Source organism: Bacillus sp. S/N-304-OC-R1 (assembly GCF_019749375.1).
Taxonomy (GTDB): Bacteria; Bacillota; Bacilli; order Bacillales; family Cytobacillaceae; genus Cytobacillus.
This window is the reverse complement of record NZ_JACWFE010000024.1, coordinates 1-341,389: the sequence shown is the minus strand read 5'-3', so window position 1 is coordinate 341,389 and position 341,389 is coordinate 1. Positions and strand designations below refer to the sequence as shown.

324 protein-coding genes, 1 tRNA gene, 1 other RNA gene, 2 pseudogenes, 4 riboswitches and 9 other annotated features are annotated in these 341,389 nt (G+C 37.5%); of the genes and pseudogenes, 267 read left to right on the top strand and 61 right to left on the bottom strand.

Features of this window, described 5'->3' with window-relative positions:
• Positions 1-50 precede the first annotated feature (50 nt).
• On the bottom strand, positions 51-1,637 hold the full coding sequence (pckA, locus tag H0173_RS20090) for a phosphoenolpyruvate carboxykinase (ATP) (protein ID WP_221848546.1): 1,587 nt from the start codon (positions 1,635-1,637) through the stop codon (positions 51-53).
• 230 nt (positions 1,638-1,867) lie between these two features.
• On the opposite strand from pckA, the gene H0173_RS20085 reads away from it, so the two are divergent.
• From H0173_RS20085 to asnB, 3 genes are all read left to right on the top strand, one after another.
• Entirely contained in the window at positions 1,868-2,242 is a 375-nt protein-coding gene (locus tag H0173_RS20085) for a thiol-disulfide oxidoreductase DCC family protein (RefSeq protein WP_221848545.1), read from the top strand.
• Positions 2,243-2,335: 93 nt separating this feature from the next.
• A riboswitch (SAM riboswitch) is annotated at positions 2,336-2,451 on the top strand.
• A 261-nt stretch (positions 2,452-2,712) separates the two neighbouring features.
• Positions 2,713-3,909 carry a methionine adenosyltransferase gene (gene metK / locus H0173_RS20080; protein ID WP_221848544.1) on the top strand — a complete coding sequence of 399 codons (1,197 nt, stop codon included), beginning with the start codon at positions 2,713-2,715 and terminating at the stop codon, positions 3,907-3,909.
• A 202-nt stretch (positions 3,910-4,111) separates the two neighbouring features.
• Positions 4,112-5,929, top strand: coding sequence for an asparagine synthase (glutamine-hydrolyzing) (asnB, locus tag H0173_RS20075; protein WP_221848543.1), 1,818 nt, complete (start codon positions 4,112-4,114; stop codon positions 5,927-5,929).
• A 35-nt stretch (positions 5,930-5,964) separates the two neighbouring features.
• Here asnB and H0173_RS20070 read toward each other — a convergent pair whose 3' ends face one another.
• Positions 5,965-6,477, bottom strand: a complete 513-nt coding sequence (locus H0173_RS20070) for a gamma carbonic anhydrase (protein ID WP_221848542.1) — start codon at positions 6,475-6,477, stop codon at positions 5,965-5,967.
• A 227-nt stretch (positions 6,478-6,704) separates the two neighbouring features.
• On the opposite strand from H0173_RS20070, the gene H0173_RS20065 reads away from it, so the two are divergent.
• Both H0173_RS20065 and H0173_RS20060 read left to right on the top strand, forming a co-directional pair.
• Positions 6,705-7,508: an alpha/beta hydrolase gene (locus H0173_RS20065; RefSeq protein ID WP_221848541.1), complete on the top strand. Its 804-nt coding sequence runs from the start codon at positions 6,705-6,707 to the stop codon at positions 7,506-7,508.
• Between the two features lie 141 nt (positions 7,509-7,649).
• Complete coding sequence (locus H0173_RS20060; RefSeq protein WP_221848540.1) at positions 7,650-8,744, top strand: tetraprenyl-beta-curcumene synthase family protein; 1,095 nt, start codon at positions 7,650-7,652, stop codon at positions 8,742-8,744.
• 204 nt (positions 8,745-8,948) lie between these two features.
• Here the strand turns inward: H0173_RS20060 and mnmM are convergent, their stop codons facing one another.
• Positions 8,949-9,521 (bottom strand): tRNA 5-(aminomethyl)-2-thiouridylate-methyltransferase MnmM, encoded by a 573-nt coding sequence (gene mnmM, locus H0173_RS20055; protein ID WP_221848539.1) that lies wholly within the window; start codon positions 9,519-9,521, stop codon positions 8,949-8,951.
• Positions 9,518-10,486: a tRNA modification radical SAM protein MnmL/YtqA gene (gene mnmL / locus H0173_RS20050; RefSeq protein WP_221848538.1), complete on the bottom strand. Its 969-nt coding sequence runs from the start codon at positions 10,484-10,486 to the stop codon at positions 9,518-9,520. Before mnmL ends, mnmM begins: the two co-directional genes overlap by 4 nt.
• A 203-nt stretch (positions 10,487-10,689) precedes the next feature.
• Between mnmL and H0173_RS20045 the strand changes: the two genes are divergently transcribed.
• The 3 genes from H0173_RS20045 (at position 10,690) to H0173_RS20035 (ending at position 12,512) form a co-directional block, all read left to right on the top strand.
• Entirely contained in the window at positions 10,690-10,953 is a 264-nt protein-coding gene (locus H0173_RS20045; RefSeq protein ID WP_221848537.1) for a YtzC family protein, read from the top strand.
• A 15-nt stretch (positions 10,954-10,968) separates the two neighbouring features.
• Positions 10,969-11,130, top strand: coding sequence for a glycogen biosynthesis protein GlgD (locus H0173_RS20040; RefSeq protein ID WP_221848536.1), 162 nt, complete (start codon positions 10,969-10,971; stop codon positions 11,128-11,130).
• Between the two features lie 203 nt (positions 11,131-11,333).
• Positions 11,334-12,512: an MDR family MFS transporter gene (locus H0173_RS20035; protein WP_221848535.1), complete on the top strand. Its 1,179-nt coding sequence runs from the start codon at positions 11,334-11,336 to the stop codon at positions 12,510-12,512.
• Positions 12,513-12,538: 26 nt separating this feature from the next.
• Here the strand turns inward: H0173_RS20035 and H0173_RS20030 are convergent, their stop codons facing one another.
• Complete coding sequence (locus H0173_RS20030; RefSeq protein WP_221848534.1) at positions 12,539-12,856, bottom strand: hypothetical protein; 318 nt, start codon at positions 12,854-12,856, stop codon at positions 12,539-12,541.
• A 124-nt stretch (positions 12,857-12,980) separates the two neighbouring features.
• Between H0173_RS20030 and H0173_RS20025 the strand changes: the two genes are divergently transcribed.
• The 6 genes from H0173_RS20025 (at position 12,981) to H0173_RS20000 (ending at position 20,993) form a co-directional block, all read left to right on the top strand.
• Positions 12,981-14,348, top strand: coding sequence for a sigma-54 interaction domain-containing protein (locus tag H0173_RS20025; protein ID WP_221848533.1), 1,368 nt, complete (start codon positions 12,981-12,983; stop codon positions 14,346-14,348).
• A 357-nt stretch (positions 14,349-14,705) separates the two neighbouring features.
• Positions 14,706-16,025, top strand: coding sequence for a GntP family permease (locus H0173_RS20020; protein ID WP_221848532.1), 1,320 nt, complete (start codon positions 14,706-14,708; stop codon positions 16,023-16,025).
• A 79-nt stretch (positions 16,026-16,104) separates the two neighbouring features.
• Entirely contained in the window at positions 16,105-16,881 is a 777-nt protein-coding gene (locus H0173_RS20015) for a 3-hydroxybutyrate dehydrogenase (protein WP_221848531.1), read from the top strand.
• Positions 16,882-17,068: 187 nt separating this feature from the next.
• Positions 17,069-17,289: a binding site (T-box leader), on the top strand.
• A 62-nt stretch (positions 17,290-17,351) separates the two neighbouring features.
• Positions 17,352-19,772 carry a leucine--tRNA ligase gene (leuS, locus tag H0173_RS20010; protein WP_221848530.1) on the top strand — a complete coding sequence of 807 codons (2,421 nt, stop codon included), beginning with the start codon at positions 17,352-17,354 and terminating at the stop codon, positions 19,770-19,772.
• A 118-nt stretch (positions 19,773-19,890) separates the two neighbouring features.
• A complete protein-coding gene (locus H0173_RS20005; RefSeq protein ID WP_221848529.1) occupies positions 19,891-20,199 on the top strand; it encodes a rhodanese-like domain-containing protein in 309 nt (102 codons plus the stop codon).
• Between the two features lie 110 nt (positions 20,200-20,309).
• Positions 20,310-20,993: a phosphoribosylaminoimidazolesuccinocarboxamide synthase gene (locus H0173_RS20000; protein WP_221848528.1), complete on the top strand. Its 684-nt coding sequence runs from the start codon at positions 20,310-20,312 to the stop codon at positions 20,991-20,993.
• A gap of 48 nt (positions 20,994-21,041) precedes the next feature.
• Here the strand turns inward: H0173_RS20000 and yedF are convergent, their stop codons facing one another.
• Together yedF and yedE are read right to left on the bottom strand one after the other, a co-directional pair.
• Entirely contained in the window at positions 21,042-21,269 is a 228-nt protein-coding gene (gene yedF / locus H0173_RS19995; protein WP_221848527.1) for a sulfurtransferase-like selenium metabolism protein YedF, read from the bottom strand.
• Entirely contained in the window at positions 21,259-22,473 is a 1,215-nt protein-coding gene (yedE, locus tag H0173_RS19990; RefSeq protein WP_221848526.1) for a selenium metabolism membrane protein YedE/FdhT, read from the bottom strand. The genes yedF and yedE overlap by 11 nt, the downstream gene beginning before the upstream one ends.
• Before the next feature lie 214 nt (positions 22,474-22,687).
• Between yedE and H0173_RS19985 the strand changes: the two genes are divergently transcribed.
• A complete protein-coding gene (locus H0173_RS19985) occupies positions 22,688-22,870 on the top strand; it encodes a sporulation protein Cse60 (protein ID WP_221848525.1) in 183 nt (60 codons plus the stop codon).
• A 20-nt stretch (positions 22,871-22,890) separates the two neighbouring features.
• On the opposite strand, the gene H0173_RS19980 is transcribed toward H0173_RS19985, so the two are convergent.
• Complete coding sequence (locus H0173_RS19980; RefSeq protein ID WP_221848524.1) at positions 22,891-24,159, bottom strand: BaiN/RdsA family NAD(P)/FAD-dependent oxidoreductase; 1,269 nt, start codon at positions 24,157-24,159, stop codon at positions 22,891-22,893.
• 318 nt (positions 24,160-24,477) lie between these two features.
• Here H0173_RS19980 and H0173_RS19975 point away from each other — a divergent pair, with 318 nt between their 5' ends.
• Positions 24,478-26,094: a putative polysaccharide biosynthesis protein gene (locus H0173_RS19975; protein ID WP_221848523.1), complete on the top strand. Its 1,617-nt coding sequence runs from the start codon at positions 24,478-24,480 to the stop codon at positions 26,092-26,094.
• A 19-nt stretch (positions 26,095-26,113) separates the two neighbouring features.
• Positions 26,114-26,830, top strand: a complete 717-nt coding sequence (locus tag H0173_RS19970; RefSeq protein ID WP_221848522.1) for a pseudouridine synthase — start codon at positions 26,114-26,116, stop codon at positions 26,828-26,830.
• A 138-nt stretch (positions 26,831-26,968) separates the two neighbouring features.
• Here H0173_RS19970 and H0173_RS19965 read toward each other — a convergent pair whose 3' ends face one another.
• Positions 26,969-27,190, bottom strand: coding sequence for a DeoR family transcriptional regulator (locus tag H0173_RS19965; protein WP_221848521.1), 222 nt, complete (start codon positions 27,188-27,190; stop codon positions 26,969-26,971).
• A 378-nt stretch (positions 27,191-27,568) separates the two neighbouring features.
• On the opposite strand from H0173_RS19965, the gene H0173_RS19960 reads away from it, so the two are divergent.
• From H0173_RS19960 to H0173_RS19915, 10 genes are all read left to right on the top strand, one after another.
• Entirely contained in the window at positions 27,569-28,840 is a 1,272-nt protein-coding gene (locus tag H0173_RS19960; RefSeq protein WP_221848520.1) for a M48 family metallopeptidase, read from the top strand.
• Between the two features lie 115 nt (positions 28,841-28,955).
• Positions 28,956-29,669: an ABC transporter ATP-binding protein gene (locus H0173_RS19955; RefSeq protein ID WP_221848519.1), complete on the top strand. Its 714-nt coding sequence runs from the start codon at positions 28,956-28,958 to the stop codon at positions 29,667-29,669.
• The gene (locus tag H0173_RS19950; protein WP_221848518.1) at positions 29,662-30,849 is read left to right on the top strand and encodes an ABC transporter permease; all 1,188 of its coding nucleotides are present in this window, start codon (positions 29,662-29,664) and stop codon (positions 30,847-30,849) included. Before H0173_RS19955 ends, H0173_RS19950 begins: the two co-directional genes overlap by 8 nt.
• A 110-nt stretch (positions 30,850-30,959) precedes the next feature.
• Positions 30,960-32,375, top strand: a complete 1,416-nt coding sequence (gene pepV, locus H0173_RS19945) for a dipeptidase PepV (RefSeq protein WP_221848517.1) — start codon at positions 30,960-30,962, stop codon at positions 32,373-32,375.
• A gap of 66 nt (positions 32,376-32,441) precedes the next feature.
• Entirely contained in the window at positions 32,442-33,296 is an 855-nt protein-coding gene (dat, locus tag H0173_RS19940) for a D-amino-acid transaminase (RefSeq protein WP_221848516.1), read from the top strand.
• A 77-nt stretch (positions 33,297-33,373) separates the two neighbouring features.
• Positions 33,374-34,405 carry a SepM family pheromone-processing serine protease gene (locus H0173_RS19935; protein ID WP_221848515.1) on the top strand — a complete coding sequence of 344 codons (1,032 nt, stop codon included), beginning with the start codon at positions 33,374-33,376 and terminating at the stop codon, positions 34,403-34,405.
• Positions 34,406-34,559: 154 nt separating this feature from the next.
• Positions 34,560-35,132, top strand: coding sequence for an RNA 2',3'-cyclic phosphodiesterase (thpR, locus tag H0173_RS19930; protein ID WP_221848514.1), 573 nt, complete (start codon positions 34,560-34,562; stop codon positions 35,130-35,132).
• An 84-nt stretch (positions 35,133-35,216) separates the two neighbouring features.
• Entirely contained in the window at positions 35,217-36,212 is a 996-nt protein-coding gene (locus tag H0173_RS19925) for a nuclease-related domain-containing protein (RefSeq protein ID WP_221848513.1), read from the top strand.
• A gap of 29 nt (positions 36,213-36,241) precedes the next feature.
• Entirely contained in the window at positions 36,242-37,219 is a 978-nt protein-coding gene (locus H0173_RS19920; RefSeq protein WP_221848512.1) for a diacylglycerol/lipid kinase family protein, read from the top strand.
• Positions 37,220-37,661: 442 nt separating this feature from the next.
• The gene (locus H0173_RS19915) at positions 37,662-38,441 is read left to right on the top strand and encodes a phosphotransferase family protein (protein ID WP_221848565.1); all 780 of its coding nucleotides are present in this window, start codon (positions 37,662-37,664) and stop codon (positions 38,439-38,441) included.
• Here the strand turns inward: H0173_RS19915 and H0173_RS19910 are convergent.
• On the bottom strand, positions 38,429-38,707 hold the full coding sequence (locus H0173_RS19910) for a YtzH-like family protein (protein ID WP_221848511.1): 279 nt from the start codon (positions 38,705-38,707) through the stop codon (positions 38,429-38,431). The genes H0173_RS19915 and H0173_RS19910 overlap by 13 nt on opposite strands.
• Before the next feature lie 201 nt (positions 38,708-38,908).
• Here H0173_RS19910 and trmB point away from each other — a divergent pair, with 201 nt between their 5' ends.
• Together trmB and H0173_RS19900 are read left to right on the top strand one after the other, a co-directional pair.
• Positions 38,909-39,547, top strand: coding sequence for a tRNA (guanosine(46)-N7)-methyltransferase TrmB (trmB, locus tag H0173_RS19905; protein WP_221848510.1), 639 nt, complete (start codon positions 38,909-38,911; stop codon positions 39,545-39,547).
• 112 nt (positions 39,548-39,659) lie between these two features.
• Positions 39,660-40,499: a YtnP family quorum-quenching lactonase gene (locus tag H0173_RS19900; RefSeq protein ID WP_221848509.1), complete on the top strand. Its 840-nt coding sequence runs from the start codon at positions 39,660-39,662 to the stop codon at positions 40,497-40,499.
• A gap of 52 nt (positions 40,500-40,551) precedes the next feature.
• Here H0173_RS19900 and H0173_RS19895 read toward each other — a convergent pair whose 3' ends face one another.
• On the bottom strand, positions 40,552-40,866 hold the full coding sequence (locus tag H0173_RS19895; RefSeq protein WP_221848508.1) for a PepSY domain-containing protein: 315 nt from the start codon (positions 40,864-40,866) through the stop codon (positions 40,552-40,554).
• Between the two features lie 172 nt (positions 40,867-41,038).
• On the opposite strand from H0173_RS19895, the gene H0173_RS19890 reads away from it, so the two are divergent.
• The 3 genes from H0173_RS19890 (at position 41,039) to H0173_RS19880 (ending at position 43,453) form a co-directional block, all read left to right on the top strand.
• Positions 41,039-42,112 (top strand): M42 family metallopeptidase, encoded by a 1,074-nt coding sequence (locus tag H0173_RS19890; RefSeq protein ID WP_221848507.1) that lies wholly within the window; start codon positions 41,039-41,041, stop codon positions 42,110-42,112.
• A 77-nt stretch (positions 42,113-42,189) separates the two neighbouring features.
• The gene (locus H0173_RS19885; protein WP_221848506.1) at positions 42,190-42,708 is read left to right on the top strand and encodes a DUF84 family protein; all 519 of its coding nucleotides are present in this window, start codon (positions 42,190-42,192) and stop codon (positions 42,706-42,708) included.
• Between the two features lie 235 nt (positions 42,709-42,943).
• Positions 42,944-43,453 carry a hypothetical protein gene (locus H0173_RS19880; protein ID WP_221848505.1) on the top strand — a complete coding sequence of 170 codons (510 nt, stop codon included), beginning with the start codon at positions 42,944-42,946 and terminating at the stop codon, positions 43,451-43,453.
• Positions 43,454-43,545: 92 nt separating this feature from the next.
• On the opposite strand, the gene H0173_RS22920 is transcribed toward H0173_RS19880, so the two are convergent.
• Together H0173_RS22920 and H0173_RS22915 are read right to left on the bottom strand one after the other, a co-directional pair.
• On the bottom strand, positions 43,546-44,586 hold the full coding sequence (locus tag H0173_RS22920) for a methyl-accepting chemotaxis protein (protein ID WP_483862202.1): 1,041 nt from the start codon (positions 44,584-44,586) through the stop codon (positions 43,546-43,548).
• Positions 44,581-45,105, bottom strand: a pseudogene (locus tag H0173_RS22915) (HAMP domain-containing protein); the annotation flags it as partial. The gene H0173_RS22920 and the pseudogene H0173_RS22915, both read right to left, overlap by 6 nt.
• Positions 45,106-45,861: 756 nt before the next feature.
• Between H0173_RS22915 and H0173_RS19870 the strand changes: the two are divergent.
• From H0173_RS19870 to murC, 5 genes are all read left to right on the top strand, one after another.
• Complete coding sequence (locus H0173_RS19870) at positions 45,862-46,173, top strand: thioredoxin family protein (RefSeq protein WP_221848503.1); 312 nt, start codon at positions 45,862-45,864, stop codon at positions 46,171-46,173.
• 100 nt (positions 46,174-46,273) lie between these two features.
• Positions 46,274-47,071 (top strand): DUF1444 domain-containing protein, encoded by a 798-nt coding sequence (locus H0173_RS19865; RefSeq protein WP_221848564.1) that lies wholly within the window; start codon positions 46,274-46,276, stop codon positions 47,069-47,071.
• A 150-nt stretch (positions 47,072-47,221) separates the two neighbouring features.
• Entirely contained in the window at positions 47,222-49,819 is a 2,598-nt protein-coding gene (locus H0173_RS19860; protein ID WP_221848502.1) for a DNA translocase FtsK, read from the top strand.
• An 83-nt stretch (positions 49,820-49,902) separates the two neighbouring features.
• Positions 49,903-51,000 (top strand): nicotinate phosphoribosyltransferase, encoded by a 1,098-nt coding sequence (locus H0173_RS19855; protein WP_221848501.1) that lies wholly within the window; start codon positions 49,903-49,905, stop codon positions 50,998-51,000.
• A 273-nt stretch (positions 51,001-51,273) separates the two neighbouring features.
• The gene (gene murC, locus H0173_RS19850; protein WP_221848500.1) at positions 51,274-52,569 is read left to right on the top strand and encodes a UDP-N-acetylmuramate--L-alanine ligase; all 1,296 of its coding nucleotides are present in this window, start codon (positions 51,274-51,276) and stop codon (positions 52,567-52,569) included.
• Between the two features lie 42 nt (positions 52,570-52,611).
• Here murC and H0173_RS19845 read toward each other — a convergent pair whose 3' ends face one another.
• Positions 52,612-53,727 carry an aminopeptidase gene (locus H0173_RS19845; protein WP_221848499.1) on the bottom strand — a complete coding sequence of 372 codons (1,116 nt, stop codon included), beginning with the start codon at positions 53,725-53,727 and terminating at the stop codon, positions 52,612-52,614.
• Between the two features lie 245 nt (positions 53,728-53,972).
• On the opposite strand from H0173_RS19845, the gene H0173_RS19840 reads away from it, so the two are divergent.
• The 3 genes from H0173_RS19840 to ytxJ all read left to right on the top strand — a co-directional run bounded on the left by H0173_RS19840 (position 53,973) and on the right by ytxJ (position 55,325).
• On the top strand, positions 53,973-54,452 hold the full coding sequence (locus H0173_RS19840) for a DUF948 domain-containing protein (RefSeq protein ID WP_221848498.1): 480 nt from the start codon (positions 53,973-53,975) through the stop codon (positions 54,450-54,452).
• Positions 54,453-54,470: 18 nt separating this feature from the next.
• Positions 54,471-54,929, top strand: a complete 459-nt coding sequence (locus tag H0173_RS19835; RefSeq protein ID WP_221848497.1) for a YtxH domain-containing protein — start codon at positions 54,471-54,473, stop codon at positions 54,927-54,929.
• A 66-nt stretch (positions 54,930-54,995) separates the two neighbouring features.
• Positions 54,996-55,325 (top strand): bacillithiol system redox-active protein YtxJ, encoded by a 330-nt coding sequence (ytxJ, locus tag H0173_RS19830; protein ID WP_221848496.1) that lies wholly within the window; start codon positions 54,996-54,998, stop codon positions 55,323-55,325.
• Positions 55,326-55,343: 18 nt separating this feature from the next.
• Here the strand turns inward: ytxJ and H0173_RS19825 are convergent, their stop codons facing one another.
• Positions 55,344-57,509: a cell division FtsA domain-containing protein gene (locus H0173_RS19825; RefSeq protein WP_221848495.1), complete on the bottom strand. Its 2,166-nt coding sequence runs from the start codon at positions 57,507-57,509 to the stop codon at positions 55,344-55,346.
• A gap of 312 nt (positions 57,510-57,821) precedes the next feature.
• Between H0173_RS19825 and H0173_RS19820 the strand changes: the two genes are divergently transcribed.
• The 4 genes from H0173_RS19820 (at position 57,822) to motS (ending at position 61,740) form a co-directional block, all read left to right on the top strand.
• On the top strand, positions 57,822-58,895 hold the full coding sequence (locus H0173_RS19820) for a bifunctional 3-deoxy-7-phosphoheptulonate synthase/chorismate mutase (RefSeq protein ID WP_221848494.1): 1,074 nt from the start codon (positions 57,822-57,824) through the stop codon (positions 58,893-58,895).
• A gap of 212 nt (positions 58,896-59,107) precedes the next feature.
• Entirely contained in the window at positions 59,108-60,106 is a 999-nt protein-coding gene (ccpA, locus tag H0173_RS19815) for a catabolite control protein A (RefSeq protein ID WP_221848493.1), read from the top strand.
• A 70-nt stretch (positions 60,107-60,176) separates the two neighbouring features.
• Positions 60,177-60,995 (top strand): flagellar motor protein MotP, encoded by an 819-nt coding sequence (gene motP / locus H0173_RS19810; protein WP_221848492.1) that lies wholly within the window; start codon positions 60,177-60,179, stop codon positions 60,993-60,995.
• Entirely contained in the window at positions 60,985-61,740 is a 756-nt protein-coding gene (gene motS / locus H0173_RS19805) for a flagellar motor protein MotS (protein ID WP_221848491.1), read from the top strand. Before motP ends, motS begins: the two co-directional genes overlap by 11 nt.
• A gap of 62 nt (positions 61,741-61,802) precedes the next feature.
• On the opposite strand, the gene H0173_RS19800 is transcribed toward motS, so the two are convergent.
• From H0173_RS19800 to H0173_RS19790, 3 genes are all read right to left on the bottom strand, one after another.
• Entirely contained in the window at positions 61,803-62,975 is a 1,173-nt protein-coding gene (locus H0173_RS19800; protein WP_221848490.1) for an acetoin utilization protein AcuC, read from the bottom strand.
• The gene (locus H0173_RS19795; RefSeq protein ID WP_221848563.1) at positions 62,972-63,622 is read right to left on the bottom strand and encodes an acetoin utilization AcuB family protein; all 651 of its coding nucleotides are present in this window, start codon (positions 63,620-63,622) and stop codon (positions 62,972-62,974) included. Before H0173_RS19795 ends, H0173_RS19800 begins: the two co-directional genes overlap by 4 nt.
• Positions 63,623-63,747: 125 nt before the next feature.
• Positions 63,748-64,380 (bottom strand): GNAT family N-acetyltransferase, encoded by a 633-nt coding sequence (locus tag H0173_RS19790; RefSeq protein ID WP_221848489.1) that lies wholly within the window; start codon positions 64,378-64,380, stop codon positions 63,748-63,750.
• 373 nt (positions 64,381-64,753) lie between these two features.
• Between H0173_RS19790 and acsA the strand changes: the two genes are divergently transcribed.
• Positions 64,754-66,472: an acetate--CoA ligase gene (gene acsA / locus H0173_RS19785; protein WP_221848488.1), complete on the top strand. Its 1,719-nt coding sequence runs from the start codon at positions 64,754-64,756 to the stop codon at positions 66,470-66,472.
• 57 nt (positions 66,473-66,529) lie between these two features.
• Here the strand turns inward: acsA and H0173_RS19780 are convergent, their stop codons facing one another.
• The gene (locus H0173_RS19780) at positions 66,530-69,451 is read right to left on the bottom strand and encodes a transglycosylase domain-containing protein (RefSeq protein WP_221848487.1); all 2,922 of its coding nucleotides are present in this window, start codon (positions 69,449-69,451) and stop codon (positions 66,530-66,532) included.
• A gap of 204 nt (positions 69,452-69,655) precedes the next feature.
• Positions 69,656-69,882, top strand: a binding site (T-box leader).
• Positions 69,883-70,094: 212 nt separating this feature from the next.
• Between H0173_RS19780 and tyrS the strand changes: the two genes are divergently transcribed.
• Positions 70,095-71,351: a tyrosine--tRNA ligase gene (gene tyrS / locus H0173_RS19775; RefSeq protein ID WP_221848486.1), complete on the top strand. Its 1,257-nt coding sequence runs from the start codon at positions 70,095-70,097 to the stop codon at positions 71,349-71,351.
• A gap of 80 nt (positions 71,352-71,431) precedes the next feature.
• Here tyrS and H0173_RS19770 read toward each other — a convergent pair whose 3' ends face one another.
• The 6 genes from H0173_RS19770 to rpsD all read right to left on the bottom strand — a co-directional run bounded on the left by H0173_RS19770 (position 71,432) and on the right by rpsD (position 76,572).
• A complete protein-coding gene (locus tag H0173_RS19770) occupies positions 71,432-73,123 on the bottom strand; it encodes a methyl-accepting chemotaxis protein (protein WP_260631274.1) in 1,692 nt (563 codons plus the stop codon).
• A gap of 57 nt (positions 73,124-73,180) precedes the next feature.
• Positions 73,181-73,969 (bottom strand): EAL domain-containing protein, encoded by a 789-nt coding sequence (locus tag H0173_RS19765; RefSeq protein ID WP_221848485.1) that lies wholly within the window; start codon positions 73,967-73,969, stop codon positions 73,181-73,183.
• Positions 73,932-74,309 (bottom strand): hypothetical protein, encoded by a 378-nt coding sequence (locus H0173_RS19760; RefSeq protein WP_221848484.1) that lies wholly within the window; start codon positions 74,307-74,309, stop codon positions 73,932-73,934. Before H0173_RS19760 ends, H0173_RS19765 begins: the two co-directional genes overlap by 38 nt.
• Positions 74,310-74,462: 153 nt before the next feature.
• Positions 74,463-74,565, bottom strand: a riboswitch (cyclic di-GMP riboswitch).
• A gap of 162 nt (positions 74,566-74,727) precedes the next feature.
• The gene (locus tag H0173_RS19755) at positions 74,728-74,919 is read right to left on the bottom strand and encodes a hypothetical protein (RefSeq protein WP_221848483.1); all 192 of its coding nucleotides are present in this window, start codon (positions 74,917-74,919) and stop codon (positions 74,728-74,730) included.
• A 24-nt stretch (positions 74,920-74,943) separates the two neighbouring features.
• Complete coding sequence (locus H0173_RS19750; RefSeq protein WP_221848482.1) at positions 74,944-75,834, bottom strand: helix-turn-helix domain-containing protein; 891 nt, start codon at positions 75,832-75,834, stop codon at positions 74,944-74,946.
• 135 nt (positions 75,835-75,969) lie between these two features.
• A complete protein-coding gene (rpsD, locus tag H0173_RS19745; protein WP_221848481.1) occupies positions 75,970-76,572 on the bottom strand; it encodes a 30S ribosomal protein S4 in 603 nt (200 codons plus the stop codon).
• A gap of 337 nt (positions 76,573-76,909) precedes the next feature.
• Here rpsD and H0173_RS19740 point away from each other — a divergent pair, with 337 nt between their 5' ends.
• From H0173_RS19740 to megL, 3 genes are all read left to right on the top strand, one after another.
• The gene (locus H0173_RS19740) at positions 76,910-77,506 is read left to right on the top strand and encodes a hypothetical protein (protein WP_221848480.1); all 597 of its coding nucleotides are present in this window, start codon (positions 76,910-76,912) and stop codon (positions 77,504-77,506) included.
• Between the two features lie 86 nt (positions 77,507-77,592).
• Positions 77,593-79,479: a sensor domain-containing diguanylate cyclase gene (locus H0173_RS19735; RefSeq protein WP_221848479.1), complete on the top strand. Its 1,887-nt coding sequence runs from the start codon at positions 77,593-77,595 to the stop codon at positions 79,477-79,479.
• Positions 79,480-79,603: 124 nt separating this feature from the next.
• Positions 79,604-80,794: a methionine gamma-lyase gene (gene megL, locus H0173_RS19730; RefSeq protein ID WP_221848478.1), complete on the top strand. Its 1,191-nt coding sequence runs from the start codon at positions 79,604-79,606 to the stop codon at positions 80,792-80,794.
• Positions 80,795-80,836: 42 nt separating this feature from the next.
• Here megL and H0173_RS19725 read toward each other — a convergent pair whose 3' ends face one another.
• The gene (locus H0173_RS19725; protein ID WP_221848477.1) at positions 80,837-81,316 is read right to left on the bottom strand and encodes a GAF domain-containing protein; all 480 of its coding nucleotides are present in this window, start codon (positions 81,314-81,316) and stop codon (positions 80,837-80,839) included.
• A gap of 216 nt (positions 81,317-81,532) precedes the next feature.
• Here H0173_RS19725 and refZ point away from each other — a divergent pair, with 216 nt between their 5' ends.
• Entirely contained in the window at positions 81,533-82,168 is a 636-nt protein-coding gene (gene refZ, locus H0173_RS19720) for a forespore capture DNA-binding protein RefZ (RefSeq protein WP_221848476.1), read from the top strand.
• A 33-nt stretch (positions 82,169-82,201) separates the two neighbouring features.
• On the opposite strand, the gene hisJ is transcribed toward refZ, so the two are convergent.
• Positions 82,202-82,993, bottom strand: coding sequence for a histidinol-phosphatase HisJ (hisJ, locus tag H0173_RS19715; protein ID WP_221848475.1), 792 nt, complete (start codon positions 82,991-82,993; stop codon positions 82,202-82,204).
• Positions 82,994-83,234: 241 nt separating this feature from the next.
• Between hisJ and ezrA the strand changes: the two genes are divergently transcribed.
• Positions 83,235-84,923, top strand: coding sequence for a septation ring formation regulator EzrA (gene ezrA / locus H0173_RS19710; RefSeq protein ID WP_221848474.1), 1,689 nt, complete (start codon positions 83,235-83,237; stop codon positions 84,921-84,923).
• Between the two features lie 40 nt (positions 84,924-84,963).
• Here the strand turns inward: ezrA and brnQ are convergent, their stop codons facing one another.
• The gene (gene brnQ / locus H0173_RS19705; protein WP_221848473.1) at positions 84,964-86,295 is read right to left on the bottom strand and encodes a branched-chain amino acid transport system II carrier protein; all 1,332 of its coding nucleotides are present in this window, start codon (positions 86,293-86,295) and stop codon (positions 84,964-84,966) included.
• Between the two features lie 629 nt (positions 86,296-86,924).
• On the opposite strand from brnQ, the gene H0173_RS19700 reads away from it, so the two are divergent.
• The 6 genes from H0173_RS19700 (at position 86,925) to rarD (ending at position 94,084) form a co-directional block, all read left to right on the top strand.
• Entirely contained in the window at positions 86,925-88,067 is a 1,143-nt protein-coding gene (locus tag H0173_RS19700; RefSeq protein ID WP_221848472.1) for a cysteine desulfurase family protein, read from the top strand.
• A 1-nt stretch (position 88,068) separates the two neighbouring features.
• Positions 88,069-89,274 carry a tRNA uracil 4-sulfurtransferase ThiI gene (gene thiI, locus H0173_RS19695; protein ID WP_221848471.1) on the top strand — a complete coding sequence of 402 codons (1,206 nt, stop codon included), beginning with the start codon at positions 88,069-88,071 and terminating at the stop codon, positions 89,272-89,274.
• A gap of 135 nt (positions 89,275-89,409) precedes the next feature.
• Positions 89,410-89,619: an alpha/beta-type small acid-soluble spore protein gene (locus H0173_RS19690; protein ID WP_221848470.1), complete on the top strand. Its 210-nt coding sequence runs from the start codon at positions 89,410-89,412 to the stop codon at positions 89,617-89,619.
• A gap of 184 nt (positions 89,620-89,803) precedes the next feature.
• Entirely contained in the window at positions 89,804-91,390 is a 1,587-nt protein-coding gene (gene mbcS / locus H0173_RS19685) for an acyl-CoA synthetase MbcS (protein ID WP_221848469.1), read from the top strand.
• Positions 91,391-91,462: 72 nt separating this feature from the next.
• Positions 91,463-93,070 carry an amidohydrolase gene (locus H0173_RS19680; protein WP_221848468.1) on the top strand — a complete coding sequence of 536 codons (1,608 nt, stop codon included), beginning with the start codon at positions 91,463-91,465 and terminating at the stop codon, positions 93,068-93,070.
• A 90-nt stretch (positions 93,071-93,160) separates the two neighbouring features.
• Positions 93,161-94,084, top strand: coding sequence for an EamA family transporter RarD (rarD, locus tag H0173_RS19675; protein ID WP_221848467.1), 924 nt, complete (start codon positions 93,161-93,163; stop codon positions 94,082-94,084).
• A 61-nt stretch (positions 94,085-94,145) separates the two neighbouring features.
• On the opposite strand, the gene H0173_RS19670 is transcribed toward rarD, so the two are convergent.
• Complete coding sequence (locus H0173_RS19670) at positions 94,146-94,946, bottom strand: NAD kinase (RefSeq protein ID WP_221848466.1); 801 nt, start codon at positions 94,944-94,946, stop codon at positions 94,146-94,148.
• Between the two features lie 228 nt (positions 94,947-95,174).
• Here H0173_RS19670 and sppA point away from each other — a divergent pair, with 228 nt between their 5' ends.
• The 9 genes from sppA to H0173_RS19625 all read left to right on the top strand — a co-directional run bounded on the left by sppA (position 95,175) and on the right by H0173_RS19625 (position 102,835).
• Complete coding sequence (gene sppA / locus H0173_RS19665; protein ID WP_221848465.1) at positions 95,175-96,185, top strand: signal peptide peptidase SppA; 1,011 nt, start codon at positions 95,175-95,177, stop codon at positions 96,183-96,185.
• Between the two features lie 101 nt (positions 96,186-96,286).
• On the top strand, positions 96,287-96,733 hold the full coding sequence (locus H0173_RS19660) for an RDD family protein (RefSeq protein WP_260631282.1): 447 nt from the start codon (positions 96,287-96,289) through the stop codon (positions 96,731-96,733).
• A gap of 98 nt (positions 96,734-96,831) precedes the next feature.
• Positions 96,832-97,521, top strand: a complete 690-nt coding sequence (locus tag H0173_RS19655; RefSeq protein ID WP_221848464.1) for a DUF2953 domain-containing protein — start codon at positions 96,832-96,834, stop codon at positions 97,519-97,521.
• A gap of 17 nt (positions 97,522-97,538) precedes the next feature.
• A complete protein-coding gene (gene ytfJ, locus H0173_RS19650) occupies positions 97,539-98,006 on the top strand; it encodes a GerW family sporulation protein (protein WP_221848463.1) in 468 nt (155 codons plus the stop codon).
• A gap of 397 nt (positions 98,007-98,403) precedes the next feature.
• The gene (gene tpx / locus H0173_RS19645; protein ID WP_221848462.1) at positions 98,404-98,904 is read left to right on the top strand and encodes a thiol peroxidase; all 501 of its coding nucleotides are present in this window, start codon (positions 98,404-98,406) and stop codon (positions 98,902-98,904) included.
• A 117-nt stretch (positions 98,905-99,021) separates the two neighbouring features.
• Positions 99,022-100,008: a class I SAM-dependent methyltransferase gene (locus H0173_RS19640; protein ID WP_221848461.1), complete on the top strand. Its 987-nt coding sequence runs from the start codon at positions 99,022-99,024 to the stop codon at positions 100,006-100,008.
• A 214-nt stretch (positions 100,009-100,222) separates the two neighbouring features.
• On the top strand, positions 100,223-101,413 hold the full coding sequence (locus H0173_RS19635) for an acetate kinase (RefSeq protein ID WP_221848460.1): 1,191 nt from the start codon (positions 100,223-100,225) through the stop codon (positions 101,411-101,413).
• A 71-nt stretch (positions 101,414-101,484) separates the two neighbouring features.
• Positions 101,485-102,336 (top strand): EcsC family protein, encoded by an 852-nt coding sequence (locus tag H0173_RS19630; RefSeq protein WP_221848459.1) that lies wholly within the window; start codon positions 101,485-101,487, stop codon positions 102,334-102,336.
• Positions 102,323-102,835, top strand: a complete 513-nt coding sequence (locus H0173_RS19625; RefSeq protein ID WP_221848458.1) for a MogA/MoaB family molybdenum cofactor biosynthesis protein — start codon at positions 102,323-102,325, stop codon at positions 102,833-102,835. Before H0173_RS19630 ends, H0173_RS19625 begins: the two co-directional genes overlap by 14 nt.
• A gap of 80 nt (positions 102,836-102,915) precedes the next feature.
• Here H0173_RS19625 and H0173_RS19620 read toward each other — a convergent pair whose 3' ends face one another.
• Positions 102,916-103,230: a hypothetical protein gene (locus H0173_RS19620; protein ID WP_221848560.1), complete on the bottom strand. Its 315-nt coding sequence runs from the start codon at positions 103,228-103,230 to the stop codon at positions 102,916-102,918.
• Positions 103,231-103,447: 217 nt separating this feature from the next.
• Here H0173_RS19620 and H0173_RS19615 point away from each other — a divergent pair, with 217 nt between their 5' ends.
• Positions 103,448-104,656, top strand: a complete 1,209-nt coding sequence (locus H0173_RS19615; RefSeq protein ID WP_221848457.1) for an argininosuccinate synthase — start codon at positions 103,448-103,450, stop codon at positions 104,654-104,656.
• Positions 104,653-106,032, top strand: a complete 1,380-nt coding sequence (gene argH / locus H0173_RS19610; RefSeq protein ID WP_221848456.1) for an argininosuccinate lyase — start codon at positions 104,653-104,655, stop codon at positions 106,030-106,032. Before H0173_RS19615 ends, argH begins: the two co-directional genes overlap by 4 nt.
• A 42-nt stretch (positions 106,033-106,074) precedes the next feature.
• On the opposite strand, the gene H0173_RS19605 is transcribed toward argH, so the two are convergent.
• On the bottom strand, positions 106,075-106,341 hold the full coding sequence (locus H0173_RS19605; RefSeq protein ID WP_221848455.1) for a YciI family protein: 267 nt from the start codon (positions 106,339-106,341) through the stop codon (positions 106,075-106,077).
• Positions 106,342-106,535: 194 nt separating this feature from the next.
• Positions 106,536-106,614, top strand: a riboswitch (glycine riboswitch).
• Positions 106,615-106,931: 317 nt separating this feature from the next.
• On the opposite strand from H0173_RS19605, the gene H0173_RS19600 reads away from it, so the two are divergent.
• The 3 genes and pseudogenes from H0173_RS19600 to H0173_RS22850 all read left to right on the top strand — a co-directional run.
• Complete coding sequence (locus H0173_RS19600) at positions 106,932-107,207, top strand: ACT domain-containing protein (protein ID WP_221848454.1); 276 nt, start codon at positions 106,932-106,934, stop codon at positions 107,205-107,207.
• A gap of 18 nt (positions 107,208-107,225) precedes the next feature.
• On the top strand, positions 107,226-108,587 hold the full coding sequence (locus tag H0173_RS19595; RefSeq protein WP_221848453.1) for a PFL family protein: 1,362 nt from the start codon (positions 107,226-107,228) through the stop codon (positions 108,585-108,587).
• Positions 108,588-108,633: 46 nt separating this feature from the next.
• Positions 108,634-108,870 (top strand): annotated as a pseudogene (locus H0173_RS22850) (DUF2087 domain-containing protein); the annotation flags it as partial.
• Here H0173_RS22850 and H0173_RS19585 read toward each other — a convergent pair.
• From H0173_RS19585 to H0173_RS19575, 3 genes are all read right to left on the bottom strand, one after another.
• Positions 108,759-109,430 (bottom strand): phosphatase PAP2 family protein, encoded by a 672-nt coding sequence (locus H0173_RS19585; protein WP_221848452.1) that lies wholly within the window; start codon positions 109,428-109,430, stop codon positions 108,759-108,761. The pseudogene H0173_RS22850 and the gene H0173_RS19585 sit on opposite strands and share 112 nt — an antisense overlap.
• Positions 109,427-110,041 (bottom strand): DedA family protein, encoded by a 615-nt coding sequence (locus H0173_RS19580; protein WP_221848451.1) that lies wholly within the window; start codon positions 110,039-110,041, stop codon positions 109,427-109,429. The genes H0173_RS19585 and H0173_RS19580 overlap by 4 nt, the downstream gene beginning before the upstream one ends.
• Positions 110,042-110,269: 228 nt before the next feature.
• Positions 110,270-110,722: a universal stress protein gene (locus H0173_RS19575; protein WP_221848450.1), complete on the bottom strand. Its 453-nt coding sequence runs from the start codon at positions 110,720-110,722 to the stop codon at positions 110,270-110,272.
• Between the two features lie 110 nt (positions 110,723-110,832).
• On the opposite strand from H0173_RS19575, the gene H0173_RS19570 reads away from it, so the two are divergent.
• Complete coding sequence (locus H0173_RS19570; protein ID WP_221848449.1) at positions 110,833-110,994, top strand: hypothetical protein; 162 nt, start codon at positions 110,833-110,835, stop codon at positions 110,992-110,994.
• Between the two features lie 51 nt (positions 110,995-111,045).
• On the opposite strand, the gene H0173_RS19565 is transcribed toward H0173_RS19570, so the two are convergent.
• Complete coding sequence (locus tag H0173_RS19565; protein WP_221848448.1) at positions 111,046-112,143, bottom strand: M24 family metallopeptidase; 1,098 nt, start codon at positions 112,141-112,143, stop codon at positions 111,046-111,048.
• Positions 112,144-112,350: 207 nt separating this feature from the next.
• On the opposite strand from H0173_RS19565, the gene H0173_RS19560 reads away from it, so the two are divergent.
• From H0173_RS19560 to H0173_RS19550, 3 genes are all read left to right on the top strand, one after another.
• Complete coding sequence (locus H0173_RS19560) at positions 112,351-113,031, top strand: metal-dependent hydrolase (RefSeq protein WP_221848447.1); 681 nt, start codon at positions 112,351-112,353, stop codon at positions 113,029-113,031.
• 115 nt (positions 113,032-113,146) lie between these two features.
• Positions 113,147-113,392, top strand: coding sequence for a hypothetical protein (locus H0173_RS19555; RefSeq protein ID WP_221848446.1), 246 nt, complete (start codon positions 113,147-113,149; stop codon positions 113,390-113,392).
• Positions 113,393-113,490: 98 nt separating this feature from the next.
• Entirely contained in the window at positions 113,491-114,807 is a 1,317-nt protein-coding gene (locus tag H0173_RS19550) for a CBS domain-containing protein (RefSeq protein WP_221848445.1), read from the top strand.
• Positions 114,808-114,853: 46 nt separating this feature from the next.
• Here H0173_RS19550 and H0173_RS19545 read toward each other — a convergent pair whose 3' ends face one another.
• Positions 114,854-115,147, bottom strand: a complete 294-nt coding sequence (locus H0173_RS19545) for a YtpI family protein (protein WP_221848444.1) — start codon at positions 115,145-115,147, stop codon at positions 114,854-114,856.
• Between the two features lie 125 nt (positions 115,148-115,272).
• Here H0173_RS19545 and H0173_RS19540 point away from each other — a divergent pair, with 125 nt between their 5' ends.
• Positions 115,273-116,211, top strand: a complete 939-nt coding sequence (locus H0173_RS19540; protein ID WP_221848443.1) for a DHH family phosphoesterase — start codon at positions 115,273-115,275, stop codon at positions 116,209-116,211.
• A gap of 62 nt (positions 116,212-116,273) precedes the next feature.
• On the opposite strand, the gene ytrI is transcribed toward H0173_RS19540, so the two are convergent.
• A complete protein-coding gene (gene ytrI / locus H0173_RS19535) occupies positions 116,274-116,774 on the bottom strand; it encodes a sporulation membrane protein YtrI (protein WP_221848442.1) in 501 nt (166 codons plus the stop codon).
• Positions 116,771-117,106, bottom strand: coding sequence for a sporulation membrane protein YtrH (gene ytrH / locus H0173_RS19530; RefSeq protein ID WP_221848441.1), 336 nt, complete (start codon positions 117,104-117,106; stop codon positions 116,771-116,773). Before ytrH ends, ytrI begins: the two co-directional genes overlap by 4 nt.
• A gap of 213 nt (positions 117,107-117,319) precedes the next feature.
• Here ytrH and dnaE point away from each other — a divergent pair, with 213 nt between their 5' ends.
• The 8 genes from dnaE (at position 117,320) to H0173_RS19490 (ending at position 128,212) form a co-directional block, all read left to right on the top strand.
• Positions 117,320-120,679: a DNA polymerase III subunit alpha gene (gene dnaE, locus H0173_RS19525; protein WP_221848440.1), complete on the top strand. Its 3,360-nt coding sequence runs from the start codon at positions 117,320-117,322 to the stop codon at positions 120,677-120,679.
• 263 nt (positions 120,680-120,942) lie between these two features.
• Complete coding sequence (gene ystJ, locus H0173_RS19520; protein ID WP_221848439.1) at positions 120,943-122,181, top strand: NADP-dependent malic enzyme; 1,239 nt, start codon at positions 120,943-120,945, stop codon at positions 122,179-122,181.
• Positions 122,182-122,249: 68 nt separating this feature from the next.
• A complete protein-coding gene (locus H0173_RS19515; protein WP_396021279.1) occupies positions 122,250-122,813 on the top strand; it encodes a FadR/GntR family transcriptional regulator in 564 nt (187 codons plus the stop codon).
• A 153-nt stretch (positions 122,814-122,966) separates the two neighbouring features.
• Entirely contained in the window at positions 122,967-123,836 is an 870-nt protein-coding gene (accD, locus tag H0173_RS19510) for an acetyl-CoA carboxylase, carboxyltransferase subunit beta (RefSeq protein ID WP_221848438.1), read from the top strand.
• Positions 123,830-124,807 carry an acetyl-CoA carboxylase carboxyl transferase subunit alpha gene (gene accA, locus H0173_RS19505; protein ID WP_221848437.1) on the top strand — a complete coding sequence of 326 codons (978 nt, stop codon included), beginning with the start codon at positions 123,830-123,832 and terminating at the stop codon, positions 124,805-124,807. The genes accD and accA overlap by 7 nt, the downstream gene beginning before the upstream one ends.
• 257 nt (positions 124,808-125,064) lie before the next feature.
• Positions 125,065-126,024, top strand: a complete 960-nt coding sequence (gene pfkA / locus H0173_RS19500) for a 6-phosphofructokinase (protein ID WP_221848436.1) — start codon at positions 125,065-125,067, stop codon at positions 126,022-126,024.
• Positions 126,025-126,053: 29 nt separating this feature from the next.
• A complete protein-coding gene (pyk, locus tag H0173_RS19495) occupies positions 126,054-127,814 on the top strand; it encodes a pyruvate kinase (protein WP_221848435.1) in 1,761 nt (586 codons plus the stop codon).
• 11 nt (positions 127,815-127,825) lie between these two features.
• Positions 127,826-128,212, top strand: a complete 387-nt coding sequence (locus H0173_RS19490; protein WP_221848434.1) for an FxsA family protein — start codon at positions 127,826-127,828, stop codon at positions 128,210-128,212.
• 59 nt (positions 128,213-128,271) lie between these two features.
• On the opposite strand, the gene ytvI is transcribed toward H0173_RS19490, so the two are convergent.
• On the bottom strand, positions 128,272-129,387 hold the full coding sequence (ytvI, locus tag H0173_RS19485) for a sporulation integral membrane protein YtvI (protein ID WP_221848433.1): 1,116 nt from the start codon (positions 129,385-129,387) through the stop codon (positions 128,272-128,274).
• Positions 129,388-129,695: 308 nt separating this feature from the next.
• On the opposite strand from ytvI, the gene H0173_RS19480 reads away from it, so the two are divergent.
• The 14 genes from H0173_RS19480 (at position 129,696) to H0173_RS19415 (ending at position 145,978) form a co-directional block, all read left to right on the top strand.
• On the top strand, positions 129,696-130,157 hold the full coding sequence (locus H0173_RS19480; protein WP_221848432.1) for a DUF441 domain-containing protein: 462 nt from the start codon (positions 129,696-129,698) through the stop codon (positions 130,155-130,157).
• A gap of 422 nt (positions 130,158-130,579) precedes the next feature.
• The gene (gene citZ / locus H0173_RS19475) at positions 130,580-131,698 is read left to right on the top strand and encodes a citrate synthase (RefSeq protein WP_221848431.1); all 1,119 of its coding nucleotides are present in this window, start codon (positions 130,580-130,582) and stop codon (positions 131,696-131,698) included.
• 300 nt (positions 131,699-131,998) lie between these two features.
• On the top strand, positions 131,999-133,270 hold the full coding sequence (gene icd, locus H0173_RS19470) for an NADP-dependent isocitrate dehydrogenase (protein WP_221848557.1): 1,272 nt from the start codon (positions 131,999-132,001) through the stop codon (positions 133,268-133,270).
• 124 nt (positions 133,271-133,394) lie between these two features.
• Positions 133,395-134,333 (top strand): malate dehydrogenase, encoded by a 939-nt coding sequence (gene mdh / locus H0173_RS19465; protein WP_221848430.1) that lies wholly within the window; start codon positions 133,395-133,397, stop codon positions 134,331-134,333.
• A gap of 177 nt (positions 134,334-134,510) precedes the next feature.
• Entirely contained in the window at positions 134,511-134,987 is a 477-nt protein-coding gene (locus H0173_RS19460) for a MaoC/PaaZ C-terminal domain-containing protein (protein ID WP_221848429.1), read from the top strand.
• 207 nt (positions 134,988-135,194) lie between these two features.
• Entirely contained in the window at positions 135,195-135,911 is a 717-nt protein-coding gene (locus tag H0173_RS19455; protein ID WP_221848428.1) for a response regulator transcription factor, read from the top strand.
• A complete protein-coding gene (gene pnpS / locus H0173_RS19450; RefSeq protein WP_221848427.1) occupies positions 135,908-137,674 on the top strand; it encodes a two-component system histidine kinase PnpS in 1,767 nt (588 codons plus the stop codon). Before H0173_RS19455 ends, pnpS begins: the two co-directional genes overlap by 4 nt.
• A 231-nt stretch (positions 137,675-137,905) precedes the next feature.
• On the top strand, positions 137,906-138,871 hold the full coding sequence (hflK, locus tag H0173_RS19445) for an FtsH protease activity modulator HflK (RefSeq protein WP_221848426.1): 966 nt from the start codon (positions 137,906-137,908) through the stop codon (positions 138,869-138,871).
• Positions 138,868-139,800, top strand: coding sequence for a protease modulator HflC (hflC, locus tag H0173_RS19440; RefSeq protein WP_221848425.1), 933 nt, complete (start codon positions 138,868-138,870; stop codon positions 139,798-139,800). The genes hflK and hflC overlap by 4 nt, the downstream gene beginning before the upstream one ends.
• Positions 139,801-139,887: 87 nt before the next feature.
• Positions 139,888-142,518, top strand: coding sequence for a DNA polymerase I (gene polA, locus H0173_RS19435; RefSeq protein WP_221848424.1), 2,631 nt, complete (start codon positions 139,888-139,890; stop codon positions 142,516-142,518).
• 26 nt (positions 142,519-142,544) lie between these two features.
• Positions 142,545-143,372: a DNA-formamidopyrimidine glycosylase gene (gene mutM / locus H0173_RS19430; RefSeq protein WP_221848423.1), complete on the top strand. Its 828-nt coding sequence runs from the start codon at positions 142,545-142,547 to the stop codon at positions 143,370-143,372.
• Between the two features lie 180 nt (positions 143,373-143,552).
• Positions 143,553-144,188, top strand: a complete 636-nt coding sequence (gene ytaF, locus H0173_RS19425; RefSeq protein WP_221848422.1) for a sporulation membrane protein YtaF — start codon at positions 143,553-143,555, stop codon at positions 144,186-144,188.
• Between the two features lie 18 nt (positions 144,189-144,206).
• Positions 144,207-144,806 carry a dephospho-CoA kinase gene (gene coaE, locus H0173_RS19420; protein ID WP_221848421.1) on the top strand — a complete coding sequence of 200 codons (600 nt, stop codon included), beginning with the start codon at positions 144,207-144,209 and terminating at the stop codon, positions 144,804-144,806.
• Positions 144,807-144,946: 140 nt separating this feature from the next.
• Complete coding sequence (locus H0173_RS19415; RefSeq protein WP_221848420.1) at positions 144,947-145,978, top strand: glyceraldehyde-3-phosphate dehydrogenase; 1,032 nt, start codon at positions 144,947-144,949, stop codon at positions 145,976-145,978.
• Between the two features lie 47 nt (positions 145,979-146,025).
• Here the strand turns inward: H0173_RS19415 and H0173_RS19410 are convergent, their stop codons facing one another.
• Positions 146,026-146,232 (bottom strand): hypothetical protein, encoded by a 207-nt coding sequence (locus H0173_RS19410; RefSeq protein ID WP_221848419.1) that lies wholly within the window; start codon positions 146,230-146,232, stop codon positions 146,026-146,028.
• Positions 146,233-146,576: 344 nt separating this feature from the next.
• Between H0173_RS19410 and speD the strand changes: the two genes are divergently transcribed.
• The 11 genes from speD (at position 146,577) to H0173_RS19355 (ending at position 156,169) form a co-directional block, all read left to right on the top strand.
• Positions 146,577-146,957 (top strand): adenosylmethionine decarboxylase, encoded by a 381-nt coding sequence (gene speD / locus H0173_RS19405; RefSeq protein ID WP_066292566.1) that lies wholly within the window; start codon positions 146,577-146,579, stop codon positions 146,955-146,957.
• A gap of 149 nt (positions 146,958-147,106) precedes the next feature.
• Positions 147,107-147,568 carry a transcriptional regulator NrdR gene (gene nrdR / locus H0173_RS19400; RefSeq protein WP_221848418.1) on the top strand — a complete coding sequence of 154 codons (462 nt, stop codon included), beginning with the start codon at positions 147,107-147,109 and terminating at the stop codon, positions 147,566-147,568.
• A 76-nt stretch (positions 147,569-147,644) separates the two neighbouring features.
• Positions 147,645-149,066 (top strand): replication initiation and membrane attachment family protein, encoded by a 1,422-nt coding sequence (locus H0173_RS19395; protein ID WP_221848417.1) that lies wholly within the window; start codon positions 147,645-147,647, stop codon positions 149,064-149,066.
• Positions 149,066-149,995, top strand: coding sequence for a primosomal protein DnaI (gene dnaI / locus H0173_RS19390; protein ID WP_221848416.1), 930 nt, complete (start codon positions 149,066-149,068; stop codon positions 149,993-149,995). The genes H0173_RS19395 and dnaI overlap by 1 nt, the downstream gene beginning before the upstream one ends.
• A 181-nt stretch (positions 149,996-150,176) precedes the next feature.
• Complete coding sequence (ytxC, locus tag H0173_RS19385) at positions 150,177-151,049, top strand: putative sporulation protein YtxC (RefSeq protein WP_221848415.1); 873 nt, start codon at positions 150,177-150,179, stop codon at positions 151,047-151,049.
• A 71-nt stretch (positions 151,050-151,120) separates the two neighbouring features.
• Positions 151,121-151,346: a binding site (T-box leader), on the top strand.
• A gap of 44 nt (positions 151,347-151,390) precedes the next feature.
• Positions 151,391-153,322 (top strand): threonine--tRNA ligase, encoded by a 1,932-nt coding sequence (thrS, locus tag H0173_RS19380; protein ID WP_221848414.1) that lies wholly within the window; start codon positions 151,391-151,393, stop codon positions 153,320-153,322.
• A gap of 480 nt (positions 153,323-153,802) precedes the next feature.
• Positions 153,803-153,931 (top strand) — a sequence feature (ribosomal protein L20 leader region).
• Between the two features lie 126 nt (positions 153,932-154,057).
• Entirely contained in the window at positions 154,058-154,561 is a 504-nt protein-coding gene (infC, locus tag H0173_RS19375; RefSeq protein WP_221848413.1) for a translation initiation factor IF-3, read from the top strand.
• A gap of 15 nt (positions 154,562-154,576) precedes the next feature.
• Positions 154,577-154,780: a 50S ribosomal protein L35 gene (gene rpmI / locus H0173_RS19370; protein ID WP_221848412.1), complete on the top strand. Its 204-nt coding sequence runs from the start codon at positions 154,577-154,579 to the stop codon at positions 154,778-154,780.
• A gap of 24 nt (positions 154,781-154,804) precedes the next feature.
• On the top strand, positions 154,805-155,164 hold the full coding sequence (gene rplT, locus H0173_RS19365; protein WP_221848411.1) for a 50S ribosomal protein L20: 360 nt from the start codon (positions 154,805-154,807) through the stop codon (positions 155,162-155,164).
• A gap of 90 nt (positions 155,165-155,254) precedes the next feature.
• Positions 155,255-155,527, top strand: a complete 273-nt coding sequence (locus H0173_RS19360) for a DUF1294 domain-containing protein (protein WP_221848410.1) — start codon at positions 155,255-155,257, stop codon at positions 155,525-155,527.
• Between the two features lie 72 nt (positions 155,528-155,599).
• A complete protein-coding gene (locus H0173_RS19355; protein WP_221848409.1) occupies positions 155,600-156,169 on the top strand; it encodes a TVP38/TMEM64 family protein in 570 nt (189 codons plus the stop codon).
• A 34-nt stretch (positions 156,170-156,203) separates the two neighbouring features.
• Here H0173_RS19355 and H0173_RS19350 read toward each other — a convergent pair whose 3' ends face one another.
• Positions 156,204-156,620 (bottom strand): sigma-w pathway protein ysdB, encoded by a 417-nt coding sequence (locus H0173_RS19350; RefSeq protein ID WP_221848408.1) that lies wholly within the window; start codon positions 156,618-156,620, stop codon positions 156,204-156,206.
• A 141-nt stretch (positions 156,621-156,761) separates the two neighbouring features.
• On the opposite strand from H0173_RS19350, the gene H0173_RS19345 reads away from it, so the two are divergent.
• Complete coding sequence (locus H0173_RS19345; RefSeq protein WP_221848407.1) at positions 156,762-157,253, top strand: dUTP diphosphatase; 492 nt, start codon at positions 156,762-156,764, stop codon at positions 157,251-157,253.
• A gap of 214 nt (positions 157,254-157,467) precedes the next feature.
• Complete coding sequence (locus H0173_RS19340; protein ID WP_221848406.1) at positions 157,468-158,553, top strand: M42 family metallopeptidase; 1,086 nt, start codon at positions 157,468-157,470, stop codon at positions 158,551-158,553.
• Between the two features lie 73 nt (positions 158,554-158,626).
• On the opposite strand, the gene sspI is transcribed toward H0173_RS19340, so the two are convergent.
• The gene (sspI, locus tag H0173_RS19335) at positions 158,627-158,833 is read right to left on the bottom strand and encodes a small acid-soluble spore protein SspI (RefSeq protein WP_221848405.1); all 207 of its coding nucleotides are present in this window, start codon (positions 158,831-158,833) and stop codon (positions 158,627-158,629) included.
• Between the two features lie 158 nt (positions 158,834-158,991).
• Between sspI and H0173_RS19330 the strand changes: the two genes are divergently transcribed.
• The 3 genes from H0173_RS19330 to pheT all read left to right on the top strand — a co-directional run bounded on the left by H0173_RS19330 (position 158,992) and on the right by pheT (position 163,785).
• A complete protein-coding gene (locus H0173_RS19330; protein WP_221848404.1) occupies positions 158,992-159,744 on the top strand; it encodes a TrmH family RNA methyltransferase in 753 nt (250 codons plus the stop codon).
• Positions 159,745-159,821: 77 nt separating this feature from the next.
• Positions 159,822-160,083 (top strand) — a binding site (T-box leader).
• A gap of 210 nt (positions 160,084-160,293) precedes the next feature.
• Positions 160,294-161,331: a phenylalanine--tRNA ligase subunit alpha gene (gene pheS, locus H0173_RS19325; protein ID WP_221848403.1), complete on the top strand. Its 1,038-nt coding sequence runs from the start codon at positions 160,294-160,296 to the stop codon at positions 161,329-161,331.
• Between the two features lie 39 nt (positions 161,332-161,370).
• The gene (gene pheT, locus H0173_RS19320) at positions 161,371-163,785 is read left to right on the top strand and encodes a phenylalanine--tRNA ligase subunit beta (RefSeq protein ID WP_221848401.1); all 2,415 of its coding nucleotides are present in this window, start codon (positions 161,371-161,373) and stop codon (positions 163,783-163,785) included.
• Positions 163,786-163,811: 26 nt separating this feature from the next.
• On the opposite strand, the gene rnhC is transcribed toward pheT, so the two are convergent.
• Positions 163,812-164,759 carry a ribonuclease HIII gene (rnhC, locus tag H0173_RS19315; RefSeq protein WP_221848400.1) on the bottom strand — a complete coding sequence of 316 codons (948 nt, stop codon included), beginning with the start codon at positions 164,757-164,759 and terminating at the stop codon, positions 163,812-163,814.
• A gap of 128 nt (positions 164,760-164,887) precedes the next feature.
• Between rnhC and zapA the strand changes: the two genes are divergently transcribed.
• The 13 genes from zapA (at position 164,888) to H0173_RS19250 (ending at position 180,358) form a co-directional block, all read left to right on the top strand.
• Positions 164,888-165,151: a cell division protein ZapA gene (gene zapA, locus H0173_RS19310; protein ID WP_221848399.1), complete on the top strand. Its 264-nt coding sequence runs from the start codon at positions 164,888-164,890 to the stop codon at positions 165,149-165,151.
• A 3-nt stretch (positions 165,152-165,154) separates the two neighbouring features.
• Positions 165,155-165,697: a CvpA family protein gene (locus H0173_RS19305; protein WP_221848398.1), complete on the top strand. Its 543-nt coding sequence runs from the start codon at positions 165,155-165,157 to the stop codon at positions 165,695-165,697.
• A gap of 153 nt (positions 165,698-165,850) precedes the next feature.
• On the top strand, positions 165,851-167,569 hold the full coding sequence (gene polX, locus H0173_RS19300; RefSeq protein WP_221848396.1) for a DNA polymerase/3'-5' exonuclease PolX: 1,719 nt from the start codon (positions 165,851-165,853) through the stop codon (positions 167,567-167,569).
• A 67-nt stretch (positions 167,570-167,636) separates the two neighbouring features.
• Positions 167,637-169,991: an endonuclease MutS2 gene (locus tag H0173_RS19295; RefSeq protein ID WP_221848395.1), complete on the top strand. Its 2,355-nt coding sequence runs from the start codon at positions 167,637-167,639 to the stop codon at positions 169,989-169,991.
• Positions 169,992-170,009: 18 nt separating this feature from the next.
• Positions 170,010-170,417, top strand: a complete 408-nt coding sequence (locus H0173_RS19290) for a DUF350 domain-containing protein (RefSeq protein ID WP_221848394.1) — start codon at positions 170,010-170,012, stop codon at positions 170,415-170,417.
• 372 nt (positions 170,418-170,789) lie between these two features.
• Entirely contained in the window at positions 170,790-172,493 is a 1,704-nt protein-coding gene (locus H0173_RS19285) for a long-chain-fatty-acid--CoA ligase (RefSeq protein ID WP_221848393.1), read from the top strand.
• Positions 172,494-172,916: 423 nt separating this feature from the next.
• Positions 172,917-173,510 carry a fatty acid metabolism transcriptional regulator FadR gene (locus tag H0173_RS19280; RefSeq protein ID WP_221848392.1) on the top strand — a complete coding sequence of 198 codons (594 nt, stop codon included), beginning with the start codon at positions 172,917-172,919 and terminating at the stop codon, positions 173,508-173,510.
• Positions 173,511-173,539: 29 nt separating this feature from the next.
• On the top strand, positions 173,540-174,313 hold the full coding sequence (locus H0173_RS19275; RefSeq protein WP_221848391.1) for an enoyl-CoA hydratase: 774 nt from the start codon (positions 173,540-173,542) through the stop codon (positions 174,311-174,313).
• A 207-nt stretch (positions 174,314-174,520) separates the two neighbouring features.
• Positions 174,521-175,294, top strand: a complete 774-nt coding sequence (locus H0173_RS19270; protein WP_221848390.1) for an electron transfer flavoprotein subunit beta/FixA family protein — start codon at positions 174,521-174,523, stop codon at positions 175,292-175,294.
• Positions 175,295-175,334: 40 nt separating this feature from the next.
• Positions 175,335-176,312, top strand: coding sequence for an electron transfer flavoprotein subunit alpha/FixB family protein (locus tag H0173_RS19265; RefSeq protein ID WP_221848389.1), 978 nt, complete (start codon positions 175,335-175,337; stop codon positions 176,310-176,312).
• A gap of 193 nt (positions 176,313-176,505) precedes the next feature.
• Positions 176,506-176,820, top strand: coding sequence for a thioredoxin (gene trxA, locus H0173_RS19260; RefSeq protein ID WP_221848388.1), 315 nt, complete (start codon positions 176,506-176,508; stop codon positions 176,818-176,820).
• A gap of 95 nt (positions 176,821-176,915) precedes the next feature.
• Positions 176,916-178,688, top strand: coding sequence for an excinuclease ABC subunit UvrC (gene uvrC / locus H0173_RS19255; RefSeq protein WP_221848387.1), 1,773 nt, complete (start codon positions 176,916-176,918; stop codon positions 178,686-178,688).
• Positions 178,689-178,779: 91 nt separating this feature from the next.
• A riboswitch (Lysine riboswitch) is annotated at positions 178,780-178,959 on the top strand.
• A gap of 169 nt (positions 178,960-179,128) precedes the next feature.
• Entirely contained in the window at positions 179,129-180,358 is a 1,230-nt protein-coding gene (locus tag H0173_RS19250) for an aspartate kinase (protein WP_221848386.1), read from the top strand.
• Positions 180,359-180,401: 43 nt separating this feature from the next.
• Here the strand turns inward: H0173_RS19250 and H0173_RS19245 are convergent, their stop codons facing one another.
• A complete protein-coding gene (locus H0173_RS19245) occupies positions 180,402-180,863 on the bottom strand; it encodes a YslB family protein (RefSeq protein WP_221848385.1) in 462 nt (153 codons plus the stop codon).
• Between the two features lie 388 nt (positions 180,864-181,251).
• Here H0173_RS19245 and H0173_RS19240 point away from each other — a divergent pair, with 388 nt between their 5' ends.
• The 29 genes from H0173_RS19240 (at position 181,252) to H0173_RS19100 (ending at position 214,244) form a co-directional block, all read left to right on the top strand.
• Positions 181,252-181,860, top strand: coding sequence for a succinate dehydrogenase cytochrome b558 subunit (locus tag H0173_RS19240; RefSeq protein ID WP_221848384.1), 609 nt, complete (start codon positions 181,252-181,254; stop codon positions 181,858-181,860).
• 73 nt (positions 181,861-181,933) lie between these two features.
• Positions 181,934-183,685 carry a succinate dehydrogenase flavoprotein subunit gene (gene sdhA / locus H0173_RS19235; protein WP_221848383.1) on the top strand — a complete coding sequence of 584 codons (1,752 nt, stop codon included), beginning with the start codon at positions 181,934-181,936 and terminating at the stop codon, positions 183,683-183,685.
• A 19-nt stretch (positions 183,686-183,704) separates the two neighbouring features.
• Positions 183,705-184,466, top strand: a complete 762-nt coding sequence (gene sdhB / locus H0173_RS19230) for a succinate dehydrogenase iron-sulfur subunit (RefSeq protein ID WP_221848382.1) — start codon at positions 183,705-183,707, stop codon at positions 184,464-184,466.
• A gap of 150 nt (positions 184,467-184,616) precedes the next feature.
• A complete protein-coding gene (locus H0173_RS19225; protein ID WP_221848381.1) occupies positions 184,617-185,078 on the top strand; it encodes an acyl-CoA thioesterase in 462 nt (153 codons plus the stop codon).
• A gap of 147 nt (positions 185,079-185,225) precedes the next feature.
• Positions 185,226-185,450, top strand: coding sequence for a helix-turn-helix domain-containing protein (locus tag H0173_RS19220; protein ID WP_057771856.1), 225 nt, complete (start codon positions 185,226-185,228; stop codon positions 185,448-185,450).
• A gap of 220 nt (positions 185,451-185,670) precedes the next feature.
• Positions 185,671-186,105: a MarR family winged helix-turn-helix transcriptional regulator gene (locus H0173_RS19215; RefSeq protein ID WP_396021278.1), complete on the top strand. Its 435-nt coding sequence runs from the start codon at positions 185,671-185,673 to the stop codon at positions 186,103-186,105.
• Between the two features lie 10 nt (positions 186,106-186,115).
• Entirely contained in the window at positions 186,116-186,910 is a 795-nt protein-coding gene (racE, locus tag H0173_RS19210) for a glutamate racemase (RefSeq protein ID WP_221848379.1), read from the top strand.
• A 147-nt stretch (positions 186,911-187,057) separates the two neighbouring features.
• Positions 187,058-189,181, top strand: a complete 2,124-nt coding sequence (gene recQ / locus H0173_RS19205) for a DNA helicase RecQ (RefSeq protein WP_221848378.1) — start codon at positions 187,058-187,060, stop codon at positions 189,179-189,181.
• 149 nt (positions 189,182-189,330) lie between these two features.
• The gene (locus H0173_RS19200) at positions 189,331-190,401 is read left to right on the top strand and encodes a GerMN domain-containing protein (protein WP_221848377.1); all 1,071 of its coding nucleotides are present in this window, start codon (positions 189,331-189,333) and stop codon (positions 190,399-190,401) included.
• A gap of 95 nt (positions 190,402-190,496) precedes the next feature.
• Complete coding sequence (rph, locus tag H0173_RS19195; protein ID WP_221848556.1) at positions 190,497-191,267, top strand: ribonuclease PH; 771 nt, start codon at positions 190,497-190,499, stop codon at positions 191,265-191,267.
• A 1-nt stretch (position 191,268) separates the two neighbouring features.
• The gene (locus tag H0173_RS19190; protein WP_221848376.1) at positions 191,269-191,880 is read left to right on the top strand and encodes an XTP/dITP diphosphatase; all 612 of its coding nucleotides are present in this window, start codon (positions 191,269-191,271) and stop codon (positions 191,878-191,880) included.
• On the top strand, positions 191,877-192,386 hold the full coding sequence (locus H0173_RS19185; RefSeq protein WP_221848375.1) for a metallophosphoesterase family protein: 510 nt from the start codon (positions 191,877-191,879) through the stop codon (positions 192,384-192,386). Before H0173_RS19190 ends, H0173_RS19185 begins: the two co-directional genes overlap by 4 nt.
• Positions 192,387-192,582: 196 nt before the next feature.
• Positions 192,583-192,659 (top strand) — tRNA-Arg (locus H0173_RS19180).
• Between the two features lie 491 nt (positions 192,660-193,150).
• Positions 193,151-193,406, top strand: a binding site (T-box leader).
• 89 nt (positions 193,407-193,495) lie between these two features.
• Positions 193,496-195,217 carry an acetolactate synthase large subunit gene (gene ilvB, locus H0173_RS19175; RefSeq protein WP_221848373.1) on the top strand — a complete coding sequence of 574 codons (1,722 nt, stop codon included), beginning with the start codon at positions 193,496-193,498 and terminating at the stop codon, positions 195,215-195,217.
• Positions 195,214-195,732: an acetolactate synthase small subunit gene (ilvN, locus tag H0173_RS19170; RefSeq protein ID WP_221848371.1), complete on the top strand. Its 519-nt coding sequence runs from the start codon at positions 195,214-195,216 to the stop codon at positions 195,730-195,732. The genes ilvB and ilvN overlap by 4 nt, the downstream gene beginning before the upstream one ends.
• A gap of 89 nt (positions 195,733-195,821) precedes the next feature.
• Positions 195,822-196,844 carry a ketol-acid reductoisomerase gene (gene ilvC / locus H0173_RS19165; RefSeq protein ID WP_221848369.1) on the top strand — a complete coding sequence of 341 codons (1,023 nt, stop codon included), beginning with the start codon at positions 195,822-195,824 and terminating at the stop codon, positions 196,842-196,844.
• On the top strand, positions 196,831-198,369 hold the full coding sequence (locus H0173_RS19160; protein ID WP_221848367.1) for a 2-isopropylmalate synthase: 1,539 nt from the start codon (positions 196,831-196,833) through the stop codon (positions 198,367-198,369). Before ilvC ends, H0173_RS19160 begins: the two co-directional genes overlap by 14 nt.
• Before the next feature lie 86 nt (positions 198,370-198,455).
• Positions 198,456-199,568, top strand: a complete 1,113-nt coding sequence (leuB, locus tag H0173_RS19155; RefSeq protein ID WP_221848366.1) for a 3-isopropylmalate dehydrogenase — start codon at positions 198,456-198,458, stop codon at positions 199,566-199,568.
• Positions 199,569-199,942: 374 nt separating this feature from the next.
• Positions 199,943-201,358 (top strand): 3-isopropylmalate dehydratase large subunit, encoded by a 1,416-nt coding sequence (gene leuC / locus H0173_RS19150; RefSeq protein WP_221848363.1) that lies wholly within the window; start codon positions 199,943-199,945, stop codon positions 201,356-201,358.
• 14 nt (positions 201,359-201,372) lie between these two features.
• Positions 201,373-201,966 (top strand): 3-isopropylmalate dehydratase small subunit, encoded by a 594-nt coding sequence (gene leuD / locus H0173_RS19145; RefSeq protein ID WP_221848361.1) that lies wholly within the window; start codon positions 201,373-201,375, stop codon positions 201,964-201,966.
• 106 nt (positions 201,967-202,072) lie between these two features.
• Positions 202,073-203,101 (top strand): tetratricopeptide repeat protein, encoded by a 1,029-nt coding sequence (locus H0173_RS19140; protein WP_221848359.1) that lies wholly within the window; start codon positions 202,073-202,075, stop codon positions 203,099-203,101.
• 162 nt (positions 203,102-203,263) lie between these two features.
• On the top strand, positions 203,264-204,547 hold the full coding sequence (gene tig / locus H0173_RS19135) for a trigger factor (protein WP_221848357.1): 1,284 nt from the start codon (positions 203,264-203,266) through the stop codon (positions 204,545-204,547).
• Between the two features lie 448 nt (positions 204,548-204,995).
• Positions 204,996-206,261: an ATP-dependent protease ATP-binding subunit ClpX gene (clpX, locus tag H0173_RS19130; RefSeq protein ID WP_221848355.1), complete on the top strand. Its 1,266-nt coding sequence runs from the start codon at positions 204,996-204,998 to the stop codon at positions 206,259-206,261.
• Positions 206,262-206,422: 161 nt separating this feature from the next.
• The gene (gene lonB / locus H0173_RS19125) at positions 206,423-208,090 is read left to right on the top strand and encodes an ATP-dependent protease LonB (protein ID WP_221848353.1); all 1,668 of its coding nucleotides are present in this window, start codon (positions 206,423-206,425) and stop codon (positions 208,088-208,090) included.
• Between the two features lie 609 nt (positions 208,091-208,699).
• Positions 208,700-211,027, top strand: coding sequence for an endopeptidase La (gene lon, locus H0173_RS19120; RefSeq protein ID WP_221848352.1), 2,328 nt, complete (start codon positions 208,700-208,702; stop codon positions 211,025-211,027).
• Positions 211,024-211,605, top strand: coding sequence for a ribosome biogenesis GTP-binding protein YihA/YsxC (yihA, locus tag H0173_RS19115; RefSeq protein ID WP_221848350.1), 582 nt, complete (start codon positions 211,024-211,026; stop codon positions 211,603-211,605). Before lon ends, yihA begins: the two co-directional genes overlap by 4 nt.
• Positions 211,606-211,910: 305 nt before the next feature.
• Positions 211,911-212,693 carry a transporter substrate-binding domain-containing protein gene (locus H0173_RS19110; RefSeq protein ID WP_221848348.1) on the top strand — a complete coding sequence of 261 codons (783 nt, stop codon included), beginning with the start codon at positions 211,911-211,913 and terminating at the stop codon, positions 212,691-212,693.
• 147 nt (positions 212,694-212,840) lie between these two features.
• Positions 212,841-213,488 (top strand): amino acid ABC transporter permease, encoded by a 648-nt coding sequence (locus tag H0173_RS19105; protein ID WP_221848346.1) that lies wholly within the window; start codon positions 212,841-212,843, stop codon positions 213,486-213,488.
• Positions 213,489-213,521: 33 nt separating this feature from the next.
• Complete coding sequence (locus tag H0173_RS19100) at positions 213,522-214,244, top strand: amino acid ABC transporter ATP-binding protein (protein ID WP_221848555.1); 723 nt, start codon at positions 213,522-213,524, stop codon at positions 214,242-214,244.
• A 33-nt stretch (positions 214,245-214,277) separates the two neighbouring features.
• Here the strand turns inward: H0173_RS19100 and H0173_RS19095 are convergent, their stop codons facing one another.
• Positions 214,278-214,763, bottom strand: coding sequence for a LiaI-LiaF-like domain-containing protein (locus H0173_RS19095; RefSeq protein WP_221848344.1), 486 nt, complete (start codon positions 214,761-214,763; stop codon positions 214,278-214,280).
• Between the two features lie 219 nt (positions 214,764-214,982).
• Here H0173_RS19095 and hemA point away from each other — a divergent pair, with 219 nt between their 5' ends.
• From hemA to H0173_RS19040, 11 genes are all read left to right on the top strand, one after another.
• Positions 214,983-216,329, top strand: a complete 1,347-nt coding sequence (gene hemA, locus H0173_RS19090; RefSeq protein WP_221848342.1) for a glutamyl-tRNA reductase — start codon at positions 214,983-214,985, stop codon at positions 216,327-216,329.
• Between the two features lie 14 nt (positions 216,330-216,343).
• Positions 216,344-217,177: a cytochrome C assembly family protein gene (locus H0173_RS19085; protein ID WP_221848340.1), complete on the top strand. Its 834-nt coding sequence runs from the start codon at positions 216,344-216,346 to the stop codon at positions 217,175-217,177.
• 14 nt (positions 217,178-217,191) lie between these two features.
• Positions 217,192-218,127: a hydroxymethylbilane synthase gene (gene hemC / locus H0173_RS19080; RefSeq protein ID WP_221848338.1), complete on the top strand. Its 936-nt coding sequence runs from the start codon at positions 217,192-217,194 to the stop codon at positions 218,125-218,127.
• Complete coding sequence (locus tag H0173_RS19075; protein ID WP_221848336.1) at positions 218,124-218,903, top strand: uroporphyrinogen-III synthase; 780 nt, start codon at positions 218,124-218,126, stop codon at positions 218,901-218,903. The genes hemC and H0173_RS19075 overlap by 4 nt, the downstream gene beginning before the upstream one ends.
• A gap of 32 nt (positions 218,904-218,935) precedes the next feature.
• A complete protein-coding gene (gene hemB / locus H0173_RS19070) occupies positions 218,936-219,910 on the top strand; it encodes a porphobilinogen synthase (RefSeq protein ID WP_221848334.1) in 975 nt (324 codons plus the stop codon).
• A 46-nt stretch (positions 219,911-219,956) separates the two neighbouring features.
• A complete protein-coding gene (hemL, locus tag H0173_RS19065; RefSeq protein WP_221848332.1) occupies positions 219,957-221,246 on the top strand; it encodes a glutamate-1-semialdehyde 2,1-aminomutase in 1,290 nt (429 codons plus the stop codon).
• A 148-nt stretch (positions 221,247-221,394) separates the two neighbouring features.
• Complete coding sequence (spoVID, locus tag H0173_RS19060) at positions 221,395-222,543, top strand: stage VI sporulation protein D (protein WP_221848330.1); 1,149 nt, start codon at positions 221,395-221,397, stop codon at positions 222,541-222,543.
• A 73-nt stretch (positions 222,544-222,616) separates the two neighbouring features.
• Positions 222,617-223,681 (top strand): spore coat protein YsxE, encoded by a 1,065-nt coding sequence (gene ysxE / locus H0173_RS19055; protein ID WP_221848328.1) that lies wholly within the window; start codon positions 222,617-222,619, stop codon positions 223,679-223,681.
• Between the two features lie 400 nt (positions 223,682-224,081).
• Positions 224,082-224,354 (top strand) — a binding site (T-box leader).
• A gap of 54 nt (positions 224,355-224,408) precedes the next feature.
• The gene (locus H0173_RS19050; RefSeq protein ID WP_221848326.1) at positions 224,409-227,054 is read left to right on the top strand and encodes a valine--tRNA ligase; all 2,646 of its coding nucleotides are present in this window, start codon (positions 224,409-224,411) and stop codon (positions 227,052-227,054) included.
• 86 nt (positions 227,055-227,140) lie between these two features.
• The gene (locus H0173_RS19045) at positions 227,141-228,448 is read left to right on the top strand and encodes a bifunctional folylpolyglutamate synthase/dihydrofolate synthase (protein ID WP_221848324.1); all 1,308 of its coding nucleotides are present in this window, start codon (positions 227,141-227,143) and stop codon (positions 228,446-228,448) included.
• Between the two features lie 80 nt (positions 228,449-228,528).
• Positions 228,529-230,244, top strand: a complete 1,716-nt coding sequence (locus H0173_RS19040) for a sensor domain-containing diguanylate cyclase (RefSeq protein ID WP_221848321.1) — start codon at positions 228,529-228,531, stop codon at positions 230,242-230,244.
• A 420-nt stretch (positions 230,245-230,664) separates the two neighbouring features.
• On the opposite strand, the gene H0173_RS19035 is transcribed toward H0173_RS19040, so the two are convergent.
• Complete coding sequence (locus tag H0173_RS19035; RefSeq protein ID WP_221848320.1) at positions 230,665-231,984, bottom strand: hypothetical protein; 1,320 nt, start codon at positions 231,982-231,984, stop codon at positions 230,665-230,667.
• Between the two features lie 46 nt (positions 231,985-232,030).
• On the opposite strand from H0173_RS19035, the gene H0173_RS19030 reads away from it, so the two are divergent.
• From H0173_RS19030 to pheA, 30 genes are all read left to right on the top strand, one after another.
• The gene (locus H0173_RS19030; RefSeq protein ID WP_221848318.1) at positions 232,031-232,438 is read left to right on the top strand and encodes a PilW family protein; all 408 of its coding nucleotides are present in this window, start codon (positions 232,031-232,033) and stop codon (positions 232,436-232,438) included.
• A 6-nt stretch (positions 232,439-232,444) separates the two neighbouring features.
• On the top strand, positions 232,445-232,966 hold the full coding sequence (locus H0173_RS19025; protein WP_221848315.1) for a hypothetical protein: 522 nt from the start codon (positions 232,445-232,447) through the stop codon (positions 232,964-232,966).
• 156 nt (positions 232,967-233,122) lie between these two features.
• On the top strand, positions 233,123-233,962 hold the full coding sequence (locus tag H0173_RS19020) for a hypothetical protein (protein ID WP_221848313.1): 840 nt from the start codon (positions 233,123-233,125) through the stop codon (positions 233,960-233,962).
• Positions 233,963-233,991: 29 nt separating this feature from the next.
• Positions 233,992-235,308: a VanW family protein gene (locus H0173_RS22575; RefSeq protein ID WP_221848311.1), complete on the top strand. Its 1,317-nt coding sequence runs from the start codon at positions 233,992-233,994 to the stop codon at positions 235,306-235,308.
• A 25-nt stretch (positions 235,309-235,333) separates the two neighbouring features.
• Positions 235,334-236,995, top strand: a complete 1,662-nt coding sequence (locus H0173_RS19010; protein ID WP_221848310.1) for a GspE/PulE family protein — start codon at positions 235,334-235,336, stop codon at positions 236,993-236,995.
• Positions 236,996-237,006: 11 nt separating this feature from the next.
• A complete protein-coding gene (locus H0173_RS19005; protein WP_221848308.1) occupies positions 237,007-238,047 on the top strand; it encodes a type IV pilus twitching motility protein PilT in 1,041 nt (346 codons plus the stop codon).
• Between the two features lies 1 nt (position 238,048).
• Positions 238,049-239,254: a type II secretion system F family protein gene (locus H0173_RS19000; RefSeq protein WP_221848306.1), complete on the top strand. Its 1,206-nt coding sequence runs from the start codon at positions 238,049-238,051 to the stop codon at positions 239,252-239,254.
• Positions 239,255-239,360: 106 nt separating this feature from the next.
• Positions 239,361-239,780 carry a type IV pilin protein gene (locus H0173_RS18995; protein ID WP_221848304.1) on the top strand — a complete coding sequence of 140 codons (420 nt, stop codon included), beginning with the start codon at positions 239,361-239,363 and terminating at the stop codon, positions 239,778-239,780.
• A gap of 44 nt (positions 239,781-239,824) precedes the next feature.
• A complete protein-coding gene (locus H0173_RS18990) occupies positions 239,825-240,580 on the top strand; it encodes a prepilin peptidase (protein WP_221848302.1) in 756 nt (251 codons plus the stop codon).
• A 21-nt stretch (positions 240,581-240,601) separates the two neighbouring features.
• Positions 240,602-241,579: a type IV pilus biogenesis protein PilM gene (gene pilM, locus H0173_RS18985; RefSeq protein WP_221848300.1), complete on the top strand. Its 978-nt coding sequence runs from the start codon at positions 240,602-240,604 to the stop codon at positions 241,577-241,579.
• Between the two features lie 2 nt (positions 241,580-241,581).
• The gene (locus tag H0173_RS18980; protein ID WP_221848297.1) at positions 241,582-242,202 is read left to right on the top strand and encodes a fimbrial protein; all 621 of its coding nucleotides are present in this window, start codon (positions 241,582-241,584) and stop codon (positions 242,200-242,202) included.
• Positions 242,199-243,197, top strand: coding sequence for a LysM peptidoglycan-binding domain-containing protein (locus H0173_RS18975; protein ID WP_221848296.1), 999 nt, complete (start codon positions 242,199-242,201; stop codon positions 243,195-243,197). The genes H0173_RS18980 and H0173_RS18975 overlap by 4 nt, the downstream gene beginning before the upstream one ends.
• Positions 243,198-243,314: 117 nt before the next feature.
• A complete protein-coding gene (locus H0173_RS18970) occupies positions 243,315-244,409 on the top strand; it encodes an SPOR domain-containing protein (protein WP_221848294.1) in 1,095 nt (364 codons plus the stop codon).
• Between the two features lie 282 nt (positions 244,410-244,691).
• Positions 244,692-245,267: a Maf family protein gene (locus H0173_RS18965; RefSeq protein WP_221848292.1), complete on the top strand. Its 576-nt coding sequence runs from the start codon at positions 244,692-244,694 to the stop codon at positions 245,265-245,267.
• A 61-nt stretch (positions 245,268-245,328) separates the two neighbouring features.
• A complete protein-coding gene (gene radC / locus H0173_RS18960) occupies positions 245,329-246,018 on the top strand; it encodes a RadC family protein (RefSeq protein WP_313770673.1) in 690 nt (229 codons plus the stop codon).
• Between the two features lie 169 nt (positions 246,019-246,187).
• Positions 246,188-247,204 (top strand): rod shape-determining protein, encoded by a 1,017-nt coding sequence (locus H0173_RS18955; protein WP_221848290.1) that lies wholly within the window; start codon positions 246,188-246,190, stop codon positions 247,202-247,204.
• Between the two features lie 163 nt (positions 247,205-247,367).
• A complete protein-coding gene (mreC, locus tag H0173_RS18950; RefSeq protein ID WP_221848289.1) occupies positions 247,368-248,252 on the top strand; it encodes a rod shape-determining protein MreC in 885 nt (294 codons plus the stop codon).
• A complete protein-coding gene (gene mreD / locus H0173_RS18945) occupies positions 248,249-248,764 on the top strand; it encodes a rod shape-determining protein MreD (RefSeq protein WP_221848287.1) in 516 nt (171 codons plus the stop codon). Before mreC ends, mreD begins: the two co-directional genes overlap by 4 nt.
• Positions 248,765-249,096: 332 nt before the next feature.
• Positions 249,097-249,774: a septum site-determining protein MinC gene (minC, locus tag H0173_RS18940; protein WP_221848285.1), complete on the top strand. Its 678-nt coding sequence runs from the start codon at positions 249,097-249,099 to the stop codon at positions 249,772-249,774.
• Between the two features lies 1 nt (position 249,775).
• A complete protein-coding gene (gene minD, locus H0173_RS18935; RefSeq protein ID WP_221848283.1) occupies positions 249,776-250,579 on the top strand; it encodes a septum site-determining protein MinD in 804 nt (267 codons plus the stop codon).
• A gap of 167 nt (positions 250,580-250,746) precedes the next feature.
• Positions 250,747-251,523: a M23 family metallopeptidase gene (locus tag H0173_RS18930; RefSeq protein ID WP_221848281.1), complete on the top strand. Its 777-nt coding sequence runs from the start codon at positions 250,747-250,749 to the stop codon at positions 251,521-251,523.
• The gene (locus H0173_RS18925) at positions 251,516-252,385 is read left to right on the top strand and encodes a M50 family metallopeptidase (RefSeq protein WP_221848279.1); all 870 of its coding nucleotides are present in this window, start codon (positions 251,516-251,518) and stop codon (positions 252,383-252,385) included. Before H0173_RS18930 ends, H0173_RS18925 begins: the two co-directional genes overlap by 8 nt.
• Positions 252,386-252,407: 22 nt before the next feature.
• Positions 252,408-253,877 carry an Rne/Rng family ribonuclease gene (locus tag H0173_RS18920; RefSeq protein WP_221848277.1) on the top strand — a complete coding sequence of 490 codons (1,470 nt, stop codon included), beginning with the start codon at positions 252,408-252,410 and terminating at the stop codon, positions 253,875-253,877.
• A gap of 53 nt (positions 253,878-253,930) precedes the next feature.
• Positions 253,931-254,021 (top strand) — a sequence feature (ribosomal protein L21 leader region).
• Positions 254,022-254,034: 13 nt separating this feature from the next.
• Positions 254,035-254,343: a 50S ribosomal protein L21 gene (rplU, locus tag H0173_RS18915; RefSeq protein WP_221848275.1), complete on the top strand. Its 309-nt coding sequence runs from the start codon at positions 254,035-254,037 to the stop codon at positions 254,341-254,343.
• Positions 254,344-254,353: 10 nt separating this feature from the next.
• The gene (locus tag H0173_RS18910) at positions 254,354-254,698 is read left to right on the top strand and encodes a ribosomal-processing cysteine protease Prp (RefSeq protein WP_221848272.1); all 345 of its coding nucleotides are present in this window, start codon (positions 254,354-254,356) and stop codon (positions 254,696-254,698) included.
• Entirely contained in the window at positions 254,699-254,992 is a 294-nt protein-coding gene (rpmA, locus tag H0173_RS18905) for a 50S ribosomal protein L27 (RefSeq protein ID WP_221848270.1), read from the top strand.
• A 150-nt stretch (positions 254,993-255,142) separates the two neighbouring features.
• Positions 255,143-255,682 (top strand): sporulation initiation phosphotransferase B, encoded by a 540-nt coding sequence (locus H0173_RS18900; RefSeq protein WP_221848269.1) that lies wholly within the window; start codon positions 255,143-255,145, stop codon positions 255,680-255,682.
• Positions 255,683-255,776: 94 nt separating this feature from the next.
• Positions 255,777-257,063: a GTPase ObgE gene (gene obgE / locus H0173_RS18895; protein ID WP_221848267.1), complete on the top strand. Its 1,287-nt coding sequence runs from the start codon at positions 255,777-255,779 to the stop codon at positions 257,061-257,063.
• A 27-nt stretch (positions 257,064-257,090) separates the two neighbouring features.
• Positions 257,091-257,546: an ACT domain-containing protein gene (locus tag H0173_RS18890; RefSeq protein ID WP_221848266.1), complete on the top strand. Its 456-nt coding sequence runs from the start codon at positions 257,091-257,093 to the stop codon at positions 257,544-257,546.
• Between the two features lie 168 nt (positions 257,547-257,714).
• Positions 257,715-258,593, top strand: a complete 879-nt coding sequence (pheA, locus tag H0173_RS18885; RefSeq protein WP_221848264.1) for a prephenate dehydratase — start codon at positions 257,715-257,717, stop codon at positions 258,591-258,593.
• A gap of 41 nt (positions 258,594-258,634) precedes the next feature.
• Here pheA and H0173_RS18880 read toward each other — a convergent pair whose 3' ends face one another.
• On the bottom strand, positions 258,635-259,171 hold the full coding sequence (locus H0173_RS18880) for a transcription repressor NadR (RefSeq protein WP_221848261.1): 537 nt from the start codon (positions 259,169-259,171) through the stop codon (positions 258,635-258,637).
• Positions 259,172-259,223: 52 nt separating this feature from the next.
• Positions 259,224-260,372 carry an IscS subfamily cysteine desulfurase gene (locus H0173_RS18875; RefSeq protein WP_221848260.1) on the bottom strand — a complete coding sequence of 383 codons (1,149 nt, stop codon included), beginning with the start codon at positions 260,370-260,372 and terminating at the stop codon, positions 259,224-259,226.
• A 156-nt stretch (positions 260,373-260,528) separates the two neighbouring features.
• On the opposite strand from H0173_RS18875, the gene nadB reads away from it, so the two are divergent.
• From nadB to H0173_RS18845, 6 genes are all read left to right on the top strand, one after another.
• Positions 260,529-262,121, top strand: a complete 1,593-nt coding sequence (gene nadB, locus H0173_RS18870; RefSeq protein ID WP_221848258.1) for an L-aspartate oxidase — start codon at positions 260,529-260,531, stop codon at positions 262,119-262,121.
• Positions 262,090-262,926 (top strand): carboxylating nicotinate-nucleotide diphosphorylase, encoded by an 837-nt coding sequence (gene nadC, locus H0173_RS18865; protein ID WP_221848256.1) that lies wholly within the window; start codon positions 262,090-262,092, stop codon positions 262,924-262,926. Before nadB ends, nadC begins: the two co-directional genes overlap by 32 nt.
• 42 nt (positions 262,927-262,968) lie before the next feature.
• On the top strand, positions 262,969-264,075 hold the full coding sequence (nadA, locus tag H0173_RS18860) for a quinolinate synthase NadA (protein WP_221848254.1): 1,107 nt from the start codon (positions 262,969-262,971) through the stop codon (positions 264,073-264,075).
• Between the two features lie 161 nt (positions 264,076-264,236).
• Positions 264,237-265,910 carry a SafA/ExsA family spore coat assembly protein gene (gene safA / locus H0173_RS22845; RefSeq protein WP_221848253.1) on the top strand — a complete coding sequence of 558 codons (1,674 nt, stop codon included), beginning with the start codon at positions 264,237-264,239 and terminating at the stop codon, positions 265,908-265,910.
• Positions 265,900-266,889, top strand: a complete 990-nt coding sequence (locus H0173_RS18850) for an aminoglycoside phosphotransferase family protein (protein WP_260631268.1) — start codon at positions 265,900-265,902, stop codon at positions 266,887-266,889. The genes safA and H0173_RS18850 overlap by 11 nt, the downstream gene beginning before the upstream one ends.
• Before the next feature lie 85 nt (positions 266,890-266,974).
• Positions 266,975-267,640 (top strand): YhcN/YlaJ family sporulation lipoprotein, encoded by a 666-nt coding sequence (locus H0173_RS18845; RefSeq protein WP_221848249.1) that lies wholly within the window; start codon positions 266,975-266,977, stop codon positions 267,638-267,640.
• Positions 267,641-267,669: 29 nt separating this feature from the next.
• On the opposite strand, the gene aroD is transcribed toward H0173_RS18845, so the two are convergent.
• Complete coding sequence (gene aroD, locus H0173_RS18840; protein ID WP_221848247.1) at positions 267,670-268,434, bottom strand: type I 3-dehydroquinate dehydratase; 765 nt, start codon at positions 268,432-268,434, stop codon at positions 267,670-267,672.
• A 47-nt stretch (positions 268,435-268,481) separates the two neighbouring features.
• Positions 268,482-269,075: a shikimate kinase gene (locus tag H0173_RS18835; RefSeq protein WP_260631267.1), complete on the bottom strand. Its 594-nt coding sequence runs from the start codon at positions 269,073-269,075 to the stop codon at positions 268,482-268,484.
• Between the two features lie 177 nt (positions 269,076-269,252).
• Here H0173_RS18835 and H0173_RS18830 point away from each other — a divergent pair, with 177 nt between their 5' ends.
• The 7 genes from H0173_RS18830 to yajC all read left to right on the top strand — a co-directional run bounded on the left by H0173_RS18830 (position 269,253) and on the right by yajC (position 274,417).
• Positions 269,253-269,801, top strand: coding sequence for a BofC C-terminal domain-containing protein (locus H0173_RS18830; RefSeq protein WP_313770672.1), 549 nt, complete (start codon positions 269,253-269,255; stop codon positions 269,799-269,801).
• Positions 269,802-269,941: 140 nt separating this feature from the next.
• A complete protein-coding gene (gene ruvA, locus H0173_RS18825; RefSeq protein WP_221848244.1) occupies positions 269,942-270,553 on the top strand; it encodes a Holliday junction branch migration protein RuvA in 612 nt (203 codons plus the stop codon).
• A gap of 41 nt (positions 270,554-270,594) precedes the next feature.
• On the top strand, positions 270,595-271,596 hold the full coding sequence (ruvB, locus tag H0173_RS18820) for a Holliday junction branch migration DNA helicase RuvB (RefSeq protein ID WP_221848242.1): 1,002 nt from the start codon (positions 270,595-270,597) through the stop codon (positions 271,594-271,596).
• The gene (locus H0173_RS18815; RefSeq protein WP_221848240.1) at positions 271,593-271,799 is read left to right on the top strand and encodes a DUF2905 domain-containing protein; all 207 of its coding nucleotides are present in this window, start codon (positions 271,593-271,595) and stop codon (positions 271,797-271,799) included. Before ruvB ends, H0173_RS18815 begins: the two co-directional genes overlap by 4 nt.
• Before the next feature lie 57 nt (positions 271,800-271,856).
• Positions 271,857-272,885: a tRNA preQ1(34) S-adenosylmethionine ribosyltransferase-isomerase QueA gene (gene queA, locus H0173_RS18810; protein WP_221848238.1), complete on the top strand. Its 1,029-nt coding sequence runs from the start codon at positions 271,857-271,859 to the stop codon at positions 272,883-272,885.
• Between the two features lie 31 nt (positions 272,886-272,916).
• On the top strand, positions 272,917-274,056 hold the full coding sequence (gene tgt, locus H0173_RS18805; RefSeq protein ID WP_221848236.1) for a tRNA guanosine(34) transglycosylase Tgt: 1,140 nt from the start codon (positions 272,917-272,919) through the stop codon (positions 274,054-274,056).
• 73 nt (positions 274,057-274,129) lie between these two features.
• Positions 274,130-274,417: a preprotein translocase subunit YajC gene (gene yajC / locus H0173_RS18800; RefSeq protein ID WP_221848234.1), complete on the top strand. Its 288-nt coding sequence runs from the start codon at positions 274,130-274,132 to the stop codon at positions 274,415-274,417.
• Positions 274,418-274,621: 204 nt separating this feature from the next.
• Here yajC and H0173_RS18795 read toward each other — a convergent pair whose 3' ends face one another.
• Positions 274,622-274,981 carry a TIGR04086 family membrane protein gene (locus H0173_RS18795; protein ID WP_396021277.1) on the bottom strand — a complete coding sequence of 120 codons (360 nt, stop codon included), beginning with the start codon at positions 274,979-274,981 and terminating at the stop codon, positions 274,622-274,624.
• Between the two features lie 236 nt (positions 274,982-275,217).
• On the opposite strand from H0173_RS18795, the gene H0173_RS18790 reads away from it, so the two are divergent.
• A complete protein-coding gene (locus H0173_RS18790) occupies positions 275,218-275,868 on the top strand; it encodes a DUF421 domain-containing protein (RefSeq protein WP_221848550.1) in 651 nt (216 codons plus the stop codon).
• A gap of 31 nt (positions 275,869-275,899) precedes the next feature.
• On the opposite strand, the gene spoVB is transcribed toward H0173_RS18790, so the two are convergent.
• The gene (spoVB, locus tag H0173_RS18785; RefSeq protein ID WP_221848233.1) at positions 275,900-277,459 is read right to left on the bottom strand and encodes a stage V sporulation protein B; all 1,560 of its coding nucleotides are present in this window, start codon (positions 277,457-277,459) and stop codon (positions 275,900-275,902) included.
• A 124-nt stretch (positions 277,460-277,583) separates the two neighbouring features.
• On the opposite strand from spoVB, the gene H0173_RS18780 reads away from it, so the two are divergent.
• The 7 genes from H0173_RS18780 (at position 277,584) to dtd (ending at position 287,261) form a co-directional block, all read left to right on the top strand.
• A complete protein-coding gene (locus tag H0173_RS18780) occupies positions 277,584-277,880 on the top strand; it encodes a post-transcriptional regulator (protein WP_221848231.1) in 297 nt (98 codons plus the stop codon).
• Between the two features lie 176 nt (positions 277,881-278,056).
• Complete coding sequence (gene secDF / locus H0173_RS18775) at positions 278,057-280,324, top strand: protein translocase subunit SecDF (RefSeq protein ID WP_221848229.1); 2,268 nt, start codon at positions 278,057-278,059, stop codon at positions 280,322-280,324.
• A gap of 163 nt (positions 280,325-280,487) precedes the next feature.
• Positions 280,488-281,342 (top strand): cation diffusion facilitator family transporter, encoded by an 855-nt coding sequence (locus H0173_RS18770; protein WP_396021276.1) that lies wholly within the window; start codon positions 280,488-280,490, stop codon positions 281,340-281,342.
• Positions 281,343-281,435: 93 nt separating this feature from the next.
• Positions 281,436-283,802, top strand: coding sequence for a single-stranded-DNA-specific exonuclease RecJ (gene recJ, locus H0173_RS18765; RefSeq protein WP_221848226.1), 2,367 nt, complete (start codon positions 281,436-281,438; stop codon positions 283,800-283,802).
• Entirely contained in the window at positions 283,793-284,305 is a 513-nt protein-coding gene (locus tag H0173_RS18760; RefSeq protein WP_221848224.1) for an adenine phosphoribosyltransferase, read from the top strand. The genes recJ and H0173_RS18760 overlap by 10 nt, the downstream gene beginning before the upstream one ends.
• Before the next feature lie 307 nt (positions 284,306-284,612).
• Complete coding sequence (locus tag H0173_RS18755) at positions 284,613-286,808, top strand: RelA/SpoT family protein (RefSeq protein ID WP_221848222.1); 2,196 nt, start codon at positions 284,613-284,615, stop codon at positions 286,806-286,808.
• A 12-nt stretch (positions 286,809-286,820) separates the two neighbouring features.
• Complete coding sequence (gene dtd, locus H0173_RS18750; RefSeq protein ID WP_221848220.1) at positions 286,821-287,261, top strand: D-aminoacyl-tRNA deacylase; 441 nt, start codon at positions 286,821-286,823, stop codon at positions 287,259-287,261.
• Positions 287,262-287,316: 55 nt separating this feature from the next.
• Here the strand turns inward: dtd and H0173_RS18745 are convergent, their stop codons facing one another.
• Positions 287,317-289,089 (bottom strand): N-acetylmuramoyl-L-alanine amidase family protein, encoded by a 1,773-nt coding sequence (locus H0173_RS18745; RefSeq protein WP_221848218.1) that lies wholly within the window; start codon positions 289,087-289,089, stop codon positions 287,317-287,319.
• Positions 289,090-289,390: 301 nt separating this feature from the next.
• Between H0173_RS18745 and H0173_RS18740 the strand changes: the two genes are divergently transcribed.
• From H0173_RS18740 to H0173_RS18720, 5 genes are all read left to right on the top strand, one after another.
• The gene (locus H0173_RS18740) at positions 289,391-289,546 is read left to right on the top strand and encodes a hypothetical protein (protein WP_221848566.1); all 156 of its coding nucleotides are present in this window, start codon (positions 289,391-289,393) and stop codon (positions 289,544-289,546) included.
• 77 nt (positions 289,547-289,623) lie between these two features.
• Positions 289,624-289,869 (top strand) — a binding site (T-box leader).
• A 312-nt stretch (positions 289,870-290,181) separates the two neighbouring features.
• A complete protein-coding gene (gene hisS / locus H0173_RS18735) occupies positions 290,182-291,465 on the top strand; it encodes a histidine--tRNA ligase (RefSeq protein WP_221848217.1) in 1,284 nt (427 codons plus the stop codon).
• A gap of 13 nt (positions 291,466-291,478) precedes the next feature.
• Positions 291,479-293,260, top strand: a complete 1,782-nt coding sequence (aspS, locus tag H0173_RS18730) for an aspartate--tRNA ligase (RefSeq protein WP_221848215.1) — start codon at positions 291,479-291,481, stop codon at positions 293,258-293,260.
• Between the two features lie 125 nt (positions 293,261-293,385).
• Positions 293,386-293,576, top strand: a non-coding RNA gene (ssrS, locus tag H0173_RS18725) — 6S RNA.
• A 199-nt stretch (positions 293,577-293,775) separates the two neighbouring features.
• Positions 293,776-294,543 (top strand): tRNA threonylcarbamoyladenosine dehydratase, encoded by a 768-nt coding sequence (locus H0173_RS18720; RefSeq protein ID WP_221848213.1) that lies wholly within the window; start codon positions 293,776-293,778, stop codon positions 294,541-294,543.
• Between the two features lie 513 nt (positions 294,544-295,056).
• Here the strand turns inward: H0173_RS18720 and H0173_RS18715 are convergent.
• Positions 295,057-295,578 carry a Myb-like DNA-binding domain-containing protein gene (locus H0173_RS18715; RefSeq protein ID WP_221848211.1) on the bottom strand — a complete coding sequence of 174 codons (522 nt, stop codon included), beginning with the start codon at positions 295,576-295,578 and terminating at the stop codon, positions 295,057-295,059.
• Positions 295,579-295,750: 172 nt separating this feature from the next.
• Here H0173_RS18715 and H0173_RS18710 point away from each other — a divergent pair, with 172 nt between their 5' ends.
• The 5 genes from H0173_RS18710 to H0173_RS18690 are packed head-to-tail and all read left to right on the top strand — an operon-like array spanning position 295,751 to position 299,495.
• The gene (locus tag H0173_RS18710) at positions 295,751-296,539 is read left to right on the top strand and encodes a hypothetical protein (RefSeq protein ID WP_221848209.1); all 789 of its coding nucleotides are present in this window, start codon (positions 295,751-295,753) and stop codon (positions 296,537-296,539) included.
• A gap of 38 nt (positions 296,540-296,577) precedes the next feature.
• Positions 296,578-296,925 carry a GntR family transcriptional regulator gene (locus tag H0173_RS18705; RefSeq protein ID WP_260631278.1) on the top strand — a complete coding sequence of 116 codons (348 nt, stop codon included), beginning with the start codon at positions 296,578-296,580 and terminating at the stop codon, positions 296,923-296,925.
• Positions 296,918-297,610: an ABC transporter ATP-binding protein gene (locus H0173_RS18700; RefSeq protein ID WP_221848207.1), complete on the top strand. Its 693-nt coding sequence runs from the start codon at positions 296,918-296,920 to the stop codon at positions 297,608-297,610. Before H0173_RS18705 ends, H0173_RS18700 begins: the two co-directional genes overlap by 8 nt.
• A 9-nt stretch (positions 297,611-297,619) precedes the next feature.
• Positions 297,620-298,534 (top strand): ABC transporter ATP-binding protein, encoded by a 915-nt coding sequence (locus H0173_RS18695; RefSeq protein ID WP_221848205.1) that lies wholly within the window; start codon positions 297,620-297,622, stop codon positions 298,532-298,534.
• Position 298,535: 1 nt separating this feature from the next.
• Positions 298,536-299,495, top strand: a complete 960-nt coding sequence (locus tag H0173_RS18690; protein WP_221848203.1) for an ABC transporter permease — start codon at positions 298,536-298,538, stop codon at positions 299,493-299,495.
• Between the two features lie 57 nt (positions 299,496-299,552).
• On the opposite strand, the gene H0173_RS18685 is transcribed toward H0173_RS18690, so the two are convergent.
• Positions 299,553-300,812, bottom strand: coding sequence for a replication-associated recombination protein A (locus tag H0173_RS18685; RefSeq protein ID WP_221848549.1), 1,260 nt, complete (start codon positions 300,810-300,812; stop codon positions 299,553-299,555).
• Between the two features lie 169 nt (positions 300,813-300,981).
• Between H0173_RS18685 and H0173_RS18680 the strand changes: the two genes are divergently transcribed.
• The 23 genes from H0173_RS18680 to H0173_RS18570 all read left to right on the top strand — a co-directional run bounded on the left by H0173_RS18680 (position 300,982) and on the right by H0173_RS18570 (position 322,957).
• The gene (locus H0173_RS18680) at positions 300,982-301,662 is read left to right on the top strand and encodes a YczE/YyaS/YitT family protein (RefSeq protein ID WP_221848201.1); all 681 of its coding nucleotides are present in this window, start codon (positions 300,982-300,984) and stop codon (positions 301,660-301,662) included.
• On the top strand, positions 301,662-302,081 hold the full coding sequence (gene cymR, locus H0173_RS18675) for a cysteine metabolism transcriptional regulator CymR (RefSeq protein WP_221848199.1): 420 nt from the start codon (positions 301,662-301,664) through the stop codon (positions 302,079-302,081). Before H0173_RS18680 ends, cymR begins: the two co-directional genes overlap by 1 nt.
• 75 nt (positions 302,082-302,156) lie before the next feature.
• A complete protein-coding gene (locus tag H0173_RS18670; RefSeq protein ID WP_221848198.1) occupies positions 302,157-303,299 on the top strand; it encodes a cysteine desulfurase family protein in 1,143 nt (380 codons plus the stop codon).
• 30 nt (positions 303,300-303,329) lie between these two features.
• Positions 303,330-304,445 (top strand): tRNA 2-thiouridine(34) synthase MnmA, encoded by a 1,116-nt coding sequence (gene mnmA, locus H0173_RS18665; protein ID WP_221848195.1) that lies wholly within the window; start codon positions 303,330-303,332, stop codon positions 304,443-304,445.
• Positions 304,446-304,576: 131 nt separating this feature from the next.
• Complete coding sequence (locus tag H0173_RS18660) at positions 304,577-305,236, top strand: tetratricopeptide repeat protein (protein WP_221848193.1); 660 nt, start codon at positions 304,577-304,579, stop codon at positions 305,234-305,236.
• Positions 305,237-305,272: 36 nt separating this feature from the next.
• On the top strand, positions 305,273-307,702 hold the full coding sequence (gene recD2, locus H0173_RS18655; RefSeq protein WP_221848192.1) for an SF1B family DNA helicase RecD2: 2,430 nt from the start codon (positions 305,273-305,275) through the stop codon (positions 307,700-307,702).
• A gap of 63 nt (positions 307,703-307,765) precedes the next feature.
• Positions 307,766-307,933: a hypothetical protein gene (locus H0173_RS18650; RefSeq protein WP_221848190.1), complete on the top strand. Its 168-nt coding sequence runs from the start codon at positions 307,766-307,768 to the stop codon at positions 307,931-307,933.
• Between the two features lie 102 nt (positions 307,934-308,035).
• Complete coding sequence (locus tag H0173_RS18645; RefSeq protein WP_221848189.1) at positions 308,036-308,509, top strand: PRC-barrel domain-containing protein; 474 nt, start codon at positions 308,036-308,038, stop codon at positions 308,507-308,509.
• A 12-nt stretch (positions 308,510-308,521) separates the two neighbouring features.
• Positions 308,522-308,713 (top strand): hypothetical protein, encoded by a 192-nt coding sequence (locus H0173_RS18640; protein ID WP_221848187.1) that lies wholly within the window; start codon positions 308,522-308,524, stop codon positions 308,711-308,713.
• 78 nt (positions 308,714-308,791) lie between these two features.
• A complete protein-coding gene (locus H0173_RS18635; protein ID WP_221848186.1) occupies positions 308,792-308,923 on the top strand; it encodes a YrzQ family protein in 132 nt (43 codons plus the stop codon).
• Between the two features lie 93 nt (positions 308,924-309,016).
• On the top strand, positions 309,017-310,099 hold the full coding sequence (locus H0173_RS18630) for an AI-2E family transporter (protein ID WP_221848184.1): 1,083 nt from the start codon (positions 309,017-309,019) through the stop codon (positions 310,097-310,099).
• Positions 310,100-310,552: 453 nt separating this feature from the next.
• Positions 310,553-313,186: an alanine--tRNA ligase gene (alaS, locus tag H0173_RS18625; RefSeq protein WP_221848182.1), complete on the top strand. Its 2,634-nt coding sequence runs from the start codon at positions 310,553-310,555 to the stop codon at positions 313,184-313,186.
• 189 nt (positions 313,187-313,375) lie between these two features.
• Positions 313,376-313,642 carry an IreB family regulatory phosphoprotein gene (locus H0173_RS18620; RefSeq protein ID WP_221848180.1) on the top strand — a complete coding sequence of 89 codons (267 nt, stop codon included), beginning with the start codon at positions 313,376-313,378 and terminating at the stop codon, positions 313,640-313,642.
• Between the two features lie 3 nt (positions 313,643-313,645).
• Entirely contained in the window at positions 313,646-314,071 is a 426-nt protein-coding gene (ruvX, locus tag H0173_RS18615) for a Holliday junction resolvase RuvX (RefSeq protein ID WP_221848178.1), read from the top strand.
• Positions 314,072-314,076: 5 nt separating this feature from the next.
• Positions 314,077-314,361 (top strand): DUF1292 domain-containing protein, encoded by a 285-nt coding sequence (locus H0173_RS18610; RefSeq protein WP_221848176.1) that lies wholly within the window; start codon positions 314,077-314,079, stop codon positions 314,359-314,361.
• A gap of 196 nt (positions 314,362-314,557) precedes the next feature.
• Positions 314,558-315,694, top strand: coding sequence for an endolytic transglycosylase MltG (mltG, locus tag H0173_RS18605; RefSeq protein WP_221848174.1), 1,137 nt, complete (start codon positions 314,558-314,560; stop codon positions 315,692-315,694).
• 248 nt (positions 315,695-315,942) lie between these two features.
• On the top strand, positions 315,943-316,581 hold the full coding sequence (locus H0173_RS18600; protein ID WP_221848172.1) for an O-methyltransferase: 639 nt from the start codon (positions 315,943-315,945) through the stop codon (positions 316,579-316,581).
• A gap of 6 nt (positions 316,582-316,587) precedes the next feature.
• The gene (locus tag H0173_RS18595) at positions 316,588-317,517 is read left to right on the top strand and encodes a peptidase U32 family protein (protein ID WP_221848170.1); all 930 of its coding nucleotides are present in this window, start codon (positions 316,588-316,590) and stop codon (positions 317,515-317,517) included.
• A 33-nt stretch (positions 317,518-317,550) separates the two neighbouring features.
• Entirely contained in the window at positions 317,551-318,819 is a 1,269-nt protein-coding gene (locus H0173_RS18590) for a peptidase U32 family protein (protein WP_221848169.1), read from the top strand.
• A gap of 5 nt (positions 318,820-318,824) precedes the next feature.
• On the top strand, positions 318,825-319,460 hold the full coding sequence (gene udk, locus H0173_RS18585) for a uridine kinase (RefSeq protein WP_221848167.1): 636 nt from the start codon (positions 318,825-318,827) through the stop codon (positions 319,458-319,460).
• Between the two features lie 256 nt (positions 319,461-319,716).
• Positions 319,717-320,193 carry a transcription elongation factor GreA gene (gene greA, locus H0173_RS18580; protein WP_221848165.1) on the top strand — a complete coding sequence of 159 codons (477 nt, stop codon included), beginning with the start codon at positions 319,717-319,719 and terminating at the stop codon, positions 320,191-320,193.
• 57 nt (positions 320,194-320,250) lie between these two features.
• A complete protein-coding gene (locus H0173_RS18575; RefSeq protein WP_221848163.1) occupies positions 320,251-322,026 on the top strand; it encodes a peptidoglycan D,D-transpeptidase FtsI family protein in 1,776 nt (591 codons plus the stop codon).
• A gap of 217 nt (positions 322,027-322,243) precedes the next feature.
• Entirely contained in the window at positions 322,244-322,957 is a 714-nt protein-coding gene (locus tag H0173_RS18570; protein WP_260631263.1) for a YrrS family protein, read from the top strand.
• Between the two features lie 33 nt (positions 322,958-322,990).
• Here H0173_RS18570 and H0173_RS18565 read toward each other — a convergent pair whose 3' ends face one another.
• Positions 322,991-323,197 (bottom strand): YrzA family protein, encoded by a 207-nt coding sequence (locus H0173_RS18565; RefSeq protein ID WP_221848162.1) that lies wholly within the window; start codon positions 323,195-323,197, stop codon positions 322,991-322,993.
• A gap of 181 nt (positions 323,198-323,378) precedes the next feature.
• On the opposite strand from H0173_RS18565, the gene mtnN reads away from it, so the two are divergent.
• Together mtnN and H0173_RS18555 are read left to right on the top strand one after the other, a co-directional pair.
• Entirely contained in the window at positions 323,379-324,074 is a 696-nt protein-coding gene (gene mtnN, locus H0173_RS18560; protein ID WP_221848160.1) for a 5'-methylthioadenosine/S-adenosylhomocysteine nucleosidase, read from the top strand.
• A gap of 361 nt (positions 324,075-324,435) precedes the next feature.
• Complete coding sequence (locus H0173_RS18555) at positions 324,436-324,576, top strand: YrzI family small protein (RefSeq protein ID WP_221848158.1); 141 nt, start codon at positions 324,436-324,438, stop codon at positions 324,574-324,576.
• A 443-nt stretch (positions 324,577-325,019) separates the two neighbouring features.
• Here the strand turns inward: H0173_RS18555 and H0173_RS18550 are convergent, their stop codons facing one another.
• Entirely contained in the window at positions 325,020-325,181 is a 162-nt protein-coding gene (locus tag H0173_RS18550) for a hypothetical protein (protein ID WP_221848157.1), read from the bottom strand.
• Positions 325,182-325,401: 220 nt separating this feature from the next.
• Here H0173_RS18550 and sigK point away from each other — a divergent pair, with 220 nt between their 5' ends.
• Positions 325,402-326,124 carry an RNA polymerase sporulation sigma factor SigK gene (gene sigK / locus H0173_RS18545; RefSeq protein ID WP_221848155.1) on the top strand — a complete coding sequence of 241 codons (723 nt, stop codon included), beginning with the start codon at positions 325,402-325,404 and terminating at the stop codon, positions 326,122-326,124.
• Positions 326,125-326,176: 52 nt separating this feature from the next.
• Here sigK and H0173_RS18540 read toward each other — a convergent pair whose 3' ends face one another.
• Complete coding sequence (locus tag H0173_RS18540) at positions 326,177-327,151, bottom strand: F510_1955 family glycosylhydrolase (RefSeq protein WP_260631262.1); 975 nt, start codon at positions 327,149-327,151, stop codon at positions 326,177-326,179.
• 499 nt (positions 327,152-327,650) lie between these two features.
• Here H0173_RS18540 and H0173_RS18535 point away from each other — a divergent pair, with 499 nt between their 5' ends.
• Positions 327,651-329,444: a M3 family oligoendopeptidase gene (locus H0173_RS18535; protein ID WP_221848153.1), complete on the top strand. Its 1,794-nt coding sequence runs from the start codon at positions 327,651-327,653 to the stop codon at positions 329,442-329,444.
• Positions 329,445-329,500: 56 nt separating this feature from the next.
• Here the strand turns inward: H0173_RS18535 and pssA are convergent, their stop codons facing one another.
• Positions 329,501-330,040 carry a CDP-diacylglycerol--serine O-phosphatidyltransferase gene (pssA, locus tag H0173_RS18530; RefSeq protein ID WP_221848151.1) on the bottom strand — a complete coding sequence of 180 codons (540 nt, stop codon included), beginning with the start codon at positions 330,038-330,040 and terminating at the stop codon, positions 329,501-329,503.
• A gap of 162 nt (positions 330,041-330,202) precedes the next feature.
• On the opposite strand from pssA, the gene H0173_RS18525 reads away from it, so the two are divergent.
• Positions 330,203-330,991, top strand: a complete 789-nt coding sequence (locus H0173_RS18525) for a phosphatidylserine decarboxylase (protein WP_221848150.1) — start codon at positions 330,203-330,205, stop codon at positions 330,989-330,991.
• Positions 330,992-331,103: 112 nt separating this feature from the next.
• On the opposite strand, the gene H0173_RS18520 is transcribed toward H0173_RS18525, so the two are convergent.
• Positions 331,104-331,244, bottom strand: a complete 141-nt coding sequence (locus H0173_RS18520) for a sporulation histidine kinase inhibitor Sda (protein WP_313770671.1) — start codon at positions 331,242-331,244, stop codon at positions 331,104-331,106.
• 395 nt (positions 331,245-331,639) lie between these two features.
• On the opposite strand from H0173_RS18520, the gene H0173_RS18515 reads away from it, so the two are divergent.
• Genes H0173_RS18515 through H0173_RS18480 form a run of 8 tightly spaced genes read left to right on the top strand, consistent with a single transcriptional unit; the run spans position 331,640 to position 336,675 of the window.
• Positions 331,640-332,155, top strand: coding sequence for a YqeG family HAD IIIA-type phosphatase (locus tag H0173_RS18515; protein ID WP_221848146.1), 516 nt, complete (start codon positions 331,640-331,642; stop codon positions 332,153-332,155).
• A 3-nt stretch (positions 332,156-332,158) separates the two neighbouring features.
• Positions 332,159-333,262: a ribosome biogenesis GTPase YqeH gene (gene yqeH / locus H0173_RS18510; protein ID WP_221848145.1), complete on the top strand. Its 1,104-nt coding sequence runs from the start codon at positions 332,159-332,161 to the stop codon at positions 333,260-333,262.
• A gap of 26 nt (positions 333,263-333,288) precedes the next feature.
• Positions 333,289-334,119 (top strand): shikimate dehydrogenase, encoded by an 831-nt coding sequence (aroE, locus tag H0173_RS18505; RefSeq protein ID WP_221848143.1) that lies wholly within the window; start codon positions 333,289-333,291, stop codon positions 334,117-334,119.
• A gap of 3 nt (positions 334,120-334,122) precedes the next feature.
• Positions 334,123-334,413 (top strand): ribosome assembly RNA-binding protein YhbY, encoded by a 291-nt coding sequence (gene yhbY / locus H0173_RS18500; protein ID WP_221848141.1) that lies wholly within the window; start codon positions 334,123-334,125, stop codon positions 334,411-334,413.
• 22 nt (positions 334,414-334,435) lie between these two features.
• On the top strand, positions 334,436-335,005 hold the full coding sequence (locus H0173_RS18495) for a nicotinate-nucleotide adenylyltransferase (protein ID WP_221848139.1): 570 nt from the start codon (positions 334,436-334,438) through the stop codon (positions 335,003-335,005).
• Complete coding sequence (yqeK, locus tag H0173_RS18490) at positions 334,995-335,570, top strand: bis(5'-nucleosyl)-tetraphosphatase (symmetrical) YqeK (protein WP_221848138.1); 576 nt, start codon at positions 334,995-334,997, stop codon at positions 335,568-335,570. Before H0173_RS18495 ends, yqeK begins: the two co-directional genes overlap by 11 nt.
• The gene (rsfS, locus tag H0173_RS18485; protein ID WP_221848136.1) at positions 335,567-335,923 is read left to right on the top strand and encodes a ribosome silencing factor; all 357 of its coding nucleotides are present in this window, start codon (positions 335,567-335,569) and stop codon (positions 335,921-335,923) included. The genes yqeK and rsfS overlap by 4 nt, the downstream gene beginning before the upstream one ends.
• The gene (locus H0173_RS18480; RefSeq protein ID WP_221848134.1) at positions 335,920-336,675 is read left to right on the top strand and encodes a class I SAM-dependent DNA methyltransferase; all 756 of its coding nucleotides are present in this window, start codon (positions 335,920-335,922) and stop codon (positions 336,673-336,675) included. Before rsfS ends, H0173_RS18480 begins: the two co-directional genes overlap by 4 nt.
• Before the next feature lie 88 nt (positions 336,676-336,763).
• On the opposite strand, the gene comER is transcribed toward H0173_RS18480, so the two are convergent.
• Complete coding sequence (comER, locus tag H0173_RS18475) at positions 336,764-337,591, bottom strand: late competence protein ComER (RefSeq protein ID WP_221848132.1); 828 nt, start codon at positions 337,589-337,591, stop codon at positions 336,764-336,766.
• Between the two features lie 87 nt (positions 337,592-337,678).
• Between comER and H0173_RS18470 the strand changes: the two genes are divergently transcribed.
• From H0173_RS18470 to H0173_RS18460, 3 genes are all read left to right on the top strand, one after another.
• Positions 337,679-338,314, top strand: coding sequence for a helix-hairpin-helix domain-containing protein (locus H0173_RS18470; RefSeq protein WP_221848130.1), 636 nt, complete (start codon positions 337,679-337,681; stop codon positions 338,312-338,314).
• Between the two features lie 92 nt (positions 338,315-338,406).
• Positions 338,407-338,841 carry a deoxycytidylate deaminase gene (locus H0173_RS18465; RefSeq protein WP_221848127.1) on the top strand — a complete coding sequence of 145 codons (435 nt, stop codon included), beginning with the start codon at positions 338,407-338,409 and terminating at the stop codon, positions 338,839-338,841.
• 52 nt (positions 338,842-338,893) lie between these two features.
• Positions 338,894-341,218 carry a DNA internalization-related competence protein ComEC/Rec2 gene (locus H0173_RS18460; protein WP_221848125.1) on the top strand — a complete coding sequence of 775 codons (2,325 nt, stop codon included), beginning with the start codon at positions 338,894-338,896 and terminating at the stop codon, positions 341,216-341,218.
• Positions 341,219-341,389: the final 171 nt, after the last annotated feature.

The following is a 341,389-nucleotide window of genomic DNA, read 5'->3' as shown; positions in this document are numbered from 1 at the left end:
TTTTAACTCTAACTTTTGGGGTGCAGCACCAATGGACACCCCTTTTTATATTAAGCAACCGGTCCGCCTTTTTCTTCGATTTCAGCAGAAACGTTTGAGAATTTCTTAAAGTTTTCACGGAATTTAGATGCTAATTCCTTTGCTTTTGCTTCGTAGGCTGCTTGATCAACCCATGTTTTGTTAGGTTGAAGCACTTCATCAGGAACACCTGGTACATGAAGAGGAATTTCTAGACCGAAGATTTCGTCCTTGATTGTCTCTACGTTATTTAATTCGCCTTCTAGAGCGGATTGTACCATTGAACGAGTGTAAGCAAGCTTCATACGGCTTCCAACGCCATATTCGCCGCCAGTCCAGCCTGTATTCACAAGGAATACTTTTGCGTTGTGCTCATCGATTTTCTTTCCTAGCATTTCTGCATACTCAGTTGCAGGAAGCGGAAGGAATGGTGAACCGAAGCAAGTTGAGAATGTTGCTTGCGGTGATGTAATGCCGCGCTCAGTACCAGCAAGCTTAGATGTATATCCGCTTAAGAAATGGTACATCGCTTGCTCTTTAGAAAGCTTCGCGATTGGAGGCAATACGCCAAATGCATCGGCAGTTAAGAATACAATTGTATTTGGATGACCTGCAATGCTTGGATCCACAATATTATCTATTGCTTGCAGCGGGTAAGCTGCACGAGTATTTTCAGTAAGTGTGTTATCGTCATAATCTGCTACACGAGATTCAGCGTTAATAACAACATTTTCAAGAACAGAACCGAAGCGAATCGCATCAAAAATTTGTGGTTCTTTTTCACGAGTTAAGCCAATCGTTTTTGCATAGCAACCGCCTTCAATATTGAATACGCCATTTGGTGACCAGCCGTGCTCATCGTCACCGATTAGACGGCGATTTGGATCAGCTGATAAAGTCGTTTTACCAGTTCCGGAAAGTCCGAAGAATAATGCTACATCTCCTTCAAGTCCAACGTTTGCAGAGCAGTGCATTGGTAAAATTCCGTTTTCAGGCAATAAATAGTTCATAACAGAGAAAATAGATTTTTTAATTTCTCCAGCATATTCAGTTCCGCCAATTAATACTGTACGGCGCTCAAATGATACAATAATAAATGTTTCAGAAGCAGTACCATCAACAGTTGGATCTGCCTTAAAGTTTGGAGCTGAAATTACAGTGAATTCTGCTTGATGATCTAGTAGCTCCTCATCTGATGGACGGATGAAAAGCTGATGAGCAAATAAATTATGCCAAGCATATTCATTTATCACTTGAATTGGAAGGCGATGTTTTGTGTCAGCACCAGCAAATCCTTTAAAAACAAAAACTTCATCTTTTTCTTTTAAGTAGTTTAATACTTTTTCGTAAAGGCTTGTAAAAACCTCTTCTGAAATAGGCTGGTTAACACTTCCCCAATCTACTTTATCTTTTGAAGTTGCCTCTTCTACAATGTATTTATCCTTTGGAGAACGTCCTGTATATTTACCTGTTGTTGCGACAACAGCTCCAGTTGACGTAAGCGAACCTTCTTTACGATTAAGAACCTTTTCCACAAGCTGTGGAACGGATAGCTGCACTTGAATATTATTTCCTTTTAATAAATCCGATAATTGATTCGGAATGCTAACAGAATTCATCTGATGAATACCTTCCTTTTACATTAAATTTATGAAAGACATTTCAATTACAAATAGTATAACACATTTAGATCATTAGTCTATACTAATGGCTGATTTTTTTGTTAAATATTTTTGACATTCGTTTCAGATACAATACGGCAATACTATGCTAGAAAAAATGGAACAAAGGTGAAAAAGGCTAAATATGATAAAATAATTCTAACAAAAAGTATGGGGCTGATATATATATGAAAACGACTGCATTATACGACGAAACTTGTAGTTTATGCAAGGAATCTAAACAAATATTTAAAAAAATTGATTGGCTTCGCAAAATTGAATGGGTTTCGCTGCAGGATTATGAGAGAAAAAATCAATTGATTTCCTTTGATCGAACAAGTTTACGGAGAGAGCTCCATATTATTACTTCTAACGGAAAAGTTTTAAAAGGTTATAATGCTGTTAGGCATTTACTTCTTCTATCCCCGCCTGCAAGTCTTTTTGGATTTTTCTTATATATTCCTGGAATGTCTTTTTTAGGCGATCCTTTATATAAATGGATAGCAAAAAATCGCCATAAATTTCTACGTAAAAAATGTGATAATGGCAGTTGTTCATTATGATGTACATGAGTATTAAAAAAACACCAAAATAATTAAGAATTTTATTGACTTCTTTTTATTAATTAAGTTATGATTTATCCTTGAACGGATACTCTCTTATCCCGAGCTGGCGGAGGGACAGGCCCAATGAAGCCCAGCAACCTGCTTAACTTATTTTATTAGCAAAGGTGCTAACCTGACGCAAGGACTAGATCCTTGAACGATAAGAGTGAAAGGCGCGAATCGATTTGCTTCAACCTTTTCACATGGATGGAAAGGTTTTTTATTTTGCATTTTGAGGGTTGGCTGAAGTTTAGCCAGACGCTTTTATAATAAAAACTCCAAATTTATTTCATACTACTTAGGGAATGAGTTCCGTATCAAATTTTTGAGGATGCTTTCATATAAACGGCCGTTCAAAGGGATCATTTTTTGAACCTCTACTAAAGAAAGCAAACTCGCTTATTTTATATATAAGGAGGAATCCCAGAATGTCAACAAAACGTCGTTTGTTTACATCTGAATCTGTAACTGAAGGTCATCCGGATAAAATTTGTGACCAAATCTCTGATGCTATTTTAGATGCTATTTTAGCACAGGATGCCAATGCTCGTGTGGCTGCGGAAACATCTGTTACGACTGGTTTAGTATTAGTCGCAGGTGAAATTACTACATCTACTTATGTAGATATTCCAAAAATCGTACGTGAAACTGTAAAAGAGATCGGCTATACTCGTGCCAAATATGGCTTCGATTCTGAAACATGTGCTGTTTTAACTTCTATTGATGAACAATCAGCTGATATCGCAATGGGTGTTGACCAAGCACTAGAAGCACGTGAAGGTAAGATGAGTGATGAAGAAATTGAAGCAATCGGTGCTGGAGACCAAGGTTTAATGTTCGGATTTGCTTGTAATGAAACAAAAGAGCTTATGCCTCTTCCAATTTCATTAGCTCATAAATTATCACGCCGTTTGACTGAAGTACGTAAAGAAGATATCCTTCCGTATCTTCGCCCAGACGGAAAAACTCAGGTAACAGTAGAGTATGATGAAAACAACAAACCGGTTCGTATTGATACGATCGTTATTTCTACTCAGCATCACCCTGAAATTAGCTTAGAGCAAATTCAGCGCAATATTAAAGAGCATGTTATTAATCCGGTTGTACCAAAAGAACTAATTGATGAGGATACTAAATACTTCATCAACCCTACTGGCCGTTTCGTAATTGGGGGACCTCAAGGTGATGCAGGCTTAACTGGCCGTAAAATCATCGTAGATACTTATGGCGGATATGCTCGTCACGGCGGCGGTGCATTCTCTGGTAAGGATCCTACAAAGGTTGACCGTTCTGCTGCCTATGCTGCTCGTTATGTAGCGAAAAATATCGTTGCTGCTGGTCTTGCAGATAAAGTTGAAGTTCAGCTTGCTTATGCAATCGGTGTAGCTCAGCCGGTATCAATTTCTGTTGATACTTTCGGAACTGGAAAGGTAGAAGAAGAGGTTCTTGTAGATTTAATCCGCAAAAACTTTGACCTTCGCCCAGCGGGCATTATTAATATGTTAAATCTTCGCCGTCCTATCTATAAGCAAACAGCTGCTTATGGACATTTCGGTCGTACTGATATTGACTTACCATGGGAGCGTACAGATAAAGCTGAAGCATTACGCTCGGCTGCTCTATAATAATGAAAAAGCGGGAGTTGCATTTTTAATGTAACTTCCGTTTTTTTTATTCGTCTTATCTTAGAATGCTTGATAGATGATTGGAAAAAAATCCTCAGCCCATACCTCGAAATAGCTTCCCTTATATTCACTATTTATTTGATCAACTGAAACAGACCTTTCATCTTATTTTTTTATTGAATAAGAGTGGAGGAAATAGATCATGCATAGTTTTTTTGTAGGATATTCAGATAAGCAGAAAATCCAAGACCATAGGGGTTCATTCGATTATGCTGATAAGCATATAGAACTCACATATAGCAGACTTGGAGACGCTAACCAGCAGCTAATATTCTCTTTAACTGAGAGATACGTAATCGTTTTTGATGGAGAAATTTATTACGATGATGGGCTGCAGCAAGATCTTATCAATGAAGAAATCATACTTAAGACTAACACTGAAGTTTTACTGATATTATATAGCCGTTATAAAGAACAAATGATTGAAAAGCTTCGTGGTATGTTTTCATTTGTTATTTGGGATAGTGAAGAAAAGGTTTTATTTGGAGCGAGAGATCGTTTTGGAATTAAACCCCTCTACTATTATGAAAGTGCGGAAGAGAACTATTTTGCTACTGAAATGAAAAGCATTAGGGAGAGGATTAAATGTACAGAAATAAATAATGAGGCGGTACAGCATTATTTATCGTATCAGTTTGTCCCTGAGCAAAATTCATTGACATGCGGGATAAAAAAGCTGGAACCGGGTCATTATTTTATAAAGAAAATGGGCCAGCCAATGAAGGTTACACGTTACTGGAAGGCGGTTTTTCATCCAGTTGCTAAGCAGGAAGCAGATTTTACTAAGGAGATTCGAGATGCATTAGCAGAAACGATACAACTGCATTTACAAGCTGATTTACCAATTGGGTCCTTTCTGTCCGGAGGCGTTGATTCAACGATTATCGCTTCGATTGCAAAAGAATATTATCCGGGTTTGAAAACCTTCACAGTTGGATTTGAACAACAAGGATTTAGTGAACTAGACGTTGCTCAGGAAACTGCAGTAAGGCTTGGAATCGATAATATAAGCAGAGTGATTACACCAGAGGAATTTATGAATGAATTGCCCAAGATTATTTATTCCCTGGAAGATCCTCTTGCAGATCCAGCGTGCATCCCGCTTTATTTTGCTGCAAAAGAAGCTAAAAAATATGTGAAGGTAGTCATGTCGGGTGAGGGAGCGGATGAATTGTTTGGGGGCTATCGGATTTATCATGAACCTCATTCTTTAAAGCTATTTCAGTATTTCCCGCATTTTTTAAAAAGAGTTCTCCGTTCTTTAGTAAAGCTAATTCCTGATGGTATGAAGGGAAGAAGCTTCATCGAACGGGGAGTAACACCTTTAGAAGAAAGATATATTGGCAATGCGAAAATTTTTTCCGAAGAAGAAAAAGAATTTCTTTTCCAATATTATAATGAAGGATTAAGCTTTACTAAAATTACTGCTCCGCTCTACAAGGAATGCGCGCATTATGACCAGATTAGCCGAATGCAATATATCGATCTTCACACATGGCTAAGAGGAGATATTCTTCTAAAAGCTGATAAAGTGGCAAGGGCTCATTCGCTCATATTTCGGCTGCCTTTTCTTGATAGGAAGATATTTGAGATTGCCTCCCAAATACCAAGCAGTTTAAAAGTTTCAAACAGAACAACTAAATATATTTTACGGAAAGCGGCAGAAGGAATAATTCCTGATCATGTCCTGCATCGAAAGAAGCTAGGATTCCCAGTGCCGATTAGATTGTGGCTCAAGAATGAAATGCATGATTGGGCAAAAAAAATAATCCGTGAAAGCAACACGGATCATTTATTTAATAAGGATTATGTGTACAAATTGCTAGATGATCACTGTTCAAATAAACAAGATAATAGCCGAAAACTTTGGACAGTAATAATTTTCATGCTTTGGTACTCAGTATATTTTGAAAGAAAGTTTGACAGTGAACTGCCTGCCGCTCTCATAATGAGTAATTAAGCAACAGATGGGAAGAATAAGTACTTCATAAAAGGTTATTTTTGTAGCGATTTATAGAACTGAGCTTTTTCAGCATATTCTCTGCTTATTCTTTCCATATCTTCAATATCATCTGGTGTTAACTCGCGAATGACCTTAGCAGGACGGCCAAAGGCGAGCGTATTTGGCGGAATTTTTTTTCCTTGAGGAACAAGGCTGCCGGCACCGATAAATGCACCTTCGCCGATTTCCGCCCCATCAAGAATAATGGAACCCATCCCGATTAACGCTTTTCGGCGAATAATGCAGCTATGTAAAACAACCTGATGCCCAACAGTTACTTCATCTTCTAGGATAAGAGGATTGTTTGGGCTTTGGTGTAAAACAGAGTTATCTTGGATATTTACTTTTTTTCCGATGATGGTAGGAGCGACGTCTCCTCTAATCACGGTATTGAACCATACACTGGATTCATCTCCAATTTCAACATCACCTGTAACAGTAGCATAATCTGCGATGAAGACAGAGTCTGCTATTTTTGGGTGTTTATCTTTATATGGATAGATCATGTTTGATTCTCCTTTAAATGATTTTGTATATTAAGTTTACCATAGAAGATAATGTACTTGTTTAGTCGAGAAGATTTATGATACCTTCTCAGTTAAAAAAGTCGAAATTTCTTAATAATGGATCGAAAATTGACGAATCAGCAAGGTGTAACTAATGATGAAAAAATGTTTCTGCGTTATAATTTACAATAACGATTTCGTTCAACATAGGTTTAGGAGGATAAATGATGTGGAAATGGGAAGCTGAAGGAGAGGCAAAAGGAGTCATTGTCATGGTCCATGGTGCAATGGAGCATCATCGCCGCTACGGTTGGCTTATCGAAATGTGGCGCTTGTCAGGCTTTCATGTCATTATGGGAGATCTTCCGGGCCAAGGGATGACTACTAGATCGCGGCGAGGTCATATTGATTCTTTTGATGAATATTTGCACGAGGTTAAGGATTGGATTCAGGCAGCCTATCAATTTGAGCTGCCGGTGTTTTTGCTTGGACACAGTATGGGTGGCCTCATTGCAATTCGTCTATTGCAAGAAGAGCGATTGAAATTAGCAGGTGTCATATTGTCTTCTCCTTGCCTAGGATTAGTGAAGAAGCCTAATAAGGTACTAAACATGATTTCTTTTGCATTAAATAGTATAGTCCCGGGCTTCCGTATAAATTCAGGACTTACAGTTGACATGGCAACGAGAAATATTGATGTACGCGATGCGGATTCAAATGATACTTTGTATGTAACAAAGGTATCTGTCAGATGGTATCGTGAGCTTGTTCATGCTATTAAGCTTGCCTTCGAAAATTTAGGTAAAACCCATGATATTCCATTGCTTGTAATGCAAGGCGGAGAAGATTTAATAGTCAATAAGAAATTGGTTAGTGACTGGTTCAACCTTGCCCCCTTCTCTGAAAAGCGATTTAAAGAATGGTCCAAATGTTACCATGAAATTTTTAATGAGCCTGAAAGAGAAGAGGTTTTTGAATATGCGAAGGACTTTGTCAATAGCCAGTTAAAAGCAATTGGGTACATTGTTTGATGTCTAGCCAGCGCCTGCCCTGACGGATAAGCCCTTGTCTAGGAATATTACAAAGGATAGCTTCAGCGAGAATACACCACAGTAACAATCGTCCTTTAATTGTTTCGAAGGCGCTTGCGCTTTTTTAAGGAGTGAGTTTTTATGGGTGTCCCATCCATGCCTATCAGTCTAATGTCAAAAGTTTATCGAAAGGTTCTGCCTATTGTTCATAAGGAATTGAATTATTGGCGAGATAGAGCAGGAAATATTCCAGATCCGGAATTAAGAAAACAGGCATTAGCGAGCATTAAGCATAAGACCTTTCATTGTGAAGGCGGCGCTATTATGGCATTAATGGCAAAAGATCATTATGAAAAAGCCATTAAGTTTATCGTTGCCTACCAAACAATCAGTGACTATTTGGATAATTTATGTGATCGCAGTACTTCCCTTGATCCAGAAGACTTTTCTGCTCTCCATGAATCAATGATCCATTCACTTTTGATAGATGCCGAAGAGAATAATTATTACCGTTTTAGAAATGAGCAGAATGACGGAAATTATTTAGCTGATTTGGCTGCTGCGTGCAGGGAAGTTTTATCGGATATTGCACATTATGATGAAATAAAGGACTATCTATTAGAACTTTGCCGGTATTATTGTGATTTGCAAATTCATAAACATGTGCGAGTGGATGAACGTGTTCCACGTCTTCAAAGTTGGTTCGATGAGTACAAGGCACATATTCCCGAGATGGAATGGTATGAATTCTCAGCCTGTTCTGGCTCAACTTTAGGTATTTTTTGCCTCGTTTCATATGCGATGAGCGAGGATTTTAAAGTGGAAGATGCTAAAAATATACGAAATGGCTATTTCCCTTACATACAAGGTTTGCATATATTACTAGATTATTTCATCGATCAGGAAGAGGACCGTGCTGGGGGAGACTTAAATTTCTGTTTTTACTACGAAAGTGAAGATCAGCTATTTGACCGGTTAAAGCATTTTGTTCAAGAAGCAGACAGACACACAGAGCAGCTCCCGCACAAACGGTTTCATCAGCTGATTAATCGCGGACTCCTAGGCATTTATTTATCAGATGAAAAAGTCCGCAAGCAAAGAAATGTCAAGAAGCTAGCTCGCGGAATGATTAGAACCGGAGGCATGATCAGTTTTTTCTTTTACTTAAATGGGAGAGCCTACCGAACTATGCAAAAATGGATTCCAGCGGGACTAATAAGGGCATTTCTTAAATGAAAAAGGCAAAAAACCTGCGGTTATGCAGGTTTTTTGCGTTCTCAAGGGAATATTGTATCAATTAATTGATTGGAAATTAGGATATATCGGCGAGTTTCGGAATATATCCGCCAGATTCGGAATATATCCGCCAGTTCCGGAATATATCCGCCAGTTTCGGAATATATCCGCTAGTTTCGGAATATATCCGCCACTCCCATACAATCATCTTTTCTCAATGGCCACAATAAATGGCGGATTATTCTTTTGATTAATAAATTGATATTGAAGGACATGTGCTTCTTTTTGATCTAATTCTTTTACATACTGAAGCAGAGCATCTCGCTCAAGCTTTCCTTCATCATGGCCATGGTATACAACTAGGACAATTATGCCTTCTTGTGCCATAATGTCAAGAAGCTGCTGGATTGCTGAAATAGTTGTCTCTGGAACAGTTACAATCGTTTTATCTCCGCCAGGCAAATAGCCTAGATTAAAAATCGCTCCTTTAATTTTTCCGTGATGATCTACTGGGATGCTGGATAAAATATGTTCATGCCCTTTATGAAATAAAGTGACACAGTCAGTAAACGACTGCTCAGCTATTCTTTTTTTTGTAGATAAAATAGCTTCTTCCTGTATATCAAAGCCGTAAACGAATCCAGTATCTCCAACCAACTTAGCAAGAAATAATGTATCATGTCCATTGCCTAAAGTGGCGTCTACTGCAATGTCGCCTGGGTTAACTGCTTTTTCAAGCAGCATCCTTGCAAATGGCAAAACTCCATCTAGCTTCATGCTTGTACCTCCAGGTTGCTTGCTTTATAATACTTTCCTTGCCAGCTATTTCGTCTCTTAAGCTCGGCATCAATGGAATTGAGAACCTCCCATTTATTCACGCTCCACATCGGTCCAATCATTAGCTCAATTGGTCCGTCTCCAGTAATGCGGTGAACAATCATTTCCGGCGGTAAAATTTCTAGTTGATCACATACTAAATTTATATATTGATCAAATGATAAAAATTCTAACATTCCTTTTTCATATTGCTTCACCATAGGAGTCCCTTTTAACAAATGAAGGAGATGGATTTTTATTCCTTGCACATCTAGCTTAGCAACTTCACGAGCGGTTTCCATCATCATTTCTGGCGTTTCGAGCGGAAGTCCATTAATAATGTGCGAACAAACGCGAATTCCATGCTTCCGAAGCTTGTTCACACCGTCAACATAGCATTGATAATCATGAGCACGATTAATGAGCAATCCCGTTCTTTCATGAACAGTCTGCAAACCAAGCTCCACCCATAAATATGTTCTCTGATTTAACTCTGCTAAGTATTCCACAACATCATCTGGCAAACAGTCAGGTCTTGTTGCAATAGAAAGACCGACAACATCCTCCAGATTTAATACTTTTTCATACATATTTCTAAGTACTTCTACAGGAGCGTGTGTATTCGTAAATGCTTGGAAATAAGCCATGTATTTGCCATCTTTCCATTTTTGATGCATTTTGTTCTTTATCTCATGAAATTGTGTTTCAATATCGTCCGTCCGATTTCCGGCAAAATCTCCAGAGCCTGCTGCACTGCAGAATGTACAGCCTCCATAAGCAACTGTACCGTCACGATTCGGGCAGTCAAACCCGCCATCAAGGGCCACCTTAAAAACCTTACGGCCAAATTCATTTCTTAAATGGTAATTCCATGTATGGTAACGTTTATTATCAGATGCAAAAAGAAAAGGGTTTTGCTGATTCAATTGGAAAACCTCCTATTTATATAGGGATTATTATTTTAAAAATTATTACATAGAAAATATCTTAACAGAAATCCTATTCCAAATGTAATAGCTGTAAGCGAATATTGCCAACGAAATTGTGAAATAGGAAATAGAAATATGAACAAACTAAGAGATGAAGCAATAGCTTCTGAAAAGACCCATTCATTCAGGAGGGGATACAATTGGCTACTCGTGACTCTGTAGATAACTTGATTCAGCAATGTGAGGATGCAATTCGATTTGCCAATGATCAAATGCAAGAGGTCAGAACACAAGAGCATCATAATGAAATTGGGTATACAGATGCTCTGCAGTCACTGGAGAATGCCTATAACGACTTAGCGAAGCTAGCGTTAAGTGCAAATGCTCAGCAAAGGGAACAGCTTCACCGGATGAGGCTTCAACTGCAGCAGCTTCAGAATCAAATGATTACGCATCCTTATTAAGGAGTGATGGTCACAGTGAAAAAACGATCAAAACAAAGTAACCCAGAGCAAAAAAATAGAAATGGTATAAATAATCAAGATATCGAAGCCGGACAGGATTATGACATTATCAAACAGGCGAAAAAGAAATATGAAAAACAAGGTCAGCCAGTAAAATCAAAATTCAGACCTGAATAATCTTAACCCTCCAAAAATGGAGGGTTTTAATTTTGCCTCAAGGCGCTTCCGCTTTTCAATGAATATTGTGTATTTTCCGTGATTTAAACGTTAGGTGAATATATATTGCAAGGACAGTAAAAAAGAAATAAAATTGCTTTGATACTCAAAAGAATAAAGAAATCTATATAGATAACCGTTATTAAAAAAGGGAGGGGTTTATCATGCCACGTGCCTTATGGCTTTTAATAATTGGGATGGTGGTGAATGTGACAGGCTCTTCTTTTTTATGGCCTTTAAACACGATCTATATTCACGACCATCTGGGGAAATCATTATCAATTGCAGGAATCGTATTAATGTTAAACTCAGGAGCCAGTGTAATTGGGAACTTATTCGGGGGAATCCTTTTTGATAAAATTGGCGGATATAAGTCAATTTTGCTTGGAGCGGGAATATCATTATTGTCCTTAATTGGTTTAACCTTTTGGAATGGGTGGCCCACGTACGTAGTCTTTTTAACAGTTGTAGGATTTGGAGCGGGAATTATTTTTCCTTCTATGTATGCAATGGCAGGATCTGTATGGAAGGAAGGCGGAAGAAAATCCTTTAATGCCCTGTATGTATCACAAAACCTTGGAGTTGCCATTGGAGCCGCTCTTGGAGGATTTGTCGCATCATTCTCTTTCCAGCTAATATTTATCGCAAATATGATTATGTATATTGTCTTTCTTTTCATTGCGTTTTTTGGATATAAAGGTATACAAGTAGAATCAGGTACGCAGGCAGCTCCTAAGAAAGGCCTAGTTGTAAAAGATCATTCTAAATTGTACGCGCTGCTAATTTTATGTTTAGGCTATAGTTTATGCTGGGTGGGCTATGTTCAATGGCAAACGACTATTGCTTCCTTTACACAGGAATTAAATATTTCATTAAGACAATATAGTTTGCTTTGGACGATTAATGGAGCATTGATCGTACTTGGCCAGCCAGTAGTGAATCTGCTAGTCCGACGTATTAAATCCTTGAAAATGCAAATTAACTTAGGAATCATAATTTTTATTATATCCTTCGGCGTTGTTTCGGTTGCGCATCAGTTTGCTGCTTTTCTTGCGGGGATGATTATTTTAACGATTGGTGAGATGTTAGTATGGCCAGCAGTGCCAACGATAGCAAATACTCTTGCACCAAAAGGAAAAGAAGGATTTTATCAGGGGATTGTCAATAGCATGGCTACAGGCGGGCGTATGGTTGGTCCGCTATTAGGCGGAATCCTTGTTGATATATATGGAATGCCGATGCTATTTTCATTAATTATCGGCCTGCTCGTTATTTCAATTTTTACAACCCTTTTCTATGATAAGAAAATGAAAAAGACAGAAAATATAGCACAAGCTTCTTAAAGGCCTGCATTTTAGCAGGTCTTTTTTTAATGAACCATTTCCTCTACAAAAATGACTTTTGAAAAATAACTTTTTAATATCAACCACTTTGCAGGATACATATAAATAAATTCCTGCATATCATTATTGGAATACATTACTAAATAATCAAAATTGGCTTTAGCCTGCTGTAGATCAAATAGCAGAGCGTGAGGAATCGTGTAATGAAAATGAAGCTGATATGGATTGAGCTTAATAGTCTGAAATTGGTTCGCATCAATAAAAGATTGAACCGCTTTTTGACAGTGCCCCATTATACCAACCTTTCGATAAATGCCCTCATTAATAAAAGTAATAGCTTTCAATTTAATCACTCCATTTTATCTTTACTCCCTTTTTTGACCGAAACCGGCTGAAAAATACATACTCAAATTAAATATTCTAATAATTATGATAAAATAAAACTAAATAACCAATAAGGGGAGTAACATGAAAAACGCACTTTTAGATATACCAATTGAGATTGTCGAAACCATTCTTGAAAATGCCTTCGGATGGCTAGTGGTCGTGGATAAAGTAGGTGTGATTACATATATAAACAAAAACTATTGTGATTTTTTAGAGGTTGAACGTGAGAAGGTTATTGGACTGCATGTTTCAAAGGTAATCGAAAACTCCCGTATGCATATTGTTGCGGCCACGGGTAAGGAAGAAGTAGCCGATCTGCAATATATAAAAGGGAACTATATGATCGCGAACCGCATTCCTATTATTATAGATGGACAAGTTGTTGGCGCATTTGGAACGGTGTTCTTTCGTGATACGAGAGAATGGATGAAGATGAATAGCCATGTGAAGAGCATGCTGGCAAAGATCCAAAGCTATATTCAAGATATCGATCGCAGTGTGAAATATAGCCTTGAAGATTTATTGGGGGCATCTAAGGAAATCGAAAGTCTAAAGGAAAAAGTAAAAATGATTGCTTCCAGTGACATTTCAGTCCTAATTCGTGGAGAAAGCGGGACTGGAAAGGAGCTTTTTGCTCACAGCATTCATCAATTAAGCAATAGAAGCCATCAGCCTTTCGTAAAAATAAACTGTGGGGCTATCCCTGAAAATCTGCTGGAATCGGAATTATTTGGCTATGAGGAAGGGGCATTTACAGGAGCCAAAAAAGGAGGGAAGAAAGGGAAGTTCCAGCTTGCCGACGGAGGAACATTATTTTTAGATGAAATTGGCGACATGCCGATGAATATGCAGGTAAAGCTATTGAGAGTGCTTCAGGAGGGAGAAGTGGAAAGTGTTGGTTCGACTGAGCCTATTTCCGTAGATGTGAGAATTATTGCCGCCACTAACCGTCCGCTCGAAAAAATGATGGATGAAAAAAGATTCCGCCAGGACTTATTTTATCGAATTAATGTGATCCCATTTTTGATTCCGCCGCTTCGAGAAAGAATGGAGGACATTCCGGTACTTCTTGATTATTTCATCAAGAAAATAACGAAAAAATCGGGGAAACGAATAAGCCATGTTGATGAAGAAGTGATTGAGCTTTTTAACCAGTACAGCTGGCCAGGAAATATAAGAGAGCTTGAAAATGTTATTGAAGCCTCAATCCACTTAACGAATGATGAGGTTATTTCATTAGACTCCTTACCTGACTACTTAAAGGAATCATCTGTTTATCCTGTTGGCACCAAGAAATTAAAGGAAATATTAGAGGAAACAGAAAAGAAAGTGCTGCTCCAAAGCTTAAATAAATATCACAATGACAAGCTCGAAGCTGCAAAGGCGCTAGGAATAAGTAAATCATCTATGTATGAAAAATTAAAAAAGTATGGCATGCCTGATATTTAGTCCAGAAATCTGGAATCCAGTCCAGTTTTCTGGACTTTCCTTTTTCTATTAAATGCAGCACCAATAAATGAAGTGGTGTTCACAATTGTCTGAAAACTACTCTATTAAAATAATAAAACTACTAATAATCAATTCCGGAATTCTGGAAAAAACGATAACAAAATGTTCACAAATTAGCTAATCTATAACATTCTAAATCTTGGCATGGATTTTGCATTAATTATAGGCAAGTACATCATTTTATTTTAGGTGACTATAGCCCTATATGAAAACGCTATCATTTGAAGGGAGTGAAGCTGAGCTTCAAACAATGCTGTTTGCAATTAAAAATAAACTTTTTAAAGGGGGAAAAAGAATATGCTAAGCATGATTGGATTAGTAGGAGGATTAGCCTTGCTAATCATTTTAACGATGAGGGGGATGAACCTTCTTGTTGCTGGGCCATTATCAGCAATCTTCGTAGCAGTATTCAGCGGAATGCCGTTTTTTCCACAGCTCGCTGCTGAAGGCCAAGCAAATCTTGTAGGTAACTATATGTCTGGGTTTTCCGGCTTCGTTACATCCTGGTATTTAATGTTCTTGCTGGGAGCTATCTTTGGAAAGGTAATGGAGGATAGCGGTGCGGCGGATAGTGTTTCAAAATTCGTTGTTGATAAGTTAGGCATGAAATATGCAGTTCTGGCGATTGTTGCAGCCTGTGCCATTTTAACATATGGCGGAGTAAGCTTATTCGTTGTTGCGTTCTCTGTATATCCAATGGCTTTAAGTTTATTTAAGCAAGCAAATCTTCCGAGAAGATTTATTCCGGCAGCCCTTGCCTTTGGGTCTGTTACATTTACAATGACTTCTGCGGGTTCACCTGAAATTCAAAACTGGATTCCAATAGAATTTTTGAATACGTCTCCATGGGCAGGGTGGGAAGTCAGTGCAATTGTAGCCATTTTTATGATGGTTTTCGGCTACTGGTGGCTGAAGAGAATGATTACAAAAGCTGTTCAAAAAGGAGAAACCTTTGTTTCCAGAGAATCTGATCCTGTTATGGAAGCAAAAAATTTACCAAATCCAATTATGGGTATCGTACCACTGCTGGTTGTATTAGTTATTTCATTCATTTTCCATGATTCACTGAAGCAATCTGCACTTATTATTGCATTATTAGGCGGCGTTATTGCAACGTATTTATTAAACAGAAATTATTTCAAGAATTTCTGGGATGCAGTATCAGAAGGAACACTTGGTGCGTTAATTGCCATTGGAAATACAGCAGCTGTTGTTGGCTTTGGAGGAGTAGCAAAAGCTGTGCCAGCATTTACAACTGCGGTTGATTTTATGACGAGTATTCCAGGCAGTCCATTAATTGGCGGAGCTATCGCAGTTAGTGTGATTGCGGGTATGACAGGTTCTGCCTCTGGCGGTCAGGCCATTGCACTTCCATTACTGGCCCCGCACTACATGGATATGGGCGTGAATCCGGAAGCACTTCACAGGGTAGTAGCCATTTCATCTGGAGCGCTGGATTCACTCCCTCACAATGGATATGTCGTGACTACAGTTCGTGCGATATGCGGTGAATCTCATCAAGATGCATACTGGGGAGTTGGAGCATTAACAGTCATTGTTCCAGCCATTGGAGTTGCGTTAGCAATCGTATTATTCTCCCTTGGCTTAGGAATTTAATTGGGACGGATTCACTGTCCCCGATCGACATAGGGACAATGAACCCGTCCCTATGTCCTTGCAGAAAGGAGTTTCTATAATGGTTCTAGGAAAAGTAGTTTTTATTACCGGGGCTGCACAAGGAATCGGGTTTGAGCTCGGTAAGAAGTTTGCGGCAGCGGGGGCAAAAATTGTTTTAACAGATATTCAGGAAAAACAAGTTCAAGAAGCAGCAACCGCTTTAAAAAATGAAGGTTATGATGCGCTTGGATTAAAATGTGATGTTACGAAAGAAAGTGATATTCAATCTTGCATAGAGGAAGCAGTCCAATATTTTGGGAGTTTAGATATACTCATCAATAACGCAGGCTTACAGCATGTATCCTATATTGAAGACTTTCCAACAGAAAAGTTTGAATTTCTAATAAAAGTGATGCTGACGGCACCATTTATGGCGATTAAACATGTGTTGCCAATTATGAAAAAACAGCAATTCGGACGAATCATTAATATGGCTTCTATTAATGGGCTTGTGGGATTTGCCGGGAAGGCAGCCTATAATAGTGCGAAACATGGAGTGATTGGTTTAACTAAAGTGGCTGCATTAGAATCAGCAGGTGAAGGAATTACCGTAAATGCAATTTGTCCAGGATATGTAGACACAGCACTTGTGCGAAATCAATTAACAGATCTAGCTAAGACGAGAAATGTTCCGCTTGAAAAAGTGCTCGAAGAGGTTATTTTTCCATTAGTTCCGCAAAAACGGCTTCTGTCCGTTGAAGAGATAGCGGACTATGCCATTTTCCTTTCAAGCGATGGTGCAAAAGGTGTTACAGGGCAGGCAATCGTTATTGATGGCGGTTATACGGTGCAATAGAGTGACGAGGAGGACAGTATTTTTACTGTCCTTTTTTAATATTCTTTGCACATTTTATTAACTACTGCATAAGTTAGATATTAAAATTTTTTATATACTTATTTTGATGTCAGTTGCTTATCTTTTCCGCCATTTATACCTACTTGCATCTTTGCGGGAAATTTAATACAATAGCACTAATATATATTTATATGCTAAGAAAAGGAGTAGTAATGTGTTTTAGCCTGAAGTTAGAGAGTTGACGGGTGGTGCAAGTCAACCAGGTAGACCATGAACTCGCCTTTGAGCAGCAAGTGTGAAACAAAGTAATACTTGCCGTACTCCGCGTTAAGGATAATGAAGCGAGTGACTTTGTCACTAATGTGGGTGGTACCGCGGGAGAATATACATATTCCTCTCGTCCCTTTATAGGGATGAGAGGTTTTTTTGATTGTTTGAAAATTCAAATTATTGTTTAGGAGGAAAAGGCAATGAGTTTCAATCACCAAGAGATTGAAAAGAAATGGCAAACCGTCTGGGAAGACAATAAAACGTTTAAAACGAGTGAAGATAAAGGAAAACGTAAATTTTATGCACTTGATATGTTTCCGTACCCATCTGGAGCTGGGCTTCATGTAGGGCATCCAGAAGGATATACGGCTACTGATATTCTTTCACGGATGAAGCGGATGCAAGGCTATAATGTTCTACATCCGATGGGATGGGACGCTTTCGGTCTTCCCGCAGAGCAATATGCATTAGATACTGGAAATGACCCGGCAGAATTTACAGCACAGAATATTAATACATTCCGCCGTCAAATCAAAGCACTTGGTTTCTCATATGATTGGGATCGTGAAGTGAACACGACTGATCCAGAATATTATAAATGGACGCAATGGATTTTTCTAAAGCTTTATGAAAAGGGGCTTGCCTACATTGATGAGGTAGCTGTGAACTGGTGTCCGGCACTTGGAACTGTTCTTGCAAACGAAGAAGTTATTGACGGGAAAAGTGAGCGTGGCGGCCATCCGGTTGAACGCAGACCGATGAGACAATGGGTGTTAAAAATCACGGAATATGCAGACCGTCTTCTAGAAGACCTTGATTTACTTGATTGGCCAGAAAGCCTTAAAGATATGCAGCGCAACTGGATTGGACGTTCCGAAGGTGCAGAGGTTACATTCCAAATCGATGGCAATGAAGGTACATTCAAAGTATTTACAACACGTCCTGACACTTTATTTGGTGCAACTTATGCAGTACTTGCTCCAGAGCATGAATTAGTTGACAACATCACAACTGCACAGCAAAAAGAAGCTGTTCAGGCATATTTAGATAAAGTGAAATTGAAAAGTGACTTGGAAAGAACAGATTTAGCAAAAGAAAAGACAGGGGTATTCACTGGTGCTTATGCCCTTAACCCAGCAAATGGCGAAAAAATGCCAATCTGGATCGCTGATTATGTATTAGCAAGCTATGGAACAGGCGCCATTATGGCAGTACCTGCTCATGACGAGCGTGACCATGAATTCGCTAAGCAATTTGATCTGACAATCATCGAAGTAGTAGCAGGTGGAAATGTTCAGGAAGAAGCATACACTGGTGACGGCGAACATGTGAATTCAGAATTCTTAAATGGATTAAATAAAGAAGAAGCTATTTCAAAAATGATCACATGGTTAGAGGAAAAAGGAATTGGTACGAAAAAGGTTACTTATCGCCTTCGTGACTGGTTATTTAGCCGCCAGCGTTATTGGGGAGAGCCAATTCCTATTATTCATTGGGAAGATGGTACAATGTCAGCTGTCCCAGAAGAACAGCTGCCATTAATTCTTCCAAAAACAACTGAAATAAAGCCATCCGGAACAGGTGAGTCTCCGCTCGCCAACATTGAAGAGTGGGTGAATGTTACAGATCCTGTAACGGGCAAAAAAGGACGCAGAGAAACAAACACAATGCCGCAATGGGCAGGAAGCTGCTGGTATTATTTACGCTATATTGATCCGCATAACAGTGAAGCACTGGCTGATGCAGACAAGCTAAAGCAATGGCTGCCGGTAGATATTTATATTGGCGGTGCAGAGCATGCCGTTCTACATCTTCTATATGCCCGCTTCTGGCATAAAGTTTTATATGATATTGGGGTAGTTCATACGAAGGAGCCGTTCCAAAAGCTATTTAACCAAGGGATGATTCTTGGTGAAGGCAATGAAAAGATGAGTAAATCAAAAGGGAATGTAGTTAACCCAGACGACATTATTGAAAGTCATGGAGCAGATACTCTTCGTTTATATGAAATGTTCATGGGACCGCTTGACGCTTCCATCGCTTGGTCTACTAATGGATTAGACGGATCGAGAAGATTCCTTGATCGTGTATGGCGCTTGTTTGTAGAGGAAAATGGTGACATTAATCCGCTGATTCAAGAGAGCGACGAACAAAGCAATCTTGAAAAGGTATACCACCAAACAGTGAAAAAGGTGACAGAGGACTACGAGGGCCTTCGTTTCAATACAGCGATTTCTCAAATGATGGTATTCATTAATGAAGCGTACAAAACAAAAACAGTTCTTCCGAAACATTTTATGGAGGGCTTTGTGAAATTACTTTCACCAATTACTCCTCACATGGCTGAAGAGCTTTGGGAAAAGCTTGGGCATAGCGAAACAATCTCATATGAAGCTTGGCCAGCATTTGATGAAGCGAAACTAGTCGATGATGAAGTGGAAATTGTTATCCAAATTAACGGCAAGGTAAAAGCAAAGCTGCTTGTACCATCTGACGCTCAAAAGGATACCCTTGAAAAAATCGCCATGGACGACCAAACTGTAAAAGAACAAATTGACGGTAAAACTATACGCAAAGTTATTGCCGTACCAGGAAAACTTGTAAATATTGTAGCAAACTAAGGGCATAGGGCAGGGTCCCGAATTCCCACATTAAAACATCCTCCAATTGCCTTTTTGGAGGATGTTTTTTATTATAAACATAAGGAAATTACACCTTGATAAAGAGAGGAAGTATTACATGACAATTGAATTTATTACTACTGAGGAATTAGAAAAAAAGCTTGAAGCTGGCGAAAAACTTGAGCTTGTTGATGTTAGGGAAGATGAGGAAGTGGCTCAAGGGATAATTCCAGGAGCTAAGCATATTCGGATGGGAACGATTCCGGAAAACCTTGATTATTTTGATAAAGAAAAGGAATATATCTTCATCTGCCGCTCAGGGGCACGCAGCGAAAATGTATGCCACTACTTACAGGATCAAGGATTTAAAGTTCGAAACATGGTTGGCGGCATGCTAAATTGGGCTGGAGAGGTTATCGTAAAATAATTTGAAAGATTCACTCCTGAATTGGGGGTGAATCTTTTTTTTATATTGATTCTTTGAAAAAGAATGAATTATAGTTAAAGAGGCACATAGCATTAGGGGGAGGACTGGCAATGAATCCTATTTATAAGGGCAAAACAAAGGATGTATACGCATTAGAGGACGGAAATTACTTATTAAAGTTTAAAGATGATGTCACAGGGGAAAATGGTGTTTTTGATCCAGGTGCAAATACTGTAGGATTAACTTTAGAAGGAGCAGGACGTGCTGGATTAAGTCTTACAAAATACTTTTTCGAAATTTTAAAGGAAAAAGGCATTCCAACTCATTACGTTGACGCTAATATTGAAGAAGCAACGATGACCGTTTTGCCAGCCACTGTTTTTGGCAATGGCCTTGAAGTGATTTGCCGCTATCGGGCAGTTGGAAGCTTCCTTCGCCGGTATGGGATGTATGCAGAAGAAGGACAAGTTTTGGATGCTTTCGTAGAGGTAACAATTAAGGACGATGAGCGTCAAGACCCGCCGATAAGCGAGGATGCACTTGATATGCTTGGAATCCTCTCAAAGGCTGAATATGCGGTGTTAGAAGATTTAACGAAGCAAATCGGGCAAGTTGTAAAAGAGGAGCTTGCAAACAAAGGAATTGATTTATACGATATTAAATTTGAATTCGGACGAGTCGGAGACAATAAGCAAATCGTTCTTATCGATGAAATATCTGGCGGCAATATGAGGGCGTATAAAGATGGCGTATATATTGAACCGCTCCAATTAGAAAAATTAATGCTAGCTTAATAGATAAAAAAATGGCTGATCCCAAATAAAGGAATCAGCCATTTCTATTTAAGCACGAATGAGGAAGTACAAATCCTGCCCTTGTTTATATGGTTCAGATGCTAAAGTATAGCCATGTTTTAATACTTCTTCGGGTACATTTTTAAAAGAAGCCGGACAGTCAGCAATGACCTGTAATATCTCCCCTTTTTTCATATCCTTCAGTGCTTCTAATGAATAGATAACAGGAAAAGGACAAGGTTCTCCCCTTAAATCAAGTGTATAATCAATAACCATGCTGCTTATTCGCTCCTTTCTTAAATCCAGTTCCAAACCGGTAATGTTTCTCCCAATATACAGCAACAGCAAACCAAAGTCCGAGCATGGCTAAAGTCGCCACCAATGCAGGAATTGGACCGATTGCTGCTAGTAGATTTACTTTTGAACCACTCTTTACAAGCGCGTTAAAAATGCCTAAATGATCCCAACCATAGGCTAGGAAGGTTGCGCCAATAATGTTGCCAGCAAAAACGAACAGATATAAAACCTGTCCCTCCATAACACGGTACATCATTCCTGTTTCACAGCCTCCTGCCAGAACAATGCCTAAACCAAATAATAGTCCACCAATAAAAGTGCTTGGAGCAGCTATCTTTGTAATCGGTTCAAAGCCGTAAACCATTATGACAATAAAAGTAAATACAGTGCTTATTGCAATACCGGCTGCTATTGCTTTTGTCATCGTAGCTCTTCCGCTAACCCATAGGTCTCTGAAAGCCGATGTAAAGCAGATTTGACCTCTCTCTATTAATATACCAAAGGCTGCCCCAAAAATAGCCGAGATGCCTAGCAAACTTTTTCCGGACATGAAAAATGATATGATCAGAATCACATAAAATATCGCGATTATCATCCCAATCTTAGGCTGAATGATTTTTCTATCCTTAACAATGGCGGCAGCAGAATTTCCTTTTTTTAGAACAGGCTTGCCTTTCCACCATTTCATGCTGACAATTTTAAAGCCAATATATGTTCCGATAGCAGTAGCAATCATAAAAATCCAGGAATGGAAGGAAAATTGAGGAACACCTGTAAAAAACGCCGCTAAGTTACAGCCTAGAGCTAACCGGGCACCAAACCCGGCGATAACTCCTCCAATTAATCCTTGAAACAGCCTTCTCTTTTGCTTAGGTATTCTGATTTTAAAATTATTGCTTAATAGAATGGTAATAAATGCACCAATAAACATACCCCAGACAATCCAGCCATCCGTTCTTTCAAATGAAGATCCATTCATAGTGACAAGTTTAAAATATTCCCAGTTGGAGATATCAACTCCGAACAACATCAGGATATGTCCGCCCAATCGGGTAAACTCTCCGGTCACAGCCCAGACCGTATTTGTCAGGCCAAAGTAGAGAGCGCTTAACACACCTGCAATCCCTATTGCATAATAAGGATTCCAGTATTGACTAAATAGTTTAGAGAAAACATTTTTCAAAATAAGGACCCCTTTTAATCGATCTATAACATTAGAATTCTATCGGAAACTTTAAAAATAGACAATGTAAAAAGCCAACAATTGAGGAGGAATCCTCCGCTCGCAGACAATATATGTTTCCTTTTCTATTATTTATGAAAATGGACTGCTCATTATTATAAAAACTGATAATTCTGTCTATAATAAGTAAAAAAATAATGAGGGGATGAATTTCATGATAAAAGTGAAGTTATTTGATCACGAGCATGAGAAGGACCTTGAATTGTCGATGAATCGGTTCCTAGAAAAAATCGAAGAGAAGAAACTTGTAGATATAAAGTATAATATTGCCGCTGTTCAAGAGGATGAAGATGAGCAGATTTATTGTTTTTCAGCTATGATCATATATAGAGCCTGATTGAGTTCAGGCTCTATATGTTAAGATTTTTTCGCACTCAAGGCTGCGTTCATGCCGGCAAGTCTTCCTGTTACAAGTGCAGAAGTTATATTGTATCCACCGGTATAGCCATGAATATCGAGAATCTCGCCGCAAAAGAACAAACCGTTCATTAGCTTTGAAGCCATGCTTTTTGGATCGATCTCTTTTACAGAAATACCTCCGCCAGTAACAAAAGCTTTTTCAAGCGGCAATGTTCCATTCACTTTAATTTGAAAGTCTTTACAGCTGTGAACAAAACTTCTTACTTTTTCATTCGAAATATTGGCAGCTTGTGAGGCTGGATCAATTCCGCTTTTTTCTAAAAGGAAGAGAAGATATCTTTCTGGAAGAATACCTTTTAGTAAATTCTTTATGCTTTTTTTAGGCTCAGCTTTAAGATCCTTTATTATATCTTGGTATAAAGACTCTTCCTTCTGATCTGGAAGGGCGTCTATACTCATTGTTACTTCTTTTAAATCCCATTTTTTCATGGCCTTAATCACAAATTGGCTGCATCTAAGAACAGCAGGTCCGCTTACACCAAAATGAGTAAAAATCATATCCATTTTATGCGTGATCAATGCTTTTCCTTTAGGATTTAATACACTTAATGCTACACTTCGAAGGGACAAGCCTTGAAGTGTTTTTTCCTTGATAAAAGGCTCTGTTGAGGTGACAGGAACTTCAGTAGGAAATAATTCTGTCACGGTATGACCGGCTTTTTCAGCCCAGGCATAACCGTCACCTGTAGAACCGGTATGAGGTACAGATTTTCCGCCAACTGCCAAAACAACTGCATCAGCCTCATACTTTTCTCCGCTCTTTAATTCAACTGATTTCACCGTGCCATTCCTATAATAGACATCTTTAACAGGACTATTTGTTTTAATATCAACCTTTAAAGCCTTTAGTTTAGATATGAGGGCATCAACAACAGATTGCGCTTTATCTGTTACAGGAAACATTCTTCCATGATCCTCTTCCTTCAACTTTATGCCTAAGCCTTCAAAAAACTCAATAATATCCTCATTGCTAAAAAGTGAAAATGCACTGTATAAAAACCGTCCATTTCCTGGAATATGCTTAATAATTTCATCGATAGGGAGTCTATTCGTTACATTACATCTGCCTCCGCCTGAAATGGCAAGCTTTCTGCCAAGCTTGTCCCCCTTATCGATCAGCATCACTTTTGCTTTCTGCTCAGCTGCGCCGATTGCTGCCATAAGGCCAGCAGGACCGCCGCCGATTACAATTACATCGTACTTCATATGTTCACCAACTTACTATTTAAGTCTTTGCATCCTATCAATTATATACGAAACGAGCGCAGTTTCATAACCTAGCTATCTTGTTTAGCTTTTCTATTAAATTTTTATCATTTGATTTGCGTACTCTAGGTAGCAATCCTGAGTAAAGAAGAGTAAACTACAAATAGTGTGCCATTTTAGGAAAGAAGATTAATGAGTGAGTAAGTGAAAAATATAATAATGAATTTGTTGCTTTTTTAATATACATTTTAAGTAATGATTATTGCGATTATAAAGGTTAACAAGTGTGGTTTTATCTAAAAGGAAGGGATTTAATTTATGTCATCTAAGCTTTTAAGGGGAACGTTTATTTTAACCCTTGGTACAATAATTTCTAAAGTATTAGGGCTTCTTTATGTAATTCCTTTTTATCATATCGTTGGAGATAAGGGGAACGCCCTTTACTCTTTTGCCTATATTCCTTATACCATTTTCATTAGTATTGCAACTGCAGGTGTACCGCTGGCTGTTTCGAAATTTATTTCAAAATATAACGCTCTTGAAGAGTATGCAGTAGGGAGAAAGCTATTTAAATCAGGGCTAATCATAATGATGTGTACAGGCTTTCTGTCCTTTCTGGCATTATACTTTTTTGCCCCTTTTATCGCCCAAATGAGTACGTCTTCAAATGTAGAAGCCAATGTAAAAGATGTAACAACTGTTATCAGAGCAGTTAGTTTTGCTCTCATTCTTGTTCCCATTATGAGCTTGATTCGCGGCTTTTTTCAGGGGCATCAATCAATGGGGCCTTCAGCTGTTTCACAAGTAATCGAACAAATTGTCAGAATTACCTTTGTGCTTGCGGGTGCATTTGTCGTTCTGCATTTTATGAAGGGGTCCATCACTCAAGCAGTTAGTGTAGCGACCTTTGCTGCTTTTATCGGTGCTATAGGCGGACTATTTAGTTTGATCTGGTATTGGTATAAGCGAAGATCTAACTTGGATGAATTACTTTTACAAGATAAAGGGACAGTCGATATCTCACTGAAAGAGATGTATAAAGAAATTATTATCTATGCAGCTCCGTTTGTATTTGTTGGGATTGCAAATCCTCTCTTCCAATTTGTTGATCAGTTCACGTTTATTAAAACGATGCAATCTATTGGAATTGATTATGATGATGCAGAATCAGCCTTTGCGGTAATAACAATGCAAACGCATAAGCTTGTTATTATCCCAGTTTCATTAGCAACTGCCTTTTCGCTAACTTTAGTACCATCTATTACAAGAGCTTTTGTTGATGAAGACCGCGCTAGTTTAAACCATCAATTAAATCAGGCGTTTCAAGTTGTATTATTTCTGACTCTTCCAGCAGTAGTTGGTCTTTCAATGTTAGCGGAGCCGATATTTACATTGTTTTATGATCACAATGATCTAGGAACTGAAGTGTTAAGAACGTATGCGCCTGTCGCTGTTTTATTTGCTTATTTCTTAGTGACAGCCGCAATTTTGCAAGGAATCAATGAACAGCGTTTCACAGTGTTAAGCTTACTAGTAGGGTTATTAATAAAATTGAGTTTAAATATTCCGCTTATAAAACTAATGGAAACAGAAGGTGCAATCGTTGCAACGGCAATTGGTTATGCTGCAGCAATCATAATTAATTTAGTAGTAATAAAAATATTTGCCCAATATCCATTTAAACTTGTGTTTCGCAGAAGTTTATTAATAGTTTTAATTACAACGATCATGTTTATAGGAACAGGAATCGTTTATAAGCTGCTTACTTTATTTTTATCACCGACATCAAATTTTTCAGCGGCCATTATTGTAATCATCAGTGCAGCAGTCGGTGCCGGCATCTACTTCTACTTAAGCTTGAAAACAAAATTAATTTATTTCCTATTAGGTGACAAAGTGGACCGGATATTGAAAAAGCTGAGGCTTAAAGCATAAAAATGGTAGGAGAGATAGCATGCGCATAGACAAAATGCTGGCCAATTTAGGCTTTGGAAGCAGAAAAGATGTGAAGAAGCTCTTAAAGGATGGCGTTGTTGAGGTCAATGATCTAAAGGTAAAGGACCCTAAACAGCATGTTGACCCTGAACAAGATCGGGTAACAGTTAACGGAGAACTCGTAGAATATAAGGAATTTATTTATTTAATGCTGAATAAGCCCCAAGGTGTTATATCAGCTACAGAAGATACAGAGCATGAAACGGTTTTGGATTTATTAGAGGTAGGGGATTTAGTTTTCTCCCCGTTTCCGGTTGGAAGGCTTGATAAGGATACGGAGGGTCTGCTGCTGTTAACAAATGATGGTCAGCTGGCCCACCGCCTGCTTTCACCAAAAAAACATGTGCCTAAAACCTATTTTGCTGTGATTAATAGTGAAGTAACGGATGAGGATATTGCAGCCTTTAAAAAAGGTGTAGTTTTAGATGATGGATATCATACTAAACCTGGGGAATTAAAAATCCTAAAATCTGGTTTAACTTCTGATATTGAGCTGACAATTACAGAAGGAAAATTTCATCAGGTGAAAAGAATGTTTGAAGCCGTAGGGAAACGGGTCATATATCTGAAAAGGATGTCCATGGGGCCGCTTAAACTTGATGAAACATTGGAACTCGGAGAATATCGGGAATTAACAGAAGAGGAAATAACCGAACTAATGGAATATGAGGTTTAGAAATAAAGGCGTTCGTTGCTACTCCAAGCGAATGCCTATTTTTATACTTTATAAGTAGCAGAAAATAAAGAAGGTAAACTGGCTTTAATCAGCCAAACAAAAATCGCCGACAGCAGGCGATTTTTATGTGATGCTATATTAGGATGAGATTTTTACTTTTCTTTTAGTCGTTGTCCATTTTCCGCGTGTGGGACTTTTCACTAGATCGTTATACACTAGAACATTTAGATCTCTTTGAATGGTGCGAGGAGTAATACCAAATTCCTCTACAAGCTCCCCTGTTGTTACAGTTCCGTGTTTATTGATAAACATGTAGATGGATTTGATACGGTTTAACATCCGGTTAGTTGAAGGTTTCAAAGAACCACTCCCTATCCTTTTTTCAAACCAATGGCAAATACCTGCAAACGACAGCTCCGCCTGAAGAAGTATATGTCTTCAAGCAAATGTAGTTTTCTTTTCCACAGCCATCTCCTTTACAAATTACAGTGTTTTTTCCAAAATATCACCCTTCGTATACATTGTACCCCTATTTTTTGATAATTTCTACTTTATAGTATTATTTACAAATGTTTAATAAACCGCTCCTTTCTTTATTTTCTTAGTTTATACTATGGTGTTAATGGGTTGTCCTATGTTTAGAATATTCAAAATGGGATAAACTTCCCGTATCTTGTCGGAAAATATTCCTATATAATCAAACCTTGAGTGGAGAATAACTGGAAGGATTGAAGGAATTTGCAAGAACACTCTTTACGGGATCAGCTCGTATTTCCGAAAGAAAATATATATTTTGGGTTTATTGCTTTATTTAGTATTTTAGCGTACATTTTTTTAGCATTTTCGATTATTGGTATTATCTTCATATTGATACTTATTCTCTTGTCAGTTGTATTACATGGAATTATGATAGGCGGGATTAGACGGAACGGGGTAAAGATTAGCGAATCTCAATTTCCTGAGCTTTACGAAAAAGCTATAATGACAGCACAAGATATGGGTCTTACAACAATGCCTGATCTATATGTAATCGAATCAGAAGGAGTCTTAAATGCATTTGCCACACGGTTTTTCCGCAAAAACATGGTAGTTTTATATTCAGGTATTTTTGAATTGATTGAGCGGAATGCGGAAAAGGAAGTATTATTTGTCCTCGCTCATGAATTTGCCCATTTAAAGAGGAAGCATGTGCTAATTAGCTTTTTATTGCTGCCGGCCATGTGGGTTCCTTTTTTAGGAAATGCTTATTTAAGAGCGTGTGAATATACTTGTGATCGCTATGCAGCTTTTTACATCCAGTCATTCGAATCAGCAAAGGATGCTTTAACGATGCTCGCCATTGGAAAAGAATTATATCCAAAAGTAAATAAGCAGGCATACATGGAACAGCTTCAAACCGAGCATGGATTTTTTGTCTGGTTAAATGAAAAGCTGTCCACCCATCCTCATTTGCCAAAAAGAATCTATGCATTATCCCGATTCTTCGCTGAGGATTCAACTCCTGAATTGAAGGAACCAAAAGGAAAGATTTGGATTGGAATGATTGGAGCGTCCGCTGCTGTGGCTGTATTGTCCGTTGGAATATTTGTTGGGATAAAAGCAGTTGAAAAACTAGACCTTTGGAATGAAATGGCTTCTGGAATCGAGGGGGCTACTCCTTTAATGAATGCTGCAAGTGAAAACGATGTGGACACAATCCAAACGTTAATAACAGATGGCGTGGAGATCGATGAGCAAGATTCAGAGGGATCTACTGCACTTCATTGGGCTGTTTATAACGGCAGCATGGAAGCAGCACAACTGCTTCTCGCAAATGGGGCGGACCCTAATGCCATTGATATCTATGAATCGAGTCCGCTCATTAATGCGATTTATAATGATGATGTTGAGATGGCAAAGCTTTTATTGAAAAATGGGGCGGATCCTAGCTATACAGATTCAGATGGAAAAACAGCCTACGATTATGCTGTTGATTATGGCAATAAAGATATTATAAATTTATTCAAATAATAAACATCAAGCTGCTCTTTATATAGAGTGGCTTTTTTTTCTCCTAGGGATGTAATTAGCTAAAACGAGAAACTATATTATTATTTATTCGTACAAAGTAATAGGAGGAGAAACAATGAACCTATTAACAGTAGATATTAAGCAGGCAGGCTATGAAAAAGATCAAGCAATTATACATAATATCGGATTTCAGGTTGGGAAAGGAGAACTAATTGGCTTAATTGGGCCAAATGGAGCAGGAAAAAGCACAACGATCAAGACAGTCCTAGGATTACTTGAGCATGTGAAAGGGGAGGTATTCTTTAAGCCGGATACTAAATATTCTTATATTCCAGAACGGCCGATTTTTTACGACGAACTGACGTTATGGGAGCATTTGGATTTTATTGCTTCAGTAGAGGGTTTAGATGATAAAGTATATCAAAAACAAGCAAACAGCATTCTCCAGCAATATAAATTAGCAGAGCATGCTCATGAATTTCCTGGCAAGTATTCGAAAGGGATGCAGCAGAAAGCAATGCTAATACTATCAATGATTACAAATCCTGATGTGTATATTATTGATGAACCATTTATTGGCTTGGATCCAAATGCTATGAAGCTATTTCTTGAATCGATCGAACAGGAACGAAAGCGGGGAGCGGGCATTCTTATGTCCACCCATGTATTGGATACTGCAGAAAAGGTTTGTGATCGGTTTTTAATTATTCATAATGGAGAGATTCGGGCTGCTGGAACGTTGGATGAAATAAGAAATCAATGTCATCTTGAAAATGGGTCTTTATACGATTGTTTTCATTTGATTGCGGAAGGTCAAGCCAATGAGTAGCTGGCACATTTTTTTGGGTCGATTAGTAAGAGGATGGAAGTACCAATACAGAGTTATTCGATCAATCGCAGATTGGACGATTATTCTATATCTTTTTATTCCGGCAACTGTATTCTTTCTTATGATTTACCGGTCTTGGTGGCTGAAGATTCCAGAGTGGATTAACAATATACCGCTAATTTTGTTATTCTATTTTCTTTATGCCCTTGCTTGGAGTGGGAATATACGTACTTTTGTTCAGGAGGGGGACAAAGTCTTTCTCATCAAATACAAGCGAATTTTTATCGGAATGAAGAATTGGGGCTATGCTTACTCGGTTGCTTTTCAAACATTGCAAATGGCAGTAGCGATTCTAATCTTTCTTCCATTTTTGCGAAATTATTATCTGCTGGATTGGCAGGAAATCCTGACAGTGTTCATCTGTTTTCTTTCCATGAATCCAGCGATTATGCTAATAAAGTATTTCTTGAGGAAAATTGAATCTAAACTTAAGAAGATAACGGCAGGATTATTAGGATTTGTATTATTAGGATGGGGAATCCGGCTAATATTCTATCTTTGGGAAAATGGCTCATTTGCAGCAATCTACGTTTACAGCGGTTTTATTTTGACTTCAACAATATTTCGAAGCTTAAGCATGTTTAAGAAAATTTCAACCATTGATGAGGATATATCAATTGGCAATGAAGATAAAATGAAGAATATTAACTTAATCTTTTCCTTTTCCTATGAAATTGAAATGCCAGTTGTTTCAAAGAGAAGAAAATCACTATTTTTTAGAGAATCTAAGCGGATTTTTAATAAGCGGTCAAAGGTTAACGGAATTATTGAGCTATTTATAAAGATTTTTATTCGGAATTTCACTTATGTTAAAGGGTATGTTCAGATCATTTCTGTTACAACTGCCGCCATTATTATTATTCCTCCAATTTGGATGAAAGCCCTCATTTTTTCAGGATTTCTTATTATGACGTATTCATGGCTGTCACTTGTTTGGGAGCGGATTATTACATCGACCCCACTTGGTAAAAAATACAGTGAAAGTCCATTTTACTTCACAGCTAGAAAAATGGCGATTGGAGTGTTATTTATTCTAGCTATTCTTATCCTTAGTATATTTATTTCGATTTGGCTGCTGGCCATGGGTTATTTTGGAATTCAGCCAGGAATGTTCAAATAAGTTTGTGTTAAAGTCATGTTTGTGTTTTCTAAAAGAAAGAGAGTTATAATAAGACAGAAAATATTGGTGATACCAGATACAGATTAGTGGATGTTAAAGGAGGAGTTACAATGAATACAATTAATTGGAAGCAAGAAGTGGAAAATAGAAAAGAAGCATTACTTGAAGATACGAAAAAGCTTTTGCAAATTAAGAGTGTATTGGATGAGGATAATGCGATAGAAGAAGCGCCACTAGGAGCTGGGGTTAAGGAAGCGCTAGACTTTATGCTAAAGCTTGGTGAAAAAGATGGCTTTACATCAAAAAACGTAGGAAATTTAGCGGGACATTTGGAATTTGGACAAGGGGAAGAGATTGTTGGAGTTCTTTGCCATGTTGATGTAGTACCGGAAGGAGATGGCTGGTCAAGCGATCCATTCGGGGCGGAAATTCGTAATGGAAAATTATATGCTAGAGGCGCTATTGATGATAAGGGCCCAACGATGGCTGCTTATTATGCTATGAAAATTGTGAAGGAGCTAGGGCTGCCCCTTAATAAGAGAGTTCGAATGATCATTGGAACAGACGAAGAAAGTGATTGGCGCTGTGTTGAGCATTATTTTAAACATGAGGAAATGCCAGCAATGGGGTTTGCCCCGGATGCTGATTTTCCAATTATTTATGCAGAAAAGGGAATTTCCGGATTTGATATTGTTCAAAATACAAGAGAGAGTGAAGAGGAGGATGTTCAAGTAAAAGTAGTAAACTTCCAATCAGGCAGAAGATATAATATGGTGCCTGACTTTGCAAAGGCTGCACTAATCGTACAGTATGAATCAACAGAAATTATCCAAAAGTATACAAACTTTCTTAATCAGTATGAGTTAAAAGGGAAATATTACATAGACAATGGTGAATTAATTTTAGAGGCCGAAGGAGTTTCCGCACACGGAATGGAGCCTAACCACGGTAAAAATGCCGGTCTTTTCTTGGCTGAATTTTTAATTCAATTAAACATTGACCATAAAGCAAAAAAGTTCTTCAAGTTTGTTTCTAAATACTTCTGGGAAGATTCGCGAGGCAAAAGTCTTGGGATTGCCTATTCAGATGCTATTACAGGAGATCTGACTATTAATGTAGGAAAGCTTCATTTTTCTCACCTAGATGGCGGAAGTCTTGGATTGAATTTACGTTACCCAGTTACGAACAAAATGGAAGAAACTAAAGAGAAGCTGGAAAGCTTGTTAGAACAAGAAGGTTTTTCATTAGAGAATTTTACTGATTCCAAGCCGCATCATGTGGATGAAAATGATTTCTTAATTCAAACATTGAAGAAAGTATATGAAGACCAAACAGGCACAAATGCAGAATTGCTATCTATTGGCGGTGGAACATATGCACGCTCCTTAAAATCAGGTGTAGCCTTTGGGCCATTATTCCCTGGAAAAGAGGATGTCGCTCATCAAAAGGATGAATACATTGAGATTGATGATATGCTAAAGGCAACAGCAATCTATGCCCAAGCCATTTTTGAACTTGCCAAATAAGTGAAAATTCTGGTAAGATTGCTCCGAAAGTGATTAGATTCGAAAATATGGGGAGAGGCGACACATATGGAGTATGTCATCGTAAATGGAGAATTTATTAGTCGTTCGGATGCGAAAGTTGACATTGAGGATCGCGGTTATCAGTTTGGAGACGGGGTATACGAAGTTATTCGCGTTTACAATGGGAAGATGTTTACTGGCCAAGAACATTTGGAACGTCTCATGGAAAGCGGCAAGAAAATTGGCTTGGAAATTAAGTATACTGTACAAGAATTAAAAGCGATGCTTACTGAGTTAATAGAGAAAAATAATCTTACACTTGGTACTATTTATTTGCAAATTTCAAGGGGAGTTGCACCTAGAAATCATGCATTCCCAAGTTCAGATGTAGCACATTCGTTTGTAGCGAATACAAAAGCTGTTGACAGACCAGCAGAGAATATGGAATCCGGTGTGAAGACGATATTGCTGGAGGATATTCGCTGGCTGCTTTGCGATATAAAAAGTCTTAATCTATTAGGGAATTTAATGGCGAAGCAAAGGGCAGCAGAAGCTGGCTGTTTTGAAGCTATTCAACATAGAGGGGAAATCGTAACAGAAGGAAGTTCTTCAAACGTTTCTATTATTAAAGATGGAAAAGTGATTACCCATCCAGCCAATAACCTAATTCTGAATGGAATTACCAGACAAAAAGTCCTGCAGCTTTGCCGTAAAAACGATATTCCTGTTGAAGAAAGAGCCTTTACTTTAGAAGAATTAAAACAAGCAGATGAAGTGTTTCTGTCAGGAACGACTGTAGAGGTTATGCCAATTATCGAAATAGAAAATCAAAAAGTCGGGAATGGAAAACCAGGCTCGTTAACAAGAAAGCTACAAGAACTATTTGAAAAAGCAATTGAAAACGAATGCGGCAGTTTATAATATGAGAAGAACCAGCTTATGCTGGTTCTTCTTCTTGAAGACAATAGATCAAGTTAAGTGAAAGCAGTGGGGAAACTATGAAAGTAACTCTTAAGCATAAAAGAACAAGAATTTTATTAGGGTTATTGCTAATCATTATCCTAACATTGATTATTCCAACCCCTTATTACCTTTATCAGCCAGGTTCAGCAGAGGAACTAGCCACAAGAGTGAACGTTGAAAATGGTGATAAAGAGGAGGATGGCGGTCTTTATCTGACGACAATTCTTTCAGTAGATGCTAGTAATATCTATTACTTAATTTACGGACTTTTTGCTCCGTATACAGAAATTCGTAAGGCTGAGCAAGTTAAAGGTGATTTATCAGATGAGGAGTATGATCGTCTGTTAAAACATATGATGGATTCCTCTCAGCAGAATGCCATAAGTTCTAGTATGAAAGCGGCAGGGGAAAGGGCAGATAGAATAGATGAAGGAATCATTATTACTAGTATCCTTGGGGAGTCGAAAGCTAAAGGGGTTCTTCATGTAGGAGATGTGATTACATCAATTAATGGACATCCTTTGAAGGTAAGGTCTGACCTATTAAAATATTTATCTGATAAACAGCCAAAAGACAAAGTAAGTATCGGTTACAAGCGCGGAAAAAAAGAGAGTTTAATCGATGTTGAATTGATAGAATTAGAGCAAAGTACAAATAAAGCTGGGCTTGGCATCATGCTGGAAGATCAAGTTTCCATCGCGACTGACCGAAAAGTGGATATAAAGGCATCTGATATTGGAGGTCCATCAGCAGGTCTTATGTTTTCATTAGAAATTTATAACCAGCTTACTCCAGGTGATTTAACAAAAGGGTATAAAATTGCAGGTACTGGAACGATAGATTTGGATGGGAATGTAGGACAAATCGGTGGAATTCGTGACAAAATTATTGCTGCACATAAAGAGGGGATAGAAATATTTTTCTGTCCTCAAGATATACAAGCTACAGACACAAACCAAAAAGATGCTATAGATGAAGTGAAGAAGAGGGGCTACAAAATGAAAATTGTCCCTGTTAAAACAATGGAAGAAGCCATTCGTTATTTGGATAAACTTCCAGGAAGATAAATTAAAGATGTTGACAGCTAATCAATGTGAATTAGCTGTTTTTTTTTTATGAATGAGTGATTATGCTATAGTTTGTTCAAAAGCTTCTGTTTTGAGTAAACTAGTACATAGCAGGTTGAAAGTTTTTTCAAAATAACTTTATTTGGAGGATCTTATGGAAAAGCAGACACATTTTTTCTTTGCGATCAGTTTACCAATTGAAACAAAGCTAAAATTAAAGGAAGAATGTTCGATAATAAAAGAGAATCTTTCATTTCAACGGTGGGTCCATCATGAAGATTACCATATTACTTTAGCTTTTCTCGGATCAGCACCAAATGATAAGCTGCAAAAGGCACAAAAATTGGTGGGTGAAGGGATTAAGGATCAAAAATCTTTCCCGCTCCAGATTACTGGGCTTGGTGTATTTGGAAGGCCGGATTCCCCAAGGATATTTTGGGCTGATACATACAAAGAGAAGCGGCTTTCAGTAATTCGGGATATTGTTTTTTCTTCATGTACTGAAGCAGGGTTTCAATTGGAAACAAGGCCATTCAAGCCTCACATCACATTAGCTAGAAAATGGGCAGGAAGTGCTCCTTTGCATGCAAGTAGGTTAGAAGAAAACAACCCATTCATGGATTGCCCATTAAAATTTACAGCATCTGAGGTCGTTTTATATCAAACACATTTAGATAAAACCCCTAAATATGAAAAGATAGCCATTTTTCCATTAGAGGGCGAATAATTTAAATATAAATTCACTTTAATGGTCTTATTTTTCTTGATTGAAAATAAGGCCACAGGAGTAAGACAAGGCAGGGCATATTTAATGGGACAGTTAATAAAATTACAGGATTATGTTTCACGTTATGAACAAAATATTTATTTATATCCTTCACGTTATGTCAGACTTAAAAAGCAGCAATGGAGTAAGTTAAAAACAGCTTGGGAGAACGATGATTCCACCGTTTTTCAAGATCCGTTTCAAGCGCAGCAGGATCCGAACGATTGGCTTGAAGATACTAAGCAGCCTTTTATCGATAAATTAAAAGGGTTCCTGAAGTTTGGCAAAACAGAATCGAATGATGATGAATTGTTTGAAATTGATGAGGATGGCATGGATGATGAAAAAGATGCTGAAGAGGAAAATTTTGATTTTCAAACAAGCTTTTCCTACCGTCCGGATACGTTAGAGGAATTAAAATATCAGTTTCTTGATCAGATTTTTCGCTTTCAAATGAAATGGGCGAGCTCAACTTTGACTGAAAAATCCTTCATAGAGAAAAGATTTTATTACGATGAGAAACTAAAGTTCTTTCTTCAGAGATTCCCTGATACATTTTTAGTTCTATATCATCCGCTATTTTTATTAAAAAAAGCACCGGTGGAACTCGAAACAATCATTGTCAGCCCAACAGGGGTTTGGTGTATTAGCTTTTTGGAGGAAGAGGACCTTGCTGTGTTTATTGGATCAAAAGAGCGGTTCTGGATTAAACGCGGTAAAGGACCGGAGAAAAAAATATTAAATCCGATTCTTGCATTAAATCGAACAGGGAAAATTGTTCAGCAAATTTTTCAGTTAAATGAAGTTGATTTGCCCATCTACAAGGCTGTACTATGTCGTAATGGATATATTGATTTTCCAGCAGTTCCTTTTGATGTCCAGCTCATTGAAAAAAGAAATTACGAAGAATGGTTTAATAATATGAGAGGTCTTCGTTCCCCATTAAAACATAACCAGCTCAAAGGAGCTCAGGCGTTGCTTCAATATTGCCAAACAACATCGATTAGAAGGCTCGAATGGGAGCTATCAGATGAGGATTAATATTTCAATGTCATGAAAAGGCTGATGATATGAATATTTACTTTATTATTAATCCCCAAGCGAAAAACGGTTATTGCAAAAAGGTATGGAGAAAGCTTGAAAGCATTCTGCTAGAAAAAGAGATTTCATACATGGCTTTTTTTACAGAGTATCGGGGTCATGCTAAGGAAATTGTTCAATCCCTTGCAGTTAAAACTGAAGGAAAGAAAATCATGATGATAGCAGTGGGCGGTGATGGCACCATTCATGAGGTAATTAATGGTGCTGCCCCTTTTCCGAATGTTATCGTTTCTTTTATTCCCGGAGGATCGGGTAATGACTTCTCGAGAGGGTTTCGTATTTCTAAAAAGCCAACGCAAGCACTAACTGCTCTATTACAACAATTAGATCAGGAACAAATTACTTTCGTTGATACTGGTATAATAATGAATAAACAGGAGGAAAACCTCTTTTTTATCAATAATATGGGTGCAGGCTTTGATGCTTTAATTTCGAAACAGGTGAACCAGTCGAAAATTAAGCGTATTTTAAACCGACTAGCACTTGGCAAATTTGTTTATGTTTATTTTCTATTGATAAATTTGTTCACGTATAAAAAATCACTAATAAATGTAAGGATTGACGGCGCTGATTATGATTTCCGTTCTGCCTGGTTTGTAACAGTATCAAACCAGCCCTTTTATGGCGGTGGAATGAAAATATCACCTGAAGCTTCTCCAGTTGACGGAAAACTAAATATAACTGTTGTTCACAACTTATCTAGAGTGAAGTTATTGCTTGTTTTTATGACTGTATTTTGGGGTGGACATACCCGTTTTAAGGAGGTTTCCTTATTAACAGGGAGGAGTATACAAATTAACTCGAATAGTCCTCTACATGTCCATGCAGACGGAGAAGATATTGGAAAGACTCCCGTGCAAATTAACATAAGTCATAGGAATTTGCCGGTTATCATCAATGGTCATGTAAACGAAGGAGAAGAAACAAATTCAAATGAGGCAAAGTGACGTCTTCTGTTGCTAGTTTAGGAGATTAATTGATTGCACTAAAACTGTTTTATGAACGAAATAAATAGACTTGACGAAAAAACCTAGTAAGAGATAAAATTTAAAAAGATAGCTATTGGGGGACATGTGATTCAATAGCTTTTTTTTCTTATAATAATTAGTAAAATGAGTATTTCCTTTATTTTTGTATATTCGTAATGGCGGGCTTGCTGTTTAGTCCGCCTTCTATTTCTTATATCAGCAGTAGGGATTATTTTCATTAAAAGCAGTTGGTAGCCTTTATGTATGATCATCATGATGGGCTTATGCTTTTTTATGTTTAGCTTAAAGCAGCTAGCTTCAGGTGTTTTAGCAAATGTCATCATTCCTTGGATGTGGCGCTTTTAGCTTTTCTATATTAGCTATTTGCATAAATGGCTTACTAAATTGCAGGTGAACAATGTTGGAACACTTATTTGGACAAGACTGGGAGATCGTCCCTGCTGGAGGTGCAACAGGGAAGGCTTTTTTTGCGAAGCATGAAGAGCAGAGTTTATTCCTCAAAAGGAACTCGTCGCCCTTTCTAGCGGTATTATCAGCAGAGGGAATTGTTCCTAAGCTTATATGGACGAAAAGGCTTGAAAATGGTGATGTCATCACTGCCCAGCAATGGATGAATGGCAGAGAGCTTAAACAGGCTGAAATGAACAATGAACGCGTAGCAAAATTGCTAAAGAAAATTCATAGTTCAAAGCCCTTGCTTGGCATGTTAAAAAGACTAGGCAAATCTCCGCTTTATCCAAATATGTTTCTGCGTCTGATTGAAGAGAGAATCGATGCGGAGCTTAGGAAGAATAAAACGGTCATAGCATCTATGGAATATCTCAGAAAAGAGTTAATGAATATTCAATGCGATGAAAAGACTGTGTGTCATTGTGACGTTAATCATAACAACTGGCTGCTTACAGAAAACAACCAGTTGTATTTAATTGATTGGGACGGTGCCATGATTGCAGATCCTGCTATTGATTTAGGCATGCTTTTATACTGGTATATTCCTAAAAATGAATGGTCAAATTGGGTCAGCCGATATGGACGGGTTTTAAATGACAACTTACTTCTAAGAATGAAATGGTACGCAATTGCACAAACACTTACATCCATTCAATGGCATAAAAATAAACACCGTTTTAAGGAAATGGAGAAATGGCTTCAATTTTTAACAGACATTTACGAGAATTGATCAATTTCATTTACCCATTGTGAAAGCTCAGATTGATGATTTTCTATGTGATTATCTAATTGAGCGGACTGGCTTCCTAGCTGACTGTAATGATAAATTTCTTCTAATACCGTTTGAGCATGCTGATCTAAATCGGGCTGCATCATTAATGATTTGACAAGCCTTTTTAATTGTTCACATTCAGAAACTGATCCACAGCAATCCAACTGATGATTGTTTAATATATCTTTTAATAAATTCATTTTATCCTGCTGACTTATTGGCAACTTGATCCCTCCCTGCTTATATGAACGGCTGGATGAATACAAAGGAATTCACTGTTAGATTGTGAATTCCCTTTTTTATTTATACATGGACTGATATATTCTAAATAGAATACAGCATCACCTAAGATGTTTATTTTCATGTTGCACCATTAATAAATCAATGTTATGGTTTGAACGATATTATTTAATAGGAGTGTCTATATGAGACAAAGAAATAAACCGTGGGCAAAAGAGAAACTGAACCAATACCCTCAATATGTCATAGCTGCCCCAGAACAAAATAAAGGAAGATGGCATGAGGCATTTGAAAAGAAACAGCCACTTCATATAGAAATTGGCACAGGAAAAGGCCGTTTCATTACAGGGATGGCAAAGGCTAACCCAGATATCAACTATATAGGAATTGAATTACAAGACAGTGTCATTGTAACAGCTCTTGATAAAATTATTGAGGATGAATTAACAAATATAAAACTAATGAATGTAAATGCGGCAGATCTTGCTGAATTTTTCGAGAAGGGTGAAGTCGATCGAGTGTATTTGAATTTCTCTGATCCTTGGCCAAAGACTCGTCATGCTAAAAGAAGATTAACATATAAAACCTTCTTAAAAAATTATGAAAATATTCTAGTGAAAAATGGTGAAATCCATTTTAAAACTGATAACCAAGGTCTTTTCGAATTCTCGCTCATGAGCTTCTCTGAATACGGACTGCTCTTAAAGGATGTTAGTTTAGACCTTCATAATAGTGGGTTTGAAGGAAATATCATGACTGAATACGAAGAGAAATTCTCGAGTAGAGGAAATCGTATTTATCGCTGTGAAGTACAATACCGTTAAAATTAGAAAGCTTACCGTTTTTGGTAAGCTTTTTTTAAATGAGAGATGATTCGAAAAATTTTTACAAGTAAAATACAAATGGTAAAATAATATCAAAGTAGGAGGGGAATATATGGAGACAATGCAATTGCAAAATACGAAGCTGACTTGGCTGCGCGGTGGAGTAAATTATCTTGATGGAGGGGCCATGTTTGGAGTGGTCCCAAAGCCATTATGGTCAAAAAAGTATCCTTGTAATGAAAATAACCAAATAGAGCTTCGTACAGATCCAATATTAATTCAAACAAATGGGAAAAAAATTTTGGTAGACTCAGGGCTAGGAACTGGAAAGCTTACTGACAAGCAAAAGAGAAACTTCGGTGCGCTTGAAGAATCATCTGTAGTAGGGGATTTAGAAACATTAAACTTGAAACCAGGTGATATCGATTATATTTTGATGACACATCTGCATTTTGATCATGCTTGCGGATTAACTATGCCTGATGGGGAATCGTATACCTCTGTATTTCCAAATGCCAAAATTATTGTGTCACAAACTGAATGGAATGAAATGCGAGATCCGAATATTCGCTCTCGAAATACATATTGGAAGCAAAATTGGGAGAGCATTCAGGAGCAAGTCGTCACGTTTGAAAAGGAATGGACGCTACACTCCGTTAGAATGGTGCATACAGGCGGACATAGTGATGGACATTCCATTATTATCATTGAAGACGGAGAAGATATACTTATCCATATGGGAGACATTATGCCGACTCATGCGCATCAAAATGTTCTTTGGGTACTTGCGTATGATGACTATCCAATGGACTCCATTTGGGCAAAAGAAAAATGGATTCATTATGGTATCGAAAAAAATGCTTGGTTTTCTTTTTATCATGATGCTTATTATCGTGCTGTTAAATGGAATCAAGAGGGTCAGTTAGTTGAAAAGTTAAATAGGGTTCGATAAACAAACTGCACTTCCATTTCATTTGGAAGTGCAGCATTTTCAGCATTTTCATCTAAGCCAGCTGATAAGCCTCAAGTATTGCTCCTGTTTTTGCATCTGCTATAAATTCATATTGCTCTGTATCTTCACCAGTAAATCTTGATATTCCGCCGCGATAGACATTGTACGTCAGCTGATTTTTTTGGAAGGCCTCTGTTTGCATTTGTATCCAAGACCCGCTAATCGGTCCTTCTTTCTTAAAGGCTTCCTTGGCATTGGCTAATGCTTTTTCAGGTGAAACCGTTACTTTATGTGCAATCAATTCTCTCGCTGCATACCCCCCTGCTATGCCAACACCAACACCTAATAAAAATGATTTCCAGTTCATAAGCAGCACTCCCCCAAATGGAAAAATAAATATGCCCAGATTGTATCTCTGTATTATCTTATCAAATAATGGTCTTGGACAAAAACTTAATTAGTGGTAACCAAGCGAAAAGTTCTGTAAAATAATAGAAGTATACATAAAATATTATGAAGAAAAATAAAGGAGAAAACCCATGAACGAAAAAACGCTACAGCTTTTTAAAACCTTAACTGAGCTGCCAGGGGCACCTGGTAATGAACACTTAGTCCGTAAATTTATGAGAGAACAGCTTGGTCAATATGCAGATGAAGTCGTTCAGGACAAGCTAGGGAGTATTTTTGGCGTAAAAAGAGGAGACGAAAATGGCCCAACTGTCATGGTAGCTGGACATATGGATGAGGTAGGCTTTATGGTAACCTCCGTTACCAATAATGGCATGATTCGCTTTCAAACATTAGGCGGCTGGTGGAGCCAAGTCTTATTAGCGCAAAGAGTGCAGATCATTACTGATAATGGTCCTGTTATTGGTGTTATTGGTTCGATTCCTCCACATCTATTAGACGAAGCTAAACGCAGCAAGCCGATGGAAATCACAAACATGCTTATTGATATTGGTGCGGATAACCGTGAGGATGCCGAGAAGATTGGCATTAAGCCAGGGCAGCAAATTGTTCCAATTTGTCCGTTTACACCGATGGCAAATGAGAAGAAAATTCTTGCTAAAGCTTGGGATAATCGCTATGGCTGCGGATTAGCCGTTGAGCTTTTAGAAGAAGTGAAAGACGAAAAGCTTCCTAATATCCTTTATTCAGGTGCAACTGTTCAGGAAGAAGTAGGGCTTCGCGGAGCAAGAACAGCAGCTAATATGATTAAACCGGACATTTTCTTCGCATTAGATGCAAGTCCTGCTAATGATATGTCTGGAGATAAAAATGAGTTTGGACAGTTAGGAAAAGGAACACTATTAAGAATTTATGATCGATCAATGGTTACTCATCGTGGAATGAGAGAATTTGTTCTTGATACAGCTGAAACAAATAACATTCCATATCAATATTTTATTTCTCAAGGAGGTACGGATGCAGGAAGTGTTCACCTCTCCAACGAGGGTGTGCCTAGTGCTGTAATTGGTATTTGCTCACGCTATATTCATACACATGCATCTATTGTACATGTAGATGATTACGCAGCAGCAAAGGAATTACTCGTTAAACTTGTTAAATCCTGTGACCGCACAACCGTTGAAGCTATTCGTCAAAACAGCTGACAGCTGTAGCAGACATCAAAAAAAGAGGCAGCCTAGTTGGTGCCTCTTTTTCACTCAATACAAAAGGAGTAAGACAAATGAAAATAGTAATTGGATCGAAAAATCCAGCAAAGGTTTCAGCAGTCCAAGCTGTTTTTAAATCAGAGGACTTAGAATTTATTACGGCAGATGTACCTTCTGGAGTTCGCGATCAGCCATTTTCGGATGAGGAGACAATTAAAGGTGCTATCAATAGGGCCATCAGTGCACTAGAAGCTGGTGGCGGAGAAATTGGGATAGGACTGGAAGGCGGTGTTCAGAAAACAGAAAATGGATTGTTTTTATGCAACTGGGGAGCACTAGCAGAAAAAGGAGAGCCCCCCATTGTAGCTGGTGGAGCGAGAATACCACTGCCAAAAGAAGTGGCTGACAGATTGCTTGCTGGAGAAGAGCTTGGTCCAGTGATGGAACGCTTTACAGAAATGGAAGATGTCCGCAAAAAGGAAGGAGCCATCGGAATATTTACGAATGGCCAAATAAGCAGGGCTGAGATGTTTACACATGTTGTAAAGCTTTTAGCCGGACAATATGAATACAGAAAAAAGGGAAGGAGATAGCGGCTATCTCCTTTCTCAATTATTTTCTATCAAAAATATAAGAGAGTACATTCAGTCCTAGATGTCGTGATTTTCCATTGGCTAGAAAAAATGTAAGGTAAATAAGTTACTTGAAGAAAGTGCTGGAGCGGTTTAGAAGTTTCTATTATTTTCAAACTATTAGGGTTGCAAGATGAATAGATAGAAATGTATGATAGAAAAGGATGAAGTTTTTCCTAGCAAGGAGGAAGAAAGTATGAAAATTCATTCAAAAGCTACCTTGCTCTTGTTTATTGTTGTTTTACTGCTAAGTGCTTGTTCTGCCTCGTTAAAAGAAGAGCAATCTGCTGCAAAGGATGCTGTTGGTGAAGCATTTAAAATGGAGCCAAAAGCTACAAATAATGAAAATGGAGATATACAATTCTATTTGCCTTTCGGATTTGAAGTAGACAAAGAGACGCCCAATAATATTATCTTAAAGAATGGATCGAAGACTTACATTCTTTTTTATAATCCGAATGAAGGCCCTGATAGTAAAGTGGTTTATAAGGCAACTCTGAAGCAAAACGATTATGACTATCAAGAAACGTTTTCTACTAAAAATAAGCATTTTGGTTATCTATTAGTAAACAATAATGAAGATACATTAAATGAACTCATTGTAGGCATAGGCGGGGTAAAAATTACAACTCAGGCAAAAACTAAAAGTTTATCGGCCGAAGCAGCAAAAATGGCAGAAATTATTCAATCAGTTAAAATGAGATAAGAAAAAAGCTAAGCATTATCGCTGAGGGATTCCTTAGTAAATACTTAGCTTTTTTTATTTTTTTATTTAAAGATTAGAAAGTATAACTTTTCTTATTTAAGCTTTGTTCTTAGGTTGTTCATAATTAATTTTATTCGATGAGGTTTGTTATTTGCTTTTGAATCTGACCGTTTCTCATCTAATGCGTCCAGTTTGAACTGATTCACCTCTAACTTAAGAGCCCCGGCAATCGCACTAAGGTCGGTTGCTGCCAAATTGACTCTTGAAATAGCTTCAAGCTGAGTTTCACTTGATGCGGCAACCTCTTCTGATGCAGCAGTTGAAGCTTCAGATACAATGAAGACTTCCTGAATCCGATCATTTAATACATGGTTATTGGCTTGTACATCTTTAACAGCGGTGCCAATTGAATTGATTTTTTGATGAATTTCCTTTACATGATGGACAATTGTTTCAAAAGCGTGCCGTGTCTTTTGAACTGATTCCCCTTGACGAAGCTTATAATCGTTAAAATGATCTGTTTCATTTAGCAGCTTCTCCATAATTTCATTCATCGATGATACAAGTAAATGAATTTCTTGTGCTTCTTGTTTAGAGCGTTCTGCTAATTTTCTTACTTCTGAAGCGACAACAGCAAATCCTTTTCCTGCGTCACCTGCTCTCGCCGCTTCGATGGCTGCATTTAATGCTAATAAATTTGTATTATCAGCGATGTCCTGAATCGTATCTACAATGGAGGTAATATGGCTGGATTGATTGGCAGCCTCACTAACTTTTTCGTTTACATGATTGGCTAAATCAATAAACTGATCGGAAATGACCTGGAGATTCTGGACTGTAGAAATGCCATTTTGTCCTAATTCCTCAGTTATCTCTGTATCTTTTAATATTTCAAGGCTTATATTTTCTGCATGATGAATGGCATGTGTTACTTTCTGTATTTCTATCCTGCTCTCTTCTAGATAAGCAGATTGCCTTTCTGCTCCTATGGCAATTTGTTTAATCGCCGCATCTACTTCATTCGCCTGAGCTGTCGTTTCTTCTGAAATCGCAGCCAAACTTTCAGAAGAGGATTGAAGCGTAGTGGAGGAATCGAGTATTTTCAGGAAAGAATGCTGAACCTTTTCGGCCATCTGATTAAAGGTATAAGCAAGCTCGCTCATTTCGTCTTTTGCAGAAACTGAAACCCGATAGGCTAAATTTCCGCTGCCAATTTTTTCAGCTCCCGCTTTTAATAGAGTAATTGAATTGGTGATTCCCCTTGAGATTAATAGACCTCCGGAGATTAATGCGACAATTATTAATAAACTAATGGCATAAGCTAAATATGTATAAAAAGTATTTTGACTGCTAACTTCTTTTTGAAGTTTCTCTTGGTTTGCAATAATGCTTTTTTGAACTTCACTGGCAGCTTGTTCAATGGATCTTGCTTCATTATCGAATAAAATGATAAATTCCTCTGTTTGCTGATAAGATGTATGAATTGAATTCAAAGCCTCTTGGTATTCAGATAATCTTCTAATTAGATAGTCTTTTGAGCTGGTGTCTAGGCTTTCATTTGCTTCAAATTCCTTTTTAAAAGTTTCACCTGAATGAAGGAATTGCTGATAGGATTCTTCATTTTTTGTTGCCAGGTATTGTTGCTCATACATTCTCATAAGCAAAAGTTGTTCATCAATGATTGGGCTCTTAAGAAATTTAGTTAAATTGGTTATTTGATTTGCCGTACTTGAAATTTTTCCTTTAAGGCCTTGGTCATCACTAAAACCAATTTGCTTATACATTCCTGATAAAATCGTAAATCTTTCTAAGTATGATTCCGAATTTTGAATAACCATTTTAAATTGGGCTTTGATATCCTCGTTATCTTGTTTCTCGCTTAATCTAGCAGACTCAGCTTTAACTCGTAAAATACTTTGAGTAACTAAATCAGCACCAAGCTGCTCAGGTGTTCTTAAAAATTGCTGCTCATATTTTCTTGTCATGGCAAGGTTATACATAATGTCCTGGCTTCCATTAACAACTGATAATAAAGCTGCTTCTTTTTCTCGGCTTTTGTCCTGCACGGTTTGAAGGATAAAATTAAAAGATAGGAGTAAAATAAGACCACCGATAGTCATAAACATGATAAGCCCTAGTTTGCCTCGGATGGTTTTCAAACTGTTCACCTCTTTATGAAAATTTTCTAAAAATTAAAATATTACCTAATTATAGAACTTTTTACCTTATATGACAATATGTGATAAAAACCCATAAAAATAAAAGGTTAATATTAGAAGGCTGTTTTCTAAAAGATTGTTGCATATTATTGGCTCAGCTATCTTTAGTTTGATATTATCTGAATATATGATGAAAAAAGGCTGGATTCGATTTGGTGATATGAAGATCCATACTGGAGGAGAAGGAAAATGAAAAAGCTTGAATCTATGGAACAATTTGAACAACTAAGAGATAATGGAAAGCATATCTTTATGTTTTCTGCCGATTGGTGCCCTGATTGCCGTGTAATTGAACCGATTTTGCCAGAAATCGAAGCTAAATATCAAGACTATACATTTATTTATGTTGACCGTGATGAATTTATTGATCTTTGCGGGCAGCTTGATATCTTTGGTATTCCTAGCTTTGTCGGCTTTAAAGATGGCAAGGAATTAGGCCGTTTTGTGAGCAAAGACCGTAAAACTCAGGACGAGATCGAAAACTTTATTGATTCACTTTAATAATAAAATTTTATAGTAACTAATATCAGGGGTCTGACCCCCAATTCGGGGTTCGGCCCTTTCTTTATGTAATGTTCCTAAGGAGGGACTAGTTTTGAAAATGGATAGTATAAAAATGAAAAAGGAATTAGAACAGCGGTTAGCCAAAGATAATCGCACTTTTTCATTTGATAGAAAAAAAGACGAATTGCGTATTGAAAATAAAGAAACTGGGAAGGGAATCACGATTTCCTTACCGGGAATTATTGCGAAATGGGAAAATCGGAAGGAAAAGGCCATTGATGAGGTTGTGTATTATGTTGAGGAAGGCTTGCAAGCAATGGAAGACGCCCCGATACAGCTTACTGGCTTTGAGAAGAACATATTTCCAGTTATTCGTTCAACCTCTTTTCCTATCCAATCGGAAGAGGATGTTCCATTTTTTACCGATGAACATACGGCTGAAACAAGAATTTACTATGCACTCGATCAAGGAACAACATACCGCTTAATTGATACGAAGCTTATGGATAAAGAAGGCTGGTCACCTGAACGAATAAGGGAAATTGCTTTATTTAATGTACGTTCACTTTCAACAGAAATGAAAGGTGACACAGTCGCGGGAAATACGTTTTATTTTCTAAATAAAAACGATGGTTATGATGCGAGCAGGATTTTAAATGATTCCTTTCTTAAGGAAAGTGAAAAGCGGATAACAGGAACAATGGCTGTTGCTGTTCCACATCAGGACGTGTTAATTATTGCGGATATTATCAATGAGACAGGGTATGACATCTTAGCAGAATTAACGATGAGCTTTTTTGCCAGTGGAAGAGTCCCAATTACTGCCTTATCTTTCCTCTATGAAAACGGAGAGCTTGAACCAATTTTTATACTTGGGCAGACGAAAAAGAAATAGGATGTTTTATTGTTGAAAGGATCACTTTTAAAGTGGTCCTTTTTTACTTGTAATCTTCCCCCAATAGACTCAATCTCTTATTTTTTCTCCAATTTTCGCGAAATACTGTTAGAATAGAAAGGATAGAATTAAAGAAAGAGTTGGTATACATTGAGTTGGATTAAAAAGCTATTCCAAAAAATTAAGAATGACGACAATAATGAATATGATGAAGAATATTTGATAGAAGAACGAAGAAACCCTACTGAGATTCAAAATCACTCAGAACCATCAAAAGATATAAATGCGCGGGTATTATATCAATATCCGAAAGGAAACTTCCGATTTCCACTAATTCCTGACGAAGAATCTAATCATAAAACGAGAGAGCCTAGAGTTGATAGGGAATCGAAAAAGCAGGTCCCAAGATATCAGGAAACGAGAGCGAAAAGAAGCGCCCCTGTTGAAAAGGAGCCTAAAGCTGCTCAAATTAAAGTAAAAGCTGAAAAGGAAAGAACGCAAAGAAAGGGTCCCTTTCGGCCAACAGAAATTCCTTCTCCAATCTATGGGTTTGGACGTCCGAAGAAAGAGGAACCATTAAAAAAATTCGAATCTGAACCTATTGAGTTTGAACTGAACAACATAATACAAGAGGATCAAATATCTGAAGCAAAACAAATACAAAATCTAACACCATTTAATGAATATATAGCTGAACAGGTTCAAGAAGAAGATCATCCAGTTTTTCTAGATCATCCAGAACCTTCATATATGATTGAAGAAGAAACAGATCTCGAGGAAGAGTATACTGAGGCAAATACAGAGCAATATGAGGTAATCGACGATGCTCAATTACAGACTGTTCCGTATTCTGATCCTGTTGATCTGCTTTTAAAAGATGAAGTGTTCAATGGGGAAGAACAATTCTTCGATGTGGAAGTTTCAAGTGAAGAAGAAACACTTATTTCAGTGGATCAAACTGAAATTGAAGAAGAAACAGAGGATAAAGCTACCACCATTTCAGCAGACCCAGAAGAAGAGGAAACGGTGGCGGAAGCAGCACCAGCAAGGAAGCATATCCCATTTAATGTGATTATGCTTAAAAATGATAAGCAAAGGCTATCTGAAAAAACAAAAATCCCTTTCATGCCTTCATTTGCTGAAAAGGCTGAAGTTCGTATGGAGACAGATAAAGCATCTGAGTTTCATGAAATAGCTCCAATAATCGAAGAGGTCAAACCTAGTGTTGATCGAATAGCATCAGCCATAGAAGAAACTATAGGAGCTGCAGAGAAAAAAGCACCTGTTATAGAAGATTTTCTGACAGAAGAAGATGATATTTCATATTATCAATTTCCTTCGAAAAGCTTACTATTGCCTCCAGTTAATCGGGAGGAGCCATCTGATTGGTTTATTGAACAAGAGCAACTTCTAAACTCAACATTAATAAACTTTAATGTAAGGGCACATGTTGTTAATGTTACGCAAGGTCCGTCTGTTACTAGATTTGAAGTGCAGCCAGAGCCAGGCGTAAAGGTTAATAAGATTACAAATTTATCGGATGACATAAAATTAAGCCTTGCTGCTAGAGATATCCGGATTGAAGCGCCTATCCCAGGCAAGCATACAATAGGAATTGAAGTACCTAACAAAACAAGCAGACCTGTATTAATTAGTGAAATTATTAACAGCTCGGAGTTTAATAATAGCCAGTCTCCTTTAACGGCTGTTCTCGGATTGGATATTGCAGGCAAACCGATCGTGACAGATTTGCGAAAAATGCCGCATGGCTTAATTGCTGGTGCTACAGGTTCAGGAAAAAGTGTCTGCATTAATACGATTCTCGTAAGTCTTTTATATAAGGCAACGCCTGAGGAACTAAAGCTTATATTGATCGATCCCAAAATGGTGGAGCTTGCTCCGTATAACCGAATTCCACACTTAGTTAGCCCAGTCATTACAGATGTAAAAGCAGCAACGGCGGCTTTGAAATGGGCAGTGGAGGAAATGGAACGTCGTTATGAGCTATTTGCGCATACAGGGGTAAGAGATATTGGCCGCTTTAATGAACTAGCTGAAGAGCATAAACGTTATTCAGATAAACTTCCATACATGGTGATTATTATCGATGAGCTAGCAGACCTGATGATGATGTCACCTGCAGATGTAGAGGAAGCAATTTGTCGTATTGCCCAGAAGGCAAGGGCTTGTGGTATTCACTTAATTATTGCTACACAGAGACCATCTGTTGATGTCATTACTGGTTTAATCAAGGCGAATGTCCCAACAAGGATAGCTTTTTCGGTTTCTTCACAAATTGATTCGCGTACCATTATTGATATTAGCGGAGCAGAGAAACTGCTAGGACGCGGTGACATGCTTTTCTTAGAAAATGGATCATCTAAACCTGTTCGCCTTCAAGGCACATATGTTTCTGATCAGGAAATTGATGACGTTGTTGCCCATGTTAGGAGAGAACGTGAACCTGAGTATTTATTTGAACAGGAAGAATTGCTTAAAAAAGCACAGGTTATTGAAGAAGAAGATGAATTGTTCTATGAAGCATGCGAATTTGTTATTGACCAAGGGGCAGCATCAACCTCTAGTCTGCAAAGAAGGTTTAAAATCGGTTATAATCGTGCAGCACGTTTAATTGATATGATGGAAAAGCAAGGATTTATTTCGGAAACGAGAGGAAGCAAGCCGAGAGAGGTTTTAATTACAGCTGCTGAGCTTGAATCACTTCTAGACACTAGTACAATAAATTAATACATGGTATTCTTTACTTGCATGATAAAAATACTAAAAATATTTACAGCCTTGGATTTGAACGGTATGTGAGGAGCTTAAGGATGAAGGAAATTGAACTTAAATTAAAAGGGGAAATAAATCGGTTAACTAACCAGACTTTTAAATTTGATGAGCGGATAAGAGATGGCTGGTTCTCTGCAGTGTATTTTTTAAAAACAAGAGAAATTGTGAACAAGTACCATAAAGATGTTGTGGTAACCATGCAATTTTTCCAAAAAAATCATGCAGTTTTGTGTGGTACAGATGAAGTAATTGCACTTCTAAAAACTTTTGCTGATAATCCTGATGAACTTGAAATATATTCTTTAAAGGATGGCGATAAAATTGCGCCATTTGAAACAGTCCTGACCATTACAGGAAAATATCAAAGCTTTGGCTACCTAGAAGGAGTGATCGATGGGATCCTCTCTAGACGTACAGCTGTCGCTACAAATGTTTACAATGTTGTCAAAGCAGCGAGTGTATCAGGCAAGCAGAAGCCGGTAATTTTTATGGGAGATCGAGATGATCATTATACAACCCAAGCCGGGGATGGCTACGCTGCTTATATTGGGGGAGCAACAGCTCAAGCGACTCATGCTATGAATGAGTGGTGGGGCATACAAGGAATGGGTACAATGCCTCATGCCCTTATTCAGATGTTTAATGGGGATCTTGTTGCAGCAACAAAAGCATACAAGGAAACCTTCCCAGAAGATGATCTCGTTGCACTTGTTGATTATAACAATGATGCCATTACTGATTCTCTTAAGGTCGCTAGAGAGTTTGGAAAGGAATTAAAGGGCGTTAGAATTGATACATCCCGTACAATGATTGATCAATATTTCTTAAGAAATCAGCATCTGTTAGGGACTTTTGATCCACGAGGTGTCAATGCAGAGTTAATTTTTGCTCTCAGAAAAGCATTGGATGATGAAGGCTACGAACATGTGAAAATTGTTGTTAGCGGAGGGTTTAATGAATCCCGAATTCTTGAATTTGAACAACAAGGTGTTCCAGTTGATATGTATGGAGTCGGTAGCAGCTTACTAAAGATTAATATCGGATTTACAGGTGACAATGTCTTAATTGATGGCAAGCACGCCGCAAAAGCAGGCAGACGCTATCGTCCGAATCCACGGCTGGAAAAGGTTGAATAGAACAAGAAAAATAATAGCTCCATGACCGTTAATGGCACATGGAGCTTCGAATTGAAAAAAACATGGCAATGTTTTCTGGGATTTCATTACATAGTTTTTAAAAATAAATAGTGATATAATGATTAAATATGAAGAAAGATAAACTTAATGATTTATGCAAGGCTTTTAGAAAAATTAAATTTGAAATGCGCGTGTTCTAAGTTAGGATATGCGCAAAACTAGATGAATGTCATATACTGTTTTACAGATATACGATGGTTGGAGGTTCTTTATATGACTATTTACCATTTCGTAGGTATTAAAGGGGCTGGAATGAGTGCCTTGGCGCAAGTACTGCACGATATGAATTATAAAGTACAAGGCTCAGACTATGAAAAACGCTTTTTTACACAACTGGCCCTTGAGCAATCTGGAATAAAGATCCTTCCCTTTCAAAAGGAAAATATAAAACCTGGAATGACCATTATTGCTGGAAATGCTTATCCGGATACTCATGAAGAAATTGAAGAAGCAATGAGACTTGGACTGCCTGTTATCCGTTACCACCGGTTTTTAGGTGACTTTATGAAGAATTTCACGAGTGTTGCCATTACAGGCGCTCATGGAAAAACTTCAACTACAGGCTTACTTGCACATGTAATGAAAGGTGCAAAACCAACTTCATTCCTTATAGGTGATGGTACGGGAAGTGGAGATGAAAATGCAGAGTATTTTGTTTTCGAAGCATGTGAATATCGAAGACATTTTTTATCTTATTTCCCTGATTATGCGATCATGACGAATATTGATTTTGATCACCCTGATTACTTTGCTAATATTGAGGATGTATTTTCGGCATTCCAAGAAATGGCATGGCAAGTGAATAAGGGGATTTTTGCATGCGGTGATGACGAGCAATTGCAGCGAATTCAGGCAAAGGTACCAGTGCTTTTCTATGGTTTTGCTGAAGAAAATGATTTTCAGGCACGAAACGTTGTAAAAACAACGGAAGGCACAACATTTGATGTATTTGTAAGAAATACATTCTACGAAACCTTTCACATTCCTACTTTTGGCGATCATAACATCTTAAATTCGCTTGCTGTTATTGCACTTTGCCACTATGAGGGAGTCAATTCTGAAATTGTTCAAACTTGCCTAAAAACCTTTAGTGGGGTAAAAAGAAGATTTTCAGAGAAAAAGATTGGTTCTCAAATTATTATAGATGATTATGCTCATCACCCAACTGAAATTAAGGCAACAATTGATGCTGCACGGCAAAAGTATCCAGAACGGGATATTATATGTGTTTTCCAGCCTCACACATTTACGAGAACCCAGGCATTCCTTGATGATTTTGCTGAGAGCTTAAACTTAGCAGATAAAGTCTATTTATGTGAAATTTTCGGTTCTGCAAGAGAAAATCATGGTAAATTAACAATTGAGGATTTGAAAGAAAAGATTCCTGATGCCAATATCCTATTAGAGGAAGAAACGGCTGTATTAAAAAATCATGATAATAGCGTCCTTATTTTCATGGGAGCTGGAGATATTCAAAAATTTCAAGAGGCTTATGAAAATCAATTATAAATAGTAAAAAAAGATGCGATCAATTGACCGCATCTTTTTTTACTATTTTAGGTTCTCAGGGTTTAATGCTTCTAATTCTGGAATGACAAAGCGTCCATCTTTCCGAATTAAGCGATCATCGAAATAAATTTCTCCGCCGCCGTAATCTGGACGCTGGATATTTACCATATCCCAATGGATATTGGATTTGTTTCCATTGTAAGCTTCGTCATAGCATTGACCAGGAGTGAAATGGAAGCTTCCATCAATTTTTTCATCAAATAAAATGTCTTGCATTGGATGTAGAATATATGGATTTACTCCAATTGCAAATTCTCCGATGTAACGAGCTCCTTCATCTGTATCAAAGATTTTATTAATTCTATCAGTGTCATTTGCTGTTGCCTCTACGATTTTTCCATCCTTGAACGTCAGTTTCACATTTTCAAAGGTGAATCCATTATATGGAGATGGCGTATTATATGTAATGACACCGTTTACAGAATCACGGACAGGCGCTGTATAAACTTCTCCATCTGGAATATTCATCTGACCAGAGCATTTAATCGCTGGGATGTCTTTAATAGAGAATGTTAAATCCGTTCCAGGGCCAGTAATTTTTACTTTATCTGTTGCATTCATTAATTCAACGAGGTTGTCCATCGCTTTATCCATTTTACCGTAATCGAGATTACATACATTAAAGTAGAAATCCTCAAAGCCCTCTGTGCTCATTTTCGCAAGCTGTGCCATTGAAGATGTCGGATATCTTAATACAACCCACTTCGTTTTAGGAACGCGAATTTCTCGATGCACTTTTTTCCCGATTGTAGCTCCATGGATTTTCATTTTTTCATCAGGAACATCTGAGTGCTCATTAATGTTATCTCCAGAACGAAGGCCAATATATGCATCCATTTGACTCATCACATTCGCTTCAAAGTCAGCCATCAGATTGAAATTTTCTTCTTGTGCTCCAATAAGCAGAGAACGGTCAACCTGATGATCTTTTAATAGAACAAAAGGATAGCCTCCAGCAGCATAGGCTTCCTTAACAAGAGCAGTCACAAGCTCTCTTTGCAGGCCAAAGTTTTCAATTAGTACCTTCTCTCCCTTTTGCAGGCGGACAGAGTAATTGATTAAATTCTTTGCCAGTGTTTCAATACGAGGATCTTTCATTCATTTTTCCCTCCGAAAAACAATTTTCATAATATAACAATATATATTGTATCCTAAATTGCATTTTTTTGTTTAATTTATATTTTAACATTGGACATTTATGTTAAAATGTCCAATGTATAAAGATTTGATGAAAATACTAGCAGGAGATCTGTTCTATTAAATGGAATTCTTTTGATTAGGGGGTTTATGTTGACTGCAACTGGGAATAAGATAAATAGCTAGGACAAATGGAGGTTATCATCGTGCAAATTATTTTGTATTTAAGTATAGCTGTGATCGCTATCGCGTTTTTTATTCTTGTCATTTACTTATCAAAAACTTTAAAATCTCTGCAGATTACATTAGATAGTGTTTCAAAAACATTAATAGGTTTAGAGGGCCAGCTAGAAGGGGTAACGAGGGAAACAACAGCCCTGCTTGAAAAAACAAATGCTCTGGCAGAGGATGTTCAGCATAAATCAGAAAGTCTTAATAGTGTTGTTATTGCTGTGAAAGAAGTTGGAGACTCTGTCCGCAGCTTCAATGGATCGATTCAAAAGATTACGAGTTCTGTTAATGAGGGGCTAGAGGAAAACAAAGAAAGAATTTCACAGGTTGTTCAATGGGGCCAAGTATTAATGGAACTTAAAGACAAATGGAAGATGAGAAAACAACCTGAAACTCAAGAAGTTCCGGTGGACAAGCCAACCCCTCAAAAGAGATGGATAAGAGAAAGAAGTTAATTAGGAGGAGATTCTAGTATGAGTAATCAAGAGAGAAGTCAGTACGAACAAACACAATCAAAATCAAATGATAGCATCAATACGAAGGATTTTATTATCGGTGCTCTGATTGGAGGAATGGTAGGGGCAGCTGCAGCACTATTCCTTGCTCCTAAATCCGGAAAAGAATTAAGAAGCAATCTTAATGAACAAGCCGTTGTACTGAAGGAGAAAACAGGTCAGCTTCGTGAAACTGCTAGATCTAGAGGCATACAGCTTGCTGAAACAGCAAAGGAAAAATCCAGCGGGCTTGCTCAATCTGTTTCTAGACAGTCCATTGAATTAGTTAATAAAGTAAAGAATATAAACCCAATTGATACAATAGCCAAAAAAACTGATTCCAATCAGCACTCAGCAGTAAGTAATGATGATATACAAAGGAAGCTAGAGGAAACAAAAAAGGCATTTGACGAGACAGAAAATAAATATAATCATTGAAATTGTTTTGCAAACAGTGGAGTGGTAAGATAGCTTCACTGTTATTTTTTAATAGGGGGTAAAAGGATGAAAAGATTTAATGGTAATGAGGATTTTGATCAGGCTTTACAAAATGAAGAGCAGTTAATTATTTTAAAGCATAGTTCAACATGTCCTATCAGTCAGGCTGCATATGAAGAGTATGAAAGCTTTGCTGAAGAACAAGAAAACCTACCGATGTACTATTTGATTGTTCAAGAAGAGCGTCCTTTATCAAACTACATTGCAGATAAGTTCAACATTAAACATGAATCACCACAAGCCCTGCTAATTAGAAATGGCAAAGTTGCTTGGCATGCCTCTCATTGGAAAATTACTTATAGCTCTTTAAAAGAAGCTGTTAAGGAAAATAAATAAAACATCCGTTTGGATGTTTTATTTATTTCGTGCTGTAGTAAGTGATGGCCAGACTATCTGAAGATCATCTCCTGGCTGGATGGAGCTGTGGAAAGTTGCTTGTTCTCCGTTGATCAATAATACAAACTTTCCATCAGAATGAGCAGGAATATCAATATTTACATGACCAAATAAATCTTGAAAAATAAATGGCTCGATCTTGCCTTGCTCAAGGTTGAGATGGTCTCCATCTTCGATCACGTCATCTTCTAATAAAGTCACGCCTTGTCTTTTAATGAGAGAGACGTTTTTTTTGAGATCAATTTTATTGTTGTTAAATGTAACAGGAATGCTTTGGGTAAGCATTATCTGTTTAAGGTCTGCCAGTTCTCTAACTGTAATTGTCCCTTTTTTTTCAATAATGATATCGTCCCCATGCTCATAGCCATGGTAGGATTTAATTTCTCGACCGTTTCGAAACATTTTTCCAGCTAGAGGCGGGATAAATGTTTCTTTTCCATTTATATTCACCCTGAACGGTCTTGTCTCAGCTATTAATTCTAGGAGGTTAAGAGCAACTAGCACTTCTTCAACTGTTTCTGGCATTTTACACTGGATTACATCTCGATCATAAACAAACTCTTTCGGATCAGCATTACTTCCATTACAGGTTAAAGAAGCGGATATCTTATAAGATTGTTCATTTATTTTGATATCCTTCACAGGGATTTCATTAAGCAGATCCTTTATTTGCACTTCAGCTTTTTGACCGTTTTCACCTTTTTCAACGATCAGCTGGTCTCCATTTTTTATTTCACTGTCTAGGGAACATGGAGCTCCGTTACACAAAATAAGAGGGGGTTCCCCGTGGCCGCCAGGAATTGTAATGTTTTGTCCGTTTACAGTCACAATCATGGCTAATCCTGGTTTCCCGTATAATTTGTTCATTTTTATCCCCGCAGCGAGAAGACAATCGCCAACTGTCAAACTTTTCACCTCGAATAATCGAACAGGCTGCTCATTTACATAGACCGTTTTGTATTGAACAGGGGATTTATGAGCAGCGATAGCAATTCCAATTGGCGTAACAAGCTCTGGACCTTTTGTAATATGCTCAGATAATGTAAGAGAAGTAATAGCATCTATTCCCCTTATCGCTACTCGGTTATCCGGCAAATTCAATTTTGCAGCCACTCGCTTTGGCAATTCCGGTGTTAGGCTGCCGCCTCCAACGAGCATCACAGCTTTTGGTGATTGCTGATTGTTTAAGCAAAGAATTTCATTACATATAGATGAAGCAAGTTTATCTAATGCTGGCGAAATACTTTTTAAGATTTCATCTTTCGCAATCTCTGTTTCAAATCCAAGAATATCAGTTACTTTAATTAAATCATGTTCAAGCAGCTCTCTTTTCGCCTTTTCAGCTAAAGGAAAATCTAACAGGAGCTGGTCACTTAGCGCCTCGGTTATTTCATCACCAGCTACCGGGACCATTCCGTAGGCAATGACAGTGCCTAAATCTGTGATCGCAATATCAGAAGTCCCTGCACCAATATCGACTAGAGCAACATTTAACCGGCGCATTGAAGGAGGAATTAATACATTTATAGCTGCAATAGGCTCAAGTGTTAATGCTTCCATTTCTAAATTAGCACGATGAAGTGCGGATAGAAGTGATTCAACGACAACCTTTGGCAAAAAGGTAGCAATAATTTCTACAGAAGCTTCGTCTCCTTGCTGATCAATCAAACTGCCGATTTCTTCTCGGTCTAATCGGTAATAAAGGACAGAATATCCGACACAATAATAATATGTCTTTTCTGATTGGTGTTTCTCCGCAACGATTGCCTGTGCCTGCTGAACTGCACTTAGCTCCAAATGGAGAATATCCTCTTTTTGTATTAAAGGCTTGCCATTAATATCAATGCTTACTTCAGCACGTTCTGTTTTTAAGGCACGGCCAGCAGCAGCGACACTCACCTTCTTTAAAAGCCCGTGTTTTATTTCAAGCTCTTCTTTTATTTCAGAGATAATTTTGGACACAGCTAAAACGTCATGAATTTGTCCATCAAGCATTGCACGTTCCGTATGCTCTTTTACAAGAATATCTATAACATGGTATTTGCCTTGAGATTCTTCTAAAATAATTCCATTTACAGAACGAGTGCCAATATCTAAAGCAAATAGCTTTTTTTGTTCAAGCAAGTATACACACCTTCTTTGCTTAATGAAAAAGTATAAAAAGTAACAATATTAACCCTTTAAATCTTTATTACATAAAAGCGTTTAATTATTAAAGAAAAAATTAGTGACATGTAGAGATAATTCATATATAATTACTCTAATTATTAAAAATGTACCATATATTTAAAGCTCGATAAAGGAGAATGAATGTATACATAGCCGGATAAAGAGAAAATCGTTTGAAAATATGATTTTTTCAGCATAATAATATCTAGGCTAAAGAGACATCCGTTTCCATATCGTAAAAAAATACTTTGAAGGGAAGGGACAGGAATGAGTAACGAACTTAATCAGTTAAGAAATCGTGTAGATGAGCTAAACTTACAGCTTCTTTCACTCATTAATGAAAGAGCTAAATTAGTTCAAGAAATCGGAAAGGCAAAGGAAACACAAGGTGTACACCGATATGATCCTGTCCGAGAGCGACATATGCTTAATTTAATTAAGGAGCATAATGACGGCCCTTTTGAAAATTCAACTATTGAACATGTGTTCAAGGAAATTTTTAAGGCTGGTTTAGAGCTGCAAGAGGATGATCATCGTAAAGCCCTTTTAGTTTCAAGAAAGAAAAAGCCTGAAAATACAATTGTAGACTTAAAGGGAGTAAAAGTTGGGGATGGTAATCAACATTTAGTTTTTGGACCTTGTGCAGTTGAATCGTATGAGCAAGTTGCAACAGTTGCGGATGCTATTAAATCTAAGGGTCTTAAGCTGCTTCGCGGTGGAGCTTATAAGCCTAGAACATCTCCATATGATTTCCAAGGTCTTGGTCTTGAGGGGCTAAAGATTCTTAAAAGAATAGCAGACGAATTTGATTTAGCGGTAATTAGTGAAATTGTAAGTCCTGCAGATATCGAAACAGCTGTTAATTATATTGATGTTATTCAAATTGGTGCAAGAAATATGCAGAATTTCGAGCTTTTAAAAGCTGCGGGTGCAGTTAATAAGCCTGTATTGCTAAAGCGTGGAATTGCTGCAACAATTGAAGAATTTATTAACGCTGCTGAATATATAATGGCACAGGGCAATGGGCAAATTATTCTTTGTGAACGCGGAATTCGTACGTATGAGCGTGCTACTCGTAATACTCTTGATATTTCTGCTGTTCCAATTCTAAAACAGGAAACACATTTACCAGTATTGGTTGATGTTACGCATTCAACAGGTAGACGTGATTTACTGCTTCCTGCAGCAAAAGCAGCATTAGCTATTGGGGCCGATGGTATTATGGCTGAGGTTCACCCGGATCCTGCAGTTGCTTTATCTGATAATGCCCAACAAATGGATTTAAAACAGTTTGATGAGTTTATGAAAGAACTGCAATCTTCTGCATTTGTTAGAGTGTAATAGCCGAAAGCCTTCTGTTAATGGTCAGAAGGCTTTTTTTATTTTAAAATATAGATGCTTGACATTGCGGCATTTCAAAGTCTGTCGTATGATAAGATACATAATTACGATTGTGTAACCACTCACAAACATCAGTGTGTTTAGGTTATGATTCATTGTTGTAAACTAATAATTAATATGTAACTTTGTTCTAATCTTAAGGAGTGATATAGATGAATGTAACCATTTATGATGTGGCGAGAGAGGCCAATGTTTCGATGGCTACCGTTTCTCGTGTAGTAAACGGAAATCCTAACGTTAAGCCTGCCACAAGAAAAAAGGTATCTGAAGTGATTGAAAGATTAGGCTATCGTCCGAATGCAGTTGCTCGAGGACTAGCTAGTAAAAAGACAACAACCGTAGGAGTTATCATACCAGATATTTCAAATATCTTTTTTGCAGAACTGGCAAGAGGGATTGAAGATATTGCTACGATGTATAAATATAATATTATTTTAAGTAACTCAGATCAAAATTTAGATAAAGAACTTCATTTAATTAATACGATGCTTGGAAAGCAAGTTGATGGCATTGTTTTTATGGGTGGAAATATTACAGAGGAGCTTGTGCAGGAATTTGAGAAATCTCCTGTACCGATAGTTTTAGCAGGGTCCATTGAGGAAACAGAAAGAATTCCGTCTGTAAATATTAACTATGAACAGGCTACTTATGATGCGATCACTAATTTTATTGATAAGGGGCATAAAGAAGTAGCGATTGTTCTAGGTCCAAAACATGATCCAATAAATGGAGTAAAAAAGCTCGAAGGCTACAAACGTGCACTTGCTGATAAAGGACTTCTATTTAAAGAAGACTTAGTAGCAGAAGGTGATTATACGTACGATTCCGGAATTGAAGCATTTGAAAAGCTCTTAGAAGCAGAACCGAAGCCGACTGCGATTTTTTCTTCATCTGATGAAATGGCACTTGGTATTGTTCATGGAGCTGAAGACAGAGGATATCATATTCCAGAGGATTTTGAAGTTATTAGTTCCGACAATACTAAATTATCATTAATGGTTCGTCCGCAACTAACTACAATTGTCCAGCCGCTTTATGATATTGGTGCTGTTGCGATGAGACTATTAACAAAATATATGAATAAAGAAGAAGTGTCAGATCATATTATTGTCCTTCCTCACCGGATTGAAGAACGCAGCTCAACAAAATAATGAAATAGCCGATATTATTATATAAAGGATGCTTTTTTCATTATTTTTTGAGGATCGGGAGAGGGACTAAATGAAAAAGTTTGACGTTTTAACGCCAATTGGATTAGTTGTTGGCGCAGTTATGCTGATTTTTGGAATCGTCACAAATGGGGGAATTAGTGGATTTTTTTCTTTTATTGATCCTGCCTCTATGTTGATTGTATTAGGTGGCGTTATAGCTGGGCTGCTAATTAACTTTCCGATTAAAGATATGAAACATATTTTTACTGTCATTAGACAGGGCTTTAGTCAAAACGAGCAAAATTTAGATGTATTAATTAAAACCTTTGTTACTCTGTCAGAGCGTGCTCGCCGGGAGGGACTGCTATCACTGGAGGCAGAGATTGAAGAGGTTAAGGACCCTTTTATCCGTAAGGGAATCCTGCTTGCGGTAGATGGAATTGAACCTGATATGATTAATGATATTATGAATGCTGAAATCACTGCAATGGAAGAAAGACATCGAAAAGGCAGAAGTATTCTTGAGAAGGCAGGAGAATATGCACCGGCCTGGGGGATGATCGGTACACTCATCGGGCTCGTTCTTATGCTTAAAAACTTAAACGACCCTTCTAGTTTAGGACCTAATATGGCTGTTGCATTACTAACAACCTTATATGGTACATTAATGGCAAACTTAGTATTTTTACCGCTCGCTGCTAAACTTGCCTTGAAAACAGAGCAAGAGGTTTTTTTGAAGCAAATCATTATTGAGGGAGTTATAGGTGTACAAGCTGGTCAGAATCCAAAGCTGCTTGAAGAAAAGCTTAGTGCCTTTCTATCTTCAAAAGAAAGGAAAAAAGCAGCACAGTTAATGACTTCTGGGGAGGCATTAAACGATGAGGCTTAGGAACAGGGCATCTGAACCTCGAAAAGGTGCCCCAGGCTGGATGGTTACGTTCTCTGACCTTGTAACTCTCATACTCGTATTTTTTATTTTACTATTTTCCATGTCTCAGATTGATATGATGAAATTTAAAGCAATAACGGAATCGTTCAGAGAGCAATTCTTTGATTTTTATCCATCAATAGTCCCGCTCGATCAGCCGGTAGGAATCGAGAATGAAATGCCAGCAAAAGACAAGGATAAAGATAAAGGTGCAGACTCGGCTAATACATCATTAGAAGATCTATTATCTGAAGTGCAAAGCTTTTTGGACAAAAATGGGCTGGATGATGTAATCCTTGCTAACCGTACAGACCGTGGAGTCGTTCTAGTACTTCAGGAAAAAATTCTCTTTGCCCCTGGACAGGCTGAGGTTATAGGTGATGCGTATGCATTCCTTGATAAGGTTGGAGAATTATTACAAAAGCTACCTAATTTAGTTAAAGTCGAAGGACATACAGATAACCGGCCGATGAATAGTTTCCGTTATCCGTCTAACTGGGAGCTTTCTGCAGCACGTGCCAGCAGCGTAATTAACTACTTGATTGAAAAACATCATTTGGATAGCAACCGATTTATTGCTGTTGGTTATTCAGATACAAGACCGATTGTATCGAATGACACAGCTGAAAATAGGCAGAAAAATCGACGAGTAGAAATCGTCATTTCAGATCCGAAATATAGTAAAGATGAACTTGTAACGAAATAAAAGGACCCAATTGGGTCCTTTTATCATAATAGACATATATATTCATAGAATTTCAGAACCATTTAGTTTGCTTCCTTTTTACTCTGATTTCTAATCGGATATAGTGCTTTATCAAGTGTTTGTTTGTTTTTTTCTGTGATTTCTAATTTTCTTGGAATCGGCTTGTACATATTTGGCGGGTCATCCCACTGGGCTGGAAGAGGAACTGGAGAATTCTTCTCCCAGGTGTTTACCCATTCTGAAGGTAAGGTTCCATATCGATTTGGATTGTTCTTCATTTCCAGCCAAATTAGCGACCAAGCACGGGGAACCACACGCCAAATATCATATCCGCCGCCGCCAACTGCAATCCATCTACCATCGCAATATTGATGGGCAATTTCATGAGCAAGCTTTGGAATTTCACGATAAATATTAATCGTTGAAGAAAGATGGGTAAGTGGATCCAAATAATGAGCATCAGCCCCATTTTGCGTCAGGATCACATCTGGTTTAAAATAATCAGCAATTTCCTTTAATGATGTACGATATATTTCTAGCCAAGAGTCATCCTCTGTGAAAGCATCAACCGGTATATTAAAAGAATACCCGTATCCTTTACCTTGACCCCGTTCATTTACATTCCCTGTTCCTGGGAATAAATAGCGGCCAGTTTCGTGTATGGAAAGTGTGCATACATCAGGGTCATCGTAAAAGGACCACTGGACACCGTCTCCATGATGGGCATCGGTATCTACATATAGCACCCGGGCTTTATATTTTTCCTGTATGTATTTTATGGCAACTGAACTGTCATTATATATACAAAAGCCTGATGCTTTCCCTCTAAATCCATGATGAAGTCCTCCCCCTAGATGCAAAGCATGCTTTGCATGGCCATTCATAACATAATCAACGGCTGTTAACGTTCCGCCAACTAATAATGAACTTGCCTCATGCATATTAGGGAAAATCGGGGTATCTTCTGTACCAAGACCATAATTCTCCCCTGTTTCAGGGGAAAGCTGCCCAATTCCAGCTAATTTTACTGCGTTCACGTATTTAGGATCGTGAATGAATTGCAATTCTTCATCTGTCGCTCTTCTAGGAGGAATGATATGATGTTTCTCAATGGCGTTTAAATGTGTGAGTAAATCAAGTGTTAGTTTAATCCGCAGCTGATTAAAAGGATGATTCTCGCTGAATTTATATTCCAGCAAGTCTTCTGAAAATACAAAAACAGAATCTTGGATCATGATGACTGCCCCGGTGTATTAGGCCATAATACTTGATGGCCGGCATCTTGAAGGTCTTGAATAATAGAAAGAGGGTTCATCATTTGTACCCTTAAAACAATAATTTTATATTTTTCATCACTTTTATCAGGATAAACTAATACACTCTGAATATTTGCTTTTCTATTTCGAATGACGGTTGTGATTTCGGAAAGCATACCAGCTTTATTAGGAACCTTTATTTCAATTTGAGAGCCTGGCTGATGAGCGCCAGTTAATTCGACTAATGTTCGAAGAAGATCTGTTTCCGTTACAATTCCAACAAGCTTATCATCTTTTAAAATGGGAAGACAGCCAATGCGGTGCTCATAAATAATAGCCGATACCTCTTCAACAAAATCAAGAGGGTGGCCAGTGATAATGTCAGTCCGCATAATCATTTCTAAAGGGTTTTGCAGAAGCTCTTTAAACTTTTCGGTCTCAAAAAGTATAGAAGGGGTAGCGTCACGAATATCTCTATCTGTTACTAAACCTATTAGATGCTGATTTTCATCAATGATGGGCAAATGACGAATTTTATTTTCGTTCATTAGCCTGATGGCATTTGCAATAATATCGTCTTTCGATAGAGCTACAACATTCTTCCTCATTATCTCTTCAACAATCACTTTTATATCCCCCTTCATTGTCTAGCTCCAGCGCCTACCCCCTACAAGCATAAAGGAAAGCTTCTGCGAATAATCTTCGCAGGAACAATTGTCCTATAATTGTTCCGAAGGCGCTTGCGCTTTTCTTAGTACATGAAACGATTCATAAACCGGAGACCGTCAAACTTCTGGATTGAATCTATATCGACTCTTTTGCCTATTCTCGCCATGAGGCAATTAGCAGGGTGAGAACTAATTTCTGGATCGTCTGTTGCGTACCATTCCAGTCCCCCGGCATTCATCATTTTCTCCATAACCTTTCGATATTCCCAAACATTTAATCCTGTCCCTTTTAAGTCCCAATGCCAATAATATTCTGTCGTTATAATAATATAATCTTCCATAGCCTCGTCCATCATGGATACCTTTAAGAGGCTCTTTCCTGTTCCTGACCCTCTAAAATCGGGAATGACTTCAATGGCGCCAAGTTCTATTAAGTTATCCATCTTCCCTTCGGACCATCTTTCAAGAGGATCGGGGTATACATATGTAACATATCCGACTATAGTATCCATATATCTGGCAATGATGATTCTTCCTTCTGGCAATCGAGCTATCTCAATAAGAGCTTTTTTCTGCTGCTCTGGTTGGCGAAAAGCCACTAAGTCTTTATGAAACTCCAAATCTGCTAATTTATCAGGGGAGATGGGCCCTTCAATAATTAAATTCCCCTTTGGGGTTTTTAATTGCATTGCATTATAGGTTTTTCGATGTTCCATTTATTCACCGCCTAATGACATTCATGATTAATTCCATTATACATAAAAATATTCATTTTTAATCGACTTGCCTATATTTTCTGTATTATTAAAAAACACTTTGTGTCATCTTTGAAAGAATATATTTTTGATTTACCATTATTAGATTATATTTTTGAGAATATATGATTTAATTTTAGTTATTTTTACTCATTTTCATTTTATTGATAAATTATTTCAAATAAGATAATCAATATTTTAAAAATTGAGAAAAGAAAAAACTTATACTATAATAATAAAACAACTAATTCTTTTACAGTTCCTGTTCTGCATTTTAAAGGGAATCTTTTAACATGCTAAGGCATCTGTCATAATCAAAGGGGGATATTGATATATGAAAGTGGAAGCTTTGCCAGCAACTCAGGGAGATTATAATTTAAAAAATTACGAGAACACATACAAACAATTTGATTGGGCAGAGGGGGAGAAGGTTTTCTCCTGGTATGAAACAGGGCGGGTAAATATGGCTTATGAAGCAATCGACCGTCACGCCGAGTCCTTTCGAAAAAATAAAATAGCTCTTTATTTTCGTGAAGGCTTAAGAAATGAGAAGTATACGTTCAAGGAAATGAAGGAGCTTTCAAATAAAGCGGGCAATGTTTTGAAGACATATGGTGATGTTGAAAAAGGGGATAGAGTATTTATCTTTTTGCCGCGATCTCCAGAGCTATATTTTGCAGCTTTAGGAACAATTAAGCTTGGTGCTATTGTTGGCCCTCTATTTGAAGCATTCATGGAAGGAGCTGTTCGCGATCGCTTAGAGGATAGCGAAGCGAAAGTTCTTATTACAACACCTGAATTATTAAGCCGGGTTCCTGTAGATGAATTACCTGCTCTAAAAACTATTTTCCTAGTTGGCGAAGAAGTTAAAGAGGAAGGTCCTTACATTGATTTTAATAAAAGATTAGCCCAAGCAAGCAATAAACTTTCGATTGAATGGGTCGAGCGAACTGACGGATTAATTTTGCATTATACATCCGGATCGACAGGAAAGCCAAAGGGAGTTTTACATGTTCATAACGCAATGATTCAGCAGTATCATACAGCAAAATGGGTTCTTGATATGCAGGAAGAGGATGTGTTCTGGTGTACGGCAGATCCTGGCTGGGTGACAGGTACCTCATATGGCATGTTCGGACCATGGCTAACAGGAACATCTAACTTAATTGTTGGGGGAAGATTTAATCCTGAATCCTGGTATAAGATGATTGAAGAATATGGTGTAACGATTTGGTACAGTGCACCTACTGCATTTAGAATGCTTATGGGGGCTGGAGATGAACTCGTAAAGAATTTTGATTTAAGCAGTCTTCGTCATATTGTAAGTGTAGGAGAGCCATTGAATCCTGAAGTAGTAAAGTGGGGAATGAAGGTATTCCATTTACGATTTCATGATACATGGTGGATGACTGAAACAGGTGCCTTATTAATTTGTAATTACCCTTGTATGGAAATCAAACCTGGTTCAATGGGCAAGCCGGTTCCTGGGGTTATTGCTGCAATTGTAGATGATCAAGGGAATGAACTGCCTCCATATCGTATGGGGAATTTGGCTATTAAAAAAGGCTGGCCATCGATGATGCATGCAATTTGGAATAATAAGGAGAAATATGAATCCTATTTCATGCCTGGTGATTGGTATGTTTCAGGCGATTCAGCCTATATGGATGAAGACGGATACCTCTGGTTCCAGGGACGTGTTGATGATGTAATCATGACATCTGGCGAGAGAGTTGGCCCGTTTGAAGTAGAAAGCAAGCTTCTAGAACATCCTGCAGTAGCAGAAGCAGGTGTAATCGGAAAGCCAGATCCAGTACGTGGAGAAATTATTAAAGCCTTTATTGCATTAATTGATGGCAATGAACCGTCAGAAGAATTAAAAGAGGATATCCGTCAATTTGTTAAGAGAGGTCTTGCCGCACATGCTGCTCCAAGGGAAATTGAATTCCGTGATAAGCTTCCAAAGACAAGAAGCGGTAAGATTATGCGCCGTGTCTTAAAGGCTTGGGAGTTAAACCTTCCAACAGGCGATCTATCTACAATGGAGGACTAAAAAGAAAATGAAAAGAACCGTGCGATGAATGAACTGCACGGTTCTTTTTCATATCTGCTAAACCTCATCTGTTGGTGGGGGATCAGGATTTTCTCCGTTTCCGCCATCACCTTCTCCATCACCTGGATGATCTCCACCTGGTTTAGAATTTCCATCTCCATGCGGATTCTTTGGTTTTTCTTCCTTAGGAGGTTTGGCTGGATCATTAGGATCAGCATGTGAATCATCAGGTTTTCCAATTCGAATTATATTCGATGGAGCTGATTCTTTTCCTGCAATATCAACTGCCGTAATATAGAACTCGCCATTTGGTGCGCTAAATGCAAGTGAATCCCCAGCTGAAATGATTCCAGCTTTTATAACACTGTCCCCGGACTTTTGATATATTCTATAGCCGATTACATCTTTTTCCGGATGTAAATTCCATACAATCGTTGAATTAGATTGGCTAATGACTGGAGGGCTTGGAACCTTCCCATTCTCTTCTAATTTTGAATCAGCAACTAACAAGCCAGCCCATCTTTCTTTGCTAGGAATTAACTGTGATACGTCTTTAATTGAGATTCCATATTTGTCCTCAAAGATTTTAGGACTTATCACTACGCCAGTGTGCACAAATTCAGAAGGCGTACTTTCTAATGCTAAATAACGTTTTTCCCCAACAAGGACGTACTTTCCATCAGCAAAGCTATCGTCAGTCTGATTAGGAGCAAATTTTGCATTGTACCAATCGGTTACGACAAGTCCTGCCTTTGAGCAAGCATCTGAGGGGAGAAGTCCGGATGCTGCACAATAGGATCTGCGGACAATTCCACCAGGCATTTGGAATGGCTGGTTTGTTGCGACGAGATCTGGTGCTGCATTATAGGCAGCATTCATCAGTTCTGACCATAAATAGACGTTACGCGCACCATGGTGAAGTCCCTTATATCGAAGCTCAAGTGATTTTGGGGTATCGTATCCATTCCAGACTCCAAAACTGACTTTCGGGTTAATTCCTACAAACCATGAATCTTTTAAATCCTGTCCTGTTCCTGTTTTACCCGCCCAATCAGAATTAAACTTTAAACGGCCTTTTAATGAGCTGGCTGTTCCTTGATTAATGACATCTCTCATCATATCAATCGTTAAATAAGCTGTTTGAGGGCTAAACACGTCAACAGGCTTTACTTCATGCTGATAAATAATATTACCTGATTTATCTACAATTTTTTCAATCATGTAGGCGTCAATAAATTTTCCACCGTTGGCAAAAGTACCAAAAGCATTTGTATTTTCTTCAACGGTAACCCCATTGGTAATTCCACCTAGTGCCAATGAATTTGTTGTATAATCATTTTCAATCACAGACGTAAAGCCCATTTTTTCTAAATATTGAGCTGGACGCTGATCCATAATGGTCCGATATGTCAGCATCGCCGGGACATTATACGACATGGCAAGGGCGTGACGAGCTGAAACTAATCCGCTATATCGTTTGTCATAGTTTCTCGGGTATGGTACATCAGGACGATGTGGGTCAAGAAATACCTCTACATCGGGGATCACTGTACCTGGTGAAACCGCTCCCAGTTCTAGCGCAGGTGCATAAACGACTAACGGCTTCATCGTAGATCCGTTAGATCTCAATGTATCAGTTGCATGGTTCACTTGTTTTAAATTATAATCCCTTCCTCCAACAAAGGAGAGGATCTTTCCGGTGCTGTTGTCTATAAGAATAGCACCTACCTGAACAGGCTCAACGACTTCTTTCATTTCTCCGGTTTCAGAGTCTTTTACCATTTCAATCTTATCGCTGCCGTAATAGGCGAAGTTATCCTTAGCTACCTGCATGGCATCATAAATACCTTTATGGATGGTTGTATGAATTTGGTAGCCGTTTTGGCGAAGATTTCTGTCGGCCAAAATTTTATATTCATTTTCTAGCTCTTTATCGTGCTTTAAATCTTCTTCATCATATCCATCTTCTTTGGCAAGAATGCCAGCTAAAATTTCTTTAGCTCTTTTTTCGATTTCAAAAGTTAAATAGGGATACTTTTCTACTGTACTTTCTACACGAGGGATAAAATCCTTTGTAATATCATAGGCTAAAGCCTCTTCATATTGCTTTTGTGTCAGTTTCCCATCATCATACATTCTTTTTAAAACCGTTTTTAATCTTGTAAGCCCTGGCTCTAAGCCTTCCTTTGTTTTTAATTCTCCAGCTTGGGTGTACGGTGTATAGCCGAAAGGACTTTGGGGAAGTCCGGCAATAAAGGCAGCTTGCGGAATATTTAAATCCTTTGCATCTACGCCAAAGATTCCTTTTGCGGCTGACTGTACGCCTGCAATATTCCTTCCAGAGGAATTTCTTCCTAAGGTAGAGACATTTAAGTAAGCTTCTAAAATTTCCTTCTTATCAAAAAACTTTTCTAAGCGAAGGGCTAGAAGAATTTCTTTCGCTTTTCGTTCGAAGGAAACCTCGTTTGTTAATAATTGATTTTTTATCAGCTGCTGAGTAAGAGTACTTCCGCCTGATTGGACAGAAGAATTAGTTACTTCTTGAAAGATGGCACGCATGATTGCTTTAGGAACAACCCCGTCATGCTCATAAAAATACTCATCTTCCGTAGCGACGATCGCATCAATTAAATGTTGGGATACATTTTCAAGCTTAACCTCTTCACGATCCAAATCTGTTCGAAGCTTTCCGAGATAAACATTGTCCGCAAAATAGAGGTCTGATGTTTCTTCGTAGTTATAAATATCTTTTTTCATTTTTTCATATGGACGGATTTTCTCGTTTTTCACTAGTGAAGCAAAGTAACCTGCACCAGCACCGCCTGCAAAAGAACCAGCAATAACAATAATAATGATAAATAATAAAATTAAATTCCAGATGACTTGAAAAGAGATGCTAGCACCTTTTGCCGCTTTTTTATTTGCTAAAAAACTAAATCGCGATTTCATTTTATCTTTCGAGTTTGGATTTTCTTTCATTCATATCATTCCCCCTAAAATCACATACATTATAGCATAAAGAGAGTATCCATTATGACAAGCTTCGCTATTTTTCTAAATTTTCCTTTTTTCTTGAAAATGAAATTTGACATTTTTAATTTCATATGTTAAAAATGCTATATTATGAAAAAAGCACAACGTCTCTTTCAGTCTAAAGTGCTTGCAAGATTACTTAATAATTCTATACGTGCCTTGACGGGAATAAGTAGTGCTTCTATCTCTGTTTCAGAAAGCCGGCGGTTGCTGTGAGCCGGTACAAGTAGAAGGATGAATTACCTCCCTGAGCATTCACTGTCAACCTGTTTTTTCAGTTATAGCAGTGAACGGATGATCCGTTATCAATATAAAGTGGAGGACTATTATTGTCCTCAATTTGGGTGGTACCGCGCAAATAAATATGCGTCCCTGCAGATCAGCAGGGGCGTTTTTTTTATTTGTCTGGCTCCAGCGACTACCCCCTCGAGGTCACAAGTCAATCCTCCCAAAAAGGTAAAAAACACCTTTCCGTGAGGCTAGACTTGTGCTTGTCGGGGGTGAGCAAGTCGCTTGCGCTTTTCTAATTTGATAATAGATGACATCTAATGTATTTAACAAATTTATTTTTAAAAGGGAGGAAAAAGGTATGAATTTACTTGAAGATTTACAGTGGAGAGGGATTGTTTACCAGCAAACAGATGAAGAGGGGTTAAAGGAAACGCTAGAAAAAGAAAAAATTTCTTTATACTGTGGAATGGATCCAACAGGAGATAGTATGCACATTGGACATTTGCTGCCATTCTTAACATTGAAGAGATTTCAGAACGCTGGGCATCGCCCAATCGTTCTTGTTGGCGGAGCTACTGGATTGATTGGCGATCCAAAAATGACAGAAGAGAGAACACTGCAAACAATTGAAACAGTTCAGCACAATGTTGATTGTTTATCGAAGCAGTTAAAAAATATATTTGATTTTGAAGGTGAAAATGGAGCAAAAATGGTGAATAACTATGACTGGACTGAGCCATTAAATATTATTACCTTCTTAAGAGATTACGGGAAACATATCGGTATTAATTATATGCTTGCTAAAGATACGATTGCTTCACGATTAGAAACAGGCATTTCTTTCACAGAGTTTACTTACACCATCTTACAAGGGATGGATTTCAAACACTTATATGAAAACTACCAATGTAAATTGCAAATCGGCGGAAGCGACCAATGGGGTAATATTACTACAGGTCTTGAGCTAATTCGAAAAATGACTGGAGAAGGCGCAAAAGCATATGGTCTTACGATTCCACTCGTAACAAAGGCAGATGGAACTAAATTTGGTAAAACAGAAAGCGGCGCAGTTTGGCTAGATCCAGAAAAAACTTCTCCATACGAGTTCTATCAATTCTGGATTAATGCTGCTGATGCAGATGTTGTAAAATACTTAAAGTACTTTACATTCCTATCTAAAGAGGAAATTGAGGCTTTAGAACAATCTGTTCAGGAAGAGCCGCACCTGCGCAAAGCTCAAAAAGCTTTAGCAGAAGAAATGACCCGTTTAATTCACGGGCAAGCTGCACTAGATCAAGCTATAAAAATTTCAGAGGCATTATTTAGCGGAGATGTAAGCAATCTTTCAGGTGCAGAAATTAGACAAGGCTTTAAAGATGTTCCATCATACGAGCATTCAACAGGTGAGGAAATTGGTCTTGTTGATTTACTTGTCGCTGCAAAAATTTCTCCATCAAAGCGTCAAGCAAGAGAAGATGTAGCAAATGGAGCTGTTTCGATTAATGGAGAAAGAGTAATCGAAACAGATTACGTTTTAACAGCTAAAGACCGTATTGAGAATGAATTTACCATCATTCGCCGCGGTAAAAAGAAATATCATTTAATCAAGTACTAAGATGGAGTCTACTTCTTAGAATAATCACGATATAACAAAACCCCTAGAAATTTTTTTCTAGGGGTTTCTGTTGATTTTACCTACAATTTAAATTGAAGAACAAGTTCATTTAGTTTTTCAGCTTGTTTTGCAAGTTCGTCTGAACTGTTGGCTACTTCATCCATTGAAGAGCTGATCTGCTGAGATGAAGCAGAAGTCTGTTCGACACCTGCAGCAGATTCTTCAGAAATCGCTGCAATTTCTGAAATAGATTCACTCATGATTTTGCTGTTAGAGGAAATATTGGATAGATTATTTGTAACAGTCTGAATACTGTTTGTCATTTCTTTAATCGCAGTATTAATTACTTCGAATGTGGTGCTAGTTGTTTGGATTTGATTAGTTCCTTGGATAACTTCAGAATATCCTGATTGTAGAGATTCGGTTACAATTGTTGATTCTTCTTGAATGCCGGAAACGATATTTGTAATATCTGAAACCGATGCAGAAACCTGTTCAGCCAATTTTTTTACTTCGTTTGCAACAACAGCAAACCCTTTGCCATGTTCACCTGCTCTTGCTGATTCAATTGCCGCATTTAAAGCTAATAAATTGGTTTGGTCAGCAATGTCTTTAATAACTGATACTAATTTTGAAATTTCTTGAGATTTTGTATCAAGATTATTCACCTTTTGAACTGCTTCCTGAATAATCTGATCAATTTTCGTCATTTGATTAAAGGAAGATTCCATAAGCTTACTGCCTTCATCAGTCATTGATAAGACTTCATTTGAAGCTTGAAGAATCTTGTCCCCATTTGAATTGGCCTCATGAACGGTGGTTGAGAAAGAGCCCATGATGGCGGCAAGGCTGCTTGCACTTGTAGCTTGCGTTTCTGAACCTGTTGCTAATTCTTGCATTGTCGTTGCTATTTGCTGGGAGCCAGCGTTTACTTCATTTGCAGATTGTGTTAATTCCTCGCTCTGTCCTGCAATTGAATCTGAAACGATATTAATTTCATATAATAATTGACGAACATTGCTATTCATTTCATTTGTTGCCATGACTAGCTGGCCAACCTCGTCTCGAGATTTATTAGCTAATGGCTCTTGACTTAAATCACCTGAAGCTATCTGCTTCATTCTAGCCATTACTCTAATAATCGGTCTTGATATTATAACAGCGCTAACAAGTGCTACAGATATACTGACGACAATTACTAAAAGGATTACAATGGTTATTGTTATCGAAGTTCTTTGTCCGTTAGCGATAATTTGTTTTCCTTTTCCTTGAATAGTTTCTTGGCTATCGCTAGCTAACTTTTCATACCCAGCCATTAGTTCCCTTACGGTCGAATCTGTTTTCCCTAAATTATCACGTGCTAAATCAGCGTTTCCTTTGTCATACTCCTCAAACACTTCTTTAGCTACATATTGTCTCCACTCTACAGTTTTTTTAATTAGGTTTTCAAATTCCGGAGTTGCGCCAATCTCTCTGATTATTGCTTCACTATATTTGCCCTGTTCAGTATAGCTGTTAAATCGGTCTTTATAATCCCCGCCATATAAAACATAAGCTCTTGCTGTTGCTATTCGATTGGCCATTGTGTTTGACATCTGCTGATTGGCAATTAATAATTGCAGCTCTTTGTTTACTATTTGTTCTGTTTCTTTGTTAGTTTTATTGATTTCATATAAGGTGAAACTACCTAATAATAGGACAAGGATAATAACAAGTGAAAAACCAAATAATATTTTGGTTTTTATACTTTTGAAATTTATTAATCTACCCAACGTTACTACCAGCTTTCTAATTTAATTTAAATTTTTTAGTCAAAAAAAAGGGCATCTCTATAGACGCTTTGGTTTGGAAATATAATACCCTTGAAGAAGTGGCACACCTAATTGTTTAGCTGTTACTAAATCCTCTTTTGTTTCAATGCCCTCTAACACTAATTTAATGTTCGTATTTGTATATTCTAAAAAGAGGGAAATTAAAGTCTGTTTTTCGATTGAAACAGATAACCCCTTTGAATTTGTATGATCAAGCTTTATGAAATCCGGTGAAATGAATTCAATCATTTTAAAAGAGTCTTTTATAACTGGCAAATCATCGAAAGCAATTTGAAATCCTTTTGATTTTAAAAAGGAAAGACGTTTTATAAAGGACGCTTGTTTCCAGTAGTTATTTTGAATGGCTTCCTCATTAACTTCAAAAACAATTCGCCCCTCTATGTATGAAAAATGACGAAGAAGCTTGTGAATAAAGTGATCAAAATCTTGATGAATGATCGTAGAAGGGAAAATATTAATAAATAATAAATGAGATTTAAAATATGAGTCAGGATACTCCTTGATTGCATTCATAATGCAATAAGTATCCAATTCATATAAAATCCCATTCATTCTAGCTTTTTCAATAACGGCAAGAGGATTCATTCGTGGTGTAGTTCTAAGTAAAGCTTCATGAGCAAATACAGTTTCGTTGCTGCTATCAATAAGCGGCTGATATTCACTGTACAATAATTGGTCGTTGATTACTTTTAGTTTTGTCGGACTAATTTTACACCCTTCTCCCTCAAAGATAGTAGAAAACCATTCATTAATTAGTTGGTAATTTCGCAATGACACCCATACCATCTAATATGACTCTTGCGTCTTTGTTTAAATATTGAATAACATCTGATCTTAAAAGTAATTTGGCTTTATCTTTAATGATTAATTTCAAGCCTCTTACATCAAAATTAGTTGCATATGTATTAATAGCAATCAGTGTAGCCATTTCCTGTCTTGTAATTGCTTCATGGCCGGATTCATGTCTGTCGGTAAGAAATTTAAGCAGTTCTCTTGCGTTGCTTTTTAAGGCAATCCTATGTTTATTTAATACTTCTAGATTCTCCTCAATTAGTTTTCGCGCCGTTACAAAATCTAATTGCTCCATATATTTGTTAATATCAACTATCACATCTTCAACCTTCATTTTAAACCGCCTTTTTTTAAAAAAAATTCTCTATTGTACGTTTATATTGTTTTCCATAGCATTTATATGCTTATGAAAATTTGATTAAAAAGTAAAAAAAGACCATTCTATGAAAATAGAATAGCCAAAGTTCCATTTAAAAATAATCAAAAGTTTGGTAACCAGGCTATCATAGTTATAGGTATTATTTCTTAACCTAAACTTTAGACCCTAGGCTTTGCGTCCTATTCTTTCGAATAGTTTGCCTTTGTCACATATCTAATTTTAGGACTAAATTACTTTATACAGGTTATGATAAAGCAATTTAACTTAAAATTCAACATAATTCAACAAAAATCCACAAATTATGTAAATTTCGACAAAAAACCCCTAAAGCTTTTTATAACAGCGCTTTAGGGGTTATTGTTCATTTCTTTGATTAGGATAAATCATCATGTAATTCAATACTGTGAATAGAAGGGAGGTCTGCTAATTCAAATGATGGCGTTTGAGGCATTTCTTCAATGCTGTGGATTGATGGCAAATCAGCTACTTCTTGTGAGTATGTACTTATACTGGCTAGTCCAAAAATTCCTAATAATAAAGTGATAAGAACGAAAAGCTTTTTCATTTCTAATTACCTCCATTATTAAAATTAATTACTATCAGCTAAGAGTTTTCTATATTCAGTTTTTACTAGCTGAGCAAACTTACTATTTCCTTGAATATTAAAAATAGTAATTGCCTTTTCCATATATTCGTTTCCTTTTTCTAATTCCCCCAATCTTATATAGTTTTCCCCAGCCTGATAGTGGAAATCAGCAAATTGATAATTTAAATCTTTTGAAATGCATATTTGAATTCCTTCTAAGCAATAGCGGAGGGATTCATGGTATCTGCCAACCTTTGTTAATAACTGTGCATATGAGTAGAACACTTTTATTTCGATTTTTGGATCATGTTTATAAGGTATTGCACTTAAATGATTAATAGCTTCTGAAAATAAAGAGAGAGCAGTGTCAAAGTTCTGTGCATCTTTTTCAATGATGGCAATGCTTGACAGTATATCAATCTCTCTTTCTGTTAAGTTGGTGAAGTTAGTATTCGTGAGTTTAATTGCTTTTTCCAATAGCTGGATAGCTAACTCCTTATTATTTTCTATGTAATAGACACAAATTCCTTCATGCCATAATAAATATTGCTGATTAGGTGTTTTGTGAAAAAGCGGATTGGCTTTTTCTTTTTGGATGATTTCATAAATTGCTCGATAATCCCGCTTTTTCTTGTAATCATTAATTAAATTAGAAACCGTTACTGAGTAATTGAAACGGCTGCTCGTTGTAAAGTCGAATAAATAGTTTACGTCTACATTTAGTTTATCTGCTAGCTTTGAAAACTGCTCTAAGGTTGGGTATTTATGATCTTTTTCGAAGAGTTCTATATCTTCTGCAGAACAAATACCATCTGCCAGCTCTTCAATCTTTAGTTTTTTATATGTTCTTAAAGAATGCAGAACTTCACCAAAATTTAAATTTTCGATTTTCATTTGGATGGCCCCTTTTTTCTCCTTTTGTTAATTATAGTTTATTTTTCCAATTTATTAAACAAATAATGCTTAATAGATTAAATTGAAAAAAATAAAAAGCCCCAGAGCGTAATAACACTCAAGGGCCTTTATTAATTAACGAGAGTAGAACTCAACGATTAGAGATTCGTTAATTTCAGCTGGAAGTTCAGAACGCTCTGGTAAGCGAGTGAAAGTTCCTTCTAATTTGTCAGCATCGAAAGTTACGAAATCAGGGATGAAATTGTTAACTTCGATTGCTTCTTTAATGATGTCAAGGTTGCGAGATTTTTCGCGAACGCTGATTGTTTGACCAGAAGAAACGCGGTATGATGGAATATCAACACGCTTGCCATCTACTAAGAAATGACCGTGGTTAACAAGTTGGCGTGCTTGACGGCGAGTACGAGCTAAGCCTAAACGATAAACAACGTTATCAAGACGTGATTCTAAAAGAATCATGAAGTTTTCACCGTGTTTACCAGCCATTTTACCAGCTTTATCGAATAGGTTACGGAATTGACGCTCATTCACTCCATACATATGACGAAGCTTTTGTTTTTCTTGTAATTGTAAACCGTATTCAGATAATTTCTTACGTTGGTTTGGACCATGTTGTCCAGGAGCGTAAGGACGCTTTTCTAATTCTTTACCTGTACCGCTTAGAGAAATTCCAAGACGACGAGATAATTTCCAGCTTGGACCAGTATAACGAGCCATTTAAGACTCCTCCTTTAATGTTTTTATTTTGGTAAAATAAAAACAGATGTGCTAGAATTATGGTCATTTTGTTTTCATGTACCTTCGCCCTAGCAGCTGAGGGTTACACAGTACCCCATCATCAGAAAGCTTAAAAGCTAATTGAGGAACAAAATGAATACATAAAATAGATCACATAGGCTGCAATATTTTACACAAAGAATATTATATTATTTATGAATAAGAAAAGTCAAGGATTAATTAAGGAAAGAGAAAAGATAAGCGCTCATTTTTTACTATTACCTTCATATAGATATGATATAATAGATATAGCAAATAAGACTTAAGAGTGATTTTTGTGAATGAAACAAAAAAAGAGAAGAGTATCAGACTTATTTTAATAGTTTTTTTTATTCTAGTAACTATGTTTGCCTTTATTATACGAAATCATAATCAGCCGGTAAAGTCATATAAATATCAGCCGATAGCCTTAGTTATAAAGCAAAGTGCAGATGGAACAGATGATCCGGTTGTAGCTTTATATGAATTTAAAAACAGTGAACATGTATTGGCGTTCTTTAAAGTAGAAAGAAATAACAACTATAAATTTAAAACCTTGCATGCTATAAAGCTAAAGGGTGCTCCTGATCAGCTCCTGCCAGACAGGGGTGAAAAGGGTGTATGGGTTCATTTGGGAAATAAGTGGCAATATTTCTCTGAAAGGTTAGAAATAAAAAGCAGAGATACGCAATTCAAGAAGTCTAAAAGCCCATATGAAGCCACTTTTAAAATTATCGAAGAAGCTTCAAAAGTATTGATTAATAATAATCATACTATATCACTGAAAAATAGTTCTAACCCGCCAACAGGAATATATTCTCTTTCAAAAGATGATTCATTGTGGTTAATTATTACTAAGAAGAATGTTGGTATTGGTCTAGTTGAAACGAAATAGACAAAAAAGATGTGATAAATTTCCTATATTTACATATATAATGGATATGTTAAAGGAATTGGAAATGGAAATAGGTGATAATGATTATGGAACAAAATGAGCATGAAAAGTTATTGAGATTGAAAAGTGATTTTTTAGATATCATTGATATAGAAAATGGCTTTTTAGTGTATGAAGTTCTACTAAAAAATATGCTCATTGCCATTAAAACGATCATGCATGCTAAAGAAGCAACACTTTTTACCTTTAGTAACGTAAATAATCAGCTGTTAATTGAAGCTTCAACGGATGAAAATATTATAAATGAAAAATATCTGAATATTCTTAAGGGAAAGTTTGAAAATAATGCAGAACAAAGCTTTTATTATGAAAAGTTACCTGGATTTGAGGAAGTTGATTTAATTCTGCCTCTAATAAAAAAAGGTTCTTTGCAAAGTATTATTGCATTAAAAGACATAGAGGATGAGCAACTGCCATTTTCAGTTTCCTTACTCGAAGCGGTTAGCTATTACACTGCTAGATTCCTAAATAATGTACGAGCCTTAGTGAAAACTGTATCAGAAGAAAAACGGTACAAGCAGTTATTTCGAGTAACAGAAAAATTTCATTCTACTATGAACATGGATGATGTTCTGGGGGAGATTATTTATTCACTTCAGGAAGTTTATCCAACATTCACCTATTACCTCCTTTTATCACATGACAATAACAGTTTAAAAGATTTGCCTATTAAGGATTTAGAATATAATAGTGATAATATTGCTGCTATGCAAGCATACGTGACAGGCAATATTCAATTTGAAGACTCAATTCATAATAAAAGGTCTGTCTTGTATGCACCTTTGAAGGGAAAACAAGGAGTATACGGAGTGCTCCAGGTTATTGCTTCTAATACAATTGTTTTTCCGGATAGTGAGGTTGAGTTTATTACACTATTAGCCAATACGGCTGGCAGTGCACTAGAGAATGCTCAGCTTTATCAGCAATCGAAACGATTAATTACAGATTTGAAATTAATTAATGAAACTTCTCATCGATTAAATTCAAATTTACGATTAACAGAAACGATGGCATATATGACAGATCAGATTACAAGCTCATTTAGAGCTGAAGAAGTAGGATTTATCTTATATGCTAATAAAAATAAGCCAGTAGAAGTATTAAATGGAAGTACAGAATTTTTTCATACTTTGGATGCGGAAATCTATATCCAATATATAAAAGATAGAATAGATTCTGAAATAGAGTCCCTTTTTATTGGAGATTTTCAATTACCTAGTAAATCAGATGTTAAACAATTTAAATCTATAATGGCAGTACCGATGACTCAATCCGGAGTTCTGAAGGGCTTTGTTCTTGTCATGAGCGAACCGACATACCACTTTTCATTTGAAACGTTTAAACTTTTACAATCGTTAATTCATCATTCTACTTTAGCCATTACAAATTCTATGCTTAGAGAAGAATTAGAAAAAATGGTTATTACAGATCATTTAACCAAGCTATATTCCAGAAATTATTTGGATGAAAAGATATATCAATCGATGAATGAGGACCATGAAGGAACTTTTATTATGATTGATATTGATAATTTTAAATCCATTAATGATACTTTTGGACACCAAATTGGGGATGAAATCATCATCCAAGTAGCCGGATTGATCAATTCCAATATTAGAGGCACTGATATAGGTGCAAGATGGGGCGGAGAAGAACTGGCTATTTATTTGCCGGGTGTTTCATTAATTGCTGGTGTTGTCATAGCTGAAAGGCTTGTAGCAAAAGTACAGGAATGTTCTGAGCCGCGGGTAACAATTTCCTGTGGAGTATCTCATTGGAATAGGGGCCAGCAGGATACTTATGCGGCATTATTTAAACGAGCAGATAAAGCGTTATATGTAGCGAAACAGACAGGAAAAAATAAAGTTATCGTTCAAGAAAGTGATATCGTTATAGAAAAGACCACGCCTTAATTTATTAGGCAGGGTCTTTTTCTTTATGAAATAAAGCTTTCAAAATATGGGTATTTAGCATATCCTGTAAGTAGATATTTTTTAAAAATTATTATTGAAAGCGTTTACAAAGAGGGGGAGAAACGTGGAAAAGGGGAAATTCGTGAATTTTGAAACTAAAGTAATCCATGAAGGATATGATGCAATGAAACATTACGGTAGTTTGGCACCGCCGATCTTTCAAACCTCTACTTTCACTTTTGAAACGGCCCAGCAAGGGGAAAGGCGATTCTCTGGAGAGGAAGAGGGCTATATTTATTCAAGACTTGGAAACCCGACAGTAAAAATGCTGGAAGACAGAATGGCTGCTTTAGAAAATGGAGAGGCAGCGCTTGCATTCGGTTCAGGGATGGCTGCTGTTTCTGCTGTATTGCTTGCATTAACTAAAGCAGGTGATCATATTCTGTGCTCACAGGGTGTATATGGCTGTACATTTGGTTTATTGCAGATGATGGATGAAAAATATAATATTTTACATGATTTTTCCCCAATGCAAACAAAAAAACAGCTTCTTGAGGCCATTTTGCCGGAAACTGCTTGTATTTATGTGGAAACACCAATCAATCCAACAATGAAGCTTGTTGACTTACAAATGGTTGCTGAGGTTGGAAAGGAAAAAGGAATCCCGGTTGTTGTTGACAATACCTTCTGCTCGCCTTATTTGCAAAATCCGCTCTCCCTTGGCTGTGATATCGTTATTCATAGTGCGACTAAATATATTTGTGGTCATGGAGATGTTATTGCTGGTCTAGTAATAGGAACTAAAGAATTCATTGGGGAAGTAGCTATGACAACTCAAAAGGATATTGGCGGCATCATCTCGCCATTTGACGCATGGCTGCTGTTGAGAGGTCTAAAGTCACTCCCGGTAAGAATGGATCGTCATTGTGAGAATACAAGAAAATTAGCCGACTATTTAATTACCCATCCAAAGGTAAACTATATTTATTATCCAGGTCATGAACAAGATTCTGAATATGAAATTGCCCAGAAGCAAATGAGAAAGCCTGGAGGGATGATCTCCTTTAGCTTAAAGGGGAATAAAGAAACAGCTCAAGCATTTATGAATGAATTAAAGCTAATAAAAATTGCTGTCAGCCTAGGTGATGCTGAAACATTAATTCAGCATCCAGCGACTATGACACATGCTGTCGTACCTAAGGATGCAAGAGAAAAAATGGGGATTGATGATACACTTTTAAGACTTTCTGTCGGACTTGAATCATGGGAAGATATCCGGGATGACATAGAGCAGGCATTAAATAAAGTAGACTAATAGTAAAAAACGCGATGTGAAAAAGACATCGCGTTTTGTTACTTACAAATATGAAACCAATATTTGTGTAAAGTCTTCAAGTTCCTTTTGATCAAGCTCATCAAAGCGATTCTTCTCTGGTGAATCGATATCTAAAACACCAATTAGTTCGTCATTTTTAATAAGTGGGATAACAATTTCTGATTGTGAAGCTGCATCACACGCAATATGTCCAGGGAATAAATGAACATCTTCTACACGAACTGTTTCCTTAAGCTTTGCTGAAGTTCCACAGACGCCCTTGCCAATTGGAATTCTGACACAAGCCGGGAGTCCTTGGAATGGTCCTAAAACAAGCTCATTGTCTTCTAGTAAATAAAACCCTACCCAATTAATTCTATCAAGAAATTGATTTAATAAAGCAGAAGCATTACTTAAATTGGCAATTTTATTGCTTTCCCCTTCGAGGAGTGCTGCAAGCTGCTTTTTAACTAAAGCATACTTTTCTTCACGTGTTCCACGGTAAGATTCGACGTTAAACAACTAAAACACCCTGCTTTCTTACAAATATTTATTTATAATCGCAAAATGAAAAGAAAAAGGCAATACTTTGTCGAGATTTTTATAAAGGATATGGTGATTTTAACAAGAATGTTTATATATAACAAGGAATCCACGTTATTTGACAATATTTCATCCGTCTATTGCATAAGTCAGTCTATTAAATAAGCCAGAAAATCAAGTAAAGCAGGTGAGTACATGAGAAGAAAAGGTAAAAGGGCAATTGTGGATGCTGCAATAACACTATTTAATGCCAATGGATTTGACGGTACATCAGTTCGTGATATTGCAAAGAAAGCAAAGGTTAATCCTGCAAATATTGCTTATTACTTTGATAACAAACATGGGTTACTAGAGTATTGTTTTACAGTTTTCTTTGAAGGGTATGTGGAGCAGATTGAGGCAGGTTTTTCGATCGTTGACCAAGGTGCAGCAGATTGTTTAAAGAAAATAACTGAAAATATCATGAACTATCAGTTTGAAAATATGTATTTAACAAGACTTATTTTGCGAGAAATATCCCTTGACTCCCAAGTTGTCCGTGAAATAATGTCTACCTACTTGATGAAGGAAAGGTTTTATTTAAGCAAAGTATTAGAAATAGGGATGAAATCGAGAGAATTTAGAACACTTTCTCCAGATTATATGATTTTGCAATGGAAGGGTCTATTAAGTATGCCTTTCCTCAACACTCAATATATGACGGAAGTATTGCATGTTATGCCGAATGAAAAATATTTTGCTGAGAAATACGTTCGTGAAATATATCGATGGATTGAAGGAGTCGTAAGCAAGCAGCCAAATGATGAAACACTCTATCTTGCTGTAAAATAAAGAGAGAAGGAAATCCAAAAGTCAGATTTCCTCTCAAAGTAGCATGATATCCATGCCTTGTCCAAGATCCTTTATTTGATGTGAATCAGATCCATAGACAAGCGGTATTCCTTTGTTTATCGCCTCTTTTACTACCCAATCAGGCGGATAAGGCTCTCTGCACAGAGGTTTAGCTAAGCCTGCACCATTATAATCAAGTTCATAGCCTTTTACTTTAATTGCTTGCAGTACTTCTTGAATCTGTTCTGAAAAATCCCTTCCAGCGGGGAATTTTTTTTGAAATTTATTTACTAATGTCATATGCCCAATTCTTTTTGGTTTGTACGGGCCAAGCTCAGAATGAATAGACTTTAACAATGTTTTGAAATATGCCTCATATAGAGCATGAATTGATCCGTATTTTTCCGCCATCTGCCCAAAAACGTGAGGACTATAATCTAAACAATCATAATCATTTTCATATTTTAAAAAATGAACAGATAAAATAGCATCATCTAAAAACTTCCCATATTCGTTTAAAAAGCTTCGTGTTTGCTCTTCAAATCCCTCAATATAATCCACTTCAAGTCCAGTATTAATCTTGATTCTTCCGATGTAAATGGATTTCATCCTAGCAATTTCATCAAAATAAAGTTCAAGCTCTTCTAACTTAATAGAACTGTCCTGATCCGGAGTTGGATCAATGAACCCTTTAGGCAGCGGAGCGTGTTCTGTAAATGATATTTCTTTAAAACCTAGAGTAAGAGCTTTTTCAACATAGCCTTCAAGTGAATCTTTTGTTCCATGAGGGCAAAAGGGGGTATGTATATGTCCGTCTTTGGTCATTGGATAATCTCAACCTTCTTTCTGTAAGCATCAAGAAAAGGCAAAATATTTGAAAAAATGACTAAATTATTGTTCAATAAGGGGTACAAATGAAGTTTTTATACGATTTTCAATAAAAAGTTGAAATAAATAGTCAAAAATTGTCGTTTACATGGTATCATAAAAACATTGAACTGAACAATATTTTCAAGTTTATATAGAAGGTTTTGGTCTCGGAACAGAACAGGGGGCTTTTGAGAAAATGGAATATATTATTGGCGGTATCGTCATCGTAATAGTGTTATTTCTAACAGGTTACATATTAAAGAAAAAATATTATAGAGAAGTAGATCGGCTGGAAACATGGAAGATGGATATTGTGAACCGCCCTGTTCTCGATGAAATGTCAAAGGTTAAGCAATTAAATATGACTGGACAAACGGAAGAAATGTTTGAACGCTGGAGAATTGAATGGGATGACATTGTAACTGCACAGCTTCCAAACGTAGAAGAATACTTATTCGATGCGGAAGAATATATCGATAAATACCGCTTTAGAAAAGCGAAAGAGGTTCAAAAGTCGATCGAAAAGTATTTAAATGAGATTGAAGAACAAATCCAAAAATTACTTAACGAACTAAACGAGCTTGTAGGAAGCGAAGAAAAAAATAGAACGGAAATTGAAGAATTAAAGGATCTATATCGTGAGAGCAAGAAATCCTTACTTGCCCATCATCATACATACGGAAAAGCAGCAGATATTCTTGAACAGCAATTAGATGAAACCTTCACAAAGTTTGAAGACTTTGATGAAAAGACCGGTAATGGAAACTACTTAGAAGCGCGAGAAATTGTCCTAACCATAAAAAGTCAGCTAGATGAAATCAAAATAAAAATGGATACAATTCCTCATTTTCTTGTTGAGTGTCAATCAAAAATCCCTACCCAGCTTAAAGAATTAAGAGACGGGTACAAGGAAATGATTGAACAGGGCTATATTCTAGAACATATTGAATTTGATAAAGAGGTAAATAGACTTGAAAATGAAACATCTGCTTATTTGAGTCTCATAGAGATGGCAGATATGACTGATGTTCAAAAAGGGATCGAAGAAATAAAAGGCAGTATTGATTTCTTGTATGAGCTGCTAGAAGAAGAGGTCCATTCGAAGCATTACATTGCTCAACAGGATGATGCAACTAGAAATCTGCTATTTATGAATAAAGAAATTAATAAGCAATTAAGAAATGAAATTGAGCATGTTCGTCAAAGCTATCATCTTTCAGAAAAAGATATTGTTATTCAATCAGAGCTTGAGAAAAAATTAAGTCAACTGAATAAAAGATATGAAGTTCTTGAACATAAAATTTCTTCAGAGAATATTGCTCATTCCATAATAAAATCGGAGCTAGAGGAAATTAAAATTCAGCTGGAAGAGATTGATGAAGAACATGTTAAATTTGCTGAAAAGCTTCAGGCATTAAGAAAAGACGAAATGTCTGCACATGAAAGCATTAATGATTTAAGAAAAAAACTGGCTGAAACTGCCAGACTTGTTTCGAAAAGCAATATCCCTGGTCTTCCTCAAGACTATAAATATTTAATGGAAGATGCTAAAGAGAGCATTGATAATGTCATTATTAAGCTTGAAGAAAAGCCATTAAATATCCAAACGATTCAACAATATTTAGAAGTTGCCGTATTAACGGTTGAAAAAGTTGTGAATACAACAAATGATATGATCGAAACTGTTATGCTTGTTGAGAAAGTGATTCAGTATGGAAATAGATATAGAAGCAAATATCCTTCAGTAGCAAAAGGCTTGCAAGATGCTGAGACTTCCTTTAGAGGCTTTGATTATAAATCCGCATTAGAGCAGGCAGCGACAGCTATTGAAGATATTGACCCAAATGCCATGAAGAAAATTGAAGTGCTGATAAGCGAAGAATAAAGAGAGGTGTACCACATACGGTACACCTTTTTAATTCGAATTAATGACTATTTATTGTTTTTGGAGATTCTTTAATAATTAATGCGATCACATAGCCGATTAAAGCACCTGCTATTGCAGGGACGAGCCAGCCGACACCCTGATCAAAGAATGGCAGAACATCTAATGCGTTTTTTAATCCGGAAACATTGACGCCAGCCGCGTTTAAACCGTCAACAAGGCCGATCAATCCAGTTGGAATGATTGCGCAAATATATACTGCTGAATAACCCTTAAATAGATTATGAGCAAATGACAAGAAAATTAGCACAATCGCTAGTGGATAGATAAATACTAACACGGGTACAGAAAAACTAATAAGCTGAGATAGTCCAACATTGGCGATAACTGCACTAAAAACTGAGAAAATAACAACAAATCTTTTATAGGAAACTTTCGGGATAAGCTTAGAAAAATATTGAGAACAAGATGTAATTAACCCAACAGCGGTTGTAAGACATGCAAAGAAAATAGCTAATGCTAAAATTACAGCTCCGAAGGATCCAAACAATTGGTTGGCTGTTGCCGATAAGATAGCAGCTCCATTTTCTTGCGTTCCAATGGCATCAGTGCTTGTCGCACCAATCCATGCAAGAGCCATGTACACAAGTGCAAGTGCTGCAGCTGCAATAATACCTGCGCGAATGCAAAGAGAGGTAATCGTTTTTTTATCAGCAATGCCAAAATCTTTTATCGAAGCTACTACGAAGCTTCCGAATACAAGGGATGCAATGGCATCCATAGTTAAATAACCTTCCAGAAAACCTTTAAAAAATGGACCGTTTGCATAAGCTTCGTTAGGTGATTTAAAATCTCCTAATGGAGTAATAAAGCTTTTTATAGCGAAAATAGCTAGAACGATCAGTAATGCTGGTGTTAAAATTTTTCCAATTCTATCAACCAATTTAGTTGGATTCAGTGATAGCCACAATGTAATGGCGAAATATATGACAGTAAAAATAACGAGAGCTAATCCGGAAGCTGATGCAGATTTAGGTAAAAATGGGACTACCCCTATTTCAAATGCAACCGTTCCAGTTCGCGGAATAGCGAATAAAGGACCAATAACTAAATATAGGGCAACAGTAAATACTACAGCATAAATGGGGTGTACACGACTTGACAGTCTTTCTAAGTTCTCTGCTTTAGAAATAGCGATAACCCCAAGTAATGGTAATCCTACCCCCGTTATAAGAAATCCCAAAATGGCCGGCCACACACTACTCCCTGCTTGTTGTGCAAGAAATGGCGGAAAAATCATATTACCTGCTCCGAAAAAGAGGGCAAACAGCATGAGGCCGACAGGAATAATTTGTTTTGTCGATAATTTCATCTTTCTTTTCCTCCTAAAAAGCAATAAAGTATTTTCTTTTTAGCTACTTCTAAACTCACCAACAAAATCTCATTAATGAAAAATTAAAAAAGAGGAAAAATAAATTTATTAGTACAATTATTCAGTTAATTAATGGTATTTTCCGGTTTTTTAATAAAAAGATATGAACAATAGAAATAGCTAATGGAAGAAATAAATAATCCAACTTCAAATGAATGTATCGAAATGTTTAGAAAATTCATCCCCCGTTTTTACCCATTAATAATCGTAAGCATGCCTTAAAAACATAATTAACATAGTAACATACGCGGGTAGAAAAATGTCGAAAATTATCAAAGTTTAAATTTTAAATATATTACCATAATACGTAATTGAGATCCTATTCCCAATTGAACGAATTTAGCCTAGGAGTCTATGATGTATAAATTAAAAATTTCCATTAATGGTGACAAAATAATTTTTTCTTATATCAAAAATTATGTGATTTTCACCTCCTTACTCATTTTTTGCGATAATATTAAAAAGATTCATTTTCATTCAATATTATGTATGGTAAGATTTACAGTTGGCATTAGTTTTTAACGAAAACCCCCGTTAATGATAAACCTGCTGATATGGAGGGGAACATGATGATTTATTTCGATAATAGTTCGACAACAAAACCTTTTAGAGAAGTAATAGAGTCGTTTTCAAAAGTCTCATCAGAATTCTTTGGCAATCCATCATCATTACATGGCTTAGGAGCTCAGTCAGAGAAGCTGCTTTCACAGGCGAGAGACCAAATGGCCAAGCTGCTGCATGTTCAAAAAAATGAAATTTATTTTACTTCAGGCGGTACTGAAAGTAATAACATAGCAATAAAAGGGACTGCTCTTAAGCATAAAGGCAGAGGAAAGCACTTAATAACAACTGAGATTGAGCATCCATCGGTTAGGGAATCAATGGAACAATTAAGTGAACTTGGGTTTCGTGTCACTTATGTACCAGTAGACGCAAATGGCGTTGTGAAGGTTGAAGATATTGAAAAGGCAATCTGCCATGATACAATCTTAGTTTCAGTTATGCACGTAAATAATGAAATTGGCTCTGTTCAGCCGATTAAAGAAATTGGACAGCTTTTAAATCAATATTCAAAAATTCTATTTCATGTCGATTACGTTCAAGGGGTTGGTAAAGTGCCTCTAAATATACATGAAAGTCAAATCGATCTTTGCACAATATCAGGCCATAAATTTCATGGTTTAAAAGGAACCGGGGTATTATATGTGCGGGAAGGCGTAAGAATCTCCTCTTTAATTACTGGAGGAGGGCAGGAATGGAAGCTAAGAAGCGGAACGGAAAATGTTGCAGGAATGGTAGCGATGGCAAAGGCTCTTAGATTAACTTTTCTTGAGCAGGAAAAGAACTTAAATCGTATGGTTAACATAAGGGATTTTTTAAGAAACAAATTGGAAATGATAGAGGGAGTTATGATTCATACCCCTATTACCCACTCAGCTCCACATATTTTAAACTTTTCCATTAAGGGATTTAAGGCAGAAGTATTTGTACATGCATTAGAGGAAATGCATGTGTTTGTTTCGACGACAAGTGCGTGCTCTTCGAAGAAACAGAAAGCGAGCAATACTTTACTTGCAATGGGCATTCCCGAGGAAGATGCATTGAGCGCTATTAGAATCAGTCTATCATATGAAAATACTCTAGATGAGGCAGAGCAATTTATTAAAGCTGTAAACGAAGCCGTGTCAAGGCTAAGAAAGGTAATGAACTAATATGAATTATGACCGTATACTTATTCGATATGGAGAGTTATCAACAAAAGGAAGAAATCGAAAGCTCTTTATTGATAAATTAAGAAGAAACATTAAAAGAGTTCTCCGCAATTATGAAAATGTAAAGATTGAAGCGAATAGAGAGAGAATGTTTGTCCTATTAAATGGTGAAAACGGTGAAGAGATTATTGACCGGTTAAAAAATGTTTTCGGGATACAATCTTTTAGTCCTGCTGTTAAAACGGAAAAAGATTTAGAAAAGATGAAAGAAGCGGCATTATCCCTATTTAGAAAAAATTATTATGCTGACCAAACGTTTAAAATAACAACTAAAAGAGCTGATAAAACCTTTAGCTTAAACACTGATGAAGTGAATCACGCCTTTGGCACCCACTTGCTTAAAAATATTGAAGGATTAAAAGTAAATGTTAAAAATCCTGATATTAATCTTCAAATTGAGATTAGGGAAGAAGGAGTATATTTTTCATGTGAAACCATCTATGGAGCAGGTGGACTTCCGGTTGGTTCAAGTGGAAAGGCAATGTTAATGCTCTCAGGTGGAATTGATAGTCCTGTTGCTGGATACCTTTCCATGAAAAGAGGTCTGGAATTAGAAGCTGTCCATTTCTATAGCCCTCCTTTTACTAGTGAGAGAGCTAAACAAAAGGTAATTGATTTAACGGAAAAACTAGCAAACATAAGTGGCGAGGTTGTTGTTCACATTGTACCATTTACGGAAATTCAGCAGCTTATTCAGCAGCAAATTCCTGAGAATTATTCCATGACATCAACAAGACGGTTAATGCTGAGAATTACAGATGAAATTAGAAAGAAAAATGAGGGCTTGGCCATTGTAACTGGAGAGAGTCTTGGACAAGTTGCCAGCCAAACTTTAGAAAGTATGTTCGCAATAAATGATGTCACAAACACACCAATTCTTAGACCGCTAATTACAATGGATAAATCTGAAATTATCGATATTGCCCATAAAATTGATACTTTTGAAATATCTAATCGCCCATATGAGGATTGCTGTACGGTGTTTGTTCCTTCATCACCGAAGACAAAGCCAAAACGGGATAAAGTAAGGCAATACGAAAGCTATATCGATTATGATCCATTCATCGCTAAAGCTGTCGAAAATACGGAAACCTTTCATATTAAGCCACAAACTTTAAAGCAAGAAATGTTTGAGGATTTATTTTAATAACGGAGGTTTGCTGGCTGGACTAGAATTTAAGTGGTTGTTTACAGTTACCATGCTATGTAACAATTACCAATAAAAAATTGAATATGGGCATGTGATTTTACACATTATAAACTCACAAGGAGGTGAAGTCACATGCCAAGCAGCAGAAGCAACAATTCAAACCAACTTCTAGTTCCTGGAGTACAGCAAGCTCTTGATCAAATGAAGTATGAAATTGCTAACGAGTTCGGTGTAAACCTTGGTGCAGATACTACATCCCGTGCTAACGGTTCTGTAGGAGGAGAAATCACTAAGCGTTTAGTACAAATGGCTGAACAGCAATTAGGCGGTTACCAATCTTAATTAAAAAATAAATATATATGGCTACATGGAGCAGGATCTCAATCCTGCTCCTCTTTGTGTTTCTAACATAAGTATAGGTAAATCTTTTGAAGAATAATAAATAATTCAAACTTTCAAAATAATCTAGTATAATAATGATTAAGAGTTTATCAATAGATTAAGACATACTAGGGGGAATAACAAAATGAAGCGCGAAGACTTATTAGCACCTGAACAATATAATTTGGTAACAGAAATAGAGCAGTTTGCAAGTGATTCTAATAGACTTGCTATTAAATGGGAAAGTGAAACAGGAGAGAAAAAAGAAGTTACATACAAAGAATTGCTAAAGAATGCTAATAAAATCGGGAATATTTTTAAGAAGCAGGGGCTTCAAAAAGGCGATGTTCTTTTAATTATTATTCCTCGGCTCATTGAAGCTTATCAAGTTTACGTAGCTGCACTAAAAGCAGGTATTGTCGTTATTCCCAGCTCTGAAATGCTTCGGACGAAAGACCTCCAATACCGTATTACACATGGAGATGTAAAGGGAATCGTCAGCTATTACCCATATGTCAGTCAATTTGATGGAATAAAGGAAATTGAAAACTTACCGAAATTTGTAATTGGAAATCAAAATGATGGATGGATTCATTTAGATGAAGAAATGAAGACGGCGTCTGATGAAATGCCTTTTGCAAATACAAGCAAGGATGATATGGCATTTTTATCATATACGTCAGGCACTACAGGCAATCCAAAAGGAGTTGTCCACACTCATGGCTGGGCATTTGCACATCTTCGTACAGCTGCGCCAAATTGGCTTTGCATAGAAGAAGGGGATACCGTTTGGGCAACAGCTGGCCCGGGATGGCAAAAGTGGATTTGGAGTCCCTTCCTTTCAGTATTAGGCTCAGGAGCAACTGGATTTGTGTACAATGGCAAATTTGAAGCGAAAAAATATTTAGAGCTTCTTCAAGAATATGATGTAAATGTTCTTTGCTGTACACCTACAGAATACCGAATTATGGCGAAAGTTGATAATATCCATGACTATAAGCTTCCGAATTTACGAAGTGCTGTTTCAGCAGGAGAGCCATTAAACAGTGAAGTCATCGAAACATTTAAAAAACATTTTAATGTGGATGTTCGTGATGGCTACGGCCAAACAGAAAATACTTTGCTAGTTGGCATCACGAAAGGAATGGAGCTAAAAGCTGGCTCTATGGGAAAACCAACCCCAGGCAACAGAGTGGAAATTATTAATGAAAATGGAGAGCTCTGTGGTGTAAACGAGGTTGGAGATATAGCTGTTCATATTGAATCTCCAGCTCTGTTTAAGAACTATTATAAGGACCCTGAAAGAACAGCTATGCAATTCAGAGGAGATTATTATATAACTGGAGATAAAGCAAAAAAGGATGAAGAGGGCTATTTCTGGTTTGAGGGCCGTGGTGATGATATCATCATTAGCTCCGGCTATACAATTGGACCATTTGAAGTGGAGGATGCCCTTGTTAAACACCCATTTGTAAAGGAATGCGCAGTTGTTGCCAGTCCTGACGAGGTTAGGGGAAATATCGTAAAGGCATTTGTTGTTTTAAAAGAAGGCGTAAATGAAAATGATCCTAATCTTGTAGTAACGCTTCAAGAGCATGTTAAAGAATTGACAGCGCCTTATAAATATCCGCGAAAAATTGAGTTTCTTGATGAATTGCCAAAAACAACTTCTGGTAAAATTCGCCGAGTTGAACTGAGAAAACAAGAAATGGAAGCAGCTTCAAAAAAGTAAGCTAAGAAATGAAAAAATCATGCAGGCGGGATTTCTGCCTGCTTTTACAATTTTATGAAAGTTGGGGTTAAAATGGGGACGCTTTGGTATGGCGGCAATATTTATTCATTAAGTAATGAAAATCATGCAGTAGAAGCTGTTTATACGAAAGGAAACAGAATTACTGCCATTGGTTCGCTAGCAGAACTTGAACAAAAATATTCAGGCGAAATAGACAACAGAATAAACCTGAAAGGAGATACGATGATTCCAGGGCTTGTTGATAGCCATATGCATTTAATTGGCCATGGTGAAAAGCTAAATAGGCTAGACCTCTCAAGTTACAACTCAAAAAAAGATGCTCTGCAGGCTGTTAAAGAATACGCTGAAAAATTGGATAATGCGGAATGGATTATTGGCGAGGGGTGGAATGAGAATCAATGGGGTCCAAAGGAAGGGCCAATTTTAGCTCAGGATTTAGATGAGGTTGTCCAAGATCGTCCTGTAATGTTAAAGAGAATTTGCCGGCATGCACTGGCAGTTAACACAAAAGCACTTCAAGCAGCGAACATCGATCAACATACACCCAATCCAGATGGAGGTGTTATTGAAAGGGATGAAATTGGATATCCGACAGGGCTATTGAAAGAACAAGCTCAAGATTTAATCTATGATATCCTTCCAGAGGTTACAGACTCCTATTTAAGAAATTCCATTCGATCTGCCATTAAAGATGCCTATCGTTTAGGATTAACAGGAGCACATACAGAAGATTTAAGTTATTACGGGGGATTTGAACAGACTTATAAAGCGTTTAAAGATGTAATTGAAGAGGAAGGTTATACTTTTCGTGCTCATTTATTAGTCCATCATCTTGCTATTGATGATATGAAAGCGGCTGGTGGGGGATTTTTGACAGGGGATGAATGGGTAGAATTTGGAGCAATGAAGATATTTTCTGACGGTTCCTTAGGAAGCAGGACAGCTTTGCTCAGCCGCCCATATGTAGATGATCCTTCCACATCCGGACTTGCTATCTTTACGCAGGAACAATTAGATCATCTTGTTAAAAAGGCTAGGGACTATTGTATGCCTGTTGCCGTTCATGCCATTGGAGATTTAGCATTTGAAATGGTCCTTCATTCAATTGAGAAATATCCATTGAAAGGGAATGGACGTGACAGGCTGATCCATGCCCAAATTGTGCGAGGAGAGCTGATTGAGAGAGCGAAAAAACTGCCGCTTATTTTGGATATTCAGCCTAGATTTCTTGCTTCTGATTTTCCATGGGTATTGGATCGCGTTGGAGTGAGACAAAACCAATATTTATATGCTTGGAAAACTTTATTAAGCGAAGGACTTCCATGTGCAGGGGGATCTGATGCACCGATTGAACCATTAAACCCGCTTTTAGGCATTCATGCCGCCGTTACCCGGACGAATGTGGATGATCCCGAACAAACGGTTTATTTGTCAGAAGAAGCCTTATCTGTTTTTGAGGCAGTCCGCCTTTTTACAGCAGGCAGTGCATTTGCAGCTTGTCATGAAAATGATAGGGGAAACATTAAAGAAGGTTACTTAGCGGACTTTACAATCATGAGTGAGGATATCTTTAAGATTGATCCACATCTAATTCCTTCGATATCCATTTCAAAAACAGTTATTGGCGGAAAAATTGTATATGATTTATTAAGTGAATAATATTAATGCCAGAATTAAAAGATTGCCAGCATCTTTCAGTACGAACTATAATATTAATATTTCGATACTAGAAAGAATTGAGGAGTAACAATGAATAATAATGAGATAAAAATAGGTGTCTTTTATGCTGGCTTTTCCTATTTTATATGGGGCTTATTGCCGATTTATTGGAAGTTTCTTCATCATGTGAATGCAGATGAAATATTAATGAACCGGATATTTTGGTCATTTATCTTTATGGTAGGCGTTCTTCTCATCACGAAAAAGTGGGGAGAGTTTATACTGATACTGAAGAATTTCCGTACGAATAAAAAACAATTATTTGCACTAATTATTGCTTCCTTGCTAGTAAGCTGTAACTGGTTTATTTATATATGGGCCGTTAATACAGACCAAATTATCGAAGCAAGTCTAGGATACTATATAAATCCGTTAGTTAGCGTGCTATTAGGAATGATCGTGTTTAGAGAGAAACTATCTTCTGCTCAATATGCATCCTTTGCTTTAGCTGCAGTAGGTGTACTCATTCTCACGCTTTCATATGGAAAATTTCCTTGGATTGCTATATTGCTTGCTCTAACTTTTGGAATATATGGATTATTGAAAAAAATGATAAAGGTGGAATCTTCGATAGGGTTAACCCTTGAGACATTAGTTGTGGCACCGATTGCTCTTATTTATATAGTGTTTCTATTTGCAAAGGGCACTCAATCATTTTTATCCGTATCTGTAGGAACAGATTTATTTTTAATTGGAGCAGGTGCAGCAACAGCTATTCCTCTCCTATATTTTGCTAAAGGTGCACAAAAAATACCGATGTCCACTTTAGGATTTTTACAATTTATTGCACCAACAATATCATTAATTCTTGGTGTTTTCGTTTACCATGAACAATTTACAAAAATTCATTTAATATCGTTTATCTTTATCTGGTCTGCCATTACCCTTTACTCTTTGTCGAAAACAAAACTTTTTGTTCATTTAGAGACAAGGAAGAAAAAGGAGATTGCTTAGTTTCTTTAAAATTGCAAAAACAAAAGGAGCTGTTTCTGTTATAGAACAGCTCCTTTTGTCTCTATAAAAAGGTTCTTTTTACTTTTTCCCAGAATGAATTGTCCTTTAATTTAACTGTTTTTATTATTTTTCCGCTTAGTTTAATATCAATCTTATCTACTTGCTGTATGCTTAATGCTTCATTATCCATCCCCATTGTAGGATGATCATTCCCGTCTTGCACAACGACTAAAGTTAATTTTCGTTCACTGCCTAATATAAAGGAGGAACCTAATGTGCGGTAGCGATTATTATTCAGGGAAGCCATTTCACTCACCTGCATACAAGGGAGAAGAGGGTCAACGATGGAACCTCTTAACGATTTATTATACGCAGTACTTCCAGTCGGAGTGGCTACAACAATTCCATCGCCGCGAAATGTTTCAAAATGAAAATCATCAATAAAAACATCCAGAACTAATGTCTTAATGATCGCAGAGCGTATGCTAAACTCGTTTAAACAATAAAATGAAGTTTGATCATCAATCGTTACTTCTATTGTTGGATAGCGGCGTACTTCCACTTGTTCATTTGTCATAGCCTCCGCCATTTGCTCTGTGTGATCAATATGAAAGTCACAATATAAACTAGGGCTATCAAGTGTTGAAATTCCTACATATAAACAGTCATCGCGGTAGCCTGTTTTTCGAACAGCCTGTAAAAACGCACCATCTCCACCGATACTGGCAATTACATTCGCTTTATGAAAATCAGTGACTATATTAAACCCGTGAATTTTTGCAAGATCATATAAAGAGGATACTTTATCCTTCATTTCAGGGCTTTTTTTATAGAAAAAATAGACATTTCGGCGAGTAGACATTTTCATTCCTCCAAAAAATAAGCATTAATAAAGAAGTTTTCTTTGACAAGGATATTCAATAATTTGGTATGATAGGTAATGTTTATTACGAAAAATATGCTGTATAGCAGAGCTGCTGATCTTATTCGAACTCAGTTTACACTTTTTTGAAACGTTTTAAAAGCATTTACGTATCTAGAACTAGGCAGTATTTATTGCTTGCGCTTTTCTAATAAGGGAGGATTACAAATGAATGGTAAACGCTGGGCCGCATTAGGGATTGCGGCTGCATTATTTATTTTCTCTATTGTCACAAATTTTCTTACAGGTCTTGCTTTTAAAGACTTTGAAACATCATTTACGGATTTATTTGCTTCAAGTAAAGCTGGATTTACAGAGGAAGTAATAGATGAAGGCAATCAAATGAAGAAAATTGTCGTTCTAGATGTCGATGGGGTTATTCAGGATACAGGTGAGGCTGCTTCCATTTTTTCATCTGGCGGCTATAACCATAAGGGATTTATGAAAAAGCTCCAGCAGGTAAAGGACGATCAGACTGTAAAAGCACTCATCATCCGCGTAAACTCTCCAGGAGGCGGAGTGGTTGAAAGCGCTGAAATCAATAATAAAATCAAAGAAATTCAGACCGAAACGAAGAAGCCTGTTTATATTTCCATGGGCTCCATGGCAGCATCAGGCGGATACTACATATCAGCTCCTGCGGATAAAATCTTTGCCAGCCCTGAGACAATGACAGGTTCTCTGGGAGTTATTATGCAAGGGATCAATTATTCAGGGCTTGCTGAAAAATATGGTGTAAACTTTGTTACTATAAAGAGCGGCCCTTATAAAGACATAATGAGTCCTTCAAGAGAAATGACAGAGGAAGAAAGAAAAATTCTTCAATCTATGATCAACAATTCTTATGAAGGATTTGTAAAGGTTATTTCTGAAGGGCGACATATCCCTGTCGATCAGGTGAAAAAAATTGCAGATGGAAGAATTTATGACGGCAGACAGGCTAAAGAATTAAATTTAATTGACGGTTTTGGTTACTTGGATGATGTGATCGATACTCTTAAAAAGGATCATAAATTAAAGGGTGCACAGGTTGTTAGATACACGGAGAATTTAGGATTTGGCTCGATGTTTAGCATGAGTGCACAAAAATTCATGGGCAATGATGTTGAAATGGCGGGGTTAATGAAGCTATTGTCACAGCCAAATTCACCGCGTCTAATGTACTTATATGCTGAATAGGAGGTGCAAAGATGAATTCACAACAGCCAGAAGCAGATATGAATGTTAATCATGAAATACCTGAGAAAGCTCAAGTAACAGTGACAGAATCAAATGAAGGTATGGATAGGATGGAGTCAAATAATCAGTGGGCTCCTTTACGTTTTGCTGGTTTTTGGATGAGGTTTTGGGCATACTTGCTTGACCTAGTCGTAATCGGCAGTATTGACCGAATGATTATCAATCCACTATTCCGTGTATTAGATATTCCGCTTACAGAGTTTAATATCTTTGCACCGATTTCAATTGCATCTGCCATTACGTTTTATGCCTATTTTGTATTAATGACGCGATACTTTAATCAGACGCTAGGCAAAATGGTGTTTGGCTTAAAAGTTGTTGATCTAAAGGGCCAGAAACTAACATGGGGCACTGTAATCTTTAGAGAATGGATTGGACGTTTTATTTCCGCAACCATTTTGATTGGTTATGTGGTCGTTGCTTTCCTGCCGAAAAAACAAGGATTACATGATATTTTTACAGATACGACTGTCATTCACGAAAATTAAGAATAGATAAGCTAATAAACCTGTATGGCAAATGAATGCCTGCAGGTTTATTTTTCCTTTTGGAGGCAATAATAGTAGGCTGAAAGGTGTGACTGTATTTGAAATGGATTTTCATTGCCTTAGCCATACTCGTCCTCATTTTTATTCTCATTCTATTTACTAAATTAAAGGTGTATTTATATTTTAATCATCTTAATGATGATGACCATTTAAAAATTGAATTTAAGGCATGGTTTGGTTTGATTAGGTACAAGATTGAGCTGCCTCTTATAAAATTTGATGATAATTCACCAACTGTTGTTGTAAAGCAGAAAACAGGCACCAAGGAGGAAGCGGTTAATAAAGATACGAAGCAATATGGAGCAGAAGATCTCCTCGATAGCCTGCACGACATGAGGGAGCTTTTGCAAAAAGTCATTTCACTGCATAAAATCGTTAAAAAATTTTTGAGCAAGATTACTATTCAAAAATTGGATTGGCACACAACATTCGGGATTGGAAATGCTGCTTATACTGGAATGCTGACAGGTGCATTTTGGGCTATTAAAGGAAGTATTATAGGTGTCGTCAGCCATTATATGAAACTGAAATCATATCCTAATTTAAGCATCACTCCCCAATTTCAATTTGCGCTGTCGCAAACCTCTATATCATGTATTTTTTATTTTCGAATCGGACATGCTATGTTAGCAGGAATTAAATTGATTAAATATTGGAAAGGCGGAAAACCTAATTTCAAATCAAAGCAGTTATCTGCTCTTTCTGATAATAAAACTAAATCGATATAGAAGAGGGGGCGCAGTAAATGTCTGAGCATCCAATTCAAGGGCTAATGACAACTGCCATGGAAAACTTAAAGGAAATGATTGATGTCAATACCATCATTGGTGACCCAGTTGAAACGCCGGATGGCAGTGTTATTTTGACTGTCTCAAAGGTTGGATTTGGTTTTGCTGCCGGTGGCAGTGAATTTAAATTAGAGGGGCTATCAAATGGAAACGGACAGGGACAATCTGGCAGTCATCCTTTTGGCGGCGGAAGCGGTGGTGGAGTATCCATAACTCCTATTGCTTTTCTTATCGTAAACTCTGGAGGAGTTAAAATGGTGCATCTTGATGAGAGTACTCATCTATACGAGAGAATTCTTGATCTTGCTCCTCAAGCTGTTGATAAGATTCAGCAGATGTTTAATAACAAAAATAGAGACAGCAGCAATCAATCTCATCATGATAACCAAAAAAATAATGGTCCAAAACAGGATTTAGATTTTTAGCTTACACGGTTAACTTTCCAATAGAGGAAGGTTAACTTTTTTCTTGGCTTTAATTAAATAATTGGCTGTTTTCATGAACTTTGTTGTTTAAACACTAAATAGTGAACCGTTCCTTTCCGCTACAGGCACTTGCTTTCCGCGGGGAGGAAGTCGAGCCTCCCTCGCCGTTCCGTCTGCGGGGTCTCGACCTTTCCTCTATTTCCTGCAGGAGTCAAGTGCCTTCCGCTCCAATCCACTCTGTGCTTTCAATATTATAATAAAAGCAACAATCTTTTAGAAAACAGCCAAATAATTAAATTGAAAATTCATTTAAAAAATAAAGCCAATAAAATTGCAAATCTAATGTTGAGAAGATATGATTTACAATGTACATATATTGTTTAAGGAGATGAATGGGATGGCGGAAATTACGTTTAAAGGCAATCCAGTCACATTATTAGGAAACGAAGTAAAGGTAGGAGAAAAAGCTCCAGATTTTAAAGTTCTTGCAAATGATCTATCTGAAGTAACTTTAGCTAATTCAAAAGGTCATGTTCGCTTAATCAGCGTAGTTCCTTCAATTGATACAGGCGTTTGTGATGCACAAACACGCCGCTTTAATGAAGAAGCTTCTAAATTAGATAATGTAAAAGTATTAACAGTGAGCGTTGACCTTCCATTTGCACAAAAACGCTGGTGTGCAGCTGCAGGAATTGAAAATGTACAAACAGTATCTGACCACCGCGATCTTTCTTTCGGTGAAGCATTTGGAGTAGCAATTAAAGAACTTCGTTTATTAGCTCGTGCTGTATTTGTTGTTGATTCAAATGATACAGTTACTTATGCAGAATACGTTAGCGAAGCAACTGACCATCCAAATTATGAAGCAGCAGTTGAGGCTGCTAAGCAAGCGAAGTAATAATAAGAAAAATGAGAGGCGCCTTGGAATTTTTCCAAGGCGTTTTCTACTTTCTTGTTTATCTGCAAAAAGGTTTGTACAATAGGAAAATAGGAAAGTTATCGGGAGGAATTAATCATGAATAAAACAACTCCGGTTGAGGAAATGTTTACAGTTTTTAATGAAACAGCTGAAATGATTCAAGAAGAGCTGTCTTGTACATATTTAGAAGCATTAGCTGAAACAGGCGAAAATATGTTTCATGGAAGTATTCTTCAGGATGAATTGAGTGAGTTAACAGTAAAAAGATTAAAAAAAGGCTATGAATCGATTAGATTAGACAGCTTTGACAAAGAGGAAATCCGTAAGGCTTTTCAGCTTGCTATTCTTAAAGGAATGAGGGAGATGGTTCAGCCTAATCATCAAATGACACCTGATGCTGTTGGCATGCTTATGGGCTATTTAGTTAATAAGTTCATTCAGAAGCAGGAGTTTCACTTATTAGATCCGGCAGTTGGAACAGGAAATCTATTAACAACGGTTATAAATCAGCAGCATAATAAAACAGTTCATGCTACAGGGATTGATATTGATGATGTTTTAATTAAGCTTAGCTATGTGAATGCAAACTTGCAGCAGCACCCCATTCGCTTTTTTAACCAAGATAGCTTAGAGCCGCTTTTTATCGAAGCTGCTGATGCGGTTATAAGCGATTTGCCTGTTGGCTATTACCCAAATGATCTGAGAGCAGCTGATTATGAAATGAAGGCAGAACAAGGTCATACATATGCTCATCACCTATTCATGGAACAAAGCATGCGTCATGTAAAGGAAGGCGGTTACCTATTCTTTATCGTACCGAATGGATTATTTGAAAGTGAACAGGCGCCTAGTCTTCATGAATATATAAAGAAGCATGCTAATATTCAAGGCTTGCTGCAGCTTCCTCTTACTTTGTTTAAAAATGAAAAGTCAGCGAAAAGCATTTTTATTCTCCAGAAAAAAGGCGAAGGTGTAAAGGCACCAAAGCAAGTACTTCTGGCGAATCTCCCTAGTTTGTCAAAAACTCTTGAAGTGGAAAAAATATTGCTGAAAATCGATGGATGGTATAAAGAAAATAAATAAGTTGGAAGCCGATTTATCCGGCTTCTTTCTTTATGTAAGGTATATTTATGGATAATTTATGACATAAAATCTAATTTTGCTTTAAAGTAATGGGAGAGTGGCTTGAAATGCCTACCCTCCAGTGATTAAATGGAAAAATAGAAGATATTAATAATATAGATTGCACAAAATAATGACGACCTAAAAGAGCCTATTTAAAGGAGCGGTTGAAAATATGGCAAAAATAATAGCAATTAACGCCGGCAGTTCATCATTGAAATTTCAATTGTTTGACATGCCGAGTGAAGAGGTAATAACAAAAGGTCTAGTAGAACGTATTGGACAGAATACTGGAGTATTTAATATATTTGCAAATGGTAAAAAGATAAAAGAAACAGCAGTCATTCCTAATCATGATGCAGCGGTCAGTCTTTTGCTTGAAAAATTAACTTCTCTTAAAATAATTCATTCTTTACAAGAAATTGAGGGGATTGGCCACAGGGTTACACATGGAGGAGAAGCGTTTAACGATTCCGTGATCATTACTGATGAAGTACAAGCAAAAATTGAAGAATACGCTGAACTGGCACCACTACATAATCCAGCTAACCTTGCAGGAATTAATGCTTTTAAGCATGTCCTGCCACAGGTTCCGGCAGTAGCAGTATTTGATACTGCATTTCATCAGACTATGCCTGAAAGCTCATTTCTGTATAGCCTTCCTTATGAATATTATAAAAAGTACGGAATTAGAAAATATGGTTTTCATGGAACTTCCCATAAATATGTTTCACAGCGTGCGGCTAGCATGCTTGGACGCCCGATTAGCCAACTAAGATTAATTTCCTGCCATCTCGGGAATGGGGCAAGTATTGCGGCCATTAAAGGCGGGAAGTCAATTGATACTTCAATGGGTTTTACTCCTTTAGCAGGGGTGACAATGGGAACTCGTTCTGGGAATATTGATCCAGCCTTAATACCATTCATTATGGAAAAAACAAATAAAACAGCGGACGAAGTTTTAGATGTGTTAAATAAAAAAAGCGGAATGCTTGCTTTGTCAGGATTTTCAAGTGACATTCGCGATATTGAAATGGAAGCTGCGGAAGGTAATGAAAGGGCGAAATTGGCTCTTGAAGTGTTTGCTAATAAAATTCATAAATATATTGGATCGTATGCTGCTAGAATGTCTGGTGTTGATGCTATTATCTTTACCGCTGGAATAGGTGAAAATAGTGATGTGATTCGTGAACGTATTCTTCAAGGCTTGGAATTTATGGGTGTATACTGGGATCCTGTTCTCAATAAAGTTCGGGGAGAGGAAGCGTTTATCAATTATCCTCATTCTCCGGTAAAAGTATTAGTAATACCTACAAATGAAGAAGTGATGATTGCACGGGATGTTGTCAGGCTAACAAATATATAAAGAGAAGAATTTCCCATTTTAAGTATGCTATACTGTTTTCAAATAAGCTGGATGGATTGGAGGAATACAAAATGGCATTGACCGTACGAGATCAAAAGGTGTGGTCCGAAATCCAAGAATGGGAAAATAAGCTTTATAGCTATGAACCAAATGATCTTCAATTAACATATGAAAAATATTTAGAGAGGTCCTTTGATTTACTTCCGGAAAATGTTCAGCGGCAAGCATTTGCCCTGTTGGATAATTGGCTATTTCATTTACATGCAATAATCCAAGGCTCTCAGCTCCAATTAGATGCCAAAGAACGGATTTTGACGGCGGGACGAATATTTAATGGACAAATTGAAAGTATTGAAGATTTACAAACATTAAGTATTGATCAGCTTCAATACATAGCAGAGCAGCAAATTGCTAGGCACAGGCTATATTCATTTGCTCAAGGAGGTCTGGCAGGGACAGGAAGCTCCCTTATGCTAAGTGCAGATATTCCGGCAATGGCAGTCATAAACCTAAGAGCAGTACAGTTAATTGCCATGACATATGGGATCGAAGTAAATACTCCATATGAGATGATGAGTTCTCTAAAAGTATTTCATGCTGCAACACTTCCTTCCAGAATGCAAAGCAGGGCTTGGGAAGAGTTAATTCACGATTTGCATAATGAACAGGATTATTATTTTTATGAAGGAAAAGAAGAAATTACTGATATTAAATGGATGGAGCAGCCGGTAAAGCAGCTTTTCAAAGGAGTGGCTATTTATGCATTTCGGAACAGAGCCATAAAGGGCCTTCCTATTATCAGTATGGCGATTGGGGCTGGAACCAATTATGGGCTTACTCGCAGAGTAACTGATTTTGCTCATAAATATTACCAGTACAGATACTTGACTAAGAAAGGGGAAGAATCACTTGAGCAGTATTGAGCATAAGCTGGAAGCGCCAAAGCAGGTTACTTGTAAAGTGATTACAGTTAGTGATACACGAGATAAGGAAACGGATAAAAGCGGTAAGCTTATGATAGAAGTACTGCAGGAAGAAGGACATATCGTAAAGGATTATGTAATTGTTCAAGATAACGCTGAACAGCTTCGTGCTGAAGTTGTCAAAGGCTGTAAGGATCCAGAAATTGATGTCGTTCTTACAAATGGCGGTACAGGCATCGCTCTTCGTGATATTACGATTGAAACAGTTAGAGGCTTATTCGATAAAGAAATTAACGGCTTTGGCGAGCTTTTTCGGATGCTTAGCTATCAAGAGGATATTGGCTCTGCGGCAATCCTTTCTCGAGCAGTTGCAGGAGTGGTGAACAATAAAGCAGTATTTTCAACACCTGGTTCATCAGGTGCAGTACGTTTAGCTATGAACAAGCTAATTCTGCCTGAACTCGGTCATGTCGTTAGAGAATTAAAGAAAGATTTGTAATAGCAAAAACACCTAAACACTATAGAAGCTGTTTAGGTGTTTTTAATTTCGGAGCACAGTCATATCTTAAATGAACCACCTTACATATGGGCCTTTTCGGAAAGATCCTGGTTCGTCCTGTACCATAGCCATAAGTCATTAATAATAGAGGCAAGCTCAGAAATTTCACTGTTTAACTCACATGATCTGATAAAGTTTCCTTCGTCAGAAAGCTGGGCTTGTTTTAAATTAATAAATTCCTCAAGCTCCGCAATCCGGTCAGGAATTCTTCCCCTAATACTTTCCCATTTAAATAAAATATGCTGCTGTATATTTTCAGGGTATTGCTCCCATTCTCGATCAAAGGCAGGAATAGGAATACCAAGCCGTTCATCAAGTGAAAAATATTCCACGATTGAAATCCTCCAACTCTTTAATGCTTTCATTCTACTATAATATCCATTTTTAAACCATGCTCGCTTACAAATAAAATGAGAACCACAGAATTAATTTTTATGCATTTTTAAGAATAAGTATTGATTTTCAGCAAAATTATGATAATATAATACATTATAAATGAATAAAGATTACTAAAGATGAATAAATATTCGTAAACATTAGGAGGAATTTTATATGTCAAATCCAAAAGTTGTTCTTGCCTACTCAGGCGGTTTAGATACTTCAGTTGCAATTAAATGGTTAGAAGAGCAAGGATATGCAGTTGTAGCCTGCTGTCTAGATGTTGGTGAAGGCAAGGATTTAAATTTCATTCAGCAAAAAGCTTTAACAGTTGGTGCTGTTGAATCTTACGTGATTGATGCTAAGGATGAGTTTGCTAATGAATATGCACTAACAGCACTTCAAGCACACACATTGTATGAAGGTGTATATCCGTTAGTTTCTGCTCTATCTCGTCCGCTAATCGCGAAAAAGCTAGTTGAAGTAGCTGAGAAAGAAGGCGCAGTTGCTGTAGCACACGGTTGTACAGGCAAAGGAAACGACCAAGTTCGTTTTGAGGTAGCAATTCATGCATTAAACCCAGAGCTTGAAGTATTAGCACCAGTTCGTGAATGGAAATGGTCTCGTGAAGAAGAAATCGAGTATGCGAAGCAAAAGGATATTCCGATTCCTATTAATTTAGATTCTCCATTCTCTATTGATCAAAACTTATGGGGAAGAAGCAATGAGTGCGGAATTTTGGAAGATCCTTGGGCTGCACCGCCAGAGGAAGCATATGAATTAACTTCAAGCCTTGAAAATGCTCCTGACACAGCAGATGTAGTAGAAATTGGCTTTGAAGAAGGCGTGCCAGTTAGCTTGAACGGAAAATCATATAAACTAGCTAACCTCATTCTTGAATTGAACGCACTTGCTGGCAAGCATGGTGTTGGCCGTATCGACCACGTTGAGAACCGCCTAGTAGGAATTAAATCTCGTGAAGTTTATGAGTGCCCAGGCGCGATGACATTAATGAAAGCACATAAAGAGCTAGAAGATTTAACACTTGTTAAAGAAGTAGCTCATTTTAAACCTAATATTGAAAAGAAAATGGCAGAGCTTATTTATGAAGGACTATGGTTCTCTCCTTTAAGAACGGCTTTAGCAGCTTTCTTGAAAGAGACTCAAACATTTGTAACTGGAACAGTACGCGTGAAGTTATTTAAAGGTCACGCAATTGTTGAAGGAAGAAAATCTCCTTATTCTTTATACGATGAAAAGCTTGCAACATATACTTCAGATGACGAATTCGATCATAATGCAGCTGTGGGCTTCATTAAGCTTTGGGGCTTACCTACAAAAGTTCAAAGCATTGTCCAGCAAAACAAGAAGGTGAACGTGTGAAAAAATTATGGGGCGGCCGTTTTACAAAATCAGCTGAAGAATGGGTAGATGAATTTGGCGCTTCCATCTCCTTTGACCAGGAATTAGTCATGGAGGACATTGAGGGAAGCATTGCTCATGTGACCATGCTAGCGAAGTGCGGAATCATCTCAGATGATGAAGCGGCTAAGATCAAAAATGGCCTTGAACAGTTAAAAGGAAAGGCAGCAAACGATGAACTCCAATACTCTGTTAAGCTAGAAGATATTCATTTAAATCTAGAAAGCTATTTAACAGAGCTAGTAGGCCCTGTCGGTGGAAAGCTTCATACGGCCCGCAGCCGTAATGATCAGGTTGCCACTGATATGCACCTTTACTTGCGAAATCAGGTTGGAGTAATTCTTGAGCTAATCGAAGAAATGCAACAGGCATTATTAGAGCAAGCCCAAGCAAATGTGGAAACGGTTATGCCAGGCTATACTCATCTCCAAAGAGCGCAGCCGATTTCATTTGCTCATCATTTAATGGCCTATTTCTGGATGCTTCAGCGTGATAAGGAGCGTTTTACTGAAAGTGTTAAAAGAATAAATGTGTCCCCGCTTGGTGCCGGAGCTCTAGCAGGAACTACATTCCCAATTGACCGTCACCTTAGTGCAGAACTGCTTGGCTTTAATGGAATTTATGAAAATAGCTTAGATGCTGTTAGTGACCGAGATTTTATTCTAGAATTCTTATCTGACAGTTCAATGTTAATGATGCACTTATCAAGATTAAGTGAAGAATTTATTCTTTGGTCAAGTCAGGAATTCAAATTTATCGAGCTTGATGATAGTTTCGCAACAGGAAGCAGCATCATGCCACAAAAGAAAAATCCGGACATGGCTGAGTTAATTCGCGGAAAAACTGGCCGTGTTTACGGAAACCTAATGGGGCTTCTAACAGTATTAAAAGGTCTGCCGCTTGCTTACAATAAAGATATGCAAGAGGATAAGGAAGGCATGTTTGATACAGCTAAAACGGTCACAGGCTCTCTTAAAATATTTGCAGGTATGATCCGTACGATGACTGTAAATAAGAATAGAATGGATATGGCAACAAAGACGGATTTTTCTAATGCAACAGAGCTAGCAGATTACTTATCTAGTAAGGGAATACCTTTCAGAGAAGCGCACGAAATTGTTGGAAAGCTTGTGCTAACATGTGTCAACAAAGGCTGTTACCTTGCTGATCTGTCATTAGAGGAATTTGTTGAAGCACATCCACTATTTGAAGATGACATTTATGAAGTATTGGATCCTGTTACAGCTGTGAAAAGAAGGAATAGTGCTGGTGGAACAGGCTTCGAGCAAATATTAACTGCGATTGAAATGGCAAAGAAATTAATGTCAAATAAGTAATTGAAAAATAGAGTGCTAACGGGGCACTCTATTTTTTTCGCTTTATTCGTTAAGAGTGCTTCTCCACTCTTTTAATGTAAATTCACGTGTCTTTTCAATGGATGCAGGATCACCATCTGCTAGTATGCGTGCTTCCTCTAGTGACTCTGCGCGGAAAATAATTAATCCGCCGCTATGGTCTGTAAAAGGTCCCTTCGCAACGATCTTACCTTTTTCAATTAAATCATTTAGATAATCAATGTGTTCTTTACGAATTTCCTCGTCCTTTACAGGATCGATTGTCCTCATGATGGCGATAAAATAGTTCATTAATGTGGTCCTCCTAACATTAAAAGACTGTTCTCTATCTATATTTTGACTGAATTATTTGAAAAGTCAATTATAAATTCTTCCTGAATTTTTACATTGACCGGTTATTTAAATAGTGATAATATTAACAATCATTTTACTAAAATGATTAATTTAAATAGCAAGCAATGAACGCTATGGATCAAACTATAGCGGGAGCAGCTTCTGGAGAGACCGTTATCATGACGGCGCCGAAGGATTCACAATCTCAGGCAAAAGGACAGAAGAGTAACATGATATTTTTGTTATTCTGACGCCTAAGAGATTGGAGAGACCAATCTCTTTTTTTATTGGCTGTTTTCTAAAAGATTGATGCATTTAACATTGGAGATGCAGAGTGGATTGGAGCGAAGGGCGCTTGACTCCTGTGGGTGATAGAGGAAAAGTCAAGACCCCACAGACGGAACGTCGAGGAGGCTTGACTTCCTCCCCAAGGAAAGCAAGTGCCCGTAGCGGAAAGGAACGGTTCAGTATTCATTACCAAAAACAACACACTTTTCGAAAACAGCTTTTTTATTTTATAGGAAAGAAAAATTATTGAGGTGAGAACATTGAGTCAAAGACGAGCGGTAGTAAGTGTAATTGGAAAAGATCAGGTTGGTATTATTGCAAAAGTAACAAGTGTACTTGCGGAAAAGGAAGTAAATATTCTTGATATAAGCCAAACGATCCTGGATGACTTCTTTACGATGATGATGTCCGTGGATGTAACGAAAATAAGTGATTTTGAATTATTGCAGACGGCCCTTAGGATATTAGGAGAAACGATGGGACTTACAATTAATATTCAGCGTGAAGAAATTTTTGAAGCAATGCACCGAGTGTAACAGGAAGGGGATACTACCATGAATTTTAATATGAATGAAATGATCGAAACAATCCGCATGGTCCAAATGGAAAACTTAGATATCCGCACAGTGACAATGGGGATCAGTCTTCGGGATTGTGTTGATTCTAATTTTGAAAAAATGAACGAACGAGTATTTGAAAAAATAACTCACTATGCAAAGGATCTTAAGAAAGTAGCAGAGCAGGCAGAAAAGGAATTCGGTATTCCGATTATAAATAAGAGAATTGCCATCACACCTGCCGCAGAGATTCTAGGAAATGCTACACCGAAGCAAGCGGTTATTCTTGCTCAAACGTTAGACCGTGCTGCCACTGTATTAGGAGTAGATTTTATTGGTGGATTTTCCGCACTTGTTCACAAAGGGATAACAAAAGGTGATCAAACGCTGCTTGAAGCAATTCCAGAAGCGCTAAGTACAACTGAACGTGTATGCTCTTCTGTATCTATTGGAAGTACAAGAGCTGGAATTAATATGGATGCAGTTAGACAAATGGGCATCATTATGAAGGAGGCAGCAGAGTACTCAAAGGATCAAAATGGTTTAGCCTGTGCGAAGCTTGTCGTCTTCTGCAATCCAGTAGAGGATAATCCGTTTATGGCTGGTGCATTTCATGGAGCGGGTGAAGGGGAAGTCGTCCTAAATGTCGGTGTGAGCGGTCCCGGTGTTGTTTTGAGTGCTCTAAAGCGATATCCTGATGCGGATCTTGGAGAAGTCGCAGATATTATTAAAAAGACTGCTTTTAAAATTACCCGCGCAGGTGAATTGATTGGCCGAGTGGTTGCAGAGCGCTTGGGCGTTCCTTTTGGGATTATGGATTTATCGTTAGCACCAACAAATGCGCAAAATGATAGTGTAGCAGAAATATTGGAGGAGATCGGATTAGAGAGTGTTGGGACTCACGGAACGATTGCTGCATTAGCCTTAATGAATGATGCTGTTAAAAAGGGAGGAGCGATGGCAAGCTCGTATGTTGGCGGATTAAGCGGTGCCTTTATTCCTGTCAGTGAAGATAACGGCATGATTAGGGGAATCCTTAATAACTCTCTTACTCTATCTAAGCTCGAAGCGATGACTTGTGTTTGCTCGGTCGGTCTAGATATGATCGCAGTAACAGGCGACGCAACAGCTGCGACATTATCCGCCATTATTGCGGATGAAGCTGCTATTGGAATGATTAATAAGAAAACGACAGCTGTCCGGATTATACCGGTACCAGGCAAAAAGGAAGGCGATATGGTAGAGTTCGGAGGGCTTCTTGGACGAGCGCCAGTTATGGGAGTGAATCCTTTTCACTCTGAAAAAATGATTCGCCGAGGAGGAAGAATTCCTGCACCTCTGCAATCGATGATTAATTAATCTGGATGTTAATCACCTTATTTTGAACTAATGCAAGGAAAAAGAAGTTAATATAATTATAAAAGATTTTTATTCCGATTTTGCACTTTTAAGAAGATATTTAGTAGAAGTAGTGTTTGCAAGATTTACTGCGTTAATAAATCTCTGGAATAAGGAACAGCGGCACACAGGTTATAATGTTTGCCGCTTGTCCCTTTTTTCTACAATTAATTTTAATAAAATTAAACACATCGTTAACCAAGCTCCTCCAGCTGAATACCCTGCCAATACATCACTTGGATAGTGCACACCAAGATAAATTCTGCTAATTCCAATAAAGAGTACAAGAATGAAAAACATAATGAAAGTCATTATTTTAGCTGTTTTCTTTTCATAGAAAAGGATGAGGAAATAGGTAAGCATTCCATAAAGGACAAAAGACATCATGGCATGGCCACTAGGGAAACTATATCCTTTTTCTTGAATTATGGGATGAATAACTGGTCTAGCCCGATGAAAAATCCATTTTAGAAGGAGATTAAAAAGAGCTGAACCAATGATTGCTAGGATAAAGAAAAACACTTCCCATCTTTTTTTATAGATGATCATAAGCATAATGGTGATGATTGAAATTAGAATAATGGATTTGGATGAACCTAAAAAAGTAAAAGCCTTCATTATTTCCGTATTTCTTTCTGAAATGAGGCCTTGAATAATATTAATAATATTCATATCGAATTGATATAGCTCTTTTTCAATAAGCTCATCAGCAAATTTCCAAAAAATAAGACAAAAGATGATAAGTACAGTAATAGCATAGAGAATGAATCTTTTAGTTGCTGAAACTTGCTGTTGAATAATCATTCGTATACCTCCGTATCTTTTGCATCTTTTTTTCTTTTCCAAACGATATAAAACGTTACTATAAGACCTAACAGAATTATTGGAATGAGTACCATACTAAATTTTGAGACATAATGTTCAACCATATGCCAATTCTTCCCTAGAATTCTTCCTAATGTGATAAAAAAGAAACCCCAAATAATAGCACCTGAATAGGCAAAAAGTGCAAACTTTTTAAAGGAGTAGCTATTAATACCTGCTAAATAGGCTGTTACATGGCGAATTCCAGGAATGAAATAGCCAATCAGCAGCAGAATGGGGCCGATTTTATTAAATAATTTTTTTGCTCGATTTATTTTTTGCTCGTTAATATGTATTTTAGGACCGTATTTTTGTAAAAACGGAAGGCCTAATTTTATGCCTAATAAATAACTGAATGAAATTCCCCCAATGGCACCAGTAAAGGCACTAAGTAAAGAAAGGAGATAAGATAATTTTCCTTGATATACATTAAAGCCAACATAAGTAAGCAGCACCTCATCAGGTACAGGCAGACCGATAATTCCTCCAATTAATGCCAATATAATTCCGAAGTAACCAAAATGTTCAAGAAGATTAATGATATGGTGCATATAATATTCATCCAGTCTCTTATGAAGTATAGTTATTAGTATTTGTACTTTTTGAAATAAATATATGAAATTAATAGCATTTGTTTAAATTATATGCTACTTATTTGCATTAAGTTGATTGACTCGCCTGGAACGGACATCAACGGACCATGTTAAGAAAGCATAAAAAAAGAGTGCCCCCTAAAAGTTATGCTTTTAGAACACCCTCATCATATTTTATATATTCTATTATTTTTCATCTTTACTTGTACGAACAACAAGGACATCACAAGAAGCATAGCGCACGATGTTTTCCGATACACTGCCAATTAGAAAGCGTTCCATTGCGTTCATTCCTGTCGCTCCGCAAATAATGAGATCCACTTTCTGCTTGTTAGCAATATCCTTTGGGATAACAACTTTTGGTGAACCGTAATCTACCACATATTCTACTTTTGAAACCCCTGCCTCTATGGCATCATTTTTATATTTCTCCATTAACTCTTTAGCAAACAAATCTGCTCGTTCGGCAATCGTGCGATCATAGGCTTCGACTGTTGAAAATGTGCGAGTATCAACGATATGCACTAAAGTAATTTGAGCATCATTTCGTTTTGCGATTTCAATCCCCTCTTTCAAAGCCCATTCTGCTTCTGTAGAACCATCGACAGCGATTAATATATTTTTATATTTCATCCCCATAATGAATCCCTCCTTTCCTTTATTATACAGGAGGCAAAAGTGAATATCTGTAACAAATAATCGAACAATAAGACAGGTAATGTAATATTTTTTCAAGGAGAGTGTGTCAAATGGAGAAGCGAAATCCAGAAGGGCAATCTAATTATTTTTTCAATGAGGAAGGTCAAAACGAAGTAAGCGATCAAATTATGGATGCTTATAATAGCGGGGTAATTGAACAGGCGAATAATCATTTTAATGTTGACACGGAAGAAGCAGAAGGAGAAATGTAATGATAGAAAAAAGCTGTCTAAACATGACAGCTTTTTTCTATAGATGTTAACTTATTTTAAGATCTGTAATTCTTTCGGGAATTTAGTCAAGATTTCAACACCAGTTGCAGTGACTGCGATATCATCTTCAATCCGGACCCCAGCAATTTCCGGAACATAAATTCCAGGCTCAATCGTATACACCATTCCTTCCTCAAGAAGAAGTGGGTTTGTTTCTGTTAATGAAGGATATTCATGCACACTAATGCCCAATCCATGACCTAAGCGATGAGGGAAGTATTCTCCATAGCCAGCATCAGCGATAATTCTTCTTGCTGTTAAATCTATCTCTGAACAGCTGACTCCTGGTTTACTAGCTTCGACAGCCGCAAGTTGTGCTTTTAAAACCGTTTCATAGATTTCTTTTTGCTTATCATTTATGTCTCCATACGCAACAGTTCTTGTAATATCTGAGCAATAGCCATCAACGATGACCCCAAGATCAAATAGAACAAAATCGCCTTTTTTAATTTTTGTTGCTCCTGGTGTTCCGTGTGGAGAGGCTGCATTTGCACCAGTTAGAACCATTGTAGAGAATGACATTTGACTAACGCCTTTTTTCTTTAATGCATATTCTACAGCAGCAATAATTTCTAGTTCAGATTTGCCTTCTGCAATTTCAGCACAGCCAACTTCAACAGCATAATCTGCTAAGGCACAAGCTTCACGAATGATATTAAGCTCTTTTTCATCTTTAATCATTCGAAGCTTTCTTAATTTCTCTTCAGCAGAAACGAATCTAGCACCATCAAACATTTGTGAAAGAATTTCAAAGCGTTCAACATTCATATGTTCTTTTTCAATTGCTATATTGTCAACCTTTTTAATGCGGCCAGAAACAGCTTTATGTATCATTTCCCATGGGTTTTCAATATCGCTGTAAGAAATGATCTCGTTTCCCCAGCCCGCATTTTTTGCATCTGTTTTATCTAATGCAGGACAAACAAGGAAAGGCTCTTCTTCTTGAAAAACAGCTAATCCAAGAAGGCGTTCATGAGGATCGCTTAAAAAACCGCTAAAATAAAAAACATTTTCTGGAGCTGTCACAAAGCAAACCTGTACGTTATTTTCTTTCATCCAATCGGATAGTTTCTGTATTCTCTTGTTCATGAATACCCTCCTAAAATTGAAGCGCTTTTTTAACAGCTGATAAAGCGCAAAAAATTTTAATTGTTATCATAAAAAGATTAGCAACTAAATAAGAAAAAGTAAACTTTTAGAACAGTTTGAAATAGGGTATAAGTGTATATGAGGCAGGAAAATGAAAACTTTCGTTGAAATTATTTACATAACGAAGTAGCAGAAAGGGGCAGGAAAATGAAAGTATCATTTCATGGACATTCTCTTGTGAAAATTGAATCACAAGGTAAGACGATCCTAATTGATCCATTTATTACAGGAAATAGTTTAACAGATTTAAAAGTAGAGGATGTAAAGCCAGATGTAATTATTGTCACCCATGGCCATGGTGATCATCTAGGAGATACAGTTGAACTAGCGAAAAAACATGATGCTCTTGTTATTGCAAACTTTGAGCTAGCAACTTATTTGAGCTGGAAAGGCTTAAATACACATGGAATGAGTATAGGCGGGGCTTATCAATTTGATTTTGGTAAGGTTAAGTTAACACCTGCTTTTCATGGAACAGGACTAGAGACAGAAAACAATGAAATTATTTATTTAGGCATGCCTGCAGGAGTACTTGTTACCATTGAGGATAAAACCATTTACCATGCCGGGGATACCGGACTATTTTCTGATATGAAATTGATCGGCGATCGCCACCCAATTGATCTTGCCTTTTTGCCGATTGGAGACAATTTCACTATGGGACCAGAAGATGCAGCATATGCGGCCGGTTTATTAAGTGCCAAAAAGGTTATTCCGATGCATTACAATACATTCCCGCCAATTAAGCAGGATCCTCAAAAATTTGCAGATATGCTCCAGCCCGGAGTTGTTCAAATCATGCAGGTAGGAGACTCAATAGAACTATAAAAGATTTGCAGCAGCTTGAATTTCAAGCTGCTATTTTTGATTAAAAAGAAAACGATACATTTTCCAAGCATGTCCGCATACATATTAATGTAGAAGATGAATAGGAGGGATTTTAATGAAAAAGAATCGATATTTGCTATGTCTGCTACTATGTGGCTTGCTGCTTTATTTTGCTGTGCCAAGATTAGATATTTTCAGTGATGGGTTGAAAGGGATATTTGCCCTGTCCTGGCTTGCCTTCGCCCTTATTGTAATAGCAGGAAACTTAACAGCGCTACTCTATTCCCCTAAAAAATCATCATCAAGTACTGGATTAACAAGAGTGCAAGAGAGAAAGCGTGCCAGAGCTTTTTATCGCTAGCAGAAGAAAGTTTAGGACCTTCATCACATCGAATTGAAATAGAGACGTTTTTAACCTTATAATGAAGATATAGGAAATATAGAAAAAGGGTGAACGTCTTGGCTACAAAGCATGAACAAATATTGCAATATATTGATGAATTGCCGGTCGGGGAGAAAATATCAGTAAGACAAATCGCCAAGGCACTGAACGTGAGTGAAGGGACAGCTTATCGAGCAATAAAGGATGCTGAGAATAAAGGATATGTCAGTACAATTGAACGGGTTGGAACGATTCGTATTGAGCGGAAGAAGAAAGAAAATATCGAAAAGCTAACTTTTGCTGAAGTCGTTAATATTGTGGACGGACAAGTATTAGGCGGAAGAGATGGATTGCATAAAACATTAAATAAATTTGTTATCGGTGCCATGAAGCTGGAAGCGATGATGCGGTATACGGATGCAGGAAGTCTGCTAATAGTCGGAAACCGGATACGTGCACATGAATTAGCACTCAAGGCAGGTGCAGCAGTACTTATCACAGGAGGATTCGATACAGAAGAAGATGTAAAAAAGCTTGCTGACAAACTTCAGCTTCCTATCATCTCTAGCAGCTATGATACATTTACAGTTGCTACCATGATTAATCGGGCCATTTATGATCAGCTAATTAAGAAGGAGATTATCCTTGTTGAGGATATATTAACCCCACTTGAAAAAACAGTTTATGTAAAAACAACTGATAAAGTTTCAGATTGGCTTCATTATAATCGAGAAACAGAGCATGGACGCTTCCCGGTAGTAGATAAAAACTTAAAGGTACACGGGATGGTTACGGCTAAAGATATTATGGGGCATGATCCTGATACACCTATTGATAAGCTAATGACGAAAAATCCAATGACCGTTGGGAAAAAGACGAGTGTCGCTTCCTCGTCCCATATGATGGTTTGGGAAGGCATTGAGGTTCTTCCGGTTGTAGATGATTCAAATAGATTGGAAGGAATCATTAGCAGACAAGATGTGTTAAAGGCACTCCAAATGATTCAGCGGCAGCCGCAGGTTGGTGAAACTATTGATGATATTGTCACTAACCAGCTCGTATTAATGAGAGGGAAAACAAAAGGTGAAGATGTATATCGATGTGAGGTCACACCTCAGATGACCAATCACCTTGGGACAATTTCTTATGGGGTATTTACTACAATTGTTTCTGAAGCAGCGAATCGTGTGCTTAGAAATTATAAAAAAGGTGATCTTGTCGTCGAAAATATGACGATATATTTTCTTAAGCCCGTGCAAATTGAAAGTATGATAGAAATTTACCCGCGTGTACTTGAAGTAGGACGTAAATTCGGGAAGGTCGATGTAGAGGTTTATAATGAAGGGGTTTTAGTTGGAAAAGCCATGATGATGTGCCAATTGATTGAAAGATAATAGGCATAGAAAGCCGTTCCAAATTTGGAACGGCTTTAGTAAAAGTTTATTCTTTTGCTTCATTTGCAGCGATTGGTAAATAATATTTATAAGCTTTAAAGCCGCTAAAAATATTTAATGCCCCTAACAGGACGAAAATTCCGCCAACAATATAAGTAACCTTATTGCCATCAAGGAAAAATTGGTTTAATCCAAATAACCCAATAAATAACCCAAGAGCAACAGTTGATTTAGATGAGATCCATTTTCTTTCGGCAGGTTTCTTGCTGCGGACATATTTTACTTTGTAATATACATAAAAGGAAAGTGCAATCGTAATAAAAATAACGAGCGCTGGCATTTTTTAAATAACCTCCAATTTTGTCACTATGAGGCTATTTTAACTTTATATCAAATAAAATGCCATAACTTGCTCTTTTTTCTTTTGCAGTAAAAATAATTTAGATGATCATAAAGGAGCAGACAATGAAAGAGAAAATATTAAACACCATTAAAGAATATGAAACGATTATCATTCATAGACATGTTCGTCCGGATCCGGATGCATACGGTTCTCAGGGCGGTCTAGCGGAGATATTAAAGACCTCGTTCCCAGAAAAAAATATATATACAGTTGGAAAAGAAGAAGAAACGCTTCACTATTTACGAAGACTTGATGAAATACCTAATAGTGCATATGAAGGGGCATTAGTGATTGTTTGTGATACAGCAAATGCTGAGAGAATATGCGATGATCGCTATCATTTAGGAGATAAACTAATTAAAATTGACCACCATCCTAATGTGGATCCGTACGGAGATATGATGTGGGTTGACACAGATGCCAGCTCTGTGAGTGAAATGATTTATGAATTTTATCTTTTTGGCAAGGATAAGGGCTTAAAAATGTCTGATGAAGGGGCCAGACTACTATTTGCTGGAATCGTAGGAGATACCGGCCGATTTCTCTTTCCAAGCACATCAGATAAAACCTTTGCTTATGCAGGTGAATTAATTCATTATAATTTCTCAAGACCTGAGCTGTTTGATAAGATGTATGAATTATCACCAAATGTCGTAAAGTTAAATGGATATGTTCTTCAAAACTTTGAAGTAAGAAATCATGGTGCTGTTTCTATGGTGTTAAAAAAAGAATTACTAGAAGAATTTCAAGTAAAGGCTTCTGAAGCGTCCCTTCTAGTTGGAGCACTAGGTCATATTAAAGGCATTAAAGCATGGGTATTCTTTATTGAAGAAGAGGACCAAATTAGAGTCCGGCTTCGTTCTAAAGGCCCGATTATTAATGAAGTTGCACGAAAATATAATGGTGGAGGCCATCCGTTAGCAGCAGGTGCTTCCATTTATTCATGGGATGACATGAACACTGTCATCAATAATCTGGAAGAAGTATGTAAGGAAAACTAAATGAAGAAAAGGGGCAGTTCCTTACTCGGTTCAACAGAAAGTGAGAACTGACCCTTCTAACTTCAATCAAGCATAATATTCACTTTAATAGATAAGGTTGTGTAAATGACCATTTGTTTGACTTCAACACGATAGCGTTTTTCATTAATTCTAAAAACCTTATTCTCAATCATTTTTTTTATTAAATCACTGCTTTTATATACCGTTTCAATATCCTTAGCTTTCATCAATTTAATATCCTCTTTTAATTCATCTTCGATTTCGAAAACACTAAAAGAATCAAGCTTATATTTATCACTATTCAGGATTTTTACTTTAATATCTTGAACGGTAAGCAATTGACGATTCTGTTTATTTAACTCTTTAAAATCTTCCTGCCAAATTTTAATATCATTTTTAAGATCAGCAATTTCTTCTTTCTGTGTCTTAATTTCCTTACTGTATTTTTCATGCCATTCCCCAAAAATATAAAGAAAAATAAACCAGCTAATCATTCCGCCAATTGCCATACCGGCGAAGAAACGCTGCCAGACAGGATTACGATAATATGGAGGAATCCTCATATTATATGCTCCCTTGTTAGCCAGTAAATAAGCATAGCGCCAGTTTGAGCTCCACCGAATGCAGAAAGAACTAATAGAAATTGTTTGAAGAGGTCTTTTGTTTGACCATCAAAAACACCTTTTTCAAAACTATATAATGTATCAAATGTTCCTCCGATGGCTGCTATGATTGCCCAAATTCGAATGATGTTCGAGATTCGGTAAGCCTCGGTTAAAGGTGGTTTTCCTGTAAGGAATGCAGCAAGACTCCCAATAATGGAACCGCCAATAATTACGCCAAGGGCAATAAAATAACTATCAAAGAGTGAAGCGAAATAGGGTTGGAATCTCATAAACATCCTTCCTTATTGCATATTAGATTAAGCTGCTACTTTTCATTTCCGCTAAGGATCAAACCATTTTCTATCATTCTATGGACAAACTTTTTAAAATATGTTTAATGAGACTATGCAATTTTTAATTCTGTCAAAAAGGAGAACATATTTTCTTTTTTGTATGAACCATCCTATAATAGGAGCAAGAGATGAATTAAGGGTGTGAACAAATTGTCATTTATTCACCTTCATGTATATAGCGCGTATAGTTTGTTGACTAGTACTGCTACTGTTGAGCAGCTTGCTGCAAACGCAAAACAAAAAGGATTCGGAGCACTAGCTTTAACGGACCGAAATGTCATGTACGGAGCGATTGCTTTTTACAAGGAATGTTTAAAACACGCAATTAAACCAATTATTGGGCTAACGGTTGATACAATTAGTGAGATTAACACTGATGCATATCCGATTATCCTTTTGGCAAAAAATCAAATCGGCTTTCAAAATCTATTAAAAATTACAAGTGTTGTTCAAACAAAATCTCCTGAGGGAATTTCAGCAAAATGGCTTAAGGGTTATTCTGAAGGCTTAATTGGAATTAGCCCTGGTCTGGATGGAGAAATAGAACATTATCTAGCAGCTGATGAATATGATAAAGCTCTTCAAGCAGCATATATATATAAGGAAATGTTTGGTACAAACAATTTCTATTTATCACTTCAGAACCATCAAATCCCAGAAGAAGCTAAAATGCAGCCAAGTTTAATACGCTTGTCAAAGGAAACAGGGATTGAGCTTACTGCAACAAATGGAGTCTATTATTTAGAAAAAGAGGATGCATTTGCTCAGGAGTGTCTGTTGGCGATAAAGAATGGTGAAAAACTTCAAGATGAATCACGAAATCACCTTCCTAGTACTGAATATTATTTAAAAACAGCAAATGAAATGTCAGAGTTATTAGGGGAATATCCAGATGCTCTGGAAAACACATTAAAAATAGCAGATCAGTGCAATGTCATGCTGGAACTTAATCAATCCAATCTTCCTAAATATCCGATTGAAAAACATCGAAGTGCTGATGAGATGCTCGATGATACTTGTTGGAAGGGATTTAATGAGAGATATAGCAATATTACTAGCGAGCATAAGCAAAGGTTAAAATACGAGCTGCAAATAATAAAAAAAATGAAGTTTAGCGATTATTTTTTAATTGTTTGGGATTTTATGAGGTTTTCGAGGGAAAAAGGGATTTTAACAGGGCCAGGTCGGGGTTCAGCTGCAGGATCAATGGTTGCGTACGTTTTATATATTACTGATGTTGATCCGATTGAGCATAAGCTTCTATTTGAACGGTTTCTAAACCCTGAGCGGATATCAATGCCGGATATTGATATAGATTTTCCCGACCATCGCAGAGATGAAGTCATAAAGTATGTTTCACAAAAATACGGGGAGCTTCATGTGGCACAAATTATTACATTTGGAACATTTGGGGCTAAAGCGGCATTACGGGACATTGGCCGCGTATTTGGCTTGAATCCTAAAGAATTAGATAGTTTATCGAAAAAAATACCATCCAAATTAGGAACTACTTTAAAGAGTGCGTTGAAGGAATCTGAATCGCTTAGAATGTTTGTTAATGAATCAAGCTTTAATCGAAGTCTATTCGAAAACGCTCTAAAGCTTGAAGGCTTGCCAAGGCATACATCTACTCATGCAGCAGGGGTCGTGATTAGCGAAAGGCAGTTAGTAAATGTCATTCCGATACAAAATGGCCATGATAATGTATATTTGACACAGTACTCAATGGAGCATCTAGAAGAAGTTGGATTATTGAAAATGGATTTCTTAGGGCTAAGGAATTTATCTTTAATCGAAAATATTTTACATTCAATTCAGAAAAAAACAGGAAAAAAAATAAATATTAAATCCATTCCCTTAAATGACAAAGCAACCTTTGAGTTACTTAGCAGAGGAGAAACGACAGGTATTTTTCAGCTTGAATCTGAAGGAATGAGAAGGGTATTAACAAAGCTGCGGCCTTCACGATTTGAGGACATTGTGGCTGTAAATGCTTTATACAGGCCAGGTCCAATGGAGAATATTCCGCATTTTATTGATCGAAAGCATGGAAAAGAAAAGGTTGAATATCCTCACGATGATCTAATCCCAATCCTTGAAAATACATATGGAGTTATTGTATATCAGGAACAAATTATGCAAATTGCAGCTAAGATGGCGGGATTTACACTAGGGGAGGCTGATCTCCTTAGAAGGGCTGTCAGTAAAAAGCAAAAAGAAGTGCTGGACAGGGAGAGGGAGCATTTTGTTAATGGCGCCTTAAAGAACGGTTATCACGAAAAAAGTGCACATAATATTTACGATTTAATTGTTCGTTTTGCCAATTACGGATTTAACAGAAGCCATGCAGTTGCCTATAGTTTTATTTCCTATCAGCTTGCCTATTTAAAAACACATTATCCCCTTTATTTTATGGCGGCATTGCTTACATCTGTTATTGGAAATGAAGAGAAAATTTCTCAGTATATAAGAGAAATGAAACAACGGAATTTGGAAATTCTTCCTCCTTCTATTAATAGCAGCGGTTTTTCTTTCTTAGTAGAAAAAGATGCGGTCAGATACAGCTTGGCTGCCATTAAGGGAATAGGAGCAACGGTGCTTAAAGAAGTCTTTCGTTCCAGGAAGAATAAGCGATTCCAGGATTTATTTGATTTTTGTAATCGTGTTAATGTAAAAGCGGTTAATCGAAAAATGCTGGAGGCATTCGTTTATTCAGGCAGCTTTGATGAATTTGGACAAGATCGTGCTGACCTTCTTGCCAGTCTAGATGCCGCAATCGAACATGCCAATTTATTAAACCCTGAGGAAGATCAATTTGATTTCTATTCAGATAGTGATTTTTTTCCTAAGCCAAAATATACAAAAGTAGAACCAATCCGTTCGGAAGACAAGCTAGCTTTAGAGAAAGAAGTGCTCGGAATATATTTATCTGACCACCCTGTTTCTTCGTATGAGACATTTTTGCCAATTCTTCATGCAGTACCGCTTTACAAATTGCAGGCTAATATGAATAGGATACGAACAGTTGTCTATTTATCGAATATCAAAAAAATCAGAACAAAAAAGGGAATGGCCATGGCATTCCTAACAATAAGTGATCAAACAGATGAAATAGAAGCAGTGGCATTTCCAGATATTTATAGTAAATTTTCGGCCTTATTGAATCAAGGGAATATTCTGCTATTAGAAGGAAAAATGGAAGAAAAACAAGGGAAACGCCAGTTCATCATTCAGGTATGTGAAGACATTCATAACGCTATTGAAAAAGAGGAAAAAAGAGACCCAGTACTATATTTAAAAGTCACTGCTGATAAAGAAAAGCCAGAAATACTGTATCAATTAAAGAAAATATTTAATCAAAATGAAGGAAAAGTGCAAATTGTTTTATTTTATGAGGCTACCAAGAAAAGGATTCGTTTAGGAGAAGAGGATTTAGTCAATCCAACTGAGGATTTCATAAGAAAGTTAAAGGAAATTCTTGGAGAATCAAACGTCATTTTGAAGAAATAGCAAAAAGCCATCACCATGTTATCACTTTACATCATCAACAAATATGGTATATTTGAAAAAAGAGAAAATGGTCTGACCACCTAAAAAATAGGTGATGGATAAAAGAGATAAAGTGGTGTATGAAGCAGATAATGAGAGGACCAGCTATGGTCTTCTAACTTTTCTCATATTGAAACTTACAGCTATTTCAAAATCTAAATGTGCGCTAATATTACATACGGATAGTTGCTATTTCCAAAAGCAATCCTAAGGAGTGAATGGACATGACCTTACGTGAAGAAGCTCTTCATATGCATAGAGTAAACCAAGGTAAACTTGAATCAAAATCTAAAGTACTAGTGAGAGACGCAAGAGACTTAAGTCTTGCATATTCTCCTGGTGTAGCGGAACCTTGTAAAGAAATTTACGATAAGCCAGAATCTGTATATGAATATACAATGAAGGGCAATATGGTAGCAGTCGTATCAGATGGTACAGCTGTACTAGGGCTTGGAAATATTGGGCCGGAAGCTGCGCTGCCAGTTATGGAAGGGAAAGCTGTCTTATTTAAGAGTTTTGCTGGAGTAGATGCTTTCCCAATCTGCTTAAATACAACTGATATCGATAAAATTGTAGAAACTGTTAAATTACTAGAGCCTACATTTGGCGGTGTTAATCTAGAAGATATTGCTGCTCCCAATTGTTTTACAATCGAAGAGCGTTTAAAGAAAGAAGCGAATATTCCTGTATTCCATGACGATCAACATGGGACTGCCATTGTAACGGTAGCAGGATTGGTAAATGCTTTAAAGATTACAGGCAAAAAAATGAACGAAATCCGCGTTGTTGCCAATGGTGCAGGTGCAGCAGGAATTGCGATTATTAAGCTTCTATACACTTATGGTGTTAGAGATATTATAATGTGTGATACAAAAGGCGCTATTTATGAAGGCCGTCCGCATGGAATGAATGACGTTAAAAACGATGTTGCTAAATATACGAATCGTGACAAGTTAAGCGGCAGTCTTGCTGATGTAATTAAAGGTGCTGATGTTTTCATCGGTGTATCGGCTGCAGGGGCATTAACTGCTGATATGGTTAGCTCGATGAATCAAGATCCAATTATTTTTGCAATGGCAAACCCAAATCCTGAAATCATGCCTGAAGAAGCAAAAGCGGCAGGCGCAGCAGTTATCGGGACAGGAAGATCTGATTTCCCTAACCAAGTAAATAATGTGCTTGCATTCCCAGGTATTTTCCGTGGAGCTTTAGATGTAAGAGCAACTCATATTAACGAAAAAATGAAAATTGCAGCAGTAGAAGCTATTGCAAGTTTGATTTCAGAAGATGAGTTAACTGCTGAATATGTTATTCCAGGACCTTTTGATCCTAGAGTGGCACCAGAAGTCGCAGCAGCAGTAGCAAAAGCGGCAATGGAAACAGGAGTAGCTAGAATAAAATTGGATCCAGAAGAGGTTAAAGAGAAAACAAGAAAGCTCGCAGTTATTGGGAAAAGTGAGTGACTTTTTACGTGAATCCAAATGGGCAAGATTCAAAGGTTTATGTTGAAATTGTTAAACAGCTCAGACTGATGATCGAGCAAGAGGGTCTGAAGCCTGGAGATAAATTACCTTCCGAAAGAGAATTGTGTGAGCGCCTGATTGTTGGGCGCTCTTCCGTTCGTGAGGCCCTTAGAGCACTAGAACTACTAGGACTAATCGAAACGAGAAGAGGGGAAGGCACATTTATCCGTGACTTTAAAGGTCACCAGCTAGTTCAACTGATCAGCACCTTTATTCTTCAGGATGATAAAGCTAAAAGGGATATTGCGGAAACAAAATTTTCTATTGAAATGAACTGTTTATCACTTATGCTAACAAAATCGAAGGATAGTCTTTTGCAAGACTTTAAATTATGGGCAGAAACTGTTCATTTTTCCGATGATGATTTTTTTCTAAAAGTAGCACAACTTGCAGATAATCATTTGTTGCTGCGTCTTTGGACAATCTTAAAAGATTATTATAATTCCTTGAGAATTCCCAAGGTGGACTCACCAAGGCAGAAATATATATATATTATTGATAAAATAATAATGAGGCAAGAATCAGAGGTTAGGGAAGCTTATAAAGAGTTTAGAAACTTGTCGAATAGTTAACGACAGATTTCTGCATAATTCACAACTCTTTTAATCTATATTGATAATGGAAAGACAAGCTGATCCTGCACTCTATTATTTATAACAAAAGTGGTCTGACCACTTTTTGTTGTTAAATGATGCACTGTTATATATAGAACGGGAGGTTTCACCTTGCTTAAAGAGATTTTTACTAAACCAAAAAAGAAGAAATATGCGACAATCCCTACGGAAGCAGCCAAGCAGGATGTTCCCGAAGGAATTATGACAAAGTGTCCAAACTGTAAAAAAATAATGTATACGAAAGAATTAATGAAAAATGTAAAGGTTTGTTTACATTGTCAATACCATCATGCTATGAATTCAAAAGAACGGCTTGATAGCTTTCTGGATGAGGGCAGCTTTGAAGAACTAAATGCAGGTATGATTTCAGAAAATCCGTTAAATTTTCCTGATTATCTAGAAAAACTTGAAAAAGATAGGAAAAAGTCAGGAATTAATGAGGCAGTTGTGACAGGTATTGGAGCTGTTGATGGTCATAAAATCGTTGTGGCTATTATGGATTCTACGTTCAGAATGGGCAGTATGGGATCTGTTGTTGGAGAGAAAATCACGCTTGCAATAGAAAAGGCGGATGAACTATCCGTTCCATTTATTATTTTTACAGCATCTGGCGGAGCACGAATGCAGGAAGGTGTACTAAGCCTAATGCAGATGGCGAAAACGAGTGTAGCTCTTAAGAGATTTAGTGATAATGGAGGGTTAATTATCTCCATCATGACTCACCCAACCACTGGAGGAGTTTCAGCAAGCTTTGCATCTTTAGGGGATTATAATTTAGCCGAACCTGGTGCGTTAATTGGCTTTGCTGGAAGAAGAATTATTGAGCAAACAATCCGGGAAGAACTGCCTGAAGACTTCCAAACTGCTGAATTTTTATTGAAGCATGGACAATTGGATGCCGTTATTTCAAGACTTGATTTGAAAGAGCAAATTGCAACCATTCTTTCTATTCATCAACAAGGGGGTGACCTCGAATGGTAGGAGAACTAGAATTTGAGCGTCCGGTTATTGAATTAAGAAAAAAAATAGCCGAGCTAAAGGAATTTACTAAAAATGCAGATGTCGATTTAACTGCTGAAATTGAAAAATTAGAATCTCGCTTAGAAAAATTGGAAAAAGAGATATATGAAAACATGAAACCGTGGGATCGTGTGCAAATTGCTCGTCACCCTGGTCGTCCTACGACATTGGATTATATTTCTCGTATTTTCACTGACTTTTTTGAATGCCATGGCGATCGTACATTTGGCGATGATGAGGCAATTGTAGGAGGAATAGCCAAATTTAAAGGGCTGCCTGTTACCGTTATTGGCCATCAGCGTGGGAAGGACACGAAGGAAAATATTCGTCGGAATTTTGGTATGCCTCATCCCGAGGGATATCGTAAAGCTTTAAGACTAATGAAGCAGGCAGAAAAATTCAGACGCCCAATTATTTGCTTTATAGATACAAAAGGGGCTTACCCTGGAAAAGCTGCTGAGGAACGTGGGCAAAGTGAAGCCATTGCCAGAAATTTATTCGAAATGGCAAGCCTAAGAGTACCGGTAATTTGCATTGTTATTGGTGAAGGCGGAAGCGGAGGGGCATTAGCTTTAGGCGTTGGAAATCATGTTCATATGCTCGAGAATTCAACATATTCCGTTATCTCTCCTGAAGGAGCTGCTGCTATTTTATGGAAGGATGCAACTCAGGCAAAGAAAGCAGCTGAAAGTATGAGAATAACAGCTCCTGATCTTAAAGAATTAGGAATTGTGGATGAGATCATTCCTGAGGTTAAAGGCGGAGCTCATAAAGGCACAGAAATGCAGGCGCAGTATATTGATGAAATTCTGTTTAAATCACTTAAAGAACTAAAAGCATTATCTGAAGATGAGCTTATTATCCATCGATATGATAAGTATAAATCCATTGGTGAATTTTCTAATTTAAAGGAATTTATCGGGGTAAAATAGGAACGTGCTTCAATAGCATGTTCTTTTTTTAATTTTAGACTAGCAAAAAAATATTTTCTTTCATTCATTCAAAGACTTTGATGTAGTTGTGATGATAGTATCTTCATGGTATTTTAGAAGTAAGCCCTATCAGTAAATTCAATAAATTCCCTTTTTGAAGGCAAAATTGTCTATCGTTTACATATTTTGATAGCACTTCCCATTATTTTTTCAAGATAATGATTTTGAATATATAAATAAGTATTTGAGGTGAAAGTGTGAAAAGAATAGGAGTACTTACAAGCGGCGGAGATTCCCCTGGCATGAACCCAGCCATTCGTGCCGTAGTCCGAAAGGCGATTTATCATGACGTAGAGGTTTTTGGAATTTATGGAGGGTATTCAGGGCTAATAGGCGGGAATATTAAAAAACTGGAGCTAGGATCAGTTGGAGATATTATTCATCGTGGCGGTACGATCCTCTATTCAGCACGATGCGAGGAATTTAAAACAAAAGAGGGGCAGCAAAAAGGAATTCAGCAGCTGCAAAAACATGGAATTGAAGGGTTAGTTGTCATCGGAGGAGATGGTTCCTACCATGGAGCTAGATCGCTGTCCGAGCAAGGATTTCCATGTATTGGCGTCCCGGGAACAATTGATAATGACATTGCTGGAACACAATATACAATTGGATTCGATACGGCTACTAATACGGTAATCGATGCGATTGATAAAATTCGTGACACAGCCACTTCTCACGAACGCACATTTATTATTGAAGTGATGGGAAGAAATGCTGGAGATATCGCTCTTTGGGCTGGTTTAGCAGGTGGAGCAGAAACAATCATAATACCTGAAGAGAATTTTAACATGGATGAGATTGCAGGAAGGTTAATAAAGGGACATGCACGGGGAAAAAGACATAGTATTATTATTGTGGCAGAAGGTGTAATGACGGGAATGGAATTTGCGAGGCAGCTTGAAGAGGCCACAAATTTTGATACGCGAGTTTCTGTTTTGGGACATATGCAGCGTGGAGGTTCTCCTACTGCCTTTGACCGTGTACTTGCTAGCCGTTTTGGTGCACGTGCAGTAGAGCTCTTGCTTGAGGGCAAAGGAGGACGTGCTGTAGGAATTCAGAACAACATTGTAGTGGATCATGATTTAAATGATATCCTAAGCACCAAACACACTGTAGATCTTAGTATTTACAAGTTATCAAAAGAGCTATCAATATAACAGTTTCGATAAATTGGAGGAGGAATATTATGCGAAAAACAAAGATTGTATGTACAATTGGACCGGCAAGTGAAAGTATTGAAAAGTTAACTCAGTTAATTGAGGCTGGTATGAATGTAGCACGGTTAAATTTTTCTCATGGAAATTATGAAGAGCACGGACAGAGGATTCAAAATATTCGTGAGGCAGCTGGGAGAACAGGGAAAACAGTTGCGATCCTATTAGATACGAAGGGGCCGGAAATTCGCACACATAATATGAAAAATGATGCAATCGAATTAAAGGCTGGAAATGAAATCATTGTTTCTATGATTGAAGTTGAAGGAACTGATGAAAAGTTTTCTGTTACCTATGAAGACTTAATAAATGACGTTGAGGTTGGATCAAAAATCCTTCTTGATGACGGCCTAATTGGGCTTGAAGTGACAAAAATTGATAAACCAGCAAAAGAAATACATACAGCTATATTAAATGGCGGAGTCCTGAAAAATAAAAAGGGTGTCAATGTACCGGGAGTTTCAGTAAATTTACCTGGGATAACGGATAAGGATGCTCAGGACATCTTATTTGGAATTCAACAAAAGATTGATTTTATTGCCGCATCTTTTGTTCGAAGAGCTTCTGATGTACTTGAAATAAGACAGTTATTAGAAAGCAATGAGGCCGATTATATTCAAATCATCCCAAAAATTGAAAATCAGGAAGGCGTCGAAAATATCGATGAAATCCTTGAGGTTTCTGATGGACTTATGGTAGCTAGAGGAGATTTAGGAGTAGAAATCCCAGCAGAGGAAGTCCCTTTAGTACAAAAACAATTAATTAAAAAATGCAATGCACAAGGCAAGCCTGTTATCACTGCGACTCAAATGCTAGATTCTATGCAGCGTAATCCTCGGCCAACACGTGCTGAAGCAAGTGATGTAGCCAATGCAATCTTTGATGGAACAGATGCTATCATGCTTTCAGGGGAAACAGCCGCAGGATTATATCCTGTTGAAGCGGTTCAAACGATGCATAATATTGCTTCTCGTGCAGAATCAGCTTTACCACATAAAGAAATTCTTTCTAATCGCAGCAAGGATAATGAACATAACGCAACAGATGCCATTGGTGAATCAGTTGCACATACAGCACTTAATCTTGATGTTAATGCAATCATCACTCCAACTGAAAGCGGTCATACAGCAAGGATGATTTCAAAATATCGTCCAAAAGCACCAATTGTTGCTGTCACTTCAAACGATTATGTTTCACGCCGTCTAGCCCTTGTTTGGGGAGTTTACCCGCAAATTGGAAGGAAAGCATCTACAACCGATGACATGCTTGATACAGCAGTTGAAGAAAGCCTCAATAGCGGTATCGTCTCTTCTGGGGATCTAGTTGTCATAACTGCGGGTGTCCCAGTAGGAGAGGCAGGTACAACAAACTTGATGAAAATCCATGTCGTTGGGGATATTCTAGTGAAAGCTCAAGGAATCGGCAGAAAATCAGCTTTTGGTAAGGTAGTTGTTGCTCGTAATGCTGAGGAAGCAAACGCTAAAGTGACGCAAGGCTCCATTTTAGTGACAATTGGTTCGGACCGTGAAATGGTGCCGGCTATTGAGAAATGCAGTGCTCTTATAACAGAAGAAGGCGGACTAACAAGCCATGCGGCTGTTGTGGGATTGAATATTGGTATTCCAGTAATTGTTGGTGTGGAAAATGCCATAACGTTATTTAAGGATGGTCAGGAAATAACTGTCGATTCCAACCGAGGTGTGATTTATAACGGACATGCTAGTGTTTTGTAAAAGGTAGCAGCATGCGTTATCTATTACTATTGATTATTGCGGTGCCAGCGGCTGAAATTAGTGTACTCCTTCTATCAAGTAATATAATCGGGGTGTGGCCAACAATTGGAATCATCCTATTTACAGGTATTTTAGGCGCCTATCTTGCTAAGAAACAAGGTCTTGAAACAATAAAAAGAGCTCAAGATCAGCTTACGTACGGCCAAATGCCTGGTGATGCGATTTTAGATGGAATTTGTGTTTTAGTCGGAGGAACCTTGCTATTAACTCCAGGATTTATTACAGACATTACCGGTTTCCTTATGCTAGCTCCGCCGACAAAAAGGTTCTTTAAGAAGCTTATCATTAATTGGTTTCGAAAATGGATCGATAGAAATACAGTTACGATTATAAAATAATGCCATATAATGAAAAGGTCATTCCATAACTGGAATGACCTTTTCTAGCAAGGATAAAATTAAACCTCTTTCCCTTTAATGAACACCCATAAATCACGAAATACATTTGCTTTATGCAAGGTAGAGACAATAACCAGAGTAACAGGACCAACGATTAAACCTAAAAAACCAATGAGCTTAAATCCAACAAACAAGGCAATTAGAGTAGCTAAAGGATCGAGTCCAATATTGGAAGAAAGGATTTTTGGTTCCATAATTTGGCGCTGTACTAAAACAATTGTATATAATACACCTATGCCGATGGCTGTCCCTACATCCCCTGTAACTGCTGCATAAATAATCCACGGTACAAAAATCAGCCCAGTTCCTAAATATGGGATTATATCAACGATACCAGCAATAAGTGCAATTGTAATTGCATAATCTACACGAAGGATTAATAACCCGACTAGTATTATGACCGTCGAAATCGAAATAAGTGTTGCTTGTGCTTTTACAAATCCAAACAATGCCTTTTTTAAATCTGCAAAAACGGTTCTGCCACTTGCTTTTGCTCGGTTTGGTAAGAGCGATCCCGCCATGGATGATAGTTTATACCAGTCCTTACTAATAAAGAATGTCCCAAGTAAGGAAAAAATAAGAACAGTTGCTGCATTAGGAAACCATGATAAAATATTTGGTATTTTTCCAAAAAAGTTTTGGATAAATGTCCCTAGCGTTGAACCTATCCTCTTTCCGACATTCTGAATATTCTCCATAATGGTGCCTTGCTGTCCGGTGTCTAGATTATTAAATAAACTTGTTAATTGATTATAAAAAGGAATGATCTGGCCTGCAAAAAATTGCTCAATATAATCAATGAGTGTTTCTAAGTGATCTGGGACTACTCTTGCTAAGTATTCTGCTCCAGATACTAATTCAGCAATTAATAGAGTGATAAGTCCAGCAAAGATAGCAATAAGCAAAATAATACTTGTTAATACCGCCAGAACACGAGGCATTCGCCATTTAATTTCTAGAAAGTTTACGAGAGGATTAATTAGGAATGCTATCGCAAAACCAATTAAAAAAGGATAAGTCACTTTGGATATATAAAAACATCCTACTAAAAGCAATAGGGTGAATCCAATGACGAATATTAATCTCAGCGTCCGATAAATATATACTGGATTCAAACAGGTACCTCCTTAGTAATGTTAATCATTAGTTTCATTTGAACTCGAATCTCTATGTAGAATATTCTACCATTTCCATAATATGATATCATCTTATTTGGAATATCAATCTTCTCAGTAGGGCCTTCTATTTAATACGCTTTAAAAGCTAAAAGGATTCTTTTTATTTCATTATATTGACTAAATTTCTATTAAGTATATGGTTCTTTTATCACCAACTTGCTAGTTCAAATGGTAGAGTTAATATATTTTTATATAGTAAAAAATTATGTTAGAATAATACCTAAGATTGGAAGGATGGAAATTATTTGTTTTCCCAACCTGTGATATTTTTATTACTGTTATTATTAATAGGCATTATTGCTAAAAATCAATCCATACTAATTGCTGTTATTGTACTTTTGATTCTTAAAGCTGTCGGATTTGATTCTAAAGGTTTTTCATTTTTGCAATCAAAAGGGATTAACTGGGGAGTTATAATAATTACAATTGCTGTTCTCGCTCCAATTGCAAGCGGAGAAATAGGATTTAAGGATTTGACAGCTGCATTCAAGTCACCATATGCATGGATTGCATTAATTTCAGGAATGGTAGTAGCACTATTGGCAAAAGGCGGAATCTCATTGCTGGCAAAAGATCCTCATATTACAACAGCTTTAGTGCTAGGCACTATTTTGGCGGTTTCTCTTTTTAAGGGAGTGGCGGTAGGTCCATTAATAGGAGCTGGCATTGCATATATGGCTATGAAAGTTTTTGAATTCTTTAAATAAGTATGTTTAAGGCATATTAAAGGAAAAATACTAGTTAAGGATGTATTGAGTAAAAAAAGTGTTTGTTATTCCAATTATTTCTTAAATATAAGAAATATTAATAAAGCGCAATAAGAAAAACTTATGCCTTTCTAAAAAAATATTAATTTTTTCTTATTTTTCGCCGTGTTGGCATTCACAAATATCAGAGAATTGTTTATAATAGGACATGATAATGCATCCTTTTACAAAATGCTTATTTTAGAGAAGTAATGGAAATAATTTTGCTTTTCTACTATTATTTCTACATATTTATTATAGAATGGAAATGTAAGCATTTTCATACTGTGTAGCGACCGAGCATTTGCTCGGCAGAATATTAAAAGTATGTTTAACGACAGTCGGGTATGGGGAAATTTTATAATGTAAAGGAGAGAGTCAGTATGACAGTTACACGCGGTCTTGAAGGGGTAGTTGCTACAACATCATCTATCAGTTCTATCATTGATGATACATTAACTTATGTTGGTTATGATATTGATGATTTAGCAGAAAATGCAAGTTTTGAAGAAGTGATTTATCTTCTGTGGCATCGAAAGCTTCCAACTCAATCCGAATTAGAGGAGTTAAAGAATCAATTAGCTGAGAATGCTGAATTGCCAAAAGAAGTATTGGAACATTTTAAAATGTACCCAATTAACAAAGTGCACCCAATGGCTGCTTTACGCACAGCTGTTTCTCTTTTAGGATTATACGATGAAGAAGCAGATTTAATGGATAAAGAATCCAATTACAAAAAAGCAGTTCGTCTGCAAGCAAAAATGCCTGCACTTGTAACAGCTTTTTCTAGAATTAGAAAAGGCCTTGAACCAATTGCACCTCGTAAGGATCTTGGTTTTGCAGCTAATTTCTTATATATGTTATCTGGAAAAGAACCTGAAGCAATTGCAATTGAAGCATTTAATAAAGCGTTAGTTCTTCATGCTGACCACGAATTAAATGCATCAACATTTACTGCACGTGTTTGTGTAGCTACATTATCAGATGTTTATTCTGGTGTTACTTCTGCAATTGGAGCTCTAAAAGGACCTTTACATGGCGGAGCTAACGAAGCAGTTATGAATATGCTAACTGAGATTGCTACTCTTGAAAATGTTGAGCCATATGTTCGCGGAAAGCTTGAAAATAAAGAAAAAATCATGGGCTTTGGACACCGCGTTTACCGTAAAGGTGATCCACGTGCTAAGCATTTAAAAGCTATGTCACAAAAGTTAACTGAGTTAACAGGAGAACCTCAATGGTACGAAATGTCAACTAAAATTGAAAACATCGTAACTGGTGAGAAGAACCTTCCGCCAAACGTTGATTTCTATTCAGCTTCTGTATACCATAGCTTAGGAATTGATCACGATTTATTTACGCCAATCTTTGCTGTAAGCCGTGTGTCAGGCTGGCTTGCTCATATTCTAGAGCAATATGATAACAACCGTCTAATCCGCCCTCGTGCAGAATATACAGGTCCTGGCATGCAAAAATATGTTCAAATTGAGCAAAGAGGGTAATTTTCAACATTAAAATGATTTAGATATTGTAGGCTCTGTTAATCTAATTGTTGTTTTAAAGTTTTGTTGATAAGAGCAGAGGGCAAAGCCCTGAAGCGGAAATCAATAAGACTGTATAGCAAGTTTAGATATTTACAATACAGGGAATATTACTTTCGAAGTAAAAAATACTGTAATAATTAAAGCAGAGAAAGGTTAGGGGCATTTGCCTTCTAACCTTTGATTCTGATATATAGCAATGACAGCCCTATATAGGCAAAAAGCCAGAGGGATCAGCGCTTTTAAAAAATGGAGGGAAAAATCATGCAAGGTGAAAAAATCACGGTTACTAATGGTGTATTAAACGTTCCAAATAATCCAATTGTTCCTTTTATTGAAGGAGACGGTACAGGTCCAGATATTTGGGCTTCTGCTTCAAGAGTATTAGATGCTGCTGTAGAAAAAGCTTACAAAGGCGAGCGCAAAATCGAGTGGAAAGAAGTATTAGCTGGAGAAAAAGCTTTTAATCAAACTGGCGAATGGCTTCCTTCTGAAACTCTAGATGTAATTAATGAGTACCTTATCGCAATCAAAGGCCCATTAACAACTCCAATTGGCGGCGGAATCCGTTCTCTAAACGTAGCACTTCGCCAAGAATTAGACCTTTTTGTATGCTTACGTCCAGTACGCTGGTTTGAAGGTGTTCCTTCACCGGTTAAGCGTCCGCAAGATACAGATATGGTAATCTTCCGTGAAAACACTGAAGATATCTATGCTGGTATTGAGTATGCTAAAGGATCTGATGAAGTGAAGAAATTAATTTCTTTCCTTCAAAATGATTTAGGCGTAAATAAAATCCGTTTCCCAGAAACATCTGGTATTGGAATTAAGCCAGTTTCTGAAGAAGGAACTAGCCGTTTAGTACGTGCTGCGATTGAGTATGCGATTAAAGAAGGCCGCAAATCTTTAACATTAGTACATAAAGGCAATATTATGAAATTTACTGAAGGTGCCTTTAAAAACTGGGGTTATGAGCTTGCAGAAAGAGAATACGGAGATAAAGTATTCACTTGGGCACAATATGACCGCATTAAGGAAGCTGAAGGCACTGAAGCTGCTAATAAAGCTCAAGCAGATGCAGAAGCTGCTGGCAAAATTATTGTTAAGGATGCAATTGCTGATATCTTCTTACAGCAAATCCTTACTCGTCCAAAAGAGTTCGATGTTGTTGCAACAATGAACTTAAATGGTGACTATATTTCTGATGCTCTTGCTGCACAAGTTGGTGGTATAGGAATTGCTCCAGGAGCAAATATTAACTATGTAACTGGTCATGCAATCTTCGAAGCTACACATGGAACAGCTCCAAAGTATGCTGGCTTAGACAAAGTTAACCCATCATCAGTTATTCTATCTGGTGTATTAATGCTAGAACACTTAGGCTGGAATGAAGCTGCTAACATGATTGTAAAATCAATGGAGAAAACAATTGCATCAAAAGTTGTTACTTATGACTTTGCCCGCTTAATGGAAGGTGCAACTGAAGTGAAGTGTTCTGAATTTGGTGATGAATTAATTAAAAACATGGAATAATATATATATTAGAGGCTGCAACTGAAGGTTCGAAAGGCTATTAAAAACGCTTTTTAGTCCTAGGCGTTGCAGCCTCTTTCACATATTTGACTTTGCACGAAAATTTCTAAGGGAGGGACTCAAGTTGTCATTAAAACGCAAAAAGATTTCCGTTATTGGCAGTGGATTTACAGGAGCTACGACAGCGTTTTTATTAGCCCAAAAAGAGCTTGGCGATGTTGTTTTAGTTGATATTCCGCAAATGGAGAACCCCACAAAAGGTAAAGCTTTAGACATGCTTGAAGCAAGTCCTGTTCAAGGCTTTGATGCAAACATTACAGGCACAGCTAACTATGCAGATACTGCCCAGTCTGATATTGTGGTTGTTACCGCAGGTATTGCCCGAAAGCCGGGCATGAGCCGTGATGATTTAGTGCAAACAAACCAAAAAATAATGAAGAGTGTTGCACAGGAGATTGTAACGCATTCCCCTGACTGTTTTGTTGTCGTATTAACAAACCCTGTAGATGCAATGACTTATACTATTTTTAAAGAAACAGGCTTCCCTAAAAATCGTGTAATTGGCCAATCTGGTGTACTGGATACTGCTCGTTTCCGCACCTTTGTTGCTCAGGAATTAAATCTTTCAGTGAAAGATATTACAGGATTCGTTCTTGGCGGACATGGTGATGATATGGTTCCTTTAGTGCGTTATTCATATGCAGGAGGCATTCCGCTAGAAACATTAATTTCTAAAGATCGACTTGATGCAATTGTTGAACGTACACGTAAAGGCGGCGGAGAAATCGTAAACCTTCTAGGAAACGGTAGTGCATATTATGCTCCAGCGGCTTCTCTAGTTGAAATGTGTGAAGCTATTCTTAAAGACCAGCGCCGTGTACTTCCATCGATCGCTTACTTAGAAGGCGAATACGGCTATGAAGGAATTTATTTAGGAGTGCCAACGATCCTTGGCGCTAACGGTATAGAGAAAGTGATTGAGCTAGAATTGACTGCAGATGAGAAAGCTGCTCTTGACAAGTCAGCTGAAGCTGTTCGCAATGTCATGGCTGTTTTAACATAATTATCATAATTATTATGAGTTCGGAGGGATGCCTTTCGAACTTTTTTTCTTTTTTTAAACGTCTTTGCCCGTCATGATTAAGAGTGGTATAATTGTGAAATAAACGCAATAATTTGAATTTGACGGTTATAAACTGTTTGTTTGAAAACGTTTACATAATTATGGAGGTGCAACAAATTGTTATTAGGCAAAAAGCGAAAATTAGGCAGACAAATAGAGGAAATTAATGTCGGGGAAAAATTGACTTTAACAGAAAAAATCGAGGATAAAGATTTGCTTCTCTATTTAGGACTGACAAATGATGCAAACCCTCTGTACATTCAGCATGATTATGCATCACAAACTCCATATAAAAGGCCGATTGTACCAAGCATTATGTTAAATGGGATTATCAATTCAGCAATATCAAAATATTTACCTGGCCCCGGTTCTCATATTTTAAAGCAGGAAATTGATTATGTTAAACCCGTTTTTCATTATGGAACGGTTCAATTTCTATTTGAAGTTACAGAAGTGAGCAAAAGCAGCCATACTATACAAATACAAGTGCAAGGCACGAATGAAGAGGATGAAACAGTTATAAAAGGAACATTACTTGTATGCCCGCCCCACCGGATTCATGCTATGGATGGGAATACTCTTGATAATTTCTAAATTTTTTAAAAAAAGACATATGCATGTTCATATGTCTTTTCCTATTGAAACAGGAATATCCTTGTTACATTTTAGCCTGCAGTATATATTATAGATAGGATGAAGTAAGGGGTTTTTTTATAAGCTTAGAAGTCAATTGTCTCATGAAGGATTGTCCCTTCATGTCTTAAAGCTTATCTAGGGGAATACCGATTAACGGAGGCTGCTATGCAGAAGAAAATTTTAGTTGTTGATGATGAGCAATCGATTCTTACTTTATTAGAGTACAATTTAAAACAGGCCGGATATGAAGTCATGACTGCGATGGACGGTGATACAGGGAAAAACCTTGCAATTTCTGACGAGCCAGATTTAATTGTGCTTGATCTCATGCTTCCAAAGATGGATGGAATTGAAGTTTGTAAGGAATTGCGTCAAGAAAGAGTCATGACCCCTATTTTAATGCTGACTGCAAAGGATGATGAGTTCGATAAAGTGCTTGGATTGGAATTGGGTGCAGACGATTATATGACGAAGCCCTTTAGTCCAAGAGAAGTGGTAGCGAGGGTAAAGGCTATTTTGAGACGGACACAAATTTTATCAGAGACAATGGAAAAAACGGAAGAGGTATTAGATTATATTCAAATTGTTGGATTGAAAATCTTTCCGGATCAATATGAAGCCTATTTTGAAGAGAAGCTTCTGGAATTGACGCCGAAGGAATTTGAACTTCTCTTATATTTAGCAAAGAATAAGGGGCGTGTCCTAACAAGGGATCAGCTCCTAAGTGCTGTATGGAATTATGATTTTGCTGGAGATACTCGGATTGTCGATGTTCATATTAGCCATTTAAGAGAAAAAATTGAGCAAGATACGAAAAAGCCAATATATATTAAAACCATCCGTGGTTTAGGATATAAACTTGAGGAGCCTAAAGGAGAATGACGAAGTTTCGGTCGCGGCTCCTGTTCGGGTTAATTACTTTAATATTAGCTGTTCTAATTGGACTTGGTGTTTTATTAGGACAGCTTTTTAAAAGTTACTATTTAAATACCTTTGATGAACGGCTGAAAAAAGAAAGTGTTTTAATTTCAAGCTTTATTGAAGATGAGGGTGGCATTCAATCAATTAATGAGGAAGATATTCGAAAATATAGCCAGATGCTGGATGCTAGGGTTACGATTGTAAACGAGTCTGGTGCGATTATTTATGATAGCGGACAGATAAAGGAAATGAGTAATGAGCTCCATGAATCAACGATTAGGGATTTGATAACTCGAAAAGGGACTAATCACCACTTGATTGAAAATGTTGGTGAGCATGACCTCCATTATTATTGGAAACCAATTACTCACCTTGAGAAAATTGAAGGGTTTATTTTCTTAAGTACTCATATGGCGGAAATTAATAATGCCTATAAGCAAATTTGGAAGCTGCTTTCAATTAGTGTAGGTTTTTCTTTTTTAGTGATTTTGTTAATAGGCAGCAGAATGACAGCACGTTATACAAAACCGATTGAAGCGGCTACAAAGACAGCAATCGAGCTCGCCAAGGGAAACTATCGAGCACGTACATATGAAGATCATATTAATGAAACCGGGATGCTTAGTGCTTCTATTAATGTGCTCGCAAGAAATCTGCAAGAAATGAGAAAGACCCAAGAAATGCAGCAGGACAGACTGACAGCTCTGATTGAAAATATGGGGAGCGGTTTAATTTTAATAGATAGTAGAGGTTTTATAAGTATGGTGAATCGTACTTATAAAGAAATATTTAAAATAAATTCTTCTGAGTACGTAAATAAACTTTATTATCAAGTCATTGAACATAGGGAAGTTATTTCTTTAATTGAAGAAATTTTTATGACAGAAGAAATAGTAAAAAAACAACTAATTATTTCACTTGGAAATAGAAGAAGACATTTTGAAGTGTATGGCGTGCCGATCATTGGAACAAATGATGTTTGGAAAGGTGTATTATTAGTATTCCATGATATTACAGATATTAAGAAACTGGAGCAAATGAGAAAAGACTTTGTAGCAAATGTTTCACATGAATTAAAAACACCGATCACATCCATTAAAGGTTTTTCAGAAACACTTTTAGATGGAGCCATGGAGGATAAGGAGTCTTTAGAAGCATTTTTAAAAATTATTCTTCAGGAAAGTGATCGATTACAATCACTCGTTCATGATTTGTTAGACCTATCAAAAATTGAACAGCAAAGTTTTAATTTATCTATTAAGCAATACAATATTTCAGATACTCTTGAAGAAGTTCTTGCTATATTAAAACAAAAAGCTGTTGAGAGAGAAATTCATATTACGCTTGAAAAAGGGAATGACCCAATCCTTATTGAAGCGGATGCAGACAGACTGAAACAAATTTTCTTAAACTTAATTAACAATGCTTTAACATATACTCCTTCTGGGGGAAGGATTTCTATTAATTTGAGCGAGTCAAAAACTAAAGTGTTTATTAAAATAAAGGACACTGGAATTGGCATTGATAAAGAAGAAATCCCTCGTATTTTCGAACGCTTTTATCGAGTAGATAAAGCTCGCAGCAGAAATTCAGGAGGTACCGGCTTAGGGCTTGCTATAGTAAAGCATTTAATCGAGGCCCATAAAGGTGAAATATCTGTTGAAAGTAAAATAGGGGAAGGAACAATATTTTTTATTGAGCTAAACAAAAAATTTCCAAAATGATAATTCGGGTGAAGAAGGGGACTGTCATTTTTACAAGTTCTTAACATTAAGCAAATTTTTGCTTAATATTTCCTTGTTACAATTAAAAATGAAGAACCCCTTCATCCAAAGTGAAGAAAAAAAGACGAAAGCTAACCCCGCTTTCGTCTTTTTTCGCAATAAAAATGAAACCTTTATCTTTCATGGTTCGTATTAAATGTAAACGAAATGTAATAGGGGAGGGGAGAGATTATGGTCAGCTTTAAAAAAATATATACAGTTACTGGCCTTGTCCTGCTTATAATTATTTTAGGTATTGTTGCCTTAACTACCTGGTATACAGTAGACGAATCTGATCAGGCTGTCATATTAACATTTGGGAAGGTTGAAGAAGGAATAACTGAGCCTGGACTTCATTTTAAATTGCCTTGGCCAATTCAAAGTGTAGAAAAGGTGTCGAAAGAAACATTCAGCCTTCAGTTTGGATATGAACAAAAAGACGGGAAAATGAAGGATTTTCCAGAAGATACAAAGATGATTACTGGCGATGAATATATTGTTCTCGCAGATTTAGTCGTCCAATGGAAAATTACAAATCCTGAGAAATATTTATACAATGCACAAAATCCTCAAGAAATTCTTTATGATGCTACATCAGCTTCATTAAGAAGTATTATTGGGAACTCGTTAATTGATGATGCTCTAACTTCAGGAAAGGCAGAAATTGAGGGGAATGTGAGAGAGTTATTATCCTCTTTAATTGAGAAATATGATTTAGGGATTTCTATTCTTGCAGTAAAGCTTCAAGATGTAGAGCTTCCAAATGAAGAAGTGCGGAAAGCCTTCACAGACGTAACAGATGCACGTGAAACAGCTGATACGAAAAAAAATGAAGCTAATAAATACGTGAATCAACGGATGAATGAGGTAAAAGGGGAAGAGGCAGCTCTTATGTCTAAAGCACAAGGAGAAAGAGCGGCCCGTATAGAAAAAGCGCGTGGAGATGTTGCGGTATTCAATAAAATCTATGAAGAATACCGTAAAAATCCTGAAATTACAAAGGAACGTCTTGTGCTTGAAACGTTAGATCAGGTACTGCCTAATGCTGAAATTTATATTATGAATGATGATGGAAATACGATGAAATATTTTCCGATCCGTCCGCTTGAAAAAGAACTTCCAAAAGAAAAAGAGGAAGGAAGTGGAGATAAAAAATGAGTGAAAATATTGTAAATATTAATGAACATGGCAGAAAACAATTCGAATGGAAAAAGTATACGAAGGGCGGTATATTTTTAGTTATCTTTCTAATTTTACTTGGTATCCTATTGAGCAATCTTTTTATAGTAAAAGAAGGAGAATTTAAAGTCATCCGTCAATTCGGAGAGGTCGTCAAAATTATTGATGAGCCGGGATTAAATTATAAAATTCCTTTCGTGCAAAGTGTGTCGACACTGCCTAAATATCAATTAACATATGATGTATCCGAAGCTGAGATAAACACAAAGGATAAAAAGAGAATGATCATTGATAATTATGCGGTGTGGAGAATAGCCGACCCGAAAAAAATGATAGCAAATGCTCGAACTTTGGAAAGTGCAGAGTCGAGAATGGAAGAATTCATCTACTCTGTCACTCGGGCAGAGCTTGGACGTTTAAATTATGAAGAAATCATTAATGATGAGAAATCATCCCGCGGATCATTAAACGATCAAATTACCGCAAAAGTAAATGAATTATTACAAAATGATAATTACGGAATTATTGTCACAGATGTTAGAATTAAACGAACAGATTTACCACCTGACAATGAGCAATCGGTATACACAAGAATGATCTCTGAACGTCAATCAACAGCTCAACAATACTTATCAAAGGGCGACGCTGAAAAAAATAAAATTATTGCGGACACTGATAAGCAGGTTAGAGAAATTCTCGCTAAAGCTCAGGCTGATGCTGAAGAAATAAGAGCTGATGGGGAGTCTCAAGCTGCTAAAATATATAATGAAGCATTTTCTAAAGATCCAAGCTTCTATTCGCTTTTCCGTACACTGGAATCATATAAAAAGACAATTAATGGTGAAACCGTTATCGTATTGCCATCTGATTCACCATATGCCCGCTTGTTAATGGGATATCCTAACTAATATAAGAACCGTTATTTTTCTTTCTTTGTTTTATCATGGTAAAATAAAGAGAGAAAATAACGGTTTTTTTAATGAGGTGGACTTAATTTGAAAAAGTTGGTATTAATTGACGGCAATAGTATTGCGTATCGGGCATTTTTTGCATTGCCGCTGTTGAATAATGATAAAGGTGTACATACAAATGCTGTTTATGGATTTACGATGATGCTAACAAAAATTTTGGAGGAGGAGAAACCTTCACATATTCTAGTGGCTTTTGATGCAGGAAAAACAACATTCCGCCATCAAACGTTTAGTGAGTATAAAGGTGGAAGACAAAAAACACCGCCTGAATTATCGGAGCAATTTCCGTTCATTCGGGAACTGCTGGATGCATATAGAATACGTCATTATGAATTGGAGAACTATGAAGCAGATGATATTATAGGGACTTTATCGCTTCAGGCTGAAAATGATGGCTTTGAGGTAAAAGTGATCTCAGGAGATAAAGATTTAACCCAGCTTAGTTCGGATAAAACAACAGTAGCGATTACCCGAAAAGGAATTACAGATATTGAGGAGTATACACCAGAACACATCAATGAAAAGTATGGAATTACTCCAGAACGAATTATTGATATGAAAGGGTTAATGGGAGACAGCTCTGATAATATTCCAGGTGTGCCGGGTGTCGGAGAGAAGACTGCACTGAAATTGCTTCAAGAGTACGGAACATTGGAGGAACTGCTCTCATCAATTGATAAAGTGAGCGGGCAGAAGCTGAAGGAAAAGCTTGAAGAGTTTAAAGATCAGGCCTTAATGAGTAAAGAGCTGGCTACGATCACAAGAGAGGCGCCTATTGGTATCCGGTTAAATGAAATTGAATATGAAGGAATTGAAAGAGAGAAGGTTGTCGGTATTTATAAAGAGCTAGGATTTAACTCTTTATTAGACAAGCTCGGTGATCATCCAGCAGATCATGAAGAAGACCATTTAGAAGAAATTGATTTTACCATTGTTGAAGAAATAACAGAAGATATTTTTTCTCGTGAAAATTCATTTTATGTAGAGGTTTTAGAGGACAATTACCATTATGCTGATATTATCGGTTTTTCAGTAGCAAATGAAAAAGGTATTTTTTATATTCCAGTTGACAAAGCACTAACCTCACCCGTTTTTAAACAGTGGGCTGAAGATGAAAACAATACAAAAATTGTTTACGATGGAAAACGATCAGAGGTTTCATTAAGACATCACGGAATTCATTTGTCAGGAATCACATTTGATTTGCTTATTGCATCATATTTAATTAATCCTTCTGAAACGATTGATGATGTGAGCTCAGTAGCCAAAACTCATGGCTATGTTTCTATTCAGTCTGATGAGGTTTTTTATGGAAAGGGAGCAAAAAGAAGGATTCCTGAACAATCAGCTCTTGCTGAACATCTTTCCAGAAAAGCTGATGTCCTATTAACCTTGAGGGATAAGCTGGATAAGGAGCTAAAGGATAATCAGCAGGACGACTTATTCTATGAGCTAGAAATGCCTCTTTCTCTCATATTAGCAGATATGGAATCAACAGGAATAAAAATGGACCTGAATCGATTAAAAGGTATGGGCGAAGAAATTCTAGCAAAGCTTGAAGAAATTGAAACGAGAATTCACGAATTAGCAGGAGAAAAGTTTAATATTAATTCACCTAAACAGCTTGGTGTAATTTTATTTGATAAATTAGGCTTGCCTGTCTTCAAAAAAACAAAAACAGGCTATTCCACTTCTGCAGATGTCCTTGAAAAGCTTGAGCAGGATCATGAAATTATTAAGGAAATTCTAAATTATCGCCAGCTTAGTAAGCTTCAATCGACTTATATTGAGGGCTTGTTAAACATTGTTAATAAAGAAAATGAAAAAGTTCATACGAGATTTAACCAAGCACTTACGCAAACAGGAAGATTAAGCTCAACAGATCCTAATCTTCAAAATATCCCTATTCGACTCGAAGAAGGGAGAAAAATTAGGCAAGCATTCATTCCATCTGAAAAAGATTGGGTAATCTTTGCAGCTGACTACTCACAAATTGAGCTAAGAGTACTTGCTCATATAGCGGGTGATGAAAAGCTAATCGATGCATTTAAGCATGATATGGATATTCATACGAAGACAGCTATGGAGGTCTTTCATGTTTCAGAGGATGAAGTAACTTCCAATATGAGAAGGCATGCGAAGGCCGTAAACTTTGGGATTGTGTATGGAATTAGTGATTATGGTCTTTCACAAAGCTTAGGGATAAATAGAAAAGAAGCGGGCCAATTTATTAGCCGTTACTTAGAAAGTTATCCGGGAGTGAAGCAATATATGGATGATATTGTTCACGACGCCAAACAAAAAGGTTATGTTTCAACATTGCTTCATCGAAGAAGATACCTTCCGGAAATTACAAGCCGTAACTTTAACATCCGCAGCTTTGCCGAACGAACAGCGATGAACACGCCTATTCAAGGAAGTGCTGCTGATATTATTAAGAAGGCCATGATTGATATGGCTAATCGTTTAAAGCAAGAAAACTTAAGATCACGGCTTTTGCTTCAGGTTCACGATGAATTAATTTTTGAAGCACCAGAGGATGAAATTGAAAAGCTAAAGAAAATGGTGCCTGAAGTGATGGAAAATGCCATTGAATTACTGGTACCTTTAAAAGTCGATTATTCTTACGGTCCGACATGGTTCGATGCTAAATAGATGAGATAGAAACAGGGGGTGATACCATGCCTGAATTACCAGAGGTGGAAACGATCCGCCGCACATTAGATGAATTAATTATGAAGAAGACGATTGACCATGTTTCTGTTTTTTGGCCAAAAATAGTCAAGCATCCAGGAGAAGCATCACAATTTAAAGATGCCTTAGTCGGTCAGACCTTTACTGGAACTGGGCGCAGAGGGAAGTTTCTTATCTTATATACTAGTGATTTTGCTCTCGTTTCTCATTTACGGATGGAAGGAAAGTATGGCCTATTCCAGAAGACAGACGAGGTAGACAAGCATACTCATGTCATCTTTCATTTTACAGATGGAACGGAGCTTCGTTATAAGGATGTTCGTAAATTTGGCACGATGCATTTATATCTAAAAGGTCAGGAATTTAATTCCCTGCCTCTTTCACAATTGGGGCCCGAACCATTTTCAGAGGCTTTTACGAAAGAAATGCTGGCTGAAAAATTATCGAAAACAAAAAGAAATGTAAAAGCAGCTCTCCTCGATCAAAAGGTGGTAGTTGGTCTTGGGAATATTTATGTTGATGAAGCATTATTTCGGGCACGCATTCACCCAGAGAGACCTGCTGACAGCTTAGATGATGCAGAAGTGACAAAATTGCACGAAGAAATTATTGCAACATTGTCTGAAGCAGTTGAAAAAGGGGGAAGTACGATTCGGTCGTATATTAACTCCCAAGGACAAATCGGGATGTTTCAGCTCGAGCTTTTAGTATATGGAAGAAGAGGGGAAGATTGCAAAGTATGCGGCAGCCCCTTGGAAAGAATTATTTCAGGAGGCAGGGGCACCGTTTTTTGCCCATCCTGCCAAAGAGGATAAACTCATAAACTCGCCAATTGGCGAGTTTTTCTTTGTTCAGCTCCTGTTTTTTATCGAAATTACTCTTCTAACGTGCCCCCTTTTTTCTAATAACAATGGATAGGCTTCACCCATATACTATCTTAGCGATTGACAGGTGCCAACAAGATACGTGTTGATACTAGGGAGGAGTCCTATCCAATGATGCATACAATATCACTTCTATTACTAGCATTTGCTGTAAGTTTAGATAGCTTTAGTGTAGGATTAACTTATGGTTTGAGAAAAATGCGAATTCCATTTAAATCAATTGGGATCATTGCTTGCTGTTCAGCAATCACTTTAATAATTGCGATGACACTTGGCCAACTGATCATAAAATTTTTATCTCCTGCCTTCGCGGAGAGTGTTGGAGGGATAATATTAATTTGTCTTGGAGCCTGGGTGTTATTTCAATTTTTCCGTTCCGAAAAGTCAAAGGAGATTCTTCCTCACGAAAAAACGATTGTTAATTTTGAAATTAAATCACTTGGCTTAGTAATAAAAATTTTACAAAAACCGATGTCAGCAGATTTTGATAAATCGGGTACAATAACGGGTATAGAAGCCCTCTTGCTAGGATTAGCACTATCTCTTGATGCTTTCGGGGCTGGGATTGGTGCTGCAATGCTTGGGTATTCTCCATATTATTTGGCAATAACAGTTGCCTTGATGAGTTCACTATTTGTATATATGGGTTTAAAGGTAGGCTCTATTTTCTCCAAAAGTGAGTGGGTACAAAGATTTACATTTGTGCCAGGAATCCTGCTTATTGTAATTGGAATATGGAAAATTTAAATCAGAAAGGACTTAATGATGTCTATAGTTGTTGGCTTGACTGGAGGAATTGCGAGCGGAAAAAGTACCGTTTCCTCCATTTTAATCGAAAAAGGAATTACAGTTATTGATGCAGATGTAGAGGCACGATTAGCAGTTGAAAAAGGTGAAGAAGCATATAATCAAATTATTTCTCATTTTGGCGAGGGAGTCCTGCTTGTCGACGGTTCAATTGACAGAGGGAAATTAGGCTCCATAATTTTTCATGATGAACAGCAGCGTCAAAAGCTGAATAGTATTGTTCATCCTGCAGTCAGGAAAAAAATGATAGCAAAAAAGGATCGTGCTATCGTTAATAATGAGAAATTAGTTATCCTTGATATTCCATTATTATTTGAAAGCAAGTTAACTTATTTGGTTGAAAAAACAATATTAGTGTATGTCGATGAATATATTCAGTTAGCCCGGCTAATGAAACGAAATGGGCTAACTAAAGAAGATGCGCTGGCTCGGATCCATTCGCAAATGCCACTGAAAGAAAAAGTCCAGCTAGCCGATGCCGTCATTAATAATAATGGTTCCGTTGAGAATACTGAACAGCAGCTGTTCGAGATTCTCAAAAAATGGAATGCAATTTAGGAGCCTAAGGGCTCCTTTTGTCTGAATTATAAAACATTTATTTTCCACATTTTAATCATTACAAATGTCCATGAATATGTTATACTAATTACATCTGATTAGGATAAAAAGTATAACACTTATGCGGAAGGAGCCGTACAATGAAAGCGAAAATTGCAATTAACGGTTTTGGGAGAATTGGACGAATGGTATTTAGAAAGGCCATTCTTGATGATAAACTTGAAATAGTGGCTATTAATGCCAGCTATCCTGCTGAGACATTAGCACACTTAATTAAATATGACACAAACCATGGGAAATTTGAAGGAGAAGTTATTCCAGAAGACGGAGCTATTGTTGTAAACGGCAAACGTGTACAGTTATTTAGCAACCGCAATCCGCAGGAGCTTCCTTGGAAAGAATTAAATATTGATATTGTTATTGAAGCAACAGGCAAATTCAATTCTCGTGATAAAGCAGCTCTTCATTTAGAAGCTGGAGCAAAGAAAGTTATTCTAACTGCACCAGGTAAAAATGAAGATGTAACGATTGTTATGGGTGTGAATGAAGAAGCACTAAACATTGCAGAGCATGATATTATTTCCAATGCTTCTTGTACAACGAACTGTTTAGCACCAGTTGCAAAAGTACTAGACGAACAGTTTGGTATTGAAAATGGTTTAATGACAACTGTTCACGCTTATACAAACGATCAGAATAACATTGACAACCCACATAAGGATTTACGCCGTGCCCGTGCATGTGCACAGTCCATTATTCCAACGTCTACAGGAGCAGCAAAAGCATTAACATTAGTGCTTCCTCATTTAAAAGGCAAGCTGCATGGAATGGCTTTACGTGTGCCGACTTCCAATGTTTCTCTTGTTGACCTTGTAGTGGATCTTAAATCTGAAGTAACAATTGAAAGAGTAAACGAAGCATTTGAACAAGCTTCAAAAGGTGCTTTAAAAGGCATTTTAGATATTACAGATGAGCCATTAGTATCAATTGACTTTAATACGAATGAGCATTCTGCGATTATTGATGGATTATCTACAATGATGATCGGCTCTAATAAAGTTAAGGTTTTAGCTTGGTACGACAATGAGTGGGGATACTCTTGCCGTGTAGTTGACCTGACTAAATATGTAGCACAAGAGCTTTTTAAAGCTTCTGCTGTAAATGTAGGTTAATATGATTATCCTAGGCTTGCCAATTCAATTGGCAGGTCTTTTTTTGATTATGACGGACAACCCAGCTGAAAAGGTGTGGACATCTGTCCGTCATCCCGTCCCTGACGGCCAACTTGGTGAAGAAATATGATAACCTGTCCGTCATCTGTTCTCTGACGGCCAACTTGGTGAAGAAATATGATAACCTGTCCGTCATCCCGTCCCTGACGGCCAACTAGGTAGAGAGGTATGATAACCTGTCCGTCATCCCACAAAACTCTCCTTATAGCCTCAGAGTAACCTACCAAGTAAAAGTTTGTCCTTTAGACCAAGTTAAGTTCTTTTCGTTCCAAAAAAATATTCTTTTTTCGGCAAAAACCGAATGATATAGACTGTTTAGGCCATATTATAACCAAGTCTTGCTTTGCCCTTTAACAAATTTTTAGAATTCATATTGCAAAAAGAAAATAAACAAAGTATACTAGTCCTCGTGAACTTCTATAATTTTGTTTACCGTAGCTACTTAAAGGGTTAGGACCTCTTTGGACTAACTTTCCCCCGTGGTAGTTATCTGAAAATGTAGAATTTCATTATTATTGTTAAAGGGGGAAATTTGAATATGGAAACGATGGGTCGTCACGTAATCTCAGAACTTTGGGGATGCGATTTTGAAAAGTTAAATGATATGGATTTTATTGAGCGTACTTTTGTAGATGCAGCATTAAAGTCGGGTGCTGAAATTCGTGAGGTAGCATTCCATAAATTCGCGCCACAAGGTGTGAGTGGAGTGGTTATCATCTCTGAATCACATTTAACTATTCATAGCTTTCCAGAGCATGGTTATGCCAGCATTGATGTATATACGTGTGGTGATCTTGACCCTAGCATTGCTGCAAACTACATTGCAGAGGCGTTAGGTGCAGAAACGTGTGAAAACATTGAGATTCCACGTGGTATGGGTCCAGTTCAAGTTAAGCAAGCGCAAGCAAATGCTTTATAATATTGAATAGGCATGAAAATCCAGAGGTGTATATGATACACCTCTTTTTATTTGCACATTTACAAGGGATTAACTATTGGGCTTTTACATAAAAAATAGTACAATAAAGCTAAAGATATTTAGAGTGAAAAGAATCCGGAGCTGATTGAATGAAATGTCCTTCATGTCAAAATAACAATACACGTGTCCTTGATTCCCGCCCTGTTGATGATTATCGCTCTATCCGGCGCAGACGGGAATGCGAAGCCTGTGGATATCGTTTTACCACCTTTGAAAAGGTTGAAGAAATTCCGTTGATCGTCGTTAAAAAAGAAGGCACAAGGGAAGAATTTAGCCGAGATAAAATTTTGCGTGGTCTTATTAAAGCCTGTGAGAAACGTCCTGTTGCTCTTAAAGAACTTGAAGAAATTACAGCAAGCGTTGAGAAGGAACTGCGCAGCAATGGTGTCTCTGAAATTCAAAGTGAAGCCGTTGGAGAAATGGTAATGGACAGACTGGCAAAAGTAGATGATGTCGCATATGTCCGTTTTGCTTCCGTTTATCGGCAATTTAAAGATATTAATGTTTTTATTGACGAATTAAAAGAGCTGATTAAGAAAGAAAAGGAATAATTAGGTCTATGAGCTAAAGACAACTTTAGCTCTTTTTTGGCGGATCGACTATTACTAACAGGAAAGGGTGATGGCAATGGTTCAGCATTGGCAAGAAATGCTGCCAATTGATCGGTATGCAGTTGCCGCAAGAGGGCTCTTGCATGAATACGACCGGAAGGTGCTGACCTTTTTGTATCAGCCTTTAATCGGATCTACTTGCTTTAGTCTATATATGACATTATGGTCAGAGCTTGAGGAAAATCGGTTATGGTCTACGTCGAATTCCCATCATAGCCTAATGAATTTTATGGATTTAGGGTTAAGTGATATTTATAAAGCCCGGATAAAACTCGAGGGTATAGGGCTAATGAAGGTTTATGAAAAAAAAGACGATCATTCCCGATCCTTTATATATGAATTAATTCCTCCTCTAACACCAGAGCAATTTTTTTTAGATGGAATGCTTAATATTTATTTATATAAAAAAATTGGTAAAACTCAATATTCTAGACTTAAACGATTTTTTTCAGAGGATAAGGTGGACTCTAAAGATTCTTATATTGACGTTACTAAATCATTTCAGGATGTCTATATGACGAGTCATATGGACTCTATTTCTTATGACCCAGAAGACGAACAAACACTCCAAGTTTCAGAAGGCATGGGCTTTATCGGAAGGAATGAACAAGACCCGATACAAATCAGCCAGGATACATTTAATTTCAAACTGTTAGAAGCGGGTTTGAATGAGTCTCTTATTCCGAAAGCGGCCTTTACAAATAGGGTGAGAAATGCCATTAGCAATTTGGCTTTTTTATACGAAATAGATGCAGTTCAAATGAAGAATATTGTGATCAGTGCGATTACAGAAGAGAATGAAATCAATATTGAGGAAATGCGAAAGTCTGCACGTGATTGGTATCAATTTCAGCATCAAGATCAGCTGCCATCTCTTGTTGACCGTACTCAGCCTATGGCTAATCGAACGCAGATTAGTGAACCTAAAACACAGGAAGAGAAGCTGCTGCATGCATTAGAGACTTCATCTCCAAGACAAGTATTAAAGGAACTTTCGGGAGGTGCTGAGCCTTCTAAAGCGGATCTGAAAATTATAGAAGACGTAATGTTTAATCAAAAGCTGCTGCCAGGTGTGGTCAATGTTCTAATTCAATTTGTTTTACTTAAGTCTGATATGAAGTTTACGAAGGGATATGTTGAAAAGATAGCAAGTCACTGGGCTAGAAAGCAAATAAAAACGGCAAAAGAAGCAATGGAGCTTGCTAAAAATGAACATAGACAATATATAGAATGGGGAGACAATAATAAAAAGAAAACAACCAGTTATTCAGGGAAAAAGAAGCCTATTCGGACGGAGCTGCTTCCAGACTGGTTTGACGAAACAGAAAATCGAGAAAAGACTGGGTCTCATAAAGATGAAAATGACGATCTGGAATTGAAAAAAAGAGAGCTGCATGAGACATTAAGAAAGCTGCGATCAGGAAAGGGGGCTGAATGATGGAGAAAATTAATGACACATTAAAACGTTTGGCTGGCAAGGAGAATTTTCAGCAAAGATATGAAAGACAGAGAAGAGAGACATTAAATCATCCAGATGTGAAAGCCTTCTTAAAAAGCCACGAAGAAGAATTAACTGACAGTATGATTGAAAAAGGTATGGTAAAACTTTACGAATATTCTAATCAAAGTAAGGAATGCAATAAATGCCCTAGCTTGGATGGCTGTGTGAATTTCATGAAAGGCTATCATCCGAAGTTAGTGATTGAAAGAGGCAGTATTGATTTGCATTATGATAAATGTCCCCGTAAAGTGGTGTATGATGAGAAACGCAAAAATGAAAAATTGATTCAGAGCTTATATGTGCCAAGAGATATACTAGAGGCTTCCTTTGATTCAATTTATGAGGATTTAGAAAGAATTGATGCCATTCAAAAGGCAGCATCCTTTATTATGAACTATGTACCAGGTTCAAAACAGAAGGGGCTATATTTTTACGGAAAGTTTGGAGTAGGGAAATCTTACTTGCTTGGCGTCATTGCCAATGAACTGGCCAAAAAGGAAGTATCTTCGATGATTGTATATGTGCCAGAGCTGTTAAGAGAGCTCAAAAGCTCGATTGCCGATTCCACACTAAATGAAAAAATTGAAACAATCAAAAAAGTCCCTGTCTTAATGCTAGATGATATTGGAGCGGAAACAATGTCGAGCTGGACAAGGGATGAGGTGCTTGGGCCAATATTGCAGTTCCGCATGCTAGAAAGCCTCCCAACCTTCTTTACTTCTAACTTTGACTTTCAAGGTTTAGAGCATCATTTGTCATACAGCCAGCGCGGAGAAGAAGAGAAAATGAAGGCAAGGCGAATTATGGAGAGAATTCGGTATCTGGCAGAGCCAGTCATGGTAGAAGGGCGAAACCGCAGAGTTTAATCATAAATATAGTTGAGAAAAAACGGATTGATCCTATTTTTTAAGGATTGATCTGTTTTTTTATGTGCTTAATTGAGAAGCTTGTCTTTCTTAGTGTTCATGATTTCTTGGCCATACGTCTATTTTGTCCTATTTCCCCATATACATTTATCACAGAGATAAATACAAAGGGGGGATTTGGTTGATCGAAATCACATTCCATAAGACAGAAGATGCTAAGAATCTTTTTAAATATTTTCAATTATATTTAGCCTCTTCCGCACTTTCAAAGAACAATATTCTTCATATTGAAGATCAACATATAGTAAGAATCCATATTCAACCGGATATGAAAAAGCATTTTGAGCCCATTAAAGAAGTGTTTTATAAATTTATTACTAGTAAACAAGATGATTGGTTTCGAAAAATTATGGCTGAACAGTATTATTTTGAGGATGAAGAAGAACAACAGCAAATTTTGGAGATTATTCATTCCATATTAGAAGGTAATCGAAAGGACCTTGTAGTCTTTTTAAATGATCTTGATATGGAAGCCAATTTAAAGAATGCGATTCAAGAAATTTTTCGTGAAAATATTTCGTTTTCCTTTGATTCTTTTGTAAAATTTCGAATGCGGCCACTTATGGATCAGATGGTAAAATATGTAGAAATTTCGATTGATGAATACAAAATGGAGCAAGAATATCAAATGTTCATTCAAATGTTAAGAGATTTTATAACTGGGAAGGATCCGAAGTTTAAGAAAATACATTTACTCATTGATGATGGAATTCATTTTTATGATGAAAACTTTTTCGAGATAAAACGTGGGGATTTGTCACGTATGATAGACAGAAAGCTACTAATTAATCATCCTGTTTATGTGGATTCTGTTACAATTGCACCTTTGCTTTCTATTGCACCAGAAATTATTTACCTCTACACAGATGATAAAGAACAGAGACTCGTTAGAACTATCCAGAATATTTTTGAAGAGAGACTTACTGTTAGCTCAATTAGCGAATTTTTTCATCATAAACATGTAAGGTCTTTAACTGCAGATGAAAAAATATAAGATGCCCCTTGATTTTCCTGATATAACAAACTATAATACGTACATAATATGAAATGCAGCTTATATAATCTGTAAAAGTTATGATAAGGACAAGGGTGTTCTTTTACGGTTTAAAGAGAGGGAAGGCAAGGCTGAAACCTTCCTAACACGAAATGAATGCTTACCACCTTTGAACTTCAGCCCGGAAATGGGTTGACGGTCACAAGCCGTTAAATTGCTACAAAGTCATTTTACTGTTTTTTTGTGAAATGAGAAGTAGGGTGGAACCACGTTTGTTAATAACAACTCGTCCCTTTTTTAGGGACGGGTTTTTTTATTTTTATTAAATAGGAGGAAAGACCATGTCAGAAGTTATTAAAGTTTCGTTTCCAGATGGAGCAGTAAAGGAGTTTCCTAATGGAACGACAACAGAAGTTATTGCAGCTTCTATTAGTCCAGGACTAAAGAAGAAGGCAATTGCAGGAAAATTAAATGGTCAAATGTATGACCTTCGTCGTCCGATTGAAGAAGACGGTGCGATTGAAATTGTCACTGCAGATAGTGAAGATGCTTTAGAGATTCTGCGTCACAGTACAGCACACTTAATGGCTCAAGCAATTAAGCGTTTATATAAAAATGTTAAGCTTGGTGTAGGTCCTGTTATTGAAGGCGGTTTCTATTACGATATTGACCTTGACCAATCATTAACACCTGAAGATCTTCCGCTTATCGAAAAAGAAATGAAAAAAATCATCAATGAAAATATTGATATCGTTCGTAAAGAAGTTAGCCGTGAAGAAGCTGTTCAGCTATTCAAGGAAATTGACGATGAGTATAAGCTGGAGCTTATTGAAGCGATTCCTGCAGATGAAACTGTAACACTTTACGAGCAAGGAGACTTCGTTGACCTTTGTCGTGGTGTACATGTGCCATCAACTGGAAAACTGAAAGAATTTAAATTACTAAGCATTGCTGGTGCTTACTGGCGTGGAAACAGCGACAATAAAATGCTTCAGCGGATTTACGGAACTGCTTTCTTTAATAAAGAGGATTTAGGTGAGCATTTACGTTTGCTTGAGGAAGCTAAAGAGCGTGACCACCGTAAAATCGGTAAAGAATTAAGTTTATTTACTAACTCACAAAAAGTTGGACAAGGTTTACCTCTATGGCTGCCAAAAGGTGCAACCATCCGCCGTATTGTTGAGCGCTATATTGTCGATAAAGAAGTTCGCCTAGGCTATGACCACGTTTACACTCCAGTTCTAGGAAGTGTAGAGCTATATAAAACTTCCGGTCACTGGGATCATTATCAGGAAGATATGTTCCCTGTTATGGATATGGATAACGAACAGCTCGTTCTTCGCCCGATGAACTGCCCACACCATATGATGGTTTATAAAAATGGCATCCACAGCTATCGTGAGCTCCCTATCCGTATTGCTGAGCTAGGAACAATGCACCGCTATGAAATGTCTGGAGCTTTATCTGGCCTTCAGCGTGTACGTGGAATGACTTTGAATGATGCGCATATCTTTGTACGTCCTGACCAAATTAAGGATGAATTTAAGCGGGTAGTTCAGCTAATCCTTGAAGTTTATAAGGATTTTGAAATTAATGATTATGAGTTCCGCCTCTCCTATCGTGATCCTGCGGATACTGAAAAATATTATGATGATGATCAAATGTGGGAAAAGGCACAATCTATGCTGAAAGAAGCAATGGATGAGCTAGGACTAGATTATTATGAAGCTGAAGGTGAAGCGGCTTTCTACGGTCCGAAGCTTGACGTTCAGGTAAAAACAGCATTAGGAAAAAGCGAAACACTTTCAACTGTTCAGCTTGACTTCTTACAGCCTGAGCGCTTTGATTTAAATTATATCGGTGAGGACGGAAAGCAGCATCGCCCAGTTGTTATTCACCGTGGTGTTGTATCTACTATGGAGCGCTTTGTAGCCTTCTTAATTGAAGAGTATAAAGGAGCATTCCCAACATGGCTTTCACCTGTTCAAGTTCAAGTGATCCCAGTATCGCCGGATGTTCACTATGACTATGCGAAGGAAGTAGTAGAGCAGTTAAAATCTGAAGGATTCCGTGTTGAGCTAGATGATCGCAATGAGAAAATTGGCTATAAAATTCGTGAAGCCCAAATGCAAAAAACTCCATATATGCTTGTTGTCGGTGACAATGAAGTGGCTGAGAAGGCAGTTAATGTTCGTAAATATGGCGAGCAGAAGTCAGAAACAGTTCCATTTACAGCCTTTATTGCAGGCTTGAAGGAAGAAGTTAAGCGTTAATAAAGGAGAGAGGCTAGGATTGCCTCTCTTTTTGCTATAAAAAAGGCTGAAATGTAAAATATATTAGTGCTTTTCATGATATATCAGCGCCTTTCCTAATATATCAGCGCCTTTCCGAATATATCGGCGGCTTTCCGGATAAATCGGCGCCTTTCAAGATATATCAGCGCCTTTCCGAATATATCGGCGGCTTTCCGGATAAATCGGCGCCTTTCAAGATATATCGGCGCTTTTCTGGAAATATCTGCGCCTTTCCGGATATATCAGCGACTTTCAAGATATATCGGCGCCTTTCCGGCTTTATCAACGACTTCCCAAAATATCAGCACTTCAGGATTCACCACTATTATTTTGGAAATTACAAAAAGGTGTTGCATGATTTGCTTACATTTGTTACAATTTTCTTCGTTGTGATAGAAATGATCGTTTGACATGAAATCATTTTTTGTGATATAGTAGCTTAGGTAATTGAATACAGTTTAGGAAAAGAAGAAGCACCCGCTTCTCACCTGATTGACGCAAGAGCTGTTGGCAGGTTTTACGTAAACATGATTGTTTAAATTTTGTTCGTAAAAGTGTGGGTGATTTCATCCACACTTTTTTTGATTTAGCAGATATGTTATGTATTCTTGCGAATGAAGCCTTCGTCTGGTGCAAATGGGCAAGCTTTAGCCTTCTTGACCCTAACGTTGTGTTCGCATTAAACCTTGGAGGTGTCTAACTATTAGCAAAGATATGTTGTTAAACGAGGGCATTCGCGCCCGTGAAGTTCGTCTTATTGACCAAAACGGCGAGCAATTAGGAATTAAATCAAAAAACGAAGCACTTGAAATTGCTGCACGAGTTAATCTTGATGTTGTTCTTGTTGCACCGAATGCAAAGCCTCCTGTAGCCCGTATCATGGACTATGGAAAGTTCAAGTTCGAACAGCAAAAGAAAGAAAAAGAAGCTCGTAAAAACCAGAAGATTATTAGTATTAAAGAAGTTCGTCTTAGCCCGACAATCGATGAGCATGATTTTAATACAAAGCTTCGCAACGCAATTAAATTCCTTGAAAAAGGCGATAAAGTAAAAGCATCGATCCGATTCAAAGGGCGTGCCATTACTCATAAAGAAATTGGCCAAAGGGTTTTAGACCGTTTTGCCGAAGCTTGCAAAGAAGTGGCTACTGTCGAATCACATCCAAAAATGGATGGCCGCAGTATGTTCATGATGCTAGCACCTAAAACTGAAAAGTAAGAGGAGGAATTCCAAATGCCAAAAATGAAAACTCACCGCGGCGCTGCTAAGCGTTTCAAAAGAACAGGTTCTGGAAAACTAAAGCGTAGCCATGCTTACACAAGCCACTTGTTCGCAAATAAATCTCAAAAGCAAAAGCGTAAACTTCGCAAAGGAGCTATCGTTTCTTCAGGCGATTTCAAACGCATCCGTTTCTTATTAGTAAATCTTAAGAAGTAATATCCGAACTAGGAGGGAAATCATATGCCACGTGTAAAAGGCGGTACAGTTACTCGCAAACGTCGTAAAAAGGTTCTTAAATTAGCTAAAGGTTATTTCGGTTCAAAACATACATTATATAAAGTTGCTAACCAACAAGTAATGAAATCTCTAATGTATGCTTATCGCGATCGTCGCCAGAAAAAGCGCGACTTCCGCAAACTTTGGGTTACTCGTATTAACGCAGCAGCTCGCATCAACGGTCTTTCTTACAGCCGTTTAATGCATGGTTTAAAGCTTGCTGGCATCGAAGTTAACCGCAAAATGCTTGCTGAATTAGCAATCGCTGACGAAAAAGCATTCGCAGAATTAGCATCTGTTGCAAAGCAAAACCTAAGCAAATAATTAACGCAATGAATATTAGCCATTCTCAATTTGAGAATGGCTTTTTAATATTATGTTCCAGTAAAATAATGATAAAAAAGAGGAAATCAAATGACAAAAATAATATTAATTGGTTTCGTTATAATGAATTTAGTTGGTCTAGTTATCATGAAGTCTGATAAAACGAAAGCGATCAAACATCAATATCGGATAAGCGAGAAAACATTATGGATAGTTGCAATATTATTTGGTGCTACAGGGATGACAGTCGGGATGAGAGCCTTCCATCACAAGACAAAGCATATTCAATTTAAATTTGGCTTACCCATGCTCTCACTTATTGAAATCGGCGTTCTCCTTTATGTAATAAAATTCTTGTCATAACCATCCTCTTCCACCAATAAGCTGTAAAAGAAAGACAGCAAGGTATTTCAGCAATAAAGAGGGTGAGAACAGATGGATGACCAATTATCATTACTTTTTGTCATGGTTGAAACAGCTGGATTTTTAGCCCCTATTGCCTTTATTGTATTTCATATTTTACGGCAATTTTTATTTATTCCCGTTCCCTTAGTTTGTTTAACAGGTGGAATTTTATTTGGCAGTTTATTTGGCAGCATTCTGTCCATTATCGGGTTAATGCTTAGCAGTATTCTTTTTTATTTTCTCATTAACCGAATGCCAAAAACACATGCAAAGCTATCAAACTTAAAAAAACGCTGGTTCGGAGAATATCGGAATTTAAGCGTTGGTCAAGTAGCGGTATTAAGACTAATCCCATTTATTCATTATCATTTGCTCAATTTTTGTTTAATTGAACGTAATCGCAGCTTTAGAGATTACGTAAAAAATTCATGGATAACAAATTTGCCATTAGCTGTATTCTACACAGTCTTTGGAGAATTCATTAGTCAGTTTACACCCTCTATGATTCTTATTATTCTTGTATCTCTTGGTATTCTCGTTTTTGTATTGAGAGAAAAAGTTACGGTAATCAAGTGGAAGGAATTTTTTAAAGCGATATAAAAAGGAGAAAACGTTCGGAATGATCCGAACGTTTTTATTCATGACTTTGAAAAGGTGTATTTGGTGACTTGCTTTTTTCCATAAATTCTTTAATAGGGCTTTTCCAGTCAATCTTGGCATTTGGGTATTGTTCGTGGATTTTTCTTTCGATAAATTGTAAATCTTCACGAACCATGCCTTTTAATGAAGAAAGTTTATGAGGCCAGATAAAAACCGAAATCACCTCAAATGCATTATCAGTAGTTCCTAAATATTTTTCCCCCTCAAATATAACCCCTTTGTACGTAATTAAAAAATTTTTGTGAACATTATCTTGATCATCTAAAAAATAATAACGCTTCTGCTCATGGGCAAGTTCAAGCTTCCGTTTTGGATTCAATAAGTATTTAATAACACTGTAGATGAGAAATATAATAAGTGCAAATAGCAGGAAGCGTATTAACCACATCATAACAAGCCCCTCCAAATGTATTTTCCTTTCATTTACGAAATACCCTATAAAAAAGTTTCAACTTTTTATCATTTTGTTATAATTTTTAATAACTGTTTTAAAAAATAACCTTATTTTATGAATAATTTAGGATGGTGTGCAATGAATTATCAAAAACTATTTTCCATGCAAAAGGGTTTGGATGAGCATATAGAAACGAAGCATGGGCTGAAGAATGAAAGCTTATTTGACCGCAAAGTGCTGGCTTTGCTTGTTGAATTAGGGGAGCTAGCGAATGAAACGAGATGCTTTAAGTTTTGGAGTTTAAAGACTTCGTCACCTCAAGAAACGATATTAGAAGAGTTTGTGGATGGAGTTCATTTCATTCTTTCTCTTGGCTTAGAGTGCGGATTTGAGAAGGAGACGGAATACATAGGGGAGGGGGAGGCGAAAGCCTCAATAAATGATCAGTTTTTATATGTTTTTGAGCTTGTAAACAAGTTTAGGAATAGCATGGCTTTAAAGGACTATAAGGAACTTTTCCATGCATATATCCAATTAGGTGAACTATTGGGCTTCAATGCTTTGCATATTGAGAAGGCATATGTCGATAAAAATGAAGTTAATTATGAAAGACAAAGGCAAGGATATTAAGGAAGGAGCGAATTATCGCTCCTTCTAACTTTTACATGACCTTCCTATAAAGCATTTGGGTGATTAATGAACAAATAATCGTCATTAGTAATCGGAACACAAATCTGTCTGAAAAGTAAAAATAGGATGAGAAATTTTATGTTTGATAATTCTTTCTATTAATGAAAAATTTTTATATAATAAATACGAATACATATTAAGGGAGTCGAAATAAATGACAAAATTAGATGCAACCTTAACAATGCTAAAAGAATTAACAGATGCAAAAGGGATTCCTGGCAATGAGCGTGAACCCCGTGAAGTGATGAAAAAATACATAAGCGAGTACGCAGATGAAGTGACAACTGATGGATTAGGCAGTTTAATTGCTAAAAAGGTCGGAAATGAAAACGGTCCCAAAATTATGGTGGCAGGCCATCTTGATGAAGTAGGCTTCATGATCACAAATATTGATGATAAAGGCTTCCTTCGTTTTCAAACTGTTGGAGGCTGGTGGTCTCAAGTTATGCTTGCCCAGCGTGTAACGATTGTAACGAAGAAAGGGGATATTACAGGGGTTATTGGCTCGAAGCCTCCTCATATCCTTTCACCTGAGGCGCGTAAAAAGCCAGTAGATATTAAAGATATGTTTATTGATATCGGTGCTTCCAGCCGTGAAGAGGCTGCAGAATGGGGCGTTAAGCCTGGTGATATGGTTGTTCCATATTTTGAATTCACAGTGATGAACAATGAAAAAATGCTTCTTGCAAAGGCTTGGGATAACCGTATTGGCTGTGCGATTGCCATCGATGTTCTTAAATCACTAAAAGATACAGATCATCCAAACGTAGTATACGGAGTGGGAACAGTTCAAGAGGAAGTTGGCTTGCGCGGTGCCCGCACTTCCGCTCAAAAAATTGAGCCGGATATTGCTTTCGGTGTTGATGTGGGAATTGCTGGAGATACTCCAGGAGTTACCGAAAAAGAAGCATTAAGCAAAATGGGGAAAGGTCCTCAAATCATCCTTTATGATGCCTCTATGGTGTCTCACAAAGGCTTGCGTGATCTAGTGACGGATACAGCTGATGAATTGAATATTCCTTATCAGTTTGATGCAGTGCCTGGCGGTGGAACGGACTCTGGTGCAATCCATTTAACACATAATGGAGTACCGGCGTTATCCATCACTATTGCTACTCGCTATATTCACTCTCATGCAGCTATGCTTCATCGCGATGACTACGAAAATGCAGTTAAGCTTATTACTGAGGTTATTAAGCGTTTAGATAGAGAAACAGTTGATCAACTTACTTTTGAGTAATGATTATGAAAAAAGATGAGCAATATGCTCATCTTTTTTACTTGTAAAAAAAGCGGTCAATAGCCGCAATGATTTATCTTAATCCGCTTTCCAAAGTTCTTAGCATTTCTTCTTTTTCCTGTTCAGATGAGTTTTTCCAAATAACTTCAAATAATACACCTAATCCAGGCAGCATTTTTTCCTCACCATTTTGAATGGCGTCAACGATTGTATCTTTTAATTCATCTTGTGAATTGCCAGAAACATTGTGGATAATTGCGTTCCTCAAATTTAAATTCATTTCAAGCACTCCTTTCAATAAGTCAAATCGTTATTATGTTTTCTTTTTTTGGATTTATTATGTATTTTAATTAGGCTATAATAAGAAAATTGAATGATATATGCGAAAGGCTAAAGTGTACTTACTCAAGCGTCGCAAAATAATAAAGGAGTGAGAGTGTGAAGTATATTCACTCTGCAAATAACCCTCAAGTAAAGCAATGGAAAAAGCTATTAACGAAAAAAGAAAGAGACAAAACGGGAACGTTTCTAGTTGAAGGTTTCCATCTTGCCGAGGAAGCTTTATTGAGTGGACGAATTTTAGAAATTATCATAAGCGAAAATACGGGATTGCCGCCTGCTTGGGATTATGGGGATATTCCATTAACGATGGTGACAAAGGAAATTATCTTAGATTTATCAGATACAGAGACTCCTCAAGGAATCATAGCGGTATGCAGTCATCCCGAATTTAATTTGGAAGAGATCGAGGGCACAAAATATTTGCTGGTTGATGCTGTTCAAGACCCGGGGAATTTAGGAACGATGATTAGAACAGCTGATGCTGCCGGTGTGGACGCTATCATTGTCGGTGATGGGAGTGTTGATATTTATAATCCAAAGGTTATTCGATCAGCACAGGGCAGTCATTTTCACCTTCCAATTATAAGAGGGGACTTATCTCAATGGATCAAAAAGCTTAAAGATAAGGGAATCTCTGTCTATGGCACTGCATTAGAAAATGCTCAAGAATATACAAAAGTAGAATCTAATGGTCAATTTGCTTTAATTGTTGGAAATGAAGGGAGCGGGGTAAGAAAATCAATCTTATCAGAAACAACTGCAAATTTATACATTCCTATTTACGGAAAAAGCGAGTCATTAAATGTCGGGATTGCAACGGGGATCTTGCTATATTATTTAAGAAAATAGAAAATAGGCTCTATTTTACAGAAAACGGTTTGAAACTATGTGAAGAATATACTATAATAACAGGAAAATTATATTGTTATAAAGCAATGACGGAGATAAGTAGCTTGCATGGAACTTTTCAGGGAGAAAACGCCAAGACTGTGAGCGTTTTTAAAGGGAAAGCAAGGGAAATTTCACCTCCTGAGTTGGCATCGGGACCATAGAGGAGCTTCTGCTTTTCTGTGTAAAGATGTTCCGGCTTATTGCCGTTATCCGAATGAAGTGAATACATAAAGCTATTTCATTTTGCTTTTTGTGTTAAAAAGGGTGGTACCGCGAATCCAAAACCTCGTCCCTTTATGGGATTGGGGTTTTTTATTTTGCTTGAATTTGCAACTTTATTGAATGGAGCGGAAGGCACTCGACTCCTGCGGGAAAAGCGTGTCCAAGGGAGACCCCACAGGAGCGATAGCGACGAGGAGGCTCCCGGACCGCCCGCGGAAAGCGAGGGCCTGGAGCGAATTTAAAAGGAGTATTACTAAAAACATAAATAAAAGGAGGATTTTTTAGATGCAAGAGCGTTTAAAAGAACTGCAAACAGAAGCATTGGAAAAAATCAATGCAGCTTCCGATTTAAAAGAATTAAATGAAATCCGAGTGTCCTATTTAGGGAAAAAAGGGCCAATTACAGAAGTTTTAAAAGGGATGGGGAAGTTATCTGCTGAAGAACGCCCAGTCATGGGAGCACTTGCAAATGAAGTAAGAGATGCAATTTCAGCGGGAATCGAGGAAAAGCAAATTCGTCTAGAAGAAGCGGCTGTTTCAGCGAAGCTTGCAGGCGAACAAATTGATGTAACATTACCAGGACGTCCAGTAAAAACTGGAAATCACCATCCGCTAACAAGAATTGTTGAAGAGATTGAAGACTTATTTATTGGAATGGGCTATTCTGTTGCGGAAGGACCTGAAGTAGAAAGCGACTATTATAATTTTGAAGCTTTAAACTTGCCGAAGGACCATCCAGCACGTGATATGCAGGATTCCTTCTATATTACAGACGAGATTCTTCTGCGTACTCAAACGTCTCCTGTACAGGCGAGAACGATGGAAAAGCATAAAGGAAAAGGACCTGTGAAAATTATTTGTCCAGGAAAAGTATTCCGCCGAGATAATGACGATGCAACTCATTCCCATCAATTTATGCAAATTGAAGGACTCGTGGTGGATGAAAACATTCGCATGAGCGATCTGAAGGGAACTTTAGAAGTATTTGCGAAAAAATTATTCGGTGAAGACCGTGAAATTCGCTTACGCCCAAGCTTCTTCCCATTCACTGAACCTTCTGTAGAGGTGGATGTTTCTTGCTTTAAATGTGGCGGAAAGGGCTGTAATATTTGTAAGAAAACAGGTTGGATCGAAATTTTAGGTGCTGGGATGGTTCATCCGAATGTTCTTGAAATGTCAGGCTTTGATTCGAAAAAATACAGTGGATTTGCATTTGGGATGGGAGTAGAGCGAATTGCTATGCTGAAGTATGGAATTGATGATATCCGTCATTTCTATACAAACGATGTTCGTTTCTTAAAGCAATTCTCAATCAAGGAATAGATATTAAAAGCTAGAAAATGACTAATAGGAGGACAAAATATGTTTGTTTCATATAAATGGCTGCAGGACTATGTTGATTTATCTGGTATCACCCCTGCAGAGCTGGCAGAAAGAATTACGAAAAGCGGAATTGAGGTAGAAGGCGTTGAAGTATTAAATGAAGGAATTCGCGGTGTTGTTGTAGGGCATGTGCTCCAGAGAGAACAGCATCCAAATGCTGATAAATTAAATAAATGTTTAGTTGATATTGGTGCAGAAGAACCTGTACAAATCATTTGTGGTGCTCCGAATGTGGATAAAGGGCAAAAGGTTGCAGTTGCAACAGTTGGTGCTGTTCTTCCAGGCAATTTCAAAATTAAAAAGGCAAAGCTTCGTGGTGAAGAATCCAATGGAATGATTTGTTCCTTACAGGAGCTTGGCATTGAAGGAAAGCTAGTAGCAAAGGAATTCTCAGAAGGCATTTATGTATTCCCGCAAAATGCTGAAGTTGGAACGGATGCTATTGCGCTTTTACATCGTGATGACCAAGTATTAGAGCTGGGCCTAACACCAAATCGCTCTGATGCTTTAAGTATGCTTGGTGTGGCTTATGAAGTAGGAGCTATCCTTGGAAGAGAAGTAAAGCTTCCTGAAACAAATCATGCAGAATCAGCAGAAAAAGCATCAGATTATATCCAAGTTGATGTAGAGGCTTCTGAAGATAATCCATTATATATCGCAAAGGTCATTAAAAATGTTCAAATCAAGCCATCTCCACAATGGCTGCAAGGCAGATTAATGGCTGCAGGTATTCGCCCGCATAACAATGTCGTAGATATTACGAACTATATTTTACTTGAATATGGCCAGCCGCTTCATGCTTTTGATTATGACCGTCTAGGATCAAAACAAATTCTCGTTCGCCGTGCGAAGGATGGAGAAACCATCCAGACATTAGACGAAGCAAAAAGAGAGCTAACTTCAGATCATCTCCTCATTACGAATGGAAAAGAGCCAGTTGCATTAGCAGGTGTTATGGGAGGCTTGAATTCTGAAGTTCAGTCAGATACAAAAACGGTTTTAATTGAATCTGCTTATTTCAAAGGTGCAACTGTAAGAAAAGCATCAAAGGATCACGGCTTACGAAGTGAAGCGAGTGCGCGTTTTGAAAAGGGTGTAGATCCGAACCGAGTAAGAGCAGCAGCTGAAAGAGCAGCTCATCTTCTTGAAAAATATGCAGATGGTGAAGTGTTAGCAGGTTCAGTAGAAGCAAATACACTTAAAGTCGAGCCTGCAGTTGTTTCTGTCACTTTAGATAAAATTAATCGTGTGCTTGGAACGCAATTAGCAATGAAGGATGTAGAAGACATCTTTACGCGTCTTCAGTTTGAAACAAAAGTAGACGGAGATTCTATTATTGTGACCGTTCCTACTCGCCGTGGGGATATTACTATTGAAGAGGATTTAATTGAAGAAGTTGCAAGACTATTTGGCTATGATAATCTTGGCTCAACTCTTCCGATTGGTTCTTCTACACCGGGACATCTGACTGCTTATCAAAATAAGCGCCGAATTGTCCGCAGATACCTTGAGGGAGCAGGACTATACCAAGCGATTACCTATTCTTTAACTAGCGGTGAAAAAGCAGCTAAGTATGCATTAGAAGCAAGAGAACCAATTCGCTTGGCAATGCCAATGAGTGAAGATCACAGCACTCTTCGTTTAAGCATTATTCCACAGCTTTTAGGTGTCTTAAAGCATAATGCAGCACGTCAAAATGATAGCTTGGCTGTCTATGAAATCGGAGATGTTTTCCTTTCAATTGGCATGGACGTTCTACCGGAAGAACGCGAACATTTGGCTGGTGCGATAACAGGTTTATGGCATAGTCATCAATGGCAAGGAGAGAAGAAACCGGTTGATTTCTATGTGATCAAAGGAATTCTTGAAGGTTTATTTGCTGTACTTGGTCTTGGAGAAGTAATCGAGTTCCGTCAAGCTTCAAGAGATGGCATGCATCCGGGAAGAACAGCAGAAATCACTTTACATGGTGATGTAGTAGGGTTTGTTGGCCAAACACATCCTATAGTGGAAAAAGAATATGATTTAAAAGAAACTTATGTCTTCGAACTTTCTCTAAAAGCGATTTTGGAAGCGGAAGTAGCACCATTACATTATCAGTCAATTCCGCGCTATCCATCCATTACTCGTGATATTGCGCTTGTAGTTGATAAGGCAACTGCATCCGGTGAATTGGAAAGCATCATAAAAGAAGCTGGCGGTTCATTGTTGAAGGAAGTTCATGTGTTTGATTTATACGAAGGGGAGCGCATGGAAGAAGGAAAGAAATCCATTGCCTTCTCACTAAAATATTTTGATCCAGAGCGGACATTAACAGATGAAGATGTTGTGAAAGCTCATGATAAGGTTCTACAAGCAGTGAAGGAAAAGGCCGGAGCTGTCTTACGAGGATAAAAGACAAGGGGATGCATGTGCATCCCCTATTTTTTGTTTCGATATTTAGCTGAGGCTAATCGCTGAGCCTTATCGGTATTGGCAAAATGGAGCTTTACGAATCCAGGTAAGCTTTCCATTCCTTTTTCATTAATCAGGCGTGCAGCTGCTTCATCGACCTTCGCTCCAGCACCTTTCGTAATGGTAAAACCAGCCGCCTCACTTAATTTATCAAAATGCTTAATAAAAGCAAATCGAGCTAGAATGGATGCAGACGCAACAGCTAGATGAACTCCTTCTGCTTTCGTACTAAAAAACACATTTTTTCGTTGAACAATAGGCTCATTTTTTAAATACTGAAAATATATTTCCTCTTTCGCAAACTGGTCAATTAAAATGGCTTCAGGTTGTTCAGGTGCAATTTTATTCAAAACGTGTCCAATTGCCTGATTATGCAGAAGAGCCTTCATCTTTCCCTGCGACATTCCGGATTTTTGCAGTTTGTTATATTTTTCATTATGCAATGTTAACAAGCTATATGGAATGACATCCTTAATTTGCTTGGCAATGGCTACAATTTTTTCATCATTTAAGTCTTTCGAATCTTTCACACCTAATTCCTTTAATAAAGGAATATGTTCCTTTTTTACATAAGCTGCCACAACTGTAATCGGTCCGAAATAATCTCCTGTACCAACCTCATCAGAACCGATAACCGATAATGAACTGATATTTTCAGGGAGATTGCTTTGTACGCTAATTTCTTTTTTTACAGGAGCAGAGGATTTGGCAGGCTCCCCCCATTTTGAAGCTTCCATTTCACTGCCGCTTCCCTGAAATAATACCTTGCCAGATTTATAGGCTGTAATGGCACAGTTTGGGGTTTTCGCTGCAAAGATGCTTCCGGGCGGAGTTTTATGAGATAAGTAGCTTTGATAGTGTATTTTCATTTCAGCCATTTCATTTAAAGATTTAATTAGAACAACATTACTCATTTAAAATCTGCTCCTTCTCAATAGGCATTTACATATTCTGTCCTTTTTTGACATGCTTCTACTTCCCACGTTTTTATGTTTCATGTTATGATAATGATTAGGATTCATAGGGAATGGAGGCAAATCGATTGTCAGACTTACAAAAAAACCGTACAAGTGTAGATATATATGGTCAGCAATATATTATAATCGGTACTGAGAGTCGTAGCCATATTCGACTTGTAGCCTCAATGGTTGATGATAAGATGCGTGAGATCAGCTCCAAGAATCCTTATCTCGACACTAGTAAATTAGCTGTTTTAACAGCTGTTAACGCTGTTAATGACTATATTAAGCTTAAGGATCGTCTAGAGCGGCTTGAGCTTGAATTAAAAGAGAAAAGGACTGAATAAGTCATGCTGGATCTCGCAATACTTGCTATTTTAATAATAGGTTTTTTCGTTGGTTTAAAGAGGGGCTTTATCTTACAATTAATTCACTTAACCGGCTTTATTATTGCTTTTATTGTTGCTAATATGTATTATGACAAGCTGGCTCCTAAGCTGACTTTATGGGTACCTTATCCAAGCTTCGGCAAGGACACTGCGTTTGAAATGCTATTTGATCAAGCCAATTTGGAAGATGCCTACTATCGCGCCATTGCCTTTGTCGTGATTTTTTTTGCGGTAAAAATTGTTCTTCATATGATCGGAAGCATGCTTGATTTTGTAGCAAACTTGCCAATTTTAAAGCAATTAAATGTGTGGGCAGGCGGAATATTAGGCTTTATTGAAATTTATCTTATCATATTTATTTTATTATACATAGCTGCCTTAGTGCCAGTGGATTCCGTTCAGAATGCCTTAAGCGATTCTATTATAGCTGAAGGGATAATAAAAAATACTCCGATATTTTCTCAAACCATAAAGGAGATGTGGATTGAATACATGGCTTCATAACTTCTCTAAAGCAGAGAAGTTTTCTTTTTAATGCGGAAAAATGGAAGCGAAAACAACTTCTATTTGAAGTTTCGCATGATCACACGTTATAACTATTCTATATAGGAAACAATATAGACAGTACAAGTTTACTTCGTTAAGTAGGTGTGAAAGATGAATGTTAATAAAAAAGATGTTATTCGGCTTTTAGAGTCCATTGCTGTGTATATGGAGTTAAAGGGTGAAAATCCTTTTAAAATAGCTGCATTTCGGAAAGCCGCTGCGGCATTAGAGACAAATGATCAAAGTTTAAGTGAAATAGAGGATTTCACGAAGCTTCCTGGGATAGGAAAGGGAACTTCTGCAGTCATTGAAGAGTATATAGAGCTAGGGCATTCCACTGTATTGAATGAACTCAAGGAGGAAGTTCCAAGAGGTTTAATTCCGTTACTGCAATTGCCTGGCCTAGGCGGTAAGAAAATTGCCAAACTGTATAAGGAACTGGGTATAGAAAATGCAGCTGATTTAGAAGCCGCGTGCCATAATAAACAGGTGCAAGCCCTTGCAGGATTTGGCGAGAAATCTGAAGAAAAGATACTGGCTGCCTTAAGTCAGGCAGGGAGCAGACCAGATCGTCTTCCACTAAGCTATATGCTGCCTATTGCAGAATCGATTGAAGCGATTCTTAACGAAATGAGTGAGGTTGAAAATTTTTCCCGTGCCGGCAGCTTAAGAAGAATGAGAGAGACAATCAAGGATTTAGATTTTATTATTGCAACAGTTAATCCTGAGGGTGTAAAAGAAAAGCTTTTAGCTATTCCAAGAATTAAAGAAATTATTGCAGCAGGAGAAACAAAGGTTTCTATTGTTTTAGAATATAGCTATGATATTTCAGTTGATTTTCGTTTAGTTAAGCCTGAAGAATTTGCGACAACCCTCCATCATTTCACCGGCTCCAAGGAGCATAATGTAAGGATGCGTCAGCTTGCTAAGGAACGTGGGGAAAAAATCAGTGAATACGGTGTAGAAAATATCGAAACAGCTGAGGTTTTGACCTTTACTAACGAGAGGGAGTTCTATGCCCATTTTGGTCTGCCTTATATTCCTCCTGAAATAAGAGAGGATGGGAAAGAGGTAGACGAGTATACTGCGGATATGGATTTAATCACGCTTTCTGATATAAATGGGGATCTTCATATGCATACAACATGGAGTGACGGCGCCCATACGATTGAAGAAATGGTAGAGGCATGCCGAGCTCGAGGCTATAAATATGTAGCTATCACTGATCATTCTCAGTATTTAAAGGTAGCCAATGGCTTAACGGCTGAAAGACTAAGACAGCAAAAGGAAGAAATTAAGCGATTAAATGAGTGCTATGATGATATTACGATCCTATCAGGGGTTGAAATGGATATTTTGCCTGACGGAACATTAGATTATGATGATGAACTGTTAGGAGAAATGGATATTGTCATTGCGTCCGTCCATTCGGCATTCACCCAGCCAAAGGCAAAAATAATGGAACGATTAATAACAGCATTGAAAAATCCACATGTTGACATTATAGCTCACCCAACTGGAAGGTTAATTGGCAGAAGGGATGGTTATGAAGTCGATATTGACATGTTAATTGAACTAGCAAAAGAAACGAATACGGTCTTGGAATTAAATGCTAACCCGAACCGGCTTGATCTTGCACCTCAGTATATTCGCCAAGCGCAAGAAGCAGGGGTAAAAATAGTGATTAATACGGATGCGCATAAACGGGATACATTGGATCATATGGCGATAGGTGTATCTGCAGCTAAAAAAGGGTGGATAAAGAAAAACACAGTTCTAAATGCGATGGAACTGGACGAACTTCTAGATTTTTTAAACAATAAGGTGTAGATGGGAATGAAGTTATCTGTAGTTAACTTCCCCTGTAATGCACATTCGAATAGGAGGTAACATCCTCATGCAGGAAAGAATACTTAAAGTGCTGGAGTTTAATAAAGTAAAGGAACAATTACTCGAGCATGTATCCTCTGCTTTAGGGAGAAGAAAAGCAGAAGAGCTTATGCCATCTGTCGATTTTGAAGAAGTAATACAGTGGCAGGAAGAGACAGATGAAGCGGCTAAAGTGCTTCGAATTAGAGGAAATGTACCGCTTGGCGGAATTTACAATATACGGCCACATGTGAAAAGATCGATTATTGGAGGAATGCTCAGCCCCCAAGAATTAACACAAGTGGCAAGCACAGTTCATGCAAGTAGAGGCATTAAAAGATTCATTGAAGACTTTGTAGATGAAAATGACGATTTGCCAATTTTATTAGGCTATACAAACCAAATTATTGTATTAGCTGACTTGGAAACCTCGATTAAAAATGCTATTGATGACAATGGCGAAGTATTGGATAGTGCCAGTGAAGCACTAAGATCTTTGCGTAATCAATTACGAACAAAGGAATCTCGAGTACGTGAAAGACTGGAAAGCATGATTCGCTCGTCGAATGCTCAAAAAATGCTCTCAGATGCAATTATCACCATCCGCAACGACCGCTTTGTTATCCCGGTCAAGCAGGAATATAAAGGGCATTATGGCGGAATCATTCACGATCAAAGTTCTTCTGGCCAAACATTATTCATCGAACCGCAATCGATTGTCCAGCTAAACAATGAGCTGCAGGGGATTCGAGTGAAGGAGCAGCAGGAAATTGAAAGAATTTTAATAGAACTTTCAGGCAAGGTTGCGGAGAATAGTTCAGAGTTAGATACGATTGTTGAGGTTTTAACCGAAATTGACTTTATGTTTGCAAAAGCACGTTACAGCAGCCGGATGAAAGCATCGAAGCCTAAAGTGAATAATGAAGGACGAATAGCTTTATTTAAGGCACGGCATCCTCTTATTCCTGCAGATGTTGTTGTAGCGAATGATGTTTCTTTAGGGAAGGATTTTTCAACGATTGTCATTACAGGTCCCAATACAGGCGGGAAAACAGTCACATTAAAAACAGTTGGACTATGTACCCTAATGGCACAAGCTGGTCTGCAAATCCCGGCACTAGACGGTTCTGAAATTGCAGTATTTGATGCCGTATATGCTGACATTGGTGATGAGCAGTCAATCGAACAAAGTCTAAGTACCTTCTCCTCGCATATGGTTAATATTGTCGATATTCTTGATAAGGTCGATTTCAACAGTTTAGTTCTTTTTGATGAGCTAGGAGCTGGAACGGATCCGCAGGAGGGAGCAGCTCTTGCTATCTCGATTTTAGATGAGGTTTATCGCCGTGGAGCCCGAGTTATTGCGACAACTCACTATCCTGAATTAAAAGCATATGGCTATAATCGGGAAGGAGTCATAAATGCGAGTGTAGAATTTGATATAGACACACTAAGTCCAACATATAAACTGTTAATTGGTGTTCCAGGGCGAAGCAATGCATTTGAAATTTCCAAAAGGCTTGGTTTACAAGAAGATGTCATTCAAACCGCACGCTCATATATTAGTGCAGACAGCAATCAAGTGGAAAATATGATCGCCTCTCTTGAGGAAAGCAGAAAACAGGCTGAAACAGAACGTGATGAAGCAAATGATCTTTTAAGAAGTGCAGACAAGCTGCATAAAGACTTACAAAAGCAAATGATAGAATTTTATGAGCATAAAGATTCACTTCATGAAAAAGCAGCAAAAGAGGCAGAAGCGATTATTAGTCAGGCGAAGGAAGAAGCTGAAAAGATTATTCGCGACTTAAGGAAAATGCGGATTGAAAAGGCAGCAGAGATTAAAGAGCACGAATTAATTGAAGCTAGAAAACGGCTTGAAGATGCGGCTCCAAAGGTCAAAAAGACAAAGAAACCTGTCGCTACCAAAGAAAAACATGTGTTTAATACAGGAGACGAAGTGAAAGTATTAAGCTTTGATCAAAAAGGTACTCTTCTTGAAAAGACATCTGATAAAGAATGGCAGGTTCAAATTGGCATTCTGAAAATGAAAGTTAAAGAAAAGGATTTGGAATATATTAAGAGTCCTAAGCCGGTGGAAACCCGACCAATGGCCACTGTTAAAGGAAAAGACTTTCATGTTAGCCTTGAATTAGATCTTCGTGGGGAACGATTTGAAAATGCCCTTCTACGTGTTGAAAAATATATTGATGATGCCTTGTTAGCTGCCTATCCTCGAGTTTCCATCATTCACGGAAAAGGAACAGGAGCTCTTAGACAAGGGGTTCAGGAATACTTGAGAAATCACCGATCTGTCAAAAAGATTCGATTTGGCGATGCGGGTGAAGGCGGTACCGGTGTTACGGTTGTAGAATTTAAATAAGGGTTAGGGAGAGAAGAAATGAACCAGTTTTGGGAGAATGAATTTGTACAAACAGCGGGGTATTATAGTGTAGTCATTTTATGTATGATTGTATTTTTAGCTATTTTCGAATTGGTCACGAAATATCGAAACTGGGAAGAAATCAAAAACGGGAATGTGGCAGTTGCAATGGCAACAGGTGGGAAAATATTTGGGATTGCCAATATTTTTAGACATTCCATTTTGCATAATGATACACTTTTTACAATGATAAGCTGGGGAGTTTTCGGCTTCTTTCTATTGTTAATTGGTTATTTTATATTCGAATTCCTTACACCAAAATTCAGGATTGATGAAGAGATTGAAAATAATAATAAAGCGGTTGGATTCATTTCCATGGTTATTTCAATTGGATTATCGTACATTATCGGGGCAGGTTTATCTTAAGGAGCGAAGATATTTGTGGAAAAGTTAGCAAAAGTATTATTTGTTCTATGTGGTTTATTTATTGTAATCGGCGCCATTTACTTATTATTTATTGCCTAATACTTTATCAATATAGTTTTAAAACCGTCATTAATAAATGGCGGTTTTTTATATTTATATGCTGATTATACTATTTCCGCTAAATTCCAGTTCTGCCTTGCGAAAAGTCTAAATATGATAGCGTAAATAAATCAAAATGAAAAATGGATAGGACATGTAAAAATTATTCAAGTGCTTATTATTCTCATTGTCATGCAAACTTTATTATCTTATAATAAGGTTGAACAAATTTGAATGTTCAAAAAATTCAATACTTTAGTAGGAGGGAATGTGTTGGCAACTAATAAACCATGGCTTCAAACGTATCCGGAAGAAATCCCCTCATCTTTGACATATACCCATCAGCCAGTCCAGGATTATTTAAAAAACGCTGCAGACAATTACCCCAAGAAAATGGCAATTCATTTCATGGGAAAGGAATTTACTTACCAAAGGATTTATGAGTCTTCCATTAAGCTAGCTTCTTATCTTCAAGAGCTAGGAATTAAAAAAGGTGATAGAGTTGCCATCATGCTGCCTAATATTCCGCAAGCAGTCATCAGTTATTATGGCATCTTAATGGCAGGGGGGATAGTTGTTCAAACGAATCCTCTTTACACAGAGCGTGAACTAGAGTATCAAATGAAGGACTCTGGAGCAAAAGCCATTATTACAATGGATATTTTGTTCCCAAGAGTGTCGAAAGTTAAAAAGGATACTGATTTACAGCATATTATTGTAACCGCTATCAAAGAATTCCTCCCATTTCCTAAAAATCTCATCTATCCGTTTATTCAAAAGAAGCAATATGGTATTGTTGTGAACGTAAAACATGAAGGAAGCAACCACCTATTAAGTGAAATTTTAAAACAGCCGGAAAAGCCATTAATAGAATACCAATTTGATTTTGAAGAAGACTTGGCGTTATTGCAATATACAGGGGGAACGACTGGTTTTCCGAAGGGGGTTATGCTAACACACCGGAATCTTGTTGCAAATGCTTCCATGTGCAAGGCTTGGTTATATAAATGTAAACCTGGTCAAGAAGTTGTTCTCGGAATATTGCCTTTTTTCCATGTGTACGGAATGACAACAGTATTAATTCTATCTGTTATGGAAGCTCACAAAATGGTGCTACTGCCTAAATTTGAAGTAGAGACAACACTTAAGACAATTCAAAAACAGCGGCCAACATTGTTCCCTGGAGCACCTACCATCTATATTGGTTTATTAAATCATCCTGATTTGAAGAAATATGATTTATCCTCAATTGATTCCTGTATAAGCGGTTCTGCAGCACTTCCAGTTGAAGTTCAGCAAAAGTTTGAGGAAGTGACAGGAGGAAAACTTGTTGAAGGCTATGGATTAACAGAATCATCACCTGTTACACATGCAAATTTTCTTTGGGATCGCCCACGGGTAAAAGGTAGTATAGGTGTACCTTGGCCAGACACTGATGCATCCATTCTATCATTGGAAACAGGGGAATTTCTGCCGCCTGGTGAGGTTGGAGAAATAGTTGTCAAGGGACCTCAAGTGATGAAGGGCTACTGGAATCGTCCAGAGGAAACAGCTGAGACTTTAAAGGACGGCTGGCTATTGACAGGTGACCTCGGATATATGAATGAACAAGGCTATTTCTTTGTAGTTGACCGTAAAAAAGATATGATTATTGCTGGGGGATATAATATTTATCCTCGAGAGATTGAAGAAGTCCTATATGAACACCCAGCTGTCCAGGAGGTTGTTGCAGCAGGAGTGCCAGACCCATATCGTGGTGAAACCGTAAAAGCATATATTGTGTTAAAAGAAGGAGCAACCGTAAATAAAGAGGAGCTAAACGAATTTGCAAGGAAATATCTCGCAGCCTATAAAGTGCCAAGACTTTATGAATTCCGAGATGAACTCCCAAAAACAGCTGTAGGAAAAATATTAAGAAGAGCTTTAATAGACGAAGAGAGAAAGAAGTTAAATGATCAACAGGAAAAGCAGGCTTAACTTTTCGAGGCCGAGCCTAATCATTCGGCTCTTTATTTTTGAGAAAAGAGGCTTGTCCAGTATGAAAATACATGACATAATAAAACCATTCTAAAAAATACACAACTGTTTCTTGACAGAATAAAATTGTGGCACTATTATAAAAATATGAATGATGATTCATTCATTTTACGGAAAATTATAAAAATTTAGATATTTATATATGTTAGTCTTTGAAGGTAGAGAATTGTCTAGCTTCAGAGCCTACCTCCGACGTACAGGACGTACTAGTGTCGACAATGCGACAGGATGTCGCGTTTTTGTCGATCTCGAGGTCACAAGTCAATCCTTCCAGAAAGGTAAAGAACACCTTTCCGGAAGGCTCGTCTTGTGCTTGTTGGGGGTGACCAAGGCGCTTACGCAGATCTTGAGAGGAGTGAGAAGGTGAAAAAGAATAGACCAAAGTACCGTCAAATCATTGACGCTGCAGTGATAGCTATTGCAGAAAATGGCTACCATCAGGCACAGGTCTCCAAAATTGCCAAACAAGCTGGAGTCGCTGACGGAACCATTTACCTATATTTTAAAAACAAAGAAGATATACTAATCTCTCTCTTTCAGGAAAAAATGGGATACTTTGTTGAGAAATTTGAAGAGAAAATAGCAGGAAAAGAAACAGCTGCAGAGAAATTATTAGTATTGGTTGAAACCCATTTTAATATGTTATCAGAGGATAGACATCTTGCCATCGTGACACAATTGGAGCTTAGACAGTCGAACAAAGAGCTGCGTCATAAAATTAATGAAGGTCTAAAAGGGGTTCTTTCCTTAGTAGAAAAGATTTTAATCGAAGGAAAGGAAAGTGGAGAGTTTTCTTCTGACCTTGATACTAGGCTTGCCCGCCAAATGATTTTTGGCACGATGGACGAAACGGTTACAACCTGGGTCATGAATGATCAGAAATATGATTTGCCTTCATTAGCTGGGCCAGTGCACCAATTACTTCTTCATGGCTGTGCTTCAAGACCTAGTTCATAAGCGGCTATGATTAGAAAAGGGGATGAAACATGGAGTTTTTAAAATGGTCAAATCAAGATATGGTAGCTACAATTACGATTGAACGCCCTCCGGCAAACGCACTTTCCTCTAATTTATTGAAAGAGCTCTCATCTGTATTAGATGAAATTGAAAAAAATGACGAAGTAAGGGTCATTTTAATACATGGGGAAGGCCGTTTCTTTTCTGCTGGTGCTGATATTAAGGAATTCACAACAATTGAAACTGGAGAAGACTTTTCTAAGCTTGCGGCATATGGCCAACAACTGTTTGAAAGAATGGAAACCTTTCCAAAACCAATTATTGCTGCCATTCATGGTGCAGCGCTTGGGGGTGGCTTAGAACTTGCAATGGGCTGTCATTTTAGATTAGTTGCTGAGAACGCAAAGCTTGGATTACCTGAACTCCAGCTTGGGCTAATTCCGGGATTTGCAGGGACACAGCGGCTGCCACGTTTTGTAGGAAGTGCAAAAGCTGCTGAAATGCTCTTTACCAGTGATCCAATTACAGGGCTAGAAGCTGTTCAATGGGGACTTGCCAACCATGCATACCCCGAAAGTGAGCTGTTAGAAAACGCATATAATATGGCAAAGAAAATGGCAAAGAAAAGTCCAGTTTCCATTAAGGCGGCTATCTATCTATTAAATTATTCAAAGACAGATAAATATTATGATGGAGTCAAGATGGAAGCAAAGCTATTCGGAGATGTATTTGTCTCAGAAGATGGAAAAGAAGGCATTTCTGCATTTATCGAAAAAAGAGAGCCTAAGTTTACAGGAAAATAATAATAATATTTTTTTTCAATAACAATCTATCTGCTAATCTATTATAATTAGGTTATGCGGATTAGTACCGCTATAATTATCTTAATCTTTTGAAGTAATGAAATGTTTTTTATTTCTGCACTTATTATTATCTAGCTTCAGCCTTCTAGTCCTATGCTTGTCGGGGCTAAGCAAGGCGCTTACGCTTTTAAAATTAGGAGGGAAATCATGAACATCTATGTTTTAATGAAGAGAACCTTTGATACGGAAGAAAAAATTACGATATCAGGCGGTCAAATTAACGAAGATGGAGCAGAATTTATCATTAATCCTTATGATGAATATGCGATTGAAGAAGCAATTCAAGTTCGTGATGAAAATGGCGGAGAGGTTGTTGTTGTCTCTGTCGGCGGCGAAGAAACTGAAAAACAGCTAAGAACAGCTCTTGCAATGGGTGCAGATAAAGCCGTTTTAATTAATACAGAAGATGATTTAGATTATGGTGATCAATTCACTACTGCTAGAATTCTTTTCGAATATTTAAAGAATAAGGATGCTGACTTAATCATTGCAGGAAATGTGGCGATTGATGGCGGTTCTGGCCAAGTTGGTCCTCGTGTAGCAGAGCTTTTAAATATTCCTTATGTTACGACAATAACGAAATTAGATATTGCAGGAAGCAATGTTACGGCTGTACGCGATGTTGAAGGTGATTCCGAAGTAATAGAAACAAGCCTTCCGCTTTTAGTAACTGCTCAGCAGGGATTAAATGAACCTCGTTATCCATCATTACCAGGTATTATGAAGGCGAAGAAGAAGCCGCTGGAGGAACTGGAACTAGATGATCTAGATCTAGAAGAAGATGATGTTGAAGCAAAAACAAAAACAATAGAGATTTACCTTCCACCGAAAAAAGAGGCAGGGAAAATCCTTGAAGGTGATCTTGCAGATCAAGTAAAAGAACTAGTACAACTTCTTCATACTGAAGCGAAAGTAGTCTGATCGGTATATTCAAGAATATGAACGCAGGGGGTAAAGCATAATGACTAGAAAAGTATTAGTATTAGGTGAAGTCCGTGATGGATCATTGCGTAATGTTTCCTTTGAAGCAGTAGCTGCAGCTAAAACAGCAGCAGAGGGCGGAGAAGTTGTAGGAGTTCTTATTGGTGATTCTGTAAGCGCTTTAGGAGCAGAATTAATCCAATATGGAGCTGATCGTGTTGTTACAGTTGAAGACGAAAAACTGAATCAATATACACCTGACGGCTATTCTCAAGCAGTCATGGCTGTTATCAATGAAGAAAAGCCAGAGGGTATGATCTTTGGTCATACAGCGCTAGGAAAGGATTTAGCTCCAAAGATTGCTGCTAAGTTAAGCTCTGGACTAGTTTCGGATGTTACGGCTTTAGAAGTAGCTGGAGGAAACCTTGTTTTCACTCGTCCGATTTATTCAGGCAAAGCATTTGAAAAGAAAATTGTTACGGATGGGGTCGTTTTTGCAACTATTCGTCCAAATAATATTAGCCCGCTTGAAAAGGATGCATCTAAAACAGGAAACGTTACTTCCTTATCCGTTGATATTAAAGATTTACGCACGATCATTAAAGAAGTTGTTCGCAAGGCAAGTGAAGGTGTCGATCTTTCTGAAGCAAAGGTTGTTATTGCCGGCGGACGCGGAGTAAAAAGTGAGGAAGGCTTCGGTCCATTGAAAGAGCTCGCTAAAGTTCTAAATGGCGCTGTCGGTGCTTCCCGTGGTGCGTGCGACGCTGATTATTGTGATTATTCATTGCAAATTGGCCAAACCGGAAAGGTTGTTACACCTGATTTATACATTGCATGTGGTATTTCAGGAGCAATTCAGCATCTTGCCGGAATGTCTAACTCGAAAGTAATCGTTGCTATTAATAAAGACCCGGAAGCGAATATTTTTAAAGTGGCTGATTACGGAATTGTAGGAGACTTATTTGAAGTCGTTCCAATGCTTACTGAAGAATTTAAGAAGCTGTTAATAAACGCATAACTTATTTAAACAAAAACGGGTGGCAATGCCGCTCGTTTTCGTTCATAAATGGAAAGCAATAAGCCCCAAATATGAATACATAAAGAATAAATAGGGAAAATTACGAGCGAAGCAAATAGTTAGCAAGTGCAAAAAAACAATGGTATACTTTCGGTATATTTATTATTTGAGTTAATTTTAGGAGGCATTTAATATGGCAATTATAAACGCTACAGATCAAACTTTCTCAACAGAAACTGGATCAGGAGTTGTACTGGTAGATTTCTGGGCACCTTGGTGCGGACCTTGTAAAATGATTGCTCCTGTGCTTGAAGAGCTAGACGCTGAAATGGGCGATAAAGTTAAAATTGTTAAAATTGATGTTGATGAAAACCAAGAAACTGCTGGCAAATTCGGAGTAATGAGCATTCCAACTCTACTCGTCTTCAAAAACGGAGAAGCTGTAGATAAAGTTGTTGGCTTCCAGCCAAAAGAAGCTCTTGCAGAACTTCTATCAAAGCATGCATAATAAGATTAGAATGGTAAGGGGTCTGACTTAGTCTGGCCCCTTACTCATTTCTAAGCGCAATAGCGCATCCGCATTTCTATTTTGGAAGTGATATTATGAATGAAATCATTAAGAACAAACTAATGCTCCTGCCTGATCAGCCAGGCTGTTATTTAATGAAGGACCGTCAAGGCACTATTATTTATGTAGGGAAGGCAAAAGTGTTAAAAAACCGAGTCCGCTCCTACTTTACTGGTTCACATGACGGCAAGACACTAAGATTAGTCAATGAAATTGAAGACCTCGAATATATTGTTACTTCCTCGAATATGGAAGCATTAATCCTTGAAATGAATTTAATAAAAAAATACGATCCAAAATATAATGTCATGCTCAAGGATGATAAAAGCTATCCGTTTATTAAATTAACTGCTGAAAGACATCCCCGCCTCATTACTACCCGTAAGGTAAAGAAGGATAAGGGGAAATATTTTGGCCCTTATCCAAATGTCCATGCTGCCAATGAAACAAAAAAATTGCTTGATCGGATTTATCCATTAAGAAAATGCTCTACATTGCCTGATCGTGTTTGCCTTTACTATCATCTAGGACAATGCCTGGCTCCTTGTGTGAAGGAAGTAAGCGAACTCGAATATAAAAAAATGGTCGATGAGATTACTCGTTTCTTAAATGGCGGCTATAAGGAAATTAAGAAGGAACTAACCGAAAAAATGACTGCTGCCGCGGAAGAGCTGGACTTCGAAAAAGCGAAAGAATTTCGTGACCGGATTGCTCATATTGAAGCAACAATGGAAAAACAGAAGATGACCTCGACTGATTTTACCGATCGCGATGTATTTGGCTTTGCGGTTGACAAAGGCTGGATGTGTGTCCAAGTTTTCTTTGTTAGACAAGGAAAATTAATTGAACGCGATGTTTCTATGTTTCCAATATATAATGAACCAGAGGAAGAAATGTTAACGTTTCTTGGTCAGTTTTATTTAAAAACCAATCACTTTAAACCTAAGGAAATATTAATTCCAGATGAAGTTGATTCCGGAATGGCTGAAGAGTTATTAGGTGTTAAAACGGTAAAGCCACAGCGCGGACAGAAAAAAGATTTAGTTAAGCTCGCTTGTAAAAACGCTAATATAGCCCTGCAAGAAAAGTTTTCTCTGATTGAAAAAGATGAGGATAGGACCATCAACGCGGTTGAAAATTTAGGAAACCAGCTTGGCATTTATACTCCTCATCGTATTGAAGCTTTTGATAACTCCAACATCCAAGGGACTGATCCGGTATCTGCAATGGTTGTTTTTATTGATGGAAAACCTGAAAAACGAGAATATCGAAAGTACAAAATAAAATCTGTACAAGGACCGGATGATTATGAGTCCATGCGTGAAGTGGTACGCAGGCGATACTCTAGAGTATTGAAAGAAAACTTACCGCTGCCGGATTTAATTATTATTGATGGTGGTAAAGGGCATGTTGAAGCAGTAAGAGATATTCTGGAAAATGAATTAGGCCTTGATATACCTATATCTGGTCTTGTTAAAGATGAACGGCATAGAACTTCACAGCTCTTATATGGCGATCCATTAGAAATGATCCCTTTAGGAAGAAATAGTCAGGAGTTTTATTTACTGCAAAGAATACAGGATGAGGTTCACCGCTTTGCGATTACATTCCACCGTCAGCTAAGAGGGAAAAATGCCTTTCAATCTGTACTGGATGATATATCAGGAATTGGGGAAAAACGAAAAAAACTGCTCCTGAAAACATTTGGATCTGTTAAAAAAATGAAAGAAGCCAGTATTGATGAATATAGAAAAATAGGAATACCAGAAGCAATTGCAGAAGAATTAAAAAGAAAATTACAGGAATAGTATTGTTAGAAAAAATTGAACATGCTATAATTACTGAAAATTTAATATCACTTTATAAAACTAAAGCAGTCAATAATGACTGTTAAGTAAAAGTGAAGGTAGAGGTGCGAACTTCAATAGTAAAAGCTTGGAGAAGAGTGAGCTTCAATGAAAAGCTTTGAAAGGGAATGTTCGCCGAAGTGGAGGGAATCTCATTACTTGCTCCGCTGGTCTTGCATTGAATAAATGTAAGATTGTCAAGACAAAACCGTCTTGGAGAGCTATCTCACTGTGTGAACCGTATTTTTTCTACGTTTTTAAACACAGCAATGGGATAGAGTCTCATTGCTTTTTTTTATGCAGAAATCCAAAACATTGCAGTATTTCACGCATATTTTATAAAGCGATTGACGGAAGATTTGCAAAAAAGAAAGCGATGATTTTAGAAAGAGGGGTAAAAAATGGGACTGATTGTTCAAAAATTTGGCGGGACATCTGTTGCAAATGTGGATAAAATTCAAAACGTAGCCAGTCGGGTAATCGAGGAGAAGAATCGGGGCAATGATGTAATCGTAGTTGTTTCAGCAATGGGGAAATCAACAGATGAGCTAGTTGGTCTTGCAAAGGAAATCTCTACAAGTCCAAGCAAAAGGGAAATGGACATGCTTTTAACTACGGGTGAACAAATTACAATATCCTTGTTGGCAATTGCTTTAACTGAAAAAGGATATCCGGCTATTTCTTTAACAGGATGGCAGGCAGGAATCAAAACGGAACCAGTACATGGAAATGCAAGGATACTGGATATTGATACAACAAGGTTAGAACATGAGCTAAGCCAAGGTAAAATTGTTATTGTTGCTGGGTTTCAGGGAATTACAGAAGATGGATCCATTTCAACACTAGGGCGTGGAGGCTCAGATACAACAGCAGTTGCGATTGCTGCTGCATTGAAGGCGGATAAATGCGACATATATACAGATGTAACGGGTGTATTTACGACCGATCCACGATATGTGAAGGATGCTAGAAAATTATCGGCAGTTTCATATGATGAGATGCTTGAACTTGCCCATTTAGGTGCTGGTGTATTGCATCCAAGAGCAGTAGAATTCGCTAAAAATTTTAATATTCCAATTGAGGTCCGCTCAAGTATTGAAAAGGAAGCAGGAACGATTATTAGGGAGGAAGTAACTATGGAGCAAAGTTTAGTTGTACGCGGGATAGCATTCGAGAACGAAATAACAAGAGTCACTGTTATTGGGTTGCCTAACTCCTTAACAGGCCTATCTGTTATATTTTCTGAATTAGCCAAAAATCATATTAATGTTGATATTATTATTCAAAGTACTCTCGCTGATCGAGCCGCAAATTTATCTTTTTCAATAAAAAACGAAGACCTTGATGAAACGATTAAAGTACTTGAAAATTGCAAAGAAAAATTAAACTATAGTCGAATTGAGTCAGAAGCTGGTCTTGCCAAGGTATCCATTGTTGGCTCAGGAATGGTATCAAATCCAGGGGTAGCTGCAGAAATGTTTGAAGTACTAGCTTCTAATGATATTGAAGTAAAGATGGTAAGTACATCGGAAATAAAAGTATCAACGGTTATTGGACAAGCAAAAATGGTCAAGGCTGTTGAAATACTTCATGAAGCCTTTCAATTATCTGGTCTGCAAGTCGAATCTTAAAATGAAAAAGGCTTTCAAAACATTATTGAAAGCCTTTTTCCTGTCAGTATGAAAATTCAGCCCTGTCCTTTTTATCCCATTTTACAGTAAACTGGATTTTTCCTTTTCTTTTATTAGGATGTTCAAATGCTTCGCAAATGACTTCTGATTGCATTTCAATTTGCTGAGCAATGAAACCTGCCTCAAGCTGAAACGTACATTCATTGTTTTTTTGATAGCGCTCTTTAATAAAAGAACTAGATAATTCAAATTCCATTTCATTTTTTGACTCTTTTAATAAGGCTAGGTTTCCCCAAGAAGCCTGCTGGAAGAAATCGATAATTTCGGATACTGATTCTAGAGGATATTTTCGGGCGAGTCTTTTTCCTGCCCAATATAAGATTTCCGGTGTATCATCACCTAATATGTCATGTAAAAGAATTTCCCGAATAAGTTCGTATCCAAACACGGAAATGGAGTCGGCTTTTTGTTCGATCGTCTTTAATTCTGAAGCTGTTTCGTTCAAGCTTAGATCCCCTCTCTCTATTATTCTTCTATTATATACAATAGGCGAGAAGTTTAGATATAGAATGATGAAAAAGAGGGCTATTTTTGCAGAGAAAGATTAATGATTTTCTAATATAATTACCCAGTTTAGAAAGCACTTGGTAAATAAGGAAAATAAGGTTCTAAGTCGTCATATTAGTATATTTTTATGATTTTATAATTAACAATATTTTATGCATTCGTTTCCTTGACGCTCTATGATGTTGGGAGTAAAATGGACATGTCACATAATTGTAAGAAAATGATATGCCATTTTCGAAATGATGTTTTGATGTAATTTCTTAATATCCTAACTCTAATTAAGAGTGAGCATCTAGACATCTTGCAAAAATTTAGGGGGGTAAATTATGGCGGGTAATCGAGAGTTTTTAAATCGCAGATTGCATTCATTACTTGGTGTTATTCCTGTAGGACTATTTTTAGTTCAGCATCTTGTAATCAATCATTTTGCAACAGGGGGAGAGGAGTCCTTTAACAAGGCAGCAGGATTTATGGGAAATCTCCCATTTAGAATCTTCTTAGAAATTTTTATTATTTTCTTGCCTTTATTATTTCATGCCATCTACGGACTTTATATTGCTTTCACAGCTAAAAACAATGTAAGCAAATTCGGATTTTTCCGAAATTGGATGTTCATGCTTCAACGTGTCTCAGGTGTTATTACACTTATTTTCGTTGCATGGCATGTATGGGAAACTCGTATACAAGCAGCATTTGGAGCAGAAGTGAACTTCCAAATGATGGAGAATATCCTGTCTAATCCATTTATGTTCTGGTTTTACTTAGTAGGTGTGGTTTCAACGATTTTCCACTTCTCTAATGGTTTATGGTCATTCTGTGTAAGCTGGGGAATTACACTTTCTCCACGTTCACAGTTAATATCAACATACGTAACAATTGTTATCTTCATTTTATTATCAATTGTTGGTATTCGTGCGCTTACTGCGTTTATTTAATGCGTTAAAGTAATAAAAATGTTCGGTAAAATATTTTGCTTTAGTTTTACAAAGTAATAGGGAGTGAGTCACTATGGCTAAAGGTAAGGTAATCGTTGTCGGCGGCGGTCTAGCCGGCTTAATGGCAACAATTAAAGTTGCAGAATCAGGGACTCCGGTTGAGTTATTTTCCTTAGTTCCGGTTAAACGTTCTCACTCTGTTTGTGCCCAAGGCGGTATTAACGGAGCTGTAAATACTAAAGGTGAAGGCGATTCACCATATATCCACTTTGACGATACAATTTATGGCGGAGACTTCTTAGCAAATCAGCCTCCAGTTAAAGCAATGTGTGAGGCTGCACCTGGAATTATCCATTTATTTGACCGTATGGGTGTTATGTTCAACCGTACACCTGAAGGTTTACTTGACTTCCGTCGCTTTGGTGGAACACAGCATCACCGTACAGCATTCGCTGGTGCGACAACTGGTCAGCAGCTGTTATATGCACTTGATGAGCAAGTACGACGTCAAGAGGTTGTAGGACTTGTTACAAAGTATGAAGGCTGGGAATTCCTAGGTGCGGTTATTGATGATGATGGCGTTTGCCGTGGTATTATGGCACAAAACTTAACTTCTGGTGAAATCCAATCATTTGCTGCAGATGCTGTTATTATGGCAACTGGCGGACCTGGAATTATTTTTGGTAAATCAACAAACTCTGTTATTAATACAGGCTCTGCTGCATCTATCGTATATCAGCAAGGTGCTTACTATGCTAATGGTGAGTTCATCCAAATCCACCCAACAGCTATTCCTGGAGACGATAAACTTCGTCTAATGAGTGAATCCGCTCGTGGTGAAGGCGGACGTGTATGGACTTATAAAGACGGTAAACCTTGGTACTTCTTAGAAGAGAAATACCCTGCATACGGAAACCTAGTACCACGTGATATCGCTACACGTGAAATTTTTGATGTGTGCGTAAATCAAAAGCTTGGTGTTAATGGTGAAAACATGGTGTATCTTGATCTTTCACATAAAGATGCACATGAACTTGATATTAAACTTGGTGGTATTATTGAAATTTACGAGAAGTTTATGGGCGATGACCCGCGTAAAGTACCAATGAAAATTTTCCCAGCTGTTCACTATTCAATGGGTGGACTATGGGTTGATTATGATCAGCAAACAAATATCCCAGGTTTATTTGCTGCTGGTGAGTGTGATTATTCACAGCACGGTGCGAACCGCTTAGGTGCTAACTCATTGCTTTCTGCTATTTATGGCGGAATGGTTGCAGGACCAAATGCAGTTAAATACATCGATGGATTAGAGAAGAGTGTTGATTCTATTTCTTCATCTGTATTTGAACGTCATGTTAAACAAGAAGAAGCTAAATGGAATGAAATCATGTCATTAGACGGAAATGAAAATGCGTATGTTATTCATAAAGAACTTGGTGAATGGATGACTGACAACGTAACAGTTGTTCGTGAAAATGCTAAATTATTGAAGACTGACGAAAAGATCGTGGAGTTAATGGAACGTTTCAAGAAGATTAATATTAACGATACGGCAAAATGGAGTAACCAAGGAGCTGCATTTACTCGTCAGCTTAAGAACATGCTTCACTTATCCCGAGTTATCACAATCGGTGCATACAACCGTAATGAAAGCCGTGGTGCTCATTACAAACCAGAATTCCCTAAACGTAATGATGAAGAATTCTTAAAGACAACAATGGCTAAATTCACAGGAGAAGATACAGCACCTGCATTCCATTATGAAGATGTTGATATTTCTCTCATCAAACCACGTGAACGTGACTATACAAAAAAACATTAAGAAAAGGGGAGAGTAACTGATGAGTGATAAAAAAACAGTTCGCTTTATAATAACTCGTCAAGACAATCCGAATTCTGCGCCTTACGATGAAGAGTTCGATGTAGAATACCGTCCGAACCTTAACGTTATTTCAGCGCTAATGGAAATTCGCCGTAACCCTGTAAATACAAAAGGTGAAAAGACAACGCCAATTGCATGGGATATGAACTGTCTTGAGGAAGTATGTGGTGCATGTTCAATGGTTATTAACGGCAAGCCGCGCCAATCTTGTTCGGCACTTGTTGACCAATTAGAACAACCAATTCGTTTAGCTCCTATGCGTACGTTCCCTGTTGTCAGAGACTTACAAGTAGACAGAAGCCGTATGTTTGATTCATTGAAAAAGGTTAAAGCATGGATTCCAATCGATGGTACGTATGATCTTGGACCTGGACCGCGTATGCCTGAACCAAAACGTCAATGGGCTTATGAGCTATCTAAATGTATGACTTGCGGAGTATGCTTAGAAGCATGTCCAAACGTGAATAGCAAAACAAACTTTATGGGACCAGCTGTATTTAACCAAGTGCGCTTATTCAACGCTCACCCAACTGGTGAAATGAATGCTGCAGAACGTTTAAATGCATTTATGGATGATGGCGGAATGACAGGGTGCGGTAACTCACAAAACTGTGTTCAATCATGTCCAAAAGGTATTCCAATTACAACTTCTATTGCGGCTGTTAACCGTGCAGCTACAATCCAAGCCTTCAAAAACTTCTTCGGAAGCGATTCAGTTTAATAATTTATTAAGCCCTTCTTCCTTTTGGGAAGAGGGGTTTTTTGTGCGAGTAATAATAAAAAAGTTTTCATTTTTTCCAAATAGTAATATAATGGGAGAAAGTTCAAATGAATGGTTATTCATTTTTGAAATGAGATTGGGGGAAATGAGATGAGCAGAATAAGCTATATAGAAGATTTGTCCGTTTGGGAAGCAGATTTTGATTTCTTTCATGAAGTAAAGGTGCGATTTTCTGAAACAGACATGTTTGGGCATTTAAACAATACGGTGCCTTTTACATATTTTGAAGTAGCAAGAATTGAGTTTTTTAAAAGTAAAGGCTTTATGCAAGAATGGGTGAATCCAAAAAATGAAACCATTCCCGTTGTTGCTGATCTGCAATGTGATTTTTTAAAACAAGTGTTTTTTGATGAAAGAATTCAAATATTTGTAAAAGCTGCCTCAATCGGAACATCATCGGTTGATCTTCATTATATGGGAAAAAAAGAAGACGGAACGGTTTGTTTCACCGGAAGAGGAACAATGGTGCAAATTTCTAAAAAGACGGGTAAAGGTGTAGCTTGGACAGAGGAAATGAAAAAGCTGCTTCAGCATCAGACCGTTGAATTTTAAATTACCATACATAAATTTTAAAAATAAAACATTCTCCTTATTGGAATTACAGTCACTCAAGTCCTTTCGTTGACATATGATATGATGACTAAATATATACCCATCCCGCGGTTCATAGCTGGCGAAAGGCAAGGAGGGTTACAATACTTGAAGGAGAACGAATTTACTCATAAGCCGTTACTCACCAAACGAGAGAGAGAAGTATTCGAACTGTTAGTACAAGATAAAACAACTAGAGAAATCGCTGGTGAATTGTTTATAAGCGAAAAGACGGTTCGAAATCATATTTCGAATGCCATGCAAAAGCTTGGTGTTAAGGGGCGATCACAAGCTGTTGTAGAGCTCCTTCGAATGGGAGAGCTAGAACTTTAATTAAGACCGGCAATCTATTATTGGTTGCCGGTTTAAATTATTTAGAACATATGAAACCATCATTTAATTCTTCTATTTCTACTTCTATTAATTCATCCTTGAAATTTAGCTGAAAAAAGGTGAAAATAAATGCAACAGTATTGTTTGTTTAATCATATTAATAGATTTGAAATAGCAATATGGGAGTTGTATTTTAATGGATGTAGAAGAAGTGAAAATAATGGAAGACATAGATACTGTAGCCGTGATTGAAAAGGAGCTTCGTTATATATCAGGCATCATTAAGCAAAAAGGCAGGGAAATATTAAGCAATTATAAAATAACCCCGCCCCAATTTGTTGCCCTGCAATGGCTTTTTGAAGAGGGAGACATGACGATTGGAGAGTTGTCGAACAAAATGTACTTGGCATTTAGTACAACGACAGACCTTGTTGATCGTATGGAAAAAAATAACCTCGTTAAAAGAGTAAAGGATCCGAATGACAGAAGAGTAGTAAGGATTCACCTGTTAGAAGAAGGAGAACGAATCATTGACGAGTGCATAAAAAAACGTCAATTGTATTTAAAAGAAGTGCTCGTTAACTTTACAGATGATGAAGTTCAGCTCTTAAAAAACAACTTAACTAGACTACATCAAGATATGCGCAAAGAATGAGGCGGTTTGTTTGGAAAATCCGATAGGTATTATCGATTCAGGTGTCGGAGGCCTAACCGTAGCTAAGGAAGTTATGAGACAGCTTCCACATGAGGAAATTGTTTATCTAGGGGATACAGCAAGATGTCCTTACGGTCCGAGATCTGGTGAAGAAGTAAAGGCTTTTACTTGGGAAATAACTAGATTTTTATTAAATAAGAAAATAAAAATGCTTATTATTGCATGTAATACAGCTACTGCAGTTGCTCTTTATGAAATTCGTGATCAGCTGTCTATCCCTGTAATTGGAGTCATTACTCCAGGTGCAAGGGCTGCAATTAAGACAACAAAGAATAAAACAATTGGTGTCATTGGGACAGAAGGTACAATAAAAAGCGGTGCATATGTGAAGGCTTTAAAGCAAATTAATAGTCGTGTGAAGGTTCACAGTCTGGCATGTCCAAAATTTGTTCCTCTTGTTGAAAGTGGTGAATATGACGGATTATTAGCCCAGAGAGTTGTGGCTGAAACATTAGAACCACTTAAACATAGAGGGCTGGACACGTTAATTTTAGGCTGTACACATTACCCGCTCCTTGAGCCTCTTGTGAAAAATGCAATAGGTGATGGAGTTAGTGTGATTAGTTCCGGGGATGAAACAGCACGAGAGGTTAGCACGATATTATATCATCAAGGTTTATTAAATACTAGTGAGAAAGAGCCAAACCACCAATTTTTTACGACGGGCTCTACAGACATGTTTACAAAAATTGCTTCTAAATGGCTGGACATACCTGTTGCTAATGTGGAAAAAGTAATGATATAGATGCCTCCAAAATGGAGGCATTTTTTTCGATATTAAAAGGAGCTGGCTTGATATTTATTTAATCTGCCATAATTGGAAACAATAAAAAGAAAAGTATATGATAACATGGTAGAATAAGAAGAAAATAATAGAATAAGGTGATATGCTTTGTACGCACAGGCTGAAAATTATTTAAAGCAATACTTTGGATATTCATCCTTTCGTTCAGGACAAAAGGAAATAATCCAAAATTTATTACAGCAAAAAAATACGCTAGGCATCCTTCCAACAGGAGGAGGCAAATCCCTCTGCTTTCAGATTCCTGCACTCATTCTCCCTGGTACTGCCATTGTGATTTCTCCGTTAATCTCCTTAATGAAAGATCAGGTTGATGCATTATTAACTGCAAATATACCAGCCACTTTTATCAACAGCTCTCTAAATATGCAGCAATATAAAGAACGAATGGCTGAAATTAAGGCTGGTAAATTTAAGTTAATTTATGTCGCTCCAGAACGTTTTGAATCAGACAGTTTTATAGATTTAGTGAATTCTCTGCAGATATCAATGATCGTTTTTGACGAGGCTCATTGTATTTCTCAATGGGGTCATGATTTTAGGCCAAGCTATCGATCAATTGTTGAGAAATTAAATAAATTGAGACAGGTTCCTGTAATTGCCGCATTGACAGCTACAGCAACAAATGATGTAGCAAATGATATTCGAAATCTCTTAAACATACATGAATCTGATCGTTTTATTACAGGGTTTGCTAGAGAGAACCTCTCTTTTCATATTATGAAAGGCGTTAATAAGAGGGAATTTATCGCAAATTATATAAAAGATCATCCAAATGAATCAGGGATAGTTTATACATCAAGCCGCAGAGAAGCTGATCAGCTCTATAATTTTCTAAAAGGATCAAATTCCGTTTCTAAATATCATGCGGGGATGAGTGAGGAAGCGCGGAAGGAATCACAAAATCAATTTGTTTTCGATGAAGCAGATATTATGATTGCGACAAACGCATTTGGAATGGGGATTGACAAATCGAATGTCCGTTTCGTTATCCATTATAACCTTCCGCGTAATATTGAAGCATATTATCAGGAAGCTGGACGTGCAGGAAGAGATGGGGATGAAAGCTCCTGTTATTTATTATTCTCACCTCAGGATATTGGACTGCAAAAATTTTTAATAGAGGAATCCAATCTGGATTTTCAAAAAAGAGAGCAGGAATATAATAAATTAAAGCAAATGGTTCATTACTGTCATACAGAAAAATGTTTGCAAGCCTATATTATTGAATATTTTGATTCGCAATATCAGAGTTCAGGATGTGGGAAATGCAGCAATTGTTTGGACAAGCGTGAGCAAGTGGATATTACAGAAGAATCATTAATGATATTCTCATGCATAAAAAGAATGGGAGAGCGATTTGGAATCACTTTAACAGCACAAGTGCTAAAGGGCTCTCAAAATAAAAGAATTCGTGAATTTAATTTTAACAGTCTTTCTACATATGGGCTGCTTCGTGATTATAAAGAAAAGGAAATTACTGACATCATAAATTATTTACTTGCAGAAGGATATTTAACGTTAACGGATAGTAAATATCCGGTCGTTAAGCTTGCTGAAAAAGCAATCCCAGTAATTAAGAAAGCTGAAAATGTAACTATGAAAAAGACAATTCCAGCAGCTAAAATCCAGAATGAAGGAAATAATGATTTATTCGTTGTTCTTCGGACTTTACGCAAGAATATTGCCGATCAGGAGAAGGTCCCTCCCTATGTTGTATTTCCGGATACGGCTTTAAAGGAAATGAGTACGTATTTCCCTGATGATCAAGATTCGATGCTTCGAATCAAAGGGGTTGGTCAAGTGAAATTTGATCGATACGGAAAATATTTCATGGAAGAAATAAAAAAGTTTAAGGAAGAGCATGGAATTGAGATTGATTCAAACCCTGAGATTGAAAAAATTCCAGATATAAGTAGTGATATACCCAGTTACATTGTTTCTTACAAATATTATGAAGAAGGCATGACCATTAAGGAAATAGCGAAGAAACGCAGCTTTTCTCTTTCTACTATTCAAAATCATATTATACGGGCTGTTCAAGAAGGGGAAAAAATTCAATGGTCTGATATTTTTGATGATGAGACTGAGAAAATGGTTATGGAAGCTGTAAATAGGGTTGGAATAGAAAAGCTAAAACCAATTAAAGATGAGCTTGATTCTGAGATAGACTATTTTATTATAAAGGCAGTATTAGCGAAAAATAGTAATTAGAAAGTTTGTATACTAAAAATATAAGGCAAATAATAACTCCTAACTTAGACAGTTAAAAAAGCGTAAGCTGATTTTTTTTTCAACTAGCCGGTCTAAATTACAAACAGGCTCGTATACATGTAGTACAAACTGTTCTTTGGAGGGATTATATGTCTATAAATAAGAAAACAACGATCGTTTCAGCTGTCTTTGTCTCATCAGTGTTGTTATCAGGGTGCGGGTTATTTGGAGGAAGCGAAAAGGAGAAGATAGATCCGCCGAAATCAGTTGCATATGAAGAGGATCAAAAGTCAGTAGAGGGCCAAACAGATGCGGAAATGGATTCTGCAGGAAGTGATGAAGCTGTTACAAACTCGATTGCAACAGAGCTTTATTTACTTAATAAAGATGGTTTAGTCGTTCCTCAGACGTTAAATCTTCCGAAAACTCAATCAGTTGCCAAACAGGCATTAGAATATTTAGTCAAGGATGGGCCAGTAACAGAAATGCTGCCTAATGGCTTTATGGCTGTTCTCCCGGCAGATACGAAATTATCTGTCGACATTAAAGATAAAGTAGCAACAGTTAACTTTTCAAATGAGTTTAAAGAATATCAGGCAGAAGATGAACAGAAAATTCTTCAATCTGTTACTTGGACATTAACGCAATTTGATTCCATTGAAAAAGTAAAATTTAAGTTGAATGGCCACGAGCTGAATGAAATGCCTGTTAATGGCACTCCAATAGGAGAGGCTTATAGCCGAGCGAATGGGATTAATTTGGATACATCCGATGTCCTTGATATTCATAATACGAAACCTCTAACTGTTTACTACATTGGTGGAGAGGAAAACTCTTATTATTATGTCCCTGTTACAAAGAGAGTGACAAATAACGAAAAGAATAATTTGGTCGCGGTTGTAAATGAGCTTGTAAAGGGTCCAAATTTGGCATCCAATTTGGAAAGCGACTTCCTGGCAGATGTAAAGCTAATAGATGAGCCGAAGATTGAAAATGGTAAGGTAACTCTAAACTTTAATGAAGCCATCTTAAGTAGTTTTGAAGAAAAAATCTTGTCAAAACATATTTTGAACTCGCTTGTTCTATCTCTAACTGAACAAAAAGGAATTGAAAGTGTAGCAATTACCGTAAATGGCGAGGCTGGTTTTGTCAATGAAGATGGACAAAAAATGACAGAACCTGTATCACGTCCTGAAAAAGTAAATACAGGTAGTTTTTAAAAAAAATATTTTTGATATACTATATAAAGACAATGAAAGAGGTGGCTGGCATGCCCCCTCTTCTTTATTGTGTCTGATTAAGGAGGAATTGAATGATGCGAGCTGATGGACGTGAACAACAACAATTAAGACCTGTACATATTGAAACGAATTATTTAAAGCATCCTGAGGGATCTGTTTTAATTAGTGTTGGAGACACTAAGGTGATTTGTACTGCTAGTATAGATGAAAGAGTTCCTCCTTTTATGCGGGGAGAAGGGAAAGGCTGGATTACAGCCGAGTATTCCATGCTTCCAAGAGCAACGGAACAAAGAAATATTCGTGAAGCAGCAAAGGGAAAAATCTCTGGACGTACTATGGAAATACAGCGCTTAATTGGCCGTGCTCTTCGTGCTGTTGTAGATCTTGAAGCGATTGGGGAGAGAACAATTTGGCTAGATTGTGATGTAATTCAGGCAGACGGTGGCACTAGAACTGCTTCTATTACTGGTGCGTTTGTTGCTATGGCTATTGCGTTAGATAAGCTTTCAAAAAGTAAAAAGCTTGCTGGCTATCCAATAAAAGACTTTCTAGCAGCAACTAGTGTAGGGATTCTAGAAAATAAACAAGTAGTCGTTGATTTGAATTATATTGAAGACTCAAAAGCTCTAGTGGATATGAATGTAGTGATGATAGGAAACGGCGATTTTGTTGAATTACAGGGAACTGGAGAAGAAGCGACATTTTCATACAATGAGCTTCAAGAACTATTAAAAGCAGCTCAAGATGGAATCCTTACTCTATTTGAAAAGCAGAAGGAAGCATTAGGACAAGACATCACAAATAAAATAAATGCTAGAAAAGAAAGCTTAGAGGGGAAGGCATAATATGCAGGAAGTCATTATTGCTACTAAGAATGCGGGTAAAGCGAAAGAGTTTGAACAAATGTTCCTGCCGCTTGGTTATGCGGTCAAAACTCTAATTGATTTTCCAGAAATAAACGATATTGAAGAGACAGGAAACACATTTGAAGAAAACGCTATATTAAAGGCCGAAGCGGTTTCAAAAGTGTTAAATAAAATAGTCATTGCAGACGATTCAGGTCTGTCAATCGATGCATTAGATGGGCGTCCAGGGATATTTTCAGCCCGTTATGCAGGAGAAGCAAAAAATGATGAAGCGAATATAGTAAAAGTGCTGGATGAATTAAAGGTTGTGCCGGATGATCAGCGTCAGGCAAGATTTTATTGTGCACTAGCTGTTGCTGCCCCTAATCAGGAAACCTTTACTGTTTTAGGAGCTTGTGAGGGTGTCATCTTGCGTGAGAAAAGAGGCACAAATGGATTTGGATACGATCCCATTTTCTATGTTGCTGACAAGGAAAAAGCAATGGCTGAATTAAGTCCTGATGAAAAGGCACAAATTAGTCATAGAGCCCTTGCTCTTAAAAAATTAGAAAGCTTGCTGCCGACACTATTGCAAAAGGCAGGGAAAGCATGAGGATTTTAATTTTAAGTGATAGCCATGGGTTGACTGAGGAATTAACGGAAATTCGGAAGAAACATTCAAAAGAAATCTCGATGCTTGTTCATTGCGGCGATTCTGAGTTGGAAACAAACCACTCTTGTTTAGAGGGGTTCACTGTAGTGCGGGGAAATTGTGATTTTGATGAAAGTTTTCCTGAAGATCTTATTGAAGATATTGGCAAATATAAAATGTTTATTACTCATGGACATCGCTATTCTGTAAAATCAACTCTTTTAAATTTGAGTTATCGGGCAAAGGAGCTAGGTGCTAATATTGTTTGCTTTGGTCACTCTCATTATTTGGGGGCAGAGATCATTGACGATATCCTGTTTATTAATCCTGGAAGCATCAGGTTGCCTAGAGGACGAAAAGAGAAAACTTATGTAATAATGGATGTCGATAATAATGAGATTAATTTGCGTGTCTTTGACATAAAGCATGGTGAAATAAGTGAATTAGCCCAAAGGTTTTTATTGTAATAATCGAGTTAAAAAAGTTAGGGGAATAGCTTCTCCTAACTTTTCAAAAAAAAAAATAGGTTTTTGTATTGACTTTTGATTGTTAGCCTAATATAATAAAAAATGTCTTTGAAAATAATGTGTTTAAATAACTGAGCAAGAAAAGTAGAATAATGACTTGCCAAAATGGTTATTTATCATATATTATACAGTATATGTCCCAGTAGCTCAGCTGGATAGAGCAACGGCCTTCTAAGCCGTCGGTCGGGAGTTCGAATCTCTCCTGGGACGCCATCTATACATTAAATTAATTACATATCTACCGAAATCAGCTCACCTATTAGGTGAGTTTTTTTGTTTTTGTTATATTTCTTATACAAGATATTTGTCCAGTGGCGGACAGCTGTCAATACAAGTTAAAAGACAGAACCGTTTTGAGGAAAATGATTGCAGTCAAAAATAAATAGCAACAGGATTAATTAATTTTTGAAACTATTTAGAAGTACGCAAAAACAAAAAAGATAAAAAATTTATTAAATTTAAGATCATTTATATATCAAGGATGAAAGCGGATACATCAAATCAGATTAATTAAAATTATCAAATAATTTGCAAATAGGGTGTTGACGGTTTAATAAAATGGGCGTAAGATAGTCCTCAATATAAGAAATATAAAGTCCACAAAAAAAGAAATCAATCCTTTTAGTTGGTTCCGAAATTTCTTAATTAGTTTTTTTTAACCTAAAAATTCAATGGTTTAAAGCATTAAAAAATGATGCAATATTGAAAAAGCGAAGAAGAGGATAAGTAGCCTTATGATAGGGAATTTACAGAGAGCCGGCGGCTGCTGAAAGTCGGTAATTCCAGCATAAAGTGAACTCACCTCAGAGCACCAGCTTGAAAGAGTCAATCTAGTAAAGTTGGTCGGGTGCTGCCCACCCGTTACCAAAACGAACAGATAAAACTGTTCATAAGTGCACGCTTTTGCGTGAATTTAGGGTGGTACCGTGGAATAGGTTATTAAGCCTTTTCATCCCTATACCTACGATAGGTAGGTTTATGAGGGATGGAAAGGCTTTTTTTATTTGAATAATGATAATGTAAGGGAACAAAGAGGAGGTTTAATAAGAATGTTGCAGGAAGCTGCCTATACAGAAACAAACCTTGAGACGAGAGAAGTCACAGGTGCTGATCTGTTATTAGAAGCCTTGGAAAGGGAAAAGGTAGAAGTAATTTTTGGTTATCCAGGAGGAGCTGTACTACCGATTTATGATAAAATTTATCATTCAAAAATCCTCCATGTTTTACCTAGACATGAACAAGGCGGAATTCATGCTGCGGAAGGTTACGCTAGGATTTCCGGTAAGCCGGGGGTTGTTATTGCGACTTCAGGACCAGGAGCGACAAACATTGTTACAGGATTAACAGATGCAATGATGGATTCACTGCCGCTCGTCGTATTTACGGGTCAGGTAGCTACTAGTGTCATTGGCACTGATGCTTTTCAAGAAGCAGATATTCTTGGAATTACAACACCAATAACAAAATATAACTATCAAGTTCGAAATATTGAAGATATTCCAAGGATCGTCAAAGAGGCATTCTATATTGCATCAAGCGGAAGACCTGGTCCAGTGTTAATTGATATTCCAAAAGATATTGCAGCTTCTGTATCAAACCCTCCAGAAGAGCAGGAAATTAATTTACCTGGATATCAGCCAACTTTACAGCCTAACTATTTACAAATCCGCAAATTAACAGAGGCTGTAAGCAGTGCAAAGAAACCAGTTATATTAGCAGGAGCAGGAGTGCTTCATGCTAAAGCTTCACAAGAATTAAAGGAATATGCAGAACAGCAGCAAATTCCTGTTATTCATACATTACTAGGCTTAGGTGGTTTTCCGGCAAACAACGATTTATTCGTAGGGCTTGCAGGGATGCATGGCTGCTACGCTGCGAATATGGGCTTAAGCGAATGTGATTTACTTATCAATATCGGTGCTAGATTTGATGATCGATTAACCGGAAATCTTCAGCACTTTGCTCCAAAAGCAACAGTAGCTCATATCGATATTGACCCAGCTGAAATTGGCAAAAATGTTCCGACGGCTATTCCAATTGTTGCGGATGCGAAAGAAGCGTTAAAGCAATTAGTGCAGCAAAATGGCAAGCCTCCAGTTAACATAGAGTGGTTAGAACAGCTAAAGAAATGGAATGAAGAATATCCATATTATTTCGGTGAATCGAATGCGGAAAATATGAAACCTCAAAAGACGATGCAAATGCTTTTTGAGAAAACAGCTGGAAATGCAATTGTCGTCACAGATGTTGGACAGCACCAAATGTGGGCTGCACAATATTATCGTTTCAACGAGGCGGATAGATGGGTGACTTCAGGAGGATTAGGAACAATGGGATTCGGTCTTCCAGCAAGTATTGGAGCCCAGTTCGCAGACCCTGATGCTTGTGTTGTAGCAGTTCTTGGAGATGCAGGATTCCAAATGTCAACTCAAGAGCTTGCGGTCATCAGAGAGTTCAACCTACCAATCAAGATTTGTATTTTTAACAATCACTCTTTAGGAATGGTTCGACAATGGCAAGAAATTTTCTACGAATCACGTTTCTCGCATAGTAAAATTTCAGTTCAGCCTTCATTTGTAAAACTAGCAGAAGCCTATGATATTAAAGGTTATGTGATTCGTTCAGAGGAAGAGGCAGAGAGAATTTTAAATGAGGTTTTACATGATCGAGAGCCTGTTCTATTAGATTTTAGAATTGATCCAGACGAAAATGTATATCCAATGATCGCTCCAGGAAAAGGATTGCATGAAATGGTAGGTGCTAAGCCTTGAAAAGAACAATAAGCATGACAGTATTAAATCGTCCAGGAGTATTAAACCGAATTACTAATCTTTTCTCAAAGCGAAACTTTAATATTGAAAGTATTTCGGTCGGCCTTACAGAACATGATGGTGTATCAAGAATTACATGTGTCGTTCATGTAGAAAGTGATCGCGAAGCAGAACAGATCACGAAACAGCTAAACAAACAAATTGACGTTCTAAAAGTAATGGATATTAGTGACCAAGCGATTGTTGCGAGAGAATTGGCATTAATTAAAGTTCTGTCAACTCCGCAAACAAGAAGTGAAATTTATGCACTGATCGAACCATTTCGCGCAAACGTTATTGATGTTGGCAAGGACAGCTTAGTTATCCAAATTACTGGCGAATCAGAAAAAATTGAAGCCTTCATCGAATTAATTAAGCCATATGGCATTAAAGAGCTTGCAAGAACTGGATCAACGGCTTTCCCGAGAGGAACACAGCGTTCATCAAAGGAACCAAAAACGATCTCTATCGTTTAGAAATAGGCGTTTTTCAACAAATTAGCCTAATAATAACCGGAAAATTCAAAATAAAAAAATAAATCGAGATAAAGAAAGGGAGATTCAAAATGGCAAAAATGTACTATAACGGAGACGCAAATGCAGCATATTTAAACGGAAAGAAAGTAGCAGTAATTGGTTACGGATCACAAGGTCATGCACATTCACAAAACATGAGAGACAGCGGTGTTGATGTTATCATCGGTCTTCGTCAAGGGAAATCATGGGATAAAGCTGTAGAAGATGGCTTCCAAGTATACTCTGTTGGTGAAGCGACTGCACAAGCAGATATCATCATGATCCTATTGCCAGATGAAATGCAAACAAAAGTATACAATGAAGAAATTAAACCTAACTTAACAAATCAAGCAATCATGTTTGCTCACGGTTTCAATGTTCACTTTAACCAAATTGTACCTCCAGCTGATTGTGATGTACTACTTGTTGCTCCTAAAGGCCCTGGACATTTAGTGCGAAGAACTTATGAGCAAGATGCAGGTGTTCCAGCTCTATTCGCTATCCATCAAGACGTAACAGGTGAAGCAAGAGAGCTTGCATTAGCTTATGCAAAAGCGATCGGATCATTACGTGCAGGTGCATTAGAAACAACGTTCAAAGAAGAAACAGAAACAGATCTTTTCGGAGAGCAAGCAGTTCTTTGCGGCGGTTTAACTTCACTTGTAAAAGCTGGTTTCGAAACATTAGTAGAAGCTGGATACCAGCCAGAACTTGCTTACTTTGAAACATTACACGAGCTTAAACTAATTGTAGATTTAATGTATGAAGGCGGAATGGCTGGAATGCGCTATTCAGTTTCTGATACAGCAGAGTGGGGAGATTTCGTAACTGGTCCTCGAATTGTTGATGCTCGAGTGAAAGAGGAAATGAAGGCAGTTCTAAAAGATATCCAAGATGGCAAATTTGCACAAGGCTGGATTTTTGAAAACCAAACAAACCGTCCTGTTTATACTGCAATCAAGGCTAGAGAAAACGAGCATTTAATTGAAAAAGTAGGTAGAGAGCTAAGAGCGATGATGCCATTCATTAACCAAGGCAAGAAGAAAGAAGTTGTTGGCAGTGCAAAAAATTAAAATTTTCGATACAACTTTGAGAGACGGAGAACAATCAGCCGGTGTCAACCTTAACTTATCAGAGAAACTTGAAATTGCGAGACAACTAGAAAGATTGAATGTTGATATCATTGAAGCAGGCTTTCCAGCTGCTTCAAAAGGTGACTTTACATCCGTTCAAAAAATCGCTCAAATGGTTAAAAACTGTTCAGTAACCGGGCTTGCCCGCAGCGTCGTATCTGATATTGACGCTGCGTGGGAAGCACTAAAGGATGGTGCTGAACCACGACTTCATACATTTTTAGCAACATCTCCGATCCATCGTCATTATAAATTGAAGATGTCAAAGGAAGAGGTAATCGAGACAGCAGTTCAATCCGTTAAATATGCGGCAAAAAAATTCCCGATTATTCAATGGTCGGCTGAAGATGCATCACGAACTGAACTTCCTTTCCTTGCTGAAATTATCGAGCAAGTTATCCAAGCAGGCGCACATGTCATTAACTTGCCTGATACGGTTGGATACGGTACTCCTGAAGAGTATGGGAAGATTTTTAAATATATTAGAGAAAATGTTCCTTCAATTAATAAAGTCTCTTTATCAACTCATTGCCATGATGATCTTGGAATGGCTATTGCAAATTCTCTTGCAGCAGTTGAGAATGGAGCAACTCAAGTTGAAGGAACAATTAATGGAATTGGTGAAAGAGCAGGAAACGCTGCTCTTGAAGAAATTGCTGTGGCCCTTCATATTAGAAAGGATTTCTACAATGCTTCAACTCGCCTTAACCTTCAAGAAATCAGCCGCTCAAGCAGCTTAGTAAGCAAGCTGACTGGTATGGTTGTACCAGCTAATAAAGCGGTTGTTGGAAAGAATGCATTTGCCCATGAATCAGGTATTCACCAAGACGGTGTACTAAAAGAAAAAACAACTTATGAAATTATATCTCCAGAATTAGTTGGAGTTCAGTCTAATTCTTTAGTACTTGGAAAGCATTCAGGCAGACATGCCTTTAAAAATCGTTTAAATGAACTAGGTTTAAGCGTTCCGGATGAAGAAATCAATAAATTATTTGTATCCTTTAAAGAATTGGCTGACCGGAAAAAAGAGCTTACTGATTATGATTTAGTGGCACTTGTACTTGATGACAAATTGTCTAAAGAAGTGAGTTTCTACGAGCTTAATCAAATACAAGTTCAATATGGCACAAACCAAATTCCAACAGCGACAGTGACACTGACAGGTATTGACAAAGAGATTATTCAAGAAGCAGGTACTGGAGCGGGAAGTATCGAGGCTCTTTACAATACGCTTGAAAAATGTGTAGATGGCACAGTGAATCTACTAGATTACCGAATTCAATCAGTTGGTGCAGGAAGAGATGCATTAGCTGAGGTCTACGTAAAAATGAAATATTTAGATGTAGAAACTAGCGGGCGCGGACTTGCACAAGATGTGCTGGAGGCTTCAGGAAAGGCATATTTAAATGCCGTTAACAGAGTCATATATATGAAAAATATGGGGCGGGAATTTAGCTTAGCCTAGTTAAATTGAATGAATCATTTTAAATTACTTTTAATTTCTTTCATACATCAAGAACTGCTCATAATGAAAAAAACGGAGGGATAGTAATGGAAAAGCGTATCGCTGTACTGCCAGGAGATGGAATCGGCAAAGAGGTTGTAAAAGGAGCAATTGAAGTTTTACAGGCTGTAGGAGAGCGTTTCGGCCACCAGTTTGTTTTCCAATATGGAAAAATAGGTGGAGAAGCAATTGATACGGTTGGTACCCCTCTGCCCGATGAAACAGTTGAACTTTGTAAACAGAGCGATGCGGTTTTGCTTGGGGCAGTTGGCGGACCTAAATGGGAAAGTCAGCCACCCCACCTCCGTCCCGAACGCGGGCTTTTAAAGATTCGTAAAGATTTAAATTTATATGCAAACTTACGGCCAACTGCCTATTATCAAAGTCTTGCAGATTCTTCTTCGCTTAAGAGGGAAGTCATCGAAGGCGTAGATATGTTAATGGTTCGGGAATTAACAGGCGGCTTGTACTTCGGTAAACCGAGTGAACGCACAACTCGTGATGGCGAAGATGCTGTAGTAGATACTTTATTTTATAAAAGAGCAGAAATGACAAGAGTCATTAAACTTGCTTTTGAGCTTGCCAAGACACGTAACGGCAAAGTGACTTCAGTCGATAAGGCTAATGTGCTCGAGTCAAGCAGAATGTGGAGAGAAGTGGCTGAAGAAGTTGCAAAGGATTATCCGGAGGTTGTTCTTGAACACATGCTAGTTGATAATGCAGCCATGCAGCTTATTAGAAAACCAACCCAGTTTGACGTGGTTGTCACAGAGAATCTATTTGGTGATATTTTAAGTGATGAAGCATCTGTCTTAACAGGATCATTAGGAATGCTGCCTTCTGCAAGTTTATCAGAAGAAGGTCCTTATTTATTTGAACCAATTCATGGCTCTGCACCCGATATTGAAGGGAAAAATCTTGCAAATCCATTAGCTACGATTCTATCAGCAGCAATGATGCTTCGTATATCTTTCGATTTGCATAGAGAAGCTGAAGCGATTGAACATGCGGTTAATCAAGTTCTTGATTCAGGCTATCGTACTCCTGATATTATGTCAGCAGGCAAGAAGCGTGTCTCAACTACTGAAATGGTAGAACAAGTCAAGGCAACCTTACTTGACAACGAAGCAATCCTAAACATTATGGGAGCTTATGCATAGAAAAGCGGAAGCGCCTTGGTCAGGGGCGACAAGCATAAGACGGGCCAGTGAGAAGGTTGTCCTTTAACCTTCTTGCTGGAGCGGCTTATGACCTAGAGCCCCTAGGCGCAGGAGCTAGACAAATAGAAAAGCGGAAGCGCCTTGATCAGGGGCGACAAGCATAAGACGGGCCAGTGAGAAGGTTGTCCTTTAACCTTCTTGCTGGAACGGCTTATGACCTAGAGCCCCTAGGTGCAGGAGCTAGACAAATGGAAAAGCGGAAGCGCCGTGTGACACGACCTGAAATGGTCGTGTTCTTTTTAAAAATGACAATAATACATTTAATGTTTGAACATATATTGAGCTGGAACATTTAGTAGAAGGGAGAGAATAATATGGGGAAATCAATTATTGAAAAGATTTGGGAAAAACATATTGTCCATCAGGAAGAAGGGAAGCCAGATTTACTATATATTGACCTTCATTTAGTCCATGAGGTTACATCTCCGCAGGCATTTTCAGGATTAAGAATGAAAAATCGGAAGGTAAGAAGACCAGATCGGACTTTTGCAACTGTTGACCATAATATTCCGACAGACAATCGATATGAAATTAAGGATGAAGTTGCATTAAATCAAATGTCAACACTAGAAAAGAACTGTCTCGAGTTTGGGATTGAATTAGCAGGTATCGATAGTCCAGATCAAGGAATTGTTCATGTAATAGGACCAGAGCTTGGTTTAACACAGCCAGGTATGACGGTTGTTTGCGGCGATAGCCATACTTCTACACATGGTGCCTTTGGATCTATTGCGTTTGGGATTGGGACAAGTGAGGTTGAGCATGTTTTGGCAACACAATCAATCTGGAGAGCAAAGCCGAAAACATTAAAAATCGAAATTAACGGTGAACTTAAAACGGGTGTAACGGCTAAGGATGTTATTTTATACATTTTAGCTAAAAACGGCTTTGATTTTGGAACAGGTCACATCATTGAATATTGTGGCGATACCATTAGAAGAATGACAATGGAAGAAAGAATGACCATTTGTAATATGTCCATTGAGGGTGGAGCACGAGCTGGTTTAGTTAGTCCTGATGAAATTACCTTTAATTATATTCAAGGAAGAAGATACGCACCGAAGGGCGATGACTTTGCAAATGCTGTTGAAGAATGGAAGGAATTAGTTTCAGATTCTGATGCTCAATATGACCGCGAAATTTTTATTGATGCAAGCGATATTGCCCCAATGGTAAGCTGGGGAACAAACCCTGCGATGACGTCAAAAGTATCTGATCAAATTCCAACAATCAATGATTGTCAAACTGAAATTGACAAGAAATCACTACTACGTGCATTAGATTATATGGGATTAGAAGAAGGCCAGAAGATTGAAGATATTGAAATTCAGCATGTCTTTATCGGTTCCTGCACAAATTCGAGAATAGAGGATTTGCGCCAAGCTGCTAGCATTGCTAAAGGAAAGATAGTACATCCAAATGTTAGAGCGCTGGTCGTTCCTGGATCACAGCAAGTAAAGAAGCAGGCAGAAGCTGAAGGGTTAGATATCATTTTCAAACAAGCTGGTTTTGAATGGAGAGACTCAGGCTGCAGTATGTGTTTAAGCATGAATAATGATATCGTTCCAAGTGGGGAGCATTGTGCTTCAACATCCAATCGAAACTTTGAGGGACGCCAAGGGTCTGGAGCTAGAACGCATTTAGTCAGTCCCCTGATGGCATCAGCTGCAGCTATTTATGGAAGATTTGTAGATGTTACGTCATTAATTACGGCTGATACAGTTCAATAGGGGAGGGAAATCGAATGAGTGGTTTTAAAGTTTTACAAGGAAAAGCAATTGCGTTTGACCGTGCAAACGTTGATACAGATCAAATTATACCAAAGCAATTTTTAAAACGAATTGAAAAAACTGGTTTTGGAGAGTTTCTATTCTATGACTGGCGGTTCACTAAAGACGGAGAGCCTAACCCGGAATTCGAATTGAACCGTCCGGAAAATCAGGGAGCTTCAGTTTTAATTGCCAATGAAAACTTTGGTTGTGGATCATCTAGGGAACATGCACCTTGGGCGTTAATGGACTTTGGCTTTAAAGTATTGATCGCACCTTCCTTTGCAGATATTTTTCATCAAAACTGCTTGAAAAATGGAATACTTCCTATTGAATTGAAAGCAGAAGAAGTTTCTTATTTATTAGAGCAAGCCAAAAATCAGCCATACGAGTTGAAAATTGATTTGGAACAAGAGACGGTATCTGATGAAAAAGGCTTCACTACTAAATTTCCGGTAAATACATACTGGAAAACGATGCTGATGAACGGCTGGGATGAAATTGAAATTACACTTCAGCTGGATGAAAAAATTTCTGAGTATGAAAAGTCGAAGGAGCTTGTTCAGTAAAAAACATAAGATTCACAGTCTTCTTTCTGTGAATCTTTTTGTTTTTTCATTTTAAGCATGCTACACTAACTTCAAAATAACAAAATGAAAAGTGGCGTGACAAATTATGAAGAAAAAAGATCGGAAAAAACTGAACGAAAAAATTATTCTTTTTCCCGATCTGGAAAAAAGACTCATGGAAAAAGGACTTGAAAGCTTACAGAATAAGAGGTTTCGAGAGGCTATTGATTATCTTGAAGAGGCAATGAAGTTAGAACAAGAAAATGAAGAAATACATATAGGACTAGTCCTTGCTTATTTTGAATCGGGGCAATTATTAAAAGCAAAGGAATTCGCAAACTGTATGCTCCAAAAGGGCCTTGGGGACTATATTCAAATTATTGATTTATACTTAATGATTCTTGTGCAATTGCATCAATATGACGAAATTGTAAAAACCATTGAAGTATTAATAGAAGAAAAAGAAATACCTTTCGATAAAATGGAGCATTTTACCCGGATGCTTCAGTTTAGCAAAAGAATGGCTGAATCAGCACCCGAGGATGAAAAGGAGAACATTCATGAAGAGGAATCTCTGAATATGGAGATAGACCTATTTTCCATCCATGATCAGCATGAGCAAATTCAAATGGCTACAGGGCTTATGAAAAGAAATATTAGACCTTTTATGAATGAGATACTGACATATTTAGAATGTAGTGAAGGCGAGCCTTTTTTTAAAACGATGCTTCTGAATGTGTTAACCCAACATGAGTATGATAAAAAAACTATCGTACAAAAGCTTGGTGAAAAGATGTCTGTTATTCCATCAAAACTTGAGGATGTTCATAATAACGAGCAAATAATTAAATTGCTTGAAATCGTCAGAAATGAATTAGAACATGAAGATCCAATCTTTTATAATCACATAAAAAGTTTGATAGAGAGGCATTTATTTATTTTGTATCCATTTAAGCTCAAGCCTTTTTCTGAAGAGGTTTGGAGTGCGGCATACCACAGTCTTGCTGCAAGTTATCATGGCGTTCAACAATCAAAGAGAGAGCTCTCCAAAAGGTATAACGTGCAAGAAAAAGAAATTAGTGAAGCAGAGGCTTTTTTAATGAAAATAGAAGAAATTTCATCCTCAAATTATTAGCTTCATTGTTGAAAGCTTGGGCCTGTATGTTATAATATAATGGTTGTATATGTAAATGGTATTTATTGTGTAAAAAAATGATAATGCTTGGAAAACGAGCTGTATCAATACCAATTCGTTACGAATGAAATGACAATAGATTTTTTGGAGGGAAATAATTATATGTCTGCTAAATTTGAAAAGCTAGAAGGGAACCTTGGTGTTCTTACAGTTGAAGTAGATGCAGAAAAAGTAAACGAAGGTTTAGACGCTGCATTCAAAAAGGTAGTTAAACAAATTAATGTTCCTGGTTTCCGTAAAGGGAAAATGCCTCGTGGCATGTTTGAAAAGCGTTTTGGTGTAGAAGCACTTTACCAAGATGCAGTTGATTTCTTACTGCCTGAAGCATATGCAAGTGCAATTGAAGAAACTGGTATTGAGCCAGTAGATCGTCCAGAAATCGATGTAGAGCAAATCGAAAAGGGCAAGAGCTTTATTTTTACTGCAAAGGTTACTTTAAAGCCAGAAGTAAAGCTTGGCGAATATAAAGGTATTGAAGTAGAAAAATTCGAAACAGAAGTAACAGAAGAAGATGTTAACAACGAGCTTACATCTATGCAAGCAAAACAAGCTGAGCTAGTTGTGAAAGAAGAAGGCAAAGCTGAAAATGGCGATACAGTTGTTCTAGACTTTGAAGGTTTTGTTGATGGGGAAGCATTTGAAGGCGGAAAGGCTGAAAACTACTCTCTTGAACTTGGTTCTGGTCAATTCATTCCAGGATTCGAAGAGCAATTAGTTGGTACTGCAGCTGGAGAAGCAAAGGATGTTGAAGTAACATTCCCAGAAGAATATCATGCTGCTGAACTAGCTGGCAAGCCTGCAGTATTCAAAGTAACTGTTCACGAAATCAAAACAAAAGAACTTCCAGCTCTAGATGATGAGTTTGCTAAAGAAGTAGATGAAGAAGTTGAATCTTTAGATGCTCTTAAAGAAAAAATCAAAGCACGCTTAGAAGAAAGCAAAAAGCATGAAGCAGAGCATTTTGTTCAAGATACTGTAGTTGAAAAAGCTACAAAGAATGCTGAAATCGATCTTCCTGAAGCTATGATTGATACAGAACTTGATCGTATGGTGAATGAGTTCGATCAGCGTCTGCAAATGCAAGGAATGAACCTTGATCTTTACTTCCAATTCTCAGGTCAAGATAAAGATGCATTACGCGGTCAAATGAAAGAAGAAGCTGAAAATCGCGTACGTGTTAACTTAACTCTTGAAGCAATTGCGAAAGCTGAAAACATCGAAGTAACAGATGAAGAAGTAACTGCTGAGCTTAACAAAATGGCTGAAATGTACAACATGTCAGTAGAAAGCATTCAAAAAGCTCTAGGAAGCTTAGAAGGCCTTAAAGCTGATCTTCAAATTAAAAAAGCTGTTGATTTCCTAGTTGAAAACAGCAAAACTATCTAATATCTTTTTAGTTGAAAAACCATATTAAGAAAACATAAATGAACAAGGCGCGAGTTTATCGTGCCTTGTTTTATACAATAAACTTTCATACATACATAAAAATTTCAACCGCGGTGACACTTCTTTTTATTTACATATGAGTGATTTAGGTAATTTCTACCGATTTAATTTAATCAATAATGGTTAAGCTTAGTTTATTGGGAATATAATTTTTTTAAGTAATATGTGAATCCTCTATGCAAACAGACATACATATAAGAAAAGCGGAGCCGACTGCCCTGCCGCGACAAGCATAAGTCGAGCCAACTGGTTTATAAGTGTTTTCATTTCCTGTCCATTGTGAAAATGTGTTACAATGCAATACATATAAAAAGATAAGAATACGTAACTGTTTGTATATGATTCGAAAGATTTAAAATGATATGAAGTTTTTCGAGGGGTGAAGGATTTGTTTAAATTTAGTGATGAAAAAGGACAATTAAAATGTTCTTTCTGTGGAAAAACTCAGGACCAAGTACGCAAGCTTGTTGCAGGTCCAGGTGTATATATATGTGATGAGTGTATAGAGCTCTGCACAGAAATTGTGGAAGAGGAACTTGGAACTGAAGAAGAAGTTGAGTTTAAAGATGTTCCCAAACCATCTGAAATCCGTGACATTTTAGATGAATATGTCATTGGTCAAGATCAGGCAAAGAAATCACTATCTGTAGCAGTATATAATCATTATAAGCGCATCAATTCCAACAGCAAAATTGATGATGTCGAGCTTTTCAAAAGTAATATTTGTATGATCGGACCGACAGGAAGCGGAAAAACATTACTTGCTCAAACATTAGCGCGTATTTTAAATGTGCCATTTGCAATTGCAGATGCTACTTCCTTAACAGAAGCGGGCTATGTAGGTGAAGATGTTGAAAATATTTTATTAAAACTTATTCAATCTGCTGATTATGATGTTGAAAAAGCAGAAAAAGGCATTATCTATATTGATGAAATCGATAAAGTGGCTCGTAAGTCTGAAAACCCATCCATTACAAGAGATGTATCTGGAGAAGGTGTACAGCAAGCATTATTAAAAATCCTAGAAGGAACAGTGGCAAGTGTTCCACCTCAAGGCGGCAGAAAGCATCCGCACCAAGAATTCATTCAAATTGACACAACCAATATTTTATTTATTTGTGGTGGTGCGTTTGACGGAATTGAACAAATCATTAAGCGCCGTTTAGGCCAAAAGGTCATTGGCTTTGGTTCAACAACAAAAGAAACTGAAGTAGATCAAAAAGAATTACTAACTAAGGTTCTACCAGAGGATCTTTTGAAATTTGGATTAATTCCAGAATTTATTGGACGTCTTCCGGTCATTGCAAGCTTAGGCTTACTTGATGAGGAAGCATTAATTGAAATTCTGACAAAACCAAAGAATGCATTAGTAAAGCAATATCAAAAAATGCTTGAGCTTGATGATGTAGAGCTTGAATTCGAGGAAGAAGCGCTAGTTGAAATTGCGAAGAAGGCTATAGAGCGTAAAACAGGGGCACGTGGACTTCGTTCCATTATTGAAGGAATCATGCTCGATGTTATGTTTGATCTTCCTTCTCGCGACGATATTAAAAAGTGTATCATTACAAAGGAAACAGTTACTGATAATAAATCACCAAAACTTATCCTTGAAGACGGTACAATTGTAAAAGAAGAAACAAAAACATCTGCATAATGAAGATTAGCCAAGCCTTTATGGTTTGGCTTTTTTGATTAAAAAGTCATATATTTTATGAAAATCCCTCCAGCTTTTTACATGAAATTCTTGTTTATTCCAACCTAGTCAGGGAGATACTAGCATATATCAACGAGAACTAGATTGCAGGAGGGAAAAGTATGAGTTGGACGGGGATCGCCTTATTTATTCAATTGTTTTTTGGTATCGTGATTGGTCTTTATTTCTGGAATTTGCTTAAAAATCAGCGTACACAAAAAGTCTCAATTGATAGAGAATCTAGAAAAGAAATGGACCAATTAAAAAAGATGAGATCCATCTCTTTAACTGAGCCTTTAGCAGAGAAAGTTCGTCCATCTAGCTTTACAGACATTGTCGGCCAAGAGGATGGAATAAAATCGTTAAAAGCAGCTTTATGCAGTCCAAATCCGCAGCATGTTATTATTTATGGACCGCCGGGAGTTGGGAAAACAGCAGCAGCTAGATTGGTGCTGGAAGAAGCGAAAAAAACAGCAAAATCTCCATTTAAACAGTCCTCTGTATTTATTGAACTGGATGCAACGACAGCCCGTTTCGATGAAAGAGGCATTGCAGACCCGCTTATCGGCTCTGTTCACGATCCTATTTATCAAGGTGCCGGAGCAATGGGACAAGCGGGGATTCCTCAGCCGAAACAAGGAGCTGTTACGAATGCACATGGCGGTGTCCTTTTTATTGATGAAATTGGAGAGCTCCATCCTATCCAGATGAATAAATTATTAAAAGTATTAGAGGACCGGAAAGTATTTTTGGAAAGTGCATATTATAATGAGGAAAATACGCAAATTCCAAGTCATATTCATGATATTTTTAAAAACGGGTTGCCAGCTGACTTTAGATTAATTGGAGCGACAACAAGAACACCAAGTGAGATTCCTCCAGCTATTCGCTCAAGATGTATGGAAGTGTTTTTCAGGGAGCTGGATGAAGAGGAAATTGCAGCAGTAGCAAAAAACGCAGCAGATAAAGTTAAACTTTCTATTAGTGAAAACGGGCTAAGTACCCTTGCCTCCTATGCAAAAAATGGCCGCGAGGCAGTTAATCTAATTCAAATTGCAGCAGGACTTGCTATTACTGAGAATCGAAATTACATAAAAGATGAAGATTTAGAATGGGTCATCCAATCCAGTCAATTATCGCCTAGAATGGAGAGAAAAATAAACCATCATTCTGAAATCGGCTTGGTAAATGGTTTAGCAGTATATGGTCCAAATTCAGGTGCTCTCCTAGAAATTGAAGTAACGGTAATTCCAGCAAAGGAAAAGGGAAGTATAAATATTACTGGGATTGTAGAAGAGGAAAGCATTGGAGGACAAGGAAAATCGATCCGCAGAAAAAGTATGGCAAGAGGTTCTATTGAAAATGTTATTACGGTTCTTCGGTCCATGGGAGTGCCGGCAAACGATTATGATATTCATGTGAATTTTCCAGGAGGCATTCCAATTGATGGCCCTTCAGCGGGAATTGCTATGGCAACCGGTATTTATTCAGCTATTTATAAATTCCCGATTGATCATACGGTTGCAATGACTGGTGAAATTAGTATTCATGGGCATGTTAAACCGGTTGGCGGTGTATATCCGAAGGTCAAAGCTGCAAAAAAAGCTGGTGCCAAAACGGTTATTATTCCTAAGGAGAATATGCAGTCGATTTTAAATGAAATCACCGGAATTAACATTATTCCTGTAAGCCATTTGAATGAGGTTTTTGAGCTTGCGGTTATTAAAAACTTTCATCGAGAACAATCCATCACTGCTTCAATCGAATTAGCGAAAAAGGAAAGCATCTAGATGGTGAACTTCGGCTTATTGTTTCTCGCATAAAAGCCGAAGTTTTATTTATGTTAAGATGACGGCCAACAAGATCCGAAAAAGCGGTAGAGAAGTCCGTCAGAAGGCGGATGACGGCCAACAAGAGTCAAAAAAGCGATAGAGAAGTCCGTCAGAAGGCGGATGACGGCCAACAAGAGCCAAAAAAGCGGTAGAGAAGTCCGTCAGAAGGCGGATGACGGCCAACAAGAGCCAAAAAAGGGACAGAGATGTCCGTCAGAAGGCGGATGACGGCCAACAAGAGCCAAAAAAGGGACAGAGATGTCCGTCAAAAGAGGAATGACGGTCAACTAGAGTCAAAAAAGCGATAGAGATGTCCGTCAAAAGAGAAATGACGGCCAACTATAGCCAACAAAGTGAGAGAGTTGTCCGTCACAAAGGATATTCATCTGTTGAAATGTCCATCTTTGCACAAATGACTGTCATATTATCAAATCACTTAACGACAATAAAAGCCGCTCTTGCTTTTCAAATTAGACACTGTCACATAAATAAGTTAGAATTGTACAAAGAAAATATTAGCAAATTTGATGCTAATAATAAGATAAGTATTTGGAGGTGCTTCTGGTTATGGCGAAAAAGAAAGATATCATCGTCCCCCTCCTGCCGCTTCGGGGTTTGCTTGTTTACCCTACAATGGTCCTTCATTTAGATGTTGGACGTGAAAAGTCGGTACAGGCCCTTGAAAATGCGATGGTAGAAGACCATTTAATTTTCCTGACTACACAAAAGGAAATATCAATAGATGAGCCAGTTGAAGAAGATTTATACAATATTGGCACACTAACTCGTGTAAAACAAATGTTAAAACTTCCTAATGGGACAATTCGGGTATTAGTTGAAGGATTAAAAAGAGCGCAAATACTTGAGTTTGAAGAGAATCAAGACCATTATGCTGTAAAAATCGAAGTATTTGAAGAGGAAACAGAAAAGGATGTAGAAGATCAGGCATTAATGAGAACAATGCTAGAATACTTTGAACAATACATAAAAGTATCGAAAAAAGTATCAGCCGAAACTTATTCAGCTGTTTCTGATATTGAAGAGCCAGGGCGTATGGCAGACATTATTGCCTCACACCTGCCTTTAAAACTAAAAGAAAAGCAAGACATATTAGAAACCTTCGATGTCAAAGAAAGAATGAATCGAATTATCGAAATTATTCATAATGAAAAAGAAGTATTAAATTTAGAAAAGAAAATTGGGCAGCGCGTAAAGAAATCGATGGAACGCACTCAGAAAGAGTATTATTTACGTGAGCAGATGAAGGCCATTCAAAAAGAGCTTGGTGACAAGGAAGGAAAAACAGGCGAAATTGCTGATTTGACTGAAAAAATCGAAAAAGCAGGTATGCCGGAACAAGTCAAAACAACTGCGTTAAAGGAGCTTGATCGTTATGAAAAAATTCCTTCAAGCTCTGCAGAAAGCGGCGTAATCCGCAATTATATTGAATGGCTTGTTTCACTTCCTTGGAGTAAGGCGACTGAGGATGATTTAAATATTCACAAAGCAGAACGCATCCTGAATGAAGACCATTATGGTCTTGAAAAAGTGAAGGAAAGAGTGCTTGAATATTTAGCCGTTCAAAAATTGACAAACTCATTAAAGGGACCAATTCTATGTCTAGCTGGCCCTCCAGGTGTGGGTAAAACGAGTCTCGCTCGTTCTATTGCTACATCTCTTAATAGAAATTTTGTCCGTATTTCTCTGGGCGGTGTACGTGATGAGTCTGAAATTCGCGGTCATAGAAGAACTTATGTTGGAGCTATGCCAGGGCGTATTATTCAAGGCATGAAAAAGGCCGGCACGATCAACCCAGTATTTTTACTTGATGAGATAGACAAGATGTCCAGTGATTTTCGTGGAGATCCATCTGCTGCGATGCTTGAAGTTTTAGATCCAGAGCAAAACCATAATTTTAGTGACCACTATATAGAAGAAACTTATGACCTTTCGAAAGTAATGTTTATCGCCACAGCTAATAATTTAGCGACGATTCCTGGTCCTCTTCGTGACAGGATGGAGATTATTACGATTGCTGGCTATACAGAACTGGAGAAAATTCATATTGCGAAAGATCATTTATTCCCGAAGCAAATTAAAGAGCATGGTCTTTCAAAATCTCAGCTTCAAATTCGAGAGGACGGAATCCAAAAAATTGTCCGCTATTATACGAGAGAAGCAGGTGTTCGAAGTCTAGAACGTCAATTAGCGACAATTTGCCGGAAAACAGCAAAAATTATTGTGTCAGGTGAGAAAAAGAAAGTTATTATTTCAGAGAAAAATGTAGAAGACTTTTTAGGAAAGCCTTTATATCGTTATGGGCAAGCTGAACTTGAGGATCAAGTGGGAGTTGCAACTGGTCTTGCATATACAACGGTTGGCGGAGATACTCTTCAAATTGAAGTCTCTCTTTCACCAGGCAAAGGCAAGCTTGTTCTTACAGGTAAGCTTGGGGATGTCATGAAGGAATCAGCACAAGCTGCTTTCAGTTATGTTCGTTCCAAAGCAAATGAATTGGGTATTGAAGAAGACTTCCATGAAAAGTATGATATTCACATTCACGTTCCAGAAGGTGCAGTGCCAAAGGATGGGCCATCAGCTGGTATTACAATTGCAACGGCACTAGTATCCGCTCTATCTGGTAAACGTATTCGGAAAGAGGTTGGCATGACTGGAGAAATTACATTGAGAGGCCGCGTTCTTCCAATTGGCGGCGTTAAAGAGAAAACATTAAGTGCACACCGTGCGGGGTTAACGAAGATCATTCTTCCAAAGGATAATGAGAAGGATATTGATGATATCCCTGAAAGTGTTCGTGGCGAGCTGGAATTTGTTCTTGTCTCCCATGTAGATGAAGTATTAAAACATGCATTGACTGGCGGTGTTCAAGCATGAAAGTAACTTCAGCAGATATCGTCATTAGTGCGGTAAAGCCTGACCAATATCCAGGTGAGGCTTTACCTGAGTTTGCTTTAGCTGGGAGATCCAATGTTGGGAAGTCTTCCTTTATCAATAAAATGTTAAATCGAAAGGCTTTGGCAAGAACTTCATCAAAGCCAGGGAAAACTCAAACATTAAACTTCTTCTTAATTAATGAAATGATGCATTTTGTTGATGTCCCGGGTTATGGCTATGCAAAGGTTTCGAAAAAGGAACGAGAAGCCTGGGGCAAAATGATTGAAACATACTTAACGAGCAGAGAGCAGCTAAAAGCTGTTGTGCAAATTGTAGATTTGCGTCATCCCCCGACACAGGATGATATTATGATGTATGACTTTTTAAAGCATTATGAAATTCCATGCATCATCATTGCAACAAAGGCTGATAAAGTACCAAAATCAAAATGGCAAAAGCATATCAAAATAACAAAGGAAACGCTGGATCTTGATCCAAATGATCACTTAATCCTCTTTTCGTCTGAAACTGGACAAGGGAAGGATGAAGCGTGGTCCGTACTTCAAAGCTATATGTAACCTTTTATCCCGTTGCTTGAACGCAACGGGATTTTTTTGTCAAATCTCCTAATCGAAAAAAAGCGAGATTAACACTTTAAAATTTTTATAGTTTTGCTAAATACTTTGTCGGAACAACGGGAATCAAGAGGACGATAGAGGATTCTTTATCAATTTGGAGCATATGACAGGTCATTAAGCGTGAGGCAATAATAGTCCACTAGATAACTATTTAACATAAAATATGAATTTTGGGAAAATTCATCTCATATGTTAAGGTAATTAGTAATAAAAATTAGGGAATACAAAAGGGGGCAGTTTTGATAGTGAGGTATTTATGGAAAGGATTACTCTTGCTTATTTCTATAATTGTTCTTGCTGCTTGCGGGGCAAAGGAAGCTTCGAAGGGTGGCTTCAAGCTAGTAGAGGAAGGGAAATTTATCTATGCTTCTTCTGGAGAATTTAATCCATTCAGTGTGACAAATGCTGATGGAACGATGAGTGGTTTCGATATTGAAGTAGGAGAAGCTATTGCGAAAGAGCTTGGATTGGAACCGGTACAGAAAAAGTTTAAATTTGGCGGAATTGTTGAAGGCGTTAAATCTGGCCGTTTTGATGCAGCTGTTGCGAGTCATACGATAACAGAAGAGCGGCTGCAAGCAGTTAACTTCTCCATTCCTTACTATTATTCCGGTCCGCAAATCTATGTACGTCCAGATAGCAGTGTGGAAACGATAGATGATTTAAAAGGATTAGAAGTTGCAGTAGCGAAAGGAACAACGTATGCGGATGTAGCTCAGCCTGTCACGGATAATATTAAGTTTTATGATAGTGATGTAGTAGCATTAGAGGCATTAAGCAAAGGTAAGCATGATGCAGTTATTACGGATTTTATTACTGGTAAAGAGGCTATTGGTGCCGGGATGAAAATAGTTGGAAAGGAATTGCTTGGAAAGAGCGAACAAGCAATTGCCGTTGCAAAAGAAAATGAAGAACTGCTAGCAAAGATTAATGAGGCCCTTAAGAAATTACATGAGAATGGGACATTGACTGAAATTAGTAAAAAATATATCGGTGAAGATATCACGAAAGATCCAGAAAAAGAATAAACGAGCGAGGATGACTTCAATCCATAAAGACAGACCCTAAAACCTTATATTGTATATACTTTTCACCCTTATACAATGTACGGTGCAGGACTGAACTTTATAAGTCATCCTCTTTTTATTAATCTCATATAAAAAGGAGGAAAGCCTATGGATTTATTAACTAAATTTATAGACACATACCCCATATTTTTAAAAGGAATGGTTCTCACCTTTCAGCTAACCATTATCTCCATATTTATAGCCATCTTTATCGGCCTCTTTTTCGCCTTTTTAAAAATTTCTAAAATACGAATACTCGAATTAGTGGCGGATGCGTATATTTTCCTTGTTCGTGGAACCCCGCTTGTAGTTCAAATTTTTATATTCTACTTTGGCTTAACATCCATTAATATGCCAGACTTCTGGGCGGTTGTGCTAGGATTGGCCTTCCACAACGGAGCCTATATTGCTGAAATTTTCCGAGGGGCTATCCAATCTGTTGATCATGGACAAATGGAAGCTGGGAGATCTCTCGGAATGACAGTGGGACTGGCTATGAGAAGAATTATTCTTCCGCAAGCCATTCGGAGAGCGCTGCCGCCTCTAGGGAATCAATTTATTATTGCGTTAAAGGATTCTTCGCTTGCTTCATTTATTGGAATGTACGAACTGTTTAATGTGGCCACAACACAAGGCTCTATTAAATATGATTATATGAGCTACCTGCTCATTGTCGCTGTTTACTATTTAATATTAGTCTTATTCTTCTCCATTATTGTAAGGCTCATTGAAAAGAAAATGGCTAGCAGTGACTAAGAAAGGAGGCTTTCGAGTATGGGTGATAATGTGATGATAAGTGTAGAAAAGCTAAATAAATCATTTGGTAATTTACATGTATTAAAAGATGTTGATATGACAGTAAAGCAAAGTGAAGTAGTTTGCTTAATCGGGGCTAGCGGATCAGGTAAGAGTACGCTCCTTCGCTGCATCAATTTTTTAGAGTTAAAGGATAGCGGTAAAGTAATAATAGGCGGGGAGCAAATTGAGAAAGACACACATGATTTAAATAAGGTGAGGGCAAGAGTTGGCATGGTTTTTCAGCATTTTAATTTATTTCCTCATAAAACAGTGCTTGAGAACGTTATTGAGGCGCCAATTCACGTGAAAAAAATTTCAAAAGAACTGGCGATAGAGGAAGGAAAAGTGCTGCTTAGAAAAGTAGGGCTTTCAGATAAAGAGAATGTATATCCTTCTAAATTGTCAGGAGGTCAAAAACAGCGTGTGGCAATAGCTAGGGCATTAGCGATGAAGCCGGAAATCATGCTATTTGATGAACCTACATCAGCACTCGATCCAGAGCTGGTTGGTGAGGTTCTTGCTACAATGAAGGAGCTCGCTCATGAAGGAATGACGATGGTAGTTGTAACTCATGAAATGGGTTTTGCAAGGGAGGTAGCTGATTGGGCTGTCTATATGCATGAAGGAAGAATTGTCGAAGTAGGACATCCGAAGGAACTATTTTCTAACCCTAAAGAGACAAGAACAAAACTCTTTTTGGATTCAGTATTATAAACAGAGAGGACAGGGAATAATAACCTTGTCCTCTTATTTCTTTTTAATAAAGAGAAAGTAGGCGCCAGCGAGGATAAAAATGGCCGGCCAAAACTTCCATGCAGCAGACACCCCTGTTTCTAATAAACCAAACCAGCCAATGACTCGATCATAAAATAGAAGCAAGGATGCAAGGATTAAAAATAATAGCCCTTGAAATAGTCCGGATCTTGTCTTTTGATACTGAAGTAAAAATCCAAGTGCAATTATTAATATGAATGTCCCGATATGATCCGGCCAAATATCAAGACGATTAACGACATGAAAGTGAAGGCCAAACCCAGTTAAAATAACTCCAGGCAAAATAGCCTGATAATCCTTTGCCCCATAGCCTTGAAATAAAAAAGCGACCCCAATTATCATTAATAGGCTTGGCCATGTAAGATACGCTTGAAAAACAGTAATATTAGATTGCTGAAGAAAGAAGTAGGCTCCAAAGCCAATAAGGATAATTCCAGGGAATATTCTCTGATTTTTCACATTTACACCTCTTCCATAAAGGTTCACTTGAATCTATTAGTAATATTTGATAATGTACATAAGGAAGTATTTTGTCGAATGGAAATTTACAGGTTTGAATTCAATGTATATTTTATCATAGGAGTTCAAGATCTGTTCACATTTACGTATAAATATAGTAGTAATTAAGTGTTACAATTAAGATAGCATTGTGCAATTAATTTGGGGGTGTCATTTTAAATGCATATATTAGTTGTTGGTCTAAATTATAAAACAGCCCCTGTTGAAATTCGGGAAAGACTGACGTTTAATCCTTCTCAGTTATCAGATGCAATGAAATCGTTAAAGAATAAAAAAAGCATCTTGGAGAATGTTATTTTGTCTACATGTAACCGGACTGAAATCTATGCGGTTGTTGATCAGCTTCATACAGGCCGTTACTATATTAAAGAATTTTTATCAGAGTGGTTTAATATAGAGAAAGAAGAGTTCTCTCCATATTTGTTTATTTATGAACAGGATGGGGCTATTGAGCATTTATTAAATGTTTCTTGTGGACTGAACTCGATGATTCTTGGGGAAACGCAAATTTTAGGACAAGTCCGGACAAGCTTTCTGCAGGCACAGGAAGATAATACGATTGGAACTGTGTTTAATCAGTTATTTAAGCAGGCAATTACGCTTGCGAAGCGTGCTCATTCTGAAACAGAGATTGGAGCAAATGCTGTTTCTGTCAGTTATGCAGCTGTAGAATTAGCGAAGAAAATCTTTGGCTCGATAGATAATAAGCATGTTCTTATCCTTGGAGCAGGAAAAATGGGTGAGCTTGCAATTCAAAACCTGCACGCGAATGGAGCAAGTAAAGTAACGGTAATTAACCGTACCTTTGAAAAGGCTCAGGATTTAGCTGGCCGATATGCAGGTCAAGCTAAAACTCTTCAAGAGCTTCAATGTTCTCTTGTCGAGGCAGACATTCTTATTAGCTCAACTGGAGCGAAAGACTTTGTTGTTACGAAAGAAATGATGACAGCCGTTGAAAAAATGCGAAAAGGGAAGCCATTGTTTATGGTGGATATCGCTGTACCGCGCGATTTAGATCCAGCCCTTGCAGATTTAGACAGCGTCTTCTTATATGATATTGATGATCTTGAAGGAATTGTGGAAGCAAATCTTCAAGAACGGAAAAAAGCTGCTGAAGCAATTGGGCTGATGATTGAACAGGAAATTACAGAATTTAAACAATGGCTGAATTTACTTGGAGTCGTTCCGGTTATTTCTGCTTTAAGGGAAAAGGCACTGGCCATTCAGGCTGAAACAATGGTAAGCATTGAGAGAAAACTGCCAAACTTAAGTGACCGTGAAAAGAAAGTGTTAAGTAAGCATACGAAGAGTATTATTAACCAGCTATTAAAAGACCCTATTTTACAAGCAAAGGAAATGGCTGGAGGCAAAGATGCTGACAAGGCATTAGATCTATTTGTGAAAATTTTTAATATCGAAGAACTTGTTTCCGAGCGAAAGAATCCAGCAATAGCTGAACAACAAAGTACTGTCGCTCACATGTCACAGGCTTCCTTTCAATCATAACAGGAGTACTGACTATGTTTGATATTTATATGACACGGCTGCATGAAGCTACTGTCGTACTATATGCCTTAAGCGTCTTGTTATACTTTATTGATTTCTTACACCATAACCGGAAGGCTAACCGAGTGGCCTTCTGGTTACTTGCATTTGTATGGATTTTACAAACAGTTTTTTTATTTTTCTATATGAAAAAAACGGGTAGATTTCCTGTCCTGACGATCTTTGAAGGATTGTATTTTTATGCTTGGGTGCTGATCACATTATCACTAGCCCTTAACCGTTTTTTACGAATAGATTTTATTGTTTTCTTCACTAATGTTTTAGGATTTATCATTATGGCTATTCACACATTTGCCCCAGTTCAATATGAGTCAAATGTGATGGCACAGAAGCTCATTTCTGAATTGCTTCTTATACATATTACAGTAGCCATTTTGTCTTACGGTGCTTTTTCTTTGTCTTTTGTTTTTTCCGTATTATATTTAATTCAATACGACCTTTTGAAAAGAAAAAAATGGGGAACGCGACTACTGCGACTGGCAGACCTTTCTAAGCTGGACAAATTGTCTTACGTGTTAATTGTTATTGGTGTTCCTATGCTAATGATCAGCTTAATTCTTGGCTTGCAGTGGGCTTACATTAAAGTTCCTCATATGATTTGGTATGATTCTAAAGTAATTGGCTCATTTGTAGTTATTGCTGTTTACAGCATCTTTCTTTATTTAAAGGTAGGCAAAGGTTTGACTGGGAAGCAGTTAGCACTTTGGAATGTTGCTTCTTTTCTAATCGTTTTAATTAATTTCTTTCTATTTGGTTCACTATCATCTTTCCATTTCTGGTATTCGTAAATTAGGAGGCTGTCATGAGAAAAATTATCGTAGGTTCTCGCAGAAGTAAACTCGCATTAACACAAACAAACTGGGTTATTGATCAGTTGAAGGCAATTGATCCATCCTTTGATTTCGAGGTAAAGGAAATCGTTACGAAAGGGGACCGCATATTAGATGTGACGCTTTCTAAGGTCGGCGGAAAAGGATTGTTTGTAAAGGAAATTGAGCAGGCTATGCTGGATAAAGAAATTGATATGGCTGTTCACAGTATGAAGGATATGCCAGCTGTTCTTCCAGAAGGACTTATTATTGGATGTATACCTGAAAGAGAAGATCATCGTGATGCTCTCATTTCTAAAGACCATATTCGTTTTTCTGACCTTAAACCAGGAGCAGTGATCGGCACAAGCAGCCTTCGAAGAGCAGCTCAGCTGCTGGCACGCCGCCCAGATATTGAAATCAAATGGATTAGAGGAAATATTGATACGAGACTAGCGAAGCTTGAATCTGATGAATATGATGCTATTATTTTAGCGGCAGCAGGATTAAAGCGACTTGGCTGGGCTAGTGATGTCGTGACTGAATTTTTAGATCCGGATATTTGTCTTCCTGCGATTGGGCAAGGAGCTCTTTCAATTGAATGCCGTAATGATGATGAAGAACTGCGTGGCTTGCTAGATCAATTTACTTGTAAGAAAACGGATGCAACAGTAAGGGCTGAGAGAGCATTCCTTCATAAAATGGAGGGAGGCTGCCAGGTGCCTATTGCTGGGTATGCTGAAATGAACGAGAAGGATGAGATTGTCCTTACTTGTCTCGTTGGGTCTCCGGATGGAAAGATTATTTATTCTGAACAAGTAACAGGCAGCAATCCTGAGGAAATCGGAAATGAAGCGGCTAGCCGCCTAATTAAACAAGGCGCCAAAGAATTGATTGATAAGGTAAAAGAGGAGCTGGACGGAGAATGATCGGTCCTGCCCATCCTTTAAGGGGATTGTCGGTTTTAGTTCCTAGAGGAAAAGGGCAAGCTAATGCCTTTTCAAATATGATAAAAGGCTATGGAGGAATTCCAATTGAAATTCCTCTCATAGCCTTTAAGGCCGTTGATGCTGTAAAAGAGATCACTAGAATCATTAATGAGCTACATATATACGATTGGATTATTTTCACAAGTAATATTACGGTTGACACTTTTCTATCTTTGATAGATAGTTCACAAAAAGAAAATCTCCCGAAAATAGCGGCAATTGGCAAGAAAACAGAAGCATGTCTGCAAGAAGCTGGAATCCATGTGGATTTTATTCCAACGGAATTTGTGGCTGAAGGGTTTATTGAAGATTTTCTGCCGAATGTCCAAGCTGGGATGAAGATCTTAATTCCTAAAGGAAATTTGGCAAGAAATATCATTTATTCAGTTTTGACAGAAAAAGGCGCGATTGTCGATGAGGTTATTATATACGAAACTTACTTTCCTGATGAAAGCAGAAGGAAGATAATTGAGGCTTTTTCTGAAAGTGCAATAGATGTTCTTACTTTTACAAGTCCATCTACAGTTGATCATTTTATGAAAGTAATAATAGAGAACAATCTTTTTGAGAAACTGAAAAATAGTGTCATAAGTTGTATCGGACCTATCACTAAAGATAGAATTAAGTCGTACGGGCTTGATGTTCATTGCGAACCGAAAACATACACCGTAGATCATATGCTAGAAAGTATAATAGAGTATTTGCAAAAGAAATAAGCTTTTATTAATTAACATTAGGAGTGAACAAAATGGATATTCAATTTGCACGTCATAGAAGACTTCGTCAAACTCCAAACATGAGAGCGCTCGTCCGTGAAAATCGTTTAACAACAGATGACCTTATTTACCCAATTTTTGTAGCTGAGGGTCAAAACATTAAAAGAGAAATTCCTTCTATGCCAGGAATTTATAATTTATCTCTTGATCATTTAGAGGAAGAAATGAATGAGGTTGTTTCACTAGGGATCAAGTCTGTGCTGCTTTTCGGAATTCCAGTTGAAAAAGATGAGTGCGGAATGCAAGCTTATCATGATCATGGGATTGTTCAGGAAGCAACTAGATACATTAAAGAAAAATTCCCGGAAGTGATTGTTATTGCGGATACATGCCTATGTGAGTATACAAGCCATGGCCACTGCGGCGTCATTGAAAATGGACAAGTTTTAAATGATGCTTCATTGGAATTACTAGTTCAAACGGCTGTCAGCCAAGCAAAAGCAGGTGCTGATATTATCGCTCCTTCTAATATGATGGATGGATTTGTGGCTGCAATCCGTGCTGGATTAGATGAAGCTGGATTTGAATATGTGCCAATCATGTCTTATGCAGTGAAATATGCATCAGCATTTTATGGTCCATTCCGTGATGCGGCTGACAGCACACCGCAATTTGGGGACCGCAAAGCATACCAAATGGATCCGGCAAACCGTATGGAAGCACTGCGTGAAGCAGAGTCAGATTTAATGGAAGGCGCCGATTTTATTATTGTAAAACCAGGTATGCCTTACCTTGATATTGTTCGTGACGTGAAAAACAATATTAACCTGCCTATCGTTATTTATAATGTGAGCGGGGAGTATTCAATGGTCAAAGCTGCTTCACAAAACGGCTGGATTGATGAAGAACGAATTGTCATGGAAATGCTACTAGGCATGAAGCGTGCCGGCTGTGATTTAATCATTACGTACCATGCAAAAGACGCAGCTAGATGGCTGAGAAATTAATAATATAACAAGAATTGATTACATTAAAAATGAGAAGAGGGATTACATGCGCTCTTACGAAAAATCCATTCAGGCTTTTAAAGAAGCAAGTACATTAATGCCAGGAGGGGTGAACTCTCCAGTACGTGCGTTTAAATCGGTCAAAATGGATCCGATTTTTATGGAAAGAGGTAAAGGATCCAAAATCTATGATATTGATGGCAATGAATATATTGATTACGTATTATCATGGGGTCCACTTATTTTAGGACATTCGAATGATCAAGTCGTTGAAGCTATTAAAAAGGTTGCTGAAATGGGAACAAGCTTTGGAGCACCAACTGTACAAGAAAATAAGCTGGCTAAACTTGTTCAGGAAAGAGTTCCTTCAATAGAAATCGTTCGTATGGTGTCATCAGGCACAGAAGCAACAATGAGTGCGTTAAGACTAGCTCGCGGTTATACAGGACGTAATAAAATCTTAAAATTTGAAGGCTGTTATCATGGACATGGGGACTCCCTTCTAATCAAAGCCGGTTCCGGAGTTGCAACACTAGGACTGCCTGATAGTCCAGGGGTTCCAGAGAGTGTAGCAAAGAATACAATTACGGTACCTTATAACGATCTTGAAAGTGTAAGATACGCGTTTGAACAATTTGGTGAAGATATTGCTTGTATTATTGCAGAGCCTGTAGCTGGAAACATGGGGGTTGTTCCTCCTCTACCTGGATTCCTAGAAGGCTTGAGAGAGATTACAACTCAATATGGCGCCTTATTAATTTTTGATGAAGTAATGACGGGCTTCCGAGTTGATTACAACTGCGCTCAAGGCTATTATAATGTGACTCCAGACATTACTTGCTTAGGTAAAGTAATTGGCGGAGGACTTCCTGTTGGTGCATATGGCGGAAAAGCAGAAATTATGGAACAGATTGCGCCAAGCGGTCCGATCTATCAGGCTGGAACACTGTCTGGAAATCCTTTAGCGATGACTGCAGGCTATGAAACATTAAGTGGGCTGACTCCAGACTCCTATAAGGAATTCCAGCGCAAAGGCGATCTTTTAGAGGCAGGCATTAAAAAGGCTGCTGAAACATATGACATTCCGCACACATTTAATCGTGCAGGCTCAATGATTGGCTTCTTCTTTACAAATGAAGATGTTATCAATTTTGACAAAGCAAAAACTTCTAATCTTGATTACTTTGCTGCTTATTACAGAGAAATGGCTAACCAGGGAGTATTCCTTCCGCCTTCTCAATTCGAAGGACTATTTTTATCTACTGAACATAGTGATGAAGATATTGAAAAAACAATTCAAGCAGTTGACATTGCTTTTTCAAAGCTTAGAGGATAAATTATTCTGACACTCATCTTAACAGATGGGTGTTTTTTATTTTCTTTTTTCTAGAGCATTGCTATTTTCAATCATAAAAAAATTAACCTTCTCATAAAGTGTAAATGACATAGTGATTAAACGTGAGGTTATGAAAGGAGGAGTCGCTTTGTCTCAAGGAAATCCATCGTGCTTACGATTTTCTTTAGAGGAATCAGTATGGTTTCAAAAAGGACAGGAAGTATCTGATTTAATTTCCATTTCCCTTGATCCAGACATTCTAATTCAAGAAAATGATCAATATGTAACCATTCAGGGAGCACTCGAGCTATCAGGTGAATATAAACGATACGAGTCAAATGATTTAGAACAAGAGGATACTTTTGCTGCTCCAAAGTTTATTCAAGTTGTAGAAGAAAGAGATGGGGGCGTATGTGAATTTAATCATTTCTTTCCAGTAGACATAACGATACCGAAAAATAGAATTTCAAGTATTCAAGATATTGATGTTTTAGTAGAATCCTTTGATTATGTTTTTCCTGAGAGAAGTTGCTTGAAGCTGACCGCAAATTTAACGATATCCGGTCTTTATGAGGAAGAGCGACAATCTTCAGTACAGGCAGAAACAGAAGAAGTAGAATCAGAGCCTGTCTACTATTCAGAAGAGGCAACTCCTGAAATCAATTGGAATTTGAGCACTCAAGAGGATAATATGAACGATCTGAACGATTCAGTTGAAGAACAGTATAATGACCCGATCTTTGTTCCATTTAAAGCGGAAGCCCGAAAACAACAAAATGAAACATTAGAGACTGAGAGAAAATCAGAAATTAATGTGGAGTACGAGGATGTGAATCATGCTGATATACAGCCGGAAATTTCTTTCTCTGCACAACGCGGTGAGAAATCTCCTCCATCTGGAAAAGAGTTATTCGCTATGCCTGAAATGGAAAAAAGCGTAGTTCAAGAACATGAAGTAGAAGTTGAAGTAGAGGTAGAAGTGGAAATGGAACAAGAATCTAGTTCAGAAGAGTCTCCTGACCATGATGTGAAAGAGGAGGCAACTGTTGAAAAGAAGAAGAAAAGCCTTTTTAAAAAGAAAAGCATGACGTTAACCGAATTTTTTGCCCGAAAGACAGAGGATAATGTAGCTAGATTAAAAGTATGTATAGTCCAGAGCGGCGATACTGTCGATATTATTGCAGAACGATATGATATCCCTGTTCATCGCTTATTAAGTGTAAATCAATTAGAAACGACCCAAGATTTATATGAGGGGCAGGTTTTATATATCCCAGCTGCTGTTCCCGCTAAATAATATTAAATACAGGCTGGGCAGGTAAACGGAAACCTGCTCAGTTTTTCTTTTATAAGGAAAGTGAGTTGATTCTATGTATGAACAGAATCGATTACAAAGGGTAGCCCCGATATTGAGGCACTATGGAGTTGAACCGAATTTTGTAGAGGATTTAGGAAAAGTCCAAAAAATCTATTCGAATAAAGGTGTCTTTGCCTTAAAGAAGATAGATCCCAAGCAAGGGGGAGAATTTGTTAGATATGTTCAATCCTTGTACCAAAAAGGGTATAACAGGATTGTCCCGATTTTTCCAACATTGGATGGCAGATATGCCGTATTGCATGAAAATGAACTTTATTATCTTATGCCATGGCTAATAAATGAAATAAACGAAATAAGCTATGAACGTCACCATCAGCTCTTTCGTGAACTAGCAAGGCTTCATACATTATCGGCAAGCGAAATAAAAATTAGTAAAGAGGATCGGTCAGAGCATTATGAGAAAACACTGTTGGAGAGAGAAAAAGAACAGGAATTTTTGACAGGTTTTATGGAGGCTTGTGAACTGAGAGAATATTTGTCCCCGTTTGAATTAATGTTTGTGCTTTCTTATAACGATATTAGCATGGCATTAAATTATTCAATAAATAAGCTGAAGGATTGGTACGAAAAAACAAAAGACCATGAAAAGGCACGAATTGTTACTGTGCATGGCAAAATTTCCACAGATCATTTTTTATATGATGATAGAGGCTATGGCTATTTTTCTAATTTTGAACGGGCGAAGGAAGGTTCTCCCCTGCATGACTTGCTGCCGTTTTTATCCCGAACTTTAAAGACCTATCCAAAAAGATCGGAAGAGTGCATTGAGTGGATCTATACGTATTTAAAATATTTTCCGTTAAGAGATGATGAGATGCTTTTATTCCAAAGTTATTTTGCTCACCCGGGAGCTGTTGTTCGTGCAGCGGAAACATATTTTAAAAATCCGTATAGCCATAATGAACGAAAGATTCTGCACCACTACCAAAAGCAATATTGGCTGTTAAAAAACACGGAGTATGTATTGAGCAGGATGGAGGAAATCGAGCGGCAAAAGCAAGAAGCAAAGCTACAGGCACAAGCTCAAGAAGAACAACAAGGAGGAGCCCAAAATTAATTTAATTTTGGGCTTAAATATATTTAAGATAAAAAGCAACAGCAAGAAATACTAAGACGAAAAGGAACAGTACATCAAAGGTAGTTGGAAAAATAATGACACGTATTCCCTGGAAACAGCAAAAAGGAATAATAAACTGGGAGCAAGCCCCTCTAATCGTTCTCAACCATGGCGGCAGTGTATGAGGATTGTACCTTCTTTTCAAGTTACATGCCCCTTTCAAAACTTTTCTCATATCATTCTATGTGTTACCCCCTCCTCAAGTGCCTATTATTTAGAATGGGATATAAAAAACTAATTTACAAAGCACCACTTTTACAAATTCGGATAATATAATGAATAAATGGGAATAATGATTGACGTTACGCCTATTTATTAGGTACTATATTGAATATATAAATGAACAGCTGTGATAGGGAAGAGTACAACTGCCATTTGCTTTTAGAGAGGAAAACCATTAGCTGAAAGGTTTTCTAAGCAGAACTGTTGGAAGGTCGCCCTTGAGCTTCTTTTGCGAAAGAATGTCTATTCAAGTAGTGAAAGACGGGAAATCCGTTATCTAGTTAAGAGTCAGTCAATTTGAGAGTGCAGGCTTTTATTTATTTTGGCTAGCAAATCCAATTATGACTGAAAAAAAGGTGGTACCGCGAAGCATACTCCATTCGTCCTTTTAAGACGAGTGGGGTTTTTTTGTTTTTCAGTAAAGGTATGAAAGGAAGGAATTTAGATGGAAGCAAATGAATTAACAATGCCAACTAAATATGATCCCCAAACAATTGAACAGGGACGCTATGATTGGTGGTTAAAAGGGAAATTTTTTGAGGCGAAAGATGATGCGGATAAGCAGCCTTATACAATTGTTATTCCGCCGCCAAACGTTACAGGAAGGCTCCACTTAGGTCATGCATGGGATACAACTCTTCAAGACATTTTAACGCGTATGAAGCGCATGCAGGGCTATGATGTTCTATGGCTTCCAGGAATGGACCATGCTGGGATTGCTACACAAGCTAAGGTTGAGGAAAAACTTCGCAGCGAAGGCAAAAGCCGCTATGATTTAGGCCGTGAGAAATTTGTAGAAGAAACATGGAAATGGAAAGAGGAATACGCAAGCCATATCCGGCAGCAATGGTCAAAGCTTGGACTTGGATTAGATTTTACACGTGAGCGCTTTACACTTGATGAAGGATTATCAAAGGCTGTTCGTGAAGTGTTTGTTTCGCTATATAATAAAGGCCTTATTTACCGCGGTGAATACATCATTAACTGGGATCCATCTACAAAAACAGCCCTTTCTGACATCGAAGTTATTCATAAAGATGTTCAAGGTGCATTTTATCATATGAGATACCCTCTTGCAGACGGAACAGGGCATATCGAAATTGCAACTACACGTCCTGAAACGATGTTAGGTGATACAGCAGTTGCTGTTCACCCTGAGGATGACCGTTACAAGCATTTAATCGGTAAAACTGTTAAGCTTCCGATTGTGGGACGTGAGATTCCAATCGTTGGCGATGATTATGTAGATATGGAATTCGGTTCAGGAGCAGTAAAAATTACTCCAGCACATGATCCTAATGACTTTGAAATTGGAAATCGCCACAATCTTGAACGCGTTCTTGTGATGAATGAAGATGGCACAATGAATGAAAAAGCTGGGAAATATCAAGGCATGGACCGCTTCGAATGCCGTAAGCAAATTGTGAAAGATCTACAGGAACAAGGTGTCCTGTTCAAAATTGAAGAGCATATGCATTCAGTTGGTCACTCAGAACGAAGCGGAGCAGTTGTAGAGCCTTATCTTTCAACTCAATGGTTCGTAAAAATGCAGCCATTAGCTGATAAAGCGATTGCCCTTCAATCTGCTGAAGGAAAAGTAAACTTTGTCCCAGATCGATTCGAAAATACGTATCTTCGCTGGATGGAAAATATCCGTGACTGGTGTATTTCACGTCAGCTATGGTGGGGTCACCGTATTCCAGCCTGGTATCACAAAGAAACTGGTGAAGTATATGTAGCACAAGAGGCACCAGAAGATATCGAGAATTGGGAGCAGGATAAAGACGTTTTAGATACATGGTTCAGTTCAGCTCTATGGCCGTTCTCGACGATGGGCTGGCCGGATGTTGAATCGGCTGATTTCAAACGTTATTACCCAACAGCTTGTCTAGTTACAGGCTATGATATTATTTTCTTCTGGGTATCACGGATGATTTTCCAAGGTCTTGAATTTACTGGACAAAGACCATTTAATGACGTTCTAATTCACGGTCTAGTTAGGGACGCAGAAGGCCGTAAGATGAGTAAATCTCTTGGCAACGGTGTAGATCCAATGGATGTTATTGATAAGTACGGAGCTGATTCTCTACGCTACTTCTTATCAACAGGAAGCTCTCCAGGCCATGACTTACGTTTCAGCATGGAAAAGGTTGAAGCAACTTGGAACTTTGCGAACAAAATTTGGAATGCATCACGTTTTGCTCTAATGAATATGGCTGGATTAACTTATGATGAAATCGATTTAACTGGCGAAAAATCAGTTGCTGATAAATGGATTTTAACTCGATTAAATGAAACAATTGAAACCGTAACAAGATTATCTGACCGTTATGAATTTGGCGAAGTTGGCCGTGTTCTTTACAACTTTATCTGGGATGACTTCTGTGACTGGTATATCGAAATGGCGAAGCTTCCGCTATACGGGGAAGATGAAGGGGCTAAGAAAACAACACGCTCTATCCTAGCATATGTTTTAGACAACACAATGCGACTATTACACCCATTCATGCCGTTCATTACAGAGGAAATTTGGCAGAACCTTCCTCATCAAGGCGAATCGATTACAGTTGCAGATTGGCCGAAAGTGAATCCAGAATATACGGACCATCAGGCTGCGGGTGAAATGAAGCTGTTAGTTGAAATTATTCGTTCTGTTCGTAACAGCCGTGCAGAAGTAAATACACCAATGAGCAAGAAAATTAAAATGATATTAAAAGCAAAAGACGGATCTATTCTTACAACACTTGAAAATAACAGCGGCTACATTGAACGCTTCTGTAATCCGGAAGAGTTAACAATTGCCACTGATGCAGCAACACCAGATAAAGCAATGACTTCAATCGTGACAGGCGCAGAAATTATTCTGCCGCTTGAAGGATTAATTAACATCGAGGAAGAAATAGCACGTCTGCAGAAAGAATGGGATAAATTAAACAAAGAAGTAGAACGCGTTCAAAAGAAATTAAGCAATGAAGGCTTTGTCAAAAAAGCTCCTGAAAAAGTAATTGAAGAAGAAAAAGCAAAAGAAGCGGATTACTCTGAAAAGAGAGCTGCAGTAGAAGCACGGATTAAAGAATTAAAAGGGGAATAATTTTTTAAAGAGATGAAGGCGAATCCAGTTGGTGGGTTCGTCTTCATCGTGCTATTTTTGATGTATACAGTTAGGGGGCAAAATAAATGTTTACAACTTATGAAGAAGCTGTTTCATGGATTCACTCTAGGTTAAGGCTAGGAGTAAAGCCAGGGTTAAAGAGAATGGAATGGATGATGGAAAAACTGGACCATCCAGAAAGAAGAATTAGATCTGTCCATATTGGGGGAACGAATGGTAAGGGATCCACGGTTACGTATTTGCGTTCAATCCTTCAAGAGGCAGGATATGAAGTTGGAACGTTTACATCTCCATATTTTGAGCAATTTAATGAACGTATTTCAATTAATGGTGTTCCAATTCCTGATGAGGATATTGTTAAGTTAGCAAATAATATTTATCCGCTTTCAGTTGAGATGGAAGGAAGCGAACTAGGAGCTCCAACAGAATTTGAAATTATTACTGCTATGGCTTTTCAATATTTTGGCCGGATAAATCCCGTAGATATCGTTCTCTTTGAAGTAGGATTAGGTGGAAGATTTGATTCAACTAACATTGTTTTGCCACTCGTTTCAATCATTACAAACATCGGTCTTGATCACACAGCAATTCTTGGAGACACACATGCTGAAATCGCTTTTGAAAAAGCAGGTATTATTAAACCGGGAATTAGTCTAGTTACCGCAGTAAAACAAGAGGAAGCGCTAGAAGTAATTAAGGAAAAAACGACCGAAATGAAGGCTCCTATTTATTCACTTGGCAGCCAAATTGTAATAAAAGATCATAGCTCTACCCAAAGTGGTGAATTATTTACGCAAAAAACACCGTATAAAATATGGGAAAGTCTCGAAATTTCTATGGCTGGAAAGCACCAAACAGAAAATGCAGCATTAGCAGTTATGGCTAGCGAAGTATTAAATAAGTTCTATTCATTCTTAATAGAGGAAGAGCATGTTTATAATGGATTGAAAAAGGCATATTGGCCAGGAAGATTTGAAATGATCTCTAATGAACCTGTCATCGTTATTGACGGTGCTCATAATGAGGAAGGTGTTACCGCTTTAGTCAATGAACTAGGAAAGCGCTTTAAAAAAAATAAAGTTAATATTGTCTTTACAGCGTTAGCCGATAAAAAGCTTGATAAAATGATTGCAAACTTGGATGCTATTGCAGATAAAATAACTTTTGTACAATTCGACTACCCGAGAGCAGCACAGGCAGAAGCACTATTTGAATTAAGCAGCAGTAAAAATAAGTTTTTCAATAAGAATTGGCAAAAAGCAATTGAGGAAAATATAAGTACGCTTGAGCATAACGATATTCTTGTGATAACTGGTTCCCTATACTTTTTATCAGAGATGAAGCCAGTATTATTAAAAATATTACAAAAATGATATGTGACATTATTTTGAAAATTTGATAAGATAATCATATTACTATTATCCTATAACTGTTCCAAAGAGGAGGGGTATAAATGGTAAGCTCTATAAAGAAAAAAATAATTTGGGCATTATGGTTATTACTATTTCCGTTGAGCTTATGGATAACCTATCAATTATATCCGCCTCATATTTCTGGTCAGGAAATAGATACTGTTGTTTTTTTAATTCTTGCTTTCTTTGTAGCAGCTAGCCCAATGGTCATAAATGGAACACCTATTTTCCTCATTCAATGGGTAGCATGGGCTGTATTTTTGACTTTTGGTCTGTTTATTGAAATGATTTTACTACAGTTAACAATACTTGTCCTATTTGCTAGAGTCAGATTATCAAAGAAACAATTTTTTCGTATCCCATTAAATTCTATTATGTTTCTTTTTGTTTCCTTTCTAAGCGGAGCAATCTACTACTATTTAGGTGGTCAATCAGGTGTTGCTTTAAAGGGAATAACCCACTCACTATGGCTGATACCTGTTTACCCGATACTCTATTATATTTTAAATCATTTTTTTATTGCGCTTATTAATTTGATTTTATACAAAGGGAAACGGAAAACGTTTGGAATCGATTTTACTTGGGAAACATTAACAACTTTAATGACCTTCCCAATGGGGTTTATCCTATATACCCTTTATATGGAGATAGGTGTTGTCGCATTAATTTTTGTCGGAATTCCTTTTGCCAGCCTTTCTATTATTTTGAATCTTTATCATTCTAGCAGAAAGATTAATAAGCTTTTGCAAAAGGCAACAGATATTGGACATCAGCTTGCAGAGAGATTAAATGTTGATGAAGTCTTAGATTTATTTATACAAAAGCTCACGGAAATGCTGCCAGTTGATTATGCATACATACTTGATATTGTTGACAATGAAGAGCTACATTTGATTCGTCAAATGGAAATGGGAGAAAAAAAGACTGTAAATATTGAACCGTTAAGAAAAAGTGAAGGAATTAGTGGTCTTGTTTGGGAACAAAAGAGTGCAGCTCTTTTCAACTCTCAAAAGGAATGGAAGGATATTGTTAAGGGGTATATGCCTGAAAAAGTAGAAAGTGTCTTAAGTGTTCCGATTGTACGGAACAGTGAGGTCATAGGTATCCTTTTTTTAGCTTCCTCCACAAAACGAGCATACGAAAAATCCCAGCTAATGATCGTAGATATTCTCTGCTCACATTTTGCAATTGCGCTTGAAAACGCAAGAAATTATGAAAAAACAAAAGCGCAAAGTGAGCGATGTGCATTAACAAAGCTGTATAATTATCGCTTTTTTGAAAATTTATTAACTAGTGAATTCGAAAAAATAAGAACTAATGTCAGAGAAAAGATCTCTTTAATCATTTTAGATATTGACCATTTCAAATCAGTTAATGATCGCTATGGCCATCAAAGCGGAAATGAAATTCTGTGCCAATTAGCGAATGTTCTATCCAACTTAATTGAAAATAGCGGAACTGTGGCGCGTTATGGCGGTGAGGAATTTGTCATTCTCTTGCCAGATGTCGAAAAAAGAGCAGCCCTGGAAGTAGCCGAGCAAGTAAGAAAAACGATTGCTGACAATCAATTCGTCCTCGATCAGCATATCGACAAACAAGAGGAAACAAAAATTGTACATATTACAGCATCAATTGGTGTTGCCACAGCTCCGCAAGATGCGGATGAACCCCTTGCCCTTATACGTCATGCTGACCGTGCCTTGTACGTTGGTGCTAAGCGTGCGGGTAGAAATCGGGTGGCGGAGTATGTGAAATAGAAATAATTATATTTATTTTTATCATATTTTCAATTATCATTGATCCGATCCTAAGATGTTAGATATAAATATTAGACAGTTAAAGGGCAATAGTACAGTGAACCTGACTATTGCCCTTTGGCTTTCCTTCATACTATAATCTCTAAAGTGAACTGAATTCTTTAATAAATTGGCTCTTTTCGTGAATTTATTTGTTTTTAAGACTAAACAGTGAACCGTTCCTTTTCGCTACAGGAACTTGCTTTCCGCGGGGAGGAAGTCGAGAATTCCTCGCCTTTCCGTCTGCGGAGTCTCGACCTTTCCCCTATTTCTCGCAAGAGTCAAGTGCCTTCCGCTCCAATCCACACTGCGTTTCCAATATTATTAAAAGCAACAATCTTTTAGAAAACAGTCAATATCTTTATTTGGAGAGATAATAATCTAATTAAGCGGGAAATCCTTTTCATCTTTCAAATAATTTTCAATACCATTAAAGGTTAAGTTAGTTCCTCCACTTACAACATTAAATCCATCTTTGGAAATGACAAGGCCTTCGAATGAAGTTCCTTCAAATGTTACCTTTCCATTTGGTGCAAACAATACTCCTGTCATCTTTAAATCTCCACTTCGAACAGAAATATCTCCTTCACTCACAATTATTGCATTATTAAATGTATCAACATACTTTTTTAAATTATTATCATAATAACTTTTCACATTTATATTATTTCCGAAAATCTTCATATTCGAAGGCTTAATTTCATTGGTGTATCCATTTTTATCATACCATTCTTTAGATTTAAGACTCGGCATTCTAGCAATATATTGGTTGCCTAGAGGAACAGTGGTTTGATGAACTAATTTTTTTAGAATGGATTCAGGATAACCATCTTTCGGATAGCTAAGAGTCCCTGTATAATAAATTCTTGCATCCCCTTTTATAGTAGGGGTCCAACCCAATTCAACATTCCCATTCACATAAATATTCCCATTTATTGTTGAACCAATGTTTTTTAAGTTTCCATTTACAAACACCTCTCCATAAATTGTTTGATAAGATCCTAAAGTTAGGTCTCCATTGAAAAAGATTTTCCCTGGAAAATCTTTTGAACCAAACTGTTGGCCGCTATCTATTACCCCTTTTCCATCTATGTAAATATTAGATACTTTCCCATAGGCACCGCCGTTTATTTGATTACCTTGTATATCGCCTAGAATAACCATTGTTGCATTCTGACCAATCACATTGTTTCCTGAAAAGGAGAACTGTTTTCCATATACAAAGACTTTATTGTTCTTTAAATAATCATAGAAGCTTGAAATAGGTTTTTCAATTACAATAGGGATTGAAGATATTCCTTTTCTGGATTGTATTACTGTGTCAATATCAAAGGAATTATTCTCAGAATCTTTTAATGTAAATTTTATATTTAAATCATACGATGAATCTATGGAAATACAATCACCTTTATTAATAAAATTATTATTTATCCATAATTTATCAATAGAAATATTAACGTTTTGAACCAGGCTATCGTGGCATACACTATAGTTTTTCTCTTGATGTCGCTGCCTCATTTGGGTAATAATGATATTAGATTCCTGTCTTAAATTAATATGCGATTGAGTTTTATTATTAAATTTAAAAGTAGATGATAATACACCAAAAAAAGTTCCTAATAATGTCGTTACTAATAAGAGAGTAACTAACAATTCTAGTAAGGTAATTCCAGCTTCTTTGAACAGATATTTTTTAAGCATACTTTTACCCCGCATTTTTAAATTTTTAAAGGAATAGGAGAAGGTTATGGATAAACCTGAATTATTCTATAAAAAGAATGGATTTACACTGGTAGAATTACTTTGTGCAATTACTTTATTAAGCTTTGTTATTATTATTTATTTAAGTATCTTCTCTCAATCCCTATCACTTTCTCGAAAAGTTGAAGACAAACTTACCTCAGTAAACGTTGCAGAAAAAGTATTAAACATGGTTAGGAGAGGAGACGCAAATATTTCTTTTGATACATATCCCTACGAACTACCTAAAGTAAATGGAAAAACATACTATCCGGTGGTAGTTATTACACAAACTTCACAGGAACAGGCATTAGGGTTAAAAAAAGTACTCGTGAAAATATATTCTAATAAGGATTATTCTAAAACTCTTAAACCGGATTCAGAAATCTACGGATATATTGAATTGGAGAATTAGAAAATTATGAGAACATTAAAAACTCAGACGGGATATGCATTAATAATTGTCTTACTAACTATTACAATAATTAGTATTTTTACACCTTTATTAATAAATAAATTATTAAATAGTACAACTCAATTTCAAAGAACAGAAGAAGTAATTCAGTTAAATAAACTGACATCAATGGGAGAAATTTATATTGAAAAAGCAATTAATAAAGCTGGTGACCAATCCAAAGAAGAAGTATTAAACTGGTTAAAGCAAATTGATCCTAGCAAACCGTACCCAACAAATCAGGAAATATCAGATAAATACTATGAATTTTTTATTTCTAATTTAGATAACTTTATTCAAAATGGATTATTAATTTCTGAAGTGAATTTAAATGGTGATAAATTTATCATAGAAATTAATAATGTATATTTAAACAATTCTAGTACTATTGATGTGGGGTATACAATTACACCTTCATTAAATAATATGAATTACGAAAAATACTCAAAAAAAGGTATAAAATCACTCTACTTAAATATATCAAAGTAATTAATTTAGAAATAATCTAGTTAAATGATATTATAAAGTATCTATTATTAAAAGTATCGTAGGTCTTTTTAATTAGTATTAATAAATCTGTAACAATTTTCCTAAGGTTTTTATGATAGTTTCAGATTATAATTTTTTCTAAGGGGGGGTGGCAGAATGATTACTTTTTTGTTTGCGATAGCTTCGGTGATAATTCTTACACCCATTATGATGTTTCTGCCATTTGGATTTTCAAAGAAGTTGAGATTAGGTATAAGTGGAAGTGCGTTCTTATTGGCGAATGTCGGATTACTGGCTGTTATTCAATTTTCTTTATATCAAACAATCCTAATTTTAGTTTTATTGATTGGGCTAATATCACTTTTGTTAGAAAAAAGAATAGGAAATTCTAAGCAATCTGAAATAGTTCCTAAAGAAAAAGTTTTTAAAATGGTCCCATTAGAAAAAGAAATTTTACATACAGACCAAGAGAAACTAAAAGTAACGATTGAAGTTGACTCACCAGTGCCTTCCTTAGTAGATGAAGTGGCAGCTACTGTAGAATTGGTTCAAGCAGAGCAAGATGTCCCAGCGAAAATAGAAAATTTTCATGTCCAAGAAAAAGAAAGAGAAGCTAAGGTTCAAACAGTTGAACAGAAGATAATCGAGCATGAAATAATAGAAGATTCACTCGATATTGATGAGGATGTTTCCTTTCTTACAAATCGTGCAATAAGCTTGGAGGAAGTTGAACAAACCAATCCTATGATTGAGCAAATGGAGAATAATCCTGAAAACGCTTATATGTCAGAAATTGAAAAGTTAATTGAGAGCAATGACATACTAGAAGATTCTTATGAAGTAATTGATAAAATTGAGGATTCACTACTACAAGTAGAAATGGAAGAGTTGGAGGAAATAATACCAACAGAATTTATACCAAAAGTAGAAAATAATAATAAAGAACAAGATTTTATGGATGAGATTGAGATTGAAGAATTAGTTTTTGATAAATAAATTGGAAGCAGGAATGAGGAGAGTGGCAAGTGAAGAACAAGCAAGGAGTTAAATTATTCATCGTGCTTTTCCTTTGTACTTTTTTTATCTTTGCCTTCTCACATTATGGTGCACTTGCCTTTAATACGATTGTCAATTATACAGATACATATGATGAAGGTACTAGGGTTGGGAAAGTTGACTTAACGGGTAAAAGCGAGTCTGAGGCGATGGAAGCAGTAGACGAGCAGCTGACACGCTGGTTAAATGAAACTGTCATTACCATTCATTATAAGGAAAATCAAGTTAGGTTAGACAATGCTCTCTTCCGTTTTAATGTTACTGATTCAGTTAAAACGGCAACAAATGGTCAGGGAAATTTGATGCTTGTTCAATTTGAAAAGAATAGTCTTGAAGGTACCATTCAAGACTTATTTCCAACCATTGATACGGGCTCGATAAATATTAATAAGCTAGAAGAAGATTTATTAAGTAGTGCACAATCACTTGAGCCTCATCAGCTTGAGTTTAGATTAGATGATTACTTGGCAGACAAGGAACTCAATGAAGATGTTATCGTTCAACAGATAAAGGTTGATACGAATGGGGTGAACTTTAGCAAAATGTTAAGAGAAATTTCATCTTTTGAAATTCCGGCTAAATCACAATTTTCTATGCTTCAACTATTTAAAGAAAAAGATTTATCTATTGAATCTGAGGAAATGCTTAATACGATCGCAGCAGGTATATACGAATTAATCTTACCTACAAATTTTGCAATTATTGAAAGAAATATAGGCAATGAAAAGCCCGAAAACATTCCGTTAGGGTTTGAAGCGAAGGTTGATGTACAAAAAAATATCGATTTAATATTTGCTAATCCAAACGAGATACAATATGTGATAAAAATTGAATCCATGGATAACACTTTAATTTTTTCACTAATGGGAAATTCCTTCTTACATAAGTATGTGATCGTTACAAAGGATAAGCAGAGCTTTAAACCAAAAAAGATTAAACAATATAATTCCTTATTAAAACCAAATGAAAAGCTCATTGAAAGAAAAGGTAAAGAAGGTCAATCTATTAAAGTTATTCGTGAAACTTATGATGAAAAAGGAGCGCTTCTTAGAAGCGAAAAGATTTCGGAAGACTACTATTCTCCTATTCCTCAAATTGAAGTAAGTGGTCTTCTAGGCAAAGAGAATGTAAATGCTAGTGGTTTACAACAAACTGAGGCATCAGATAAAAATTCGCAAAATATGGAGAACTCTTCAACAGAACAGGATAATGAAGGGGAAGCAGTTGGAGAAATCATAGAACCTAATAGTGATCTTTGGGGTAAACCAAACGAACAAATGAAATAATCATAGAATAAAGCAGGGATAGTGAATGAAACAAATTCGGAAGCGGCTTGGAGATTTACTTGTAGATGCTGGGCTTATTACAGAAGAACAGCTCCTTGTGACATTAAAGGAAAAAAGTGATGGACAAAAGATTGGAGACGCCCTTCTTCAAAGAGGGTATATAACAGAACAGCAGCTTATCGAAGTACTTGAATTCCAGCTTGGCATTCCACATATTAGCTTGTATCGCTATCCATTTGATACGAAGCTATTAAATATTATTCCGAAAGAAACGGCAAAACGTCAGCTTCTTATTCCATTAAAAAAAGAAGGAGACAAGCTGTTCGTCGCCATGGCAGATCCAATGGATTTTTTCGCTATTGATGATTTGCGGCTTTCAACTGGATTTCAAATTGAGACTGCTATTGCCACGAAGGATGATATTTTAAGAGCGATCAATAAGTTTTATGACATTGACGAAGGCTTTGAAGAATTACTAGGTGAGAATCAGCAGCAGGAAACCGTTCAAGAAGAAAGAATAACAGACCAAGATTCGCCTGTTGTCAGGCTGGTGAATCAAATTCTTTCAAATGCTGTCACGATGAAGTCAAGTGATATTCATATTGACCCTCAGGAAACAAAAGTAATCGTTCGTTATCGGATTGATGGGGTATTAAGAGTTGAGCGTGTACTACCTAAGCATATGCAAGGGGTTCTAACGGCTAGGATTAAAATTATCGCCAACTTGGATATTACCGAGCATAGAATTCCTCAGGATGGCAGAATTAAAGTAAATCTAGATTTTCATCCAGTTGATCTTCGTGTTTCAACTATGCCAACAGTCTTTGGCGAGAAAATTGTGATGCGGATTTTAGATTTAGGCAGTTCATTAAACGATATTCATAAACTTGGTTTCAATAAATTAAATTTAAAGAGATTTAAAGAGATGATTGAAAGGCCGACTGGAATTGTTCTTTTAACAGGTCCAACAGGTTCAGGTAAGTCTTCAACTTTATATGCAGCATTGAATCAATTAAATAGTGAAGAAGTAAATATTATTACAATCGAAGACCCGGTAGAGTATCAGCTTGAGGGTGTTAATCAAATTCAAGTTAATACGAATATTGGAATGACATTTGCTGCAGGTCTGCGTTCCATCCTTCGTCAAGATCCAAACATTATTATGGTCGGTGAAATACGAGATAAGGAAACAGTTGAAGTAGCCATAAGAGCGTCTTTGACTGGACATCTAGTATTAAGTACTCTGCATACGAATGATTCAATAGGGACCATTACTAGATTGATGGATATGGGTGTTGAGCCTTTCTTAGTTGCCTCGTCTTTAAGTGGTATTGTGGCACAACGTCTAGTAAGGAAAATATGCCGGGATTGTGCAGAGGAAGTCTCTCCTACAAGACGAGAGGTAGAAATTTTTGCCAAAAGAGGTATGAGCATTGAAAAAATAACTCGTGGTCGAGGGTGTTCTTCTTGCAATATGACAGGCTATAAAGGTAGGATCGCCATTCATGAGGTGCTTGTTGTGAACGATGAGATTAGACGTACAATCATGAATGGTGAATCAATGGCTAGATTGAGAGAATTAGCGATTAAACATAAAACCATTTTCCTTATCGATGACGGTTTGTTAAAAGTAAAACAAGGGCTAACGACAACTGAAGAAGTATTACGAGTGGCGATACTTGAATAGGGGTGCGAGACATGAAGGAAAAAATAGATTATTTATTACGCGCCGCATTTGAATTGAAAGCATCAGATTTACATTTAACTGTAGGGGTTCAGCCTATCCTTAGAATTAATGGGGATTTAAAAAAGTATGGAAAAGATGTATTAAAGCCAGAAGAGACAGAAGGAATGGCTAGAGCCATTATTCCTGAGCATATGTGGGAGCAGTTTAAAGAAAAAGGTGAATTAGATTTTTCTTACGGTATACCTGGTGTTTCTAGGTTTCGTATAAATACATATCATCAGAGATCATGTGTGGCTATGGCTATACGTGTTGTACCAACTAAGATTCCTACAATTGAAGAACTGGAACTTCCCAATATTTTGAGGAAAATCTCCGAAAAACCACAAGGGCTAGTACTAGTCACAGGTCCGACTGGCAGTGGGAAATCAACAACACTTGCTTCGATGATTCAATTTATGAATGAGACGATGAGAAAGCATATTATTACGCTTGAGGATCCGATTGAATATCTGCATAAGCATGGTAATTCAATTATTGATCAGCGTGAGGTTGGATTTGATACGAAAAATTTTGCAAATGGCTTAAGAGCCGCTTTAAGGCAAGATCCGGATATCATTTTAGTAGGTGAGATGCGAGATTTAGAAACGATTCAAACAGCGATCACTGCAGCAGAGACTGGGCATTTAGTGTTAGGTACATTGCATACATCAAGTGCTCCTGCAACAATTAACCGAATTATTGATGTATTTCCGTCCGCTCAACAGCCGCAAATTAGAATCCAGCTAGCATCTGTCCTTGTTTCGATTATTTCACAGCGGCTTTTTCAAAGAGAAGATAAAAAAGGCCGAAAAGCAGCTACTGAAATATTAATAAACAATTCAGCAGTTGCTAACCTTATTCGCAATGAGAAAATCCACCAAATTGTTAGTATCATGCAAACCTCACGCGCACAAGGAATGCACACGCTTGAAAGCAGTATTAAGGACCTTATTCAGTCTGGCATCATTTCAAAGGAAACGGCAGATCCATTCTTACAGGAGATACTAGTTTAATATGGCACGGTTTAAATATACTGGCAGGGACCGAAAAGGAAAAGTTGAAGGAGTTATTAACTCATCCTCCAAAAGGGAAGCAATGTTTAAGCTGAGAGAGGAGGGCATAAGAGTTGTAAATATTACTGAAGTGCCTGAATCAATCTTAACTAAGGATATATCTATCGGAAATCCAGTAAAACTGCAGCATTTTGTCATCTACTTGAGACAGTTTTCAACTCTGTTAAAGGCAGGAGTTTCAGTAGTTGACTCTACCAAAATATTATCTGCTCAAACAGAAAGTAAAGCTTTGAAAAAAGCTTTACTTGATATTGAACAGGAATTAAGAGAAGGAAATCCTTTGTCGGACGCTGCAGCTAAACAGAAGAAAATCTTTACACCGATGTTTATCAATATGGTTCGTGCTGGTGAAGCAGGCGGTAACATGGATGAAACGCTTGAAAGACTTGCAGATCATTTTGAAAAACAGCATAATACTAGGCAGAAAATTACATCGGCATTGGCTTATCCCTTAGTAGTTGGTATTATTGCCGTAGCGGTAGTTATTTTTCTATTAGTATCTGTTGTTCCTACATTTGTTGCAATGTTTGAGGATTTTGGCGGAGAGCTGCCGGCGATAACGAGGTTTGTCTTAAATTCTAGTGAATTTATGCAAAAATTTTGGTGGTTAATTATATTGCTTTTCATAGCATTTGCAGTGACCATAGCCATTTTGAGAAAAAATCTTCAAACAAAGTATTACTTAGATTATTTTATTTTGCGGATTCCGATCTTCGGAAAAATGCTCCAAAAGGCTGTTCTAGCTAGAATGACAAGGACGCTAAGCTCATTATTTACTAGCTCAGTGCCAATTTTACAAGCTATGACGATAGTAGAAAAAGTAGTAGAGAATGAAGTAATGGCAAGAGTTATTCGTGATTCTAGAGACTCCCTTGAGAAGGGCCGCTCTTTAACAGAGCCAATGAAAAAGCACTGGGCTTTTCCTCCTCTATTAACGCAGATGATCGTAATCGGGGAAGAAACTGGTTCACTAGATGCTATGCTTGGAAAAGTAGCAGATTTCTATGAAAAAGAGGTAGAAAACAGTACTGATAGAATTAAGTCACTAATCGAACCATTAATGATCGTATTTCTGGCTGGGATTGTGGGAACGATAGTAACATCTATCATGGTGCCGATGTTTGAGATATTTAATCAGGTTGGATAATGTTTTCAAAAAATTAACATCTTAAACTATTAAATTTACTAGGTTCTAGTATAATTAGAACTAGGTAATAAAGTATTATTATATATTTGAAGAGAGGGAGAGTAGTATGTTAAAGAAGATTGGGAAAAGATTAAAGGATCAGCGAGGATTGACGTTGGTTGAGTTGCTGGCGGTAGTTGTAATTTTGGGGATTATTGCAGCGATTGCTGTTCCTAGTATTGGTAATATTATTGATAAATCAAGATTTGATGCTGCTAAAGCAGATGCTTTGCAAATTATTTCAGCTGCTTCTATAGCAAAGGCTAATGGGGAAAATGTAGATAAAACAAGTACAAAAAAGTATCTTGATATAACTACTAAAAACATTGCTGATGATTGGACAATCACAGAGGATACTGATGGGAAAATAAAGCTTACAAAAGCGCTAACTGTTGAAAAATTTAATGATAAAAATTTTAATTTCATAGGTAGTCGAGATGATATTAGTTCAAAGACTTATGAGGAGGCTATAACTAAATCGGAATAGCCCGTAAAATCTATTAGTTAATTTATTTATAGGAGTGTTAGCCCATGTTTTTTCTATCGATTTATATTTTTATACTCGGCCTAACACTCGGCTCCTTCTACAACGTTGTCGGTCTCCGCGTCCCACAAAATCAATCCATTGTGGCGCCGCGGTCTGCTTGTCCAAAGTGCAAACATCAGCTCAAGCCATATGAGCTGATACCTGTTCTATCATATATGATTCAAGGGGGAAAGTGCCGCCAATGTAAGGTGCGCATTTCTCCTCTTTATCCTTTTGTGGAATTGTTGACAGGGTTATTGTTTGTAGCTGCACCATTAGTCCTTGGCTGGTCCGCTGAGTTATTTGTTGCGTGGGCGTTAATTTCGCTATTTATGATTATTTTTGTTTCTGATATTACGTATATGATTATCCCTGATAAAGTGTTGCTCGTGTTTATGGGGATTTTTTTATTGGAGAGGATATTTATTCCCCTTAATCCATGGTGGGATTCCCTATTAGGAGCGGCTGTCAGCTTTTTTCTTTTGCTATTCATTGCTGTTATTAGTAAAGGCGGAATGGGAGGCGGAGATATTAAGCTTTTTGCGCTGTTAGGCTTTGCTTTAGGGGTGAAAATGGTTTTATTATCTTTCTTTCTCGCCACTTTATACGGAGCTCTTTTTGGTATAATTGGATTATTGATCGGAAAGTTGAAAAGGAAAAATCCGATTCCTTTTGGCCCGTTTATAGCTGCGGGAACGTTAACTGCCTATTTCTTTGGAGATCAGATCATTTATTATTATTTTCTCCTATTCGCATATTGAGTTTGGTAAGGAGTTTATTCAATGGCACTTTCCCTTTTTTCGCGAAAAAACCGTATCATCAATATTGTAATTAATGACTATTCGATTCGGTTTGTCGAATTGAAGAACACAAATCCGCTAAGCATCCATAGGTGGGGCCAGCGGCTTATTCCGTTTGGGATTGTTCGAGACGGGAAAATCATTGACCATGACACATTAGAAACGATTTTGGAAGAATGTGTAACTGATTGGAAGCTGCAAAAACGATCCGTTCGGTTCATCGTACCAGATTCCTTTGTCATAATTCGAAAAGCTAGTATTCCAGCAGATGTGAAGGATGATGAAATCAATGGGTATCTATATTTAGAACTCGGTACTAGTATCCATCTTCCATTTGATGAACCGGTATTTGACACCTACACCTTAACTTCAGAAAAGGATAAAAAAGAAATATTAATATTCGCGGCTCAAGAAGATAACGTAGTGGAATATTCCAATTTATTATCAAGTGTGAAGCTTGTCCCGGCAGCAGCGGATATATCTTCTTTATCCCTATATCGTCTATATTACTTGTTAGGGATGGCAGGTCAGGATGAACAGTTATTAATGATCCAATTTGATCTTAATATGGTGAATCTTTGTATTTTTGAAAACCAGCATCCGTTATTTATGCACCATTTATTGATTGATTTTGAAGAAGATCAATGGGTGATAAAATCAAGCAGGGAAGGGCATCAGCATTTTGATTTTAGTGGAAATCAAAACGATCTGCTTTTTCAATTGGAGGACATTTTTAAAGAAATAGGGAAGTTTCTTGATTTCTACCGGTATTCTATTAACCAGGGAAAACAGCAAATATCTAAAATCTTGGTTCACGGAGATCATCCTTTTCTTGATATTATCGAAAAAGAGATACAAACAAGATTTGAAATTCCTCATCAAATCATTGATATAGCAACAGAAGATAATCTGCCAAGATCACATTATCTTACTCTGGGGCTTGCATTAAAAGAGGTGTAAGCATGCTCGTTGAGATTAATCTACTACCTAAAAAAGAACCGAGAAATACTTCTCTTTTTGTGCTTATTAGTGTACTCGTTCTCATATTGATTATAGGCATTGGCATTACTGTATGGATCGGACAAAGCTATAAGGGGAAAATAGAAGCTATTCATAAACAGCATACTGCTACTCAAGAATTAATTGCTGCAGAGCAGCAAAAGATTGCAAATGCTGAATCAATTAATTCATTAGAAGAATTGAAAAAAGCTGTTCACTGGGCAGAGGATTATCCAATTAAAACCGTACCTCTTTTAAGGAATTTCACTGCATTATTGCCGGAGAGAGGATTTATCCAAACCTTTAGCTATGAAGAGACAGGAAATATTGTCATTACTATACAATTTGATACGAGCCGTGATGCATCATACTATCTCAAATCAATGCTAGATTCAGAATGGATAGATGATGCTACAATTAATTCACTAACAACGAACGAGTTAACAGAAGAAAGAACTGAATCTGCTAATATAGGATCTCAAGAGCAAGAAATCCTTCCTCGTTATATTGCAGAATACAAGGTTAGCTTAAATCGCTCTGTTATTAAGGAAGAGGCTAGCGACAAAGGAGGGGAAGCATCATGACCTCTCTATCAGCAAAAAAAGAGAAACTGTACCTGATAGTTGGAGCCATTATCATAGTACTACTTTTCTTTGGGCTCTACTTTTTATATTTTCAGCCGTTAAAATCTACATTATCTAATAAACAGAGAGAGTTGCAAACAGAGGAACAGCTTCTATCTGTAATTGAAAACCAAATAAAAGAAACCGCATCTGATTCGTATGAAGGTACAGAAGCACTTCAAAAGAAAATTCCGGTGAAGCCTCTAGTGGAGCAGCTGCTGCTCGATATTGAAAAGGCTGAAGTTGTCTCTGGTAGTTTAGTTTCAAACATGGAATTTTCAACAGGAGAATTAGAAGGTGATAAAACAGAGGATCAGCAGGGCGGGAATGGAGAGGAATCGCCAGTTGATCAACAAGGTAATAATAAACCCAGCATTGCTCTGCCTTCAGGTATGAAAAAAACAACTGTTGTTCTCTCTGTTAAATCCTCCAATTATTTTGAAATGGAAAAATTTATTGAATCTCTTGAATCAGAAAATAGAGTTATACTTGTTGAAAATCTAGAGATTAACGGTCAGGAAGAGATAGTATCGGCTGATCAGGAAAAGCAGCCAATAGAGTCTGAAATAACAATTTCAGCTTTTTATATGCCAACTTTAACTGATCTAATTGATCAGCTTCCGAAGATGGAAGTTCCAAAAACGAGTGATAAAAAGAATCCATTTAGTACGTCTGGAAGTCTATCAAATCAAGGAGATAAAGTTGCCACAAATCCCACTCAGAACTCTAACGGTGAGAAACCCCAAGGTAATAATGGAACAGAACAATCCGTTCAAAAAAACAATCAAAGCATAGTGAAATATACTGTTCAGCCTGGAGACACTTTATTTAGAATTTCTATGAAATTTTTCAAATCAAGAGATGGGGAAAAAATTATTAAGGAATGGAATCACCTTGAAAATGAAATAGTGAAAACTGGAGAGATTCTCGAAATTCCGCTAAAAAATAATAAATAGTCCGCTTAAAAAATTTGACGAAAATCCAAGGTAACAAGACGACAAAAGTCTTGTTATTTTTTTTTTTCGATATGTTAGGATGAAACATAATCATTAATCGACATGGAAGGGGGAGCAATGGTGGAAAGACCGGAAAATGACAGAACCATTACCATTAAAATAAATGGCCAACATCGATCTTATGAAGAGAGTTCGGATATTAAAAATAATATAGACGAAATACAAGAGTTATCCAACAATGGAGTAATTGATAGGGAAGGGATAAATAAAGATCCTGATTCTTTGAGTCTTGAACAAACCGCCGCTGCAAAGGAAGCTACTGATGATGACGACATTTTTGAGTGGATCTTGCCAGAGGAAACGGTTGAAACAGATTTAAAGGAATATAAGATTGCCACAAAAGAAAAAAAAGAAAATAAAAAGGGGATTGGTCAGTTAGGCAAAAGTTTTAAAAAAAATGGACAGGGCCGAATGCTTACTTCTGTTTTTTTAACTGTATTTTTTGCGATTATACTTGGGACGGGCTTTGGTCTTATTATGTTAAAGCTAGTTCTTTCTGAACATACAGTAGAAGTTGAACAGCAACCGACAGTAACAGAGCCCATTATAGAAGAAACAAAACAGCCAGAAGCAATAGAATCTGCAGTCTTACAGCCTCTTACGGCTTTTGTCATTCAAGGGGGTGTCTTTTCCAATCTGGAAGCTGCCAAGCAGGTTCAAGAGGATTATATCCAAAAGGGTATATCGGCAAAGGTGATTGAAATAAATGGACAAGCTGTTCTTTATTTAGGTATCGCTTCTAGTATTGAAGAAGCGAAAGAAATAGGAAAGCAATTTAAGGAAAAAGGGTACGATAGTTTCGCGAAGCCTATCACACTAGATGAAAAAACAATAAAAGGGATTCTTCCTGAGGAGAAAAAAATAATTGATGCGGCACCTTCCATTTATGCTGTTTTGGCCGAGGGTGTGACAGAAGCATCATTAACGAGTACCATCTCAGACAAGGTAGTAGAAAAAATGAAAAATGGGCTAAACAAAGTACAGTCCGTAGATGATAAGCAGTTGAAAAACGAAGGGATTATCTCATTGAAAAGCGAGTTGACGAAGGCACAGCAGCAGTTATTAGTGTTTAAGGAGTCAAAAGATACTGCTTCACTAGCAAAGGCACAACAGCATTTACTAGAGTTTATTTCTATTTATCACACTATATAATACATAATCTGTGTGATTGGTACTCAAAATTATTTCTATCTATTTTTTCGACAATATACTATCCCAGTAGAATATTTTCTGGGAAATAACGCAAATTATTGGAGTCTTGTCTACCTTTTCGACAGACTCCCTTATTTTTATCTATTCACATTTATAAAAAATGCTGTTTTTTCTTAAAGGATAAAATTTTTATTGCTATTAAATTGTTTGTCCTGACGAATTTTGGTACGATTAAGGTGTATCTCCCGATTGTTACGAATAAAAGGTAAGGTGATTAATTATATGAAAAACCTCATTTTAGCCTCTTCTTCTCCACGACGAAAAGAACTTCTTGAAAATCTTCATATATCCTTTGAAGTTTCTAGCAGCGATGTTGATGAAAGTTTTGATCCGGGATTAACTCCGGGTGAAATTGTCATGGAGCTGAGCAGCAGAAAAGCGAAGGCAGTTGGCGGGGAAAATCCAGATGCTTTTGTCGTTGGTGCTGATACGGTTGTAGTTCTTGAAGGAAACGTATTAGGAAAGCCTAAGGATAGAACCGAAGCATTTGCAATGTTAAAAAGTTTATCTGGTAAAACACATTCTGTCTTTACAGGCGTATCTATTATTGGCCCTGAGATAGACAAGAACTTTTATGTTAAAACCGATGTAGTGTTTTGGGAGCTATCAGATGAAGAAATAAATGCTTACATTGACACCGGTGAACCTTTTGATAAAGCAGGGGCATATGGGATTCAAGGCTTTGGCAGTGTCCTCGTAAAAGAGATTAACGGGGATTACTTTTCCGTTGTTGGCCTTCCTGTTTCAAAGACTGTTCGAGAATTAAGAAATGTAGGATATTTCCCTTCATATTCTTAAAACTAAATTTTCATCTTAATCTCCCATTCACTGCTCAATGCGTGAAAGGGAGGAAAAATTTTTGGAAACACAAACTTTAATGATTAGAGATTTTCCCCAGGATGAACGGCCAAGAGAACGATTTATTCAAAATGGTCCACAAAGTTTATCTACTCATGAACTTATAGCCATTCTACTTCGTACAGGGACAAAGGAAGAGTCCGTTCTACAATTGTCCAATCGGCTTCTTACACATTTCGAAGGCTTACGTCTCCTTAAGGATGCTTCTTTAGATGAAATTACATCCATAAAAGGGATTGGAACAGCTAAGGCAATTCAGCTGCTTGCAGCTGTAGAAATAGGCAGGCGGATTTCAAATTTGTCATATGATGATCGTTATACGATTCGGTCCCCAGAGGATGGGGCGAAATTTGTTATGAATGACATGCGTTTCCTTTCACAGGAGCATTTTGTATGCCTCTATTTAAACACCAAAAATCAAGTTCTCCATAAACAGACTATTTTTATCGGCAGCTTAAATGCATCCATTGTTCACCCCAGAGAAGTGTTTAAAGAAGCTTTTAGGCGCTCGGCGGCCTCTATTATTTGTGTGCATAATCATCCTTCTGGTGACCCTACACCGAGCAGAGAGGATATTGAAGTAACTAAAAGGCTTGCAGAATGTGGAAAAATCATTGGCATTGATGTGCTTGATCATCTTATTATTGGGGAGAATAAATTTGTGAGTTTAAAGGAAAAAGGGTATTTATAACACTATGTTTTTATTTGACGATAAGCTATAATATTGTTTATGCTTTTTTACGTAATTAGATATAATCACCTAACTAAAAATAACATTTTAATGAAAATAAATTGGATATAGTTAGCAGGTGCTGACTTTATTCATTTTCGGATTTCGTATCAGAAAGGGAGATACAACAATGATTGGTACAAAGGATCTTGGAATTGATTTAGGAACAGCTAACACACTTGTCTATGTGAAGGGAAAAGGAATTGTCGTAAGAGAGCCTTCAGTAGTAGCATTGCAAACAGATACAAAACAAATTGTTGCAGTTGGAAATGACGCTAAAAACATGATCGGCCGTACGCCAGGAAATATTGTGGCACTTCGTCCAATGAAGGATGGAGTTATCGCAGATTATGAAACAACAGCAGTTATGATGAAATACTATATTAAGCAAGCAATTAAAAGCAAGGGACTTTTCTCAGGTAAGCCATATGTAATGGTTTGTGTGCCATCTGGGATTACGGCTGTGGAGCAGCGTGCAGTTATTGATGCAACTCGCCAGGCAGGGGCAAGAGATGCTTATCCGATCGAAGAGCCGTTTGCAGCAGCAATTGGTGCCAATTTACCTGTATGGGAGCCAACCGGAAGTATGGTTGTTGATATTGGCGGTGGAACGACAGAAGTAGCGATTATTTCCTTAGGAGGAATTGTGACAAGTCAGTCTGTTCGAGTAGCAGGAAATAATATGGATGATGCAATTATTAATTATATTCGTAAACATTATAATCTTTTAATTGGTGATCGTACGGCTGAAACAATTAAAGTCGAAATTGGTTCTGCAGGGGACTCAGAAGGTATTGAAAATATTGAAATTCGCGGTCGGGATTTATTAACAGGCCTGCCTAAGACAATTGAAATCACAGCTGAAGAGATTTCTAAAGCTTTACATGATACTGTCTATGCGATTGTTGATGCAGTAAAGGTTACGCTTGAGAAAACTCCACCTGAACTTGCTGCAGATATTATGGATCGAGGAATTGTTCTGACAGGTGGCGGTGCTTTGCTTCGAAACTTGGACAAAGTAATAAGTGAAGAAACAAAAATGCCTGTACTAATTGCAGAAAATCCGCTTGATTGTGTAGCAATCGGCACAGGGAAAGCTCTTGATCACATTGATTTATTTAAAAATAAGTCAAGAGAATCCCGCTAATTAGCGATTTTTTGTGGATCAGCCCATTCACTGTAAAGTGACTGGGCTCCAATCTTGTTAAAAGGGTTTTATGTTTAATGTATTGATCACAATTATTAAATTTTAAGAACAATATTTGCTCCATGTAACACTCTTATATAAATAGTAAATTGAGGTGTTAGAAATGCCACAATTCTTTTTAAACAAACGCTTGATTATTTTGCTTGTTAGCATCATTGTACTCGTGGCATTGATTGGGTTTTCATTAAAGGACCGTGAACAGTTAAGCTGGCCAGAACAATTTATCAAAGATACAACAGGATTATTGCAATCGGCAGTTTCTCGTCCAACTCATTATGTTGCTGATTTCTTTGAAAATCTAAAAGACTTGCAAAATACATATGAAGAAAATAAAGAATTGAAAAAGCGGCTTGATGAGCTCGCACGGCTTGAATCTGAAGTGCAAACGCTTAAAAAGGATAATGCAGAGCTTCGTGAAATTCTTGATAAAAAGGATGCTTTAAGTGAATTCGAACCAATTCAAGCCACCGTTGTCGGCAGAAATCCCGATCGGTGGACAGATCTATTAATCATTAATAAAGGTTCAAAGGATGGAATTAAACAAAACATGGCTGTTATTACAGCGAACGGATTAATTGGGAAAGTGAAAAATAGTCAATCCTTTACATCGACAGTCCAGCTGTTAAGTGCAATGGATCCGACAAATCGAATTTCTGCTGAAATTCAAGCAAATGGAAATAGCTATTACGGACTAATTGAAGGCTATGACAAAGATAAAGGACTTCTTCTTCTTAAGAGAATTCCTTTTGATGCGAAGGTAGAAAAGGGACAGAATGTTATTAGTTCAGGTAAAGGTGGAGTATTTCCGAAAAACCTGCCGATTGGAAAAGTTGTGGATGTAAAACCAGCAGAATATGGACTTACTCTTACAGCTTATGTGAAGCCAGGGGCAAACCTGTACGATATTGAGCATGTAATGGTTGTAAAAAGAAGCGCAATCAAGCCTGAATTAGAAGATATGATAGATGATAAGGAGGAGGAACTGTGAGAAAATTTCTTCTTCCTCTTTTATTCATGCTGCTATTCATAGCTGAAAGTATTTTTGTCGAGTTTGTGCCTGAAAAAATCATGGGAGAGCCCTATATAATTGCACCGCGCTTTTTAATTGTCGCCTTAATATTTTTGACAATATATGGTCCAAGAAAATATGGGCTTTTATACAGCTTCATCGCAGGTCTTCTATTTGATATAGTCTATACGGAAATAGTCGGTATTTATTTGTTTTTGTTCCCAGTCGTTTGTTATATCATTTCAAAACTTATGAAAATTTTACAGAGTAATATCGTCATTGTTTCACTTGTGGCACTATTTGGGGTACTGCTTCTTGAATTAGGCGTTTACGAAATGTATTTTCTGATTCATTTGACGAACATGCACTTTTCCACTTTTCTGTCACTTCGTTTACTGCCTACATTAATATTTAATTTTATTTTTATCGTTATTACTGCATATCCGCTCAAGAAGCATTATGATAAGCTAGTAGCAAGCTTGGATATATAGGCTAATGATAATATTAAAAATTTCTGAACTTCTATTTATGAATTCTTCCTGTTAAAAAGGATTTTCTATCATTTCTGTCGAATTATTTTTATTTAGAGGAACAGCCATTGCTATTGATCATGACCGGATCTCTTTTTTGATTATGACAAAAGGAGTATTCTTATATTAGGTATGTTTTAATAAATGCAGACAATGAGAAAGTATAGAATAATTGATTGCTGAAAATCAGGAGCTAACATCCTTTTGAATGGTTCTTTCTACCCGTGTTTCTCCTGATTTATGTACAGCCGAAGGCGCTTCTTGCGCTTTTCATATGAGGTGAACATCTTGCCATGAAGAAATTCCAAAATGTAATGATTAAAGGAACAAAGGATGGTTTAATCCTGCATCTTGATGATTCCTGCTCTTATGAGGAATTAAAGAAAGAGCTGGATATTAAACTTGCGGAAAGCTCAAGATCACGTGAAGACCGTTTAATTACAGTAAAGGTCCAAGTAGGCAATAGATACTTATCAAAAGAGCAGGAAGAAGAGCTCAAAGAAATAATAAGACAGAAGAAAAACCTTGTCGTTGATTCAATTAACACGAATGTAATTACAAAAGAAGAGGCTGCCAAGCTTAAAGAAGAAACAGAAATCGTATCAATTGCAAGAATCATTAGATCTGGTCAGGTTTTGCATGTACCAGGTGACCTCCTGCTAGTAGGGGATGTTAATCCGGGAGGGACAGTAATAGCTGGCGGAAACATTTATATTATGGGCACATTAAGAGGCGTGGCCCATGCTGGCTTTTATGGGAATAAGGAAGCAATCATCGCAGCATCCGTTATGAAGCCCTCACAATTGCGAATTGCAGCCAGCATAACGAGATCTCCTGATCATGTCCAAGAGCAGGAAAAAAGAGAAATGGAATGTGCATACATAAATGATCAAGACCAAATAACAGTAGATAGATTGCAAGTTTTAATGCATCTAAGACCAAATATTACTAGATTGGAAGGGGGACAATAAGATGGGAGTAGCAATTGTTATTACATCAGGAAAAGGTGGAGTTGGAAAGACGACAACTTCCGCTAATATTGGAACATCTTTAGCTCTGCAAGGAAAAAAGGTTTGCCTCGTCGACACTGACATTGGCCTCCGTAATTTAGATGTTGTCATGGGACTTGAAAACCGCATTATTTATGATTTAGTAGATGTTCTAGAAGGACGGTGCAAGATTCATCAGGCACTTGTAAAGGATAAACGGTTTGAGGATCTTCTATACTTATTGCCAGCAGCGCAAACAAGTGATAAAACAGCAGTAACTCCTGAGCAAATGAAGGTTCTTATAAATGAATTAAAACAAGACTATGATTATATCATTATTGATTGCCCTGCTGGAATTGAGCATGGCTATCGAAATGCTGTGGCTGGTGCAGATAAAGCGATTGTTGTCACAACACCTGAAGTTTCTGCAGTTCGTGATGCAGACCGCATCATCGGCTTGCTTGAAAAAGAGGAAAATGTGGAAGCGCCTAAATTAGTCATCAATCGCATCCGTAATCAAATGATGAAAAACGGAGATATGTTGGATGTTGATGAAATCGCTGCTCATCTATCAATTGAATTAATTGGGATCGTAGCAGACGATGACGAAGTAATTAAGGCATCAAATCATGGTGAGCCGATTGCTTTAAATCCTAACAGCAGAGCTTCCATCGCTTACCGAAACATAGCCCGCCGCATCTTAGGGGAGTCTATTCCGCTTCAGCCTCTAGAAGATGAACATGTCGGCGTATTTTCAAAGCTTAAAAAGTTTTTTGGTGTAAAATAGAAAAGTCAGGGAAATCTTCCTTGGCTTTTTTTTACGTCTTTGAATGGCTGTTATCCGTTTCCTCAAGTGCGATCTGATTTTAGAAACCTTCACGATTTCATAGTCATACTCCCTTTGGACAACTCATAGACTTGTACAAAAGAATGGTAAGGGAATGGTGGGGGCGTATGAGATCACGAGCAGATGATATTCGTAAACGAATGGAACGGAGAAAAAAAGAACGTGACAGAATGGCGAAACCTATAAAAAAACAAATTACTTGGACAGATGATGAAGAGCGATATGGATTTGACAAAATCTCCTCCTATGAAGGCAGTGGTGATGAAGGGAATCATCCATTATTCCGAAAAGAATATTTTCTCTTTAAAGTTCTAGCATCAGCCTGTTTATTTTTAATTGTCGCTATTATGTTCAAGAACAGCGGTGGAACGTTTGAATCTGCTAGAAATTTTGTCACAAAAACAATGGAAAATGACTTTCAATTTATTGCGGTTGCTAATTGGTATGAAGACCAGTTTGGAAAGCCGCTTGCTCTTTTTCCTGTAAAGGATAAAAATGAAGAAAAGCAGGAGTTATCCCCTAAAACAGAGTATGCACTGCCAGCTTCCGCAAGAATTCTCGAAGACTTTCATGCAAACGGACAAAGAATAACGATTGAAACGAGCAAAGACGCACCTGTAGTCGCAATGAGTGAAGGATTAGTAAAATTCGCCGGAAAAAAAGATGGTTTTGGAAAAACCGTTATTATTAAGCATGGGGATAATAGTGAATCATGGTATGGGAATTTAGCAGAAATCGATGTAAATCTAATGGAGTATGTGGAAAAAGGAAAGGAAGTTGGAATTTCAACTGCGATGGAGGATGGAATGAAGGGCTCCTTTTATTTTGCTATTAAGAAGGGCGATGATTTCATTGACCCGATACAGGTGATCCCATTTGAATAAATTTGCAGGATTGATAAAATATATACAAATTCATCCTCTTCTTTGGGTTGTTATTGGATTAGCTGTGATGACCGCCCATTTTAATGAATTGTCTCTACTTTTGCTGATTATTTTTGTACATGAAATGGGACATGCGGTGGCAGCGTCTTTTTTTTCGTGGAGAATTAAAAGAATAGCTCTTTTGCCGTTTGGCGGTGTTGCTGAAATAGAGGAGCATGGAAATAGACCTTTAAAGGAAGAATTAATTGTCATTCTATCCGGCCCCATTCAGCATATTTGGATGATGGGAGCCGCCTTTCTTCTCTTTCAGTTTTCCATTTTATCTGAAGGAATATATGAGCTGTTTATTCAATATAACTTGATGATCCTATTATTTAATTTACTTCCCATTTGGCCGCTTGATGGGGGAAAGCTTGTATTTCTACTGTTATCAATCAATCAAGCTTTTCCAGAAGCCCACCGAAAAGCTTTACAAATATCTGCAGTTTCTATGGTGGTATTTTCAATATATACTTTAATAAATTCACCGATAAACTTAAACATATGGGTCGTTGTCGCGTTTTTATTATTTTCACTGTATCATGAATGGAAGCAAAGCCGGTACATCTTTATGAGATTTTTGCTTGAAAGGTATTATGGGCGAAATAGTGACTTTCGTCATTTAAAGCCTATTGTCGTGAGCGAAGAAGTGATGGTTATGCATGTGCTGGAGAAGTTTCAGCGTGGCTATAAGCATCCGATTATTATTGAAAAAGACGGGAAGGAACAGGGCTCAATGGATGAAAATGAGCTTTTGCATGCGTATTTTACGGAAAAAATGGTTACATCACGTATAGGCGATCTGCTCTATTTGATGTATTAGAAATAAAAAGTGAGGAACGGTCTTGTATACATTAATTATTAACTACACGTCAAGAGAAAAGCGATATGCTTTAGTCAACAATAGTATGATTGAAAAGCTTGTTATCCAGCAGCCTCAGCAACAATCAGCTGTAGGCACTATTTATTTAGGGACTGTTGAAAAGGTGCTTCCAGGAATGAATGCAGCCTTTATCAATATTGGTGAGGAAAAAAGCGGGTATTTGCACCGGGATAAACTTGCTTCCTTTGTACAAGCTCAAAAGGATAAAAACATAAAAGAGATGAAGAGTGTGTCATCATATGTTCATCAAGGTGAAAAGCTTCTTGTTCAAGTTGAAAAGGATGCAACGGGAGCAAAGGGCCCGCGCCTTACTGGGATTATTGAGCTTCAGGGGACTCACATGATTTACATGCCTCAAGGACGATATGTGGCAGTCTCCAAAAAAATTGAAGAACAAGATTTAAGGGAAGAACTGCGTCAATTTGGCCATGAGGCTAAAAAACAGGAAGAAGGCCTAATTTTTCGGACAACTTCACGAAATCAGCCGAAAGAAAAATTACTTGATGAGCTAGAGCAGCTCCGGGAAAAGTCCAAGGAACTGCAAATAACAGCAGGTTCATTAAAAAAGCCGGGAAAAGTACTAGAACGGGATTCCATGATAGAAGAAATAATTGAAGTAATGGAAAGGCTGGAGATAAGCGAAATTTTAGTGGATGATTTAGCCTTGAAGCATGAGTTGCAGGTGCATTGCGATATTCCTATCGTGCATTATAACGGGAAAGAAAATATTTTTTCCGTTTATAAACTTGAACATGAAATAGAGAAAGCGTTAAAAAGGATTGTTTGGCTGGATAATGGGGCTTATTTAATTTTTGATGAGGCAGAGGCATTAACGGTTATTGATGTAAATACTGGGAAATACATAGGGAAACATGATCTTGCTGAAACAGCTGTGAAAACAAATGAATGGGCAGCAGCAGAAGCAGCAAGACAAATCCGTCTTCGTGATATTGCTGGCATGATTTTAATAGACTTTATCGATATGAAAGAGGAAAAGGACCGTAATCGTATCGCTAGCCTAATGGCACAAGAATTAAGGAAGGACGATAGACGGACAAATATTGTTGGATTTACGCCACTAGGTATAATGCAAATAACAAGGAAAAGGATAAAACCAGCTATTTCAGAGGCTTTAATGGTCAAGTGTCCTACTTGTGATGGAAAAGGACGTGTATTAAGTCCAGAAACAGTAGCTTTTCGCTTGGAAAGAGAGCTGTGGGAGCATAGAGGTTCAGACTATGCAGCGGTACTAATTGAAGCTACTGAAGATGTTCAAGCTTTATTTTCTGGGGAGCAAAATGTCCACAAACAAAGATTGGAAGAATTAATGGGACTAGAAATCATCTTTAGTATTAAACTATCTCCAAAACCGGAATATGAAATTAGACAGTTCGGAACATCGGAAGAAATAAGAAGAAAAGCTAGAATCTAATTGACAGTTTAGCCCCTTTTATGATAGGATTTTTATGTTATGTTTGTAGCGCACCCGTGCTACAACCGCACAGAACAGGTTTTAAGTTTTGCATCTTTTTTATGAGGTGTCAAACGCCTGATGATGGCGAGTCTTAGTCTAAGAGGAGGTGCAGTTCATGTACGCGATTATTGAAACTGGTGGTAAGCAAATTCGTGTAGAAGAAGGTCAAGCTATCTACATCGAAAAGCTAAACGCAGAAGCAGGCGAAACAGTAACTTTTGATAAAGTTCTTTTCGTTGGCGGAGAAAATGTAAAAGTAGGAAGCCCTGTTGTTGAAGGAGCTACTGTTACAGCGAAAGTTGAAAAACAAGGCCGTGCGAAGAAAATTATTGTTTTCAAGTACAAAGCTAAGAAAAACTATCGTAAAAAGCAAGGTCATCGTCAACCATACACTAAAGTTGTGATTGAAAAGATCAACGCTTAAGGCGAACAATATGATTCAAGTTACGGTGAATCGTAAAATGTCTGGTATGATTCAATCGTTTGAAATTAGTGGCCATGCCTTATTTGCTGACAGAGGCAATGATATCGTCTGTGCAGGCGTATCAGCTGTTTCTGTTGGTGCAATTAACGCGGTGCATGCTTTACTTGGCATCACACCGGAAATTGATCAAAAAGAGGACGGTTTTCTCCGCTGTGCAATTCCGGATAATATGCCGGAGGAAACAAATGAGAAAATTCAGCTTCTTTTAGAAGGAATGGTTGTCTCATTGCAGACGATCGAAGAGCAATACGGACAGCATATAAAAATGACCTTCAAAAAGCAGGAGGTGGAATAAATGTTATTAAAATTAGATCTTCAGTTATTTGCTTCTAAAAAGGGAGTAGGTTCAACGAAGAACGGACGTGACTCTATCTCAAAGCGTTTAGGTGCTAAGCGTGCAGATGGTCAGTTCGTAACTGGTGGTTCAATTCTTTACCGTCAACGCGGTACAAAAATTTACCCAGGTGTGAACGTTGGTAAAGGTGGAGACGACACACTTTTCGCAAAAGTGGATGGTGTTGTTAAGTTTGAGCGCCTTGGCCGCGATCGTAAGCAAGTAAGCGTATATCCTGTAGCTCAAGAAGCATAAGGAATGACTTAGAAAACTCTAACCTTAGTGGTTAGAGTTTTCTTTTTTGCCTAAAAAGTGTATTATTTGCTTACGTCTGCCTCGTTTTTTGATATACTAACAGCAAGCAGTCTACTGATATTTAATTAATTGCTGCGTAGGAGTGCATATATGAAAACTGATTGGGATGTAATCGAGGTGCTGCGGTATGCACGCCACGATTGGCTAAATAAAATCCAGCTAATAAAAGGCAATTTAGCTCTTAATAAAATTGACCGGGCTAAAGATATTATTAATGAAATTGTGGCAGAAGCTCAAGCTGAAGCTAAGCTATCTAACTTGAATATTCCTCAATTCGCCTCCTTGCTTCTTACATATAATTGGGAAAATCATTCGTTTCAAATTGAATATGATGTATTAGATGGTACGATAAACGGTGATTTAAATGATGATTGGCTGACAAATTGGACTTGCACTTTTTTTGCATGTTTAAATTCTGCCATTAAGCCATTTTATGAAAATTATTTATCCGTTACGATTGAACCCCAGATAGATGGAACCCGTTTCTTTTTTGATTTTAGAGGAATAATAACAAATAAGGAAAAGCTAGAGGAATTTTTAGAGAAAACCCCTTCTTCTCCAGAGATCGTTGTTCAAAGCTGGACAGAGCAAGAATTATCATTAGATTTCTTTGTCTCTGCAGCTATATAAACGAAGTTAATCAAGTTAATTTTTCTCTACATAGATAATAACAATCAGTTCTTGCTGTCTATAAGTTATGGACAGCTAAGACAGGAGGAATAGTATGTTTGTCGATCAGGTAAAAATTTATGTTAAAGGTGGCGACGGGGGCAATGGAATGGTTGCGTTCCGTCGTGAGAAATATGTGCCTAAGGGAGGACCTGCCGGCGGTGATGGAGGTAATGGCGCAGATGTAGTCTTTGAAGTGAATGAAGGATTGCGCACTCTAATGGATTTCCGTTATCAGCGTCATTTTAAAGCTCCACGTGGGGAGCATGGCATGTCCAAAAACCAGCACGGCCGAAATGCAAAAGATATGATTGTAAAGGTTCCCCCTGGTACAGTTATAACTGATGCAGAAACAAATGAAATCATTGCAGATCTGACAGAACACGGTCAGAGAGCTGTTATTGCAAGAGGCGGACGAGGGGGAAGAGGAAACACTAGATTTGCTACCCCATCTAATCCAGCACCTGAATTATCTGAGCATGGAGAGCCGGGAATTGAAAGAGACGTAATCCTTGAATTAAAGCTATTAGCAGATGCTGGTCTTGTTGGATTTCCAAGTGTTGGAAAATCAACACTCTTATCAGTTGTTTCATCTGCTAGACCAAAAATAGCCGAATATCATTTCACAACGATTGCACCTAACTTAGGAATGGTAGAAACAGAAGATGGGCGAAGCTTCGTATTGGCTGACTTGCCAGGATTAATAGAGGGGGCACATTCTGGTGTCGGACTTGGCCATCAGTTCTTAAGACATATTGAACGGACTCGTGTTATTGTTCACGTGATCGATATGGCTGCGACTGAAGGAAGAGACCCTTACGAGGATTACTTAACCATTAATAATGAATTGAAAGAGTATAATTTGCGTCTAACAGAAAGACCGCAAATCATTGTTGCAAATAAAATGGAGATGCCTGGAGCGGAAGAAAACTTACAAAAATTTAAAGAGCAAATTGAAGAGGAATATCCAATCTTCCCGATTTCAGCAATTACTAGACAAGGATTAAGAGACCTGCTATTTGCGATTGCTGATACAATTGAACAAACACCTGAGTTCCCGCTTCATGAAGAGGAAGATACTGGAGTACATCGCGTCGTATATAAACATGAGGCTGAACAAACAGAATTTACCATCACAAGAGATTCAGCTGGTACATTTATTGTTTCAGGGGATGCGATTGAAAAGCTCTTTAAGATGACTGACTTTACTAGAGATGAGTCTGTCCGCCGATTTGCAAGACAGCTTCGCGGAATGGGTGTTGATGAAGCACTTCGTGAAAAAGGAGCAAAAGACGGGGATACAGTCAAGCTGCTTGAATATGAATTTGAGTTTATTGAATAGTCTCTCAGGTGTTAATGGAGTGTAGTTATGAGACAAGAGAAATTCGATAAGAAATTTTACCTTGTCCGGGAAGATGTGCTTCCTGAGGCAATGAAAAAAACATTAGATGCCAAGGAAATGATTGAGAGAGGTAAAGCTGAATCGGTTTGGGATGCTGTGCAAAAAGTCGATTTAAGCAGAAGTGCCTTTTATAAATACAGAGATACAGTCTTTCCCTTTCATACTGTTGTCAAAGAAAGATTAATAACCTTATTTTTCTATTTGGAAGACCGATCAGGTACTTTATCTCATCTATTAAGTGTGGTAGCTTCTTCAGGATGCAATGTCATGACCATTCACCAAACTATTCCCTTAATGGGAAGGGCAAACGTAACACTTTCTTTGAATATTACCGATATGTCCATGGAAATAGAAGAATTACTAGCTAAGTTAAGAAAATTAGAGTTTGTTGAAAAAGTAGAGGTGCTCGGTTCAGGCGCATAAGTTTTTATGCCTGAATCGGCCCTGATTTTTTCTTTTAAGGACTATTTTTTTCAAAGCTGCTAGGTATACCTAGGTAAAACAGCCAAAATTAATTACATACATTCTCGGAGTAAAGTGGTAAAGTATTATTATTAAAGGAATGATGTGTAGTTAAAGGGAGAGATATTCGTGAAAGTAGGTTATTTAGGTCCAAAAGCAACATTTACTGATATAGCTGTGAGGGAAATGTTCCCTAAAGAACATGCTGTACCATACTCTACGATTCCTGACTGTTTTGATGCACTAATAGAGGATGCCATTGAAATTGCTGTCGTTCCTCTTGAAAATGCACTAGAAGGTTCGGTTAATATTACCCTTGATTATTTAGTTCATGAAGTGGACTTGCCAATTGTTGGGGAAATTTCTTGCCCGATTAGACAGCATTTTATGGTACATCCAGCAAACAAAGATACTTGGAAAGAGACTGGCGTTGTCTATAGCCATTCTCATGCCCTTGCACAATGTCATAAGTTCTTGCATAAAGAGCTTAAGGGGACTCCTTGTGAGAAAACTACTTCGACAGCAGCTGCTGCTCAATTTGTAAAGGATCATCCAGAGATTAAGGCTGGTGCTATCGCCAATGAGCTTGCGGCAAAGGAATATGGGCTTGAAATTGTACGTGAGGACATTCACGATGTAAGCTATAATCATACTCGCTTTATCGTCCTTTCAAAGAAACAAGTGCCTTTGCAAGAAGAGAAATCAACATTTAAGGGCTATAAAACAACGGTGATGATTACTTTGCCTGCAGACCGTGCAGGTGCATTGCATCAAGTACTTTCTGCTTTCGCCTGGAGAAGGCTAAACTTATCGAAAATCGAATCAAGACCGATGAAAACTGGGCTTGGTAATTACTTCTTTATCATCGATGTTGATATGAAGCAGGATGATGTCCTCATTCCCGGAGTAGTAGCGGAATTAGAAGCATTAGACTGCAAAGTAAAGATATTAGGAAGCTACCCTTACTATCAGCTCGGTATGGAAAAAAGCCGGGTTAAGAATATGTAAACAAAGAAACCGTTCAGATCCTGAACGGTTTCTTTTCATCCTTATTCAACAATAAAATTAGCATTTTTCAACGCTTTGATGGCTTCATCCAATTTTTGCTCTGAGGCGGCAGAGAGGGTATGGAGATGAATTCCTTCTGTAAGCTCGGACAAATAGGAAGCATTTGTTGTTTCTATTTTTTCAATAAATTGCCTAACTTCCTTTCGAGTCGATACCATAACAGAGGCGATTAAATCCCCATAAACAGGATGCTCAATTCTCACATCTTTAACGGTTACTCCATGGTCAACTAATAAATTTAACTCTTCTTCTGTTCTTTCGGGAGTATGGGAGCTGGCAACAGTTCGTTCAACAGAAGTGGACATAGCGCTTTGGGTTAAATACATATAGCCCTGGCTAGTGGCGATAATTGGTTCCCCTCGTGCTTTAAGCAACGTAATATCTCCTACTATAACCTGCCTGCTGACATTTGTTCTTGATGCAAGCTCACCGCCCGTGATTGGCTCTCCAGTTTCTTTCAGTAATTGGAGAAGCAATTCCCGTCTTTCCTCGCCAAGTACTTTTTTCTGATCCTTCATCACAATATCTCCCCTATACGACGATAATGATACATTGTAACATAGATGACCATTAATGATAACTTTGCATGATTTCTTTCGTAATTTGGATAATAACTTTCCCAAGCTCTTCTGTTTCAGCAACTGACGTATCCCGGCCAAATGAAATCCTTATGAATTCTTTAGCCTCTTTTCCGGTAATCCCCATAGCATTCATCGTTTTGGAAATGGATTGCATGCCAACTTGACAGGCGCTGCCAGTTGAAATCGCAAATCCTCTGCGATTACATTCTAACATCATTAATTGTCCCTCTATCCCTTTTATCCTTATGCCAATTGTCGAGGGGAGCTGGTTGGATTGTATACAATTATAAATTGTACATTGATGGCTTATCGGTTCTAGTGACTTTAAGAGTGTTCTTCGAAGGTGCTCAAAATGAGCAGTGTTCGAGTCCAAATTTTTATAGGCTTTCTGTGCTGCAACGGTCATAGCTGTAATACTAGGCACGTCCACGGTCCCTGGCCTGAACCCTCGTTCATGTGAAACATTAGGAAAAAGAGGCTGACAATTTAAATATGGATTCAAATAAAGGGCTCCTGTCCCTTTAGGTCCATAAAATTTATGACCGGAAATTGATAAACTATCAACAAGTAATGCAACGGTTCTTAAATCTATTTTTCCAAAAGTGTGTACACAATCACTATGGAATAAAATATCGTTCTCTTTGCAAAGTTTACCTATTTCTTCTAAAGGCTGTATTGAACCAATCTCAGAGTTTCCGTGCTGAATGATAATTAACACTGTTTCTGCTCTTATAACTGCTTTGAGCTCCTCCAAATCAATTAATCCATGACCATTAAGCGGAAGTGCTGTTACTTCATAGTGTTGCTCGCTTATTAATTTTTCTAAAGTACTATGAATGGATGAATGCTCGGCAATACTTGTAATGATATGCTTACCATCTTTTTTTCCGGTAGTTAATAGTGCATGAATAGCTAGGTAATTACTCTCTGTACCTCCACTCGTAAAATATATTCCTTCTTTCTCAACTTGAAGAAGATAAGCTAATTCACTTCGGCAATTTTCTAAAAGACTGCTTGCATGACTGCCAAAGTCATGAAGGCTTTGTGAATTTCCGTAGTATTCAGTGGCTGCCTTTAAATACGTATTAGCAGCATCGGGATCTAAAGGGCAGGTTGCTGCATAATCAAAATATTTCATTCCTTTTCAGCTCCATATTGATATTCTTATGTGCTATGAAGTCTTGTTATAGAAGATTTAGTGTTGGAATTCATTATAAATCTAAAAAACTCTTGTCATAAGTTTAATTCTATGTAAATATAAGTGTCAAGACACCTGTATAAACAGGAGGTAAAAATGAAACAGGCAAATGTAATTATAATTGGTAGCGGAATAGCAGCTTTGCAGCTAGCAAGGAGCCTTCGCTATGATTTAAATGTGATAGTTCTCACAAAGTCTAATTTAATAAATAGTAATTCTTATTTTGCTCAAGGGGGGATTGCAGCAGCAATTGCAAGTGATGATCATCCGGATAAGCATTATGACGATACGTTAGAAGCTGGACGATTTCATAATGATCCCGAAGCTGTCAAAAAGTTAACTCAGGAAGCTCCCTCTTTAATTTACAGCCTTATGAATGATGGATGTCAATTTGATAAGAACAGAGACGGCGAACTTTTATTAGGGATGGAAGGAGCACATGGCAAACATCGAATAGTTCACAGCGGTGGGGACGCCACTGGAAAAAAAATAATTCAATATATGTCAGGAAATATTCATCCCAACATTACAATTATTGAAAACTTTTTCGTCTTCGATTTATTAATGAACGAGGATAGAAACAGTTGTATTGGGTTAAAAGGCAAATTTCCTGATGGCAGGATTGAGTATTTTATTGGCGAGCATATTGTTTTAGCAACAGGCGGCTGTGGACAGTTATATACGTACACATCAAATACTGAGACAGTAACAGGTGATGGAATTGCGCTTGCCTATAAGGCAGGAGCTGAAGTTGCTGATATGGAATTTATTCAATTTCATCCCACTCTGCTCAGGATTAACGGGAATGCTGTTGGTCTAGTTTCAGAGGCAGTTCGCGGTGAAGGCGGGCGTCTTGTTACGGACGATGGGCGTGCGATTATGGAAGGTGTTCATTCCTATGGAGATTTAGCACCAAGACATATAGTATCCCAAACGATTTATAATCATCTCCAAATGGGAGAGGAAGTTTTTTTGGATATTGCTAATGTGCCAAACTTTGAAAAACGTTTTCCAACTATAACTGCTTTGTGTCAACAATATGGGATCAATCTTAAGAAAGAGACGCTTATTCCCGTAGTTCCAGGCAGTCACTTTTTAATGGGAGGCATTAAGACAGATTTAATAGGCCGCAGCAGTATCACAGGTCTTTATGCTATCGGTGAGGCAGCTTGTACGGGCATCCATGGTGCAAACAGGCTTGCAAGCAATTCTTTACTAGAAGGATTATTTACAGGGAAACAATTAGCTAAATGGATTAATAGTTCGCCACCAGTGAAGTATTTAGTTTGGAATATAAATGACGTGCAAAAAGATCAGAAGATGTTCCCAAAGCTGCTGCCATCTAAACCCGACATCCAAAAATCCATGATGGATCATGTGGGGATTATCCGTTCAAGGGAAGGGTTAACTAAGCAAAAACAATGGCTAGAAAGTTTCAATATTAATAGTTTGCTTGAAGCAAATTTTGAATCTATGCCCATTAAGGAAATAGAAAAAATTTTTATGCTAATTACAGCCGAACTGATAACAGCTTCTGCTTTAAAAAGGACGGAAAGCCGCGGGGGCCATTTCAGGCAGGATTACCCGTATGAAAATAATGAAGATTGGCTGCGTAAGCAAATTATACATTGCCGAAAAACAAAAAAGGATGGGAAGAATGAACAAACTAAAGCTGCGGTTGCAACTTGAGCAATTTTTTATAGAAGATATTGGAGAGCGTGATATCACGAGTGAGCTTATTTTTGGAAACGAAAAAAAAGGAAAAATTGTTTTTCTTTCTAAGGAAAATGGAATCTTCTGTGGTGAAGAAATAATTCGTACAGGATTTTCTGTTTTGGATAATGACATAATGACAAAAGTGCATGTAAAAGATGGCGATCGCATTGAAAAAGGTCAATTATTGGCTGCTGCCGAAGGGAAGGCAGCAGAATTATTAAAGGGTGAAAGAGTGATCCTTAACCTTCTTCAGAGAATGAGTGGAATTGCAACGATTACAAATAAAGCGGTTTCAGAGTTAAACAGTACTCACACAAAAATTTGTGATACAAGAAAAACAACACCTGGACTGAGAATGTTAGAGAAATATGCAGTACGCTGCGGAGGGGGCTATAATCACCGATTTGGCCTTTATGATGCGGTCATGATTAAAGATAATCATATTTCATTTGCAGGCTCTATTCAAAATGCTGTTCAAGCTGTCCGTGCTAGCGCTGGACATATGGTGAAAATTGAAGTCGAGACGGAGACAAAAGAACAAGTATTAGAAGCTGCGGCTGCAAAGGCAGATGTCATTATGTTTGATAACAGGCAGCCGGAAGAAATTAAGGAATGGATTCAGTGTGTGCCTGATGGAATTATTACCGAAGCATCAGGAGGGATTACACTAGAAAATCTTGCCGGTTACAGAGACACTGGAGTTGACTTTATCTCACTTGGATTCTTAACCCATTCAGTTAAATCTTTAGATATAAGTGTGAAGGTTAGCTTTGAGTAAAATAAGTAATTTTTGAGAAAAAGAGTAAAGGGGGAAAATGGAATGAACTTATTTCAAACACTTGAAAAAAATCTTAACGTTCTTCCGGAGAAATATAGAAATATGACAACAGTGGAATTGGAAGGTCGAGTAAGGACAATTAAAGAAAAGCTTGGGAGTAAATTATTCATCCCAGGTCACCATTATCAAAAGGATGAAGTGATTCAGTTTGCTGATGCAACTGGCGATTCATTAAGGCTGGCTCAGCTTTCTGAGGAGAATAAAGAAGCAGAGCACATTGTATTTTGCGGTGTTCATTTCATGGCTGAAACAGCTGATATATTAACAACCGAAGATCAAAAAGTATATCTTCCAGATATGCGTGCAGGCTGTTCAATGGCAGATATGGCGGATATTTATCAAACGGAAAGAGCGTGGGGAAAATTAATAGACTTATTTGGAGAAACGATTCTTCCGCTAACATATGTAAACTCAACAGCAGCGATTAAGTCATTCGTTGGGATTCATGGAGGGGCAACTGTTACTTCATCGAATGCAGAAAAAATGGTTCAATGGGCGTTTGGGCAAAAATCGCGGATATTATTTTTACCTGACCAGCATCTTGGGAGAAATACAGCTTATAATCTCGGTGTTGGTTTAGATGAGATGGCGGTTTGGAATCCAATCAGCGACAAACTTGAACATAAAGGACCATTAGAAAATATTAAAGTAATCCTTTGGAAAGGCCACTGCTCTGTTCATGAAAATTTTACAGTTGCAAACATTGAGCAAGTTCGCAGAAACTATCCTGAAATGAAAATAATTGTTCATCCGGAATGCTCAAGGGAAGTAGTGGAACTCTCCGATATGGCAGGATCAACAAACTATATTATTGATGCAATTAATAATTCTGAAGCAGGCTCTTCCTGGGCAATTGGAACAGAGATGAATTTAGTAAATCGAATTATAAATCAGCACCAAGATAAACAAATTATCTCTTTAAATCCGCATATGTGCCCTTGTTTGACGATGAATAGAATTGATTTGCCTCATCTTGTTTGGTGTTTAGAGACTATTGAACAAGGAGAGGAACACAATCGAATCAAAGTGGACGAAGCAATTGCAGCAAATGCTAAGCTTGCATTAGACAGAATGTTAGTCCAATCTTAAAACTTCCATTTAGGAGGTTTTATTTTTTCGTAAAAATAGTTGTAAAATAGGGCTCCAATCATATTATTAATAATAATTGCATAAGTTTTTGTGTAGGATTGTTAGCAAATTGCCCATTTTAACATACACTATATGGACATTTGACTAGGAGGGAAATCAGAGTGAAGATCCATATCGTACAAAAAGGGGATACTCTTTGGAAGATCGCCAAAAAGTACGGCGTGAATTTTGAAGAGCTGAAAAAGATGAATACACAGCTCAGCAATCCTGATATGATTATGCCCGGTATGAAAATAAAAGTTCCAGGATCAGGAGGATCCATTAAAAAAGAAGCTCCTATTGGGGGCGTGCCGGAAACAAAAGTCAGTATGGGTGCTAAAAAGGAAATGCCGATTAAGGAGATGCCAATTCAGGCACCACCAAAAGAAGTACCAGCTAAACAATATGCTCCAAAAATGCCAAAACCGATTGTTTCAGAAATTGACATTAATAATTATTATATGTTGAATATGGCTAATTTATCAGCACAACAGCCTGCACCGAAGGAAGTGCCGAAACAACTGCCAAAAGAATTACCGAAACAAATGCCAAAAGAACTTCCAAAACAAATGCCACAAGAACCGCTAAAACAGCTGCCGCAAGAACTGCCGAAACAAATGCCGCAAGAACCACTAAAACCGCTCCCGAAAGAATTACCGAAACAAATGCCGCAAGAACTGTTAAAGCAACCACCACAACTGCCGCCAAAACCAGTAAATATCCTTCCGCCAGTTAAGCCCATAGCCCAAGAGAGCCCAGAATCAATTGAGAGTGAATCATTTGTTTATACACATCAAGGAGGGGTTAATCAGCCGATGTTACCATATTACCCACAAAGTTTCTATCCTGTTTCTCCAGTAATGCCAGGAACTGGTTTACCTGGAGGATACCCACAAGCTTATGGCTATCCGCAAGTTCAGGGAGCAGCTATGCCGATGTATCAAGCACCAGCTGCGCCAATGTATCAAATGCCGCATCATGGTTTAGCAGGTGTAGAGAGTGATGAATCATCTTCTTCAATGCCAATGCACCATATGCCATATACGAGTCCAGCCTATTCTGGAGCACAAATGCCAGCACCATTAATGGGTGCAGCACAAATGCCAGCGCATGTAATGGGAGCTGAGCAAGCTGCTCCTCAGATGCCGCTACAGCCAACTTATACTGCACCGATTATGCAGCAGGCCTTTGAATATCCAGAGGTAGCATGTCCTCCTTATCCTGCCCAAATGTACCCTGTATCTCCGGTAATGCCTGGCTCGGGATTCTGTGAACCAATGCCATACGTATATCCACAAATGTGTGAACCATATGGGTATCCGCAAATGGCGCCGATGCCACAGGTCCAGGGCGTAATGGAGGAAGCACAAATGCCATTAATGCCTACTGAAGCACAGATGCCAATAATGCCGGCACAAAGTCAGATGCCAATGATGCCGGCACAAAGTCAGATGCCAATGATGCCGGCACAAAGTCAGATGCCAATGATGCCAGTACAAAGTCAAATGCCAATGATGCCAACCCAGGCACAAATGCCGATGATGCCAGTTCAAGCAGCAAAAGAGGATTGTGGTTGTGGTGGGCCGCAAATGGTCCAAGGGGCATATAATCCGGGTTATGGAACATATGAAATGGGAGCAGCTCCTATGTATGGTGCACCATATGGCCAGCAAATGGGATACCCAATGACTGGACAAATGAATCCATATATGAACCCATACGGATATGGACCTATGGGGGGGCAGGCTTTCGGGATGCCTCGCAGCTTCGAAGAAAGCAGTGAATATGAAGATTAATAATAGGGGAGACGATTTATTTCATAATCGTCTCTTCTCCTATTTACAAAAAAACCTCCCCGTTTCAATCGAAAAAATAACACCAATTAGAAATCAAGTTTTTTATATTAAAGCAAAAGAGATGGAATTTATTTTAAAGGGTTTTCCAACCTATTCTCGGCTCAAGCAGCAGGAAGACTTTTTGTCCTCATTAAGACATATTGGATTTACAAACACTTATTCCTTCTATTCACTTGCAAAACCATCGCCATTGTATTTTGAAAATATCTTCTATATGTGTCTCGAATATATAAATCCTTCCGAAGTATCATTTACTTATAAGAACAGTGAAGATAGGCTTGATGGATTAAAAATATTAAAGCATTTCCACAGTGTTACAGATCAGTTAGCAGATCAATTCCAATTCGATATCCCTTTTTTTAAGCAATTTGAAAAATGGAATGAACGAGCTGCAATTTTTTTGAATTATTTGCCAAATATAAAATACTTTGTCCAAAAAGAAATAATAGATGAGCTGTTAGTATGGGCTGATTGGTCTTTAAAAGGAATACAGGAGGAAGCTAATTATTTCCAAAGCAGTAATAATGTAATTCTTCATGGTGATGTTGCTCACCATAATTTTCTGCGGACAAAAAATGGTGAAATTTTTATCATTGATTTTGATTTAATTAGCATCGGAAATCCACATTCGGACTATCTTCAGTATGCCAACAGAATATTGCCTTTTTTAAATTGGTCTTACAAAGAGTTGGAGGAATATGAAATCCTTCAGCCCTATTTGCTTGATAAAGGATTTTTATATGGTCTCGCGTATCCAACAGATATTTTCAGGGAATGGAACAGGGCAATGAGAGATAAAACGTATTTTCAGAAAGGAAAGATTGAACAATTGCTAAGCCTTACTGCAGGTCAGTTTAAGGAGCGGCAAGAATTTGGCCAGCTATTAAAAGAAAAAGTTGAAAAGCGTAATTGGTCGTAACTGGACAGAATGAAAGCAAGGTAAACCTGCCACCCTAATAATGAGCTCATTGCTCATGCTTTACATTAGCGAGGGAGGTTTTCGCTTGAATAAAAAGCTCTTTGCCATTCCGGCAGCAACCCTATTGACCATTGGATTAGTAGGATGTGGAATTAATGATAATGAAACCGCTGTTCAAGACCGCCGAAACAATACGGTTCAGCCTGTAGGTTATTATTCAAATAGCGATAATGAGCGAAATGGCGGGGGTAATGCCCGTATTCTTGATGAAACCGACAATGATGGACCTATTACTGAATGGATGAACAATAGCTTAAATGATCATGATCAAAACTATCAGCGCCTTCGAAACAATGGGTTTGTAAGAGGTGATGCTAATTATCATGGACATTTAGGTAATACAGAAAGAAAACCGCGATCTTCCTATTATGAGGGATATGATGGAAATTTAATTAATCGAGTTAATGGGGCGGCTCACGTAAATAATGTAAGAGATGTACAATCTCTTGTTAATGGAAATGAAGTGCTTATTGCGGTGCACCTTGCTAATAATAATAAAGAGAAAGAAACGTTTGCAAAAATCCGTAAAGCCGTAAAACCATACTTGAATGGAAAAAAGGCACATATTGTTTCAGATCAAGCTACCTTTAATCGAATAAAGGCAATCGACAATGATTTACGGGAAGGCGGACCTCGGGATCAAATAAATTTAGATACGCAAAATATTTTCAACGCATTGAAAAAGCGATAAATGAAAGGAGCAAAGCTTAACTTTGCTCCTTACATATTTAAGTGCAGAAGATTTAATATTTGCCGTAGCTCCGAGACAGCAATTTGTCCGGGGGCAGATGCTTTTTTAGCGGCACCAAATGTAATGCTAGAGCCAAAGATCTCTCCTGATAATCTGCTGACAACGCCTTTTCCTGCCATTGACATTGTTATGATTGGACGATCTGCATATTGATCATGCATCGTGATTGTAGCATCAAGTAGAGTTAGGACATCATTTGATGTTGCTGGCATTACTGCAATTTTTGGAAGATCCCCTCCGAGCTCCTGTGCCTTCCGCAATCGTTTTACTATTTCCTCTTTTGATGGAGTCTTTTCAAAGTCATGATTAGAAATGATCACAAATACGTTATAGGTATGAGCAAATCTTACAACTTCTGTAACGATTTCCTCGCCGCAGAATAATTCAACATCAACAATATCCGCTAATCCGGTTTCTATCATTGCTTTGTTTAGTTCTGTATAATATTCCAGACTAACTTCTTTTTCTCCACCCTCCTTAGCACTTCTGAAAGTAAAGATTATCGGAATAGGTGTTAGGATTTCATGAATTTTTTTTAAAGCTTTTGCTACTTTATCTATATCCTCAACATCCTGGAAAAAATCAACACGCCACTCAGCAAGGTCTGGACCAAGTGTTTTTATTTGGACAGCCTCATCTATAATCTGATCTAGATTTTCACCGATGATAGGAACACATATTTTAGGCGAGCCTTCTCCAATCAAAATATCTTTTACTGCTATACTTTTCTTCAAGTCTCTCCGCTCCTTTGTTTTTTTATAAAGGAACAGCAGGTGGATGCTTATTTCTGTTCCCAATAAGACAGCAACATATCTACTATTTGATTACATATTTCTTCCGCTTCTAAGTTGTCCGTCTCAATTTTAATATGATGATGAGCATAAATTTCTTGTCTTTTTTCAAAAAGCTCTTTGATTTCGTCTAGTGATTTACCATGCAGCACTGGGCGGGTATCCATAATTAAAGGAATCCGATTTTCCCAGCTTTCCCAAGACATATGAATATAGGTCACAATACAATTTGCTAAACATGCTTCTCTAATTTCTTCTTGGAGAAAAGCTCCTCCGCCAAGAGATAGAATTTGTAAACCTTTTTGACTCAAGTTGGTGATAAATGCTTTTTCTTTTTCCCTAAATTCCTTTTCACCCAATCGCTGAAAAATTTGGGATACGGGCATTCCATATTCATTTTCTATTTCTTCATCGGTATCAATAAATGAACGGTCCAGTTTTTCCGCTACTAATTTCCCAATGGTTGTTTTTCCTGCTCCCATAAATCCAATAAATACAATGCTTTTTTCCTTCTTAGGAATGTCTCGGTTTTCCAAAATACGTGATCCCCCTAAGTAAAATGAGTTAGAATAACTTTTCCTCATTATAGAGCTTCTTCTGTGTTAAGCATAGTTTAAATATTTAGTTAATAGCTTTTTTATTTTTTTCATTCGGTACTAAATTTGTTAATTATAACCGGATAAGCTAGAAAAAGATGGTCACAATAGTTAATGAGCAGAAACTAAAATAATATACACCGTATTTTAAATGAGGTGATCATTGTGAGAACCAATTGGGTCTTTTCGCTATGTTTTATTGTCTTATTTATCATCTTGAATTCCCCTGTGCATAGCTTTGCAAATGAAAATAATGCAGAGGGAAATATCGAAAATGAGCTGACACCTAATCAAGAGCCTATGCAAATAAGTGTTTTACTGGAGCGTATGTACTTAGATGGAGAGGTTAGTCAAGAAAATGTGACAGAAACGATCTGGTCTATGGAGGAGTTTTGGGCTAAATATGATCAGTGGCAGCTAATTGATATGGATGAAGATCAGATGATTTTCCGCAAGTATATCGATGATATTTCACCATTGCTAAAAGCAAATGGCTATTTTGGTATAACTGACAAAGGTGTATTAACGATATTCAATGGAAGACCACAAAATTCTAATATTATTCAATCCTTTTTTCAGATTGATTTAGGCAGGCTGGAGAGTAAAAAATGTGAAGAATTAAAGAAGGGAATTCCGATAAAAACGAAGGAACAGTATGTTGAAGTGCTGGAAACCTTTAAGTCTTATTCAAAAGTCGAAAAGCAAGCGAATTAATAGAAAGTGACAGGATCCTCTTATAAGGGTGGCTGTCACTTTTTTCTTGGGTTTTATAAAAGGTTTCGTGTCCTTTTTTCTACGAATATGATTAAAGTATGATACAATGTTGTACAGCAAAATAGAGGAGCGAAAAGGCATTGTATGAATTTATTAAAGGGCGGGTTGACTATATTGGCCCAGAATTTGTTGTTATCGAAAATAACGGTATTGGCTATCAGATTTCAACTCCCAACCCATTTAGCTTTTCAAAGGAATTAGGTCAAGAGGCAAAGGTATTTACTTATTACCATGTAAGGCAGGATCTTATTGCTTTATACGGTTTTCATACGAGAGAAGAGAAAACACTGTTCATAAAATTATTAGACGTAACAGGAATAGGGCCAAAGGGTGCTTTAGCCATTCTCGCTTCAGGAGAACCGGAACAGGTTGTTCAAGCCATTGAAAATGAGGATGAGGCATTTCTAGTAAAATTCCCTGGTGTGGGCAAAAAAACGGCAAGACAAATGATTCTTGATTTAAAAGGGAAGCTGCAAAACATCGTTCCAGACTACTTTCCTGACTTGTTTTCACAGGATAAATTACAGTCTCAATTATTGAACCATATTCCAGAGTTTGAAGAGGCGGTTCTTGCTTTAAAGGCACTCGGATATTCAGAAAAAGAAATAAACAAAATTTCTCCGGAATTAAAAAAGGAAAAACTATCAACCGACCAATACATAAAAAAGGCGCTGCAAAGGCTGCTAAAATAATAGTTTAGTTTTCAACTAAACGAAATTGTGGTGATTATGTTATGGAAGAACGTTTAATATCTAGTGAGGCTGATGTTCAAGATTTATCATTTGAACAAAGTTTGCGTCCTCAAAACTTAAAGCAATATATTGGTCAGGATAAGGTTAAGGAAAATTTGGAGGTTTTTATAAAGGCCGCCAAGCTCCGGCAGGAAACACTTGATCATGTATTGCTTTATGGTCCTCCAGGCCTTGGGAAGACAACCCTGGCTGCGATAATCGCTAATGAAATGGGGGTAAATATCCGAACCACTGCCGGGCCCGCTATCGAAAGACCCGGTGATTTAGCGGCGATTCTTACCGCACTTGAGCCAGGAGATGTGTTATTTATTGACGAAATTCACCGTTTGCCAAGAACAATAGAAGAGGTTTTGTATCCAGCGATGGAGGATTTCTGTTTAGATATTGTGATCGGCAAAGGTCCAAGTGCAAGATCTGTCCGGCTTGATCTTCCGCCATTTACGTTAGTTGGTGCAACAACAAGAGCCGGTTCTTTGTCTGCTCCGTTAAGGGACCGCTTCGGTGTACTAAGCAGGCTTGAATATTATAATGAAAGCCAGCTTCAAGAGATAGTAACACGGACAGCAGAAGTGCTGGATACAGAAATTGACTCTTTAGCGGCAGCTGAGATTGCTCGAAGATCAAGAGGAACTCCGAGGATTGCGAACAGGCTGCTTAGGAGAGTAAGAGATTTTGCTCAAGTTAGAGGAAATGGAGAAATCGATGAAGTTCAGGCAAAAGTAGCATTGGAGCTTCTGCAAGTTGACCGTTTAGGGCTTGATCATATTGACCATAAATTATTAAGAGGAATTATAGAGAAGTTTCGCGGGGGCCCAGTCGGACTAGAAACTATTGCTGCAACGATTGGGGAGGAAGCTCATACGATCGAGGATGTGTATGAACCGTACTTATTACAGATTGGATTTCTGCAGCGAACGCCAAGAGGAAGAATTGTAACAGAAATGGTATATCGTCATTTACAGTTGGAGGTGCCCGGGGATTGACTGGATTATCAAAATGGCTGATGATCATAGGGGCAATTATTTTTGTCATTGGATTCTTATCACAATTAATTAATATTGGGAAACTTCCAGGAGATATTATCATTAAAAAGGGGAGTACAACCTTTTATTTCCCAATCGTAACATCTATTTTGTTAAGTGTTATTTTATCAGCGATTTTTTATTTTCTAGGGAAATTTCGCTAAAATAAGAATTAGAGTCAAAAGCAGTGAAGAAAGAATAATTTTAGAGTTGGTGACAGCATGAAGGTAGACTTATTTGATTTTCATTTACCAGAGGAATTAATTGCACAGACTCCTCTTGCAGAGAGGACAAGCAGCAGATTAATGGTGCTTAATAAATCAACAGGTTCTCTCACACATGATACGTTTAGAAATTTGAAGAGCTATTTACAAGCAGGTGACTGTCTTGTTTTAAATGATACAAGAGTATTGCCTGCAAGACTTTTAGGAGAAAAAGAGGGAACAGGTGCTAAAATAGAAGTACTTCTTTTAAAACAGCAGGAAGGAAATGTGTGGGAAACGCTTGTTAAGCCTGCTAAACGTATTAAAGAAGGTACAAAAATTATTTTTGGCAATGGCCTCTTGTCAGCTGTATGCATTGGCAGCTCAGATCATGGCGGAAGAACGCTTGAATTTCACTATGAAGGGATTTTCTATGAAGTTCTCGAGCAATTAGGCGAAATGCCCCTACCTCCATACATAAAAGAACAGCTAGAGGATCGCGAACGCTATCAAACCGTTTTTGCTCGTGAACGAGGTTCAGCTGCCGCTCCTACTGCAGGGCTTCACTTTACAGAAGAATTACTGGAAGAACTTAAAAGCATCGGTGTGCATATTGCTTTTATTACTCTTCATGTTGGTCTGGGAACCTTTCGTCCTGTGAGTGTTGAGGATATAAATGAGCATGATATGCATGCTGAATTTTATCAAATGACAGAAGGCACAGCGAATCTCTTAAATAAAGTAAGAGAAGAAGGCGGAAGAATTGTTACCGTTGGAACCACCTCAACAAGAACGCTGGAAACAATTGCTTCTAAGCATGATGGGCGTTTTGCTGAAGCCAGCGGCTGGACAGATATTTTTATTTATCCAGGTTATGAATTTAAGGGAATTGATGGAATGATTACTAATTTCCATCTGCCTAAATCAACGCTAATTATGCTAGTCAGTGCTCTAGCTGGCAGAGAAAATGTACTAAACGCTTATAACAAGGCTGTTGAAGAACGATATCGTTTCTTTAGCTTTGGAGATGCGATGCTGATAATATGAATGGGTAGCACCATGGAAGGAGAAAACGGAATTGACAGCAATTCGCTATGAATTAATTAAAACATGTAAACAAACAGGGGCACGCCTTGGCCGTGTTCATACGCCGCATGGATCTTTTGAGACACCAGTTTTTATGCCTGTAGGTACGCTTGCAACGGTAAAAACAATGTCACCGGAAGATTTAAAGCAAATGGGTGCCGGTATTATTTTAAGCAATACGTATCATTTATGGCTACGTCCAGGTCAGGAAATTGTGGAAGAAGCTGGCGGACTTCATAAATTCATGAATTGGGACCGTGCAATCTTAACGGATTCAGGTGGTTTTCAGGTGTTCTCATTAAGTGAATTTCGAAAAATTGAAGAAGAAGGCGTCCATTTCCGTAATCATTTAAATGGAGATAAGCTCTTCCTTTCACCTGAGAAAGCAATGGATATTCAAAACTCACTCGGATCTGATATTATGATGGCATTTGATGAATGTCCACCATTTCCAGCTACATTTGAATATATGCAAAAATCAGTTGAAAGAACTTCACGCTGGGCTGAACGCTGCTTAAAGGCTCATAAACGTCCTAATGACCAAGGTTTATTTGGTATTGTCCAAGGTGGAGAATTTGAGGAGCTGCGTAAACAAAGTGCAAAGGACTTAGTTTCACTTGATTTTCCAGGGTATGCAGTTGGAGGATTGTCAGTTGGGGAACCAAAGGATATCATGAATCGTGTGCTTGAATTTACAACCCCACTGCTTCCTTCTAATAAACCAAGATATTTAATGGGAGTCGGTTCACCAGATTCTTTAATTGATGGCGCGATTCGCGGTATTGACATGTTTGACTGTGTTCTGCCAACGAGAATTGCTAGAAATGGTACATTAATGACTAGTGAAGGCAGATTAGTTGTGAAAAATGCAAAATATGCGAGAGATTTCGGCCCGATTGATGAGAATTGTGACTGCTACACATGCAGAAATTACAGCCGTGCATATATTAGACATTTAATCCGTTGTGATGAAACATTCGGAATTCGACTTACAACTTACCATAATCTTTATTTTCTGCTAAAATTAATGGAAGGGGTCAGACAAGCGATTCGAGAAGATCGTCTTGGTGACTTTAGAGATGAATTTTTCGAGAAATATGGTTTTAATAAACCGAATGCGAAAAATTTCTAAACATGCATTTTCAAAAAGATGGACAACCCGGACTTTTTGAGCTAAATTTTTCACTTGAAAGGAGGGAAAGAGAATGGAAATGTTAGGTACAATTGGACCATTATTATTAATGTTTGTGTTATTCTATTTCTTGCTAATCCGCCCGCAGCAGAAGCGTCAAAAATCGGTTGCGCAAATGCAGAATAGCCTGAAAAAGGGAGATAAGATTGTTACAATTGGCGGCCTTCATGGCTTTGTCGATGCAATCGATGAAGGGAAAGTTGTCATCAAATGTGGTGACGGCAGCCGTCTTACATACGATCGTGCAGCAGTTCGCGAAGTTCTGGAATCTGCTGGCGGCGATATGCTTGCAAAATCTTAATAAGAAAGAAGCGGGGTTATTAAACATTCCGCTTCTTTTTTGTTTTTTAAGATATTAAAGCATAACTTCTCGAGTTTGAGAAATGTCTAGCTCCAGCGCCTACCCCCTCGAGGTCACAAGCCAATCCTCCCAGAAAGGAAAGGACACCTTTCCGTGAGGCTTGTCTTGTGCTTGTCGGGGGTGACCAAGGCGCTTCCGCTTTTCTTATGCACTTCTCGTTTTACTGGACATGTTAACACCAAGTATTCCGCCCATCATCGCTGTAAGCATGAAGCAAGTATGGTAGATGATTTGCTCAACATCGAAAACGCTATCTTTTCCTAAGTATTGAAAGAGAAAAATAATGATGGAATAGATGAGCCCTGTTAATCCGCCAAGCAGCCACCCTTTTTGTTTTCCCTTCCCGCCTGAAACAAATCCGCCAATAAACAAAGAAACAAATGAAATGGCAGTGATTATGAATTTTAAGGATGACTCCTGAAGAGATGTAAATCTTAATAATAGTGAGAAGATTAAGCTGCTAATAATGGCAAGCAAAAAAACGGCTATTATTCCAAAAAGTATAGCACTGCCAACATTTCTTGATTCCTCTATATTGCCCCTCTCCCTTCAAATGGTTGTGAAATTAGCAGATTGAATATTTGTCAATGCTGCTAGTACAAGCATATTCATACAAACTAAAAATAGAATAAAATTTCCATTAATAAAATCTGTTTTAAGGAAAATGGGAAAAAATGAATCACATGATTGGCTAATGGCAGTTCATAATAAAAAAGAATGTTATCTTGAGGGGGGAATGCATAATGGACTATTCCGTAATCATTTTCAGGACAGTTATTTTATATGCGTTAATCTTAGGTATTTATAGGATTATGGGTAAAAAAGAACTGGGTCAGCTCAGCATAATTGATTTTGTTGTATCAATCATGATTGCAGAAATGGCTGTATTAGCAATAGAAAATCCGAAAACACCTATTTTTACCAATATTATCCCCATGCTAATTCTTATGGCTATTCAAGTTTCTCTTGCTTTTGGAACATTAAAAAGTAAAAAGCTTCGTGATGTCATAGATGGAAAACCGAGCATTATTATTAATAAAGGTAAGATTGATGAAGTGGCTATGAAAAAGCATCGTTATAACCTTGATGATCTGCTGCTCCAATTAAGGGGAAAAGATATTCGAGCGATTACAGATGTTGAGTTTGCTATATTAGAGACAACAGGAGAGCTATCAGTAGTTAAAAAAGAAAAAAAGAAGTCTGGTAATTTAGCTGTACCACTAATTCTGGATGGTGAAATCCAAGAATCGAGTTTGGCAGCAATTAATCAAACAAATTTTTGGCTTCGCCAGCAGCTGCGAAAAAGAGGATATACAGATATTCAAAATATTTCACTTTGCAATTATGAAAACGGTCAGTTTTACATTGATTTAAAGAATGAAAAAAAGTAAGAGACGCACTAGGCTGTCTCTTACTTCCTTTTTAGCGGAAAAATTTAGCTAGCGGCTGGCCAATCCATGGAATTCGGATGATTTCATCTTTTTTGACAAGTTTAAGAAAAAAAGTAAGGATCAAATAAATAATGGAGATAGCTATAGAGATAATGAGAACTCGTATGACGAGAGACATTTGTGAATTCAATACGTCAAGAAGCCAAAATCCCCCCCAACCGGAAATACCCATCACAATAAAGGTCTTTAAATAATCCCGAATATAGAACGTAAACGAGATTGCTTTTAAGACAGTAGCAAAATGAAGCAATGTAACAAGTACAAATCCAACAAGAATGCCCATTGCAACTCCATTTATTCCAAACGCAGGCTGGCTTGCCAGAATAAAAATGACGGCAGTTTTAACAACTGCCCCGATTAGGCTATTGATCATGGCAGCTCTTGCTAAATTTAATGCCTGCAATGTAGCTTGAAGGGGACCTTGATAATAATAAAAGATGAAAAATGGAGCCATTAGCTTAATAAACTGAGCCCCGCTATTTGAACCATACATCACGCTCATGAGTTCTTCTGATAACACGTATAAAATAACAACGGCTAATCCTCCCGTCAAAAAGGTTAAGCGCAGTGCCTGCTGGAGGCGGTATTCAATGAGCCGATTATTATTTCTTGAATTAGCTTCACTAATAGCTGGCACTAAGGCTGTTGAAAGAGAATGGGTAATAAAGGATGGAAGCATTAACAGAGGCAGTGCAAAGCCTGTCAGTGCCCCGTATTGTTTTGTTGCAGCAATGGCAGCTACGCCGGCAATGGCCAGACTATGTGAAACAACAATCGGTTCAAAAAACCATGCAAGAGATCCAATCATTCTGCTCCCGGTTGTTGGAAGGGCAATGGCCATCAAATCACTAAAAGTGCTTTTTCCTGTTTTTACATATTGAAAGAAATGCTTTCGAACCCGAAATTTCTTTTTTAATTTAAAGGTTGCTAATAAATAGACTAATGAAGCGAGCTCGCCAATGACAGAAGCTAACATCGCCCCAGCAGCTGCATATTCAATTCCATATGGAAGAAAAGCTTTCGTGAGTGCCGCAATTAATGTAATTCTCACAAGCTGCTCAAGCATTTGTGAAATTGCTGCAGGCTTCATATTTTGGCGGCCTTGGAAATATCCTCTAATGACTGACGAAACAGCAATTATTGGTACAATGGGTGCAATAGCCAGCAGCGGAAGATATGTTCGCGAGTCAGTAAATAGTGTTTTGGAAAGTATAGGTGCTAAGAATATTAACGCTGGTGTAAAAATAATCGATAAAGTGATCGTGGTTGCTAATGAAACAACTAATATTTTCTTAACTTTAGCCCGATCTCCTCGAGCTTCAGCTTCCGCAACATTTTTTGATATGGCTACAGGCAATCCAAGCTGTGTGATCGTGACGGCAAGAATAAATGTCGGGAAAGCCATCATATATAAACCGACGCCTTCTTCTCCAATAAACCTAGCAATGACAATCCGGTTAATAAACCCAAGCACTCTTGTTACAAGTCCAGCTGCCAATAAAATCAATGTTCCTTTTAAAAACTTCGACATTGGGCTCCCTGCCTTCTCAAAATAGGTGTTATCATATACAATTAACTATATGCAACGAAGTGGACAAAGCATGACAAGCAAAGTGTAATTTTTCCTTTTAACTTAATTAAGGGAGGCGGCTGCAGTGGAAATCAGCCATACATATGATCATCTTCGCAATGAATTAAAGCCTGCTTTGAAAAGCAAGCAGGAGGAATTTTCGTTATTAGGTTACGATCGAGTGACAGAGCAAGAGCTTTGGGACTTTTTAAAAAGAAAAAAATGGCGAAAAGCAGATGAGAATAGAAGAATATCTGAATTAGTTCAAGATATATTTTCTGTTAAGGTTGGCGAGTTTTTCAATTATGCGACGGTCGAAGCTTTTAAGGGGGCAGACTTTGCTTTTAGTGACGAAGATGAGCTTCGCAAGCTCTTAAAATAACTTTAAACCGCTTCCGCTTTTCTTTAAATTGACAGCTTTTGCAAACTGTTTCATAATGGGAATTGGTATTTCTGTCGCTTTTTATTTTGTTCTATGAAGTAATTAAGTTTAAAATAGTAACATCTTGTTTTATGCTGTAAGCCATTTGGCTTGTATTTAAGGAGGACTTTTTCATAATGGTAAAACGCGGTCGTATTGTTGCCTTCTTTCTAATTGTTTTATTAATTGGAAGTTTAATGGGTACAACAACTAATAACATTTTAAAGAACATTAAGCTAGGATTGGACCTTCAAGGCGGATTTGAGGTTCTGTATGAGGTTTCACCAATTGAAAAAGGCCAAAAAATCGATAAAAATGTTTTGGCCAGCACTGCTAAAGCCTTGGATAAGCGGGTTAACGTACTAGGAGTAAGTGAACCTAATATTCAGGTTGAGGGTGATAATCGTATCCGTGTCCAGCTTGCTGGTGTAACAGATCAAAACAAGGCACGTGAAATACTATCTACGGAAGCGAATTTATCTTTCCGGGATGTTAATGACAATAAACTAATGGATGGCTCTGATTTAGCAGAAAATGGAGCTAAGCAAACTTTTGATGAAAATGGGAAGCCAAGTGTTTCTCTAAAGTTAAAGAGTGCAACTAAATTTAGAGATGTAACTCAAAAAATTGTGAATATGGGAGAGCCGAACAATTTATTAGTGATTTGGCTTGATTTTGAAGAGGGAAAAGATTCATTCAAAGCAGAAGCTGGTAAGCCAGACCCGCGCTATTTATCTGCACCTAGAGTGAGTCAAGTATTTAATCAAGATACTGTATCCATTGTAGGAAGCTTTACAATGGAAGAGGCAAAAACTTTATCGGACCTGTTAAATGCAGGGTCACTGCCTGTTAAGCTGACTGAGGTATACTCTACATCTGTTGGCGCTCAATTCGGGGAACAGGCGATGCAAAAAACAGTACTTGGCGGAATCATTGGGATTGCAGTCATTTACTTATTTATGATTTTCTATTATCGTTTCCCAGGATTTATTGCGACTGTCACTCTATCCGTATACATTTATTTAATTCTGTTAATCTTTGACTGGATGAATGGAGTACTCACACTGCCGGGAATCGCAGCCCTAATATTAGGGGTCGGTATGGCGGTAGATGCCAACATCATCACATATGAAAGAATTAAAGAAGAAATAAAAGTCGGAAGAACTGTAAAATCAGCATTCCAAGCAGGAAGCCGAAATTCATTTGCATCCATCTTTGATGCGAATATTACAACTATATTAGCTGCTGTCGTTTTATTTGCATATGGGACAAGCTCTGTTAAAGGGTTTGCAACAATGCTTATTATCAGTATTTTAGTAAGCTTTTTAACAGCAGTTTACGGATCAAGATTATTCCTTGGTCTATGGGTAAACAGTAATTTATTCAATAAGCGTCCAGGCTGGTTTGGCGTCAATAAGAAAGATATCCATGATATTGCAGAAAACCTTGATACTCATGATTTAAAGACGAAATTCGATAAATTTGACTTTGTTAAATCCCGTAAAAAATTCTATGGTTTATCTATTGTTTTAATGGCATTAGGAATCATAACAGTTAGTGTTTTTGGATTAAATTTGGGTATTGATTTCTCAAGTGGTACGCGAATTGAAATCTTATCTAAAGACTCCTTAACAAAAGAAGAAGTGAAATCAGAACTAGCTAAGCTTAATATCGAAACTGACGATATCGTCATTTCTGGAAATAATAAAGAAATTGGTGTCGCGAGATTAAAAGGAGTCCTAACAAAAGAAGAGATTGCTGACTTAAAGGCAAGCTTCCATAAAGAGTTTGGAGCAGACCCAAGTGTCAGCACCGTCTCACCTACTGTTGGGAAGGAATTAGCTAAGAATGCAATGATTGCATTAGTCATTGCCTCAATTGGGATTATTATTTATGTAGCTGTTCGTTTTGAGATGAAGATGGCAATTCCTGCCGTCGTGTCGCTCTTACATGATGCTTTCCTAATTGTCGCCTTCTTTAGTATTACGCGTCTAGAAGTAGATATTACTTTTATTGCTGCAGTACTAACGGTTGTCGGGTATTCCATTAATGACACGATTGTTACATTTGACAGAATGCGTGAAAACATGCAGAAGAAAAAACGTCTGAAATCTGTTGAAGATATTCACGATGTTGTAAATACTGCACTGCGTCAAGTTATGGGCCGTTCAATTAACACGGTTTTAACTGTAATTATTGCGATTTTGGGCTTGCTTATATTTGGAAGTGAGTCAATCCGCAACTTCTCGATTGCTCTATTAATTGGAACTGTGGCAGGGGTATATTCTTCAATATTCCTAGCTGCGCAGTTATGGGGTGATTGGAAAGCGAAGGAGTTAAAAGAAAAAGGCGTTATTAAAACGGTTAAAGAAAAACGAAAATATAGTGATGAACCTCAAGTATAATGATATTCACTTTCTCAAGCCTCAGGATTTTCCTGAGGCTTTCTCATTGTTACTTTTTGTTCATATTCAATGAAAATAGGATAAACTAACGGTAAGTTCATTTGAGGAAGGAAGTTTCAATTTGAGTAATCAAGATCGCTTTAAAAGGGCAGAATTTGCCGCCATGCTTGGTATTGTCATTAACATTCTTCTTGCACTTGTTAAGTGGGGAATTGGCGTCTATTCAGGAAGCCGCGCCTTAATTGCAGATGCTGTTCATTCGGCTTCGGATATTGCTGGATCATTGGCAGTCTATTTAGGCTTAAAAGCAGCTAAACAGCCTCCGGATGAAGACCATCCATATGGACATGGTAAAGCAGAATCTATAGCAGCTATAATTGTTGCCGTGTTATTATTATTAGTTGGAATTCAAATAGGTAAATCGTCTTTCACTGCATTTTTTAAACCAATTGAACCTCCAAAAACAATTGCCATTGCGGCTGTAATCTTTTCCATCATTGTAAAGGAAGGGCTGTTTCGCTATAAGTTTAAATTAGGTCGTGAGTTGAATAGTGATGCTTTAATTGTAAATGCTTATGAGCATCGTTCGGATGTATATTCATCCCTTGCAGCACTTGTAGGAATTGGTGCTGCTATACTTGGCGGGAAAATGGGAATACACTGGCTTGAATATGCAGATCCTGTAGCCGGTGTCGTTGTGTCACTGATGGTTATTAAAATGTCGTGGTCTTTAGGTAAAGAATCGATCCACAATACACTTGACCATGTTCTGCATGAGGAAGATACGGTTGAACTAAGAAAAACAGTTGAAAGTGTGAAAGAGGTAAAAAAAATAAATCAGCTTCATGCCAGAGAACATGGACATTACGTTATTATTGATTTGAAGATTTCGGTAGATCCAAACATGACTGTGGAAGAAGGTCATCGGGTCGGAAAAGATGTGAAGGAAAGATTAATGGAAATGGACAATGTTCATAATGTATTTGTCCATATTAACCCCTATAATGTAAATGACTAAACAGCGAGAGTCCTCGCTGTTTTTTCTTTTTTTACACTGAGATTGAAACAGCTAATGGGCTCTTGTATAATTAAAAAGTTGAGAGGTGAACAAATGTTACATTCAAAAACAAGGTGGATTGTTCGGGAAACAGACGAAGAGAAGCAAAATATTCTTGTCAAACATTTAAATATAACTCCTCTCGTTGCTTCATTGCTCGTAAATAGAGGAATAGAATCACCAGAAATAGCTCAAGATTTTTTATTTGATCATAAACTAGAATTTCATGATCCATTTTTATTAACAGGTATGGACATCGCTGTATCAAGGATTAAGAAGGCGATTGACAATAATGAGCCTATCTTAATTTTTGGAGACTATGATGCCGATGGTGTAACGAGTACGACCGTTATGATGAAAACTCTAAGAGAATTAGGAGCCAATGTCGAGTTCTATATACCTAATCGCTTTACGGAGGGGTATGGGCCTAATATTCCAGCATTTCAATATGCTTCAGAAATAGGGATTAAGCTGATTATTACTGTAGATACAGGAATTGCGGCTGTTAAAGAAGCAGATGCAGCTGCTGAGCTTGGCTTAGATTTAATCATAACAGACCATCATGAACCAGGACCTGAACTTCCTAAGGCATTAGCTATTATTCATCCAAAGCTTCCTGACAGCGTGTATCCTTTTCGGGAGCTTGCAGGTGTGGGGGTTGCCTTTAAATTAGCACATGCGCTATTCGGGGAACTGCCTGAGCATCTGCTGGAAATTGCAGCTATCGGAACGATTGCGGATTTAGTTTCCCTGAAAGGTGAAAATCGTTTACTCGTGAAAAAAGGCTTAAAAAAGCTAAAGACTACAAAAAATGTTGGTCTTACAGCTTTATTGAAGTTAAATAAAGTGGATGCCAGTTCTATTTCAGAAGAAACGATTGGTTTTCTTATTGCACCTCGTTTAAATGCTGCCGGTAGATTGGACAGTGCAGATCCAGCTGTTGACCTGCTTTTAACAGATGACATATATGAGGCGGAAGCTATAGCTGAAGAAATAGAACAAATGAATAAAGAAAGACAGGCATTAGTACATGATATTGCGAATGAGGCAATTAAGCAGGTAGAAGAAAAATACCCCATTACTGAAAATGCCGTTCTTGTCGTTGGTCAAGAGGGCTGGAATCCGGGAGTTGTTGGGATTGTTGCCTCTAAGCTGGTTGAGAGATTTTATCGTCCTGCCATTGTTCTAAGCTTTGATCAAGAAAAGGGCATAGCAAAGGGATCTGCACGGAGTATTTTAGGCTTTGATTTATTTAAGAACCTCTCAGAATGCAGAGATATTCTGCCTCATTTTGGCGGGCATCCGATGGCAGCAGGGATGACTTTGAAGCTGGAGCATGTTGATGAGCTTAGAAATAGACTGAATCATGCAGCAAAGAATGTATTGAAGGAAGAAGATTTTATTCCTGTTACGACACTTGACGGAATCATACAAATGGGTGAAATTCATCTTGCCTCAATAGAGGAAATGCAAATGCTTGCCCCATACGGGATGGACAATCCTAAACCAAAGATTTTAATTAAGGATGCGAGCATTTCAAATATAAGAAAAATTGGTTCAGAGCAAAATCATTTGAAACTGACGATTGAAAATGAAGGCAGTATGCTTGATGGTGTTGGTTTCGGTTTAGGTGAATTATTTGATCATATTTCTCCATATTCCAAGATATCCGTTATAGGGGAACTTTCAATTAATGAGTGGAATAATATACGAAAGCCACAAATCTTTTTGCAAGATTTAGCAATTCAAGATTGGCAGTTATTTGATATTAGAGGGATTAAACGTTTTGAGCAATTGTTTGATTTAATTCCAAAAGATCGATGTAAGTGGATTGTGTTTAATCAGGAAAATGCTTCGAAATTTAAAACATATATAAATGAAAATATGGTAACAGTAAGTTCAGATGAGGAAGCTGCTGCACTAGATATTAATAATGAGAACGTTATATTAACCGACCTGCCGCCTTCCAAGGATCTATTGAGCAAGTTATTTTCAGGGAAAATCCCATCTAGGATATACACTCATTTTTTTAAAGAAGAGAGCACTTTTTTCAGTACTCTGCCAACGCGTGATCATTTTAAATGGTTTTATGCTTTTATTATGAAAAAGGGACCATTTAATTTGCAGCAATATAAAGATGATATTGCCAAGCACAAAGGATGGAGCAGAGAATCAATTGACTTCATGTTACAGGTGTTTTTTGAATTAGATTTTGTTAAAATAAACAATGGATTAATTTCTATTAATAGTTCTTCACAAAAACGTGATTTAACTGATTCACAAATTTATGAGCATAGGCGTGCACAATACTCGGTCGAAAGCGAATTGCTATATTCAACCTATCAGCAGCTAAAAGGCTTTTTTGATTCAGTAATCCATGGGTCGGTGAAACTTGAGGAGGAAGTAAAAGAATGGACTTAAAACAATATATTACAATCGTCCAAGACTGGCCAAAGCCAGGTATTCAGTTCAAGGATATAACAACATTAATGGATAATGGTGATGCATATAGATATGCTACAGACAAAATTGTTGAATACGCGAAGGAAAAGCAAATCGACTTAGTAGTTGGTCCAGAGGCTCGCGGATTTATTATCGGCTGTCCAGTAGCTTATTCGCTCGGAGTAGGCTTTGCTCCTGTTAGAAAGGAAGGAAAACTTCCTCGAGAAACAATTAAAGTCCAGTACGGTTTAGAGTATGGCAAGGATGTCCTAACTATCCATAAAGATGCAATCAAGCCAGGACAAAGAGTCCTAATAACTGATGATTTACTAGCAACTGGCGGTACTATTGAAGCTACTATTGAATTGGTTGAACAATTAGGAGGCGTTGTTGCTGGAATTGCCTTCTTAATCGAATTATCTTATTTAAACGGCCGCGAAAAGCTTGGAAAATATGATATTCTAACATTAATGGAATACTAATAACGATTTGAGCGCTCATATGTTAGCGCTCTTTTTATTATGATAAACTTCTCCTGTGTGGATATGAATAACTTCTATTCAATGTGCCTATTCTTATATAAAAATTGAAAATAAATAACAAAGGTAATGATTACCTAACGGAGACAAAATTCGACAAACTTTTTATTTTTCAGGAAAATAATCGGTAACCCTTTACATATTCACTTTTTTTTTCGATAATAGTAGCAATCATTCTAATTTTGTTATGACAGTTTTAAACGGAAAATGACAAATCGACAAATGAAAACTAATAATAAAAGGTGATCCCATGGCGAACGATCATGTTCTGACCGCTGAACAAGTCATCGACAGAACAAAATTATATTTAAATGATGAGCATGTGGCACTTGTACAAAAAGCATATGATTATGCAAGGCATGCCCATCGTGAACAATATAGAAAATCGGGTGAGCCTTACATCATCCATCCCATACAAGTTGCAGGTATTTTAGCGGATTTAGAAATGGATCCTTCAACGGTTGCAGCCGGTTTTCTTCATGATGTTGTAGAGGATACAGACGTTACACTAGCAGGCATCAAGGAAGCCTTCAATGAAGAAGTAGCGATGCTTGTTGACGGTGTAACTAAGCTTGGAAAAATTAAATATAAATCAAAAGAAGAACAGCAGGCAGAAAACCACCGGAAAATGTTTGTCGCAATGGCTCAGGATATCCGTGTGATCCTTATTAAGCTTGCAGACAGACTTCATAATATGCGCACACTTAAGCATTTGCCTGTGGAGAAACAGCGCCGTATTTCAAATGAAACACTGGAAATCTTTGCACCTCTCGCCCATCGTCTCGGAATCTCAAAAATTAAATGGGAGCTTGAGGACACTGCATTAAGATATTTAAATCCCCAGCAATACTATCGAATTGTTAATTTAATGAAAAAGAAAAGAGCTGAGCGGGAGCAATATCTTGAAGATGTCATAGTTGAAATGCGTACAAGGATGAACGAGGTTTCCATCCGTTCTGAAATATCAGGAAGACCAAAGCATATTTATAGTATTTATCGAAAAATGGCTCTCCAAAACAAGCAATTCAATGAAATTTATGATTTGCTTGCGGTAAGAATTGTAGTAAATAGTATAAAAGATTGCTATGCGGTGCTTGGTATTATTCATACATGCTGGAAGCCGATGCCAGGCCGGTTTAAGGATTATATTGCCATGCCAAAGCAAAATATGTATCAATCTCTTCACACGACTGTTATTGGTCCAAAGGGAGATCCGTTAGAGGTACAAATTCGAACATTTGAAATGCATCGAATCGCTGAATTCGGGATTGCTGCCCACTGGGCTTATAAGGAAGGCAAAAGTGTAAACGAAGCTTCTTCGATTGAAAATAAGCTTTCCTGGTTCCGTGAGATTTTAGAGTTTCAGGATAACTCAGTAAATGCTGAAGAATTTATGGAATCATTGAAAATCGATTTGTTTTCAGATATGGTATACGTCTTTACTCCAAAAGGCGACGTTATTGAGCTTCCATCGGGATCGGTTCCCATTGACTTTGCCTATCGCATTCACTCAGAAATTGGTAATAAGACGATAGGTGCAAAGATTAATGGAAAGATGGTTACGCTTGATTATAAGCTAAAAACTGGCGATATCATTGAAATTTTGACTTCAAAGCATTCCTATGGTCCAAGCAAAGATTGGCTAAAGCTTGCTCAAACTTCCCAAGCAAAAAACAAAATTCGTCAATTCTTCAAAAAACAAAGAAGAGATGAAAATGTTGAAAAAGGGAAAGAACAAATTGAGAAAGAAATTCGTAATATGGATTTCGATCTAAAAGAGATTCTAACCCCAGACAATATTAAACGTGTTTCGGAGAAATTCAACTTTACGAATGAGGAAGACATGTATGCCGCAGTCGGCTACAATGGTGTAACTGCTCTTCAGGTAGCCAACCGTTTAACAGAAAAACACCGGAGAAAGCGTGATTTGGAGCAGGAAGCAGATATTACTAATGCTGTTTCTGAATTGAAATCATTTCCTACTGCTAAAAAGCGGGAATCTGGCGTTCGAGTTTCCGGTATTGATAATTTACTTATAAGGCTTTCCCGCTGCTGTAACCCAGTACCAGGGGATGATATTGTCGGCTTTATTACAAAAGGCCGCGGTGTTTCCGTTCACCGGGCTGACTGTACGAATATCGTAAATGACGAGGCTAAAGAGAGATTAATACCTGTTGAATGGGAAACTGACTTAAATGATCGCAAGGAATATAGTGTTGAAATTGAAATTACCGGCTATGACAGACGGGGATTATTAAACGAAGTTCTGCAGGCAGTGAATGAATCAAAGACAAATATTTCTGCTGTATCTGGACGTTCTGATCGGAATAAAGCAGCAACCATAAATATGACGATAGCTATTCACAATGTCAATCACCTCCAAAAAGTGGTTGAACGGATTAAACAGATTCCTGATGTGTATGCAGTCCGCAGGATTATGAATTAAGGAGTATTTGTTATGCGTGTTGTTGTACAGCGAAGCAAGGAAGCAAGTGTTACGGTTAATGGAGAAGTTGTAGGAAGCATTCCAAAAGGCTTTGTTCTTTTAGTTGGTGTTACCCATGATGATAATGAGAAGGATGCTGCCTTTCTAGCTGATAAAATTGCGAATCTGCGAGTGTTTGAAGATGAAAGCGGAAAAATGAATTTATCAATTTTAGATAAAGGCGGAGACATTTTATCAGTTTCACAATTCACACTATATGGGGATTGCCGGAAAGGCCGCAGACCAAACTTTATGGATGCGGCTAGACCTGATCACGCCTTGAAAATATATGAAGCCTTTAATGCTTATCTTGAAGAAAAAGGGCTTAAGGTTGAAACAGGGGAATTTGGTGCCATGATGGATGTACAGCTAATCAATGATGGACCAGTTACCTTAATTGTTGATAGTAAATAATAAAAGGTCAGACATTGTTCATACGAAAGTATGAATATGTCTGACCTTTTTCAATTTAATTATATTGGAAATATTTTGCTAGCCCCTGATAAATGCCAGTTGTGACTGTATCTTGATATTGACCGGAAGAAATAAGAATTTCTTCAGTTGGGTTACTTAAGTAACCAAGCTCTAACAAAATGGCATTTCGTTTATTTTCTCTAAGAACATAATAATCACCAAATCGGTAACCGCGGTCTTTTATATTACTTTTTACGGTAACTGAAGAATGTACACTAGCTGCCAAGTTCTTTTGATAGTCATGATAATAATAAGTAGTCAATCCGTTAACACTACGGTCTGTACTACTGTCGAAATGAATACTAACAAATGCATCGGCATTATGATAGTGCGATGTGTAGACTCTTGACGACAATGGGATATATGTATCATTGCTGCGAGTTAAAATAACATTTGCTCCGGTGGCCTTTAATTTTTCATATAAACTATAAGCTGTTTGCAAAGTTAAATTTTTTTCGAGCGTTCCTCTTGCACCGGTTGTTCCATTATCTCTCCCGCCATGACCGGGATCAATGACAATCATTTTATTTTTTAAACCGGTTACAGATCCTGGTTTTTCGATTGTCGGAGCCGATCCGTTTACTGATACGATCCAGCCGGCAATATAACCGCTGTTCCCATCTGCAAGGCGAATTTCATACCAGTCATTTTGTATGCTAATGATGTCAAAAATATCCCCTTGATTTGCTATATAGACGACATCAGATTGGGTACTCGGACTTTTTCTTATGTTTGATCCATTATGACTAATGGTCAGAGTGCTATCCTTTACTTTTTGTCCGTTGGAAACAGGGGGATTGGACTCAGACTTGTCCAAATACCAGCTTGCTACCCAGCCGTAGGCACCTTTTGCATATTCAATTTTTGACCAGTTATTCGTTTCTTCAATAATTTGAAGTGTTTCGTCTTTTTGTACAGAACTGATGGGCCTTCCATTAAGAGAAGCAGATTCTCTAACAATAAGAGATGTGGCCGTTACTCTCCCTGTTTTCCCAGTATTAATAGTTTTATTGTCTTTCGTTTCGGCTACTTGGCTTGATTGAGAGTTACTATGTTGAATGTATTGACTGCTAATCCATGCATTTGTTCCAGCAAAGGAAATCTCTGTCCATTCACTCGTTTGTGATAGGATGCTGACATTATCTCCTAATTGCAATTTTCCAATGATAGAACTATTAAGAGATGGTGAACTTCTAACATTTAAGGAATTGACGGAAATGATTCCTTGTGACTTTCCGCTAGAATTGCTGGCATTAGTAGTTTGTAACTGAACAAAATCATTGGAAACCCAGCCGCTGCCGAACGGGGTTTGAAGGTTTACCCAATCTCCATTTTGACTAAGTACAGTAAACTTGTCTCCTTTATTAGCGGTTCCAATTACAGCGTAGCTTGTCCCTGGTCCCTTTCTTATTCGGAGACCATCTGAAGAGATGATCGCAGTCTTATTTTTCCCAAGTGTGTCAGCTGAATGATTAGTACTTTGATTCGCATTTACTTTTGTAACAAGCCAATTTGCTACCCAGCCGCGAACACCGTTTCCAAGCTGAATTTCCATCCACTCGTTCTTTTCTGATAGTAATGGATACTGTTCTCCTTTTTTCGCTTTTGCTACTATAGGGTAGCTTAGCCCTGGTCCTTTGCGAATGTTTAATTGATCAGTTCCAACTTTAACTGCCTCTGTTTCTGCATGAACAGATGACAGGGGAGTTGCCAATCCTATGAAAAGAATGAGGCAAAGGAACATGATAGAATGATTCTTTCTAAGCATTAGCACACTCCTTTCTATAGCACTTTTTAAATGACGTCTGGCAAATTCTTCATCTTAAAGAAAAACAAAAATATTGCTCTCAGTCAAGCCATTTTCAACTCTTATCTCGTAAAAAAGAGTTTTAGTTCGAAGTTAGCCACTTATAATAGTTCGCTTAAAAACGGAGAATTCCTTTTATAATCATCTTGCTTTTAATTTTTCTATTTTAAAAAGATAGAGAAATTTTTTAGTCAAATATGGAGAGAATAAAGGAGACTAATTGTATAAAGGGTGATCCAAAATGAGATTCGGAGACAAGGGAATGTCTGTTCAGCAAGGAGAAAACCAGCTATTCGGTGTAGATTTTCATGATTTCATTCAAAAAGAACAAAGTCATAATATGGTGGAGTTAGCATCCGAATTTGGTTTAACCATTAGGGATGTGAGGAAGCTGAAAAAACATTTAGAACGATCTTAATGAACCCTATTGACATTATTAATCATGATACGTATGATAATATAAATATTAGGATATATTTTTAAAAATAAATTGATGATATACCGTTGATGAAGAACAGTAGTTAAGCCCCACATGGAAAGAGAAGAAATGTCATAGGCTGAAAGCATTTCTCCATGATGATTTAATGAAAGAACACTTCGTAGGTTTCTCTCTGAAAAAGGCTATTTCCTTTAGTAGGAGCTGAACGTTCACAGGCGTTAACTGTAAAAGAGGAAGGCATATATTTATTATGTTTTCAATTAGGGTGGCACCACGGGAAATTACAAGCTCTCGTCCCTTGTATTTATATACAAGGAGGCGGGGGCTTTTTTATTTTATTAAAAGGCTGTTTTTGTAAAGTTAGTTGCTTTATTAGTGAGAAAATTAATTTAAAAATCTGAGTTGATTGGAGCGGAGGGCACTTGACTCCTGCGGGAATGGAGGGAAGCGGGAGACCCCGCAGGCATTAGCCGAGGAGGCTCCCGTCCCTCCCCGCGGAAAGCAAGTGCCCGCAGCGGAAATTAACGGGCAAATTACAAAGACAAAAACAACAATCAATGCGAAAAGAGCCGATTAAAAAATAATAATTTTGATTGATAGAGGAGGACTAATAAATGACGTCAATCCGAATTCCACGGGGAACACAGGACATTCTCCCTGGAAAAATTGAAAAATGGCAGCTGATTGAGGAAAAGGCAAGAGAGCTATGTAAAAGATTTCAATATCGTGAAATTAGAACACCTATTTTTGAACATACAGAGTTATTTTTACGAAGCGTTGGAGATACGACAGATATCGTTCAAAAAGAAATGTATACATTTGAAGACCGCGGAGAACGCAGCCTAACATTAAGACCTGAAGGAACAGCAGCTGTAGTTCGTTCCTATGTTGAACATAAAATGTTTGGAGATGCGACTCAGCCGGTAAAGCTTTATTATATGGGGCCAATGTTCCGTTATGAACGTCCACAGGCAGGGCGTTACCGCCAATTTGTTCAATTTGGCGTAGAAGCAATTGGCAGCAATGACCCTGCAATTGATGCAGAAGTGATTGCCTTAGCAATTTCTTTATACAAGGAGCTGGGCTTGAAAAAGCTGAAGCTGGTTATTAATAGCCTCGGTGACAAAGAAAGCAGAAGTGCACATCGTGAAGCATTAGTAAATCATTTTAAACCGAGAATCGGTGAGTTTTGTTCAGATTGTCAAAATCGAATAGAAAAGAATCCGATGCGAATTCTTGATTGTAAACAAGACAGAGAGCATGAGCTAATGAATTCCGCTCCGTCGATTATTGATTATCTAAATGATAATTCGAAAAACTACTTTGACAAGGTTCAGCAATATTTAAAAAATCTTGAAATTGATTTTATAGTTGATCCAAATCTAGTTCGCGGACTTGATTATTATAATCATACAGCATTTGAAATCATGAGTGATGCTGAAGGATTTGGCGCAATCACAACACTATGCGGAGGCGGACGTTACAACGGACTAACGGAAGAAATCGGAGGGCCAGAAGCGCCAGGAATTGGCTTTGCAATGAGTATTGAACGTTTTATTGCAGCACTAGAGGCAGAACAAGTAAAGCTTCCGCTTAAGGAAGAAATCGATTGTTATCTCGTATCTCTTGGGGAAGAAGCTAAAGATTACACAGTTGGGCTGCTGCAAAAGCTTCGTCTAGCAGGATTCTCAGCGGATAGAGATTATTTAGATAGAAAAATAAAAGCCCAATTTAAGGCTGCTGACCGTTCCAATGCGAAATATGTGGCGATTTTAGGTGAAGATGAGCTTAAAGAAAATAAAATCAACCTTAAATCAATGGAAACAGGAGAGCAAACAGAATTAGATCTTAGTACTTTTGTAGAAAAATTTGCGGAGCTATTAAAGAAGCAGATGTAGGAGGAATAAGGAAATGTTTGGGAGAACGTATTACTGCGGAGAAGTGACAGAAGCCGCTATCGGCGAAAAGATTGTTTTAAAAGGATGGGTTCAAAAGCGCCGCGATTTAGGCGGTCTAATCTTTATTGATTTACGTGACCGTACTGGCATTGTCCAAATTGTATTTAATCCGGAAGTTTCACAAGAGGCACTTGCCGTTGCAGAGAAAGTAAGAAGTGAATTTGTTGTCGATATTGAAGGGGAAGTTGTAGCCCGTCAAGATGGAACGGTCAATGAAAATTTAAAAACTGGCCGCATCGAGGTCCTAGTTAATAAAATTTCTATTTTGAATGAGGCAAAAACACCGCCATTTATCATCGATGACAAGACAGATGTTAATGAGGATGTTCGTCTAAAGTATCGTTATCTTGATTTAAGAAGACCTGTCATGTTTGAAACTTTTAAAATGCGCCATGGAGTAACAAAGGCAATGAGAGATTTCTTAGATGGCGAGGGCTTCTTAGATGTTGAAACACCAATCTTAACGAAGAGCACGCCAGAAGGTGCACGTGATTACCTAGTGCCTAGCCGTGTTCATCCGGGTGAATTTTATGCACTGCCTCAATCACCGCAAATTTTTAAGCAGTTATTAATGGTAGGCGGATTTGAAAGATATTATCAAATCGCTCGCTGCTTCCGTGATGAAGATTTGCGTGCTGACCGTCAGCCTGAATTTACTCAGGTCGATATGGAAATGAGCTTTATGAGCCAAGACGAGATCATCGCGCTTATGGAAAATATGATGAAAAAAGTGATGAAGGATGTCAAAGGCCTTGATATCGAAACTCCTTTTCCTCGAATGACTTATCAGGATGCAATGGACCGTTTTGGGTCAGATAAACCGGATACACGTTTTGGTATGGAGTTAACAGATTTATCTGAAATTGTTAAGGATTCAAGCTTTAAAGTGTTTGCAGGTGCTGTCTCTTCAGGTGGACAAGTAAAGGCTATCAATGTGAAAAATGGCGGCAGTAAATATTCACGCAAAGATATAGATGCTTTAACTGAATACGCAGCTGTATACGGTGCGAAAGGTCTTGCATGGTTAAAAGCTGAAGAAGATGGCTTAAAGGGACCAATTGCTAAATTTATTACTGAGGAAGAACAAAAAGGAATATATGCTGCACTTTCAGTTGATACAGGTGACTTGCTGCTATTTGTGGCAGATAAGAAAAATGTTGTCGCTGATGCTCTAGGTGCACTTCGATTAAAGCTAGGAAAAGAATTAGATCTGATTGACAAAAGCAAGTTTAACTTCCTATGGATTACTGACTGGCCGTTATTAGAATATGATGAAGAACTTGGCCGTTATTTTGCTGCTCATCATCCATTCACAATGCCATTTAGAGAGGATCTAGAATTGCTTGAAACAGATCCATCCCAAGTTAGAGCACAAGCTTATGACCTTGTCCTAAATGGTTATGAACTTGGCGGCGGTTCTCTTCGTATTTTTGAAAGAGCGGTACAGGAGAAAATGTTTAAAGTACTTGGTTTCACAGAGGAAGAAGCAAATGAACAATTTGGTTTCTTAATGGAAGCATTCGAATATGGAACTCCTCCGCATGGCGGAATTGCACTTGGTTTAGACAGATTGGTTATGTTATTGGCTGGCAGAACAAATCTTCGTGATACAATCGCGTTCCCGAAAACTGCAAGTGCAAGCTGCTTATTAACAGATGCTCCTGGCGAGGTTAGTGAAGCTCAGCTAAATGATCTTCATTTAGCCTTGAATTTAAGCAAAGTAAAAGGTAACTAGAATTGCACAACTGATTCCTTTTTCTTACTGTAAGTATGCGTTTTTTCTGTAAAAAAATGAGAATTGTCCTACGTTTGCTTGCTTGAAAGAGATATTTAGATATGATAAAATTTAATTAATCTTTAAGAGTCCTGATGTGTTCGTTGTGTAACCTGACATTTTGACCGAACATATTATCCTTCGGGAGTCCGAGTTTTCTATTGCCGCGTAAATGCCTCGTCGATTTGAGGACTTACAAAAGCAGAAACAGGACACCCACCTGCTGAGTGCGGGTTCAAAACGAAGGCATCTAAGCGACGGCACGATTGGGACTCTTTCCTTACACATGAACATTCAATCCATTCCGCGACAGGGATGGATTTTTATTTTGAATAAAGGGAAAAAATTATATCTCTTAATTCCTATGGAAATACTTATTTTTATTAAAAAGTATGGTATATTCAATATCGGGAAAAACAAAAGAAGAACTATTTTTAGAAATCGAAATTTTTAATGGGGTATGGAGTTGAGAATATATGTTACATCAATTTTCTAGAAACGAGCTTGCCATCGGCAAAGAAGGTCTAGACATTATGAAAAACAGCACAGTTGCTGTTCTTGGAATTGGCGGAGTTGGTACATTTGCTGCCGAAGCACTAGCTCGTTCAGGTGTCGGCCGTTTAGTCCTTGTCGATAAAGATGATGTGGATATTACAAATGTAAACAGACAAATCATTGCTTTGCTTTCAACAGTTGGCCGTCCAAAGGTTGAATTAATGAAAGAACGGATTATGGATATTAACCCAGAATGCGAGGTAATCGCTCTAAAAATGTTTTACACAGAAGAAACATATGAGCAGTTTTTCGAATATGGATTAGACTTTGTCATTGATGCATCTGATACAATCTCTTATAAAATTCATTTAATGAAAGAATGCTTAAAGAGAAACATCCCGATGATTTCAAGCATGGGTGCTGCGAATAAAATGGATCCAACTCGTTTCCAAATTGCAGATATCTCCAAAACCCATACAGATCCGATCGCAAAGGTGATTCGTACTCGCTTGAGAAAAGAAGGAATCCGTAAGGGAATCCCTGTCGTGTTTTCTGATGAAAGTCCAATTGTCATTCGTGAAGAAGTAAGAAAGGAAGTAGGAAAAGATGATGCTGTCATTCGGAAAGCAAAAATGCCGCCTTCTTCCAATGCGTTTGTTCCATCCGTAGCAGGTTTAGTTATGGCAAGCTATGTTGTTAGACAGCTGCTTCAAGATATTAAAGTGAGCCGAGTGAAAGATGAGAAATAAAGGTTATGAGTCCAGCATTTGCTGGGCTTTTTTGTTTGAATTCGAAGGGAATTCATTTGACTCAGCTTGTCCTCCGGGATGACGGCCAAGCTGAGATGAAAAGCCAGCTGAGGTGTCCGTCAAAATGAGGATGACGGCCAAGCTGAGCTGAAAAGTCAGTCAAGCTGTCCGTCATGACAGAGATGACGGCCAAGTTGAGCTGAAAAATCAATCGAGGTGTCCGTCATGACGGGGATGACGGCCAAGTTGAGCTGAAAAGTTAGTCAAGCTGTCCGTCAAAATGAGTCTGACGGCCAAGCTGAGCTGAAAAGTCAGTCAAGCTGTCCGTCATGACAGAGCTGACGGCCAAGTTGAGCTGAAAAGTCAGTCGAGGTGTCCGTCATGACGGGGATGACGGACAAGTCGAGTCAAAAAGCAAGTCAAGCTGTCCGTCATAACAGAGCTGACCGGCAAGTTAAAATGAAAACCGCACTGTCCATCATAAAAGCTGTGCCCCCTAGTTATCCGACACCATTAATGCACCATCCTAATCGGCTCTTGCTTCAATAATTGATCAGCCTGCATTAGAATTATTAAGACGCTTTCATACTTTTCCATTTCGATTGTAAACTGTTCCTGCTTGGCTGCTAATGTGTTCAAAAGCTGCTTGTGTTTTTTATTTAAGGAATGGAATTCTTCTTTGAGCTGCTGATTCTCCTTCACTAACTCACAGTTCGGATTCCCCACAGTAAAGTCTTCAAGAAATGTTATCACTTCATCTAAATATAAAATTGGCTCTTGATCTGTTTTCTTTATCTGAGAAAGTTCAGGCTTTTGATGTTTTGAGGATTCTTTAGGGGCAGTATCACTTGTTTCTGTTTTCTCTTTTAAGACAGAATTCCATCTCGATTTACAGGCACTAGCCGTTCTTCCCAATTCTTCACTTGCCGCTTTGAAAGCAGAAGTCTTTGTATCTCCGTTTAATACATACTCATTTACAATTTCAATCAATTGATTCTCCTCATATTCCGTCCACAAAGCACCTCTTTCCTTCATCCTTTCACCCCTTTTCTATCATAGAATTATATGCTTTATCCTCACCGATCAAAACGAAAATATGCAAATGCCTATTTTTACTAAAAATGGCGAAAAAGTATTGACTCTTTACTCTGTATCCGTGTACTATTTGACTAGAACACTGAAACACTCATACAAGGAGGGGCGAATTTTGAAAGCATTTAAAGGATTATTAATAAAAGAAATAAAGATAACGAGAATCTGGTTTCTAGTTGGAATAGGAATATTGATATTATCTTATTTAGGTGGTTTGGGATTATCACATTACCTCAATGAAACAGTGGTTATGCCTATCATATCGATCATGGTTGTAGTTGGCCATGTCTTCTATTTGCCTGGATATTTAATAAATTCATTAAGCATTGAAGCGCGTACACAGCTCTGGCTGCACAACCCCAATCACGGTTGGATGCTTTTTCTTGCAAAGCTGACAGCAGGAACGATTTATTTCCTAATTTCATTTACGGTTGCGCTATTAATGGCGGATTGGCAAATTAATCACTCAATATTTGCTGAGACTTTTAATCAATTTGCTCAAAAACCTTTTCCGAATTTGAATTTGATAGGAGCTGCACTTGGTCTTACTTCCCTCTATTTTGGAATCTGGTTTTTGTTTTATTGGTCCCTATTTCATTCATTAAAAGCCATACCAGCTGCCAAACCATTTCGCTGGCCGATTGTCATCGGATTATGGGTTTTACTTACTTCGGCAAGCTATTTTATTCAAAATTTACCGTTTTATAAAAAACTAAAAAATATCGGTGTGATCAAGTTAAATTCTATGAAAACATTTCAGTTTGAAGCAGGGAAAGCAATGGTTTCAGCTGGTCTAGTGGACACTGCCCAGATATCAATCATGAACGGAATTATTTATACTGTCGTATCACTTCTTGTTTTTCTTGCAGCCGTTTGGCTAGTAGAGCGGAAAGTGGAGGTGTAGTTGTGGGAGAAGAATTCCAAGCATCGAAGCCCATTTATATGCAGATTGCAGAAAAAATTAACCAGCAAATCGCCAGAGGAGATTTATTGCCTGGAAACAAACTCCCTTCTGTACGTGAGATGGCGATACAAACCGGTGTTAATCCAAATACGATTCAACGGACATATAGCGAGTTAGAGAGGATGGAAATCGTGGAGACGAAGCGCGGGCAAGGGACATTTGTGACTGAAAATTTAAGTTTAATAAAAGAATTAAAGATAAAGCTGCAAATGGATATTATTGAAGCGTTTTTTATTAACATGAAAGAGCTCGGATTTTCAGAAGAAGAGATGGTATCAGGATTAGAATTTTATATTAAACGAAAGCGGGAAGATGGGGATGATTGAATTTCAGCATGTCACGAAAAGATATGGCAGCGAAATGGGTCTGGATGATGTTTCATTTAAGCTTGAAGCCGGAAAAATTTATGGCCTGCTTGGACCTAATGGCAGCGGGAAATCAACAGCATTAAAAATGATTGGCGGACTTGTGCATCCTACTAGCGGAAAGGTAATTGTGAATGGGAAAAAATCCGATCGGAGAATTGCCGAAAGTGTGGCATTCATGTCAGAACTGGACCATTTCTATCAGTCATTTAAGGTAAAGGATCTGATTGATTTCTATTCATCACAATTTCAAGATTTCCGAATGGAGCGTGCTGAAGAATTACTTCAATTCATGAAGCTTGACCCAACGAAAAAAATTAAACAGTTATCAAAGGGGAATCGTGGACGATTAAAGCTTGTCCTTGCACTCTCAAGGGAGGCAGCCGTTTTATTATTGGATGAACCGTTCTCAGGACTTGATCCGATGGTTAGGGAATCAATCGTTAAAGGACTTTTATCTTATATTGATTATGAAAATCAGATTGTGATAATTGCGACACATGAAATTGATGAAATAGAGCCATTGCTTGATGAAGTCCTAGCTATACAGAATGGCAAAATAATTGGGCGCCGGGATGTGGAGGAATTAAGGGAGATGGAAGGTCTTTCTATTATTGAGTGGATGAAAAAGACATTTAAGGAATGAGGGGAAGGAATGAAAGCAGTAGTTGAAATTCAAAATGTTACAAAAGTCATTAAAGGCAAAACAATTATCGATTCATTGACTTTCGATGTGAATAAAGGAGAAGTATTTGGTTTTCTTGGTCCGAATGGCGCCGGAAAGACAACAACGATTCGAATGATTGTCGGATTAATTGGGATCACAGATGGCGATATTAAAATTCTTGGCCATAGTATTAAAACAGATTTTGAAAAAGCAGTTACTCATGTAGGGGCGATTGTTGAAAATCCAGAAATGTATAAATTTATGAGCGGTTATCAAAATCTAATTCATTACGCAAGAATGTCATCTGGCATCACAAAAGAAAAGATAAATGAAACAGTAGAGCTTGTTGGTTTAACAGACAGAATTCATGATAAGGTGAAAACTTATTCATTAGGAATGAGACAGCGATTAGGGCTGGCACAATGCCTGCTCCATGATCCAAAGGTATTAATTCTTGATGAACCGACCAATGGTTTAGATCCGGCTGGGATTAGGGAAATCAGAGATCATTTAAGAAAACTGGCAAGGGAAAAGGAAATGGCTGTTATAGTATCAAGTCACCTTTTATCAGAAATGGAAATGATGTGTGACCGGATTGGGATTATTCAAAAAGGGAAGCTCATCGATGTTCAGCTTATTAATGATTTTGTCCAAGGAAACGAGAAGGTATATGAAATTGAAGTTGGACAAAAGGAAATGGCAAGTGAAGTATTAAGAGGACTGCTCACAAATGTTCAAGTACAGTTAACCGAAACAGGAGTTGCCCTTCCGTTAAAAAGAGAGGCTGTGCCATCCATCGTGAAAGAGCTTGTTCAAAAAGAGATTCACATTTATGGAATAAAGGAAATGACGAAAACATTAGAAGATCGTTTCCTTGAAGTAACTTCACAGGAGGTGATCTAGCATGTTTAGATTGATTCAAAATGAATTGATGAAAATATTTAAGCGTCCTGGAACTTATGTAATGATCGGCATCCTTTTGTTCGTCACAACAGTTGCAGGCGGATTTATAAAATATCAGGAGACAAAATTATCAGTTCCCCATAATTCAGAATGGAAAAGGGGGCTGCAGATTCAAAATGAAAGCAATCAGAAACAGCTAGATGAAATGGGCCCTTCTTTAACAAGGCATATGAGAGATAGTTACGAAAGAGAAATAGCTATTAACACCTATCGGATTGAGCATGATATTTCACCTAATGAAAATTATTCAATATGGGGATTTGTTGACGATGTTTCACAATCTATTGAATTTGTAGGCTTATTCACCATTATTATTGCAGCAAGTATTGTTGCAAGTGAATTTAATTGGGGTACAATAAAGCTGCTATTAATTCGTCCAATAAAACGAGGGAAAATACTGCTTTCTAAGTATTTAACAGTCCTGATTTTTGGTATGTTTTTACTTGTACTGTTGTTTATGTATTCAGCAGGATTAGGTGCAATTCTTTTTGGAATGCCAGAGGAGTCAACTCCATATTTAAACTATTATAATGGGAAAGTAACGGAACAAAGCATGTTTGTCCATATGATCAATTATTACGGTCTAAAATCGATTAATATGCTCATGCTAGCTACTATGGCCTTCATGATCTCAGCAGCTTTTAGAAATAGTTCATTGGCGATTGGCTTGTCGATCTTCCTTCTATTCATGGGAGGACAGGTTACAATGCTTGTCTCTATGAAATATGAGTGGGCAAAATATATTTTGTTTGCAAACACAGATTTACTGCAATATTTTGAAGGATCCCCTTTGGTTGAAGGAATGTCATTAGGGTTTTCAATTATCATGTTAATTTTGTACTTTGCTATATTCCAGTGTATAGCTTTCTATGTATTTAAGAAAAGAGACGTTGCTGCATAGCTATTACAAACTAGAAAAAAGATGAAATCACTAAATAGCTGATTTCATCTTTTTTGCTTATTTTTGAAGATTTGAATAAATAACAGATAAAGCCTGTTCGAATTTGCCGGTTTTCTTAGGATGGTAGTAAACCTTGTTTTTGATTTTATTAGGCAGATACTGCTGCTTTACCCAGCCGCCTTCATAATCATGAGGGTATTTATAATCAATTCCGCGGCCAAGCTCCTTTGCTCCTTGGTAATGGGCATCCTTTAGATGATCAGGAACCTCTCCGCTTGATCCTTTCCGAATATCCGCAAGTGCTGAATCTATTGCCATGATGGCAGAGTTTGATTTTGGGGAAAGGCAAAGCTCAATAACGGCATTGGCTAACGGAATCCGCCCCTCTGGAAAGCCAACTCTTTCGGCAGCTTCAATCGCTGCAAGGGTTCTGGCACCAGCTTGAGGTGAGGCAAGGCCAATATCCTCATAAGCAATGACTAATAACCGCCTGCTAATGCTCTGGAGATCTCCTGCTTCTATCAGCCTGCCTAAATAGTGCAGAGCAGCATTGACATCGCTTCCCCTAATAGACTTTTGGAACCCGGAAAGAACATCATAATGAGCATCCCCGTCTTTATCATGAGTTAGACTTTTTCGCTGCATACATTCTTCAGCGGCAGCTAAATCAATGAAAATAATGTCATCACTATTAGGCTCAGTAGACAAAACTGCTAGTTCTAGAGCGTTTAAGGAGCTGCGAACATCTCCATTAGAGGCTGTTGCAAAATGGGTTAATGCCTCATCCGTTACTTGAACATTTTTCTCTCCTAATCCCCGTTCCTTATCCTGGGTAGCGCGCAGTAAAGCCTCTTTTATATTTTCTATGGATAAAGGCTTTAATTCGAAAATTTGACAGCGGCTGCGAATAGCAGGATTAATTGCATGATAGGGATTACTAGTTGTTGCGCCAATTAGTGTAATCATTCCATTTTCTAAATAAGGCAGCAAGAAATCCTGTTTGCCTTTATCGAGCCGGTGGACTTCATCGAGGAGAAGGATAACCTTTCCAGACATTTTTGCTTCAGCCGCTACAATTTCCATATCTTTTTTATTATTGGTTACCGCATTTAAGTTTCTAAATGCGAAGCGTGTACTTCCGGCAATTGCACTGGCAATAGATGTTTTTCCGATACCAGGGGGGCCGTATAGGATCATTGAAGAAAGCTGCTTCGCTTTTACCATGCGATTTATTATTTTACCTTCTGAAACAAGATGCTCCTGACCGATAATTTCTTCAATTGTTCTAGGACGCATCCGAAAGGCTAGTGGTTTTATATTCATCTATTTCACTCCAAATCATTTAAGCATTTGGCTTCGTTCAATATTAACTAACATACCATATTAAAAGAAATCACAAAATGATTATCACCTTTAAATATGCTATAATAACAAAAGTCTATCTATATACTGAGAATAAGTTTTTTTATCGGGGAGATATGGACAAATGAATAAGACAAAAAGAGGTCAAGTAGGACCTAGATTCATGGTTTATTTAACAGGGCTCTTAGTTATGAGTCTTGGAATTGTATTGTTAATTGTTGCTGATCTAGGTGCAACTCCTTGGGATATTCTTCACGTTGGCTTATATTATCAGGTTGGACTAACAATTGGCAGCTGGTCGATTATTGTCGGGGTTGTCATTTTGACCATATCCTCACTTATTTCTAAAGAGTTCCCAAAAATGGGCGCTTTTTTAAATATGATTTTGGTCGGAGTATTTATTGATTTATATTTATTATTACCCTTTATGCAAACTCCTGCTTCTTTAGTGGGGAAAATGATTATGTTTTTATGTGGAATTATCTTTTCCTGCTATGGCATGGGAATATACATTTCTGCACAGCTTGGTGCGGGGCCAAGGGACAGTCTAATGATTGCACTTACTTCCAAGACAGGCTGGAAAGTAGGGCAAGTAAGAGTTTGTATGGAGATCATCGTGCTGATTATTGGATGGCAGCTTGGCGGGCCAGTATTTTGGGGAACAGTGGTTATTGGACTTTCAATTGGACCATTAGCCGGATTTGCCTTGCCGCAATGTCAGGCATTTACCGACCGGTTCCTAGCTAGAATGAAGGCAAAACAGTCAATACCTGCTTTGAATGAAAAAAATCGAGGTGTAAGTTAATGAAAATATCAACGAAAGGCCGCTATGGTTTAACGATTATGATGGAATTGGCGAAGAAGCATGGAGAAGGACCGATTTCCTTAAAATCAATTGCCCAAACAAATGATCTTTCTGAACATTATTTAGAACAGCTCATTGCTCCTTTGCGCAATGCTGGATTAGTGAAAAGTATTCGGGGAGCTTATGGCGGCTATATTCTAGGAGATCTTCCTGCTAACATAACAGCGGGTGACATTATCCGTGTTTTAGAAGGACCGATTAGTCCTGTAGAAGGAATTGAGGATGAAGAGCCTGCTAAGAAACATCTTTGGATGAGAATTCGTGATGCAGTAAAGGAAGTATTGGACAATACGACTCTCGAAGATTTAGCAAACTATACAGATGATGGAAATACGGACAGTTATATGTTTTATATTTAATAACTAGTTTGTAGGTTATGAATGGAACATAGGCAGAAAATAATAGCAGTAAGAATGTTAAGAAGGTGAAATTATTTGGAGCGGATATATGTCGATCATGCAGCAACATCTCCAATGCACCCAAAGGTAATTGAAAAAATGATGGTGGTTATGAATTCAGAATTTGGAAATCCATCTAGCATTCATTCTTTTGGTCGCGGAGCTCGTCATATTATTGATGAAGCCCGTTCAGAAATAGCACAAAGCATTGGGGCAAAGCCAAATGAAATTATTTTTACAAGTGGAGGTACAGAAGCGGATAATCATGCAATTTTCGGGGTTGCTTATTCCTATCAGCATTTAGGAAAGCATATCATCACCACACAAATTGAACATCATGCCGTCCTTCATACTTGTGAGCAGCTCGAAAAGCAAGGATTTGAAGTCACTTACTTGCCTGTTGATTCAGAGGGAAGAATTTCAATTGATGATTTCGAAAATGCCTTAAGAGACGATACGATTTTAGTGACAATCATGTACGGAAATAACGAGGTAGGAACGATTCAGCCAATTAAAAAAATTGGTGGAATCCTCGCTTCACATCCTGCTAAGTTTCATAGTGATGCTGTCCAGGCTTTTGGTCTTGAGAAAATTGATGTAAATGAATTGGGAATTGACTTAATGTCTGTTTCTGCACATAAAATTAACGGGCCAAAAGGAATAGGATTCTTATATGCCAATAGTGATATTAAGCTTGCGTCGCGTTTATTCGGAGGTGAGCAAGAAAGAAAAAGACGGGCTGGTACTGAGAATGTGCCATCTATCGCAGGATTTTTAGAAGCAGTCCGCATTTCTCAGAAGGAGATGGACAAGAAGAAGCAAGAGTATGGTCAATTTAAATCTGCTTTTATGAAAGTGCTGTCAGACAATGGAGTAGAATTTAAGCGAAACGGATCACTTGATTATTCCTTGCCTCATGTTTTAAACTTAAGCTTTCCCGGTACAAATGTAGAGGCAATGCTAGTTAATCTTGATATTGCTGGGGTTGCTGCATCAAGCGGATCTGCATGTACAGCTGGATCAATCGATCCTTCACATGTTCTTGTTTCGATGTTCGGCAAGGATGATGAACGAATTCAAAATTCAATTCGATTTAGCTTTGGTCTTTTTAATACTTTGGATCAAATTGAAAAGGCTGCTGTGGAAACGAGTAAAATAGTCAAACGACTTACAACATAGAAATTTTTGATAGAAACGTGGTGAAATGACATGAAAAAAGACCCTAAAGATACCCGTGTAGTTATTGGAATGTCCGGCGGCGTTGATTCATCTGTTGCTGCTCTGCTATTAAAACAGCAAGGATATGATGTTATCGGTATTTTCATGAAAAACTGGGATGATACGGATGAAAACGGAGTTTGTACCGCAACAGAAGACTATAATGATGTGATTCGGGTCTGCAATCAAATAGGTATTCCCTATTATGCTGTTAACTTTGAAAAACAGTATTGGGAAAAGGTGTTTACCTATTTTCTTGATGAATATAAGGCTGGACGCACACCGAATCCAGATGTCATGTGCAATAAAGAAATTAAGTTTAAAGCATTTCTAGAGCATGCAATGAAGCTTGGTGCGGATTATTTGGCAACTGGACATTATGCACGTGTTGCTTTTCGTGATGGCGAATATAAAATGCTGCGCGGGGTAGATGAGAATAAGGACCAAACTTATTTCTTGAATCAGCTTGGACAAGCTCAGCTTGAAAAGGTTATGTTCCCAATCGGGGATATTGAAAAGTCAAAAGTAAGAGAAATCGCACTCCAAGCAAATCTTGCTACTGCGTCTAAGAAAGACAGCACAGGAATTTGTTTTATTGGAGAGCGAAACTTTAAGGAGTTCCTTGGCAGCTATTTACCTGCTCAGCCAGGTAATATGGAAACATTCGATGGTAAAGTAATGGGGAAGCATGATGGACTGATGTATTATACGATTGGTCAACGCCATGGATTAGGAATTGGCGGATCAGGTGAGCCTTGGTTTGCTATTGGAAAAGATTTAAAGAGAAATGTTCTTTATGTTGGACAAGGTTTCCATAATGAGAAGCTGTATTCACACTCAATTACCGCAGTGAATGTTGGCTGGGTTTCAAATAACGAGAAGCCTAAAACATTTAAATGCACAGCTAAATTTAGATATCGTCAGCCTGATAACCAAGTGACTGTTGAGCTCATGGAAGATAATAAAGTTAAGGTCATCTTTGATGAACCAATTAGAGCAGTAACACCAGGACAGGCAGTTGTATTTTATAATGGTGATGAATGTCTTGGCGGCGGAACGATCGATGAAATTTATAAAGATGGAAATCGTCTAGATTATGTTGGTTAAACAAACAACATTACAATAGGGCTCATTCGTATCTGTTAAACAGAGTCGAAGAGCCCTTTTTGTACATTTAGAAACTGAAAGATCGCTAAATAATATGCTATACTTTTTAATTGAAACGGAGTGGATGATAAATGGACAAAAACCAATTAGGTATTCAATATATGCAAGAAGGAAAATGGGAAGAAGCCGCGAAGATTTTTATGGAGGCTATTGATGAGAAGCCATCAGATCCGACATCTTATATTAATTTCGGCAATGTTTTATCTGCAGTTGGAGAAACAGAAAAGGCATTAAAGTTTTTTGAAAAAGCAATAGAATTGGATGAGAATGCAGCTGCAGCTTTTTATAGCGCTGGAAATTTATTTTATGATGGGGAGAATTTTCACGAAGCAAAAAAAATGTTCGAAACAGCTATGAAAAAGGGACTGGAAACCGGAGATAATTATTTTATGCTTGGTTTAACATTAATAGCCCTCGAACAAGGGAAATTAGCTTTGCCATATTTACAAAGAAGCACCGAATTAAATCCAAGTGATTCAGAAGCCTTTTTCCAATATGGCTTATGCCTGGCTCAGGAAAACTTTATTGATGAATCGATTATACAACTGGAAAAATGTGTGGAAATTGATCCTAATCACGCAGACGCTTTCTATAATTTAGGTGTTGCTTTTGGATTTAAGGAAGACGAACAAAAAGCACTTCATTTTTTCAAAAAAGCTTTAGACATACAGCCTGACCATCTTCTCGCAGGATATGGCTTGAAATTAATTGAAAAAGGTTCTGCACAATAAGAAATAAACTGAACATGAAAGGAAGGAGGTTTCTCAATGGATCAGCAGGGCGTGCAAGGGTCTCTAGATTTATTTACAGAGCAAGAAAAGAAATACATAAAGGGCCGGCATCTTGTCACAATTTTTCATAATGAGCAAAATTTATATACAGTTTTACGAATTCGCGTCGATGAAACAAATCATCATTATGAAGAAAAAGAGGCGGTAATTACTGGATATTTCCCCAAAATGCATGAACAAGAGACGTATATTTTTTATGGAGATTTGAAAGAACACCCAAAATTTGGCGTGCAGCTTCACGCAAGTCACTATCGAAAAGATATCCCTCATACAAAACAAGGCGTTGTCAATTATTTATCCAGTGAGCTTTTTAAAGGGATTGGGGTAAAAACGGCAGAAAATATAGTAGAGATTCTTGGAGAAAATGCCATAACAAAAATATTAAATGAGCCCTCCCTGCTTGATCAGATTCCTAAGCTTCCTTCAGAAAAAGCTAAATCTCTATACGATACACTAATGAAGCATCAAGGCATTGAGCAAGCGTTGATTGCCTTAAATCAGTATGGCTTCGGCCCTCAGCTTTCGATGAGAATTTATCAGGTCTATAAAGAGCAAACGATCGAGATCATCCAAAACAACCCTTATAAGCTTGTAGAAGACATTGATGGAATTGGTTTTGGAAGATCTGATGAGCTTGGCTATAAGCTTGGGATATCGGGTAATCATCCGGCCAGAATAAGAGCAGCCTGTCTATACATACTTGAAATGGAGAGTATGCAGGCTGGTCATGTTTATATAGAAGCTAGAGAGCTTCTTGTAAGTACGAAAACTCTATTAGAGGAAAATAAGCGTGATGAAATTGATTTTGGAGATATTTCAAAAGAAATTATCTCGCTTGAGGAAGAGGGAAAAATCATTGTTGAAGAACAAAGATTATATTTACCTTCTCTTTATTTTTCTGAAAAAGGTCTTGTAACAAATATAAAGCGTATTCTAAAGCAAACACAATATGACAATCAGTTTCCAGAATCTGAATTTCTTCTAGCTTTAGGGAATTTAGAGGAACGTTTAAAGGTTCAATATGCACCAACTCAAAAGGATGCGATTCAAACGGCTTTAATGTCTCCTATGCTTATTTTAACAGGGGGACCAGGCACGGGAAAAACAACGGTTATTAAAGGGATCGTTGAATTATATGGAGAACTGCATGGCTGTTCGTTAGATCCAAAGGATTACAAAAAGGAAGAACCTTTTCCGTTTTTATTAGCGGCACCAACCGGAAGAGCAGCCAAAAGGATGGCAGAATCTACTGGCTTGCCGGCAGTAACCATTCATCGGCTTCTTGGCTGGAATGGCACAGAAGGATTTGACCGTAATGAGGATAATCCATTGGAAGGAAAAATATTAATTATTGATGAAACGTCAATGGTTGATATTTGGCTGGCTAATCAGTTGTTTAAAGCCCTTCCGGAAAACATGCAAGTAATCTTAGTTGGTGATGAGGACCAGCTGCCGTCTGTTGGTCCTGGACAGGTATTAAAGGATCTACTTCGTTCTGAACGAATTCCCACTGTGCGGCTAACTGATATTTATCGCCAAGCAGAAGGTTCTTCCATAATAGAGCTAGCGCATGAAATGAAAAAAGGAAGGCTGCCAAGTAATGTAACTGCTCAGCAATCTGATCGATCTTTTTTTAAATGCAGCCCTGGACAAATTGGAACTGTAGTTGAAAAAGTTGTGCAAAACGCAAAGAAAAAAGGATATACAGCCAAGGATATTCAAGTGCTGGCGCCGATGTATAGAGGGCCAGCAGGAATCGATAAATTAAATGAAATCCTCCAGGAAATTTTTAATCCGAATCCGGATGGAAATCGAAAAGAGCTTGAATTTGGAGATGTTAAATACCGGATTGGGGATAAAGTTCTTCAGCTAGTCAATCAGCCAGAAAGTCATGTTTTTAATGGAGACATGGGTGAAATCGTATCTATTTTTTACGCTAAAGAGAATACAGAAAAACAGGATATGGTTATTGTTTCCTTTGATGGAACAGAAGTAACTTATACGCGTCAGGATTTAAATCAAATCACTCTTGCTTATTGCTGTTCTGTTCACAAGTCACAGGGGAGCGAATTTCCAATCGTAATTCTTCCAGTTGTCAAAAGCTATTACCGGATGCTAAGAAGAAACTTACTTTATACGGCTATTACACGGAGTAAACAATTTTTAATTTTGTGCGGAGAAGAAGACGCTTTGAAGCTTGGGGTAGAACGAGCGGATGAGCAATCACGCTTGACTACTTTGACAGAAAAGCTACAGGAATCGATTATTGAAGAAGGACAAAGTGAGAATCAGGAAGCTGAGGAAGAAGCTACTTTATCATATGAAGAAATATTAATGAAAGCTGATCCATTAATTGGGATGGAAAATATCACTCCGTATGATTTTATGGAGGCGGAAAAAAGCTAGTAAAGAGCAGTCTAATAAGACTGTTCTTTTTTAATCCACCAAATGATTTAGGGAGGATACAAAATGGGAAAATGGAATGAGCAAGCTGCACCTAACAACAATATGACAGCAGTTGAAATTAAATCATCAAAACTCATTAAAAATAAGCCTGATTTTGAATTCTCTGAGGAGCTTTCTGATGGCGGAGAAAGAAATGAGAGGTTCAACAAACCAAGATATAACAAGAAATAACGATTTTTTTTATTATTTACTGGCCGGATTGGTAACTGAATCATCTCATTTTTTTATGAAAAAACACGCAAACTAATAATGTTCCAGAAGGGTGGGACATACTTGCGGACATTTTCGTTATTAAAGGGACTTCCGGTTATTGAAATAAATAGCGGAACAAAAATTGGTGAAGTGTTTGATTTAAGTATTTCAAGGCGTGGAATTGTGACAGGTTTAATTGTTCGGAAAGGCGCTCTTTTTAAAAAGACATTTTTGCTTGAAGTAAAAGAGGTTTCATCATTTGGCTGGGATGGTGTTATGGTCGAAAGCGAAGATGTACTGCAACCAATAAAAAAAACAGCCCAGTACACCTTTGAAACCCAGAACCCACTAACAGGAAAAATGATGATGACTAGAGAAGGCGAGCGGTTAGGTCTGCTTGAAGATGTATATTTCCTAGAGGAACTGGGGACAATCGTAGGGTATGAACTCTCAGATGGCTTTTTTTCAGATATGCTGGAAGGAAAACGTGTCGTTAAAACAGAGATTCCCCCTGCAATTGGAAAGGACGCCATCATTGTAAAAGTTAAAGAATGAGGTGTCTGCTCTATGTTAAAATGTCCAAATTGCCAAAGTAAGGATATTGGAAAGATTGGGATTAGTCAATATTATTGCTGGGGCTGTTTTATTGAGCTAACTATTACAAAAGGTATCATTAACACTCATCAAGTGGAGGAAGACGGAACATTAAGCTCTCTTGATGATCTTTTCGCAGAAGAAGAGCGCCGTTATTTATCCTGATTACCATGCAAACCCACGTTGCAATTACCCTATTCATTATAAAAGGAAATGGACAAAATTTGTAACGAGGTGATGGATATGAATCGTATGTTAACTTCGGTTATCGCATTTGGGGCCGGAATGGCAGCATATAATCTTGCGCAGCGAAATAACCTTATGTCAGGTCGACAGAGAAGAAAGCTGCAAAAACGAATGAAAAGCTTATTTTAATTAGCAGGGCTAGCACTAATCTGTGTTAGCCCTTTTTCATGAATAAATTTCAAGATACCAAGTTAAAATAAAAAATAAATGAGGAGGGTGAACGTGGATATTCGGTTAAAATGGTATTACCGCTTAGGGTTTCTCCTTCTTCTTTTTATTGTTTTATTTGTTTTTTTAAAGCTCCAGGAGTTATGGCTGCCTATTTTAAAAATTATTTTTGCTGTGCTCTTGCCATTTATTATTGCAGCCTTTATTTCCTACTTGCTTCATCCTTTTGTTGAAAAGCTTAATGATAGTGGCCTACATAAGGGAATTGCAGTCTTTGGCATCTATATTTTATTTTTTGGCGGGGTAGGTTTAGCCTTTTATAAGGGAATTCCTGCTTTTATGCATCAATTAGAGGATTTATCGGAAAATGCTCCACAGTTTGCGAATCAATATCGCGGATGGGTGGAGATGATTCAGGAAAAAACTTCAACATGGCCAGAAGGCATTCAAAATAGAATTGATGAAGGGATTTTAGCACTCGAATCAGCGCTGGATAATTTGCTGTCGAAAAGCGTGAATATATTAATAAATATCTTAAATTATTCAATCATTATTGCCATTATCCCGTTTATTTCGTTTTACATGATTAAGGATTTTGACCTAATGAAACGGACTGTATGGTATTTGACTCCAAGAAAGTGGAGGCAGGAAGGAATCTTATTTTTGCGTGATATTGATAAATCACTTGGCAGCTATATAAGAGGACAAATTCTTGTTTGTATAGCTATAGGAGCGATTTCTGCACTGATATTTTGGTTTGTCGGCATGAAATATCCATTATTGCTTGGATTTATCATCGGCTTAACGAACGTCATTCCTTATTTCGGTGCATTTTTTGGTGCAATACCCGCAGTTATTATTGCATCAACCATCTCTATTAAAATGATTATTATTTCAGTTATCATTGTTTTTGTGCTGCAATTTTTTGAAGGAAATATTCTATCACCTTTGATCGTTGGGAAAAGCCTCGATATGCATCCGCTTGTAATTATGTTTGCTTTATTAGCGGGTGGCGAAGCGGGCGGAGTAATAGGGTTAATTATTGCGGTTCCTGTTTTGGCCGTAATAAAGGTAAGTCTTGTGCATGCAAGATCACATTTTATTAAAGGACCAAACTCAAAATTTTCTCGTCCGTAAACGAAATGTTGACAAACACGAAAACAAATCGATATAATGCGACTATACAAGAAAGCAGACGCGTACAGACGCTATGCAAAATAATTCAGAAAATACGAAGAAGGAACGAGTATGTTATAGACCATCTGAGCGAAGAGTAGTCCTAATCAAGGCACTTCTGCGTTTCGCGTAAGAAAGGGAATTCCATGGCTGGAAGAATTCCTAGATGAAGGATAACAGAATGCTAATCCTGAGTGCAGCTAATACCTGCCGTTTATCCGCGTTAAGGAACTGAGAGAAGAAGCTTTGGAGGAGTGGGCAAAAGTCTATCTCCAGCACTTAAGAAGTGCGGAGCTTTTGAATCAGGGTGGTACCACGAGTAATGCTCTCGTCCCTGTATTGGGATGAGGGCTTTTTTGCGTTTTAAAAATGTGTTAATAACATTTAAGATATAATTTTAGGAGGAAAACGTTTATGAAACATTTATCAGGTTCTGACATTCGCCGTTTGTTTTTAGAGTTTTTCAAAGAAAAAGGACACTCTATTGAACCGAGTGCATCTCTAGTTCCACATGAGGATCCTTCCTTGCTTTGGATCAATAGCGGTGTTGCAACATTAAAAAAATACTTTGATGGCCGTGTTATCCCTGAAAATCCTAGAATCACAAATGCTCAAAAATCGATCCGCACTAATGACATTGAAAATGTTGGAAAGACAGCACGCCACCATACTTTCTTTGAAATGCTCGGTAACTTCTCAATAGGGGACTACTTCAAAGAGGAAGCAATTGAATGGGCATGGGAATTTCTTACTGATGAAAAATGGATTGGCTTTGAAGAGGAAAAATTATCTGTAACAATTCATCCAGAAGACGATGAAGCATTCGATATTTGGAGAGAAAAAATTGGTGTTCCAGAAGAAAGAATTATCCGATTAGAAGGAAACTTCTGGGATATTGGAGAAGGCCCAAGCGGACCGAATACAGAAATTTTCTATGATCGCGGACCTGAGTATGGGGATGACTTAAATGATCCTGAATTATATCCAGGCGGCGAAAATGAAAGATATCTTGAAGTTTGGAATCTTGTTTTCTCAGAATTTAACCATAATCCGGATGGAACATATACTCCGCTTCCAAAGAAGAATATTGATACTGGAATGGGTCTTGAGCGTATGGCTTCTGTTGTTCAAAACGTTCCAACAAACTTTGATACAGATCTTTTCATGCCAATTATCCGCGGTACAGAAGAAATCTCGGGTGTAAAGTATGGAAATAATAAAGAAACAGATGTTGCTTTTAAAGTGATTGCTGACCATATTCGAACAGTAGCATTTGCTGTTGGTGATGGGGCATTACCTTCCAATGAAGGCCGTGGATATGTATTGCGACGCTTACTTCGCAGAGCGGTTCGCTATGCAAAGCAAATTAATATTAATCGTCCATTTATGTTTGAATTAGTTCCAGTTGTGGGCGAAATAATGCAGGACTTTTATCCGCAAGTAAAAGAAAAAGAGGAATTTATTCAAAAGGTTATTAAAAATGAAGAGGAGCGCTTCCACGAAACACTTCATGAAGGACTGTCTATATTATCAGCAGTTATCAAGAAGGAAAAGGAAAAAGGCAGCGACACGATACAGGGTGAAGATGTATTCCGTCTATATGACACGTACGGATTCCCAGTTGAATTAACCGAGGAATATGCAGAAGAAGAAGGAATGAAGGTTGATCATGACGGTTTTGAGCAGGAAATGAACCGTCAGCGTGAACGTGCAAGAGCTGCAAGACAAGATGTTGATTCCATGCAGGTTCAAGGTGGAGTACTAGGAGAAATTAAAGTTGAAAGTCAATTTACTGGCTATGATAACCTTGTAGCAGATTCACAAATTGTTGCGATCGTTAAGGATGGTCAGTTAATAAATGAAGCGCAAATGGGTGAGGAAGTACAGCTAATTATGGATGTTACTCCTTTCTATGCAGAAAGCGGCGGACAAACGGCTGACGAAGGTATTTTAGAAGCTGAAGGATTAAGAGTTGCCATTAAAGATGTTCAAAAGGCTCCAAATGGCCAAAATCTTCATAAGGCAATTGTTGAAGCGGGCACACTGAAATTAAATGACCGTGTTCAAGCTAAGGTCAATGAACAATCCCGTTCAAAGATTATTAAAAATCATACAGCAACTCACCTGCTTCATCAGGCATTAAAAGATGTTCTTGGCAATCATGTTAACCAGGCGGGTTCATTAGTTGAGCCAGACCGCTTACGTTTTGATTTCTCGCACTTTGGCCAGATTACAGCTGAAGAGCTTGAGAAAATCGAAACTATCGTAAATGAAAAAATTTGGCGCAACATTGAATTAGAAATTGATTATAAAGACATCGAAGAAGCAAAAGCGATGGGTGCTATGGCACTATTTGGCGAAAAGTATGGGAAAATTGTTCGTGTTGTTCAAGTAGGGGACTACAGCTTAGAGCTTTGCGGTGGATGTCACGTTCCGAACACATCTGTCATTGGACTATTTAAGATCCAATCAGAGAGTGGTATTGGGGCTGGCACACGCCGAATTGAGGCTGTAACAGGGGAAGCTGCATATCAATTGCTAAACGATCAAATTAGCATATTAAAAGAGGCTGCAGCAAAATTAAAAGCAAATCCAAAAGATTTAGGATCTAGAATTGAAGGCCTATTAGGCGAAATGAAACAGCTTCAAAGAGAAAATGAATCATTGGCAGCAAAATTGGGTAATATTGAAGCTGGAAACCTTGTTTCTAAAGCGAAAGAGATTAATGGCGTAACAGTACTCGCAGCTAAGGTTGCCGCTTCTGATATGAATAATCTACGTAATATGGCCGATGACTTGAAAAATAAGCTCGGTTCTGCGATTGTCGTCCTCGGAAGTGTAAATGACGATAAGGTTAATTTAATTGCCGGGGTTACAAAAGATTTAATTGAAAAAGGATATCAAGCAGGAAAAATTATTAAAGAAGTTGCAACTCGCTGTGGCGGCGGTGGGGGCGGACGTCCAGATATGGCACAAGCCGGAGGTAAAGATCCAGAAAAACTAGAGAGCGCCCTGAATTTTGTTGAAGAATGGGTTAAATCCTTTTGATATCTTAACGAATTAGTGTAAAATGAAGGTAACCTGTCGAATATGTTCAATAATTGGATAATAATAGGGATTTAATTTTGGATGTTCCTGTTTTAAATAATCTCTAAAATGATTCGTAAGTTGCCAAGAGTTTCTCTAGAAAAAAAGCGATAATGATTAGTTTTCGATTAAAAAAGCGAGGTGTAAGAAATGAGCTCATTTGATAATACGATGAGGTTCAATTTCCCTGAAGAGCCAATGGAACATGATGTAAATCAAGTCCTTTTACAAGTTTATGAAGCTCTGCAGGATAAAGGGTATAACCCTATTAACCAAATAGTTGGTTATTTGTTATCGGGGGATCCTGCTTACATTCCCCGCCATAAAGATGCGCGCAATATTATTCGCAGACTCGAACGTGACGAAATCATTGAAGAGTTAGTTAAATCATATTTAAAACAGCAGCGAAAGGGATAATATATGCGGACAATGGGACTGGATGTCGGCTCAAAGACGGTCGGCATTGCGCTTAGTGATGCACTAGGCTGGACTGCTCAAGGTTTAGAAACCATCAAAATTAATGAAGAGAAAAATGAGTTTGGTTTCGAACAAATTGGTAAGATTATTAAAGAACATGAAGTGAGTAAAATTGTTGTCGGTTTGCCAAAGAATATGAATGGCACGATTGGACCGCGTGGAGAGGCAAGTCAATTTTTTGCGTCAGAACTAGAAAAACTTTTTGGTTTGCCTGTTATTCTCTGGGACGAACGGCTTACAACAATGGCTGCTGAACGAGTTCTTCTAGAAGCAGATGTCAGCCGGAAAAAACGGAAGCAAGTCATTGATAAAATGGCAGCCGTAATGATTTTACAAGGCTATATAGATAGTCAAAATATGATGAGGTGAACAGAATGAACCACGGAGAAAACAATATTACAGTAGTAGATGAAGACGGAAACGAGCAATTGTGTGAAGTGCTTTTCACATTTGATTCTGAGGAATTTGGAAAGTCATATGTACTTTACTATCCTGTAGGTGCAGGCGACGATGATGATGAAGATACTGAAATTCACGCATCGGCATTTATCCCAAGCGAGAATGAACAAGACGGCGAATTAATGCCAATTGAAACAGAGGAAGAATGGGATCTAATTGAAGAAATGCTTAATACATTCCTTGATGAAGAGGAAGAATAATAAGCAAAAATGCTGGCTATTTCATAGCCAGCATTTTTTATGCCTACTTTTTCATTGAAAACTATCGGATAATATCGGATTGTGTATTAATTTGCGACGACAAAAAGAAAATATAGTATAATAAGCCGAGTAACGGATTAAGAAAATCTCTATTTATACTGCACGTCAGTATTTTTTGATAGGAGGGAAACCATAATTGTCAATGGAAGAGAATAAAGCTAAAAAAGATCTTATTCGTCAAAAGATGCTTGAAAGGCAAAGTGAAGCAAGAGTGGTTAGAAGAATTGTTTTTATTATTGCTCTTATCTTATTTATCATTGTCGGAGCTGTAGCCGGAGGAGGCTATTTCTATATCAAATCTGCGGTAGAGCCTGCAGATCCGGATAACCATAAGGAAAAACAAATAGAAATCCCAATCGGTTCGTCAGCTTCGAGTATTGGCCGAATATTAGAGAAGAACGGTATTATAAAGGATGCAAGAGTATTTAAATACTATGTGAAACTTAAAAATGAAACAGGGTTTATGGCTGGAGACTATGCAATGAGTCCTTCTATGACTTTACCTGAAATTATTACAAGCTTAAAAACAGGGAAAGTTGTCGATGAAGTTGTTTTTAAAATGACTATTCCAGAGGGAAAACAATTAGAACAAATTGCTGCGATTATTGCAGAGAAGACAAACAGAAATGCAGAAGATGTCTTCAAAAAGCTAAATGACAAAGAATTTATTAAAACACTTATGGCTAAATACCCGGATTTACTGACAGAGGAAATATTTAATAAAAATATTAAATATCCTTTAGAGGGGTACTTGTTCCCAGCAACATATTCATTTTATAAAGAGGATCCATCAATTGAAGAGATTGTAACAGTCATGTTAAATAAAACAGTTAGTGTACTGAAGGATTACCGAGCTGAAATGGAAGAACAAAATATGTCAGTTCACCAATTATTAACTATGGCTTCATTAATTGAAGAGGAAGCTACAGAAAAGGTGGATCGGGATCAAATTTCGAGTGTATTCTACAATCGATTAAAAGTGGGTATGCCGTTACAGACTGACCCAACAGTCCTGTATGCACAAGGAGAACATAAATCTAAAGTTGTTTATAAAGATTTGGAAATCGATTCTCCGTACAACACATATAAATATCCGGGATTGACGCCAGGACCGATTGCTAATGCAGGGATAAGCTCTATTGAAGCGGCTCTTATTCCAGCAGATTCAGATTATTTATATTTTTTAGCTACATCAACCGGAGAAGTTCTTTTCTCGAAAACATTACAAGAGCATAATCAAAAAAAGGCAAAATATATCACAAATACTAACTAAATGACTATATTTGGGGAATCAAATTCGCATTCCCCATTTTTTTGTGGTAAAATAGTTCAAGTGTTTAATATTGCTTACGATAGCGTGAACCACGGACAAGCTTGGAGCCGGTTTTTTCCGATGAAGGTGCTAGGTGACTGTACCTTTTACTTTCCTTTCTGTGAACGCTATTTTTTATGTTTTGAAACTTGACTGAACCAAGTCTTTTTGCAAGCAAGGAAGATAAATGGATTTGAGGTGATGGCAGCTTGGAAAATGAAAAGCTGCATTCATATATAGAGAATATTATTCCTGGAAGACATGAGCTCTTCGAAGAAATGGAGCAATTTGCAGGTGAAAATGGTGTACCCATTATGGAGTTAGCGGGTATTGAAGCTATGCTCCAGCTTTTGCGTATTGGAAAGCCATCTTCTATATTAGAAATTGGTACTGCAATTGGCTATTCTGCCTTGCGAATGGCTCAGGCTGTTCCTTCCTGCAAAATTATTACAATCGAAAGAGATGCAGACCGTTATGAGCTAGCGGATCAATATATACAAAAAGCAGGTAAAGAAGAACAAATTAGCATTATAAAAGGTGATGCACTGGAGGTAGAAGCTGTAATTCAAGCGTATGCTCCATTTGATGCTATTTTCATTGATGCTGCAAAAGGTCAATACAGGAAATTCTTTGAAATATATTCTCAGTATTTAAGTAATGATGGGATGATTATTACAGATAATGTCCTTTTTAAAGGGCTTGTTTGTGAGACTAATATTGAAAATAAGCGAATCCGCAGTCTCGTTAAGAAAATTAATGATTTTAATATATGGTTAATGAATCATCCGGATTATTACACGGTGATCCTTCCGGTAGGTGATGGGGTTGCGATTTCGAAAAAGAGGTGAAGAAAGATGACAAAGCCAGAATTATTAGTAACACCAAAAAGTGTTGAAGATATTCTTCCATTGGCTGATGCTGGTGCAGATGCTTTTGTTATTGGGGAACAGCGCTATGGTCTGCGTTTAGCTGGTGAATTTTCAAAAGAGGATGTTAAAAAAGCGATTGAGATTGCACATGAAAAAGGAAAAAAAGTATATGTGGCAATGAATGCGCTTTTTCATAATGAAAAAGTAGAAGAGCTTCCTGAATATATTAAGTTTTTACAAGAAGCAAACGCAGATGCTGTTATTTTTGGAGATCCAGCTGTATTATTGGCTGCACGTGAAGCGGCTCCTAAAATGAAGCTGCATTGGAATACTGAAACAACAGGGACGAACTGGTATACATGTAATTATTGGGGTAGAAAAGGTGCCAAACGTGCGGTGCTTGCCCGTGAAATAAATATGGATGCCATTGTTGAAATTAAAGAAAACGCTGAAGTCGAAATTGAAGTTCAGGTTCATGGCATGACAGCCATGTTTCAGTCTAAGCGCTCCCTTCTTGGCAATTATTATGAATATCAAGGTAAAGTTATGGAAGTTGAAAACCGTAAGCAAGAGCATAATATGTTCCTGCATGATAAGGAACGAGAAAACAAATATCCGATCTTTGAAGATGAGAATGGAACACATATTATGAGCCCAAATGATATCTGTATCATTGATGAACTGCAGGATATGATTGATGCAGGAATTGATTCTTTTAAAATCGATGGGATATTGAAAAGTTCTGAATATATTGTTGAAGTTACGAAGCTTTACAGAAAAGCAATTGATCTTTGTGTAGAAGATCCGGATCAGTATGATGAAATCAAAGATGATCTATTAAGTGCAATTGAAGAAATTCAGCCTGTAAATCGTCCATTGGATACAGGGTTTTTCTTTAAAGAAACGGTGTATTAATCGTATTAACCAATTTGAAAGGGGAGCTGTATGATGACAGCGGTGAAGGATAACATTTCCCAGATTGTTAACGGTAAGAGGGTCATCGTGAAAAAACCTGAATTGCTCGCTCCAGCTGGTAACTTAGAAAAATTAAAAATTGCCGTTCATTATGGCGCTGATGCCGTATTTATCGGCGGACAAGAATACGGCTTACGCTCAAATGCAGACAACTTCACATTTGAAGAAATGAAAGAAGGCGTAGAATTCGCCAAGAAGTACGGTGCGAAGATTTATGTTACAACAAATATTTACGCTCATAATGATAATATAGACGGCCTTGAAGACTATTTATTAGGTTTAAAAGAAGCAGGAGTAGCAGGAATTATTGTGGCTGATCCGCTTATTATTGAAACATGCCGCAAGGTTGCTCCTGAAATAGAAGTTCATTTAAGTACACAGCAATCATTATCTAACTGGAAGGCTGTGCAGTTTTGGAAGGAAGAAGGGTTAGAACGTGTTGTTCTTGCCCGTGAAACGAGTGCAGAAGAAATCCGTGAGATGAAGGAAAAAGTCGATATTGAAATCGAAACCTTTATTCATGGTGCAATGTGTATTGCATATTCTGGACGTTGCACGTTAAGTAATCACATGACAGCACGTGATTCAAATCGTGGCGGCTGCTGTCAATCATGCCGTTGGGACTACGATTTATATAAATTAGAAGATGAAAATGAAGTACCATTCTATAATGAGGGTGATGCTCCATTTGCTATGAGTCCAAAGGATCTTAATTTAATTGGATCAATCCCGCAAATGATTGAGCTAGGCATTGATAGTTTGAAAATTGAAGGACGTATGAAATCTATCCATTATGTTGCAACGGTTGTTAGTGTTTACCGTAAAGTTATTGATGCGTACTGTGCTGACCCGGAAAATTTCAAAATTAAACAAGAATGGCTAGATGAGCTAGCGAAATGTGCGAACCGTGAAACAGCACCTGCATTTTTCGAAGGAATTCCTGGGTATAAGGAGCAAATGTTTGGAAATCATAGCAAAAAGACGAATTTTGATTTCGTAGGGTTAGTGTTAGATTATAATCCGGAAACACAAATCGTGACATTGCAGCAGCGCAATCATTTTAAACCTGGTCAAGAAGTCGAATTTTTCGGTCCGGAAATTGAAAACTTCACACATGTGATTGATAAGATTTGGGATGAAAAAGGAAATGAATTGGACGCAGCCCGCCATCCGCTGCAAATTGTACAGTTCAAGCTCGATAAGCCGGTTTATCCTCACAATATGATGCGAAAGGAGATTTAATCTGCATGACTCGCAAACCTGTTGTGATCGGTGTTGCCGGCGGTTCAGGCTCCGGTAAAACTAGTGTAGCAAAATCAATTTATGACCGCTTTAATGGGCATTCCATTTTAATGCTTGAACAGGATTACTACTATAAAGATCAAGCACATCTGCCTTTTGAAGAACGGTTAAAAACAAATTACGATCATCCATTAGCTTTTGATAATGACTTACTTATTGAGCATATCAAAAGCCTGCTGAAATATGAAAGCATTCAAAAGCCTGTATATGACTATGCCATCCATACTAGATCTGAAATGGTTATTGAAGTTGAGCCAATGGATGTTATCATCTTAGAAGGCATTCTTGTGTTAGAGGATGAACGTCTTCGTGACTTAATGGATATTAAGCTTTTTGTTGATACAGATGCAGATTTACGTATAATTCGCCGTTTGTTCAGAGATATTAAAGAACGCGGACGAACAATGGATTCAGTTATTGATCAGTATGTGAATGTCGTACGGCCAATGCATAACCAATTTATTGAACCGACAAAACGCTATGCTGACATTATCATCCCTGAAGGCGGACATAATCATGTGGCAATTGACTTAATGGTAACAAAAATTCAAACAATTCTTGAACAAAAGTCATTTTTATGACACAATAGCATAGAAAATATAATAAGGTCCCAGATAATGGACAAATGAAGCGCGCGCCCTTTAAAAGGTCGCGCTCCTATATTAATTAGCAAAACTGCGCGATTAAGTCATTTAGAATTTTGCCGCAAGCAAGAATACTGCAGGTAGCCTGCAAAAATATCTACATGCTTCTTTGCTTTCTTAGCATGGGGGCGTACATAAAAATACAGAAAGAACACGACTAATACAGTTGTGAATATTTGAAGGAGTGAAGGTTTTGGCAATTGAAAAGGTTTTCCCAATGACACAAGCTGGTAAAGAAAAGCTTGAACAGGAATTAGAATATTTAAAGTCTGTTAAGCGCAAAGAGGTAGTTGAGCGTATAAAAATAGCACGTAGCTTTGGAGACCTATCAGAAAACTCAGAATATGATTCAGCTAAAGAAGAACAAGCATTTGTTGAAGGCCGAATTACAACTATTGAGAACATGATTCGAAATGCAAAGATTATTTCTGAAGCAGAACTAAGTGCAGATGTAGTCTCTTTAGGAAGCTCTGTTACATTTATTGAACTGCCGGATGGTGAAGAAGAAACGTATACAATCGTAGGAAGTGCTGAAGCAGATCCATTTGAAGGCAAGATCTCTAATGATTCGCCAATTGCGAAAAGCCTTATTGGTAAAAAAGTAGGCGATGAAGTAAAGGTTCAAACTCCTGGAGGAGAAATGGACGTACGTATTGTAACAATTAAATAAAAGTAAATAGTTTGAAAAAATGAAACCTCGTCAAAACTTTTGACGAGGTGTTTATTTATGTGGAGAAAAAGAGCAATAGCTTGGCTTTGTATTTGTTTGTTAATGTTTTCTGTATTACTCGGGCGGCTTGTACAGCTCCAATTAGTGTCAACAGAGGCCTTTACGAATAGGCAAATAAATTTGCTTGAGGCAAGTGTAAGTCAGCGATCACAGGAAATGGTGCTAGATACAGGAAGAGGAAACTTTCTCTACAAAAATGGCAGTCCGATTACACATAAAAGTCTTCCAGTCCTAATTTTATTTCCCTTTTTGAAGAAAATGGACTGGGATAGTAAAAAAATTTCAGAGATCATCGGAGTTTCGGAGTATTCTTTACGTCATGCAGTGGAAAATTCAAAAGATCCTTTTGCTTTTGGAGATCCCAAGCCTTTTGTGTTAACAGAGTTACAAATGGATGAAATAAATAATTTGAAAATTCCAGGTGTATTCGCTGTTGAAAAAAAATATCATTTAACAGAGAACCCTGCAGAGCATTTAATCGGAATTACTGGAGAGAATGCCAGTCTGCTGCGTAAGCGTTACCCGAATAAAGAATTGTCCAGCTCTACAATGATTGGATTAACTGGTATGGAAAAAAGTTTTGACGAATTTCTTTTACCTGATGGCAAATCAAAGCTCGTCTATCATGTCGATGCTACTGGTGGACCTCTTTTTGGAATAAATGTGAAGTATGTAGAACCAGCAAATCCTTTTTACCCAGTTAATATTAAAACGACGATAGATTCAGATTTACAAAGCTTAGCTGAAGAGCTGGCTGACCGGTATGGAATCAAAAAAGGAGGAATTGTCCTACTGGATATTCAATCAAATTCAGTAGCAGCGATGGTCTCAAGACCCTCTATTAATCGCAAAGACCCATTTAATGAGTCTTCAGGGGGAGCAGTAAATGTAATGATGAAACAGCAAATAATGGGTTCTGTATTCAAAACAGTCGTCGCTGCAGCTGCCATCGATTATGATCTGGCAAAACCTGCTCGAACCTTTGATTGCAGTAAGAAAATCAATGGAGAACCAGATTTGCAGTTTCAATATGGGATGCTTGATTTCAATGATAGTTTTGCGAGAAGCTGTAATAATACTTTTGCTACACTAGCAAAGGAATTGAAGGAAATAGACCCAAATATTCTAGAAGAATATGCAGATAAACTATCATTAACCGGGCCAGTGGGCTGGAAAGGTGACATTTATCATTTTAGTGACTTCAAACAGCTTCAGGAAGAAGATAAGGGTAGAATCTTTTTGTCAGAGAATGAAAAGAAAGATCTAAATTTTGTAGGATTAACTGGGATTGGGCAGCATGAAGTTCGAGCCACCCCTTTAGCGGTCGCAAACATGATGGCAACGATTGCTAGAGGCGGGAAAAAAGAAATGGTTCGTGTCGCTTCCAAAATAGAATATAAGAATCGTACCTCCTTATTAGAGTTTAATAAGCAAAGTCTAGAAGGTGAGACTATATCTCCTTATACAGCCATGAAGCTTCAAAAGCTATTAAGAGAAGTGGTCATTAATGAAAATGGAACGGGAAGATGGTTTCAAACCCTTCCATACGAGGTGGCAGGGAAATCAGGAACAGGAGAGACAGGGAGAATGGAAGATGGGCATCCTCTTTATAACAAATGGTTTGCTGGTTATTTTCCATATGCTAATCCTAAATATGCACTTGTGACAGTTAATTTGGGTGTAACTTCGGATAGTGGTGGTGTAAATGGTCTGTTTGCAGATTTAGTCAAAGGCATCTATGACTATGATCATAATCAAAAAATAAAGGAATAGTCTCTTTTTATACCCACTAATTTATGCTAAAGTGAAACTTTCCTCAGTTTATATCCGTCATTGTATGTTAGGAGAGTGAAACCCAAGCTGATATTTTTGGAAGTTCACATGCATGGACAAATTAATCATTTCATGATTGAATGGTAATGTTCGTTTTATTAGCTTTACTTCACTCAGAATATTTTTTTTGAAGAAGCAAGTGGGGAGGAGATTTTTTTTGAAAGGAAAGTATAGTTTGCCGCCAAGCAGGGAATCCCGCTCTGGATCTAGAGGCAAAAGAAGAAAAACAAATTTAATATTAAATTTGTTAATTGGTCTAGTTATTTTGCTTATAATAATTGTTTCTTCCGTGATTTTTTTCGGAGGGAGCAATAATGAGAATACAGCTGGAAAAGCAAATGATAAAAAGGATAACCAGATTCAGGAAAATGAATCATCAAGTGATGACCAGTCAGAAATAGACAATAACAACACAGATTCTGATGCACAAGAGACGGCTCAAACAAATATTGAAAGTGAAGATCAGGACAGTTCAGATGATACAACAAACAATAGTCCTGAAAAACAAGACCCAGCTCCAGCAAATGAAGAGGATGCAGTTGTGACTGATGGTGGAGAAGGAGACAATGTAAAAAAGACGATAGAGAATTCAAGCTGGAAGCCAATTGGAACATCACAAGCAGGTGAACATACATCTGTATACGATGCTGATTCTGTTGACTGGGCTGAAATGCTGCAAGCTATTTCTTATGCAACTGGTATTAGTCAGGATAATATGACAGTTTGGTTTTTAGGTAATAACGGACATAATAAATCAGTAGGAACCATTTCTTCAAAGGATCAGCAGGAAAAGTACCGAGTCTATATCGAGTGGGTAGATGGCCAGGGCTGGAAGCCGACTAAAGTAGAAGAGGTAGATAAAGTAAACTGATTGATGAGTAAGAGGAGGGCATTCTTGCCTTCCTCATTTTTTTGCTTTAAAATGTACAACTGCTGAATAATATGGTTTACCGTTTTCGTCGGTGATCATTTGGTGTGATACTTGGTGGACTTGAAGCAAAATTGCTTTGTTGTGCTCAATTTGGGTGTTAATTTTTTTTTCAAGAGTTTTTAAATCATAGGCTTCGAAAAACTCAATTTTATCTTGGATTAAATCTAACTGAAAATTCATTTTATTGTCTCCTTTATATTGATTTGTATGTATTTTATCGCAGATAAGCAAGGGCGGCCAGTGACAAGGCATAATAAAAATGTTTAACACAAGTGAAAGATTTCTGTTGATAGGTTTATATGAGAATGGTAAATTGGGAACATGTATAAAGAGAAACAAATATAGAAAGAGGTATTCATAAATGAAAATTGGAATTATTGGGGCAATGGAAGAAGAAGTGAGATTACTGCGTGAAAAAATAGATGGGCAGCAACAAAGTATTATTGCTGGCTGCGAGTTTACAACAGGGAAAATGGACGGTGCAGAAGTAGTTCTTCTTCGTTCAGGGATTGGAAAAGTGAATGCAGCTTTATCAACTGCCATTTTATTAGAAAAATTTAATCCTGACGTTGTCATTAACACAGGATCAGCAGGCGGTTTAACTCCGGAATTAAATGTGGGAGATGTTGTGATTTCTTCAGAAGTACGTCACCATGATGTAGACGTAACTGCATTTGGCTATGAATACGGGCAAGTGCCTCAATTGCCCGCAGCTTTTGAAGCAGACAGTAAATTAGTTCAAATTGCGGAGGAATGTGCCCGCGAAATTAATGATATTCAAGTTGTACGAGGATTAATTGCAACAGGAGATTCCTTCATGAATGATCCGGTTAGAGTAGAATTTATTCGCAATAAGTTTTCAAATCTTCAGGCTGTAGAAATGGAGGCAGCTGCGATTGCGCAAGTTTCCTATCAGTTTGGGAAACCGTTTGTGATTATTCGTTCTTTATCGGATATTGCCGGTAAGGAGTCGGATGTATCATTTGAACAGTATTTAGAAAAAGCAGCACTTCATTCTGCAGATCTAGTGATGAAAATCGTAGATGCTTTAAAGTAATAGTGCACTATTTTAAAATTTTTTAAAATTTATGCCAAAAAAAGGTTTACAAATGATTAGTGGATGGATATAATTACCTTTGTAAGTGAAAAATTCCTAAAAGGAGGTCGAATGAGATGATCATGTCTATTAGAATTGACAGTGCTTTTAAAACTTTATACTTTACGAATTCGACCGACAAGGAATGGATTGCTTAATCTTTTAACATAACCGTCCAGGCCGCAGGGAGAATCGTTTCCTTGTGGTCTTTTTGTAACTTATGCCGCAGGGAGTATCTCTTTGCGGCTTTTTTGTGCCTATGTTAAAGGAACTTGAACACACGCCTGTCAAAATTGACTGGCTTTTGAGGAGGTGAGACAATATGACACTTAATATTTTTTTCTTAACGATCACAATTAAGAAACGAAAACCTACCATGGAAGAAATTATGCATAATGAAATGGTACACAAGATTCATGAAGAAAATCGTAATCGCCAATATACTTTATACCGTACATTTTAATTTAAAAAAATTTGGAGAGAAAGGTGGTAATTAGGATGTTTTATCTTATGCAAGGCAGGCAAGCAATTTTATGGGTGGAGAATGATACCACCTAGCTAAAGAGTTAGGAGGAATACGTATGTCATTACATGTTCTTTTACTAACGCTTTCATTCCGGAAAAAGAAGTGCCAATAATATTTTTTAAACCCTATTTAAATAACTTTATTTAACAGAATGTTCACACCTATTGTAAATTTTGATGGTGTTAATATGGTAAATTTTATATTAGATAATGGGAAATTAAAAGGGGTGCTAAAACATGTTCACGATTGTGATAGCAGCAGTAATTTGCTGCACAGTTGGCTGCATTATCTTTTCTGAAGTAAGCGTTGACACAGTAAGCTTTGAATAAGTGATAAAAAGGATTAACCGAATGGTTAATCCTTTTTTGATACGTATGAAATTATTTTCTTTCAGGTCGAACCCATAGGAAAATAATGATTGCGGTAGTCGCAAGAAAGAGCAGCAAAGGCTTTCCTGAGAATCCTCTAAAAATTATTTCCGAAACTGTCGAGACTAATACAATGACAAATACTAGTAATAAAATGGCACGCTGAGCTGTCATATTTCGATCCTGCTTTCATATTGAATAATGTATATTTTATCATATAAGACCAGTGTCTATTATTTTAACGGCTAATTATAATTCGTAAATTAAATAAATGAACAAATTAAATGAAGGAAATATTTCCTAAGAAAATAAATAAATTGGACAGACAAAAACAACTCCTTTTAGACATAGGAATTAGTTAAGGCTAAAGTGTTTGAAAGCGGGGGTGGAAAGAATGTCTGGAATCTTAACTGCACTTGGCTACTTAGTGAAAGAAATTGTGTTTCTTGTTTCTTATGTTAAAAACAATGCTTTTCCTCAACCGCTATCGGCTGCTGATGAAAAAAAGTATTTGCGGTTGATGGCTGCTGGCGACACACATGCTCGCAATATGCTGATTGAGCATAACTTAAGGCTTGTGGCTCATATAGTAAAAAAATTCGAAAATACGGGAGAAGATTCAGAGGATCTTATCTCAATAGGAACGATTGGCTTAATTAAAGCGATCGAGAGCTACTCAGAAGGGAAAGGAACAAAGCTTGCTACTTATGCAGCAAGATGTATTGAGAATGAAATTCTCATGCATTTGCGTGCATTAAAAAAGACGAAAAAAGATGTCTCTCTTCACGATCCAATTGGTCAGGATAAAGAAGGGAATGAGATATCACTGATTGATGTCTTAAAATCAGACTCAGAGGATGTTATCAATACGATTCAGCTTAATATGGAGCTGGAAAAGGTGAAGGAATATATTGGAGTATTAGATGAACGTGAGAAGGAAGTCATTGTTGGACGATTTGGCTTAGATCTTCAAAAAGAAAAAACACAGAGAGAGATTGCAAAGGAATTAGGGATTTCAAGAAGCTATGTTTCCAGAATTGAAAAACGTGCTTTAATGAAAATGTTTCATGAGTTCTACCGTGCAGAAAAAGAGAAGGAAAAACGAAAAAATAGTTAAAAGAGAAAAAGCACAATCCTAGCAAATATTTGCTGTGATTGTGCTTTTTTTATTATTCTATTCTTCCGTTCTTCAAGACCAATTTCCAAGTTTGTCCACCATCAGCAGATTCGTATACATCATTTAAATAAGTGGCAAAAGATAGTTTGTTCTGATCTTTATTATTTACAGCTATATAGGTTATCGGATTATCATAGCTCAAAAAAGGAATATTAACTGAATTAACGTTAAAAGATTGAAGATCCATTTTATAGAAAAGAACCTTATTATTTTCCGCTGATGAATAGTAAAGGGAATCCTCTGAGAAAGCTAAAGCTGTTGTCATAATTGGATTCGTGATTTTCTTTATATTTTGTCCTTTATCTTCAGAATAGTAAATACCTTCTCTGGTAGACATAGCCATTATGTTATTTTCAGGGTGAACCGCAATCATTCCAAGTGTATTTGAATCGAGCCCTTTAAGCATTACCTTTTCCCATGATTTTCCCTCGTCTTCCGACATATAGACTCCGAGCTTTAGCTTTGAATTCTTTTCTTGATTGATTATATACATCGTTTTACCGTTGTAACTTGAAGATAAAAAATAAAAGTTACTTTCTCCATAGAAAGCTAATTGTTCAAGTGAAGCTCCTTTATCAATACTTTTTACTATACCTAATGGATCCTGTAATTTTGAATCCTTTTCAGGGTGACCGCTAGCAATAAAACCATCCAAAGTTGTCTGAAATCCCATATATTCATGTTTTTGGGTGGTTCCTTCTAACCAGCTGCCATTTGAAAATATTTTAATGCCATTTTGAGAAGCAATATAGAGACCTTCATCATTGCCAGGGTAGCCAATTCCAAAAATGTTTTCTAGCCGCTGAGGCTCTGCTTTTTTAATTTCAAAGCTCGGATCAGCATGCTTCTCATTGATTTCAGTCCGTTTCGTTTCTTTTTGCTCGTGGGTTGAACATCCAAATAATGCTAATAAAAAAATAATTGCTAAAATAGAAAGAAGCTTCTTATGCCACATTGAAAACACCATGTTATCACTCCAACTGCTAATAATTATGAAATAATCCCTTCCCATATTAACGGATATATTAATGGAGAAGCAAAGGAATTGAACCGAAATAAAAAAATTGTCTTCTTTGATAGTATATTTGCGTTTTTTTATTCATTTTTTTATTGATAAACTAATGCCTATACGCTTTTTTACTAAAATTCATATTTTAAAATAGGATATGAAAAAGGAGGCAGGACGAAAAGTGCCATTTGGATACCCATATATTTATGCTTATCCTCCACCTCCTGTCCCATACTATGGCGGGGGCGGGTTTTGGCTAGCGTTAGCAGTTGTTCTCCTAATCTTGCTATTAGTTTTTGGAGGCTTGTTTTATTGCGCTAGATAATTTAAATTCGATCAAGTATGAGGATAGTCATTCGGCTATCCTTGTTTTTTATATTTGCACAACCTAATTAATAGAAATTTTTGAAAAGTTAACCTATACTATTATTGTAGTATTTAAAAAGGGGGAAGATGGATGACGACAACAACTTATTCAGTTAACTGGGACTTAGATGTCTTTTTTGAGGGTGGAAGTTCTTCTGAAGCTTTTATTAGCCATTTACAAAATACTGAAGAAAAAATAAATGAATTTAGCTCAAAAGTACATAATTGGGAAACAACAAATACGATTTCAGATAGTACAACACTCACTTCATTAATTGAACATTTTCAAATTGCAACAAAAAAAATGCGTGAGGCTGCAGCATTTGTCAGCTGTTTACAGGCCCAAAATACAAGTGATCAGAAAGCCTCTGAACATCGGGCAAAAATTACACAGTTAAGTGCGAGCTTCCAAAATGCATTAACGGTTTTTGATGAGAAACTGACAAGCTATGATAGCGCTGTTTGGGTGGAAATGGTGAAGGAAAAGGGTCTTTGTGAATTGTCATTTGTACTAACTGAGCGCCGTGAAGCAGCTGCTGAAAAATTATCTAAAGAAGAAGAAAGTCTGATCAATGCCTTAGGAGTAGATGGTTACCATAGCTGGAGCCAATTTTATGATCTGATTGTCGGAAAAATTAAAATTCCTTTTCAAGAAGATGGAGAAGAAAAACTTTTATCTGTAGGGCAGGCTGCTAATAAATTTTCTAATCCCGATAGAGAAGTGCGAAAAGCCATTTTTAATAAATGGGAAGAGGCATGGCAGGATCAATCCGAATATTTATCAAGAGTGTTAAACCATTTAGCAGGGTTTAGATTAAATGTTTATAAGCAGCGTGGATGGGATGACGTTCTTAAGGAGCCTTTAGCCATCAATCGCATGAGCAAGGAAACACTCGATGCCATGTGGGAGGTTATTTCAAATAATAAGGGGCCTCTAGTGAAATTCCTTAATAGGAAGGCTGAGCTGCTTGGAGTTGAAAAGTTAACTTGGTATGACTTAGATGCTCCACTTACTAAAACTGAAACAAAACTTTCCTATCAAGAAGGAGCAGAATTTATATTAGAAAACTTTTCGCATTTCGGTGAAAAGATGACAGATTTTGCAAGAATGGCGTTTGAAGACAAGTGGATTGAAGCAGAAGACAGACCAGGAAAATCACCTGGAGGCTTCCATACGTATTTTCCTGAAAGCAGTCAATCAAGAATTTTTATGACGTATTCGGGAACACCATCTAATGTCTCAACATTGGCGCATGAACTTGGCCATGGCTTTCATACGTATGCAATGAGGGATCTGCATCTATTGAATCGAAATTATGCAATGAATGTAGCAGAAACCGCATCCACCCTTGCTGAAATGATCGTTTCTGATGCATCTGTTAAAAATGCGAAGTCTGAGCAAGAAAAAATTGCGCTGCTTGAGGATAAAATACAAAGAACAGTTGCATTATTAATGAATATCCATGCGCGATTCTTATTTGAAACTCGCTTCTATGAAGAGCGCAAGAGCGGATTAGTAAGCAAAGAAAGGTTAAACCTATTGATGGAAGAGGCTCAAAAAGAAGCTTATGGGGAAGCATTGGGAGAATACCATCCAACATTTTGGGCGTCGAAGCTTCATTTTTATATTACAGGTGTTCCATTTTATAATTTCCCATATACATTTGGTTTCCTCTTCTCACTTGGTATTTATGCACGTGCACTTGAGGAAGGAAAGAGCTATGAAGAAAAGTATATTGCTTTACTAAAGGACACCGCATCCATGACAGTAGAAGATTTAGCTAAGAAGCACTTGAATGAAGATTTAACAAAACATGATTTTTGGGAAAAAGCAGTTCAATTATGTGTGAATGATATTAATGAGTTTCTTGAGTTAACTAAATAATAAATAAAAAGGCCACACCTGAATTTAAATGGGTGTGGTCTAGCTTTTGAAAAAATTCAAACTTTCCTCAATTTAAAAGGACTGACCATTAATAAGGATAGAATGATCGTTATAAATAAGAAGACTGGTCCTGGAATATAAGGGATAGCAAGGAAACTAAGAGTAAGAAGACAGCCAGCTGCAGTAATTGGGAGTCCTGTGAAATAGCCATTATTTTCACTAATATTAAATCGGGCAAGACGAAATGCCCCGCAGCCAATGTAGAAAATAGTGAAGAAGGATCCTGGAGCTCCAAAGTCGGATAAAATTCCTTGATATATTAATAGTGCAGGGGCAACTCCGAATGATATAATATCACTCATGGAATCTAATTGTTTGCCAAGCTCTGATTCGATTTGAAGCTTTCTAGCTGCCATGCCATCCAACCGGTCGGCAAGTGCTGCAACAAATATTAGCAGCAAGCTTAAATTTAAATTGCCTTTTATGGCAAAAATAAGGGCAAAGCCGCCTAGTGATAAATTGGTTAAAGTTAATACATTTGCAGTCTGTGCTTTTAACTTTTTTATTGTTTGATCAAATATATCTGATAAAAACATTTACCACACTCCTTTTAGTTACATACGTAATATGTATTTTTGTAGAACTTAGTGCTATTGGGCTATCGAGCACATAATAATTTCTTATATTATTAATATTTAATTCTAAACTTTTTATTACATTCAGTAAAGGGTATATTTACAGTATTTGGAGGTGTAAAGGTGAAACAAACAATCTATCGTCTGTTAATAGAGCTAACAAATGGAAAAATCACATCAAGCTTATTAAAAAGATTTGCTCGATCTAAAGCTAGTAAGAATTTTGTCTCATCATTTTGTAATGCATATCATATTAATCAGGATGAAATGGAGAAAAAACTAGAAGAATATCCAACTCTACATGAATTCTTTACAAGATCACTTAAAAAAGGGATGCGAATAATCGATCAAGATGCTCAAGCTGCAACTAGTCCAGTTGATGCAGTCATTGAAGATATAGGAAAGATACAGCCTGGGCATATTATTACTGTAAAAGGAAAGAACTACTCAATTAGCGAAATGCTTGGCAAGAATGAGAAGTTAGATAAGTATACAGACGGGTACTATATGATATTCTATTTAAGTCCTAGTCATTACCATCGTATTCACAGCCCAGTTACAGGACATGTTATTGACCAATGGATATTAGGAACAAAATCTTATCCTGTAAATAAATATGGATTAAAATACGGAAAGAGCGCACTATCAAAAAACTATCGTATAATAACAGAGGTTGAGCATGAATGTGGTACCCTTTCAATTGTGAAGGTTGGTGCAATGTTTGTTAACTCAATAGAAGTTATTCATGAAGGTGATCGATTAATTAAAGGGGATGAAATGGCGTATTTCTCATTTGGGTCAACAGTAGTACTGTTATTTGAGAAGAATAGTTTTTCTCCGCTATCAACAATTAAAACTCCATACGACATAAAGGTAGGAGAGAGAATTGGCTTTTTTAAACAAATGAAGTGAGAAGAATAGTCTTAGTAGAGAAAAAATTCTTGCTGGGAGGACGCTGTAATGCTGCAGGATCATGACTAAGAAGTATCTTGTTGTTGGAATGTCCCCCCTATTCAAGATTAATTTAGGATGACATCTTTAATTTATGAGATAATGAACGTCGGTGAATTTCTGTTTTAATTAAGTTGATAAAGTCATGGCTTAATTTTAGCTCAATTGCTTTATAATACGATTCAATTAATAATTCGTCTGACAGCTTTCGCATGTCCATTCACCTCCATTAATAAAATAAATAGTTCTATTCAGCTTTTTTATACATATAATGTAAGATTTAATGTTGTAACCTAACTCTAGCAAACTTTTTCCATTAGAACAACCGTTCTGTTATCCACAATATCTAGTGGATAACCTGTGGTTAAGTTGTTAATAAAGGAAGTATAGGTAGATAAAATGCTGTGATTAATGTGTATAAAGTTATCCACAGAATTTCTTGTGAGAATTTTTGTCGAAAAATATTTCAAATTACTCAAAATGGCCTAGGTTTGAAAGAGAACATAAAATTAGTTATGATGAGAACGGATTAATGGAGTTATACATAAAAATAGCAATTTTCAATGTCATTCATTAATTAAGAAGAAGTTAATAGAGGTGTTATTAAACGTGTTAAAGAAATTTCTACCGGATCAGCATGCAAAAAGTATATTTGAAATTACACCAGAAAAATTAAAGGAAAATGGCATAAAAGGGATTATAACTGATTTAGATAATACTCTTGTTGAATGGGATCGTCCAAACGCAACACCGAAATTAATTAAATGGTTTGAAGAAATGAAGAACAGCAATGTTAAGATCACAATTGTTTCGAATAATAACGATAGCCGAGTGAGAGCATTTTCGGAGCCTTTAGATATTCCGTTCATTCCTTTAGCAAGAAAACCTTTAGGACGGGCTTTTAAACGTGCTTTATCAGAAATGGGGCTAAAGAAAGAGGAAACGGTCGTCATTGGTGATCAGCTATTGACAGATGTATTAGGTGGAAACCGCAGCGGATTCCGTACAATACTTGTAGTTCCAGTTGCACAGACAGATGGTTTCTTTACACGTTTTAATCGAAAAGTCGAAAGACAAATTTTAAATTGGTTTAGAAAAAAAGGCATGATACAGTGGGAGGATTAATTAGTGAGTGAACAATATATTTGTATAGGGTGCGGCGTGAAAATTCAAACAGATGATCCCGCTTCATTAGGTTATGCACCAGAATCGGCATTGCAAAAGGAAGCAATTATTTGTCAGCGTTGCTTTCGTTTAAAGCATTATAATGAAGTGCAGGATGTTAGTTTAACAGATGATGATTTCCTTAAAATCTTAAATGGGCTTGGCAAAAGTGACTCGCTTATTGTGAAAATTGTCGACATTTTTGACTTTAACGGAAGCTGGCTTCCTGGCCTTCACCGATTTGTCGGTAAGAATAAAATTCTTCTCGTTGGAAATAAGGTTGACTTGCTTCCTAAATCGGTGAAACATAATAAATTAATTAACTGGATGAAGCAAGAAGCTAAAGAGCTTGGCTTAAAGGCAGAGGATGTTTTCCTTGTCAGTGCTGCAAAGGGAAAAAATATTTCTGAAGTGGCCTCAGCTATTGATGAATATCGAGATGGCAAGGACGTTTATGTTGTTGGCTGTACGAATGTTGGTAAATCAACATTTATTAATCGTATTTTAAAGGAAGTAACAGGAGAAGGGGATGTTATTACCACTTCACATTTTCCTGGCACAACGCTAGATATTATTGAAATTCCGTTATCTGATGGGAAAGCGCTAGTTGATACACCGGGAATTATTAATCATCACCAAATGGCACATTATGTCGATAAGTCAGATTTAAAAATCATTACACCGAAAAAAGAAATTAAACCTGCAGTATATCAGTTAAATGAAGAACAAACTCTTTTTATAGGTGGTTTAGCCCGTTTTGATTATATTACTGGGGGTCGCAGGTCATTTGTATGCCATTTTTCAAATGAATTAAAAATTCACCGGACTAAGTTAGAAAATGCTGATGAATTATATAAAAATCATGCAGGTGAATTATTAACTCCGCCAAGAAAAGACGAATTAGATCAATTTCCTGAGCTGGTTAAACACGAATTTACAATAAAAGAAGGAAAAACAGATATCGTGTTTTCTGGGCTTGGCTGGATTACAGTTAATGAACCGGGGGCTAAAGTAGCTGCCTATGTTCCAAAAGGTGTTCATGCACTATTAAGAAAATCACTAATTTAATTGGTATCGTTTAAGGGGAGAGAGACGTGAAAAAGCTTTTTGCTGTAATAGGGGATCCGATTGCTCATTCTATGTCACCTGCGATGCATAATGATTTATTTCAAGCTAATGGGATAGATGCCCATTATCAGCCTCTGCATGTAAAGAGAGAGAATTTAGCAGATGCGATTAAGGGCCTCAAGGCAATCGGTATTTCAGGATTTAACGTAACAGTTCCTCACAAAGAAACAATTATGGAGCATTTAGATGAGTTAGATCCGCTTGCTAAATCTATAGGAGCCGTTAACACAGTCGTGAATATGGACGGGAAGTTTATAGGCTACAATACAGATGGAAGCGGATTTGTTAGAGGGTTGTCCGAGGAACTTCCAAGCTTACATGATAAATCAGTATTAGTGATAGGGGCTGGCGGTGCTGCAAGAGCCATTTATTTTACATTAGCTAAAGAAGGCGTTGCTGCATTAGACATTTGCAATCGTACCGTTTCAAAGGCCGAACTTATTGCAAATGAATGTCCATTTTCCGTCCAATCTAATGCATATGGAATTAGCGAAGCAGAAGAAAGGCTTGGATTATATGATTTAATTATTCAAACAACACCTTCAGGGATGGCACCTGCTGCTCAAGAAACGCCGCTTTTAATACATAATTTAAAGGCCGGGGCATTCGTAAGTGATATCATTTATAATCCGCTTGAAACAAGGTTTTTGCTTGAAGCAAAAAATAATGGCGCAAGAACTCAAAATGGCTTAAATATGTTTGTGTTCCAAGGAGCACTTGCTTTTGAAAAATGGACAGGGATTTTCCCTGATACTCAACGGATGAGACAGATCGTTCTCTCACAACTAGGAGGATAACAAATGTTAACAGGAAAACAAAAACGTTTCTTACGTTCTAAGGCGCATCATCTAAATCCGATTTTTCAAGTCGGAAAAGGCGGTGTCAATGAAAATATGATTAAACAAATAAATGACGCACTTGAAGCACGAGAATTAATGAAAATTACAGTGCTGCAAAACTGTGAAGAAGACAAAGATACAGTTGCGAACGAATTAGTAGCAGGTACAAGAGCAGAACTTGTTCAAATTATTGGAAATACAATTATTCTTTATAAAGAATCTAGGGAAAATAAACAAATTAAACTGCCATAATTGAAAGCTGGGAGGGATAAGCTTGAAAAGGATCGGCATACTTGGAGGAACGTTTGATCCGCCCCATCTTGGGCATTTAATTATTTCAAACGAAGTATTAAATGCATTTCATTTAGATGAAATTTGGTTTATGCCGAATCAGAAGCCTCCTCATAAAAAGCAATCACATGCCATTAATGATGGGGACAGAGTAAATTTACTGAAGCTTGCGATTAGTGGACATCCTAAATTTAAAATTGAATTAATTGAGCTTGAAAGGTCCGGACCTTCCTTTACTTACGACACGATGAAAATCCTAAAGGAAAGACATCCTGATAAACAGTTTTTCTTTATTATTGGTGCAGATATGATTGAGTATTTGCCTAAATGGAAGAATATAGATGAGCTAATAAAACTTGTCCAATTTATTGGAGTTAATCGTCCTTCCTATAAACATGAAAGCCAATATCCAATTCTATTCAGGGATGTTCCAAATATGGAGATTTCATCAAGTCTTATACGGAAGCGGCTAAAGGAAAACGAGACTATTCAGTACCTCGTTCCCGATTCTGTCAGGAACTATATTAAGGAGAATAACCTATATGGATCGTGACGTTGCTTTAAAAATAGTGAAAGAACAATTAACCGATCATCGTTATCAGCATACGATTGGGGTTATGGATACAGCTATAAGTCTTGCGGAGAAGTATGGTGCAGATTCGAAAAAAGCAGAGATGGCCGCGATTTTCCATGATTACGCAAAATTTCGCCCAAAAGAGGAAATGAAAAAGATTATTGTTGAGCAAGGAATGCCTAGTGAACTTCTCCTATACAATAGTGAACTTTGGCATGCTCCTGTAGGGGCTTTTCTTGTTCAAAAAGAGGTTGGCATCGAGGATGTCGAAATATTAGATGCAATTAGATTCCATACATCTGGAAGAATAAACATGACATTACTTGAAAAAGTAATCTACTTGGCTGATTATATTGAACCTGGAAGACATTTTCCGGGAGTGGATGAAGTGCGTGAAATGGCACAAAAAAGCCTAAATAAAGCGCTCATAAAGTCTATTCAAAACACCATCCTTTTTTTAATGAAAAAGGGGCAGCCTGTGTTTCCAGATACATTTAACACTTATAATGACTTAATTATGCGGTCGGGAGGACTGATTGAATGAACGAAAAAGAATTGCTGTCAACTGCGGTAAAAGCTGCTGACGATAAGAGAGCTGAAGATATTATATTACTTAATATGAAGGGCATTTCTATGATTGCAGATTATTTTTTAATTTGTCATGGAAATTCAGATAAGCAGGTTCAAGCAATAGCTAGGGAAATGAAGGAAAAAGCAGAGGAAAAAGGCTATAGCATTAAAAGGATTGAGGGCTTTGATGAAGCAAGATGGGTACTCGTTGATTTAGGTGATGTGGTTGCTCATATTTTTCATCGGGATGAAAGAAGCTATTATAATCTTGAGCGCTTATGGGGCGATGCACCAATTGAAAATGTGCAAAGCGAGTTAAATCAATGAGCTATGAAAAGTTTGCCTATCTTTATGATGAATTAATGAGGGATGTTCCCTATGATAGATGGGTAGAACTAGTCTTAGATAAGGCAAGAAAATACGAAGTAAATTCGAGGCAGCTTCTTGATATTGGCTGCGGAACGGGTGAGCTTGCTATAAAATTTTCTGAGGAAGGTTTAAATGTTACCGGAGTCGACCTTTCAGAAGATATGCTGACAGTAGCCCAAGCAAAGGCAGAAGAAAAAGGATTAAATCCGAGCTTCTATCAGCAAAATATGGCTGAACTTCAAGGATTAGGCGCATTTGATATTATTGGTATTTTTTGTGATTCCATTAACTATTTACAGTCTAAGGAAGATGTTGTTGCTACATTTAAGGGAGTAAACGAGCATTTGTCCGATCAAGGCCTATTTATATTTGATGTTCATTCCATTTATAAGATGAGTGACATATTTAAAGATCAAACCTTTGCTGTGAATGATGAAGAAATTAGCTATATTTGGCATTGCTTTGAAGGAGAGCATCCATTAAGCATTGAACATGATCTAAGTTTTTTTGTTTTAGATAGAGAGACAAATATGTATCATCGCTATGATGAGCTCCATTTTCAAAGGACATACCCAATTGAAATATACAAGAATTGGCTACTTGAAACCGGCTTTGACGTACTTGAAGTGATCGGTGATTTTGAGGCTAATCCTCCAGAAGCTGATTCAGAACGGATATTTTTTATCTGCAGAAAAAATGAGCAAATTTAAGAGAAGTGGCCAGCTTTTTAGCTGGCCTTATTATTTGAATAAAAATTACGGGGGTAGGGAGGAAATTCCTCTTTTATGCCGAATAAATCTAGGTACGGATTATATAATGTTCTTTCACTTGGTTAATATCCTCTTCAAACTTTGCATGTGTTGCCTGGAATACATGTTCAAACACATCACCTAGTTCACTCTCCAGCACCTTAATGCCTTCACCTGTAATTCCGCCCTTCACACAAACCTTATCTTGAAGAGTAGGCAGCGTATAAAAACCCTTCTTCATTAAATCGCCCATTCCAATAAGCATATTCTCAGCTAATACTGTTGCAGTTTCCTGGTCAATCTTTGTCTCTTTCACTGCAGCGAGAATAAACCGCTGAGTTAAATAACTGAAGAATGCTGGTCCGCAGCTGACAATATCAGAAGCAACTCTTGTTATATTTTCGTTTATCTCAACTGTTGTAGAAATTTGATTAAACATTTCTTTTAAAATTGTTTTCCATTCATGATCACAATTTGCACCAAAGGATAACAATGATACACCTGAGAGTGCCCGATTTGTAATGCTTGGTATAACTCTCGCTACAGAACATGAAGTGATATTCTCAAGTTGTTCAACACTGATTGGGCTAGTAATCGAAACAATACATTTCTCTTTTGTTAGAAAGGGGGAAATGTCCTTTATGACTCTATGAACATCATGAGGCTTAACACAAATAAAGATGAGCGAGGATTTCTCCGCTACATCCTTCCCATTTTCCTCAATGTTTATTTCTTGATAATTCTCCTTAATATCAATTGCTTTTTTCAAAGTACGATTCGTAATTGATATTGATGAAGGAGATATGGCTTTTCCATCAATTAATGCTTCAGTCAGTATTCTCCCCATATTACCTGTTCCAATGATTCCGATTTTCATTTGATTGTCCCTCCTTCACAAGCAAACTTTCTCCTATACAATATGAACTTCCCTATTAGAATATGCTAAAACGAAAGGATGATATGGATGATTCCCTTGATAAAAGAGTACAAAATTTATATTATTTCAGGATTAATTGGTTGTATTGCCGCCATTTATTTTATTTTTCAGCCTGTGGAGGAAAGCGGTGAAGTGTTTGAGGAAAATGAATGGCTGCTGACAAGTGAAGATAATGACGATGAAAGCCTAGAGAATATCTTAATGACAGAAATTGTATTAGTGGATGTAAAAGGAGCAGTGAAAAATCCAGGGGTGTATGAAGCAACTGGAAATGATCGGGTTATCGATTTAATCACCAAGGCTGGTGGATTAAACGAAAACGCAGATGAGACCCAAATAAACTTTGCTCTGAGAGTGGAAGATGAAATGGTTATATACGTTCCAAAAATCGGCGAAATCTCTGAGAGTGCAGCAGGAGAACCGCCGGCCGGAGTAGGAAATATAGGTGCTGGACAGGAAAAAAATGATGGGAAGGTTAATTTGAACACGGCGAATGAAAGTGAATTACAAACGCTCCCTGGTATTGGTCCAGCTAAAGCCTCTGCTATTATTGAATACCGTGAGACTAATGGACCTTATAAAGTAATTGAGGATTTAAAATCGATTAGCGGTATTGGCGAAAAAACCTTTGAGAAATTAAAAGATAGTATTAAAGTAAAATAGCACTCAACAGTATTGACCAGCAAAAACATGAGGCTTAAACTTGGCATATAAGACATTAAGACTTAAACAATTAACAGTAAGGAGTTAGGATTGTGGGAAGAAAAAGCTGGGATGAATATTTTTTAGACATTGCCAATGAAGTTGGTTCACGCTCAACATGCCCAAGACTGCATGTAGGCTGTGTAATTGTTAAAGATAAGCATATCGTATCTACTGGCTACAATGGCTCAATACACGGCCATGAGCATTGTGAGGATGCTGGCTGCCTAATAAATGATCAAGGGAGATGCATTCGGACACTGCATTCTGAACTTAATGCAGTCCTCCATGCTGACAGAAGTTTATTAAAAGGGGCGACAGCTTATATTACTCATGAGCCCTGTGAAAATTGTGCAAAAACATTAGCTCAGTCAGGAATTACAAGGGTTGTATATCGACATGCTTACCCAAATAAATATAATGAACACTTTTTGAGGGATGTGGAAGTTATTCATCTTCCTAAAGAAGAAGCAAGTGGGCAGGTATAGGGTTTTTTCCTATACCTTTTAAAATAAAAATGTAGATAAAGGAGAGCTTTATATGAAAGGCAAATGGATTTATTTCGCCGTTGCCTCACTGCTAGGAATATTAACGAGCTTTGTTCATTTTACTTTTTTATTAGGTCAGATGCTGCTAACATATTTCCTTGCTGCAAGGAAAGGGTATTCTTTGAGGCAGCTCGCAGCAATCAGCCTTATTTTCATCATGTTTTTCGTACGCAGTGAATTTGCTGAAAGAGCAAATTATAGTAGAATTCAAGAAAATGAAACAAATTTTTCAGTTTATCTTCAGGAAAATCTAAAGGTAGATGGAGATACATTTTCCGCAAGGGCAAAAGAAATAAAATCGAATGAAAAAATTATCATAAACTATAAAATAAAAACAGCGGAAGAAAAGGCAGACATTGTACAAAATTTAAAAGTAGGTTTCGTCTGTTCAGTTAGAGGATTATTAGAAGAGCCATTTACTTCCACCAATCAAAATGCATTTAATTATAAAGAGTATCTTAATCGAAATCAAACTTACTGGATACTAAAAGCAGAATACTTAAACTCCTCAAAATGTATACCTCAAAAAAATACTCCCCTTTCATTTTTCGCTAAACTTAGGGAAACCGGTACCAATTATTTGCAGAGCAATTTCCCAAAAGAAACTGCGCCTTTAGCAATTGCTTTGCTGTTTGGTGATCGAAATTATATTGAAGAGGATGTACTAACCTCTTATCAGAAGCTCGGCATCGTTCATTTATTGGCAATATCTGGACTTCATGTTGGGATGCTTGTGGGGATGATTTATTTTCTCGGTATCCGTACTGGTATATCAAGAGAGAAAATGACCTCAGCCTTATTAATTTTTTTACCTTGTTATGCTTTCATTACGGGTGCTGCTCCATCAGTTATTCGTGCAGTTTTTATGATGGTCATTTTTTTAGGATTCCAAAAATGGGGAAGAAATAAGTCGCTTATGACCATTGATGTGATTGGGATTGTTTTTCTTCTTTATACCTTCATCTTTCCTCAAGTCGTTTATAACGTAGGTTTTCAGCTATCCTTTGGAGTTAGCTTTGCTCTAATCCTATCAGCTCCCATTATTATAAAACGCTTTAATCATCCGATTTCTTTATTATTTGCTGTTTCGTTTATCTGTCAGCTTGCAGCTATACCTATCATGCTTTTCTATTTTTACGAAGTCTCCCTCATCTCTGTCCTCGCCAATATCCTATTTGTCCCTTTATTTTCTATTTTCATCCTGCCTGCTATATTTATTATTTTTCTATTACATCTGCTATTAGGAGAAAATATTCATTTTCTTGTCGTGATTATAAATTTCATCGTCAATTGGATGGACTATTTCGCAAAACAATTAGCAAGGTTTCCTTATGCAGTCATTACTTTAGGAAAGCCAAATAAAGTTATTCTCGCTATGTACTTATTCGTGATTCCTCTCTATTTTTCATTATGGGAGAGAATAAAAGGGATAAAAAGGATGGTGCAGATACAAATCCTTCCTATCATCGTTATATTGCTGCATGGATTTGGATATTTGTTCTCTCCTTTTGGAGAAATCACGTTTATAGATGTTGGTCAAGGGGACAGTATTTTCATTAGATTGCCTCATGGAAAAGGGAATTATCTTATTGATACGGGAGGAACATTGAGATTTCAGACAGATGAGTGGAAGACGAAAAAGAATCAATATGATGTAGGTAAAGATGTGGTTATCCCCTTTTTAAAAAGCAAAGGGATTACTACTATTCATAAGCTGATTTTGACACATGGGGATACGGACCATATAGGAGGCGCTACTGCTTTAATAGAAGAGCTTAGTGTAAGGAAAATAATGCTGCCAAAAAGCAAAGAGCTTTCTGATTTGGAGAAGACGATATTATTGAACGCCAAAAAGAAACAAATACCTTACCAATTTACAATAGCAGGTGACAGCTGGACAGCTGGCAATCATCAATTTCATGTTCTCTCTCCACAGAAAGAGATGACTGGAGAAAGAAACGATGGCTCGATTGTGCTATTTACAACCATTGGGGGACTAACATGGCTATTTACAGGTGATTTAGAGAAAAACGGGGAAGAAATGCTGGTCAGGCGATATCATAATTTGAAAGCAGACGTATTAAAGGTAGGACATCATGGGAGCAAATCGTCAACTTCTGAATTGCTATTAGACAAGATCAGTCCCAAGCTGGCCGTTATTTCAGCAGGAAGAAATAATCGATATGGACATCCAAACAAAGAGGTATTAAATAATTTATCGGATAGACAAATTAACATTTTGCGAACAGATGAACATGGGGCAATTACCTATATTTTTAGAGGAGATAAAGGAACCTTTTTTAAGCAGATGCCATAAGATGTATTAAATAAAGGCTGTTTTCGAAAAGTTTGTTGCTTTATAAGTAGATATTAATTTAAATATCAGAGTTGATTGGAGCGGAGGGCACTTGACTCCTGCGGGAATGGAGGGAAGCGGGAGACCACCAGGCGTTAGCCGAGTTATCATGAACGAAACTAGCTCCTTACT

Bases quoted from the DNA above. Each gene is read 5' to 3' on its own strand.
- H0173_RS18480 (WP_221848134.1), top strand. From the start codon at position 335,920: ATGAGCTATGAAAAGTTTGCCTATCTTTATGATGAATTAATGAGGGAT.
- H0173_RS19215 (WP_396021278.1), top strand. From the start codon at position 185,671: ATGGAAGACATAGATACTGTAGCCGTGATTGAAAAGGAGCTTCGTTAT.
- recD2 (WP_221848192.1), top strand. From the start codon at position 305,273: ATGGATCAGCAGGGCGTGCAAGGGTCTCTAGATTTATTTACAGAGCAA.
- dnaI (WP_221848416.1), top strand. From the start codon at position 149,066: ATGGAGAAAATTAATGACACATTAAAACGTTTGGCTGGCAAGGAGAAT.
- yqeK (WP_221848138.1), top strand. From the start codon at position 334,995: ATGGATCGTGACGTTGCTTTAAAAATAGTGAAAGAACAATTAACCGAT.
- H0173_RS19515 (WP_396021279.1), top strand. From the start codon at position 122,250: ATGATCGAGCAAGAGGGTCTGAAGCCTGGAGATAAATTACCTTCCGAA.
- H0173_RS18555 (WP_221848158.1), top strand. From the start codon at position 324,436: ATGACACTTAATATTTTTTTCTTAACGATCACAATTAAGAAACGAAAA.
- asnB (WP_221848543.1), top strand. From the start codon at position 4,112: ATGCATAGTTTTTTTGTAGGATATTCAGATAAGCAGAAAATCCAAGAC.
- H0173_RS20085 (WP_221848545.1), top strand. From the start codon at position 1,868: ATGAAAACGACTGCATTATACGACGAAACTTGTAGTTTATGCAAGGAA.
- H0173_RS18770 (WP_396021276.1), top strand. From the start codon at position 280,488: ATGCTTGGTATTGTCATTAACATTCTTCTTGCACTTGTTAAGTGGGGA.
- H0173_RS19690 (WP_221848470.1), top strand. From the start codon at position 89,410: ATGCCAAGCAGCAGAAGCAACAATTCAAACCAACTTCTAGTTCCTGGA.
- H0173_RS19900 (WP_221848509.1), top strand. From the start codon at position 39,660: ATGGAGACAATGCAATTGCAAAATACGAAGCTGACTTGGCTGCGCGGT.
- H0173_RS19030 (WP_221848318.1), top strand. From the start codon at position 232,031: ATGGATAAACCTGAATTATTCTATAAAAAGAATGGATTTACACTGGTA.
- yajC (WP_221848234.1), top strand. From the start codon at position 274,130: ATGGAAATGTTAGGTACAATTGGACCATTATTATTAATGTTTGTGTTA.
- H0173_RS19780 (WP_221848487.1), bottom strand. From the start codon at position 69,451: ATGAAAGAAAATCCAAACTCGAAAGATAAAATGAAATCGCGATTTAGT.
- ytrH (WP_221848441.1), bottom strand. From the start codon at position 117,106: ATGAGATTCCAACCCTATTTCGCTTCACTCTTTGATAGTTATTTTATT.
- nrdR (WP_221848418.1), top strand. From the start codon at position 147,107: ATGAAATGTCCTTCATGTCAAAATAACAATACACGTGTCCTTGATTCC.
- H0173_RS18700 (WP_221848207.1), top strand. From the start codon at position 296,918: ATGATTGAATTTCAGCATGTCACGAAAAGATATGGCAGCGAAATGGGT.
- H0173_RS19565 (WP_221848448.1), bottom strand. From the start codon at position 112,143: ATGAACAAGAGAATACAGAAACTATCCGATTGGATGAAAGAAAATAAC.
- ytrI (WP_221848442.1), bottom strand. From the start codon at position 116,774: ATGAGGATTCCTCCATATTATCGTAATCCTGTCTGGCAGCGTTTCTTC.
- H0173_RS18705 (WP_260631278.1), top strand. From the start codon at position 296,578: ATGCAGATTGCAGAAAAAATTAACCAGCAAATCGCCAGAGGAGATTTA.
- H0173_RS19000 (WP_221848306.1), top strand. From the start codon at position 238,049: ATGGCACGGTTTAAATATACTGGCAGGGACCGAAAAGGAAAAGTTGAA.
- H0173_RS18565 (WP_221848162.1), bottom strand. From the start codon at position 323,197: ATGAATTTTCAGTTAGATTTAATCCAAGATAAAATTGAGTTTTTCGAA.
- motP (WP_221848492.1), top strand. From the start codon at position 60,177: ATGAAAAAGTTTGACGTTTTAACGCCAATTGGATTAGTTGTTGGCGCA.
- H0173_RS19005 (WP_221848308.1), top strand. From the start codon at position 237,007: ATGAAGGAAAAAATAGATTATTTATTACGCGCCGCATTTGAATTGAAA.
- ezrA (WP_221848474.1), top strand. From the start codon at position 83,235: ATGGAATATATTATTGGCGGTATCGTCATCGTAATAGTGTTATTTCTA.
- H0173_RS19415 (WP_221848420.1), top strand. From the start codon at position 144,947: ATGAAAGCGAAAATTGCAATTAACGGTTTTGGGAGAATTGGACGAATG.
- H0173_RS19075 (WP_221848336.1), top strand. From the start codon at position 218,124: ATGATCGGTCCTGCCCATCCTTTAAGGGGATTGTCGGTTTTAGTTCCT.
- H0173_RS19270 (WP_221848390.1), top strand. From the start codon at position 174,521: ATGAACATCTATGTTTTAATGAAGAGAACCTTTGATACGGAAGAAAAA.
- ytxJ (WP_221848496.1), top strand. From the start codon at position 54,996: ATGAAAAGATTTAATGGTAATGAGGATTTTGATCAGGCTTTACAAAAT.
- sdhA (WP_221848383.1), top strand. From the start codon at position 181,934: ATGGCTAAAGGTAAGGTAATCGTTGTCGGCGGCGGTCTAGCCGGCTTA.
- thiI (WP_221848471.1), top strand. From the start codon at position 88,069: ATGAATTATGACCGTATACTTATTCGATATGGAGAGTTATCAACAAAA.
- yedF (WP_221848527.1), bottom strand. From the start codon at position 21,269: ATGGTTATTGATTATACACTTGATTTAAGGGGAGAACCTTGTCCTTTT.
- leuC (WP_221848363.1), top strand. From the start codon at position 199,943: ATGGGGAAATCAATTATTGAAAAGATTTGGGAAAAACATATTGTCCAT.
- H0173_RS18975 (WP_221848296.1), top strand. From the start codon at position 242,199: ATGACCTCTCTATCAGCAAAAAAAGAGAAACTGTACCTGATAGTTGGA.
- acsA (WP_221848488.1), top strand. From the start codon at position 64,754: ATGAAAGTGGAAGCTTTGCCAGCAACTCAGGGAGATTATAATTTAAAA.
- H0173_RS19790 (WP_221848489.1), bottom strand. From the start codon at position 64,380: ATGGAACATCGAAAAACCTATAATGCAATGCAATTAAAAACCCCAAAG.
- speD (WP_066292566.1), top strand. From the start codon at position 146,577: ATGGAAACGATGGGTCGTCACGTAATCTCAGAACTTTGGGGATGCGAT.
- rarD (WP_221848467.1), top strand. From the start codon at position 93,161: ATGAATAATAATGAGATAAAAATAGGTGTCTTTTATGCTGGCTTTTCC.
- H0173_RS19800 (WP_221848490.1), bottom strand. From the start codon at position 62,975: ATGATCCAAGATTCTGTTTTTGTATTTTCAGAAGACTTGCTGGAATAT.
- yihA (WP_221848350.1), top strand. From the start codon at position 211,024: ATGAAAGTAACTTCAGCAGATATCGTCATTAGTGCGGTAAAGCCTGAC.
- mnmA (WP_221848195.1), top strand. From the start codon at position 303,330: ATGAAAAAAGACCCTAAAGATACCCGTGTAGTTATTGGAATGTCCGGC.
- pssA (WP_221848151.1), bottom strand. From the start codon at position 330,040: ATGTTTTTATCAGATATATTTGATCAAACAATAAAAAAGTTAAAAGCA.
- mreC (WP_221848289.1), top strand. From the start codon at position 247,368: ATGCCACAATTCTTTTTAAACAAACGCTTGATTATTTTGCTTGTTAGC.
- ystJ (WP_221848439.1), top strand. From the start codon at position 120,943: ATGACCTTACGTGAAGAAGCTCTTCATATGCATAGAGTAAACCAAGGT.
- pheT (WP_221848401.1), top strand. From the start codon at position 161,371: ATGTTTGTTTCATATAAATGGCTGCAGGACTATGTTGATTTATCTGGT.
- H0173_RS19040 (WP_221848321.1), top strand. From the start codon at position 228,529: ATGGTAAGCTCTATAAAGAAAAAAATAATTTGGGCATTATGGTTATTA.
- H0173_RS18535 (WP_221848153.1), top strand. From the start codon at position 327,651: ATGACGACAACAACTTATTCAGTTAACTGGGACTTAGATGTCTTTTTT.
- H0173_RS18650 (WP_221848190.1), top strand. From the start codon at position 307,766: ATGGGAAAATGGAATGAGCAAGCTGCACCTAACAACAATATGACAGCA.
- pheS (WP_221848403.1), top strand. From the start codon at position 160,294: ATGCAAGAGCGTTTAAAAGAACTGCAAACAGAAGCATTGGAAAAAATC.
- H0173_RS19895 (WP_221848508.1), bottom strand. From the start codon at position 40,866: ATGAACTGGAAATCATTTTTATTAGGTGTTGGTGTTGGCATAGCAGGG.
- pyk (WP_221848435.1), top strand. From the start codon at position 126,054: ATGCGAAAAACAAAGATTGTATGTACAATTGGACCGGCAAGTGAAAGT.
- pepV (WP_221848517.1), top strand. From the start codon at position 30,960: ATGAATACAATTAATTGGAAGCAAGAAGTGGAAAATAGAAAAGAAGCA.
- H0173_RS19355 (WP_221848409.1), top strand. From the start codon at position 155,600: ATGGATGACCAATTATCATTACTTTTTGTCATGGTTGAAACAGCTGGA.
- tig (WP_221848357.1), top strand. From the start codon at position 203,264: ATGTCTGCTAAATTTGAAAAGCTAGAAGGGAACCTTGGTGTTCTTACA.
- H0173_RS19340 (WP_221848406.1), top strand. From the start codon at position 157,468: ATGACAAAATTAGATGCAACCTTAACAATGCTAAAAGAATTAACAGAT.
- H0173_RS19580 (WP_221848451.1), bottom strand. From the start codon at position 110,041: ATGCACCATATCATTAATCTTCTTGAACATTTTGGTTACTTCGGAATT.
- pnpS (WP_221848427.1), top strand. From the start codon at position 135,908: ATGACGAAGTTTCGGTCGCGGCTCCTGTTCGGGTTAATTACTTTAATA.
- comER (WP_221848132.1), bottom strand. From the start codon at position 337,591: ATGAAAATCGGAATCATTGGAACAGGTAATATGGGGAGAATACTGACT.
- rph (WP_221848556.1), top strand. From the start codon at position 190,497: ATGCGAGCTGATGGACGTGAACAACAACAATTAAGACCTGTACATATT.
- H0173_RS19560 (WP_221848447.1), top strand. From the start codon at position 112,351: ATGAAAGTATCATTTCATGGACATTCTCTTGTGAAAATTGAATCACAA.
- ysxE (WP_221848328.1), top strand. From the start codon at position 222,617: ATGTATGAACAGAATCGATTACAAAGGGTAGCCCCGATATTGAGGCAC.
- citZ (WP_221848431.1), top strand. From the start codon at position 130,580: ATGACAGTTACACGCGGTCTTGAAGGGGTAGTTGCTACAACATCATCT.
- pckA (WP_221848546.1), bottom strand. From the start codon at position 1,637: ATGAATTCTGTTAGCATTCCGAATCAATTATCGGATTTATTAAAAGGA.
- rplT (WP_221848411.1), top strand. From the start codon at position 154,805: ATGCCACGTGTAAAAGGCGGTACAGTTACTCGCAAACGTCGTAAAAAG.
- H0173_RS18850 (WP_260631268.1), top strand. From the start codon at position 265,900: ATGAAGATTAATAATAGGGGAGACGATTTATTTCATAATCGTCTCTTC.
- trxA (WP_221848388.1), top strand. From the start codon at position 176,506: ATGGCAATTATAAACGCTACAGATCAAACTTTCTCAACAGAAACTGGA.
- H0173_RS18755 (WP_221848222.1), top strand. From the start codon at position 284,613: ATGGCGAACGATCATGTTCTGACCGCTGAACAAGTCATCGACAGAACA.
- H0173_RS18610 (WP_221848176.1), top strand. From the start codon at position 314,077: ATGAACCACGGAGAAAACAATATTACAGTAGTAGATGAAGACGGAAAC.
- H0173_RS19275 (WP_221848391.1), top strand. From the start codon at position 173,540: ATGGAGTTTTTAAAATGGTCAAATCAAGATATGGTAGCTACAATTACG.
- H0173_RS19865 (WP_221848564.1), top strand. From the start codon at position 46,274: ATGGATAGTATAAAAATGAAAAAGGAATTAGAACAGCGGTTAGCCAAA.
- H0173_RS20065 (WP_221848541.1), top strand. From the start codon at position 6,705: ATGTGGAAATGGGAAGCTGAAGGAGAGGCAAAAGGAGTCATTGTCATG.
- H0173_RS20020 (WP_221848532.1), top strand. From the start codon at position 14,706: ATGCTAAGCATGATTGGATTAGTAGGAGGATTAGCCTTGCTAATCATT.
- H0173_RS18745 (WP_221848218.1), bottom strand. From the start codon at position 289,089: ATGCTTAGAAAGAATCATTCTATCATGTTCCTTTGCCTCATTCTTTTC.
- H0173_RS19295 (WP_221848395.1), top strand. From the start codon at position 167,637: ATGCAGGAAAGAATACTTAAAGTGCTGGAGTTTAATAAAGTAAAGGAA.
- sspI (WP_221848405.1), bottom strand. From the start codon at position 158,833: ATGAATTTAAATTTGAGGAACGCAATTATCCACAATGTTTCTGGCAAT.
- pilM (WP_221848300.1), top strand. From the start codon at position 240,602: ATGGCACTTTCCCTTTTTTCGCGAAAAAACCGTATCATCAATATTGTA.
- H0173_RS18965 (WP_221848292.1), top strand. From the start codon at position 244,692: ATGAAAAACCTCATTTTAGCCTCTTCTTCTCCACGACGAAAAGAACTT.
- H0173_RS19085 (WP_221848340.1), top strand. From the start codon at position 216,344: ATGTTTGATATTTATATGACACGGCTGCATGAAGCTACTGTCGTACTA.
- infC (WP_221848413.1), top strand. From the start codon at position 154,058: ATGTTGTTAAACGAGGGCATTCGCGCCCGTGAAGTTCGTCTTATTGAC.
- hemC (WP_221848338.1), top strand. From the start codon at position 217,192: ATGAGAAAAATTATCGTAGGTTCTCGCAGAAGTAAACTCGCATTAACA.
- leuS (WP_221848530.1), top strand. From the start codon at position 17,352: ATGAGTTTCAATCACCAAGAGATTGAAAAGAAATGGCAAACCGTCTGG.
- H0173_RS20060 (WP_221848540.1), top strand. From the start codon at position 7,650: ATGGGTGTCCCATCCATGCCTATCAGTCTAATGTCAAAAGTTTATCGA.
- H0173_RS19025 (WP_221848315.1), top strand. From the start codon at position 232,445: ATGAGAACATTAAAAACTCAGACGGGATATGCATTAATAATTGTCTTA.
- H0173_RS19545 (WP_221848444.1), bottom strand. From the start codon at position 115,147: ATGCCAGCGCTCGTTATTTTTATTACGATTGCACTTTCCTTTTATGTA.
- H0173_RS19100 (WP_221848555.1), top strand. From the start codon at position 213,522: ATGATAAGTGTAGAAAAGCTAAATAAATCATTTGGTAATTTACATGTA.
- brnQ (WP_221848473.1), bottom strand. From the start codon at position 86,295: ATGAAATTATCGACAAAACAAATTATTCCTGTCGGCCTCATGCTGTTT.
- H0173_RS19765 (WP_221848485.1), bottom strand. From the start codon at position 73,969: ATGGTATGGGTGTCATTGCGAAATTACCAACTAATTAATGAATGGTTT.
- H0173_RS19970 (WP_221848522.1), top strand. From the start codon at position 26,114: ATGCGCATAGACAAAATGCTGGCCAATTTAGGCTTTGGAAGCAGAAAA.
- H0173_RS19735 (WP_221848479.1), top strand. From the start codon at position 77,593: ATGGAACAAAATGAGCATGAAAAGTTATTGAGATTGAAAAGTGATTTT.
- polX (WP_221848396.1), top strand. From the start codon at position 165,851: ATGAATGTTAATAAAAAAGATGTTATTCGGCTTTTAGAGTCCATTGCT.
- H0173_RS19920 (WP_221848512.1), top strand. From the start codon at position 36,242: ATGAATATTTACTTTATTATTAATCCCCAAGCGAAAAACGGTTATTGC.
- H0173_RS19835 (WP_221848497.1), top strand. From the start codon at position 54,471: ATGAGTAATCAAGAGAGAAGTCAGTACGAACAAACACAATCAAAATCA.
- H0173_RS19955 (WP_221848519.1), top strand. From the start codon at position 28,956: ATGAACCTATTAACAGTAGATATTAAGCAGGCAGGCTATGAAAAAGAT.
- H0173_RS19670 (WP_221848466.1), bottom strand. From the start codon at position 94,946: ATGTCTACTCGCCGAAATGTCTATTTTTTCTATAAAAAAAGCCCTGAA.
- H0173_RS19885 (WP_221848506.1), top strand. From the start codon at position 42,190: ATGAAAATAGTAATTGGATCGAAAAATCCAGCAAAGGTTTCAGCAGTC.
- H0173_RS19490 (WP_221848434.1), top strand. From the start codon at position 127,826: ATGCGTTATCTATTACTATTGATTATTGCGGTGCCAGCGGCTGAAATT.
- H0173_RS19605 (WP_221848455.1), bottom strand. From the start codon at position 106,341: ATGAACTATTTTATCGCCATCATGAGGACAATCGATCCTGTAAAGGAC.
- nadB (WP_221848258.1), top strand. From the start codon at position 260,529: ATGAAACAGGCAAATGTAATTATAATTGGTAGCGGAATAGCAGCTTTG.
- thpR (WP_221848514.1), top strand. From the start codon at position 34,560: ATGGAAAAGCAGACACATTTTTTCTTTGCGATCAGTTTACCAATTGAA.
- mbcS (WP_221848469.1), top strand. From the start codon at position 89,804: ATGAAGCGCGAAGACTTATTAGCACCTGAACAATATAATTTGGTAACA.
- H0173_RS18980 (WP_221848297.1), top strand. From the start codon at position 241,582: ATGCTCGTTGAGATTAATCTACTACCTAAAAAAGAACCGAGAAATACT.
- yhbY (WP_221848141.1), top strand. From the start codon at position 334,123: ATGTTAACAGGAAAACAAAAACGTTTCTTACGTTCTAAGGCGCATCAT.
- H0173_RS18990 (WP_221848302.1), top strand. From the start codon at position 239,825: ATGTTTTTTCTATCGATTTATATTTTTATACTCGGCCTAACACTCGGC.
- H0173_RS19880 (WP_221848505.1), top strand. From the start codon at position 42,944: ATGAAAATTCATTCAAAAGCTACCTTGCTCTTGTTTATTGTTGTTTTA.
- H0173_RS18550 (WP_221848157.1), bottom strand. From the start codon at position 325,181: ATGACAGCTCAGCGTGCCATTTTATTACTAGTATTTGTCATTGTATTA.
- motS (WP_221848491.1), top strand. From the start codon at position 60,985: ATGAGGCTTAGGAACAGGGCATCTGAACCTCGAAAAGGTGCCCCAGGC.
- H0173_RS18520 (WP_313770671.1), bottom strand. From the start codon at position 331,244: ATGCGAAAGCTGTCAGACGAATTATTAATTGAATCGTATTATAAAGCA.
- H0173_RS19020 (WP_221848313.1), top strand. From the start codon at position 233,123: ATGATTACTTTTTTGTTTGCGATAGCTTCGGTGATAATTCTTACACCC.
- hemL (WP_221848332.1), top strand. From the start codon at position 219,957: ATGCGCTCTTACGAAAAATCCATTCAGGCTTTTAAAGAAGCAAGTACA.
- mnmM (WP_221848539.1), bottom strand. From the start codon at position 9,521: ATGAAGCTAGATGGAGTTTTGCCATTTGCAAGGATGCTGCTTGAAAAA.
- H0173_RS18635 (WP_221848186.1), top strand. From the start codon at position 308,792: ATGAATCGTATGTTAACTTCGGTTATCGCATTTGGGGCCGGAATGGCA.
- spoVB (WP_221848233.1), bottom strand. From the start codon at position 277,459: ATGTCGAAGTTTTTAAAAGGAACATTGATTTTATTGGCAGCTGGACTT.
- H0173_RS19700 (WP_221848472.1), top strand. From the start codon at position 86,925: ATGATTTATTTCGATAATAGTTCGACAACAAAACCTTTTAGAGAAGTA.
- H0173_RS19045 (WP_221848324.1), top strand. From the start codon at position 227,141: ATGTTTACAACTTATGAAGAAGCTGTTTCATGGATTCACTCTAGGTTA.
- hflK (WP_221848426.1), top strand. From the start codon at position 137,906: ATGGTCAGCTTTAAAAAAATATATACAGTTACTGGCCTTGTCCTGCTT.
- H0173_RS19190 (WP_221848376.1), top strand. From the start codon at position 191,269: ATGCAGGAAGTCATTATTGCTACTAAGAATGCGGGTAAAGCGAAAGAG.
- coaE (WP_221848421.1), top strand. From the start codon at position 144,207: ATGTCTATAGTTGTTGGCTTGACTGGAGGAATTGCGAGCGGAAAAAGT.
- H0173_RS18890 (WP_221848266.1), top strand. From the start codon at position 257,091: ATGAGACAAGAGAAATTCGATAAGAAATTTTACCTTGTCCGGGAAGAT.
- H0173_RS19980 (WP_221848524.1), bottom strand. From the start codon at position 24,159: ATGAAGTACGATGTAATTGTAATCGGCGGCGGTCCTGCTGGCCTTATG.
- H0173_RS18910 (WP_221848272.1), top strand. From the start codon at position 254,354: ATGATTCAAGTTACGGTGAATCGTAAAATGTCTGGTATGATTCAATCG.
- H0173_RS20005 (WP_221848529.1), top strand. From the start codon at position 19,891: ATGACAATTGAATTTATTACTACTGAGGAATTAGAAAAAAAGCTTGAA.
- H0173_RS18955 (WP_221848290.1), top strand. From the start codon at position 246,188: ATGATTGGTACAAAGGATCTTGGAATTGATTTAGGAACAGCTAACACA.
- rnhC (WP_221848400.1), bottom strand. From the start codon at position 164,759: ATGAGTAATGTTGTTCTAATTAAATCTTTAAATGAAATGGCTGAAATG.
- H0173_RS19350 (WP_221848408.1), bottom strand. From the start codon at position 156,620: ATGATGTGGTTAATACGCTTCCTGCTATTTGCACTTATTATATTTCTC.
- H0173_RS19640 (WP_221848461.1), top strand. From the start codon at position 99,022: ATGAATAAAACAACTCCGGTTGAGGAAATGTTTACAGTTTTTAATGAA.
- hemA (WP_221848342.1), top strand. From the start codon at position 214,983: ATGCATATATTAGTTGTTGGTCTAAATTATAAAACAGCCCCTGTTGAA.
- H0173_RS19305 (WP_221848398.1), top strand. From the start codon at position 165,155: ATGCTGGATCTCGCAATACTTGCTATTTTAATAATAGGTTTTTTCGTT.
- H0173_RS20000 (WP_221848528.1), top strand. From the start codon at position 20,310: ATGAATCCTATTTATAAGGGCAAAACAAAGGATGTATACGCATTAGAG.
- H0173_RS19890 (WP_221848507.1), top strand. From the start codon at position 41,039: ATGAACGAAAAAACGCTACAGCTTTTTAAAACCTTAACTGAGCTGCCA.
- lonB (WP_221848353.1), top strand. From the start codon at position 206,423: ATGAGTTGGACGGGGATCGCCTTATTTATTCAATTGTTTTTTGGTATC.
- H0173_RS22920 (WP_483862202.1), bottom strand. From the start codon at position 44,586: ATGGCCGAAAAGGTTCAGCATTCTTTCCTGAAAATACTCGATTCCTCC.
- H0173_RS18695 (WP_221848205.1), top strand. From the start codon at position 297,620: ATGAAAGCAGTAGTTGAAATTCAAAATGTTACAAAAGTCATTAAAGGC.
- H0173_RS20015 (WP_221848531.1), top strand. From the start codon at position 16,105: ATGGTTCTAGGAAAAGTAGTTTTTATTACCGGGGCTGCACAAGGAATC.
- H0173_RS18970 (WP_221848294.1), top strand. From the start codon at position 243,315: ATGGTGGAAAGACCGGAAAATGACAGAACCATTACCATTAAAATAAAT.
- rpsD (WP_221848481.1), bottom strand. From the start codon at position 76,572: ATGGCTCGTTATACTGGTCCAAGCTGGAAATTATCTCGTCGTCTTGGA.
- rplU (WP_221848275.1), top strand. From the start codon at position 254,035: ATGTACGCGATTATTGAAACTGGTGGTAAGCAAATTCGTGTAGAAGAA.
- H0173_RS19755 (WP_221848483.1), bottom strand. From the start codon at position 74,919: ATGAAAAAGCTTTTCGTTCTTATCACTTTATTATTAGGAATTTTTGGA.
- H0173_RS19250 (WP_221848386.1), top strand. From the start codon at position 179,129: ATGGGACTGATTGTTCAAAAATTTGGCGGGACATCTGTTGCAAATGTG.
- H0173_RS18595 (WP_221848170.1), top strand. From the start codon at position 316,588: ATGACAAAGCCAGAATTATTAGTAACACCAAAAAGTGTTGAAGATATT.
- sppA (WP_221848465.1), top strand. From the start codon at position 95,175: ATGAATGGTAAACGCTGGGCCGCATTAGGGATTGCGGCTGCATTATTT.
- H0173_RS19105 (WP_221848346.1), top strand. From the start codon at position 212,841: ATGGATTTATTAACTAAATTTATAGACACATACCCCATATTTTTAAAA.
- H0173_RS18760 (WP_221848224.1), top strand. From the start codon at position 283,793: ATGGACTTAAAACAATATATTACAATCGTCCAAGACTGGCCAAAGCCA.
- leuB (WP_221848366.1), top strand. From the start codon at position 198,456: ATGGAAAAGCGTATCGCTGTACTGCCAGGAGATGGAATCGGCAAAGAG.
- ccpA (WP_221848493.1), top strand. From the start codon at position 59,108: ATGAATGTAACCATTTATGATGTGGCGAGAGAGGCCAATGTTTCGATG.
- hisS (WP_221848217.1), top strand. From the start codon at position 290,182: ATGACGTCAATCCGAATTCCACGGGGAACACAGGACATTCTCCCTGGA.
- H0173_RS19575 (WP_221848450.1), bottom strand. From the start codon at position 110,722: ATGGGGATGAAATATAAAAATATATTAATCGCTGTCGATGGTTCTACA.
- H0173_RS19975 (WP_221848523.1), top strand. From the start codon at position 24,478: ATGTCATCTAAGCTTTTAAGGGGAACGTTTATTTTAACCCTTGGTACA.
- queA (WP_221848238.1), top strand. From the start codon at position 271,857: ATGAAGGTAGACTTATTTGATTTTCATTTACCAGAGGAATTAATTGCA.
- H0173_RS19555 (WP_221848446.1), top strand. From the start codon at position 113,147: ATGAAAAAGAATCGATATTTGCTATGTCTGCTACTATGTGGCTTGCTG.
- H0173_RS19290 (WP_221848394.1), top strand. From the start codon at position 170,010: ATGAACCAGTTTTGGGAGAATGAATTTGTACAAACAGCGGGGTATTAT.
- H0173_RS18930 (WP_221848281.1), top strand. From the start codon at position 250,747: ATGAGATCACGAGCAGATGATATTCGTAAACGAATGGAACGGAGAAAA.
- nadA (WP_221848254.1), top strand. From the start codon at position 262,969: ATGAACTTATTTCAAACACTTGAAAAAAATCTTAACGTTCTTCCGGAG.
- H0173_RS19985 (WP_221848525.1), top strand. From the start codon at position 22,688: ATGATAAAAGTGAAGTTATTTGATCACGAGCATGAGAAGGACCTTGAA.
- H0173_RS19680 (WP_221848468.1), top strand. From the start codon at position 91,463: ATGGGGACGCTTTGGTATGGCGGCAATATTTATTCATTAAGTAATGAA.
- H0173_RS18740 (WP_221848566.1), top strand. From the start codon at position 289,391: ATGTCTGTTCAGCAAGGAGAAAACCAGCTATTCGGTGTAGATTTTCAT.
- leuD (WP_221848361.1), top strand. From the start codon at position 201,373: ATGAGTGGTTTTAAAGTTTTACAAGGAAAAGCAATTGCGTTTGACCGT.
- secDF (WP_221848229.1), top strand. From the start codon at position 278,057: ATGGTAAAACGCGGTCGTATTGTTGCCTTCTTTCTAATTGTTTTATTA.
- refZ (WP_221848476.1), top strand. From the start codon at position 81,533: ATGAGAAGAAAAGGTAAAAGGGCAATTGTGGATGCTGCAATAACACTA.
- H0173_RS19660 (WP_260631282.1), top strand. From the start codon at position 96,287: ATGGATAGGATGGAGTCAAATAATCAGTGGGCTCCTTTACGTTTTGCT.
- H0173_RS19570 (WP_221848449.1), top strand. From the start codon at position 110,833: ATGGAGAAGCGAAATCCAGAAGGGCAATCTAATTATTTTTTCAATGAG.
- H0173_RS18590 (WP_221848169.1), top strand. From the start codon at position 317,551: ATGACAGCGGTGAAGGATAACATTTCCCAGATTGTTAACGGTAAGAGG.
- H0173_RS18640 (WP_221848187.1), top strand. From the start codon at position 308,522: ATGTTAAAATGTCCAAATTGCCAAAGTAAGGATATTGGAAAGATTGGG.
- H0173_RS19750 (WP_221848482.1), bottom strand. From the start codon at position 75,834: ATGAAAATCGAAAATTTAAATTTTGGTGAAGTTCTGCATTCTTTAAGA.
- ytaF (WP_221848422.1), top strand. From the start codon at position 143,553: ATGATGCATACAATATCACTTCTATTACTAGCATTTGCTGTAAGTTTA.
- ilvB (WP_221848373.1), top strand. From the start codon at position 193,496: ATGTTGCAGGAAGCTGCCTATACAGAAACAAACCTTGAGACGAGAGAA.
- murC (WP_221848500.1), top strand. From the start codon at position 51,274: ATGACTATTTACCATTTCGTAGGTATTAAAGGGGCTGGAATGAGTGCC.
- H0173_RS19455 (WP_221848428.1), top strand. From the start codon at position 135,195: ATGCAGAAGAAAATTTTAGTTGTTGATGATGAGCAATCGATTCTTACT.
- H0173_RS19240 (WP_221848384.1), top strand. From the start codon at position 181,252: ATGGCGGGTAATCGAGAGTTTTTAAATCGCAGATTGCATTCATTACTT.
- H0173_RS19845 (WP_221848499.1), bottom strand. From the start codon at position 53,727: ATGAAAGATCCTCGTATTGAAACACTGGCAAAGAATTTAATCAATTAC.
- H0173_RS19635 (WP_221848460.1), top strand. From the start codon at position 100,223: ATGGCAAAAATAATAGCAATTAACGCCGGCAGTTCATCATTGAAATTT.
- H0173_RS18720 (WP_221848213.1), top strand. From the start codon at position 293,776: ATGTTACATCAATTTTCTAGAAACGAGCTTGCCATCGGCAAAGAAGGT.
- H0173_RS19395 (WP_221848417.1), top strand. From the start codon at position 147,645: ATGGTTCAGCATTGGCAAGAAATGCTGCCAATTGATCGGTATGCAGTT.
- H0173_RS20025 (WP_221848533.1), top strand. From the start codon at position 12,981: ATGAAAAACGCACTTTTAGATATACCAATTGAGATTGTCGAAACCATT.
- H0173_RS19225 (WP_221848381.1), top strand. From the start codon at position 184,617: ATGAGCAGAATAAGCTATATAGAAGATTTGTCCGTTTGGGAAGCAGAT.
- H0173_RS18875 (WP_221848260.1), bottom strand. From the start codon at position 260,372: ATGAAATATTTTGATTATGCAGCAACCTGCCCTTTAGATCCCGATGCT.
- H0173_RS18690 (WP_221848203.1), top strand. From the start codon at position 298,536: ATGTTTAGATTGATTCAAAATGAATTGATGAAAATATTTAAGCGTCCT.
- H0173_RS19595 (WP_221848453.1), top strand. From the start codon at position 107,226: ATGAATTTTAATATGAATGAAATGATCGAAACAATCCGCATGGTCCAA.
- H0173_RS18620 (WP_221848180.1), top strand. From the start codon at position 313,376: ATGAGCTCATTTGATAATACGATGAGGTTCAATTTCCCTGAAGAGCCA.
- H0173_RS19360 (WP_221848410.1), top strand. From the start codon at position 155,255: ATGACAAAAATAATATTAATTGGTTTCGTTATAATGAATTTAGTTGGT.
- tyrS (WP_221848486.1), top strand. From the start codon at position 70,095: ATGAATTTACTTGAAGATTTACAGTGGAGAGGGATTGTTTACCAGCAA.
- H0173_RS19185 (WP_221848375.1), top strand. From the start codon at position 191,877: ATGAGGATTTTAATTTTAAGTGATAGCCATGGGTTGACTGAGGAATTA.
- H0173_RS19540 (WP_221848443.1), top strand. From the start codon at position 115,273: ATGAAAGAGAAAATATTAAACACCATTAAAGAATATGAAACGATTATC.
- H0173_RS19140 (WP_221848359.1), top strand. From the start codon at position 202,073: ATGAAGAAAAAAGATCGGAAAAAACTGAACGAAAAAATTATTCTTTTT.
- H0173_RS19820 (WP_221848494.1), top strand. From the start codon at position 57,822: ATGAGTAACGAACTTAATCAGTTAAGAAATCGTGTAGATGAGCTAAAC.
- H0173_RS19855 (WP_221848501.1), top strand. From the start codon at position 49,903: ATGAAGGAAATTGAACTTAAATTAAAAGGGGAAATAAATCGGTTAACT.
- H0173_RS19200 (WP_221848377.1), top strand. From the start codon at position 189,331: ATGTCTATAAATAAGAAAACAACGATCGTTTCAGCTGTCTTTGTCTCA.
- H0173_RS18900 (WP_221848269.1), top strand. From the start codon at position 255,143: ATGAAAACTGATTGGGATGTAATCGAGGTGCTGCGGTATGCACGCCAC.
- H0173_RS18660 (WP_221848193.1), top strand. From the start codon at position 304,577: ATGGACAAAAACCAATTAGGTATTCAATATATGCAAGAAGGAAAATGG.
- H0173_RS18995 (WP_221848304.1), top strand. From the start codon at position 239,361: ATGTTAAAGAAGATTGGGAAAAGATTAAAGGATCAGCGAGGATTGACG.
- H0173_RS19870 (WP_221848503.1), top strand. From the start codon at position 45,862: ATGAAAAAGCTTGAATCTATGGAACAATTTGAACAACTAAGAGATAAT.
- H0173_RS19950 (WP_221848518.1), top strand. From the start codon at position 29,662: ATGAGTAGCTGGCACATTTTTTTGGGTCGATTAGTAAGAGGATGGAAG.
- H0173_RS18470 (WP_221848130.1), top strand. From the start codon at position 337,679: ATGATTCCCTTGATAAAAGAGTACAAAATTTATATTATTTCAGGATTA.
- minD (WP_221848283.1), top strand. From the start codon at position 249,776: ATGGGAGTAGCAATTGTTATTACATCAGGAAAAGGTGGAGTTGGAAAG.
- H0173_RS19935 (WP_221848515.1), top strand. From the start codon at position 33,374: ATGAAAGTAACTCTTAAGCATAAAAGAACAAGAATTTTATTAGGGTTA.
- uvrC (WP_221848387.1), top strand. From the start codon at position 176,916: ATGAATGAAATCATTAAGAACAAACTAATGCTCCTGCCTGATCAGCCA.
- H0173_RS19925 (WP_221848513.1), top strand. From the start codon at position 35,217: ATGGGACAGTTAATAAAATTACAGGATTATGTTTCACGTTATGAACAA.
- metK (WP_221848544.1), top strand. From the start codon at position 2,713: ATGTCAACAAAACGTCGTTTGTTTACATCTGAATCTGTAACTGAAGGT.
- H0173_RS19035 (WP_221848320.1), bottom strand. From the start codon at position 231,984: ATGCTTAAAAAATATCTGTTCAAAGAAGCTGGAATTACCTTACTAGAA.
- rpmI (WP_221848412.1), top strand. From the start codon at position 154,577: ATGCCAAAAATGAAAACTCACCGCGGCGCTGCTAAGCGTTTCAAAAGA.
- H0173_RS19345 (WP_221848407.1), top strand. From the start codon at position 156,762: ATGAATTATCAAAAACTATTTTCCATGCAAAAGGGTTTGGATGAGCAT.
- H0173_RS19585 (WP_221848452.1), bottom strand. From the start codon at position 109,430: ATGATTATTCAACAGCAAGTTTCAGCAACTAAAAGATTCATTCTCTAT.
- H0173_RS18540 (WP_260631262.1), bottom strand. From the start codon at position 327,151: ATGGTGTTTTCAATGTGGCATAAGAAGCTTCTTTCTATTTTAGCAATT.
- sigK (WP_221848155.1), top strand. From the start codon at position 325,402: ATGTCTGGAATCTTAACTGCACTTGGCTACTTAGTGAAAGAAATTGTG.
- minC (WP_221848285.1), top strand. From the start codon at position 249,097: ATGAAGAAATTCCAAAATGTAATGATTAAAGGAACAAAGGATGGTTTA.
- H0173_RS19615 (WP_221848457.1), top strand. From the start codon at position 103,448: ATGTCAAATCCAAAAGTTGTTCTTGCCTACTCAGGCGGTTTAGATACT.
- ilvC (WP_221848369.1), top strand. From the start codon at position 195,822: ATGGCAAAAATGTACTATAACGGAGACGCAAATGCAGCATATTTAAAC.
- H0173_RS20035 (WP_221848535.1), top strand. From the start codon at position 11,334: ATGCCACGTGCCTTATGGCTTTTAATAATTGGGATGGTGGTGAATGTG.
- rpmA (WP_221848270.1), top strand. From the start codon at position 254,699: ATGTTATTAAAATTAGATCTTCAGTTATTTGCTTCTAAAAAGGGAGTA.
- H0173_RS18835 (WP_260631267.1), bottom strand. From the start codon at position 269,075: ATGAGGAAAAGTTATTCTAACTCATTTTACTTAGGGGGATCACGTATT.
- ruvX (WP_221848178.1), top strand. From the start codon at position 313,646: ATGCGGACAATGGGACTGGATGTCGGCTCAAAGACGGTCGGCATTGCG.
- H0173_RS18680 (WP_221848201.1), top strand. From the start codon at position 300,982: ATGAATAAGACAAAAAGAGGTCAAGTAGGACCTAGATTCATGGTTTAT.
- accA (WP_221848437.1), top strand. From the start codon at position 123,830: ATGGTAGGAGAACTAGAATTTGAGCGTCCGGTTATTGAATTAAGAAAA.
- nadC (WP_221848256.1), top strand. From the start codon at position 262,090: ATGAACAAACTAAAGCTGCGGTTGCAACTTGAGCAATTTTTTATAGAA.
- H0173_RS19630 (WP_221848459.1), top strand. From the start codon at position 101,485: ATGGCATTGACCGTACGAGATCAAAAGGTGTGGTCCGAAATCCAAGAA.
- lon (WP_221848352.1), top strand. From the start codon at position 208,700: ATGGCGAAAAAGAAAGATATCATCGTCCCCCTCCTGCCGCTTCGGGGT.
- dat (WP_221848516.1), top strand. From the start codon at position 32,442: ATGGAGTATGTCATCGTAAATGGAGAATTTATTAGTCGTTCGGATGCG.
- H0173_RS18880 (WP_221848261.1), bottom strand. From the start codon at position 259,171: ATGAAGGATCAGAAAAAAGTACTTGGCGAGGAAAGACGGGAATTGCTT.
- H0173_RS20070 (WP_221848542.1), bottom strand. From the start codon at position 6,477: ATGATCTATCCATATAAAGATAAACACCCAAAAATAGCAGACTCTGTC.
- H0173_RS19265 (WP_221848389.1), top strand. From the start codon at position 175,335: ATGACTAGAAAAGTATTAGTATTAGGTGAAGTCCGTGATGGATCATTG.
- H0173_RS18460 (WP_221848125.1), top strand. From the start codon at position 338,894: ATGAAAGGCAAATGGATTTATTTCGCCGTTGCCTCACTGCTAGGAATA.
- hemB (WP_221848334.1), top strand. From the start codon at position 218,936: ATGGATATTCAATTTGCACGTCATAGAAGACTTCGTCAAACTCCAAAC.
- aspS (WP_221848215.1), top strand. From the start codon at position 291,479: ATGTTTGGGAGAACGTATTACTGCGGAGAAGTGACAGAAGCCGCTATC.
- thrS (WP_221848414.1), top strand. From the start codon at position 151,391: ATGTCAGAAGTTATTAAAGTTTCGTTTCCAGATGGAGCAGTAAAGGAG.
- mutM (WP_221848423.1), top strand. From the start codon at position 142,545: ATGCCTGAATTACCAGAGGTGGAAACGATCCGCCGCACATTAGATGAA.
- dtd (WP_221848220.1), top strand. From the start codon at position 286,821: ATGCGTGTTGTTGTACAGCGAAGCAAGGAAGCAAGTGTTACGGTTAAT.
- udk (WP_221848167.1), top strand. From the start codon at position 318,825: ATGACTCGCAAACCTGTTGTGATCGGTGTTGCCGGCGGTTCAGGCTCC.
- H0173_RS19050 (WP_221848326.1), top strand. From the start codon at position 224,409: ATGGAAGCAAATGAATTAACAATGCCAACTAAATATGATCCCCAAACA.
- hflC (WP_221848425.1), top strand. From the start codon at position 138,868: ATGAGTGAAAATATTGTAAATATTAATGAACATGGCAGAAAACAATTC.
- rsfS (WP_221848136.1), top strand. From the start codon at position 335,567: ATGAACGAAAAAGAATTGCTGTCAACTGCGGTAAAAGCTGCTGACGAT.
- obgE (WP_221848267.1), top strand. From the start codon at position 255,777: ATGTTTGTCGATCAGGTAAAAATTTATGTTAAAGGTGGCGACGGGGGC.
- H0173_RS19010 (WP_221848310.1), top strand. From the start codon at position 235,334: ATGAAACAAATTCGGAAGCGGCTTGGAGATTTACTTGTAGATGCTGGG.
- ytfJ (WP_221848463.1), top strand. From the start codon at position 97,539: ATGTCTGAGCATCCAATTCAAGGGCTAATGACAACTGCCATGGAAAAC.
- mtnN (WP_221848160.1), top strand. From the start codon at position 323,379: ATGAAAATTGGAATTATTGGGGCAATGGAAGAAGAAGTGAGATTACTG.
- H0173_RS19760 (WP_221848484.1), bottom strand. From the start codon at position 74,309: ATGAAGGTTGAAGATGTGATAGTTGATATTAACAAATATATGGAGCAA.
- cymR (WP_221848199.1), top strand. From the start codon at position 301,662: ATGAAAATATCAACGAAAGGCCGCTATGGTTTAACGATTATGATGGAA.
- tpx (WP_221848462.1), top strand. From the start codon at position 98,404: ATGGCGGAAATTACGTTTAAAGGCAATCCAGTCACATTATTAGGAAAC.
- trmB (WP_221848510.1), top strand. From the start codon at position 38,909: ATGAGACAAAGAAATAAACCGTGGGCAAAAGAGAAACTGAACCAATAC.
- H0173_RS18715 (WP_221848211.1), bottom strand. From the start codon at position 295,578: ATGAAGGAAAGAGGTGCTTTGTGGACGGAATATGAGGAGAATCAATTG.
- ruvB (WP_221848242.1), top strand. From the start codon at position 270,595: ATGGAAGAACGTTTAATATCTAGTGAGGCTGATGTTCAAGATTTATCA.
- alaS (WP_221848182.1), top strand. From the start codon at position 310,553: ATGAAACATTTATCAGGTTCTGACATTCGCCGTTTGTTTTTAGAGTTT.
- H0173_RS18575 (WP_221848163.1), top strand. From the start codon at position 320,251: ATGTGGAGAAAAAGAGCAATAGCTTGGCTTTGTATTTGTTTGTTAATG.
- recJ (WP_221848226.1), top strand. From the start codon at position 281,436: ATGTTACATTCAAAAACAAGGTGGATTGTTCGGGAAACAGACGAAGAG.
- hisJ (WP_221848475.1), bottom strand. From the start codon at position 82,993: ATGACCAAAGACGGACATATACATACCCCCTTTTGCCCTCATGGAACA.
- sdhB (WP_221848382.1), top strand. From the start codon at position 183,705: ATGAGTGATAAAAAAACAGTTCGCTTTATAATAACTCGTCAAGACAAT.